The organism is Planococcus maritimus (assembly GCF_001687625.2).
GTDB classification, from domain to species: Bacteria; Bacillota; Bacilli; order Bacillales_A; family Planococcaceae; genus Planococcus; species Planococcus maritimus.
Map to the genome: position 1 here is coordinate 1,423,965 of NZ_CP016538.2, position 461,373 is coordinate 1,885,337.

Here is a 461,373-nt window from a genome sequence, read left to right on the forward strand (position 1 = left end):
CGAGCGCATCAAGCAAATTCCTGATGTTTATTCGGTCAAACGTGTGACAAACTAAGGAGGAGCCATGAAAGTTGTCTTACAGCGTTCAAAACAAGCGTCCGTGACGGTGGATGGCCAAATGACAGGTGCGATCGATTCAGGCTATGTGTTGCTTGTCGGCATCACCCACAGCGATACGGAAGTAGATGCGGCCTATGCCGCTAAAAAAATTGCTGGCCTTCGCCTGTTCGAGGACGAACACGGCAAGATGAATCATTCAATCGCGGAAGCGGGGGGCAGCGTCCTGTCGATTTCCCAATTCACCTTATACGGAGATGTTAAAAAAGGGCGGCGCCCAAGCTTTGTCGAAGCGGCACGTCCGGAACAAGCAGAGCCGCTATGGTTGAAATTCAACGATGAATTGGCAAGCTACGGTCTCCAGGTTGAAACGGGTGTATTTGGTGCCATGATGGATGTCCAGCTTACGAACGATGGGCCGGTCACCATTGTCGTTGATTCAGATGGTGCAAAAAAATAACCTTGGAGAGGTGAGCGGCTAAGCTTGCCTCTTTTTCATTGGGTCAAAACAAAGGACAGGTTCTTTGCGCCATCGCCAACAAGATCGCATCCATTTTGCAAAAAAATGCCCCACTTCTCACGCGAGAAGCGGGGCATTTGGATTTATTCGCTTAGTTCAGAATCAAAATAACTGATAATGCCGTTGTATAGACCAAGTGCAGCTTGTTCGCGGAATTGGTCGCTTGAGACAATGCGTTCTTCATTGAAATTGCTAAGGAAGCCAAGTTCGACGAGTACCGCAGCCTGGCGATTGTCCCGCAACACAAGGTAATTGCCTTTTCTTGCGCCGCGGTCGTCAAGCGTTAATTTCCCAGCCAACCCACCATTGATGTGCTCCGCTAATTTTTGCTGGTACGGATGTTGATAATACGAAGTAAAGCCGGAAACCGTGCTATCTTCGGTGGCATCGTAATGGATGCTGATGAATGCGTCAGCTGCTACTTGATGGCTCTCAGATACCCGTTGTCGAAGATCGACATAAACATCTGATTGCCTCGTCAAGACGACTTCCGCCCCTGCAGATCGCAATTGATGGGACAGAATTTCTGCCGTTTTCAAAGTTAAGTCTTTTTCGTTTGTTTTGCGGACGCCAACCGTACCGCCGTCATTGCCCCCATGACCTGGGTCCAAAACGATCGTCAAGCCGTTCAAAGTGCCCGCTTTTCTTAGCGGTTGTTGCTTTTCAGCTTCAACCGGTTCCGTAGATGTTCCGGAACGCACGACCCAATCAGCGATATAAGCTTGTTGGCCATCTTCAAGTGCTACCAAATACCACTGGCCTTCTTTACCTGCCACCGTTAATTGCGTACCGGCATCGGCGTGTGTAACGACTTGTGAAGAGGTGCTTGCTTGTGCGCGCAAATTTGTGCCATCGGTTATGACAGTCACTTGTTCATCGGCAGAGCTGGCTTGCTGTGCGGGTTGATCAGATAATTCACCGTAGAAAGCATAGACCCAGCCGGTTTTGCCGTCTGCCAGTTCCAGTTGGACCCAATTGCCTTCCATGCCCTTTACATTAAATACTTGCCCTTGTTTCACAGAGTCTTGGATTTTAGCATTTAAACTCGGTTCGGCACGGACATTCAATGCGTCGACCGCAATGCGGAAGGACGCGAGTTTTTCGAGCGCTTGACCAGTGTTGGCTTCTACATCAGCAGTGGAGTCCTCCGGAGACGTATTTTGTTGGTCACTCAAACTTATGTACTGTGTTGACACGAAGCCACGGACATTGCGGAATTGCACTTCTGTCCAGTCGCCGTGGTTTGTGATAACTTCGGCTTGTTCGCCGGCATTCATTTTCGACAGCACCGCGGAAGATAAATCTGCCTGGGCACGGATATTCAAGCTGTCGACGGACGAAATTGCAGTTTGTGAAGATGTGTCGGCTGCTTGTTCCGTACTGACGAGCCAAGAAGCGACCCATCCTTCAGAATTGCCATGGCGGATCTCGATCCAATCGCCGCTGCGTGAAAGTTGCTGCGCTGTGTCGCCTTGTTTCATCGAGCCGATTACTTCATAGCTCAAACCCGGACCGGACCGGATATTGACCGTTGAACCTGTCGCGGATATTTCGCCGTTATCGGCTAAGGCAGAGCTGGATGGAGCTAGCGGGATCGTGCCCGATAAAGCCAAAATAATAACCAGCAATGTGAGGTATAATCGTCGTTGCATAGCGGCCCTCCTATAATAAGTTCATCCTCATTATAATATCAAAAAAATCAGGCAATGTATGCAAAAGCTTGACAAGATTTCTTCAGCTGATTAAGATTGATTTATTCTACTTATATAATTTTGCTGAAGACGGAGAAAGTAATTGTTGGCGTCGACTGAAAAGAGAGGGAAAGCCCTGGGCTGAAAGCTTTCCTGCAGAGATCTGCAATGAAAAACACTCTTGAGGTTCTTTACTGAACGGCGCACTGCGCTTATTAGGCTAAGACGGTTCCGGCCGTTATCCGGACAGAGAGGGCGCAGAACTTTGCGTCAACTAGGGTGGAACCGCGGAAGCTAATTTTTAGCTCTCGTCCCTTGCGTAAGCAAGGGGCGGGGGCTTTTTTGTATGGAAAAGGAGAGATGAAAATGGGCAATATCCAAGCACCGCGCGGCACGTATGACGTACTGCCGCAAGACTCTGCCAAATGGCAGGAAATCGAACGAACGATTGATGAATTGTGTAATTTGTATCAGTACAAGGAAATCCGCACGCCGGTTTTCGAACACACGGAATTATTCCAACGGGGCGTCGGGGACACGACGGATATCGTCCAAAAGGAAATGTATACGTTTCAGGACCGCGGAGAACGTTCTTTGACACTGCGACCGGAAGGCACAGCCTCTGTCGTGCGTTCATATGTCGAAAACAAATTATTCGGCCAACCTGACCAGCCCGTCAAGCTCTACTATACAGGCCCAATGTTCCGCTATGAGCGGCCACAAGCTGGGCGCATGCGCCAGTTTGTTCAGTTCGGCGTAGAAGCGATCGGTTCAAAAGATCCAGCCATCGACGCAGAAGTCATTGCACTGGCAATGGACGTCTACAAATCGAGCGGTTTGAAAAGTTTGCGCCTCGTTTTGAATTCACTAGGTGATACGGAAAGCCGTTTGGCGCACAAGCAAGCGCTGATCGAACATTTTGCCCCGTCAATTGAAGAGTTCTGCGGCGATTGTCAAAATCGCCTGGAGAAAAATCCGCTGCGCATTCTCGATTGCAAAGTGGACCGTGAGCATCCCTTGATGGCAACGGCGCCGTCACTTGCGGATTATTTGAACGAAGAATCGAGTGCTTATTTCGCCGAGGTCAAAGGGTATTTAGATGAACTTGGCATCCGCTATGTCGTCGACCCGAACCTGGTGAGAGGACTCGATTATTACAACCACACCGCGTTTGAAATCATGAGTGAGGCGGAAGGCTTCGGAGCGATTACGACGCTTGCAGGCGGCGGCCGCTATAACGGGCTTGTCGAAGACCTCGGCGGCCCGGAATCTCCAGGAATCGGTTTTGCGATGAGCATTGAACGCTTATTGTTGGCACTGGAAATGGAAAAAGTAGAAATCGGGCAAAGCCAGACGCTTGATGCATACGTCATTGCAATGGATGCAGCGTCAAAAAAGAAAGCCGTCTCGATTGTCCGGGACCTGCGCGCAAATGGCATCTCCGCGGACATGGATTTCACTGACCGCAAGATGAAAGCGCAGATGAAGTCTGCCGATCGCAAACAAGCGCGCTTTGTCATAGTCATCGGTGAATCAGAGCTTGAGAGCGGCAAAGCGGCCGTCAAAGAAATGGCGACGCGTGACCAGCAAGAAGTGCCATTCGATGAATTAGCTGAGAACATCCAGAAAAAGAAATCATTGGGGGAATAGATATGTCGAGAACACATTATTGTGGAGAAGTTAACGAAACGTCAATCGGCCAGCGCGTATCATTGAAGGGATGGGTTCGCAAACGACGCGACCTCGGCGGTTTGATTTTCGTCGATGTCCGCGACCGTTCAGGAATTGTCCAAGTGGTTTTCAACCCAGAAATTTCTGAAACAGCATCGGAAATTGGTGAAACACTACGCAATGAGTTCGTCGTCCATATTGATGGGCTTGTGGTGGAACGAGCAGAAGGCCAAGTAAACGCCGCGATGAAAACGGGTAAAGTCGAAGTCCAAGTTGATAGCGCAGAAATCATCAACGCTGCGAAAAACCCGCCGTTTGCGATTGAAGACCAAACGGATGTCAGCGAAGATTTACGCTTAAAATACCGTTATTTGGATTTGCGCCGCCCAGCGATGTTCGAAACCTTGAAAATGCGTTCGGATGTGACAAAAACGATTCGCAATTTCCTTGACAGCGAAGGGTTCCTAGATGTCGAAACACCAATTTTGACAAAATCCACACCAGAAGGCGCGCGCGACTATTTGGTGCCAAGCCGCGTACATGACGGTGAATTTTACGCCTTGCCGCAATCTCCGCAATTATTCAAACAAATGCTGATGGTTTCAGGGGTAGATAAGTACTACCAAATCGCCCGCTGTTTCCGCGATGAAGATTTGCGTGCGGACCGCCAGCCGGAATTCACACAAATTGACATGGAGATGAGCTTCCAGACAATGGAAGACATCATCGAAATGAACGAACGCTTAATGATTCAAGTGATGAAAGACGTTAAAGGCATTAACATCGACACAGGATTTGAGCGCATGAGCTACCGGGATGCGATGGAACGTTTTGGTTCCGACAAGCCGGATGTCCGCTTCGGCATGGAATTGACCGATGTATCGGAACTGGTGAAAGACTCTGCTTTTAAAGTCTTCACTGGTGCAGTCGAATCTGGTGGACAAGTAAAACTGATCAACGCCAAAGGACAAGCTGCTAATTACTCACGCAAAGACATTGACGCTCTTGGCGAATTCGCTTCGCGTTACGGGGCCAAAGGTTTGGCTTGGTTGAAAGTCGAAGAGGGCGGCGTCAAAGGACCGATTGCCAAATTCTTTGAAGGCGAAGCCGCTGATAGCTTGATTGAGGCAGCACAAGCAGAAGCAGGAGACTTGCTGCTGTTTGTGGCTGATGCCAAAACAGTCGTTGCGGATGCACTCGGCGCTTTGCGCATGAAGCTCGGCAAAGATTTGGACTTGATCGACCAATCAGTCTTCAAATTCCTATGGATCACGGATTGGCCGTTGCTCGAATATGATGACAAAGATGGCCGCTTCTACGCTGCGCATCATCCGTTTACGATGCCTTTCGAAGAAGACTTAGATAAATTGTCGACAGAACCGCAAAACGTTCGTGCACAAGCATATGACTTGGTATTAAACGGCTACGAACTCGGTGGGGGATCGGCGCGTATTTACAAACGCGACATCCAGGAAAAAATGTTCGAAGTGCTCGGCTTCTCAAAAGAAGAAGCGACGGAGCAATTCGGCTTCTTGCTTGAAGCATTCGAATACGGTACGCCTCCGCATGGCGGCATTGCATTCGGACTGGATCGCCTAGTAATGCTCTTGGCCGGGCGCACCAATTTGCGTGATACCATTGCGTTTCCTAAGACGGCCTCTGCCAGCGATATGCTGACAGAAGCGCCAAGTGCCGTATCAAACGCCCAGTTAGAGGAATTAAACCTAGCTGTAACTATTCAGAATAGTGAAAAAGATTCACAGTAAAAGACTTGTACATCTTTTTTAAGTATGCTACTATACGTGTATAGAGAATCCTGATGTGTTCGTTTTTAGCAATTCGATTTTGACCCAACATTTTGTCGTCGGGAGACCTACATATCATCATGGCTAACATGCCCTAACCGGAAGTTATAAGTGGTGATGCGGTCACCCACCTGCTATAAGCGGGTTCAAACGATGCGCAACACAAAGGACGGCACGATCGGGATTCTTCTTACATAAGAAATCCAAGTCCCTCCGGCATTTGCCGGAGGGATTTTCTATGTGTATAATCCCTAGTATCCCTATTTCATATTGAATCGGAAAGGCAGTGTGTGTATGTTACATCAATTTTCAAGAAATGAACTCGCCATCGGTAAAGATGGTATGGATCTCGTAAAAGGATCTACGGTCGCCATTCTAGGCGTTGGCGGAGTGGGCTCGTTTGCAGCCGAGGCGTGTGCTAGAAGCGGCGTCGGAAAGATCATCCTCGTCGATAAAGACGATGTCGATATCACCAATATTAACCGTCAATTGGTCGCCAATCTTTCTACGGTCGGCCAGTCTAAAGTCGAAGTGATGAAAAAGCGCATTCTGGATGTCAATGCGGAGTGTGAAGTGGTGACGCTCCATATGTTCTATACGGAAGACACTTACGAAGAGTTTTTCAGCCATAAGCCCGATTACGTCATCGATGCTTCAGATACACTGATTTATAAAGTACATTTGATTAAGGAATGCTATAGCCGTCGCATTCCAATTATATCAAGCATGGGCGCAGCCAATAAAACGGACCCAACCCGCTTTCGGATTGCGGACATTTCGAAGACCCATACCGATCCGTTAGCGAAGATGATTCGCAAAAAACTGAAACAAGCGGGCATCCGTAAAGGCGTACCGGTTATTTTCTCTGATGAAAGCCCAATCGTGGTACGTGAAGATGTTGTCGAGACCGTTGGTAAAAAAGATGCGGCGATCCGCAAAGCGCAGATGCCGCCATCTTCTAACGCGTTCACCCCATCGACGGTCGGCTTGATCGCAGCGAGCTGGGTCGTTAACCAAATGACCAAATCGATCCATATCCAGCGCGTCAATCAATAGCCAATAAAAAACGGACGGAGAATGTCATCATTCTCCGTCCGTTTTTGTTTGCAGAAATAGGTATTAGGTCGAGTTTTCCGAAGCTTATTGCTTGCTTTCCGTGGGGCGGGAATCGAGCCTCCTCATTCGCTACGCTTCTTGCGGGGTCTCTCAAACCCGCTAATCCCACAGGAGTCAAGCAAACACTTCTCCAAAATCTAAGATATTTCATTGAGTTTTTCATGATAATAAAATCTACATTCAACAGTGAAATATGATCATCACATCAATGGTTGGACACTGAATCGATTATCTGTCCGTTTTTATTTATTTTTTCCGGAAGCCTTTCAGCTTTTCGTAGATGCCGGCGAATTTCTTTTCTTCGCCGGCGACGACCGGCTTGTAGAATTCTGCCTTTTTCAATTCTTTTGGCAAGTAATCCTGATCTGCCCATCCGCCGAACGAGCCAATTGGCGTGTCGTGGGGGTATTTATATCCACCATGGCCGAGCTCTGCACTGCCAGCGTAATGAGTATCGCGTAAGTGAGGGGGGATATCGCCCACCTGGCCTTTATTGATCGCGGCCGTTGCGGCGTCAATAGCGCGGTAAGCGGAATTGGATTTCTCCGATAAGCACATCTCCGCTACAGCTTGTGCGAGAGGGATGCGCGCTTCCGGTAAGCCTAGCCGGTCCGCTGCCTGGCAAGCCGCAAGTACATGGCCGCCAACTGCGGGATTGGCAAGCCCGATATCTTCGTATGCCATGACAAGCAGACGCCTTGTTACTGCGGTGAGGTCGCCATTTTCGAGTAAGTGGGCCAAATAATACATGGCCCCGTTGACATCACTGCCGCGAACGGATTTCTGCAGCGCCGACAACAGGTTGAAGAAATGAGAGCCTTTCTTGTCGCCGAACACACCGACGCGCTTAATCATCTGCTCGATGATGCCGTCATCGACGAGGTATTCGCCGTCTTCCTCATCTGATGCGATGACAATCGATTCGAGCATCGTCAGCGCTTTACGGGCATCGCCGTTTGTCCCTTCGGCAATCCTCGTGACTTGCTCGCTGGAGATTCGAATCTTCTCGCGGCCAAGACCGCGTTTTTCATCCGACAAAGCACTGTTCAACAACTCGACGATATCTTCTTGCGTCAGCCGCTTGAGCTGCTTGATCTCACCACAGCGCGAGCGGATCGCCGGATTGACATCATGAAATGGATTTTCGGTCGTCGCGCCGATTAAGACGATCGAGCCGGATTCCACGTGCGGCAACAGGGCATCTTGCTGGAGTTTGTTGAAGCGGTGAATCTCATCTAAAAACAACAGCACTTTGCCGGTCATACGCGCTTCTTGAACGACCGATTCGACATCTTTCTTGCCAGAAGTCGTCGCGTTAAGCGCGATAAAAGGCAAATCGGACGTGCCGGCGATGGCGTGGGCGATCGAGGTCTTGCCGATTCCAGGGTCGCCGTATAGCAGCATGGACGGCACATGGCCGCTTTTGATCATTTTATAAAGGGCCGTGGAGGGACCGATGACGTCTTTTTGGCCGACAACTTCATCGATCGTCCGCGGACGCATGCGAAAAGCAAGTGGTTCATTATGCACGAAGAAAACTCCTTCCGTCTATTCATTCCATCAGTATAGCGAATTCGCTCTTGAAAGTCATTGAAAGCCTATGTCCTGTAAGATATGCTATACTTATTTGAAGAATTGACGATTAGGTTCCAGAGGAGTAGTTTTAGATGAAAATATCAACAAAAGGCCGTTACGGCTTAACGATTATGATCGCACTCGGAAAACAATACGGAGCAGGACCGGTGCCTTTGCGTAAGATTGCTGCGGACAATGAATTATCAGAAGCATACCTCGAACAGCTCGTTGCGCCGCTGCGCAATTCGGGACTCGTAAAAAGTGTAAGAGGGGCTTATGGCGGCTATATGTTGACGCGCCACCCGAAAGAGATTTCAGCAGGAGACGTTATCCGCGTGCTCGAGGGGCCGATTCAACCGGTTGAAGGCATCGAGGACGAGAAGCAACCCCAGCGTGAACTATGGGGGCGCATCCGCGACGCCGTGAAAAACGTTTTGGACACGACAACGATCGAAGACTTGGCGCAAACAGAAGAAGGCGACACCGAACATTATATGTTCTATATATAAGGAGTTAATGAATCATGAAACAAATTTATTTGGACCATGCGGCGACATCGCCGATGCATCCTGAAGCGGCGAAAGTGTTTACCGAAGCTTTAAGTGAGCATTATGGAAACCCATCAAGCATCCACCAAGCAGGACGCGATGCGCGGCGCATTTTAGATGAAGCACGGCGAACGCTCGCCAAAAGCATTCAAGCAGATGATACCGAAATCATTTTTACATCCGGCGGCACAGAGGCGGATAATTTGGCGATTTTTGGAACAGCAAGCGCCAAAGAAGGGCGCCATATCATCACCACACAAGCCGAACATCACGCCGTACTTCATGCTTGTAATGAGTTGGAGAGACAAGGCTACGAAGTGACGTATTTACCGGTCGATAAAATGGGCCGCATCAAGACAGATGACGTGAAACAAGCGCTTCGGGATGATACGATTCTCGTGACCGTCATGCTTGCCAATAATGAAATCGGCACCATTCAGCCGGTCGCAGAAATCGGAGAGCTGTTAAAAGGCACCGGTATCACGTTCCATACCGACGCAGTACAGGCTTACGGCTTGTTGCCGATTGACGTGGATGCGTTGAATGTCGATTTATTATCGGTTTCTGCGCATAAAGTAAACGGCCCAAAAGGTACGGGGTTTTTATATCAGCGCAAAAACACTCCACTCAAACCGTTGATGCATGGCGGTGAGCAGGAACGCAAACGCCGCGCCGGCACAGAAAACGTTCCGGCAATCCAAGCGTTTGCAAGTGCGGTGAAAATCGCACAGGAAACGATGGAAGAGAAAAGGCAGGCATTTAACGGTTTCAAGGAGATTTTTCGGGCTGAGTTCCAGGAACACGGCATTGACTTTAAAGAAAATGGCACCGATCAATTGCCGCATATTTTCAATGTCTCCTTGGAAGGCATCGATATTGAATCATTTTTGGTCAATTTGGACCTATCCGGTATTTCGGCATCGAGTGGTTCTGCGTGTACAGCCGGTTCAATCGACCCGTCGCACGTACTGGTCGCGATGTATGGACATGACGCAAAAGAACTGCGCAATTCGATTCGTTTCAGTTTCGGTATCGGCCTGACCGCAGAGGATATTACACAAGCGGCCGGAAAAACGGCTCAAATCACGAAGCGCCTGGCGCAAAAATAGAAAAGGTGAATAAAAATGCAAACAAAAGCTCCACAAGATACGCGTGTAGTCGTCGGCATGTCCGGAGGGGTCGACTCTTCGGTTGCCGCTTATTTATTGAAACAGCAAGGCTATGATGTGATTGGCATCTTCATGAAAAACTGGGACGACACCGACGAAAATGGTGTCTGCACAGCAACGGAAGATTACGAAGACGTCATTCGCGTCTGCAACCAAATCGGCATCCCGTATTACGCGGTCAATTTCGAAAAGCAGTATTGGGATAAAGTGTTTACGTATTTCCTCGAGGAATACAAAGCGGGACGCACGCCAAATCCAGATGTCATGTGTAATAAAGAAATTAAATTCAAGGCATTCCTGGAACACGCACTAAGCCTGGGTGCAGATTACCTTGCAACGGGCCATTATGCACGCGTAGAAACAGACGACCAAGGTATCACACATATGTTACGCGGTATCGACAACAATAAAGACCAAACGTATTTCCTTAATCAGCTCAATCAAGAGCAATTGGCGAAAGTCATGTTCCCACTTGGGGCGATTGAGAAAAAAGAAGTGCGTGAAATCGCACTTGAAGCTGGTCTTGCCACGGCAACGAAAAAAGATTCAACGGGTATTTGCTTTATCGGCGAACGCAATTTCAAAGAATTCTTAAGCCAGTATCTTCCGGCTCAACCCGGTTCGATGGAAACTTTGGATGGCGTCAAAAAAGGATCGCACGACGGTTTGATGTATTACACAATCGGCCAACGCCAAGGACTTGGCATCGGCGGAGCGGGCGACCCGTGGTTTGTTATCGGAAAAGGTTTGGAGAAAAATGTCCTCTACGTTGGGCAAAACATTCACCACGATGCTTTGTTTTCCGATAGCTTGACGGCTGTCAACTTGAGCTTCACAACCGGCGACGCGCCTGCTGAATCGTTCCAATGCACAGCAAAATTTCGCTACCGCCAGCAAGATGTTGGCGTCACAGTCGACATGAAAGACGGCGAAGCGGTTGTCACATTCGATGAGCCAGTCCGCGCCATTACACCCGGCCAAGCAGTCGTCTTTTATGACGGCGATAAATGCCTAGGCGGCGGCACGATTGACCGCGTCTTCAAAAACGGTTCACAACTGGACTATGTAGGATGATGGAGGAATCGGCGATGAATTATAACGAAATTGGCATCAAAGCCTTGCAAGAAGGCAGAGCAGAAGATGCCATTCAAGCATTTACGAATGCCATTGAAGAGCAGCCAGAAGACGCACTCGGCTATATCAATTTCGGGCATGTCTTAGCTTCAATGAACGAAACAGAGCGTGCGGAACGGTTTTTTCAGAAAGCCTTGACGCTTGATGAAACCTCCGCTACGGCGTATTACGGCTTGGCGAATCTCTATTACAACGCAGAACGTTATGAAGAAGCGTTAAAGCTCTATGAAAAAGCAATTCATCATGGCATCGAAGGTTCGGATGCCCATTATATGGTCGGCAAATGCTTTGAGCGCATCGACCAGCCAAAGCTTGCTTTGCCTTATTTGCAGCGTGCCGTTGAACTGGACCCAACTGACTTGCAGGCGCGTCTGAGCTATGGCATCGCATTGGCCTCGCTTGAATTTTTTGATATGGCTGAAGAACAGTTTGTTCAAGCGCTTGAGATTGATGTGGATAACTCAGATGTCCATTACAACTTAGGTGTTTTGTATGCCGTCTCGAGCGATCGTACAGAAGATGCCATGTATCATTTACAGCGTGCATACACATTAGATGACAAAAACGAAATGGCGCGTTACGCCTACGATATGATTAACGAACGATTGAATTGAAGAAATGAAAGAGAGGAGACGGCCGCATGTCCGGACAGATTGATTTATTCCAAAAAGAAAGTGAATTTGTGCTGGGGCGTCCGGTCGTCTCGATTTTTCACAATCCCCAAAACCTCTTCTCCATCATTAAAGTGAAAATCCAGCAAACCAACACCCCCTATACCGAAAAGGAAATTATCGTCTCCGGTTATTTCCCGAAGCTATCGCTTGAAGAACAATACAAGTTTACCGGGAGCGTCAAAAACCATCCGAAATACGGCGTACAGTTCCAGGCAGAAACCTTCAAGAAAGAAGTGCCTGAAACCGAACAAGGCGTTGTCCATTATTTATCGAGCGATTTGTTCAACGGCATCGGTCGCAAAACGGCTGAGACCATCGTCAAGAAACTCGGCAGCGACGCCATTAAAAAAATTCTAGAAGACCCGGATGCACTTGACGGTGTCCCGCGTCTTTCGGATGAAAAAAAAGATACCATCCGCTCGACTTTGCAGATGAATTTAGGACTTGAGCGCGTCATGATCCAATTAAACGATTGGGGATTCGGCCCGCAAATCGGTATGAGAATATATCAAGCTTACCGTGAAGAAACGATCGACATTCTTTCGAAAAACCCATTTCAGCTGATCGAGGAAATCGAAGGCATCGGCTTTCACCGTGCGGACGAACTCGGCTCAAAGCTTGGCATCACCGGCAGCCACCCCGATCGTATTAAAGCGGCCATTCTCCATGTGTTGAATCAGGCGTCGCTATCGGAAGGGCATGTCTTTGTCGATGCGAAGAATTTAATCCCGCTCGTCAAGCAATTGCTTGAAGCGAGCCAATCAGCGGACATTCCAATCGACTCGATTACACAAGCAGCTATCGAACTGAATGAGGAAGGCAAAGTGGCGGGGGAAGAAACCCGCCTTTATTTGCCGTCATTGTATTATTCGGAAGTCGGCATCGCAACCAAGCTCGAGACCTTGATTGCCGAGCAGGAAACGCGCGATGGCTTTCCATCTTCTGAAATCCGCAAAGCGCTTGGCGACGCTGAAGAGCGGCTTGGCGTCAATTATGCAGAGACGCAAATCGATGCTATTGAAAAAAGTTTGAATTCCAGCGTCATGATTCTCACCGGCGGGCCAGGGACAGGCAAGACGACGGTCGTTCGCGGCTTGGTCGAAGTCTATGCCGAACTGCATGGCTTGTCGCTTGATCCGAAAGAATATGGCAAGAAAAAAGAGCCATTCCCGATCATTTTGGCAGCTCCGACAGGGCGTGCGGCGAAACGGCTCAGCGAATCAACCGATTTGCCGGCGATGACGATTCACCGCTTGCTTGGCTTTAACGGCCAGGAAAAAGATGAAGAAACCGAAAAAGAAATTGAAGGCAAATTGATCATCATTGATGAAATGTCGATGGTCGACACTTGGCTTGCCCATCAATTATTAAAAGCGGTGCCTGTCGACGCCCAGCTGATTTTTGTTGGCGACCAGGATCAATTGCCGCCAGTCGGCCCCGGACAAGTGCTGCGCGATATGCTTGCATCCGGCCGCATCCCGAAAGTCGAGCTGACGGAAATTTACCGCCAAAGTTCGGGTTCGTCCATCATTGAACTCGCACACCAAATGAAAGCCGGGAAACTGCCGGATAATATCGAAGCAAAAACCTCCGACCGTTCGTTCATCCGTGCCGGGGCAGACCAAATTTCGACAGTTGTTGAAAAAGTCGTCAAGAGTGCTTTGTCAAAAGGCCATACGATCAAAGACATTCAAGTGCTTGCGCCAATGTATAAAGGGCCAGCAGGCATCGATGCGCTTAACCAAATGATCCAGCAGATGGTCAACCCGAATGACGACGGTTCCCGCAAAGAGCTGGCATTTGGTGACATCACTTACCGTATCAACGACAAAGTGTTGCAGTTAGTGAACCAGCCTGAGAGCAATGTCTTTAACGGGGATATGGGCGAAGTAGTCGCCATCATGAAAGCGAAAGAAACGGTGGAAAAGCAGGATTTGCTTGTCGTGTCATTTGACGGCATCGAAGTAACGTACCAGCGCAGTGATTTAAACCAGCTGACGCTCGCTTATTGCTGTTCGATTCATAAAGCACAAGGCTCGGAATTCCCGACAGTCATCATGCCGGTCGTCCGCGGTTATATGAAGATGCTGCGCCGCAATTTGCTCTACACCGGCATCACAAGAAGCCGGGATTTCCTCATTCTTTGCGGCGACCCGGGCGTGTTCCGATATGGCGTCGAGCGTACAGACGATTCGAGCCGCTTGACGACGCTGGCAGATAGACTGGGAATCGCAGAGGCCCCAGCAGCAACAGCGACAACAGCGACAGAGAATCCGGCGCAAACAAAAACCGAACAAACGATTTCCGAAACACAAGCCGACGAGCCAAAAAGCCTGACACAGCAAAATGCCCACCGCATCCATCCGATGATCGGCATGGAAGGCATCACGCCGCGCGACTTTCAAGGAGCGTGAGTGTGCTTGACAAGGCCATCAGGGTTTTCTATAATTCAATTTATAACAGAAAGACAACACTTAGACGGAGACAGTAAATAGAATCCGGCTGCTTAGAAAAAGGCTCCCTTGGCTGAAAGGGCCTTCTGCCGCATCTATTGAACGCTACTCCCGAGTGCAGCTAATCACTGCCGTCCCGCCGCGTTAAGGCGCTTGAGAGACACACGGCCCAGGCCTTGTGTAACCAGGGTGGTACCGCGAATCAAGCCTTCGTCCCTTTTTATTAGGGGATGAAGGCTTTTTATTATGCAAAAGGAGGAATTTTGATGAAGAATTTGAAAGCTGAAGAAATCCGTAAGCTCTATCTCGATTTTTTTAAAGAAAAAGGACATGACGTAGAACCGGGCGCGCCACTCGTGCCGTTTGAAGACCCGTCTTTATTGTGGATCAACAGTGGCGTCGCGACGTTAAAAAAATATTTTGATGGCCGCGTTATTCCGAAAAATCCACGAATCGTCAACGCGCAAAAATCAATCCGCACAAACGATATCGAAAACGTCGGGAAGACGGCGCGACATCATACATTTTTCGAAATGCTCGGCAACTTCTCGATTGGGGAATATTTCAAAACAGAGGCTATTCACTGGGCGTGGGAATTTCTCACGGACGACAAATGGATCGGCTTTGATGCAGAGAAATTGTCTGTGACCATCCATCCGGAAGACGAAGAAGCTTACGCTATTTGGCTGAATGAAGTCGGCGTGCCAGCTGAACGCATCATTCGATTGGAAGGGAATTTCTGGGATATTGGGGAAGGCCCAAGTGGACCAAACTCGGAAATTTTTTACGACCGCGGTGAGTTCTACGGAAACGATTCGGAAGACCCAGAATTATATCCAGGCGGCGAAAACGACCGTTATTTGGAAATCTGGAACTTGGTGTTTTCCCAGTTCAACCATAATGCGGATCACACGTACACGCCGCTGCCAAAACAGAACATTGATACTGGAATGGGTCTCGAGCGCATGGCTTCAGTCGTTCAGGACGTGCCGACCAATTACGATACAGATCTATTTGTACCAATTATTGAGAAGACCGCAGAAATTTCAGGGAAATCCTATGGCGACAGCCAAGAGCAAGATATGGCCTTCAAAGTGATTGCCGATCATGTTCGCACCGTCGCGTTTGCGATTGGAGACGGCGCATTGCCGTCAAACGAAGGCCGAGGCTACGTGCTGCGCCGCTTGCTGCGCCGTGCTGTTCGCTATTCGAAGAAACTTGGCATCGAAAAACCGTTCATGTACCAATTAGTGCCGGTTGTTGGGGAAATCATGCAGAGCTTCTATCCTGAAGTGAAAGACAAGGAAGATTTCATTGTCCGTGTCATGAAGCTTGAAGAAGAGCGCTTCCTTGAAACTTTGCACGACGGTTTGGAAATTTTATCTACCGTGATCCAAAAGCAAAAACAACAAGGCCATAGCGAAATTCCGGGTGAAGATGTTTTCCGTTTATATGACACGTACGGCTTTCCTGTAGAGCTAACGGAAGAATACGCAGAAGATGAAGAAATGACCATCGATCACGCAGGTTTTGAACTGGCGATGAACGCTCAGCGTGAACGTGCGAGAAATGCTCGCCAGAATGTTAACTCCATGCAGACGCAATCCGAAGTGCTTGGCAATATCAAAGCAGAAAGCGAATTTATTGGCTATACGCATACAGTGGCAGACGCTGAAATCGTCGCCATCGTAAAAGACGGAGAATTGGTCGACAGTGTCCAAGAAGGCGAAGAAGTGCAGCTCGTGCTGGACCGTACGCCATTTTATGCCGAAAGCGGTGGACAGATTGCCGATAAAGGGACACTGACCAACGATCTGGTTTTGGCTACTGTGCTCGATGTCAAAAAAGCACCGAATGGTCAGAACTTGCACCGTGTCAGAGTGGAATCCGGCGAATTGACGAAAACGGCTGTGAAAGCGAAAGTCGATGCTTCTGAACGACGCCACACGGTGAAAAACCATACCGCGACTCATCTTTTGCATCAGGCATTGAAAGACGTTCTTGGCACACATGTTAACCAAGCGGGGTCCTATGTTGGTCCAGACCGCCTGCGTTTTGACTTCTCTCATTTTGGGCAAGTGACAAAAGAAGAGCTGGCAACGATCGAGCAGGCAGTGAATGAAAAAATCTGGGAAGGCATTGAAGTCGAGTCAGGCTATCATAACTTGCAGGAAGCAAAAGACATGGGCGCAATGGCTTTATTTGGCGAAAAATACGGTGATGTCGTCCGCGTCGTTGCGATCAGCGATTACTCGCTCGAATTGTGCGGCGGCATCCATGTAGCGAACACTTCTGAAATCGGCGTCTTTAAAATCGTCTCAGAAAGCGGCATCGGAGCTGGCGTTCGCCGCATTGAAGCATTGACCGGCAAGGGTGCGTTTACCAGCATTAAACAAGGGGAGAAAGTGTTAGAACAAGCAGCTTCTCTTTTGAAAGCCAACCCACGTGATGTCGTTCAAAAAATTGAAGCGACGCAAGCCGATGTCAAAGCTTTGCAGCGCGAAAATGAATCGCTGCTGCAGAAAATCGCTAATGCCCAGTCCGGTGAATTGCTGGAATCGGCAAGAAAAGTCGGAGATGTGACAGTATTGTCAGCAAAAGTTCAAGCAAAAGACAATAACCAACTACGCCAAATGGTCGACGATTTGAAAGCGAAATTTGATCAGGCTGTGATTGTTCTGGGAGCAAGCGACGGCGACAAAGTCATGCTAGCAGCGGGTGTTTCGAAAAACATTGCGGGCCAGGATTACCACGCCGGCAATATCGTCAAAGCGGTCGCTGAACAATGCGGCGGCAAAGGCGGCGGACGCCCGGACATGGCGATGGCTGGGGCAAAAAATCCAGAGCAACTAGAGGCCGCTCTTGAATCGGTCTACACTTTAGTCAAATAGGTTTAACAAATCCGCGCTTTCAGTTATAATGGGATTCAGCAAGAGGAACGAATTGCCAATACACATTCCGAAAGTGAGGTGCTTGTCGTGAGCTCATTTGATCGCACGATGAAATTTGATTCATCCGATGAGTCGATGGAGCAGGACGTAAAGCAAGTAATGTTGCAGGTCCATGCTGCTCTAGAAGAAAAAGGCTATAACCCGATCAATCAGATCGTCGGGTATCTGCTTTCAGGTGATCCGGCTTATATCCCTCGCCACCAGGATGCCCGGAACATGATCCGGAAACTGGAGCGGGATGAAATTTTGGAAGAACTGGTGAAGTTCTATATCAAAAAGAATAACGAGGAATAATTATGCGAACAATGGGATTGGATGTTGGCTCCAAAACGATCGGAGTGGCGATTAGTGATGCGCTTGGTTGGACAGCCCAGGGCATTGAAACCGTCAAAATCGATGAGGCGAATGGCCAGTTTGGTCTTGAACGTCTTGGCGAATTGATCAAGGAGTACAAAGTAACGGAAGCGGTCGTGGGCTACCCGAAGAACATGAATAACTCTATCGGGCCACGGGCAGAAGCTTCCGAAAAGTTTGCAGCATTGCTAAAAGAAGGATATGATATACCGGTAGTGCTTTGGGATGAAAGACTGACAACAATGGCAGCAGAGAAAATGCTGATTTCTGCCGATGTCAGCCGAAAAAATCGCAAAAAAGTAATCGACAAGATGGCCGCAGTGATGATTTTACAAGGCTATCTTGATTCAAAAAAATGATGAGGTGACACAAATGGAACATGGTCAAGAGCATATTACAGTAGTGGACGAGCACGGAAACGAGCAATTATTCGAAGTGTTGTTCACATTTGAATCGGAAGATTTCGGAAAATCATACGTCTTGTATTTCCCAGTAGGAGCAGATGAAGACGAAGAAGGCGAGATCGAAATCCACGCATCTTCTTTCACTGAAAACCTGGATTCTGATGAGAAAGTTTCCGGCGGCGAACTTCGCCCAGTAGAAACTGAAGAAGAATGGGACATGATCGAAGAAATGCTTAACACTTTCCTCGAGGAAGAAGAAGAAAACGAAGAGCAATAACCATAAGGGGGACGGAATTGAACCTTGATTCCGTCCCTTTCATTTGAATCGCCTTCTGTTTTGGGAAGATGAATCGCTGAGGGGGAACACCCGTGGAAAAGCAGTCAAAAAAGGACGTCATGTTCGACAGGATGAAGGAAAAGAAAAAAGAAGTGAGAGTGGTTCGGCGTATCGTGTTGATTGTCGCGCTCGTCCTTCTAGTGGTCGTCGCAGTAGTCGGCTGGCAAGCCTATAGCTATGTCACCGATGCACTCGAGCCAATGGATCCGGATTCTGAGAAAGTGATTGATGTCGAGGTGCCGATTGGCTCGAACTTGGATAGCATTGCCGCATTGCTTGAAGAAAATGAAGTCATCAAAGATGCCCGCATTTACAAGTATTACGTCAAATTCCAAAACGAATCGGAGTTCCAGGCCGGCAATTATGGTTTGACACAATCGATGACATTGGAAGAAATTACGGAAAGTTTGAAAACCGGGAAAGTCTATCATGAACCTTTATACACGATCAATGTTCCAGAAGGCCTGACCTTGGAAGAAATTGCCGAACGCGTCATTGCCGAAAAAACGGATTATAGCGCAGAGCAGTTTATGGAACAAGTGCAGGACGAAACGTATATCGAAGAATTGATGGTTAAATATCCTGATCTACTGACAGAAGACATCAAAGGCGAGGACGTTAAATTCGCATTGGAAGGTTATTTATTCCCTGCTACTTATCCAATCTATGAGGAAAACCCTTCATTGACCGTGTTAATTGAGCAGATGCTTGATGCCACCAAAGCGACAATTGAACCGTACCAAAGCGTCTTGCAGGAACAAGAGAAATCGCCTCATTGGCTATTGACTTTTGCTTCATTGCTAGAAGAGGAAGCGACTGCGAAATCAGATCGCCAAACTATTGCCAGTGTCTTTTATAACCGGATGGATCAAGATATGCCGTTGCAGACAGATCCAACTGTCATTTATGCGATGGGCGAGCATAAGGACCGTTTGTTCAACTCGGATTACGAGTTTGAAGATCCTTATAGCACCTATACAAATAAAGGCTTGCCGCCTGGACCGATCGCCGCTGCCGGCGCATCATCCATTGAAGCGGTGCTCGATCCGAACCAAACGGATTATCTATACTTCCTAGCTGACTCAGAAGGCAAAAATTACTTCTCGACCAGTTACGAACAGCATCTTCAATACCGTGATGAATATATCGGAAATTGATCCAAGCAGGAAGGGAGCGCACGTTTCCCTTCTTCTTTTCTGTTCAAATGAGGCAAAAGTGCATGAAAGGGGCGGATATCTACAATGCCTGAAACACCAATAGAAGCATTATTCAAAATGATGCGCACCTATGCGGCAGAACATCATGTGCCGATCATGGAAGAACAGGGCATCGGGGAGCTGCTCGAATTATTGCAAGAGCAGAACCCGCACCGCTTGCTCGAGCTGGGAACAGCAATCGGCTATTCGGCGCTTCGGATAGCCCAGGCTTTGCCCGACGTCAGGATTGACACGATTGAACGGGACCAAGAGCGGTACGACAAAGCACTTGGATTTATTCAGCAATCGGCAATGCAAGACCGCGTGCAAGTCATCTGTGCCGATGCGCTTGAACTGGATATTGCAGAATTGACTCCGTCGTACGATGCCGTGTTCATCGATGCTGCAAAAGGGCAATATGAACGTTTTTTTAATAAATACGAAAGTTTACTTGTTAAAGGCGGCACCATTTACTGCGATAATATGTCCATGCATGGTATGGTGGACCAGCCGATTAAAGAAGTGCCAAGACGCAAACGTACGATGATCCGTAATATCCGTGCGTTTCGTGAAAAAATGGATGGGCATCCCGGATTCGACTGTGAACTATTACCGGTCGGGGATGGGCTTCTCGTCTGCAGGAAAAAATGAAAATCGATACACAAGGAGTTAACGTATATGTCTAAAAACAGACCGGTCGTCATCGGCATCGCTGGCGGTTCAGGATCAGGCAAGACCAGTGTCACCAATTCCATCTATGAAGTGTTCAAAGAACATTCCGTAGTGGTCATCGAACAGGATTATTATTATAAAGACCAAAGCGATCTCGCATTTGAAGAGCGTCTTGAAACCAACTACGACCATCCGCTCGCTTTTGATACGGATCTGTTAATCGATCATGTCAACGAATTGCTTGAACGAAGAGCGATTGAAAAGCCAATCTACAATTACGCTTTGCATACCCGTGCAGAAGAAAGCGTTGTGATTGACCCGAAAGACGTTATCATCTTGGAGGGCATCCTGGTCCTAGAAGACGAACGTTTGCGCGAACTAATGGACATTAAGCTCTTCGTCGACACCGATGCGGACCTGCGCATCATTCGCCGCTTAATGCGCGACATCAACGAGCGCGGACGGACGATCGACTCGGTTATTGAACAATATTTAACTGTCGTGCGCCCGATGCATAACCAATTCATCGAGCCGACGAAACGCTATGCGGACGTGATTATCCCCGAAGGTGGACAAAACGAAGTCGCAATCGACCTAATGGTTACAAAAATTAAAACAATTCTTGAATAGATTGGAAAATTATAATAGAATGATACGAGACTGACGGGTGTTAGCGCATCCATAGTCAGCAGTTGAAGGAGTGGGAAGAGTATGGCAAATGATAAACAATTTCCGATGACAGCTGCCGGAAAGCAGAAGTTGGAAGATGAACTGGATTATTTGAAAACGGTCAAACGCAAAGAAGTGGTGGAACGCATCAAAGTAGCAAGAAGTTTCGGGGATTTATCCGAGAACTCCGAGTACGATTCTGCGAAAGAAGACCAAGCCTTTGTCGAAGGGCGTATTTCTACATTGGAATCCATGATCCGCAATGCGGTGATTATAAATGAAGAGGAAGCCGGCAACGATGTCGTGCGTCTCGGAAAAACAGTTACGTTTATGGAAATTCCAGGCGGTGAGGAAGAAGCTTACACTATCGTGGGCTCTGCGGAAGCAGATCCGTTGGAAGGGCGCATTTCGAACGATTCGCCAATTGCTAAAAGCATGCTTGGCCGCACTGTCGGTGACCGTGTCAAAGTGTTGACACCAGGCGGGGAAATGGAAGTCAAGATCGTTTCGATCAATTGATGAACCCAGCCATTCCTTTGGGAGTGGCTGTTTTTTTGATGAATGAAACAAAACTTTAGTTGAAACGTCAAATTTGTCATGGGCTAAATATGATAAAATATGTGTAAAGGGGGCATTGCATGGCTAACGAAGAAAAATCATATCCCTCTCGTTTGAATAAGAATAAGAACAATAAAAATCGTTCGAATTCGATCCTGAATATCATGATCGCCTTAGTATTTACTTTGGTGGTTATCATCGGGGCGACATTGCTTTTCGGAGGCGGCGACGATTCAGCAGATCCTGAATCCACAGAAACCACGCCGGCAACGGAAAGCCAAACGAGCGGCGATGATGATCCGCAAGTAACGGCAGAAGAAAATGACCTCGAAGCGGAAGAAAAAGCGGAAGAGGAAGCCAAGGCTGAAGAAGAAGCAGCTAAAAAAGAAGCTGAAGAAAAAGAAAAAGAAGAAGAGGAAGAAGAAACAAAAGGCGGTACCATCACACGTGAAGAGTCCAACGACCCAATCGTCAGTGAAACCATCGTCAACACAAGCTGGGAGCCTGTTGGCACAAGCCAAAGCGGCGACCACGTCTCTTCTTACCAGAAAAACTCAGTCGATTGGAACGAAAAAATTGAAGCGGTCACTTACGCTACAGGATTGTCTCAAAATGACATGTATGTCATGATGGTTCAAAATGGCGGCGGCCCTCAACAATCGATTGCGACAGTTCAGTCGAAAGACCAATCCGAGAAATACCGCGTCTATCTTGAATGGGTGGACGGAGAAGGTTGGAAACCAGAAAAAATGGATGTACTCAAAACGCTGGACGGCGCCTATTAATAGGGCGCCGTTTTTCCGGCGAAATCTTAAGCGTAAGGAGCGGATATAATGAGAATCGGTGTAATCGGCGCAATGGAAGAAGAAGTAGAGTTATTGCGCAATCAATTAGCGAACACATCTGTCCGTGAAATCGCCAATAGCGAATTCACAACGGGTACATACAAAGGGCAGGAACTCATTCTGCTGAAAAGTGGCATTGGCAAGGTTAATGCTGCGATGACTACGACGATTCTGATGCAGGAATTCAAACCGGACCTGGTCTTGAATATTGGGTCAGCCGGTGGTTTTGATGAAGAATTGGAAGTTGGTGCAGTAGTCATTTCAGATGAAGTGCGCCATCATGATGTCGACGCAACCGTATTCGGCTATGAGCTTGGCCAAGTGCCGCAAATGCCGGCTGCTTATATCGCCAACAAGGAATTGGTTGAACTTGCCGTCCAGGCGGTCGATGATATCGGTGAACATCAACATGCGGTCGGGCTTATTGCAACAGGTGATTCATTTATGAGCGATCCTGAACGTGTCGCCTTGGTGAAACAGCAATTTCCCGCGATGAAAGCAGCGGAAATGGAAGCGGCTGCCGTCGCGCAAGTTTGCTTCCAATACGATACGGCATTTGTCGTCATTCGCGCTCTGTCGGACATCGCCGGTAAGGAATCCTCGGTCTCATTCGATGAATTCCTGCCAGTGGCTGCCAAGCATTCCACTGAAATCGTCTTGCGTGTCATCGAAAAGATGCTCCAGCGCGTATAAAAGAAACTTCATCCCAAAACAAGCAAAAAAAGCTGAGGGCATCAAGCCCTCAGCTTTTATACTTTCCGCAATGAAAATGTGCTGATCATTAATAATGAAGAAATCAATAAGATGAACATATAAACAGCGGGCGACCAATGGCCAAACCCGAAATATGACAAAGTCAGCACAGTTCCGGCTGCAGTAATTGGCAAGCCGGTAAAATAGCCATTCGGTTCGCAAATATTAAAGCGCGCCAAGCGGAAAGCGCCGCATGAAATATAAATAACTGTAAATACCATGCCGGATAGCCCGAAATCCTGCAAAGCCAGTTGATAGATCAAAAGTGCAGGGGCGACGCCAAATGAAATGATATCCCCCATGGAATCCAATTGTTTGCCGAGTTCGGATTCCTGATTGTATTTTCTGGCGACCATCCCATCAAAGCGATCTAAAAATGCAGCTATGAAAATAAACAGCACACTATAACTGTATTGCTGGTTCAACGTCGCCATCAATGAGGCGCCGCCGAACATCATATTGCCGATCGTTAACGTGTTGGCCGCCTGGCATTTCAGCCGTTTGATGGTGTGATCCATCTTGTCGATCAATATCAATGCAAGCGCTCCTTTTTTCGATATCCTTTCGCCAATTATACTGCGAATCGACAAAAAATGGTAGACTATTTTAACAATGGAGGTGCCGGTATGAAAAAATGGCTATATCAATCGATGATTGAATTGGGCAATGGCAAGACTAGCTCCGCAGCGTTAAAACGCTTTACTCAATCAATAATTAGCCAGAAGGCTGTGCCTGGATTTATCAAGGCCTATAACATCGAACTGGGTGAAATCGAACGTCCAATTGGGCAATACACGAGTTTGCATGATTTTTTTACACGTCGTTTGAAAACACATGCGAGACCGGTTGCGAACACTGAACTCGTCTCTCCTGTTGATGGGCGCGTTGAGATCCATGGCGCGATTCAAAACGATAGCCGCTTTGCGGTTAAAGGCATCAGCTATTCACTCGCAGAATTGTTAGGCAGCAAGCAATCAGCGCAGCGCTATGCAAACGGCCAATATGCAATCTTGTATTTATCGCCTGCAGATTACCACCGGATCCACAGCCCAGCAGATGGCCACGTCGTAAATCAATACATGCTCGGCGAAAAATCCTATCCGGTCAATCGCCTCGGATTAACTTATGGCAAATCGCCAATCAGCGGCAACCGGCGTCTCATTACGGAGCTAGAGACCGCAAACGGGCGTCTGCTCGTTGTAAAAGTCGGCGCCATGTATGTCAACTCCATTGAATTGACCGAGTTCGGCACTAAATGGCAGAAAGGCCATGAAGTCGCTTACTTTAGCTTTGGTTCGACAGTCGCTTTGTTTTTTGAAAGCCGCGATCTTCAGTTTGATGAGAAAATCAAGGACGGCCACCACATCAAGGTGGGAGAACCGCTTGCATATATGGTATAATCAATGAACTTAAGTCCGTAGAAACAGGAGTTGTTACGTGTGTATCGATATTTTATTCCAAGGCAGTATGTGAAAGAAGTTTTTGACATCACGCCAGAGTCATTGAAAGCAAAAGGGGTGCGCGGGATTATTACCGACCTCGACAATACCTTAGTAGAATGGGACCGTCCCGAAGCGACGCCACGCCTTATCGAGTGGCTGAAAGCGATGAAGGATGCGGACATTCAAGTGGTTATTGTGTCCAACAACAATGAGATGCGCGTGAAGTCGTTCGCTGACCCGCTCGGTATTCCATTTATTTACCAGGCAAGAAAGCCGATGGGCAAAGCCTTCAGGAAAGCGCTGAAAATTATGAGTGTTAAACGCGAACAAGTTGTCGTTATCGGCGATCAGATGCTGACGGACATTTTTGGCGGCAACCGCAATAAGCTTCATACGATTCTCGTATTGCCAGTCGCGCAATCAGACGGCTTTTTTACGCGTTTTAACCGGATGGTAGAACGACGGATCATGAAAAGATTGAAAGATAAAGGACAATTGATGTGGGAGGAAGAAAATTGACAGAAATGCCATATTGCATCGGTTGCGGTGTACAGATCCAAACAGAACAAAAAGACGAGATCGGCTACGCGCCACCGTCTTCGCTCGATAAAGAAGAAATCATCTGCCAACGCTGTTTCCGTTTAAAAAACTATAACGAATTGCAGCCGGTCTCTTTGACGGACGACGATTTCCTGCGCATCTTGAACGGCCTTGGTGAGCGTAAAGGCTTGATCGTGAAGATTGTCGATATTTTTGATTTCAACGGCAGCTGGCTACCGGGATTGCACCGCTTTGTCGGAAACAACCCGATTTTGCTCATTGCCAACAAAGCAGACTTGTTGCCGAAATCAGTCAAAGAGAAAAAACTGCTCAATTGGATGAAACAAGAGTCGCGTAAATTAGGCTTGAACCCAATCGATATTTTGGCTGTTTCCGCACACAAAGGTACAGGCGTCGCAGAAGCGATGGATGCAATTGAACAATACCGTGACGGTGGCGATGTCTACGTGGTCGGCTGTACGAATGTCGGGAAATCGACCTTCATCAACCGAGTCATTAAGCAAGCGACAGGCGAAGGTGATGTCATTACGACTTCTCATTTCCCTGGAACGACGCTGGATATGATCGGCATTCCGCTGGATGATGAACGATCGTTATACGATACGCCGGGCATCATCAATCATCATCAATTGGCGCACCATCTGCATACGGAAGATCTCAAGGCAATCATGCCGAAAAAAGAAATCAAGCCTCGTGTGTTCCAGTTGAACCCTGAACAGACCTTGTTCATCGGCGGATTGGCGCGTTTTGATTTCATCAATGGCAAACGTTCATCTTTCACGGTGCACGCGGCCAATTCATTGAATATTCATCGGACCAAATTGGACAATGCAGATGATTTGTACGCACAACATCTCGGCGGCATGCTTGCCCCGCCATCTGCTGAATATAAAGAAGATTTTCCTGAATTGGTGCGCCACGAATTCCGCATCAAAGAAGGCAAAACAGACATCGTCTTTTCAGGGCTAGGCTGGATTACGGTCCAGCACGACGATGTGACGATCGCTGCCCATGCACCAAAAGGGGTAGAAGTCATCGTCCGCCCATCGCTCATCTAGGAGGGGACCAAATGAAGAAATGGTATGCAGTCATTGGAGACCCGATCGCGCATTCCTTATCGCCTTTTATGCACGACTACTGGTTTGACAAACATGGCATCGATGCTTCCTATATCCCTGTACATGTGGAACCTAAACAGCTAGAACAAGCGCTTCACTCCATGAAATTGCTTGGCAATAGCGGATTTAACATTACGTTGCCGCATAAGCAGGCGGCGATTCCGCTATTGAATGAATTGGACGAAACGGCACGCATTATGAATGCGGTCAATACGGTCGTAGCACATAATGGACGTCTAAAAGGATTCAACACCGATGGGGATGGCTTTGTCCGTTCACTTTTAAGTTATCCTGTCGATAAAGACGGTGCGATGCTCGTAATCGGTGCGGGCGGGGCGGCAAGAGGCATCAGTTTTGCACTCTCCCGTGCCGGCTTCAGTAATATTACCATTACAAACCGTACATTCAGAAGAGCGCAAGAATTGGCAGAGGAAATCGACAGCAAAGCGATCGTGTTGACTGAAGCGGAATCGAATTTGAGTGAATTTGATACGATCGTCCAGACCACCTCTGTCGGCTTGACAGAGGAAGCATTGCCGCTATCGCTGACACACCTTGGAAGCGGATCGGTGGTCGCGGATATTATCTACAATCCACTGGAAACACCATTTTTAAAAGAATCGAAAGCAAAAGGCTGTTTGGTGCTGAATGGTGTCGGCATGTTCGTTAACCAAGGCGCCATCGCCTTCGAAAAATGGACAGGCATCCGTCCGGATACAGAAGAAATGATTGAATTGATTACGGAAAAACTAGGAGGAAATCATGTTAACAGGTAAACAAAAACGTTTTTTAAGAAGCGAAGCGCATCATTTGGACCCGATTTTTCAAGTCGGAAAAGGCGGCGTCAATGAAGCGATGCTCGTACAGATCGGGGAAGCTCTTGAAAAACGCGAACTCGTAAAAATCAGCATTCTGCAAAACAATGAAGATGGCAAGCACGAAGTGGCCAAGCATCTGGCTGAAGGGACTAAAGCTGAATTGGTTCAATTGATTGGCCATACGGTCGTCTTGTATAAAGTTTCAGTCAACAACAAACGGATTGACCTTCCGTGAAAAAACGCAAAATCGGCATTCTGGGCGGCACATTCAACCCGCCGCACATCGGCCATTTAATCATGGCCAATGAAGCCTACTACACACTAGGCTTGGATGAAGTGCGTTTTATGCCGAATGCCATCGCACCGCACAAGGAAGCGAAAGGCATCGATACAAAAACGCGTGTCGAGATGACGCGACTGGCCATTGAAGGGCAAGCCCATTTCCGTCTAGAAGATATTGAAGTGTCAGGCGGCGGGGTGTCGTATACGTATGAGACGATGGTCAAACTGATCGACCGTGAACCAGAATGCGAATTTTATTTCATTATCGGCGGCGATATGGTCGAAAGTCTGCATACCTGGCACCGGGTTGGCGAGCTGTCTAAATTGGTACAGTTTGTTGGCATTGGCCGTCCGGGATATAAGGCTGAAACCGATTACCCAGTAAGGATGATCGATTCACCAGAAATGCATGTGTCTTCGACGATGCTCCGGGAGCGTGTAGCAGCGGGCAAGCCCTTGACTTTTTTCGTTCCCGAGCACGTGGAAACACTGATACGGAAGGAGCGATTGTATGGATCCGAGCCTGATGCTCCAAAAAGTCAAAGAACGTCTACCTGAAAAACGCTATAACCATGTGCTAGGCGTGATGAATACTGCGGTGGCACTCGCTAAAGTGTATGGCGTGTCCGAAGAGCAAGCCCGCATTGCTGCAATTCTTCACGATGTGGCGAAGTATGCGGATCGCGACTGGATGCGCAGCATTATTGAAAAGGAAAACATGGATCCTTTATTGCTCGACTATCACCATGAATTATGGCATGCTCCAGTCGGTGCGTACTTAGCTGCTTATGAATTTGGCGTCGCCGATCAAGAAATTCTTGATGCGATCCGCTATCACACAACCGGTCGTGCTGCCATGACCGATCTTGAGAAGATCGTCTACATTGCAGATATGATCGAACCAAGCCGCAAGTTTCCAGGAGTCGAGCGCTTGAGAGCCATGAAAAATGATGGCCTTAATCAGTTGATGGAAGCGTCAATCCGGCAATCGATCGAATTTCTCACCTCAAAAAATCAGCCGGTTTATCCGGATTCCTTGAAATGCCTAAAGCATTTTGAGCAACAGAAAGGGAACGTGAAGAATGACTAAAGAGACATTATTGCAAGTGGCGTACCAAGCCGCAGAAGACAAAAAAGCTGAAGATATCGTGGTATTGAATATGGAGGGAATTTCGCTATTGGCGGATTATTTCCTCATCTGCAGCGCAAACTCAGACCGCCAAGTGCAGTCGATTGCGCGTGAATTGATGGACAAAGCAGGAGAAGCCGGCTATGAAGTCAAAAGTGTCGAAGGCTTCGACGCAGCGCGCTGGGTCTTGGTTGACCTTGGCGATGTCGTAGCACATGTCTTCCATCGCGACGAGCGCTCATACTACAACCTAGAGCGTCTATGGCGCGACGCCCCGCAGCTCGAAGTATGAACTACGGACGTTTTGCGGCAGTTTATGACGATTTGATGGAAGACATTCCATACGAGCAATATGTGGAATGGATTGCTGAAACGATGCGATCTGGATCGGTACTTGATCTTGCGTGCGGCACCGGCGTGCTGTCGGAATTGATGGCCGAACTCGGCTATGAGGTAACAGCGAGTGATTTATCCGCTGATATGCTCACCGTTGCGCAGAATCGTTTCAAAGAATCGGAGCTGGATATTCCAGTGCTTCAATTGTCTATGGACAATCTTGAAGGCTTAGAGGGTTTTGATGCCGTGACAATCGCGATCGATTCTCTGAATTATTTAGCGACAGAAGCACAAGTCACGAAAACCTTCGACCAAGTCTATGCAGCATTGAAGCCGGGGGATATTTCTTTTTTGATGTCCACTCGGTATTTAAAGTTGATGAGATTTTCATGAATAGCCCGTTTGTTTACGATGGGGAAGATCTCGCCTATATGTGGCATACAGAAAAAGGCTCTGCGCCTCATAGCGTCATCCATGATTTGACGTTTTTTGTACGTGAAGGCTGGATGTTCGAGCGATTTGAAGAAACCCATGAACAACGGACTTTTTCGATTGAATCCTATAAGGGATGGCTCGCTGAGGCAGGGTTCACGGTGGAATCAGTAACCGCTGATTTTACAGCGGATGCGCCGAGCGATGAAAGCGAACGGATTTTTTTCCGTGCAAAAAAATAAACAATCACAAAACCCCGCATATTTTTATATGCGGGTTTTTTTGTGGAAAGATGGACTTCTGATCTATCGTTATTATATAATTCAGTCAGCTTCAGCTGTTTGCTTTCTGCGGAAACGAGGGATGCCCACTGAAACTTTCTCCGCAATTCGCCAAATACGGTCGCATTGTTTTGCCATTTGCTGTTATTTTGGCACTTCTCTATTTCTTTCTCCTGCGCGAACCTCCAGAGGCCACTAGTCTCGATGAACTCACCACTCCACCCATTGAACAAGAACCCCCACCGGAAACTGAAACCGCCGTCAACACAAGCGTCATGATCGATGTAAAAGGAGCTGTCAAAAATGCCGGCCTGTATGAGTTGCCTTCCGGTTCACGTATTAATGATGCCATCCAAGCTGCCGGCGGCTTTTTGCCGGAAGCGGACAGCCGCTCGATCAATCTGGCGGTCATCGTGCTGGATGAATCAGCCGTCTATGTACCGACGCAGGGCGAAGAAATCCTGGCGCCGGTTACAGCAACAGCAGGCGGAAGCGCTGAGTCAGGACTTATCAACGTGAATTCGGCCGATGAAGAGGAATTGACCGAGCTTCCGGGAATCGGTCCGGCCAAGGCGGCGGCGATTGTCGCACACCGGACGGAAAATGGTCCTTTTGAAGCAATAGAGCAATTGATGGACGTGACAGGAATCGGTGAAAAAAGTTTTGAACAATTGAAAGAGCTGGTCAGCATCAAATGAGAGTGGACAGCTCTTGACGAACCGACTGCCTCTGCTACACTTAATTTAACGAAACAGCAGGAGGCATTCAGATGAAGCGAATAACGTGGGATCAATTTTTTATGGCTCAAAGCCATCTTTTAGCGCTAAGAAGCACGTGTACTCGATTGGCTGTCGGAGCCACTATCGTCCGTGACCGACGCATCATGGCGGGGGGCTATAATGGTTCAATTTCTGGTGGGGACCATTGCATTGATAAAGGCTGTTACGTCGTCGACAATCATTGTGTACGGACGATTCATGCAGAAATGAATGCGTTGTTGCAATGTGCGAAATACGGTGTCAGCGTTAGCGGAGCCGATATGTATGTCAGTCATTTCCCTTGTCTTCAGTGCACCAAATCCATTATCCAAGCAGGGATTTCGCGCCTTTATTACGCGGCCGATTACAAAAATCATGAATACGCTATCGAATTGCTGGAACAGGCAAATGTTGAAGTAATTCAAGTTGTGTTTGATGAACGCACAATCGATTTTCTAAGCGTCGAAAAAACGGCACTGTATATGGAATTGATCGAACAGCTTGGCGCAAAAGGGGCGAGCGAGGAAGAATTGGCCCATTATAAAGAACGGGTGAAGGAATTATTCGGAGAACTTCTCATTTAACGGAAACGTTATTTCTCTATGTGGCAATTGCTGTAGCGATTGCGGCACAAGCAGCACATGGCTCAGCTAATCAGCTTTTGCTCATGGTGCTGCTTTTTTGCTGGATGATTTACAAAAGAGCGCGTCTCAGTTGGCTGGCCATCGTATTGGGCATATCCATGATTTCCTATCTGACGATGGACGCCCGTATTGTCGAAGGCCCGCTTTTAGCCGGAAACTATGAAGGTGTACTTACATTTGATGAAATCTCAATTGACGGGGACCGCTTGTCTGGTTTTGCGGCGGATACCACAGGCCGAGTAATATACGCCAGTTACCGGATCCGTTCTATTGAAGAACAGCAAAGTTTACTAGCGCTTGGACCCTCAGCGGCACTTTATGTGTCGGGCGAATTCCAAGAACCGAGAATGCCGGCACATAGCTACGCATTCGACATGATGCGGTATTTAAAGCGCCATAACGCTTCCGGCATGCTCGAGGTGGGATCCATCTCCTCCGCGCAATCAAGCACGGGGGTTCGTGCCCGTTTGGCCAAGCAGCGCAGCAATTTGATTGAGCATATCGACAAAACCTTTCCGGTCTCCTTAGCAGTCGAAGCCCAAGCGCTGCTGCTCGGTGAACGGAGCAGTATGGATGCCGAACAAACCAGGATCCAGCGAACGCTTGGCATCACCCATTTATTTGCGATATCCGGCCTGCATGTTGGCATTGTTACGGCCATGATGTATTTCATTCTGCTGCGCTTGAGGGTCAGGAAAGAAAATGCGACCGTCTTATTATTGCTTGTGCTGCCGTTGTATGCCATGTTGGCAGGAGCTGCCCCGTCGGTTATGAGGGCTTGTGCGATGGTGATGATGGTGCTTGGGGCGAGGCTGATCGGACATCATGTGTCAGCCGTCCAAGCCTTATCAGCAAGTTTTATCTTGTTTTTGTGGCTCGACCCTGGCTTATTGCATGAGATTGGCTTTCAATTATCTTTTGGGGCGAGTTTTGGGATCATTGCTTCCCTTAAATTAATGGAAGGCGCTTCTGTTATCAAAAGCGGCTTGATCGTCACTGCAGTTTCTCAGCTTTGCTTGTATCCTCTGTTATTGCTCCACTTTTATGAAATCTCTTTATCCTCCTTTTTGGTGAATGTGCTCTATGTTCCCTTATTTACATTGTTGATTTTGCCGGCAAATTTCATTTTACTGGCTGCAAGCTTCGTGCCAATTGGAGTCGATGTCCTCCTGTTTTCATTTTATGAGCCGCTGCGCAGCTGGATCGAACGATTGACCGTTTTTTTAGCGGGCTTGCCTCATCAAGTGTGGACACCGGGAAGGCCGTCTGTCGTTTGGCTTTTGTTCATGCTTGTGAGCGTGTTGGTGTTTTTTATTCAGGCGGAAAAATGCTTCCGCCCGCGTTTATTGTGCATTTTGCTCATTCCAGCGATGTTGTTTACAGCAAAGCCGTATCTGGACCCTCGGCTCCATGTCAGTTTTATTGATGTCGGGCAAGGCGATAGCGCATTGATTGAGCTGCCTTTTCGTAAAGGGGTGTATTTAATCGACGCCGGGGGAGTGTTGCGTTTTGATAGTCAGCCATTCCAAGAAAAAAGCCGGCCGTTTGAAGTGGGGCGTCAAACGGTCGTGCCGTATTTGAAAGGGCGAGGCATCTCCAATATCGACCTTTTTATCTTGAGCCATCCGGATGCAGATCATGCTGAAGGAGCAGACGAGGTGTTTGAAGAATTGGCTGTAGAACATTTGCATATTACGCCTGGTTCCGAAGCAAACGCATTGATGCTAGAACTTGCACCTGCCGCTACCGAGGCCCGTGTGGAACTGCCGAAGAGTGGTTCGTATTGGGAGGTGGGTGAAACGCAATTCACTTATTTATCGCCGGAAGATGATCGTTATGAAGGCAATGATGATTCACTGGTGTTGCTGATGGAGCATCAGGGGCAAGGGTTTGTCTTTACGGGAGATCTTGAAGCTGAAGGAGAAGCTGGTGTGGTTGAACGGTACGGAGACAAATTAGCAGATGCCGCGGTCTTGAAAGTCGGGCATCATGGCAGCAAAACCTCAAGCTCGCGGCTTTTTTTGGAAGCCTTACGTCCCGAAATTTCGGTCGTTTCTGCGGGAATCGATAACCGTTATGGGCATCCAAGCCCCGAAGTAACTGAACGGTTTGATGAACTCGGCTTGCCGCTATGGTCTACGGCTGAACATGGCACCGTCCACATACTGGTCGAAGCTGGACGCATCTCTATTGACGGCAGCCGAAAATAAAAAAAGCTCCGGCCTAGGCCGAAGCTTTTTTTATAATCAGCGGGCTACGAATTGCACGACGCCAGCGATGATGAAAATAAGTGCGAAGAAACCAAAGGAAACGACGAAGCCCATCCCTGCATCGATGGCATCGTTGCGTTTGGACTGAACGTTCTGTTCAAATTCATTCATTGAAAATCCCTCCTAGTTGATTTTATTATAAGGGAACAAAAGCGAAAAATCCATATCGAACTCGACAATGTCCGGCAATTTTAGCCGACGTCACACAACTGTCAAAAGCAGAGTTGTTCTGTAAGGCAGACCGCCGCGGAAAAATCCGGTATAGTTATCAGAAGAGGGAGTGAAACGTATGATTACATCAATTTGGAAGTCAATCCGCGCGGATAAAATCGATCCAGTTTACTTAATTGTCGGATCTGAGAGCTATTTCATCACCAAGACAATCGAATTGCTGAAAGCGCAAATGGCAGAGGCAGAGGAAACGGATGTCTCTAATTTCGATTTGGATGAAGTGCCGGTCGCTCATGTGCTGGAAGAAGCGGATACAATTCCATTTTTCAGTGACCGTAAGCTGATCATCGCGCGCAATGCTTCGTTTCTAAAAGCGGCGGAACGCGGAAAAGAAAAAATCAACCATGACCTCAAATCTTTGGAAGCGTGGCTTGAGAATCCTCCAACTACGAGTGTGACGGTTTTTGTTGCACCATATGAGAAATTGGACGAGCGCAAAAAAATCGTCAAGTTAATGAAGAAAAATGTTGTGCTGATTGAAGCGAAATCGTTGCAGCCTCATGAACTAGAAAGCTGGATTGCGCATGAAGCAAAATCTCACGGCAAACTGCTTGAGCGGCAAAGTGCCCAAAAACTTATCGAAATGGCAGGCACCAATTTGACTTTGCTCGCTTCGGAAATTGAGAAGATGTCCTTATACCTCGGCTCGGAACAAGAAGAAATTACCGAAACGCTGATCGAAGATATGACAGCACGTACCTTGGAACAAGATGCTTTTAAGATGCTGCAGGCGTATCTCGATGGAGATGTCGAAACGGCGCTCAGCGTCTATTATGACCTGCTGCGCCAAAAAGAAGAGCCGGTCGCGCTGGCTGCTTTGCTTTCGTCACAAATCCGTTTTATGGTACATGTCTATTATTTGCAAAAAAAAGGCTATCACGCACAACAAATCTCCAAGCAACTGAAAGCACACCCTTATCGCGTTAAGCTATTGGTGGAAAGGCGTCGGCAGATATCCGAAACACGCTTGCTTCAAGTGCTTGGCGATTTAGCAGACATCGATCTGCAATTAAAAACCGTTTCAGGCAATCGGGAGCGGGTGCTTGAATTTTTCCTAATGAAACGCGCTGGGCATGCCAAACAGTCGTCTTGAATGGTAGATACTTAAAGGAGGAACTGCGAAGCCAATCCAAAGGCAGCGTGGTTTCTTTTTTCACACAGAAAAAAGCCGGCCCTATATAGGACCGGCTTTTTGATGCGTTTTACGCTTTTTTCATGAGGCTTGATTTTCTACGGGCAGCAGTGTTTTTGTGGATCAAACCTTTAGAAGCTGCTTTCTCAACTTGTTTGATTGCTGCTTTAAGGGAATCCCCTTTGTTTTCTTCATTATTAGCTACAGCGTTGTCAGCCTTTTTTACAGAAGAACGCATTGCAGTTTTAACAGATGAGTTCTGAGCATTTTTCTTATCAGTCGTGCGAACACGTTTGATTGCAGATTTAATGTTTGGCATATCTTTCACCTCCTAGACAATTTGAGCGGCAGGTGCAAGCCCTAGCTCTTCAGTGTCTCTATACAACAAAAGTTATTTTATCAAATCGGCTGGCCGAATGCAATAGTTACGTGGAAAGAAGTTTTCCTTGACACTGAAACCTTTATGCGGTCATTCATTGCCGATTACCCGCCTGACTGCTATAATTCAAAGTAGTTTATATGGGAGTGAAGAAAATGGACCAAGAACAGAGATTAGCGAGACAACAGAAAATCCGCAACTTTTCCATCATCGCGCACATCGACCACGGAAAGTCGACGCTGGCCGACCGCATTTTAGAAAGAACGAATGCATTGACAGCACGCGAAATGAAATCCCAATTGCTCGATTCCATGGATTTGGAACGGGAGCGGGGAATCACTATCAAATTGAATGCCGTCCAGCTTAATTATACAGCAAAAGACGGAGAGACATACATTATGCACTTGATCGATACGCCAGGTCACGTCGATTTCACGTACGAAGTGTCACGCAGCCTTGCTGCATGTGAAGGCGCAGTCTTGGTTGTCGATGCGGCGCAGGGAATTGAAGCCCAAACTTTAGCCAATGTCTATTTGGCGCTCGACAATGATCTCGAGATTCTTCCGGTCATCAATAAAATTGATTTGCCAGCAGCAGACCCTGAGCGCGTGCGCCAGGAAGTCGAAGATGTCATCGGCCTTGATGCATCTGAAGCAGTGCTTGCCTCTGCTAAAGCCGGGATTGGCATCGAAGAGATTTTGGAGCAAGTCGTAGAAAAAGTTCCAGCGCCACAAGGAGATCCATCGGCACCACTAAAAGCAATGATTTTTGATTCCTTGTACGACCCATATCGAGGCGTTGTCGCTTATATCCGTATCATGGAAGGTACCGTAAAGCCAGGCGACAAAATAAAGATGATGGCGAGCGGCAAAGAGTTTGACGTTGTCGAAGCAGGAGTATTCACGCCTAAAGTAACATTGCGTGACGAATTGACCGTTGGCGATGTTGGCTTCTTGACCGCTTCCATTAAAAACGTTGCAGATTCCCGCGTTGGAGATACCATCACGCTTGCCAATAATCCGGCAGAAGAAGCGCTGCCTGGTTACCGCCGATTAAATCCGATGGTTTACTGCGGCATGTACCCGATCGATACATCCAAATACAATGATTTGCGCGATGCACTCGAAAAATTGGAACTCAATGATGCAGCTTTGCAATTTGAGCCTGAATCCTCACAAGCGCTTGGTTTTGGCTACCGCTGTGGTTTCCTTGGCCTGTTGCACATGGAGATTATCCAAGAACGCATCGAGCGTGAGTTCAATATTGATTTGATCACCACAGCTCCGAGTGTTATCTATCACGTCCACATGACGGATGGGGAAGTACTGAATATCGATAACCCGGCGATGATGCCGGATCCGCAAAAAATCGAATACGTGGAAGAGCCATACGTCAAAGCGACTGTTATGGTGCCGAATGATTTCGTTGGCGCCGTCATGGAAATCTGTCAGCAAAAACGCGGCAATTTCTTGACCATGGATTACCTCGATAACTCTCGCGTCAGCATTATTTATGAATTGCCGCTCGCTGAGATCGTTTATGATTTCTTTGACCAATTGAAATCGGGCACAAAAGGCTATGCCTCGTTCGATTATGAATTGATTGGTTATAAAGATTCGAAATTAGTGAAGATGGACATTCTGTTAAACGCAGAAAAAGTCGATGCCTTGAGCTTTATCGTTCATAGAGATTTTGCTTACGAACGCGGCAAGATCATTGTCGACAAATTGAAGACTTTGATTCCTCGCCAGCAGTTCGAAGTTCCAATTCAAGCGGCCATTGGCCAAAAGATTGTGGCTCGCCAGACCATTAGCGCCATCCGGAAGAACGTTCTCGCAAAATGTTATGGCGGAGATATCTCCCGGAAACGTAAGCTATTGGACAAGCAGAAAGAAGGGAAAAAGCGGATGAAGCAAGTCGGCTCCGTAGAAGTCCCGCAAGAAGCATTTATGGCTGTTCTCAAAATGGATGACCAATCCAAATAAACGAAAAAAAGGAGGCGGTTTTTCTGCCTCCTTTTCCTATTAGAAAGAAGGATTTTTATGGTAAAAGGCATGTATATCCATATCCCATTCTGCCACCAGATTTGTTTTTACTGCGATTTCAATAAAGTATTTTTCAAAGACCAGCCGGTGGACGCTTATATCGAATCAATCGGCAAGGAATTGGCGCTGTGGAAGAAAGAAGGCGCACTGGACCATCCACTTGAGACGGTTTTTCTCGGCGGAGGGACACCAACTGCCTTGACGCCTGAGCAGCTAGAGCGCTTGCTTGAGTTGATCCATCAGTATGTTCCGATGATGAAAAATGTGGAATGGAGTTCAGAAGCGAATCCTGATGAACTGACGCGCGAAAAAATGGAAGTGCTCTATAAAGGTGGCGTCAACCGCCTCAGCATGGGCGTCCAGACCTTCGACCAGGATTTATTGAAACGCCTTGGCCGCACCCATGCCAATGATGATGTGCTGCGCGCGGTTGAAACTGCACGAGAAGTCGGATTCTCGAATATCAGCTTCGATTTGATGTATGGATTGCCAGGTCAAACGATGGCGCAATGGGACGAAACGCTTGAACGCGCATTTGCATTTGGCATGCCCCATTTTTCTGCCTATTCCTTGATCATTGAACCGAAAACGGTGTTTTATAATCTGATGGTTAAAGGCAAGCTCAACACGGTGACGGAAGATTTAGAGGGCGATATGTACGAGCGCCTCATGGACGAAATGAAAAAGCATGGCTTGCATCAATACGAGATTTCTAATTTTGCCAAGCCTGGCCATGAATCCCGCCATAATCTATTGTATTGGGATAATGAAGAATACATCGGCGTCGGCGCCGGTGCGCATGGCTATGTGAATGGTATCCGCTATTCCAATCACGGCCCGCTGAAAAAATACATGGAGCCGCTAGAAGCCGGAGAACGCCCTGTGCTCGATGCGACGACAGTGACTGTTAAAGCACAAATGGAAGAAGAAATGTTCCTAGGGCTGCGCAAGACGGCAGGAGTAGAGCTCGCCCGATTTGAAGAAAAGTTTGGCGCTGCGTTAGAGCAAGTGTACGGAGAGATTTTGCAAAATGAACAAGCGAAAGGCAATTTGGTAGTCGAACAAGGCCGAGTCAAGTTGACTCACAAAGGTCGATTTGTTGGTAATGAAGTTTTTGAGCAATTTTTGCTTTCATAGATGCTCATCCGTTGACAAGTAAAAAAAGTTTTGGTAATTTTAGTGTAGTCTTAGCACTCGAACCAATAGAGTGCTAACAGAGGTGATGATCATGTTAACAGAACGGCAGCTGCTCATTTTGAAAGTGACAGTCGATGATTATATCCAATCAGCGCAGCCGGTAGGATCGAACCAATTAGCTAAAAAGCCAGGGATCACTTCCAGTTCGGCAACCATTCGCAATGAATTGGCTGAACTCGAAGGCCAAGGCTACCTCGAAAAGACTCACACATCCTCAGGCCGGATTCCGTCTCAAAAAGGATACCGCTATTATGTGGACCATTTGCTGACGCCGAATCCAGTGCCGCAACAGGACATTGTCCAGCTTCGTTCGGTTTTTGAGGAAAAAGTGAACGAAACCGAGGAAATCATCAAACGTTCGGCTGGTATCCTGTCTGAATTGACAAATTATACGTCGATTCTGTTAGGGCCGGATATTCGAAGGCATATCGTCAAGAAATTGTCGATCGTTCCTTTGTCTCCAGGAATGGCTGTGGCAATTATTGTCACCGATTCGGGCCACGTGGAAAATCGGGTATTTTCCATCCCTTTGGATATGGACCCATCCGATATCGAAAAGATGGTCAATATCTTGAACGAGCGGCTCATTGGCGTCTCGCTTCATGATTTGCATAGACGCCTCGAGCAGGAAACGCTGGCACTCTTGCGACAGCATATCGAGCGCTACGGAGAATTGTTCCGGACGTTCAAGCAAGCTTTACTGCTTCCACGCTCGGATAATGTGTATTATGGCGGTAAGCTGAATATTTTGAAGCAGCCGGATTTCCATGATATCCAAAAAATCCGGGAGCTAATGGACGTAATGGAAGAAGGAAAGCACATTCCTGAAATCCTGCCGATCGGTGCACAAGGTCTTCAAATTCGCATCGGTTCCGAAAACGCGCTGGCCGCCATGGAAGATTGCTCGGTCATCACGGTATCTTATGATATCGGAGACGAGCAAACAGGCTCTATCGCGATCGTTGGACCGAAAAGAATGGATTACCGCCGAATCGTCTCTCTGCTGGATTATGTCAGCAGCGATTTATCGAAAGAGCTGACACGGCTGTTTCAAGGAAAGTGAACCAAAGGAGGCATATATTTTGTCGAATGAAAAAGAAACAATCAAACAACAAGACCTAGAGCAGGACGCTGCCCAGCAAGAAAAGCAGGATGCTGTAGACCAAACAGCTGAAACCGTTGATGCGGAGCCGGCAACTGCCGAATCGGCTGATCAAGCACAAGCAGATGAGCCGGTAGATGAGAAAGCTGAACTTCAAGCCCAGCTTGAAGAAGAGCAGAACAAATACTTGCGTTTGCTTGCGGATTATGACAATTTCAAGCGTCGCGCGAAAAAAGATCAGGAACTGGCAAAACAATTCCGTTCCCAATCATTACTGACAGATCTTCTGCCAGTGTTGGATAATTTCGACCGCGCTCTTGCTGTCGAAGCGAAAAGCGAAGAATCCGCTTCTCTTTTGAAAGGCCTTGAAATGGTCAAGAAATCCTTGGCTGACGCTGTGACGTCGGAAGGCTTAGAAGAGATTAAAGCGGTTGGCGAACCATTCGACCCTCATTTCCATCAAGCAGTCATGCAGGAAAGCGATGCAGACAGCGAGCCAGGAACAGTGTTACAAGAGCTTCAAAAGGGGTATACCTTGAATGGCAGAGTGCTTCGCCCGGCTATGGTAAAAGTGAACGAATAACTGAAACTCAACAATCTACTGTTAATGGAGGAATTTTAAATGAGCAAAATTATCGGAATTGACTTAGGTACAACAAACTCAGCGGTCGCAGTTTTAGAAGGCGGCGAACCAAAAATCATCCCAAACCCAGAAGGCAACCGCACAACGCCTTCGGTCGTATCATTTAAAAACGGCGAACGCCAAGTCGGTGAAGTAGCAAAACGCCAATCCATCACGAACCCAAACACGATCCAATCTGTTAAACGTTTGATGGGCACACAAGAAAAAGTGACAGCTGAAGACAAAGAGTACACAGCTCAGGAAGTTTCTGCGATGATCCTTCAATACATCAAAGGCTATGCTGAAGATTATCTCGGAGAAAAAGTCACGAAAGCCGTTATCACGGTACCGGCATACTTCAACGATGCAGAACGCCAAGCGACGAAAGACGCTGGCCGCATCGCTGGACTTGAAGTGGAACGTATCATCAACGAGCCGACAGCTGCAGCACTTGCTTACGGCCTTGATAAAATGGAAAAAGACGAAACAGTCTTGGTTTATGACCTTGGCGGCGGTACATTTGACGTATCGATCCTTGAACTAGGCGACGGCGTCTTCGAAGTAAAATCAACTGCCGGCGACAACCGTTTGGGCGGCGATGATTTCGATAAACTGATCATCGATTACCTAGTACAAGAATTCAAAAAAGAAAACGGCATCGACTTGTCAAAAGATAAAATGGCGACACAACGCTTGAAAGATGCTGCTGAAAAAGCGAAAAAAGATTTGTCTGGTGTTACAACGACTCAAATCTCCTTGCCATTTATCACAGCTGGTGAAGCCGGACCGCTTCACATGGAGATGAACCTATCACGCGCGAAATTCGACGAGTTGACTTCAGCTCTAGTTGAACGCACGATGGGACCTACTCGCCAAGCATTGAAAGACGCAGGTGTTTCCGCTTCAGAACTTGATCGCGTAATTCTAGTTGGTGGATCTACTCGTATCCCAGCTGTCCAAGAAGCTGTTAAGAAAGAAACAGGAAAAGACCCTCATAAAGGCGTTAACCCGGATGAAGTTGTTGCAATGGGTGCAGCTGTACAAGGCGGCGTATTGACTGGCGACGTTCAAGACGTGGTATTGCTAGACGTAACACCATTGTCTCTAGGTATTGAAACAATGGGCGGCGTGTTCACGAAATTGATCGAACGCAATACGACAATCCCAACATCTAAATCGCAGACATTCTCTACGGCAGCGGACAACCAGCCAGCCGTTGATATCCATGTTATGCAAGGTGAACGTCCGATGGCAGCGGATAACAAAACTCTTGGCCGTTTCCAATTGACGGATATCCCGCCAGCACCGCGCGGTGTACCACAAATCGAAGTTAGCTTCGATATCGACAAAAACGGCATTGTTAGTGTCAAAGCGAAAGACCTTGGCACGCAAAAAGAACAAACCATCACAATTCAATCAAGCACAACGCTTACAGATGACGAAATCGACCGCATGGTGAAAGAAGCGGAAGAAAATGCTGAAGCGGATGCGAAGCGTAAAGAAGAAGTAGAACTTCGCAACGAAGCAGATCAAGCAGTCTTCACGACAGACAAAACAATTGAAGACCTAGGTGAAGCGGTTTCTGAAGATGAGAAAAAACAAGCTGAAGAGGCGCGCGATGAGTTGAAAACAGCGCTTGAAGGCACAGACATCGAAGATATCCGTACGAAGAAAGACAAATTGCAAGAGCTTCTTCAAGGCTTTGCCATGAAAGCTTACGAGCAAGCAGCCCAGGATCAACAGGGTGCTGAAGGCGGAGCAGAGCAAGGAAATGATGACGGCGTGGTCGACGCTGATTTTGAAGAAGTAAACGACAATAAAGACAAGTAAGATATGCAAGGCCGAAAAAGTCAAAGCAAAGCAACTGCTTTGGCTTTTTCAATGTCTTTGCAAGCGCAATTTAAACCGTGTACAATTACAGTTGACTGCAAGAGGGAGAGTGACCTATGAATAAGCGAGACTATTACGAAGTCCTTGGTGTTTCTAAGGATGCTTCAAAAGAGGAAATTAAGAAAGCGTATCGAAAGCTTTCCAAACAATATCACCCGGACATTAACAAAGAAGCGAATGCATCGGAGAAGTTTCAAGAAGTCAAGGAAGCTTATGAAGTACTGAGCGACGAGCAAAAACGTTCCCAATATGACCAATTCGGCCACCAAGATCCAAACCAAGGCTTTGGCGGTGGAGGATTCGGCGGAGCAGAAGGCTTTGGCTTCGACGATATTTTCAGCACGTTCTTCGGTGGTGGCACACGTCGCCGCGATCCGAATGCCCCGAGAAAAGGCGATGACTTGCAATATTCCATGACCATCGATTTCTTGGATGCCGTATTCGGCCAAGAAACAGAAATCGAAATTCCAAAAGATGAAACCTGTGAAACTTGCGACGGTTCCGGAGCGAAGCCTGGAACGAGCAAGAAAACTTGCCCATATTGTGAAGGCGCTGGCCAATTGAACGTGGCGCAAGATACGCCGTTCGGACGTATGGTCAACCGCAGAGCATGCCATCATTGTGAAGGCACTGGGCAGATCATTGAAGAGAAATGCACCACTTGCCGCGGTGCAGGAAAAGTAAGAAAACTGAAGAAAATCAAAGTGACAGTTCCAGCTGGCGTCGATGATGGGCAGCAGTTGCGCGTGTCAGGCCAAGGTGGACCCGGCATCAACGGCGGTCCTGCAGGAGATCTTTACGTATTGTTCCGCGTCAAGCCTCACGCGCAATTCGAGCGTGACGGAGACGACATTCATTTGGAACTGCCAATTACGTATCCACAAGCGGCGCTAGGCGATGAAATTGAAGTGCCGACGATTTCCGGAAAAGTGAAACTGAAGATCCCGGCAGGAACGCAAAACGGCGCACGTTTCCGCTTGCGTGGAAAAGGTGTTCAAAATGTTCATGGCTACGGTGTTGGCGATCAGCACATCACCATCAAAGTGAAAGTGCCATCAAAATTGAGCGAAAAACAACGCCAATTGCTGCGTGAGTTTGCGGAAGTTTCTGGAGATATCCCAGAAGAGCAAAGCAGTTCATTGTTTGACAAGATCAAAAGAACCATCAAAGGTGATTAAAAGGCAAACAGCCTTGGACAAATGGAAAACTCCCGTGCACTAGGGAGTTTTCTGTCTGTTACATACTTGTTCAATAAAGGAGCTGGTCGTAAGTGAAATGGTCTGAACTGTCGATTCATACAACGAACGAGGCGATTGAATCAATTTCCAACATTCTGCACGAGGCAGGGGCGAGCGGGGTCGTCATTGAGGATTCAGAGGATTTGACGAAAGACCGTGAAGATGTATTCGGTGAGATCTATTCACTCGATCCTGAAGACTTTCCGACAGAAGGTGTCATCTTGAAAGCGTATCTTCCCGTTAACAGTTTTTTAGGGGAAGCGGTAGAAGGCATCAAACTGGCTATCAATAACCTGGCAGAATTCAACATCAATGTTGGGCGCAATGTCGTCACTATTAGCGAAGTCAATGAAGAAGACTGGGCGACATCGTGGAAGAAATATTACCACCCTGTTAAAATTTCGAAAAGATTCACCATTGTTCCGACTTGGGAAACGTACCACCCAGTTTCAAGCGATGAACTGCTCATCGAACTTGACCCAGGGATGGCATTTGGCACCGGCACACACCCGACGACGGTCATGAGCCTGCAGGCACTCGAAAAGCACGTCAAGCGGGACAATACAGTAATCGATGTCGGAACCGGTTCGGGCGTCCTTGCAATCGGTGCGGCCTTGCTTGAGGCAGCATCGGTCAGAGCGCTGGACCTTGATGAAATTGCCGTAAAAGCGGCAGGATTGAATGTTAAATTGAACAAAGTCCAGAACCGTGTCGATGTGTTCCATGGCAATTTGCTCGATGCGATTGATAACCCGGCAGATGTAGTCGTGGCGAATATTCTCGCAGAGATCATCATGTCGTTTACGGACGATGCGTTCCAAGCTGTCAAACCGGGTGGCATTTACATTACCTCTGGAATCATTGCACAGAAGAAGAACGATGTGAAACAAGCGCTAGAAAATTCAGGATTTGTCATCGAAGACATTATGATGATGGAAGACTGGGTAACGATCATTTCAAAAAAACCGCTATAACGGGGTGCGACCATGCAACGATATTTTCTGGAAGAGACAGAACCCGGCAAAGATGATTTGGCGATTACGGGAGACGATGCCAAACACATCGCCAAAGTGATGAGGCAATCAGTAGGTGATCAATTGATCGCTGTAGTATCAGGAACTGTACATTTAGCAGAAATCACGGAAATTGCTGCTGATGTCCATATCAAACTGATCCGCGAGCTCGAAGACCGCAGTGAGTTGCCAAAAAAAGTAACGATTGCCTGTGGCTTACCTAAAGGCGATAAGCTCGAACTAATCACTCAAAAAGCGACAGAGCTCGGGATGAATTCGCTGTTGCCATATTCGGCGGAACGGTCGATCGTCAAATGGGATGGTGCCAAAAGCGCAAAGAAAATCGAGCGCTTGAGCAAAATTGCTAAGGAAGCTGCCGAGCAATCGCATCGGAGCCGCATTCCAACCATCCAGTCTGTGCACACTTTTAAAGAATTGTTGAGCGCAGCGAAAAATTACGATGCGGTCATCGTCGCTTACGAAGAAGAGGCGAAAAAGAGCGGCGGCAGCCGGTTTGCCGAAATTCTGGAATCATTGTATGATAAGGATTCAATCTTACTTGTTTTTGGTCCGGAAGGCGGCATTTCAGAGGCGGAAGCAGCTGCACTCAAAGAGGCCGGCGCACAATTCGCTGCACTTGGCCCGCGCATACTGCGCACAGAGACGGCCCCACTTTATGCTTTGTCTGCAATATCCTATGAGTTTGAATAACACGAGCCAATTACAAAACTGACGCAAGTCACCAACTGCAAAAAAACCTAGTGTAAAGAATGGAGAATTAGATCATGACAAATATTGCATCTTTAATTGACCACACCTTATTAAAAGCAGAAGCTACAGCTCCTCAAATCGAGCAGCTTTGCAAAGAAGCGGCAGAACATCATTTCGCTTCTGTCTGCGTTAACCCGGCATGGGTCGCGCTTGCGGCTAAACACCTTGAACAAAGTGAAGTCAAAGTCTGCACAGTCATCGGCTTCCCCCTTGGCGCATCAACTTCTGAAACAAAAGCGTTCGAAACAAAAGACGCAATTGAAAAAGGCGCAGGCGAAATTGATATGGTCTTGAACATCGGCGCCTTGAAAAGCGGGCAAGAAGATGTTGTGAAAGCAGATGTCGAAGCAGTCGTGAATGCAGCAAAAGGAAAAGCGATCGTCAAAGTCATTCTTGAGATTTGCTTGCTGACGGATGAAGAAATTAAATTGGCCAGCCGCCTGTCGAAAGAAGCGGGAGCGGATTTTGTTAAAACATCAACTGGTTTCTCAACTGGCGGAGCGACCGTCGAAGCAGTGCGTATGATGCGCGAAACAGTCGGGCCAGATCTTGGCGTTAAGGCTTCTGGCGGCGTCCGCAGCCTAGAAGACGTGGAGAAAATGGTCGAAGTGGGAGCGACTCGCATCGGTGCAAGTTCAGGAGTCCAAATCATGCAAGGCCTTACTTCAGACAACGATTATTAAGTATTGACGAAGATCTTTTCTTGCGTTATAATTTTCTAGTATATAACACTTGTTGTTATTTGCTTCAACGTGTGTTCGGAGGGAGGGAAAAAGAGATGTCAAAAACTACTGTTCGTAAAAACGAATCAATTGAAGATGCTCTTCGCCGCTTCAAACGCACTGTTTCGAAGTCCGGAACAATGCAAGAGGTAAGAAAGCGCGAGTTTTATGATAAGCCGAGCGTGAAACGTAAATTGAAATCAGAAGCTGCGCGTAAACGTAAATTTTAATTGACTTTGATCTTAAATGACTTTTAAAAATAGCAACGAACAGCTGAGACCGGGAGCACAAATGTGCTTCCGGTTTTTTTTATGCCTTAAAACGGTCACTAATTGATCGAGATGTAAGCGCATTCCATCGTAACTTGGGGAAAATTGCTTTATAATGAAAAAGAAGCCGACTGGTGAAACCGCAGCTCGACTCATCCGTATACATAATTATCCTAAAGTTTTCATGAAGGAGAGGGGGAATTTGCCGTGCGTAGAAAAAAAGCTTGGATCGGCTTTTTATTCCTGGCCATGGCATTCGCTTTAGCGATTCCGGCCATCTCTGCGGATAACGGAAAAGTCTATGTCATTCCGATTGAAGCGGAAGTGGAGCGGGGCTTGCAGTCATTCCTGGAGCGGGGCATTGAAGAAGCTGAAGATGCCGGGGCCACGACCATCGTCTTTGAAATCGATACGCCGGGCGGTTTTGTTAATGCAGCTGATAGCATTGCTCGCCTGTTGGATGATGCCGAGCCTGAAACCGTGGCTTTCATCAACCAGGATGCCCTGTCGGCTGGGGCATTTCTCGCCTTGTATAACGATGAAATCTATATGCATCCGAATGGGCGGATGGGCGCGGCCCAAGTCATTGACCAGTCGGGCAATGCAGCTGCTGACAAAGCGAATTCCGCGTGGCTGTCTTCAATGAGAAGTGCAGCGGAATCATCAAATCGCAATCCGCAGTTTGCGCTGGCGATGGCGGATGCCAGTATCGACCTCCCGGAATACCGGGCAGCGGAAGGTGAATTATTGACGCTCGGTGCCCAGGAAGCGCTCGATGTTGGGTATTCCGAAGGCACTGTATCGACTCTCGATGAGCTTCTCGAAATGAAAGGCCTGTCCGGTGCAGAAGTCGTTCAAGTAGAAGAAAATTGGTCAGAGACCCTGGCACGTTTTCTGACGAGCCCGATCGTCGTGCCTATCCTGCTATCGGTGGCAGGCCTTGGTTTATTGCTTGAATTGTTCACGCCCGGAGTCGGGATTCCTGGATTCTTCGGTTTGTTTTCACTGATGCTGTTCTTTTACGGCCATCTGGTGGCAGGGCTTGCCGGATATGAATCGATCTTGCTTTTGGTCTTCGGACTCGGCTTGATTCTGCTGGAATTTTTCGTCCCCGGCGGCATACTGGGGATTCTCGGGATTCTGGCAGTCATAGGAAGCGTTTTGTTAGCAGGTGAAGATGTCCAGACAACAGCGATCGCAATTTTGATTGCATTACTTGTAGCTTCAGCAGGGATGGTGATTTTAGTGAAATTTTTCGGCAAGAAATTGAACATGTTCAAGCGCATTATCTTAACCGATGCCACCGACACAGAGCATGGCTACGTGTCAGCCGTCAACCGTCCAGAACTGATTGGCCAGATTGCCCGTACCACCAACGCCCTAAGGCCTTCCGGCACGATCCGGCTTGGTGACGAGTATATCGATGCGGTATCGGAAGGGCGGTTTATCGACAGCAATAAAGATGTTAAAATTATCAAGGTAGAAGGGTCTCGCATCGTTGTGCGTGAACTCGAAAAACAAGAGGAGGAAGAATAAATGGGACTTGAAGCAATCGGCTTAGGCGCAGCGATAATTGGGATTATCGTCGTACTCGCCATCTTTTTCACATTCGTACCCGTCACATTATGGATCTCGGCCTTAGCTGCCGGCGTCCGCATCAGCATCTTCACATTGATCGGGATGAGATTGCGCCGGGTTATCCCATCGCGTATCGTCAACCCATTAATTAAAGCTTCTAAAGCAGGTCTTTCTGTGCAAATCAACCAATTGGAAAGCCATTACTTGGCTGGCGGTAACGTCGACCGAGTCGTCAATGCTTTGATCGCAGCTCATCGCGCCAATATCGATTTGCCGTTCGAACGTGCAGCAGCAATCGACCTGGCGGGCCGTGACGTGTTAGAAGCGGTTCAAATGTCCGTTAACCCGAAAGTCATCGAAACACCATTTATCGCCGGTGTGGCAATGGACGGCATTGAAGTGAAAGCAAAAGCACGTATCACGGTGCGTGCCAACATCGACCGTTTAGTCGGTGGTGCTGGTGAAGAAACCATTGTCGCCCGTGTCGGTGAAGGGATTGTTTCGACACTCGGTTCAAGTACAAACCATAAAAAAGTTCTTGAAAATCCAGATCTCATTTCTCAAACTGTTCTTGGCAAAGGCTTAGACTCCGGTACAGCCTTTGAAATCCTGTCGATCGATATCGCAGACGTCGATATCGGCAAAAACATTGGAGCAGAGCTTCAAACAGAACAAGCGGACGCCGATAAGAAAATCGCGCAGGCTAAAGCGGAAGAACGCCGTGCAATGGCCGTTGCAAGCGAACAGGAAATGAAAGCGAAAGTCGTACAAATGCGCGCGAAAGTTGTCGAAGCCGAAGCAGAAGTGCCAATGGCGATGTCAGAAGCGCTCCGTTCAGGAAACATCGGTGTAATGGATTATATCAATTACAAAAATGTTCAAGCTGATACAAGCATGCGCGAGTCCATCTCGAAAAGCGGAACGGAAAAACAAGAGGACGAAAACCAATAAATTCCGCCATAACTCAAGGGAGGTTTTGGAATGGAACCCCTCATTATGATGTTGATCATTGCGGCAATCAGCGCTGTGTTCAATAAAAACAAAAAGTCTGACGGCAAAGAGCAGACGGCCCAGCAGCCGAAGCGTCAGCAAGGCCCTGGGACGCCTGCGGGCAGATCGCAACAGCGAACGCAATCACCTCAGCAATCTCAACGAGGCGGGCAGCGAAGCTTTAAACGGATTGAAGACTACGCCAAGGAAATTTACGGCGAGTTTCAAACCCAGATGGAGAGCGACCCTAAACGCAAAGAACAGGCACGCCAAGTCAAAGAACAGGCAGAGCGTGCCAAATCACGTGTGACGGAGGAAGCTGAAAAGCGGATGCCGGCTCAAGCAAAGCAAGTTGCACAACAAACTAGCCGTCCAGGAAGATTGAGCACGCATCAAAACGAGCCATTCAAGCGGGCGGTTAAAAAAGAAAAAGAGCAGGATTTGTTCCCGCTCGACCAAGAAGACGTACGTCGAGGCGTAATCATGGCAGAGATTTTGCAGCCGCCCAAATCAAAACGTCAAAAGCAAGGCCGGCATGTTTGATGCCGGTCTTTTCTTTTGGTCATATAATTTTATATATTAATATTATGTAAACTAGAATCATCTGAATTAATTTACATTTCCATATAGAAAATGATAGAGTTGAGAAGAAGAAAAAACACGATCCAAGGAGCGTCTAAATGACAGAAAACAGCCTACTCGAATTGCATGTGAAAGATCCGAATGAAGCCGTTCAGCTTCTCGGCACATCCGACAGCCATCTGTCGCTGATCGAAGAAAGTTTCGATATACACATCATCACCCGAGGCGAAGTGATTCGCCTTGAAGGGCCTGAAGAAAGCCGCCAAACAGGGAAATTGCTATTGGAACAATTACTGAAAGTCATCCGTAAAGGCATCAATATCGACCAGCGCGATATCGTTTCAGCTATCGAAATGGCAAAAAGCGGCACGATTGAATACTTTGCCGAACTATACGATGAGGAAGTAGCCCGCAGTGCAACAGGGCGTTCAATTCGTGCGAAAACCATTGGTCAGCGCCATTATATCCACGCCATCAAGAAAAGCGACATGGTTTTCGGAATCGGCCCTGCCGGAACTGGAAAAACCTATCTTGCCGTTGTTTTAGCGGTGCAGGCGTTGAAAAACGGCCATGTCAAAAAAATCGTCCTGACACGTCCTGCGGTTGAAGCAGGGGAAAGTCTTGGTTTCTTGCCAGGCGACTTGAAGGAAAAGGTGGATCCTTATTTACGTCCTCTATACGACGCCTTGCATGACGTCATGGGCCAAGAGCAAACGAACCGATTGATTGAACGCGGAACGATTGAAGTAGCACCACTCGCTTATATGAGAGGCCGCACATTAGAAGAAGCGTTCATTATTTTGGATGAAGCGCAGAATACGACAAAAGCCCAGATGAAGATGTTTTTGACACGTCTCGGCTTTAACTCGAAAATGATTGTCACAGGCGATAAAACGCAAATCGATTTGCCGCGCGGCGCAGAATCCGGTTTGATTGCTGCTGAAAAGAATTTGCACGGCGTTAAAGGAATCGAGTTTGAGTATTTGGAAAAAGGTGATGTCGTTCGGCATCCGCTCGTCTCGAGAATCATTGAAGCTTACGAAAACCAGCCTAACTAGGGCTGGTTTTTTAGGTTGTCGAGAAAGGGATAAAATCGTATTTTCCGAAGCTTATCGCACGGCTCCGTGGGCTCGCGCCCAAGCCTCCTCAGTCGCTTTGCGCCTTGCGGGGTCTCGGTCGTCTCGCTTCACCACCGGAGTCGAGCGAACGCTTCTCCAAATACTTAGAGAGGCCATTGACTGTTGAATGTAAAAAAGCGTAGCTTCTTTCGTATTTGATAACGAACTATCGACTTCTTCAACACTCTGGAAAATCAGCCTGGTTAAGGCTGGTTTTTTTTCACTTAGTGGAAAGTAAATCAAAACATATGGCGTTTCATACAACAGGTTCTGATGCATAAAGCGCCGGGAAATTGTTATTAATTTGCAAGGGGCGATGAAAAAAGCCTGTTGTATTGGTATGATGAAAGAAGAATAGTGAGGTGGTCAAATGGCGAGGTGGATCAGGCGCATTTATATGCGATTCGGGGCTCCTGCAGTCTTGATCGGCATCAGTTTATTGACAGCGCTGCTCATGTTTGGTTTTTTGTATAATACAATGACAACTGATACATATGAAGTGGAATTATTCCAATTGTCTGAGGAAACCATACGGGCGGCGAAAACGGTCGAAGATCCCGTGAGGACAGAACTGGAACGGACGCGTGCAGCTCAGGAAGTGCAGCCAAGTTACCGTTATATTGAAGAAGTGGCCGATAACCAAGCGGCAGTCGTCGATTCGTTGTTCGGTTATGTGCTAGAAGCAAAGAGCACGACGGAATCGAGCGGAGAGGACGAAAGCGAACCGGGACCAAGAAATCTAGATGCGTCCTTGAGTAGCCTGCGTGAATCGATCCGCTTGTTTGAACAAAATGAAAATGGGCTTCGCTTGACTGATGATATGCTCATGTCGCTGCTTGTCTTGGAAGAAGACATGATTTTGCGCATCGAACGGGAAGTGCGCAATCAAGTGCTATCCGTCTTGCAGGATCCGCTTCGAGAAGATGGGCTGACACAAGCACGTAATACGGCCGAGCAAGAAATTCGCGAGGACGAACAAGTGCCGGCTACTGCAATCCCAGCGGCTGCGGCTATTGCCCGGTCGAGCATTGTTCCGAATGAACTGGTCAATGAGGAATTGACAGAACAACAAATCGAACAGGCACGGGCAAGTGTGGAACCGACGCGTATCTTGCAAGGGCAAGTTCTGATCCAAGAAGGCCAATTGATTGACCGGGAAGTGTACCGTCAATTGGAACTGGCGGGTATGACTGAACAACAATCGAATTACCGTTCGGTGCTTGCCTTGGGCTTGTTTGTGCTCATTGCTGCAGGGTTGTTGCTGCTGGTTTTGCAAAGCGCAAAAATCGAGGGCGTCAAAAAGGCGATTCGGTTAACGATTGTGTTTGTGGTGGTCGCTTTGTCTTTGGCGATTATGAAACTGCTTGAAATCATCAGCGGCAATTTTGAAGTGGTCATCGACTTTATTTATCCGACAGCGCTGGCCGGCATTTTGGTACGCTTGCTAATCGATGAGCGGACAGCGGTCTATGTGACGATTTTACTAAGCGCCAGCGCAGGAATGATGCTGCAAAGCGGTTATGCCGGTGTATTTCAGATGGATTCCGCTTTGTACGTGTTGTTTGGCGGTTTGACCGGTATTTACTTAATACGCAATGGGCACAGAAGCATCCGTATTTTGCCAATCAGTTTGGCGGTCGGCGGTGTCCATTTGCTGTATGTCGCATTTTACCTTTTGGTTAACCAAAGCCAATACACCGTAGAAGAAATCGCATTTTATGTAGCAGCCGCACTGGCAGCTGGTCTCTTGTCAGGGACGCTTGCGACCGGTCTGCTGCCGCTGTTTGAAACGTCATTTGGCATCTTGTCGACGATGAAACTGCTGGAGTTGTCGAATCCGAATCATCCTTTGCTTAAAAAGATTTTGACTGAAACCCCAGGCACGTATCACCATAGTGTCATGGTGGCGAATCTTTCAGATGCTGCATGTGAAGCGATCGGAGCGAATGGATTGCTTGCGCGCGTTGGCTGTTATTATCACGATATTGGAAAGACTATCACCCCGCAGTATTTCATCGAAAATCAGTCCCATGGCAATCCGCATGACCAGCTAACACCACAACAAAGCCGGGATATCATCCTTGCGCATGGACAAGATGGCGCTGCGATTTTACGAAAAAACAAAATGCCGAAAGAATTGATCGATATTGCAGAACAGCACCATGGCACGACTTTATTGAAGTTTTTCTATTACAAAGCGAAAAAGCAAAATGACGAGCTCTCTGAGGAGGAATACCGTTACAAGGGGCCGAAACCGCAGACGCGAGAAGTTGCCATTATCATGGTGGCGGACAGTTTAGAAGCGGCAGTCCGGTCAATGGAATCACCGAGCACGGAGAAAATCCGGGAAATGGTCGATGCGATCACGGAAGACAAGTTGAAAGATGGACAGTTTGATGAATGTGATATAACGTTAAAAGAACTGAAACGGGTAAAAAATGTCATGTGCGAGACTTTGAACGGCATTTTTCATTCAAGGATCGCTTACCCAGATGACAGAAAATAATACGAAAAGAGGAGGAAAAGTGATGCTAACGATTGACTTTATAGATGAAACGAAACAATTAGGCGATGAAGCGCTGGCCTTTGTCAGCAAGGTGCTAGAACATGCGGCATATCATGAAAAGACGGGTGAGGCAGAAGTATCGGTCACCTTCACTGATGACGAATCGATTCGCGCGATTAACCGGGATTACCGGGAAAAAGATCAAGCAACGGATGTCATTTCTTTTTCAATGGAAGAACAAGGAGAAGAGGAAGTGGCGATCATCGGTGAAACGGGGCCCCGTTTGCTCGGAGACATTATTATCTCGATAGAACGCACAAAGCTTCAGGCAGAGGAGTACGGCCATAGCTTCGAACGCGAACTCGGGTTTTTAGCGGTGCATGGCTTCTTGCATCTGCTTGGCTATGATCATATGAATGAGCAGGATGAAAAAGAAATGTTCGGCAAACAGGAAGAGATTTTAGTTTCTCTTGGCGTTACGCGTGATGCACATGAGGCTGACTAGGTTTCTCTCCTCTTTCCGTTTTGCTGCGCAAGGGATTGGCACTTCATTAAAACGGGAACAGAATATGCAAGTCCACTTGTTTTCGGCCGTGATTGTTGCGATTGCTGGGATTTGGACCGGCCTTGACCAGATGGAATGGATGCTAGTGATTATATTGATCGGCGGCATGTTCGCACTTGAATTGATCAATTCTGCGCTAGAGCGGACCGTGGACCTCGTTACCGAAGAACGCCACCCCTTGGCGAAGCAGGCAAAAGACATGGCAGCAGGAGCGGTTTTGGTATTTGCTGTGACAAGTGCTATAATCGGTTTACTGATCTTTTTGCCTAAATGGTTTTAACCGTTCAGGCAGCAGGGTGCTATGGTGAATACAGAAAAGTGAGTGATAAAAATGGACAAACAACAATTGATGGAACAAGCAATTTCGGCGCGTGGCAATGCCTACGTGCCGTATTCGAAATTCCCGGTAGGAGCGGCGCTATTGACGAAAGATGGCGAAGTTTATACGGGTTGCAATATTGAAAATGCGGGCTATTCACTGACCAATTGTGCAGAGCGCACAGCAGTCTTTAAGGCTGTATCAGAAGGCGTTATGCAGTTTGAGGCTTTGGCAGTAGCTGCTGACACGAAAGGGCCGGTTGCGCCGTGTGGGGCATGCCGACAAGTATTGGTGGAGTTCTGTGCTCCGGATATGCCGGTTTATTTAACGAATCTAGAAGGCGCGGTGTCTGAGACGACAATCGCTGAATTGCTACCAGGCGCTTTCACAACGGGGGATTTAGACTATGCATCAAGGAAATAACGGATATAAATCAGGGTTCATCTCCATTATCGGCCGTCCGAATGTTGGGAAATCAACGTTTTTGAACCGTGTAGTTGGGCAGAAAATCGCCATCATGAGCGACAAGCCGCAAACAACACGCAATAAAGTTCAAGGCGTCGTGACGAATGACAATAGCCAAATGGTCTTTATCGACACACCAGGCATCAACGAACCGAAGCATAAGCTTGGGGATTTCATGCTGAAAGTCGCGAAAAACACATTCCGCGAAGTAGATGTCCTGTTATTTGTCGTCAGTGCAGCAGACCGTATCGGCAAACAGGATCGTTATGTGCTCGATATGTTGAAGGGCATCGATGTGCCGGTTTTCTTAGTACTTAACAAAATCGACCAAGTGCATCCCGATAATTTGCCGAAAATCATTGAATCCTACCGCAATGAATTCGATTTTGCAGAAGCGATTCCGATTTCTGCCTTGCAGGGCAACAACGTCGAGAACTTGCTCGCGAAAATTGGCGAACGCTTGCCGGAAGGACCTCAGTATTATCCATCTGATCAAGTGACGGACCATCCGGAACGTTTCATCATTTCAGAATTGATTCGTGAAAAAGCTTTGCATTTAACGCGCGAGGAAATTCCGCACTCGATCGCTGTGGTTATTGACAAAATCGCCAAAGACGAAGAAAGCGAGAACATGATTCGTGTTCAAGCGACAATCATGGTCGAGCGCGATTCCCAAAAAGGCATCGTTATTGGCAAAAAGGGTGCATTATTGAAAGAAATTGGAACTCGTGCACGCAAGGATATCGAAAACTTGCTTGGCACGAAAGTGTATTTGGAACTATGGGTCAAAGTCCAGAAAGATTGGCGCAATAAAGCAATGCATCTCCGTGATTTCGGTTTCCGAGACGACGAATACTAAGGAGCCTGGCTCATGCAGAACCAACTCGAAGCCATTGTTATCCGTACACGCCCCTATGGCGAAAATAATAAAATCGTCACTTTGTTTACAAAAGAAGCGGGAAAGATCACGTGCATGGCGCGCGGTGCCAAAAAGCCTGCAAGCCGCTTAGCCGCGATCACCCAGCCATTCACGCATGGCGTCTTTTCAATCTACAAAGGACGTGGCATGGGCACATTGCAGGCGGGTGATCAATTGGAATCGCTGCGTTACATCCGCGAAGACATTATGGCCACTGCTTATGCGAGCTATGTGACAGAACTTGTCGACCGGCTGACCGAACAAGACGAACCTCAGCCGGCCATCTACGATATGTTGTATCAAGCGCTTCATGCAATTGCAGATGGCTATGACCCGGAAGCGATAACCTTGTTTGTTGAGTGGAAAATGCTGCGTATTGCCGGGCTGACCCCAACTTTGCATGAATGTGCCAATTGCGGGGCAACAGAAGGGGAATTTGCTTTCTCATTCCAGGAACTGGGCTTTCTATGCCACCGCTGCTTCCATTTGGACCGCTATATTATTCGTTTAAGCCCGGCGCTCGTGAAGTTGATCCGCACGTTTTATTTCGTGCCGATCGAACGCGTCGGGGGACTAACCTTAAAGAAAGAATCCAAGACTTTGCTCAAGCAGATTGTCCGGACGATTTACGAAGAACAGGCAGGCATCCGACTGAAATCGCGCTCATTTCTTGAACAACTCGAACGCACCCCGGAATTCTTTCCGGAACCTAAAAAAGACATCCCAGAAGGCGATTAGCCTCGGGATGTCTTTTTTGGATTAAAATTGGATATGCTGTTCGATATAAGCTTGCACGTCTTTGATCGGCATGCGGACTTGTTCCATGGAATCGCGGTGGCGCACTGTCACTTCACCGTCTTCGACTGAGTCGAAATCGTAAGTGATGCAGAATGGCGTACCGATTTCATCCTGGCGGCGATAGCGTTTACCGATTGATTGAGATTCGTCGTAATCGACCATGAAATGCTTCGCAAGGTCGGCGAACACTTCCGTCGCGCCTTCTGAAAGTTTTTTCGACAAAGGCAATACCGCTGCTTTGTACGGTGCAAGTGCCGGGTGGAACTTCAAGACCGTGCGTGTATCGTCATTGTCCAATGCTTCTTCTTGGAATGCATCCACGAGGAAAGCGAGTGTCACGCGATCTGCGCCGAGGGATGGCTCGATGCAATACGGCACGTAGCGTTCATTTGTCTGCGGGTCGATATAGTTGAAGTCTTCGCCCGAATATTCCATATGGCGCTTCAAGTCGAAATCGGTGCGGTCAGCGATGCCCCATAGTTCGCCCCAGCCGAACGGGAATTTGTATTCGATATCGACCGTCGCGTTCGAGTAATGGGACAACTCATCAGCGTCGTGCTCGCGCAAGCGCATATTGCTTTCGCTCATATTCAACTCAAGCAGCCAGTTTTTGCAGAAATCGCGCCAGTATGCATACCATTCAAGGTCTTCGCCTGGTTTGCAGAAAAACTCAAGTTCCATTTGTTCAAATTCACGTGTGCGGAACGTGAAGTTCCCCGGTGTGATTTCGTTACGGAAGCTCTTACCGATCTGGGCGATCCCGAAAGGCATTTTTTTGCGCATCGAGCGCTGGACGTTTTTATAATTGACGAAAATCCCTTGCGCTGTTTCCGGGCGCAAGTAAACTTCGTTTGTAGAAGACTCGGTAACGCCTTGGAATGTCTTGAACATCAAGTTAAACTGGCGGATTTCGGTGAAATCGGCTTTGCCGCAAGTCGGGCATGTGATTTCGTGCTCGTCGATCAATTCTTTCATGCGATCGAACGATAGGCCGTCGACGATCAATTCGATGCCTTTTTCATCCAATGCGTTTTCGATGAGTTTATCTGCACGGTGGCGCGATTTGCAGGATTTGCAATCGATCATCGGGTCGTTGAAATTGCCAAGGTGGCCAGATGCTTCCCAAGTTTTTGGGTTCATCAAGATAGCGGCATCTAGACCGACATTATGAACCGATTCCTGGACAAATTTTTTCCACCATGCTTTTTTGATGTTGTTTTTCAGCTCAATGCCGAGTGGGCCATAATCCCATGTGTTGGCAAGGCCGCCGTAAATTTCTGAGCCCGGAAAGACGAATCCCCGGTGTTTGGCTAATGATACTACTTTTTCCATTGACATCTTCATAACCTCCATAAAATAAAAAAATCGCACACGCCACGGACTAATGTCCGAGGACGAGTACGTTACCCGCGGTTCCACCTCGATTGGCTGAAACTCCAGCCCTCTTGCTTACCTATGGCTCCGGATTGCCGTTTCCCGCAGTTGCAGGCTTTCACCATCCCTGCTCGCTTCATGCGCGGTACTTATCGATCCCTCAATGCCAATATTTGATTCCCGATTATTGTATCACGGCAATCTTTTCTTCGCAATATAGCATGTAATAGTATATAATAATCGATATTGAGTATAACATATTTGAATTTGAGGCGGTGAGTCCAATCGAACTCAATAAGCGGCAAGAGGAAATTTTACAGATCGTCAAAGGCAATGGCCCGATTACAGGCGAGCAAATTGCGGACCGTCTGCATCTAACGCGTGCAACGCTTCGGCCAGATCTAGCGATTTTGACGATGGCAGGCTTTTTGGATGCCAGGCCGCGTGTCGGTTATTTTTACTCGGGCAAGAAACCGGGCCAGGATATCACCGATACGATGAACAATATGAAAGTAAAAGACTTTCAGTCAATCCCTGTCGTAGTCAGGGAAGATGTCAGCGTATACGATGCCATCAGCCAAATGTTTTTGGATGACGTCGGGACGCTTTTTGTTGTGGATAAAAAATCCTGCCTCGCTGGTGTTTTGTCGCGTAAAGATCTATTGCGCACAAGCCTTGGCAATCAGGATCTGAATGCTATTCCTGTACATATTATCATGACGCGCATGCCGAATATTACGTTTTGCTTGCGCAATGATTCGCTCATACAGGCTGCAAACCGGCTGATCAACCAACAAATCGACGCTTTGCCGGTCGTCGAAGAACAACCGGAAGGGTATAAGGTCGTCGGCAGGCTGACTAAGACTAATATCACACGGGCATTTTTGTCCCTTTCGGAAAACCACGAACTGTGAGGTGCAGAATATGAGTTTATTGCGTGTTTTTATTGTCTCCGATTCGGTAGGAGAAACTGGCGAGCTGGTCGCAAAAGCGGCGATTAGCCAATACTTGAATACAGAACAGAATGCTGTCTTGAAACGGTTTCCCTATATCGATTCCGTCGATCACTTACAAGAGATCATCAAATTGGCAGAAGGACAGCGAGCTGTAATCGTTTATACGCTTGTATCAAAAGAACTTCGCCATTTCGTCGAACGCGAAACGGCCCGCCACAGCATCAAAGCGATCGACTTGATGGGCCCGTTGCTCGATGCACTCGAGGAAGAGCTGCATTCGGCACCAATCGGCGAAGCTGGGCTTGTCCGTAAGCTTGACGATGACTACTTTAAAAAAGTCGAAGCGATCGAGTTTGCTGTTAAATACGATGACGGGCGCGACCCGCGCGGCATTTTACTTGCGGATATCGTCTTAGTCGGCGTATCGCGAACGTCAAAAACCCCATTATCTCAGTACTTGGCCCATAAACGCTTGAAAGTCGCCAATGTCCCGCTAGTGCCAGAAGTGGACCCTCCGGATGAACTGTTCGATGTGGATCCTAAAAAATGCTTCGGCTTAGTCATTTCACCGGAGAAACTGAACAATATCCGGAAAGAACGCTTGATTGCACTCGGCTTGAATGATGATGCCAATTATGCGAAGTTAGACCGTATTCATGAAGAAATCGTCCATTTCCGTAAAGTGGTCGATCGTATCGGCTGCGAAACACTTGATGTCACGAATCGCGCCGTTGAGGAAACTGCTAATTTAATTCTTGGCAAACTTCAGAAACAGTAAGAAGACTCCGCCTGTCAGGGCGGTTTTTCTTATGCTTGTATAATGTAAAGACCCTTTTTCTACGCCTTTCTGTGGATTTTTACAAAAAAACGTTTTATAATGAAGAATTGTGGCTAAAGCTTACTAATAACATAATGAGCTTTCCCATCTTTTTGTCGAAATTTGAAGGATTTCACTAAATTTCAACGAATAAAGTAAAGTAAGCAAATAAAGATGGTGATAAAGTGTCCAATCGAATTCCTGAAGAAGTAATCGAAGAAATCCGTTCCAAAGCGGATATTGTGGATGTTGTGGGCGAATATGTCCAATTGACAAAAAGGGGCCGCAATTGGTTCGGCCTCTGCCCGTTCCACGGGGAAAGTACACCGTCATTTTCTGTGACGGCTGATAAACAGATCTTCCATTGCTTTGGCTGCGGAGCTGGCGGCAACGCCATTACGTTCTTGATGGATATTGAAAACATTAACTTCCAGGAAGCACTGGCCAAATTAGGCGAGCGCTCAGGAATCGAAGTCGATGTGCAGTCAAGCGAAGGCAAAGGTGCAGCACAAGCTAGAAATGACGACCCGCTCATTTTGATGCATGAATTCGCTGCCGATATGTACCATCACATTTTGCTGAACACTGAAGAAGGGCAAGCAGCACTTGATTATTTGGAAAATCGAGGCTTCACTCAGGAAATCATCGAAAAATACCGCATCGGCTGGGCTCTTCCAGAATGGAACTATATGGAAGTGGCGCTGCGCAGAAAAGGGTATGATGATGAACAGCTTGAAGCGAGCGGACTTGCCATCAAACGTGAGAAATCCGATGGTTGGTTTGACCGTTTCCGCGGCCGTATCATGTTTCCCATCATGAACGAGAATGGCAAGGCTATTGCCTTTTCGGGGAGGGTCCTTGAACAGTCGAAACAAGAAGCGAAATACATGAACAGCCCGGAGTCGCCGATCTTCCAAAAAAGCCAAGTTCTCTATAACGTTCATTTAGCACGCGGCGCGATCCGGAAAAACAGGAAAATCATCTTATTTGAAGGATTCATGGACGTCATCGCCGCTGGAAAAGCTGGCATCGACAACGCGCTCGCTACCATGGGGACCTCGCTGACTTCACAGCATATCCGCCAGATGAAACGTTTTGCACAGGAAGTGGTTGTGTGCTTCGATGGCGATGATGCCGGATGGGAAGCGGCAAAACGGGCGGCTGTTCCGCTCGAGGAAGCGAATTTCAAAGTCGGGATTGCGGTGTTGCCGAATGGCATGGACCCCGATGATTATGTCCGTCAAAACGGTGCCGATGCTTTTCGGGAGCACATTATCGAAAAGCCGCAAACCTTTATCGCTTTTGCGATGATGCATGCGCGCCGTCACAAGAACTTCCAATATGAAAACGATCTCCTTCAATACATTCAAGAGGTGCTTCAGTTATTGGCTGGAAAATCCTCTCCTGTTGAAAGGGATTTGTATATTAAGCAGCTGTCGGCCGAAACCAAGCTTTCAGAAGAAGCCATTTTGCAGCAGTACAGGCGCTTAGAAACACGCAGCATTGAACGCAGCCGGCCAAAAGCAGCGGAATCGGTCCAGGCAGCTCCTAGAAGAGAGCAAAAGAAAATTACGTCGCTGCACCGGGCAGAACGGTTATTGTTTGCTCATGCACTTGCAGACCCCGCCGTAATGGACAAGCTGGCCCGTGAAGTAGAAACCATCCCGTTCATCAGCGAGGAATACCAAGCGCTGTATGTTCAGCTGCTCGGATTTTACGAAGAATGGGAAAAGGCAGATTTTCATAAGTTTCTGGAAACCCTGACAGACCAGGAGCTCCGGAAGCTCGTGATGGAGACAGCTTTAGCTGAAAGAGACCCCGATCACCCGGAAGAAGAGATTGAAGATTGTTTGAAGCATTTGAATAAGCATCGCATCGAGCAACAAATTAATTTAAAAATCCAGCAATCAAAAGAAGCGGAAAAACAGCATGATTTGAAGCGCGCTTTGCTTCTAGCACAAGAAGTGATTGCTTTACGGAAATCATTGTAGATTATTCCGGTTTTTTCTAAAGGAGGAAGTTGTATGGCTGAGAAATCTGAACGCCAAACAGAAGTCGTAACAAACAGCATCCCGATGCCTACTGAAGGCCCGGAAGCAAGTGTAGAAGACGCGAAAAAGCAATTGATCGAGCAAGGGAAAAAAACCGGAGAATTGAACTACGAACAGATTGCCGACAAATTAGCTATTTTTGAAATGGAATCGGACCAAGTAGAAGAATTCATCGATCAATTGGAAGGGCACGGCATCGAACTCGAACGCAAAAGCGACGATGAAGAACATTTGGACCGTCTCATGAAACCGACAGAAGAGAAGTTCGACTTGAACGACTTAAGCGTCCCGCCAGGCGTTAAAATCAACGACCCGGTCCGTATGTACTTGAAAGAAATCGGGCGCGTGGATCTGTTGAAGGCGGAAGAAGAAGTTCGCCTTGCCAAACTGATCGAACAAGGCGACGAGGAAGCGAAGAAACGCTTGGCAGAGGCTAACTTACGTCTTGTCGTGTCGATTGCCAAACGCTACGTGGGTCGCGGTATGCTATTCCTGGATCTGATTCAGGAAGGGAATATGGGATTGATCAAAGCAGTCGAGAAATTCGACTACTCGAAAGGCTTTAAATTCAGTACTTATGCTACATGGTGGATCCGCCAGGCCATTACCCGCGCCATCGCTGACCAAGCCCGCACCATTCGAATCCCGGTTCACATGGTGGAGACGATCAATAAATTGATCCGTGTGCAGCGTCAGCTATTGCAAGATCTTGGCCGTGAGCCTTCGCCAGAGGAAATCGGCGAAGAAATGGACCTATTGCCTGAAAAAGTACGCGAGATTCTAAAAATCGCACAAGAGCCAGTTTCGCTTGAGACGCCAATCGGTGAAGAAGACGATTCACATTTGGGAGATTTCATTGAAGATTCCGATGCGCAATCGCCATCTGACCATGCTGCATATGAGCTATTGAAAGAGCAATTAGAAGATGTACTGGATACATTGACCGATAGAGAAGAAAACGTATTGCGCTTGCGTTTCGGCTTGGATGACGGCCGCACGCGGACACTCGAAGAAGTCGGCAAAGTATTCGGCGTAACGCGTGAGCGCATTCGCCAAATTGAAGCGAAAGCTTTGCGCAAACTGCGCCATCCATCGCGCAGCAAACGTTTGAAAGACTTCTTAGAATAAAATGAATCAATCCTTCCGAGCGATATGCTTGGAAGGATTTTTTTTTGCGAATCAGCTGCCCTATAAACGCTACATATCGCTATGCTTAACAGGATATTGGAATAACTTTCCGTTATGCCTTGCTTGTGTCGGAATTTTAGCTATATAATGAATATTGTAAGCGTATTCACAACAAAGGGGATGTAAGACATGAATTTCGATTTGACACAAGAACAACAGATGATCAAAAAAACAATGCGGGAATTCGCCGATAAAGTAGTGGCACCTGGCGCTGTCGAACGCGACCGCACAAAAGAATTTCCGAAACAAGCATTCAAGCAGCTATCCGACATGGGGATGATGGGTTTGCCGTTTGACGAGGCTTATGGCGGTGCTGGAGCAGACAGTACCAGTTTTGCGATTGTTACGGAAGAATTGAGCCGTGTCTGTGCTTCAACAGGTATCACGTATTCTGCGCATATCTCACTTGGCGGTGCACCGCTCAGCTTGTTCGGGACAGACGAGCAGAAACAGAAATATTTGACGCCAATCTGTACGGGAGAATCGTTTGGCGCATTCGGGCTTACAGAACCAAATGCCGGGTCGGATGCCGGTGGTACGGAAACCCGTGCAGTAGAAGACGGGGACGATTGGGTCATTAATGGATCGAAAGTATATATCACAAACGCAAGCCATGCGAAACATTTGGCAATTACCGCCATAACGGGGATGAATGATGGCAAAAAAGAAATCAGTGCCATTATCGTGCCGACAGATGCAGAAGGCTTCACCATTATCGATAATTACGAGAAAATGGGCTTGAATGCATCGAATACGACGGAATTGGTTCTCGAAAATGTTCGTGTGCCAAAAGAAAACCTGCTCGGCAAACGCGGCGAAGGCTTTAAGCAATTTCTCGTGACGCTTGACGGCGGACGCATCGGCATTGCGGCGATGGCAGTCGGGATCGCTCAAGGCGCGTTCAATAAAGCCCTTGCCTATGCAAAAGAGCGCAAGCAATTCGGCAAAACTTTATCCGAGTTTCAAGTCACGCAATTCAAACTTGCGGATATGGCGATGAAGATTGAACTGGCACGCAATATGGTCTACAAAGCGGCATGGCTGAAAGATCAGGGGCGTCCATTCACAAAAGAAGCATCGATGGCTAAGCTGTATGCATCTGAAATGGCGATGGAAGTGGCTGATGAAGCGATCCAGATCCATGGCGGCTACGGCTATATGAAAGAGTACGAAGTCGAGCGCTATATGCGTGATGCCAAGCTTTTAGAAATCGGCGAAGGGACGTCCGAAGTGCAACGCATGGTCATCTCCCGATTGGTCGGCTGCTGAGGGGACAAGAAAACTGTGTGACTTTAACTGCTTGTTGACTGCCGTCAACTGAATCCTTCGAATTTACCGATTTTGTCACAATACGGCAAATATTATTCGTTATGGCTTTTCGTTTACTGGATAATACAGTACAATAATGAGTGATACTTATACTATCATCAAGCAGAACACAGCAGAAGGAGGGTTACGGATGCAAAAGAATGCAATTGTACCTTATATCTTAATCATGGCTTTCGGTATTGGCCTGATTTTCTTCCTATCATTGGAAGGAGTCGGCAACGAAGCTGAAATTGCTGAAGAACATGCAGCAGAAGAAGAAGGCGGCGAAGCGGCTGAAGGTGAAGGCGGAGAAGAAGCAGAAAGCGGCGACTTCGACCCAGAAGCTACAGCAGAAGCCAACTGTATTTCTTGCCACGGTTCAAGCTATGAAGGCGGAGTAGGCCCATCACTAGTGGCTACTGAACTTGGCCAAGAAGAAATCGAAGAGATTTTGATCAACGGTAAAGGATCGATGCCTGCAGGTCTTGTTCCTGAAGAGAACGTAGCAGCAATGGCTGAGTGGGTACTATCACTCGAATAGCATCAAAAACCCTTAGTTCTTTTTGGAGCTAAGGGTTTTTTGTCAATTAGGAGGAACTTTATGAACGCGCAGCAATTATCAGTTCGATTAATGAAAGTGGCCGCACATGTGCAGGCAGATGCGGTCGTCGCAGATATTGGATCAGATCACGCCTATTTGCCTTGTCATCTTTTACATAACGGCGGGGCCGTTCGCGCAGTAGCTGGAGAAATTGTCAAAGGTCCCTATGAATCGGCGAAAAAACAAGTTCAAGCAGAGGGACTGGAAGACAAGATCACCGTACGGCTCGCACCAGGGTTAGAGGCAATCGAACCGTCTGATGGCATAACAGCAGTGACCATCGCTGGCATGGGCGGTTCGCTAATTGCGTCGATTTTGGAAGATGGCAAAGACCGTCTTAAAGGCGTAGAGCGCTTGATTTTGCAGCCGAACGTCCACGCCCAAGCCATACGTCTATGGGCTGTCGAAAACGGCTGGCAAACAGTTGCAGAAGAGATTTTGAAAGAAAAAGATAAAATCTATGAAATTCTCGTGCTAGAGCCAACTGAAGAAAAAGTAGAGCTGGATGCTAAGCAATTATTATTCGGCCCGGAGCTACTCAAACAGCATACTGAAGTGTTCAAGGAGAAATGGCAACGCGAAGCGGCGCAGTGGAAAGCCATCGCCGAACGCTTGGAAAACACAACACAAACCGAAGACATTCGTACGAAAAAAGAGCAATTGCTCGAAAAAATCGCATTGATGGAAGAGGTGTTCGCGGATGAAAATTCCTAACGGGCAACAGATTATTGAAGAATTTGAGAAATGGTCGCCGAAATACTTGGCGATGGAAGGGGATCCAATCGGGCTGCACGTCGGCACTTTAAACAAAAAAGTCGAACGCGTGCTAGTAACACTAGACGTTGATGAGGCAGTGGTGGACGAAGCAATCGAAAAAGGAGCGGGGCTCATCATTGCGCATCATCCCCCGATTTTCCGGCCGTTGAAAAATCTCCAGACCGATTTTCCTCAAGGCCGTCTGATGGAGAAATTGATTAAAAATGATATTGCCGTATATGCCGCACATACCAATCTCGATGTCGCATGGGGCGGCGTCAATGACTTGTTGGCAGAGGCGCTCGGCTTGAGCGAGACAAGCGTATTGGTGAAAACCTATGAAGCGGAACTTGTGAAGATCGCGGTATTCGTACCAGAGAGTCACGAAGACCAAGTGCGAAAAGCATTTGGCGATGCAGGTGCCGGTGCCATCGGGGACTATGAGCATTGCAGCTATACTTTATCAGGCACCGGACGCTTCCGGCCAACAGCCTCAGCTGATTCCTATATCGGCGAGGCCGGCAAAATGGAACAAACAGCAGAATCTAAAATTGAAGTCGTCGTCAGAAAAGCCGAGAAAGATCGCGTGATCCGGGCTATGATTGCGGCGCATCCTTACGAAGAGCCGGCATACGACGTGTTCACTTTGGAAAACAAAGAACTGCCAATGGGGCTTGGGCGTGTTGGTCGCTTGAAAGAAGAGATGAGCTTGGATGCGTTTGCGGAGCATGTAAAATCAAGCTTGGACGTGCCTTTTGTCCGTGTTGTCGGCACTGGTGATGAAACTATAAGAAAAGTGGCCGTACTGGGCGGTGATGGCAATAAATACATCCAGCAGGCCAAACGTGCCGGAGCAGATGTCTATATCACAGGTGACCTATACTTCCACGTGGCACAAGATGCTCAGGCAATCGGCTTGCCGGTGATTGACCCAGGCCATCATGTTGAAAAGGTGATGATCCGTGGAGTCGTCGACCACATGACAGCAAAAGGCGCAAACTGGCAATGCGAGTTTTTGCCATCTGAAGTAAATACAGAGCCGTTTCGTTTAAAATAAGCTATGAAAAAAGAGGCCCCATTCAGGGCCTCTTTTTCATAGCTTATTCATTTACCGGATACGGTTCAATGCGATCCGATGGTTTCGGATGCTTGATCTTCGGTAAGATTTTATTAAGTGGGACGGAACGCTCGAGTGTGTGCGTTTCCGGATCTTCCGGATCGTATTGATCCAAGAACTTCATGACTTCTTTAACGATTGGCGTCGGCGTCGATGCACCAGCCGTCAAGGCGACCGTTTCGATGCCTTCGAGCCATTCCAATTTCAGTTCAGACAAGTCAGAGATACGGTAAGCGGGCGTGCCGGCGATATCCTGAGATACTTGTGCCAGGCGGTTGGAGTTATTGCTCATTGGGTCGCCGATAACCAATAATAGATCGGTATCACCGGCTTGTTCCGCAACGGCTTCTTGTCGAACTTGTGTAGCGAGACAAATCTCCTTATGCACTTCCGCATGTGGGAAACGTTCTTTCAAGCGCTCCATCAAATGAACAACGTCCCATTGGCTCATCGTTGTCTGGTTGGTGATGATGATCTTATCTTCTTCCAGCTCAAGGGCGTTGACGTCTTCGATCTTTTCGACCAAATGGACGAGGTCCGGAGCTACGCCAATTGCGCCTTCCGGTTCCGGGTGGCCGCTCTTGCCAATATAAATGATATGGTAGCCTTCCGCTGTTTTTTCGCGGATCAAGTCATGCGTTACTGTCACATCCGGGCAAGTGGCATCGATCGACACTAGGCCTTTTCTGCGGGCGAGTTCACGCACTTGAGGGGAAACGCCGTGCGCTGTGAAAATCACGGTACCCGTTTCAACTTTTTCCAGGATCTCGAGGCGGTTGGTGCCATCGAGTGTAATGATGCCATCTTGTTCAAAGGCATCGGTTACGTGTTTATTATGGACAATCATGCCCAGTATATAAATCGGGCGCGGCAAAGTCTCATCCATGGCTGCATTTTTTGCGATGACCATGGCATCCACTACCCCGTAGCAATAGCCTCTTGGCGAAATCTTTTTTACTTTCATTATCAAACCGCACTCCTTTCAACATCATGACTTTATTATAACGGAGACGCCGCTTGTTTACAAAAGTTGCATCGCGTAGCAGCGCCATTTTATGCTATAATAGCGAGAGCTTAAGGAGGGAACTATATCCCATGACAAAATTCAACGAATACCGTCTCAAGCCATTTTTGCTTGAAGCGGTCGAAAAACTCGGTTTTAAAGAACCGACAGCAATCCAAAAGGAAATGATTCCACAAATTATGAGTGGAAACAGTGCCATTGGCCAGTCCCATACAGGTACAGGCAAGACCCATAGTTTTATCATCCCAATCGTCGAACGCATAGATGTGTCGAAACAGGAAGTTCAAGCAGTAATCGCTGCCCCGACGCGAGAACTGGGAACGCAAATTTTCAATGAAATTCAGAAACTGATTGGCGATTCCGGCATCGAAGTCAAATCATTTATCGGTGGAACGGACAAACAACGTTCAATCAATAAATTGAAAACACAGCCGCATATCGTCATCGGGACGCCAGGGCGTTTAAAAGACCTGGTTAACGAAAACGCTTTGCTCGTCCATACAGCAAAAATCCTAGTTGTCGATGAGGCAGACTTGGCATTTGACATGGGCTTTATCGAAGAAATTGACCAAGTCGCTGGAAAAATGCGTGATGATTTGGAGATGTACGTGTTCTCTGCAACCATCCCTGAAAAATTAAAGCCTTTCTTGAAAAAATACATGGCCAACCCAGCGCACATCAAAATCGGTGACAAGCGCCCGGCTGCTGAAGGCTTGGACTTTTATCTAGTGCCAGTGCGCAGCAAGAAGAAAGTGGAGCGCCTGCAAGAGATTATGAAGATTATCAATCCATACCTTGCGATCATCTTTGTTAACACGCGTACCAATGCCGATTACATCGCAGAGGAATTATCGAAAAACGGCATTCGCGTAGGGAAAATCCATGGAGACTTGGCACCGCGCGAACGCGTTAAGATGATGAAACAAGTACGCGATCTGGAGTATCAATACATCGTAGCGACAGACCTTGCCGCACGTGGAATCGATATCCAAGGCGTCAGCCATGTCATCAACTACGAATTGCCGGAAGACCTGGAATTCTTCATTCACCGTGTCGGGCGTACTGCGCGCGCAGGGCTTAAAGGCGTCGCGATCACCATGTTCAGCCCGGAAGATGAAGATGCTATTGTTCGCGTCGAGAAAATGGGGATTCCATTCCAGCAAAAAGATATCGTCAAAGGTGAATTTGCTGATATGAAAGAGCGCCACGGCCGTAAAAAACGTGTGCGTACGGAAAATGAGGCCGATACTAAGGCGAAATCGATGGTCCATAAACCGAAAAGTGTTAAACCGATGTACAAGAAGAAAATGAAATGGAAAATGGATGAAATCAAAAAAGCGGAACGCCGCAAAAACCGCAAAAAGTAAGGGGTTAGTTATATGCTATTAGGATCGCACGTCTCGATGAGTGGCAAAAAAATGCTTCTCGGAGCCAGTGAGGAAGCCGCTTCCTACGGCTCTTCGACTTTTATGATTTATACGGGCGCACCGCAAAATACGCGCCGTAAACCGATCGAGGAACTTAATATCGAAGCAGGCAGAGCGCATATGGCGGAGCATGGGCTGTCAAATATCATCGTTCACGCACCTTATATCATCAATATCGCCAACACCACCAAACCGGCTACTTTTGAGCTCGGCGTTGAATTCCTGCAATCCGAAATCGAACGTACTGCAGCGCTTGGCGCGGAACAGATTGTACTGCATCCCGGTGCCCATGTTGGTGCGGGAGTAGAAGCCGGAACCCAGAGAATTATCGAAGGCTTGAACGAAGTACTGACACAAGATTTTCCGGTTAATATCGCTCTTGAGACGATGGCTGGAAAAGGCAGTGAAATCGGCCGCAGCTTCGAGGAACTCGCAGCAATCATTAACGGCGTAACGCATAACGAACGTTTGTCGGTCTGTTTTGATACATGCCACGTTCACGATGCCGGTTATGACATCATAGAAGATTTTGACGGAGTGCTCGAGGAATTCGATCGTTTGATTGGAATCGACCGACTGCAAGTGCTGCATATCAATGACAGCAAAAATGTGCGCGGGGCAGGAAAAGACCGTCATGAAAACATCGGCTTCGGTGAAATCGGCTTTGAGGCACTCAATTCAATTGTCCATCATAAACAATTGATGCATGTGCCGAAAATATTGGAAACGCCTTATGTCGGCCTAGATGCGAAAAAGAAGCAAGCGCCATATGCCTACGAAATTGAGATGTTTAAAAATGGCGTATTCGCACCTGGTGAAATCGAAAAGATGAAGTTCCCGATTGAATCCTAATAAAGCAAATGATAAGGCTGTTTTGAAATGCCATGAAATAAGGCATTTCAAACAGCCTTTTGTATTGGCAGACTCCGCTAGGAAAAGAATTAGTGGAGGGGCCTTTACGATTTACAATTTTCCTATTCCAACTCTAAACAAGCTTTATTTAAAGCCCAAACGGTTTACAGGAGCGTCCAACTGCACTATACTTTTAAAGTAAATCGTAATCATTATTATTGGAAAAGGGGCGTCTCTATGGCAGCGCCATTGATCAACATTAAAGAAGTCAGCTATGAATATGAACAAACAACAGCACTGGACCACATTTCGATGGTCGTAGAAGAAGGCGATTTTCTAGCAATACTCGGCCCTAATGGATCGGGAAAATCGACTTTATTGAAAATTATGCTCGGGCTCATCCAACCATCCGAAGGTAGCGTGGAATTGTTTGGTATTGACTCTAAAAAATTCAAACACCGCGAATGGATCGGCTATGTGTCACAGAAATCGAATTCGTTTAACTCTGCTTTTCCGGCTACTGTCCAAGAAGTGGTAGCAGGGGGGCTCGCTAAAAAAGCCGGGTTGTTCCATAAACTGCCGAAAAACACTTTGGAGCAAGTCGAAGAAGCGCTTGATGCGGTTGGCATGAAATCGTTCAAGCACCGCAGCATTAGCGAACTTTCTGGGGGCCAGCAGCAGCGGATCTTTATCGCCCGGGCACTTGTTGCTAAGCCGAAAGTGCTCATTCTTGATGAGCCGACTGTCGGCATCGATGTCCAAAACGTTCAAGCATTCTACGATATGCTCGCAGCGCTAAACCGCGAGCGCAATATCACGCTTGTTCTGGTAACGCATGATGTCGATACAGTGACCGACCGCATTTCGCATGTGGCGTGCTTGAACCAGACCATCCATTTCCACGGCTTCAAAGACCAATTGCATATGATGAGCGACGAGAAGCGCGAAGCTTGGTATGGCCATTCCGTTCGGAAAATCCATCATACGGAAGGAAGCCATACGCATGCTTGAAGCCATCTTGTCCTATGAATTTCTACAAAACGCATTTGCATCCGGCTTGATCATCGGCGTTATTGCCCCATTGCTCGGTGTCTTTATCGTCGTTCGAAGGCTGTCGCTGATCGCCGATGCCCTTAGCCACGTGACGCTTGCCGGCATTGCCGGAAGCCTGTATTTAAGCCAAAGTGTCGGGGCCTTGGCGCTATTGAATCCGCTTTACCTCGGAATCGCCTCATCGGTATTGGGGTCGATGCTCATCGAGCGGCTGCGCAGCGTCTATAAACATTACGAGGAACTGGCCATCCCGATCATCTTGTCTGCAGGGATTGGCTTTGGTGCCATTTTCATTTCCCTTGCGGAAGGGTTTTCTAGTGATTTGTTCGGTTATTTGTTTGGCACAGTGTCAGCCGTTAGCCGACAGGATCTCTATATCGTCGCGGGGATTGCTGTTATCGTGCTGGCATTTATCCGCATTTTCTTTAAGGAACTATTCGTCTTGTCCTTTGACGACGAATACGCGCGGGCATCCGGCTTGCCGGCAAAATGGATTCATTTTTTATTTATGATCGTTACCGCCTTAGTCATTGCCGGGTCGATGCGCATCGTCGGTATCCTATTGGTGTCATCCTTGATGACCATTCCAGTAGCGACGGCCATGCGCGTCGCCAAAAGTTTCAAGCAAACGATTTGGCTATCGATTTTATTCGGCGAAATATCGGTCCTCGCCGGTCTGGTGGCTGCTTTTTACTTCGATCTGGCACCAGGCGGTACGATTGTTGTCACGTCCATAGCCATTTTGCTGGTCATTCTGGCTTATCGGAAAATCTCGTTATCTAAGAAAAGGGGGGCAGCCGCATGAACTTAAATAAAGCGTGGGGCATCCTGAAAGAAAACGGTTTTAAAGAAACGACAAAACGCAATCAGATTTTGGAAATTTTTGAGGGTGACGAACGCTATTTAACGGCTCGCGATATTTTAGATGTCATGCAAAAAGACTATCCGAGCATGAGCTATGACACGGTCTACCGTAATTTGGCAACGTTTGTCTCGCTCGATATTTTAGAAGCGACCGAGTTGTCTGGTGAAAAGCATTTCCGCATGCATTGCGAAAGCGATCATCACCACCATCATTTTATCTGCATGGACTGCGGCAAAATCAAAGAAATTCCACTATGCCCTATGGATTTATTGGGTGCGGCATTGCCGGCCTATGAGATAGACAACCATAAATTCGAAATCTACGGGAAATGCCCGGAGTGTAAATAAACTGCACGAATAAAAAGGAGCTGACAGCTAATGCTGTCAGCTCCTCAGAGTGTTGAAGAAGTCCATTATCCTCTATTAATGAAAAGAGTGGAAGACTATTCCACAATAAAAAATCAACGAACTCTCTAAGTATTTGGAGAAGCGTTCGCTCGACTCCTGTGGATCAGCGAGACGACCGAGACCCCGCAAGGCGCAGAGCGACTGAGGAGGCTTGGGCGCGAGCCCACGGAAAGCGAGCGATAAGCTTCGGAAAATACGACTTTTTATCTTTCTCGACAAACTAAGGAGCTGACAGCTAATGCTGTCAGCTCCTTTTCGGGCTTTGGAGATAAAGTTCCATAGAAAAAGAGCGCAAGTCTAACTTGCGCTCTTCGTTTATCCTTTAAGCACTTCCTGTTGAACACCGAACTCTTTTTTCACCCATTGTTCGGCTTCGAGCCAATCATAGACGCGGACTACCTTATTCGGCACCGGCTCACGATTGTAAGGGGTGTCGAACAAGATGACTGGGATATCCAATTCCTCGGAAATCTCTACCGCGTTGTCGTGTTTGTCTTCAAAAAACAAATCGACTTGATGAGCTTTGGCGGTACTGATCTTCTTGTGCGTGCCGATTAACTCAATATGGTCATAAGCAATGGCATGCTCTTCAAACCAATCGAATGTGACATTTCGAACATTGTCTCCACGAGCAGAGATGAAATATAGTTCGTATTGGTCTTTCCAATTGTTAATAATTTGCTTGGCATCTTTCGAAATAGGGGAAGATGCATAAATTTTTGGTTCGTGTTTTTTGAACCAGGAATAGAACTCTTTTTTATCGAGCTGCGGCAAGGCAGCCGTCAGGTCGTATTCCCGGATATCTTCGATGGTCAGTTCGCTGCCGAATGCTTCATTGATATGGGGGATCAATGAAGTGGGGCAGGTGACGGTGCCATCGATATCAATGCCAAATCGGTACATATGATCACAACCTTATGCTTGTTGTTGTTCCAATTCTTTTTGCTTTTTCTCTTCGGCTTGCTTGGCGAAGTATTCTTCCGCCAATTTATCGATCTCGATCTTCAATTCCTCGACCATTGTTTCTTCAGGCACTTTACGGACTGTTTTCCCGTGCATGAACAGCAGGCCTTCACCGCGTGCGCCGGCGATGCCGATATCGGCTTCGCGTGCTTCACCCGGGCCGTTGACGGCACAGCCGAGTACCGCGACTTTAAGCGGTGCTTTGATGTGGGAGATGTACTCTTCCACTTCGTTCGCGATGGAAATCAAGTCGATCTCGATGCGTCCGCAAGTCGGGCATGAGATAAGTGTAGCTGCGTTTGATGACAAGCCGAACACTTTCAATAGTTCACGAGCCACTTTGACTTCTTCGACAGGGTCTGCACTCAAAGAAACGCGCAATGTGTTGCCGATGCCTTTGGCGAGCAATGCCCCGAGCCCAGCAGAACTTTTCACAGTGCCGGAGAACAAAGTACCGGATTCCGTGATGCCGAGGTGAAGCGGGTAGTCGAATGCTTTCGAAGCTTTTTCATATGCTTCAACAGCCAAGCTAACATCGGATGCTTTTAGCGAAACGATGATGTCGTGGAAATCGAGGTCTTCCAAGATCTTAATATGGTGCAAGGCCGATTCGACCATGCCATCCGCTGTCGGATAACCGTATTTCTCGAGGATTTTGCGTTCGAGTGAACCGGCGTTAACGCCGATACGGATCGGGATGCCTTTCGCTTTCGCAGCATTGACGACCGCTTCCACTTTTTCGCGGCGGCCGATATTGCCCGGGTTGATGCGGATTTTGTCAGCGCCTTGCTCGATGGCGATCAAGGCCAGCTTGTAGTCAAAATGGATATCGACGACGAGCGGGATGTTGATTTGCTTCTTGATTTCGCCGATGGCATACGCAGCACGCTCATCGGGGCAAGCGACACGGACAACTTGGCATCCGGCTTCTTCGAGGCGGAGAATCTCCGCAACCGTTGCTTCTACGTCGTGCGTTTTTGTTGTCGCCATACTTTGTATGAATAGTTCATTGCTTCCGCCAATCGTTATATCGCCGACTTTGACGGGGCGTGTTTTTGAACGGTGAGTCATTTCACTCATGTTAAAAATCTCTCCTTTTTGTGAGTTTCCGGTAATCCGGACGGTTACTCAGCTTACCTTGGCACGAAATTCCCGTGCAGGTCTATTTCTCTTGCCTATAGCCATTTTAGCAGTGTCTCGTTTGAAAAGACAAGAAAGACGGCTGTACCGAGCGGATTCTTTACAGCCATGCAATATTAGCGTGTTTTTTTGGCTGGCGGGGCTTTCGGGTAAAATCGCGCTGCACTATATAGAAGAAACAGCGTCCACAAACTAGTGATGAAGGATATCCATAGGCTATTGACCCAGAAGCTCGCCACATACGCGGCGATTGTCGGGACGGTCACGGCGAGTGCCGCCGTGCGCCACATATGCCGGTATTCGCCGCGACGCTTAAGTAAGGCGAGGAATCCATAGCCGAAAGCCGCAAATACGCTGATTTTGATAAAATGATAAAGCGTTGTCGAGACAAAGAGAAATACAAGTGCAAATGGGTACAGCAGCCAGTCAATCTCTTCAATGAACTGCAGCAAACCTTCAAGTTCCGAGGAGCTTGAGCCGATGCCAAGTTGAAATTCCACGAACGACAGGGCCGACAGCAAGGTGATGAACAGAAACACGAACTTGAGAATACGGCCGATCGGCATAATTCGGACAGCCGCCCGTTTTTTCGGTTCCATAAAACTGGCTTTGAATAATTGGTACAGATTCACAATGATCTTCCTTTCCGTTTGTACTGTAATATTATCACGTAAAATGGGGATTGTAGGGGGCTTATGTTACGGGTTTGTAAATTTTCAATAAAGGTATTTACATTTACTTAGCGAAGTCTTCATAATAGGTGAGGTGTCATTACGTTATATTTAGGAGTTGAATGTGAATCGTGGAAATGAATTGGCAGGAATTGCTGTTTTCCTTCTTCGGGGGACTCGGTATTTTCCTATTCTCAATCAAGTATATGGGCGATGCCTTGCAGAAAGCTGCAGGCGATAAACTACGGGACATCTTGGATCGTTTTACGACCAATCCATTTATGGGTGTCTTGGTCGGTATCGTAGTAACGATTCTGATTCAATCAAGTTCAGGGACGACCGTTATCGTTGTCGGCCTCGTTAGTGCCGGCTTCATGACGCTCCGACAAGCAATCGGCGTTATCATGGGGGCGAACATCGGGACGACGGTAACAGCCTTCATCATCGGCTTAGACGTTGGTGAATTTGCCTTGCCAATCATGGCGGTTGGGGCGTTCTTGATTTTCTTCATCAAGAAAAACCAAATTCAAAATATCGGGCAAGTCATTTTTGGTTTTGGTGGATTGTTCTTCGGGATGGAAACGATGAGTGGGGCGATGAAACCGTTGCGTGAATTGCCGGCCTTCATCGACATGACCGTCAACTTGAGTGAATTCCCGATTCTCGGCGTTGCAGCGGGAACGATTTTCACTTTCATCGTCCAAAGCTCCAGCGGGACGATCGCTATTCTCCAAGGTCTCTATGCAGAGAACTTGGTTACACTTGATGCCGCATTGCCGGTTCTATTCGGTGACAATATCGGAACAACCGTGACGGCTGTGCTCGCAGCACTAGGTACTTCCATTGCCGCGCGTCGTGCAGCAGCTGTCCACGTCCTGTTCAATGTCATCGGCTCGATTATCTTCCTGATCTTGCTCGTGCCATTTACAGCATATGTCGAATGGATTACAGGTGTTTTGAACTTAGAGGCGAAAATGCAAATCGCATTCGCTCACGGGACATTTAATATTGTAAACACCATGATTCAATTCCCATTGATCGGTGCTTGGGCATATCTTGTGACAAAAGTGATTCCAGGGGATGAAGTGTTGATCGAATTCAAGCCGAAGCATTTGGACTTGAACTTTATCGAGCAATCGCCATCGATCGCTCTTGGACAAGCTAAAGAAGAAGTATTGCGCATGGGTAAATATTCTGTGCAAGGTCTTGAAGAAACGTATGAATATTTGAAAACGAAAAGCAAGAAAAATGCTGAAATGGGCTATCAATTGGAAGATGCCATCAATAACCTGGATGGCAAAATTACCGATTACCTGGTGCTCATTTCCGCAGAGTCGATTTCAGCAGCAGATTCTACTCGCCACACGATGCTGATGGAGACGGTCCGTGATATCGAACGGATCGGCGATCATTTCGAGAACATCATCGAATTGATCGATTACCAGGAAGCCAACAAAGTGAAATTGACAGCGGAAGCGATGGAAGACTTAGATGAAATGTTTACTTTAACCATTGCTACTGTTTCTAAATCACTTGATGCACTCGACACGACAAGCCATGAACTTGCGCGTGAAGTGGCAGAGCAGGAAGACTTGATCGACAAAATGGAACGTAAATTCCGTAAGAAACACATCCTTCGCCTGAACGAAGGCGCATGTTCCGCGCAAGCGGGAATTGTTTTCGTCGATATCGTTAGCAACTTGGAGCGCATCGGCGATCACTCTGTTAATATCGCGGAAGCCATCCTCGGCAACCGTACATGATCCACACTCCCTTTCATCCTTTACATTTATTGAAATGTAGGGCACGATGAAAGGGAGTTTTTATATCGTAAAGGAGGGCTCGTGATGCTTGAAATTGTCGGCTGGATTTTTGTGCTTGTGTTTTTTGCCATTGGTTTCATCGGCTTGGTTTATCCGGTCATCCCGGCGTCGCTATTCATTTTTGGCGGATTCATCATTTATGGCCTGTTTTTCAGCTTTGCTGATTTGCCTTGGTGGTTCTGGCTGATTGAAATCTTATTTGTTGTCTTGTTGTTTGGTGCAGATTTCTTGGCCAACGCAATCGGCATCAAGAGATTCGGCGGTTCAAAAGCAGGTTTATGGGGCAGCACTGCAGGCTTGATCGCCGGCCCATTCATTATCCCGTTTGCCGGCATTCTTATTGGCCCCTTTCTCGGCGCCATACTGGCAGAAATTATCGTCAATAGATCATCGATCAAAAAATCAATCCGTTCTGGAATCGGTTCAGTAGTCGGCTTTATCACTTCTGCATTGACCAAAGGCATTATCCAGGCGGTAATGGTCGGCTTGTTTTTCTGGGTCATTTGATGGCCTTCTCCGACTAAGGTCTGAAAAAGGCAGGTCTATATGCTTTATGTTTGTGTCGGTCTGAAAATTTTGATACGCTAATAAAGTAGAACAATAGACTCAAGGAGGAATTTAATCATGGCATACGAATTACCGGAACTACCTTACGCGTACGATGCGCTAGAACCGCACATCGACAAAGAAACGATGAACATCCACCACACGAAACACCATAACACGTACGTAACGAACGTAAATGCGGCCTTGGAAGGTCATGACGATCTTTCTTCAAAATCAATCGAAGAATTGGTTTCTGACTTGAACGCCGTGCCGGAAAACATCCGCACAGCTGTCCGCAACAATGGCGGCGGACATGCAAACCACTCGCTATTCTGGCAGCTTCTTTCTCCAAACGGCGGAGGACAGCCAACTGGCGCAGTAGCAGACGCAATCAACAGCAAATTCGGAAGCTTTGACGAGTTCAAAGAAAAATTCGAAGCTGCAGGCAAAACACGTTTTGGTTCTGGGTGGGCTTGGCTAGTCGTTTCTAACGGCGAATTGGAAGTTACATCAACACCAAACCAAGACTCTCCACTATCAGAAGGCAAAACGCCAATTCTTGGAGTAGACGTTTGGGAACACGCTTACTACTTGAAATACCAGAACCGCCGTCCGGATTACTTGGCAGCATTCTGGAACGTTGTCAACTGGGACGAAGTATCCAAGCGCTTTGAAGCTGCTAAATAATTGTTAAATATTGAAACCCGGACACACACTTTTTCGTCTGAAAAAGTGTGTGTTTTTTTATGTCCATGCTATACTAACAACTGGATATTTTTTTGAAAGGAGCTACGCGCTCATGAAAACCCCTCAAAAAAGGCGTGTGTCACTGGCAAAGTCAAAACTCCAGTCCAATACGACCTTTCGGATGAACATTCTATTTTTTGCTATTTTTCTGCTGTTTTCCATGCTCATCCTGCGTTTAGGGTATTTGCAGATTGTCAAAGGCGAGGATTACGCCCGCGCAATTGCCAGAACCGAAGAAGTAGCAGTCAACACGAGTGTTCCGCGTGGACGTATTTTTGATTCCGCCGGTCGCCTGCAGGTGGATAACGAACCTGTCAATAGCATCACTTACACAAAGATGCAGACAACTAAGAGCAGTGAAATGATGGAAGTAGCTAAAGAGCTAGCCAAGTTAATCGAGAAAGATACGAAAAAAGTCACTTTGCGCGATAAGCAAGACTTTTACATACAATTAAATACAGAAAGCGCAACTGAAAAAGTTACAGCTGAAGAACGCGCGGCGATTGAAGCAGAAGATGCCACGCAAAAAGAAAAGCAGCAAAAACTCGATGCCTTGATTCGGGAGAAAATCACCGATGAAGAACTCGACAGTCTGACAGATGAACAACTCGAGGTCCTCGCGATCTATCGCGAAATGTCTTCAGGCTACGCCTTATCGCCCCAGATCATCAAAGGCGAAGGTGTAACCGACGAAGAGTTCGCAGTGGTTTCAGAGCGTTTGACGGACCCTAAACTAGAAGGCGTCAACACCATTACTGATTGGAAACGTGTAAAAATGACCGATTTGACGATTCTCGGCAGCACGACGACGCCTGACCAAGGGATCCCGGCCAACCGTCTTGATTATTATTTAAGCCGGGATTATTCGCGCAATGACCGCGTGGGAACGAGCTTTTTGGAGCAGCAGTATGAAGATGTGCTACAAGGGCAGAAATCGATCGTCAAAAACGTCACGGATGGCCGCGGCCGCGTTATTGAAACGGAAACGGTAGACGAAGGCGAACCCGGCAAAGATTTAGTTTTGACGATCGACAGTGAACTGCAATACGAACTGGAACAAATTGTTGAAGAAAAATTACTGGCATTAAAAGCAGGGCCGAATTCACAATTGGTCAAAGACGCTTATTTGGTCATGATGGATCCGCGCAACGGGGAAGTGCTGTCTATGGTCGGCAAGCGCGTCGGCGAAGATGAAGACGGCAAGCGCATCGTGAGCGATTATGCGTTCGGCACGTTCACAGCGGCCCATGAAATGGGATCAACCGTCAAGGGTGCGACCCTGCTGACGGGATATGCTCAAGATGCAGTGGAAATGGGAGAAGTGCAAATCGACGAACCGTTAAAGTTCGCCGGGACGAAACAGAAAAATTCGATTTTCAACACAACTCCATTCAACCGCATTCCATTGAATGATTTAATGGCGATTGAACGCTCGTCCAACGTCTATATGTTCAAAATTGCGTTGGAAATCGCAAATCGACAATATCAATACAACAGCCCGTTAAGCGTGGCTCCTGAAAGTTTTAACTTGATGCGTAATTCTTTTGCACAATTTGGTTTAGGAGCAGAAACTGGCATCGATTTGCCGAACGAAGGCACTGGCTATCCTGGTGGCACATTTCCTGGTCCGAAACTATTGGACCTTGCGATCGGCCAGTTTGATACGTATACACCGATGCAACTCGCCCAATATATTTCTACTATCGCAAACGACGGCTATCGCATGCAGCCGCATGTCGTCAAGGAAATTCGCCAAGCATCACCAGACGGCGAGACGCTCGGCCCGATCGAAACCATCATCGAGCCGAAAATCATGAACCGCATCAATAATACACAAGAAGAAATCGACCGTGTCAAAGAAGGCATGCGTAATGTTTATATCGGCAGCTCCGGTTCAGCGCGCGCCCAGTTCAGCGACACGCCATACACCGCAGCTGGCAAGACCGGGACAGCGGAAGCGTACTTCTTCGAGCGCGGTCATGAATTACACAACACCTTGAATGTCAACATCGCACACGTCGGTTTTGCTCCTTATGAAGACCCGGAAATCGCATATGCGGTTGTTATTCCATATGTGACGACTGATCCGACCAAAGTGCCGAGAACGAATAACGAAATTGCCCGTGCGGCAGCTGATAAGTATTTCGAGTTGAAAGAACAGCGCAGCGAAGACGAAGCCAATGAAATCAAGCCGCCTTTTAGCGGTACGCGTCTGGATTAAAACGATAGTTAGAACAAACCGCCCGACCAAAGTCCCGATGTGGACACTGGCCGGGCGGTTTTTTGCCGTTTTCAATCAGACTTTCGTCGTTTACAATTTCTTAACAATGGCTTCATATGTCCTCAACAATAAAACCGTATAGTTGGTCTTGTAAACAACAAACCATATTAGGGGGAAACATTAAAATGAGAAACTGGAAGTTCGCTATGGCATCAACAATTCTTGGAACGGCATTCGTACTTGGAGCATGCGGCAGCACGGAAGAAACTGCAACAGGCAGCGAAACGGCTGATTCTTCTTCAGACGAAGCAGTAGTAGAAGGTTCGGTCGCTGGTGATGGTTCTTCAACAGTAGCCCCAATCCTAGAGGGGATTGTCGAAGAATACGCAGCAGTTCAACCGGAAGTCCAAGTAACCGTTGGCGTGTCCGGTACAGGAGGCGGATTTGAAAAATTCATCCAAGGCGAAACAGCTTTCTCAAATGCCTCTAGACCGATTAAAGATGAAGAAGCGGCTGCTCTAGAAGAAGCCGGCATCGAATACTCAGAATTCCTTCTTGCTTATGATGGGCTATCCGTCGTCGTCAATCAGGAAAATGACTGGGTGGAAGACTTGACGGTCGAAGACTTAAAAGAACTATGGGTAGAAGATGGCAGCAACAAAATGTGGTCTGACATCAACCCGGAATGGCCGGATGAAGAAGTTGTCTTTTATGCACCAGGTACGGCATCTGGTACTTACGATTATTTCAATGAAGTCATCCTAGAAGAGGAAGACATCGTCGAATCGGCGACATTGTCTGAAGACGACAACACACTCGTGCAAGGAATCCAAGGAGATCCGAATGCAATCGGATTCTTCGGATATGCATACTACATCGCAAACCAAGACACGTTGAAAGTTGTAACGATTGATGGTGTTGAACCAAACCCAGAAACCATTGAATCTGGCGACTATTCGCCACTATCACGACCACTCTTCACATATGCCAACAATGCGAAAATTGCTGAAGATGAAGCGGCTTACGATTTCATGCAGTTCACGTTAGAGAATGCTGGTCAAATGGCTGAAGCTGTCGGATATGTACCACTAGCAGTAGAGGATTACGAGCAAGGCTTGTCAGACCTTAAAGCGTTGAAATAAATCTAGTTGCAAGTTCAGTCTTAGGGTGAGCAGCTGCTGCTCGCCTTTTGCGGTTGAAAGGGGATTCTATTATGCGGACATCGGTTCAAGAACTGATCGCAAAGTCGAAGGATAAGAAAAGCAAAAAAATTATTGAGAAACTTATACCGATCCTGTTGTTTTTAGTCGCTTCTGTATCGGTTTTGACAACCATCGGGATTGTCCTGACCTTAATCATTGAAACCGTCACATTCTTTACAAGAGTGCCTCTGGCCGATTTCATCCTTGGTACGACATGGCTGCCGTTCGCCAATAGCGGAGCGCAGTTTGGCATTTGGCCTTTGATCGTTGGTACATTAAAAATCACCGGCATTGCGATTGTCGTGGCTGTGCCAATCGGCATTTCAGCTGCCATTTATTTGAGCGAGTATGCATCTGACAACGTCCGGCGCATCGTCAAGCCGGTTCTTGAAGTGCTGGCGGGAGTCCCGACCATCGTCTACGGATTTTTCGCCCTGACATTCGTGACACCGGTCTTGCAAAGCTTTTTCCCGGAGATCAAGATCTTCAACGCGATTTCTCCAGGAATTGTTGTCGGTATCATGATTATCCCGATGATCGCTTCGCTGTCTGAAGACGCCATGTCGTCCGTTCCAAAAAGCATTCGCGACGGGGCGCTTGCCATGGGCTCGACAAAGTTTGAAGTCGCTTGGAAAATCACTGTCCCTGCCGCATTATCCGGCATCATCGCCTCAGTTGTGCTTGGCTTGTCCCGAGCAATCGGCGAAACGATGATCGTGTCGCTTGCGGCCGGCTCGACGCCGAAATTCGATGGTGATTTCACTGGGTCGATCCAGACGATGACCGCCTATATCGTGCAAGTATCCAAAGGCGATGCCGGCTATGGGACGACCATTTACTATTCCATCTATGCGGTCGGGTTTACGTTATTCCTCTTCACGATGGCGATGAATATTCTGGCAGGCTATATGTCAAAACGTTTCCGGGAGGAATATTAAGATGAGATACATCGAACAGGAAAAGGTCGTCCGGCGCATGAACGGCCGAATGGTCATCAACCGGATTTTTCAAGGGTTCTTCATGTTCGCGACAGCACTCGCCCTACTCGCGCTAGTCATTTTGCTGTACCGCATTGTTAGTCAAGGCGCTGGGCATTTGTCATTTGAATTTTTAACGAACTTCGCTTCTCGCTTCCCAGAAAAAGCGGGCATCAAAGCGGCGCTTGTTGGATCAATTTGGCTAATGGCAGTAGTTGCCCCTACATCGATTTTACTCGGTGTAGGATCTGCCATTTATTTAGAGGAGTATGCTAAAAAAGGGCGCATCACTTCATTCATCCAAATGAATATTTCCAATTTGGCAGGGGTTCCATCAGTCGTCTTCGGACTTTTGGGGCTGACAATCTTCGTCCGTGCACTAGCACTCGGCAACAGCATACTCGCTGCTGGCTTTACGATGAGTTTGCTCATTTTGCCAGTCATTATCGTCTCGGCACAAGAAGCAATCCGTTCGGTACCGAGAGAATTGCGCGATGCATCTTACGGAATGGGTGCAACGAAATGGCAAACGATTGTGCGCATCATTTTGCCGGCTGCGATTCCTGGCATTCTGACAGGCAGCATTTTGGCCTTGTCTCGGGCAATCGGCGAAACAGCCCCGCTGATCGTCGTCGGCATCCCGGTTATCATCCAATTCTTGCCGGAAGGGGTCATGGACACATTCACGGCCTTGCCGATGCAAATCTATGACTGGTCAAGCCGCCCGCAAGCTGAGTTCCAAACGGTTGCAGCTGCTGGAATCATCGTCTTGATGGTCGTGTTGCTTTTCATGAATTCAATAGCAGTTTATATTCGCAATAAATTTGATAAATCCTATTAAAGTGTCATGTGGAAGGGGAGTTCATTATGAACACAGCAACAATTAAAACAAAAATCGATGCGGTACAACCCGTCTCAGCAGAACAAGTCGATAAGGAAAGTGTCTACAGCACGCGCCAATTGAATCTATGGTATGGCAATAATCACGCCTTGAAAAACATTGATCTGGAAATTGGGGAAAACGAAGTCACGGCCATTATCGGACCTTCGGGTTGTGGGAAGTCGACCTATTTGAAAACATTGAACCGCATGGTGGAATTGGTGCCTTCTGTGAAAACCTCAGGAGAAATCCAATACCGCGGCCGCAATATCTTCGAATCCAGCTATGGCGTTGAAGAATTGCGCACGCGTGTCGGCATGGTGTTCCAAAAGCCGAACCCGTTCCCAAAATCGATTTACGATAATATCGCTTACGGGCCACGCATTCACGGCATCAAAAATAAGAAAATTCTCGATGAAATCGTCGAAAAAAGCTTGCGCGGCGCGGCCATTTGGGACGAAGTGAAAGATCGCTTGCACGAAAACGCCTATGGCATTTCGGGCGGTCAGCAACAGCGAATCTGTATCGCGCGGACTTTGGCGATCGAACCGGACGTCATCTTGATGGATGAACCGACGTCTGCCCTCGACCCGATTTCAACGTTAAAGATTGAAGAATTGGTGCAAGAATTGAAAGAACAATATAGCATCATCATCGTCACGCATAATATGCAGCAAGCTGCACGGATTTCTGATAAAACTGCTTTCTTCTTGAATGGGGAAGTCATTGAATATGACCGCACGGATGCCATTTTTTCCACCCCTGCCGATAAACGGACAGAGGATTACATTTCAGGCCGATTCGGCTGATGCACAAGCTTAATCAGTAGGGAAGCGATTCCTGCTGGCCGTAACAATTGGAAAAATGGGAGGAATAGTTAATGTCAGTACGTGAAAAGTTTGACTATGAACTACATTCAGCACAAGAACAATTAATTACATTGAGCACTATGGCTATCGATGCACTCGATAAATCCATGAAAGCACTGGTCGCCCACGACATCGATCAGGCGCTTCAAGTAATCGATAATGACACTCATATCAATCGTCTTGAAGAAGAGCTCAACGACCAGGTCATTCTCTTGATTGCTAAGCAATCACCGGTTGCAACGGATCTTCGTCGTTTGATCGTCACTATAAAAGTCGCATCTGATATGGAGCGAGTCGGGGATTATGCTGTTAACATCGCGAAAGAAACGATTCGCATCGGCCAGCAGGATTTGCTTGAGCCGATCAATAAAATTCAGCATATGCATAAACTCGCCACTTCTATGCTGCGCCAAGGAATCGATGCCTTGATCGAAGAAGATGTGGAAAAAGCCAAAGAAATCGCTGACCTCGATGATGAAGTCGACGATTTGTATGGCGAAGTGATCCGGTTATTGTTCCAGCACAGCGCCAAAGTACCGGAACAGCTCAGCCAAGTAACCCAATTGGCATTTATCTCCCGTTATATGGAACGTTCTGCGGATTATGCAACCAATATTGCCGAGCAGTTGTTCTATCTTGTGCGTGGACGTCATTACGATTTGAATAAATGAGTGAAGAAAAACCACAGCTGAGCTTGTGGTTTTTTATTTGAGGAAATCCTCAGGAAGCGGCATTTTTCAGTAGACATTCACTGAAGGTATGCTATAATAATTAAGTCGTATAGATCACGCTTATTAATGAAATGGATTTTTGAAAGAATTGGGAGGGATATCGATGCGTGTAAACATTACACTAGCTTGCACAGACTGTGGCGAAAGAAACTACAGCACTGTTAAAAATAAGCGCAACAACCCTGAGCGTCTTGAATTGAAAAAATATTGCTCACGTGAAAAGAAAATGACAACACACCGTGAAACGAAGTAAGTAATTGACTGCCAAAACCTCTCGGGGTTTTGGCTTTTTCTTTTGTTCTGCGCAGTTTATTATAGGAATCATACATAAAAAGAATGACAAAACAACGGAAGGGCAGATGCATAATGGAGAAAGCTATGTTAAGAAAATCAGTCATCGGCCGAATGGGGCAGCTCACAACATCACAACATGCTAGTATGTCGACGGCGATTTTAGAGAACCTGTTGGACGATCCCGATTTTCAAAAAGCTGAAACCATCGGAGTGACCGTTTCGCGTTGGCCGGAAATTGATACAATTCCACTGATCGAAGCGTGTTGGCGACTGAAAAAAAGAGTGGCTGCCCCGAAATGTTTTGCAAAAGACCGGACGATGGATTTTCGGTTGTTTGATCATCTCGATCAATTGGAAGTTGTATACATGAATCTCCAAGAACCTATCGAAGCCCAAACCGAAGCGATCGGCCCCGCAAACATCGATTTATTGATTGTGCCCGGAGTCGTCTTTACTGAAAGCGGCTACCGAATTGGCTTTGGAGGGGGCTATTACGACCGGTATTTGAGCGGATTTAGTGGCAAAACCTGTTCACTGGCATTTGATTTTCAAGTGACTGACGATTTGCCGGTCGAGAGCCACGACATCCCTGTCGATGGCATTATCACGGAACAAAGAACAATCGACTCAAAGGCGGTGAGAACATGAAAGAACTTTACGACGTCATGCAGTTGCTGAAAAGATACGGAACAATCATCTACACGGCGGATTTCATTTCGGATCTCGATTTGATGGAATCCGACATTCGCGACCTATACGATCACGATTTTATCACGCCGCGTGAATACGCATCGGCCTTGATGATTTTGAGGCAGAAACGCACAGAATATGAGAAAAAGGGGAAATCATGAAACCAGGAGCGTTTTGGTGCGTCTATTAAGGGGAATTGCTTTCACTGAGCGGGAATTTGTTCTATACTATAAGGTATTGAATTTCCAATTTGCTTAAGATAGAAATCTGCACGAACCGGACAAACGCTCCGGTATAATAAGGAGGATGTGCGGCAATGAAAAACAAAGAATGGCCTAAGCATTCGGTCCTGGCCATCGCAGTCATTGCGACATGGCTGACGACATACGTCGTCTACAAAACGGCCTTTTCCATTACCATTGACAATGCATTGCAGGAATTTATCCTGTTCTTAAATCCCTTAAGTTTATTATTATTCGCCTATGGAGGCGCGCTCTTCTTTAAGAGCAAAAAAGCGCGGAACCGCTATATCATGGTTATTGCCGTTTTGACTTCGGTGATCTTATATGGGAATGTGGCGTTCTACCGCTTCTTCACGGATTTCATTACCTTGCCTGTATTATTCCAGACAGATAACTTCGGCGACATTGGCAATAGTGCCGCGGCGAGTATTTTCTGGACCGATATCGTTTATTTCGCTGATATCATCATCATTCTCTTGGCAATGCGCTTTGTCAACGAAAAGCAAACAGCAGCCAAGTCGGCAGCGTCACATCGCAAAGCCTATTTTGTTTTGTCGGCAGCTGTGCTGTTCTTCAACCTTGGCCTGGCCGAAGCGGAGCGCCCACAGCTATTGACGAGAAGTTTCGACCGCGAAATGCTCGTCAAAAACTTGGGAATGTACAATTACCATTTGTATGATGTCTATATCCAGTCGAAATCGCAAGCGCAACGTGCACTTGCAGACGGCTCGGAATTGACGGAAGTGACCAACTACGTCCGGTCGAACCAGGCAGAACCATCTGAGGAAATGTTCGGCGCTGCGGAAGGACGCAATTTGATCGTCGTCACACTTGAGTCGTTGCAAACTTTCGTGTTGAATAATGAAATGAACGGCGAAACCATTACACCTTTCATGAACGAATTGACACAAGATGAAGACACGATCTATTTCCCGAACTTTTATCACCAAACCGGACTCGGCAAGACGTCCGACTCAGAGTTCTTGCTCGAAACAGGCATGTATCCCTTGAGTGGAGGAGCCGTATTCTTTACTCATAGCGGCAATACCTTTAACTCGATGGCAGAAAAGATGGGCAATGAAGGCTACGCAACCAATGTCCAGCATGCCAATACGAAAAGCTTCTGGAACCGCGATATGATGTACGAGTCGCTTGAAATCGACAAATTTTATGATATCCAAAGCTTCACGGTAGGAGAAGGACAAGCAGTCAACTGGGGCATGAAGGACATCCCGTTCTTTGAACAATCGGTTGGCCACATGTCAGAGATGCAACAACCCTTCTATACACGCCTGTTGTCGTTGACTAACCACCATCCGTTTACATTGGATGAAGAGGATAAAATGATCGACGAATACGATTCCAACTCAGGTACTTTGAACCGTTATTTCCAAACCGTACGTTATTTGGATGAAGCGGTGAAGACCTTGTTTGAAGACTTGAAAGAACAAGGGCTTTACGAAAACTCCATCATCGTCATGTACGGTGACCATTACGGCATCTCCGATAACCATAACGAAGCGATGGCGCAGTACCTAGATAAGGAAATCACGCCTTATGAATCGGCACAATTGCAAAAAGTTCCTTTCTTCGTCCATATTCCTGGATATGAAGAAGGGCATGTAGACGAAGAAATTGGCGGCCAAGTGGACATGCGTTCGACCATCCTTCATTTGATGGGCATGGAAACTGAAAATGACATCCAATTCGGAGGAGACTTATTCTCTGAAGAACACGAAGAATTTGTTATTTTCCGCGATGGGCGCTTTGTGACTGATGAATATGTCTATGCAGCGAATGTTTGCTACGATATCGAGACGGGAGAACCGGTAGAGGACCAAAGTGTATGTGATCCTTATGCTGAGCGTGCTTTAGAGGAGCTTCAGTATTCCGAATCGATCATCAATGGCGATTTGCTGAGATTTTATGAAGAAGAAAACGGCCAATTGAAAACATTGGATGAACAAGAACAACCATAAAGAAAAAAGGCTGCCAAACCGCTAACGGTTTGGCAGCCTTTTTGTTTGATCAATAAAAAAACCGACGCAATGGATGCGTCGGCGCTTTTCTTAATGAAGGCCAGGTGGGTAACCGTGTGTAATGAGAGTTGCAACGGTGAAACCGCCGAAAATAACAAAGGTCCCAAAATTAAATAAAAATCCTAACACTTCTTTGTTTCTTAGGGTTTGAACTGTACCGATTGCAGCAAGAACTGCTGTGAGGCCGAAAATAACCATCAAAATCCAACTCATCTTATGACACTCCCTTCAACTTTAACAGCCAGTGCCGTCTTCTACTCTTTATATTGTAAAGAAATTCTGCAAGTTTGTCGAGGCGTAAAAATGTCATTCTATTGAACAAGCAAAAGAATCTGTTCATGATATACTGCTAATGAGGTGAAAGACATGTTGAAAATTGATCGGCTAGAACTCGGCCCTGTGCAAACGAATTGTTATATCATTTCAGGAGAAGACAAACAATGCGTCATTTTTGATCCCGGCGAGGAAGCGGGGAAAATCCAGGAAGTCTTGAAGCGCAAGCAATTAACACCACTTGCCATTCTTTTGACACATGCCCATTTCGATCACATCAGGGCAGTGGATGAATTGCGGGAGATTTACAAAATTCCTGTCTATTTACATCATAAAGAACGTGATTTTCTCGGGCGCCCCAATTTGAACGGCTCAGGTAAATATGCAGCATTGCCAGATTATCGCGTAGCAGATGCAGATGAATGGATCACCGATGAACAGACACTTGAAATCGGTCCATTTCAAATGGAGCTATTCCATACTCCTGGGCATTCACCGGGCAGTGTGAGCTTCTATTTCGCGAAAGACCGTTTCGCGATTGTTGGCGATACGTTATTTTCAGGGAGCATTGGACGAACTGATTTAACGGAAGGCTCGGAGTCGGTATTGTTAAAATCGATCCGCGATTCCTTATTGACCTTGCCGGAAGAAACTTTTCTGTTTCCTGGGCATGGCCCGGAAACAACGCCTAAACAAGAACGCCAGCACAATCCGTTCTTGCGCATATAAACGTAAAAAAAACGGCCGCGATGGCCGTTTTTTTGTGTTCACATTCAAGTTCTATTAATGACCTGCTCCTGGGATGTGGATGAACGTAGAGTAGTAAGTAAAGCCAACGAAAAAGACTGTCAGGTAGGCTGCAAAAATATACATGTACATGCGTTCAGAAATGTTTAAGTATCCAAGAAGAACGAACAAGCCGGTATTGGCAACCATCAGCAATGATACTTCTACCATGTCGCCGACGTAAAATAAAATTGCAAAGATTCCAGTCCACCATCCCATTAATTTAAACATATTATCCATGGGTAATCCCTCCTTTGCCACTATACAATAATCTCCTATTCATTATATAGGAAGACGAGTCTATGTGTAAACAAGGACTTCATGCTAGTTTGTGACAAAGCGGTGTAGGCTTGTTCATAAAGCGTACCTATGCGATAGACGCAAGCCCTGAAAACTTGGATTTCAAGGCATGGAAGCGTTCAAATAATTATTTTGGTATTTTCGATTTTCAAGTGTCTGTCATGTGCTTATACTAATGGGGAGCGGAGAGGCAGCCTCCGCAAGAAGACCCGGATAGGAGGTGACTATGCAAGAGATAATTGAACGGCGATGCGTTGATTTATTGCATTCCGCCGTAGCAGAAAAAACCACAGATATTCATATCAGGCCAGAACCCCGCGACTACAGCATCACTTACCGCAGCTACCACCAGTTCAAGCCGGTGGCGAAAATCCCCTTCGATTTAGGCGATCGCATGATTGCTTATTTCAAATACCTCTCTCTTTTGGACATGAGCGAAAAACGAAAACCCCAAACCGGCTCATTTCATCTCCAGATGGATGGCCACACCCACCATTTCCGTATTTCTACACTTCCTTCAGTTTTGACGAAAGAAAGCATTGTAATCCGTGTTATTCCCGATAGCACCGCTTTGTTTCTTGATGAATTAGCCGCCTTCCGCGATTCGGCCAGATTGCTTGAGAAACTGGCTGGCGAACGACAAGGCTTGATGCTACTAACCGGACCGACCGGCTGTGGCAAATCAACGACCTTGTATTCCTTATTGCGCCACTGCTCTGAACGGCTCAACCGCCACGTCATCACGCTCGAAGATCCGGTCGAACGTCAAAATTCCGCGTTTCTGCAAATTCAAGTAAATGAAAAATCCGGCATGAATTATGCGACAGGCTTAAAAGCGATTTTAAGGCATGATCCGGACATCATCATGATCGGTGAAATCCGCGATGCCGAAACAGCTGAGATAGCCGTAAGGGCTGCCTTAACGGGGCATTTGGTGTTTTCGACGATTCATGCACGGCATTCGGTCGGCTGTCTCCACAGGCTCCACGATTTGGGCATTCCTTATGAAGATATGCTGCAGACTCTAATTGGCATTGCGGCACAGAAAATTGTACCGATGTACGAAGATTTGGACCAGCTCGAGACAAAGCACCGGGCACTCTATGAAATCTTATGCGATGAAAGTTTAGCGGATGCCATTCGTTCGGCGAAGCAGCAGCAGGAATACGAACTTCCTGAACACCTATCGTTCGGTGGACAAATCCGAGAAGGAGTGAGGATCGGTGCGCTTCATGCAGGTTTTGAATGCTAATCGATTGCCGTTTCGTGAGCGAGCCCAATTTCTGAGCAGGCTTTCGGTATTGATGTCGGAAGGGTATTTATTCCCCGTTGCCATGACGCTTCTGTTACCCATGCATACAACGCGCGCAGACGAAGCGCTTGCCGGCATGGATCGTATCCTGAAGGGTGGAGGCAATGCCGCCGAAGTACTGAAATTTTTAGGGTTTCGTGAACGTGTGCTGTTTCCAGTCGAAATTGCCGAGTTTCATGGCAAGTTAGGCGAAGCGATTCAAGGCATTGCGGCGGGATTTAAACGAACAGAGGAGGTTCAGAAAAAACTGCGCAGCATCCTCATTTATCCGGTTTCGCTTTTAATTTTGACTGCCGCTTTATTCTTGTTTTTCAGAACCAATTACGTGCCCAATCTGACTGCCTTGATTTCTTCGCTGCAGCACGGTGATGAAGGTCAGGGAGTTCCGGTTTATTTGCTGCGAATTCCAGACCTGGCGATTGCCTTCTTTGTACTGGCGGCATTGCTCATTACGGGGTTTCGCATCTTTCTCAAGCGGCAGTCTATCGATCGCCAAATCGACTTGTTGATCAAACTGCCATTCATTGGACAAGTGATGCGGCTGTATTGGTCTCAGTTAGCTTCTAGGGAACTTGGGACTTTGTTGCATAGCGGCCTCTCGCTTCAGGAAGCATTGGGGCTCTTGAATCAACAACGTCATCACCCCATCATTGGCCGAATCGCCGGAGCCTTGCACGAAGAGGTCAAAACCGGCCTTGCACTATCGTTCGCGGTGGAACGACATGCGTTTGCGGCGAATGACATGGCTGCATTCATTCGTCACGGTGAAGCGACAGGCATGCTCGGAAAAGAATTGATGCTCTATAGCGATGTATTGCTTGATCGAATGGAATTACAAGCCCAACGTTCATTGAAAATTATCCAGCCCAGTTTTTTTGTGTTGATCGCCGTGTGCATTGTCGCCGCTTATTTGGCAATTTTGTTGCCGATGTATAATCTCGTCCATACCATATAAGGAGGAATATCATGAAACGATTAAAAAACCAAAGAGGCTTTACGCTCATTGAGATGTTGATTGTCATGTTGATTATTACGGTGTTGATTGCCATCGCGATCCCGAATGTTTCAAAGCAGACTTCATCAGTCGATGATAAAGGCTGTAAGGCTTTTGTTCAGATGGTGCAGGGTCAAGTAGAATCTTACCGCATGGATAAAAAAGTGGTGCCGACAATGGCTCAATTGTTGGCAGAGGATTACTTGAAAGAAGGTAATACCAGTTGTCCTAACGGAGAGGTGATCAATATTTCGGCTGAGGGCGTGGTGAGCTCATCGAAAGGATCGTAAAAAGCAGTTCAGGCTTTACCTTACTTGAAATGCTGTTGGTCTTGATGGTGGTGGGTATCGGTGCTTCGCTTGTCATAGCCTCGGCTGCCCCGCTCGAAAAAAAGCGTGAAGAAGATCGTTTTTTTGCATTGTTGGAGCAAGACATCCATTATGCGCAAAGTCAAAGTTATGCACAAAAGACGTCGGTGATGCTGGTTTTTTGGGACAATAAACTAGGCTATGAGGTGATGTATAGTTTGAGTCGGCCAATATATGCCAGGTCGATACCGAAGTCAGTCACTTTGACCAAGGCCAGCAACATCAGCGTCGTGCATTTCACACCGAGCGGATCGATCTTCCAGCCAGGCACGATGCGCTTTTCGACCAGCAGCGGCGAAAGGACGGTGACCATCCATCTTGGCAAAGGGCGTGTGGTGGTTTCGAAATAATCAGGGCATTTCCATGGCAGAAACAATGCTCAGCCTGTTTATGGTATTTCTCGTATTCGGGTCTTTACTGCCTCTAGCACACGAGATGCACGTGCGGCTAGAGCTGAAAAAAGAGCGCCTTGTGGCTTATGAGACATTGCATGAAGCAGCAAGGACCATCGCCTCGACTGGCCGTACAGAAGGACAGCGCTCTGTCAACGGGATCCTATATTCTTGGCAGGCTGACGGTCATTGTGTGGAATATGTGAATTTTAAAGGAAAGCAGGAACACTTATGCGTCGAGTGACGATCCGCTCTTCAGCTGGATTCACATTTTTAGATAGCCTCATGGAAATAGTGGCTTTGTCAATTATGCTTCCACTTGCAGCGATGTTCTATCTGTTTGGCTCACAATATTTGGTGGACTTAGATTCTGCTGAGACAGAATATCGGCTATTCAGTCTAGAGTTGCAGCAATATCTAGACGGCAGCCAGCAAGTTTTTATTACGCGAGATGGCAAAGGCGTGCACATCGTACGGCAGGATGGTGTCTACGATATTGAATTGTATGGCACAGTTGTGCGCAAGCGAAAAGGCCAACTAGGTCATGAAATTATGCTGACTAATGTGAAGGGAGGTGAATTTCAACTGGTAGGCAAGCGTTTGGCGATCGAGCTGGAATTCCATAGCGGTGCTAAAGAGGAGGCAGATTATGCGCTTTTGCTTTCTGACTAGCCAGTCCGGGGTAGTATATCCATTGTCCTTAGTGTTTTTTCTGTCTGCATTGACGTTGCTGTCCCACATGGGCATGCTCTATACGATCGAATATCAGACTTATGATAGTTTGGAAAATGTTCATAGAAATGCTACTATACAACTACTGATGGAAATTGGGCAAAATAAAATCCCTAAGTAGGGTAGTACGGGTGGGAGCAATGAACAGAATATATTTGATCGGTTTTATGGGCTGCGGCAAAAGCGCGATAGGCAGGCGGCTAAGCTTTTTATTGAAAATGCCTTACTACGATATGGACAAGGAAATCGTCCGTCAACTGGGCATGACGATCCCTGAGATTTTCGAACGGTTCGGCGAAGATTATTTCAGAGACCTTGAAACAAAATTTTTGCAAAATTTGCAACAGGAGCAATGCATCATTTCTACAGGTGGCGGGGTCACAATGCGCAAAGTGAATCAGCGGATAATGCGCCAGACGGGGCTCGTGTTGTTTTTGGATGCGCCTTTTAAGGAGATTTGGCGGCGTATCCATAAAGATCCCAACCGCCCAATCGTCAGACGCTCGACGCGCGAAGAGATTGAAGCGCTCCATAAAGCGCGATACCGTGATTATAAACGGACAGCGCATATTACGATCCGAACCGAACATCGCTCATTGCGGCAGATTACCCAGTATGCCGCGTTTCAAGTCAAACGCTTAAAAAACGAATGATTTATAAGTTTTAAACACGAATATTCGTTTTTGAAGCAATAAGGTAAAAAAGATTGCGCTTTCGTCGATTCAATGTTAGGATGTAGTCGAAGTTATACTATTCTGTATAGCGGGATGGACCAATTCAACATTGATTTGGGCGGATGAGTGTACGGGGAGAGAACGCAGCAGCGTCGCCGAAGGAGCAAATGATTCGTCATGAATCTCTCAGGCAAAAAGACTCGTACAGGACGCATCTCTGGAGAACGCTGCTGATACGCAGCTACCGATGAGGAAAGCCGTTATGGTAAACTTTCAGGTGCCAGGACAGAGAATTCCCTTTTTTTAAAAAAGGGGATTTTCTGTCCTTTTTACGTGCTTTGAAAACAGGAGGGAAAAAGATTGGGACAATTGAAGCGAACACCTTTGTTTGACTCGTATGCCCGCTATGGCGGAAAAACGATCGATTTCGGCGGATGGGAATTGCCGGTGCAATTTTCTTCTATCAAAGACGAGCACGAAGCGGTCCGGACAAAAGCCGGATTGTTTGATGTCTCGCATATGGGCGAGATTTTTGTATCGGGCCCAGACAGTCTACCTTATTTGCAGAAACTGCTAACCAATGACGTTTCGAAGCTGCAAGACGGCCAAGCGCAATACACGGCGATGTGCTACGAAGATGGAGGTACTATAGACGATTTGCTTACCTATAAACTTGGCGATGATCGCTACTTGCTGGTAGTCAATGCATCGAACATCGACAAGGATTTCAATTGGATGCAAGAGCAACTTGAAGGCCAAGTCGAACTTGACAATGCATCCGAGCGATTCGGCCTGCTCGCGCTCCAAGGGCCGCTTGCCGAAAATGTGTTAAGCCAATTAACGGAAGAAGAGTTATCGTCCATCCGCCCGTTCCGCTTTAAAGAGCGCGTGGAAGTGGCAGGCCAAGAAGTATTGGTCTCACGCACAGGCTATACGGGTGAAGATGGTTTTGAAATTTACGGAAGCCCTGAAGCTGTTACTATTTTGTGGGATCGGATCCTTGAAGCAGGTGAGTCAACAGGTATCGTACCGGCAGGGTTAGGCGCCCGCGATACACTGCGCTTTGAAGCGGGTCTTGCGCTGTACGGGCAAGAGTTGTCTAAAGACATTACACCACTAGAAGCGGGAATCGGTTTTGCGGTCAAACTGAAAAAAGATGCAGATTTTATCGGGAAACAGGCTTTGGTGGACCAAAAAGAAGCTGGAGTTCCGCGTAAATCCGTTGGTATTGAAATGATTGATAAGGGAATCCCGCGCCACGGCTACGCTGTTTACAAAGATGACGCCAAAATCGGCGAAGTCACTACCGGCACACAGTCACCGACCTTGAAGAAAAATATCGGGTTGGCTTTGCTCGATGTGGAGCACAACGAGCTCGGCACGGAAGTGGAAGTGGAAATTCGCAACAAGCGCCTGAAAGCACAAATTGTCGCAGCGCCATTTTACAAACGCTCTAAATAATCCGACTAAAGAAGGGGACTGCACATGATGAAACATCGCTATCTACCAATGACTTCCCAAGATGAAAAAGACATGCTCGAGACGATCGGCGTCCAATCGATCGACGAATTGTTTTCAGACATTCCTGAAAAAGTACGTTTTAAAGGCGAATACAACATCAAGCCTGCCAAGTCTGAATCGGCTTTGACAAAAGAATTGGCACAGCTTGCTGGCAAGAATGCAGATTCGGCACGCTACGCTTCTTTTCTAGGCGCAGGCGTTTACGATCATTACAAGCCAATCATTGTTGATCACGTCATTTCCCGTTCTGAATTCTACACAGCCTATACGCCGTACCAACCGGAAATTTCTCAAGGGGAATTGCAAGCCATTTTCGAGTTTCAGACGATGATCGCTGAAATCACCGGCATGGATATCGCAAACTCTTCCATGTATGACGGTGGCACTGCACTTGCGGAAGCCGGCATGCTGGCAGCCGGGCAAACGCGCCGCAAGAAAATCCTTGTCTCCCGTGCCGTCCATCCAGAGTCAAGAGATGTGGTACGGACGTATGCGCTCGGCCAATCAATCGATGTGGTGGAGATTCCGTTGAAAGACGGCCGCACAGACATCGATGCATTAAAAGAGATGGTCGATGAAAACACGGCGACCGTCATGGTCCAATACCCAAACTTTTTCGGCCAAGTAGAGAACTTGAAAGAAATCGAACCAATTGTCCACGAAGCCGGCGCTTTGTTCACGGTGTCATCGAATCCGTTGGCACTTGGTGCACTTACGCCTCCAGGTAAATTCGGTGCTGATATCACGGTAGGCGATGCCCAGCCATTTGGCATTCCTGAAGCGTTTGGCGGCCCCCATTGCGGCTATTTCGCTGTCACACAGAAATTGATGCGAAAAGTTCCAGGACGCCTTGTCGGCGAAACAACAGACGATGAAGGCAGACGTGGCTTCGTGTTGACCTTGCAAGCGCGTGAACAGCATATCCGCCGCGATAAAGCGACGTCGAATATTTGCTCGAACCAAGCTTTGAATGCCCTTGCGGCTTCTGTCGCCATGACCGCGCTTGGCAAGGAAGGCACAAAAGAGATTGCGGTGCAGAATATCGCCAAGACGCAATATATGAAGCAGCAGCTGATGAAATCTGGTCTTAAAATTGCTTTTGCTGGCGCTCACTTTAACGAAATTGCCGTCAAGATTGGTTCATCGGTTAAGGAATTGAATGCAGCCTTGTTTGAAAAAGGCATGATCGGCGGCTATGACCTCGGCTTGAGCTACGATGAACTACAAGGGCATATGCTGATTGCAGTCACTGAACAGCGTTCTAAAGAAGAAATCGACGCGTTTGTACAAGTAATCGATGCATACGTGCGAGAAATGGAGGCTTCCCATGCATAAAGACAACCAGCCACTCATTTTTGAAATGACTAAACAAGGGCGCGTCGGCTATAGCTTGCCGGAACTAGATGTGCCGCAAGTGGATTTGACTGAATTGCTCGGCGAGGAACTGGTTCGCGACGAGTTTGCAGAACTGCCGGAAGTATCGGAACTCGATATCATGCGCCATTACACGGCATTGTCTAAACGCAACCATGGCGTCGATTCTGGATTCTATCCGCTCGGCTCGTGCACGATGAAATACAATCCGAAGATCAATGAATCCGTTGCACGCTTCTCCGGGTTCGCAAATATCCACCCATTACAGGAAGAATCGACTGTTCAAGGGGCAATGGAATTGATGTATGACCTTCAGGAACACTTGAAGGAAATCACCGGCATGGACGAAGTCACGCTTCAACCGGCTGCAGGCGCGCATGGGGAATGGACGGGTCTCATGATGATCCGTGCATTCCATGAGGCAAATGGCGATTTCAACCGTACGAAAGTCATCGTCCCAGACTCCGCTCACGGCACCAACCCGGCTTCTGCGACAGTTGCTGGTTTCGAGACCGTGACCGTGAAGTCAAATGAACACGGACTGGTCGACTTGGAAGACTTGAAACGCGTGGTCGGCGACGATACGGCGGCACTTATGTTAACTAACCCGAATACGCTCGGGTTATTTGAGGAAGATATTCTCGAAATGGCGTCAATTATTCATCAAGTTGGTGGCAAGTTGTACTACGACGGGGCGAACTTAAACGCCGTCATGTCGAAAGCACGCCCTGGCGATATGGGCTTTGACGTCGTCCACTTGAACTTGCATAAAACATTCACTGGCCCTCACGGCGGTGGCGGTCCAGGTTCTGGGCCCGTCGGCGTGAATGCTGACCTCATCCCGTACTTGCCAAAACCGATCCTTATCAAGACTGATGAAGGTTTTACTTTCGATTATGACCGTCCTGAATCAATTGGGCGCGTCAAACCATTCTATGGCAACTTCGGCATCAATGTCCGCGCCTATACCTATATCCGCACGATGGGACCAGACGGCTTGAAGAAAGTGACGGAATACGCAGTGTTAAACGCCAATTACATGATGCGCCGTCTTTCGCCTCATTTTGATTTGCCATATGACCGCCATTGCAAGCATGAGTTTGTCTTGAGCGGCCGCCGCCAGAAGAAACTCGGCGTCAGAACGCTCGATATGGCGAAACGCTTGCTCGACTTCGGCTACCATCCGCCAACGATTTACTTCCCACTCAATGTGGAAGAAGGCATGATGATTGAGCCGACCGAGACGGAATCGAAAGAAACGCTCGATGACTTTATCGATGCGATGATTCAGATTGCGCGGGAAGTAGAAGAAAATCCAGAAATTGTCCAAAATGCACCGCATACAACAGTCATCAATAGACTGGATGAAACAAAAGCGGCACGCAAGCCGGTGCTTCGTTACCAAAAAACGGCAGACAACGAATAAGGACGAAAAAAACCCCAGAAGCAGAGCTTCTGGGGTTTTGCTTATTTAGATTTGATCTTGCCTGTCCATTTCTTGAAGCCGCCTTGCAATTGAAACAATTGCTCGTAACCTTTTTTCTTCAAGAACAACGCGACACGTCCGCTCCTCGCTCCGTTTTGATCGTACAGATAAACCGGTTTGTCAGCGCGGATTTCCTTGTAGCGCTGGCGCAATTGCGATTGCGGGATATTGCGTGCCCCGAGAATGTGGCCGGCTGCAAAATCTTTAGGTTCCCGGACATCGATAAGCTGCGCTTTACGATAGCCTTGGATAAATTCTTCCTGGTTCAAATCGGTGACCGCTTTGCGGATGCGCAGGAAGGAAACGACCGCAAATATGAGGATGGCAATGACGACACCCAATGTGATATACAATAATTCCACTGTTCTTGCCCCTTTCTATACTTTCTCATTATAAGAGATAAGGTGACGGATATTCAATGGCTATGTTACAGTAATCTGGGCAAATCAGAGACAATCTTGTGAAGCTTGTGCACTGAAAGCTTGCCATTGCAGGCACTTTCACTTGTCAAGTGCCTGCAACGGGAAAATCAATCGATTTTTGCGCTGCATTATGCGAACATACGTGTCTTTTGTCTCATTTTAACGAGAGTCAAAACGCCGAAACCTTGCCGTTACTCGCTTGTTCGGCCGCTGACATTTTCCATCAGAAAAATGTTATTGCGACTGAGTTTCAATATATAGTATCATGGGAATTGTAATAATACTATATATAGTGTTAACTCCATATAATACAAAGGAGGATTTGTCAAATGGTTTCCGCCACACAATCCGAATATACATTAAACGTCGAGTCCCTGAACAAAGACATTGAATCGTTCCCGCAAGTCCACGCGGTAACAAAAGATATGAAGCAAACCCATAAAGGCGTGTCGCGCCTAGTCATGATCGACCGGTATTCCTTCAAGGATACTAGCAAAAGCACATTAAAGCCGGGTGATTTTGTCGTCTTAACAGTCAAAGAAGACCCGAAATTTCCAGCACGTGGCCTCGGCTACATTGTCTCGATCGACGAAGCGGCGAACAAAGCGCGCGTGTGGATCGAAGAAGATTACCGCAGCGCTATCGACAACCCGGCTGAAGTCGAGCAAGGCATCGTCAATCGGCCAATTGATGTCATCGAAAAGCCGCTTGAAGTATTTTATGAGCAAATCGCTAAACGCAATGCCACCGGGCTTTCGGCAGTCGAGAAAACGCCTGAGAAACAAAGCGAATGGTTCACAAGATTTTACGAGCAATTGGTCAACTTGAACTTTGTTCCTGCGGGCCGTGTGCTTTACGGAGCAGGCGCAGATACAGACGTTACGTATTTCAACTGCTACGTCATGCCATTTGTTGCCGATTCGCGCGAAGGCATCTCAGACCACCGCAAGCAAGTCATGGAAATCATGAGCCGCGGGGGCGGTGTTGGTACGAATGGATCGACACTACGCCCACGCAACACGCTCGCTCGCGGAGTCAACGGCAAATCGTCTGGTTCCGTTTCTTGGCTTGATGACATTGCGAAACTAACGCATCTTGTCGAACAAGGCGGTTCACGCCGCGGGGCACAGATGATCATGCTTGCTGACTGGCATCCGGATATTGCTGAATTCATCATTTCCAAAATGCAGAATCCGCGCATCTTGCGCTATTTGATCGAAAACACAGAAGACGAAACGATCAAACGCCTGGCAAATGACAAATTGAAGTTCAAGCCCTTGACCGAGCAGGAAGAAGCGATGTATCAAGGCTTGCTTAACTACAGAACAATTCCAGGCATGGGCGGGTTCAATGAAAAAATCATGCGCGATGCCGAAACGAAATTGCGCGACGGGGGCACATATGCTGTCCATAATGAAGAATTTTTGACGGGCGCCAATATTTCCGTCACCTTAACGAAAGACTTCATGGAAGCGGTCGAAAAAGACGAAGATTTCGAGTTGCGCTTCCCGGCAGTCGAATCATATTCCAAAGAAGAGATGGCCGTCTATAACGAAGAATGGCCTAAAATTGGCGATGTGCGCGAATGGGAAAAACTCGGTCATCAAGTCCGCACATACCGTGTGATCAAAGCGCGTGAGCTTTGGAACTTGATCAATGTATGTGCAACTTACTCCGCAGAACCTGGCATCTTCTTTATCGATAACGCCAATGAAAAAACAAACGCCACCGCATACGGCCAAAAAGTCGTAGCAACGAACCCGTGCGGCGAACAACCATTGGCTCCTTATTCTGTCTGCAACTTGGCAGCCGTTAACTTGGCGCGCTTTGCGGATCCAAAAACGAAGCAAGTCGATTTTGAAGCATTGAAAGAAACGGTTCGCGTCGGCGTTCGCATGCAGGATAACGTCATCGACGCAACACCATACTTCTTAGAAGACAATCGGATCCAAGCACTAGGCGAACGCCGTGTTGGCCTTGGTGTTATGGGCCTTGCTGATTTGCTCATCTACTCGGACCGCGAATACGGTTCTCCAGAAGGCAACGAGCTGGTTGATGAAATCTTCAAGACGATTGCTGTCGCAGCGTACGAAGCCTCGACAGAGCTTGCTGAAGAACGAGGAAGCTTCCCATTCCTTACTGGTGAAACAGACGCTGAAACGGAAAAATTGCGCCGCGCCTTTACGGAAACGGGCTTTATGCAAGGCATGCCAGAAGAAATCCGCCAAGCAGTGCTTGATAAAGGGATTCGCAACTCTCACTTGTTGACAGTTGCGCCAACCGGTTCGACTGGCACAATGGTCGGTGTTTCGACCGGTCTTGAACCGTACTATTCCTTCACGTATTACCGCAGCGGCCGCCTCGGAAAATTCATTGAAGTGAAAGCGGACATTGTTCGTGAATACTTGAAAAATAACCCGGACGCGGATGAAGACAACTTGCCGCAAGCGTTCATTACATCCATGGACTTGGCGCCGGAAGCGCATGCCGACGTGCAATGCATCATCCAGCGCTGGATCGATTCCTCGATCTCGAAAACGGTCAATGCCCCGAAAGGCTATACCGTCGAACAAGTAGAAGGTGTCTATGAACGACTCTATAAAGGCGGTGCCAAAGGCGGAACGGTCTATGTCGATGGAAGCCGTGATTCCCAGGTACTGACCTTGAAGGCAGAAGATAATACTTTTGAAGAAGAGCATACCGAAGAAGATACGGGCAAACGCCCTGTTGTCTTGATCGACACGATTCAGGACTTGCGTTCAACGAATGTCACGATCGGTTCGGAAGTTGGCGATACGTGCCCGGTCTGCCGCAAAGGGACCGTCGAAGAAATGGGCGGATGCAATACCTGCACCAATTGTGCGGCCCAATTGAAATGCGGCCTGTAATACAAAACTTCAAATAGCCGGAGTAATATTCTCCAGTGAAAAAAGCGGAAGCCAAAATAGGCTTCCGCTTTTTCAGAGTGTTGAAGAAGTCCAAAATTTGCTCTCATTTATGAAAAAGAAAACCTTTTTCTATATCCAACTATTAATAAGCTTTCTAAGTATTTGGAGAAGCGGTCGCTCGACTCCGGTGGGACCAGCGGGTTTGAGATACCCCGCAGGGAATGAATGAGCGAAGCTTGACTGAGTTCATCCATTTGCGAGGCTTGAGCATAGCGAAAGTGGAGCAAGCCGAGGAGGCTCGATTCCCGCCCCACGGAAAGCGAGCGATAAGCTTCGGAAAATACGACTTTATTACTTTCTCGACAGCCTGAAAAAAAAGCGGAAGCCAAAATAGGCTTCCGTTTTTTTGTTTATGTACTTGCCGCCTTGCGACTTGATGCTTATTGATCGTATGCTAAAATGGAAAAGGATAGCCAAGGAGGGGGTGCAAGGGCATGAGAGTCCTAGTATTAAACGGTCCCAATTTAAATCGTCTCGGCAAGCGCGATAAACAAGCCTATGGCAGTTTCACCTTGCAAGAGCTGGAGCAGGAACTGGCCGCGTTTGCAGACAGCGAAGGCTTCGAGTTGATTTGCCGGCAGTCCAATCATGAAGGGGAACTGATCGACTGGATCCACGGTGCGGATGACGATGGCGTATCAGGCATTGTCTTAAATGCCGGCGCTTACACGCATACGAGCATCGCAATTCGCGATGCTATCGCGTCGATTCAAGTGCCGGTCGTTGAAGTACATATTTCCAATATCCATGCACGTGAAGCATTTCGCCACGAATCCCATATCGCGCCGGTAGCTATAGGCCAAATCGCCGGTTTCGGTAAAGATGTATACCATCTAGGGCTGCAGGCACTTTTGCTTCGACAACAGAAAGGATGACATTGATGAAATTGACGAAACTGCGCGAACAAATGCAAAAGCAGGAACTAGATTCCTTGTTAGTGACCAATCCGTACAATCTTCGTTTTATTACAGGCTTCACCGGAACGGCTGGGCTTGCGCTCATCACGCCGAACGACGCGTGGTTCATCACCGACTTCCGCTATACAGAACAAGCCGGTGAGCAAGTGAAAGAATTCAAAGTGGTCCAAGCGCAAAAAGGTTTGCTTGATGAAGTGGCGCGCATCGTTCAAGAAGCAGCAGTTGAACGTTTGGCATTCGAACAAGATTATATGACCTTTGCGACTTACTCACAATATCAAGACAAATTAACCGCAACACTAGAACCGGTAAGCGGCTTGATCGAACAGCTGCGCATGGTAAAAGCTCCGGAAGAAATCGACGTGCTGAAAGCGGCGGCGAAAATTGCTGATGATGCATTCGAACACATCTGTACATATATCAAACCGGGCATGACAGAACTACAAGTATCGAACGAATTGGAGTTTTTCATGCGTGAACAAGGCGCAACTTCTTCGTCCTTCGATATCATTGTGGCATCTGGCTTGCGCTCCGCATTGCCTCATGGTGTCGCATCCGACAAAAAGATCGAACAAGGTGACTTGATTACACTCGATTTTGGAGCTTTATACCAGGGCTATGTATCGGATATCACGCGCACGGTCGCGGTCGGCGAACCATCCGATAAGCTAAAGGAAATCTACAAAATCGTCTTGGACTCTCAAGTGTTGGCGCTAGAGAAAATCAAACCAGGCATGACGGGCATCGAAGCAGATGCGATTGCCCGCGATTACATCAAGTCTAAAGGCTACGGCGAAGCGTTTGGCCATTCGACAGGACATGGCATCGGCCTTGAAGTCCATGAAGGTCCCGGCTTGTCGTTCCGTTCAGAAACGGTACTAGAGCCGGGAATGGCTGTCACTGTCGAACCTGGCATCTATTTGCCGGGGATTGGCGGAGTGCGCATTGAAGATGATATACTGATAACCGAAACGGGGAATGAGCGCTTGACGCATTCTTCAAAAGAGCTACGCATTTTATAACAAACGGAGGAACTATAATGATTTCAGTAAACGATTTTAAAACAGGATTGACCATCGAAGTGGATAACGATATTTGGCGCGTCATGGAATTCCAGCACGTTAAACCAGGTAAAGGGGCGGCGTTTGTCCGTTCGAAACTACGTAATTTGCGTACTGGAGCGGTCAATGAAAAAACTTTCCGCGCTGGCGAGAAAGTAGCAAAAGCCCAAATTGATAACCGCAAAATGCAGTATTTGTATGCTAATGGTGATATGCACGCATTCATGGACAACGAAACATACGACCAAATCGAATTGCCGGAAAAAAGCATCGAGTATGAATTGAAGTTCCTGCAAGAAAACATGGACGTCCAAGTGATTCAATATCACGGGGAAGTGCTCGGTGTCGAATTGCCGAACACGGTTGTTTTGGAAGTGGCTGAAACAGATCCGGGCATCAAAGGAGATACGGCGAGCGGCGGATCAAAACCGGCGATTTTAACGACTGGGCTTTCTGTCCAAGTGCCGTTTTTCATCAATCAAGGGGATAAACTAATCATCAATACAACCGATTCTTCATACGTCTCACGTGCCCAATAAGTAAGAAAGGCCTCTTTTAAGGGGCCTTTTTTTAAAATGTCGGGCTTGCTATTTCAAAATGATTCGAAAAAGTCTAAAATGGGAAAGTAGCTAAAAATCATTACATAACAGGGGAGTAGGTATTCTATGAAAATCCAGGAAATTCGCGAAATTATTAAATTGGTGGATCAATCTTCTATCGACGAATTCAGCTATGAATTCGATGGTGTGAAAGTCAAGATGAAGAAAAATTCATCTAACCCTTCACAACCAGCGGTCCAATCCAAAGTGGTGGAAGCGCCTGCACAAACACCTGCACCATCCGCTCCAAAACAAGTCGAATCAGTTGAATCGGCACCGACAGAACAGCCGGTACAATCGGAAACGGCAGAGGCTGGAAATGCTTCAAACGAAGACTTGCACAAAATCCTGTCACCGATGGTCGGCACGTTCTATCAATCGCCATCACCAGAAGAAGAGGCTTATGTGGCTGTCGGAACGAAAGTTTCTGCAGATCAAGTTGTCTGCATCGTTGAAGCGATGAAGCTCTTTAACGAAATTGAAGCAGAAGTGGATGGGGAAATCGCTGAGATCCTAGTCAAAGACGGCCAATTGGTCGAATACGGTCAGCCTTTGTTCCTCGTAAAAGCAAATTAAGGAGGGGCTGACAATGATGAAAAAAGTATTAATTGCCAACCGCGGAGAAATCGCCGTACGGATCATCCGTGCCTGCAAAGAGCTCGATATTCAGACCGTAGCGGTTTATTCAGAAGCGGATAAAGAAGCGCTTCACGTTGAACTGGCGGATGAAGCGTATTGCATCGGCCCGAAACTATCAAAAGACAGCTATTTGAACTTTTCCAATATCATCAGCGTGGCAAAATTGACGAATTGCGACGGCATCCATCCGGGATATGGCTTCCTCGCTGAAAATGCGAGCTTTGCGGAATTGTGCGAAGCATGCGATATCATGTTCATCGGCCCGACAGCAGCAGCGATTTCGAAAATGGGCACAAAAGATGTAGCTCGCGAAACGATGCGCGAAGCGAACGTACCGGTTGTTCCGGGCTCTACAGGAATTGTCGGCAGCGAAGAAGAAGGCTTGGAAATTGCCGAAAAAATCGGTTTCCCGGTCATCATCAAAGCAACAGCGGGAGGCGGAGGTAAAGGAATTCGCGTAGCAAGAACACGCGAAGACTTTGTCAAAGGCCTCAATATGACGCAAAAAGAAGCAGCAGCAGCTTTCGGTAATCCCGGCGTTTATATCGAGAAATTTATCGAGGATTTCCGCCACATCGAAATCCAAGTATTGGCTGACTCGCATGGCAACGCCATTCACCTCGGTGAACGTGATTGTTCGATTCAGCGACGCATGCAAAAACTTGTCGAAGAAGCGCCATCTCCTGCCTTGTCTCCGGAATTGAGAGCAGAAATGGGCGAAGCGGCTGTAAAAGCAGCACAAGCAGTTAATTACCGCGGTGCCGGAACGGTTGAGTTTATTTTTGATGCCGTCAACCAAAAGTTCTATTTCATGGAAATGAATACACGAATTCAAGTCGAGCATCCTGTCACTGAAATGATTACCGGCATTGATTTGATCCAACAGCAATTGAAAGTCGCTTCAGGCGAAACACTCGCTTATAAACAAGAAGATGTGACCTTTAAAGGCTGGTCGATTGAATGCCGCATCAACGCTGAAAATCCGTTGAAGAATTTCATGCCTTCAGCCGGCCGTGTAGACATGTACTTGCCGCCGGGCGGAATGGGCGTGCGCGTCGATTCAGCGATGTATTCAGGCTACTCAATCCCGCCTTATTATGATTCTATGGTGGCGAAGCTCATCACATTCGCCGATACGCGCGAAGAAGCGGTGTCCAAGATGAAACGTGCGCTCGATGAGTTTGTCGTCGAAGGCGTCTTCACGACCATTCCATTCCATCTTCGCCTCATGGATCACGAGGTGTTCAAATCCGGGGACTTCAATACGAAATTCCTGGAAAAATACGATGTAATGGGCTCTTGAGGAGGAATAATCAAATGGCAGAAAAAGTAATCCCTTATGTAAAAATGAAATCCCCCGGCGCACAGGATCTTGGAAATATCGAAGTCGCGCCGGAAGTGCTGGAAATAATCGCGAGTATTGCTGCGACCGATATCGAAGGCGTTGCCAGTATGCGCGGCAATTTTGCATCCGGCGTTGTTGAACGACTGGGCAAAAAAGTCCATGGCAAAGGCATCAAAACCGAATTATCGGATGAAGGCTTGGCAATCGATGTTTATTGTGTCGTCGATTTTGGGGTATCGATCCCGAATACGGCCAAAAAAATCCAGGAACAAGTCCGCCAGACCTTAGAGACGATGACTTCATTGCAGACGCAAGAAGTGAACGTGCACATTACCGGTATACGTTTCGACCATCCCCAGGACTGATAAGCAGGCTGCCCGGACATGCTGATGCATGTTCCGGCCAGCCTTCTTTTTATGGATCTTGCAGTCACTAGGGCGATTTGTTGGAACATTTCAAACTTGGAAGTTCCGTGCGATTACCTGTATAATGGGTGGATAATCAGCTTGAAAAAGGAGACCGGAATTATGATGAAACGACACGAAGCACGGGAAAAAGCGCTTCAGACGCTATTCCAGCTCGATGGAACCGAATTGACGATCGCAGAAGCAATGGAACATGTCATGGAAGGCGAGACAGACCAGTTCTATAAATCGTTAGTAGAAGGTACGAACAGTAAGCAACAGGAAATTGACGATAAATTGAAGGGCCACTTGCAAAACTGGTCGCTTGAACGTTTGCCAAAAGTCGAACGGACGATTTTGCGTATGGCCGTTTTTGAACTGGAATATATGGATGATGCTCCTAGCCGAGTCGTTTTAAACGAAGCGATTGAATTGAGCAAAACTTTCGGGGACGACAAGTCAAGCCGTTTCGTCAACGGCGTTCTTTCGAAATTTACTGACCAAACTGCGAACTAATCATTGGAGGAATCTACGTGACTGCTGAATTGATTGATGGAAAAGCCGTTAGCCTGAAAATTAAAGAGCAAGTGCAAAAACGTGTAGAAAGATTGAAAACAAATGGAATCACTCCTGGCCTATCGGTCATTCTGGTGGGCGACGATTCTGCTTCGCAAACTTACGTCAAAAATAAAAAGAAGACATGTGAATCACTCGGCATGCGTTCGGATCTTCATCTATACCCAGCCTCACTCTCTGAGCAGGAACTGCTGGAGAAGATTGGCGAATTGAACAACGATCCGGATATTCATGGCATCTTGGTGCAATTGCCGCTACCTGCCCAGATTGATGAATTCAAAATCATTACAGCAATCGCTCCTGAGAAAGACGTCGATGGTTTCCACCCGATTTCGGTCGGCAATATGATGATTGGCAAAGAGGCGTTTTTACCGTGTACGCCGCACGGGGTGATGGTGCTGCTTGAACATTACGGCATCGACCCAGCAGGCAAACACGCCGTCGTGATTGGCCGCAGCAATATTGTTGGCAAACCGGTTGGCCAATTGTTGCTGCAAAAAGATGCGACTGTGACTTATTGCCATTCCAAGACACCGGACTTGAAGGCGATGACCAAGCAGGCGGATATCATCATCGCGGCCATTGGGCGGGCGAAGTTTATCAGTGCAGACCATATCAAAAAAGGTGCAGTCGTCATTGATGTCGGCATGAATCGCGACGAAAACGGCAAGCTTTGCGGCGACGTCGATTTCGAAGCAGTGCGCGAACAAGCAAGCTTCATCACGCCTGTACCGGGCGGCGTTGGGCCAATGACGATCGCAATGTTGATGGAAAACACTTTGCAGTCGGCTGAAAAAGGATTATCGAAAGACAAAGCTGCCGAAAGCGTGTAAAATGAATAGCAAATAGAGCTGTTTTTCGAAAGAAAGACAGCTTTTTACTTTCTATAGACAGGGGTTGACATTTTGGCGACCGACCCGTACTTAAGTGTTGCAGCATTGACGAAATACATAAAGAAGAAATTCGATGCCGACCCTCATTTGCGTGATGTTTACGTGAAAGGCGAGTTGTCGAACGTTAAAATCCATACGAGCGGCCATATCTATTTCACGTTAAAAGACCAAAAGGCCCGTATGCCGGCTGTCATGTTTTCAGCGCGGGCGAAATCGATGAAATTTCGTCCAGAAAGCGGCATGACGGTGCTGATCCGCGGGGATATCTCCGTCTATGAGGCATCGGGGCAATACCAATTATATGCCCAGTCGATGCAGCCTGATGGCATCGGTGATTATTATTTGGCGTTTGAACAGTTAAAGGAAAAGCTTAACAAAGAAGGCGTCTTCAACGCCGATCACAAACAGTCACTTCCTCGATTCCCTGAGAAAGTGGCGGTCATCACAGCGCAAACAGGTGCTGCGGTGCGCGACATTATTACGACTTTAAAACGTCGTTACCCGCTTGCACAAATCGTGCTGTTTCCGACACTCGTACAAGGACAAGGGGCCGTCCAGTCGATTGTCCAATCGATCCAGCAAGCCAACCGTACCGACAGTGATGTATTAATTGTTGGGCGTGGAGGCGGCTCAATCGAAGATTTATGGGCGTTCAACGAAGAAGCGGTGGCACGAGCGATCCATGACTCAACGATTCCCATCATTTCAGCGGTCGGTCACGAAACGGATACGACCATCGCTGATTTCGTTGCCGACTTGCGTGCTGCTACTCCGACAGCTGCCGCAGAGCTCGCAGTGCCAAGCCGTATTGAATTGCTTGAGCGAGTCATGGGACAGCGACAAATAATGTTTCGTCATATGACAAATGATTTGGAACAGCGCCGCATCCGGTTGACGCAACTGCAAAATTCCTATCCGATGGCTTACCCGGACCGTCTATATAGACCATTTATTGAGCGCATCGAACGTGCTGCGGATGCGCTGCAGCGGGAGACTGTGCTGACAGTTCGGCGCTCAGGCGACCGTTTAACGATGTTGTCGCGCCAATTGGACAACCGCAACCCGAGTGACCGCATCCGCCAGGCCGAACGGGATTTGGCCATTCTCGGCGACCGGCTCGACCAGCGTATCGCCAATGTATTCAATCAGCGGGAGCAACAATTGAAATCTGCTATCCGTACACTGGATGCATTAAGTCCGTTGAAGATCATGGATAGGGGCTATGCGATCCCTTTTAAGCATGGCGAAGTGGTAAAGTCAGTTGATCAACTAGAGCTTGGTGACCAGCTGAGCCTTTCATTGAAAGACGGAGAAGTCAAAACCGTCATCGAAGCAATCGATTCAAAAGAAAAGGAGCGCGACTAAATGGCAGAAAAGAACGTGATGTTCAATGACGCAATGGAGCAATTAGAAGAAATTGTCAAACTTTTGGAGCAAGGCGATGTGCCGCTTGAAGAAGCGCTAACGCTTTACCAAAAAGGTATGGAGTTGTCAAAACTATGCCATGACAAATTGAAAAATGCCGAAACTCAGCTGGTGACGATGATGAAAGATGGAAAAGAAGTTCCTGCTGAGATCGAAGGGGAAGGAAATGCCCAATGAACTTAAGCCAATTCAGAACCCATTATGAACCGATAATTCAGCAAGAGATGGCGGAACTGATCGGTGCATTGTCCATTCCAGAATCCTTAAAGGAATCGATGCATTATTCGCTTCAGGCCGGTGGTAAGCGCATTCGGCCAATGCTCTTGCTCGCGACCATGCATGAACAAGGTGCAGCCCATCCCGATGCCTTGAAAGTGGCGGCCGCAATTGAAATGATCCATACATATTCCTTGATTCATGACGATTTGCCAAGCATGGACAATGATGATTTGCGGCGCGGCATGCCGACCAACCATAAAGTATTCGGGGAAGCGGTTGCCATTCTGGCAGGAGACGCTTTATTAACGTTCAGCTTTGGTATATTGGCGCGTTTGGAAGATGTTTCCGCAGAAGATAAAGTACGGCTTATTGATTTGCTGTCGACTTCAGCTGGTGCAGAAGGCATGGTCGGCGGCCAAGTGCTCGATATCGAAGGAGAAGAAAAACAGCTGACTTTAGAGCAATTGGAACAAGTGCATTTATTGAAAACCGGGGCATTATTAACTTACAGCATCATCTCTGGTGCGATCTTGGGCGGTGCAAACGCCGAACAATTGATGGCGCTTTCAACATTTGGCCGCCATCTTGGCTTAGCCTTCCAGATTCAAGATGATATTTTAGATGTTACGGGCACTTCCGAAGAGCTCGGGAAAACAGCCGGTAAAGATGAAACGAGTGATAAAAGTACGTATCCCGGCATTTTGACCTTGCCAAAAGCAAAAGAAAAATTGGATTATCACGCACAACAAGCGCTCGATGCTATTGCAGGGCTTCCAGGTGAACAACAATTATTGAAGGAATTGACCGAGCTGATCGTCCAGCGAAAAAGCTAAAAATAGGGCTCTTGTTTGTACATTTGCCCTGTCTTGCTATAATATGGGGAGACAACAATACAGGAAAATATAGAAAAAGGTGTGTGATGGCAAATGGATCTTCATTCGATAACTGGTCCATCTTTCCTAAAAGAGCTGAATTCTGAGCAATTAGAGCTTTTAAGTGAAGATATCCGTCGATTTCTGATAGAAAATCTTTCAAAAACTGGGGGGCATATCGGCCCGAACCTCGGCGTGGTGGAATTGACAATTGCGCTCCACCGTGTCTTCGACAGCCCGGATGATAAATTGATCTGGGACGTCGGGCATCAATCGTATGTCCATAAAATCTTAACGGGACGCGCGGATCAATTCGACACGCTGCGTAAATTTAAAGGCCTTTGCGGCTTCCCTAAGCGCAATGAAAGCGATCACGATGTCTGGGAAACCGGCCATAGTTCCACTTCTCTTTCTGCAGCAATGGGCATGGCAGCAGCGCGTGATATTAAAAAAGACAAGAATTATGTTATTCCGATCATCGGTGACGGCGCTTTGACGGGTGGTATGGCTTTTGAGGCTTTAAATCACATCGGCCACGCCCAGACAGACATGACCGTTATTCTCAACGATAACGAAATGTCGATCGCTCCGAATGTCGGGGCGCTGCACAGCGTACTCGGCCGCATGCGCACAGCTGGGAAATACAATAAAGTCAAAGACGATCTTGAGTACTTGTTGAAAAAAGTGCCGGCTGTTGGCGGCAAGCTCGCTTCTACTGCTGAGCGCGTAAAAGATAGCTTGAAATATTTGGTTGTTTCCGGCATGTTCTTCGAGGAACTCGGGTTTACGTATTTAGGGCCAATTGATGGCCATGACCTGGAAGAGCTAGAAGACAATTTGGAATATGCGAAGAAAACAAAAGGACCTGTGCTTCTTCATGTCATCACGAAAAAAGGCAAAGGCTATTTGCCTGCCGAGCAGGATAAAATTGGCACTTGGCACGGAATTGGGCCTTATAAGATGGAAACTGGCGATTTGGTGAAGTCTTCTTCTACGGCTCCTTCATGGAGTGGCTTGATCGCTGAAACTGCCCGTAAATTGGCACGCACTGACGAGCGCATCGTCGCAATCACGCCGGCAATGCCGGTCGGGTCGAAACTCGAAGGCTTTGCTTCTGAGTTCCCTGAGCGCATGTTTGATGTTGGCATTGCCGAACAACACGCGACGACGATGGCCGCTGGGCTTGCGACACAAGGAATGAAGCCGTTTTTGGCTATTTACTCGACTTTCCTGCAACGAGCGTATGACCAAGTCGTGCACGATATTTGCCGCCAGAATCTGAACGTCTTTATCGGCATTGACCGCTCTGGCCTTGTCGGAGCGGATGGAGAAACGCATCAAGGCGTGTTCGATATCGCTTTCTTGCGCCATTTACCGAACATGGTATTGATGATGCCAAAAGACGAAAACGAAGGGCAGCATATGGTCAAAACGGCAATCGATTACAATGACGGCCCAATTGCTTTGCGCTATCCTCGCGGCAACGGCTTAGGTGTAGCAATGGACGATGAGTTAAAAGCCATTCCAATCGGCAGTTGGGAAGTTCTGGAAGAAGGGCACGATGCCGTCATCCTCACTTTCGGCACAACGATTCCAATGGCGCTTCATGCAGCTGAGCAATTGCGCGAACAAGGGATACAAGTCGAAGTCGTTAATGCCCGCTTTATCAAACCTTTGGATGGAGACATGCTTGAATCAATTTTCGGCCGCAATGTGCCGGTTTTGACAATCGAAGAAGCGGTATTGCAAGGTGGCTTTGGCAGCGCGGTGCTGGAATACGCACAGGATAATGGCCATACAGGTGCTGTCATTGACCGCATGGGAATCCCGGATCTCTTTGTTGAACATGGCGATGTCGCTGAGTTGATGGATGAAATCGACCTCAATAGCGACGAAGTGGTTAAGAAAGTGAAATCGCGCATCAATCAAGATGCACAACAGGAGCGGTCGAACGCTCTATGAATAAAGTGAAAAAAGAACGGGTGGATGTCTTGTTAGTCGAACGGGGCATTTGCGAAACACGTGAAAAAGCAAAGCGCGCCATTATGGCGGGTGTTATTTTCTCAGGCAGTGAACGCTTGGAAAAGCCCGGTGAAAAAATCCCGGAAGATGCACCGCTTGAAAAAAAAGGAAACGACTTGCGCTATGTTAGCCGGGGCGGATTGAAGCTTGAAAAAGCACTTACTGAATTCGACGTAACGGTTGCAGGAAAAATGATGTTAGACATCGGTTCATCGACAGGTGGATTTACCGATTGTGCACTGCAAAATGGCGCACGCCACGGCTATGCACTCGACGTCGGCTATAACCAATTGGCCTGGAAAATACGCCAAGATCCTCGTGTTACGGTCATGGAGCGCACCAATTTCCGTCATTCAAAGCCTGAAGATTTCCAGGAAGGCTTGCCGGAAATGGCGACAATTGATGTCTCTTTCATCTCATTGCGCATTATTTTGCCGGTGCTGAAGACCATATTGGTCCCCGGAGGCGATTGCATCGCGCTCGTGAAGCCCCAATTCGAAGCGGGACGTGAGAAAGTTGGCAAAAAAGGAATCGTAAGAGACGCGAAAGTGCATCAAGAAGTGCTTCAAAAAGTGGCGGCTTATGCCGTCGACTGTGGCTTTGAAGTAAGGGCGATGACTCACTCGCCGATTACGGGAGGAGAAGGCAATATCGAGTTCCTGTTCCATTTGGTATCGAATGAACAGGCAGCTAAAAGCGAATTGCCAGATGCGCCTTTAGTGGCATCTGTAGTCGAGAATGCCCATTTGGCGTTTAAGGAAAAAAATACACTTTTACCATAAAAAGGTCAGGGGCTTCGATCCCTGATCTTTTTTTATTATCTTATTAATAAAAACGAGTAAGCTTGGTAGACAAGGGGTAAATAGTTCTAGTGTGGCAGTAAGTTTCCTTGTTTTCGAAGTGATTTAGATGTACGATATAAAGTATCTGGAATAATTATTCACTCAAGGGGGAGCACCATGAATAAAGGACAACGTCATATCAAAATCCGCGACTTAATTTCAAATCGCGAAATCGAAACGCAAGATGATTTGGTCGACTTATTGAAAGCTGCAGGATATGAAGTGACGCAAGCGACCGTTTCACGCGACATTAAAGAATTGCATTTAGTAAAAGTACCGTTGCAAGACGGCCGCTATAAATACAGCTTGCCGGCAGATCAGCGCTTTAACCCGATGCAAAAATTGCACCGCGCGCTGACAGATGCATTCGTTAGCATTGATGGGGCAAGTCATTTTTTGGTCATGAAAACTTTGCCGGGCAATGCCCATGCAATCGGTTCATTGATCGATCATTTAGACTGGGAAGAAATCCTAGGAACCATTTGCGGAGATGATACGTGTTTAATTATCTGCCGGGACGTCGAACACCGTGAAGTATTGAAACAACGCTTGATTGAAATGCTTTAATTAAAGAGGTGGATGTATATGCTGCGAGAATTGGATATCCGCAATTTTGCGATCATTGATACATTATCGGTCAGTTTTACAGAAGGCATGACCGTTTTGACAGGAGAAACCGGTGCAGGAAAATCGATTATTATCGATGCTGTGCATTTATTGGCAGGTGGACGAGGAAGCCAGGAATTTATTCGCCACGGGGCGCAAAAAGCTGAAATTGAAGGCTTGTTCCATATCGACAGTGCGGCGCATCCTGTCCATCGCAAGCTCGAGGATTTTGGCATCCAGGCGAGCGACGGCGATGTATTATTACGGCGTGAGTTGAACGGCAAAGGCAAAAATGTCTGCCGCATCAACGGCAAGCTTGTGACCATTTCCATTTTGCGTGAAGTGGGGGCTGCATTGATTGATATCCACGGCCAGCACGAAACCCAGGAATTGATGGATGAGAAACAACATTTACATTTATTGGATCAATTTTCCGGGAAACTTCTGACCAAAGCAAAAGAAAGCTATAATCATACGTTTGAAAAATATACAAAACTAAAGCGAGAATTTGCGACTTATAACGAAAACGAGCAACAGATTGCCCAGCGTATTGATTTGCTGACATTTCAATTGCGTGAAATTGAAGAAGCCCAGCTTGTGCCCGGCGAAGAAGAAACCTTGCTCGACGAACGTAAACGCTTGCAGAATTTCACCAAAATTTACGAATCGATCTCACAAGCTCATGAAGCGATTCAAGGAGAGTCGAAAGGACTTGATTGGGTCGGCAATGCCATGAGCGAACTGGAGCATGCCGCATCAGTCGATGAACAATTCCAAGAGGCTTCGGAATCGGTGGCAGGGGCGTTTTATCAATTGCAGGACACTTCGACAGAAATCAAGCGCATCTTGGATCAATTGGAATTCGATCCGGAACGGCTAAATGACATCGAACAGCGCCTTGCTTTATTGCAATCTTTGAAACGTAAATACGGCGCGTCGGTTGAAGATATGCTGTTGTATCAAGAAGAACAGACGGATGAACTGGATAAACTGCTGAATCGCGACCAGCGTTTGCGCCTCGATCAGGAAAAACTGAAGGAATTGACCGAGGACTTGCGCATCGAAGCGGAAGAATTGACGATGCTCAGAAAACAAGCGGCCACCAAATTATCGAAAGCGATTATGGAACAATTGAAAGAGCTCCATATGGGCAAAGCGTCATTCGCCGTCCAATTCAATTTGCTGCCTAAAGGCAAATTCGACCGCTTCGGCCAGGACAGCATCGCGTTCCATATTTCGACGAATGTCGGGGAGCCGTTGAAAGCGTTAACGAAAGTGGCATCAGGCGGCGAATTGTCGCGTATGATGCTGGCGCTGAAAACGATTTTCTCCAAGCACCAAGGCATCACTTCGATCATTTTCGATGAAGTCGATACAGGAGTCAGTGGCCGGGTGGCGCAGGCGATCGCTGAAAAAATCGCAGCTATTGCCCGCCATTCACAGGTGCTGTGTATTTCGCATCTGCCACAAGTCGCCGCTATGGCAGACCAGCATTTGTTTATCGAGAAAAAAGTATCAAAAGACCGTACCACGACTGCGGTGAAAGAACTTGCAGGGCGTAAGCGTACGGAAGAAATGAGCCGCATGCTGTCAGGGGCAGAAATCACTGAACTAACTTTACAGCATGCTGATGAATTGCTGACTTTGGCAAGGGACCGGAAGTTGTTGATGAAATAAGGGTCCGGAGCCTGTCAATTAGGAGAGAAAAATATGGAGAAAATAAAAATCGCCATTGCCGATGACAACCGAGAGCTTGTTGAATTGATGACTGAATTTCTCGATTCACAGCCGAATATGGAAGTGGTGGGCGTGGCTCATGACGGCAGGGAATGTATCGGTATTCTGGAACAGACCGAGGCAGATATTTTGCTGCTCGATATCATCATGCCTTATTTAGATGGCATTGCGGTACTCGATGTGCTGCGTTCGAATGAGCGACTGAGCAAAATCCATGTGATCATGCTGTCCGCATTTGGCCAGGAGTCAATCATGAGCCAGGCGGCGGATTACGGGGCTTCTTATTTCATCATGAAACCATTTGAGACGGAGCGATTGGTCGTCCAGATCAATCACATCATGAAAAATGGGGACCAAGTCGCAAGAAATGGCTTGGTAACAAAGGATGAGCTGATCACGTCGCGTTTAAAAGACATCGGTGTGCCGCCGCATCTTAAAGGCTATATGTATTTAAAAGCGGCGGTGTCGATTGTGGTAGATGAACCTTCTGCGCTCGGAAAAGTGACGAAAGAGCTGTATCCGAAAATTGCGTTGAAATTCGATACGACACCAGCACGCGTCGAAAGGTCGATCCGCCACGCCATCGAGCAAGTATGGGTGCGCAGCGAGTCCGTGGCCCATATTGCAAGTGTCTTTGGCTATAGCGAAGCTCACCTTCAAGCAAAACCAGCCAACTCTGAGTTCATCGCTATGATTGTCGACAGCCTTGGTATGAATGACAATAAAAAATGAACGGCCGGTGCCTCATAAAGGCATCGGTTTTTTTTGCGCGATAGCGCATCAGTAATAAATGTACTAAACTACATAAGGTTATATAAAAAATGAAAAACCGCCCACAACAAACGCAACACTTGCAGTGAGTTGATGACGTGATAAAATGGTTGATTAAAGCTAAGTCCTATCGAATAAAGGGGAGAAAGCTATGTCAGAAATCGAAATTTATGCGCATCGCGGAGCCTCAGGTCATGCACTTGAAAATACATGGAAAGCATTTCAATTAGCGCATCAACTGCAAGTGGGAATTGAGTTGGACATCCAGATGACGCGAGATGGAATTGCGATTGTCTATCACGATGATCAATTGAACCGATTAGCCGGGATGCGGTCGGATGTCTATGCGATGGCGTACGAATCGATAAGAATGCTATCGATCCGGAAACGTTTCCGCCGTTTTGGGCGACATTCAATTCCGCTGGCTTATGAAGTCATTCATTGGGCGAAACAAAAAAATATCTCACTGAATATAGAATTAAAGTCATCCGTCGCGAAGCACCCCGATGGTCCCGAAATCGTTTCGGCCTTGCTCGAAGGCGCAAAAAATGTTCATTTATCATCATTTGACGCCGAGCTTCTGGAAAAGATGAAACGTTTGCAGCCTCACGTAGAAGTGGCTTGGATTTTAAAGCGTGCCGTTCAATGGAGTGAACTGGAGAAATATAAGGGGTTTGACAGTTTCCATTTCCACAAGAGATACCATAAAGCTAAATGGCTGGAGCCAATTGCGAAGATGGGTAAGACAGTGCGTCTTTATGGCATCGTAGGCAATGAACGTATCTTGCATGATCTTCACCCTGCGGTCAAAGGGATTATTACAGATTATCCAGCGCGCGTGAAAGCTCTATGGAGTCAACAACAGTCAAAACCGCAACATACTAGACAAAAAACCAGCCAGGAGCAATAGCTCCCGGCTGGTTTTTGTTTGTTTACATTAATATGCTCGTTTATCGCTTTTGAAACCGTTCAGACACATTGCCTTTTTTGCGGTCGCGATTCAACAAAAAGCCAGCGAAAAAACCGATGCCAATTACTGTGAAGAGCGTACCGAGCGTAAACTGCATCCAGAGGGCTGGATACGGTTCGAGCAATTTATTAAAAAGGGTATCCCTCATCAATTTAATGCCGTAAGCGGCCATGATGCCAGGGATGAGCAAAATGATAAATGCAATCAATCGTCCCATCTATTCCACATCCTTCATGTACCATTGTTTCCAATCTGCTTAAAGTTGTCAAGAATTGTCCCCTGCGGTAGGCTAGAAACATATGTGCAGTCTATTGCATGAATTGGCACAGAAAGGTTTGAAGTGAATTGCAAAAAGTGATTATTATAGGCGGAGGAAACGGCGGGTCGTCGATTCTAAAATTGCTCGTTGAGTCTGGTTGGTTTCACGTTGAAGGGGTTGCGGATATCGATGCTGCGGCACCAGCATTAGTCGAGGCGGAAAAATTTAATATTTTCACCGGATCCGATTATCGCGAATTGCCCAAAGCAGTTGATATCGTCTTCAATGTAACAGGTGATGATGAGCTAACGCAGCGTTTGCGTCGCTATTATCCACCACGGACGGTCATCATTCCGGGAAGTGTCGCCAATATCTTTGTGCGCTTAATGGATGAGAAAGAACATTATATCAACCGACTTAGTACCGAGAGTCATAAAGGCTCAATTATTTTCAATTCAATCGACGAAGGTATGGTTGGCATTGACCTCGACAACCACATCCATTTCATCAATCGCAGCGCTGCCCGCATGCTTTCTGTAAAGCAAGACGAAGCCATCGGGCGCCATATTCATGAGCTGATATCGATGAGCGAATTGCCAAGGATTCTCGAGACGGGGAGGACGGAATTAAACCGTGAACTCGAGCTGAAGGACGGCTCGAAAATCGTCACGAGCCGTTTTCCGATGATCGATGAGACCGGCGAATTGATCGGCGCCTTTGCGGTGTTCAAAGACATTACGGAAGTGGTTTCGCTCGCAGAAGAAATTACTGACTTAAAAGAGATTCAAACGATGCTGCAGGCGATCATCCAGTCGAGCGATGATGCTATTTCAGTGGTGGATGAAAAAGGCAACGGCTTGCTTGTCAATCCGGCTTATACAAGAATTACGGGCCTTGAGATGGAACAAGTAATTGGCCGCCCGGCATCTGCGGATATTTCAGAAGGCGAAAGCATGCACTTGAAAGCCTTGCAAACCCGGAAGCCTGTACGCGGTGTCAATTTAAAAGTTGGCCCGGCAAGGCGCGAAGTTATTGTTAATGTGGCGCCTATTATCGTCGATAACCAATTAAAAGGCAGTGTCGGGGTAATTCACGATACGACAGAGATCCGTTCGCTCATGAAAGAGTTGGACCGGGCAAGAAGCATTATCCGGACGCTTGAATCGAAATATACCTTTGATGACATTATCGGGCTGTCGTCTGAAATGCAATTATCGCTGCAACAGGCGAAACTGGCCGCACAGACGCTCGTCACGGTGTTATTGCGCGGCGAGTCGGGAACGGGCAAGGAATTATTTGCTCATGCCATTCATAGTGCCAGTGAGCGCCAGTTCAATAAATTCGTGCGTGTCAATTGCGCGGCGGTATCGAGTGAGCAGCTCGATGCTGAGTTGTTCGGCTATGAGGAAGGGGCGACGCTCGAAAATAGGACGGGAGCAAAGCGTGGCCTGCTTGAAGAAGCGAATAACGGCAGCATTTTCCTAGATGAAATCGGCGAGTTGTCCCCGCAGATCCAGAGCAAATTGCTGCGGGTGTTACAAGAGCATGAAACGATGCGAATTGGCGGAACCAAACCCATTCCTGTCAATGTCCGTGTCATCGCCTCTACCAATGCCAATATGGAAAAAGCACTGTTAGACGGCGCTTTTCGCGAAGATCTATATTACCGGTTGAACCGCATGCCGATCTTAATTCCCCCACTGCGCAGCAGGAAACAGGACATTCCGCGTATAATTGACCGCTTGTTATTGAAGCTCAATCAAGAATATGGCCGCAATGTGGAGAGTGTTTCGGAGAAAGCGGTGCAATTTTTGAAAATGTACGATTGGCCCGGCAATGTGAGGGAATTAGAAAATATTTTAAGCCGTTCAATGATTTTTATGCAGATGAACGATAAAGTCATGACAGAAGACCATATTCCGTTAAACATGCTGAAAGCGAAAGAAGCCAAAAACGAAGTGGTCATTCCAGCATCGGCCCCTTTGCAAGAACAATTGGAAACGGTCGAACGCGGCATTTTGCATCGCGCATTAGAAGAAGCCAAAGGCAATAAATCGAAAACGGCCAAACAACTCCAAATTTCTTTGCGTACTTTATACTATAAGTTGGAAAAATTCGGACTATTATAGGGTTTTGCAACTCTTTGCAAGGTTTTGCAAGAATTTGCAAAGAGAACTGCTGTATTTTGCAAATAAAACGCTTACATCCCTTATATCTCAAGTTTTCTTCTGTTTTAATTAAAAAGAACGAGGTGATAGATATGACTACTTTGCAGAACATCGTCGATGAAATCGACTTGCAGGATGAGCACGCTGTTGCAGTAGCAGCAGCTGCCGACCACGCGGTTATGGAAGCCATTTCATTGGCGCTGGACCAGAACCTGGCAAGCTTTCATCTCTATGATGATGAAGCAACTATTAAACAATTGATCGCAGCTGATTTTCCCCATTTAAAAGGGCATCCGAAACTCATGATCCACCATGTGAACGGGCCTCAACAAGCGGCAAAAGAAGCCGTTCGAGCAGTCTTCATGAATGACGCTAGCGTCTTGATGAAAGGGCATATCCCAACGGCAACCTTAATGAAAGCCGCGCTGAACGCAGAATACGGCCTTCGCACTGGCTCAGTGTTATCACATGTCGCTGCATTTGAAGTCGAGGGCTATGACCGGCTGATTTTCGTAACCGATGCCGGCATGAACATCGAACCGTCATTGCAAGAAAAAGCCCAGATCATCCGTAATGCCGTTCAAGTGGCGCGGGCGACTGGTGTGGAATTGCCGATTGTGGCAGCTCTTGCAGCCGTAGAAGTCGTCAATCCGAATATGCAAGCCACGCTAGATGCAGCAGCACTGACCGCCATGAACAAGCGTGGACAGATTACGGATTGCATCGTTGATGGGCCACTCGCTTTAGACAACGCTATCTCTGTTGAAGCGGCTAAGCATAAGCGCATTGAAGGTGATACAGCGGGACACGCAAATATTTTGCTGGTACCGAATATCGAAGCCGGCAATATCCTTTATAAATCATTAGTCTATTTTTCCAAAGCCAAAGTCGGCGGGATCATCGCTGGTGCTAAAGCGCCGATTGTGTTGACATCACGTGCCGACAGTGCAGAAAGTAAATTATATTCTCTCGCTTTAGCTATAAGCTCAGCGAATTCATAAAAGCGGTTTCAATTGATTTGATTAATCGGTTGCAGGCTGCCAAACCGGATCTCTGGATCTAATCCAAACACTACTAGGAGGAATTTACGATGGAAATTTTCAAAAAAATGGAAGAACATGACTACGAGCAATTGGTATTTTGCCAAGACAAAAACTCTGGCCTAAAAGCCATCATCTGTATCCACGACACAACGCTTGGGCCAGCTCTTGGCGGCACGCGCATGTGGAACTACGAAAGTGAAGAAGAAGCAATTGAAGATGCAATTCGCCTAGGACGTGGCATGACTTACAAAAATGCTGCAGCCGGCTTGAACCTCGGTGGCGGGAAAACCGTTATTATTGGTGATCCATTAAAAGACAAAAACGAAGAAATGTTCCGTGCTTTCGGCCGTTTCATCCAAGGTTTGAACGGGCGTTACATCACAGCTGAAGATGTTGGAACGACTGTTGCTGACATGGACATGATCCATGAAGAAACAGACTTTGTGACAGGCATCTCTCCTGCATTTGGTTCTTCAGGCAACCCGTCACCTGTTACAGCTTACGGCGCATATATCGGCATGAAAGCAGCCGCAATGGAAGCTTATGGCGACGATTCGCTTGAAGGCAAAACGGTAGCTGTGCAAGGCGTCGGTAACGTTGCTTACCCGCTATGCGAATACTTGCACAAAGAAGGCGCGAAGTTGATCGTAACGGACATTAACAAAGAAGCTGTTCAACGTGCTGTCGAAGCCTTTGGTGCAACAGCTGTTGAGCCGAACGAAATTTACTCACAAGATGCGGACATCTTCGCACCGTGTGCAATGGGCGCGATCATCAACGATGACACGATTCCTCAATTGAAAGTAAAAGTAGTCGCAGGATCTGCGAATAACCAATTAAAAGAAGAACGTCACGGCGATGAGCTCGAAGCACGCGGCATCGTTTATGCACCAGACTTCGTCATCAACTCAGGCGGCGTTATCAACGTTGCGGATGAGCTTTACGGCTACAACAACGAGCGCGCGATGAAACGCGTTGAAACAATCTACGACAGCATTACACGCATCTTCGAAATCGCGAAACGCGACGGAATTCCGAGCTATATCGCAGCAGAGCGTATGGCTGAAGAGCGCATCGAACGCGTCCGTAATTCCAGAAGTCAGTTTTTGCGCAGCGGCCATGGCCACGATATTTTAAGCAGACGCTAAAACAGAAGGAAGAATGGAGGAATCGGTGTGCAAAAACAGCTGAATCGAATCCTGGTCATTAACCCCGGCTCCACATCAACAAAGATCGGCGTTTTTGACAACGATGTCCAGATCCTTGAAAAAACAATCCGCCACTCAACTGAAGAGTTGGCGGATTTCCCTGCCATTATTGACCAGTTTCAATTTCGAAAACAAAATATACTGGAAGCTTTAGATGAAGAGGGCATGAACGTCTCGAACCTCTCTGCTGTATGCGGAAGAGGCGGACTGCTTCGCCCGATTGAAGGCGGAACTTACGCTGTCAACGAAGCAATGTTAGAAGATTTGCGTGAAGGCTATTCAGGCCAGCACGCTTCCAATTTAGGGGGCATCATCGCCCACGAAATTGCTGAAGGACTCAACATTCCGGCATTTATCGTCGATCCTGTCGTGGTCGATGAATTATCGTCCATCGCGCGTGTTTCCGGCTTTTCATTGATCGAACGCAAATCGATTTTTCATGCCTTGAACCAAAAGGCAGTAGCCAAACGCTACGCGAAAGAAACAGGACGCGCTTATAAAGATTTGCGCCTTATTGTAACGCATATGGGCGGCGGCATTACGGTCGGTGTCCATGAGGGCGGCAAAGTGGTTGAAGTCAACAACGGTTTGCACGGCGACGGCCCATTCAGCCCAGAGCGTGCAGGAACAGTACCGGCCGGAGATTTGGTCGAACTGTGCTTTTCTGGCCAATATTACCGACACGAAATCATGAAAAAGTTAGTCGGGCAAGGTGGTTTAGTTGGCTATCTAGGCACAAATGATGCCGTGACGGTCGAAAAACGTATCCAAAAAGGCGATAAAGAAGCCGAACTGGTTTACGAGGCGATGGCTTATCAAGTCGCGCGCGAAATCGGCTCTGCAAGCGCGGTGTTAAAAGGGCAAGTTGATGCCATCATTTTAACTGGTGGCTTGGCGTATGGAAAAGAATTCGTCAAATCGATATCGGACCGTATTTCTTGGATTGGCGATGTTGTAGTCCATCCCGGTGAGAACGAATTGCAAGCACTTGCAGAAGGCGCAAGCCGTGTGCTTGACGGCGAAGAACAAGCTCGAATTTATCCAAACGGTTAATCATTCCAAAGGAGGAATACCCAATGGCTCAAAATTATGATGTCGTCATTCTAGGCGGCGGTACGGGCGGTTATGTAGCGGCAATCCGCTCAGCGCAGCTCGGACTTAAAACTGCGATTGTCGAAAAAGGCAAGCTGGGTGGTACATGCCTGCACCAAGGCTGTATCCCAAGTAAAGCATTGCTTCGCAGTGCAGAAGTATACGCAACGACCAAAAATCACGCTGCTGATTTTGGCGTCAATACTGGAGAGGTATCGCTCGATTTCTCGCGTGTCCAACAGCGCAAACAGGGAATCGTTGATCAGCTTCATGCCGGTGTACAAGGCTTGATGAAAAAAGGCAAAATTGATGTGTATGAAGGCATTGGCCGTATTCTTGGGCCTTCGATTTTCTCGCCAAACCCAGGCACGATTTCTGTGGAGATGAACAATGGTGAAGAAAACGAAATGCTCATCCCGAACAATGTCATCATTGCTACTGGATCTCGCCCACGCACATTGCCTGGACTTGATATCGACGGAGAAATTGTTATGAGTTCGGAAGAGGCGCTTGCGATGACTGAACTGCCGAAATCCATTTTGATTGTCGGCGGCGGCGTCATCGGAATCGAATGGGCATCGATGCTCAACGATTTCGGTGTTGAAGTGACGGTGCTCGAATACGCAGACCGCATCATTCCGACTGAAGACAAAGACATTTCCAAAGAAATGCTGAAATTATTGAAGAAAAAAGGCGTGAAGTTTGCGACAAGCGCGAAAGTATTGTCGGAAACAGTGGAAAAAGGCGAAGGCCAAGTATCCATCCAAGCTGAAATCAATGGCAGCAACGAAACCTTTACGGCTGAAAAAATGCTAGTATCTGTCGGTCGCCAAGCAAACGTGGAAAATATCGGCATCGAAAACACCGATATCTTAGTTGAAAAAGGCTTTATCCAAGTGAAAAAGACCTTCCAGACAAAAGAATCCCATATCTATGCAATCGGCGACGTCATCGGCGGCATGCAACTTGCGCACGTGGCCTCCCATGAAGGCATTACCGCGATTGAGCATATTAAAGGCAATGAGCCACATGCCATCAACTACGATCTTGTATCACGCTGCATTTACTCGAATCCAGAGGCTGCAAGTGTCGGCATCACGGAAGACCAGGCAAAAGAGCAAGGTTACGAACTGAAAATCGGAAAATTCTCCTTTAAAGCGATTGGCAAAGCGCTGGTCTACGGTGAATCAGACGGTTTTGTGAAAATCATCGCCGATAAAAACACCAATGATATTCTCGGCGTCCATATGATCGGTCCACACGTAACAGACATGATTTCAGAAGCCGGCCTTGCAATGGTTCTTGATGCAACCCCTTGGGAAATTGCAGATACCATTCACCCGCACCCGACGCTATCAGAGGTCATGGGCGAAGCAGCTCTGGCCGTAGACGGCAAAGCGATCCATAGTTAAAGGAGGAAATTCAATGGCTACGAAACACGAAGAAGTAGGTTTGACAAATGAAGATGTCCTGAACATTTACGAAACGATGTTGACGGCACGCCGCGTTGATGAACGCATGTGGCTCTTAAACCGTGCAGGTAAAATTCCATTCGTTATCTCTTGCCAAGGCCAGGAGGCTGCACAAGTCGGAGCGGCTTATGCGCTTGACAACACGAAAGACTACGTTGCGCCCTATTACCGCGACTTAGGCGTTGTCATCCATTTCGGCATGACACCGAAAGATTTGATGCTGTCAGCATTCGCCAAAGCAGAAGACCCGAACTCGGGCGGCCGCCAGATGCCTGGACATTTTGGGCAGAAGAAAAACCGTATCCTGACAGGTTCTTCACCGGTAACAACGCAGTTGCCACACGCAGTAGGTGTAGCGCTTGCCGGTAAAATGAAGAAAAAAGATTTCATTACATTCAATACACTTGGAGAAGGTTCTTCTAACCAAGGTGATTTCCACGAAGGCTTGAACTTTGCGGGTGTCCATAAATTGCCGGTCATCACGATGGTCGAAAACAACCGTTATGCCATTTCCGTTCCTTTTGAACGCCAAGTAGCGAGCAAAAACGTTTCGGACCGTGCGGCAAGCTACGGCATGCCAGGCGTAACGATTGATGGAAACGACCCAATTGAAGTTTATAAACACGTAAAAGAAGCAGCGGACCGCGCACGCAACGGCGAAGGCCCAAGCTTGATTGAAACGGTGTCAGAGCGCATGACGGCCCACTCGTCTGATGATGATCACCGTCAATACCGTTCAGCTGACGAACTTGCGGCACAAAAAGAAAAAGACCCAATCCTATTGTTCGGTGCTTATTTGAAAGAAAACGGCATCATGAACGATGATCTTGAAAAAGAAATCAATGACCGCATTATGGTGTTGGTCAATGAAGCAACGGATTATGCAGAAAATGCACCATATGCACCAGCAGAAAGTGCAATGGAGCATGTCTATGCTGAAGAAGGAGGAAACGAATAATGGCAGTTATGAGTTATATCGATGCCATCACGCTCGCCATGAAAGAAGAAATGGCACGTGACGAAAACGTTTTCGTACTCGGGGAAGATGTCGGGAAAAAAGGCGGCGTCTTCAAAGCGACACAAGGTCTTTACGATGAATTCGGCGAAGACCGCGTAGTCGATACGCCACTTGCGGAATCAGCCATTGCTGGAGTCGGAATCGGAGCGGCTATGTATGGCTTGCGTCCAGTTGCCGAGTTCCAATTCGCGGATTTCATCATGCCAGCCGTTAACCAAATCATCTCGGAAGCTTCCCGCATCCGTTATCGCTCGAACAATGACTGGTCATGCCCGATCGTCTTCCGCGCGCCATTTGGCGGCGGTGTCCACGGCGCTTTGTACCATTCACAATCAGTTGAAGCGGTATTCGCCAACCAGCCGGGACTTAAAATCGTCATCCCATCCACACCGTATGACGCAAAAGGCCTGTTAAAAGCAGCGATCCGCGATGAAGATCCTGTTATGTTCTTCGAGCACAAGCGCGCTTATCGCCTAATTAAAGGCGAAGTACCGGAAGACGATTACACAATCGAAATCGGTAAAGCTGACGTTAAACGCGAAGGAGAAGACATCACTGTCATCACATACGGCCTAGCAGTCCACTTCGCCTTGCAAGCAGCAGAACGCTTGGCAGAAGACGGTTACTCTGTCCATATTTTAGATCTTCGCACGATCTATCCATTGGACAAAGAAGGCATCATCGAAGCAGCGAAAAAGACCGGGAAAGTTCTTTTAGTCACAGAAGACAATAAAGAAGGAAGCATCATCGGAGAAGTGGCAGCGATCATCGCTGAAAACTGCCTATTCGACCTCGACGCGCCGATCAAGCGCCTCGCAGGACCGGACATCCCGGCCATGCCTTACGCACCGACCATGGAGAAATTCTTCATGATCAACCCAGACAAAGTAGAAAAAGCCATGAGAGAACTCGCGGAATTTTAAGAAGAAAAGCGGAGTTGCCCATCTAGCCCCGACAAGCGCTGGAGGTAACGCCAGCACTGGCGCTTTTTGCCCGTCCAGCAAACTCTATAACGGAACACGCATTGCAGATTGAAAAGGAGGAATCCCTTTGGCTATTGAAAAAATCACGATGCCCCAACTTGGCGAAAGTGTAACAGAAGGCACGATTGAAAAATGGCTCGTCCAGCCAGGTGACCATGTCAATAAGTACGACCCATTGGCAGAAGTCAATACCGATAAAGTAACAGCAGAAGTTCCTTCATCATTTACAGGAACGATCAAAGAATTGATCGCTTCAGAAGGCGATACTTTAGAAGTAGGTGAAGTGGTCTGTACCATTGAAACTGAAGGTGGAGATTCAGCCCCTGTAGAAGAGGCGAAACCTGCTGAAGGCGAAAAAGCCAACGAAATACCAGCTGCTGGAGCGGCGCCGACAAAAAATCTTGAAGGCCACAAAGGTTCGGCAAAACCTGCCAAGCCTCAAGGCGGCAAAGCACGTTATTCACCAGCGGTCCTGCGCCTTGCGCAAGATCACGATATCGACTTGAACCAAGTCGAGGGATCTGGAAACGAAGGGCGCATTACTCGCAAAGACCTGATGACATTGATCGATAGCGGCAATATCCCGCAAGCTGGCAGCGAGACGACACAAGCGCCTCAAACTGCACAAGCAGCGGAACCGGCACAACAAGCTGCACCGCAAGAAACACCAAAAGCGCCAGCTGCTATAGAACAATCAATCGAATCGGCACCAGGCGATATCGAAATTCCTGTTACGGGCGTGCGTAAAGCGATTGCTGCGAATATGCTCAAGAGCAAACACGAAGCGCCGCATGCGTGGATGATGATTGAAGTTGACGTAACGGACCTTGCGCAATTCCGCGATTCCATCAAAGGCGACTTTAAGAAAAAAGAAGGCTTCAACATCACGTATTTTGCATTCTTCGTGAAAGCCATCTCACAAGCTTTGAAAGAATTCCCGATGATGAATTCGATGTGGGCCGGCGACAAGATCATCCAGAAGAAAGACATCAACATCTCGATCGCTGTCGCGTCTGATAACGCATTGTTCGTTCCGGTTATCAAGAATGCTGATGAGAAATCGGCAAAAGGCATCGGCCGTGAAATCAATGAGTTGGCGCAAAAAGCGCGTACTGGCAAATTGAAATCAGCGGATATGCAGGGCGGCACGTTTACCGTCAACAACACCGGTTCATTTGGTTCGATTCAGTCAATGGGCATTATCAACCACCCACAGGCTGCGATTATCCAAGTAGAATCGATTGTTAAACGCCCGGTCATCATGGATGGTGGCATGATCGCTGCACGCGATATGGTCAATTTGTGCTTGTCGCTCGATCACCGTGTCCTGGACGGACTTGTTTGCGGTCAATTCTTGGCACGCGTCAAAGAGATTCTTGAAAAAATGAACAAAGACAATACATCCGTGTATTGATAAAAAGTTTGGAGTCTTCGGACTTCAAGCTTTTTTTTCTTTCAGTAACTTAGGCAGTCAGGTAAAATGAAGACAGAAAGCTTTGAGGAGGGAATAGTTTGACGATTGAATCGATGAAAAACATTCAGTTTCCTGAGCGTACATACGAGGAATGGAAACAAGCAGCAGATGCTGCATTGAAAGGGAAAGATTTTGAAAAGGTGATGAGAACGCGCACGATTGAAGACATCACTCTCGAACCCCTCTATACGAAAGACATGCTCGAGCGCTCCGTATCCGATGTCGAGGCACAAGCGGCTGCTGTTCAAAGCGGAAAATACGGCGACTCGTGGATTGTGGCTCAGGAAATTACAGCACATGATGCTAAAGAGTTTTTGTCTGTCACAGCAGATGATTTGTCGAGAGGCAATGAAGCGGTCGTCTATTCCGGGGCAAAACCATTCGACTGGACTGAAGCACAACTGGATCAGCTTGCAGAGTTGATTATCCGCTATCCGATTTATTTCAAAGTAACAGAAGACGAAGATCCTATTTTGGGCGTATTCAATCGCCTGACAGGTGAACAGCAAGCAAGCGTGCAAGGTGTCATTTTCACGGAAGAGCCAATTCAGGCACCTGAGAATGTCCGAACCGGCTTGATTGATACATTGCCAACGCATAATGCCGGGGGCACAATCATTCATGAACTGGGCGTGGCACTTAGCATGATGGCTGAAGCGGTAGAACAGCAGGATTTCGAATCAGCGGCCAAGAACTTTTGGGTGCGTTTTGCAGTCGACACACACTTTTTTCAAGAAATTTCAAAAATACGAGCGTTTCGCGTACTATGGCAAGCGTTCTGTTCTGCTTATGGAAAGCAAGCGCCACGCATTCCTGTATTTACGGAAACCTCGGTACGCTCATATTCCAAACTGGATCCTTACGTCAACTTGCTGCGGGCCGGCAATGCCACTTTTTCCGCCGTCCTTGCTGGAACGGATGGACACACAGTACACCCACATGATTTCCTGACCGTTCCGACTGGCTCAAGCCGGCGCATCGCACGTAATGTGCAATTAGTCATTAAAGAAGAATCCCATGTTTCACATGTCACGGATGTGGCAGCGGGCTCCTATTATATTGAAAGCCTGACGCGTGAATACGTAGATGCTGCTTGGCAATATTTCCTGGAAATCCAACAAGCAGGGGGCTATTCCGAAGTGAAGCGGACCGGCTGGCTGACAGATGACATTCAAGCGAAATGGCTCGATCGTGAACAGCAAGTGGCCAATCGAAAAACTTCGTTAATCGGCACAAATATATACGCCAATCCTCAGGAACCGGTAAAAGACGCGAAAATCGATACGGCGCATTTGGAATACATGACAGCCAAACGTTTGGCGACGCCATTCGAGACATTGCGAGCGAAAAGCCGAGAAACGACGATCAAATCAGCGGTTATCCTGTTAGAGCCGTTAAAATCCGTAAAACCGCAGGTAGATTTCGTCCAAGGTTTCCTATCCGTCGCAGGAATAGAGCCTGAACTAAGCCCGTATCTTTCTTCAGCTGATGAAGTAAATCGCTTTATCCGTTCTGAAGCGCTTGACTACGCTGTGTTATGCGGCAGCCGAGAGACGGTAGAAAAACTTATTCCCGAGATTGATTCAAAAGCGACCATCGATGTTGCGGGAAGAATCGACGCCGAAACATTGAAAACTTGGCAAACGAACGGGATCAGCGACACTTTATATGCTGGCAAACCGTTAATCGACAAATTGGAAGCTATTCTATCACTTGGAAAGGAGGCGCTGTAAATGACGACACCCGATTTTACAAAAATTGATGTCACGAAACTCGATACGGCTAAACTGGGCGAACGAAATGACAGCGCTTTTATGACCAACGAAGGCATTGCGGTGAAACCGTTTTATTCTTCAAAAGACTTGAGCAAGCAACAAACAAGCTATCCAGGGTTTGCGCCAAACGTTCGTGGTCCATACCCGACGATGTACGCATCTCGGCCATGGACCGTGCGTCAGTATGCCGGTTTTTCGACTGCTGAAGAAAGTAACGCATTCTATCGCCGGAACTTAGCCATGGGGCAAAAGGGCTTGTCTGTTGCTTTTGACCTTGCCACGCACCGCGGTTATGATTCCGATCATCCTCGTGTTGTCGGCGATGTCGGAAAAGCGGGCGTAGCCATCGATAGCGTAGAAGACATGAAAATTCTCTTTGACGGCATTCCGCTCGATCAAATGTCAGTGTCGATGACGATGAACGGGGCTGTCGTGCCGATCATGGCATTTTTCATTGTCGCTGCAGAAGAGCAAGGCGTATCGCCAGAGCAACTCGCAGGCACGATTCAAAATGATATTTTGAAAGAATATATGGTCCGGAATACGTATATTTATCCTCCGGCCATGTCGATGCAAATTATCGCAGATATCTTTAAATACACATCCTCTCATATGCCAAAGTTCAACTCGATTTCCATTTCGGGCTACCATATCCAAGAAGCGGGCGCCACAGCAGATATCGAACTTGCCTATACGCTGGCAGATGGACTGGAATACGTGCGCACAGGGCTAAAAGCAGGCATCGGCATCGACCAGTTTGCACCGCGTCTGTCATTTTTCTGGGGCATCGGCATGAACTATTTCATGGAAGTGGCTAAAATGCGTGCAGGGCGTGAAATCTGGGCGAAAATGATGAAGAGCTTCGATCCGCAAAATGCTAAATCCTTAGCGCTCCGCACGCATTCCCAAACTTCGGGCTGGAGCTTGACCGAACAGGATCCGTTTAATAACGTAACGCGTACGTTGCTAGAAGCGAACGCAGCAGCAATGGGCCATACCCAATCTTTGCATACGAATGCCTTGGATGAAGCCATTGCCCTGCCCACTGATTTCTCTGCACGTATTGCCCGCAATACGCAATTATTCCTTCAAGAAGAGACCTTGATGAACAACACAATCGATCCATGGGGCGGTTCGTATTATGTCGAAAAACTGACAGAAGAATTGATGGAAAAAGCGTGGACATTGATTGAAGAAGTCGAAGAACTCGGGGGCATGGCAAAAGCCATTGAAACGGGCTTGCCGAAAATGCGCATCGAAGAAGCGGCTGCGAAAAAGCAAGCGCAAATCGATTCGAATGAAGAAACAATCATCGGCGTCAACCGTTACCGATTGGATGAGGAAGACCCAATCGATATTTTGAACATCGATAACACAATGGTTCGCAAAAAGCAGATCGAGCGACTGGATCGGATGCGCGAAACGCGTGATCAGGAAAAAGTAGAAAAAGCACTTCTGGAGCTGACCAAAGCGGCAGAAAGCGGAGAAGACAATATTCTGGCCTGTGCGATTGAAGCAGCACGCCACCGGGCATCACTTGGTGAGATTTCGGATGCCATCGAAAAGGCTTCTGGCAGACATAAGGCGGTGATTCGTTCCGTGAGCGGTGTATACAGTTCAAACTTCTCCAACCAAGAAGAAATGCAGATCGTCAAACAAATGACTGAAGAATTCATCGACAACGAGGGCCGCCGTCCGCGCATCTTGATCGCCAAGATGGGCCAGGACGGGCACGATCGCGGCGCGAAAGTCATTTCGACTGCGTTTGCTGACCTTGGCTTTGATGTCGACATCGGCCCGTTGTTCCAAACACCGGCAGAGACGGCCCAGCAAGCAGCGGAAAACGATGTCCATGTTATCGGCGTCAGTTCGCTTGCAGCGGGTCATATGACGCTCGTCCCGGATCTTGCGGCAGAGTTGAAAAAAGTCGGACGTGAGGACATTTTAATCGTCGTTGGCGGTGTTATCCCGGCGCAGGATTATGAATTCCTGCGCAATAACGGAGCAAGCGCCATCTTTGGCCCCGGAACCGTTATTCCAGTTGCTGCCCAAAAAGTCATCGAAGAAATCTATGCGCGCCTCGGGTACGAGGAAGAGGCAGACTGATGGACCGCGAGAAGCAATCCAGACAGGTCATGTCGGGTGTTTCGGATAAGCACGATGGCATGAAGGCTTTGCCACGGAAGAAGTTCAAGAAGCCCAGTACGAGCCATTTTAATTTGGAAGAACTTGCAAGCGGTGTCGAAAGCGGATCGCGCTTGCATTTGGGAAAAGCAATCACCTTGCTAGAAAGCACCAACCCGGAGCATAAAAAACGCGGCCAGGAATTATTGAATGAACTGCTCCCGAAGACAGGCAATAGCATTCGCATCGGCATTACTGGCGTTCCGGGAGCTGGCAAGAGCACATTCATTGAAACCTTCGGGACGATGCTGACAGAACTTGGCCATCGTGTGGCGGTACTTGCAATCGACCCAAGTTCTACGCGTACCGGTGGCAGCATACTTGGCGACAAAACACGGATGGAAGAACTCGCAAGAAACCCGCAAGCGTTCATCCGTCCATCGCCAACGGCTGGCACACTTGGCGGCGTCCATAGAAAAACCCGCGAAACGATGCTATTATGCGAAGCGGCAGGATACGATATTATCTTAGTCGAAACGGTTGGTGTTGGGCAAAGTGAGACGCTTGTTCGCGGCATGGTCGATATATTCTTGCTGCTCGTCTTGACCGGAGCAGGAGATGAATTGCAAGGCATGAAAAAAGGCATTTTGGAATTGGCGGATGCCATGATCGTCCACAAAGCCGACCAGGACAATTTGTCGCTTGCGAAAAAAACCGTGAGAGAATATCAACAGATGCTTCATTTCCTCCAACCGGCAACTGAAGGCTGGACGACGCGCCCATTGGCAGTTTCTTCCATTGAAGGTACTGGCATGAAAGAGATTTGGGAAATGGTCGAGGACTTCGAACGATCAGTCAAAGAAAGTGGCTACTGGGAGACGAGGCGACAGGAGCAGACGCGTGACTGGTTCCATTCGATGATCACCGATGAATTACTTGGCCAATTTTACGGCGACCCCGAGCGTAAACAGCAGGTGAAAGACATGGAACAGCGCATCCTAGGAGACCAATTGACGGTGTCCCAAGCGGTCACTGAACTGTTCAAGTAAGCTTTTTTGCAACTGTGCCGCCGTCCTGATATGATAAGAACAGCAATAATGAAGGAGTGGTACAGATGAGCATGGATTTTAACTTTCTAATGAATGATATTGTTACACAAGCCCGCCAAGAACTAACAAACGGTGGCTATACACAGCTTGAAACAGCTGAAGATGTGCAAGCAGCATTCGCTAAACCTGGCACAAGCCTTGTGATGATCAACTCGGTTTGTGGCTGTGCAGGCGGGATTGCACGACCAGCAGCTCTTCACTCGGTCCATTACGACAAACGTCCGGATCACTTGTTTACAGTGTTTGCTGGACAAGATCAAGAAGCCACAGCACAAGCGCGTGATTTGTTCGGCGATGATCATTTGCCTTCATCCCCATCATTTGCTTTCCTGAAGGATGGAAAATTAGTGGATGAAATCGGCCGCCACGAAATCGAAGGGCACGATCCGATGTCGGTCATTACACATATCCAATCCATTTTCGAAGAGCATTGCGAAGAAATGTAAGAAAAAATGCCCCCGTTGTCGGGGGCATTTTTGCATGTTGAGGAGAGAGGCCTATGAAACTGAAACCATACCGTATTGGCTACCGGACCATGAAAACTGCATTAGGAACCGCTATCGCCATCTATTTGGCGCAGATGATCGGCCTTGAATACTATGTATCAGCCGGTATCTTGACGATGCTGTGCATCCAGCCGACGAAAAAGAAATCGGTTCGTGCGGCGTTTTCCCGTTTTGTGGCGAGCATGATCGCCGTCGGATTTGCCTTGGTGTTTTTTGAACTGGGCAGCTACAATCCTATCGTGCTTGGAATCATGATCTTGCTGTTCATACCAGTGCTCGTGAGCCTCGGCTTTTCGGATGGTTTTATATCCAGTGCAGTTATTTTGATGCATCTATATGATGCGAAAAATTTGACCATGGATTTATTTCTTAATGAAGTGCTGTTGATGCTGATCGGTTTCGGGACCGCTTTGATCGTTAACATGTACATGCCGAGCATCGAGAAAAAACTTGATCGTTATAGAGAAGATGTCGAAAGGCTATACTCGACGATTTTCCGGGAAACGACCATTTTCCTCCGCCACGGCGAATCTGGTTGGACCGGCAAGGAATTGATGGAATCGGAAAAACTCATCGACAAAGCTAAGGCGCTCGCCTATCAGGACGTCGAGAACCATTTGTTGCGTCACGAAAATAAGTATTACCATTATTTCGATATGCGAGAGCAGCAGCTTCAAATCATCGAACGCATCTTGCCGAAAATCACAGCTCTGCCGGTGATTGTAGGGCAGACAGAGCTCGTCGCTGACTTTTTAGAGGATTTATCGGAACATGTGCATTCCGGTAACACCGCCGATCAGTATATCAGCAAACTGGAGCGGTTAAAGGCGAATTTCGCTGCGATGCCATTACCGGATACGCATGAAAAGTTTCTGGCAATGGCAGACTTGAATGCAATCATCCAGGAAATGGAGACTTATCTCGAGATTAAGCAGAGCTATAAAGGCTTCCATAATAAAAAAGGGCTCAACCCAAGCACTGCGTGAACAAAACCAGCCCGGAGAGCGATACTCTCTGGGCTGGTTTTTCTTTATAGACGAATGAAAAAAGGGCATCCAAACGCGCACAGCAAGCGTTGTGGATGACCTTTCGCAAATTCATATTAAATGACGAAGCTTAAGCCCATCATCAGGCTCGACAGCAGCATCAATCCGACCATTGCGTAGACAATGACTTTACGGAAAGCTTGGTTTCTCATGGATAGCATAGCTCCTTTATTCCTGTACTTTGAGAGAATCATACCACATCTGGGCCGGATTTTAAACTGCCAGTCACGCCATTTTCTTAATATTCCATAACAACTAGAGTTTTTGAGCTTGAATGGGTACAATGAAGAGGAAGCCAAAAAAGGAAGTGAATAAGGATGAAGAAAGTCGATCATATCGGAATCGCAGTCAAAGATTTAGAGCAGGTCCTGCCTTATTACACAGAGACACTGGGGTGTCCGTTGATGAAAATCGAAGAAGTGGAAGGGCAGAAAGTGAAAGTGGCATTTATCGATGCCGGCAATATTAAATTGGAATTGCTAGAACCAATGAGCGAAGACAGCCCGATCCATAAATTCATCGAGAAAAAAGGCGAAGGCATCCACCACATTGCCTTCGGTGTCGACGGCATTGAAGAACGCATGGCGGAACTTCGTGAAAACGGTGTCAAATTATTAAGTGACGAACCGAAACCGGGAGCGGGAGGGGCAATGGTCGCCTTTTTACACCCGAAATCGTCTAATGGCGTCTTGTACGAACTTTGTGAAAAGAAGTGATGGAGGAGTGGGGACATGGACATTTATGAACGCATCAATGAGCTATATGACAGAAAAAGAGAAATCGAACTAGGGGGCGGCGAAGCCCGCATCGATAAGCAACATGAAAAAGGCAAACTGACGGCACGCGAGCGTATTGATTTATTAGTCGATGAAGGCAGCTTTGTGGAACTGAGCCCGTTTGTTGAACATCGCACGACGGACTTTGGCATGGGCAAAGGACCAGGGGAAGGTGTCGTGACCGGCTATGGCAAAGTGAACGGACGCCCGATTTACTTGTTTTCACAGGATTTCACCGTTTTTGGCGGTGCTTTGGGTGAAATGCACGCCAAAAAAATCGCCAATGTTATGGACATGGCGGCAAAAAATGGTGCGCCATTCATCGGCTTGAACGATTCCGGCGGTGCCCGTATCCAAGAAGGCGTATTATCACTTGATGGCTATGGCCATATTTTCTACCGCAACTCTATCTATTCGGGTGTAATTCCGCAAATCTCAGTCATTATGGGACCTTCTGCAGGCGGTGCGGTCTATTCGCCGGCCATTACGGATTTTGTCTTCATGGTCGACAAAACGAGCCAGATGTTCATCACCGGCCCGAAAGTCATCGAAACAGTGACTGGGGAAAAAATCTCCTCTGAGGATCTCGGAGGATCACGTGTACATACCGCCATCAGCGGAAACGCCCATTTCCGTTCTGGATCAGAACAAGAAGTTTTGGAAATGGTGCGTCAATTGGTCAGCTACCTGCCGCAGAACAACCAAGAAATGCCACCGCGCCTCGAGGTAGATAATGAAGACGATTACCGTCCGGATTTAGCGGATGTTGTCCCTTACGAAGCAATCCGCCCATACGACGTCCGAAAAGTCGTGGAACAAGTTGTCGATAAGGACAGCTTTATGGAAGTACAACCGGAATTTGCGCGTAATATCGTGATCGGCCTTGCCCGCATCAAAGGGGAAACGGTCGGGCTTGTGTGCAACCAGCCGAAAGTAATGGCTGGTGGGCTCGATATCGATTCTTCCGATAAAGCGGCGCGTTTCATCCGCTTCTGCGACAGCTTCAACATTCCGCTGATTACCTTTGAAGATGTCACTGGGTTCTTCCCAGGCATCAAGCAAGAGCACGGCGGGATTATTCGCCACGGAGCGAAAATCTTATATGCTTATTCGGAAGCAACCGTTCCGAAAATGACCGTCATCTTGCGAAAAGCATACGGTGGCGCTTACGTGGCTCTTAACTCGAAATCGATCGGTGCGGATCTGGTGTTCTCTTGGCCAAATGCCGAAATCGCCGTCATGGGCCCGAACGGTGCAGCAAATATCATTTTCGCACGCGAAATCGCTGCAAGCGACGATCCTGAAGCGACACGTGCAGCGAAAATTGAAGAATACCGCGAAAAATTCGCGAACCCGTACGTCGCGGCTTCGCGCGGCATGGTCGATGATGTCATCGACCCGCGTGAAACACGCATTAAATTGATTCAGGCGCTTGAGATGATGCGCAATAAGAAAGACGAACGGCCGAAGAAAAAACATGGCAATATGCCACTATAAAAGATTTCTTGATCAATCTCTTCCTATATAAAGGGAAGAGATTGATGCGTTTTACATGAAGTCGACAGGTGCTAAGGCTATAATGGGAATTGGAATAAATGCATTAGAAGAGGAGTTTTTTGAATGAAAACCGATCGCTTATTAGAAGAATTTTTGGAGCTTGTGCAAATCGACTCCGAAACAAAAGAAGAAGCCGCTATTGCGGAAGTATTGACGAATAAACTGGAAGCGTTAGGCTTCAGTGTCGTCGAAGATGATTCCAAACGACGTACAGGGCACGGGGCTGGAAATCTAGTAGCGACACTTGAAGGCACGAAAAAAGATGCACCGCCGATTTACTTCACGGTTCATATGGATACGGTCGTTCCCGGCAAAGGCATCAAGCCGGAAGTCCGCGACGGCTATGTTTATTCAGATGGCACAACCATACTAGGCGCTGATGACAAAGCGGGGGTTGCAGCGCTACTTGAACTTGCGCGCCACTTGTCAGAAGAAAACGTCGAGCATGGAGATATCCAATTCTTGATCACTGCCGGCGAAGAAAGTGGTTTGGTCGGAGCGAAAGAATTTGACGCATCTCTCTTAAAAGCGAAGTTCGGCTATGCGGTCGACAGCGACGGAGAGGTCGGCGGCATTGTAACGTCCGCTCCGAACCAAGCAAAACTATGGACCACCATTTACGGCAAGACAGCCCATGCCGGCGTGGCACCAGAAAAAGGCGTCTCTGCCATCACCATCGCTTCAAAAGCGATAGCGCGCATGAAGCTTGGCCGCATCGACGAAGAGACGACTGCCAATATCGGCCGCTTCGAAGGTGGCAAAGCGACCAATATCGTTTGCGATGAAGTCCACATCTTATCAGAAGCCCGTTCCATCAGCGAAGACAAACTAGCAGACCAGACGGCCCATATGGAATCCGTGTTCGAAGAAGTTGCCAAGGAAATGGGCGGGCGTGCAGAAACAGACGTCCAGCTTATGTATCCAGGCTTCCGTTTTGACGAAATGGATCCAGTCGTCGACATCGCAAAAACTGCAGCTGAGCGCATCGGACGCCCGTCGCCCGTGCTGACAAGCGGTGGCGGCAGCGATGCCAATATCATCAACGGCCATGGCGTCCCGACGGTCAATCTATGTGTCGGCTATGAAGAAATCCACACAACAAACGAACGCATGCCGGTGCTAGAGCTTGAGAAATTAACTGAGCTACTAGTCGAAATCGTCAAAGAAGCAGCCACCCGTTAATCAAACCATAACAACTGCCCTCGAAGATCATTCAATATGGTTTTTGGGGGCAGTTGTTTGTGTATAGAAATGTTCTGGAGATTGCGCTGCAAGGGGCACGCCAGCCCGCTCGGTCCCTCAGGCGTCGGCCCCTTTCCGCTTCATCTCTAGTTTTAGAAAGTAAATCAAATGCATCTAGCAATGGAATTAATTTGAATAGTTTTGTTCAGCTTTGTAAGTTCAAATTGAATAGCCATGGCAACTTCATAACCATCAAGTCTAGCTAAGCGTCCCCACCAGCGGATGAAGTTAATCAATGGTGATACGTCGTCGTACGCAATATCCAATGAAATCTAACAGCCGCACCGCGCCCACGGGCGAGCCGAAGCCATGAGACGAACGTTCTTTTCGGCTCATGGCAGGAGGCCAGCCCAAAGCGGGAGGCGGCTACTTGAAGATAAAACAAACAATAGCCGGCACCTCACCCTCACAAGTCTAACTAAGCAATATCCACCAGTGGATGATCCCATCTAACAGAGACGCTTCGTCGCATATAATACTTAATGAAATCTATAAGCCGAACCGCGCACATGGGCGAGCCGAAGCCATGAGACGAATGTTCTTCTCGGCTCATTGCAAGAGGCCAGCCCAAAGCGGAAGGCGGCTACTTAAAGATGAAACATACAACGACCGGTATATCCCACTCACACGCTCAACTAAGCGTCATCTCCCAGTGGATGCATGCAATCAAAGCAGACACCTCTTCGCAACCATGTCCCAATGAATTTAACAGCCGAACCGCGCACAAGGGCGAGCCGAAGCAATGAGACGAGCGTCCTTCTCGGCTCATTGTGAGAGGCTAGCCCAAAGCGGGAGGCGGCTACTTAAAGATGAAATATACAATGACCGCCACATCACACTCCCAAGTGCCACTAATGACGCAAATCCAGCAAAACCGAAAAAGCTGAACAGGATGCCTGTTCGCCTTTTTTTTGATACACTGAAAGAAAAAGGAAAGCGAAGCGATTGTTATGGCGTGGCGCGTGATCTTCCACATTGATATGAATAGCTTTTATGCATCCGTCGAGCAGGCGCACAATCCAACGCTGAAGGGGAAAGCACTGGCGATTGCCGGAAACCCAAAAGAGCGCAAAGGCATCATCGTCACCTGCTCCTACGAGGCGCGAGCACACGGCATCTACACGACCATGCAAGTACACGAGGCGAAAAAGAAATACCCAGAACTCTTGCTGATGCCGCCGAATTTCGACCGCTACCGGGAAGCATCACGTCAAATGTTCGAGATCCTGCGGACATATACCGATGCGGTCGAACCGGTGTCGATCGATGAGGCGTATGTCGATGTGACTGAATTATCGACGGATAAACATCCCGTGAAAATTGCCGAAGAGCTGCAGCAGCGTATTCTAAAGGAACTCGACTTGCCATGCTCCATTGGCATCGCGCCGAATAAATTCCTCGCCAAAACAGCGTCCGATATGAAAAAACCGCTCGGCATCACCATCCTCCGGAAACGCGATATCCAGCGCATCCTATGGCCGAGAGAAGTCATTGAAATGCACGGCATCGGGGAAAGCACTGCGAAAAAACTCAATAGCCTAAAACTATTCACAATTGGCGATTTGGCAAATGCGCCGGAAGGCTTGATCAAAGAGAAAATGGGAAAAAACGGCGTGCGGCTGCAGGCGCGTGCCAGAGGAGAAGACAGCCGCGAAGTTGATCCGGATTCGATTTATGACCGAAAAAGTGTCGGCACCTCGACGACTTTGCCGTTTGATGAGACCGATCTCGAAAGCTTGCAGAAAATATTTCGGACGCTCAGCACGAAAGTCGCAGCAAGGCTCCATGCGAAAAACTTGGCGGGGCCGACCGTCAGCATCCAGACGCGCAGTTCGGACTGGAAAAACCGCACCCGCAGCGTTACTTTGAACAATACCTTATGGAAAGAGCAAGACATCATGCTGCAGGCGTGGCAATTGTTCGAAACGCATTGGAACGGCGAACCGCTGCGGCTCGTCGGAGTGACTGTCTCAAACGTCGTCGACAAGGGCGACATGACCGAGCAATTATCACTCTTCAATTTTGAAGAACACGCGAAAGATGAACCAATTCTGGACTTGGTCGCCAAACTCGAAAGCCGTTTCGGCAAAGGCTCTGTCTCTAGGGGAATGCCGTATCAACAATCGAAGCATGATGCACAAACCAGCTTAAGCAAAGATTTTCTGAGTGACCATGAGAGGAAGAAACGCTAATGCAAGTATTATTTTTAGGAACAGGGGCGGGCATGCCGTCGAAACAACGCAATACCTCGGCACTGGCTTTGAAATTACACGAAGAGCGCGGGGCTATTTGGTTGTTTGACTGCGGTGAAGCGGTCCAGCACCAGATTCTTGAGACGACCATTAAACCACGAAAAATCGAGAAAATCTTTATTACACATATGCATGGCGACCATATATTCGGCTTGCCGGGGCTATTGGGCTCGCGTTCGTTCCAAGGAGGCGATGAGCCTCTTGACTTGTATGGACCGAAAGAGCTGAAGGAATACGTCGAAATGACCTTGCGCTTGAGTCGGACGCATTTGACTTATCCCATCCGCTTTCATGAAGTAACTGAAGGCGTCATTTTTGAAGACAAAACAATGACGGTCGAAGCCGGTCTGTTGGAACACGTCATTCCGACTTACGGTTATCGCATCAAGCAAAAACCGCTATTGCCGAAGCTTGATATGAACAAGGCGAAACAACTCGGCGTCCCGAAAGGCCCACTGCTGGCCAAGTTAAAGGCCGGGGAAACTGTCGAACTAGAGGACGGCAGAAACGTAAAGTCCAGCGATGTGACCGAACCAGCAGAGCCCGGCTTTACAGTCACGATCCTTGGAGATACCCAGTATTGCTCAAAATCGGAGCACTTAGCACAAGATGCCGACCTGGTCGTCCACGAAGCAACGTTCGACGGGGAGACGGAGAAATTGGCCAAGGATTACGGCCATTCGACGATTTTGGATGCAGCGACCGTTGCAAGTCGCGCGCAGGCGCAAAAGCTTATCGTCAATCACGTGAGTGCCCGTTTTATGCCCGAGCATGAAAAAGAGTTACTGAAAAACATGCGTAAAGTCCACGAAGACAGTGAAATTGCCCATGATTTCGATGAGTTCGATTGGGTGAAAAAAGATCGCAAAATAGTGAAAATAGCAGGAAATTGAGTCAATAAGCGCTTTTCGATTGGTTTCGAATAAAGCATTTAAGGAAGCGCTTGTGAATTGTGTCACAATAGCCGAAAGGATGTGCGGAACATGGATTTTCAAACAGTCATGGAGGAACTGCAAGCTTTGGGCAAAGAACGCACCAAAAAAATGTATGTATCGAGTGGAGCAAAAGAACCGGTATTTGGCGTTGCAACAGGTGCGATGAAACCAATGGCCAAGCAAATTAAAATCGATCAGCCGCTGGCAGAAGAGTTGTATGCGACGGGCAATTACGACGCTATGTACTTTGCCGGCATTATCGCCGACCCGAAAGCGATGACGGAATCCGATTTCGACCGCTGGATGGACGGGGCTTATTTCTATATGCTGTCGGATTATGTTGTGGCGGTCACTTTGTCAGAATCCGACATCGCCCAGCAAGTCGCTGATAAATGGATCGAAAGCGGTGAAGAGTTGCGCATGTCCGCTGGCTGGAGCTGCTATTGCTGGCTGCTTGGAAACCGGAAGGACAGTGAATTCCAGAAAGACAAAATATCGGCTATGCTGGACAAAGTAAAGCATGAGATTCATCAAGCACCCGAACGGACGAAAGCCTCGATGAATAATTTTCTCTACACCGTTGGTATTTCTTACAAACCCTTGAGCGAAAAAGCGGCCGAAACCGCCAAAGCTGTCGGCAAAGTTGAGCTCAAACGGGAAAACAAGAAACCCACTCAACTCTATGCCTACGACAGCATCCAGCAAGGCTTGGAAAAAGGGCGCCTTGGATTCAAACGCAAATTTGTCAGATGTTAATAGGAGGAAGAAAAAGTGCCGCCATTAAAGGGTTGGCGCTTTTTTTATAGAATAAGTACTAGTTGTTTCGAAGCCGCTTAAGGAGATGAGAATATGTTTAGAGGAATCAGTTTTGAATTGCCAAACGATTATGGAAGTTTTTTGAAAGACATTCTTCAGCCAGTAAACGTTCAATCCTTTAATTGGCACATAGATAACATAGAAACCTACACAGCCAGCAATGACAGAGCGAATGGGGAGTTGTTCCCGCAAAATGGAACGATCCTGGAAGGTTTCAAGTTAAAGGAAGCAATCGAAACAGAAAAGGTTTATGTGATTTTTGCGGAACTTCGCGCTTTTCAAGGAGCTGTCACTTCACATCCTCAGACCTACGAAGAGTTCGCCGCAAGCGACTGCCAGTTGGTCCTGCTAATTGCTGATACGATCTATACGACAATCTATTGCAAAGATCAAACGATGCTCCTTGCGCTCTATGAGAACGGACGCAGCTTTGGTTTTCGCAATTTGGCATATATAAATGAACAAAACGATTCGCGTACTAGGCTTTCGGTGTGGTAAACAAGAAGGGTGCCCGTGGCTGAGCGAATTAAAGAACATGAATAGCAGGTAAGGAACGAACTATAAAAAATCCATCATTCTAAAAGGAGAACGATTATGCACGCATTAGTAATTGGCGCAACAGGAGCAACGGGAAAAGACCTCGTCGAGCAATTGATGAAAGACGATTCATTTGAAAAAGTCGACGTCTTCGCAAGGCGTCCTTTGGATATACAACACGACAAATTAACGGTTCGAGTCATCGATTTTGACCAGCCGGAAGAATGGCGAAACTTGGTGACAGGCGATGTTCTTTTTTCCTCTTTAGGCACCACGATCAAAGCAGCAGGAAGCAAAGAGGCGCAGTGGAAAGTCGATTACGGCTACCAATATGAGTTTGCTAAAGCGGCAAAAGAAAACGGGGTTGAACGTTTTGTATTGGTGTCAGCTGAGTTCGCTAATCCAAAAGCTCGTAGCTTTTATTCAAAGATGAAAGGTCAATTAGAGGAAGCGGTCAAAGAACTAGGGTTTCCCAAATTAAGCATCCTTAAGCCGCCCATCTTAAAGCGGAAAGGCAGTGACCGCACATTGGAAGTATTGGGACTGAAGATTATTCAATTAGTGAATAAGGCAGGGCTGCTTCGCTCGCAACAGCCACTTCCCACTGAAGTGCTCGCACAGGCTATGATCAATTCAGCCAAACAAATTACAAGCAATAGAGAATTTTTGATAGGGAAAGCCATCCGCAATCGCGCTGAATTTTATGAATAAAAATTATTCATAGTCAACACTCTCGATAATTCTTGAAAAAGAGTAGATTAATAGTTTTTTTGAATAAGGGAGGTTCACCTTTGAAAAAGACTCTAGTTTCGCTTTTCGCATCCGCATTCATTCTAACTTTGACTTATTATATTATTCATATATATTCAAACGAACCGATTGATGAAAAGTTGAATAATGGCATCCTGAGCAAAAGTGCAAATTACGCCATTGATCTTAAAATGACAGAAGCGGGAACTTTCCGGATCTCTGCAGATGTCATGGTTAACAATGACTCACAGGAAAGTTGGTCGGACATTGCGTTCTTCTTTGTGGTTAATGAAATGAATAGCGAGTCAAATGTTGCTGAAGTGAATTCAGTTAGTTCGGCTGGGGATCAGATGGACTATGAATTGAATAATGGTGTATTATTCATTGAACTTGAGTCAGATTTACTTCCAGGTAAACAACAGACGGTCTTGGTTGAATATAGCCTTACTATACCTGAAGACGGCTTGCGTTTAACTCGCTCCGATAACAATGTTTATCTGGCTCATTGGTATCCGATGCTTGCTGAATATGACGCTGGTTGGCGAGTCAATGATTATGATCCCAAAGGGGAATCTTATGAAACGGGCTATGGTGATTATGCAATCACTTACCGGCTGCCTGACGAGTACTTGATTGCCACTTCTGCTCCGGACGGGCCCGCACAAGCTAGTTCATCGGGAACCTTAACCGGAGCGGCCATCAAAGATTTCTACGCGGCGTTTTTGAATCCAGCCGATTGGCAAGTGGCAGAGCGCAAGTCAGGGGAGACAGAGCTTCGAGTGTTTGTGCCGGCGGAGTCCGCGATCTTGGAAGAAACGGCTGAACTGTCTGTTGAAGCATTTGCTTTTTTTGAACAAAATATTGGCGATTATCCGTTTGCTGAACTGGATTTGATCGCAAATGACGGCTATATGGAATATCCAAATATCGTCGAAGTCCCAATGGATAAAGCTTTGCTTGATTCAATTCTCGTGCACGAGATTGCGCATCAATGGTTTTATTATTTGGTCAGTAATGACCCTTACGAAAATGCTTGGCTAGATGAAAGTCTGACCGAATTCAGCACCGGCCTGTTCCTCAGCGATTATTATGGTGACGAAGACGGCGGTTTTCAAACCGCACAAGCATATAAAGCCTCCACTACGCCGAAACCGTATGCAGATTTGGCACTCGACGAATTCGATACAGCGGCTTATTATGCCACTATCTACGGGGAAGTGCCTTTGTTGCTGAAGGGCTTTTTCGATCAACAAGGCGGAAATGAGGCTGCATTGGAGTTTTTAGCGGCTTATTACGAAGAGTTCCAATTCCGTCGAGTGACAAAACAACAGTTCCGCGACTTTTTTGAAGGCTATTTCGAAGGCGATCAGCAGGAATTTTTAAACAGCTGGCTGCAATCCTGAATTTATAGGCACTTCGAAATGAAACAGCTGGCATAGGTTGACCAGGAACTGCCACGAGAATTTTAAATATTACATAAAAAAGAGGAAGCGCTAAACATTCAGCGTTTCCTCTTTTCTGTGTTTCGGTGTATGCCTTTTCTCCTGACAGAAATGAGTTTTAGGGAATCCAATATTTTCCTTTAAGCAGATAGATAGAGACTGTTCGAAATCTTGTAGGTATAAATTTTCAAATATAGCAAATAATCTGTAATCTCGTTGAATGTCCAAATTTACTTCGGTATACTAAATTTCATTAAGGTTGAGGAGGAAAAAATTTGAAGAAAAAATACATTATGCCTGTTATATTATCATCTGCACTCGTCGCCAGTTCGTTTACAGCGAGCACCGCGTTAGCAAATGGGCAATCTGAAAAAACGTGGAACGAAAACGCCCATGTCCCTGTATTCGTGAAAGAAAAAATCGCAGAGAAACGGTCTTCGAGCAATGCGTCGAATGCGCTTGATTATCTTGCGGAAAACGAGAAAAAGACTGGCTTGAAAAACCCGAAGAAAAACTTGCAGCAAAAAGCAGTGGAAAAAGACGATCTCGGCATGACGCATGTCCGCTTTAACCAGGCAGTCAACGGTATCCCGGTTGAAGGGGCGGAAGTGGTCGTTCACTACAACAGACAGGACGAATTGGTGTCCGTTAACGGAGCCCATTTCCCTGAAGCGTCCACGAGCAGCATCGACACGGCGCCGACTGTGAGCCTCGTCAAAGCCGTTCAAACAGCGAAAAACGCAGTTGAAGCACCAGAAGAGCTTGAGTATGCACCTGAATTGGAAGTCGTCGTTTATCCGTTTGAAGAAGAAAACCATTTAGCTTATAAGGTTAATGTGAACTTCATGGGGGATCAACCCGGCAACTGGTTTGTCTTTGTGGATGCGAAAAGCGGGGAAGTGATCGATCAGTATAATGCCATCATGCACGCTCAAGACATCCATCAATCGGTCGGCACCGGCGTACTTGGCGAACAGCGCAAAATCCACACGACCAAGACAAAAGAAGCTAAGGGAGGCACGACCTTCAGCTTGTCCGATGAGTCACATGAAGGCCTAGAAGGCATTTATACATTGGATGCAAATGACGGGGAGATTTTCACGAATCACAGCGCCTCGTGGAAAGATGAATACTTACGCCCGGCTGTAGATGCACATTTCAACTCCGAGCAAGTATATGAATATTTCCATGACGAACACGACCGCAACTCACTTGACGACAATGGAATGGCGATTATTTCCTATGTGCATTATGGAGAAAGCTATAATAATGCGTTCTGGAATGGCCGCTATATGACATACGGCGACGGCGATGGATCGTTCATGGTGCCATTGTCTGCGGGACTAGACGTAGCTGCGCATGAAATGACGCATGGCGTGATCTCCAATTCAGCGAATCTCCGGTACCGTTTTGAGTCAGGCGCGTTGAACGAATCCTTTGCAGACATTTTCGGCGTATTGGTAGATTCAGACGATTGGGAACTTGGTGAGGACATCATGGGTCCTGATGCCAAAGAAGACGGGAGAGTCTCACTGCGCAGCTTAAGCGACCCGAGCAAATATCCTGTCAAAGCGGATTATGTACCTTACGGAGATGGAGAAGGCAATTACCCTTCCCATATGGACGAATTCTATGATTTGCCAATCAATTTGGATAACGGCGGTGTCCATATCAATTCATCGATTACCAACCATGCCGCTTATTTGATCGGTGAAGAAATCGGCAAGGAAAAACTCGGCCAGATTTTCTACCGTGCGCTAACGGTCTATTTGACGCCAACTTCCAACTTCAGCGAAGCCCGAAAGCTAATTGTCCAATCGGCGGCTGACATCTACGGAGAAGGAAGCGCGGAAGAGAAAGCTACGGCAGATGGGTTTGATGAGGTCGGGATTTACGAATAAGATCAACACATACAGCATGCAAAGAGCCATTCCAAAATCTTTTGATTTTGGAATGGCTCTTATTTAATAGATGCTCTTTAAGCAAATCCTAAAAGTTTCATGATGCTCAAGATCAAGATGCCGACAACGCCGAAGTCAGAGTCGCCAAAGGTTGTTCCGGTAAATCCGATATCGCCCAACATTACTAAGAGGATGGCCGGGATAAAGCTGATGATCAACCCGTTGGCAAATGCGCCCGCCATGGCACCGCGCCGTCCGCCTGTGATGTTGCCGAAGACGCCGGCCGCAGCTCCTGTGAAGAAATGCGGGACCAAACCAGGGACGATGACGCTAAGTCCGAGAACCGGCAGGAAGAACATCGCCAACAAGCCAGCAAAAAAGCTAAACAAGAAACCGATGATAACTGCGTTTGGCGCAAAAGGGAAGACCGTTGGAACATCCAATGCCGGTTTGGTATTAGGAACCAATTTATCCGCAATCCCTTGGAAAGCAGGAACGATTTCAGCTATTAGCATTCTCACACCTGCAAGGATGATAAAGACGCCTGCCGCAAACGTGATTGCTTGAATGAAAGAAAAGACTAAGAAATTCGAACCGCCTGATAGTGTTGTTTCAATATAGTCCTGCCCAGCAAACAAAGCGACAACGAAGAAGAACAACACCATTGTCAACGAAACGGCTACAGAAGTGTCTCTCAAAAAGCCTAGTGATTTAGGGACTTTGATTTCTTCAGTCGTTTTTTCTTTATCGCCAACCAATTTCCCGACATTCGCAGAAACAAAATAGCCAATCGAGCCGAAATGTCCGACAGCGAAATCGTCGCTTCCCGTAATTTGACGTACATACGGCTGCAACAACGCTGGAAACAATACCATACACAAGCCCAAAATAATCGATCCTGTAATGATCAAAGGAGCGCCTTCAAGTCCGCCTACGGACAAGGTTACCGCTAATAGGCAGGCCATGAATAATGTATGGTGTCCGGTTAGGAAGATGAATTTAAACGGTGTGATGCGCGCCAACACAATATTGGTGACCATCCCGAATACCATAATCAATGCGGTAGAGGTCCCAAATTGGCTTTGGGCAGCAGCGACAATCGCTTCATTATTCGGGATGACGCCTTGTACGTTAAATGCATGATCGAACATATCCCCGAAGATATCCAACGAACCGATCAATACGGTCGCCCCAGCTCCGATGATGACGAAGCCCATTACTGTTTTCAGTGTGCCTGATACGACATCAGCACTGCTTTTACGCTGAAGCAGCAATCCCGCCAGCGCAAACAATCCGATCAGAATGGCTGGTGTTCCTAAAATGTCATTCATGATTACTTGTAACATAGTGGTTCCCCCTTAATGCCCGCCTTATGCGAAATGAGGCTCTAGTTTTGTTTTAATTTCAGGAATGCTCATCATGTTCTCTAGATTAATAATGGTACGATTGCCGTCTTCTAATTGGCTCATGATATCTGCAGCCCCGATAAAGAGATCAGCTTGCACCGATTTAGCTGAAGTCAGGTCAGTATGGTCGACTTCCGCTGTTTTCCCTAATTCTTTTAGCGCTTTCTTGACATTCAATTCCATAATAAAACTACTTCCTAATCCGTTTCCGCACACTACCATGATTTTCATTCTGTTTCCTCCTTAGAATATGTTTGGATGATTTCCAATAATTGTTCTTTGTCCGTGGCTTCGAGCATCCGTTGAATATTGGCAGGCTCGTTCAACAAGCTGGTCAATTGGATCAACGCACGCAAATGCGAATCGCTATCCGCTGCAGCTAACACAATAATTAATTGAACTGGCTTGTCTGGGGCGAAATCCACCGCTTTGTCGAGTTTCAATAAACTCATCGATAAAGACAGCACTCCTTCTTCAGGGCGTGCGTGGGGAATAGCGACGAGCGGAGTGATGACGACGTAAGGGCCGTTTTTTTCAATCGACTCCACCATCGCGGTAACATACTCTTCTTTAACGGTTCCTAATTCCACTAGCGGGCTAGAAGCGAGTTGAATTGCTTCTTGCCAAGTCGTAGCTTGCTGTTTCAATTGAAGGGTTTGGGTAGTCAATAGTTCTGCTAGCACGGGTTTCTCTGCCTCCTTTACTGCGTGTGTGGGGGTGCCTGCCTGTACATATAAGGTGGCGTGCAACTCCTTTTCCAATTGCTTCGGGTCATGGATCGTTGCGTGCTTGGAAATCAGCTCCATCAATCCGGCAACATCCGAGTCTGGAACTGTGTATCCATAGAGTTCCTGCATTACTTGCTTGTTCAAGCGCTGCTTGTCCCGCTCTTCCAAAATAGGGGGGACTACAAATAAAGTAGCGTCCGTGTTCAGAAAGACCGAAGAAAATACGAGATCGTAGTCCAATGGATATTCAGCCGTATCCCTCACAGACAGCACGTCCAAGAAAAGGATGGTCGGAAATAATTCCCTTAGCGTATAGTTCAGGATGTTGCTGACGCCAATGCCGTGCGGGCAAACGACTATGGCTTTTTTCCGGTCGTCCAGACGGGTTCCTTGCCTTTGCAGCCAGCCGCCGAAATAAATCGTGAAATAGGCTGCTTCGTCTTCCGGCAGTTGGAAGCCCAATTCGTTTTCCAGGATCCTCAAAGACTTGCGCGTCAAATGATGGAGTTCCGGATAAATCTTGGAAACCCGCTCCATCATCGGATTGACGTGAGGAAACCTGTACTTGATGCGGTAAAAAGCGGGTTTGAAATGGACGTACAATTGCTCGAAAAGCTGGTCTTTGTCTTGAAGGTGGACGAATGTCAGCCGCTCGAACTCTTCGGTGACGCGCTGCAAAAGCTCGCGGAACACTTGGTCGTCTTTCAAGGGCGAACGGTCTTTTGTCCGGTTCATGCTGACCAAATGCAAAGTGGCATAGAGTTTTTCGGTCTGGCTCCAAGTGGATTGAAAAGCGGCTGTCCCGATCATCGCATCGATCAACACATATTCTTTCGTTTCTGCGAAGGGGAGCCAGCTCGGATCTTGATCAAGTTCTTCTCCTTTGCCGATCAACTGGTCGGTGGAAAAGAAAAGGTAGGCCAGTTCGTACAGGCGTTCATCGGTAAAGATGATGCCCAATTGCTGTTCCATGTTTTCTAACTGGTCATGAATGGCTGTGATGCGTTCGTCAAACTCACTCCAGATGCATTGCGTAATCATTTGGCTGTTGGAGCCATTCAACACCTCATGAAGCAATTGCTCGATGACGAACCGTTTGATCCGGCTGTTGCCAGTAATGATGTAACCGGATTGCTTGGAGTAACGGATGGTCAATCCCATCTCTTGTGCCTGTTCTTTTAAACGCTGAAGATCATTCAATACGGTATTTCGTGAAACTCCCGTGGCGGATTGAAAATGAAATACGGACAAGGTTTCTTGGCTCAACAGAATCATCAAGTAAATAACTTGTTCCCGGTCCTTCTCAGAAAAAATATAGCTCCGTTTGGTCAACTTGACGGTGATCGAAGCGTCTGCAATCTTATCTGATAAGAAATAACCGAGATCCCGTTTGTACTGCACAGGAGCGTAGTCATTCGATTCGAGCCAGTCGTTAACCTTATTCAAACTGTACTGAATCTGCCTGCGTGTCAGTCCTGTTTGTTGTTCCATTTCATTCATTGAAGGAATCGATGAATGCTGCAAGAGCTTTAGCAAACTAGCACTTCTTTCATCTAAAAACATCTTTTGTTCCTCCCTTATCTCTACACTATTCGAATTATTTGATGAAATCTATCTTTTCTCAGTCCCAATCTTGTTGCTCTTGCTGCACAATACTGTACTGTACTTTGGCAGTTGGGGCTAGAGATTTTTGGATTGAAGACAGAAAAACTGTCCGGAGTGATTGCGGCTGCTGGCGAGCAGCGTCATCAGCTGAGATGGAATTCGGCCGTTCTTGCATTCCATGTAATGATTGCTGTTGGCTCTTGATTGTTAAACGGCCACTTGGAGATAGAACAACCAGTAGTTGAGATAATTGGTTAAATAATTAAAATATTCTTTCAATACTATTGATTTATTTTGAAAGCGCTTTTATAATTACTCATATAACATTTGTGCTTAGTTAGAACAAATGTAAAAAGCTAGGGGGTGTTGAGTTTGTGGGGGTGGTTTATCGTTGTGTTCGCGGGGATATGGATCCTTCAGATTTTGATGACCAAAATGCAATTGAGAAATTACCAGGTAACATTAAAGAAAATGAGCAACAGGCCTTCGGGATATCTCGGGGTCGGCATACAAAAACAAAAATTAGGTATCGGTGTGATTGCCATATTGGTAACAGATGAGGCAGGATCCCTGATCGAGAGCCAGCTCATGAAAGGTGTGACGGTATTTAGCCGTTTTGAGGATTTTCCCAAATTCAATGGGATGCATATCGAATCCCTAAAAGAGAAATTGGATGAAGAATCTGATGGCAAAGCGTTCAAGATGGCGATTGAAAAAATCGAAACGCAAATGGGCAAGAAAACAAATCTGGCAATCTAAGGAGGAAAAAGGATGGATTTTTTAGTTTCGCTCGCTGAAGGCTTTATTGGAATGTTTCAAGCCGGTGCAGATACATTTACAGGGCTTGTTACAGGAATCATTCCATTATTAATCGTGTTGATCACAGCGATCAATGCACTGATCCGTTTAATCGGGGAAGAACGCATCAATCGCTTGGCTGCAAAAAGCACAAAAAATATTATTCTGCGCTACACCATATTTCCGGTATTGGCCGTGTTCTTTTTGACCAATCCAATGGCTTACACATTCGGTAAATTCTTGCCGGAAAAACAAAAGCCGGCTTTTTACGATTCTGCTGTATCGTTTGTCCATCCAATTACCGGATTATTCCCCCACGCCAACCCAGCTGAGTTATTCGTCTATCTCGGCATCGCAGCGGGAATCACTGAATTGGGCTTGTCCCTTGGGCCACTCGCAATCCGTTTCTTTTTGGTTGGAATTATCGTGATTCTGATGCGTGGAATCGTTACGGAAATCATTACGGTTCGCATGATGAAAGCAAAAGGAATGGAAGTGTAATTGCTGAAAGTGGTTAATTGAAAAGGGGGAAGCAAAATGGCAGACAATCAAACACCATTAAACTTTAAAGCGATTTCCGTGACGAAAGGCCGAGGAGGCTGGGGCGGTCCACTCACAATACGACCGAACGAGACCCAACGGTATATCGTCTCTGTAACGGGAGGTGGAATTCATCCCGTCGCAGAGGAAATTGCCCGTTTAACGGGGGCTGAAGCGGTAGATGGATTCAAATCTTCGTATCCGAAAGAAACAATGGCTTGTGTCATCATTGACTGCGGTGGGACAGCACGCTGTGGGGTTTACCCGAAAATGAATATTTTAACGATCAATGTAAACGCAACGTCCCCATCCGGGCCATTGATGAAATTCATCAATGAAGAAAATTTTGTGTCCGGTGTGACGGTTTCAGATATCAGTGCGGAAGCAGCACCTTATGAAGACCAAAATGAAGTGAAAGAAGCAGCAGATAAAACGGTTGCACCAGCAGCCCGTAAAACACCACAGGAATTGAAAGAAGAAGCCAGAAGAAAAGTGGCGGCGAACAGTACAGGCGAACCTAAAAAAATGAACATCGTGGAACGGGTCGGCCGAGGTGCCGGGAAAGTCGTCGGCGTACTCTACCAAGCGGGACGCGAAACAATCGATCAAGTCATCAAGAATATTTTGCCGTTCATGGCATTTGTCAGTATGTTAATCGGAATCATAACTTTCACCGGAATCGGTGACATCATCGCAAATTTCGTCACCCCGCTTGCCGGTAATTTTGTAGGCTTGCTTATCCTCTCGGTCATCTGTTCGTTGCCGATTCTGTCTCCCTTACTCGGGCCCGGTGCTGTTATTGCCCAAGTAGTCGGAGTTTTGGTCGGTGTTGAAATCGGGCGCGGCAATATCCCACCCGAATTAGCACTCCCAGCATTGTTTGCAATCAACCCACAAGTTGGGGCTGACTTTGTCCCGGTCGGGTTGACTCTTGGAGAAGCAGAACCGGAAACCATCGAGGTCGGTGTCCCGGCTGTCTTGATTTCCCGTTTGATCACAGGGCCTTTGGCTGTTGTCATCGCCTATCTACTAAGCTTTGGAATGTACTAAAAAAAGGATTGGGTGAGAGTGAAGATGATAAAAAAATACGAAGCTAAAATTACAGAAATTGGGGAAGAGGTAGAATTGTTCGCAGATGAGCAGATGATGGTCATATTTAACAATACCGTCCCAGAAGAATTGCGGTCATTTGCGGTGATTCACGAAAAAGCAGAACTGCTTGAAGGTGTGGAGGCAGGAGATGTTCTAGAAATTAACGGCGAACGCTTTGAAATCCTTTATGTTGGCAACAAAGTAAATGATACGCTCCGAGATCTTGGCCATTGCACTATTTCGTTTTCAGGCGAAGCCGAAGCGAATCTTCCGGGAACAATGTGTGTAGAAAAAACCCCTCTGCCCGAACTGGCATTGGGAGCCGAAATTTGTATACTAAAAGCCTGACAAAGAGGAGACTGAAGCATGCTGGGTATCAATAGAAAGCTTGAAGAAATGGAAACAAACGGAGACATCATTAAAGTCGGGCTCGTGGGTGCTGGCCAAATGGGGAGAGGCATGGTTTCACAAATTGAAAATATGTCGGGCATGCGCGTGGTTTTAACAGCAGATATCCAACTCGATAATGTAGTAAATGCTTACGTAAAAGCGGGTATCGCGGATGCTGATATCGTCAAAACAACTGACGCAGAGGAAGCGGCAGCAGCGATTCAATCCGGTAAAGTAGTGGCAACGACAGACGCGCGCTTGGTCACATCATCCACGGCAGTAGATGTAGTGGTCGATGCTACCGGTGTTCCCGACATCGGTGCCAAGATCGCCTGGGACGCTATTTTAAATAGAAAACATATCGTGATGTTGAACGTGGAAGCGGATGTAACAATTGGGCCGTTATTGAAGAAGATGGCTGATGCCAGTGGCGTGGTTTATACGGGCACCGCCGGCGATGAACCTGGCGCTATTATGGAATTATACGATTTTGCGGATGCACTCGGTTTTGAAGTCGTCGCCTTAGGAAAAGGGAAAAACAATCCATTGAATTTGGCAGCGAACCCTGACACCGCAGCGGACGAAGCGGCGCGAAAAGGCGCAAGTGCGAAAATGCTGGCTTCATTCCAGGACGGCACAAAGACGATGGTTGAAATGACCGCTGTCGCCAATGCCACAGGATTTCTTCCAGACACCCCAGGGATGCATGGGTTCGTAAGTGATGTCAAAGGGCTTCCGGAAATCTTTCAATTGAAAGAAGACGGCGGACAAGTCAGCAAGAAGAAAATCGTCGAATACATTAACGGTGTCGCCCCAGGCGTATTTGCGATCATTGCCTCGGAAAAAGAGGAAGTTAACCACGAGATGCAGTACTTGAGCATGGGGGCTGGGCCCAATTATGTGCTATATCGTCCCTATCATTTGACCAGCTTGGAGACTCCCATTTCGATCGCGCGCGCCTTTATCTACAACGAAGCCACGATTGCCCCTTGGAAAGGACTTCAAGCGGAAACCGTAACGGTGGCCAAAACCGATCTCCAAGAAGGCCAATTTCTCGATAGTATAGGAGGATTCACGGTTTATGGCCACATCTTGTCAGCAGAAGATGCGAAACAACAAAACGCCTTGCCATTAGGTTTGGTCGACCGCCATGTTCAGTTAAAGCGTTCCGTCAAAAAAGGAAATATCGTCACATACGACGATGTAATACAAACGAAGGAGTCGACCATTTGGCGATTGCGTCGCATACAGGACGAAACCTTTGCGAAAAGGCTGTAAAAGAAAGTTTAAAACGAACATCCAGTAATCAAAATCGTTTGAATGGTACTAGACAAAGGCTCTAAATCACTGTAGAGGCATGTTCACTACCAAAATGAGAAGGTGTTTTAATATGAAAGTGAAAAAGATGGAAGCTGGCTTATATTGTGTTCATTGCAGAGAGGAAGTCAATCACGAGATTACGTATATTAACGATGACATTAAACGCATTCGCTGCATGGAATGCGGCCGGACAATCGAAATGAATATGGACCTCAGGAAAGAGTTCTATAAGGAATTGTACGAACGCATATCGACAAAGCCGACGCGTGTGACGAAAGAGTACAAGGAAGATCTCAGCCATTTGTTGCTATCGTTTCCTTTTAGAGCCATCAAAAAGCCGTACCGTGTACTAAAAGAAGTGCATTCATCCCGAAGAGTTATAAACACCTATAAATTGAAAAAAAATAACAAGTCACAAAGTAAAGGGTCGAACTTCTGAAACATCAAGAAGTCTGGCCCTTTTGTTCTTGACGAATAATCAGAAAAGACTTATAATTTTACATATGTTACGAGTTAGAACAAATGTAAAAAGGGGGATTATCAATGACACAACTCATCAATATTCCGGCACAGCTCAAGAAAACGGACTTAACGCATTTATTAAAGCAAATGTGGCAAATTCGATTTTTCGAAGAGAAGGTCGATGAATTCTTCGCCAAGGGCATGATCCATGGAACTACGCATCTAGCAGTCGGGCAGGAAGCTTCGGCAGTGGGTTCAATTGCTGTTTTACAAGAACGCGACAAGATCACGAGCACGCATCGAGGTCACGGACACTGCATTGCTAAAGGCGCGGAAGTGAATCGGATGATGGCTGAGTTATTCGGGCGCACCACAGGTTATTGCAAAGGCAAAGGGGGCTCGATGCATATTGCAGATGTCGATAAAGGCAATCTGGGGGCAAACGGCATTGTCGGAGGCGGCTTTGCGATTGCGACGGGTGCCGCTCTGACTTCGCAGATGAAAAATGAAGGATATGTGGTTCTTTGTTTCTTTGGCGATGGGGCATCTAACGAAGGCAGTTTTCACGAGGCGTTGAATTTGGCTTCCATCTGGAAGTTGCCGGTGGTTTTTGTTTGTGAAAACAATCAATACGGCATGTCCGGACCGGCGAAGGAAATGATGAACGTGGAAGATGTGGCAAAACGCGCTGTGGCTTACGGAGTCCCTGGGAAAGTGGTCGATGGCAACGATGTATTCGATGTTATGAATGGTGTGGGTGAAGCAGTCGAGCGGGCGCGAAACGGAGAAGGGCCTTCAATCATTGAAGCCAAAACCTACCGCTGGAAAGGACATTCGAAGAGCGATGCCAAAAAGTACCGCACGCGTGAAGAAGAGCAAGAGTGGCGGGCGAAAGACCCGATCGCACGGCTTCGGGATGCGCTGATCGGGGAAGGCTTACTGACAGAAGAATCGGCAGCTGAAATCAAAGCAGCCGCCAAAAAAGAAATCGAGGATTCCGTTGAATTTTCGAAAGCCAGCCCAATGCCGACAATCGAGGATTTGATGGAAGACATTTACGCATAACGTGGAGCAAAGGAGCGGAAGTTGATGAGAGAGTTAACCTATTTAGAAGCAGTCAGAGAAGCGATGAGCCAAGAAATGCGACGGAATGAAGACGTCTTTATTTTGGGCGAAGATATCGGAGTCTACGGCGGTGCATTTGGTGTAACGCGGGGGATGATTGAAGAATTTGGCCCCGAACGCATCCGCAACACGCCAATCTCTGAGGCCGCTATTTCCGGGACAGCGGTTGGAGCCGCGTTGACCGGTATGCGTCCCATCCTGGAACTTCAATTCTCGGATTTCATGACCATTGCGATGGATAATATGGTCAACCAAGCAGCGAAAATTCGTTATATGTACGGAGGCAAAGGGAAAGTGCCGATGGTTCTTCGCACGCCAGCCGGATCTGGGACCGGAGCAGCTGCCCAGCATTCTCAAAGCCTAGAAGCGTGGATGGCCCACGTGCCTGGATTGAAAGTCGTCCAGCCTTCCACTGCATATGACGCCAAAGGGCTCTTAAAAGCCGCGATCGATGAAGACAATCCGGTTATTTTTTATGAACATAAATTATGCTATAAAACCACATCTGATGTGCCCGAAGAATTATATTCCATTCCACTTGGCAAGGCTGATGTAAAGCGAGAAGGGAGCGACGTGACCATCGTAGCGACCGCCATCATGGTGCATAAAGCTCTGGAAGCAGCAGCAAAACTCGAAGAACAAGGCATCAGCGTCGAAGTGATCGACCCACGCACACTCGTGCCTTTAGATACGGAAACCATTATAGAGTCCGTGAAAAAAACGGGCCGTTTGGTCGTCGTGCACGAAGCGGTCAAACGCGGCGGATTTGGTGGAGAAATTGCCAGTACCATTGCCGAAAGTGAAGCCTTCGATTACCTGGATGCGCCAATTATGCGCTTAGGCGGGAAAGCAGTGCCGATTCCGTACAACCCTGAGCTTGAAAAATCAGCCATTCCCGGCGTCGACGATATTGTGGCAGCTGTAAAAGAAACCTTAAACCGACACTAGAAAGGAGGAACGGAGTCAATGGCCAAAGAAATATTCATGCCAAAACTGAGCAGCACGATGCAAGTGGGAACGCTTTTGCAATGGTATAAAAACGAAGGCGATTCCGTCGATGTAGGGGAACCGTTATTTGAAATCATGACGGATAAAATCAATATCGAAGTTGAATCTTACGAAGAAGGCATCTTATTGAAAAAATACTTTGCAGAAGATGAGGAAGTGCCGATCAATCATGTCGTGGGATATATCGGCGAAGCAGGTGAGCCAGTACCGGATGCGCCACCGGGTGAATCTGGCGGTAGCCAAGAGGCAGATGATTTAAGTGATTCCCGCCAAGCTCAAGTAGAGGATTTAACCGAGCAAGGAATCAGTGAAACGTCCGCTCAACAAGAAACTGCTGACGCAAATGGCGAAAAACTTCGCGCAACTCCCGCAGCTAGACGGATAGCGAGAGAAAAACACATCACCTTGTCAGAAGTGACAGGATCGGGACCGAACGGACGAATCCATCAGGCAGATGTAATGAGTTTCGCTTCATCTGAACAGCCGGTGAAGGCGACACCGCTCGCACAAAAAGTAGCGATAGCGGAGGGTGTTGCCTTACAGGGAATAAAAGGCTCTGGCGAGAACGGAAAGATTAAGCGTGCTGATGTAGAAAATGCGATACAACCAAATGCTTCTCCTGCTACAACTTCGGGAAAACGCGTCAAAATGGAAGGCATCCGAAAAGTCGTGGCGCAACGTATGCTACAAAGCAAAACAACTGCGCCTCATGTGACATTAACGACAGAAGTGGACATGTCACAAGCCATCAGCCTGCGCAAACAATTGCTTGAGCCGATTGAACAACAAACAGGTTACCGTGTTTCTTATACCGAAATTATTATGAAAGCGGTCGCATTTTCCTTGAAGCAACATCCTCACATCAACGTTTCATTGGAAGGGAACGAAATTGTCTATAAAGACGAGATCAATCTCGGTCTGGCAGTGGCTGTCGATAACGGTCTAATCGTACCCGTGATCCAGCATGTTGACCAAAAAGGACTGTCAGCTCTGACTGCAGATTGCAAACGTCTCGGCAAAGCGGCACGTGATAATAAGATCAAGCCGCAAGAAATGTCAGGTGGCACTTTTACCGTCAGCAATTTAGGCATGTATGCCATCGATGCCTTCACGCCGGTCATCAACCAGCCAGAGTCCTCGATTCTTGGAGTGGGGCGCATCAATGAAAAACCAGTCGGCGTTAACGGTGCTATCGAGCTTCGGCCGATGATGGTTTTAAGTTTGTCATTTGACCACCGGGTGATTGACGGGGCGCCGGCCGCAGCCTTCTTGACGGAACTAAAAGAAGTACTGGAACAGCCTATTAAATTATTGGTGTAAGGAGTAGATGCTAGTGAATAGTTATGATGTGGTGGTACTTGGCGGCGGCCCTGGAGGCTATGTGGCCGCAATCCGTGCCGCGAAACTTGGGCAAACCGTTGCCTTGATCGAAGCGCAAGACCTCGGGGGCACATGTTTGAATCGAGGCTGTATTCCCTCTAAAACATTGCTGCGGCATGCGGAAGTGATTGAAACAATTGAAAAAGCTAAAAGCTGGGGCATTGAAACTGGGGAAATGACATTATCGCTTTCCAAGATGATGGCCCGTAAAGATGCAATCATTCAACAATTAAGAAATGGCATTTCTCATTTATTGAAGCAAGGCAAAATTGACGTCTTCAACGGCTTAGGGGAAGTACAGGAAGCTGGCAAAATCACGATTCAATCTGCGGGCCAAGAAGAAGTTATCCGCGGGAATAACCTGATCTTGGCTACTGGTTCGCGTCCGCTCGTCCCACCGATTGAAGGCATCGAAGGCGCAAGCTATTACACCAGCGATACTATTTTCGATATTGAAAAAATTCCGCAATCGATGGTGATTGTTGGAGGCGGCATCATCGGCGTGGAACTCGCTTGTATTTTCGCCAGCTTAAATGTACCGGTCAGCATTATCGAAATGAGCGACCGAATCGTTCCGAGTGAAGAACCGGAAGCGTCCAAAGCACTTGCAAGAGCCTTGAAAAAGAAACGGATTTCTATTTCGACGAGTACAAAAGTAATGAACATTGAACAGCAAGGTGACCATCAGCTCGTCCATGTGACAGCCGAGAATGGCAAAGCTACGACGCTCGAGACCGATGCGCTATTGATGGCTGTTGGCAGAGTCCCTAATACAGCTGCCTTTTCGAAATTAGCCCTAGAAATGAACGGCGCATTTGTCAAAGTAAATGAGGAGATGCGTACGAGTGACCCTGCCGTTTATGCAGTAGGAGATGTCACCGGTGGCTGGCAGCTTGCCCATGTCGCTAGTGCAGAAGGGGTCGTTGCAGCGGCCAATGCAGCAGGCGGAAGTGAGACCATAGACTACCGGGTGGTCCCGCGCTGTGTATACACCAGCCCGGAAATTGCCAGTGTTGGCTTGACGGAAAAAGAAGCAAGCGAACAAGGGATCGACTACAAAGTCGTCAAAGTCGACCATGCAGGAAACGGCCGGGCTTTGGCGCAGGATGAGAAGGAAGGATTTACTAAATTAATTGCGGGCACTGAGTATGGAGAAATTCTTGGAGTGTTGATGGTCGGGACACATGTAACGGAAATGATCGCGGAACCTTCCGCCTTTATTCATTTAGAGGGGACTGTCGATGAACTGGCTTCGATGATTCATGCCCACCCCACTATCACTGAAAGCTTGTATGAAGCCGCCGCCGCGTGGGCTGGAAAAGGTGTCCACCATTAACGGCATTACAGATAGAAAAAATTGGAGATTGTCCAATAATCGAACGACAACAGGCGAACACATGTAGTATAGTTATTCATAAGAAGAACCGGCCTGAAAGCAGTAAGTGCAAACAAATGAAAGCGGTTAACTCTCCGCATTCATAAGGTTCAAGTTTATGAAAAAGTAGGTGCAGTGCGGATGAATTGGGATGAACGCAGGCAAATAGTAAAAGTGGCAACATTGTATTATTTTGAAGGACTGACACAAGCAGAGATTGCCAAAAAAATTGGCGTGTCCCGTCCTTTAGTTTCCAAATTGCTGAACAAAGCAAAAGAGCATGGAATCGTCGAGATTTATATCAGAGATGAAAATGCGCACACAGTTGAATTGGAACATCAGCTTGAAAGAAAGTACGGTCTAAAAGAAGCGATCGTCATTCCAACAGCGGGCAGAAATTCGGATATGATCAAACATTCCTTGGGCAAAGCGGCTTCTTTCTATGTGTCTAAAAACATAGAAGGGGCCAAGAAACTGGGCATCTCTTGGGGAAGTACATTAGAAAAATTCGTTCAGGAGTATCCTTATGAACAGCACCAGCAACTGAAAATCATCCCCTTGGTTGGCGGAATGGGCAGTAAATTGGTGGAAATTCACTCTAATCTGCTCGCCTATCAGCTAGCTCAGAAAATGAATGCGACTTGCTCCTATTTATACGCTCCCGCTATGGTAGAAAGCGAAGAGTTGAAAAAGCGCCTGATTCAATCGGAAGATATCGCCTTGGTTCTTGAAGAAGGGCGAAATGTCGACATGGCAGTGGTTGGGCTTGGGACTCCATTTGAAGAATCCACGATGACGACAATGGATTATTTGAAAGATGAAAATTTGAAGTCTTTGAAAGATGCCGGAGCAGTAGGAGACATTGGTTCGCGGTTTTACGACCATGAAGGCAAGCAAATTGTACATCCTTTAAATGATTTGGTCATCGGTCTTGATATTGAAGAATACAAGCGCATACCTGAAGTCATTGGAATCGTTGAAGGTGTCCATAAAGCAGAAAGCATCAAAGCGGCTTTGAAAGGCGGCTTTTTGGATGTGTTGGTAGTTGATGATACGATGGCGGCCTTGCTCTTATAAGCAAGAAGCTGCCGAAGCGGGGAAAAATTTCCGTTTCGGCAGCTTTTTTACGTCTATCCGCAATCCGCAAAAATTTGAACAAATCAGACCTTTGATTGAACCAAAATTGAAAATTTTAGGATATACTAATTTTCAGTAAATACTTGTAAATGAGGAGAATTGAAAATGGAAGAACTTGTTTGCACCACATGCGGCGTACAAATAGAAAGCACAGAAACGGTGCCAGCGCAGTGTCCGATCTGTACCGAACACCGACAATATGTTAGTCCTAAAGGGCAAACGTGGACAACACTGGAGGAGATGGTGCAGTCGAATACTTATCAGAATGAAGTTTCCCAAGAAGAACAAGGGCTCTCAAGTATAAAGACGGTACCGAGTTTTGCGATTGGGCAAACGGCTTATATGGTTCAAGGCAGGAACTTCAATGTATTATGGGACTGCATCACCTACCTGGACCCTCAGACCATTGAAACGATCAAGGCGATGGGGGGAATCGATGCGATTGCCTTGTCGCATCCCCATTATTACTCGACTCAAGTCGAGTGGGCAGACACCTTCGATGCGAAGATCTATATTCATGAAGATGATAGACAATGGGTGACGAGACCGAGTGATCGAATGATTTTTTGGTCAGGTGAATCAATGGAAGTTGCTGAAGGGTTCATCCTGCACCGGGTAGGCGGCCACTTTAAAGGCGCAACTATTTTGGAGTGGGAAAATGGAAAAGGCGGAAAAGGCGTATTGCTGACAGGCGATATCGTTCGCGTCGTGGCAGACCGCGACTGGGTCAGTTTCATGTATAGCTATCCAAACTTCATCCCCTTGCCAGCAGCAACTGTCGAAAGAATAGCGGATCAGCTAAACGACATCCGCTTCGATCGTATATACGATGCGTTTCATCGAACCGTGCTAAATGACGCGGGTGAAGTGGTACAAAAATCGGCAAAAAGGTATGTGAATGCGTTGAATGGCGTGCTTTTTAACACCTGATGCACCACTGTTTTCAATATGGAACGGCTTGATTGTTAGCAGATGAAAAACAGGGTATGCCCAATATAGAGAATACAAAAATGGGATTCAAGAAAATTCCAGTCGGTGCCAACCGAAAAAGGAGGCGTATAATGCCAAAAACAATACCAGGTAAGCTTTCTGTAGTCATGTTGCTAGTTCTCGTCATTCACCTCTTATCCATTGTCATCATGTTGTTTGAAAATGGCTTAGGCGCTATCATCATCGTCATGTATTTAATTGCGACTGCGCCGTTAGGGATGGTGTTTGGAATAATAGGGATTATAAAAGAAACTGGGAACAGCCTCCTCTTGCCGTGGGTCACAACGATTGTCAGTCTTTTATTACTTGTGCTGTTTTTCATTACACTTTTTGGTTACTCATTCGGTGGTTGAAAGTTCAAGCTTGCTGGTTATTTAGTTGCGCTTCTTATAACTGAAGAAGGCCATTATGGCTACGAATGAAATATTTACTAATAAATATTTACTTTCCAGATTCTAGTGGTAATCTATTAATAACTAAAACAGCAAATCAAAGCCTCCAACGAATTCAGTTTTTAGTTATAGTCCAGTTAAGGAGCGAAGGCCTGATGTCTCGAGAAAGTACGAAATTGATTTTGTCTATCGCAATTATTCTTTTAGTTGTAGGGCTTGGCGTCTACCTGCAGGAAATTAATGCCCCGGTCTACGGCATTCCAGGCCTTTTAGAGCCATTTATTAAGAAATAAAGCAGTTAACTGCAAACTCATTCCATTAGATTCTTTTTGCTGATGAAATGGGTTTTATTTTTTGAACCCAAATGCCGCTTTTCATTCCACTTTTGAAATCAACTGGAAAGCTAAGTCATCAAGTTCAATTAAGCTATCTTGGGACTTCAGAAGAAGGCATGATAGATGAGTTTTTCATCATCTCGGTAACGGAGATGGATAAAAATCCTATCGGAGATTTTGAAATGACAGATACAGTTGATTCAGTTGGAAATAGCTTTGAAAAAGAAACGTTAATCGGGGAAGATGTCATTTTTCAACAAATGCTGACGACCGATAGCACATTATTGTACCGGTATTACGATTTCAATGAAACAGGAGAAAGAGTACCTGTAGTTGGCACCGCTACAAACGAATTTTATTCCTATCATGATGGCTTCGTCTACCACGTTGGTTATCTAATCGACCGACAAAGGAACACGGAGCAAGTCCAAGATGACATGCTCAACTTGACGCGAAATCTTATTTTGGGAAAAGAACATTCATCATAAAAAGGTAGTAGAAAGGATCAAGCCGATGATAAAAAACAAAGCGGGATTTAGTGTTTCGTTTATTGTATTCGCTATATGCATGACCTTATTTTTTCCGTTCCCGAATGATGTATTGAATAATGCCAATTTCACCTTTATGTCGTTTCCGATACAAGATCAAGACGGCTATGTACTTTTAGGTGTATTTGGAGCTGTCTTATTTATCGGCGCAATCATTTTATTGTTTAACAGCCTGGAGAAATACCGATTTCGTACAGTGTTTGCAGTGGTCATAGTTTATATGGTTTTGCCAAGTCTATTGATCATTGCGTATCAGGAAACCTTAGCAACGGGCGTTTCAGCCATCTCGTATGATGGAAACGGGCAATGCAGCTTTGAAGCCATAACTGAAAATGAGGTGATGGGTGGTGAGTGCGATTTAGTCTTGCACAATCACAGCAATGAAGCTGTCACTGTTGAATTGGAATTCACGGATTCGCTTTTTAGAGAGGACGATATGCGGATGACCTCGCTGATGAACTTGGCTGGTCCGTATCAAATTACGATAGACGCCAATAGCCAGCAATCCATTCATTTAGAAGAACTACTCGACATATCGGATGTTTCCAACCATGTCCATTCAGGCGAGGCTTTCGGGATACATATTAAAGTGGTTGATAGCGAGAAATCGAGGGTTTTATAAACCAGTAAAAAGCTGGATGAACAATATACTTGGCTTTATAAAAAAAGGGAGAATGGATGCTTTAATAGCAGCGTCCATTCTCCCTTTTTATGTTCATCGCAGTCAGCGTTTGTGTGCAGGTTTTTATAGCCAATAAATAAAAAGACGAATCCTGTAATAGATGTGGCAAGCCCGAACAATAAGCCTGCAGCAGCTGCGCCCATTCCAGCTCCTGTTATAGAGCCTAAAACATTCAGAATAAGAAAGCCGATGACTAAGGGGAGAACAAAAGCGCTAAGAAACCCGGCATTGATCCACCTCTCCCGATTCTTCCCAGCGAACTTACGGACTGTAAAACTCAATAAAGCGATATAGGCGGCTAGTATTAGAGCCATGCGATTCCTCCTGTTTTGGTTTTTTAGATCTACAGTTCCTGTACATTCAGGAATAGAACAATTTCAGAAATTGAAGCGAAGAGAGATACATTAGTGAACCGATCTATATTGTTCAGAGTTCTGCTATTTTAGACTTCCGGAGGGCCAAAACCTGAGTATTCAACTTGTCTTTCCGTCCGCATGGTGAAAGCCTGTTCCACAAATTTCGGCTGGTTTGCGTAAAGCTGAATAACATCTTTGATTTCTTCGGCCATATAGACTTGGTTTCGATTTTCAGCTAGGTCCGGGAAGCCGGATCCTCGCTGCAGGTAATCAGAGCTGGCGACTTTGTACCACTGCTCATCTTGGAGGGGTTCACCGTCTATAAGGATCTCTTGGATACTGCAGCCATCATGGCTAATTGTGGCGCCTGAAATGTGCAGCCGGCCGACAAATTTTCCGCGGAATCCCGGTCCTCGGCCATCCGCTAGGCATGCTTGTGCATCCAAGGATTGGGTGAATGCTTTTTTCAGCTGCTTGCCTTGAATTTCAAAAGAAGTCGGATTGAGCGGAGATGGGCAAATTTCAATTAGTTTTTGACGTGATACATTGTGAAATAAACCTGCGTTGATGATGCCGCTATTGATTAGCCCGATATCGCATTGCAGCATGTCCCGTAAGCCGTCTGCTATCAAATTAGCCAACGGGTTTTCTTCAATCACATCATGCCAAAGAGGCTTCGGTAATTTGTATAGCGGCCTCCCTAAAGAAGCGAGGGCTTTAGCTTTATTATCCTTTAAAATGTCCAGCACTTCAGAATCCAGCTGAGCATCTTTTGTAGGATAGGTGGCTGAACGAAGAAGCTCGACTTTGCCATTCTGGACTTCAATCTCAATGAAGCCAATATGTTCAGCATAATTCCCTGCACTGTTCATTATAGTAGTGTCCACAAGCTTCGCCTCGGAATACAACTGATGGTCATGCGCGGAAATCACAATATCAATTTCAGGAATTAGTCGAGCCAGTTTTTCATCCGCGACCGTGCCAACATGGCTCAACAGGACACAAATATCATAGGAACCTGCGTGATTTGTGATCTCTTGTTGTGTCATGGCGACGTAATCTGAAACACCAATGCCAAGCCCGTCATTAAAAACACCCATATCAGGGGAAGACCCCGTCACCAATATACGCAAGCCGTTTTTATGTAGAATCACGCTTTTGGCAAGTCCTTGAATTGGATATCCGTCTTTCTTTTGGAGATTGTTGCTGATGAAAGGTAGGGGGCTTGCCGTAGCCATATGTTCTAAGGTATCCAGGCCATTAAACATTTCATTATTCCCGACCGTTAATGCATCATAGCCGGTCGACTGAAGCAATTCGAGCGCTGCCACCCCGCGCGTGCCTTGCAATTCAATGCTTTTGAAATCTGCAAAATCACCTCCATCCAAGATGAGTGTATTCTCGTCTTTTAGGCCGTTGATGATGCTTGCTGCCCGTGCAAAGTTCTCGTAATTGCTGTGAACATCGTTGGTATGGATAATTTTTAATTTCATATGAGCCTCCTATTAATCATTTCATTGTGTAGTAAAAACAATTTCTCAGGTTTAAAGCCAGCTTATTCAATTCGCGGACGCACCCACAAATTAGAATAATCAACATACCCGAAATGGGTGATGGTAATATTCATTAAATCCGCAGAGAAGGGAACTTGCCGCTTTTCATAGTAGAGCGGAATCATGATTGAGGATTCAATCAAGGCTTTTTCCACTTGTAAGTTTAAGGCAGTCCATTCGCCAAAAGGGGTTAGTGGATACCGTTCAAGTAATGCGAGCACTTGTTGGTTTTTCGATATATTCGCTGCCAGCGGCGAATAGCTGTTTTTAAGGAAATAGAAAAATGAAAAGTTCTGGTTCATTTCGAGTACTTCTCCGTGTAAGAAAAGGTCCCCTTGTTGGTCGAGTCCGTGATCCAACAACTTTTCGGCAAATGACATCCACTGGATTTGTACAGGGATGCCTTCTTTTTCAAGTGCATCTTTTAACCAGATTGCGGATTTTTCATAATGCTTGACCGCTTTTAAGACTAGGGCTTGCGTAAAATGAGGGCGTTCCATTTTTTGCATGGTGTATTGCTGATCATAGCCGGCTAAGCAACTCTTAGCGTTTGGCAATGCCCGGGGATGATAATCGCTGATTGAATGCCGATGTTTCGCGATGGCATAGTGAACATAATCCCGTACTTCTTGCCGTTGGATGTCTGTTGGGCGAAACGCATTCATGACGACGATACCGAATCCTGCATCACTCTCCACTTGAAATGTGGCTTCATCTTTTGGGTGGTTTGCGGAGTGATAGGTGATTTCAAAGTCTCTTGGAACTTGTACGAAGTCCACAACATCTAACAAAGGCCTTTTGAGAAAATAATCTCCAAAAGCTTTTAAAGATGTTTTGTCTTCGCTGTTTTCTGCTTCATAGAAGGGACCCGTGCCCCATACCTTGTCACCGCTTTCTTTATAAATGCTGGCGTTCATCATACCGAGCATCTGAAGACAATAGCTGCAACCTTTTGGAAAATAGAAATCCACAACGAATGTAGCGGCCGCTTTTACGCTAGTGACAGGCTCCCACAATGATTTGAAATAAGGATGGGCCCGTAACCGGTTAAGGCACGCGACGACATCCCCGGCAGATAAAGTGGTGCCATCGTGAAATTTGACTCCTTTATGCAAATAAATTCGAAGCCGTGTCGCTTGAAGGTCCCAAGTATGGGCGATTTCAGGGGATACCACGCCGTTTTCGTCGACGGATACGAGGCGGTTGAAAACATTGGCGACCATATTGGCACTTTGCATGTCGATGGCTTCTATGGGGTGCAAAGTCAGCAATTTGTGACGCCTTGGAACGATCAACTTATCGACTTCTCCAGCGTCTTGAAAGTAACCAAATCTCAACCGAAATTGATTGAGCAGCCTCAATTTGCTCTCGCGCGACCAATCATACAACAAGTATTTACTGCTTTCTTCTACCGCTTGTTGATCGATGATCTCCATTAACTGTTCTTCGTAGATTGCTTCCACATCTTTCAGCCAAACCAATGCGGATAAATTGCCTCTGCCGCGTCCTGCTGTATAGTCAAACCAACCTTCAGCCATCCATTTTTTGATATAACGCGAGGTCTGTTTCGTACTGAAGTCCAAGGTCTTGGCGATTTCTTCATGTTTAACATTTCCTGAAGGTACTGCTTTCCACAATGCTAATAAATGCTTATCCATTCCAAACTCCTTTAAAAGTGGACTTATTTTCAAAACTTGTCCATTTTTCTGTTATTTCGCTTGGTTTAATATACAGAATATGGAGGGGGAATTCAAGATGAAATGGAAAGAATATCCACAAAATATTAAAGTACGCTTAATAACATCATTTTTCAATCGGGCGGTGGCCTCCGCAGTCATGCCATTTATGGCCTTGTTTTTTGCACAAGAAATTGGGAAAGTCGCGGCGGGCCTGTTTTTAATCTTCACGGTCATCATCGGTTTCGTGATTAATTTGGTGGGTGGCTATCTTTCCGATCGCCTGCCAAGAAAAAAGGTGTTGATCGCCACTTCCGCGCTAAGTGCCTTGTTTTTTGGTGTGATGACCGTCAGTTTAGTGCCGGTGTCGAATTGGATTTGGCTGTTTGCTTTTGCTTATATCGCTTTTATCATCACCAGCAGCCTAGGAAGACCCGCTATTCATGCCATTATTATCGATTCCACTACACCGGAAAACCGCAAAGCCGTCTATGCGATTGATTATTGGTTAGTCAATTTATCACTGGCTCTGGGTGCGGCAATGGGCGGGCTGTTGTACATGAATCATCAAATCGAATTGTTTCTGTTGTTGTCCATTACCTCGTCTTGCTTGCCCGTCGCTTATGCGATTTGGCTAGAAGACTCACAAGCGAGCCGCTTGGAAAAACAGCATGACAATGTCTTTCTCGATGTGATTCAAAATTACCAAGTGGCATTTCAAGACAAGCCTTTTGTAAAAGTGGTCATGGGATCGATGTTCATCTTCGCCGCTGAATTTTCGTTAAACAGCTATATCGGCGTACGCTTAGCAGAAAGCTTTCAGACGATTTCGATTGAAGGATTTGAAATTGGCGGGGTCCGGATGCTGAGTTTGCTCAATATCCAAAACATGCTGTTGGTCGTGTGCTTTACATTTCTCATCAGTAAGCTCACAGATCGCTTTGACAAAAAGAAAGTCCTTCTTTATGGACTAATCATTTATAGTGTCGGCTATATTGTCATGACTTCAGCCAACTCCTGGTATTTGTTGCTCTTGTTTAGTATCGTCGCGACTATTGGGGAATTGATGTACTCACCTGTTCGAAACGCGGAACAAGCGAATATGATGCCGGCCAATAAAAGAGGCTCTTACTCCGCATTTTCCGGAATCTCCTTTAGCGGCGCGGATTTGATTGCCCGCTCCACAATCATTCTCGGCGCATACTTGATACCGACGATGATGTCCGTATACATGGGGCTCATTTTGATGCTTGGCACATTGCTTGTATATACAGGATTATTTGGTAAAAAAGCTGAAACCGAAACATTCGCTGCGACCAAGGCGAGTTTATGAGCAGTCGTTAGAAAAGTTTAGTATTGATTGGAAGGTAAGTAAAAAGGCAATTCGATAAAATATAAGTTAGAGGAGGCTGAAAAATGGAAGTATGGGATTTAGTAGATGCAACCAGAAAGCCGATGAACAAATTACACACACGCGGGGAAGAACTTTCACCGGAGGAATTTCATGTCGTGGTGGAAATTTATACGATCAATGCCGACGGCCGGATGTTAGTGACCAGACGCGCCGCCAACAAGACTTTCCCTTTGCTGTGGGAAAGCACAGGAGGTTCGGTGCATGCAGGAGAAAGCAGCTTAGAAGGGGCAGTGAGAGAACTTGCCGAAGAAACCGGGATAGTTGTCGTTGCCTCTGAGCTTCGATACTTAGGTGAGCGACCAAAGGGCAAATCGTTTTTGGACAGCTATTTGTTTAAAAGCACTACACCTATTGAGATTAACGAATTGACCCTGCAGCCAGGCGAAGTTTGCGATGCCAAATGGGTCTTCCTTGAAGAGCTGGAGGAGATGCATCGGTCTGGCCACATTGTGCCGCCAGTATGGGAGAGATATCAGGTAGTCTTGGAAGACTTGAAAGCTGTTGGTTTGAAGTAATGGCGCTTGGCCAATACGCCTGGGAATAGGAGTGAAAAATTAATTATGAGCTTAGATACATAATTGAAATTCGGGGAGGTAAGCAAATGCCCGCTAAGAGGGACAAAGAAAAGCTAAGGGGAGGCAATGTTTCCGCTGTGCATCGTATAGGAAACACAGTCCACCGTGATCTAAAACCCGAAAGTCTTCAAATTCATCGGCTCTTGCATCATCTAGAGAAAAAAGGATTTAAATACGCACCGCAAATCGTGGGTATAGATCAGGGCAAAGAAATATTAACTTATTTGGATGGGGAAGCCGGCAATTATCCGCTTAAAGAATATATGTGGTCAGATGAAGCTCTGGCAGAGATAGCCAAAATATTGAGGCTTTACCATGATTCAGTAAGTGATTTTTCGTTTGATGAAAACTGGAAGCCGCTGGATCATACACCCCCTCCATATGAGCTTATATGCCACAACGATTTCGCCGTATATAACATCATTTTTAAAAACGAGAAACCGATAGGCATAATCGATTTCGACAATGCTGCGCCCGGTCCTAGACTTTGGGATATTGTTTATGCGCTTTATACTTGCATCCCATTATCTAGGTACTACCTGTCACCTTTAAACGAACAAAAAGTCTATTATGATGCCACTCAAGACGAACGGATAAAACAGCGGATAAATTTGTTTTTTCAAGCCTATGGACAGGAAGTGGCAGAAGACTTTTTGGAAATGGCGGTCCAGAGGCTAGAAGCTTTGTGCAAAACGATTCTCAGGAAAGCGGATGAAGAGGATATGGCCTTTGTGAGCATGATAAAAGAAGGGCATTTAGAGCATTACCAAAAGGATATGAACTTTATCCGGAAAAATGGACATAAATGGTCTTGAATCGAACTACACGGCGATTGAATGGTATCGCTTTAAAGAAGCGCTATCCATTAACAATAATTAGCCTCGAGGAGACAAGAGTATGAAACTACAGTTTAAACCGATGTCAGAGGAAGAATTCAATCAGTATATGGAATTCTTGATCCCTGATTATGCGAAAGATGTATCGCAAAATTACATGATTCCATTGGATGCAGCAATGGAAGAATCCAAAGCCTTAATGACACAGCTGTTTTCGAATAAACAAGATACAGATGAACAGTCATTGTATAATATTTATTCAATAGAAGAAGATACGGTAATGGGGGCGATTTGGTATCATATCCAATCCAGTACAAATAAAGCGTATATCTATCATATATTGATTAGAGAGAAGCATAGAAGAAAGGGGATTGCAGCGGCCGCATTGAGGAAATTAGAAGAAGAAATGCGAAAATGCGGCATTACTTCCATGGGCCTTAATGTGTTCGGAACAAATCCCAATGCCTATGAATTGTATGAAAAGCTTGGTTACCGTGTGCAGTCGACGTCGATGGGGAAAAGACTATAGATACAAAAAAGACACGAAATTCACATTTGAATTTCGTGTCTTTGTATGGGTTAGGTACAATTAAAGAATCAGTTAGCTATTTGAAAATTAAAGTAAAAAACTATCGCTAGGCAGTGAAGTCATCTCTTCTATGGTACTTCCCTGGTTTTTCTCTAAATACCACTTCACCAAATAGTAACCAATGGCATAACCACCCCAAAAAGGTAAGTTTTTCTCTTCACTGCCGAACATATAGGCATCCGTTTTAGCCCCTCTTTCATGACGGTATGGTCGATAAATAGTCTCCCATAGAAATAATGCCTGTTGTTCCGTCAGGGCATCTCTATAAGGGCCGAGGTAATCTTCACCTAATCGGATTTCCACAAAATGTTCAGCTAGGCCCTCTAATATTAACCTATCCAATAGTGTTTGATTTTCCTCTGTACTCGTTAAAGTATGCATCCGCCAATAATGATGGTACTCATGCGTAATGACTGACTTTAGATTGGAGTGAACTTGAGCGTTAGGCAAGACGGCGAAAAAAATTCCACCATTCCAATCAGTATACGCTGAAACGCCGCCAAGTTTTTCTCTAACAAAGTGGTCTTGATCGTCTAGGATGAATAATTCAAACTCCAAGGCTTTTAGTACAGGGAACTCTGTTTGCAGAAGAATTAGTTCATCCTTAATGAACTGTTCATAAGCTAGCGAGCGCATTTGTTGGAGTTGTTTCTTCAGGATTTCGATCTTATTTTCAAGGTTGAATATGCCGAAAAATGCCCTCGTTTGGAACTCCTCATCCGATACCTCGAATACATCCAGAAATAAATTTTTTCGAGCAATTTCTGAATTTGAAGCTATTGCTTCTAGAAAAGTCTCCATCTGCTTTAGTCGAGGAATCACGTGTATTGAGAATTTTTCTGTATTGATGTAGATTCACGCCTTTCAACGTACCTATAAAAGGTAGGTGCTTAATTTCTTTTTATTTACAAAATAGTAATTATATATACCAATTAGCAGTAAGGTATTAGTATAATGTAAAAAGTGTGAAAATTCAAAGCGGCTAGTAGTTAGCTGTCCAAAGGAGTGTTTAGGTGAAAACAATGAATAGAGTATTGATCAAGCTTAGTGGTGGGGCATTGGCAAGCGAAAGTGGAGATAGCTTTGATCATTTAAAGCTGGACCATATCGCGAATGAGATTCTATCTATTGCCGATATGGACATCGAAGTGGCACTAGTAATTGGCGGTGGCAATATCTTTCGTGGCAGCTTGGCGGAACAATGGAATATCGATCGGGTTGAAGCGGATAACATTGGAACGCTCGGAACCATCATGAATAGTTTAATGCTGAGAGGTGTTCTAAAGAGCAAAACTACTAAGGACGTCAGGGTTATGACTTCGATACCGGTACCGTCTGTAGCAGAACCGTATATTCAGTTGCGAGCAAAAAGGCATTTGGAAAAAGGATCAATTGTTATCTTTGGCGGCGGTAACGGACAGCCGTTCGTGACGACTGATTACCCGAGCGTTCAGCGAGCAATCGAAACGAGTTGCGATGCCATCTTTGTTGCTAAACAAGGTGTCGACGGCGTGTTCAACCTGGACCCAAATCAACACACTGAAGCGAAAATGTATCGGACATTGCATTTCGACGATATCTTAAAAGAGAATATTAAAGTTATGGATCAATCAGCGCTTCTTCTGGCAAAAGACTTCAATATTTCGGTGAATATCTTTAACTTCGACAAGATAGGTGAAATGAAGAAAATCGTCGAAGGCAAGCAGACAGAAACCTTAGTGTCACAACAAACTTCAGAATTCTATATAACGGGCTAGTCAGCTAGCGTTGCTTTTTGGATAAGAACTGTCAAACCCCCTTCTTAAAAGATGCCGCTGCCAATGGAAATAGCGGTGAGATCTATGAAATGATTACTCCGATGATGGATTGTCATATAGAGTACAAGTCAATTCAAGTTTGACACAAGGAAAGCGATTAGGAGACTAGTTTTAAGTCATTTTCAAGCATATGCTTATTATTGCAGTTAAGCCTGACTTCATTCGTAGCTGTACAGAGATTTTGTTAGCTATTAAAGTAAAGATTACTACTAAATGAATAGGTCAAAACCGCACAACCTTTAAAGGAGAAGATATTAAAAATGAACATCCGAAAAGCAAATTCAAGTGATTTGAATACCATCCTTTCTTTGACCCCACAAGCTATTTATGATGGAACCTTAGGCGAAGTAATGCCTTCTGAAGAAAAAGCCAGGAGCATGGTCAAAGCGTTGTTAGATAGAGGTGGCTTTTACCTGCTCGCTGTAGAACATGATGAAATCTTAGGTTGGGTCCTGGCAGGTACTACAAAGGATCCGTTTACAGAGAAACCGCTTGGCTTTATATACGAGCTGTACATCCGCAAACCATACCGCGGCCAAGGGCACTCAAAGCCATTGATGAACGCGGCCATTGAGTATTTCCAACAGCAAGGGTTTATAGAAGTCCGCTTAAGTGCAAAAGCAAAAAATCCAGCTGTGCGCATGTATGAGGATATCGGATTTACGACAAAAACTGTCAGCATGAGCTTAAACCTCGAATAAAGCAATATGAATTACTTCATAGAAGTTAAAGGAGGGATTGGCAATGTCATCATATCCGTTAATTATTTGGATAGCGTTATCAGTGATTTGGTTTATTGTATTTCTATATACGGTGGACCGTATCCAAAAATCCAAAAGTAGCCAAACAGCCGAGATGGAAAAAAGAATCCGGTTTCTCGAAGAAGAGAACAGGAGACTTAAAGAACAAGAAAAAGATGAAGTATAGTGCCGTTCGATCGGAAAAGATGTAAACACAATATAGATCCGTATGCATTTTTTTACTAGTACGTTTTGAGTTAAAGGATAGTAGAAGATATAATCTTGTTCTACCCTGTAATAAAAAATGTATTAGTCGACATACCAAAAAAACCAATCAAATGATTGGTTTTTTTGGTATGTCGAACATTGAAAGCGCTTTTTTACTTTGATAGGATTTTAATATTCAGATAAATCCGAAGGGGGAAACTACATGAGCATGAATCAACCAATCATGGACTCCATGAAGGAAAAATTGAAATTTGTTTATGGTGCAAACACCGCCGACTATATTGCTGGCGATATCGAAGAGTTAATGAGCAATTACCGAGATCTTATTCCGCCTCAAGAAGATAAAGGGGACTTTGTTTCCGAGAAAGACGTTTTATTGATTTCTTATGGGGATACGGTAAGTCAACCAGGCGAAGTTCCGTTGCAGAGCCTAAGGGAGTTCCTTAAAACCCATTTGAAAGATACTATCACGGGCGTCCACGTCTTACCCTTTTATCCATTTAGTTCAGATGATGGGTTTTCGGTAATTGACTATTTCACGGTCAATCCGGAACTTGGGGAGTGGAAGGACATTGAAGGGCTTGCCGAAGATTTTGATGTCATGTTCGATGCCGTTATTAACCACATTTCAGCCGGCAGCGAATGGTTTCAATCGTACTTGAAGGGCGATGCCCAATACCAAGAATTTTTCACGGAAGCCGACCCGGAAGCTGATTATAGCCAAGTGACCCGTCCGCGGGCCTTGCCGCTATTAACGAAGTTCGAGACGGTAGAGGGGCCGAAGTTTATTTGGACGACCTTCAGTGAAGACCAAATCGATTTGAATTACCGCAATCCGAAGCTGTTTTTGAAAATGATCGAGTTATTGTTGTTCTACATCAGCAAAGGGGCCAAGCTGATCCGATTGGATGCGATCGGATTCATGTGGAAAGAATCAGGGACCAATTGCATCCACTTGGACGAAACTCATAAACTGATCCAAGTGATGCGCGACATTGTGGATATGCTTGCGCCCGATACGATTCTCGTCACGGAAACAAATGTACCGCACAAAGACAATATCAGCTATTTTGGGAACGGTTACAATGAAGCGCGGATGGTTTATCAATTCCCATTGCCGCCGCTTACGCTCCATACGTTTTTAACAGGCAACACTAAGCATATTCACCAATGGGCACATACCATGGAAGAGACGACTCCGTCCACGACATTTTTCAACTTCCTGGCGTCTCATGATGGAATCGGCATGCGTCCGGCAGAGGGAATTCTAGCAAATGAAGAAGTAAACTTCCTCGTTAGAAAAGCGGAGGAATTTGGGGGCAATGTCTCTTATAAAGACAATGGGGATGGCACTAAGAGTCCTTATGAATTGAATATCAATTACTTCGATGCGCTTTCACATCCTGAAGATCCGGATGAGACCAAAGTGAAACGATTCATCGCAGCACAGTCTTTGCTATTGTCGATGGCAGGGGTTCCCGGCATTTATCTGCACAGTTTGCTAGGTTCTCGTAATTACACGGAAGGTGTCGAAAAAACCGGCCGTTTCCGTTCGATCAATCGTGAAAAGCTAAACCGAGAAAACTTGGAAGCTGAACTTGCAGACCCATCGTCTATCCGCCACCAAGTCTTATCCCAAATGAAACAAATGATCGAGTTGCGGAAAAGGGAAAGTGCTTTTCACCCGAATAGTTTGCAGGAAATATTGTTTTTGAAAGATGAAGTCTTTTCGATGGTACGGACAAATCGAATTCACGAGGAAGAAAAAATAGTCGTCTTGATCAATGTGACCAACCATGCACAAGAACTTGAAGTCCCTATCGAACAAAATGCTCAAACCGTTCGGGATCTTGTGGCTGGCGATAGGCTGCCAATCATACAAAATAAAGTTAAGACCCGACTTAAGCCGTATCAAGTGATGTGGCTAAAACCCGGGGGTGGCCAAAAATGAAAATCATGATTGCTCCGGATTCGTTTAAAGGCTCAGTTTCGAGTACACAAGCAGCACTGGCCATCGACCGGGGGATTCGGGAAGTAGACCCAGCCATCGAGACCGTTCTTTTGCCGATGGCTGATGGTGGAGAAGGAACAGTTGACGCCATTCTTTGGAATCGTGGCGGCAAAAAAATAAGCTGTTCTGCAGAAGACCCCATTGGCCGGAATATCGAAGCTTATTATGGCTGGATAGCTGAAGAAAAAATGGCAATCATCGAAACGGCCGCTGCCTCGGGTTTGCCTTTATTGAAAAAGGAAGAATTGGACCCATACAAGGCGTCAAGTTTTGGCACGGGGCAGCTCATCGTCGATGCACTTGAACGAGGTGCTGAAACGATTGTTCTCGGTCTTGGCGGAAGCGCTACCGTGGATGCGGGAATCGGACTTTTTCAAGCACTTGGCCTCAAGTTTTTCGATGTCCAGCACAAAGAATTGCCTAGAATTGGCGGCCAGCTTTCTCGCGTGGCAAGTTTGGATGCTTCTGCGCTTCACCCGAAGCTGTCTTCTTTAAAGCTAATTGTCGCTTCTGATGTCACAAACCCATTGCTCGGGGAAAGTGGAGCGACCGCTATTTTCGGACCGCAAAAAGGGGTTTCTAATAACCAGCTAGCTTCAGTGGAACAAGGCATGGAGCAGTTTTCTCGTTTAGTTGTAAAGGCAACGGGTGAAGACCATATACAAAAGCCGGGCAGTGGAGCGGCAGGAGGAATCGGCTTCATGCTGTATTCATTCCTACACGCGGAATTTCGAAATGGGCTGGAAATGATAGCGGAAATATCTCAACTGGAAAAACGCTTACTAGAATGCGACCTAGTCCTGACAGGAGAAGGAAAAATCGATGGCCAATCGCTATATGGAAAAGTTCCTGTGGGCATCGGCCGGGCCGCCTTGAAAAACAATATTCCTGTCATCGCTTTCGCTGGTGCAGTTGGGGAAGGCATCGAACGGCTTGAAGAAGAAGGCGTAACGGCCGTGATGGTGATAGGCGAACGGCCGATGCCTTTAGAAGAGGCGATGCTGCGGGGCGAGGAATTATTGTATGAATCCGCAAAACGTTTGATGAAACTGTTAAGCATCGGCATAAAGTATGGAGGGGAAGCAAAAAATGAATAATTTTTCGACGATCGATTTTGTGGTCCTAATTGTATATATTATCGGCATTGCCATTTTCGGCGCGTTTTTCGGCAAAAACCAAAAGACCACAAAAGACTACTTTTTAGGTGGCAGAAGCATTCCTTGGTGGGCGATCGGTTTGTCCGTCATGGCGACGCAAGCCAGTGCCATTACGTTCATTGGTGCACCGGGCTGGGGCTACTCAGGCGGGTTGGAGCGGATCAATACGTATATTAACGTACCGCTCGTCATGGCATTTTTGATGGTCACCATTGTCCCATTCTTTTACCGTACGGAAGTGTACACGGCTTACGAATATTTAGAACGGCGCTTTGATGTCAAAACCCGTTCCTTGACGGCTGGGCTCTTTTTAATCGCCCGCGGATTGGCAACGGGCGTTGTATTATATGCACCAGCTTTAGTGTTATCGGTGGTAACGGGTTGGGATGTCAACCTTACGATCATTTTCATGGCGGTTATCGCCGTAAGTTATACGGTGCTTGGGGGGATTTCGGCTGTTATCTGGACAGATGTCATTCAAATGTTTGTTCTCTGGCTGGGTGCAGCTCTCGCTATCTTCACCATCATCGGCAATATTCCCGGTGGCTTGTCCGGCGCAATCGATATCGGCGCAGAAGCCGGATTATTGCAATCCTTGGATTTCAGCTTTGATTTATCAACAGAATACAGCATATGGGCCGGCGTGATCGGCGGGTTCTTCCTTCATGCTGCGTATTTTGGAGCTGACCAAAGCCAAATTCAACGGGTATTGACCAGTAAATCCTTAAAAGAAAGTAAAATGTCGTTAATCATTAGCGGGCTCTTCTTGTTTCCGCAAATGTTGTTATTCTTGTTCATCGGTGTTTTGCTATTCGCTTTCTATTCTGTTCAAGGTACACCAGATATTGAAAATTTAAACGAGTTGTTCCCATTGTTCGTCGTCAATCAATTGCCTGTAGGGATTTCAGGATTGATCATTGCAGGGGTTTTCGCTGCGGCGATGTCGAGCTTGGATTCGGCTCTTAATTCATTATCGGCAGTCACCGTGCGTGACTTTTATGCCAAGTTCTTTAAGAAGGATGCTTCAGAAGGCCATTACTTAAAAGCATCGCGTTGGGCCACTGTCGCTTGGGGCATTTACGCGACAATCTTTGCCTTTTTCGCGGGCAATCTTGGGCCGGTTATTGAAACGGTCAATAAAATCGGCTCGTATTTCTACGGCGCCCTACTAGGTGTGTTCCTACTGGCGATCTTTGTCCGCCGTTCAAACGGCCATGGGGCATTCGCCGGTGTTATCGCCGGGATGGCTTCTGTCTGGGCAGTGGAAACTTTCGCAGATATTTCGTGGCTTTACAATAATGCCGTCGGGGCAATTGTAGCGGTCGTGATTGGGTACGGGGTTAGTTTGCTTTCAGCTGCTCCCGGAAAAGGCAAATTGGACGGCCTTGTCTATAGAGGCGAGGACACCGTACAAGATGAGCTGAGACGCCGGCAAACCGCTGCTGAAAGTGCCCAATTTGAAAAAGATGTGAAAACGATGAAAAAATGGCCTTTCTTATTAATCGGGTACTTCTTCATCACCATAGTGATTTTGTTAGTCATTCAAACTTTGTAGGTGGCGAGTATGGAAAAATTGATGGTACAAGCAACGATATCGAAAGAGCAAGCAGCCAGCCATGTGTATCGCCATCGCAAAAACTTCATCATGCGATGGAGCCAGCTATTTGCGGAGCCTGAAGTGCCGGTGTCTATGGAATTGTTATACTTGCCTTACTGGTGTTATGATTATCAATATCAAAGTGCCGAAATAAACAAGAAAATCAGTGGCAAGGTAGCTGTTGAAACCTGGAAACAGCACACGGCAATTCTTCCAGACAATGCACAGGTATTGCCATTGGCAGATGGATTTTCTCTATTGAAAGCTTCCGGTTCCCCGGACCCTGAATATGCCCGAAAACAGTTGTACTGGGAAGCTTTTGGCCGCGAGAAAAAAAGAAAAAGTATCCAGATTGAAATCACGGATACCAATCTATTGTATGCGCCGTACTGGATAGTTTACGTGGAGGGCAAGCAAGTCGACATTGTTGTCGTGGATGCGATGACAGGAAAAATTGATTTAGGAATGAAAGAGGCTGTGATGCACGCCATTATGGCTTCAAGAGAGTAGGACTGTCTATTAGACAGTCCTTTCTGCATTTATCCTGAAATTTAGAGGAGGATTCCATGGCCAGTTTTTTAAAAAATATAGCAGAGCAAATTGTAGTGGAAATCGAAAAAATCATTGGGCGGCATGTGAACATCATGGATGAAGACGGCCAAATTATCGCAAGCACCGACGCCAGCCGGGTAGGGAGTTTTCACGAAGGGGCTGTGACGGTCCTTAGGGAAGGAAAGCCGGTCCGCATCTATTCGGAACAAAGCCATCGCGGCGCTAAACAAGGGGTGAATATGCCGTTTTATTACAAAGAAGAATTGCACGGCGTCATTGGAATAACCGGTGATCCGTCCGAGGTTGGGAACTATACAAAAATCATTCAGAAGATGACCGAAGTGATGGTCAAAGAAGCTTATGTAAGCCGTGAACTGGAATTGGAGCAGCGCTTTCAGGAATTATTTGTTCACGAGTGGTTATTGAAACAATGGTCATCAACCGATGATTTTGTGATCAGGGGCAAGACTTTATCCATTGACCTCGAAGCAAACAGGCAAGTGCTGATGTTCGAAGTGAAAGAACTGCGCGACAAACCAATGTCGCAAACCTTCAGGCAGGAAAAAATCAATGCAGTGATGGGGAAAGTCGGAGAAATGCTAGATATAAAAGAAAACGATTTGCTGGTACTGTGGCAGTCCCATCAATTTGTACTGTTGAAATCCATGCAGGAAGATTCATTGCCCCTTAATGCAAATCAATTACAGCGGGTATTGGAAACTTATAATGAACACGAGTTAACGGTTCAATGCGGAATCGGCAGGAGCCACAACGGCTTGCTTGGGGCCGTTGAGTCTTTTGAGGACGCCAGGCAAGCCTTGATCTTCGCTCAAAAGAAAAAAGAAGCGGCTGTTTCTTTTTACGATCTGGGAATCGAGTCATTGGTTCACAAAATACCCGATGAATTAAAAGAAGATTTCATTGAACGGCTCTTTCCCATTTTCAATGAGCAAGAGCATCAGCAATTACTGGAAACGCTAAGGGCTTTCTTAGACCACGGACAAAGCATTTACAAGACCAGCGAGTCTCTCTTTATTCATAAAAACACCTTGCAATACCGCTTGCTGAAAATCAAAAAGCTCACAGGCTACGATCCGAGAACTTTCCAGGATGCCGTGCTTTGCTGGCTGGCCTTCAATTTTTATGACCATTTGAAGGACCAACAAGACAGCTCGGAAGATTGAAAGTTTGACTGCAAGGGCTAGCGGCGGATTTTGTTCACGAAAAACCGGACGATGAGAAGTACGACCACAAAAAATACGAACGTGAAAATCACATCGGCCCAGTTAATAAATTCCATAGACTCCATTATTCTCTCCCCCTCAATCAATTCTATCTGTATGATTATACTAATGGATCAGAAAAAGGTTCATCTTTTATGAAAAAAGTTCAAGAGTTCACTAAGCCATTATTGAAAAGAGGTTGACTATGCATATCGAAACACACTTAAAGAACATGCCGACATTCGAAACCGATCGTCTTATCTTAAGGAAAGTGGCTGTACACGATTTAGATGATGTGTTCGAATTCTCATCGGACCCCGAAGTGGCACATCGCATGACGTGGGAGAAAAACGACTCAAAGGAAGAAACCTTATCCAATTTCCTACAGCCGACGGTGGATGGATATAAACAAGGGCAAAGCGGTGTATGGGCCATCGAGTATAAAGAAATCGAGAAAGTTATCGGTACTTGTTCGCTAGTCGCTTGGTCGAATGAACACGAAAAAGCTGAAATTGGATATGTCTTAAATCGAAACTTCTGGGGAGATGGTATCGCGACAGAAGCACTCCAGGAAGTATTGACATACGCTTTTGGCACGCTTCAGTTGAATCGGATCGAAGGCGGCTGCGATGTAGACAATACCGGTTCTGAAAGAGTCATGCTGAAAGCCGGCATGAGCTTTGAAGGGATTTTAAGAAAAAATGAACGCATCAAAGGAGAATTTCGGGACACCAAAATTTTCTCGATCTTGAAAAGTGAATTTGATTCGGTGCGCACATCTTTTGCTAAGTAAAACCACTAATAGGATTGTCGCTTCTGGTAAAGGCAAGTGGACGGACATTGACCATATGAACAGATGAGCCAAACAGGTAAGGCGGTTCATATCGATTGTCGACAATGTTTGTAGAAAGTAAGAAAGGGGATTTATTGAAAGAGAACCATTTCACTCTCGAAGATGCGGCAACTGGTTTTAGTGGCCGGACAAAGAGGAGATTGGAGGAATCCAAATGAAAATATTGATCACGGGTGCGACCGACGGCATTGGTCTAGCGACAGCTAAAAAGTTAACGCAGCAAGGCCACCATGTTCTGCTTCATGGCCGCAATAAAGACAAGCTGGAGGCTGTAGCTAAAGAGCTTGGGGAAGACAAGACAGAACAATGGGTAGCTGATTTTTCAAAGCTTGCGGAAGTAAAAGAGCTTGCGGAAAAAATCGCGGCCAAACACAAACACTTGGATGTCCTGATCAATAATGCAGGTGTCTTCAATGCAAACGATGCGGTGACGGAGGATGGATTGGATATCCGGTTTGCAGTCAATACAGTAGCTCCTTATCTATTAACTAAGTCGCTGCTGCCGTTGATGAATGAATCGGGCCGTATTATTAACTTGTCTTCTGTCGCACAACAGCCGTTGGACATGGAAGCGCTCATGGGACAAAAAAAGATAAGCGATGGCCAAGCCTATGCACAAAGCAAACTCGGTTTGACGATGTGGTCCATAAAGCTTGCTAAGCACGTAATACCAGTAGTTGTGGCGATTAACCCGAAATCGCTCCTTGGCACCAAAATGGTGAAAAAAGCGTTTGGCACAGAAGGGCACGACCTTACTATTGGGGCTGATCTTTTATGCCGAGCTGCATTGACAGAAGAATTCGCCGATGCTGATGGAAAATATTACGACAACGATCAGGAAGCTTTCGGCGAACCCCATCCAGATGCAACAGATGCACAAAAAGCCACTGAACTTATGAAACGTATGGACACACTCTTCGAGTAAAAGCCAAACCCGCCATCTGGTGGGTTTTTTTTTATTTCTGTTCGAAAAAACAGCTGATTTCTAATAAACGTCTTTAATTGTGAGAAAATTCATCATATTATACTGTACTTGAATTCAATAAATGGTAAAATAAGTATGTGTAAAGGTGCAATATTATGAAAAATGACTGACTTGGACTTGGATTGCATTGCAAAGCTGAAAATATGAAAGGGGAGTGCTTGAGTGAACAGGCGAAAAAAGAAGGATACGAATAAAAGTGATTTTTGGGATGTCATAATCTTTTGGTTTCCGGAACTGCTCTTTTTCCCAATAAGGGTGCTGTGGATGGCATTGAGGGGAATGGGCAAATTCGTGCGAGGATACTTTGACCTGGTCTAACTGCCTGTCTTCAAATCATCTTACGGAGTTCTTGGGGTACTCAAATTCATGAGGGAGGAAATGAATCGGTTGCTTAAGATCTTGCACAATAGGATGTTCAACAAATATATAAAAGTGGAGGAATAGAATTTGATGTGGTTACTGGAAATCATAACGGTTTTACTGATTATTTCGTGTTCGCTTTTCATACATGAAATGGGGCATGCAGTCGCGGCCGTCACAGCGAGTAAAAATTCCAAGGTTGAAGTGTTTCTTGGTTCATCCAGTAAAACGAATAAGCTACGACTACGGATCGGAAGGATTACTTGTTATTTGACGATTGCCTTATCGGGTTTTTGCGATTATCGCATAGCGAACAAATTCCCGCCCTTTACATACAAGCAAAGAATTTTTTTCCTTTTAGGAGGGCCCATCGCATCACTGCTGATCTCAGCAGTCTTGTTCATTGTCTCTTTTTCTGTTTCTGGAGTAGCTGGGAATATTCTCATCAATAGCTCAGCAGCCAATCTTTTTCTCTTTATCACTTCAATGATTCCATGGACGTATCCGGCGTTTCTAGGAGGACTTCCAAGTGATGGTTTACAGGTGTTAAATTTGATGAAAACAAATCGGAAAGACCGAACGGTAACGTACTGAAGCAAAGGATGCCTTTTACGCCAATAAAGAGTAATCCAGTGGGCCTGATGTATAAATGCATAAACGATGAGAGGGGAAAGCTCATATTCGAGCTTTCCCCTCTCTTTTTATTCTTCGTTTTTACGATAATTCTCCTTCAAGGTGGTATTAATATTGATCAAAGCCATCAATATAAATCCAAGCATGATAAACGTGATGATTTCTCCAGTGATAATAGATACAATCCCTAATATCACAGCATATACTCCGTACCATCTATTATTCATATGTCAGATCTCTCCCTTCACCCTCAGAATGGCATTTGCTTAATGATACCATAATACCCAATATTTCCAATTTAAAAAGGGAAGTATAGCAGTTTCTGTTTTGGAGGGAGAAGCTTACTGTTCAAGCCGAATCGCCTGAGTTTAAGAAATAAATTCAGTAACCGTGTGTAAAATAGTTGGCAGCTAGTTCAACTTCATTTTTCTCATAGGCAGTAGAAAGCTTAGTGACTCGGTCAGCATTCTTCACATTGGACCTTGACGAGAGGGGTCGGTATTTTGCAGCCAGTCAACCATCAACTCGATGATGATCTCTTGTTGTTCACTGACGGTTATCTCGGCCTCATTGTCACCGGGCTGGCTTCCGTACACGCCAAAATAAGCATGATTTCCACCTGGAATTTCCATGAAGCTTGTTTTTGGAGGCAAGTTTGAACTGTTTTCCTCAATTTTTTCAGGCGTGCTTAACCCATCCTCTGAACCGCCGATCGATAAGACAGGTAAGTCGGATTCTTTTAAATGATCATTGCTGGCTGCGTAGGCTCCGAGTAGAATAAGCCCATTGACGCTATCTAAATGTTGATCGGCATACATAGCGGCTGCAGCACCGCCCATCGAATGGCCCGAAACATACCAGTCGATACTATCGTCGCTTTCTATGATTTCATCAGCTTTTGAAACATCCAAAATGGCTAGATTTAATCTAACGGAAGGGATAGCGACGGTGATGTTTTGCTTGGACAGCTCCTGTGCTAAATAGGCATATGCTTCAGGTTCTACTTTTGCGCCAGGGTAGAGGATTAAACCTTTATCAGCATTGGCTGCTCGATAGATATACCATCCATCTTCAGCTTGGACGGCATCCTCTATTTCAATTTGATTAGCATCAATTGCTTCCAATGTATCTTGACTCCATATGAAAAAAAAAGAAAAACTCAGAATTACGACTATCCCTAAAGCAATACTGAACGTAAATAATGTTTTTTTAGTTCGGAATTTTTTCATTAGTACGACCAAACTATTTAAATTTCATACAAGCAGAAAGAATCGATCCACTAAACAAAAATTATAAATAGCTCCCTTTCTAATTTTTTTAATGTCGATTACTTTTATTGTAACGTAAAATTTAATCTAACTTAAATTGAAGTAATAGAGAAGACCAGGATTGTAGCCTTTTGATGGAGAATGCAAAACATCTTGTGTAATGGATGGATGAACTGAGGAAGATTTTTTTCATGAAATTAAGTCATCACTATTAATAGAATGCCTTCAGATGACCCAGATATCGCCGGCGTCATCTTTTTTATTTTCCGTAACTTATTTCACATACGAGACCCCTAGAGCGTTTCCTCTAACTTCTGCATTTTTGAGTGGGAAAGCACGTATATATCACCAAAAACATCAATTTTATCTGCCTTTATGCGCAGTGCACAATCCTTATTCGATGCATACACTTTCATTTCTTCTGATAGGGAGGAGAGTTCGCTTTGAACTAGTGCCATGTTATTTTCAAGATTAAAGTGAGACAGAATAGAAAAATTGCCAAGATCATTCCGTTGTAGACAGCGTCTTCTTCAACTGAATAGCCGAAGCTTTTTGTACCTAGCCACTTAGCTGCCATATTGATCGCACCAGCGCTTGCCCCAATAACAACGGCATTGGTTTTTCGGATACACTCCGGCAATCCATAAGCCATCAAAAATTCGTTCTGTTTGAGCGTATCGCCACCCAGTAAAAAAATAACCGAAGCATGTTGAATAAGTGCATGGGCAGCATCTTTCTCTACGCGATAATTGATCAAATGGTAATCAGCGAACGCAATACCGGCATGGTCAAGCCAGGAGCGTTCAGTAGCACCATCTGCTTCATTGTCTAAGGGAGTAGAGCTAATCATCACAAGCGATTTTCTATCCGTAATATCCTCCCGTAACACTTGGCTTAGGCGCTCGGGGAACATGTCGGTAAACCAGCCTAAATAATATTGAGTATTCATGAATACCTCTCTTCACAATTCTTTTTTGAAACAAATAATACGATTAGCTTCAACAAATCCCAATTTCAAATGCATCGCCAGGCTTTGCTCATTTTCCAATTCACAGTCACTGGCAAATTCACGACATCCTTTTTCCTTGGACCAGTTCTCACAATCATCCACGAGTTTTTTTGCAAAGCCCTGCTTGCGAAATTCCTTTTTGACGAAAAGTCCCTCTAAATAACCAACAGGACTCGAACTGGTCCCTTCAACATAATCATACCGTAACTGACATTGAGCAAATCCAATTGCTTCGTTATTTTGATAGGCTAGGAAAACATTGGAGTCGTCCTGAAGAATCAGTTGTCTCATCTCTTGAACAAATTCCTCTAGTGTGTGATCTGGCCAAAGTAATAAAGCGAGCTTTGCAGCCTCCGCTGCTTCCTGTAATGTTGCAGATTTCAGCATAGAAAAACCTCCTGTTTGGCATTTAGTTTATTTTGAACTCTAGTTTTTGAGAGGTACCCTCAAGCTATTTCTTTAAACCTCTGTCCAAATTGTGTTCATACTTAGTTTCAAGGAGGTGGAAAACGAAAAATGTTATGAGGATAATGGTTGGAGTTGAGCTGTGCTTTATTATTCCGAAGTATGGCAAGATCATTGATAAAAGTATCAATATTGTTGTTACGCATCGAACAATAATAAAATGTTTATGATCCAATTAACTTCCTCCTTGTCTTTCTATAAATATACCATCTAAGTATAGAAATTAGAGGATTATCTTTACTAAAATCACGTTATATAGAAAAATTTGAAATTTTATGATTTTAAAGGCACAATAATGAAGTAGAGATTATTTAACGGAATAATTTCATTATTTTATAAATTGAGGTGAGATATTTATGTGGGCTGATGATGCTTCTAAAATTGATATGCTTGCGTATCGACCATATGCGGATTTAATTACTGAGATTGCTATTAGCGAGCGAATGAACCCATTAACTATAGGGTTGTTCGGCAATTGGGGGAGTGGCAAATCGACTTTACTAAATTTAATAGAAGAACAGAGTGCTACTCAAGTAGATAAAAAAATTGCAGTAGTTAAAGTAAATGCCTGGATGTTTGAAGGTTATGAGGATGCAAAGACTGCTTTAATGGAAGCAATATTACAAAGTATGAAGGAAAATCAAACATTTTTTGAAGGTTCAACAGATAGAATCAAAGGTTTAATGGCAAGAGTTAATTGGATGGGCATAGGAAAAACAGCTTTAAAACAAGGCGTTCCATTGGCTATTAGTGGAATGACAGGATTACCTCCCTTTATAATGCTGCCTAATGCAACGGATTTCGAGAGTCCAGAAAAAGTTCAAGAACAGATTGAAAAATCTAGAAAATTGACAGATGAATACATGAAAACAAATCCCAAAGAAAATGTTGTTGAAAATATTAGAGGGTTCCGCGAAGATTTTAATACCTTAATTGAAGAATCTTCCGTAGATAATCTGGTTATTCTAATAGATGATTTGGATAGATGTAACCCAGATAGAATTGTCGAAACACTTGAAGCAATAAAGTTATTTCTATCAGTACCAAGAACGACCTTTATAATTGCGATGGATGAAAATATAGTTTCTTATTCTATAAAAAGAAAGTATCCTCAGTTAGACAATGAAGGCATAGATGTTTCAGTTGATTACATAGAAAAAATTGTTCAACTTCCTATCAGGATTGCGGAATTAGCAGAAAGTGATGTCAAAAACTATATGTTGCTGCTTGTTGCAGAAATGTTTTTGGAAGCAGACTCGTTAAATCAACTGATTGAAATACTTAAGGAGAAAGGTGTATTTGTTAAAGGAGAAATAATTTCTGGTTCAGAGATATTGACTATAGTGGAAGATCAAGTAAAAGTGAAAGGTTCAAAATTTAGAAGAGGTACGACTCAAGAAAATTTCGAACAACAAATGAATATATTTAATAGCATAGGTAGTATTGTTGCCTCCTCATTAAAAGGAAATCCACGTCAAACTAAGAGATTTTTAAATACTTTTTACATCCGTAAGAGGCTAGCGGAAATTCAAAAAATAGACTTTAATTTATCGATACTAGCTAAATTAATGGTATTAGAATATTTTGATGGTGACCTATTTAAAGAATTATTTCAATGGCAATTCGAACATAGTGGAACGCCATTACAGTTAAAAATTCTTGAAGAAGAGATGTTGAAAGAAGAAGAGAGTGAAATTTTTAAACTCGACAAGATAACAAAAAATACAGCATGGTCGGGAGAAAAGGTGAAAAGATGGTTCGGAACTGAGCCAAAGTTAGCTGATGTTGATCTTTCACCTTATTTTTATTTAGCAAAAGATTCAGTTTCAGATAAAAGACTATTCTCTACTAACTTAAATCAGGAAGAAAGAAAGTATATTAATCAAATATGTAACCTTGAAACACACATAGCATTAAGGAGAAAGAAAATCGAGAAAATGCATGAGATGGATGAAGTATCAAGAAATGAAATTTTTAAAGGTGTATTAGAGAGATACCACCAAGATATCAAGCAAATAGACACATTAATTGAATTCTATAAAATCCTTCCCCAGTATAAATCAAAAATCTTTGAAGAATTTAAAAGGATTAGCTCAAAAGATGTAACCGTGCCTATAATTATCACCCTCAATCAGCTTGATGAGGATTCGTTTCAGAAATTAAGAAAACATTATATTGAAGAGAAAAAAGTAGATAAGAAACTTTGGGATGTAGTGGGGGATAAAGTGGGAACATCAAAAGGTTATTTACCGCCAACAGGATACTTATGGCCGGATGTAAAACGAGAAGTAACGAAAATGGTGAGAGACAACCTCTCTTCTGATTCAATAAACAAGGCTATATCTAGCTTCGCAAAAGCTTTAAACAACTCTACTAGTGTAGGTTCTAATACAGGAAAGGCTATACAATCAAGTGGTAAAGCAATTAGTTTTATTAATTCTGTGAAGAGATACGGGTTCTCTGAAACTTTGGATAGATTTGGTTTATCCTTTCTAAAAAATGAGAATCCCGATAATCTGCGAAAAGGACTCCTGAAATATTTTAGTGATGGCGGAAATGAATTTTACGAAAACATCTCTAGTCAAAGTATGAATGAGCTTTTGAGAGAAATCTTTACAGGAGTAAATGAAGTTAATGAATACGAAGAAATATTGAAAAATATAGATACAGCAGATTTTATTAGAGAGTTTATAATTAAATTTATACAAAATTGTTTCTTTTCTAATTTCACGGAAAAACTTTTAGGCTTATTTGATAACCTAAATAAATATGAGGTGGCTGAAAAAAGTATCAAAACACATATTAGAAATTCAATCGAAAAGAAATACTCATTAAAAAAAATTCAAGATATAGACTGGAACGGACAAGAAGGAAATGTAATATTAAATGACACGTATAGAAATTCCCTAGAAATTCTTTCTGCTTGGAGTGAATTAGGTGATTAATATATGGATTAATAAAAACACAAATGATTTTAGTACAAACGACTCTCCAAAAGAGCAGTTTCTTCTATTTAACTTATACGATAAAAAGAATAAATCAAATGTTAAAACTGATATGGAACAACTGTGGAGAAGGTTTGGTGAAGAAAGTTTATCGCTTATTAATGAAGATTTCCTCATAATTGCTGCAAGTATTTTTTGCGCCGATAAAAGAATTCCACGAAAAAACTTTTCAGACAATTGGACAAGAAAAATGAAATTATCAATACCTGTATTTGAACTAGAAAAATGGGATTCTGTTAAAAAAGAACTTGAGTATACAATCGGATTTTTAAGTGGGGATGATTGGACTTTCGAATTTCGACATAGTAGTACAAGGTTCAGAACTGATAAACTGAATTCGCAAAATCTGATTTCTAAGGACAAGTACGATTCAGTTAGTTTGTTTTCTGGAGGATTGGATTCTTTTTGCGGTGCGCTAACACTTTCTGAAGAAGAAAATAATACTTTGTATCTTGGTTTTAGAGAATACAGCCTTTTAAAGAAGCGACAAACAGATTTATTTAATTCGATAAATAATGAATATCCTGATTTAAATAATGAATTGCTTCTATTTAATGTAAATCCATTAGCCCCGGTTCAGAAGGGGGAAGAGTCAATAAAACTTTCTGTTGAAAGTACTAGTAGAAGTAGATCTTTGTTATTCATAGCAGGTGCAATTTCTGCGGCGTCAATTATAGGAAAGAAGACACCAGTATATATTCCTGAGAACGGTTTCATCGGCGTGAACGTTCCCCTTACTGATAGTAGAGCAGGAAGCTGCAGTACTAGAACTACACATCCTCTTTTTATAAGCAAGTTAAATAAGATTTTTGAAAAAGTCGGCATTGAAAATAGAGTTTCAAACTTTTATTGGAATAAATCAAAGGGAGAAATATTAGAAGAACACCAAGAAAATATCGTTTTTAAAAAATATGCACATCAAACTTTATCTTGCTCACATCCCTGTCTGTCACGTTACGATAAAAAGAAGAGTGCAAGAGTTCAGACACCTTGCAATTGCGGTTATTGTTATCCCTGCCTAATTAGAAAGGCATCTTTCGCAAAAATAGGAGAAGATAGAACGTGTTACAATCCTTTATATGAATTGAGCAGAGACTTTATTTTAAATCATAATAATCTTCAAGGGAGAGCTAGTGATTTGAAAGCCGTTCTTTTTAGCTTAAAAAGGTATGTTAATCATAAAGAAGATCGAGAGTACATTAGAAGTCTTTTACTAAAACAAGGCCCTTTGACAAGTGAAGAATTGGATGGGTATGAAAGGGTATATCGTCAATCCATGGAAGAATTACTTAAGATGGTGGAGAGCAATGACAAAGGGTTAATGGAATATGCAGGTTTAGAGGAAGTCATAATAAAATGAGTAACTTATCTGATATGCATATCCATATAGATTACTTTAAAAATTATCAACAGTTCTATAATTCCTTTGAAAACAATAAAATCTACGCTTTGTTTGTTACTAACTTGCCAGAGATTTTTCGGAAATGTAATAATGAGTTTGCATATAGTAAATACGTTAAACTAAGCTTAGGTTATAACCCTCAGTTGGCTGGAAAATACAAATTTAATCAAGACCTATTTGATGAATTGCTTCCTCTAACAAAGTATGTCGGTGAAGTAGGATTAGACTACTCTAAGGGTTTTGTCCATTCTAAGATAGAACAACAAAAGGCGTTCGACTACATTTGTTCTAAGTCTGCACAAACAAAGAAAATAATGTCTATTCATTCCCGCGGTGCCGAAGAAGACGTGTTAGAGATTTTAAAAGACAATAAGGTTGAATACGCAGTATTTCATTGGTTTTCTGGAAATAAGAAAATTGCATACGACATTATAGATCAAGGTTATTATTTTTCAGTGAACTATTCTATGTTAGTTTCAAAAAAAGGTTATGACATTGTTAAGTCTTTACCTTTAGATAGACTTTTATTAGAAACAGACGCGCCCTTTGCTAAAACAAGTATGAAAGGAAATTCATACAACTTAGCTGAAATTTATTCTGAATTCTCGAGGAAACTAAATATAGAAAAGTTTGAGGAGTTAATTTATAAAAACTTGATGGATCTATTGCTGAAGCAAAAAAATTCCTTTACTTCCTAGTTTTATCAAATTTTTTGTGAGACTTTTTTATTCCGCAGATACCGAATTATTATAAGATCTTTTAATAGAATACCCCTATCAAAAACGATGGTTTTTGAAGGGATCTGTAAGAGGGTGAAAACCTGCTGTAAATTCAAGCGTCATTATGCATTGATTTCAAGTGTTAACTTGCATTTAACATCTCGTTGTTCACTCTTAAACCCTCAAGTAATGTAGATGTTAGGTTACCCTTACAGAAGAAAAACCCTTTTTCATTCAAAGAAAAGGAGTCGTTTGAAAAAATTCTTCTATATTCTACGCGAAAAAAATTGTAAAACTAAAAGCTTTGTATAGTTAACTATACAAAGCCTTTAGAATATAGATAAAAATTTTATTTAATTTGCATAATTGTCAATGGATTCGTCATATTTTTCAGTTATTTCTACATAAAAACTCAACTTTTTCTCAGCACTGTGTTGAAGTTCTTCATGTTGTTCAGATTCCGTGTGCATCCCATCTTGTGTGTTTTTTAGCAAGTTGTCAAACTCTTCATCTAATTTTTCAACATCAAATGTTTCTTCTAATAATAAAATGTCTTCTGGATCGCTCAAAGATTCTGAATTGATGGCTAAATCTCTATGGTCATTTCCATCAATATTAAATTTCCCGAGTTGATTTCCAATTAAGCTGTACTCACCAAACGTATTTTTCTTTAAGAAAAATATGTAGCCTGCTTCTTTATTTACACTCGTATATTCATCCATCACAAATTCAAAGCTTTCTCGTTCTTCTTCTATAACACTAGAAGGTTCAATGATGGATAAGAGATCACCTGAATGATAGTTACTTTGATCATTATTTAGAAGAACTTCGTGTATCTTAATTTCCGTATTAGAGTAAAAATCTTCAATGGACTCGTCTTCACCAGTTTTAATAATATGATCTCGATTGATGAAATCGGCTGTTGGTTCTCCAATTACTACTAGGTCTGCCATACCTTCTAAATCTTTCATTTCCTCATATGAAATCATGTCACCGTGAACAGAAATGCGTTTTAAGATCTGATCCTCTTTTGCAAAAGAAAAAGCTGCCACGATCGATGTTATAAGCACCATACTTAGAATAATTTTTGTTTTCTTCCATTTTTTTATCATGTTATGATTCCTCCTTCTTAATTGCCCCATTTAGCCTTTAACTGTCCTTTGTCATATATCGTTGGATACGTATTGGTCGTCCTTCCTTGCTTCATAATAGAGGTTGAACCTGATGAAGGAGTATGATCAAGTTTTAAGCTATGGCCAATTTCATGAACAGCAGTTGCCGTGCGATTTGTGCTAGTGTAATCGAATTTATCCATATTATTGTCATATAGATAAATCCTTGTATAAGTCCATGTACAATCGAGGCAAACACTTCCTCTTGTACCCATTGGCTGCATAAATCCTGTTCGATCAGCGACGCTAGTAGTGCCAACATAGTAAGTATCAGTAGTGTAAGAAGCACTCGCCTTTTTTACGCTTACTTTAGTAGAAATGCCATTCCACCGATTAATAGCATTGTTATAAATTGTTGTATAGCCATAGGTAGCTACAGAACTTGAATAATTAACTTTAGCATGTCCTCCAGTTGACGTTGTTCCGGAATGATAGTCAGCACTTGCAGAAGTAGAAAATACAGAGAGAGTAACTAAAACAATTAGAAATATCCTAACTAAAAAAATTTTACCTATCCAATTACACATATTACAAAACCTCCCATTTATTATTTGCATTAGAATTATAAAACTATTCTTAAAATAAGTAAATAGAAACTTTTTATTTTTTGAAACAAGGACTTTTATACTATTTATAAATTCTGTATTTATATTATATTTAATGTATTCAGGAGGTGAATCTGTTGAAACCATGGTATATACTATGTAGCTTGTTGGTATTAGTACTAATGGGATGCCAAAGCGAATCATTTACATTAAACGAAGATATTACACAGATTGAAGTGATAGACCTAGGGGAAGTGTCTCCTTCACCAGAGGTTTATCAAAGTGGTCAAGGCGAAGTGATTAAAAAAATAACAAATCAAAAAGAAATAGAAGAAATTATAAAAGAAATAGAAGGCGCAAAAGTAAGTAGCTTAAAAACTAGCAATATTAGTTTACCTATGTATAAAGTAAGATTTATTCAAAATGATAATCTTATACTAACGTTAGGGTATTACCCAGCAGATGAAGAAAGAGAACAGAGCTCTTTAATTGATTTAGAAAAGGACTTGCTATATACGACAAAATCTCCTCTCATGCTAATTGAGTGAACGAATGAATAAAAGCATTCGTAAAAGAACGAATTAACAAAATAAGACGTTCGCAAAAATGGATAACCACCTTGCGAACGTCTTATTTTGTTGAATCAAGGAGAAATTGTAAATTCAAGTGTTATTGTGCATTGATTTCAAGTGTTAACTTGCACCTAAAATCTCATTGTTCACTCTTAACCTCTCAATTAATGTAGATGTTAGGTTTCCTTTACAGAAAAAAACACCTCCTTTTTCAATCAAAGAAAAGGAGGCGTTTGAAATTTTTTTCTATTATAATGTGTTAACTATCTCTTCTTCGAGCGCTTTTACCAATTTGTAAAAACTGGTCTTTTTAACTCCGGCTTCTTGCATAGCCTGAACTGCTGTTAATTCTTTGGCTTTCCATTTTCTATAAACCTCTTTGAATTCCTCTGAAATAAAAACGGTCGGTCTGCCAAACTGAATACCATTTTGAAGCGCTAAGTCGATTCCTTCACGCTGCCGTTTCCGGATGCGTTCCCGTTCCTCTTCTGCCATCCACGAAAGAATTTGCAAAACCAAGTCCGCAATAAATGTCCCCATACTATCTTTATACTGGGTCGTATCCAATAGGGGCATATCCAGCACCACAATATCAGCTTCAATATTTTTCGTGAGGTCATTCCACTCCTGAAGGATTTCTTCTTTATTCCTTCCGAACCGATCCAGCGAATGGATATACAAAATGTCTCCTTTTCGAATAACCCTTTTGAGCAATTGGTAGTTCGCTCGTTCAAAATTTTTGCCACTTTGCTTGTCCAGATAAATATCCCGTTCATTGATGCCGATTTTTCTCATGGCTTCCAATTGACGGCCTTCATTTTGGTCTTTGCTGCTGACACGTATGTAGCCAAATTTGCGATGTTCCATAATTCACCTCTATAAACGATTGTTTCCTCTCATTATACCTGAAAACCGTTCGTAAAAGTGTATGCAATTGAGCGAACGTTCGTAAAGTCATTTGACACGTTTACGAACACTCTTTTCGACCGTTTTAAGCCCTTTTGAAAGCGTTCGTAAAAGTGTACTTTTACGAACGGTTATTCAATGTGAAATATTGTAGATTATATTAATTCTTCAAAATGTGTAATTTAATATTGTTATCAACCTAAAAATTACCTACTTAATTCATTCTTCCTTATCAAGATGTAATGATATAATGATTAAGCCTATTGGGCATATTAAACTAAAAATTCAAGACGCACTCAAAGGAGAATACGATGCTAGAAATTTATATTACTCGTCATGGGGCAACTGAATGGAATATGGAAAATCGCCTGCAAGGATGGAAAAACTCTGAGTTGACACCTGAGGGTATAGAAAATGCTGTGCAACTAGGCAGGCGATTAGCGGATACGGAATTTGAAATTATCTACTCGAGCCCGAGCAAAAGAGCTTTGGAAACAGCAAAGCTTATTAAAGCCGAGAAAACGACACCTCTATTGATTATTGATGATTTCAAAGAAATCTCTTTTGGAGATTGGGAAGGAAAAACTCAAGAAGAAATTGAGATAGATTTCAAAAAGGAATATGAAAACTTTTGGAATAAACCCCACTTATATAATTCACAAGGCCATAATGCAGAGACGTTCGAAATCTTTAAAAAACGCCTAGGCGAAGCAATGAAACAAATAACCTTAAATCATCCAACCGGGAAAATATTAATTGTTACACATGGTATTGTAATTAAAGCGCTTATGACATTATTTTGGAACATAACCACAGAAAAAATGTGGGATCCTCCGGAAATTCATGGAACAAGTCTGTCAATTGTAAATTATGATGGCACTGGCTTTAAGAAAGTTATGTTGGGAGATATTTCACATATTCAATAAAACTAACTCTCACAATTAAGTAGAGACAGCATTTCTTAACCAAGAGCAAATAGGAGAAAAAGAATTTCTTTTTCTCGGTCTGTTATTTTGATTTGAGAACGACTTCTATAAAGATAGCAGGCGTCGAAATGAACAGCAGCCCTTATGGTTGAAGATAATAAAGAACTGTTCAGTTTGTAGAACAATTTTACCAAGTATATTAAAGTTTTACTTTAAGACTAGAAGTATCGATTATAGAAGTGTTTTTTAAATAATCCTCTTGGAGAATTCCATATAGAACATTAAAGTTTACATATCATGAATTTATCGGAAGCTGCAGTAATACTAATCGCAAAATCCAAAAGGGAAAGGCAGTGCTGATCAGCATTGCTTTTCCCTTTTGCCCGTATAAGTGTGATTTTTCGAACACCTAATTATTAAAAATACTAATTTAGTTTTCGTCAAATGAATGAATATAGAACCCGTTTCTAATATAGTTAAAATAAAACGAATTGACCTAAACAAGATACTTATAATGAGACCAGACAGGTGGAATGAATATGATTTTACTTAATTTTGATTTTATTTACAGTGAATTGATGGAAAATACAATACATTATTTAATCAATGAGGAAGAAAAGAAGAGTCTGGTAAATGAAGGAGAACAACGGGGGTTTAATGGCAGAGGCTTTAAGAATAAAACAAGACTCTTAGAATATATGTACGAAAAGGGATTTTTGAATGAGAAAGAATTTATAAAAAAAATCGAGAGTTCCTCTCGAAGAACAAATCATGAAACAATAAAAAAATTGTACACTCTTTTTAAAAAGGACACGCCGCTTTTTATTGATACGGAAAAATTATATAGGTTAATGCTGTTAAGTAGTAATTTAATGTTTAAGCCAAATGACAAAATTTGCTTTACGATCATACTTGCAAATCCTTATGAATATTGGACAGCGGAGCAAATTGTACAAAGTGCCAACCATAACAATACGTTACCACTCAGTAAGGGAAAGATAGAACAACGTTTAAATTGTTATGTTGACGGTGAGAATCCAATCATAATTAGTCAGAATAATACTGGTGAAATGCAATATGCGCTAAATATTACAAACTTTATTTATTACATCACACAATTTGATAAGAAAAAATAGTCACAAAAAGTGGGAGTCAATGATGTCTCCACTATTTGATACTATATAACTTATCAAGATAATATCGAAATAAAACACAACAAAAATAAATTTGAAAGAAGGAATGACATGAATATTCCGCTATTTATAGCAAATAATAATTACCAGTATGATTTTAAAAATGAATCTCCTAAAGAAGAAGTCAAGCACGAGGAAAATCCAGTTAAGAAGTTTTTAAAATATAAGATTAGTGGTTCTTCTTTTGACTGTGATAGAAGTGAGTTAGCTAGAAGCTTATATAAAAAAATATGGAGGCTTTCTGATGAACAGCTTGCAAATTATGATTCTGATACTATGAATTCATTTTATCGTATTTATCGTCTACTATTATTGGCTTATGATATTGAACAGGGTAATTCATATTGGAAATCAAGTGGTATTTCCAGTTATAAGTTAAGATATAAATGGTTATTGAACGAATATGATTATTACAAGGAAATAAATGAACATAAAGAAGTACAAAAATTCGCAGCGTTAACACATTCAATCGGAAATTTTACATTAGTTCCGAAAGGCTTCAATACTAAACGAAATACATTATTTGATGATTATTGGGATATAACGCTAGAATACTTTTTAAAAGAGTTTAGTGAAGATACTTTTCTGCAGCATTGCCAAAAGTTTAAATACATAGGAGCATATCTAGATAATAGTGAAATTCAAATGTACTGGGATGGACATGCAATGAACAATAAAAAGTTGCCATCAAATTTTAATACAGTACAGATTCTTGAAGTAATCAAGAAAATAAACTGTTCCATTGAAATTCGTGGTAAAGAAATGCTTCAAGAGTTAACCAATATGAAAAACCAATAAGAAATGTAAATAAAAAATACTTATCACTAGTGTTTATGACTACTTTTTTCTAGTGGCTTAGGTTTTCAAATGTATAGATGGAGGTTTTCAATATGAAAGATACGATTAAGGCTTTACTATTTGATTTTACTAAGGAAAACCTGGAGGCGCATGTTGCAGATAAAATAAATATGACTTCTGGAAATAATATATTAAATGATATCATTCAATTTGAAGATGAAAAATTAATTGAAAATCCTTTTGCGAAATTAATAGATATAGATTACGAATCTAATCATGGCTACTGTGGCATTAGCAATGAACAAATGAGTAAGGTGCTTGAGATAGATAATAATAACGTTTGTCATTATGAGATTTATAAACGTAGTAGACTATTTTCCATGATTCAAAAGGTAGCGCTCGATCCTATAATTATCGTAAATAAAGAAATGTTTCAAGAAACTAATGTTCCTATATTTGAAATTAAATTTATTAAAGATGAAACAATCTCATGGCAAGCGATAGCAGGGAAGTTTATTCTTATTCATGGCAGTACACCTAGAGGGATTATAGGAATATATAATCCAATTCGTAAATTCTCCATAGAGGAATTTAAACAAGATTTTCAAATTCGATTTAGTGGTGTAACAATGAATAGATTAGACGAGTCAATGAAACATCCGCCCAGAATACACAAAGATCCTTTTAGTTCCGATGTATTAAAAATAATTGACCCAAGTACTTCTCAGATCCTATTTAATTCACAAATAACTAAATATAATTCAAGTGAAAAGAGTTATGAAATTTGGCAGAAATTCGATGAGCGATATAGATAATAATTTCAAATTTCTGTCAGGTAATCGTTTAAGGGAAATTAAAATCCTTGATATGAAGAGCGTAGAATATCTTGTGTAAATGGAATAGAAGAGAGTTCTGATCAGGTACTCAGTTAACATATGACCCCTTATCGGAAGCCACTATGAATTTAATATTAGAAATGATCAATTCAAGTCAAACCAAGTATAAAATTTCGAGTCAAATGGCCAGATTTGCTGTGATCAGGATGTTTTCTTGTGTGGTACGAGGGTGAAAAAGAAAGAAGGGTAGTGCATTTAAAAGTTAGTATTCAAACTTAACTTTTAAATGCACTACCCTTTGATGGTCTTTTTTTGAACCTTATTGACTCTCAATGAAAGGGAGAACGATTTTGCTATGTGTAGCATCGTTAACTAGTACACGATTGATGTAAAAATTATCATCTGTCGTTGCTATCGTTTGAGGTGCTAATATATATCCTGCTTCTAGCCCTTGATCCTGTAGTGCCTGAGCCGTAAACTCATCAGTATCCCCGTATGGATAAGCGAAACTACGTACAGTTATTTCAAGCTCTTTTTCAATAACTTCAATACTTTTTTTCAAATCGCTTTTAAATTCCTCCCTATTTTCTGGCACCAGAAATATAGGGGTTTCGTTTTCAAATCGATGCATTTTATACGTGTGAGATCCAACGCTGGCAAGTCCACTGTTTTCCATTTCCCTTATTTGATCCCACGTAGCCATTTTTAAGTTGCTGAAGTCTTTATCTCCTACACGCCCTGCAATAACAAACATGGTAAATGGAACATTTGCTTCTTTCAAAATCGGAAAGGCATTTTGGTATACTGAGTTATCGATGTCGTCAAAAGAAATCCATACACATTTTGAAGGGAAGTTTCCTGATTCCTTTGCTTGCAGTAATTCGTCTTCTGACAAGAAAACAGCTCCTGCATCAGCTAATGACGCCAATTGTTCTTCAAACTCTGTAGTTAATACGCTGTACTTGACCAATTCATCAGAGTTTAATAGCCACCTGCTGATTCGATTGGGAACAGTATCTTCTAATACACGGTGATAGTTTAACCCCAAGCAACTCTCTTTTTTAAGTTCTTCTGGAAAAGACATTGCGGACTCATCTACTGTAAATACTTCTTCTCGAATATCATCTTTAAACAGAAAAAATGCATATATCAAAGCTAGAACAATGATTAGTTTAATGGCTTTCTTCATGCTGTTTTTCCTCTTCTAATGAAATTATTGGATTTCTTTCAAAAACCATATAGTTATTCTGAAGTTTTTCAATATTTTCGGCGCTCATTAATTGCAATGAGAGTAAATCATGCTCAGTTACCGTTTTGGGGTAAGTACGACGGGTCAGGTGGCCAAACCGTTTTTGATTGTAGAGATGATTGGTAAATAGCAGTAAATAAATCACAATAAATATAGTAAATCCAAACAAAATGACTGCTTGAACTTCGCTGTTTGTTGTTTTGAATGTCGTGTTCAGCGTTCTTGTTACACCATTATTAATTCCAGTAGTAGCTGATAAAATGAAAATCATTACGATAATCGTATATCCCCAAAAAAATAACGTAATGAGCAGATCGCTAAGAAATCGAAGGTTTGTGCGATTTCCGCTTATAATCATGATTTCTTTAGACCTCGATCTGGACTTGACCATACAGCGTAACCTCCTTTATAACGGGATTTTATGGCCCTTGGCAAAGCAACAACGACTACTAGTGTGTTTACCATCCAATAAATAGCTGGATACCATGCGGCCCACAAATAGTACTTCATCACACCGTTGTGTCTAGAATCAATTACGAGAGAGATGAATAGTTGAATCATGCTGATAAATACAAGGAAAAAAGAAGTTAATGTCAACCAAAATAAGAGATCTTGGAAGGTATTAGCCGAAAAAATAAGGACCAACGTAATAAATAACCAACTAAAAGCCCAAATGGTACTGACACATTGCTCTAAAAAGATAAGCCACAGTCGTCTTTGTTTCCAGCTGAAAAGAATGCGCCAGTGGCGTAAGACGACTTCCTGTCCTCCTTGCGCCCAACGAATCCGCTGTTGCCAGATACCAGAAAGTGTTTCTGGTACAAGCATCCAACAAATTGCTCGAGGTTCATAACGAACATCCCAAAATCGTTTTTGCAATTTCCAGCTGACCGCAATATCCTCTGTAATCATATCGCGGTCCCACAATCCAACATCTACTAATGCTTTTTTACGAAATGTCACAACGACTCCCGATACCGTCATTACTTTTCCTAATAGTCTTTGTGTGCGCTTGATCGCGCCAATAATAGATGCATATTCAACCAATTGCATTCGACTCAACAGCGTATTTCGATTCCGAATGGATGGACTTCCTGTAACGGCGCCCACTCTTTCTCCACTTACAAAGAATTGATGAACCATATAGTAAGGGGCTGTATCTGCTAGAAGAGCATCTGCATCAACGCAGACTAAATACTCAGCTTTAGAAGCAAACAAGCCAACTTGTAAAGCATTTGCTTTCCCTTGGTTTTGTTCGAGTTGAATTACTCTTACTTCACTGTGTTTTTTTGATAGTTCCTCTAAAAGGTAAGTGGTTTGATCGGTTGAGCCATCATTTATTAAGATAATTTCCTTTTTGGGGTAGGATAGCCCAGTTAGGTTTTCTACTGTCTCCATAATCGTATCTTCTTCGTTGTAACAAGGAACGAGGATACTGATCATCGGCCAATCAAATCCATCTATATCGATGTCATTTTGTTTATTTTCTTTCGTTCTTAAAAACAGAATAGATCCTGCCATCCAAAAAAGTGCCATTAGAAATGGATACCAGAAAACAAAACTTGCAACCACACCATATGGTCCTGAAAAGAAATTCATTTCAATTTTCCTTCTTTCGTATATCTCTATTTAAAATACTCGGTTTCCAACTAAGTTTCCGAGGTTTCTTTGCGTCCGGAATTGTTGTTGGAAAAAATAAATGTATCCACTTTAGTAACTCCTTTATTGAAAGGTCACTACAATTGTAGATAGGAGGTTTTTATATTGCCGAACCGTACCAAAAAAGAGCTCTTCCATTTACCGAAGCTTCTACATGGAGAAGACACTCGTTCTCGGTTAGTCAGCGGTGTCATATTAGATACTTCGAGACGTCACGTTTCATTGATGTTCTTAATGCGCATAATTGATGAGATTCAAACAGGTGGTGGAGATTATCTTCAATTGCATTTTTCAGATGCAGAGGGATACCGATTATTCTCTGAAATTCTAGGTCAGACTTCGACGAAAACGAATGATCAATACCTTACTAAAAGCGAAATTTTAGAACTCATCACTTATGCAAACGATAGAGATGTGATGATCATTCCCGATTTTGATGTTCCAAGCCATTCAAAAGGGTGGTTGAATCTGGTGAAAGAAAGGTTCGATAAAAAATTTTATAAATCGATCGTGTCAGACTTCGATGACAATCTAGTTGACTACTTTGATAATCCCAGTGCAGCAACACATGTCAAACACCTGATTGAGGAAATAGCCTCGTTGTTTAAGCAAGATAAATATAGAGGACAGCTCATATTCTCAATAGGCGGTGACGAAGTACCAGGAACAATTAGCTTTCAGGATGAATATATAAGGTTTATGAACATAGTTTCTAACTATGTCGAGCAATGCGGCTACAAGCCGAGAATGTGGAACGATTCTTTGACCGAAGTCGGGTTGCATGCATTAAATTCAAATGTAGAGATCGTCTATTGGCAAGAAAGCATGTTGCCCCCCGAGGTTTTCATTTCAAACAATAGAACACTTCACAATTCGAATTTTTACACTCTAGTGTACAGTCCAAGTAACGACAATATAAATACAGAAGCTATCACTGAACAAATTAACTACGTAAAGGCGTTTCATAACTCATCTGTATTTTGTTGCAAAGATAATCCTTATCGCGAAGTTAATTCTCAAGACGCCCTTAAAGGTACTGCATATACGTTCTGGACTGAGCGCGGCATTGAACTAACTGATGAACAATTATTAGCTCAAATTTTGCCTTTAATAAAAAACTATTTGAACATAAGCCAAAACTAACCATGCCTTGGGATATGTCGAACTGATGATTTTTTAAACCATGACAGTTGACTAAATGCTCTCGTCATTGACTATAGGAAAAACAGCAACTGCAGATGGTTTACGCTGCTAGAGTTGAGTAATGATATAAAATGATAAACGTGTCATCGGACCTGATGTGAGTTTGAAATCCTTATATTTTTTTTGAAATCTAAAAACTTGGCCATATAAATTTCATTGCGCAGTTTATTATTGGTTATTATTGAATTTTTGCGAATACCTTCCGATTCATACCCAATTTTCTCAAAAAGCTTCCGAGCTGGAGTGTTTTCGTCTGAAACAATCAGCTCAAGACGAGTGATGGCGTTTGTGGCAGCCCATTCTTCTGCTGTTTGAAGGAGGGAGGAAGCAATTCCTTTCCCTTGTGCATCAGCTTGAATCCCAAGGAGCAAGGCAGCACGATGACTAGCTCGCTTGGCCTCATTCCCTACGGCCATCAAATAACCGACATACTCCCCGTTTAAAATAGCAAGAAAGGCGATTGAATGACCGCTTTGATTCCACTCAATAATCTGCTTTTTCATTTTTTGTGTAGACAGTGCTCGTTCCTCTTTTCCGTACAACAGAAAGTCCGATTCTCCTTCAATTTGCTTCTGCAACTCTGCGAGAAAGCGCGCGTCGCTATGTCTAGCTTGGCGAATAAGCAAAATATCTTTATTTTCATAATCATTATTTCCGCCGTTTTTATCCAGAAGATCCATTCTTTCAAAACTGACAAAACGATTTGGTTTAAATTCCTTGACTCTGTAGCCGTGGTCGATCCAAGCATGAAAATACTTAGAGGGCGCTTTAGTCTTTTCCCACCAACTTTGATTTAAATAGGCACTGTTAGGTAGGTTCTGGCCAATAATCTTTTCAACTTCAGAAAGGTGTAGCGTCAGGAGTGGTTCTTTTGCCATGGAAAAATAGTTTGCTAATGGAATATATTTCTTTTCAAGCGCTTTAGTCATTAGTTTTAATTCCTTTCAATCTCAATCAATTTTAATTAGTTGAATTACAGCGTTCGGTAACGCCTTTTGTTTCAATACTATTTATGAAGACTCTTTCTTTAAAGTATCCTGTGTTAATTCTCTATTACACTCTTTAAAATGCTCGTATTTCTAAAGAAAACCTCCTGAATGATAACGAAATATAGAATCATTGGCTGAGGTGTTTCTAGCACCATCACTTCTACTTTGCATCACTTTTTATTTTTTTGTAAAAACTAACCGATGGCAGATCACTTGAGCCGAGTTCTGGTGTTCTATTTTGAAAGAAGAAGTTGCCAGAAGGGACTCTGTCTGTAGTGATGTCCTTTCCTTCTTCTCGTGGTTCTGGAACGTTGTGGAGGATCTAAAGAATGCAAAAGAAGTTTATTATTGCATTACCGAAAGAAACATACCGCTGAGACTGGATATTCACACATTCTTTCATTTTCCAATTTCAGTAGGACAACGTACTTTTAACTTGAAAAGATCTTTATTAGGTGAATATGAGCCTTAATGTTCATTGAAAGATGTGTACCACAGAACTTATATACCCATTAACATGAGGTATATTTATATTTTTTGAAATTAAATACATATTTTAGAACTATACATTTATATAAAAAATTTAATATTAATAAATTGTAGATATAAAGTTATTTTTATTTGGGATATTAAGGTATTAATGAAGTGGTTATATTGGTATTTTCTGAAATAGAACATATATTAGCAAAAAGCGGAGGGCGAAATTTTTTTATCTTAAAGCTGAAAAAGATCAATATTGCAGAGATGAATGAGCCGAAGGGGCATATGACCCCTTATCGGAAGCGAAGAAACTCTGATACGGGTTTCTTCTTTTTTTATCTGTAGAACTGTACTTATACGAACGCTATAAAAAATATATAACTTATTAAAAAGGATTTGGTATAAGTCCGATGAATTACATAACTAATAAAGAGGCTATGAACTAAAGAAAAATTTAAAACAAAGAGAGCGAAGGAGGACAAAGAAAACAAGTGAACAGTTCGGTGACAATTTTTTGAGATAATCTATATTGAGGAATAATCGATAAAGCGAAGAGAATAGTAGACAAGAGAGAACCCTGGAATAAAACAATTGCTAGAGGAGGAAAACAATGGATGGGCTGCTGATTTTGAAGGTTGTCACTATCATACTTGGCCTTGCAATATTAATAGGAGGAATATTTTACCGAAAAAAAGATCACTAGGGATTTAGCGAAGGGGCTTCACCAGGGGTGTACTCAGGTTCGTTTCTTGCTTATATAATTGTGCTTATTTTTAGTTTCTTGTTAAGTATAGGACCGTGGTGGCTAGCTAAAACAGTCATTATATTTTTGGTAACGTGATAGATTGAAAATTAGCAGTCGATCTTCAAAAATTTGCGCTGAAGAAACCTTTAGAACTTTTAACTGAATATAAGTTTACATATTGATGGATTATCGGAAGCTCTTAATAATACTTAAGGAGAAAAGAGGCTGTACGCAGCATATCTTTTCTCCTTTTACATTTGCGGATAGTCATTTTTCGAACACGTTTAGTTACTTGGTATCTCAGAAATAAAATCAAATATATCTTAAAGTCTGATTATCATATAGTTCTCAATGGATAAAATTGGTATAGTTGAGCTGGCTTAATTTTTTTAGATCCTCAACATAAGGGAGGCGTTTAAGTGAGTAAAACAGTGAAAGTATTTATTAGTTTGGCACTTATAGGACTTATTTTTTTCGGAGGTTTTATCGTCGGCAATATGAGTAAGGCAGAGATTATGAAAGAAATAAAAATTGGGTATCAGGACATTGAAAAATCAAGCAATGTGATATACGAAAAAGTTTTTACCGACATAGAAAATCCAACTATTATTGATAATTTCATTATGATTTACTTAAACGCCAAGGCAATTGATGATCCAAATATTGATTTGGAAAAACCTGATATGGACATTGAGTTAACTAATCCAAGTGCTTCTGTCAGTTTAATTGATTCAAAAGTATGGTTTGTAGGTGACGACGCACTTATTGGAAGACGAGCAGGCGAGAGTTGGGATCAGATTGCTTTTTATAAAACTGATGAAAGTGATGCCAAATATATAAAAGAAATTGTTGGTTACCAAGCAAAGTAACAAGTTTGAACGAGGTTTTCAGAGGCTTAAAAATCAAGAAGGATCCTGCGGAAGGACTTTAATTTGTATTGCTAGTAGATATGTACTTTTTCGCTTCATAACTCTGTACTTTTATTTTGCACTACACACATATTAACGGGGTGCTCTACTGAATCTCAAAAAGTTCGTACTGGGCAAGCTAATGTAGGGGAAGAAACCTCATATGCAGCAATTGTAAGAGTAAATGAATCGTTTCCGGTGGCAATGAAAACCAAGGCAAATATATTGTTCAGCTAGAGATTGGAGAAATCAAAAAAAGAGTACCAGCAGAGGTTCTTCCGCAGGAACATCTTGTATCAAATTATTTAGATGAAGGGACAAGGATTTTTTCAGTGAGCGAAAATAGAAATATCTTACTTGCCGAGAAAAAAGGTGAAAAAGAGCGGGAGATTTTCGAAAGACAAAATAATGAATAAATCGGTTGGCAAAGCTGTACCTAGATTTATTTGTTCTCTGATTTTTTGTTTGAATAAAAAATATAGGCAGCATTTAGAATGAACAAGACTATTGCAGATGTTAAAAAAGCAAGTATTGCAGTTAAGTTAGGCCCCGTTATTAAGTGGAAAATAGCAGCCAAAATAAATGCAGTAAAGCCAGCCATACTCATTTTCCATCGGGAATTTTCTATTTTCTCCATTCTTTTGATCCTCCTATGTGATGAAATAGTAGTTGCCTTAAAAATAGCAGTTCTGATGCTTTAATTTGGATTACCTTAAAACGATTACTGTCTCTAGTATAATCTATGATACATAATATTCTCTTCAGCCGTTTTCTGTAACCCTTAATTCAACTTGACGTCTAAAAATGAAATAAGGGGGAGTCAGAAAATGAAAACTAACTTATTATTATATATGCTGGCTATTTTTATAATCATTGGCTGTTCTCAAGAAATGGAAGTTATTAAGCATGGAAAAGGCAATCGTACTTCTGCAGAAAGCCCAAAGAATACATCTCAAAGACCCCCTAATTTGAAAATAAGTGTAAATGACAAAGAATTTGTTGCTGCTCTGAATGGCTATTCTTGGAGTTATTACGATGAAGCAGAAAAGGGCATGGCCGGTATAGAAGCTGAAGCTATATCTGTTTCTGACTTAATCGGGAATCGGGAAGCTCCTGTCGTCAATTCGGATACATCTATTGAACTGAAATTTGAAGAAAAGCCAACTTTTTACGAAGTATATGTTTTGGGCTCTGTCCCTCTTAAGGGGGGAACTGACGTAATTTTAGATAGACAAGTCGGGAGAACAGTTTATGAAGTCAAAGCCACCTGGGAACAAGGGACTGGATACTACGTTTTTCCTTTAACGATTGAATAGATTTTTCAACACCAATTCTGGCTAATTTTTGAATACAACTTAAGTCCATTTTGATGACAAATGGTCAAAATTATACCGGCTATTTTGCAGAAGGTAACTATTCGTTCCTGGTGACAGGCGATGAAGACAGTATAGGATTGGAACAAGTGGAGGAGATCCTGCAAGCCATTGAGTTGAAATAAAATGCCGCATCTGAAAAGAAGAAACTCCAGCGTGAGTTTCTTCTTTTTTTGTATCACAGTACATCTATGAACGATTTCCTTCCCAATAGTTGAAAACGGATCCACCGTTAATCACAGTGAATCCTTTCAACAAGCGATCATTTCACACTTCTTTTATTTGTATTCGATCATTCCCCAGGCAGCAAGACAATTTTCCCTAATTTCCCTGTTTTTTTAAAGTACACTTGAGCTTCTGGAGCTTGTTCGAGTGGGAAAGTCTTATCGATAACGGGTTCAATTGTGCCTTCTGAAATGGCTTGGAGCATACGTTTGAATTCTTCAATCGTGCCCAAAACAGAACCGTAAAACGTAAGATGTTTTAAGTACAAGGTTCTAAAGTCAAGGTCTGTGTGTTGTCCTCCTGCAGAGCCAGAGATACAGAATTTCCCGCCTTTTTTCAAGACTTGAAGAGAGGTGGAGAACAGGGCATCGCCTACAACGTCTAGAACAGAATCCACTGGGCCTCCATTTACCTCGAGTATGTCCTTGGCTAGGTGAGCTGATTTGTAAGACAATACGTGTGTGGCCCCCAGCTTTTTTAATTTATCGGTTACAGCTAGGTCGCCAACGATCGCAATGACCTTAGCGCCAAATACCTTTGAGGCAATTTGTACGTTTAACGATCCAACCCCTCCGTTTGCGCCAGTTACCACTATAGTCTCGCCAGAATGAGCTTGAATTTGTTCTGTCATATGCCAGGCCGTCATCCCACTAACAGAAAATACAGCACTTTCCGTGTAGTTCGCGAGCGGCATATCAAAACAAAGTTCAGCCGGCCAAACTACGTATTCCGCATATCCACCATCATATTCCGAACCGATAAAAGACATATCCTCTGAGATGTGTTCCGTTCCTTCCTGGCCACTCGAAGTGAAGGGAAACAGCACAACATCTTTGCCGATCATGGATTTATCTACACGGTTTCCAGCTTTTACGATGGTGCCTGCTATATCTGAACCGGGTGTCCTTGGGAAGTGAACACCTTCTGGGCGCCATCCGGACTTCGAGTCAGTGCCATAAGCGCCTTCTCTCATCCAAATTTCCGTATTATTGATGGCACAAGCTTTTACTTGGATAAGCACATCGTTTTCTCCTGGTTCCGGGATCGCTAGTTCCACAAGCTGGAGCTTGTCTACATCACCATATCCTGTCACTTGAATAGCTTTCATCGAATGACCACCTCTTAAAGTTTGATTTTGTAGTACAGACTGCAGTTACACTTTTCGTTGATAGCTAATGCATCTTTGATCCTTTATTAAACTATGGGGGAGGTTATTGTCAGAGTCAATGTATGTATTCTTATAGGTTTTGGCGACTAGACTTGTAAATGGAAGCTCGAGCTGCATAGAAAAATAGGCTGTCGAATCAGTTAACTGGCAGCTTCACATGTGAATTAGAAAACTAGTCGATACTATGAATGAAAAGAACTAACACCTATTTGATTGTACGGGCTATGGACCAGAACCTTATATTGTTCAAGGAAACTTTGTGGGAGTAAGTAACATGTAATAAATAGTGCACGATAGGAAAGAGGGGATTTCTAGTTATTAGAAGTTCCCTCTTTTTCAATGCAAATGAGGTCGTTCCAGCGATAATTTTAAAGTGTAGCGAATGTTCAAGTTAGAATAGACGATCCAAAACGCTATTGTGTCCTCTAATAAAACGCCAACTTTCACGATTTCCGACCAGAAAACCCAGGCGAATTGCTTATATTTTCATTTGGATCATTACTTTTATAAGGGGTTTCCATTTTAAAAGGTTTAGTTTTCTATTTTAATGGGTATTTATATATATGGAGGGATGCTAAATGACTACCCTCTAGAAAATACGCTAAAAAATAGGTTGCATGTATAAAGAGATATGTCTAGTGAGCTTACTCTCTTTATATGCGGATTCGATCACTTAGAGATTCAAGTCGCATAAATTGATACAAATTTTGGTTCTTATAAGCAATTTGCAAAACAGAAAATTAGCACCTCAATTTGATGATTTAAACAGGTAAAATGCTTTAGACTACAGCGCTATAAGCAAAGCCGCAAAGAATCTATAGATTCTTTGCGGCGTTTTTTCTAAGGCTCTCATGAAGGGGCTATCAAATTACGATTTTCGAAAGGAAGTAATTGAATGGAACTGGCATTGGAAAAGAAGTATCGTTCGTTGGCTGCGTACTTTTCAGAATCGGCTAATCAAACGATTACATTGAAGTTTGAGGAAATTGAAAAGATTATGGGATACAGTCTTCCTAGCAGCGCCTATTTGAATTACAGTTGGTGGAAAAAAACAAAAGCCCCTGCGAGACATTATCAGGCATGGACAGCTGCAGGCTATTTTGTGAAATATGTACAGCCTAATCAATATGTCGTGTTCGAGAAAACGGAAGCTGTGCCGGAAAATGAGGGACACCAGGATGTCCTGATCATCCGTCCGGCTTTGCATGGAGATGCCCGTTTTCTGTCAGTCTTGTATAAAAAATCGAAGATGGAATCGAAGTTTCTCGTATATGGACAAGAACAACAGGAAGCATCGGCGAAAAAAATCAGACAGCAAATTATCGAGTGGAACCAAAGTGGGCGATCAGTCATCTTGCTGGCTATTTTAAACGGCGAGCATGTTGGATACATGAAGATTGCGGGGAATGATTCGAAACGAGCTGCTCACCGGGCAGAAGTCGATCTGGTGGTTCAAGCCCATAACAATGATATGAATATCCTTTCTGCCTTGATCCAAAAATCAGAGGAGTGGGCGGCAGAAAAAGGCATCAAACGTTTTGAAATCACGATATTGGAAGAAAACGCGCAGGCCCGTAAGTTGTTTGAGCAGAATGCTTATCAAGTAGAGGGCATTCGAAAAAGCTCAGTCTCGGTTCACGATACGCTGCAAAACGAAGTCTATATGGGCAAAGTTTTCAAATAAAAGCGAGAAAAAATATACTATAGAAAAGACTAGGAAGTGGCAAAGCCCATTCCTAGTCTTTTTCAGTCTGTGCTTCTAATCTGAAATCCTTCTTGCTTCAGAGCGCTTTTTACTGCTTAGATTCTTGATTCTCCAAAGGAAAAATAGTGTTGCCAACACGTAAAACACTGTAGTTAAAATAATGAAGATTTGGTCATCAGCAAAGGAAAAACGGCCATTTGAAAATACCAGCAAGTAGATAGTCCAGATTCCAACAAACTTGAGCAGCTGATTCACCAGATTTGATTTGAGCATGCCACCATTCCTTTCGCTAACTCGACTTCCATCACTTGATCGATAGAAAAAGGTATATTTTCTTAACAAGGGATTTATGACTAAGTTAAATCTCGAATAACTTTAAACATTTCGTAATAAAGCCCTTTAACTGTTTCTGTATAATCCTCTTCAGTCAGATCTTTTGCCATTATATGATTTCCATATTTTTACCTTATCATACTTTTAAGTCTAGTTGTACGGAAGACAAGTCGTGAGAGTTCAAGTGCAACTTATGTGTCGATTCGCCATCATACACTTGATAAAAATAAGTGCAACTTCTTATCTACATGCTATTCCATTCATCAGTTTAAATGGTAAAATTTATAATAAAGAGTCTGAAAATTCTTTATACGATCATTCCATTTAATGAAAAGGTGCTGGCAAAATGCATAATTACAACGTATTAGAGAGTGTATTGTTTTTACCTTCTCCCATTTGTTTTGAAAAGCTGAAAAAACAAGTGGACGGCAAGACGATCCTAATTACTGGAGCGAGTTCAGGAATCGGGAAGGAATTGGCTTTTTTATTTGCGCAGACCACTGCGCATTTGATTCTCGTGGCTCGCAGAGAAGACCTCATGAATGCGATGAAGACCGAAATCGAAAAGTCTTCTGCTAAAGTTACGGTATTTCAAGCAGATCTACGCAATGACGTAGACTTAAACGAATTGCTGGCATTTCTTCACCTTTTAGAAGGCGGAGTGGACATCGTCGTGAGCAATGCGGGCCTTTCGATCAATCGACCAATTGTTCAATCACTAGATCGTTACCACGATTTCACGCGGACGATGGCACTCAATTATTTTGCGCCGGTCCAGTTGTTGCTATCACTCATCCCGCTGCTTGAACAAAATAAAGGGCATATCGTGAACGTTTCCACTATCAACGCGTTGTTGCTTCCTGTGCCGTATTGGGCTGCGTACCAAGCGTCAAAAATTGCTTTTGATACGTGGCTGCGGTCGGCCGAGCCGGAATTGAGATCCCGAAACATTTCTACGACGTCTATTTATTTGCCGCTGGTGAAAACACCGATGATTGAACCAACCAGGGCTTATCGAAATTCACCGGCTATGTCTCCCGTGCATGTGGCTGAAATTATCGGACACGCGTTGTATTCCAAAAGACAAATCTACAAGCCTTGGTGGCTAATCTTTGGACAATGGGCTTCGCTGATCTTTAGAGCTCCATTGGCATTTATCGTTCCCAAATTGCTATCGAAAAAGGAGCGTGCACGAGGGAATGCTTAAGTTGATGAAGATTTTGTCGCTGCTCCATTTGCTTTCGCCGCCCAAATTAGCCCGCCTAGCATTCGCCATTCGTCAGAACGGGATTAACCTGATGCTAATATTTGCACTGACGGACCAAACGAACAAAAAGAAAACGGCTTTAGTCGATAGCCGTGAATCGATCAGCTATCAGGAACTGCAGGAGCGGAGTGAAAGTCTGGCTTATCTGTTAGCGGAAAAATATAGGCTAGGCAAAAATCAACGAGTGGCCTTTTTATGTCAAAATCACGCATCCCTCGTACAAGGCATTTTTGCTGTTTCGCGCTTAGGAGCGGATGTGTACCTGCTTAATCATACGATGAGCCAATTGCAATTTGATCAGAGAGTGGAAGAATACAACTACGATTTGTTGATTTACGATAATGAATTTAGTGGATTGATCAATAACTCAGCTTACAGAAACCCTAGAATCGTCAGTGATTATAACAAAAACGAACCCCTCAATACATGGCCTGACTTGTCTCTACATCCAAATCCAAAACTCAATGCTTCTTCAAGCGGGAAGATCGTATTGCTGACAGGCGGGACGACCGGCAAGCCGAAACGAGTGGTCCATCGTCCATCGCTCGTAAATTTTCTTGATCCTTTTGCAGCATTGCTGGACCGTTTGCGATTGTCGCAATATAGCACTGCCTATATTGCGACACCAATTTACCATGGCTATGGGATTGCAGTATTGTTGGCATTTTTTGCTCTCGGAAAGAAAGTGATTATCCAGGACAGCTTTGAGGCGAAACAAGCGTGCGCCTTGGTACGGCATCATCAGGTAGAAGCTATAACGGTAGTTCCGCTTATGCTTCATAAGATGATGACGCACGACCAAGTGGCTCTCGGTTCTCTTCGCTGCATTGCCTCTGGAGGCGCGAAGCTGAATCCCGCTTTAGTGAAGGAAGTGAACAATCGACTGGGAAATGTCCTATACAATTTATACGGAACGTCGGAAGCGGGATTGAATATCATTGCCGTACCTGAAGATTTAAACTATCATGCCAACACGATTGGAAAAGCGATCAAGGGAGGGCGATTACGGGTAACGCGTGAAGGGAAGGAAGTTGGGCAAGGCAATATCGGTCAATTATGCATTCGCAATAAGTGGTCGATGACGAACAGTCCGACCCGCTGGATTCAAACAGGTGACACCGGATATCAAGACGCGAACGGCTATTTTTTCCTGTGCGGGCGAACGGATGATTTAATCATTTCAGCTGGCAATAATATCTATCCGTTAGAAATTGAAGCCATACTGACCGATCACCCAAGTGTAAAAGACGCTGCCGTCATTGGCGTAGAAGATCATTACAGCGGACAGAGGTTAAAAGCTTACGTTCAGTTGCATAGCGGAAAAACCTTGGCGAATGAGGAACTATTAGGGTGGCTGGAGACGCAGTTGGCAAAATTCCAAATCCCTAGAGAAATTGTTTTCGTGGATGGCTTGCCTTATACAGCGCTTGGGAAACTGGATAGAAAGCAGGTTGAAACACTTACAAATCATCAGGAGATGACAATTTAAAAGTGAAATGATGAAAGCGACCCAAGACTTCGATTGGGATTTCTTGAAGTAAACAGCCTAACGGTGAAAAGCTTGAAAATGGAGAGAAGAGGCAGTTCAAATGCCTTTTCTTTCCTTTTTTTATTGAACTTGTGCAGAAACCCAGCTAGACGGTTTGTCGCTCAATCAGCTTCACGGCGATTTCTTCTTGGGAACTGATGCCCTCCTCTATGGCTTGGGCGAATAGTTTCCTTCCGATTTCGACCAACGGTATTTCAAGTGTTGTGATGTTCATAATTTTGGCGATCGGTTGATTGTCAAAGCCTAGTAAAGCAAGCTGATCCGGCACTACAATGCCTTGTTCTTTGCAGCAAGTTAATATGCCGGCAGCCACTTGGTCACTGGAGATGAGTAGCGCAGCAGGCGGGCTTTTCATCTCCGTAATGCGGTTTAAGACGTGTTCCCCGTCCTCGAAATTAAAGCAATTGTAGAAGACATAGTTTGGATTGAATGCCAGCTTGTATTTTTGCAGAAAGTCCTGATAGGCGGTTCTTCTTAAATCGCTATTGGCTCCCATTTCTCTGCCAAGGCAGTAGCCGATTTTCCGATAGCCTTTGCTGTGCAAATACTCCAGGGCCAGAAAAAAGCTTCCGTAATGGTCGACAAAGGTTGAGGATACGTTCGTTCCCCTCGTGTTTTCGCATACTACGATGGGCCCGTAAGATAAGTATTCCTCAATCAGATGCCACGGGCTGATTCTCGAACAAATAATCAATGCGTCGATTTGCTTGTCCTTCAACATTGCCAAAGCTTCAAGCTCTCTTTCTGTCTCGTAATTGGTTTGAAACAAGACCAACTTGTAGTTCTGTTTCAACGCTTCGTTGGCGATTCCTTCGATCAACAGGCCGAAATAAGGATGGTTTGAAAAAGGCACCACGACGCCTATTAAATTCGTTTGTCCCTTGCTTAAATGAACCGCATTTATGTTCCGGTTGTAATTCACTTGTTCCATCGCCCGTAACACGGCGGCCTTTTTATCCTCGCTAACATAGGGATGATGATTTAACACTCGAGAGACAGTCGCGACGGATACTCCGGCCATATGGGCGACATCTTTTATGTTTGCCATGTTTTTCACCTTTTCTTAAAAGATTTTCTTGCTCTGAAACGCGTTTCATAAACTAAGCTTGGCTTATAACCAAAGGAGGAATCTTATATGGCAATTATCGTAGGGATTGGCTGGCTACTAGTATTGTGCGCTTTGATTGTATTCCTTGCAGCAGGAGCTATTTCGCAACACACAAAAAAAGGACTCACACAAGACAAGAAGGACCCGTACGACTATTTATTCGATGTTTACAATAAGTAAGAAGTAAGTGAGCTGATTATCAAGAGCGATCTTCTCTATGTCGAGTATAGGATATCATAGCCGTTTTAACATGCATCAATTAAAGCCGGAATATATTTTAAGTCAAAAAAAGGGGAGTATTTGGTAAACTAGAAGTAATGAGATGGCGATCAATAGCGGCTAATGTATGAACCAGAACTAACACAAGAGGAGGTTTTCTATGAAGAGCTTAGCCCTGGGAACCTTGATTTTCGTTTTTGTTGTTGCTTACTTTTGGATGCAGAATAATATTGATCTTGCGATGAACATCACGGGAATTGTTGGCATTGGAGGTGTTTTAATCGGTGGCTTTTTGAAAACTGGATTTTTCAGTTCCTCTGCGCCTGTGCTCGGTAACCTGGCAATTATCAACTTGGATAAAACGATGAACTTGTCGAATAGAATGTTGTTGATAGCTTTACCTAACGCAATCGGGTCTTTGCTGCTGTATTTGATAAAGTGAAAGACGATTTTTATATACGGTGATACGGGGGATAAGCATGAAATTAATTGATGAACGAATCTACTTGAGACCAGTGCAACTAGCAGATGCACCGCTGTTTTTGAAGCATACGGAAGATGAGGAAATCCGCTATATGACAGGAACAAAAGCTAGGTTTTCAGTCGAGCAGATCGAGCGCCATATCGAACGGATTCAACAAGACGATACGCGTTATGATTTTGCGATTTGCTTGAACGTAACGGATCAATTGGTCGGCGAACTGTCGGTGCTTGATATTGATCCAGATAACCAAAGTGCGGGATTCAGGATTACGATGAATGCGATGGAATTGACGGGAAAAGGCTATGGGACAGAAGCGATAGAACTGATCTTAGCTTTTGTATTTCAGGAATTGAAGCTGAACCGCCTGCAATTGGAAGTTTATAGCCATAACGAGCGAGGCTTGCGGGCTTATGAAAAAAATGGGTTTAAAAGGGAAGGGGTCTTACGGGAAGCACTTTATTTGAACGGAACGTTCTCAGACGAGATCATCATGGCGGTCATCCGGAGCGACTACTTAAAAGCACGATCATGAAAGGCTATAGGCCTTTCTTTTTTTATGGTTTAAAATCGGACTGAAACTTTATGGTTGCATTTTGAATCAAACGGGTTTATATTAAGTGAGGCATCAATGAATGAGGGGTCAATTAATAACCTCTCCATACTTTATAACAGAAAAAGGAGCAATTAATCATGAACACAGTACAAAAACAACAAACAAATGACTTTAACGAAATCGTCAATGGGCGTCGTTCCATTAAACAATACGATCCGACAGTGAAAATCAGCCGCGAGGAAATGACGGAAATGCTAGAACAAGCATCAAAAGCGCCATCTTCTATCAATATGCAGCCTTGGCGCTTTGTCGTCATCGATAGCGAAGAAGGAAAAGAAAAGCTTGCGCCTTTGGCATCTTTCAATTTGGATAAAGTGATGAGCGCATCAGCTGTAATCGCCGTATTCGGTGACCGCAACAATATCGAATATGCAGAAGAAATTTACGGAAAATCTGTCGAGCTTGGCTATATGCCAGAAGATGTGAAAAATTTCCAACTGGGATACTTCAAGCCTTTATATGAAGGCATGTCCGATGAGCAAATGAAAGATATCGTCATGTTGGACTCAGGTCTTGTGTCGATGCAATTGATGCTAGTTGCACGTGCATATGGCTATGACACAAACCCAATCGGCGGATACGATAAAGAAAAAATCGCTGAAACATTCGGATTGGACAAAGAACGTTATTTGCCAGTTATGCTTCTAACAATCGGCAAAGCCGCAAACGAAGGCTTCCAGTCTTACCGCTTGCCAGTCGATACGATCACAACTTGGAGCTAATCCAGTCCTATCTTGAGTCTTATGCAGTTATGTATTATATTTGATTGGTCAATGAATAGTGGGCACAGCTATCAATTGACTTCATCTATTACTTAGGAGGTCTTTCTATGCCGTGTTCATTTTCGAAGCAAGAACAAGTATTGCAGCAGTTCAAGGGCCTGACCAATCAAATCAGCCCGAAGTTCGAACGATGCACGGGCATTAGTTCATCACGCTATGAATTATTGTCCCAACTTTACAAAGTCGATGAAATCAACCAGTCGACGTTGCAAAAATTGGTCAATATCGATGGCGCTGCAATAACGCGTCACTTAAAACAACTTGAAGCGAGCGGCATGGTCACCAAACGCAGAAATCCAGAGGACAACCGCGTGATTTTTGTCAGCCTTACCGACGATGGCCGCGAGCGCATCATCGAATACCGAAAAGAAAACACAGGATTCGTTAAGCAAATGCTTCACGATTTCACCACTGAAGAAGTCGATGCGCTGAGTGATATGCTCCAGCGTATGCAAGACAATATCGTTGATTATTAACAATACAAATTAAAGGATGGCGAAACCAAATGATGATTATCCATGCACATTTACAAGTAAAACCTGACCAAGAACAAGCGTTTTTAGATGAAGGCAAAACGCTTATTGAAGCGTCGCGCCAAGAACCGGGAAATGTTCAATACGATTTGATGAAATCAGTTGAAAAAGAAGGCCATTACACAATGGTCGAAGTGTGGAAAGATGCACAAGCAATCGAAGCTCACAACACGAGCGAGCATTTCGTGGCATTTTCTAAAAAAGCGGCTGGATTCATGAGCGCGCCAATGGAATTGAAAGTTTATAGCGGCGAAGCTGTCCCAATGTAAGAATGTCTTGTTCGTTTGGTCATGATGCCGGATAGGGCTTGAACAAATCAGGCACTTGTGACAAGATAGAGCTTGAAAGACAACTATTAATTTCATAAAACACATGTGGGGGAATCGGTGTTGCCGATTGAGAGAATATCCGTGAGGTATTGACCCTTGGAACCTGAACTGGCTAATACCAGCGGAGGGAACATATTCAAATCGATCTATTCTGCGATGATATGCGCCCAAGGTTTCTAAACCTTGGGCGCTTTTTTATATCCGCAATTGGATATGTCCCCTGACTCAGCTCCTGAAATCATCTTTTATGAGTAAACTAGAGGGGGAAAACAACATGAAGAAATGGACAATTGCCATCGCGCCGGTATTGCTGATGGCCGCCTGCGCAGACGAAGGCGAAAATACAGGCAGCGATGTGTCGAATGAACAGCAAGAACTAAAAGAAATAACGATGGTCTTGGATTGGACGCCAAATACCAACCATACCGGATTGTATGTAGCCCAGGAAAAAGGCTATTTTGAAGAGCAGGGGCTTGATGTGGAAATCATTTTGCCCGGCGAAGCAGGCGCCAATCAATTGGTCGCCTCCAATCAGGCGGAATTCGGCATTGGGGCACAGGAAAGTTTAACTGAAGCGAGAGTCCAGGACATTCCGATTGTCTCGATCGCCGCGCTCATCCAGCACAATACTTCCGGCTTTGCCTCACCAGTAGATAAAGGCATCGAGTCCCCGGGCGATTACGAAGGGAAAACCTACGGCGGATGGGGAGCGCCAGTCGAAAAGGCTGTACTTGGATCCATCATGGAGCAGGAAGGGGCCGATGTGGAAAAAGTCGACATCGTCAATATCGGCAATAGCGACTTTTTCACGGCAGTCGAACGCGACATCGATTTTGCGTGGATCTATTATGGCTGGACAGGCATTGAAGCCGAACTTCGCGGCGATGAACTGAACATGCAGTATTTAACGGATTACTCGGACAAACTGGATTATTATACCCCAATCCTAATGACGAACGAAAACATGATCGCAGAAGATCCGGAAACGGTTCGGGCATTCACGGAAGCAGTGTCTCAAGGCTATGAATTCGCCATCGATGAGCCAGAACAAGCAGCGGACATCTTAATCGAAGCGGTTCCGGATTTGGACCCGGAATTGGTCAAGGCGAGCCAGGAATGGCTTTCACCAAAATATCAGGATGATTCCCCGCAATTCGGCCAGCAACAAGAACAAGTATGGGCAGACTATGCTGATTGGATGTTCGATAATGGCTTACTGGATGAAAAATTAGACGTCGAACAAGCTTTCACCAATGAATTTTTACCTGAGGAGGAAAACTGATGGGCAACGCACTACTAAGCATTCAAATCATTCCAAAAACGAAAAATGGGGAAGACGTTATTCCTTATGTGGATAAAGCGATCGCCGTTATTGAAAAATCAGGCGTCCCTTACCAAGTCAATCCACTCGAGACAACAATGGAAGGCGATTTGGCCCATTTGTTTTCAATCGTCGAAGAAATGAATCAAGTGATGATCGAAAACGGCAGCCCGAACGTCATCTCCCAGATCAAAGTGCTGTATCAACCGAGCGGTGCATCGATGGATAAATTGACGGAGAAGTACCGGCCGTGATGATAGTGAAAAAAGGATGGAGACCGGTTCTGGTCCTCATCCTTTTGTTGATCATTTGGCAAGTGCTGGTTCCGCTTTTTGAAGTGCCGGCTTGGCTATTGCCGACGCCTGGCCAAATCGGGCTCGAAGCAGTGAACAGCTGGCCCAATTACAGCGGCCATTTAGCTGCGACGATCCGTTTGTCTATACTCGGTTTGATTATTGGATCGGCGGTAGGACTTGGCGTCGCGATGGTTCTCCATTTAGTTCCGAAACTAAGGGAGACTTTTTATCCTTTATTGATTTTATCGCAAAACATTCCAATCATCGTGTTGGCGCCGCTGTTGGTCATTTGGTTCGGTTTCGGCGTCATGCCAAAATTGATCATTATTATACTCGTATGCTTTTTTCCGATCACCATTGCCGCACTTGATGGATTTCGGCAGACGAGCAGTGAATTGCTGCATTATATGAAGATGGCTGGTGCTGATAGACGGCAGATTTTTTGGAAACTGGAATGGCCGCATGCGATGCCGTCTATTTTTTCTGGCTTGAAAATTGCAGCGACCTACAGCGTTATGGGCGCTGTCATTTCCGAATGGCTTGGGGCGCAAGAAGGCATTGGCGTTTATATGACGCTTGCCTCCTCGTCGTTTCGGACCACACAAGTATTTGTCGCGATCTTCTTGATTATGTGTTTGAGCATGGTGTTTTTCGCAGCGATCGTGTTGCTCGAAAAGCGGTTCATCCGCTGGAACACGAACAGGGGAGGAGATTCGAATGGCTGAACTGATGATCGAACAATTGACGAAAAGCTTTGACGGGGCCGAAGTGCTCAAAGAGCTGTCGCTACACATCCAAGAAGATGAATTTGTCGCTGTGCTCGGTCCTTCCGGCAGCGGGAAAAGCACTTTGTTCCATTTGATCGGCGGACTTTACGAACCGGATGAGGGAACGATTGCACTCGGTGGCGACAAGATCAACGGCCAAAAAGGGTCAGTCAGCTACATGCCTCAAAGCCCGTCCTTACTCCCGTGGCGGAGCATATTGGACAATGTCCTCTTGGGGGCGGAACTGGCGGGACGTAAAGATAAGGAAGCCGCCTTGGAAATGATGGATAAAGCAGGGCTGTCTGGATACGAGCGGGCATACCCCCATCAATTATCGGGCGGGATGAAACAACGCGCTGCCTTTATCCGCAGTTTGTTGAGCCCGCAGCCGCTCATTTTGCTGGACGAGCCGTTTTCGGCGCTGGATGAATTCACCCGCTCGGAAATGCAAAAATGGCTGCTTGATATTTGGCAAAGCAATAAACGATCGATTCTTTTTGTCACGCATAATATAGAAGAAGCTTTGTTTCTTGCAGACCGCATCCTGGTATTGTCGGAAAAACCTGCACGGGTCGTCGCCGAATTCCAGGTCGAATTCACGCGGCCAAGGGCAGAGGATATTACCTTGACTGAAGAGTTTCTGCAACACAAGAAGGAAATCTACAAAGTATTGAAGAAAGGGACAGGAGAATAAAACGATAAGCGTGCATAGCAATGATTTTTTGGATACAGGGGGAGGGCAAGTGATGGAAACTTGGTTTGGTGCAAGATCCGATTATCCGTTCACGCTTTTTTCCTCCAGCCATCTGATCGTTTTGGCCATCGCTTTGTGCGGATTTCTATTCGTGATTCTTTTCAAAAACACGCTATCCGCTACAGGTGCCTTGTTTCAGCTATTGCGCTGGCTATTGTTCAGTGTCCTGATCCTCTCCGAAGTGTCTTATCAATACTGGGCGATCACCCACGGATTCTGGAGTTTTAACCGCTATATGCCACTCCATTTATGTGGAGTTGCTTCGGTCACTGCCATGATCGGCTTATGGACTTTGCGCCCATTCTGGATCCGCCTGTCCTTTTTTATCGGCTTCGCACCCGCCGCTTTAGCCCTCGTGACACCCGATATGCCTTATGATTATCAACACTTTCGCTTTTGGAAGTTTTTTGTCCATCACACGGTTATTGCCTGGGCTAGTTTGTTTTTGGCCGTGGCTTTTCCGAAATCCATCACGTGGCGTTCGGTTTTCACTGTCTATGGCCTGTTGCTGGCTTACGCTGCACTCATCGGCTTCTGGGTTAATCCTTGGACGGAATCGAACTATCTTTACTTGTCGCAAAGGCCCACTAACGTCTCGCCGTTAGATTTTTTCGGTGACGGCCTGTGGTATTATTTGAATCTATGTCTAACTGCCTTATTATTGTTTGCGGCACAATACGGAATTTTTCACTGCTTAGTCCACAAAAAGCGAAATGCCACTAAATAAGCGCTGCCTGGCCGCCGACTGGAAACCTTTCTATTTGGCGGCTTTTGTCTGTCCAAAAAAGGACTATTTGCACAGATAGAGAATACAAAGAGAACGGGACGGAAGGGGGAGTGAGCATGGATTGGGTACTGATCATGAGCTGGACATTAAATTCGGTGTTGCTGCTAAACGTTGCACTTGCCATTGTCATCATCTTCAACGAACGACGTGACGCAGGTGCAGCTTGGGCCTGGTTATTGATCTTGTTCTTTTTGCCAGTTATCGGTTTTGTGGTTTATTTGTTTTTCGGCAGGCATTTGACCGACAATAATTTCTATAATTTGAGTGAAGATGAACAGTCTTATTATTCCCGCCAAGTCTATTCGCAAGTCAGCCGCATCGAAGCGGGGGAAGCGGAATACGATGAGGAACTCTTGAAGAAGTATAGCCAATTGCTGGTCATGAACTTGCAGTCCACCCGGTCGCTCGTGAGCTTTTATAACGAAACTCGCGTGTTTTCGGACGGGCATGAGAAATTTGATACCTTGATTGAGGATATTGGGAAAGCACGAGAAGAAGTCAACGTCCAATACTATATCATCAAGCGGGATGCACTCGGCCAGCGGCTTTTCGATGCCTTGCTCGAACGGGCCAAGGCAGGGGTCAAAGTTCGGCTGCTGTATGATGCTGTCGGATCCAAAAGCTTGAAGCAATCGGATTTCACCGAATTGATCGAACATGGCGGTGAAGTAGAGATTTTCTTCCCGCCTGCTCTTGGTCGGATCAACTTACGGGTCAATAACCGGAATCACCGCAAAGTGTGCATTATCGATGGGAAAGTCGGCTATATTGGGGGCTTCAACGTTGGAACGGAATACTTGGGGGAAGTGAAAAAATTCGGCTATTGGCGGGATGTCCACTTGCGTATCGAAGGGGACGTGGTCCATCATCTGCAGGGCCGTTTTATCTTGGATTGGAACTATGCCAATAACTACACCAGTCGAGAAGATATTTTTTGTTTTCCTCCTCATGGCATTAAGCATTATTCACCGATGCAAGTGGTCACGAGCGGGCCGAATTCCCAAACCGAGCATTTGAAGAATATGATGATCAAAATGATTGCCTCCGCCAAACGTGAAATTTATATCCAAACGCCTTATTTCATTCCGGATAAAAGTTTTATGGATGCTTGCAAGATGGCTTTATTGAGTGGTGTGAAAATGCATATCATGATACCCGGCAAACCTGACCATCCGTTTGTCATGTGGGGATCCTGGTCATTCCTTGGCGAATTGCTCGATTACGGAGCGGATGTCTATCTCTATGACCGTGGCTTTTTGCATGCCAAAACCTTGACGGTTGACGGGGAGATTGCAACGGTTGGAACAACGAACTTGGATGCCCGCAGTTTTCGTTTAAACTTCGAAATCAATGCGCTGGTGTTTAATCGGCGGGTAGCGTTGGAGCTGGAATCTTTGTTTGAGTCCGATACGGCCGATTGCCGGAAACTGACGAAAGAGTTCTATGCAGCACGTAATTGGACCATCAAGCTGAGAGAAGGGTTTGCCCGCTTGCTGAGCCCGATTTTGTGATTTATTTTATTGAATGAAAAAAAAAGCTGGAGCCATTGGGTTCCAGCTTTTTTTCGTTATTGTCTATAACCGTTTTTGCGACATGGCTTCCCGCATATGGCGGAGTGCCACTTTGCCTTCGTCTCCGCGGGCGATCATAACATTCGTATAAAGCGCGTCAATCAAGCTGAGCTGGGCGATGCGGGAGGCGAGGGCTTCTGAGCGAAAATCTGTCTCTTCCGATAAGGTGTACAACACGATATCCGCCTCTTTGGATAAAGGCGATTTTGCGAAATTGGTCATGCAGATAATCGTCACTTCTTTTTCTTTCAGGACGTGAAGCACTTCAAGCACATCACGCGTGCTGCCGGAATGGGAGATGACGATGGCGACGTCACCCTTTGATAGTTGTGATGCAGACATAAGCTGCAAGTGGGCGTCCATATTCATCGCAACATGAAGGCCGAGGCGAACGAACTTATGGTAGCCGTCCATGGCAATCATCGCGGACCCACCGTTGCCGAAGAATTCAATCTTACGCGCAGATAGCAATGCGTCGACCGCTTGCTTTAATGCGTCTTCATCCATGATCTGCAACGTATCTTCAAGCGTCTTGATGTTCGAGCGGAAGACTTTTTCCGCGACCGTCTTGACTTCGTCGCCTTCTTCAATCTGTTCATGGATGTCTTTTAACGGTGCCACGACTTCAGCGGCGAGTGCGATTTTAAACGCTTGAAAGCCTTTAAAGCCAAGCCGCTGGCAGAAACGGAAGACCGTGGATTCTGCAAGACCGAGCTCGTCAGCGATTTGGTTGATCGTCAAATGGATGATGTTACGGGGATCATTCAAAATGTAATCGGCGATTTTCTTTTCTTTCTCACTGAAATTCCGGTAACTGCCACGGATGGCCGGTAATGCAAATTGTGGTTGTTTCATTCTGCCACGCCTCTTTCTATTACTAGAATTATTTTATATTTCTATCATAACACGCTTGCATGTGGAAAAATATTTGATATACTGAATTTATTAAGGAAAAATATTCTTTTATTCTACAGGAGGTTTTACAATGGAAATTGGAATTATCGGCTTGGGCAAGATGGGGAAAAATCTTGCGCTTAATTTAACAGACCATGGGCATACGGTAATAGGGCATGATGCGAACGCTACAGAAGTAAGCGGTTTCAAGACAGTTGGCTCACTCGAAGAGATGGTACAGAATTTGCAGGCGCCACGCACCGTATGGTTGATGGTACCAGCAGGAGAGATTACGGAGTCAGTCATCGCACAATTGGTGCCGCTTTTGGATAAAGGCGATGCAATCATTGACGGTGGCAACTCGAACTACAAAGAATCGGTGCGACGCGCTGAGGAATTGAAAGCGAACGGAATTTATTTCTTCGACTGCGGAACAAGCGGTGGAACAGAAGGTGCTCGCCATGGAATTTGCGCGATGATCGGCGGAGACGAAGAAAGATTCAACGACATCGAACCTCTCTTCCGTGATATCTCAGTCGAAGGCGGTTATCTATATGCCGGGAAATCCGGAAGCGGACATTTCATGAAAATGATCCATAATGGCATCGAGTACGGCATGATGCAGTCGATTGCGGAAGGTTTTGACATTCTCCACAAAAGCGATTTCGATTACGACTATGAAAAAGTTGCTGGCGTCTGGAACAACGGCTCCATTATCAGTTCCTATTTAATGGGCTTAACACAAAACGCTTTCTCGAAAGATGAAAAACTCGATGGCATCAAAGGGGTCATGAACTCGTCAGGTGAAGGGAAATGGACAGTAGAAACAGCGCTCGACTTAAATGTGCCAGCACCGGTTATCACCATGTCGCTAATGATGCGCTATCGTTCACTTGAAGACGATACGTTTACAGGAAAAGTAGTCGCTGCACTTCGCAACGAATTCGGCGGCCACGCAGTCGTTAAAAAATAAACTATTGCTTATCTGACAGGGGGAAATGAAATGGACGGTTCAACATTGATTATCATCGCGGTTGCGAGTATTTTCGTTTTACTATTTTTGGTTATGCGAACGAAACTGCACGCGTTTGTCGCGTTATTATTGGTAAGTTTACTGCTCGGTATCGCAGCGGGTATGCCGCTTGGGGATGTCATTCAATCGATTCAAAGCGGTATGGGCGGAACACTCGGCTTTGTCGCAGTAGTCGTCGGACTAGGCGCTATGTTCGGGAAGATGCTTGAAGTTTCTGGCGGCGCTGAACGCTTAGCAGCCACATTGATCGCAAAATTCGGGGAAGATAAAGCACCGTGGGCTCTTGGTGTAACAGGTTTTATCGTAGCCATTCCTGTATTCTTCGATGTCGGCTTCATCATTTTGGTACCAATTGTTTACAGCTTGGCAAAGAAAACCGGCAAATCGCTATTGCATTACGGGATTCCGCTACTAGCGGGTCTTGCGGTAACGCATAGTTTCATCCCACCGACTCCAGGGCCGATTGCGGTTGCAGAATTGGTCGGAGCAGAACTTGGCTGGGTTATCCTGTTCGGGGTGCTTGCAGGGATTCCATCCATGATTTTAGCCGGTCCATTATTCGGCCGTTTTATTGGTAAGCGTATCCATTTAACAATTCCAGATTATATGGATATTAAAGAACAGGAATACGATAAGGAATTGCCAAGCTTTAGCATGATCATTTCCTTGATTTTGATTCCGCTTGTGTTGATTCTCTTCAACACCTTGTCAGCTGTCATCTTGGAGGAAGGCAATCAAATTCGCGAAATTTTGACTTTCCTTGGCCATCCGTTCGTTGCTTTGACGATCGCTACGATCTTGACATTTTTCTTCCTCGGCACACGCCGCGGGTATTCGCGCCAAGAAGTTCAAGACATTGCAACAAAAGCGCTGGAACCTGCAGGGATTATTATCCTTGTCACAGGAGCTGGTGGCGTATTCAAACAAGTGCTGATCGACTCTGGTGTCGGCGATGTGCTTGGTGAAATGATGGGCGACTCGGCGCTTCCGCCGATTGTGCTAGCATTCTTGATCGCTTCCGCGGTCCGTGTGGCGCAAGGTTCTGCGACGGTTTCCATGGTAACGGCTGCAGGATTGATCGCACCGCTTCTGGAAATTACCGGTACGACCGGCCCGGCACTTGGTTTGATCGTTATTGCCATTGCTGCAGGTGCAACTGTCTTGTCACACGTAAACGATTCCGGCTTTTGGCTCGTTAACCGTTACTTCGGGATGAGCGTGAAAGATACCTTGAAATCCTGGACCATGATGGAAACCATCATCGGCCTCACCGGATTCGTGGTAGTATTGATTTTGAGTTTCTTTATCACATGATTGCAGCAAAAAGAAAAAGGGATTCTCCTTTTTCTTTTTCTGTTATAAGGAAGGAAGAAAAACATGCCTGAACAATCCTATTATTTAGGGGTCGATATAGGGACCACTTCCACTAAAGCTGTATTATTCAATAAAGCTGGACAGATTAAGGATAGCCATACGGTGTTCTATCCTTTGCACACACCGAACCAATTGACCGCTGAACAGGATCCGGAAGAAATATTCCGTGCAGTTTTAACGGCTGTCCGCGAAACTTTGAGAAAAAGCGAAATCACCCAAGAGTCTTTAAAGCTGTTGTCATTTAGTTCGGCGATGCACAGTTTGATCGCTGTGGATGCTGAAGGCGAACTATTGACCAATAGCATCACTTGGGCAGACACCAGAAGCTCGAAACATGCAAAGCACATCAAAGACAATCTGAACGGACACGATATCTATTTGCGGACGGGTACACCGATCCATGCCATGTCGCCGTTATCTAAATTATTGTGGCTATCAGACGAAAAACCGGAAATTTGCCAGCAGACCGCGAAGTTCATCAGCATTAAAAGCTATGTTTTCCACAAGTTCTTCGGGGAATATGTCGAAGACCATTCCATCGCTTCCGCAACCGGCTTGTTCAATCTCGAAAAGCTCGATTGGGACCAAGGCGCACTGGATGTGTCTTGTGTAACGACCGATAAACTTCCGCGATTGGTACCAACGACTGAACAATTCACAGGCGTCGCATCAGAATTCGCTGCATTCATGGGCATCCGGGAAGACGTCCCGTTTGTTATTGGTGCCAGTGATGGCGTGTTGGCCAACCTTGGTGTTAATGCCATTGACCCCGGCGTCATTGCAGTGACCATCGGGACGAGTGGTGCCATCCGCACGGTGTCTCCGGTGCCGAAAACCGACCCGAAAGAACGCACTTTCTGTTATGTATTAACCGAAAACCATTGGGTCATCGGTGGGCCCGTCAATAACGGCGGCATCATTTTACGCTGGCTGCGCGATGAATTCGCGTCATCCGAAGTGGAAACGGCGAAGCGTCTCGGGATTGATACGTACGATGTGTTGACAAAAATCGCCGCTACCGTTAAACCAGGAGCCGACGGATTATTATTCCACCCTTATTTAACAGGGGAACGGGCACCGCTATGGGATGCCAATGCCAGGGGCTCATTTTTTGGCCTCAGTATCCATCACCAGAAACAGCATATGATTCGCGCGGTACTCGAAGGCATCGTCTTCAACTTGTACACTGTGCTTCTCGCTGTAGAAGAATTGACGGGAGAACCGGCAAGCATACAAGCATCCGGCGGGTTTGCCCGCTCTGAGTTATGGCGCCAGTTGTTGGCCGATGTCTTCGATAAGCCGGTCGTCATTCCGGAAAGCTTCGAAAGTCCTTGTCTCGGGGCCATCGTGCTTGGGATGTATGCGACTGGAGAGATCGAGGATTTCAGCATTGTCTCCGAAATGATCGGCAGCACCCATACTCATCATCCGGAAGCGGAAGCAAGCACGATTTACCGCGAACTGCTCCCGATTTATATTCGCTTATCGCGATTGCTGACAGAGGAATACGAAAGCATTTCTGATTTTCAGCGCAAGCATATGCAATAACAAGAAAACCCGAAGCTCAGTGGCTTCGGGTTTTTCTAATTGCTTGATTCATTTTCGTTGTGGAGCGCACCTTTCTCTTTGTAGGAAAGTTCTGATAACGCAGCAAAATTGAAGGCGCTTTTGATATACTAATATTTACAAGTACAGGTGGTTGCTGGGGGGCAATGGTTACCAGCATCTACAATTGGAGGCGCTATGAAACTCGTATTATTATTTGGCCCGCAAGCAGTCGGCAAAATGACAGTGGGGCAGGAATTGGCTAAGCTCACGCCCTTAAAACTACTTCACAATCACATGACGATCGACTTGCTGCATCCTTTCTTTGGCTTTAGCGAAGACACATGGCGAATCTCCACTATCATCCGGGAAGAAATTTTTAAAGCGGCCGTTAAAAGTGAATTAGAGGGCATCATTTTCACCTTCGTCTGGTCATTCGAGTCACAGAGGGATTGGGAGTTCGTGAGCCATGTCCGCTCTATTTTTGAAGAAGCAGGTGGAGAAGTCTATTTCGTGGAACTGGAAGCACAACAGAGTGAACGTTTGCTACGAAACCAAACGCCTCATCGTCTCGCACATAAAACAACAAAGCGCAATATCGCAGAATCCGAAGCCCATTTAATCGAAACACATAAAATGCACCGGTTCAACTCTTGGCCTAATGAAATCCGAGAACAAAATTAACTGCGAATCGATAACACACAGCTAGATGCAGAAGCTGTCGCTAAAATGATCAAAGATCGCTTTGCCTTGTAGAAAAGCTATCGCCGGCCTGTTATGCAACTGGCCAGAAGACTTTAAGAGATTTATTAGAAGCGAGGTGAGAGGCTTGTGTTGGAGCATGTATTGAAGCAATTCCGTTTGGAAGTCTTTACTGTCAATGAAGTAGATGATTCCTTCAGTTCAATGGTCTATAAATGCATTTTACGTAATGGCGAAACAGTGTTTGTGAAAATCCCGTATACCCGCGTGAAATATGAACGCGAGCTGGCCTCCTATGAAATCTTAGCTGGGCACGTACCGATTCCACAGCTGCTTGATTATTGGGCAGGTGATGATAACTGTCCGGGAGCTTTTCTTTTATCCGAACTGAAAGGACATCCTTTGTCCGAAAAGGCTTCTCCGGAAGTTGCTTATCAAATCGGCGCATTGCAAGCAGCGATGCATCAAATCCAACCTTCAAACACGATAGAGTCTGGCGCCATACAAAATGAATTTCCCCATTGGCATGAATTTATCGAAAAGCAGTTTTATAGCTTCGCGGAACATGTAAAGGAAATATTGGATCAGGATGTATTTATGGCCAGCTTGCACAAGTTTGAGCAAATGAAAGGTGAGCTTCCAGCACCAGACGGGCCGAGCTTCGTCCATATGGATTTTCGGCCAGCCAATATCATTGTGGAAAACGGTAGGGTTACCGGCATGATTGACTTCGAAAGTGTGCGTTTCGGATCAACAGAAATCGATTTTACCAAAATTCACCGTGATTTTTTAAAGGGGGATCCTGCTTTGATAAATTCCTATCAGGAGGGCTATACCAGCATCCGGCCAATGATCGATTTGGAAGCTGTCTTGCCTTTTTATCGTTTCATCGACGCCTTTAACAGCATCGGCTGGAGCCAAAAGCGCGGCTTGGAGAAAAATTTTGCGTTCTATGAAGCTAATTTGCGGATTTTGAAAGAAATGCTGCAAGATGTGGAGGTGGAGAAGTGAAGTTGAAAATCCTTTTGTTCATCGTCATTTGTACGCTTGGTTTTTTAGCTGCCTGTAAGGAGGTGCCCACTAAGAGCAACTCTATTTTGGAGGCGGAAGCTTATTTGGAGAGTCAAGGATATGAATTGGTTTCCCTAGTGGGGGAAGAGTCCTTGCTTCTTGATACACAAACTTTAATGGATCCAGGCTATTCGCAAATCTGGCAAGTTCAGTCCTTTAACTCCGCTGAATATTTAGATCAACCCCTGACTACGGTGGAATTTATCATTCAAAGGCATCCGCTTGAACTTCTCTACAATAGCCAAAAAACCAGAATCGTTGTCTATCTTCATCAAAATCAGGTAATAGGTGGCTGGTCTCTTCCCGTGTTTTCTAGTGAAGCGCTTGTCGGCACGGTACATTCGTTAGATGGAAAGACGGCTGAAGAAGTGCAATAAGCAGAGGGAAGTAGCCAAAGCCAAAAGAGAAAGTCGAAAACTATATATGTAAAGGAGGCAAATCAATGATTAAAGGTCTCTACGAAGCTCATTTACCGGTTCAGGATTTAAAACGTTCCATAGAATTCTATACTAGTTTGGAATTGGAACTCGCTTATGAGACACCTAAGCTGGCTTTCTTTTGGATTGTCAAAGGGCATAGCTGGGTAGGCCTATGGGAAACGGAGAAAGCGGAAACGCCTTATCATCCTTCACTGCGCCATATCGCTTTTCATGTGGATAGAGAAGCAATACGCAACGCTAAGAACTGGTTGGCTGAAAGAGGAATCGAAGTACGAACAGCTTTTGGTTTTTCACCGGAAGAACAGCCGCTTGTCTTGCCAAATCGACCATATGCGCATGCAGCAGTGTATTTTCATGACCCAGATGGCAATTCACTTGAATTCATCGCACCGCTTCATCTGGAAGGCGGGAAAGACTTCGAAATGATGTCTTTGGAAGAGTGGGATCGTATGCAAGTGGAAAAATGATAAAAAGGAGCGAATTCAATGAATTTCAAACCAATCAATTTCAATGAAAAACTATCGAAATTTGACGATTTTTGGTCGCCTAAGGTCATTGCCGAAATGAATGATTACCAATTCAAGACCGTAAAAGTGCAAGGGGATTTTGTTTGGCATAAGCACGAAGATACCGATGAAGTGTTCCTCGTACTAGAAGGAGAATTACTCATTAAATTCCGCGACGGGGAAGTGTCGTTAAAAGCAGGGGAGATGTTTGTGGTGCCCAAAAATACCGAGCATAAACCCTATGCGGAAACACAAGCGAGCATCTTGCTGGTAGAACCTAAAGGCGTTGTTAATACAGGCGATGCGACAAGTGAACAGACAGCAGAAAATGATGTATGGATCTAATGGTTTTTCGTGAAATTTAACCTGCCGCTTCTTAAAATGAGGTAAAATTGTAACATACTTTGTTTTAGGACGTGATTTTTTGCCGGATTGGACTTATCATACAATGTTTGAACCCGCTCTTTCAAAGTTGCCGGCAAAAACCGGGAGAGAGTTTATCCATAACGGAATGCACCGGATTGCTTCGATCCCAGGCGGAAGCAAATTAATTGAATACTTAGGGCATACGGCTCCTGCCAAGCAGCTCGAAACGAAAATTTTCGGTTTAACGATTGCCAACCCCGTCGGCTTGAGTGGGAAAATCGATCCCTTGCTTTCCGGAACGAAAGCTTTCGGCCATTTAGGGATGGGCTTTATCGAAATCGGGCCGGTGTCCTGGGATCCGGTAGAGATGGGCACGCCAAGGTTCACCGATTCCAAAAACGCTATGATTTATCCGTATCGGTTAGAGTCACCCGGCATAGAGTGTACAATTGAGAAGTTGGCGAAGCTTGAGTCTTTTGACAAGCCGATTTTTATCCGCATCGGCAGAAACGATACTTTCGAACAAACTATGTCCCTATTGAAAACCTTATCCACGTTTGGAGAAGCATTTATTGTTGAAGAGCTGTATGGCATTAAACAATGGAAGTCTTTAAAAGAAGCGGTCAACGGCAAGCCGATCTTATTTGCCGGTTCTGCCAATAGCATCGATTCGCCAGCTTTTGTGGCGTCTCAAGAAACATACATAGATGGAATTGTCCTCGATGAACAGGGGATAGACACAGGGCAAGGAATGGAATATCCGCTTGATTCGTCGGGGCAATTGATCGAAAAGTTGTCTTCCATCCGTCAGCATAGCAAAGTGCCAATCCTTGTCTCTGGCGGAATCGCAGAACCAAAAGATGCCCTGGCCTTATATGAGGCAGGGGCGGATTTAGTGATGCTCTCGGGCGGCTATGTTCAAACTGGCCCGGGGTTACCTAAACGCATCAATGAAGGATTGCTGGATCAAAAAACCGCCTCGCCTCCTGTATATGATGGCTGGATTTGGCATTGGTTGTTCGGATTGTTCATGTTCCTTGGCGGCGCAGCGGCAATGCTCGTCAGCATGACAATCGTTTTGATGCCTTATGATGAGGCATTTTTGAATTTATCACGCGAAGAACTCATGGCGATCAATCCGAATATCTATTATTTTATGCAGCATGACCGAATGACCGTGGCCGGAACGATGGTGTCTGGCGGTATTTTGTATATGCAATTGGCAAGATACGGTGTCCGTCATGGTTTGGAATGGGCAAAACGCGCCATTCACATCGCCGGTGTACTCGGATTTCTTGGCATTTTACTATTCATCGGATTCGGTTACTTCGACTGGCTCCACGGCATTCTTTGGTTAATTCTCTTGCCATTCTTTTGGAAAGGCTATCAAGTATCCAAAAATTACAGCGAACATTCGACTTCTCGCAACCGTACGAATCACCCAGCTTGGAAACGAAGTCTTTGGGGGCAACTGGCGTTTGTTGTACTTGGGTTTGCACTCGCAGCGGCAGGTTTTGTCATTTCGGCAATCGGCGTGAGCGGCGTCTTTGTCCAAACCGATATCGCCTATATTTGCATGAATCCTGAACAAATCTCTGCTATTAACGAACGGCTCATTCCGGTGATTGCGCACGATCGAGCGGGCCTTGGCAGTGCCTTGATCAGTGTCGGCCTGCTCGTTTTAATGTTGGCACTTTGGGGGTTTCAAGAAGGGCAGCGCTGGGTGTGGTATACCTTTCTACTGGGCGGTTTGCCGGCATTCAGTGCAGCGATTCTCATTCATTACGTAATTGGGTATACGAGCTTTATTCATATCCTGCCGGCTTATGTGGCCTTAGTGTTGTTTGGAAGCGGCTTGTGGTTGTCCAAAAAATTCTTTTTCATGAAATAAGCAACTTGCCGGTGCATCCGCCGGCAAGTTTTTTTTATAAAAAAACAGCCTCAGGGGCTGTTTTTCAGGCTATCGAGAAAGGTAAGAAGTCGTATTTTCCGAAGCTTATCGCTCGCTTTCCGTGGGCTCGAGCCCAAGCCTCCTCAGTCGCTTTGCGCCTTGCGGGGTCTCGGTCATCTCGCTGATCCACAGGAGTCGAGCGAACGCTTCTCCAAATACTAAGACATTTCGTTAATTTGTTCATTGTAGAATAGTGTCACATTCTTTTTATTAATAGATGATTATAGACTTCTTCAACACTCTAAAAAACAGCCTCAAGGGCTGTTTTTGATTAATAGTTTTTTGATACTTGCTTAGGTGCATCAGGTTCTGGGTTGTATGTGGCATTCGGCTGGTTTTGGTCTTTTTGGTTATCCAAGTACTTCATCAAACCAGCAGCGTTATTGCTGTATTGGCTGACTTGGGCGCGGTTGGCAGGGTCATCTTCAACTTTTCTTGAAATGCCAGAGGTAATGCTACGGACAACCGAATTCAAATCGATAATCGAATTGATCGTACCTTTCGCTCCATCGACCAAGACGGCTACTTTTTCTGATTTTTGCTGGATGTCTTCTTGCAATTCAGTTGTCGTATGCTGTAAATGAGTCGTCTCGAGCATTAACTTATCCACGCGGCCTTTCAAGTTATTGGCCGAACCTTTCATTTCCTTCATTGGCTCTTTAATGCCAGATAGGAGCATGAAGACCCCTGCAATGGCCACGATCAGGCCCAGCACGACGATTCCAATTGCTATGTAAAGCCATATTATCGGATCCATTCAAACTTCCTCCTTTTTCGGTCATGTAATAAGCCATACCCGTTTGGGGCAGTTTTTAACACAAAACTTAAAGAGGCTGGGTAAACTTGATGGATTTGGCTAAGTAAATAGAAAAAATCTTGATGCAACATACAGAACGAGGTTGTGCGTACTAGTCCTGAGCGACTTGTGTTCGCAGCGTCATCCGCGTGGCAATGGCCGTTTTACGGTAACACAGACACTAGCTTTCGTTAGCGAGTTTCGGCGGCCAATATAAAGGCGATATATCCGACATCCTGGCTGAAATTCCAATCCATGAAAATTTCATCTATATTCCTTTGCAACGCATGGTGTAACGGAGCGGCTTTCAGCAGCTTGTGCTCCAGCGGACGTTTCGTCAATTTCAACATATCGACAAATCCATCCTCTATCAATGCTTTTTCAATGCCTACCAACACCCCGCTGCGCTTTAGCAGCAAAGTCCGGTTGCTCATCCAGAGCGTGTCGATTTTATCAGGAACACGCGCTGCTTCTTCGTTCACTCGTTCCATTTGTTTATGAAAAATGTCGCGCTGCGTATCTTCCGGCCATTCGAACGAATCCCATACAAGCTCTTCGTTCATGACCCCAATAAACATGCCGCTCTTTAGCGACAAGTTCCAGTCCACGTATAATTCAGTGAAATTCAGCTGGGTTATGTTCAGAAGTTCCTGTAAAATTTCCGTTTTCAGCGCATTGAACATAAAGTTTCTTGTCTCTAGAACCCGTATGTCTTCTTCTTGATCCAGAAGAATCTTCTCCATGGGACTGACGAATCCACGAAAATGAATGGTAATATAAGGCCTTTTGATTGTGACGTAAACAGAAGCGGGCCCTTTTCCAAAATGCTGGCGCAGTAGGTTGGAGATATAACCCGAAACTTCTGATTGAATAGGTCGTGCTTCCTGCATAATAACTGGCTCCTTCCCGGCATATAGCGGCCGGCTTGTTCTTTGCTTTTTCGATCGCTTTTGGCAAGCATTTATTACTACTTGTTACTTGCGTGTTACGACTCGTTTAAAGCTAGTTTCATTTCTAATGCAGTTGCGCACATTAATGAATTGGCTGAACATGCTTCCTGCGGGAATCGGCGGTTGACCCAAGAGAGCAAATTAAATAAAAAAAGACGCCAAAAAGAATGATTCATTCTCTTTGGCGTTATTCCCAGCTCTATTGTCAGGTATATACTCTGCGCAATTTCAATATGGCAGCCGATGCTGCGTTTTTGTTTCCATTTAACTACTTTTCATGGATCCCGCTCGATGTTCGCGGGAGGTGATGCATTTCCTGTAATAAGAATTATAGCGAGAATGGGAAAAAATTTCAAGACGATTTTGTGCAACGGTCGTATAGGCTCTGGATCCAAAGCAAAGATTATGGCCACATGGCTTGTGTCATAAATGGGAAAAGAGCTCACATTACTAATAGATTGCCTTATAAGCCTTCATGAATTTTTGATCGATATACTGTTTGAGTTTCCACGGAACTTTGCCGTGTAAAGCCCAACGCCCATAAGTTAAAAAAGCTTCGCCGCCTCCTGTGGAAAGAATCGCCACGTATTTTGACTGTGGGACGAAGCGGGATAAGGCTTGTTCATCAAGAAAATTCATTAAGTTGTTCCACAATACCGGTCCTTGGCGAACTGCATAAACGCCATTTTTCTCAAGATCTGGGTACCGATTGATTGAGACGCAATCACCAGCGCCGAAGACCTCGGGGAAGCGGGGCGATTGTAGCGACTCATTGACAGCCAAAAAACCCGAACGGTCGACAGGCATGCCAGAGCGCTCGAAAAAGGCAGGGCTTTTCGGGCCTGTCAGCCAAAGGACAGCTGTTTGAGGATAAGTTGTGCCATTGTTTGCGGTGATTGAAGTTTCATTAATGTCATCTATTTGTACTTCGGTGAAAAAGGGCAGTTCTTTTTTACGGGCAATCGCCTCAATTTTTTTGGAAGCCGCTACTCCTTGTGCAGCTAGTAATGGGCCTGAACTGAATAGCGATCCATTGAGCGGCAAGTGCTGCTGTTTTCGCCAGGCGTGAGTGGACAAGGCCAGTTCAACCCCTGAAGCGCCGCCTCCGACGATGACGGGCTTGGCGGATTCCCGGAATGTTAGTAATTGTTTCGGGAAATGGTAATTGGGCTTGATCGGTGAGATGTATTTTCGCAGCGCTTCCGGGCTATCTGTCTGGGAGCCGATGTCGAAAGACACCACATCATAAGGATAACTCTGACCTTGTAAACCCGTCAGTGTGCGGGAAACCGGGTCGATGGCGCAAATGGTGTCTTGATAAAAAGCCGCACCGATTTTTTCAGCCAATCGTTTCAAGTCGATGCGGATTTCATCCAAGTCGTAAACGCCTTCTGTGAATCCTGAAAACATTCCTGAATAATACTGATAAGCCGTAGGTGAGATGAGTACCAATTGCACATCTTCACGCGGATTTTCTGCGAATTGCTTGAGGCCATGCAAATGCGCATGGCCGCCTCCAACCAACACGACGATCTTCATTCCAAACACTCCAATCTAAGACAAAATCCGTTTAGCTTCAGCCATGCGCTGAACAATCGTGAAAATTTGTATGGCGACAAACAATAAAGTGATCACCGTTAGATAAGAAGACAAGGCAATCATCAACGTAAATAGGATAAATCCTTCCGTACGTTCTGCAAGCCCGGCTTGATAATAGAACGATTTCACTCCTTGTTTTTCAGATAATGCCCCGACAGTCAAGAAAATGGTCATGGCAACAATGATGGATGCGCTTAATAATAACAATGCCCACATCGAATCCGGAAAACGGAAGGCCAGTCCAAGAATAACGCTAATTTCTACAAGCCGGTCGAAACTGATATCTAACAGCGTCCCCCACGGAGAAGGTTTCGTTTTCCTGGCCATCGTCCCGTCGACGACATCTAAAAATCCAGAAAGCCAAAGTGCAACAAGCGCTAAAATAGGATGCCCTAGATAAATGAACAGACCAGAAGAAAAGCCGATGGCAAAAGCGGTCTTGGTTACGCCATTAGCGGTCCAGCCTTTTTTTAAAAGACAATCGGCTGTCTTGTCGACTGCAGGTTGGACGTGTTTTCTTGCGTATGTATCAAGCATGTAATTCACCTTCTCTTATAAAGATATTCTCAGTATAAAGCAAATCGCTATTTAGCTCCTAAGCAGAACTCTTTAAATTGAGAGGATGACATAAAAGCAGACTATTCGAGGGTAAATAAGGGTAAGTATACAGAAGGCTTTGTTAAGATGTAGGTAATCCACGACTTAGAAGGGATATGATGAATATGACGAAGAAATATGATATCGCAATAATTGGAGCAGGTGCGGCAGGCCTGACAGCCGCTTTTACAGCCGCAGGATTTTCGAAAAAAACAGTTCTGATCGATAAGAATCTGCCAGGCGGGGAATGTACATGGTCTGGCTGCATCCCAAGCAAATCTCTTATTAATATCGCGAAAGAAGTTCATCACGCCAAAAAATATTCACCGGAATTAAATGTCGATACTTCAGAAGTATTAAAAGATATCCAGAACGTTATCCAAAAAGTTTATGCCGGGGAATCGCCGGAAGTATTGCAACAAGCCGGCATCGACTTTGTGAACGCCTATGCTACTTTTACTGGGCCGAACACATTGGAAGTAGAAGGGGAAACGATTGAAGCGAAAAAAATCATTCTCTCCACTGGATCGACTCCATTGGTTCCGCCAATCGATGGCTTGAGCGATGTAGATTATTTAACTAATGAAACCATTTTTAAATTGGAATCCTTCCCGAAAACAATGACCATTCTCGGCGCAGGGCCAATTGGTGTCGAATTGAGCCAAGCACTTAACCGTCTCGGTGTTCAAGTGACGCTGGTGGAAAAGGCGGACCGTATCTTGTCTAACGACGATGAAGAGCTTGCATTGATGATTCAAGAGAGACTCAAACAAGAAGGCGTCACGATCCATACTGGCGCGACAGCGGTCAAAGCTTCCCAACAAGGCAGCCAAATTAAACTGACAGTTGAAAAAGACGATCAAGAAATGACAGTGTCCAACGAGGGGCTGCTTGTTGCACTCGGACGCCAGGCAAACGTAGCGGGCTATAATTTGGAAACTGCCGGAGTTGAGTACGACAAGAAACGCATCCAAGTAGACGAGCATATGGAAACGACTGCAAAAGGCATCTACGCGATTGGAGATGTGGTCGGCCCTTATCAATTATCACATATGGCCAACGCGCAAGGCATCACAGCGACGCAAAATGCCATTTTGCCGATTAATCGAAAAATGAAATACGATCACGTGACCTGGTGTACATACACGGATCCGGAACTCGGCCAATCTGGCTTGACCGAAGCACAAGCACGCGAGAAACATGGAGATTCTATCCGCGTCTACGAACACGATTATGCCGATATCGACCGTGCCAACACCAAGAAAGACTCTATCGGAAAAGTAAAAATCGTCTTGGATAAAAAAGGCTATATTCTCGGTGCCAGCATTTTGGGTGACCGCGCCGGTGAAATCATCAGCCAGATCCAAACCCTTAAAACACTCGGAATCAATATGGGCAAACTATCAAGTGTTATCCATCCATATCCGACTTATAGCGAAGTATTAGTGAAGATCGGCAAAAAAGTCTATGTCGATAACTTGCTCAATCAACCGGTCGTTAAAACGTTTAATAAAGCGAAAGCAGGAGAACTGCCTGTCGGAAAAATCGGCTTATACGGAGCGGCGGCAGCAGCAGGGGTAGGTATCGCCAATATGGCGGTTCAAAACAATAGCAAGCCACAGTTAGGCGTGAAGAATGGGCGCTTGCAAGAAATGCCGTCTACGCCGAATGCTGTATCATCGCAAACGACTGTAAAAGGGAAGTTTGTTCCAGCTTGGCCGTATAATGGCAGCAAAGAACAAGCGAAGAAAAATGTGCTCGGCATGTTAAAATCTTATGAAGGCGTTCGGATTGTGCAAGTAAGCCACAATTACGTTTATGCAGTCGAAACGAGCAAACTGATGAGATTCAAAGACGATATCGAGTTCTACTTTAATGATGCAGCACAGCAAATCGAATTCCGTTCCGCCTCGCGTGTCGGATATTCAGATCAAGGGGTCAACCGCAAGCGCTATGAGGACATGAGAAAACGCTATTCAAGCATTTCGACTCACACGCGCAATTCATGAATACTAAGCGCGTCATCAAATGGTCTTTAGCGGCTCTGGCCATTGTCCTAGTTATTTGGCTCAGCCGCTCAGTCTTCGACGTAAACGCAGAGGATCTCCGCAATTGGATTTTATCGTTTGGGCTATGGGCGCCGCTCGTCTACATCATTGCCTATACCATCAGGCCGCTGATTTTCTTTCCGGCCTCGGTGTTATCAATCGCTGGCGGATTGGCCTTCGGGGCTTGGATGGGTACGCTTTACACCATCATTGGTGCGACTTTGGGCGCAGCGCTGTCTTTTATTGTCGCTAAGACAGTGGGAAAGAGCTTGGTCAAGAAGCAATGGACGGGCAATGCGGCGAAAATACAAACGCAGATGGAGCAGAATGGCTTTTTGTATGTCTTATTGTTCCGATTGATTCCGGTCATTAATTTTGACTTGATCAGCTATCTGGCAGCTATCGCCAAAGTTCGTTTTGTGTCGTTCGCTTTGGCCACCTTGATCGGCATCATACCGGGAACCTTTGCTTATAACTTTCTCGGCAGCAGCTTCGTCAGCGGGAACCCCCAAATTATTGCAGCAGCTGTCGCAGTCTTCATTGTCTTAACGGTTGTGCCGATTTTGATCCGCAACCGTTGGGCCAAAAAGAATGGCCGCAACTCTGGAACTATCAAGTAAACAGCCGGAATGAATGGATATGATTTAGAAGGCTGCGCTAAATTTAGACCAGCATGAGCAATATTAAAAGGAATTAGGAAGTGGGATTAATGAAGACATATCCATTAGCGGCATTAGGTACACTGAGCATCATCTTATCTGCTTGTTCTTCTGAAGATGCCGATAATGCAACAAATGCGGACAGCTTATTGACAGCTGACTGGGATGCCATTCAAGACACAGCGCAAGGCCAAGAAGTCAATATGTACATGTGGGGCGGGAGCGACAACATTAACAATTATTTAGATGAATGGGTTGCCCCGCGTATAAAACAAGACTATGGCATTGAGCTCAATCGGGTCCCGATGAACGATGCGCAGGACATTATCAATCAATTGCTCGATGAAAAAATAGCTGGTAAGACCGACGGCAGTATGGACATTATTTGGATCAACGGCGAAAACTTTAAAGCCGCAAAAGACAACGATTTGTTGTGGGGAGATTTCACCGGGCAATTGCCGAATTTCAATGATTATGTCAATGCGGATGCACCGGAAGTCTCGGAGGATTTTGGAGAGCCGGTGGAAGGCTTAGAAGCGCCGTGGGGCAAGGCTCAGTTTGTTTTGGTGCACGACGAGAACCAATATGAAGATCCGCCCAAGTCAATGAGTGAACTTGCTGATTGGGTCAAACAAAATCCAGGACAGTTCACTTACCCCGCACCGCCTGATTTTACGGGAAGCGCTTTTATCCGACAGGTGTTATATGAAACAACCGGTGGCCACGTGCAGTATCAGCAACCCGCAGCAGACATAGAGAATTTGGAGGAACGCTTGGAGCCAATGTGGCAATACTTGAACAGCATTGAGCCGTATTTATGGCGCGAAGGCGAAACCTATCCGGAAAGCTTGGCAAAACAAGACCAATTGTTTGCGAGCGGTGAAATTGCTATGACGATGAGTTACGACCCGGCACTTGCGGCGAGTGAAGTATTGAAGGGCCGTTTTCCAGAGTCGACACGAACGTTTATATTAAACGGGGGCACACTCGCAAATACGCATTTTTTATCCATTCCGTTCAATGCATCCGACAAAGCGGGAGCGCTTGTGGCCATCAATGAATTGATGTCACCAGCCGCCCAAACCGCTAAATTGTCGCCTGAAAACTGGGGCGATTTGACGGCGCTGGATTTGGAGAAATTATCTCCTGAGCAACAACTAGCGATGAATGAGGTAGATCTCGGCGAAGCGACATTGTCCATTGAAGAATTGGAACAAAATCGCTTGCCCGAATTGTCTTCTGAGTATATTGATATTATTGAAGAAGGGTGGACGGAACATGTGGCGAAAGAGTAAGCCCTATCTTTTGCTGCTGCCGGCATCCTTTACCATCATCCTCCTGTTTTTCGGGGGGATTTTTGATGGATTGCTGAAAAGCTTCGGTTATTTTCCGGCGATCGGAGAGACTGGTTTGAACTTGACTGCTTATGATAGACTTCTTCATTCTTCAGATTTTTGGCAATCGATGGCTCTTACATTAAGAGTTGCAGCATTATCTTCGTTAATATCCGCAATCATCGGTGCCTTTCTTGCGGTGGCATTGTTTTTCGTCAACAATTCTACGAAAAAGGCAATACCGAGGCCTTGGCAACGGTTGTTTCAATTGCCTTTGACGATTCCGCATCTAGTCGCCGGCTATATGGTTGTGCTGATATTCACACAAAGCGGATTTGTATCAAGACTGCTTGCGACTGTTGGCTGGATCGACGGCATGACAGAATTCCCAGTACTCGTCAACGATTCGTTCGGCTGGGGGATTATCCTCACTTACGCTTGGAAAGAAGCGCCGTTTGTAGCGCTCATGCTGTATCCGGTTCTGTCACGGATACATGGCTCTTGGCGTGACGTGTCACGTGTGTTTGGTGCAGGCCCTTGGCAATTTATCCGCGAAGTGGTCGTGCCTGTCATAATGCCGGCATGGACAATTGCGACGTTTATCGTCTTTGTCTTTACTTTTTCGGCTTTTGAAGTGCCGTTTCTGCTCGGGGTTACCTATCCAAGCGTATTGCCTGTATATTCGTATCAACTCTACACGAGCGGTACCCTTTCTGACCGACCAGAAGCGCTGGCCGTCAATATGATTCTCGCAGCTATTACCATTTTACTGGGGCTAGTAGCGTATTACGTTAGCAAGCGCTGGAACGTATTGAAAGGGTGGGGCTAATGAAAAAACAACCACGCTTTTTATCATTATTATTGATCATCGGTTTGTTCATCTTCGTTCTCGTCCCGTTTGTTCCCTTGATACTTTCAAGCCTGTCATTCGGCTGGCGCTGGCCGGATGTTTTCCCACAAGGTTGGAGCCTCCGCGCATGGGAATATGTTGTCAACGACATTCGCACGTGGCAAGCAGTCGGCATCAGTTTATGGATTGCCTTAATCGTTACGTTCATCAATCTCCTATTAGCGCTTCCGGCTGCCAATGCATTGGTGCGTTATTCGGTTCGCGGCAGATGGCTGTTCGAAGCGATTATTTTTGCGCCGATCATCATTCCGCCCTTTATCTCGGTGATGGGCATTCACTTAAGCTTTTTACGGTTTGGCTTAACTGAAACTGTTTTTGGTGTTGTGTTGGCACATATTGCACCGACCTTGCCGTATATGTTCCGCGCGGTCATGGTCAGTTACCAAACCTTATCGGTTGATTGGGAAGACCAGGCGCGCATGCTCGGAGCACGGGCCATGCCTCGATTTTTCCATGTCGTGCTGCCGCATTTATTGCCTGGCATATTGGCGGGCGCTAGCTTGAGCGTTTTGATTTCGTTGAGTCAATACTTGATCACCTTTATCATCGGTGCCGGTCAAGTGGTCACTTTGCCAATCTTGCTGTTTCCGTTTATCAGCGGAGGCGACCCTGCGATAGCATCAGCGTACTCATTACTTTATGCTGCCATTGCCATTATGGCCTTGGTGGGAATGGACGCTGCATTGAAACGCTATTACCAAATGTCTAGAGTCCCGCAGCAAGAGAAAGGAGTGAAACCGTGAGCGATTTGCGCATTATCGATATCGAAAAGAAATACCGGTCTACCCAAGCAAAGGACGAGGCATCATTTTTGCTTCGCCCGGTCCAGTTAACGATCCGCGAAGGCGAGTTTTTTTCACTGCTTGGCCCTTCCGGATGCGGCAAGACAACTTTGCTAAAATTGGTCGCTGGCTTATTAGAGGCAGATGGCGGGGAGCTTTGGTTTGGAAATGAAAACCTAAGCAATGTGCCACCCGAATCAAGGAAGTTTACTATGGTGTTCCAACAGTCGCTGCTGTTTCCGCATAAAACCATCGAAGACAATGTTGCTTTTAGCTTGAAAATGCAGAAAGTCGGAAAAAAGGAACGTCTTAACGCAGCGCGCGGCATGCTTGATCATGTCGGACTCAGCGGTTTTGGCCGACGTTTTCCTGAAGAACTGAGCGGCGGACAGCAGCAGCGTGTGGCATTGGCCAGAGCTTTAGTAGCGAATCCACGAGTGTTGCTGATGGACGAACCATTCAGTGCACTCGATCCGAGCCTGAGAGAAGAGATGCGCGAGCTGTTAAGCCAGATCCAAAAAGAATTTCGCGTCACCGTCTTGTTCGTTACGCACGACCGCGATGAAGCCTTCGCGTTATCTGACCGGATTGCGGTCATGGGCGAAGGGCAATTGCGCCAAATCGGCACTGCCAGACAGTTATACGAGCGGCCTGAAAATACAGTGGTTGCTTCTTTCCTGGGCTTGAAAAATATCTTGAGCGGCCAAGTAACTAATGGCCGGTTTGTCTCCTCTGATAAAATAATTGACGCTTCTGTATATCAACCGCTAGCAGACGGCGATTATTATATGGTCATTAGGCCAGAATCGATTAAAGCAGCGGCAGCAGACCGATCCAGCCATGTTTCGATCCGCGGAATCGTCCAAGAAATGAAGTATGTCAGTGGTACATACAACTTGAAGGTCATAGCGGAAACCCAGGTGTTGGAATGTGTGTTCACTACTTTTCAAGCCGAACAAACGGCGGTCGGGGAACCAATCGATTTGCTAGTGGACATGAAAGAAGTTTGGTTTTTAAAAGAATAGCGCATCTACATGAAAAACCCCCTTGCCAAATTATCGGCAAGGGGTTTTTCGTTGGCCTATCCAGCGCAAGCTTCCGGCGAAGACCATTATTGCGATATGGACATTTGCGGGGAATTGGGTTATTTTTACTGATTATTTTTACAGTTATTAATAGAACATGTGTTCTTTTTATGGTAAAATAAAGGTACAGTTGCATGAGGGCGGTTTGGCCATTCCCTATAGAAAGGGGGTGGTAGCATGACCATGGCAGAAGCATTTTCGCTTGTGTTCACGAGTGTCGGGTTGACGATTAGTGCATTCACGCTCGTCTTATCCTTGATTCTGGTCATTCCAAAAAAAAAATAACCGTCCCATTGGCGTGGGCTGACGGTTATTTCGTAAACCTATAGTGTCCAGCCGACCGCCCTCGACAGGCGGCATGCAGCTGGCCGGGTGCACACAGCATCCGGTTTTTTTTCGTTACTTTAAGTATACTAAATTACAGCTATTTTGCAACTGTCTCATATCCAACCCCGTTCATAAGGCACAGGAGCTTCGATATCGGCTCCAAGCTCAGTAGCGGCGGTATAGGCCCAATAAGGGTTGCGCAGCAATTCGCGGGCCAGGAAGATGAAATCGGCACGGCCATTTTGAAGAATTTCTTCTGCGTGGCGCGGCTCGGTGATCAAGCCGACAGCTCCTGTAGCAATCGGCGTTTGCTTTTTAATCGTTTCCGCAAAATTCACCTGATAGCCAGGATAGACGGGGATTTTCGCTGGTACGACCGCTCCTGAACTGACATCGATCAAATCGACGTTCTGCTGCTTCATCCATTGGGTCATTTCGACGTATTGTTCAGGGTTCATGCCTCCGTCTGCATAATCTTCTGCTGAAATGCGCACGAACAACGGGCCACTCCAAACAGCATTCACTTCGTCCAAGACACGGCGAAGCAAGCGGTAACGGTTCTCGCTGCTGCCGCCATATTCATCAGTGCGCTTGTTAGTCAAAGGCGACAGGAATTGGTTGATCAAATAGCCGTGGGCTGCGTGAATTTCAATCACATCAAACCCTGCTTTTTTGGCTCGAATCGCACCATCCCGGAATGCTTGAACGGTTTCATCGATTTCCTCTGCTGTCATCGCTGTCGGTGTTTTGTATTGATCGTTGAAAGCAATCGCGCTCGGTGCCTGGATGTCACCATCAACAGTCGCTTTTCTCCCTGCATGGGCCAACTGAATGCCTGTTTTTGCACCATTTGCTTTCATCAATCGGACGATTTCTGCCTGCCCGTCGATATGGGCATCATCCCAAATGCCAAGGTCCCGCGAGGAAATGCGTCCAATTGGCTGGACCGCAGTCGCTTCGGTGATGATCAGCCCGACACCGCCAACTGCGCGCGTTGGATAATGAACACGGTGCCAATCGGTGACATGGCCATCTTCTTTATCGCTTTGGTACATGCACATCGGGGCCATAACGATGCGGTTTTTGAAATGGACTCCTTTAAGCTCAAATTCTTCGAAAAGTTTTGCCACGTAAAATTCCTCCTTCAGTATCTATACAAGGAATTAGTATACCGGAAAAGTTGTCGAGCTTCGATTCGGAAGCCTCACGTTGGCTGCTATCTATTGCGAAGGACCGCTATTCCAAAAACAACCCCCATGAAAACAGGCGTTTTCATGGGGGTTGTTGGATTGCTTATTCGAATTCTTTTCCGAGTTCACGAGAACGGGTGGCAGCAGATGTGACACAATCGCCAACAATGCGCTTAAAGTCGTTATCGTAAAGCGCTTGAAGGCCTGCAGCTGTGGTGCCGTTCGGGCTTGTGACACGTTTGCGCAATTCGCCAAAATCTTCTTGCTGAAGCATTTCCGCTGCGCCGTCGAATGTTTGGCGCACAAGTTTTTTCGCATCCGCAGAAGACAAGCCATTATCGATTCCTGCTTGCACCATGGATTCTGCGAAGTAGTAAAGATACGCCGGACCGCTTCCTGCAATGCCGGTCACCGCATGCAATTGGTCTTCTTCCACGACCGTCACGCCGCCGATGGACGACAAGAGCTTTCTCAGTAAATGCTGCTGTTCTTTGGTGACAAACTTGCTCCAAGCGACGCCTGTCGCCGATTTGCCGATTTGCGCAGAAGTGTTTGGCATCGCGCGGGCAACGGCAAAATCGCCGACATGCTTTTGAATGGTCTCGATCGAAACACCTGCTGCGACCGAAACGATAACGGTATCGCCAGTCAATTTCTCGCGGATGCCTTTTAACGCCACTTCAACATCTTTCGGTTTCATTGCAAGCAAAATGAAATCGGCATCTCTCAATTCGGTTTTTTCAGCGCACACGATGTTAACGCCGTATTCATCGTGCAAAAATTCCAATCGGTCCTGGTCCGATCGGTTCATGACTGAGATTTCTTCTGGTTTCATAATTCGCTTATTGATCCAGCCGTGAATCATGGATTCTGCCATTGATCCGGCCCCTACACATACAATTTTCATACCTTCCACTTCCTTTTCTCAAAATAAAAAGCGCAATCATCCCTGTTACTCCAAGGACGAAAACGCTTGTTTCCGCGGTACCACCTAAGTTTGCACATTTGCACAACTCGATATCCTTATCGCGGACAGACGGCCGTGTTTGCACGGCAGCTCAGAAGCAGGTTCAGGAAGGGAGCGGGGGTGCGGCGTTTCAGCGTTGGCGGCACTCTCTTGTACCCATCACCTTCCGTACTAATCTTCATCTACGCTTACATATGTTATTAAATTATAAGTAATGAAATTTTATTTGTCAAATTGGCTCGGCAGCGTGACGCCGCCCGCCATTCAAGGTATGATAAGTGAATAGACATTCATTTTAAGGGAGTGGGAATGATGGAACCGATCAAAATCATCATCCCGACGCCATTTGCGGTCGGAGATGTCAATTCTTATTTATTAAAAGGCGACGTGTTAACTTTGATCGATGCAGGGCCGAAAACACCGGAAGCTTGGGAAGCGCTGAAGGCCGGATTAAAGGCAGCCAATGTCGCTCCTGAAGACATCGAGCAAGTGGTCCTGACGCATCACCACCCGGATCATGCAGGATGGGTCGATGGCTTCGACGCCGCCAAACTTTATGGCCATCCGTATAACGATCTCTGGCTGCGCCGCGACGAAGCGTTTTTCGACTATCATGATGCGTTTTACCAAGAGCGATTGAAGGAGGAAGGCGTGCCGGGCGATTTGATGTTTTGGGTGAAAAAGATGAAGCGCCCGCTCAATTTATTGGGAAACCGCCCACTTGATATGGCCATCAACGAAGGGGATACGCTTCCAGGACATCCTGATTGGCATGTTTTGGAGACTTTGGGGCATGCCCAAAGCCATCTGTCGTTTTGGAATCCAGAACAGCGCACGATGATCGGGGGCGATCATGTGATTGCCAAAGTGTCGTCGAACCCGCTCATCGAACCGCCTTATCATCCGGAAGAAGGACGCCCGAAATCTTTGCTGCAATACAATGCTTCGCTCAGCCGGCTATTGAAGATGCCAATTGACGTTATTTACAGCGGGCACGGGGAAGAGGTGCGCAATGTTCATGAACTCGTATCGACACGTCTGGAGAAACAGCATTTGCGGGCAATGAAAGTGCTCGATATGCTAGACCGTACGAGCGAACAATCGGTGTATGAACTGACGCAACAGCTGTTTCCGCATGCTTACGAAAAAGAACTCGGCTTGACGCTTTCTGAAACCATCGGCCAAGTCGATTACTTGTTAGAAGACGGTTTAATTGAAGAACGTATGAACGATGAAGGCATTTTTGTCTATCGACAGGCATAAGGAACAAAGTTGCAAGCATAGACTCCAGCAGGTAAACTGAAAATTAAGAGTTGCAACAAGAATCTAAGCGAAAAGGATTGGGATAACGTGAAAAAAGCTAGTTTGTTTCTTGCAGGATTTCTGCTATTGGCAGGGTGCTCAGACGATGAAGCGGCGAAAGAGCCCGCTGGGACAGCAGGTACTGAAGAAGAACCTGAAATTGCAGTAGAACAAGAGGGAATGACAGAGGAAGGTTTCATTACGCAAATTGGAAATGGCCGAATCCTCATTAATAGCATTTACTTCTCAGTGCCAGAAGATGTGGAAGTTCAATTTGCTGAAGGTGGCGAAACGACAGAAGCCGTTATTAGCGATTTGCGTACCGGTATGAAAGTCAAAACGGATTATTCAGGACCGCTAGCAGAATCTTATCCGATGCAAGGCGAAGCTGAAAAAATCACGATCTTACAGGATGAGGAATCCAAGCGTCAAGCGGAAGCATTGCAGGCATTCATCAACGAAGAGCAATTGTCCCAACTTATTATTTTGGGGCAACCACTCGTACGGGGCGAGGAAATCGGCTTTTTATTCAGCAATATGGAAACCGGAGCTTTAACGGAAGTGCGTATTGATATGAATACACTGGAATACACATTAAGCAATGAAGAGAATGAAGAAGAAACTGACGAAACAGAGGATGCCGAGGAGTAAGCCAAACGGCAATCCATAAGAATATCTCACCCGGATGGCCATGCGCTGTCCGGTTTTTTTATGCACGGCATGTTTTCTTTATTATAGAAGTAATGCGGCTTTTTTGCATATTACCTTAAAAAAATGAAAATTTACACGCGACTTTCCTTGCGTTATTAAAAATGCCGTGATATTATGTGTATATTCATCGCATATAACGCATAAAAATACAGGAGGTCATATTATATGAACAAAAAAATCGTACTCGCATACTCAGGTGGACTAGATACATCGGTGGCCATTCCGTGGCTGAAATCACAAGGCTACGACGTTGTCGCTGTGTGTCTCGACATCGGAGAAGGAAAAGATTTAGACTTTATCAAGAAAAAAGCGCTGCAGGTCGGAGCGGTCGAAAGCTATATGATCGATGCCAGAGACGAATTTGCCGAAGACTATGCACTCATTTCGCTTCAAGCTCATACATTATATGAAGGCAAATACCCGCTCGTTTCGGCTTTATCGCGTCCGTTAATCTCCAAAAAACTGGTGGAAATCGCAGTGGAAAGCGGCGCAACGGCTGTTGCTCACGGTTGTACAGGAAAAGGCAACGACCAAGTACGTTTTGAAGTATCCATCAAATCGTTGAACCCCGACCTTGAAGTCGTCGCACCTGTTCGCCAGTGGGGTTGGTCACGTGATGAAGAAATCGCCTATGCTAAGGAGCATGACGTGCCGGTACCCGTCAACTTGGATTCGCCATTCTCCATCGACATGAATTTATGGGGCCGTGCCAACGAATGTGGCATTTTAGAAGATCCATGGGCGACGCCGCCAGCTGATGCATATGACATCACCAATGCACTCGAGGATACGCCGGATACACCGGATATCGTGGAAATCGAATTTGTGAAAGGCGTACCGACAAAATTAAACGGCATTGACTATAAATTGACGGATTTGATCTTTGAATTGAACCACGTTGCCGGAAAACATGGCGTCGGCAGAATTGACCACGTCGAAAACAGACTGGTCGGCATTAAATCCCGTGAAATCTATGAAGCTCCGGCGGCGATGACCTTAATCGCCGCGCATAAAGAGCTTGAAGACATTACTTTAGTGAAGGAAATGGCTCACTTCAAACCAGTCATCGAGAAGAAAATGACGGAATTGATCTATGAGGGGCTATGGTTCTCACCTCTACGTGTCGCACTCGAAGCGTTCTTAAAAGAAACGCAGGAGTTCGTCAACGGCACAGTCCGTGTCAAACTGTTCAAGGGCCATGCCATCACAGAAGGGCGTAAGTCACCAAACTCCCTATACAGCGAAGAACTCGCGACTTACTCGACAGATGATACGTTCAACCACGAATCTGCGGTCGGATTCATCGAGCTATGGGGCTTGCCGACTGTCGTCAATTCGAAAATCAACAAGAAAGAAGTGGCCATTACAGCACAAGTTAAAGAGGAGGTACAGCTATGACCAAACTGTGGGGCGGTCGTTTTCAAAAGACAGCTGAACAGTGGGTCGATGAGTTCGGGGCTTCTATTTCCTTTGACCAGAAATTAGTGCTCGAGGATCTTCAGGGCAGCATGGCGCATGTCACCATGCTGTCTTCCTGCAAGATCTTGCCTCAGCAAGACGCTGACTTGATCTTGTCGGGGCTTCAGACGCTGCAGAAAAAAGCGGAGAACGGAGAACTTGAGTACAGCGTATCGAACGAAGACATCCACTTGAACTTAGAAAAACTATTGATCGATGAAATCGGCCCTGTCGGCGGCAAACTGCATACCGGCAGAAGCCGCAACGACCAGGTCGCAACCGATATGCATCTTTATTTGAAAAACCGTGTAACGGAAATCATCGAGTTGATTGAAGGTTTTCAGTCAGCAATCGTCGAACAGTCGGAAGCGCATGTTGAAACGGTCGTGCCGGGATATACCCATCTCCAGCGCGCACAGCCGATTTCATTTGGCCATCATTTAATGACGTATTTCTGGATGCTGCAGCGTGATAAAGAACGCATGCAGGAATCCTTGAAGCGCATTGATGTCTCGCCTTTAGGGGCAGGAGCGATGTCTGGCACGAGTTTCCCAATCGACCGTGAACTGTCCGCCGAGCTGCTGGGCTTCTCAGGCGTTTATCAAAACAGCCTGGATGCTGTCAGCGATCGCGACTTTATCTTAGAATTTCTCAGCAATTCATCGATGCTCATGATGCATTTGTCGCGTTTTGCCGAAGAAATCATTCTTTGGTCCAGCGAAGAGTTTCGTTTTATTGAACTAGATGATACGTTCTCGACCGGATCGAGCATCATGCCGCAAAAGAAAAATCCGGATATGGCGGAACTTGTCCGCGGCAAAACAGGACGCGTTTATGGCAATTTGTTCGGCTTGTTGACGACCTTGAAAGGCTTGCCGCTTGCCTACAATAAAGATATGCAAGAAGACAAAGAAGGCATGTTTGATACGGTCCATACGTTAATGGGCTCATTGCCGATCTTTGAAGGCATGATTCGGACCATGAACGTCAACACCGCATCCATGGAAAAAGCGGTAAACTCCGATTTCTCGAATGCCACAGAATTAGCCGATTACTTGGCGGCAAAAGGCATGCCGTTCCGCGAAGCACACGATGTGACCGGCAAACTGGTGTTCACGTGCATCCAGCGAGGCTATTATTTAAAAGACTTGCCGCTTGAGGATCTCCAGGCAGCGAGCCCGCTGATTGAAGACGATATTTATGAAACCTTGCTTCCCGAGACAGCGGTTAAACGCCGCAATTCACTTGGCGGGACAGGATTTGATCAAGTTCATCATCAATTGGGACTAGCCAAGAAACTCATCGGGTGAGCGATAGTCCATTTATAGTTGTGCTTGCTTTGTTTGGTACAACGAGCAGGCATCAGTACCCGGCTCTCTTCCCCCTAAAGAGAGCCGGTTTTTTTGTTTGGGTTTATTGTTTAGGGCAAAAGCGTGAAGCTTGTGGAAATGTCCATAAAGATTTCACAGGCTATTTGACAGTTTTTGTACACCATCTCTGATAAGATAGAATTCGTAAGAGAGGAGTGTGTTTGAATGGCAACCGATATTAATTTATTGCTGGCTTTTGGTGCCGGCTTCTTAAGTTTCATCTCGCCATGTACATTGCCTTTGTATCCAGCCTTTTTATCCTATATTACAGGCATGACCATGGATGAGATTAAAAATGACCGGAAAGTAATGCAACGGCGTGGAATGTTCCATACCTTGTTTTTCTTGCTGGGCTTTTCTACGATTTTCATCGCATTGGGATTCAGTACTTCATTTTTCTATGAATGGTTTGTGCGTTATGATGAATTGATTCGTCAAGTAGGCGCTTTGTTCATCGTTATTTTTGGACTGATGATTGTCGGGGTCTTTACACCAAAATTCTTGATGCAAGACCGCAAGTTCTCATTCAAGAATCGACCGTCCGGATTTTTAGGAACTTTCGTTATTGGCCTGGCCTTTGCGGCTGGTTGGACACCTTGCACCGGCCCGATTACAGCGGCGATCTATGCGCTCGCTGCGACCAATCCGGGATCGGGCATCTGGTATATGCTGGCCTATGTACTCGGCTTTGCGATTCCATTTTTCGTGTTGTCGTTTTTCGTTACCCGCCTCGGCTGGTTGCGCAAGCATCACAGCACGATCATGAAAGTCGGCGGATTTATCATGATCGCCGTAGGGGTCTTGCTGTTCTTTGACGGCATGACATACATCATTCGTATTTTGAGCCCGATTTTTGGGGATTTCCAAGGATTCTAAAAAGTAGGTGATGAGATGGAAACCATTTCTTCAATGGAGCAATTCCAACAAAAAATAACAAGCCGCGAATCGTTTTTGCTGTTCGTTAAAACCGACCATTGTTCAGTATGCGAAGGGCTGAAGCCGCAAGTAGAAGGATTGGAGCCAACTGCATCCATTCCATTCTATTTGGTGAACGCAGCACGCGTGCCAGAGCTCGCAGGGCAGCTGACGCTATTCACTGCGCCTGTAGTCATTTTGTTCAAGTACGGGAAAGAACAATTGCGTTTCGCTCGTTTTGTGCGCATGGATGAGCTGGAGAACCGCCTCGGCGAATTGGAGGCAGAACTGGATGGATGAGTTATTCAACAGCATCCCGCCTGCCGTCCTTCTTGCTGTGACGACGCTCGGCGCGCTAGTCATGGGGACACTCGCGATTGTTGTCCGGTCAAAATCGGCTAAAAAGCCAGCAACGGCTAAAAAGATTATCCTGCCGCCTTTATTTATGTCTACAGGCGCCCTGATGTTCATTTTTCCGTTTTTCCGCGTAGCGCCGCTGCAAATTGCTGAAGCGCTATTGGTCGGTGCTTTGTTTTCAATCATCTTGATCCGCACATCGAATTTTGAGGTACGGGATGGGGAAATCTATTTAAAGCGCTCCAAAGCTTTCGTTTTCATTTTGCTCGGGTTATTGCTCGTGCGGTTGCTGGCGAAAGTCATTTTGAGTTCTTCGATTGATGTCGGGGAACTGGGCGGCATGTTTTGGCTGCTCGCTTTTGGTATGCTGGTGCCATGGCGCCTCGCGATGCTACGCAAATACCGGTTGATTGCACAACAAAAAAACGCTGTTCCCGAATAGGGGACAGCGTTTTTCGTGTAGTCACTGATCAAAGTATTGTTCGTAGGGGGTAAGATCGATTTCGAGTTCCCCCATTTTTTTGCGCAAAAATTTATGGTCGCGCTTTGGCGTTGCTTGGATATAGCCGCGGATGATGTGTTGCATTTCCATCTTTTTGGCTTTTTCTTCAAGTAAAATCTCGCCGATGCGCCCTGCAATCTTTTGTTTCGCTACCGGGCGGAACAGATCCGGTACCGGCTGCACGAGTTCATTGAGCAGTTCTTTTTCTTTAGCGCCCCATAGATGAATCGTTTTCTCTACATAATATTCTTCCCAGTTCAGATCGGACAAGCCGTCTTTTTTCGGCATCGATTTCAAGAATTTCCGGAACATAAAATAGCCGCCGATCGCAAACAGCCCGACCAACACCACGACCCAAAATAATATGAACCATAAAAACCAGCCTGCTAATTCCACTTTGTCTCACCTCAATCATTCTCTCTACCATTATAGAAGCCAGCGAAAAAAAATTCACCTGAAATGTATCCTTTTTTCACGTTTATGTCTATATAGCGAATGAAAGGGGGTGAGCAATATGGCATTCAGTGATTTTAAGAACGCAAGCATGCGCTTGACGTTTGACAACGGGCTTGATGGGCAAGGACGTTTGAAGCGTAAAGTGAAGGCGTATCCGAACGTGGCAGAAGCGGCGACTGCTGATGGGATTTTCCAAGTAGCGCAAGTGTTGGAAGCATTCGGCACAAAACCGCTTATGGAACTGGAGAAAATCTCCGGTTCAAGCATTTACCAATAATGAGGGGGGAGTCTACAAATGGCAAAAACATTGGAATTGATTTTTGAAACAGCCGCAAACAAAGCCGTCACCTTGACGGTCGATGAACCACGCGAAAACTTGACGACACAAGAAATCGCTACGGGCATGCAGACAATTGTCGACCAGAATATTTTTGAAGTCGGCGGCTCGCCATTTGCGCTTGTCAAAGGCGCACGTGTCGTTGAACGCAATATCGTCGAATACGAAGTTTAATGAACAGGGCCTTCCCGCAAATGCGGGGAGGCTTTTTTTACAAAGAAAGGAGGCGCTTCGATGCAAGAGTGGATGCAATGGATACAAGAACTGGGGTTTCCGATATTCGTTTCGTTTTACCTGATGCACCGCGTGGAGGGCAAACTTGTGGCTATTCACGACGCGCTCATTACCATGAAGGCGCCGTAATTCACAAAGTTGTGATTTCTGAAGCGTGAATCCGTATTGTTTTCAAGTTCTCATTCGGCTATGATATAGGCAGTTACGAGAGTGGGGGCAATGATATGAAGTGGAAATGGGCGTTGATGCTCATGGCGTTGATGCTTCTTGCTGCATGCGGAACCGATGCGGTCGAAGAGTTCAATTACACTGACCACCGCGGCGAGCAATTAAGCAAACAGCAATTGGAAGGGACACCTTGGCTGGCGACATTTGTCTTTACGAACTGTGAGACGGTGTGTCCGCCGATGACTTTCAATATGGCTGATTTGCAGAAGGATCTGGAGTCGCATGGACTGAGCGATTATAAAATCGTCGCGTTCAGTGTAGACCCGAATGAAGATACACCAGAGAAAATGCAGGAATATTTATCACATTACCCAATCTCTGACGAAAGCAAATGGCATTTGCTGACGGGCTATTCGCAGGATGAGATTGCAGAGTTCGCGACGGACAATTTCAAGTCCTTGGTCAAGAACGACCCGAATAGTGACCAAGTTATCCACGGCACTTCTTTTTACTTGGTGGACCAAAAAGGGGAAGTCGTCGGAAATTACGATGGCTTTGAGCAGGTTCCGACTGAAGAAATCATCGAAGATATGCAAGAGCTGTCACAGTGAAACCAATAAAAAGCTGCCGAACTAGTTCGGCAGCTTGAAGGAACCGGTCATTGGCCGGTTTTTTCTTTTGACAAAAGATCGCGGATCTCGACCAATAATTCTTCTTTTTTGTCGAGCACTTCCGGTTCTTCTTCCGCCGGCACATCTTTCTCGCGTTTCATGCGCGTAAATAAACGAATCACCATAAAAATAGAAAAGGCAATAATGAAAAAATCAATTACAGATTGCGTAAATGCGCCATAGCGAAGTTCTGCGCCATTGAAGGTATAAGTCAAATCCTCCACACTGAATCCACCGAGCAAAATCCCAACCCCGGGCATGATGATATCCTCGACGAGCGAAGTGACAATTTTACCGAATGCGGCACCAATGACTACCGCTACTGCCAAATCCAACACATTGCCTTTTAAGGCGAATTTCTTAAAATCTTCCCACATAGGCTTCTCCTCCTTTCGATTCCCAATTATACATAATTCTCGCTTGCTTCTACTTCTCCTGCTATAACCTCGCGCTCATTCCTTGCGATAAACAGGCAATGGAGGAGGGGCTGTGGTAAACTGAGGCAAAAGAAACTATAGGTGTGAACATATGAAACAGAAAAAAAGAAAAAAACCTTCGCTTGCTTTAAAGTTCCTGTTCGTCATGGCTTTGATTCCGGCAGCGATTGTCGCGCTCACGCTCCTCGCTGTAATGGCGTATTCCTCATACGGCGATACCGTCAAGGAAACGGTGCAAAAAGGGCAAGACCATGTGTTTGAAGTCCCGTTTCCAGAAGAAAACATCGCGCTTTATCAGGAAGCAGCCGAGCACTACGACATTCCGTGGACCTTACTCGCGGCCCATCACCGCATCGAAACAAAATTTTCGACGATGGACCCCTTGCTATCGCCGGTCGGAGCAGAAGGGCATATGCAGTTCATGCCTTGCACATTTGTCGGCTGGAGTCATCCGACGTGTTCGGGGCAAGGGCAAGGAAAAATCCCGGAAGCGGACAAAACCAACCCGCAAATTATCGCAAAATATGGGGGCTACGGCGTTGATGCGAACGGCGACGGGTTAGCGGACCCTTACGATTTGGCAGATGCACTCTACAGCGCTGCTAATTACCTGGCGCAAAACGGGGCAGCGGAAGGCGACTTAGAACAGGCAATTTACCGTTACAATCACAGCGATGAATACGTGGAAGACATTCTTCATTATTACGGACGTTTTGAAGAACAATACAATAATTCATAAAAAAAAGAGTGGACCGGAGTCCACTCTTTTTTGATTATGCGCGTTTGCGTCCTTTGTTCATTGATCCAAGGATCAAGCTCAGGACGAAGACAAAGATCAATGCACCGATCAATGCCGGAATAATTGCTACGCCCGCGATGGATGGTCCCATGTCTCCTAAGAGCATGCCGCCTAACCATGCACCGATGATACCTGCAATGATGTTACCGATGATGCCGCCAGGAATGTCTTTCCCGAGGATCAGGCCGGCTAGCCAACCAATGATACCGCCTACGATTAGATATAAAATGAATCCCATTCTTTCCAGCTCCTTCAAAATGTTTTATTGTTATAAGTGCTACACTCTAGGTATAACCACAAATAGGACTTTTAAAACATAGAACTGCAAAATTATTTTATTCGGGCGCCTAGAATAGTTTCAAAGTGCCTCATAGCGTAGCGGTGGCCGGCATCGTCGAAGCTTGCGACGGCCTGTTCATGGATGACAATTTCAAAACCTTTGTTATAAGCATCGATAGCTGTATGAAGTACGCAAATATCTGTACAGACGCCTACGATATGCACTTCTTCAATACTGCGCTCGCGAAGCAATAATTCGAGCCGCGTCCCTGCGAAGGCACTATAGCGGGTTTTGTCCATCCAGACGATGTCTTCTTGATGGCGATCATATATAGCTTGGAGACGTCCGTATAATTTGCGTCCGGCAGTCCCTTTAATATTGTGTGGGGGAAACAATTTCGTCTCCGGATGATAAGGATCGTCTGATTCGTGAAGATCTACGGGCAAGACCACGAAATCACCGGTTTCGAGAAATTGTTCTGTCAACGCACAGATCGCTTCCTCAATTTCTTGCCCAGGTGCGCCGCAAGTCAAGGCACCATCGTTTGCAACAAAATCGACTGTGTAATCGACTACTAGTAATGCTTTGTTCATCTTATATCGCCTCCAATTTTCTACCAGTATACCCATTTTCTCGATATGCTAATGGTGGGATTGCAGAATCCATGCACAGAATTAATAACTTGCCAATTTTCTGAAAACTTATTATAATAAATAAAACAGAAAAAGGGGTGTGCTCGATGAAATATGAAAACTTGGAAAAACTCAACAGACAAGGTGTATGGTTTACGGTCGTTCACACACTCATCATTTTCAGCTTTGCATTTGATTTCGGCTTTCTGGTTTAAAATGAAAGGCAATTCTAATGAAATCGGCAAAAAAACACCTGATCCGGTAGGGATCAGGTGTTTTTTGATGTGGGCGGATGAGCTTGCCGTTTCATACGCACGAGCGAATCTTTTAACATGCGAGAAGCTGAATCCAACGAGACGCCAAGGATTTCTTGAATTTCTTCCAGGTTTTTGTGTTCGACCGCGTACAAATGATGGACATAGGCAAATCGAATATCGCCAGAGCGCATCGGTGCACCGACGAACTCCGACAAAGCTTCTGTATAATCGGACAGTGAGCCCATTTGAAAATGAGTAAACTGGTCTTTAACTTTTGACGATAGCAGGAAAGACGTACCTCGTGCTTTTGCCCGTTCGATGCCTTGTTCCATTACTGCTTCTTCGTATTGATCGAAATGCAGCGTGCAATGATAGCCATCTTTCTTTTCGACGTCTAAGTGAAGTCCCTTTGAGTCGTTCAAAAAATTATCGATATCAATCGTCACCATATCTCGAAGCCGCAAGCCTCTCAAATAAAAGACGTACAGCAGCTTAGCATTGAGCGGCAATTTAATGGACTTTAAAACATCGGGTTTCTTTTCCAATAGATGTTCGTAATCGACTTCGATGTCGTGGGGGGTTAAATCGAGCTTGTGGTTCAATTTAAACTTTGGCATGAAATCATTCGGAATTTTGCCAATCTGCCACATGTAATCAAACCAGCAGCGAATATGAATCAATTTGCGGTTCAAGGTGCTGTCTTTGATACCGGCTTCTTTTTGTTCCAGTAGAAATTGCTGGATATCAGAAGGGCGGATTTCGTGAGGCTCTATAGATTTTTTATAGGTTTTTCGCAAAAAGGCAAAAAGCGCTCGGATCAATTGAACTTCATGGATGACCGTGTTTGGGCTGATGCCATTATCCAATCTGTATTTTTCATAACCATAGGGCATGGACATTCACCTCTCTAACTAGGTTTTATTCATTATACCAGTTTTCAGTCAGAATAGAACGTACTTTCCCTTATTCTACAACGGAATGAATGTGAAAACGACTTATTCATTCATAAGTATCAAACTACTTAAGGTTATTAAAAAAATAAAAAAAAGCCAACAAGCCATACGAAATGAAAGAGACAACGAATGATCATCGACAAAGCGGGTATAAAGAAAGATAATGGGAATTAGAAATGAGGTGCAAGAATTGCAAACTGAAGAAAACGCTAGAATACGCCACACGATTTTGAAAAAAGTTGAATCTTTCAGTGACAAGGAACTAAACGAGAAACCGTCGGCTGATGAATGGTCAGCCATGCAGATTTTGGACCATCTCTATAAGATGGAGCAGACCATAACAGCGGGCGTAGCTAAAACCGTAGAGAAAAATCAACAGAAAAAAGCAATAAAGAAACCGATTCAACTATCGGTCAACCGCAAAGTGAAAGTCGATGCGCCAGATCACACGGTGCCTGAAGAAACGTTTTTCACTCTAGCTGAAATGACAGAGAAATTGAATGAGTCAAGAAATCGCCTGTACGAAGTTTATGCACGGACAAACGAGGAAACGCTTCAGAAGAACTCCATGCCTCATCCTGTTTTCGGCGATGTGCCACTAGTTCAATGGTTCCCATTTATCGGTTATCATGAGAAACGCCATTTGGCTCAATTAGAAGAGACATTAAGAAAAATTGATGAGAAAAAGAATTAGTCATTAGAAAAACTTATCAGAATGTATAATTTTAATGTAATTTACTTATGCACATTGTTTCGGTATGATGGAAGAGGAGAAAAGATGCGGTAACACGCCTTTTCAGAAGATTTAAAGGAGGAACACGATTATGGCAAAGAGCAGTTTGCACAACAGCCGCACGTCGTTCGAGCTTAACGGCAAGACGTATAATTATTATCGTCTCGCTGCACTCGAAGAAGCGGGGATCGCGAAAGTATCTCGCCTTCCGTACTCTGTAAAAGTACTATTGGAATCCGTATTGCGCCAGCACGACGGCTATGTCATCAATGACGAACATGTAGAAGAACTCGCAAAATGGGGTAAAGATGCGAACAAAGAAGCAGAAGTTCCATTCAAACCTTCCCGTGTCATCCTTCAAGACTTCACCGGTGTACCGGTTGTTGTCGACTTGGCAGCGCTTCGTTCAGCCATGTCTGAAATGGGCGGAGACCCAGACAAGATCAATCCAGAAATCCCGGTTGATCTGGTAATTGACCACTCGGTACAAGTTGACCGTTACGGCACTGAAGATGCACTGCGCGCGAACATGGAATTTGAGTTCGAACGCAATGCAGAGCGTTACCAATTCCTTAACTGGGCTCAAAAAGCGTACGATAACTATCGTGCAGTTCCACCAGCAACAGGAATCGTTCACCAAGTAAACCTTGAGTATTTGGCAAATGTTGTTCACGCGATCGAAAACGAAGATGGCACATTTGAAGCATTCCCAGATACACTTGTCGGTACAGATTCCCATACGACGATGATCAACGGAATCGGCGTACTAGGATGGGGCGTTGGCGGAATCGAAGCGGAAGCAGGCATGCTTGGACAGCCTTCTTACTTCCCGATTCCTGAAGTTATCGGCGTGAAAATGACTGGCGAATTGCCAAACGGCGCAACAGCGACAGATTTGGCACTCAAAGTCACAGAAACCTTGCGTAAAAAAGGCGTAGTCGGCAAATTCGTCGAGTTCTTCGGTCCTGGCGTTACAACATTGCCGCTTGCAGACCGTGCGACGATTGCCAACATGGCACCTGAATACGGCGCTACTTGCGGATTCTTCCCAGTAGACGAAGAAGCGTTGACTTACATGCGCTTGACAGCTCGTACAGAAGAGCAAATTGCCGTGACAAAAGAATACTTGAAAGCAAACGATATGTTCTTCACGGTCGACAACGAAGATCCGATTTACACGGACCTTGTCGAAATCGACTTGACGACAATCGAACCGAACTTGTCCGGTCCAAAACGTCCGCAAGATTTGATTCCATTGTCTCAAATGAAAAAAGAATTCAACACAGCTGTCACAGGCCCAGAAGGCCCACACGGCTTTGCGTTGGATCAAGAAGAAATCAACAAAACCGCAACTGTGAAATTCAATGATGGCAAAACAGCTGAAATGAACACGGGTGCTTTGGCGATTGCTGCGATTACATCTTGCACAAACACGTCCAATCCGTACGTTATGCTCGGCGCTGGACTCGTTGCGAAAAAAGCAGTCGAAAAAGGCTTGACGCCGCCAGCATACGTGAAAACTTCACTGGCACCAGGTTCGAAAGTCGTTACAGGCTATTTGAGCGATTCTGGTTTGCTTGACTACATGAACCAAATCGGCTTTAACTTGGTTGGTTACGGCTGTACAACATGTATCGGTAACTCCGGCCCACTTCTTCCTGAAATCGAAGAAGCAATCGTTGAAAACGACTTGCTCGTTTCTTCTGTATTGTCCGGTAACCGTAACTTTGAAGGACGTATCCACCCATTAGTAAAAGCCAACTACTTGGCATCTCCAATGCTTGTTGTGGCGTATGCACTTGCTGGTACAGTGGACATCGACTTTGAAGTGGATCCAATCGGACAAGACCAAGACGGCAATGATGTATTCTTTAAAGATATCTGGCCTTCTACTGAAGAAGTGAAAAACGTTGTCCACTCTACAGTAACGCCTGAGTTGTTCCGCAAAGAATACGAACATGTCTTCACTGAAAACGCAGAATGGAATGCCATCGAAACAAACGACGATTCATTGTATGCCTTCGATGACAACTCAACATACATTCAAAACCCGCCGTTCTTCACAGGTATGTCGAAAGAGCCGGCACCGATTCAGCCGCTTTCTGGCCTTCGTGTCATGGCGAAATTCGCTGATTCCATCACGACGGACCACATTTCACCTGCAGGCGCGATCGGCAAAGACACACCAGCTGGCTTGTACTTGCGTGAACACGGCGTCGAGCCGCGTAACTTCAACTCTTACGGCTCTCGTCGCGGTAACCACGAAGTTATGATGCGTGGTACGTTTGCGAACATCCGCATCCGTAACCAAGTCGCACCAGGCACAACTGGCGGCTTCACGACATTCTGGCCGACTGGCGAAGTAATGCCAATCTTCGATGCATGCATGAAGTATCAAGAGCAAGGTACTGGCCTTGTGGTTCTAGCCGGTAAAGACTACGGCATGGGCTCTTCTCGTGACTGGGCTGCTAAAGGGACATTCCTTCTAGGCGTCAAAACAGTTATCGCGGAAAGCTATGAGCGTATCCACCGTTCGAACCTTGTCATGATGGGCGTCTTGCCATTGCAATTCGTCAATGGCGAAAGCGCAGATTCTCTTGGTCTGACAGGCCATGAAACCATCAGCGTTAACTTGTCCGACGATGTGAAACCTCGCGACGTCTTGACAGCTACAGCTACTGCTGAAGATGGCAAAGTAACGGAATTCAAAGTCCTCGCACGCTTCGATTCTGAAGTGGAAGTCGACTACTTCCGTCACGGCGGTATCCTGCAAATGGTACTCCGCAACAAATTGCTAGAAGCATAAAAAATAAAAAGGCTGCCTCCGGGCGGCCTTTTTATTTTGGGAAGAATCGTCCGTAAAGGATCTGGCAAGCTGCGAGAAACACAGCTTCAGGGCCTTGTGCTTTTTGATCGCAATGCATGTCCTGTATACTAGAGGAGAGGTGAAGGGAAATGTACATAAGCGAAAAAGAAGTTGAGATCCGCTACGCGGAAACGGACCAGATGGGCGTCGTCTATCACGCCAATTACTTGATCTGGCTCGAGCTCGGGCGCACGCAATTGATCGAGGATCTCGGATTTACGTATGCCGGCATGGAATCGCAAGGGTTCTTGTCCCCGGTGACGGATATCTCCATCCAATACAAAGCAGCGCTGCGCTACGGGCAGAAAGCACGCGTCAAAACCTGGATAGAGTCTCACGGCCGCTTGCGGACCACATACGGCTACGAAGTGCTCCACGAAGATGGCACACTCGCCGCAAAAGCGACCTCCGAGCATGTCGTGGTGAAAAAAGATAGCTTCCGTCCCGTTCCGCTGGCGAAAGTGGCACCTGAATGGGATGCCAAATACAAGGAAGTGGTGAGGGGGGCAGAAGATGGCGTTCGGAATCCGACGACCTGAATTGGAGCGCTGGAAACAGGATGTGCAAGACGGCCAGATTTCCTTTCTTACCCACTACTGGGTAGACCACCGATTTCCCGGTTGCAGCACAGTCACGAAAGTAGGATGCAGTGACATCGACAAACTCGCCGATTGGGGCAGCCGCTACGGCTTGCGGCGCGAATGGCTGGATTTGCGCAATGACTACCCGCATTTCGACTTATTCGGCGACCGGCAAGCGGAAATCCTGGAGGCGGAAGGATATTTGGATCAATTGACTCGTTTAACCAAATGCTGAAATGAATAGGGTGAATAAAAAAGAAGCGTGACGCCATTTGGCGTCACGCTTCTTTTGTTTCGTATGAATAACTTAATTCACCCAATGTGTCATCAACTGTGACATGCAGATCGTGTTCATCAAAATACCATTGATCGGCTTCTTCGATGAAATAAAGCACTTTATCTTCTTCGAGGCGGGTCACCGCTTCGTACGGCTGGTCTTTCGTGACGCCAAGCGAGAAGCCCGGCTGTAAGCCAGCGCCTCCGTAGCGGACGAAAAAGCGTACCGCTTCTCCGGCCTCGACTTCCATTTCGTTATGGAACCAATCTCGTGCATCTTTGCTCAAATGAATCTCCATGCAAACACGTCCTTTCGGGTCCTACCACTTGATCTTGGGTTCGGTACCTGCGCGGATTCGTGCGATGTTCGCGCGATGCCGGTAAATGATGAAAGTGGCGAGTGTCAAAATCACGGCAAAAAACAAGTAATCGCCGGTATTGATAGTGTAAATGATCGTATAGATGACCGACACAAGAGCTAAAATGATAGAAGACAACGATACCATTTTCGTGATCTTCAACGCAATCAATAAGACAGCAACCGCGAGCAAGAACAGCGGCCATTGATAGCCAAGCAAAATCCCGCCGGAAGTGGCAACGGCTTTGCCGCCTTTAAAGCGCGCAAACACCGGAAACATATGCCCGATAACGGCGATTACCCCGAGTATCAACGGGTGAACATCGGTAACCATCACAAGCGGCAAAAGTGTTGCGGCTGTGCCTTTTAGAATGTCCATGATGGTGACGACAAACCCGGCTTTGGGGCCGAGCACTCGAAACGTATTGGTCGCTCCCAAATTGCCGCTGCCCTTAGTTCGAATGTCCGTTTTGTAGAAAAGTTTTCCGATCCATAATGCTGAAGGAATGGATCCAAGTAAATAAGCGATGATTACCGGAAGCAAAATGTTCATGATTGACTCCTTTGACGTACACTGTTTTCTTTTCTATAGTTTACCATGACCGAAGAGATAGAAACAATAGATGACGGATTATTCAACAAACGGCCCGCTTTCATGTATGATAGACTAAAAGGACAGGTGATTTTGTTGAAAAACCCAGACCGCACAGAAATCAAAGAAGTGCTCGACCATGCCAAAACGATTGCCGTTGTCGGCTTGAGCCCGAATCCGGCGAGAACTTCTTATATGGTATCCAAAGCCATGCAACAAGCAGGCTACCGCATTATCCCCGTTAACCCAATGGCCGAGGAAGTGCTTGGAGAGAAAAGCTATGCGACGCTTGCGGACATTCCGGAACCAGTCGACATCGTCAACGTGTTCCGCCGCAGCGAATTTTTACCGGCCATTGCCGATGATTTTCTTAAGATCAAAGCCCCGGTGTTCTGGACGCAACTAAACGTCGTCGATGAAGAAGTCTTCAACCGCCTGCACGCCGCCGGGCATACGGTCATCATGGATCGTTGCATCAAAGTCGAACATGCCATCTTGAAATAGCAATTTTCACGAAGGGCGCCTAGCGCTCTTTTTCTATGAACATTGACAGGAACGCCTCGTATGGCATACGATTAAAAGAAGAGAGTATACGAACAAATGTTTGTGGAGGGAAATAGATGGCTAAAACGAACAACAATGCATACAACGAAGAAGCGATTCAAGTTCTAGAGGGGCTGGATGCTGTACGCAAACGTCCTGGGATGTACATCGGGTCAACCGATTCCCGCGGGCTGCACCATTTAGTTTACGAGATTGTCGACAACTCGGTCGATGAAGCGCTTGCCGGTTTTGGCGACCGCATTACGGTGACCATTCACGAGAACAACAGCATCAGCGTGCGCGACTACGGCCGCGGCATGCCTACAGGGATGCACAGAAGCGGCAAACCGACACCGGAAGTCATTTTGACGGTGCTTCATGCCGGGGGCAAGTTTGGCCAAGGCGGCTACAAGACAAGTGGCGGGCTTCACGGCGTCGGCGCTTCTGTCGTCAATGCCTTGTCGAGCTTTCTCGAAGTGACGATCCACCGTGACGGGCGCAAATACCGCCAGCGTTTTGAGAACGGCGGCAAACCCGCGACGACCTTAGAAGAAATCGGCAAAACGAAGGAATCTGGCACGTTGATTCACTTTTTGCCGGACGAAAGTATTTTTAGCGCATCCAAATACAATTACGACACGCTAAGCGAACGCTTGCGTGAATCCGCGTTTCTCATGAAAGGCATGAACATCGAGCTAATCGATGAACGCAACCAAACGGGTGAGAGCTTCTTTTATGAAACCGGCATCAAGGCATTCGTCGAATACTTGAACGAAGAAAAAGACGTCCTTCATAAAGTGGCGTACATGGAAGGCCAAAGCGACAGCTTGGAGGTCGAATTTGCGTTCCAGTTCAACGACGGCTATTCCGAAACGATCCTATCGTTCGTCAACAACGTCAGAACGCGTGACGGCGGGACGCACGAAACAGGCGCCAAAGCGGCCATGACCCGTGTGTTTAATGATTACGCACGCAAAATCAATTTATTGAAAGACAAAGACAAGAACCTTGAAGGCTCCGACATCCGCGAAGGCTTGGCGGCAATTGTTTCGGTGCGCATTCCGGAAGCATTGCTGCAATTTGAAGGGCAGACGAAGAGCAAGCTCGGTACAAGCGAAGCCCGAGGTGCGGTCGATGCGGTCATCTCCCAGCAATTGATGTACTTCCTCGAGGAGAACGCAGAACACAGTGCCTCACTCGTCCGCAAAGCAATACGAGCGTCTCAGGCGCGTCTCGCCGCACGAAAAGCTCGTGAAGATGCCCGAAATGGCAAGAAACGTAAGAAATCCGACACTTTACTGTCCGGAAAATTGACACCAGCGCAGTCGCGCAACGCCAAAAAGAACGAATTGTACCTGGTTGAGGGCGACTCGGCCGGCGGTTCGGCGAAACAAGGCCGCGACCGGACGTTCCAAGCGATCTTGCCGCTGCGCGGGAAAGTCGTCAACACCGAAAAAGCAAAACTTGAGGAAATCATGAAAAACGAAGAAATCGCCACCATCATCCACGCAATCGGCGGCGGTGTGTCTTCTGACTTTTCAGTAGACGATATCGCGTATAATAAAGTCATCATCATGACCGATGCCGATACCGACGGCGCGCACATCCAAGTGTTGCTGTTGACGTTTTTCTACCGCTACATGAAGCCATTGATCGAAGCCGGCAAGGTGTTTATCGCTTTGCCGCCACTGTATAAAGTATCCAAAGGCGCAGGCAAAAAAGAAGTCGTCGATTACGCATGGACCGAAGCCGATCTTGACGAGTCGATCAAGAAAATCGGTAAAGGCTATATGCTCCAGCGCTATAAAGGTCTCGGGGAAATGAACGCCGACCAATTATGGGAGACGACGATGAACCCGGAATCGCGCACTTTGATCCGCGTCACGATCGAAGACGGCGCGCGCGCTGAACGTCGCATCACGACTTTGATGGGCGATAAAGTCGAACCGCGCCGCAAATGGATTGAAAACAACGTCGACTTCGGACTTGAAGACGACAGCAATATTCTCGAAAATGATTTGATTCACGCTGAGGAGGAACTCGTATGACACAAACCGAACGTTTCCAAGATCTGCCCTTAGAAGAAGTCATCGGCGATCGGTTTGGCCGTTACAGTAAATACATCATCCAGGACCGCGCGCTGCCGGATGCGCGCGATGGGTTAAAGCCGGTGCAGCGCCGCATCTTGTATGCTATGCATCACGAAGGTAACACCAACGACAAAGCGTTCCGGAAATCCGCCAAAACGGTCGGGAATGTCATCGGTAATTACCACCCGCACGGCGATAGTTCTGTGTACGAAGCGATGGTACGCCTTAGCCAGGACTGGAAAATCCGCCACATGCTCGTCGAGATGCACGGCAATAACGGCTCGATGGACGGGGATTCGCCGGCCGCAATGCGTTACACAGAAGCCCGCCTTTCTGCGATTTCTGGTGAATTGTTGCGCGATATTGAAAAACGCACCGTTGAGTTTATCCCGAACTTTGATGATGTGGACGTTGAACCGACCGTTTTGCCGGCGCGGTTCCCGAACTTGCTCGTCAACGGTTCTACTGGGATCTCTGCTGGGTATGCGACCGACATCCCGCCGCATGCGCTGCATGAAGCACTTGATGCCGTCCTTATGCGCATCGACAAGCCGGATGCTTCGATCGATGAATTGATGACGGTCTTAAAAGGCCCCGATTTTCCGACCGGCGGCATCATCCAAGGCGTCGACGGCATCAAAAAAGCTTACGAAACCGGGCGCGGCAAAATCGCCGTCCGTTCTAAGGCGGCTGTTGAACCGTTAAAAGGCGGCAAAGAACAAATCGTCATCACGGAAATCCCGTTCGAAGTGAACAAAGCGAGCCTCATCAAGAAAATCGATGACCACCGCTTTGACCGCAAACTCGACGGTATCTCGGAAGTACGCGATGAATCCGACCGTACGGGCCTCCGTATCGTCATCGAATTGAAAAAAGAAGTCCAGGCGGCCGGCATCTTGAACTATTTATATAAAAACACCGACCTCCAAATCAGCTATAACTTCAATATGGTGGCGATTCATCACCGCCGTCCGACGATGATGACTTTGCCGACGATGCTCGATGCCTACATCGAACATCAAAAAGAAGTCGTGACGAAACGCTCGGAATTTGACTTGCAAAAAGCAAGCGACCGCATGCACATTGTCGAAGGCTTGATCAAAGCCTTGTCGATCCTCGATAAAGTGATCAAAACAATCCGCGCGTCGAAAGACAAACGCGATGCGAAAAACAACTTGATCTCAAAATTCGAGTTTTCAGAAGCGCAAGCAGAAGCAATTGTGTCCTTGCAGCTCTACCGACTGACGAATACCGATATCACCGATCTCGAAAAAGAAGAAGAAAGCTTACGCAAACTCATTGCCGAGCTGACGGGTATCTTGACGAGTGCGACGAAGCTCAAAAACCTCATCAAAAAGGAATTGCAGGCCATACGCAAGAAATTCGCAGAGCCACGGCGCTCTGAGATCGAAGAAAAGATCGAAGAGTTGACCATTACGCGTGAAATTATGATCCCGAGTGAAGAAGTCATCGTTACCGTGACAAAAGAAGGCTATGTGAAACGGACAAGCACCCGCTCCCACGCGGCATCGAACGGCAAAGACTTCGCCATGAAAGACAGTGATCATCTATTGTTCGAAGGCAATCTCAATACACAGCATACGGTGTTGATCTTCACGACCGGCGGAAATTTCGTGTTCCAGCCTGTCAATGAACTGCCGGACATCAAATGGAAAGACCTCGGCCAGCATTTATCGAGCATCGTCACGCTCGATACCAACGAATCGGTGCTCGCTGTATTCCCGTTTGAAGACTTTGAACAAGACGCAACCATTTTAACCGTCTCGAAATTTGGCCAAGTGAAGCGTTCCGCATTAAAAGACTACCAAGTGCAACGCTATTCACGCGCTATCAAAACGATGAACTTGAAAAAAGGCGACGACATGATCTTCGCCGGGCTCGTGACGAACGAGAGCGAATTGTTCCTGGCCACGAAAATGGCTTACGGCGTGCGCTTCCCGCTAGAAGAAGTACCCGTGACAGGTCTCCGGACTGCGGGTGTCAAAGGCTTGAACTTAAAAGAAGGCGACGAAGCGGTGTCTGCAGTTATGATTGATGCAGAAAAAACACTGGATCTCGTGCTCGCGACACAGCGCGGGGCCGCCAAGAAAATGAAACTCAGCGAATTCGAAAGCGGCAGCCGTGCCAAACGCGGCGTTGTCATGCTGCGGGAATTGAAATCCAATCCTCACCGCGTCGTCGCCGTCATCGGCACGACCGGAAAAGAAGAAATTCTGCTCGAAACGACCAAAGGATTGCGCATTCCGATCGCGCCAGGCCGCCTGAAAGCAGTTGATCGTTATTCCAACGGGTCGTTCATCGTAGACGAAACCACCGATGGTACCGTCACGGCTATATATCGCATCCCGACCGCTGAATAATCCAAAAGGCACTGAATGATTAATTCATTCAATGCCTTTTTTGTTTTTTGTTGTGAATTGACTGGCATTTACACCAAGTAACTCTATGACGAAAGGACGAATGGTCCGCAGGGTGCTTGAGGCATAGATTATTCATTTTATTCAATTACTTGGTAAGTGAATTGATAAGATGCCGGCAGTCTTTCTCTACATGACGAAGGTTTGTGCGATTGCATACCGAGGTGGCCTTGTACTATAACAGGAACTGTACATCTTTTGTTTTCTGTCAATTCTGAAACTTACATTGACAGCATGAGTCTGGATTTTTATACTTGATCTATAACAGGTGAATATAAAGAGACAGGAGAGGGGTTTTCGAAATGATCGTACCATTGACACCGTTGGACTGGAAACGGCGGGCAGCCAAGTATTATCCGGAGAAAGTCGCTGTGATCGACGGAGACAAGCGTTTTACATACCGGGAGTTTGCACAGCGATCTGAACAGTTGGGAACTGCCCTGCATCAGGCAGGCATCAAGCCACATGACCACGTCGCTGTGATGCTGCCGAACACTCATTATATGCTCGAAGCCTTTTACGGCATCCCAGCTCTTGGAGCGGTCATCGTTCCGCTTAATTACCGGCTGTCAGCAAAAGACTTGGGCTATATCATTCAACATAGCGATGCGAAGATGCTGATTGTTGATGCGGAATACGCCAAAATACTGGAAGACATCCAAGGGGACTTGCCAATCGAAAAATACATCATTGCTCCGGCTGAAGGACACGAAACGACTCTTCCAGGTGTCGACTACGAGGAATTTATCACGACCGCAGCTGGCGAGCGTATGCCTTCAGTGGAACTTGATGAAAACCAGATGCTGTCGCTCAATTACACGAGCGGCACCACTTCGAATCCTAAAGGCGTCATGCAGACGCACCGCACAAATTATTTGAACGGCGCGAACTTCCTGCATCATTTGGAGATCAAATACGATGATGTCTATTTGCATACCTTGCCGATGTTTCATACAAATGGCTGGGGCGGGGTATGGGCGATTACAGCAGCCGGTGCGACGCATGTGTGCCTTCGAAAAGTCGACCCGCCACTTATCCTTGAATTGTTTGAAAGCCACGGCATTACCTCACTCTGCGGTGCGCCAACGGTCGTCAATATGCTGGTCAATGAACCGACAGCCAAAGACATTCAGTTGAGTACCTCTATCCGCATGGGAACAGCCGGTGCTCCGCCTGCTGCGGCACTCATCGCCAAAGCCCAGCAAACGCTCGGCCTTAACATGATGCATGTTTACGGGCTAACCGAAACCTCGCCGTTTATTTTGTATTGTGAATGGAAAAATGAGTTTGATGCACTGGATGCGGATCAACAGGCGAGCATCAAAGCACGACAAGGAATTGAGTTGGCGTTTAACGGGGAAACAAAAGTCGTCAACCAAGGCGATGGCAAAGAAGTCGCCTGGAACGGCAAAGAACTCGGGGAAATCATTACCCGCGGCAATGTGGTCATGGCCGGCTATTACAAAGATCCGGAAAAAACCGCAGAAGCGATACGCGATGGTTGGTTTTACACGGGGGATCTCGCCGTGACACATCCAGATGGCTTTATTGAAATCCAGGACCGCATTAAAGACATGATCATCTCAGGCGGCGAAAACATTTCCTCGACTGAAATTGAAGGCGTGCTGTATAAGCATCCCGCGATTGCGGAAGTGGCGGTCATTGCCGTACCGGATGAGAAGTGGGGGGAAGTGCCAAAAGCGATCATCGTGCTGCACAAGGGAGCGGAAGCGACCGAACAGGAAGTTCTGGATTACACACGGGATCACTTGGCGCGCTTCAAAGTGCCAAAATCGGTCGACTTTGTGGAATCCTTGCCCAAAACGGCGACTGGCAAGCTGCAGAAATTCCAATTGCGTGAAATGTACTGGAGCGGCGGCAAGAAAGTCAATTAAGGCACCAAACAAAGCGAGCGCATCCTAACCCGGAGCGCTCGCTTTGTTATCGTGTCTGCCTATTTAATTTAGTGGAACTGCGTTTTTTCTTTAGCGCCATTAGCAACATCCCAACGAAGCAAACACCGATTACGCCATACAAGAAAGAACGCGGCAGCCAGAAAACCATGCCAAAGGCCAAGGTGATTTCCAACGCCAACACTGGCAGTTTCCCGATCGAACTCGCCCAAAAGAAAGCCGGCGCGGAAATGGTTGTCAAGGCAGCGGCAGCGGTCACCGCGCCAGACGGGGCAAAAGGCAAGAGCCGAAATGCAATGACCGCGAAAAACACAGCCCCGTTCTTTTGACGTAGAAAGAATTGAAACCACCGCTGCTGTTGCCAAGCAGACGGAAGGTGCTTGGCGCCGTAACGATACAAGCAAAAGCCGATTAATGCGCCGATGATTTCACCGACAACAGACAAAGCGCTGCCGCCGATCAATCCAAAGCGGTCAAGGTTAATGGGGGTGATGAGAATACTTGGGATGAACCCAAGTGCGCCGATTCCGATACTGAGAATCAACAGCATGCAAAACTCCGCGACAGCAAAGAGTTCGCTCATCATCTTCGCCCCGCTTTCCCAGTAAATCGCACGCGGCTCATCGTTTTGCCTCCAAGCCTTGCTCACGGCAACGCTTCGGGGTCATGGCTGTATGGCGTGTAAAGGCAGCGTGAAATTGTGTCACGCTCTTATAGCCGCAACGTTCAGCAATGGCAGCGACCGGTTCTTCCGTCATCGCCAACAGCTGCTGGGCTCGTTCCATGCGGCAGCTGATGATAAATTGGAGCGGTGTATGGCCAGAGGCTTCTTTAAACAAGCGGCTAAAGTGAAATTTACTGAGACCCGCCTCGTTTGCCGCGTCAGCAAGTGAAAAGGATGAGTGGCATTTTTCTTCCATTGTGTGCATAACACTACTCATCTTGATTGATTTCACCAGAGGAAGCGGTTGAGGCTGATGTCTCGTAACGGTTAGCCATAACCAGTCAATTAGCAGGTGTGCTTTACTGGACAAGGTGCTTTTGTTTTCAAACTCCCGTGCCAATTCCCTACACAGGGCGGGAATCAAGGCAGCGCCAGCAGGGGAAGTGATACAAATTTTGCCGCTTTCCGTAGTGGCCGTCAATAACAACCGATGCCAGCGTTGTTCCTCGTTATCATAGACTGACCAAGCATGCCAGGCGCCTGCTGGAATCAACACTAACGCCCCGCTCTCAACGACGTGATGTCCGGTTGGGGTCACTAGTTCGAGTGGTCCCGCTTCGACCCAAAGCATTTCGGTTACGTGCTGGTGTCGGTGCAGCGGAACGTGATAGGAGCGGCCTCGCGGCAAAGTACTGAATTCAATTGCATGTAAAAGGAGGGAAGATGTCATTTAAAGCCAACTTTCTAAACGGGGATTTTGTCAATTATAGCAAGAAACAAGAGAAATATCGGAATTATTTCGGTAAAAGACGAAATCCATCTGTTTAAATAGCAAGAATTAATAAAAAGATCGTTAGTTAACGCCAAACGACCACAACCGGTTAAAAAGCATAGAAAAAAAGGCTTCCGATGATCGGAAACCTTTTGATCTTTCTAGTGTCGTCCTTAGCAAACCGAATCGTTGGATTTCGGGACAGATAAGCCGAATAACGGCCGCAAGTACAAAGCGAAAAAGGTGCCGGCCAGCGCTAGAATGCCCCAGATGTAACCGTGTAGGCTGAAAGATGCGATGCCGCCGAAATACGCACCGATGTTGCAGCCAAACGCAAGGCGTGCCCCGTAGCCCATCAACAAACCGCCGACGACAGACGCCCAGAAGTTGCCCATCGTGATTTTGGTGAATTTGAACAACCCACCTGCGGCTGAAGCAAGGAAAGCGCCCAGGATGACCCCGAAATTTAACACCGTCGTGGAATCTGCGAAAATCGATGACTCAAGTAAGGCAGCATTGGCTCCTTGCCAATAGCCCCAGCTCGCGACGTCTACGCCGAAGAATGCGGCAATTTTCGATCCCCATAAGGCAAAAGCGGACGTAATGCCCCAAGGAGTGCCACGCGTCATTAAGGTCAATGCATTCAGGACAGCGAGTGCAATCGCTGCAGCAACCAACGGCCAAGATCCGCGGAAAATGCGTTTCCACCCAGTCGTTGTCGGAAGCGGCGCCATTTTCGGAGCGCGTTTCTTTTTCTCGATGATTAACGTGATCCAAGCAATGAGACCAAATAACGCGATGGAGACGAGCCATGCCCCGCCGTATCCCAGCCCTGTTGACGTAGCTAGCGATATGGGTTCAAATGCTGGCAAGTCTTCGGTCCAAAATGGCAGGTGATAAGCACCGATCGTTGTCCCAATAATGAAGAACAACAAGGTGATGAACATAACGGAACGTCCGCCACCGATCGCATACAAGGTTCCGGAAGCGCAACCGCCGCCGAGTTGCATGCCGATTCCAAAGATGAACGAACCGACAACCAAGCTCACGCCGACCGGAGATACATAGCCCGAGACGCCTGTTCCGAAGAAAGAGTAGCCATATGCCAGAATCGGGGCGAACAATGTCACAGCAACTGCGAGCATGAGCATATGCGAGCGCATTGCCTGGCCATTTCCGACCGACATGAACCGCCGAAAGGCTGAAGTGAAGCCAAATCGCGCGTGAAACAAGGTGTATCCGAGCAATAGCCCGATGCCGAGCAGTACCGTTTGGGCGATATGCTGTGTGGCGAGCAAATAAACGGTCAGTAAAGCAGCGACCCCCATCCCCCCGGCAATTAAAGATTTCTGAGGAGCGTTTAACGCGGTGGTATCCCGGTAGACGGGATCGTTGACTTCGTTAACGGGTTGAACGCGAGTGCTAGTCGTCATGTAAATCATCCTTTTCTTAGTGAAATAGTAGGGAATAGAATATTATCGTAAAGCAGTCATTATCGAAAGTCAACGAACGGGCATTTAGTCTTTAAAAGCACATGGGAGCGGAATGAGCAAGAGGGATCACAAGGACTCAATCCTCTGGAATTCAGGGCTTGTGAGGAGCGGTTGCTGCTTTCTAGGCTGTTTCATTAAGGATGGGGAGATTTTCATTAAAAGAAGTTAAAGCAAATGGCGCGATTCTGCGTTACGATAGAGCAATAGACCAAACTTTTTGAATGCTTTCATACAGCAAGGAGCCGATGCATTATGAACAATAGATTTATTTTCGCTTTTCTTGTTATTGTTACGACCAGCTTGATGGGATCTTCGTTTGCGGTGGGCAAAATCGGGCTCGAGCACGTCTCGCCGCTGTTGTTGGTAGGGATTCGCTTTACGATTGCCGGCAGCTTGATGGCGCTATTCGTTAAGCTGTTCCGCCGCAAACATCCCAAAACGGTTTCTGAATGGCTGCGCGTGTTCTTGATCGGCTTTTTTCAGACGGCCGGGGTCATGGGCTGCATTTTTCTAAGCCTCCGGACGATCACTGCCGGAGAATCTGCCATTTTAACGTTTACGAATCCCTTGCTCGTTGTGTTATTTGGAACGTTGGCACTTGGCATCCGGTACCGGATTGTGCAATGGGGAGGGGTGCTGCTTGGATTTTTCGGCGTATTCATCACTATGGGCAGTCAAGTGAATATGGAAATCGGCACGCTGTTCGGTTTTGGCAGCGCCATCTCCTGGGCCGTTGGAACTTTGCTGATTAAGCAATGGGGCATCCGTTTGGATACGTGGGTGCTGACGGCGTATCAGATGCTGTTTGGCGGATTGATCTTACTAGTCGCCAGTAGTTTATTGGAAACTCCGACACTTGCAATCAACCCAGAATCGCTGTTTATCATTTTTTGGCTGTCGATTCCCGCATCGATTATCCAATTTGCGATTTGGTTTTTCTTGCTGCAAAATGGCAATCCGGGGAAAGTCAGCGCCTTTTTGTTTTTAGCGCCATTTTTCGGTGTTTTAACCGGATGGCTGCTTTTGGGAGAGCGGGTCGGCATTTCGCTGGTCATTGGCGGGGCCTTGATATTCTTAGGGATTTTCCTGGTAAATTGGCCTGAGAAGCGGCAGGAAGCAGCAATTCCCAGTAAAGCCTTGTGAAATCACAAGCAGCGAGCTTGGAATGAGATAAGAGTCGATGAGACGAAAAAACGCATTCGTTACAGTTGAATAGTTGCATAATAACGACCGGAGTCGGATTTTAACGGAACCGAATCGCAATTCATGCTGAAGCAACTGATGAGACGTCCAGAAAGAATATAAATGAAACAACACGCAGCCCGTAAATAAACAGATTCATTTACCACGCAACAAACCCGAAATCATTTCAGCTGATCGTTAGCTGTTTGGATTTCGGGTTTGTTTTAAGTTGTAGCTAGTCAATTGAATTAAATGCAATAACATAACACAAAAACGAGAGAAAACGCATTTTGATAAAAAAGCTGAAAACCAGCCAATTTCACTAAAAAAATCCGTTTCGTCTCAATATCAAAAGTATACTTATTAAATGAAACACAACTTCCTATAATTTATATTATGTAAACTAAATTTCAAAAACGCCTATCAAGAACAAATTGCCGGTCCCCATCACCCAGATCTATCAGTTCTTGAAACCGGCTTGTCTTTATTTCAAATGCTCGTTCAAGACGCCTTCTTCCAACACTTCGAATTTATCTCCGTGCACTTTCTCGATATGCATCTCGCCCCAATGACACAAGGAATCCAAAATGTCTTGCAAGCTCCAGCCGTATTCGCTTAGTTCGTATTCGACTTTTGGCGGAACTTGGTTGTAAACGATTCGGTTGATGACTCCGTCGGTTTCCAGTTCACGCAATTGCTGCGTCAGCATCTTCTGTGTGATGTTTGGCATCAAACGCCGCAGCTCACTCGTTCTTTTCGTGCCATGCGTCAAATGGCAAAGAATCACCGTTTTCCACTTGCCGCCGATCACTTCCAACGTGGCTTCCACTGATATATTATATTTTTTCCCCATTTGCTTTCCCTCCAATAGGCACTAAAAAGTACCTACAGCACTTTAAAGTACGTACTTCCGTTTCATATTCTCAGCCCCCATACTAGCATTTATCGAACGAAATAGATCGATAAAAACATTATTGGAGGAGAAAAAAATGTCTACAACACAAAAACGAAGCAATTTCGCCCTATTGGCCTTGGCGCTAAGTGCCTTCGCCATCGGAACTACCGAATTCATCAGTGTCGGCTTGCTGCCATTGATCGCTGAAGATTTAGGGATTTCCGTCAGTACAGCTGGATTGACTGTCTCATTATACGCACTCGGCGTCATGGTCGGCGCCCCAGTGCTGACGTCGCTAAGCGCAAACATGCCCCGCAAGTCGTTGTTGCTGTGGATCATGGTTGTCTTTATTATCGGCAACCTGATCGCAGCGACGGCTTCGACGGTTGGTGTGTTGCTCGCTGCACGCATTATTTCCGCATTGGCGCATGGTGTCTTTATGGCCATTGGCGCTACGATTGCAGCGGATTTGGTGCCGGAAAATAAACGGGCCAGCGCCATTGCCATGATGTTCACCGGCTTGACGGTGGCGACGGTAACCGGCGTTCCCATTGGCACTTTCCTTGGCCAACAATTCGGCTGGCGCTTCGCGTTCATGGCGATCGTCGCCTTAGGTCTCTCCGCATTAATCGGCAATGCTTTGCTCGTACCGAGTGATTTGAGAAAAGCAGCGCGCACTACATTTCGTGATCAAGTCAAACTAGTTACCAATGGGCGTTTGCTATTGGTCTTTGCCATTACGGCGCTTGGCTATGGCGGCACGTTTGTTGTCTTTACCTATCTGTCTCCTTTGCTTCAAGAAATCACCGGCTTTGCTGCTGGGACCGTTACGATCATTCTCTTTGGGTACGGCATCGCCATTGCAGCGGGCAATACGATTGGCGGAAAACTGGCTAATCACAACCCGATTCGGGCATTGTTCTATATGTTCCTAATTCAAGCTGTTATCTTGCTGGTTTTGACGTTTACGATTCCATTCAAAATCGCCGGCTTGATCACCATTCTCTTAATGGGGTTATTCGCATTTATGAACGTTCCCGGCCTTCAAGTGTATGCGGTCATGCTAGCTGAGCGATATGTGCCGAGTGCCGTGGATACGGCGTCTGCCATCAATATCGCCGCCTTCAATGCCGGCATAGCCATTGGAGCGGTGCTTGGCGGCTCTGTGGCCGATACGATTGGGCTGATTCATACGCCTTGGATTGGCGCTATTATGGTCTTTGGTGCTGTCTTGCTGAGTGCCTGGAGCCGTCGTTTGGAACAAGGTCCAGAGCGCAAACATTCTGTAAATGCTCAAAATCCCCAATCGGCTAACTAAAATTGGGTTCCTCGCCATCCAAAAACCCCATCCTGGAATTGATTCCGGAATGGGGTTTTTCGCTATTCTATAAACTACTATTTAAACTGGTTGCTGCGTTTCATATCGCGAATAGCTTGGATCGACAACCTGACCAGCAAAATGACGCATAAGAATAGCCCTCCGTACGCCGCGGTATTTAGGTAAATTGCATAGACGGTGTCGATAAATTGCGCGATAGCCAGTAATGCGGCCGATATGAAGCCAAATGTAATTCCTGACATCAATAAGACGAACCTGGAGAATAATTGCATGACAAATCCTGAATTGTGCTTATCGGAAAACACATCGTGATGCAAAATGATTTTTCCGCCTTCTAAGCGCCGAACCAATTGGTCGATGCGTTTAGGCAATTTGGCAACTTCCGGCAAGATCAGCACCAGTTCCTCTTCCAGACGTTCTTTTGTAGCGCGTGGTTGCTTGAACGGTTTTTTCAACACCGTGGTCTTGTATTCTTTCGCGAAGCTTTTCGCTTCCGTGAACATATCGAAATTCGGATCAATGGTGTGCAGAGTGCTGTCGAGGCTAATCAATGACCTGAGCGCGATCCCCACAGACGGATAAAACGCCAAACCGAATTCACGAATAACGTCGAATAAAGAATGAATCAATTCGGCTGTGGGGATCCGATCGACATAGGAGATTTTCAGCAAAATTTCTCCAATGGCCTGTTCAAATCGAACGCCATCCAGTTTATCGCTGTTTTCCACAAGTTTGCGGACCGCATCATGAACGATGCCAGCGTCATTTTGCTGGATGCCAATGATAAAATGATTCAACGCTTCCTGTTGAGACGCCGTCAAGCGCCCGACAGAACCAAAATCAAGCAAAATCGGCTTGCCATCCGTTTCATCGATGAATATATTCCCTGGATGCGGGTCAGCGTGGAAAATACCTGAAAACAGCATCTGTTCTAGGAATGAAAATAGTACCGTGCGGCCGAATTGCTTAGGCTCGACATCAAAATGGCGGAATACAGCCTCGCCCTTCGAAATGCTTTTACCCTGGAAATACTGCATGACGATAATCGTTGAGTTGCTATATTCCCGGTAGACTTTGGGGATTTTCACGTGGTTTTTGCTGTCTTCTAAAGCATTGCTGACTTGGATCATATTGCGCATTTCGATTTCAAAATCAATTTCTTCACGCAAGCCATTGGCGAATCCAATCGCCAATTCGAGGAATCCGATATTCTGAGCCCAAGTTGATTTACTGGAAACCCATTCCGCAAATTCCAAGAGAATGTCCAAATCGTCTCGCATAATGGCACTCACTTCGGGGCGCTGCATTTTAATGATAACTTCTTCGTTGGTTTTCCTTAGCACGCCACGGTGGATTTGGCCAATCGACGCCGAAGCGAGCGGTTCTTTGTCGAGCTTTGAAAATACTTCTTCGATGGGTTGTTCCATAGATTTCCCAAGAATTTGAGTTACTTGTTCTTTTGGCAAAGGTTTTACATGTTGTTGTAGCTGACTAAGCTCTTCGATGAAAACAGGCGCAAACAAATCCGTCCGCGTCGACAGCACTTGCCCGAACTTGACGAACACGCCGCCACTTTCTTCTAACGTTCTGCGAAAAGCAACTGCCAGTTCCCGGTTATTCTCACGATGCCGTGCATATTTCAAGGTACTCGAAATGCCGTTTTTCACAGCGATCTCCAGCACTTTGCTCAAGCGCTTCTGACGTCTCCAGCGGTTGCGCAGCCGTTTCCATATAAATTTCCGGTTTGTGATGCGTTCTCCGCGGTCTCCAAGTTCAATCGGGTCGAATAATTCCAGTATTAAGTAAAAAAGCATCGAAATCATCAACATGCTGCCAATCCAAATGATGGTGCTCGTATCGGTCAACATCGTCGAAAAAGCACCATCCATGAATTCGGTATAGCGTAAATAGGAATACCAATAAACGAATGTCGTCAAGACAATGCCAAGTACAACAGATAATATGCGTTTGATGAAATTCACTTTCGCGCCCATCAGCCGGCCGCTGACAAAATAAATGAATAAGGCAATAACCAGTATTTCAGCAATCACTCGAATATAAATGAGCATTTGTGTAACTCCTTTCTCTGCACCGTGGATCCTAGCATCTATGATAGATTCAGATTTGATGAGATAAAATCACAGCCCTTCTATATAGGTAATTTCGAGACGCCGCCAAGCCCTTCCTTCTTTTTCTTAATAGCGTCTAGTTTTGCTTGTTGGCTTTTTTTATTTTTAAGTTAATACCTTATGTAGTTTATTACTTGTATTTTTATTTTACTCGTTATTCCTACCTCTTGATCCGTCTTTAAATTTCGCGTTCGGCTTGCGATTTTACTCGATTCATGAAATTTAACACCGTATTGCGGGCTGCCTTTTTGCTTCCAGCCAGCAACATCATCTTTGCTGTAACGCTGATGCCTTTATTATGTCCTTCATAAATAAACCGTGTAGTCTTCTCTGTTTCTTTCTCCAAACTGAAGGCATAACGCACTTTGAACATCTGCCCCATCTCGAAGGTCGTTTCACGGTATTTTTTGGCCGGTTCATCTACATAGGCCAGGGTTTCCACGATATACCGTTGCTGCTGTTTGCCTTCTGTATACACTTGCGCGTGTTTCGCGCCTGCTGCATCGTTTTTCCCTTCAAGCAATTCATGCGATTCCACTTTCGGCATGATGCGCTGGATGTGCTCGTCTTGAAACAATCTCCAAGTCTGGTCGATTGGCGCATTGATGACCACTTGTTCTTTCCATTTGACCATTTTTCTCATCCTTTCTTGAACTCTTTTCTACAATTTTCTCAAATGCTTACAGGCCTGTGCCAGTTCCGTTACAATGGAACCAGCAAACTGATTATGGAGTGATTTGATGAGAACCTCGACGATTCTGTTTCTTTTTCTACTGGTGATGCATTTATTGACCGTTCTGAATACCTTGCTGTTCGAAGGTAAGTTATATGATTTAGTGTTCTGGTTTAATTCTGCCTTGTTTATGGCAGCACTTGCTGTGTTTGTCTTCCGGCGCGGGATATTCAATGCTAAAGAAGCACATGCACCCACAGAAACTGCCAAAAAGCGCAAATGATTTCTCGCTTAGAAAACACCGCCAACGCTGGCGGTGTTTTTTCATCACTGTTATTTTGTCTTTGCATCCAGTAGTTCAAGGTGATCAACAGCATTATAATGCTGAATTTCCCAACGCTCGCTGGCGTAGGACAAGTGATTCATGCCGCCATTTTGCAGCCTGATGTCGCCGTCGTACTCCCCGTATGCTAATTGGCCAAGAATGGCGTTGATAACGCCTCCATGCGCCACGACGAGCACACGCTGATTGCTGAAATGTTCATGCAGCTTCGTTAACCCCTCAGATAGCCTGCCATGGAACTCGGAGGGCTGTTCCTGCCCTGGGTAATTCTTATCGGGATACAGCCCGTAACGTTCTTCTGCCGTCATGCCTTCTGCTTTTCCGAAATGTTTTTCCTGGAATTCTTTCATTTCGACAAACGGCAGCCGCAGTGTTTCATTGATGATTTCGGCGGTCTCCTTGGCGCGCTTGAGCGGGCTCGTCACAATAACGTCCCATGCTCCTCCCTCCAAATGAGATTCGCATGCCCGCGCTTGCTGCTTGCCTGTTTCGTTCAACGACACATCTGTTGTTCCTTGGATGCGCCCAAGCTTATTCCATTCTGTTTCTCCGTGCCGAATGAGGCATATTGTCGTCATTGCCTTCTACTTCCCTTCCGCTGCTCATTGCTTGATAGTTACCGGCCATCAATCTTCGCGCTTTGTTGTTTTTCGTTGTTTGCTCCAGCGCCAGAACATGATGGCTTCTCCAATGACGACGCCAATTGCACCTGCTGCGACTAAGGTTGATGTATCCGGGTCATCATTGATCAAAAATGCGATGACAACACCTACTACCAGTCCGCTTAGTAGCACGGCGTATGCATTTTCACGAGATTTTAGATAATCCACTGCCCTGCACCCTTTCTTATTGCTCTTTATCCATCTTGCCGAAAATTTCTTGAGAACGCAAGAAATGTCAGTATTCACTTGCTTACAGCGTTTGATTGTGTTGTTGGCTTTATTTTTTTATTTGCATAAACCTTATGTAATTAGTTACATTTTAAATAATTAAAAGAAAATAGAGCCCTATTCGGCTCTATTTCGTCTCCACCACAAATGAAGTCATTTTCGTTATTTGCAGCTCGCCGGTTTCTTGCCATTCGTAAAAATCGCAATAACAGTATTTCCTTTCTCTATCATTTCCGCCTTTTGAGGTCATTACTCCTTTGACTGCGCCTTCTTGTCCTTGCGCAATAACCATATCGACTGCATAGTCCATTTGCGTATAATCCTGCATTCCAAAAGCTGCATCTATTAGAGCCTGTCTACCTTTCAAAGGCATGGCCCCTACCATGATCCATACCACATCATCTGACACATGCTGTTCGATAAAATCCTTTTTGCCTTTGAAAAAAGCATCGTTGAACTCTCTTAAAAATTTACTGGCGCTGTTTGCCTCCATCGGATTCCCTCCCTATTATTCAAATCATTTCTTTTATCTTTTTTCTGAACATTCAACTTATTTTCAGTGTACTCTCTTTGCTGCACACTGCCTAGTTTATTGTATTTCTTCTATTCTTCCTCCTCTTTATTTCTTTAAGCTTGATTGTGTCATCGAGGCACGTGAATGGGTATAATGGAAAAATGCATCCATTAATTATTGGGAGGAATTATTCACATGGCCAAAAAACAATTTGTCATTACCGCCGAAGAAGGCTTGCACGCACGCCCAGCTGCAGCACTTGTCAGTGAAGCCAACCGCTTTCAAAGCGAATTGTCATTAGAATTCAAGAACCGAACCGTCAACCTGAAATCCATACTCGGCGTAATGGGGCTTGGGATCCCGACCCGCTCCACGATCATCATCCATGCGGACGGCCCAGATGAACAACAAGCTCTTATTGCGGCCAACGAGCTCTTGCTGGCCAAAGGTATGATTGATGCCGAAAGCTAAACTCCACACACATCAAAAAACCGCCATCCGGCATATACCGGATGGCGGTTTTACATTTATGCAGCAACTGTGATGTTTTTCTTTAGTAACCCGACCAAAATCGCAGTCACGAAAGAACCAATGAGAATGGCCAGTAAATACATCAAAATGCTTGTTACTCCACCGTCTACTAGACCGATGACGAATACGCCGCCGTGTGGTGCGCGTAGCCCGATATCGAATAGCATGACGAGCGCGCCTGTTGTGGCTGCCCCTGCGATCGCAGACGGGATAACCCGTGCCGGATCGGCAGCAGCAAACGGGATGACGCCTTCTGTAATGAAGCTTGCGCCGAGAACATACGCCGTCTTGCCGGCTTCACGTTCTGGCTTAGTGAATTTCTTCTTGAACATCGTCGTAGCGATGGCCAAGCCAAGTGGCGGAACCATCCCCGCTGCCATGACCGTAGCCATGAAATTGAAGTTTTGTGCGTCGAGCATCGCGATGCCAAATGTGTAAGCCGCTTTATTGACTGGGCCACCCATATCGACTGCCATCATGCCGCCAAGCAACAACCCAACCAGTACGAGGTTGGTACCGCCCAGTCCTTCCAGAAATGCAGAAATGCCGGAATACACTTGTGTCAATGGTGGATTGATGAGCATCATGACAACGCCCGTGATCAGAATACTGAACACCGGGAAGAACAATACCGGTTTTAACCCTTCCAGGCTTTGCGGAAGGCCAGAGAACGCTTTTTTCACTAGAAGCGTGACATACCCGGCAAGGAAACCGGCAATCAAACCGCCAAGGAAGCCAGAACCACCGCTTGCCCCTTCAACACCCGTGACCGTAATAGCAAGCAAGCCGCCGATCATCCCCGGAGCGAATCCAGGACGGTCGGCAATACTCATGGCAATGAATCCGGCAAGTACCGGAACCATGAGGAAGAACGCCGTGCCGCCGCCGATCGTTGATAGCATCGCTGCGAATTCATTGTATTCCGGGCTATTCGGGTCTGCAGCATTGATGCCCCAGAAAAATGATAATGCGATCAAGATCCCGCCGCCGACGACAAATGGCAGCATGTTGGAAACGCCGTTCATCAAATGCTTGTAGAATCCTGACTTTGGCTCTGTGCCAGCATCAGCATCTTTCGTGCGGTCATGTTTGTAAACAGGTGCATCTTTGGCAATAGCTCGGTCCAATAATTGATCTGTCTCATAGATGGCTTTGCCGACTTGTGTTTGAATGACCGGCTTCCCATCGAACCTCGCCATTTCCACTTTCGTGTCGGCTGCCACGATGATGGCATCCGCTTCTGCGATTTCCGCATCGCTCAGGCGGTTTTTCACACCACTCGAGCCGTTGGTTTCTACTTTCAGATTAATGCCGCGTTCTTTTGCACGGCCACTAAGCTTCTCGGCCGCCATATATGTGTGTGCAATCCCTGTCGGACAAGCGGTAACGGCTAAGATTTTGCCTCCTGCTGAATCTTGTGCACCAGCAACTGCTTGCGCATCAGCTGTTTGTTCCGGCCCCTCCACTTCCGCTTCTTTAGCGGAAACGATATCGAGCACTTGCTGTTTCGATTCGGCTTCAAGGATATTGACACGAAACTTCTCATCCATCAAGAAGGTCGCGAGGCGCGATAAAGCTTCTAGGTGATCATCGTTTGCTCCATCGGTTGCCGCAATCATGAAAAACAGCTGTGCCGGCTGCCCGTCTAAGGATTCAAAGTCGATGCCTTCATGCGAACGGCCAAACGCAATCGCAGGTTCTTTAACCGCTTTAGATTTGGCATGTGGAATGGCTATTGTATCGCCGATTCCTGTTGTGCTTTGTTGTTCGCGGGCTAAGATGTCTTTCGTGAATTGCTGTTGGTCGTTTAATTTCCCAGCACTATTCAATTGGCCAGCCAATTCGTCCAATACATCGCGCTTGGATCCGGCTTTCAAGTTTAGAATGATGGTGTTTTCCGTCAATAATTGTGTAATTCTCATTTTGTCACATCCTTTTCTTCGAATGGGGTGATGCTGACTTCAGGCAGTAATCGTTCCACATCGGCCAGTTCACATAAATCAGACCGAAACGCTGTGGCGCTTCCGCTGGCAACTCCGTACCGGAAAGCTTGTTTAGGGTCTTGGTGCTGGATATAAGAAGCGATAAATCCGGATACGAGCGAGTCTCCCGAGCCGACCGTATTCACGGCTTTACCTTGTGGCGCTTTGGCTTGGTAACGATGGTCACGGGAAACGTAAATAGCTCCCGAGCCGCCCATCGAGACGACGACATGCTGGATGCCTCTTTCCACTAATAGGCCAGCATAGTGAAAAGCTTGTAGTTGGGTAGTGATCGTCACTCCGAACATCTCTCCCAGTTCGTGTTCGTTTGGTTTAATGAGAAAAGGCTGGGTGTCGAGCAAGGCTTCAAGCGCAGGGCCTGAGGTGTCGAGTACGAAATGAATGCCGCGCTCGTGACAACTGACAGCCAGGTCTTTGAAAAATTGGATCGGCACGGATGCCGGCAAGCTGCCCGCAAGTATGAACCAGTCGCCTGCAGCCATGGTAGCCACTTTGTCTGTCAACTGCTCAAGCTGGTGCTGTTTGAGCTCCGGACCTGGCCCGTTTAATTCGGTTTCGGCTTCGGATTTGATTTTGACATTGATCCGTGTAATGTCTCCAGCATCGATAAAATCGGTTTCAATGCCTTCTGTAGCTAAAAACTCTTCAATATAACGCCCGGTAAAGCCCCCAGCATATCCAAGCGCTCGGCTCTTCAAGCCCAAACGGCTAAGCACCCGCGAAACGTTGATGCCTTTACCACCGGGGTAGTAATACACTTCCTCCGAACGGTTTAACGTACCGCTTTCGAATTTCGGCAAGTACGCTGTGTAATCGATGGATGGCGTGATTGTGCATGTGTAGATCATTGTGTCACCACCTTAATTGTTGTTTGTCGTTCGATCTCTTCTACTGTCTCTTCCGGCAAGCCGTCGATGATGAGTGCAGCCTCGCTTAAGTTAAAGATATGGGCAAAGCTCACTTGTCCGTATTTCGATTGATCCGTGAGCACATAACAGCTCTTCGCCAATTCCCCGGCCCTTCGCTTGACGGCCGCTTCTTCCGGGTCCGGTGTCGTAAAGCCATGGTCTATATGGATGCCGTTGACCCCGAGAAAACTTTTATCGAAGCGGTAACTCTCAAGTGACTGAATCGCTTGTGGGCCAACCAATGCGCCCGTCCTCGCTTTGATGAATCCCCCAGTCAGATAAGCAGTAATCCCGTGCTCGGTCAAGGCTTCCAAATGGCTCAAGCCGTTCGTGACAACGGTTACATCTTTGTCTTTTAATAAAGGAATCATTTGGGCGGTGGTTGTTCCTGCATCGATGAAAATCGCGTCCCCAGTTTGGACGAGCGACGCTGCATAGCGGGCAATCCGCAGTTTTTCCGATAAATGTTTCGCTGCTTTATCCGATAGGCTCGGCTCTGGCATATTCTGCGCAATCCGTCTCGCCCCGCCAAAAACCCGTTCTAACTTGTGCAGGTCTTCCAGTTCTGTCAAATCTCTTCGAATGGTGGATTCAGAAGCCGAGGTGAGTTCCACCAGTTCCTGAATCTTAATGCTCTGCTTTTCTTTCAAGAGATTTAAAATCAATTGATGCCGCTCCGTCGTCAGCATTCCATCACCTCTTTTTTTCTGATTAAATAGATAATACTTGAAATCGTTTACAAAATCAATCATAATCTTTCATAAGCAGTCAAATTCATTCAAAAAAGAATGAAAACCGCTCAAATACGGTCATTTAATAGGAGGAAATCAACATGGTAGAAAAACAATACACGATTACAGACGAAGCAGGCATTCACGCTCGCCCGGCATCAGCACTGGTCGGCTCCATCTCAAAATTCCAATCGAACATCACACTCGGCTTTAACGGCAAGCAAGTCAACTTAAAATCGATTCTCGGCGTCATGTCACTCGGCATTGCATACGGGTCCACCGTGACGATCGCGGCAGATGGCACAGATGAAGAACAAGCAATGGCGAAAATTGACGAAGTGCTAAAAGCAGAAGGCATTTCAAACGCTTAATACTTCGCCCCGCGGCATCTCTAGTGGATGGCATGAAAAACCCCTGAACGCCGTATTGGCGTTCAGGGGTTTTCGCATGTTTAGAACGGGTTGGTCGCCCATTGTTTCGACAAAGGGATAAAAATGCGCGGATTCAGTTTCAATTGCGACACGATGTATTCCGCGATGTCTTCTGGCTGCATGAATTTTTCTTTTTCCTGTTCGGTTTCATTGCCCGTATCAGTCATGCTTGTCACAACGCGGCTTGGCGCCATAGCGAAAACACGGATATTATCGGGACGCACTTCCTGCATCAAGGACTCGCTCATGCCGAGCACGGCGAATTTCGATGCGCTATAGGCGCTTGAGCCTTTTGTGCCTTTGAGTCCTGACGAAGAAGAAATATTGACGATATCGCCGCCTTGTTTATCGACCATTTGCGGCAGCACCGCTTTTGTCATATGAACCATGCCCATTAGATTGATATTGAGCATATTCTGCCAGTCCTCGGTTTCGAGTTCCATGAACTTGCCGTATTTCCCGACTCCTGCATTGTTGATGAGGATATCGATTGTGCCGAGTTCGCCCGTCAATTTCTCAACGGCCGCTTCGACTTGCTTCGGATCCGACACATCGGCCACCGCAAATGCAGCACGCCCGCGCAACGAGCGGATTTCTTTCGCCAGTTGTTCAATGTCTTTTTGGGTTCTTGCGATCAACCCAACGGCCACGCCTTCATTGGCCAGTGCCAGGGCAGTTGCCCGGCCGATGCCTCGTCCCGCTCCTGTAATAATTGCTGTTTTTTCCGTTAACACTTGTCCCACTATATTTTCCGCCCTTCAGGTAAATGATTTTCTCTGCCCTCATCTTTGCCCCTAAATAGGCGCCGCTAAACCGGGCGTTTATCTGAGTGGTGAATTTTTTTCAAGCGGCCTTAGTTTGGCTTGCGAAAATAATCCAGCAATCCTTGTGCACTGACGTGTAAGTCCATGTCAATATAAGGCATGACGCGGTGTTCCGGCTCAACGCCACTATCAGCTAACTGCGCCATAACCTTCAGCTCCAGACGTTTTGCCAATTGCTCCGCGGATTCATCGTGTTGATAGGCTGCAGCTCCCGCTTCCACAAACACCTCGAGCCATTCGAGCACTTGGCCGAGCGCTGCCTGAGGGTGGACCGTAGCACCATAATGTCCGAAATAAAGCACGTCGAGTTGCTGCTTTTGCATCCGTTCAATAGAAGCTCTCATCGCCGCGGGGTCGAATTGGTTCGGCGAAGTGGACGGCAAGTAAAAATCGATGTCGTCTTCGATCAACTGCGCATAGCGGATGCCCGCTGTATCTCCTGCAAATACCCCATTTGATACAGGGTCAAAAATGCCGAAGTGGTGCTTGGCATGTCCCGGCGTGTCCCAGAATTCAAGCGTGCAGTCTGGACCGATGCGCAAGACATCGCCCTCTGTTTTCACTTTGATGCGGTGTTCCGGCACCGGGACAATCGGATGAAACAAATCATCGAATTTGTCTCCGTATACGGCGCGTGCCCCAGCGATCAGTCGGCTCGGGTCTGACAAATGCCTGGCACCTTTCGGATGGACAATAAGCGTCGCATTCGGACAGTCTTGTAATAATAAGCCCGCTCCTCCAGCGTGGTCGAGATGGATGTGTGTCACGATGATATAGCGGACCTCATCAAGCGAGATGCCGAGTTCTTTCAACCCTTGTTTCACATGCTCCACCGACGGGCTCGGCCCTGTTTCAATAAGGGTCAGCTGCTGTTCCATGAGGACGTAGCTGCCTGTTCGCTGTTCGAGGGCAAGATCGAAACCATCGATTAGCTGAATGCGGTCGTTCACCCTGTTGATTACCATGCAAGCACCCCTTTCTATTTGTTTTCAGTCTACCAAAGCCGGTGCTTGCCCTACAACTCGGCACATAAAAAGCCGCCAAGGATCCTTGGCGGCACTTTGATCAATTGCTCGACGGTCGATAGGAAGTCAACGGGATGTCTTCGTATGTTTCAGGATCCAATGAATAGACGCTGTCATCAGCCACACTTTCTACAATGCCTGTCAAGCCGCGCTCCACCGATTTGACCAATTGCCCCTTTTCTTTTTGCCCGAGCGACTGGGTTTGGCCGCGCACTTCAAACAACACGGTGCCGCTGCCATTCAATGCATAGCTACCAAGCGCTGTGCCCGGCAAATCGAGCCCTTGCGAATAAAGCGAGATATTGGTGAATTTCGAATTGCCGTAGGATTGCAGTTCCTCATACGCCGCCACATTCAACTGGCGTGAAAAATCATAATCGTATTGGTCTGCATAGTCGCTGTATTTCGCCCCTTCAGCACTGGATGGGTCCGGAACGAATTGGGCCGACAGCGATAAAGTGACTGGATCTGGCGTGCCATCGACGTAATACATCCCTTGGTGATGCAGGTCGATAAAGACATCAACAGTGCCATATTCCGCTTGCAGCGATTTATAGACGTCGCGTGAAACTTGGGCTTCTTTTGTGATAAACCAGCCCGGTTCGCTCGATGCGCCAGGAAAATCTTCAGCTTGTGGCACATAGTCCAGGTCTGGGTTAAAGTCGCGGTTAACATCAAATCCTGGATTAGCGCCGTAATCATAGCTTTGGCTGACGCCGCGGTCCAAATAATTCCAAGATGGGGAAGCTGCAGAGAGTTCCGGGTAATCTGCCACGACATCACTCCACGTCATGCTATTGCGGCGCTTATCTCCTTCTGATGCATCTGGGTTCATCATCGGCATAAAGACGATCGTCACTTCATCGCGCAAGGCTTTCGCCGCTTTCGAATTGCCGGATAGGGTTTTTAACATATTCAGAATGGCCACGGTTCCTGTTTTCTCGTTGCCGTGGATCTCGCTTTGGATCAGCAGTACTTTATCGCCTGTCCCGACAGTTGCCGTATAAATGTCGCGGCCTTCGAATGATTGGCCTGCGACATCGACCGCAACCGCTCCTTTGCTAGTGGCTTCAATGCGTTGGAGTTCTTTCTGCAATTCCTGATAATCGATAAAACCAGAAATGGCATTGTCGTGATGGTGTTCTGTCGGCTGTGCAGGTTCTGCTGCTTGTACCGGCATCGCAAGCATTGCACAAACCCCGGCCATGGTCATTGTTTTGAATATGTGTCGTTTCACTATCCCCACTCCTTTTCTTTGAATAGGCCGAGTATAGCAAAGCTTGTTAGGCTTGCCTATAGTTGTCAGAAATTTCAGTGCTTTGGATATATAATCCATGAAGCTTGGGAGCTCTCGCTCGTTACCATTGCCAGGGGGCAAATCTCGCGTTTGTTACTATTCATCATTTCGTAAGGCGAAATACCTGCATAGACCTGTTGGCTACTAAGATCGCTGGCCTTACAGATTCAACCACCCCCCCTAATTAAACCCGTGCGTTTTGGTTTCGCTATCGACGGGGTTCAGCTACAGTTAGGACATAATCTTAGAACGGAGGTTTTCTAAATGAAAGATTCCCAAGCTTTACAAGACAGTACCAGCTGGTCGCAAGATATGGTGCGGAGCACGTTGCCAAAACGAACGCAAAACGGCCACAAAGGCACGTTTGGCACAGCCTTATTGGTTGCTGGCGGTCCAGACATGCCCGGCGCCGCCTTGATCTCAGGGCTCGGCGCGTTGACTAGCGGCGTGGGGAAACTGGAAATCGGCACATATCGGGAAACGATCCAAAGCATTGCTCATGCAGTACCGGAAGCGACTTACGTGCCGGATGCGCTGGTCCAGATCGCTAATGGCAGCCATTCGCTCGCATCTTACAAAGCCATTGCTTGCGGCCCTGGAACAGCGCCCGATGCTTTGACCGAAGCGGCGATTGACAAATTACTGAAGGCTCCACTCCCGCTTATACTAGATGCTGGTGCATTGAGTGCGCGCAGCTATGCCAAGAGAAGCGCTCCGATCATCTTGACACCGCATGCCGGCGAACTCAGCCGGATCTCCGGATATTCCCTTGAACAGATCACCGAAGCCCCCGGAGCCTGCGCCTCAGCATTTGCTGAAAAGCATAGCTTGACTATTGTCTTAAAGGGCCCGCGCACCACGATCGCTTTTCCCGACGGCGAACGGTTTCACAATCCAACAGGCAATGCCGCACTGGCCAAAGGCGGCACGGGCGATATGCTGACAGGTATGATGCTCGGCATGCTGTGCTGCCACGACAACTGGCGGCACGCAGTGTTGAATGCGGTCTACTTGCACGGGGCGTGTGCAGACGAATTCGTTAAGACCCGCTCTCCCCATACGATGCTTGCGCATGATATCGCAGGACTGTTGCCGGAAGTATGGAAACAATACGAGTGAGCCAATGTTCGAAAAGTCGTCACATGCGTCAAAGCCCGGTTGCACACGGGCTTTGGCTATTTTATCGCACTGAAACGGCCGGCCCATGCGGTGCTCAGAAACGCAGAACCGTTGTACTTTCCGCTATAATGATAAGCAAGAGACAGCAGAACTTCTGTACAACTGGAGGTATTTTTATCATGAACAGAGACTGCAAAGGATCCAGGCAATGAGCTATGTACCGATTTTTCATTTAACTGTGCCCGCAGTATGGGTCGCTGTGTTATTGGCGGCCGCTGTAGCCAATTTATTGATGCGTGTGGCGGTTAAACAAAAAATGGGCGACTGGTACTGGAACGCTTTAGCATTTTACATCCTCGTGTGGAAGCTCAGCTACATCGTCTTTCATTGGCAGCATTTTCTAGACATGCCCTTATCCCTTCTTTATTTTAACGGCGGCCTGTATGGGCATTTGCTTGCGACAGCCTTTGTTATCGGCTATTTGCTGCTGGCACAACGAAAACAAACCGCTGTGGCAGAACAAGCGGCCGCTGCATGGTTATTGTTTTTTCTGGCATATCAATCCATCCTCCAATTCCTTGAAGCGCAGTGGGTGCAAGCAGCCTTTCAAACCATGCTCTTCATAGTAGCTATCGTATCTATCCGTATGCTAAGAACACGGCAAGACGTTCCGAACGGCTTGTTGTTTGGCGCGCTATTCACAGTGGAATTGCTCATCCTTAGCACATTCGGCCCGCTATGGACTTGGCAAAACGCAACGCTTGCCGCTGTTGTTGCGGTTACTATTGCGATGTACAGACGTTTTGAACAGAAAGGACCGAGCATATGATTAAAAAAACCATTATCGGCCTATTGCTCCTTGCAGCAATCGCCATTATTGCCATCAATTTCTTTGAAAAAGATGCACAACCAGTCGATACAAGCTCCTCTTCCGCAAACGCGCAAGACGAGTCTCTGACGGAAGGCCTGTCTGTAGGTCAGGCAGCTCCTGATTTTACGCTGACTGACCAAAACGGCGAAACGGTCAAGCTTTCTGATTACCAAGGCAAGAAAGTCATTTTGAACTTCTGGGCTACTTGGTGTCCACCTTGCCGCGCCGAAATGCCGTATATGCAAGAGTTCCACGAAAACAATGCGGACGGCGACGTTGAAATCCTGGCTGTCAACTTGACCGCGCAAGACAACGGTGATGAAGCGATCCAATCGTTCATCGATCAATTCGGCTTAACATTCTCCATTCCAATGGACGAAACCGGCAGTACCGCCCAAACGTATCAAATCCGTACCGTGCCCACCACATACATCCTCGATACGAAAGGCGAAATCGCCCAAAAAATTGTCGGCCCAATGGATGAACAGATCATGAAAGACCAGACGGACAGCATTGACTGAATTTGTCGCAAAGCTTTCGTGAACTGAGGGGTTTAAAGAAAAGCCATTTGCGGAATACTAGAAATAGGACTTGAGATGAAATGGAGGATTTATTCATGGAACTTGACTTAGCGAAAGAACAATTGCCATCGACACAATCAAAAGTAAACGACTATACACCCGACCACATCAACCAGCAAATCGAACGGGAAACAGAAGCCTCGGTCAATTACTTTAAACGCCAAGGCGAACAAGATATTCAAGAACGCATCAAAGAGCTGGATCACGAATGGGATACAGAACGCCTGCTCGAAGTGAATATGGCGTCCATCGCATTTGTTTCTTCGTTGTTGGCAGTACGTGCCAATCGAAAATGGGCTCTGCTTGCTGGGGCTTCGAGTGCCATCATCATCCAACAAGCGCTTCAAGGCTGGACACCGGCGATCGCGCTTTTCCGCCAGATGGGCATTCGCACCGTCGACGAAATCAATCGTGAAAAAAAAGCTTTGCAAAATTTATTGAATAAACCTGAATAACGCAAAAACCCCTAAGCCATTGCGCTTAGGGGTTTTTAGTTGCAGCCTCTTTATCACTTGGTACAGCGGCAATCGATTTGTTTTTCCGCAACCAGCTTTTAAACAGCCGGTGCAGCGGCAGCTCCAGTTTGAAATGTGCCCATATTCCGAAAAACATCATCAAAGCGATCAGAATCAGGCTCATGCCAATATCGCCGAGGACTTCGTGCAAGCCGACCTGGTCCATCCATTCCGAGAAAACATCAAGCACTACATTGTGCACAAGGTAAAGCGCAAAAGCGGCGTTTCCAAGTTGATGAAACAGATTAGGCATGGTGACGTCCTGCTTCAAATCGACCACACCTAGGCCGATCAACAATAGCATGATGGAGAGACTAGCACTCATTTCAAAGCTCATTGCCATAAACGGATTCAACGCATTCATCCAAGTTACCGGAAAACCAATCAGCCCAAATAAAATGAATAAATATGCCACATTGAGCGGAATAGCAAGATGAAGAATGAGCCACGCACAAAGCACTCCCGCAATGAACATCAAATTATAAGAAGCAAATAGAAAATCGAAGAGGAAATGGTCGATATACACAATGCCGATAACGCCAAATAGGGACAGGATTCCCCAGGCGGTAAAAAGCGCCTTTCCCATCCAACGCGGGCTCAAAAATAGGAGTGAAAACATAAGGTAAAAATAAATAGTGTATTCCAAGGACCAAGCAACGATCAAAAACGGATCTTGCCACTCCGGATTCGGGATCAGAAAGACAGAAGTCAAGATGACAGCCATATCCCGCTCCGCACCGGTCGCAAACCACGGCAACAATAACGCCAAGATCAAGAACGCCAAAGTCACAGCCCAATACAGAGGATAAATCCGGATAAAACGATTGACCAGAAAATCCGTTAATTGTCCTTTTTTACCGAACTTATGCCGGTAGATATAATAGGCCATAAAGCCGGATAATGCGAAGAAATAATAGACGCCGCCTGTCAGCGGCAAGAAAGCGAGATTCCCCATATTGAATCCGTAATAATCCATCATGGTCGTCGATAAATGATGAAGCATAACCAGTAACGGCACCAAGGCTCTAGACAATTGAATCAGCACCAGTTTTCTTCTCATCCTCTCCCCTCCTCTCTACTATTTCTCTTAACAATGTAAAAAGGCCTAAACTAATTCTTTATTATCAGAAAATTAAATTTTTTATAGAGACAATATACCATATTATAGACAAACCACAAGCATTTTTCCCCGTCCCTCGCCGGAGCTTTTTATGTGATTTCTTCGGCATAAAAAAAGCCCGGATGCCATATATGGCCCGGGTCTCTTGGTTCACTATCGTTCTTTAGCAATTTTTATACCGATTGTCTGCAAGGTTTCAAGCAATAATTGGTGCATGATAACATAACCTTTTTCATTTGGATGAATCGAATCCAGCCAAATGGACGGCACTTTCCCCATTTTCCGCGTGTTCGTAACGAAAACGCCTTTAGACCCGATCGCCGAATTCCACATTCGAAACAATAGATTGGTAAAACCGAAATACTGTACTTCTTTTTTCATCGAATTATACAAGCTATTCTGGACGATGAGTACGTCTCTATTGCTTTGTTGGATGGATCGATAAATTTCCAATAAATTGCGCCGGTATTTCTTTTTGAGGGGAACAAACTGGCGGACTAGCTCGCTTGCCCCTCCGCCTCGGTATTGACGCAGCAAGTCGTTGCCGCCGATATTCAACAACACCAAGTCCGCTTGAGCCAATTCAGCCTGCCAATGATTAGCCCGTAGCCTCTCGACAAGGCCGTCACTTGTCAATCCGTTCACTCCGAAGTTCAACACTTCACTGTCTGGAAAACTGTCTTCTAAATGTCTCGCGATCCCGCCTTTTGTCCCGTAGCCATATGCGACGGAATCACCGAGAATGACAATTTTATCTATATGACGCGGCTGTGCCGCATTGCGCCGTTTGCGTAGGAATGCCTTTTGGAAAAAAGCACTCGGTCGGAAATTTTTGCCCAATCTTCTGCACGCCCCCTTGCTATCGTATCCCTCCATTTTAACATATTTCCCTGTTTCTTTCCGTTTTCAGGTTTCGATGCATAAGCTTTAGGGCTTAGCGGGTATGGACAATTAAAGCATAAAGGAGGAATGTAGATGGATCTGCTGTATCTTAGCATTGGCATTGGCATCGTCATTGCTGTTCTCACTTTGACCGATTTTATCTGGACAACGTTATGGGTCGACGGTGGTGCAGGGCCATTAACCCGCAAACTCACTTCCGTCTACTGGACGCTCCACAAAAAAGTAAGCCAAAACAATTCCGCATTCCTAAGCCTTGCAGGGCCGATGTTTCTAATCATTACCTTAGCAACTTGGATTTTCCTATTGTGGGTGGGATGGACTTTTATATTTGCGAGTTCTAATATGATCGTGGATACAAAAGACGGCGGCCCGATGTCTTGGATTGAATACGCTTATTATGCAGGATATTTGATTTTCACCCTCGGCAACGGCGAATTCTCTCCAGACGATGGCATCTGGCAAATTGTCACGATTTTTGCGACCGGTACCGGCATGCTATTTATTACTTTTGGCGTGACGTATTTGCTGCAAGTGTTGAGTGCTGTTTCGCAAAAACGCTCGCTCGCTTCTAGTATCAGTGGCATTGCCATCGATCCTGCTTCTTTCGTCAACACTGCATGGAACGGGGAAAATTTCGACAACCTCAATCTCTTGCTCGATACTTTCTCAAACGAGTTAAGCCATGCCGTGTCAAAATACAACGCCTACCCTGTGCTCCATTATTACCGCAGCTCCACACACAACCGCTCTTTACCGGTTAATATCGTGGTGCTAGATGAGTCGTTAACCTTCTTAAAATACGGAACCCCAAAAGAAATTCAACCGAATGCCTTATTGATGCAGGAACTCTCCAGCACCATCACTAGTTATTTGGATACCTTGCATAGCTCATCCATCGATGCATCCATTGTTGTGCCTCCCCATCAAGTATTAGCGAACTTGGATCGATCAATCCCAACAATTGATGCAGCAACTTACGAACAAACAATGGAGTCACTTGAACGGCGCAGACGAAAGCTTCTCGGGCTTCTTGAAATGACCGGAGAGCGCTGGCCTGGCACACAAAATGACTCCAAATGAATGACTAGTTTAACTCTAAAAAAATTCTTCAACAGCACATGGGCAAAAAACGCGTAGTTGTAGCGCTTTTTTGCCCATGTGCTGTTGTTGTTGTTATTTCCAAAAAACTTGAAGATGGTGTTTCGTTTTAAAAAATTCAGGGAACAATTTGAAGGACGAGATTTTGAAATTGGAGGCTATTTCATGCAGACAACAATTCCTGCTTTATTGACAAAAGAAGATTTCACAAACCGCACCGACTTGCCCGACTGGTTGCTGCGCGAATACAAGACCTTTCATGAGACAGTGACCGATAAGACCTTTCCGTGTTATTTCGGTAGAAGCGGGGAATTAAAAGGCGAGCTGCGCTATGCATACATAAGCCAGGAAGATTGGTCAAACTTGCCTGGAGCCGTGGCGGAATTTTTGACCTTATTCGAAGACCCAAAACATAAGCGCCATGGCTTGTTTGTGTTTGTGGAGCCTTTCGAATCCGAAGGGCCGCTGAATGCTTACCGAGAACAGTTCTGGGAGATTCTCCAGTATCTTCATGATATGGATGATACCGAATGGCCAGAACAAGCACCACGCGATCCTGATCATTATTTATGGGATTTCAACTTCAAAGGCGAACCCATTTTCATCTTCGGCAACGCGCCTGCCTACAAACAACGCCGCACCCGCCACCTCGGCAATTCGATGGTGCTCGGTTTCCAGCCGAGAAGAATCTTCGAAGGGCTGACCGGGACTGAAAAAGGCGGCATCATGTCGCGCGAGAAGGTTCGGGAACGTGTCGAAAAATGGGATGAATTGCCGACCCACCCAGACATCAGCCATTTCGGCGACCCAGAGCATAATGAATGGAAGCAGTTCTTCATCGGGGATGATGTGGAGCCGGTCAAAGGCAAATGCCCATTCTCTCATAAAGAACTTTAACCATTAAAAAGCGTCCGTACAGTTTTCCTGTACGGACGCTTTTTTCTACAGTCAAGCTTTGTTTTTTTGCCGTTCTTTGAACTTCTTCACCGTGGTGCCCTTGTGGAGTTGCAGTTCATCCTCGGCAGCCTCACTCTCTTGTTCTTTCCCTTCAATCTGGGAAATGAGGCGATCCACCACTTGCTGGGCAAACGGCTGCGCACTGGATGGGGGTTTGACGGCCGTCAAGCCGGCTTCCTCCCCTTCTTGAGCTTCCCCTATCACCACGATGCTGATCTCTTTCGGGACTTTGAATCCTGCACTTGCCAAGGAGTTGAATAATTGCAGCCCTTCTTCATAGCTTGCCGCTACAAATGCACTCGTCGGCTTTTTGAATGAACACAATTCAGCTGCAATGGCATCGAAATCCGAGGGGTTTTGTGTCGAATGGATGCGTTTTTTACGCAGTTTCAACTGATGGTGCGCCAGCGCTTCATAATATCCTTGAAGCCGCTCGCCCTCATCCGATACATCTCCTCCCACCCAAGCGATCTGCTGGTGGCCTTTTTCAGCAAGATGGCTGGTGGCAAGAAATGCCGCTTTACGTCCATCAAATGGTTTCTCTTCGCCGGCTGTTTCTTCTGCTTGCAAGAATGCGGTAGTTTCATTTAAATACGCCTTGAATTCATCAGCCAGGCTGCCCATGCCAATCACGCCGGCTGCCCCGCTCACTAAAGCTTCGCTGTCTTCCATCGATTCACCGCCAGTCAAAGCATGAGCCACCAACCGGTAGCCGGACGCCTGGGCTGTTTCAGTAAATTCACGCATGCGGGAGAAATCATCAGCTGCGCAATCCTTCGAAAACAGCAATATGAGTTGTTTGGAAGCTTCGGGGGGCGCCGCATGAGGCGTGCTGGCATTCCCATAATCCAATTCGGCAAGGGCCTGCATCACTTTGTCATAAGTTTCCTTCTTAACTTGCTCAGGCCGGTTCAATACGCGAGACACTGTCGTTTGAGAGACTCCTGCATGTCTTGCCACTTCTGTAGTCGACACCATTTTCATCATCCTTCCTATTCATTCATTCGTTGAATACACTATACCACATCAAAACAAGATATTCACCCGGACATTCAATATCACATTCCCTCGCAGAAGTTTGGAAGCCCTTTTCAAACAGATACTGACTAATTTATTTATGAATAAAATTATTCATAAATAAATTCTTGTTGAAATGAATATCAATTATTCAATTCAAAAAAACAACCCCAGAACAGCTCTAGGCGACTCTTCTCAAGTGAATATTATTTATTCACACTAGTAGTGAATAACCAAAAATAAAAAAGCGTGCAGCAATCGCTGCACGCCTGAGTCGTTATTCTTCCATAAAGAAATTATTTCTATGCCACCTGAAATAAGGAATATTTGCCTCATCCGCTGCGATGCGCAAGTTTTTCTTCAAGCCATAACGGCCCGCTAGTGGTTGGAGCTCTGCTGACATCCTAAGCGTGCCGGCTCCGGTAAAGGAAATCTGCCCGCTTTCATAAAGCGCCGCATGGTTGGCGCATAATAACACGCCATTCGCAGGATCGATTCGCTCTGCATCATTGCTGTCTTTCCACGCTTTGCTATATGCCGCTTTTAGCAGTGCGGGATTATCAAGGCCGCAAATGGCGCATTTATTCCCCCAGCGTTCCAGCTGCAATGCTTTAAACTGGCTTTTCAACTCCCTGAATTTAAGCCGCATCAAGTATTCAGAATCCATCATCCAGGCAGTCAAGGAATTGTATTTTTCCTCACGCACGGCATCGTAAACAAATTCCAATTGCTCGATATTGCGCCATTTTGAAGACGATAATAATTCTAAGAACACCAATGCTAATGATTCATTGCACGGGTATAGATACCCTGAGTTGCCATTGCCGTCCGGTTGAAAAGCGGAATACTTGATTGGCAAGTGTTGAGCCACGATCTTGATGCAAGACGCAATTTCCAATGGGTCGTCAAGTTCCAAGTATTCACAAGGCGCAAGCCATTCAGCTTGTGGCGTCCCTTCCGACTGAACGCGCGCATCTTCTTGTATGGTGCCAACCGCAACGAGCGCGCCCCTGACATAATGGAAGGTGCGGTCCCCTTTTTGCAGCGAGTTGACCCGCTCCCATGAGTGCGGCGTGGCTCCCGATTTATCTTTCATAGGCGCCCGGACTATCCCAAGGCGCTTTTCTTCTCTATAGGTTTCCCCCTGCATGACGATGTAGCTATTCATTACGTGCCTCCTGACAATTGCTTTCTTCTATTCTACCATCATTTCGCCGTTTCCGCGCGGGCGCACGGCAAACTAAGCGAACGGCGGGCAAGAAAAAACTATCCCCTAAAAGAGAATGGCTATTAAACTGCGCGTGCGATCCGGCCAGGCGCAGCCGCTTTATACCAGCTATAGCAAAAAAGGACGATGAGTGCCAGGTCGATGCCGTCTCCGCCATAATACATGATCAATGCCCCCATTTCCCCATCCCTGGTCGCAACTCCAGTGGGCGGCGCGGCGTAAAGGGTTTTCGCCAACACTTTATGCGCCGCAAGCGCCACTATGAGGACGACAGCGCGCAAACGGAAGGAATGCCGGTGAACTGTCAAGTCTGCGTATAGAATGGACCAAGTGAATACATAACCGGCCAACAACATATGAATATGAACCAATGCATAAACCCATACTGACTGGTGCATCCATACGAATAAATCCGTACGGTAGAGAATTAATAATCCCCCGAAATTCAACAATGCGGTCATGACGGGGTGGCTGACGATTGAAATGTACCGGCTATTCAATAGACGACTCAAATGCCGAGCAGGCTTTATCGGCAAGCTTCTCATCAATAATGTCAATGGTTTGCCGTATAGTAATAATAAAGGGGCCAGCATGCCGAGCAGCAAATGCCCTGCCATATGGGCGGAAAAACTTCGATGTGCCGCGTCCGCTAAAGGACCCACCAATGAAATGCCGGCTGCTGCCACGCCACTAAACCAAAACAGGTAACGGCGCAGTGGCCATTGTTTATAGCGTCTATTGGTCCAGGCGGCAAGCGCCGTATACAATAGTAACGACCCAGTGAGCACTACAACCGCTGCCAGCGGAAACCCAAACGCTGCGGGGCTAAGGTGATGATGTAGCATCGCTTTATGCAGGCCGCTCTTTCTTGGCCGATTTTGCAAGGGTGATCCCGGCGATGAATAAGGCAGCGCCAAATAAATTCCAACTCAAGTCATAAGGCCAGAGCTCGACATGATAGCGGACTTGGTGAACCTTGAGCACCTTATGGTCAATGATGCCGTCAAATAGCTGGAATGCCCCGGAACCAATCAGGATAGAGGCTATCCAATACTTTATGCGGACCGCTTGGTGCCGTTTCAAATCTGCGAACAGGAATAGCCCGCCAACCGCCGCAAACCAGGCAAAAGAATTCAACAAGCCATCTGCTAAAATGCCGATTTGCGGTGTCGCTAAATCATAAAAATGATGCCATTGGAGCAATTGATGAAAAATGACTTCGTCGATAAATGCCATCGAGCCGATGCCGAATAATATGCCGGACCACAAATTCCGTTTGCTGAGTGCGTGGGCCGACTCGCCTGCGGCTGCCTGTTCGTTACTTGCCATGTGCTGCCCCTCCATTCTTTTTTTGCTGATTCATTGAAAAAAGAGCCTCTGGCCGGGCTCTTGACTCAGCGTCGATGCGGTTGCCATATCCGATCTCCGTTTCTTCTAGCTTCGGCACGATTACAGGAAAGAACCCTCCCATTTTCGAAGAATGGCCTTCATCAACTAGGCCCGTCGATCGCCGGTGGCCAGAAACTCTTTTTTATAAATGCTGCTGTTATTGTGAATTATAGGGACTTCCCGCCAGAAGTCAACCAGTTATTTGCCAATTCCTGTCGTTTGATCGCTGCTCATCTAAAGCTCGAATCAAACGAGAATAGAACAAAACTTATTTCCCGAATGCTTACTGCCATAAGCTTTTGAACAGCTGCCTTTTCTTGCTTGCCAGCTTTCTTTTGAAACAGGTTTAGAAAACGATGATTACAGGAATACTACAAAAAGCATATGTGTACTACTGATGATGAGTTCCCTGTTATAATGGGAGATATCACTGAAGGAGATGATAGCGATGGAAATGGGAACAATTAAAGGTTCGAGCATGATGGTGAAAGTGGTGCGTGCCCTAATGGAAGAAGGCTGGTCTTTTACACCGAACGAAGTGGACATCATCGTCCGCGCCGAGCATCCTGAAACCGGCGAATCCATCTCCTTCCCTTCTTTTGGCAGCCTGAAAATGTGGCTTTACGAAAAAGGGCTTAGCTATTAACTGAAAAGGCTGTCCCTGATGCCAAATCGGCAGCGGGACAGCTTTTTTTGTCGGTCTTTTTAAGTTCGCGATTGGCAATTCGACAAATGTCGCAAATTTACACTGACGCGTCAAGAATTGCCGGCTTTTTACAAAGTGAAGCATTAACGCCTTGTTTTCTCAGTTCGGAAACGATGGCGCCGTTAGTTTTTCTGCACGCTTCATACGATTCATCGAACATTCTTTTTAACTGCTTCAATTGATTGGATTGACGGTTCATTCGACACACCCTCCACTCGGATGACTTCCTAAACAAGTATACAGGGCAACTATGAACAAACTATTAACAAACGACAAAAACTTTTTAAATCAGCAATTTTTATTTGCTGCATGATAACTGAGCGAAAGATTGGTTTGACAGTCCGTACTAGCAAAAAACCCGCCTCTTGAAGGCGGGTTTTTGCGATTACATGCGCAAGCTAATGCCAGGCCCGATCGGAATACCGGTCAAGGCAAAGACGATCAGCATGACGAGCCAGACGCCAAAGAATATGAGGCTGTATGGCAGCATCAAGGAAATCAAGGTGCCGAGTCCCGCTTTTTTATCGTATTCACGCATGAAAGCGAGCACAATTAAAATGTACGGATTGAGCGGCGTGATAATGTTCGTCGATGAATCCGCAATGCGGAACGCCAATTGAACGAACGCTGGATGGTAATCCAACAGCATGAACATCGGGATAAAAATCGGTGCCATCAATGCCCATTGAGCAGACCCACTGAAAATCAAGAGATTCAAAAGGGCAGCCAGGACGCTGAAGCCGACCATGATCGGCAAACCAGTCATATTGATGCTCGTCAAAAATTCGGCACTATTGACGGCGAGCCAAATCCCTAAGTTGCTCCAGTTAAAATAATTGATAAACTGAGCAGCGGCAAAGATTAAGACGATATAGCCGGACATGTCTTTGATGGCATCGCCCATATAGGCAGGGATATCTTTTGATTCCGTGATTTTCTTTACGGTGATGCCGTAAGCAACAGCTACTGTAATGAAGAAAAACAAGATAATTGGCACAATTCCAGACAGGAAGGGCGACGGGATGATGCCACCGTCTTCATTTCTGACAGGGAAACCTGGGAAAAACAACAGTAAGGCAATCAAGCCAATATAGACGGCAGCAGCTAATAAAGCGTTTCGCAAGCCTTTATTTTCCTGCTTAGTTACCGGCTCAAACGATTTCGTGTTTTTACCGGTATATGTACCGAGACGTGGCTCGATCAATTTTTCTGTTATGAGGGCCCCAACAATCGCCATGACAATAACAGACACACTCATGAAATACCAGTTATCGACTGGTGTGACGATCATTGTATCATCGATGGCTTTGGCGGCTTCGGTCGAAATCCCGGACAATAATGCGTCCGTTCCGGTAATCAGGATATTTGCGGTGAAGCCGGCCCCTGTCCCAGCAAACCCTGCCGCAAGTCCTGCAAGTGGGTGCCTGCCGACTGAAGCGAAGACCATAGCAGCTAGCGGCGGCACGAGGATAAAGGCAGCGTCTGAAGCTAAGTTCCCCATGATCCCCGTAAAAATAACGGCGTAAGTGACTAAAGATTTTGGTGCATTCAGGATGGATTTTTTAATGGCGGTTTCCATCAACCCAACGCGTTCTGCTAACCCGATACCGAGCATCATGACGAGTACGAGGCCGAGCGGCGCAAAGCCGGTGAAGTTATTGATGGTCTCAGCTAGGATATAGCGGATCCCTTCTCCTGAGACAATGCTTTGGATCGCCAACTCTTCACCTGTTCCTGGATGGACGACCGTCGTTCCGAGTGAACTCACTAGCCATGACAGCAAGACGACAAACACGGCTAAGTATACAAAAATGAAGAATGGATCGGGCAAGCGGTTGCCCCACTTTTCGATAAAATTCAAAAATCCTTTTTTGTCTTGTTGTTCAGTCGGTGTTGTCATTCCCATTCCTCCCTTTTCGTTTTAAGCCTCAAACAATAAGCGGTACAATTTCCGCGGACGTCCGCGACGCCCCGATTCTTCTCCCGCCACTTCCGCAAGTCCAATGCCCTCGAGCTCGGTAAGGATCCTGCGCGCATTGCGTTCGGTGCTATTCATCCACTGCGATAATTCCAAGGCGGTCAGTTCGTCTTTGGCGTAATGGCGAGACAGTGATTCAATGCGGGCGATGACGGTTTGGCTGATCGCTGCGCCTTTTAATGCTTCTTGCCATTTCGACTCGGAACTGCGGCGGCTATAACGCAAGCGCTCGCCTGATGAGTTAATTTCCGTGACGGTTCCGCCTTCGTCAATATTGATGACTACGCCGTTCTCTTTTTCTCGGGCATAGTCCAGTGCCAGCCGGACGTTCTGCTCAGAATCCGTGACGGTCCGTCCATAGCCGATGCCAATGCGGACTTGGAATTTGCTGTTGGTAAAAATCTCTTCCTTTACTTCCTCTAGGTGATGGGCTTTATTGTATAATTCCAGTTCACCCCGAGTCGTGTAGATGAAGTAAATGCCATTGCCCATGCCCACTTTCGAGCCTTTCACTTCTTCAGCAAAATCAATGAGAACACGGTTCACTGCCAGTTCCTGCCGTTCAATCTTGAACGGTGTCTTGCGCTGCTGGGCCAGGCTTGGATACATGATTTCGATCCCAATCATCGCCAATTGTTTCATGCGGTACATATCGGATAGGCTTCTTTCCTTAATGACTGAAATCGCACGATGTGCCGCCAATTCCGATACACTGATCCGGTACACTGGCACGCCCTGCTCCTTTAAGCCCTTATAAACAGCGTGAACGCAGGTGAGCGCAGCTTGTATATGGCCAGAGTGGAATAATTTTTCATGGTAATCGATCAATTCTTCGGCGGGGATATAGCCGAGTTCCGGGGCTGTATGAATTTCCATTTTTTCCAAATCGAAATCCTTGAGCATTTTCAGCACCTCTACGCGCGAGACAGAATCGACGCTGATACTTGATAAAACAGCGCCTTCTTGCATAAAGGCATCAAGCATCGTTCCGAGCAGGCTTGACCCATGCAACAAAATATAATCCCCGTGATTCGCGTCGATTAACTCTTCTTTCAAAGCAAAATGATAAGGGGCTGGCCCTGAAAACAGCCAATGCCCGATGCGCTCTGAATGCTGATTGATGATATTTTTCGTTTCTTCAGTATGCTTATAAATGAACGGGATGAGCTCGATGCCTTCTAAACTGGCAGCCGCTTTCATCGTTTCATTGACCGAATCCTTTGGTCCTACTAATCCGACTTTAACGATTTCCGTCATTTGAAGTCGCCTCCATCAAAAAGCGGGACAATAATTCAACACCCATCTTCAAATCTTCTGCGCTGGCGTATTCATCGGGGTGGTGGCTCAAGCCGTCTTTACAAGGGATGAACAGCAAACCGCTTGGCCAGCTTTGTGCCATATTCATAACGTCATGCCCCGCACCACTATCCATCCGGTGTGCCGTGTAAGCTTCGCTGACGCCGGCATCAGCCAGTCGCTTGGCGATCCCATCATCGAGCAAGACAGATGGATTATCGACCAGCACTTCAATATCAATTGTCACACCATTTGTTTCTTCGATGCGCTTCGCTTCTATACGTATCGCGTCTGTCATCTTTCGTTTCAGCCCGTCGTCGACACTGCGGATATCGACTCCAGCTGTGACCGTTTGCGGAATGACGTTCATCGAGTTTGGAGAAGACGTTAATGTCGACACTGTCGCAACAAGCGCTTTGTCATACGCATCGTTCATCTGCAATGCCGTCTCCTGGACAAATGAAATAAAGGGCGCGGCCGCGGCTAGTGCATCTTGCCGATGATCCATCGGTGTCGTTCCGGTATGGCCTGCTTTACCGTTGAACGTAACCGCCAAACGAACCGGACATGCCACTCCTTTGACAACACCGTAATCTTTCTGATGGTTGAGGATATGCATTCCTTGTTCGATATGCAATTCCACAAAACAATTCAACTGTTCTTTAGGCCGCTTGGCGCTCAATAAATCCTGCCATACGAAGCCCTGGCTTTCGACAGCTTGTGCGAGGGTTATGCCATGTTGGTCTTTAAGTTCACCAATGGATAGATCCAACAATCCACTCATTGCTTTACTGCCGATCGTTGAAACGCCAAACCGCGACGATTCTTCCGAACGGAAGCAAATGACTTCAATCGGGCTTTGCGGTTCAAAATCAGCTTCTTTCAGCATTTTGATAGCTCCAAGTCCGCAGACAACACCTGCTCCTCCGTCAAATGCCCCGCCATTCGGCACCGTATCAAGATGCGACCCTGTCGCAACCGCTGCACCGCCGCCCTCTACCTCCCAGCGCGCAATGGCATTTCCGGCAGCATCTTCCGTAACAGCAAGGCCCAGTTCTTCAGCGATTGCCTTAAAAACTCCTATCGCTTCGGTTTCTTCCCCCGTATAGCCTTCCCGAGTAAAACCTTGCTCTCGGACCAGTGAATCACTCAAATTCATCCTCAGCAATTGTTCAATCAGCCACTCTCTCATGTTCTCCGTCCTCCTTCAGCAAATGTTGGGTCGTTCGGATTAAAGTTTCCAATCCTGCCGACAATGCTTGTTCCTCATAATCAAAACGCGGATGGTGATGACCTGCTGGCATAGGACTGGCAAAAATCATGAAGGTCGCTTGGCCGCCGCGTTTTCGGACGCGCTCCATCATATACGTCACATCTTCTGAAGCACCTATCGGCAAATGCGGCACGGTGTTCACCCGTTTCGACGAAGCACAAGCCCGCTCCACATGTTTTGCAAAGTTAAGGTCTGCAACCGTTGAAATTGCTTGGCCCATGCGTTCAATTTCCAGCTCGACCCCATACATCGACGCGCTTGCTGTTAGAATGCGCCACGCATTTTCTTGCATGTATTCATCCAATGCATTGGTCTCGCCACGTGTCTCGATTTCCATTAATGCTTGATCGGCGATGATATTGCGTCCTGTTCCGGCTTGGAAAGTCCCGACATTGACGCGTGTAGCCCCGTCCTTATGGCGCGCGATGCCGTGCAGATGCAAAGCTGCCGATGCTCCGGCAAGTAAGGCGTTGCGTCCGGCATTCGGCTCCAGTCCGGAATGCGCCGACTTGCCGGTAAATATCGCATTTATCTTGGAACTTGCCAAAAATCGCGATGTCGCAGCAGCGACTGTTCCACTGGGGAGATCGTGGATGCCCACATGGCCACTTAAGAAATAATCAGTATGGTCCAGCCAGCCTTTTTCAACTATGGCCTTCGCCCCCCTGCCGCCTTCTTCAGCTGGTTGGAATAAAATCGTATAAGTGCCTTGCAGATTGTCTTTTTCACTCGCTAAGTATGCAGCCAGTCCAAGCCCGATCGCAGCATGCCCGTCGTGGCCGCAAGCGTGCATCATACCGGGGATACGAGAGCGGAACGATTGCTCAGTGGGTTTATGTTGTGCTGCGTTGTCCTCTTCTATTGGCAAGGCATCGATATCAAAACGATAGGCAAAATTCGGTCCTTGCCTGCCGGTATCCAGTACAGCGGCCAACCCGGTATGTCCACCCTTCATGTGTTCCAAAAACGCCTCCGGCACGCCATCATCGAGCGCACGCCGTTCTTGCTGTTTTAAAAACGGTTCGACCGGCACGCCCATGCGCTCATCGCTCTTTAGAAAATCGGTGCCAAAGGAGAGCTCAAACCCTTTTTCCGCTAATTGCACACTCAGCTCGTATGTGGTCACGTACTCGGCAAATCCGATTTCAGGGTATTGATGCCGCCTACGTCTTTGGCTGATGAGATATGGTTCGATTTCTTCCATGAATCGGTCAATAGCATCTGCCATGTCGATTCCTCCTATTCCTTCAATTCCGCGAGTACATCAAGCGCTGCTTGAGCCATTAAGCCAGTGCCGATCGATAAAGACTGTTCATCGATCATGAAGCCGGGGTCATGGAGTGGTTTTTGCTTGTCTCCAACGGATGTTCCAAGCCAGTAATAGACGCCCTCGTATTTTTTCAGGAAGCGCCCGAAATCTTCGCCTGCCATACTGCCGATCACTTCCGGCACAGCAGCTTCACCCAATTGTTTCTTTGCGGAGGCACGGACTACTTCAGCCCAGCGTTGCGTATTAACGGTCGCCGGATAACCGTCCGAATAGTCGATTTCACACGTGCCGCCCATCATTTCAGTTGAGCCTTTAACAATTTCGTGGAAACGTTTTTTTAATAATTTCTTCGTGTCATCAGACAGTGAACGAATTGTGCCTTCGAGGACAACACTATCTGCCACCACATTGTAGCGGTAGCCACCGGAGATCTTGCCAATCGTAATGACGCCAGAATCCATCGGGTTGGCGTTTCGGCTGACAATGGTCTGAATCGCTGAGATCACTTGATTGGCGATCACGATAGCGTCTACTGTTTGATGCGGCATCGAGGCATGGCCACCGGCACCGTGGATTGTCACTTGAAAACGGTCCGAGTTCCCCATGATTGGCCCGTTAATAACGCCGACTTGCCCAGCAGGAAGCCCTGGCCACACATGTTGCGCAAGCAAAACATCCGGTTTGTAACGATCAAAAATACCGTCTGCCATCATCTGCTCGGCCCCGCCAGTCGGCGCATTTTCTTCTGCCGGTTGAAAGATAAGCAGTACCGTGCCGGCTATATCGTCTTTTTGCTCTTGCAGTAATTTTCCAACCCCCAGCAACATGGCGGTATGTGCATCATGTCCGCAGGCATGCATTTTCCCATCAACTTTGGACTTGAACGGAACATCCGCCTTTTCCGTAATTGGCAAAGCGTCGATATCGGCGCGCAAGCCGACTGTTTTCCCAGGCCTCGCCCCTTCAATGACAGCCAAGATGCCCGTCTTTGCATATCCAGTGAAATAGCGGATGCCGTATTCGTCGAGTTTAGCTTGTATTTTTTTCGAGGTTTCCGTTTCTTCGCCGCTCAATTCGGGATGTTCGTGTAGATCTCGACGAATGGCGCGAATGTCTTCAAATAATTGTTGTGCTTGTTGTTTCATAACCGTCACCTGCTTTTTGTATTTAAGGAAATAAACCTTAATCATTCCGTTAATAGAAAGTGTACCGTATATTGCCTTTAAAATACTAGCCCCTTTTTGATTTTTCTGAATATCCATACAATAAAAAAGAAGCTCCCGCTGTTGCGGAGGCTTCTTTTGATGCCATTTTATGGTTGTTGTGCGGATGTTCCGTATAGTGCCGCCAACTGATTTTTGTGCTGTTCGATAGAAGAGAAAATCGAAAAATCGTGCACCTCATTGTATTTGACGCCAAGCGTTTCCAGATATTCTGCCAGTTCAGTATAGAGTTTGTCATAAATTTCGATAAATGACGGATCGGTGAGTTCGCTGATCGTTTTCATATGGTCATTGGCCTGTTCCGTTTCGCCCGCTTGCCGCAGGGCATACAATTCGCTTAAGGTATGGATTATATGGCGGAAGGTCGCTGTAATATGCGAGGGGGAGAAACTTTCTTCCTTTTTCGCCAGCACGAAAGGCAAGCTCTTCAAAAACAATTCCGCCGAACCTTCCAGCCTATAGCGAATGACCGAACTGTGGACCTGGCAGAAATACGTTTGCCAGCACCGGTAACTATCGCTTTTATCCAAATCTCTCCACTCTTCGTGGCGTCTTATGTCCATGTTTTGCTTAAAATGTTCGATCGTTCGGCCAATGACAAAGGCAATCAACTGGATGGTTTCATCTCCGGAAAGTTCAATACCGATAATGCTTTTGACGCCGAACGGATGATGGACCGCTTTCTTTCCATCAAACTCATCGTCCATGATGCCGTATTCGGTAAAAATCGTATGGCTAAAATCTTTACGTTCATTGTAAAAGACGAGTAGTTCAATTTTGTCTTTAAAATTGAACGGCTTATACGCTGTTTTCGCTTTTTTCACCATTGCCGGAATATCCATTGCCGGCTCTCCTTCAGTCAATTCAATATAGCGGATTCCTTGCTCCGTAGTTTTCAATGGTTTGACTCCTTCTCTTCATGTCCGGTATTCGCTTGTTTTCAAATTTCTCCATTTGCCTATAGTCCACTTTATTACGAGAAAAAATCTTCTCAAAAACACAAGCCAGGTTTTGCCGCCTTTTTTTATCCAGCACGAGCCTTTCCTTATACCAGCCTGAAAAACCGGACATGGCTTCCTCATGTTTTCGTTATAGTTAACTGTACCATTTGATGTGCATAGAATGAAGTTTTATAGTCTTTCAGCACCCTATTTCACTGCTTTGACACATTATTTCTGTTTTTCAGTTGATTTTCTCCTATTTAAACCAAGACAGTCTGTATTAAGACAAATACTTTAATTAAAATTTCCGCTTTTGCAATAAAAAGATGAGAACTATTCCATTTATCCTCGACAACCCGCTATGGTTGTTTCACGGTTTTTATTGTGGCTATAATAACAGAAACAATAGGCACAAAAATTGATAGTAGGAGGCGCTTTCATGAACGACACAATGATCGGGTGGAACTTGCAGAACAGCTATGCAAGCCTGCCGAAAACTTTATATGCCCCGATGCAAGCCAATACAGTCACATCCCCCAAGTTAATCTTTGTCAACAAAACCTTAGCCGCAGCTCTCGGCCTAGATCCTGAGCAGCTAGACAGCCCCTCTGCTCTTGATGTTTTTGCCGGCAATCGATTTCCTGAAGGCTGCTTGCCGCTCGCCCAGGCATATGCCGGCCATCAATTCGGCCAATTCACAATGCTTGGTGACGGCCGCGCGATGTTGATAGGCGAACAAATAACGCCAACTGGCGAACTGTTCGATATTCAATTAAAAGGTTCCGGCAAGACCCCTTTTTCCAGGAGCGGGGATGGCCGGGCAGCACTCGGTCCTATGTTGAGAGAATACCTTATCAGCGAAAGCATGCATGCACTCGGCATCCCATCGAGCCGCAGTCTTGCCGTAGCCACTACAGGCGAGAAAATCCAGCGCTATTCTGCAGAACCTGGTGCCATCCTGACACGAGTGGCCTCGAGCCATATCCGTGTCGGCACTTTTCAATTTGCTGCAAAATATCGCTCGACGGAAGACTTGAAGGCGTTAGCGGATTACACGATTGAACGCCATTTCCCAGATATTACGGGGCCAAACCGCTATATCGAATTATTCCGCCAGACAGCACAGCGACAAGCTTCTCTTATCACGAAATGGCAGCTTGCCGGTTTTGTCCACGGCGTCATGAATACAGACAATATGGCAATCAGCGGAGAGACGATCGACTACGGACCGTGCGCTTTTCTCGACCATTATGATGAATCGGCGGTGTTCAGCTCGATTGATGCCGGCGGACGCTATAGCTACCGCAACCAACCGCTTATCGGAGGATGGAATTTGGCGCGTTTTGCAGAATCCTTGTTCCCGCTCTTGGATGACATTCCACAACAACAAGCTTTGTCTTCCATGCAAGATGCGCTCGAGGAATACGTAAGCTTGCAAAAGCAATGGTACCTAACGGGCATGCGTGAAAAACTCGGCTTGTTTACGGAAACGCCAGAAGATGAACAGTTGATCGACACCTTGCTCGAATTGATGCAGCACAAGCAAGCAGACTTTACCAATACTTTCCGAGCCTTGACCTTCGAAGCCGTCGAAGAGCCAGCATTGGCAAACGACCCGGCTTTTAAAGAATGGCACAATCGCTGGACAGCCCGCCAACAGCTAGAGGGGCGTTCAAAACAAGAAATTCTCGAACTCATGAAGAGCAAAAACCCAGCTGTCATCCCGCGCAATCACCGCGTTGAAGCTGCTCTTGAAGCCGCGGCGCAAGGCGATTACAAAGTGATGGAGAAGTTATTGGACATTCTACGGGATCCCTATGGTCATTCAGACGAGCAACAGTCCTTTGCTTCCCCGCCGCCCCCTTCAACGCCGCCATACCAAACCTATTGCGGCACATAGAATAGAAATGGAAAAATCCCCTGCCGAATAGGCAGGGGATTTTCTCGGTTCGCTTACTGGTCTTCTGTTACTTCAGTGACGCTGACCATTTTGACTTCGCTCATTTTGAATTGGTAATACGTGTTATGGTCGCCGATGAATTCACGGAAATCGTCCGCATCCAATCCGCTCACTGCTTGTTTCGGGGTATCGGCTTCGACTGTGCTGACTGCTTCGACGCCTGCACCGAAATGATAGACGACACGAAATTTTTTTGTTGATTCCATAGTTATTGGATTCCTCCTCAAATGCTTATCTGTTATAGGTTTACCCGATTTTTTAGCACGTATTCACATCCATGGCGATTTTCTTGTTTGTGATGAATTTTTCAGAATCGCTTTACTTGGTGAAAGGTTTGCCTTACACTTTAGCCATCGGGAAAACCCGACACCAAAAACCGCATACCGTTTTTCTGCACTGGGGGTGCATATTTTGCTGAGATGAGAGCTATTGCTCCGATCCCTTATGACTCGATCAGGTTAAGACCTGCGTGAGGAAGTGCGGTGACTTTCCGACATGACTTTGAAATATGGAATAGTGGCTGCATCTTCACGGATGCGGCTTTTTTGTGCATATTTTTAGGAGGGATTCCATATGGAACCATATTCATGCGGCACCAGCCCAATCGTCGGATTTCGCTTTTCCTTGCATCCGATGAGCGGCCATTTTATCAGCATTATTAAAGGGGCGTTAAAAGAAACCGACACGTCCCACGTTTGGATGCAGACCGATGATGTCTCGACGGTCATCCGCGGCAAACAACAGCACGTGTTCAATGTTGCAAAGACATTGGCGCTCCACGCCGCGAAGACAGGCGAACACATTGCCTTGTCCGGCACTTTTTCAGCCGGATGTCCAGGTGATACGGCAGGTGATGTGTATTTAGAAGCACCAGATGAACCCGTGAACCAAGACAGCACCGAGCAATACGTGTCGTCTCAATTTGCTCTATATCCGATGAACAATCCCGACTATATGGCAGTCATTTACCGCGAAGTAGAACGTGCCAAAGAATTTGGCGTCTGGAACGATTCCATGCATTACGCGAGCGGCATCCACGGGGACATTCATGAGGTCTTTTCTTTTTACGAAGCGAGTTTTTCAGAAGCACGTTCTGATCAATACCCGCACCTCGTGATGACCGTCTCCATGAGCATTAACAGTCCTTCCCACACCACAGGTGATCCACATGCTTAAAGGCTGGAAACTAAAAGAAATTGTCTTGATGTCCTTGTTTGGCGTCGTCTTCGGCATTGTATACTTGCTGTTTTTACATATCGGCAATTTATGGGCAGGCATTATCGGGCCGCTCGCCTATGAGTGGATGTTTGGCATCTGGTTCATTGTCTCCATCATCTCAATGTACATCATTCGAAAACCTGGCGCCGCTTTATTGCCTGAAACCTTGGCGGCTGCCATTGAAGTGATGCTCGGCAATGCCATCGGGCCAAGGCTCATTTTGTCAGGCATTATTCAAGGGCTCGGTGCAGAAGCGGCATTCGCGCTTACTCGCTATCGTCATTTTCATTTAGCCATTTTAATGCTTGCAGGAGCCGGCGCTGGTGTTTTTAGTTTCGTTTATGGCTATTTCCTATCGGGTTATGCCGCCTTGGACCCTTCTTTTGTCGCTTTGATGTTTACGTTGCGCGTGTTGAGCGGGGCGATTATCGCGGGCATTGGCGGCAAATACATCGCCGACTCACTGCTTGCGACTGGCTCACTCCGAGGCTATGCCATCGCGAAAGCGGAAAAGAGTGATGCCCGTGCTTGAGCCAATTTTTCAAATCGACGGTTTCAGCCTTCGCTTTCCGGACTTGGCGGAGCCGACCTTGCGCCATATCACGCTCGCAATCCATCCAACAGAGCGACTGGTTATTACAGGGCCCAGCGGTTGCGGCAAGTCTACACTTCTTTATGTACTGAACCGGCTATACCCGCATAATTGCGATGGCGAGGTGTCGGGATCTGTCCGGATCTTCGGGCGTTTGGCACAGGACTATGCCCCTGGTGAAGTCAACCGGAAAATAGCGACGGTGTTTCAAGATCCTGATAGCCAATTTTGCATGCCGACGGTTGAAGAAGAACTGGCATTTACCTTGGAGAATCTTCAAGTGCCCCGGCAAGAAATGCCACAACGCATCGACCGAATCTTGCATTTGACGGGCCTCGAGGATTTGCGTCACGGGGTCATTCAAAGCTTCTCGGGCGGAATGAAACAGCGTATTGCCACGGCCTGTGCACTGATCATGGAGCCTGAATGTCTATTGCTCGACGAACCGCTTGCCCACCTTGATCCGTTGACGGCTAAAGAATTTGTCTCTTGGTTGGATCATCTCCAGCAAAAAAGTGGCATTGCGGTCGTCGCTGTCGAACACAAACTGGAATTATGGGGTTCATTTTTTGACCGGGAAATTGCCATATCGGAAAATGGCGCCATCCGAAAAGACCAGCTGTTCACAGAAAGAGACGCTCCGATATTGCCAGAACGGACATCAGCAATCCGCCAAGAAGTATTGTTCGAGGCATCGGACGTTTGTGTCTCCTATGCTTCGAAATCGATCCTTCGAAATATTGGTCTCCAGCTACGCTCTGGTGAAATCACAGTCATTGCTGGGCCAAATGGAAGCGGCAAATCGACCTTACTGAAAGCGCTATGCGGCATCTTAAAAATTGATACCGGAACGATCACTGGAACGCGTGCCGGATTTGTGCCTCAGTCGCCCGAGCAATTGTTTTTGTCGAAAAGTGTAGAGGGAGAATTAGCATATTCAGGAAACTGTTCTGCCGAAAAGCTGCGTTATTTAATGACTGCACTGGATTTGGAGTCAATCGCTCACGCCCATCCATTTTCCGTAAGCCACGGCCAAAAGCGCCGTGTGGCCATCGGCGCGATGCTCGCTGACGAGCGTCAGGTGCTCTTGCTGGATGAACCGACCGCTGGACAAGACCTAAAGGCATTGACGGAGCTTTACCGCCAAATCGAAAGCCGCGCGCAGGATGGCTGTGCCTTGGTCGTAGTGACGCACGATATGAATTTTGCCTCGGGCATTGCGGACAAAGTCCACTTGATGAAAGACGGCCGATTGTCTGGTCCTTTTCAGCCCGAGGAACTTTTTTTAAACTCGACGCTGTTGGCGGAATACCGGCTGCAGGCCACAAATAAGGGGGGCTATCATGCGCCGGCTTTTGCATGAAATGAATCCAAGCGTGAAGTTTTTGGCTGTCACAGCTTGCATATTGACACTGGCGTTTTTCTTTAACCCGTGGACTCCTCTATTGTTTTTTGCGGGCGTCGTCTTGCTCCAGCTACTGCTTAGCCAAACCAACTGGAAACGCTGGTCGCTTGCCATGCTGCCATTTTTGATTGGTGCATTCGGTTATTTCTGGACGACCTTGGTTTTCGGACAGCCCGGCGACAGCCCCGTTCTATGGACCATCGGAACGATCGACATCACCGCACAACAATGGGAACTTGCTTGGTCTTTGTCTTTACGTGTATTGGCATTTTCAAGCATCTCCTTGTTGTTTGCCTTCACGACCAACCCGGTCCATTTTATCCAAAGTTTGATGCAGCAATGGAAACTGTCTCCAAAACTCGCTTTCAGCGTGCTGATCAGCTATCAATTTCTTCCGGTGCTTCAAAGAGAATTCGTGCAGCTGCAGCAGGCTCACCGCATTCGAGGGACAGGCTCTAGATCATCCACCTTCAAACGGTTAACTGAATCTCGCCGCTTACTCATCCCTTTGCTTGCTGGTGCTGTCAGAAAAGCCGAGCGGGCAGCTTTTGCGATGGAGGCACGAGCATTTACCGGCGAAGCAAGAACGCATTACCGCGAAATCACATTAGCTCCAAAGGATTTCGTGCTGCTCGCCCTGTTTTCACTGGTGCTAACCATAAGTTGCAGCGCGATATTTTGGACGTAAATAAACCACATCCCCGCAATGATCGATCATTGCGGGGATGTGGTTTTAGTTTACATAATAAAATTATATCTAAATTTTGATATTTACAATTCAGCTATCGATTTTGCCATAAGTGATTTCGTCTTCGTCCTGTACGTTGACGCCGTTTTTCACGTGAACAATAGTACGCAAAATCAATTTCGCATTGGTATTCTCTAGCTCCCAACGCTCATCTGGCACAATCTCAAATTGCTGCATAACGGTGTTTTTCGATTTGACGGAACCTGCAAATTCCAAGCTCTGCTTGGCGACAGGCGTTTCATAAAAATCGAAATCGCTGTCCTCCCGGTAATCTTCCACCAACCGAATCACTTGCAATTCGATATAATCGATTTCCTGATCGCCGCTCCCGCCGTCCAAATAGACCGTACCGTTCAAGGTTTCGCCTTCTTCAAGATGCGGCCTCTCCACTACCGTGTCTACTTTGACCGACCCGATGCCGATCGAAGATAAAAAGTCTTTGAATTTCATAAAAATCTATACCCCCAAAATTTGATAATTCTCCATACCACTTTTGCGCTTCCTGCAAACAGAAAGTTTAAAGTTCAGTATAGTCGTATTGTTTGTCCAAGTTGGTCTCATAGCGATTGTAACGTCTTTTGAACAGCTTGTACAAATGGCTGATAATAACCCGTAATAAAGCATACATCGGGATTCCTAAAATGACCCCGACAATGCCAAACAGCGATCCAGCAGTCAGCAACACAAAAATGATGGTGACCGGATGGATATACATCGTCTTGCCCATCACTTGCGGCGAAATCAAATTGCCTTCCACCAGCTGCACGACAGTCCAGACGATTGCCAGTTTCACTAGCATGAATGGAGACGTCACAAGCGCAATGATCGCAGCAGGCGTAATGGCAATCGCTGGACCAATGTATGGCACGACACTTGTTACCATCGCGAGCGCGCCAAGCAGTAGCGCATAATCCATGCCGATGATCAAAAAGCCGATATAGACCATCACGCCGATGCAAAATGCGACGATCAATTGGCCTTGAATATAAGCCCCCAATTGCTTATCCGCTTCATGAAGCACTTCTTTCGTGTCTTCACGGAAGCGCGGAGGCAATAGCTTCAGGAAATAATCCGGAAGCTTATCGCCGTCCTTCAAGAGATAAAACAGGATGAACGGGACGATGACAATCGACAGGATGACCCCTGTAATGGTCGAAATCCAGCTGGTGACGCGCGTAATGATGCCTGTCACGGTAGCTTGAAGTGTATCAGCGATACTTGTTGGCAAAGTAGCGATCAACTCTTCGATATTGAAACTTGAATCCCTGTAATAATTGCCGAAAATGGAATTGCGCAAGAACTGATCGATATTGTTCAATAAACGCATAAAATAGTCTGGAAACTCTTCAAGCAAGTTCTGGAACTGATCCCTTAAAAATGGAAACACCAGAACGCTCAACAACGTCAAAAGGCCGATTCCTCCGAGGAAGATAATCAATATGCCCCAGATATGCGGAACTTTGAATCGCTCCAATAAGCGCAGCACTGGACGCAAGAGATAATACAGAATAAGCGCCAGGACGACTGGCAAGACGACCGTTTTCATGAAAACATTAAGCGGATTGAAAATGAAAGACACTTCCCGGAAGATGAACACGACCAACCCGATCAAAATCAACATGAGTAAAGTAAATAGTGAATTGCGCCCACCAAGAAAGCGAATATAGTTGGTGGCGAAAAATGGCGGTCTATTGTCATCTGGCGGCATGGCAATCCCCTTCTTTTTATAGGCTTCTACCTATAGTTTATCATATTATCTGACAAATTAGTTGAGTGGCTGGGACAAAAATTGTTCCAGCGCACGGCGGTTTTGCTCGATGTCGATTTCTAGGACGGAACCTGCCTGCGGATAATTGGCATAGCTATATCCGCCTTCTACTGGGATCGTCAAGCGCTCGATTTCGCCGCTGCCTCCAGTGCCAAGTTGTGTCGCCAGTTTAATTTGGTCTACCAAAGGCATATCGGTCTGCACATAAGCCTGTGCTGCTCCTGCGAGCTTTGGAAGTTTCGGAATCGATGAAACGCTGATCAATTCGTCTTTTAATGCGGCGATAACTTGCTGCTGGCGCCTTACACGCCCGAAATCGCCTTCATTGTCTGAGCGGAAGCGCGCATATCCGAGCAATTCCTGGCCGTTTAATTCCTGTACGCCAGGCGATAATGTGACGCCGATCTTTTCGGACATTTCTCTTTCGACATCAATTTCCACACCGTTCGGCGCAGCGATGTCGACAAGTGTTTCAAAACTCTGGAAGTCGACGAGCGCATAATTATGGATCTCGACTCCGAACATGTCACGTAAGGTAGAAGCCAGTAAATCGACGCCCCCTAAATAATAAGCTGTATTTAGTTTATAAGATTGGTAGCCTGGAATATCTGCATAAATGTCACGCATGAACGATGTGATTTTTACTTCATTATTTTCGCGGTCATGGGTGACCATCATCATCGTATCTGTCCGAGATTGCGCTTCCCCGCGTGAATCCACACCAAGCACGAGGATATTCTGGTATCCGCTATTGTTTTCATCCCCTTCAAATGGTTCCGGTTCGATCTCAGTTTCTCCGGCTATGTCTTGTCCTTGTTGGTATTGAATGAAAAAGTAAATTCCCGTCCCGATCAATAATAAGATCAATAATAAGAAAAGTTTGCCTGCCGGGCGGAATTTTCTTCGTTTTCTGGCTTGTCGTGTTTCGTATTGTGGTTCCATGATGGTTACATTCCTTTCTGAGCTGTTCCACTTGTTTAGACGTATATGATTAGCTGTAGGTTTCCATACCAGAACGTTTTCGTTGTCTCCACGTTACCGGGATGGTAAAATTCTTCTTATTCTTAGGCACTTACTTCTACATACTGCAAAAATGCCTTCCGGTTGTTCAGGTTGTGCACGATTCTATAGTAGAAACTGCTTGCCCATTCATTAGAAGGAGGCAATTCCATGATTGAAAAAGCAACATTCGCTGGCGGCTGTTTTTGGTGCATGGTCAAACCATTTGACCAATTTGACGGCATTGAATCCGTAGTTTCCGGATATACCGGTGGTCATTTGACAAACCCATCCTACGAGCAAGTAAAAAGCGGCGATTCAGGCCATTTAGAGGCAGTTGAAATTAGCTTTGATTCTGCTGTTTTCCCGTACGAACAATTACTGGAAATCTTTTGGCAGCAAATTGATCCAACCGACAACGACGGACAATTCCAAGACCGTGGTGCTTCCTACCGACCGGCGATCTTTGTCCACAATGATGAGCAACGGGAATTAGCGCTTGCTTCAAGAAAACAGCTTGATGAAAGCGGACGCTTCAACAAACCAGTCATCACCGAGATCCAGCCGGCCGAGCCTTTTTATCCGGCAGAAGACTATCACCAGGATTTTTATTTAAAAAACCCGGAACATTACGCACAAGACCGCGCCGAAAGCGGACGCGACGAATTTTTAGATACTGCCTGGAAGAAAGCCGACGCTTAATGCGTCGGCTTTTATTTTGACAAACTCTATAACATGCGCAAGTAGCCATCAGAAGAGCCTTCCTATTCATTTCCATTGACAGATTATTCGATTAGTTTAAAATCAAAATACGCGGGTTTCCCGTTAATTTGCGTTCTACAGGAGGCAAAAACATGCACTGGCTTAGTACCTTGGATATCTCTTTTGTGCAATTGTTCCTCTTCCCACCTGTTGTCATTTTGCTTGGTGTCGTATCCGCTCTCTTATCAAGCCGTGTTTATATTGGCCCGCTTGTCACCCTCATCTCAGCTCTGGAACTGAATTACTGGTATTTTTCGATCATCCTTCCTGAAGCTGATATTCCGCAGATGATGATCGCTTCCTGGGCCATCTTGTTCCCGCTTCTGTCCCTATACTTTTCGTGGATGGCTGTCGCGCTGGCTGAAAAACAAACGATCAAGCTTTTCTATTGAGCAAATAAGCAAAGAGAATCATAAAGAACACAAATGACAAGAACAGCCATAAGCTAATGTCGTGGTTGCCTGTATGGTCATATACTACGCCGATAATAAAAGGCATAAATGCTGAGATCAAATAGCCACCGGATTGTGTCATCGCAGCCCAGCTATTCGCTTCATCAGCCGAATCTGTCGCATCAAGCGGCAATAACAAGGCAATCGGAAACAAACCACCGAGCGCCACGCCAATCAACGCTGCCGCCAGCCATACCGACCAAGTCCCGGCAAACATCAGCAATAAAATGCCGGCGGTTCCGAATGACAGCACTGCCAATACCCAATGGAAGCGATTCGGGTACCGGCTGAAAAGAAGCGGAATGGAAATATTGCAGACGATTTGCACAGCGGTCATAACAGTAACGACTGCACCCGCCGCAAGGACGCTTAAGCCTTTGTCGATCGCGATTGGCGCAAGCCAAGTCAACATCGAGAAAAAGAAAGCAGATTGGAAGCCGAAAAACAACAACATATACCATGCTTTCAAGCTTTTCCACGGGCTTCTTGCGATTATCAATGTGCTTTCCGGCACCACTTGCCCGTCGTCCATATCTGACTTCGGTTCAGTCGTTCTTAGCCAAACGATGAGAGCAGCAAGTGCCAGGCCCGACCAAATCGCAAGTCCAGCCGGCCAACCATACGCCGAATAAACGACACTCGTGAACCCTGCCGCAAGTGTTGCACCGAGTCCCATACCAAATGAATAGACGCCAATCAAGGAAGCTGTCCGGTTCGGAAAATCCCGTTTAATCATGGCGGAGAGCATCGGCCCAATAATGGCAATAGCGATGCCGATAAAAAACGAGCTAAGCAATAAATTAAAATAGCTGGGCCAGAAGCCTCGGCCTAAAGTAAACAAGCCAATGATAACCAATAAAAACCCGATGGAACGCTTAAAGCCAAAGCGGCGATTAAAAACGATCGCAAATGGCGCGAACAATCCCATACAAAGAACTGGAACAGCGGTCAATAAACTGACTTGTCCATTGCTTAATGACAAATCCGTTCGAATCGGCTCGAGCATAGGGCCGATCGAAGAAATGGCAGGCCTTAAATTAAGCGATACTAAAAGAATGGCAAAAATGACGCTTGCTAAAGCTGATTTTTTTCCAACTTTCCTCATTCACTTCTCTCCTTATCCCTCAGCACCAAACTTGTGTTCCTGCCGCCGCTTGCCTTAAAATAAGACTCGAAAGGCGGGTTGCTGGATGAAGCTCATAAATTGGAGCTACGCAAAACGATATAATATCAAAGCCACTTTTGATGAATTTCCGCACGTAGTTGTGCTATTCCGCCAAATCGGCGGATATTACTTTATTTATTCCATGAAAGGCCTGACGCCAGAACATATACCGGGCAGGCGTGAGTATGTACAGATGGAGTACCTGCTGAACAAAGAATTCGGCCAATTGGATGCTTACCTCCAGCGAAAAAGCCGGTAACGCTTATCCTCTATTAGTTTAGCTGACGCAGGCTTTGAACGCTACCGGTTTAGGGTGTATTCGTGTTATACTATTCATATTGTGAATTTTAGGAGGACGAATAATAATGATAGCAGTAAACGATGTATCTTTGCGTTTTGGCGACCGCAAATTATTTGAAGATGTCAACATCCAGTTCAACCCAGGCAATTGCTACGGCTTAATCGGTGCAAACGGTGCCGGCAAATCGACGTTCATCAAAATTCTTGCCGGTGAACTTGAAGCACAATCCGGAAATGTTTCTATGGGCTCTGGTGAACGCTTAGCCGTTTTGAAGCAAAACCATTTTGAATATGAAGAGCATGCAGTTCTTGAGACGGTCATCATGGGCCATAAAAAACTTTACGAAGTCATGTCTGAGAAGAATGCCATTTATATGAAAGAAGATTTCTCTGACGAGGATGGCATGCGTGCCGCTGAACTCGAAGGCGAATTCGCAGAATTGAACGGCTGGGAAGCTGAATCGGAAGCTGCCATCTTATTGCAAGGACTTGGTATTACCGAGGCTCTTCACGACAAGAAAATGTCGGAACTATCCGGATCCGATAAAGTTAAAGTGCTTTTGGCACAAGCTCTATTCGGCAAACCCGATGTTCTTCTATTGGATGAGCCGACCAACCACTTGGACTTGAAAGCGATCCAATGGCTGGAAGAATTCTTGATCAACTTTGACAACACCGTCATCGTTGTTTCGCATGACCGTCACTTCCTGAACAAAGTTTGTACGCATATCGCCGACCTCGATTTCGGAAAAATTCAGCTATACGTCGGAAACTACGACTTTTGGTATGAGTCCAGCCAGTTGGCTACGCGTTTGGCATCTGACCAGAATTCGAAAAAAGAAGAAAAGATTAAAGAGCTTCAAGCCTTTATCGCACGCTTCTCCGCCAATGCCTCGAAATCGAAGCAAGCAACTTCACGGAAGAAAATGCTTGATAAAATCGAGTTGGACGATATTCGCCCATCTTCCCGCAAATATCCGTTTGTCAACTTCACCATCGGCCGTGAAATCGGCAATGATGTATTGACAGTGAAAGACTTAAGCCAAACCGTTGATGGCAATCAATTATTGAACAACATCAGCTTTAATTTGAATAAAGACGACAAGATCGTTTTGATGGGTGACCCATTGGCGAAATCTGCGCTCCTTCGTGTACTTGCTGGAGAAGACGAACCGGCTTCAGGTTCAGCCCGTTGGGGTGTTACGACTTCACGTGCCTATTTGCCGATCGACAATACTGAATACTTCGAAGGCAGCGAGACTTCTTTAGTGGATTGGCTGCGCCAGTACTCTCCAGAAGACGAAAGCGAGACTTTCCTTCGCGGCTTCCTCGGCAGAATGCTATTCTCCGGTGAAGAAGTCAAAAAGAAACCTTCTGTTTTGTCTGGTGGCGAAAAAGTACGCTGCATGCTATCGAAAATGATGCTGTCTCATGCCAATGTTCTATTATTGGATGAACCAACTAACCACTTGGACCTCGAATCGATTCAAGCCTTGAATAACGGCATGATCGCGTTCAAAGGCGCCATGGTCTTCACTTCCCATGACCATCAGTTTATCCAAACCGTTGCCAATCGCGTGATCGAAATTCAAGAAGATGGTTCGATCCTTGATAAGCAATTAACGTATGATGAATTTTTGGAATGGAAAGAAACGCAAGGCATTGCCAAATAAGTTCCGAATACACCAAAACCCCTCAGAAATGAAAATTTCTGAGGGGTTTTTTATGTGTCATTCGTTTATTTCAAAAAGCGCTTCACTGCTTTTCCAGCCGGCAATTTCGCAGCCCACCGGTCACCAGAGTTCGCCAGTTTGCTGAGGACTTTCAATAGGTCTTCATCGCCTGCCCAGTGTTCTGTCACGACTTCTTTCGGGAATCGGTTCAACACCATATTGATGACGTATACCGCAACGATTACATCGTCCATGAACCCTCCAGGACCGACGAGGATTTCCGGAAGAAAATCAATCGGCGCCATGAAATACAGTACACCTGCCCCGACATAAGCTTTGCTTTTCTTATCGATTCGGCTATCGAGCAATAGGCGAGTCAATAGATGAAAAAGGTCTGGCGCAAACAAGACAAACTGAGCGGCAGAATCCATTTTCGAAGATTTACTCTCCAGCCAATTGTGTACTTTAACCCGCAGCTTTTGATAGAAATCTCGTTGTTTTTCTTCACTTGGCAATGGTTTGCTTAAATACTCGTTCTCCATATATGTTCCCCCTTCATCCGGCAATTAGAACACCAATGTGACATTTGTCGCCACACGCTCTTTTCCTGGCGCCCCGTCATAAATGGTAAACTCAACGTGCTGATTTGGCATGAAGCGGCGGAAGCCTTCTTCATTGATATTGATGGTTTCGAAGTAAAATACTTCACCTGTATCACCTTCGATATAGCCAAATCCTTTATCATCATTAAACTCTTTCACTTTACCTTGCATTGATTTATCCCCCTCTATCATTCTTGGCAATCTATTTTAGATATACCCGAAAAGGCAGGAAGATTAAACAATGGCTACCGCTCAATAAATGCACTAAAAAAAGAACTGCCACAAGGGCAGTTCTTGGATTGGAGAATTAAAGTTTAGTTACGTTAGTAGCTTGAGGTCCGCGGTTGCCTTCCTCTACTTCAAATTCTACGCGTTGTCCTTCGTCAAGAGTTTTAAAGCCTTCGCCTTGAATAGCTGAGAAATGTACGAATACATCGTCGCCGCCTTCAACTTCGATAAAGCCAAAACCTTTTTCTGAGTTAAACCATTTTACTGTACCTTCTTGCATCTTAAATTACCTCCTGTGGTAAACAAAATTTTTCAATATGCGAACTTTCATAAAAAAATTCACATATTCCCAAAAGTACCGACACGTGCTGATCACTTTTGGGAATATGTGAATAGCTGTTGCGGAAGTTCATATGTTGAATTACCTTAATTATACCAAATTGAGTACAAAAGTCAAACAAATCTAAAAACTTTCTAATTTTTTTCCAACTTGCTTTTTTTCTTCGATTTAATTCCTTATCAACATTGTGCCAAATATATGGGAATTTGTAAAGGATTTATGTGCTAGTCAATACACGGTCCAGAAGTTTGTATTGGTTCTGCCATTCACGTAAAATAAGGGATAGAAATGCGCATGATGAAACTTTTTCCTGCGTTGCACGTATAGTTTAGTAGCCGTTAAGGAGGTTATAGCATGAAACCAATCAAGCCGATCGAAAACTTCATTAAAAGACAATCGGTCAGCCTCCCTCTTGTGTCCGCTATGTTTCCCATCCTTTATTTGGGCGCAGAAATCGGGCTCCTCGCCTCTGGTGCTGTTGCTGCTGGCACTTATATTGCCAGCAATACATCGCTAAAGCAATACCAGCTATCGAGCGATTCCAAGCAACTCGGTATGACCAGAAGCGAATACCGACATGTTCGTGTGCAAATTAAGGAAGGTAAAGAAAAAATTAAAACTTTGCAAAGCCAATATTATAAAGTGCGGTCCATTTCCTCTTTCAAACAATTGATGGATATGGTCAAAATCGCCAATAAAATCTTGCTCATTGTTCAGCAAAATCCACGGAAATTCTATCTGGCTGAGCCATTCTTCTACTCCCATTTAGATTCAGCCATCGAATTGACCGGAAAATATACATTATTGGTAGGACAGCCTGTAAAAGACATGGAAATGCGCATCGCCTTGCAAGACACTCGCGAAATGCTTCGGTCACTGCAACATGTAATGGAAGCAGATCTAAAACGCGTGCTGTCTACCGATGTCGAGCAATTGCGCATGGAACTCGATTATGCGCGCCTCGCTGTCGACCAACACCATACGAGATCGATTGACCATCAACAGCAAATCGAACGTAAAGGAGACATGGAAAATGACCAACAACCAGACGAAAAATGAGTTGGATGAACTATTAGGAACCCCTTTTGGCATGGAGCCCTCATCCCAGCAAACACAAATAGCGCAAACGGAAGGACAACCAGTTGCACTGCTCGACCGCTTGAGTGCTGAAGAGCAGGATAAGGCGCGTGAACTGGCCAAACAAATCCCAACCGGCAACCACGAAGCCATTCTAACCTACGGCGCGAATGCTCAAAATCAGCTGAGTCAGTTTTCTCATAAAATGCTCGATCATGTGCAGCGAAAAGATATCGGTCCTGTCGGCGATGTCCTTCATGACCTGATGAAAAAACTCGAACAATTGAACCCCGAGGAACTAACACAGAAAAAGCAAAAAGGGCTTCGAAAAGTGTTTAACCGCGCCAAGTACTCGGTCCAGGAAATGATGAGCAAATACCAAAAGTTGAGCACACAAGTTGATCGCATCAGCATTCAGCTCGATCATTCAAAACGGGGATTATTGGAAGATGTCCAGATGCTCGAGCAATTATATGACCAGAACAAGACCTACTTCCAGGCCTTGAACGTCTATATCGCGGCAGCTGAAATCAAGCGTGATGAAATCATGAACGAAACGATACCCGCTCTACGGAAAAAAGCCGAAGCCTCTAATGATCAGATGGCCTATCAGGAAGTGAACGATATGGTCCAGTATGTCGATCGTTTGGAAAAACGCCTGTATGACTTGCAATTGTCGCGCCAAATCACCATCCAAAGCGCGCCTCAAATCCGCATGATTCAGCAAACCAATCAAACACTTGCTGAAAAAATCCAATCGTCGATCATGACGTCCATTCCATTATGGAAAAATCAGATTGCCATCGCATTAACTTTAAACAAACAAATGAAAGCAGTCGAGGCGCAAAAACAAGTAACTGCTACGACAAACGAGCTGCTTTTGAAAAACTCAGAAATGCTCAAGATGAACTCAATCGAAACCGCACGGGAAAACGAGCGCGGCATCGTCGAGATCGAGACTTTAAAGCAAACGCAAGAGAATTTGCTTGAAACGATTGAAGAGACTTTGAAAATACAGGCTGAAGGCCGACGCAACCGCAAAGCGGCAGAGTTGGAAATTGGCCGTATGGAAGAAGACTTGAAACAGCGCTTGCTCGCCATTCACGACGGACAAGAAAAGAACTGACCAAACCCCCTCCGCAAAAAAAGCGCGGAGGGGGTTTTCAAATGATTCCTATGATGACTGTACGACCAAATGCAAGGTGCGTTTCAATAATCGCAATGTCTGTTCGACAAACTGCTCCAGCGAATCAGCGCTGACCGACTTGTTGCCGTACAGCATCCGATAAAATGCAGCTTGTTCTTCGCTAGTCGATTCCCTGCTTAGGAATAGATGCATCACTTCGATCCCCATTTTCTCGGTTTCTGAAACCGCCTGTGACGTATCGATAATGCCATTGTCGGCATAATTATAGGCAGATGGTTCTCCATCTGAAAAAACCAGCATAAAGCGATGCTTTTCCGGCCGCACTTTCAAGCGATCGGCCATCCAGCGAATCGCAAACCCATCGCGGTTGTCTTCGTGGGCATCGAGCGAAAGAATTTCTGCTGCGTGATCGGACGAGCCGTCAGTAAATTTATGCAGCCATTCAAAATAATTGGGTTGTTGCGCGTCTCCTGCCTCATAGGCATCTTCGTAAAAAACAGCGATTTCATGCGGAATTTTAAGTGCCCTGAGCACATCATGAAACAACAACACAGCCTGCTTCGTTTCGTCGAGCTTGTCAATCATTGATGCGGACCCGTCGATCATTAAGCTAAATACTGCATCCAATTGTTTTGAAGGCGCGGTCTTGCGGTAGAAGGGTTTTGGTCGCTCGTCGGTAACGAGCGGTAATAAGTTTTTCGATAACCGACCAGCATGCAAATTCGTCCGCTCGCTTTCAATACGTTGCTGCATGCGCTTTTGCATTTCCTTCAGCAACGCACGCACAAATGGCGCTTGTTGGCTGCGCCAACGCTGCAACTGCTGGCGGTCTAAAGGCAAAGCCTCAATGCGCGATTCATAATAAACAACACCGTCATTAGCAGAGCCAAAACGGCCATTTGCTTTTTTCGGTTTCTTTTCATCTTTTCTCTGTTCATCAGCCAAATTATCTTCACGGTGCTCGCCTTGCGATTCACCAGATCCGGTTTGTTCAACTTCCCCAGCGCCCTCATCTTCCCTGCCGCCATCAGCAAGCTTTGAGTCACCACGCTCGAGTTCATACTCCAGAGCTGCCGCATCATTCAATTCGGTCTCGCGATGCCACGATTGGAACCATTCTTCAATCGTATCGATTTCTTCATCCTCTTCAGATTGCTCTGCTTCAATGCCTTCATGATACCTTGGCGGCGGCATTTTATCCGCCGGTTCCCCGAACGTATAATACGTATGGAGCGCATCGGCCCCCAGCAAATATTCTAGCTGTGGCAAGACCTTATGGATGGTACGGACAGAGTCTTCAGTAGAATTGGCGCTGAATAATTCTGTCCATATCAAGAACAAAGGATCCAATTCATCGCTTAGACTTACCTCTTTGCCGCGCAATTTCAAATAAGCGGCATTCAGGAAAGCATCGGCCCAAAACCCTTTTTTGCGATTTTGCTCTAGCTGGTCGGACTGAAACCCGGAGACGATTTGTTCTCTCACTTCAAAAGCGTGTTTGGTCCCTGGGCGTTCCGCTACAATGCGGTCACTCAATCGAAATTCTTCAGCCATCAGCAGTAATTGCTCAGCCAATTCTGGCAAACTAGTCTCTGTCTGCTGAAAACGCCGCCAGGAACCCAAGTTGAAATGGCGCCAAAATCCGGCGCTCACTAAATAAATATCGGATAGATATCCAGCACTTTCAATCTCTCTTGGGCGATGGCGCCAGAATACGCTCATGGAAACTGCACCTTCCGATGGCCTAAATTCCCAGAGCTTCCTTGTGGTCAGCCTTAGGTAAGGCGCGGATGATAACGCTCTCGCAAGCTGTTCCATCCGATTCAGGAGCCTCGTATCAACCGTTTCGTTATTAAATTGGATAAAGCGATTGATTGAAGTCATCCTGCATCCCTACTTTCGCCACGTATTTGCCAAATCCATTAGCAACTCTCGTTCACTTTCGTCATCCAGCTTTTCTGCGATGGCGTAGCGGACAGCGCGCAATGGATCGATATGAAGAGCGAGTGCTGTCGCATCGAGCAAGCTTCGAATTGAAGCGGCTTCTTCTGACATGAGGCCAGTCTCCACTTGCTTCATCAAATCTGATGCCAAATCTAGCATGAAGGTTTTCAGCTTCGGGTCGGCATCCGGAAATTCCCGGTCCCATAGGCCCCGTAGCTGTTCTCCGGATAAATAAGGAACCGGATAGGAAATAAAGCGGTTTTTCAGCGCTTCATTCATTGGCGAGGTGCCGATATATCCTTCGTTGATGGCTGCCACAACCGAAAAGTCAGGATGTGCCTGAATTACTTCGCCTGTGAATGGATTCGTCATCATTCTGCGGTAGTCTAGTGCGCTGTGAAGAATCGGTAAAGTTTCAGCTTTCGCCATATTGATCTCATCGATGTACAAAATATGGCCTTGTTTCATCGCAGTTACAACAGGCCCTTCCACGAATTCGATGGCACTTTGCCCATCACGCTGCACTAAAGTTTTAAACCCTAGCAACGCTTCCGCGTCCAAATCAACCGAACAGTTGATGCTTTGGATTGGTTGCTGAAAAGAGCTGGAGATACTTTCGGCAAGCTTCGTTTTCCCTGCTCCCGTCGGTCCTTTCAATAGAACCGGTTTTTTCAAAACAACCGCCGTCAGGATATCCTCCCATAGATTCTCATCCGGTGAGATATAGCCGCCTTCACCTATCAGGTTCGAATTTTCTGCGTGGTCCCGCTGCGTCCGTTTTTTGATTTCTTCATCAATAATCGTCATCTGCTCCACTCCTGTCTCCATAGAAAAAACCGATGGATTCATCGGTTTTTGTTCATCATTCGAAATAAGTTTTGTAAAAGCCGCCCACTTTTCCTGTGTTGTCGACGACAAACAAGAATTCGTCCGTTTCATTTTTCACATCGTACTGCTGTCCAACCGTCAGCACATTCGACACCAAGAATTTGGCGGCATCCGTATGTTTACACGTAACGGTGCGAACGGTTTCTTTTTCCAGCCAATTAGTATGTATCATCGAGATCATCCTTTTCTGTCCATTAGAATTTGATGTTTTTCCACTCTCCTCAGTATAAGGAAAAGTATCCGGGAATTCAAATTTGCCCATCCTTGCGACTTTTTCGAACAATAATTAAATAAGCAAGCAAACTTAACACGGCAGCAATCGATAAGGCTATTAGAAACCATTGAAGTTGACCGAGAATCGCTTCATAGGCATATGGAAAACTGCGTCCAAGCGAGAAATAGGCCAAGGTCCAGACAAATCCGGCAGGGAGCGCGAACAATAAATAGCGGCCTAGCGGAAAGCGGTCTGCCCCTACCACATAAGGCATCGCCCAGCGTACTCCTGGAAGAAAAAAGCTGAAAGCTATCGCCCAACTGCCTTTAGAAGCTAAAAACTGCTGGAATCGTTCGATACCGCTGTGTAAAAAAGTCATCTTCAGCCTTTTGATCAATCGATGGCCAAACAGCCAACCGAGCCCATATGCAAACAAATTGCTTGTAATCAAGCCGCTGTATGCGGATAAAAAGGAAGGAAACGGCTGAAAATCACTCGTTTCCGTCACGACGCCCGAGAATGCAGCAGCGAACTCATTTGGAATTGGCAGACCAAACAGCAACAGCCAATTCACCAAGAACATACTTAAATATCCATATTTCATCGCCAAATCCCATAAAAAATCCAGCTCCATCCAAAATCCCCCGTCTCTATACCACATTATCCCACAACAAAAGACAGCCCCGCAACGGAGCTGTCTTTTAGTATGGAAACTTAAGATTCAAGCAATAGGTCTTCTGGGTTTTCGATCAATTCTTTGACTGTCTTCAAGAAACCAACCGAATCGCTGCCATCGATGACGCGATGGTCATATGATAGTGCTACATACATCATCGGACGGATTTCAACATTGTCGCCTACTGCAATCGGGCGCTTCTGGATCGTGTGCATGCCGAGAATCCCGACTTGCGTACCGTTCAAGATCGGTGTAGACAATAGGGAACCGAATACGCCGCCGTTAGTGATCGTGAACGATCCGCCGGTCATGTCGCCGATTGACAATTTCTTGTCGCGTGCCTTTGTTGCCAATTCGCCGATAGATGCTTCAATTTCTGCGAAGTTCTTTTTGTCCGTATCGCGGACGATTGGCACAACAAGGCCCTCTTCAGTCGATACAGCAATCCCTACATCATAAAATTGTTTCAAGAGCACATCTGTGCCATCGATTTCCGCATTGACGTATGGGTATTTTTTCAATGCAGCGGTAACTGCTTTTGTGAAGAATGACATAAATCCAAGTTTGACGTCATGGTCTTGTTGGAATTTATCTTTCTTGCGCTTGCGCAGTTCCATGACATTGGTCATGTCGATTTCGTTGAACGTTGTCAACATCGCTGTCGATTGTTTTACTTCAAGCAAACGCTTAGCGATAGTCTGACGACGTCTCGTCATTTTTTGACGGACGACGCGGCCGCTTTCTTCGTCAGAAGAAGGAGCTGCCGAGGCAGAAGCTTTCGGCGCTTCTTGTTTCGCTGGAGCTGGTGACGCAGCCGGTTTAGAAGCATGCGCTTCAACGTCTTGGACGCGTACGCGGCCCATTGGGTCTACTGGCGTAATGGAAGCCAAGTCAATACCTTTTTCACGGGCCAATTTACGTGCAGCAGGGCTTGCAATCGTACGGTCTGAAGAACTGCTTTCTTCTTCCGTAGGCGCAGCTTCCTGGTCTGCAGGGGCTTCTTGTTTCGCTTCTTCTTTAGCAAGGTCTTCTTTTGGTGCTTCTTCTTTTTTAGTTTCTTCCTTAGGCGCCGAAGCTGCCGCTTCGCCAGAGCCTTCGCCGACTGTCGCGATGACTTGTCCGACTTCTACTGTATCGCCTTCTTCTGCAAGCAACTCTTGAACGACGCCCGCTTCTTCAGAGATGACTTCAACATTGACTTTATCGGTCTCCAGTTCAACGATGAATTCTCCTTTTTCTACTGTATCGCCTGGCTGTTTGAGCCATTGGGCGATCGTTCCTTCTGTAATCGATTCTGCTAATTCCGGTACTTTGATCTCTGCCACAATTAATTCCTCCTTAAAAGTTCATCATTTCGATTTAGCTAAAGCTTCATCGATGATGCGTGCCTGTTCGACTTTATGCGCCTCGCCGTCGCCTTCTGCAGGGCTTTGGCGTTTCATGCGTCCATAATATTTTACTTCTTTGCCATCTGCGAGTTCACGCAAGTAAGGGTCCGCGAATGTCCAAGATCCCATATTTTGCGGCTCTTCTTGTACCCAAGCCAATTCCTTGGCGTTTGGATAACGGTCGACAATCGCTTTAATTTTTTCGGCCGGGAACGGATACAATTGTTCGACGCGAACAATATGAGCCCATTCGTAGCCTTTCCCATCTTTGACGCGTTCTGCCAAATCGATGGCCATCTTCCCGCTGGCAAATAGCAGGCGTTTTACTTTTTTCTCATCCTGCCCCATACCCGGCTGTTCGATAATTGTCTCGAATTTACCTTCTGCCAATTGATCGACTTCAGCTCCGACAAGCGGATGTCTCAGAAGTGATTTCGGCGACACGATGATTAATGGACGAATGGCTTCTTCTCCAAGCATTTTAGCCTGGCGGCGTAGAATGTGGAAATAGTTCGCTGCGCTGGAAAGATTTGCGACTGTCCAGTTATTTTCCCCAGCCATTTGCAAATGACGTTCGAGACGTGCACTGGAGTGTTCCGGGCCTTGTCCTTCATAGCCATGCGGAAGCAGCATGACAAGACCGGATTTTTGGCCCCATTTTGCACGGCCAGATGAAATGAACTGATCGAACATGACTTGTGCCATATTGGCGAAATCCCCATATTGGGCTTCCCAAATGACCAAAGCTTTGTCGTTTTCTACATTATACCCGTATTCGAAACCAAGGATCGACGCTTCACTTAATGGGCTGTTGTAGACGACGAATGATGCTTTCGAGTCGGAAATATGGTGAAGTGGAACAAGCTCATTGCCGTTTTTCTCATCATGTAAGACGAGGTGGCGGTGGGCAAACGTTCCACGCTGTGCATCTTGCCCTGTCAGGCGGATTGGGTTGCCTTCTTGTAAAATGGCTCCGAAAGCCAATGTTTCAGCATGGGCCCAATCGATTTTTCCTTTTCCTTTGAATGGCTCTTCGCGGCGTTTTAAGATACGCGCCAGTTTCCCGAATGCGGAAAAGTCTTGTGGCCAAGACAAAAGTTCATGGTTCATTTTTTCAAGAGCATCTCTGGCGACGCCTGTTTCGATTTCTGGGAAACCGTTTAAAACAGCTTCCGGCATCTCCACTTTCGGATGATCATCGGATTTGTTTTCTTTAACTTTGTCATACGCTTCTTGCATCATTTTTTGGACGTCTGTGTCCAACTTCTTGACCTCGTCCTCTGATAATACACTTTCATTCGCTAATTGTTTTCCGTACAATTCACGTACTGAATCATGCTGATGAACACCGTGGTACATCATCGGGTTCGTCACCAAAGGCTCATCCATTTCGTTATGGCCATAGCGGCGGTAGCCGATTAGGTCAATCAAGATGTCTTTGCCAAACTTCTCACGGTATTCAAACGCTAGACGGGCTACCGCTAAAACGGCTTCTGGGTCGTCTGCATTGACGTGCAATACCGGAACTTCAAATCCTTTTGCAGGATCGGATGAATAATGGGTTGAACGGGAATCGTGTTGCTCCGTTGTAAAACCGATCAGGTTATTGGCGATGATATGAATCGATCCACCGGTTTGGTAACCTTTGATGCGGCTAAAGTTCAAGGTTTCTGTTACGATGCCTTGTCCCGGGAACGCGGCATCGCCGTGCACGAGAATTGAATAAGCTTTATTCGGGTCCTGCGAAGCCAACCCACTCTTATCTGCCATTTCCTGTGCGGCGCGCGTTTGACCTGTCACAATCGGACTGACGACTTCCAAGTGAGAAGGGTTATAGGCAAGTTTGATTTTCGTGCCCGCCTTCGAACTATGGGTTGCGCCCATATGGTATTTCACATCGCCAAACCAGCCTTTAGTGATTTCAAGCGATCCGTCTTCCGGAAGAAATGCCTCATCGCCAACATGGGCAAATCCAGCAAACATCATTTCGTACGGTTTGTGGAGGATATGTGTCAGGACATTCAAACGCCCACGATGGGCCATGCCGATCATGATGTTTTCAGTCCCTGCAGATTCAGACATCCGGACAAGTTCGTCCATCAAGACGACAAGCGAATCGACACCTTCAATAGAAAAACGCTTTTGCCCGACGAATGTACGGTGGACAAACTTCTCAAATCCTTCAACGCGCGTCAAAAGATCCAATACCTGTTTTTTCTTGTCGGCATCGAGTTTCGGTTTCATATCGCCCGCTTCGATTTTCGACTGGATCCAGCTGCGTTCCTGCAATTGGATTACATGCGCGAATTCATAAGCGATTTTGTCTGTATAAAGTGATTTCAAATAATTGATTGCGTCCAAGCCGTTTTTCACTTCTGCCGGAGCATTTTCCAGAATCAGAGATACCGGGACATCTTTCAAATCAGCTTCGGTCAAGCCGTATTTCGAAATCTCCAATCTCTCTGTGTCCCGCGGCTGGTCTTTTAACGGATAGATATCCGAAGCCAAATGACCGTGTGCGCGAATGGCTTCTGCCAAATGGACCGCTGCAAGCACTTTTTCAAAACGGTTTGGTTCAACTGCTGCACTAGCAGTCGCACCTGTAGCATCTCCAGTCTGTACAGCCGGTTGCTCTGCAGGAGGGCCATATTGTTTGAATAGTTCCGCAAACTCAGGGTCGATCAATTCAGGCGACTCTTGATAAAGTTCGTACATCTCCATTACATAGCCCAAGTTTGGTCCGGTTATGGAATTCCATGGGGATTTTGTGTCTGGTTGATTGGTAGACATTGAATAACCTCCAACTATTTGCCTTATGGCATTCACTTTTATTTATAGGTCTTTCCTATTTTAGCACGCCCCTCGCCTTACTTAAAGCGGCAGGGCTGTAGCGGTACTGAACGAATTTCCATATCAATCTTACTACTTCCACTGAAAAAAACAATGCTTTTGATTGAAAAGATTCACTCAAGGCGATTTGAAGCGCTTACATGCATATGACGGGGCAGAATTCCACTCTCCTAATGGAAGAAACTCACGCTTCCCCGTGAAAACAAACGATGCCTCCGCCTTTTTTCTTGGCTTCATAAAGCGCATGGTCGGCTTTTTGAATCAATTCGTCAAACTCGATGCCATCTTCTGGATATATGGCACTGCCAATTGAACAAGTCGGTGAGAATCGCTTGCCATCGATTAGCCATCCTTCTCTCAATGTTTCTTGAATGCGTGAGATAATGCTTTCGATTTGTTTTCGGCTATCGAAAGATGAGATGCCCGGCAGCAGGATAAGAAATTCATCTCCACCGATACGCGCCGCCACATCGCGTTGTCGTATACTGCGCTCAAGTGCGCGGGCAAATTGGTGGATGAATTCATCACCGACTTCATGGCCGTGTAAATCATTGATTTCTTTGAACTTATCGCCATCTATGTACAACACAGCGACCTGGTCCCCTGTACGGCTGCTTTTAGACTCCATTTCGTGAAAATGCCTCGCCATCATCCGACGATTCGGCAAATTGGTTAATGGATCATGGTAAGCCATATGATGCAATTGCTCTTCCATTTCTTTTCGGTCCGTGATATCGAATAAGATGGATAAGGTTTGATAGATTCTGCCCTCAACATCGAATAGCGGAATGATAGTGGCATCAACCCAAAAAGCCTGGCCGTTTTTCTTAAGGCTGCGCACTTCACTTCGCCAAATCTCTCCTTCATTCAAGGCTGATTGAAGATGGGCCAGCTGCTGCCTCGTTAAAACAGCTTGACCAATCGACTGAATATTTACGCCTGTCAATTCACTGCCATCAAATCCTGTGAGCCTCTTGAAGTTATCGTTGGCAAATTCAATCATACCGGAATCATCCCAAATGAGCACAAGAGCTGCGTAATTCAGAGCATCTTTGTAGCTTTCCAGAAGATTTTCCGTCCGTTTCAGTTCATGTTTGAGCAATAATTCATTTGTCAGTTCACGGAAAACAACATGAAATGCCCGAATGATTCCGTTTTCCTTGATCAAAGAATAACTGGCTGAAAACTTAGCCTCGCGCCCGTCGCTTTTGATGCGGCTTAAAAAAATAGAACTCGATTTATGAGAGCTGCGGCTGTTTTCAAGGAGTAGTTTGCCCGTTTCGAAAAATTTCTGCTTGTCCTGTGGGATATCATCGTATTTTCGCCCGATCCATTCATACCGCTCAACGCCAAAAGTTTTTTCATAAGCGGGGTTCATATCAATGATTGTGAAATCCGCTGAGATCATCAGCATCGGGTCGACTGAATTTTGAACAAGCGATTGATAAAACAAATAATCTTCTTCTATTTTCTTTTGTTCTGATACATCTTTCGTGATGGCCAGCACATATTGAACACCTTCATGGCTAAAAGGAGTCAACTCGGTTTCCATGGCGCTGCTGCGGTTTGAGAATAGACTGTAATCCCTGTAAAGATGGCGTTCATTGCGCTTGATCGCTATTCGGTACTGCTTATGAATTTCAAGTGCCAATTCCCTGGGCATGCACTCTTCGACGGTGCGTCCTGTTAAATCGATTCCGAAAAGCTCTTGGCACACCGGATTGACCCACATATAGACAAAGCCATTTCCTTGCTGCCTCATAAAATAGACTGGATTGGCCGCTTTTCCATACAGCATATCCATTTGCTCTTTCGTAAAAGGTCCGGACATCGAATCCACCACTTTCTATTATCTCAATTCTGCCGTAGCGCCACTGATTTTCTCAATGAACCGTTCATAAGCCGACTGCTCATCTGTCTGTTTTACCATTTCCAGTTTCTCATTTGCATCAAAGCGATAAACACCAAGATAGCTCGCATTGCCGCTCAGCTTCAATTGATACTCGCCGCCATCGGATTTTACCGAACAATTAACCATACCACCTGGGTTATAAACGGAAACGTCTCCAAACGGCACGATCCCGGCAAGACAGCTGACTAGAGCAGATGCCGTCATGGCCGTACCGCAAGCGTCTGTAAAGCCGACGCCTCTTTCATAAGTCCGCACAAATATGCCTTCTTTTAATGGAGTCACATAGCTTAAATTGACACCGTCCGAGAAATACGGATTATCGCCGTTGAAATATGCAGCCCATTTTTCTTGATGGGATGGGTCTTTTTGCAAGTCTTTGCCGACGATCCCAATCAAATGGGGATTCGGTACGGCGACTGCCGTAAACGGAATATCCGCATCGATAAACGGCAGCGCTTGCTGGCGCCATTCCGCATGCGCTTCAAATGCCATAGGCAAGTCGGCAAGCTGGAATGATACCGGCGAAATCTCCACCCCGTACATCTCTACGCCCGCGTCGATTTCCGGCTCTTTCTGCACAGCCAAATCTGCTTTCATCGTTTCGATCACAGCCTGTTCGATGCCTTCTCGCTCGCACACAAAGCGGGCCACACAACGCAGTCCATTGCCGCACATGGAAGCTTCAGAGCCGTCCGTATTGAAGACACGCATTTTCGCATTAGCCCGCTGCGACGGGGAGACCGTCAAAAGGCCGTCGATTTCTGGGTCAAGTGCCGCCAAACGCTTCGTTAGGTGCGGAAAATCCTCTCGATCGTCTCCTTCATATAGGAAAAATGTATTCATTGAACCGTGTACTTTTAGCAATTCCATAACGACACCTCTTCAACTCGAATTTATTTTGCGTGGGCAGCTACCAATTTCGCCATTTCATAGGCGGTTTTTGGCGGTTCCGCTTCAGTCATAGCGTGGATCAATTGTTCTTCTTCAACTACTAGGTGCTCAATCGCTGCCATAAAGCTTTCGGCAGTCACTTGTTCTTCTTCCAATACATGCGCAAAACCTTGCGCTTCGAACAAATTGGCGTTTAAGATTTGGTCGCCACGGCTTTTTTGCTTTGATAACGGAATCAGCAACATTGGTTTTTTCAGTGCAAGAAATTCAAATATCGAGTTCGACCCTGCACGTGACACGACCAAATCCGTTAAATGCAACAGATGCGATAATTCATGCGTCACGTATTCAAACTGGCAATATTGTTCGTGACCTTCTAAGCGCTCATCGATATTGCCTTTTCCACATAGGTGAATGATGTTGAATTGCTTGGTCAAAGTTTCCAGATTCGCACGCACGGCATCATTGATGAGCGCAGATCCTTGGCTCCCCCCCATAATCATCAACACTTTATGGGTATTGTCGAAATGGCATAATTCCCTGCCGCTCGCAGCAGAGCCGTCGAGCAATTCACTGCGAATGACCGAGCCTGTGCATGTTGACTTGTCTTTTGGTACATGAGTCATTGTTTCCTTAAAGACTGTAAAAATGTGGTCTGCAAACGGAAGCGCCAATTTATTCGCAAGGCCTGGGGTGACGTCGGATTCGTGAATAATCACTGGTACGCCCGCCAAACGCCCTGCCATGGCGACCGGCACTGAGACAAAACCGCCTTTTGAGAAAATTGCCACCGGCTTCACTTTGCGGATGATGTTCAAAGCTTGCGTCAGGCCTGCTCCGACACGGAATGGGTCCGAGAAGTTTTTCATTGAGAAATACCGGCGCAGTTTGCCGCTTGATATAGGGTGATAAGTGACATCCGGATAGGAATCTCGGATCAATTCGTTTTCGATGCCTTCTTTGGAACCGATATATTCAACGCGGAACCCAAGCTTTTGCAGTTCCGGAATGATGGCTTGATTCAATGAAACATGGCCGGCTGTTCCGCCGCCTGTTAAGATAATTGTTTTGTTTTCCATTATATGTCCTACTCTCCTACGATACGCGACTGTGACTTCATCACTTTGCGCGGTTTGTGTGATATACTCGTGTTATTTGGTATTGCAAGTGTATTGGGAGGCTATGAATATGTACGAAACAGAAACGACGCGAGAAAAACTGATGCTATTAATGAAAATCGTTTTGCCGATTCTCATCACCCAAGTCGCTATGTATATGGTGACTTTTTTCGATATTTACATGACCGCCCGTTACGGGACCGAGGATCTTGCCGGCGTGTCGATCGGCTCCTCTTTTTGGGTTCCGGTGTATATCGGCCTGGCCGGCATCCTCATGTCCATTACTCCAATTGTAGCACAATTGATGGGAGCCAAGAAAAAAGATGGAGTGAAAGACGCGGTACAGCAAGGGATTTACTTGGCAATTATCCTTGCAGCGATCGTCTTTGCCTTTTTCTTCTTCGGCATCGACTGGCTGCTCGGCTTTATGGATCTCGAGCCTGCGGTCAACGACGTAGCTAGCCGCTATATCTTCGCCATGAGCTTGGGGCTAGTGCCATTATTTGCCTATAATGCATTGCGCTCCTATATCGATGCGCTCGGTGCCACACGCGTGACGATGTTCATCACTTTGATGTCGGCACCAATCAATGTATTCTTCAATTATTTGCTTATTTTCGGCAAATTCGGCTTCCCTGAACTCGGCGGTCCGGGGGCGGGCATGGCTTCGGCGATCACCTATTGGCTCGTGCTGGCAATTGCTGCATTCATCATCCACACGAATGAACCGTTTAAGTCATTCGGGATCTTCCGCAAATGGGCTCGCCCTTCCGTGGTACAGTGGAAAGAAATCACCGGCATCGGTGTGCCAATCGGCATTTCAATCTTCGCTGAAACGAGCATCTTTTCAGCGGTCACGTTCATGATGTCTGTATACGGGACAATCACCATTGCCGCCCATCAGATTGCCTTAAACTTTGCGTCGCTGTTATATATGTTGCCACTTAGCATTTCCATGGGGGCGACGATACTGGTCGGGTTTGAAGTCGGGGCAAAACGCGCATCCCATGCCAAGCAATACAGTTGGCTTGGCGTCGGTGCAGCCGTGACGCTCAGTGTCATCTCGTCAGGCATCCTGTATTTCTTGCGGGAACCAATCGCTGAGTTGTATTCGTCTGACCCAGCCGTTATTGGGCTCGCGGTTCAGTTCCTGATCTTCGCTGCCTTGTTCCAAGTGTCAGACGCTGTTCAAGCACCGGTTCAAGGGGCCTTGCGCGGCTATAAGGATGTCAACATCACATTTATTATGGCGCTCATTTCCTATTGGGTCATCGGGCTGCCGTCGGGCTATCTGTTTGCCACATTCAGTGATCTCGGCGCATTCGGCTATTGGGTCGGATTGATTGTCGGTCTCACTGCAGGCGCAATTACTTTATCGATCCGCCTGTTGATCATCCAAAAAAAGCTTGCCGCTCAATGAGTGGCAAGCTTTTTGTATAACTGAAGCAGTGCTATTTTTTCTTGTTCCGTAAGACTGGACTGACTGATGCGTTCAGTCGCCAATGCCAGCTTTTCTTCCATCGATTTACGGACGCGTGGATGGGTCAGTTCATCGTTTAGTTCAACGAGTATGCTGTTCTCCAATTCCTCTTGTGTCGTAATGCGCTGTATGCCTTGGCGGTCCGGCCATAAGCGTTTGTATGCTTCAATCATGGCATGGCCAACTCGTCTAAGTTTTCACCAATCAACACAATTTGGTTGCGCAGCTTCAAATATTCCGGCAGCCATTGCACCATGCCGTACGCATACTGGAAAGAATGCGGATAACTATGGCCCGATAGCGTGACATAGCCTTTGATGCGATAAACGGTATCCGGCAAAGCACGCAGCCAGTCTTCAAAAGCTTCGCGCTCGATTGGCTGATCAAACGACACGATCTTCGTCTGCAAATTCAATTTCGACACAGGTGCTCGTTCGACCGCCCCGCGTTCTGAAGGGCTAATGGATTCAAGCAATTGCAGCGGCACTTGGGCATGTACCGTCTGAACAATGCGCGCTGTCGGATTGATTTGCTGGATTTCAAAAGTGGCCTGGCTTTGTTCTGATTCGCTCAGCAAATCCGTTTTGTTGGCCAATAGTAAATCGGCATGGCGAATCTGCTCGATAAATAGCGAGCGGATTTGCGGGGACAATTGCTGTCGCTCCAAAAATCGCTTGCTGTCCGCTACCGTGACGATGCCGCGGAAGTTCAAGCGCTCGGCAAATAGCGGCGAGAAAATCGCATCAAGTGCTTCAACCGGATGTGCAGCCCCTGTTGTTTCAATCAATAAGACGTCGAACTCAGATTCCGCGAGCAAGGATTGGATCTGCGCTTCTGATTTTTCTGAGCCGCTGCAGCAAATGCAGCCATCTAGAATTTCCTTTAACGGCACCCCGTCCCCGACTTCTTCTGAATCAAAATTCATCGAGCCTAATTCATTCATGAAAATTGCCGGTTTCAAGCCTTGTTCTTTAAACTCCATAATCATCTTCTTCAGTAAAGTCGTTTTCCCGCTGCCGAGAAACCCACTGAATAAATACACATCAACCATCAACTCATCCTTTCTCTGCTATGAAAGAAAAGGCCCGCCGGAAGCGGACCTTTTCAATGATCTTATTCTTCTGAATCAGCTTCTTCTGTGTCGGCCTCTTCTGAGTCAGCTTCTTCATCAGCCGGTTCTTCAGTTGCCAAACCAGCTTGCTCCATTAGGATATCTGTTGCTTCTTGAAGCTGTGGATCTTCTGTATTGATCTTTTCACGCAATTGGTCCATAACCGCATACATCGTCTCTTCGTTCAATACGCCATCCGCTTCCAAGTCGTTTTCTTCCTGGAATTCCGTAACGGCCTGTTCCATTTCTTCTTCAAAAACGCCGTCAATTTCCCCAACTTCAAAGCCGAGGGCATCCAGCATTTTCTCTGCTGTTTGCACTTGCTCGGAAATGCTGCCGTCTTTAAGTTCGACAGATGTGTCAAGGAATGGCAGAGAAGCATATTCTGGATACGGAACCACTTCATCCGGCTCAATGCCTTCTTCGTGGATCCAGTTGCCATCAGGCGTCAACCATTTGGCAGTCGTGAACTTCAAATTGGAACCATCGGAAAGGTCATTCGCTGTTTGCACTGTTCCTTTTCCGAAAGTTTTTTCGCCAACCAGTGTGACGCCAGCCGATTCGCTCATGGCCCCTGCCAAAATCTCAGAAGCTGATGCACTGCCGCCGTCGATCAGCAAAGTGACCGGGACGTCCAGTTTATCTCCTCCTGTTGCCAAATACACTTCCGGCTCTTCGCCTTTTGCTTGCACTTCGAACATCTCCTTGCCTTCTTCAACAAAAAGGTTGGAAATATCAAGAGCAGTATTCAGCAAACCGCCTGGGTTCTGACGCACATCAAGCACTGCTGCTTCCATGCCTTGTTCTTCCATATCGGCAATGGCTTGTTGCAATTCGTCGTATGTGTTTTCAGAGAAACTTGTGATATTGATATGGGCTACTTGGTCATTGACCATTTCCGCATATACCGTTTCAATCGGAATCTCGTCACGGACGATGGTGATGTCAATCGGGTCTGCATTTTCGCCGCGCTGGATCGTCAAGGTTACTTCCGTCCCTTTTTCACCACGGATCAACATGACCGCTTCGGTTGTGGAAAAGCCTTGAATGCTCTCGCCATCAACTTCCAAAATTTGGTCGTTCGGTAAAACGCCAGCTTTTTCCGCCGGCGAATTTTTGATCGGTGAAACAACCGTTACGTAGCCATTGCGTTCTTGAACTTCTGCGCCGATTCCTTCAAAACTGGAAGAAATGCCTTCCATGAACTGCGCAGCTTCATTTTCATCCATATAATCAGAGTACGGGTCGCCTAGTGCATCCACCATGCCGTTGATGGCACCGTTGATCAAGGCTTCCTCCTCCACCTCCTCAAAATACTGCGCTTCGATTTGATCGTAAGCTGAATACAGTTTTTGGAATTCCTGACGTTCAGGACTGTTTACTTCCACTGCCTTATCTTCTCCAAAAGTTAAAGCGAAAACGGTGATGCCCACTGTCGCGATAATCAAGGTAAAGACAAGCATGATGAAATAAAAGGTCTTCATTCGAATAAAATGCGGCTTTGGTTCTTCTGCCGCCGGCGCTTCGGGTTGTTGTTCTTCGCCCGGTCGCTTGTCGTCCATATGTTTCACCACTTTCTCCATTCACCTGGCAACAAGTTCCAGAAATTCCTCTAAAACTTGGCGGGGTTAAAAGAAAAAGACTGCCTCGACAGTCTTTTTTTCCTGTTAGTCTTGGATCGCTGCGTCCAAAGCTACAACAATCATATCGTTGAATGTTGTTTGGCGTTCTTCTGCAGATGTTACTTCACCAGTCAAAAGATGGTCGCTGACAGTCAAAATCGATAGAGCTTTGCGGCCAAATTTAGCTGCTAGCGTATACAATGCGGAAGATTCCATCTCTAGGCCAAGAATTCCGTATTGCGCCCATTTTTCATGTTCTGCGTGTTCGTTGTAGAATACGTCTTCAGTGAAGACATTCCCGACGCGCAAGTTCAAGCCTTTTTCTTGTCCAGCTGCATAAGCTTTTTGCAAGAGGCCGAAGTCGGCGATCGGTGCATACGTGATGCCGTTAAAAATGATGTCGTTCATTTTCGAATCCGTTGAAGCAGCCTGAGCCAGAATGACGTCACGCACTTTAACGTCTTTGTGGATCGAACCACAAGTACCGACGCGGATCAGTTTCTGCACATCGTATTCTTGCATCAATTCTGTAACATAAATTGAAATCGATGGGACACCCATGCCCGTTCCTTGAACGGAAATGCGCTTGCCTTTATATGTACCTGTGTAGCCGAACATATTACGGACTTCGTTGTACAATGTTACGTCTTCAAGGAATGTTTCTGCGATGTATTTCGCACGAAGTGGATCGCCAGGAAGTAAAATCGTATCGGCGATATCGCCTTTTTTAGCATTAATGTGAACACTCATTATAAAACCTCACTTTATTTTAGTCGATTTAATCATACTGTTTTTTTTCGTCAAGTGCAATGAAGAGCCTCAACCTGCCTCGTATTCTTCCCACATTCGGTCAAATGTGGAAGCTCGGAGAACTGGATGCGCCTTTTCTTCAAGGTATTGAGAGACTTCCTGAAAATCGATGCTCGATTTAGGGAAGCTGTGATCCAAAAACATTGCCTCTGCAAATTGGGAATATTCATCCTGCACAAGCTTGCCTCGGTGTTTCAAGGCATATTGATAAAACGAGCGCTTCATAAGAGGCTCCTCCTTTCAGCAAAAAGCCCGGACCGCAGTCCAGGCTGTAAATTATTCGAATAGCTGCACATACTCGCTATAACCTTGTTGTTCCAATTGATCTTTCGGAACGAAACGCAAAGCTGCTGAGTTGATGCAATAACGTAAACCACCGAGTTCAGACGGCCCGTCTGGGAATAAATGTCCGAGATGTGAATCGGCAGAGGCAGAACGCACTTCTGTCCGTCTCATGCCATGGCTCGTATCGAAGTTTTCTTTCACTTCTTCGCCTTCGATCGGCTTGGCAAAACTTGGCCATCCGCAATGCGCATCGAACTTATCTTTCGAGCTGAACAAAGGTTTGCCCGAAACGATATCTACATAGATGCCTTCTTCGAAATGCTGGTCAAACTCACCTTGAAATGGCGGTTCCGTGCCATTCTCCTGCGTAACGTGATATTGCATTGGCGTTAATTTCGATTTCAACTCGTCTTTCATTTCGATTCCCCCCAATGATTTTGGATAAATGCTTTGCGGCCAGACCCTGTCGCGTAGCGGTTGTAGTGAGTAGGATTTTTTTGGTAATAATCCTGGTGGTAGGTTTCGGCCGGATAGAATTCCTTTGCTTCCAAAATATCCGTCGCAATCGGCTTATTGAATTTGCCGGATTGCTCTAATTGCTGCTTGGATTTTTCAGCAGCGATGCGTTGTTCTTCCGTCTGGTAATAAATGGCGGTTTTATAAGAATCACCACGATCGAAAAATTGGCCTCCTGCATCAGTCGGGTCAATTTGGGACCAAAATACTTCAAGTAATCGCTCATAAGGATAAATATCCGGTTGGAACGTGATTTCAACCGCCTCTCTATGGCCGGTCACATTCGTGCACACTTGTTCATAAGTCGGATTCGGCAAATCGCCGCCTGTATAACCGCTGACGACCGCTTCGATGCCATCGAGAGTATCAAAAGGCTGTACCATGCACCAAAAGCAGCCGCCGGCAAATGTCGCTTTTTCTGTCTTCATCTTACCCCTCCTCACATTATGGTTGAATCGTGACTAATAGACGGATGTCGTCTTCTTCCAGGTCAAACGAAGTCGCTCGTACTGAAACACCGCCGTTAATCGGAATATCCGTCAGACTTAACAAAACTTCTTCGTCTTTTGGCATTACTTCCATAAATTCTGGAAGGTCTACGGAGTCTCGAAGTAATTTTAACGCTGACTCCGGCGGAATGTCGAGCTGTCCGACTTCAACCGAGCGCTGTTCTAATAGCAAATTGCCATCGGGCAGCACGACCGGGTCAAACGTCAAGAGAATCGGCAAGGTTACGCCGAACACCGTCAATTCGGTCGATAAGCTAACATTGTCAGTCACTGAAAGCCGCAGTGGGATGGGCTGTCCTTCCATCGCGTCTGCAATATAGGTGTTCGCAATGCCTTCAAAATCGGCTTTGGTCGTATTGACAACAACCGTATTGCCTTCAGACGGCGGGCTTGACTCTGCCTGGTAGGCTTTAAAATCGTCGGATGGTGTCGTGATGAACAATAATAACCCAATGATGGCAAGTAAGTTCAACACCACTAAAACGAAGAAAGCTAAACGCCATTTTTTCATCTTTCCACCTCCTATTCCTGAAAGCTGATGCCGCAGTCCCCCATCGTTTCTGATACACGTTCAGCCATTAAGTCGTAGCCTTTGCTGTTCGGGTGGAAGAAATCGGTATGGTACACAAGATTGTCATTGCCAACAAATAAATCGCTGACAGGCACAAAGCAGGCGTGCGGGTCGTCTTCCAAGGTTTCTTCCATGACTCCATTATAGGAAGCGATAATTTCATCAAATTCTTTCACTTCGTCGGTAACCAATGAAAACGGATTATACAAGCCAATAACAATGAGCGGCGCAGATGGATTCAATGAACGGATGGATGCATAGATGGTCTCGAAGCGATTCTGGTAAAAAATCATCTCTTCGCTGAATGCGTCGACATTCAATGAAAATAAATCCCGTTTCACGATGCGCATGACGTCATTGCCGCCAATTGTCATAAAGATGTAATCGGAAGCGAGCAAGGGGCCCGATAGTTTGCCCTGCTGGAATAACGCCAGCAACTGATCGCTTCTCCTGCCGCGCTTTGCCGTGTTTTCCAAGGCAATACCCTCTACTCCCGGCCACTCCGCCATTTCAAGAGCCAGACGTCCAGCATAACCTCCCCGATTTTCTGTATCACCCACGCCTTGCGACAAGGAATCACCAAGAGCGGTAATGATAACGGTCTGTGGGATAAAATTCGGCGGGACCGTGTAAGGCGGAAACTCCACCGTTAATCGCGGAGCCGCTTCTTCTTTACCGAAATTGAACGTCGAAGCACATCCCGCAAGCACGATCGATAAAACGATGACAATATACAGGATGCGTTTCACGTCTGTCTCTCCTTCGCGAACATTTTCGTTTACCCCGTGTAATACATGAAACCGATGGCGCCGATTCCGGTATGCGTCGAAATGACTGGAGTTGTAAAATCATAGCGGATATCGGTAAAGCCAGTTTCTTTGATTTTTTCACGCAATGGCTCAGCCATTGCTTGGCCGTTCGCCTGGGCGATGCCGACCCCTTTAACGACTTTGCCTTTAGTGCGTTCGGCAAAATCTTTCACCAAATAATCGACCACTTGCTTATGGCTGCGCATTTTCGCGACAGGCGTATATTCGCCGTCATCCAGCGAAGCAATCGGCTTGATCTTCAGAAATGAGCCAATCATTGCACGGCCTTTGCCAATGCGTCCGCCCTTGACCAAATTATCGAGCGTGTCGACTACGACATACAATTTCGTGCTGCGACGCACTTGTTCAACGCGTTCGACGATTTCTTCCAATGATTTGCCGTCCATTGCCATCTGTGCGGCTTCAAACACCTGGAACGTCAAAGCATGGGAGATATAGCGAGAATCGATGACCGTGACATCGCTGTCCGTCAGTTCAGCTGCTGTGCGCGCCGATTCCACCGTCCCGCTCATGCCGCCAGTCATATGGATGGAAATGATTTGGCTTCCGTCCTTGCCGAGCTCGTCATACAGTTCTTTGAAAACGCCCGGAGCTGGCTGGGAACTCTTCGGGAATTCATCGGACTCTTTCATGAGTTTCAAGAAAGCTTCCGGCTCCAAATCGACGCGGTCCAGATACGTGTTGCCTCCGATCTGGATCGACAAGGGAACGACGTGAAGCCCGTATGCTGCTATTTCTTCTGCCTTCAAATCAGCAGTCGAATCCGTTACAATGTGAATTTTCGACATTCGATCACTTCCATTTCATCTACTAATGAGTATTGCTTTGTGAAAAATTTACTGAATTGTATCTAAAGCTTGTTCAATGCGTTCTTTTACCACTTGCGCCGCTTTCACGCCCGCCGACTCCAATTGTTCCGGCGTAAACGGCTCCAGTACTTGGACCGTCACGCGGGCAGGGCGAATCTGGTTATTATTGTCTTCCATAATGCGGGACGTGCCTTCAATCGCGATCGGCACGACCGGCACGGCCGCGTCTTTCGCAATGCGCATAAAGCCGGCTTTGAAGTCTTTAAGCCCCTGGCCTTTGCTTCTTGTGCCTTCCGGAAAAATTAGAATGGAATGACCTTCACGCAATTTCTCGATTGTATCGGTGACGGATTTGAAAGCACTTCGGCGGTCCGTCCGGTCGAGGAAAACGCAGTTCATCTCTTCCATATAAGACGGAATGATGGGGAATTTTTTCACTTCTTCTTTGGAGATAAAGCCGAACGGTTTCGGAATCGATGACAACAATACCGGAATGTCAAAATTGCCTTCATGGTTGCTGACAAATAAGACCGGCCCCTCCGGTAAATGTTCGAGCCCGCTAACCTCAACATGGCTACCGGTACGCTTCATGATGCCTGACGCCCATTTTTGGGGCTCGCTATGAATGAGCCGGCTGTAATCCTGTTGGCTCATTCCTGCCTTGCGCTTTTTGAATTTCGCCAAATTGGCGGCAGCTACCGGCAAATAGCCGAATAGATAGGAAAAAGTTCTCGCCGACTTAATCACGTGTTTGTCCTCCTGAACGCTCATACACTAAATAACTGTACGGGATATCGTTTGAATAGTGGCGTTCAGACTCCGATACTAACTTCCATTCCCTTCCGTATTCAGGAAAAAACGTATCTCCTTCGAATGCTTGGTGAACTAACGTAATGTAGAGCCTGTCTGCCACCTTCAAGGCTTCCCGGAAGATCTGCTCGCCGCCGATGACCATGACTTCCTCATGCTGCTCTCTGGCCAACTCAATCGCATCACTCAAGTTATGCGTAATATCTGCACCTTGTGCCGTATACTGCGTATTGCGCGTCACGACCACATTGCGCCGCTTTGGCAAAGGGCGGCCGATTGACTCGAATGTATTACGGCCCATTACCATGCCTTTGCCGATGGTGTGTTTTTTAAAATAAGCCAAATCCCCGGGAATATGCCAAGGCAATTGATTGTCCTTGCCAATCACGTGATTTGGGTCATGCGCTACCATTAATGAAATCATCGTTTCTCCTCCTTGGCCGTTAAACTGCAACAGGCGCTTTGATCCGCGGATGCGGGTCATAGCCCTCGATTTGTATGTCTTCCATGTTCATGTCGAACATCGATTTGCCTTCTGTCAATTTCAATGACGGCAAAGCTTTCGGTTCTCTGCCCAATTGCTCCTGCACTTGCTCTAAATGGTTCACATAGAGATGCGTATCGCCTGTTGTATGGATAAACTCTCCTGGCTCTAGCCCGCATTCCTTGGCGACCAGATGCGTCAATAATGCGTAGGACGCGATATTGAACGGCACGCCGAGAAAGACGTCTGCACTTCTTTGGTAGAGCTGGCACGATAATTTACCGTCTGCTACATAAAACTGGAACATGATGTGGCAAGGCGGAAGCGCCATGTCATCGATGAATTCCGGATTCCATGCCGTCACCAAATGGCGGCGCGAGTCTGGGTTGTTCTTGATCGATTCGACGACATTTTTCAGCTGGTCGATCTGGCCTCCATCAGTCGCTGCCCACGATCGCCATTGCTTGCCGTAAACTGGCCCAAGATCTCCGTATTTATTTGCAAACTCATTATCCGCCAATACTTTTTCCTGGAACGACGTCATTTGCTCTTTATACAGTTCCGCAAATTCCGGATCGCGTTGTGCCCGGCGGCCAAAATCCTTCATGTCCGGCCCGTCGTATTCATCGCTCTCGACCCATTGGGCAAATGCCCACTCGTCCCAAATGTGGTTATTATCCTTCAATAAGGTCTGGACATTCGTATCGCCTTTGATGAACCACAACAGTTCTGAGACGATCAGGCGAAACGCCGTTTTCTTAGTAGTCATGAGCGGGAAGCCTTCCGCTAGGTCAAAACGCATTTGATGACCGAATACGCTAAGCGTGCCGGTTCCTGTACGGTCTTCTTTCTTGGCTCCTTGATCTAGGATATGTTCACACAACGCTAAATATTGTTTCATGCAATTCCCTCCATTATTAGTAACATCATAACAAAAACATCTCGTATAAGAAAAACTTTAAGAATACCATATGTCTAGAAGCAAGTGGGCGCATGAAAAAAAAACCGTTATGATGATAACGGTTTCAGGAAAGCCATTTAGGCGGAGTATTTTTGGACCAGTAGATATCCCCGATGCTGATGTGTCTCTGGTACTCGTCGCTTGCCAAATGGTAATGGAAATTGAACGAATAGCCTTCGAGCGGTTTTTTCTCTGTGCGCACATGGAAGCGGATTTCATCTTGCCCGCTATCTTTGTCGTAAACATGGAAAATTTTCTCGGCATGGTCGCCGGATGGTTTTTCGGAAATCGTCAAATTACGCAATCTGTCTTTGTCGTATGCAGCCAGTTCCGTGTCGATGACGTTCTGGATCGTCGGCAAAATGCGCGTACGGAATTCCGAATCGATCACTGGCCCGATGCGCGAGCCGAATTTTATGTAAGACTGCTCTTCAGCAGCTTGGCGGAAATCGGCTAAAATTGAATCCGTCGTTACATAATATTCTTCTGGGTCAATCCATTCAATTGTGTACTGTTTCGTATCACCTTGGCTTGCATGTGATTTCGGCTCCCCTTTTTCATCGAGCAAGGATTCCCAAATCATATGGTTCGGTGTAATGGCGCCCAGTGTCAGGACCGCTACTACGACCATCAAGGATTTTTGCCACCAGCTTTTCACATTCATCACCTTCAATTTTGAACATTTTGTCAAGCTTACTATTGTAATAAACGATTTTTGAGTGGAAAGGTTTCATCTTCTTCCAATTCATTGTACAATAAAGCCAGTAAGTATGCCTTGTTTTTTTCAAAAAGGAGGAATTTTCATGGACGCGTCATTATTGATTGGATTGGGTCTATTGTTTATGCTTGTGTATTTGACTTCACTATCCATTACAGACTAAAAAAATCTCCCTTTTTGGGAGATTTTTTTATTTACTCTTATTCATTTGTATGACGCCGAAATGGAATTTTGTATTTGGTCGCACACGACGCTTGAAGCCAAACGTTTCAAAGTCAGCCGAGCGGAAGTGTGCTTTTAAGACGACGCTTTTCCTTGCCACGCGCTCTGCTTCCGCTACCCATTCCTCGGTTAATTGGCCATGGTCCGCGTTGTTCCGAAGCGGCGCGAAGTTTGACGCTTCGACAATCTGTTCCGTGAACATCGGATCCATATAAACGACATCGAAGGAATCGTCATCGAGCGCCTTCAAATAATCGACCGCATTTTGCGGGACGACTTGAATGCGCTTCATCGAATCGTGCAGTTTCGGCATGTCCTGATAATCTTTCAAGCCTGTATGGATGATATGGGCAATGACCGGGTCGCTTTCACAGCCAACCACTCTTCCGGTGTCCCCAACGACAATCGAAGCAATGAGCGCATCACTCGCCAGGCCGAGTGTGCAATCGAGGAATGCGTCTCCCGGCTCGAGCCCTGACACTTCAACGAGTGGATCATTTTCTAACGGCCGCTTCGAACGAAATGCCGCCGAATTGGGATGAAAAAAGAACGGCTCGCTTTGTCCGACTGGATAAAGCTCGAGCCGTTCTTTTTTGCAGACGAGAATGTCCGCCGCTAGTTCTTCGTGCAATTTGTAGATCGGCCGCTTATTGCGCTCGACTGCCTGCAGGCCAAGAAGCTGCGCCGTCTCTTGTGCACAGCGCTTGGTCGCATCCGTCGGCCGGTAAGCGGTCGTAACGATCGTCTTCACTGCGCTGCTTCCTCGATCGCTTGTTTCACGGCATCACGCACTTGTTCCATCTCATAGCCTTCGATTTCTTCGCGCGGAATGAAATGCGCAAGCTGGCCGTCTTTTATGACCGCGATCGAAGGAGACGATGGTGGCACTTCCTCGAAGAACTGGCGCATCTGCGCTGTCGCTTCCTTGTCCTGTCCTGCAAATACTGTTACCAAATGATCTGGCTTGTGCTCAGCCAATTCCACCGCTTCGCGCACTGCCGGGCGTGCAAGCCCTGCGGCGCATCCGCAGATTGAGTTAATGATCACGAGACTCACACCTTGTGAGTTGCTCATATGTTCGTTGACATCTTCTGCCGTCGTTAGCTCCGTAAATCCGGATTCTGTCAGTTCTTTGCGCATTGGGACAACAATGCCTTTCATGTACTCATCGTATGCGTTCATCTATCTCCCTGCTTTCTAAGTTTTATATTTCCGCCTGATTTAAAGGTCTTATTATCGTTCATTCTAACGCAATTTAGTTTAATTTCATATCTTGCGGATTAAAATATGAACTTTTTGTTAGTATTTCAGTATTTGGTTTCTATATATTAAAAATAAGTCTGTCTATTCCTCATTTTAAAACTAGTACATAGAAATTATGCACTCTTTCACTCGAAATTTAACCTAAAAAGTAAGTTGCCGACATCTTAATTGCCAAGCTTTTAAGAACTTCGAAAGGGATTGAACCACCCTTCTCTTTAACGGATTGTTTCACACGGTTCCACACCGTGTCATTCTTAATTGCTGCCAAAAACTCTTGCCCATCCCATGTTAAAGAACTGAATAGCCAGGTCATGTTATCACCTACAGCGAAACGCGAAACTTTTATATAACCAGCCTGTTCTAACAGCTTTAAATGATACTTCGCAACTTTTTCATCGATAGATGGCGGAAGCTTGAGCTCTTGACTATCATCCTCTTGTGCCTCGATTAATAGCAACAGCTCTCTCACTAAATCCATGTCTCTTTTCATCAAACTTCTCCTCTTTCTAGTGTTGTATTTCGAGAAAAGACTTTGAGATCCTACATCGAAAAAGAGAGCCACTTTGGCCGGCTCTCCCTTAGCATTAACCCTTACTAAATTTATTTTATTAAGTCTTCCGACATCTTAATAAACCTTTCAAAACTATCAAATAAAAAATTGTACGGTACAATTTTTGTATGACTCGGAAGTCTTTGTTTTAATTTATTAAAATCGTCAATTTCTTCTTCTGATACTCTACCAATTATTCCAATAGCACTTGGATACTTAATATCTACTCCATAAGTTTCTTTGTAATGATCTGCCTGAGACTTATCACTAAAATACTCTACATAGTCTTCTAACTGGCTAATTAAAAGATGTACCGTCGACCTTAAAGTCGTTCTTTCTTTTCCTGAGTTTCTTATGATGCTCTTATTGGCTTTTTTGTAGTCAACTATTTTCCAGTTGTAATCTTCATTACAAAAAGCCACTAAATCGGGTATAAACTCTTTTGGGTTATCATCATGGATGTCCTTCATGGGCTTCGCGTGTAAAAAAGTCTCAGGGACTAACGACAGACCAACCCGTAAAATGATTGGGTTCTCTTCAATGAATTTATCAATCTTTAACTCACCAATACTCTCGTCAAAGAATAATGTGACCATTCTATCCCTTACTGCCTTTAAGTCAAGAACATACTCACCTTTTTTCTCATCTTGAATCTCATATTCAAAGTAAACACTAGTCAAATTAGCAACGTAAGAATTGATATCTTGATAAATCTCCAAAAATCTTTTGTAGGAAACAATCAAACCATATTCGATATCTATTTCACTAAAAGGCGGTGCATCGACAGTGAAGTTGGTGATAAACACTTCAATTTCTTCACCAGAAACCTTAAAAGGTCTCATTTCCTTTACTGAACCGCCGCTTAACGTGACATTACTATTCTTTATATTAAAGCCTACTTGTTGTTTACCTTTCCAGGCACCGAGGGGATCGAAAATGTTGGAGACATCACCATCTACCTTAGTTGCTCGAAAGTTAAATTTATTACCTTTGTTAAATCTGAGCATTACATGTTTTGTATCGTCAGAATAAGCAGCATGAACATTGACATTATCTATAGTTAAAATATCCGGTATGCTTTTATATAAATCGCTTTTAGCATTTTCTTCGAGATAATCTTTTGTTTCAACAAATCTATCGTGAAACTTTAAAGCAAATTTTTTTAATATATCTTCATTGATTTCTTGCATGAATTCTCCCCCTTATATAGTAATTGTATTCTACATTAGGAAGGATATTCCTGTATTCAGTCATAAAACTCATCCCGCTATTTAGCGAAATTTCTTTCACTTGCGTCGGGGCTGCAATACAGCCGGTACTTTCGAGATCGTTATTTCTCCAAAGTCACACGTTGTGTTATCAACATCGCCATCATCATTTCACCTCCCGTCAAAAAGATTAGTAATTTGGGTATCACTCGTACATCAGCTTTTTCATTTCCACCAAGCATTTTTCTATGAAGCTAGCGTGCTCCCCGGACGTCCTGACTTGCGCTAGATGGATTACGACTTCGGATGTGGTGGCGAGTTGTGACTCAGGTGCTACTCAGCCCTTTATCCAGTGGAAACACGTTGGGGGTGATAGCGATACAGCATCAGAGACTTATTGACTTCGAATAGACGGGAAATGACTTGTTCTGAATTCGCCGACTTGGTCTGCTCGAAGATGGAAAGCTCTAGCATATTGTCTACTTTCCGAACGCCGTTTCAGTTCATTGGAAGTCACATCGACAACTGCACGAAGAAGTACGCAACGTCCAAGGACTTCTCAGAACCATGCCTGTCCTTGCAGACGATATTTAATAAGTCGCTGGACGTCGTAGCTTTCTAAACTGGATGAAACGCCGTAGTAATGAATTGGGATAGCTTATGAACTATTATCTTCACCACCGATATCGTCCAGGAAAGTTACGTCCCCCCCTCATGGTTTACCTTTTCCTTGAACATGTCTAGATGCTTGCTAATCAGTTCGATTGCTTTGTTTGCACCGCTGCTATCAAATTAGTATTCGCCTATCAGAACTAGTCGCTGTTCCACATAATCAAATTCCATCATAGTCTCTTGTTGCATTGCTCAGTTTGATATATCCATCAAGCGTTTCAGCACCCAGTAAGCATCAAGTTCCAATCGGTCAGCTCGCGTTTTCTTTATTTCCTCTATACGCGCGCGGATGTTACCTTGTGCTAGAAACTTGGCTGCTGTAGTACTTGCTGTTTTTTCACTGTACCCTGCACGAATCGCCGCCTGAGTGCCATTTAGGTCCACTAGGTATTCATCGATAAATATTTGCTGCTTCGCTGTAAACTTTACCATATATTACTAACTTTCGGTCTAATTTCCTTATTATGACATCGAAATCGATTGTTAGACCTTGTATTTCGCCCATAATCGGTGGGGCTGTGGAGGGATTTACCGGTTGCCCTGCATCCCCTCTTTTATTCTCCCCTTCATAATTACCGACTTTGTACGGCAGACTGTACGGCAAGTGTACATGTTGAGTTAAACGGAAAGCTGAAAACGCTCTCTGACTTTCTTTTTAGCTCGGTCGATATAACTTTCAGCTGTAGATCGTCCTACTCCTATTTCTTCCGCAACCATTCTGATGCTAAGCTTCGCAGCCTCATGCAAGATATAACATTGCCGTTCACGCAGCGATAACGACGCAAAATGTCAGCCAGAATAATCTTCTCTTCGGCCGTCATATACAATTGCTTAGGGCCTTCTTCCAACTGCTCAGTAATATCGGGGATGAAATCCATATTCGAGAAGGATTGATGTTGGTAGATGCTCTTCTTGTCGATACCTTTGAATGTTCCGGGCTGGCGTCCCGTCTCGAGCCATTCCATCGAGAAGTTCATGCTTTCAATCATGCTGTTGATCTGCTTGAGGTCCTGTTTGCTGTGAAAATCGTTGCGATCCAATCGGTCCCGACATCGCTCCAGGTCTTTTTTGTGAATGCCGTATTCGTGTAATAGTTCATCTGCCCATACTTTCATCGGTTGACCTCCTCTGATTTTGAAAATAAAAAAGAGGACACAAAACAGCAGTTAAGCTGTAATGTGTCCTCCAGTTGACTGGTGGGACTAATTATTTTGGTTTTCATACTTCTCTAATTGTTTTCGTAGATCTTCATTTTCAGTTATTAAATCTTTCGTAATTTTATCGATTTCGACCCTACTATTCTCTATACCTTGACTATTAGTTTCTAAATTCTCTTCGAATTTAGTGGTCATGTCTTTTATTTTTTGCAATTCTGCGAGTTGTTTTTGAGTTTCAAGTTGAACTTGCACCAAATCGTTTCTTAAATTTTCCTGAAATTTCTTTTTATAATTATACGATCTTATTCCAACTACAACTAATACAAATCCAAGAGCTGATATAGTAAGGACATCAGAAAAAGGTTCAATCGCTGGAAAAACCTGTGGATACATTGATAGAATTACAGGTACATAAATTAAAGAAAGCACTCCAAAAACAAAACAAAATCCGTAAAAACAGAACCTTCTAAAGCTCATTTTGTCTTTAATGAGCAAGCCGTCAGATAGAGCTAACAAAAAACTTGAAAGTGTTGCTCCGAAAATAAATTCTCTCGGAATTGAACTCCAAGCACTAATTGCTGGCAAGAAAAACAATGAAAGTCCGATGAAAACTATAATTAAGTCAGCGAATTGGTATGCGAAATGAGATTCTATGCTATTTTTTTTATTTTCACTTTGTTCATCGTGACTCAAAACTCTTCCCCCTAATCAAAACTTTCAAAAAGAAACATAAAACAGCAATTACGCTGCAATGTGTCTTTTAGTTGGGCTTGAATTTATAATTACTCATCATTTCCAACTCTATATTGTATCCTCGTTTTTAATTCAAGAATTCGCTGTGTGTTTCTTTCTATGTCTCTAATTCGGTTGCTATGAGCCTCGGGATCAATGTCTTTGTTAATCGTATCTACATCACTGATTATAATTACTATTGAATACAGTATTTCCTGTACATCTTCGTTTATAGGTATAGTTAGCATATCTGTATTTATACTCGCTAAAGATGCTTTCTCTGCTGATACATTTTGAATAGCGTCGTTAATTTCTTGGTTGAAATCTAATTCATGTATATTCAGCCCTCTTTCTTTTTCTTTAACTAAAAATCTAAGATGTTCTAAATGACTTACTAAACTTAGAAGATGCCGGTTCAGAATAGCGCTGCTTTTTTTTAGCTTTTCTTCTTTCGCTTCTAAATTCTTTGAACGATCATATTCAATCTGTTTATTCATAGCTGTCAAAGTACTTTTACCAGCGAAGTAAGCACCTAAAAATGCTCCTCCTAATGTTCCTACCACTTGTAATAACGTTTTAATATCTATAATTCTATTTAAATGGAATGTTTCTTGATACATATAAAAAATTAAGAAGAGAAAAAGGAATAAAAATAACCACGAGACCCAAAAATAAAAGTTAGCCCATTGTTTCAGAATTCTTCCCCCCTCATCAAAAAATTACATTATCGATAACTCTATTATATCCATTCCAAGAAATATTGTCTCCAAATTTTGTCACTTTTTAAATAAAAAAAAGGACACAAAACAGCGATTGTGCTGTTACTTGTCCTCGAGCTTGCTGGTGGGACTAAGTATTATATTTCAATAAAACTTTACCTAATTTTATTTTATGTTCATTTAACTTTCTTGAATTTTTTAGTAATTCTCCATACGCTGAGTCGATTTCATGACTATCTAATTTCTCTAGTGTTTCACTTAAACCATTCAGGGACTCGGCGCAATCATCAATCTTCATTAGAGACAGCAAAAAAACATAATATTTCTCATCCCACACTTCAGTTATATCAATACCTTTTAATATACCACGCTGTTTTTCAACTTCTTTTTTGGCAACATCAACGAGAATGTCATTCTCTATTATGTCATTCTCACTGTTAACTTTCACGAAATTTTCTTCTATCAGATCACTTATGGTGATTATTGAACTTATACGCGTAAAGAATAGATTTCCAACCCTTAAAAATTTGTCTGTTTCTCTTTTGGTTTCTTTTTTCTCTTGAGATTCTATTTGCCTTTCAACTGATTCGATGGCATATCTGCCTGCAGTTTTAGCACCGAAATATGCACCGAAAACTGTACCTAATACAGTCAGTATAGTCTTTATATCCAAAAAATCAGAGAAGTCAAATCTCTCTTCGTAAAAATAGTAAATTAGTATAAAAGAGAAAGTAATTGATACACAACTTATATAGAAGTATATGTTGTCTCTACGCCTCAAAACTCTTCCCCCTCATCAAAATTCACGCGCCTAACGCCTAACCTGCCCGTCGTGCGTCTTGGTACGTGTCTCAGCATGAGGTGGTAGCGTCCCGAGCTTGGCCTTGCCGTTCGAAAATAAATAACACATGGCTTCCTGGTAGTTCCATTATATCCAAAATCAGTTCACGTGTTTCCGAAATTTTGACATCTTGTAGCCGCATTGGACCCCTCCATCCTCTATCTCCTTAGTAACTAATCAGCACAACGACCCTCGGCGTCATACTGTACAACTTCTTCACCATCATGCTGACCACTTGGCTATCGTCCTGCCAAAGAATCTTCGAAAGCCCATCATTCACACTCTTCTCCAGATTATCGACGTACGGCTTTGTAGTCGGAAGCAATAACCCCGCCGCAATAAGCTCCTGTTTCGGACGCGTCTGATACTTCTTCGGTGTCGGCTGATAGAATGTCAGCTCCAAGTGTATCGGTCCCTGAATGAGCTCCTGTGGCTTGTGCTGTGATGCAATGAGCTTCACGTATTGTTTGAAGACCCGGGACTTTTCCGGATCGTAGAGAACCGTCTTGCCGGTGAAGCTTTTTCCGGCTCGAGGTCTGCCCTGGGCAACCAGCTCCCCAACTATTTCGCATACGATTCGGTTCATCAGTTCATTCCTCAATCAATCTGCAGCAGTCGATCATACTCATCGACCAGCCGCCGTTCTTCCATATCCTCAAAATAGCTTTCCGGCTTCCCTGTCAACACAGACAAAGAAGTAATCATCCCTTGGCAGTCCTCTTCGGTCATTGCTATCCCTACAGCTTTATGCAAGTCAGAGCAAATCGTTCGCCATCAATTTCAACGACCTGTACCTTTTATTTTTTGAGTTTCACAATTTTCACAAGATGATATTGGTCTACAGCACTTGATTAGAGAAATGCAAAAGCACACATCCCGAATATTTAACAAAATTTCAAGGTGATCACCACTATGTAAAGCACTAAAAAATTTTTGTAATCTGCTAAGCACTCTAGCAAGTTCTGATAAACTAAATCAAAAAGAGGTACTTTTTATGAAACCAAGAATTTCTGTCATTACTATTGGTGTGGATAACCTTGAGCGAGCGCTAGAATTTTACCGGAATGGTCTGGGCTTGCCAACAGAAGGAATAGTCGGGGAGGAGTTCGACAATGGAGCCGTCGCCTTTTTCGACCTTCAGCAAGGGCTGAAACTCGCCATTTGGAGACGTCAAGACATCGCCCATGAAACGAAAACAATGCTGTGCCTGCCAAGTCCTACAGAATTCACGCTTGGCCAAAATGGCAACAGCAAATCGGAAGTCGATGCGGTGATGGCGCAGGCCAAACAAGCTGGAGCCCTCATAACAGATCCGGCTCATGATACGTTTTGGGGCGGCTATTCCGGTCATTTTCAGGACCCGGACGGCCATTTGTGGGAAGTTGTCTGGAACCCTGCATGGGGAGAAGTGGATTAATTCCTGTTTAAATTAAAGGGGGATTGACATGAAATTACGAAATTTCATTTACGAGGCTTTTCTATTTCTGTTGGTAATCGTTTCCGTCACTATTGCACTGGTTTCCAATGAACGTTTCACTTTGGTTCATTGGATCATCTGGGGGATTTTCTTCGTTGATTATTTCATTCGCTTCTTTGCCGCTGAACACAAATGGACATTTATTAAATCCCACCCCTTGGAATTGTTTGCTATCATACCACTGGATGCGATTTATCAGGCAGCGCGCTTTTTCATGTTTTTCCGGATGTTGAAATTATGGGGCATCCTTCCTCGTTTTTTGAAGCCTGTTTATGCCGTCTTAAAAACGAATGGCTTGGAGAAGCTGCTGATTTTCGCGGTCATTTTGATTTTTCTCGTGCCGATTCCAATGATCCTAATCGAACCTCAGATCGTTAACTACACCGATGCCATCTGGTGGGCAGTCGTGACGGTTACGACTGTCGGATATGGCGACATCATCCCTGAAACCGGCATCGGCCGTTTATTTGCAGTTATCTTGATGTTTGTCGGAATCGGGATCATCGGTACATTCACTAGCGCCATTTCGGCTTATTTCGCCTCCCGCAGGCGGGCACTGGAAGAAGACCACGTGCTCGATATCGTCAATTCGATCAAAAAAATCGAAAAACTGACTGAAGAAGACCATCAGCTCATCCAGAACTATCTAAAGAAAAAAATGGAATGATAATCCTTTAAAAGCTTATGCCGCTATGCAAAAAAAGTCGGCCGCCTGTGAATTGCACAAGCGGCCGACTCTTTTTCGTAGTTACCTTTTATTTATTCTTATATTGCCCGTTGATATACGAAAGCATATCCCCGAAACTATCGTAATGGAACCAGTCATAGCGCATTTTCTGGTCCACTTCGCCTTCGTCGTCGATATGCATGGAATTGGCGCTCAGCTGCAGGATTTCGGTATCTTCCACATCTGTCGGTTCTTGTTCGAACGCATGATCAGCGAATTTTTTCTTCACCGACTCATAGAACCTGTCGCGCTCTTCTTCTTTTTCAAATTCCCACGATTCGTATTTGCCTCGGCAAAGAACTTCTATTGAATACACTTGTTTATTGTTCACCATTTTCTCTCCTCCAAGTAAAGCGTCGTATTGCTCTTTACCTCAAGGAAGCAGGCGGGAAACATTTGTTTCTTACTTATTGTCTTTCATCGTCTGGCGGGCTTCGGTCATTTGCTTCCATACCGAGCCACGCGCTTCTTCGCCTTGTTCGATGCGGGCAATTGCCATCTTGATCTGAAGCTTCACTTCGAACTCAGGGTCGTTTTCCGCATCTTTCAATGCCGGAAGCGCACTTTCTGTCCCGGTTTCATACAGGAACATCGCGGCACGCCAGCGCACGAGCTTGTTTTTATCTTTCAAGGTTTCGATCATGATCGGTTCAAACGCCACAAAGCCAAGGTCGCTGATCGTGTCACCTGCTGTGCGGCGGACTGCCCATGACTTGTCTCTCATCGCCTGTTCAGCGTACGGTACGACCGCTTCGTCATCGATGTCGCCGAGGTAGATGGCAGCTTGGCGGCGGATCGACATTTTGTCATCTTCCAATGCCTTGCCTAATAAAGGCAAATCCTCAAGATCCGCTTCAACCAATTGACCGAGCAATTGGAAGCGTGTCTCCCAGTCGGGTGCGTCAAATTCTTCTAACGACACTCGGCGTTTATTGATTTTGCCAGCCGCTTCATTCGATTCGGTTTTGCTGGTCAAGGATTCTAAGCGTTCATCCGGATAGGCCGCTTCGATTTCCTCGACGATGCTTTGGCCAATCTCCGCTTTCTCGCCGTAACGGACGCCGTAATCCGCCCATTTGCGTTGGAAAATGAAGTTTTCATCGGTTGGGTCCATGACTTTGTTCATCGCCTGCACAAACCGTTCCGGCATCGCGAAGCGCTCTTCCGATTGCGAATCGAACACTTTCACTTGCAGCGGAATGCCTTTGAACTCCTGGACATGGACGTATACTTCGCCGAAATGCTCATCGATCTCCAGTTCTTCCTCAGCGCCATTGCCTTCGCCGAAGACGCGTCGCACATCGGCGAGAATGCCTTCCCAATCGGATTTCGCGTTGCGTTCGACTGCGAGGAAATCCGCGACATGATAGACGCCTTTGACGCCATCAATTGCCATGATTTCCTGAACTTCTTTCGGTGCTCCTTCAAGCTGGTCTTTCTTGTAATTATGGCTTTTCCCGAACGGCAATTCCTGGTCGATGATCACTTTCATCGTATTCGGGCTTGGTGTCGGTTCAATCGCTAGTATTTTCAAGATAACCCCTCCTGTACAAATTACGCTTCTGCCAGTTCCTGCAAATAGCTCCACCGTTCGATCAATTCATCGTACTCAGCGGTGTAAGCATCGATTTGGTCGGTCAATTCCTGCAGTTTATCAAAATCAGACCCAGCTTTAGACATTTCTGCCTCGGTCTGTTCGATCTTCTCTTCCACTTCCGCGATTTTGTCGAGTATGCCGTCATATTCCTTTTTCTCGAGGAAACTCATTTTTTTCTTTTTTTCCAGTGCCTGCGGTGCAGGTTCAGCAGCGGGAGTGTCATTTGCCGCAGTAACAGCTTGCGGCTCAACTACCGGCTTCTTTTCTTTCAGCCAGTCGGTATAGAGTCCTTGATACTCGTCGACCGTGCCGCTGCCGAGCGTCCATAGCTTTTTCGCGATGCGGTCAAGGAAAAAGCGGTCGTGGGAAATGGTCAAGACGACACCTGGGAAGTTCTCCAAAAAGTCCTCTAAGACAGATAAAGTTTGGATATCCAAGTCGTTTGTCGGCTCATCCAGCATCAAAATATTCGGTTTTTCCATCAATAATTTCAGCAAGTACAAGCGCTTGCGCTCGCCTCCTGACAATTTGCCAATCAAGGTGCCATGGGCATTCGATGGAAACAGGAAGCGTTCGAGCATTTGAGTCGCAGACAGACGTACGCCTTTTTCCGCTTCGAAATCGCTCGAGACTTCCTGGATGTATTCGATCATGCGCTGGGACTCGTCCATTTCCGGCAAACGCTGCGTGAAATGCGCGATTTTGACGGTACTTCCGTAGTCCAAGGTGCCGCTTGTCGCTTCCAAATCACCAGCGATTAATTTCATCAATGTCGATTTCCCTGCGCCGTTCGGGCCGACGATGCCGATGCGGTCGCCACCTTGCAATAGAAAGTCGAACGAATGGAAAATCTCGCGGTCGCCGTAGGAAACGGCCAAATCTTCCCCTTCGATGATTTTCTTACCGAGTCGCTGACTTTGCATCGATAACTCCAGGCTTGTGTTATCGGACGTTGATTGAATGTCTTCCGATAATTGGTCAAAGCGCTGGATGCGTGCTTTTTGTTTCGTGCTGCGGGCTTTCGCGCCGCGGCGGATCCATTTCAGTTCCGAGCGGAAACGGTTGTGCATTTTTTGTTTGGTCGCTTCGGCCATTTCTTCTCTAACAGCTTTCGCTTCCAGATAATCGCCGTAATTCCCTTTATGCGTATACATCGTCTGGTCCGCCAGTTCAAAAATATGCGTCGAGACGGCATCGAGGAAGTAACGGTCATGCGTCACGAATAGCATGGCGCTGTTCATGCGTAGAAGCGTTTCCTGCAGCCATTCCGTAGAGCCTGCGTCCAAATGGTTGGTCGGCTCATCCAACAGAATTAAATCAGCCGGTTCGATCAAGGCTTTCGCAAGTGCTACGCGTTTGCGCTGGCCGCCGGACAATTCGCTGATCTGCTGGTCGTACATATCGATGCCAAGTTTGGTCAAGGCCGTTTTCGCCAAAGCGTTGATGTCCCAGGCATTTTCGCGTTCCATGCCTTCCTGGATTTTCATCAACTCTTCTTGCAATTGCTCAGACCCGGAGTCGGCGATCATGTTTTGCAGCGCTTTTTCGTATGAACGGTTGAGCGCAAGCAGCGGCGAGTCGCCGGAGAAAACCGTCTCGAGGACAGTCAAGGACTCGTCGAATTCAGGTTCTTGCATCAAATAGGTAATGCGGTATTTTTTCGGATGGTCCATTTCCATCGTGTCGGATTCAAGGTCTCCTGCTAGAATCGACAACAGCGTCGATTTGCCGGTTCCGTTAACACCGATCAAGCCGGCGCGCTCTCCCGGATACAAGGAAAATTCGACATTGGTGAAGAGGGTCTTGACCCCCACTGATTTGCTTAAGTTTGTTACGTGTAAGTGGCTCATTTTTTCCCATCCGTTTCGTTTTGTAGTTGCTCTAGAAAGGATAGCATAAATCGGTGGCGTTCTTCAGCCATTTGCTTTCCGCTATCGGTCACCATCAGCTCTTTTAACAGCAAAAGCTTTTCGTAAAAATGCGTCACGCTGCTCGTATCACCGTTCCGATACTCGCTTTCGGTCATTTGAGTGCGTGCTTGTTCGTCTCGGTCATACAATTTACGGCCTTTTGCCCCGCCGTATGCAAAAGTTCTCGCGATGCCGATCGCGCCGATGGCATCAAGGCGGTCGGCGTCTCTGACGATTCTGCCTTCAAGCGTTTCTGGCTCATCGTTCGTTCCCCCCTTAAAGGAAACGGTCCGGATGATCGAGCGGATCTCGCTGCGCTCGGTATCTGTCAACTCGAGCTTCTGAAGGATTTCTTGTTCCGGATCTTCTCCTGGTTTTTTGTATTTCGGATCAGAGACGTCATGCAATAGCACGGCAAGCTCGATCAATGCCTGGTCGCCGCCTTCTGCTTGCCCGATATGGCGAGCGTTTTCCAGTACCCGCTCGATGTGCTGCCAGTCGTGGCTAGCGTCAAACTGTTCATAGATGCGTTTTACTTGTACGCGGCAATCCGCGATGACTTGGGAATTCATGAATTCTCTCCTTTAAGGTGTCCTGATTCCATTATAACGTGAAAGAGGCTAAAACGCCGCCCTATCGCCGTATTGACCTTATATGCACCATCATGTATAGTTAAGCCATCCATTGGCACTTTAGCTGAGGGTTCGACAATCTGAATATTAGGGGGAAGGTCCATGCACCACGGAATTGTGAAATGGTTCAATTCAGAAAAAGGCTATGGCTTTATTGAATGTGACAACGGTGATGATGTTTTCGTCCATTTTACCGGTATCCAAGGTGATGGTTTTCGATCGTTGCAAGAAGGCGCAGCTGTCTCGTTCGATATTATCGACGGCAATCGCGGGCCACAAGCAGCAAACGTTGTGCAGGACCAACCGTAAAAATTGAAATAGCAAAAGACCCAGGAATTTTTCCTGGGTCTTCTTTTTATGCATTCACGACCATGTATAAGTCTGGCCCCAGCTTTCACGGGCTAGTTTTTCAACTTGCTCTACATCACTTTCTTCTACCATATACGTATCGCCTTGTTCGTAAGGATTGTAATGGAATGCATACATCCTCGCGACAAATTGGTGGAATGGCAAGGAAGATTCGCCTTCGAGTTCGCCGTTTCCAGTGACACTCGTTTCGATTCCCTGCCCCCAGTTCTGGCCGCTGTCATTGTTCGGGTTGTAGAAGTAAATGCGGTACTCCTCATCCGGGTCTTCCGCCACGCGCTGGATCGAAACTGCATGGAGACCCAGCAACTTGCCGTGCACATTGGTAATGTAAATGCCTACAGGGTTTGGATAAATCATTTCATAGCCTTCGTTGTACTCTGGATGATGCGTCGCATAGAACAAGCGGACGAACGCGTCATAATCTGTCACAAAGCCAGTTAGCGGATCGATGATATTGGCAAATCCGCGCGGGATCCATTCGCCATAGAACTCAGGGTTTACCCATTTATGGCCATCTTCGCCGCGCAGGAAAGTTTTCTTCATCATTTCGTTATAAATTTTATCCAAATGCGGAACGAGGACGCTCGACACCGGATCTAGTTCGTGATGGATCTCTGCCGCGACGCCGTCTTCAATGACATTCGAATGTACTTCCTCGCCTTCGAAGATCATGTCGATGTCGTTTTCACGCACTGCACGCGCGACGTAATCGAGCAGCTGGGAAATGCCGTGCTGCGCCCATAAGCTGATGGCACGCGCCGATTGGCAGGTTGGGTTCAAGCCTTGACCGATACCAAGCGGCTGGCCAAGAACCGAGATGACGCCCCCAATAAGGACACCATTTCCCGATAGCCCGCCTGTGCGGAATTCAGGGCGTAAAATCCGTTTTTTCACTTCCGGACGAATATCGATATCAAACAACCTGCGGATGCCCGGAATAATCGGATCCTGCGTCAATACGCCGCGGTCAAGCATGCGCGACAAACCATAAATGACACGGCTCGTCTGCGGGTAGACCGCAAAATGAATCATATCCTGCACCAGTTCCTGATTAGCGTTAAAGCTCGCTACGCCCATTTCGGATAAGTCCAAAAATTCCGGAATGAGTTCCGGTTTGCTTCTATTGATAAAGCGCAGGTAGATGGCCGCAATTGGTGCGACAAGACCTGTTTTGTTCATAGAAGCTGCATAGTCGTGGGCTTCCTGCTTGAGCGTTGCATCATCTGCGCTGACCAATTTTTTCCGGTAAGCTTTCAAGTCTGGTTCTTGTTCACTCAAGGGTGTAGGTGTAGTAACCGCTTTCTCAAAATATTGCAAGGTATCTTTTGTTTGGCCGTCGATGTCCTCGTCAACCATTTGTGTTGCCGCATCGATCATGGAGACGATGCGGTCCACCATGATTGGCCGCTGGACCGTCAGACGTTCGATTTCTCCCACGAGTTTTTGTGCTACTGCACGATAAGACAATTTGTCGCCCAGAAAACGGAAAAGGCGTTCGCCGCGCTCAAGATGCGCTCCGCCTCCTTCGACGCGGGCTTCCTCAGTCTCTGCCGGGAACAATAGATCCAAATTCAAAGCCAAGACTTCATTCAAAAAAGCGCTAGCTTCTTCCGGCGACACTTTTTCGTGTGTATAGTGGGCTTCTGAAATCGACAACATGCGCAATTCGCTCAATAGTTCGACCACCGAATTGACGCCTTTCAGATGAAGCGAACCGCCAACAAAGGCCGGTTCCAAGTTTTCTGCTTCCGCCCATGGGCCACCATTGAAGACGCCGGCTTTGTCGAAATTAGCCGCATGCTCATAAAGCATTGCCAATCCTTCGTCGGTCCCTGCCAGTTCTGTCGCCAGCTGGAATACTTCCGTCTGGTACATGCTTTTGGCAAACGGCTTTGCCTCTTCAAGCGTTCGAAGCGCTTGGCTGAATTTTTCATTTAAAGTTGATGCTTCAGTCGCCATTGATAGACCTCCAGATGTTTAATGGTAAAAATCGTAGTTCTCATAAGTTTTCAGCAATTCTTCCATCCGGTCGCTATCGTCGCCAAAAAAGAACAAGGTGCCGTAATGATTGCCGAAGCCGACGCGTTCCGCTACTTTGGACGTAACTGGGATGAACAAATCATGCTTTTCAAAATATGGGTTGTTTTTCAGTTCAGCTGGAATGTCCAATTTCTCGATCAAGCGGACACGCGGATACACCATTAGGCTGCCAGCATAGCCTTTGGCAGATGTAACTTCCTCTGGGAAGAATTCTTCCAATTGTTCTGGCGTCGTATCCGGGTCGCTGCACAGGATCTGCGCCTGGAAGGCATTAAATCCGTATGCGCGTTCGATCAAATCGAAAATGTGGCCGCCTGGTACACGCGCTGCCACTTCCCCGAAATTCAAGGTGCCATCATGGGATATAAAGTATTCCGGATGGATAACGCCGTATTTGATCTCGAACGAATCAATCAGTTTTTGAATCTGTTCTTTAATTTGTGGGCGCCATTCCTCAAGCGCTGGGGATGCTGGCACGAAATTGGAATGCCCGAGTTTAACGTATTCGGTGATATTGAGGAATTTGATTTCCCCGTTATGCACGAACACTTCACAAGAAAATTCCTGCCCGTCCAAATGGCTTTCCATCAAGTACGGGAATTCCTGTACTTCAATCTTGTCAATGTCATTCGCGTCTTGGATCATCATATGACCGACCGTGCCCGCTTTGTTCAACGGCTTAATATGGATCGGATCGTTGGTGTCTCCGTCTATTTTGATCAATGCATCATTGACGCGCTTCAAGAAGCGGTGGATGTCATCTTTCGAATAAGCTTCCTCGAAGACGCCGACTTTAATGCCCGACATTTGCGCTTTGCGTTTCATCAAGCCTTTATCGCGCAGCAATAAGGACCGGTTAAATACTCGGGGGTCATCGAAAAAGCGTGCGTTTAAGACTCCTGCCCACTCCACGGTTTCTTCGTATATCGGCACGGACAGTTTAACGCCCATTTCATCGAGCCGCTTGTACAACTCATCGGACCCTTCGTTCAACCGGTCGAAATCCCATGGGATAAAGTCAATCTCATGTTCTTTCGCAAAGCTGACGAAATCCGGTGGCCCGACTACAACATATGGCCTGTCCAATTTGTCCATCGCTTCAATCGCTGGAATGCTCCAGCCTAAAATAGCAGTCTTTTTTGGTATCGTGTTCTCTTCTGTCATAAATCTGCTCCTTTCTTTCACAATATTTTCAGTATACAGTTTATTATTACCTAATCAAATGGGGATAAACCTTAGCCTTGGTAACTGAGGAAAATTTCCACAAAAAAACCGTGACGGCAGAACTGGAAATTTCTGCTGTCACGGGAGTAGGATTTTATTTAGTACCTGTGCCAAATTTATTTAATTCTTGTCCCAAAAACTGCAATTGGGTACCGACCGTGCATTCACTGATGCAAAAGCGGTGCGCCGCTGTTTTCCCTTCGTCCTTGCGGAGTTGGGCTTTGACAAAGCAGCCTTCGCAATACGTATTGAGCATTTCATCTATTTCGTTGATGATGGATACTTTTTTCATTCGGGTCCCTCCGCAAAATGTCATTCTATTATTCTACTATGAATTTGTTTTTTTCTGCAACACTCGGTATACTGGCTTGGGACATTTTCGTCCTGTAGCGGTTCGAAACTTCCCGCTCTACCAAAACTAAGGAGGAAGCAGTTTGTTTAATGAATTTTTAGGGCTCGGCTTCGCCCTCTTCAATTTTGTGTTATTGCTCATCATGTATAAAGTATTTGGCAAAACCGGGCTTTTCGCCTGGGTCGCGTTCGCCACGATCCTAGCCAATATCCAAGTGACGAAAACGATCGAAATCATCGGATTAACCGCCACGCTCGGCAATAGTTTATATGCCTCGACATTCCTTGCGACCGATATCCTCAATGAAAAATACGGCAAGAAAGAAGCGAAAAAAGCGGTCTGGCTTGGATTTTCTTCCTTGCTGATTATGGTCATCACGATGCAATTCGGGCTTCAATTCATTCCGGCGGAAAGCGATTTTGCACACGACGCATTAGAGACAGTCTTCGGGCTGGTGCCGCAGATTGCCATCGCCAGCATGATTGCTTACCTGCTCGCTCAGCATATTGACGTCATCGTCTTTTCTGCTTTGCGGAAAATCTTTCCGAAAGACAATCAATTCTGGATTCGTAATAACGGCTCGACCTTGCTTAGCCAATTGATCGATACCTTGATCTTCACATCAATTGCCTTTTTTGGCGTCTTTCCGTTTGATGTCTGGATCCAGATTTTCATTTCGACTTACGTCTTAAAATTTATCGTCTCAGTCCTCGATACACCTTTTGGTTATCTTGCGAAGAAAATCACCCCACTCGATGAAAAGGAGGACGCGCGATGATTGAATTATTCGTCGATGCCTCTACTGCTGGAAACGTCAAGGTCAGTGCAGTCGGCGTGTTTTTGAGAGGTGAAGGCCATTCAATCAAATGGAGCGAATATATCGGTGAAATGGACAATCACCAGGCAGAATTCACGGCGCTCTTAAAAGGGCTTGAGCTCGCACGCCCGCTTGCGACCGGCATGGTGTCCATTAAATCGGATTCGAAACTCGTCGTCGATGCTTTTGAAAAGCGTTTCGTGAAAAATCCGGCTTATAAGAAACTACTTGATCAATCGATCTTGATTGCGGATGAATTCGATTATTGCTTCATCAAATGGATCCCGGATTCGCAGAATAAGGCAGCCCACACACTGGCCAACGACAAACTCAATGAGCATAAATGAAAAAGCAGCCGTTCCTTTGAACGGCTGCTTTTTTGGGACATGTCAGCTACAGCGAATTCTGATATGATAGGGACAGACTGATTTACTGGAGGCTATATATGAGATCGAAATTAGGAACAGCACTCGATATTTTTATCATCCTGATCGGCCCATTCATCATCTATGCCCGTATTGTGGAACTTATCCAAAACGGCATATCGCTCTACCCTTTGATATCTGTGATCATTGTCGGCCTTGCGCTCGCTTTCGCCGTTTATAATTTAGTTCAACTATTGAAAGAACGCCAAAACAGTACTTCCCGCAAAAAATAGCAGAAATGAGGATATCCCTTGAAAACGCTTTTACTGTATCTCGTTCCATTGGTCATTTATGCATTGATGAATAACCTGGTCAGCGACAGTTTCACTTGGCCACAGTACTTGATGCTGTTGTTCGCTTTTTTAGCGTTTCAGCTTGGTCGGTTACGCTATCCGAAAAACCAAATACCCCCAGCGGCAAAAGTGACCCAGGCCGTTTTTTATGTTTTGACGGTCGCCATTATTTTCCGAGATAAGTATCTCGACGCTGGGCTGGTCAATTTGATGATTGTTCTTGTCGCCGTGTTCGTCATCGTCGAATGGATTATTGCCAAACCACAACAAAAGACAACTGCGTAAACAAAAAACGCGAAGCTCCGGCATAGGGCTTCGCGTTTTTATATGCTTTCCTTTACAGCACATACCATAAGATGAACAGTACGACTGCAATGCTGATCCACGTAATGATGCGGACCAAATTTCGTTTTTTGCGCAGTTCTTCTTGTTCTTTTACGTCTTTTAGCAACGGCATGTTTTGCCCTCCTCGCTGTATTTCATTTCCCATCGCTTCCTGCTTCGATTATGATGAGTAAAAAGGAGGTTTTCAAGTTGAAAAAATGGCTTTTTCCCGGAATTCTTGCGATCGCGCTTGCCGGATGCAGCAACGGGCCTGCCAACCCTGATGAAGCGACCGCCCCAGCAGACGTTCTCGCGACGGACCTTGAAGCCCCTTGGTCAATCAATAAGCAAGGCGATGCTTTCTATATATCCGAACGAACCGGCACTGTCGCTCATATCGATGCTGATGGCCAGATGGAACGCCAGCAAGTCGAGTTCTCTTCGCCTTTATCTTCTGCTTCCGAAGCGGGATTTCTCGGATTTGTGCTGAAGCCTGATTTCGAGGACTCCAAAGAAGCCTATGGTTATTATGTGTATGAAGACAATGGCAAATCTTTCAACAAAATTGCGGAGTTCCGGTTAAATGGCGAAAGCTGGTCGGAAACAGCCGTGCTGTTATCTGGCATTCCGACAGGCAAGGTCCATCACGGCGGCAGGCTGGAATTTAGTGAAGACGGCACACTTTACGCGACGATCGGCGACGCATCGGAACCGGAACTTGCCCAAGACCCTGCTTCGGTCAACGGCAAAATTCTCCGGCTCAACGAATTTGACGAATTTGAAATTTATTCGCTCGGCCACCGAAATCCACAAGGCCTGGCATGGGACGCCGAGACGATGTATGCCGCAGAACACGGCCAGTCTGCGAATGATGAGATCAACATCATCGAGCAAAATGCCAATTATGGCTGGCCCAATATCGAAGGGGAAGAAACAGCAGAAGGTCTTGAAACGCCACTTGCTACTAGCGGCGCAGACGATACTTGGGCGCCGAGCGGAATCGATTTCCATAACGGCGCATTATACATTGCGGCGCTTCGCGGAACTGCGATCAAAGTGATGGATCCTGAATCCGCTGAAATCATTGATTCGATTGAAGGCTATGGCCGGATCCGCGATGTCCATTCAGACGGTGACAATTTGTATTTCATCACCAATAACACAGATGGCCGCGGCACCCCAACAGACGGCGACGACAAACTGTATATTTTAAATGAACAGTAAAAAGCGGAGACCAATGTCTCCGCTTTTTTTCATTTCAATAGCTTCTTCACCATCAACAATTCATCGATGTAACGGCTTCCTGCCTTTTGGGCATTCGGCGTCGTGCCAATGCGCTCGAAGCCGGAGCGTTCGTAAAAACGGACCGCGCGTGGGTTGGCGGAATTCACAGCCAGTTCAAGCTGTTCAAGCCCCTCCCATTCAACAGCAAACGCCAGCAAATGATCCAATAGCTTGGACGCAACTCCTGTACCTCTCGCTTCTTGCGCTGCATAAACGGCAAGTACTTCGGCTCGGTGGCCGGTCTTCTTACCTGACAGCCTGAGCAGCGTCATCACGGCGAGCAGTCGGCCCTCGTCATATGCACCGAATGTCACAGCTGAAGGATTGCCCAGATTTTTTGCCGTCGCACTTACTGGCCTGGCGCTTGCTTCATTGAAATCAGTCGAAAATGCATCGGCATCGGTCTGCAACGCCGTCAAGCGAAGCTCCCGGTACTGATCGGCATCGTCTTGCGTTAACCGCCGAAATTCCATTGTCTGCACCCTCTCTTTAACGAAGCTCTTGGACGATGCGCGCTTTGCCGTCTTCAACATGGAAAGTCGCATTCGCCCCGTTGACTAAAATTACTTGCGGTGGCTGATGGCCGATATCGGCATCGTAGACGACAGGAATTTTCAGCTGCTCTGCGAGTTCCTGATACACCATCTCAGCAGTATAGCCTTGTACCGGATCGTTCGCTTCGCTTCTGCCAAAGACCATACCCGAACAATTATCGAACCAGCCTGCATATTTCATTTGCAGCAAGCTGCGCTTTAAATCTGTCGTATTCATGTCGCAGTTTTCCAAAAACCAAATGACTGGTTCACCCGGAATAAATTTCTTTCGAAAAGCTTCGATACCGCCGTAAGGAGTCCCAATCAGGTGGCGAATGACGTCAATGCATCCACCTAGTAGCCGGCCTTCTAGCCGTTCTGCATGCCCTGATACGGTTTTCCAAACAGTTGGTTCCGTCAAATGGAAGACGTGAGGTGTCGGCTTGTCGTGGTCCCAAGTTTTTTGGTAGCGTTCCGACGAAACCTGTTTAATGACCGCGCCTTTTGTCAACGCAAGTACGTCCGCCCAACGCGCAGTGGTCGGGTCTGTTTCCGTGCCGCGTAAATCGACAATATTGGTACCATGAGCTGTCGCAATTCCGGTATTTAAGGTGATCGCCAATGACAACAGGCTGATATCCGAATACCCAAGCAGCCATTTCGGCGTCAGTTTCTGGAAATCAAGGTGTTCCATCAATTCGAATAGTAACTCCCCGCCCCATGGAGGAATGATGGCATCAACTCTCGAATCACGCCAGATGTTAACCAATTCCTTAGCACGAACCGCTGCAGGAGATGACTTAGCTGCCAGTTGGCTCCAAGTATTGGGGCTGCTTTTGACGGCATAGCCTTGCTTCTCCAACTGACTGATTGCCGTTTCCAGTACGTGATGCAATTCTTTTGGCACACCAGAAGACGGTGCTGTGACGCCGATGGTTTTTAATGCTCGATCGGGATAACGGATCAATGTCTCTCCTCCTTACCAATTAATATAATTGAACAATACATAAACAATGCCCAACAGTAAAGCAGCACCTAAACCGGTCAGTACGGCATGGACCAGACCATCGACCAAAAGATTCGGCTGCTTGTCGAGTCGCTTGCCTTTAAATTGCGAGAAGTCGGGCGGTGTTTCTTTTAAGTTGCGTTGCTGAACGGACAAGTCATTTTTATCGTATTGCTTACTCATTTATGAAAACTCCTATAATTTAACATTTTTAAATTATTTTACTTTTACAATTATACTAAAAACTGCGGGAAGAAAACATGCTAGTTTTTTGCATCATATCCTATATTTTGGCTATGGCTTGTTTTTTCGGGTATAGGATGTAGGTAAACTTATTTAAAGGAGGACATTATCATGAAAACATTGGTAATCGGAGCAAACGGCAAGATCGGCCAGCACTTGGTACGCTTGCTCGCGGAACATCCGGAACATACGGTGAAAGCGATGGTCCGCAAACCGGAACAGCGTGCATTTTTTGAAGACCTGCAGGCGGAAACAGTTTTAGCGAGTCTTGAAGGTAGCGTGGAGGAGCTAAAACAAGCGATGCTTGGCTGTGATGCAGTCGTCTTTACCGCCGGCAGCGGCGCTTCAACTGGCGCTGATAAAACCTTGACGGTTGATTTAGACGGCGCGGCCAAGGCCATCGAAGCTGCAGAACTTGCCGGCATCGACCGCTTTCTCATGGTCAGTGCGCTTCATGCCGATGATCGCTCACACTGGACGAAAGAAATGACACCTTATTACATTGCCAAATACCACGCCGATCGTATCTTGCAATCGAGCAGTCTTGTCTATACAATCGTCCGTCCAGGCTTGTTGACGGATGAAGCGGGAACAGGCCAAATCGCTGCAGCCGGTAAGCTCGAGCCCGGCAGCGTCTCTCGAGAAGATGTTGCAGCAGTGATAGTAGCCTGTCTTAAAGACACAGAACTCGAAAACAAAGTATTCGAGTTGACCTCAGGCAATAGTTCTATCGAAAACGCGTTAAAGACAATTTGATAACATAAAAAAGCAGGTGAAGATTATTTCTCTTCACCTGCTTTTTTATGCTTTCTTATACTCTTGGCTTTTCCAATTGCGATAGCCGATCACCACTTGGAAAACAAAGGCGATCGAACATACTGCGATCGCAATATAGCCGAGCACCGTAATCGGCTGCATAATGAGCGACTGTAAAACTAAAAGCAACATCAAAGCCGCAATCCCAAAATTGAGAATATAAGGCTTATCGTAAAATTTTTTCGATGCGATCCCGACAAAAACCGCCACCCCAATGATTGCGATAATTAACAATGTGTCCATTACATTCCATCCCTTTTTTAAAGATTAAGTCATTTCCTAAATCAACTATAGCACAATTCCAACTCAGAAAGCGGCTTGCTTTCAGCTGAAACAACAAGTAAAACCCCCACTCCACGTCTAGTGAAATGGGGGTCGTGCTCAGTCCGCTTTCAATTCTGCAACCAGCTTGTGGTAAGAATCGAAATCGAATTCGACGCTTCCTTTTTTATAAAACCATAGCACAGCCTCTTTATCGCCTTGTGCCAGCATATGCGTGACCACGGCTTTCGGGCTCGACAAATCGATGCCGGCGCGCTCCGCTTCTCGCAATTTTGACAGCATTTCCTGTTTTGTAGCCAATCGGGCTTCCCCCTTTTTTATTGCGGCAGTTCCCTTAAATCAAGCAGTACCGGCAGTTCCTGAAAATCCGGGCGTTGCATCAATTGGATCAAGCCGGCTGCCGTGTCTTCCGGGCTGCTGAGTTTGCCGCTGCTTTTATAATTACGGAAATGCTCGATCTGCGGAAAATCCTCTTCCCCGCTTTCCCGGATGCGCTCTTGCATGCCGGTGTCGATGATGCCGGGCGCGACGGATACCGCTTTTAAGTTATCGTATTCTGCATCGAGGCAAGTGGTGTAATGGTCAAGGCCCGCCTTGCCCGCACAATAAGCACTCCAGCCCTGGACTTGTTTTCTTCCTGCTCCTGAGGAGATATTCACGATGCGGCGCTTTTCCAAAGATTCTGTCTCGCGCAAGAAAGCGGAGGACAAACTCATCGGTGCGGTCAAGTTTAAGGTGATGCTTTTCGCGATGTCTTGGCTCTCGTTGGCCGCTGCAAAGCCGATTGGTTCAACCGTACCGGCGTTATTGATCAGCGTGATCGCATCAGTCTCAGCCGAAATATTCTGTGCTGCTTGAGCCATGACTTGGGAAATGCCGTCAATATCGGTCAAATCGTGGGTGATGAATAACGCGCCTGTCCAGTCGGTTGGTTTCGAACGGGCAATGCCAATCACTTGCTGGCCGGATGCTGCTAATTGCTTGCTGAGTGCTAGGCCGATGCCTTTTGAAGCACCGGTAATGATAAACGTTTCCATCCTTACACCTCTACTCCATTTTTTTCATACATCACTTCGCCTGCGACGACTGTCATTTCCACTTCGGCGTTTAGTAATTGCTCAACGGGCCCTTCGAACAAATCACGATCGAATACGGTGAAATCCGCATCGAATCCTTCTTTGATCAAGCCGCGGCGATGTTCCATACAAATCGCTTGTGCGCTGCCGTAAGTATACAGGCGAATCGCTTCGAAACGGCTGAGCTTTTGGTCGGGCAAATAGCCTTCATGCGTTTCTTCAGGGCTTCTGCGTGCAACTGCCGCAAATAAGCCTTGGCGCGGATCGACTTCCTCAATCGGTGCATCGGAACCGCCAGCGCAAATGACGCCCTCATCCAATAGCGTCTTCCAGGCATACGACAAAGCAAGTCGATCATCGCCGAGGCGCTCCACGACCCATGGGAAATCAGACGGCACAAAGCTCGGCTGCAAATCGAGTGCCACGTCAAGCTGTTTCAGACGTTCGAGTAGGTCTGCTCTCAACACCATGGCATGGATCAGACGATCTCGTTTGCCTTCAGGCGTTGGGTAGGCTTCGATGGCGTCAAGCGCTTTTTCCATGGCAAAGTCACCGATAACATGGATAGCGACCGCTTCGCCGTGTTTTCTTGCGACCGACACGAGGCGTTTTAATTCTTCGTCTGAATGAATTGCCACACCGCTCGTTGATGGGTCGTCTGTATAGGGGCGGCTGAGCAGCGCGGTTCTTCCGCCGATCGAACCGTCAGCAAATAATTTCATCGGGCCTGGGTCGATAAACGGTTCTAGATACTCAGCGTTTTCCATCATTTCTTCAAAAGCCACATGGGCGCGCAGCAAATGGGCACGGAACTTCGTCTCCTTACCGATGACATTATGGAAAGCTTGCAGTGGACGTGAATAATGGCCGTAATACCCCATGTCTTCTGTATGGCCGCCCGTTAATCCGAGTTTTAATAAATCGTCAACCGAAGTTTTCAACGCTTTCGTCAAATACTCGACGCTCACTTCCGGTACGACATTAGCTACTAAATCCTGTGCGGCATCGAGCAAATAGCCTGTCGGTTCGCCGTTCGTATCGCGGACAATGACGCCGCCTTCTGGATCTACGGTTTCTTTCGTAATACCTGCTAGCTCAAGCGCACGTGAATTGGCAAGTACCGCGTGGCGGCATACGCGCTTTAGCATCATGGGTGATTCACAGATAGCGTCGAGTTCGCTGCGGTGGAAAATTTTCCGGTCCGGGAAATTGTTTTCATTCCACCCTTCGCCGATAAACCATTCATCGCCTGAATGGTTTTGCGTCGACTGGATCAATTGTTGTCTCATATCGTCTGAACTGTCGATTTTCGACAAATCGACGCGCATCAGCTTTTCTCCGTGCTGGATCAGATGCAGGTGGCTATCGACAAGCCCTGGATACATGGTGCGGCCGGCCAAATCGATTTCCTTGTCGGCTAGTTGATGCAATTCCTCATATGAACCTGTTTTTTCTATGCGATCATCAGAGACGAGAACCGCATCGACAGTTTCGCCCTCTGTTGTCATCGTGTAAATTTGTCCACCGTAAATAAGCACCTTCATCTAATACCACTCCTTTTCTCTTTGTTCATCATAAATATATTTTTCAGTGCATTCAATAAGTTTGGCTGGAAACAGTAAACTTTTTCTGCATACACACACAAATACATGCATCCCCCATTTATGATATACTATGCACAACTTTAGAAAGCTGAGGTGAGCTCCCGGACATGGGGGACGAATTGGACAGTATATTTTATCTTTATATCACAACCGCAAGTATTCTTTTATTTTTTACCGCTTTTTTTGTAGGAGCGGAATTCTCCATTATCCGGGTGCGCTTATCGCGTATTGAACAAGCCTTATCGGAAGGGCGCAAAAACGCCAATTGGCTGGAAAAAATCAGCAATAATCTTGACTATTATTTATCCGTTTCGCGCTTCGGCATCGCCATCACGGCAATTGGCCTTGGCTGGCTGTCGAAAAACATCGCCGAGCTGCCTGCCGTGCGGTCCGTAACAGATTATGCCGGTTCCGCTGCGGCGGGCCCTGTCGCATACATCGCGGTGCTCGTACTGGTCTTTATCGTCCGTGCGATCATCGGAGAACTGGCGCCGAAAGCTTTAGCCGCACAGTATGCAGAACGCGCAGCATTTCGCCTCGCGCCTGCCCTGAGTCTTGCCGGCAGTTTGTTTGCACCGGTGCTTTGGCTTCTTAATGCGGCGGCACGGCTCTTGTTACGTCCTCTTGGCATTCGGACATTGCAGCCGGAGTACGGTCATTCTGAAGAAGATTTAAAGCATTTGATGCACGAAAGTTATCAGAGCGGCGAGATCAACCAGAACGAGCTGGCGTATATGCAAAACATCTTTTCCTTTGATGAGCGGCTGGCAAAAGACATCATGTTGCCAAGAACGCAGATGATTACTATTTCACTAGAGATGGACCACGATGAATTAATGGAAATTATAGAAGAACATCAATATACACGCTATCCTGTCACCGAGGAAGGTGATAAAGATGCTATCATTGGCTTTGTTAACATTAAAGAATTGTTGACAAGTTATACAACAGCCGGAGATCTCTCCAAAAGCTTAACGATCCACGATTTGCCGTTCGTCCATGATCAGGCGCCAATCCAGGATGTGCTATTGCGCATGCAAAGCCAGCACGTTCATATGGCGATCGTCGTTGATGAATACGGCGGTACGGCCGGCGTCATCACAATGGAAGATATCTTGGAGGAAATTGTCGGCGAAATCCGAGACGAATTCGACCACGACGAAACCGACGACATCAAACGTGTGGATCACCATAATTTTCTCGTCAACGGCCGTGTGCTATTGTCCGAACTTGAAGCCCGCTTCCCAATCGAATTCGAGGAAAGCGAAGACATCGATACTGTCGGCGGCTGGGTCCAGATGATGGATACCGACATCGCAGAAGGCGGGGTCATCGATTTGACCGACTTCCGCTTTATCGTGCGCGAGATGGAAAATCACCAGATTATTACTGTTCAATTAAATAAAAAAATTACAGCCTAAAAATAGAGAGCTGTCTCAAAAGTCAGGAAAAACGACTTTTGAGACAGCTCTCTTTTTTTCATTACTTATTGGCGTAAATTGACTATAGCTCCAATGATGCATGTTTTCTATTTGAAGCTGAATTTTCGAATCTGCCGTTATATGTAAAGGGTAAACACCCCCCTTACATAAAAAGACGACAAAGAGACTCCCCTTTGTCCTCTTGCTATTCTGTGCTACCAAGATCTCTGCCCATCAAATCGGCTGAAACCGGCTGGCGGTTCAATTCACGCGACCACACTGATAATTGGCCGATATGGTGGATTTCATGTGCGATAATGTGATGCATCACATCGCCCCAGCGGTCCCTGTATTCGGTACCGTCTTTGTCGGTAGAAACAAGAATGCGGTCTTCCATGTGGCTGTCCCAATTGGCAACAAATTCTTCGACTTCCTCCTTGAAGCGTGAATCCAGTGCGCGTATTTTTTCAAGGCTATGATAGTCATCGAAAGTTCCTTTAAAATCCGATTTTCCTTGCAATACACGGATCCAACTCCACTCCACGTCTAGAATATGAAACAGTGTTTCAAGAATGCCGCCAATGCCGCCTGTTCGTTTCTTCAGCAGTTCTTCATCGCTGATTTTTTCGCACCATTGGTACCATTCTTCTCTAACTATCCAATTATAGTGAAATAGCGTCTTCATGAGCGTCCTCCGATTGCTGGTTGCTGTTTTAGTCAACGCAGAAAATGGGGAACCTGCTAGTATCGAGGCGTCCCCATTTTTCTTATTCTTTGTCTTGTAACAACGATTTCTCGTATTCGAATTTCTTCATTAACATTTCGCCCGTATAGCCTTCTTCGATCAATTTGGCCAATACGGCTTTTGTTTGGTCATCTGCCGCTTCCGGATGCTCGTCGCGGTCAAACTCCACAACACTGTCCTCATCAGAGATCCAGTCAGAATAACTGCCAACATACAACTTCAAACCTTCGTGTTGTTTTTCTGCAAGCATGGCATACAAGGCCGCTGCCGTGACGCCGCTGCCGCAATATACAACAGCCGGTTCTTTCGGCTGTAGCAAGTTGCCAAACTCTTCGTCGGTGCGGAACGCCTGATTCGATACCAGTTGAGACCAATCATAATTGCGTGCGCCCGGTATTCTGCCGGCGACCGCATCGATTGGTTCACTTGTTCCGGCATAGCGTTCAGCTGAACGCGCGTCGATCAAGACGCCCAATTCTTTGCCATCGACGATTTGCTGTACATCGCTTCTTGTCGCCAGCAATTGATCATGAAACTCCGGAGTCACTGATGACGCCGAGTATGCTGTCAGCTCTGTTGAAGTGGCAACGCCTTGCTGCTTCAATTCGTTAAACCCGACGCGGCTGATATGGGCATTTTCAAATCCGGCATAAGTGAGCAGCCACCAAGCCCGCGCAGCGTAGGGAGAGCCTCCTTGGTCATAGACGACGATTGTATCGGTCAACTCCAAACCAGCCGCTTGGAACAATTGTGTGAGCTGTTCCTTGCCTGGCATTGGATGGCGGCCGTTGTTTGACGCCATATCAGACAAATCGCTCTCTAAATCCCAGTGAATCGCACCTTTTACGTGTTCCGCCGCAAAACTTTTGCGTCCCCAAGCGGAATCCTTCAAGTCAAAACGCGCATCGATCCACCGAATATTCTCTGTGTCTACCGTTTCAATAAAAACAGTCATGTTATCCCCTGCCTTCCATCAATTTTTCATGCAATTGTTTCCATTGTGTCAAAATCTCGCTTTGCTGTAGTAGGCTGCGTTCTGATTCGATCTGTTCGATTGCTTGGCGCTGGATATGCTGCCGCAACCCTTCCGCTTCTTGTTCAATCCAGAACTCCGCCCATTCAATTAATGCAGCTTTTTCCTGCTCCAAATAACGGTCAGCGTCCGGTTCCATCATTCCCTGCAGGGCGTCACGCATCGCTTCTTTTTCATTTTTCTCAAAAAAGCTCTTATTGTTTTTGTAATACGATTTGACTGTGGAGTAGTCGGCCTCGTTAAACGGTTGCCCAGCTTCTAAGAGCTGTGCTTCTTTCACTTCGTATGGAAGTAAGGAGAACTCAGCATTCCAGTCCTTTAGTTTGGCCGCATCGTCTTTAAAGCGTTCCGTCAACTTTTTCTCAACAAACCGCGCAAGACGCAGATTGGTCACTCTCATCTCTTGCTGAAAATCGAAAGCCGTCATTTCCCGCAAATCGCGCAAAGCCGTTTCGAGCGCTTGCTTTGATGATTCCCTTGAAAACAAGGAAGGGTTGAAGGCTTCTTTGAAGAAATCATTAAAACGATAGAACACGCGCTGCTTGACGTAATACAATAATTCGCCAAGCTCTTGGCTCGCTTCTTGCTCCAACACTGGCGCCATCGTCTCGCTATAGCGTTTGCGAACTTTTTGTTCCACTTGCTTTAACTCTTCTAACCGTTCATCCTTACGTTCCAAGTTTTTCTCAGTCGACTGGATCAAATGGCGGAAACGGTCTACCGTTTTCTGTTCTTCTTCAGAAAGCGACTGGACCGCCATTCCTTTCAGTTCTTCTTTCAGGAAATGTTGGAAGTCTTCTTCGAACTCCTGCATGCCGGACACAGCGCGATCTTTCAAGGCCTGCAAGCTTGATACGCCGAACAAGCGCGGAAAACGGATCCCGAATCGCTGCAATTCATTGCCGACATAATCGATGACTGCCTGCTTTTCTTCTTCGCTATTCGCCAAATCGATGGCGTTGACTACGAAAAACATCTTGTCCATTTCAAAGGCATCTTTTACGCGGCCGAGCTGGATCAAAAACTCGCGGTCTGCTCGGGCAAAGGCGTGGTTGTAATAAGTGATGAATAAAACAGCATCAGCATTGCGGATGTATTCGAAAGCGACATTCGTGTGGCGCGCATTGATCGAATCCGCACCCGGTGTATCCACTAAAGTCACGCCGTTTCTCGTCAATTCACAATCGTAATAAAAATCGATTTCCTCCACAAAACAACTGCGCTCTTCTTTGGCGACGTACAAGCTAAATTCTTCGCGGTTGACGCGTAAGGTTTCACCAAGATTTCTAGAGAAAGCTTCATAGCCGCCTTTAAACGCCAGCAAAAACGACTTGTGGATTTGCTGCTCAGACGTTGCTTCATCTGGCAAGGTATCTGTTTTGGCATAAGCTTCCTCTAGTGTTGCGACATTTATACCGAAGACGGCAAACGAATTTTTGACATCTTCCGTCATGGCCGCCACGGTCTTCAAACGCACATCGGCCGTTTCGTGTGGATGCGCTTCAGCGACCGGGCGAATACGGTTGATGGTCGCAGTTGTCGGGTTCGGGGAGACCGGCAATACCGTCTCGCCCATCAAAGCATTTGAAAAAGAGGATTTTCCGGCACTAAAAGCACCGAATAAGGCGATGGTGAATTCTTGGCCTTCTAAGCGCTTCGCTTTGCGCTTTAAATAGGCGACCGTCTCTGCGAATCCACGGACTGGCTCCAGAATATCGGCGGTTTGATTGACACGCGACAGGACTTCCTGTTCATCGAACGAAGCCAGTTCTGCTTTTTGTGCGTTTTCGCCATCTTCCCAGTGCTGCTGTTCTGCCTCTTCAAGCATCGACGGCGTAAATTCCACCATGTCGTCAGCCGACAAATCAAATTCTTCCTGCCAATTCGCTACTTGTTGTTCCGCCGCATCCATTTGCTTTGGCAATATGGCCGTGAACGATTTTTTGACTTTATCGATCGCTTCGTCCATTTCCTCAAGCGTACGGATTGCATGCACTTTCTGTTCGAGCGATTCGGATTTCATGTCGATTTCCACTCCCGCATCGTCCGGCAGCCCTTCAAAGCTTTGCTGTTGGCGGGCTTTCCATGGATCGGTTTCCTGGATGAGCCAGCGCTGCACTTGGGCAGTCAAACTTTTGCTGACATTCAGCACCGTATCCGCCGTCATCGTGGCCGTTTCAGGAACATTCTCTTCAACGACTGTAAACGGCAAGTCGAATTGCATTTTGTCGATTTCCAGCGACTCATTATCCGTCAACAAGCCCGCTTCTCGGAGTGAAGTCTTCATCAATTTTTTTAAATGGCCCGACATTTGGGAGTCGATCGTTTTCGATAACTTGTCTTGAAGATCTTTTTTACGGTTCTCTCGCTCTTCCTCGGTTTTTTTGCCGCTGAACAGCAAGCCCACTTTGAATCCTGGTTGACGAGCTTCGATATAAGGACTTAACGCATCTCTTACTTCATAGGGCATGATATTGGCGTTTTCCAGCAACTCTTTGCGCTTTTTCTCGAAATTCGCTCGCCAAGTGTCGTAGTCCTGAACCGAACTACGGCGCTTGATCAGTTCGTGCTCTTTTTTCAAGTCTTCGCGCGCAGCCCATTCTTCTTCTGACAACACATTTGAGAATGCTTCCAGCCGCTCTGCTTTTTCATCTTCCAAAAAGCCGATATGTTCATCCTTTAATTGGCGCATAGCAGAAGCTGTGGCTTCACCAAGATGCCCTTGCCAATTGTCCATGACCGAAGAGACGAGCTGTTTAACTTCCGGAAATTCATTGCCGGGGAAGTCGTGGACTTTTAAAGAAGTGAAAAAGATGCCTTTTGGTTCGACGCCCCAGGCTGAAAAACTATCGGACACCGATTGCTCGAATTCTTCAAAACTCATTTCGCTTTCCTGATGTTTATCGATTTGGTTGACGATCAAATAAAGGTCCGTATATTTTTGCAATTCCCGCGTGAAATTAAAATTCAATTCGGATTGCACGTGGTTATAATCCATCACATAAAACACCATGTCCGCTACGTGCAAGGCAGATTCTGTCGACATTCTATGGGCGTCATCCGTCGAATCGACACCTGGCGTATCCATGACCGTGATGCCCTCTGGCAATACCGATGCCGAATGCCCAATGTCAATTTGCGTAACATCGCCACTCTTACAGAAATCCTTAACCGCCTGGAAATCGTAATTCTCTGGGAAGTACACAGGACGATCTTCTCTTCGGTTGACGATTGCGTAATCCTTTTCTGCTTTGTGGACATTGACGATGTTGGCGCTTGTTGGAATCGGGCTTGATGGCAATAAAGTTTCTCCCGTCAACGCGTTAATCATCGACGATTTTCCAGAGGAGAAATGGCCGGCAAAGCCGATGATGAATTGGTCTTTCAATATTTTGCGCGCAAACAATTCGGCTTTTTCTTTGCGTTCCGTGTCTTCGTTGTCTTTGAAAATCCGGTAAAGATGCGCCGTTTCGATTAATTCTTGCTTATGGTCTGTCGCTGTCATATGTATATCTCCTTCACCGTTACTTCTATTCATCATATCATTTTTTCCGGCAGAACGAAAAACATCCTTCCATTACTGGAAGGATGTTAAAGCTGTCGAGAAAGTTAAAAAGTCGTATTTTCCGAAGCTTATCGCACGACTCCGTGGGCTCGCGCCCAAGCCTCCTCAGTCGCTGTGCTCCTTGCGGGGTCTCGGTCGTCTCGCTTTACCACCGGAGTCGAGCGAACACTTCTCCAAATACTAGGACCATTCATTGATTTTTTCATTGTGAAATAGTTTCACACTCTTTTTGTTTATAGGAGCTTATAGACTTCTTTAACATTCTGAACAACCTTCCATTACCGGAAGGATGTTTCTTCAGGAAAATCCGTGGATCGACATGCCGCCGTCAATGAACAAAGTCTGCCCCGTGATATAGCCTGCAGCATCCGAAGCCAAGAACACGACAGGCGAAGCCACTTCTGGCAACTCGCCGACACGTTTAAGCGGTGTAACAGCAAGAATTTCATCCATGTATTGCGGATCCGAAAGCACTTTCTCAGTTAATGGCGTGCGGAAGTACCAAGGACCAATTGCATTGACGCGGATACCGCGTTCGCCCCACTCCATCGCCATCACTTTAGTCATTTGAATAATTGCTGCTTTAGAAGCTGCATAGATGACGCCGGTTTTCAATGCCCGATCGCCACCGACGGAACTGACGTTGATGATCGACGCCCCTTTAGTCATATGTTTGGAAGCTTCCTGGGAAAACATGAATACACTCTGTGAATTGGTGTCCATGATTTTATGCCATTCGCTGTCCGTCGCATCATCTAGTTTTGACCGGATATTCATCCCCGCATTATTGACAAGTATATCAATACTACCGAACCGCTCGATGGCTTGTTCGATTGCAGTTTGAATGTCGTTGCGATTCGTTACATCCGCCACTGCATAGGACGTGCGCTCGCTATCCATTTCCTGCAACACTTGTTCGAGGTCGCTTTCAGTCCGCGCAACGAGCAGGACGTTTGCTCCTGCTTCACCGAGTGCAAGCGCGATAGAGCGCCCAATGCCTTTCCCTGCGCCAGTCACAATGGCGGTCTTGCCTTCTAGTCGAAAAGATGCCAACACAGGCACAGCCCCCTTAGTCATTTGTTATTCACTTAGTCGATATCTTCTGCATGTTGTCGAGCATTACTTCAGCTGATAAATCTTAGTATATTTCGCTTCGAGATAGTCGGCTAGATGACTTCCATTCAAGCCCTCTCCTGTTGCTTCTTCTAGCAGTTCAAGTGGTTTTTTCACCGCACCGTGTTGGTGGACTTTATCCGTTAGCCATGCCGTGACGGGCCCGATTTCTCCATTCGCCAATAGCTCATCGAAATTCGGGATATCTTGTTGCATGGCTTTTTTGAATTGCGCTGCATATAGTAAACCCAGTGCATAGGAAGGGAAATAGCCAAAGCTGCCGCCTGCCCAGTGGACATCCTGAAGCACACCTTCTCCGTCGTGTTCCGGACGGATTCCTAGGTATTCTTCGTATTTATCGTTCCACAAGACTGGAAGGTCCTTCACTTCGTAATCGCCATCGAATAGCCCTTTCTCCAATTCGTAGCGGATCATAATATGAAGAGCATAAGTTAATTCGTCTGCTTCGATGCGGATTAACGAAGGTTTTGATTCATTGATCGCTGCAAGGAATTCATCAAGCGTTACCGCTTTGAATGAGTCGGGTGCATACGATAAGAATTTTTCGTAGTTATTGCGCCAGAATGACTCATTGCGCCCGACAAAATTTTCGAAGAACAAAGATTGCGATTCATGGATGCCCATGGAAGAACCGCCATCGACCGGCAAGCCACTTAATTCACTGCTGATGTTTTGTTCATACAAGGCATGTCCCGCTTCGTGGATCGTACCGAAGACGGCCGTGCGGAAGTCCTGCTCATCATATTTGGTCGTCACTCGGACATCTCCACGGTTCACAGCGATCATAAATGGATGCACCGTTTCGTCTAGACGTCCTGCCTCGAAATCATAGCCCAATTGTTGCAAGACATCCAAACTGAAATCCTGTTGGGCTTGTTTCGGGAAGTGCCCATACAAAAATTCCGTATTTGGCTGATTTTCAGATTCTTGGATTTGTTTGACGAGCGGCACGATGCGTTCTCTCAACTGTCCAAACACTTTATCCAACTGCTCGGTCGTAACGCCTGGCTCGTATTGGTCCAAAAGCGTGTTGTAGACACTGCCGTTTTTCATGCCCCAATACCCGACAAAGCGGCGCGTCGTTTCCACGAGTTGCTCGAGATACGGCTGGAACATCGCGAAATCTTTTTGTTCTTTCGCCTGTTCCCAAACGGATTCCGCTTTGCTTGTTAAGACGACAAACTCACGGTATTCTTCCGGTGGAATTTTGGCATTCAATTGGTATTCACGGTCCGACTCTTCTACCGAACGCTGCATGGCCGTTGATAAGCCTTGTTGCGTTTTCAGTTCAGCAATTAGCTTGCCATAGTCCTCGGATGTGGACAATGCAAAGAGGTCGGAAGATAAGGTTCCGATCGTCTCCGAACGTAAGTCTTGTCCTTTTTTCGGTGCACCTGTGCGCATATCCCAGTACAGCAAGGAGATCGCTTCGTTATAACTTGTCATTTTCTGGTGTAGTTCCCTGAATTGTTGTTCCATTGACACAATATTCCTCCTTCTTTACCGATTTATTGTACCATAAGGAGGCTTTTCTTCGCCGCTCTAGCTTTGCCAATTTTAATTTTCAGTTGGAACATCAATGAAAAAACAAAAATAGGGGCTCTCCCAAAAGGTCATGAAAAGTGACTTTTAGGGGCAGTCTCTTTTCTTCTAAAGAAATGGCTGATGTCCATTTCGACGGACGCTTTCCGCGGGCACGGCCTTAGCCGCTTCCCTCGCTTCGCTCAGTCCAGGGTCTTCGGCTCGCGTCGCTCCTTCGCTTCGCTCAGTCACTGTTCCCGCTGGAGTCGCCGTCTCCATTCTCATCAGCCAACTACTCTCAGGTGCCTCACCGATAAATCAAAAACAGACAGAGAAAAAGAATTTTTTCTCCGTCTGTTTTATTTTAGGGACTTATGAGACAGCCTCTTCTAAAGCTTATATCTTATTCAACGGTTTTTCGCCGCTACCGGCAAAACATTCTGCCAGAGGTGTTCAATGCGCAGTTCTTCTTCAGTCAACAGCAAATGAATTTCGCCGTGGTCGGAAGAAGAACGGATAAGCCGTCCGACGCCTTGCTGCAGCCGCAGCTGCATGAATGGCAAGTCGATCTCTTCAAGCGGATGTTCGCTGAATTTGCGTTTGGCATCAAATACCGGATCGCTTGGCGGCATTGGCAAATCGACAATGATGACTTTGGTCAAGGCATCTCCTGGCAAGTCCATGCCTTCCCATAGATGGTGAGAGCACAATACTTGGAATTTGCCTTCTTGGAAATCACGCACAACAGAAGACAATTCACGGTCGCCTTCAAATTCGATGGCAATTGATGAATCTGTCGGCACTGCACGTTTGAAAGATTGCATGGCGGCTTTAGATTTAAAGAGCACTAAAGTCTGTCCACCTTCCGCTGCCAACTCCATGACACGGGACGCTTTTTCTTCCTGTGCAACGGGGTGTTTGAAGATTTCCATCACTTCTTCGTATTCAAACGGAGATGGCACCGAGAATGACTCGAAGTCATCGATGCCTAGCGTATCCGCCAAATAAGTGAAATCTTTAGCTACGGATAAGGTAGCGGAAGAAAAGACGATTGGCAATTTGCCTTCAAACAATTTTTCTTCAAGAATATCTGTGACAAGGCGCGGCATGATCACTAAAGTTTCAATTTCGTCTTTTTCTTCGAGCCAACTGATGGCATCGCCATTTTCAACAAACAAGCCCATCGAGAAGTTGTATTGCTCGAAATACTCCTCGGCCAAGTTCAGTTCGTATTCGGGAATGCTGAACAATTCGCCTTCGAAGACGAACTCCTCCAACAAAGTATCGACCGTTTTGATCAATTCCGTTCCGATGCGTTTCAATAGCGGATCTTCCCGAATCGCTTTGCGGTCTTCCTCGCTTGGGATCAAATTGCTTCGCAGCACGCGGAAAAATTCGGTATGCAAATCAATTGTCCGTTCAATCAAACCGAGCGTTTTTTCACGGACACCGTCGACCATGACTTTTTCCGTAACATCGTAAAGCGAGCTTTCCTGTACTTCATAAGTCAGTGCGCGCTGTGCCGCAAACTCGAGTAAATGCCCTTCATCAAGCACAATTTGAGAAACTTCCGGAAGCAACGGGGCTTGGCCTTCATGCTTGCGGTTTTCTTTTGTCCAAATATGCTCCATCAGAAAATCGTGTGAGCAGATGACGAGATCGGTCGCTTCCCGGTAATGGTTGCGGTGCAAGGTCAATCCGCATTTATTGCGCATATCGCAAGCATTGCAGTTTTGGATGGGGTGGTAATTGACTTGCTGCCACTGATCATCCGTCAGTTCCGGATAACTCGAGCGTTCGCCATATGGATACATTTGCTGCATCGAATAAGTTTTGTTGACGAATTCGGGAAGCGTGTCTTCGATATGGTCGAGAAAATCCGCTTCGCTGCGTTTTTTCGCCCCTTCAAATCGTTGCAAGCATAAATACTGGTCACGTGATTTGGCGAGACGGACATCTAGATTCAAATCGAACAACTCGTCTAACCGGTCGATGTCGCCGCCTTTTTTGACCAATTGCTCGATCAAAGCTTCGTCTGCACATGAAATGAGTGCAGGCTTTCCTGTATAACGTGCATAAGCGATAGCGGGCAATAAATAAGCCATTGTCTTGCCTGTCCCGACACCCGCTTCTGCAAACAGCACTTGTCTTTCTTTTAATGCTTTTTCCAATTGAAACGACATGAAAATCTGTTCATCGCGGAGTTCATAACCTTTTTCAGGCAATATATCGTAGAAGATATCCCCGATCCAATCGTTCAATGAGTCAAAGAATGTTTTATCTTTAGATAATGGAAATGGCAATGCTTGTCTCATATAAAACCCCTCATAGAGAAACGGAAGGGCGAGCAGCCCTTCCGTTTTCTCGTTTATTTTTTTGGACGCTCTCCCCAGAATTGGAACAGGTCCGTGCGGATAAAGCCATTATACAATTTGCGTTTTTTCGTCGCTTTTTGGCCGTAGAGCTTTTCAAAGCCTTCCATTGACGACAGCATGTACACAGACCATGTCGGATATTTTGAGAACATTTGTCCCATATCGCCGATCATTTCTTCAATCACTTCGATTTCGCCGATCCGCTCGCCATATGGCGGGTTGCCGACGACGACACCGTTTTCTTCAGTGGTTGTGAAATCTGTTACTTGGCGTTGTTGCAAGCGCACAAGTCCAGCAAAGCCGGCCTCGATGACATTTTCTTCAGCAATTTGGATCATTCGGTGGTCGATGTCCGTACCGAGGATATTCAGCGGCTGGTCATAATCCGCTTGTTCTTCCGCTTCTGCGCGAACTTCATCCCAAATCTTAGAGCCAATCCATGGCCATTGTTCACTATCGAATTCCCGGTTGTACCCTGGCGCGATGTTCTGCCCGATCATCGCCGCTTCGATAACGATTGTCCCTGAACCGCAGAATGGGTCGACAAATGGGCGGTCCGGGCTCCAGCGAGACAATTTGATCAGCGCTGCCGCTAAAGTTTCCTTAAGCGGAGCTTCACCTTGTCCGACGCGGTAACCGCGTTTATGAAGTCCAGCACCGCTTGTGTCGATCGATAATTGCACTTTATCTTTTAAGATCGATACTTCAATTTTAAAGCGCGGGCCTGATTCATCCAAGAAGGCATTGCGGTGATAAGCTTTTTTCATGCGTTCAACGATGGCTTTTTTAACGATTGATTGACAAGTCGGCACGCTGTGAAGCTTCGATTTGACTGATTTCCCTTGTACCGGGAATTCGGCGTCGACCGGCAAATATTTTTCCCATTCGATTGCTTTTGTCTGTTCGAACAACTCATCGAAAGTAGTCGCTTCGAATTCGCCTGCGATCAATTTTACGCGGTCAGCGGTGCGTAGCCAAAGGTTGGTTTTCGCAATGTCCCGTGCCGTGCCTTCGAAAAATACTTTCCCATTATCTGTCGTCGTTTCGTATCCAAGTTCTTTCACTTCATTCGCCACGATGGATTCAAGTCCCATTGCGGCAGTGGCCAGTAATTTGTAGCTAGTCATAACAACTTCCTTTCTGTGTTCATGCCTCATTTGCATTTTTTTGTTTGGCATGAGCGTTTTCGATATGCGCCAGCCAATGCTTTAGTAAGTTTTGCCGTTTTCAATTTTCTTTGTTCATATGAAGAAAGGCTCCCCGACAGGAGAGCCTTTCAAAAAGATAAGTTAAGACCATTCAAAATTCTATAAGCCATGTTTTGTCTCCGCGTACTCAAACAGCCGAAGCCTCGTACTAGCGGATGGCAATCATCTATCTGCAGATTCACTCCGCCTCTTCCGTCGGTTCAATTCCCTTGGAAAAGTGCCCCTACCATAATTTGGGTTTCTCACTCGCGGGGTTTACCTCGTTCCACCTGCATAGTTTCCTAGACAGCTCCGTCACTGTGGCACCTTCAGGGTATTTCGGCCATATCCGAAGACTTAGGCGTTCTACCCGCCGTCAGCATAAATGCTGCCCCAGCTTATTGTTTCGCTGGGCGCGATCACTACGGTCATCTCAGATCCGTGTGAGCATGGACTTTCCTCTCCCGCCTCTAGTGCGGGAGCGATTGCCAGAATTTTAAATGGCTAACTAAGTATACGCTATTCGGCTATCGTTGACAAGTCTGTTAGCGATTATCGAGTTTATTGCCGAACACATGATTTTCTAAATGGGACAATCTGCGCAAAATATCAAAATTGGTCGTTCCAGGGGCGGGAGTCGCTTGCTTTTTTGGCGATTCTTCCAGCTCTGCGCGCAAACGGCGGTTTTCGTTTTGCAATTGCTCGATTTTTTTGTTGTACAATTCATAGTCTTGAATGACTTCATCCAGGAAATGGTCTACTTCATCCTGGTTGTAGCCGCGCATAGCGGTTTTAAAGTCTTTTTCTAGAATGTCTTTTGCTGCATATTTAATGTCCATTCAAATCGTCCTTCCATTAAAAGAAACTTGGCGAAATATGTCTATTCCTTACGGCTAGTATAGCATAAGCGATATTTATCGTGTTCTGTGAACCGTAGATTCAGCGGCTTTTTTTCGTTTTTTCTCTTCCAGCCGCCATTCGCGTTTAATCAAATCGTCGGTTATCGACTTTCGAACTTTTGTGTGACTGGCTGCTTCTTTAGCAAATCCAGTCATGACAAGTGCCTGGTCAAGGTCTTTAAACTGGTGTTCATGAAGTTTCGCCAAATGCACCCATGCTTCTACTTCCAAAGGTCCACGCAGATGAGGCGCCGCTTCTTTAAACAATTGAAGCGCTTCCGCATGTTCACCTTTGCGTTTTTTCTGTACCGCCAGCAAAAAGCGAGCCAGTGCCCCTGCAGCTCCCCGTTCCAATGTGACATGCTCAAGATAAGCCGCACTTTGGTCGAATTGCTTCAAATCCGCATACCATTTGCCGATGTTCGTATAAGCACCGCTCGATTCGCTCGAGAGATCCTCCATCAGCAAATCGGAAGAGCGGATATAAAGCGACACGAGCGAAAGGATGTCCAGTTCATTATGGTACAGCACTTTCGCCAACCCTTCTGGAAATCCGCTTTTGACCGCATCAAGATAGATCGCAGGGATCAAATATCCCGGCACATCCCCGCTGCGGGCGAATCCAAGCTTCTCTTCTTCGATAACGCTGAGCTTGAGCCGCTGCAATTCATTTTTCCAGATCCGTTTCGTCCCGTGGAACAAATCGAGCTGGTGAGGGTCCGGCAACTTCGGCAATATGCCCCGGTGCATGGTCCATCGCGAATGAAGCTGCGGCCAGTCGAAACTTTTGCCATTATAGGAGAAAATCACGGAGTCCTCCGCTTGCCACAAATTCGATTCATAAAGGAATGCAGCTTCCTGGGAAGGATCCGGCATGATCCATTGGGTCATTTCAAAACTGTCCGCTTTTCTTTCCAACACACCGAGCAAGAAAATATACGCACCCGTCCCTCCGAGGCCTGTCGTTTCCGTATCAAAAAACAGCAAAGGCGCTTGTTCCGTAAGTTTAAATGGATGCTCGTAATCGGTATCTTGCCAAGCGTTAAGCACACGGTCGAGTTCACCGATTACGACGTTGCCATGGCAGTAATTGAGCGGGTACTCTATTTTTTTCTCATAGACAAAGCCGAATTTATTTTCTTTTAAGGTTAAGCCAATTTCTTTCCATTGCTCTTCGTGAGCCGGGCGTACGGGAGCCGTTTGCGCTTTTTTTGCTGCCGGTTTTTTGTTCAGCATGCCTTTCATCTGCATCAGCTTGTTTTCAAAAGACATACGCTCACCCCTCTTTCTCCAATTCCACAAGCAATTCAATGACGCGCCCTTTCATATCCATCGCTGCGTCCTGCGCCCCGATACATGCCGGGCAGCCATCGAAGCATGGGCATTCCGTAACGTGTTGCCGTGCTTTTTCGAGCAGCGGTTGCCACAAATCATAAATGCGCTCGCTGATGCCAATGCCGCCTGGGTATGAGTCATGGATGAAAAACGACGGCTGGTCATTATGCGGTGATTTCACTTGCGGCACGACATGGACATCCCGCCGGTCGCATTGCACGAATATCGGGATAAAGCTTTCGATAGCGTAAGCCGCACCGGTCATCATGTCTGATAGATCGGAATCGCTGAAATCAGCAGGCTTGTCAAAACTAAGCCAAGTCGAAGACGTATGCAATTCTTCGGCTGGCAGTGATATCGGTCCTGAGCCGATATTGTCATGCGTATCAAAGCGGATTTTCTTGAAGATTGTCGGCATGGCAAGCACCGCTACATCGCCGTAGAATACATTCGACTGATGAAGCTTGCGGTTTTTGTCTTCGCTGATGACTTTCAATTCAATCGCGAGGTTCGCGTCGGTAAAGTAATCGACATCCACCTCGCGCACATACGCTTTTTTCTCTTCCCAATCCAAAATCTCTACTTGAAACTGGGTGCCTTGGTGAAGATAAATGGCTTCTTCGTGTAAAAGCGTCATGGCGCTGAAGCGATCCATCTCGCCGATAACTCGCGTGTCAGCTGGCACTGATTGGTCGACGATAACAACATTTTCCTGTGTCGCAGAGCGCAAGGATATATCGTGCGCCGGAAAGCGGTCGCTCATCCAATGCCAACGGTCGGACGTCCGGACGAGAACGCCTTCTTCTTGAAGGTATTCAAGTAAAGACTGGACATCAAATTCGCCGTACATATCGTCTGTCGAAAACGGCAATTCGAACGAGGCGCATTTTAAATGATCCATTAGGATAATAATATTTTCCGGATGAATGCGCGCTTCTTCCGGCGATTGGTCGAGCAAATATTCCGGATGATTGATGATGTACTGGTCGAGTGCCGTTGACTGGGCGACATAGACAACGAGCGATTCGTCTTGGCGTCTGCCGGCACGCCCTGCCTGTTGCCAAGCGCTCGCGATATTGCCAGGATAGCCGGTCATGATGCACGCTTGCAATTGGCCAATATCGACGCCGAGTTCGAGCGCATTGGTCGAAACGACGCATTGAATAGAGCCATCGCGCAAGCCTTTTTCGATGGCGCGGCGTTCGGATGGCAAATAACCGCCACGGTAGCCTTTAATCGATTCATCCTGCAACTTATATTTGGTAATTTCGTTTAAATAAGTTACCAGCATTTCCACGCGTACGCGTGATTTAGCAAAAACAATCGTTTGGACGCCTTGCTTGACGAGGTAAGTTGCCAAATCCCTCACTTCAAGTACGGCACTGCGACGGACACCGAACGTCGGATGGACGATCGGCGGATTATAAAACAGGATATGTTTTTTGCCAGCTGGCGCGCCGTTCTGGTCGATCAGCTCATGGGCGGTATTGGTCAAACTTTCAGCCAGCTGCTTCGGATTGGCAATTGTTGCTGACGTACAGATAAAGACCGGGTCGCTGCCATAAAAGTTGCAAATGCGCTTGAGGCGACGGATGACATGCGCAACATGAGTGCCGAATACGCCTTTATACGTATGAAGCTCATCGATCACTATATAATGAAGGTTCTCAAAAAGAGACACCCATTTCGTGTGATGGGGCAAAATCCCGGAATGCAGCATGTCTGGATTGGTCATGACGATTTGCCCCGCTTTGCGTACTTTCGTCCGGATCGATGGAGACGTGTCCCCATCATAGGTATAGGACAGGATCGACTGCTCGGTTTTTTCGATCAAATCATGTAAATCGCTTTTCTGGTCTTGCGCCAATGCTTTGGTCGGAAATAAGTACAAGGCGCGTGCGTTTGGATCATTCAAAATCTTGTGCAGCACCGGTAAATGATAGCAATAAGATTTTCCGGACGCAGTTGGCGTGACGGCCGTGAACGACTGGCCGGACTGCGCCAAGTCAAACGCCTGGCGTTGATGGGTATACAATTGTTCGATGCCTTTTTTGCGAAGTGCCCGTTTCAGGCTCTCGTGCATCGCTTCCGGGAAATCGGCGTAACTTGCCGGTTTCTCAGGCTTTGTGTGCCAATGGTAAATACGTTCCATCATCTCCGGTTCCACTTTCCATTCTGCAAGGATTTCCGGTATGGTCTTTTTGATTCTCATTGTTTCTCATCGCCTTTTTCATCTATCGCTGTCAGCAAAGTCTGTATCGTATACTGAGCCGCTTGTATCGTTTGGACAAAACGCTTTTTGCTCGTATCCTTATAGAAACTTTGCACGAAAACTTGCCCCATGCCTTCCGCTGCATTATCGATTTGCAGCTTATGGACGTATTTCGGCCGTTCGTTGCGAATAAATAGTAACGAAGCATCTTTCCATTCCTCTATGGCAGCATGCCATTTATCGGCATACGGTTTAACGTCTTGAAAAAAATCAGGATCTGCGTCCAGCTCACGCATTTTCTTAAAACGTGAAAGACACATATCGCATTCTTCGTATAGTTTGGTTGATAATTGCTTGAGGTCCATATTCTTCCCCCTCCATAGCCATAAGTTTATCACAATCTGTCATGTCAGATACAGTTTGCCGAACAAGCATTCTTTTCAGTTGGAGATGGCACAGAAATCCGCTATTATTAGGAATAAAGTTCGGAAACCTTTCATCATATTTATCGTCTAGGAGCGTGTGATATGATAAAGTAAGCGAGGTGTATCACAAATGGCGATCAATTACCCAAACGGAAAAAAATTTTCTCCGCCAAAAGATCAACCGGTGCAGAAAAAGAAAAAAGATGTATCCTTCAGTAACCGGGGAAAAACACTTGAAGATGAGCTCAATGAAACGAATAGTTTCTATTTGCAGCGTGGCCTTGCCGTTATCCACAAAAAGCCCGTGCCCGTACAAATCGTCCGAGTCGAATACCCGTCACGAAGCGCTGCGGTCATCCGGGAAGCTTATTTCCAAGCTCCGTCGACGACCGATTACAATGGGCTTTGGCAAGGGCGCTATATCGACTTTGAAGCGAAAGAAACGGAAATCCGGACCTCTTTCCCGCTGAAGAACATTCATGAGCATCAAGTGCATCATATGGCAGACATTATCCGCCACGGAGGCCTTGCATTTCTCATCATCCGATTCTCTTCTCTCGACCGTTACTTCGTCTTGCCGTTTGAGACCCTGGAAACATATTGGAACCGCATGATCGCAGGCGGCAGGAAGTCCATGACCTTGGCGGAAGTAGAAGAAGCTTCGGTTGAAGTGAAGCCGGGCGCTTTCCCGAGAATCGATTATTTATCCGTGCTCCATCAGCTAATGACATAGCATATACATGAAAGTGAGGAAGCGCTTGTGAGTGACAAGAAAATATCGCGTGAAGAACGCAGAAAATCAATTGAACGGCAACGAAAGCATTCGAACAAACAAAAGAAATCCGGTGCTAAAACCTGGATCAAGAGAGGATTTTTGGCCATTGCCGCATTAGCGGTTGCCGGATTTTTGTTCGGGGTCGTCTTATTTGCAGTTTATGCGTCCAGTGCGCCCGAGCTCGATGAAGAACTGTTGAGAGACCCGATTAGCCCAGTATTCCTTGCCAATGATGGCGAAACCGAGATTCCTTATTTCACGGCTCAAAATCGTGAATACGTGGAATATGATGATATTCCGAAAGTGTTAGAAGACGCGATTCTGGCAACAGAAGACAACCGTTTCTATGAACACTCTGGAATCGACGTGATTCGCCTCGGCGGTGCGGTTATCGCGAACGTCACCGGCGGCTTTGGATCACAAGGTGCCAGCACCATCACGCAACAGGTCATCAAGAACTCTTTCCTGTCCAATGAAAAAACATTAAAGCGTAAAGCACAGGAAGCCTACTTGGCATTCAAGCTCGAACAAGAATATTCAAAAGAAGAAATTTTCGAGATGTATTTCAACAAAATCCTGATGTCAGGCAACACTTACGGGTTCGGTACAGCGGCACAGCAATTTTTTGGAAAACCAGCGGCGGAACTGGAACTCCACGAAGCCGCATTGCTTGCTGGCATGCCGCAAAGCCCGAACCGCTACAATCCGTTCAAGAACCCGCAAGCCGCTGAAGAGCGCCGCGATGTGGTCTTGAATTTGATGGAACAGCACGAAAAAATCGATGCTGCCCAAAAAGAAGAAGCATGGAGCACGCCAGTCGAATCGACCCTTGTTCCTGAAGATCAGCGTACTACTACAGAAGAAAGCACCGAATATACAGCATTTATGGAAATGGTCGTTGATGAACTCGAAGCGCTCGAAGGCGATTATTCGCTCGATGAAGGCTTAACAATTTATACGACGCTCGAGCCATATGTTCAAGAACGCGTAAATGAAACAATGGCATCGGACCTCTTCTTCGATGAAGATGTTGAATCCGCGATGACGATTGTCGATACGAAAACTGGCGGGATTAGTGCAATTGGAGCTGCCCGTGAATATGAAGGCGATGTGCGCAGAAACTACGCAACTTCTAGAGACCGCGTTATCGGTTCGACAATCAAACCGCTAGTCAGCTACGGACCGGCGATCGAATATTTAGATTGGTCGACTGGACAGACATTGGTCGATGAAGAATATTCCTATAGCAGTGGCCAGGAAATTCGCAACGTTGATGGCGAATTTCTTGGGCCAATGACAGCACGCGAATCCCTATATCGCTCACGCAATATCCCAGCCGTCAAAACTTTGGAAGAAGTCGGATCTGATAACGCTACTGACTTCACTAAAAAACTTGGCTTGGATTTCGGTGGAATTTTCGAGTCGGCTGCACTTGGAACACCCGAGAAACAAATTTCCTCTGTAGACATGGCAGGTGCATTTGCAGCATTCGGCAATAACGGGGTATTTACCAAACCACATACGATCAAGAAAATTGTCTTCCGCGACGGATCCACAGAAGAAGTGGTCTCTCCTGAACCAGTGACAGCGATGAAAGACAGCACCGCTTACATGGTGACGGACATGTTGCGTGATGTCGTTGACACGAGCATTGCTGGTTCAACCGGTAAAGAAGCCGCCATTAGCGGCCTCGACATGGCAGGCAAAACAGGGACATCCAATTATTCTGAAGACAAACTTCAAGAATACGGGCTTGATGCAAGTTCTGCACGGGATGTCTGGTTTGCTGGATATACAACGGATTATTCCATCTCTGTGTGGAGCGGCTATCCTGATGTTCGAACACCAATCGACACCGCTTCAGACGAGCGCTTGCTTGCACAGCGCTTATACAAACAAGTGATGAGCCAAATTTCATCACCGGAAACGGCGAGCTTCCAACAGCCGGAATCCGTGACGGAAGAAGTTATCGAAGTCGGCACAGAGCCACTCCGTTTGGCAAGTCCGTTCACTCCGTGGAGTATGCGTAGTGAAGAATTGTTTGCTAGGGGACAGAGCCCAGTACAATATCAGAGCGATTTGTGGCAGACCCTGACCGACCTTCTGGATTAAGAGCAGAAGTCAGTGGCTCAACTGCTAACTTGAGCTGGAGCCATGGTTCGGATGATGTGTCATTCGAAGTATCGGTCAACGGCGAAGTACTAACGACGACTGGCAACACCACCTATTCCTATAATGGCCTTGAAGAAGGCGTCACTTACACATTCCGTGTGGTTGCCACTCAAAATGGCAGACGCAGCGACCCTGCCTCCACCACCATCGAGATTACTCCTCCACCGGAAGAAGAACCGGTTGAAGAGCCAGAAGAAGAACCCGTTGAAGAGGAACCGGTTGAAGAAGATCCAGCTGAAGAAGAACCAGCTGAAGAAGAACAACCAGAAGAAGAACCTGCCGACGAAGAACCAGCGGAGGAAGAACCAGCTGAAGAAGAAATGGAGGATGAAGGCTCAGTCCAGACACCTGACGAGCCTATCGACACTCCTGAACAGCCGGAAGAGCCAGAAGAAGCCGATGAAGAAGCTTCATCAGGCAGCAACGCCACATCCAACGGTAATGGTAATGGAAACGGCAACGGCAATAATGACGATAACGATGACAACGGCAATGGCAACGGCAACGGTAATGATGACAACAATAATGCTAATCGCGAAGACGACGAATCGTAATCGCGCATTTCAAACAAAAGACCTGCCCCTTTAGGGCAGGTCTTTTCCAGAGTGTTGAAGAAGTCCGAAGTTCGCTCTCAATTAAAAAAAGAGAATCTTTTTCTATATCCAACAGTCAATAACCTCTCTAAGTATTTGGAGAAGCGTTCGCTCGACTCCTGTGGATCAGTGAGACGACCGAGACCCCGCAAGACGCAAAGCGGCTGAGGAGGCTTGGGCGCGAGCCCACGGAAAGCGAGCGATAAGCTTCGGAAAATACGACTTTATCACTTTCTCGACAGCCTGCAAAAGACCTACCCCTTTTAGGGCAGGTCTTTTTCTATGCAAAAACCCCCTTGGCAATAGCCAGGGGGGTGAATAATTTATTCGGCTGGGTAGCCAACTTTTGTACGTGCTATTTTTTTCTTGAGCTCCCCGAATAATTGCTCTAGTTGACGTGAGGCGGCGTGTGTACTCCTGGAGTTTTTTACAAACTCTAGCCGCTCGCTTTCATTCAAAGGGGACGGTGCCAAACTTCCAAACAAGCCATTTAAGATTTCTTGCAACGCTTCGTAAATTTCGCAGCCTTGGCTAATAAGCGTGTGACAATCACTCGCCTCTTGCCCGATGCACACTTTCAACTCACTAGATAAAATAGCCCAATCATTATAGAACGGCGAAATTGCTTGGTCAATTGACTTCCGTGACAGCATCATGTTTCACAAGTCCTTTTTTATCACGTTTTTTTCCTTCTCGGCAGCGATCAAATAACGGACATACGTGACAGCCCGGATTCTGCGCTTTGCAGTGATAGCGACCGAAAAAAATAATTTGATGATGGGTTTTCGACCAATCTTCCGCAGGGGTCTTTTTCATAATGGTTTCTTCTACTTGCAGCGGAGAATCTTTCCAACGGCATAGACCAAGGCGTTTTGACACCCGTTCAACGTGGGTGTCAACGGCTAGTGCCGGCTTGTTGAAAGCGACAGAGACAACCACATTGGCAGTCTTTCGCCCAACACCTGGCAAGGTCATCAATACATCCCGGTCTTCCGGCACACGCCCCTCATGCTGGTCAATCAATATGCGGCTGAGTGCCTGTATATTTTTCGCCTTATTGCGGAACAAGCCAATCGAACGGATATCCTGCTGCAATTCTTCCAAAGGAACCGATAGATAATCTTCCGGTGTATGGTATTTCTCAAAAAGATTCGCCGTCACTTTATTGACGAGCTTGTCGGTACATTGCGCGGATAGCAAGACCGCAATGACCAAATCGAAAGGATTGCGGTGGATCAATTCACAATGGGCATCCGGAAACATATGGTCCATTTCTTCCAGACAAGCGAGCCATTCCTTTTTCGTCATCATCCTATCACCTGCTAATTTCGCTCTTCCAGCCAATTATAGAATTGCACTTTTTTCGCAGTGCTTTCCTGCGGCTGGATGCGAATATTTTTTTCGCGGAACGAATTCGCATGCCGCGATACTTGGCTAGACGTCCGGATATTCTTTTTCTTCCACTCAAACAAGATGCGGTCGACATAGCGCAAGCTGATTTTCTGTGCGATGACGGCTTCTTTTAAAGCCATTCGTATGACTTCAGGTGTATGGCCGTCCTGGTCCATCCACATGGAAATTGTTTCGATTTCCATCGGTGATAGAAAACGCCCGAACTCTTGTTCAAACAGCTGGAAGATCTCGCCTTCCTGTTCTTTTTGTGTATGCTCTTTTTCGGTTTGCGCTTGAACTTCCAGACAATCTACGAGTTTGTCCCATAAAGGCTGAAGCGAGATCGTCTCCGTCAGCATGCCATCCGCCGTTTCCTGGCGAATCGATAAATAGCCTTGCTGCATCAGTTTCTGCAGCATTGTCGTCACGCTGTTCTGGTTGGCAGACATCCGCGAGGCGATTTCATCCGGTGTCGGAAACACGTTCCCCGCTTGTTGGAAAGAGTGGATTTGCAAAAGCATGATCGCTTCTTCGTCACTGATTTTCAAGCGTCTGTAAAACTGAAAAAAAAGCTGGGAAATGGTCACATTTCCCTGCTCAATCCATTGCTGCAATCGGTCAGACTGTTTCATATCCCAACCACCTTTCTGTATGAAAATTTCTAGCTGTCTAAGTCTATCAGGATATTCTCTGCTGAGTCAAAATCCCGCAGAACGGGACTTGCCGCAGCTTTGGTAATGGCTATTTATTATGGGTACAGACGGTTCAACAAACGCGGGAATGGAATCGACTCACGAACATGTTCTGCCCCGCTGATCCAAGCGACTGTGCGTTCAAGGCCCAGGCCAAATCCGGAATGGGGCACTGCGCCGTATTTGCTAAGGTCCAAATACCATTCGTAGGCGGCTTCATCCAGATTATGCTCTTGGATGCGTTGTTTCATTAATTCGTACTCATGAATCCGTTCAGAGCCCCCAATGATTTCCCCGTAGCCTTCCGGCGCAATCATATCAGCGCATAGAACGACGTCGTCGCGCTCTGGGTGCGGCTGCATGTAAAACGGTTTGATGCCAATTGGGTAATGGGTGATGAAGATCGGCATATCGTAGCTTTCTGCCAATGCCGTTTCATGTGGTGCCCCAAAATCTTCGCCCCATTTGATGTCATCGAATCCATTGTCGTTGAGCCATTTGATCGCTTCGTCGTAGGTGACGCGCGGGAATGGCGCTTGGATTTTCTCCAGTTTCGATGTATCCCGGCCTAGGCGCTCTAGTTCAAGCTGGCAATTTTTCAAGACCGATTGCACGATATGTGACACATATTGCTCTTGGACTTCCAAGCTCTCAGCGTGTTCCACAAACGCCATTTCCGGCTCGATCATCCAGAATTCGATCAAGTGACGGCGGGTTTTCGATTTTTCTGCGCGGAATGTCGGGCCGAATGAGAATACTTTCCCAAGTGCCATTGCGGCGGCTTCCATGTAAAGCTGGCCGGATTGCGACAAATAAGCATCTTCATCGAAGTATTTCGTCGCAAACAATTCCGATGTGCCTTCCGGAGACGATCCCGTTAAAATCGGCGGATCCACTTTGACAAAGCCATTGTCATTAAAGAATTCATAAGTGGCACGGATGATTTCATTGCGGATTTTCATGATGGCATGCTGTTTTCTTGAACGCAGCCACAAATGACGATTGTCCATCAAGAATTCAGTGCCGTGTTCTTTCGGCGTAATTGGGAAATCTTTTGCTTCATGGATCACTTCAATATCTGTAATTGCTAACTCATAGCCAAAAGCTGAGCGTTCGTCTTCTTTTACTTCACCTGTTACATACAAGGAAGTTTCTTGAGTCAATGCTTTCGCTTTGGCAAAGATTTCCTCGCCCGCTTCTGCTTTGACGACAACTCCTTGTACAAATCCTGAGCCATCACGTAATTGAAGAAAGGCGATTTTACCGCTTGAGCGCTTGTTAGCGACCCATGCGCCAAGTTTAATGGTTTGTCCGTTATGTTTTGCCATTTCGGCGATAGTGATTTTTTTCATCTGTCAAATAGCCTCCAAATAATTATTGCTTATTCTTTCCAATGCTTGTGGACGAATTGGCTGATGCGTTCGACTGCCTGCTCCAATAATTCGAGCGATGTCGCATATGACAAACGGATCGTCGAATGTGCGCCAAATCCTGACCCCGGAATCACAGCCACGTTCGCTTCTTCAAGCAAGGCTTTCACAAAGTCGTCGACTGAATCGAAACCGGTTTTTGCCGCTGCTTCCGATACATCCGGCAGTAAATAAAAGGCCCCTTGAGGACGTAAAACAGTGAATCCCGGGATTTGCTCTAGCTTAGGGAAAATTGCTTCTAGGCGACTTTCAAAAGCCCGCCGCATTTCTTCAACGGCATCTTGCGGCCCGTTATATGCCTCAATCGCCGCATATTGTGACGTGGTCGTCGGATTGGAAGTCGAATGGCTCGCAAGGTCCGTCATCGCTTTAATCAAATCCTTGTCCCCGGCCGCGTAGCCGATGCGCCATCCCGTCATCGAATGCGATTTCGACACGCCGTTGATGATGACGGTACGGTTTTTGGCATCTTCCGACAGTTCTGCGATGGAAGTATGCACCGCATCCCCATAAATCAATTTCTCGTAAATTTCATCAGACACGATTAAGATGTCCGCTTCGCGGCATACTTCTGCCAATGCTTCGAGCTCTTCTTTTGTATACAGCATGCCAGTGGGATTGCTTGGTGAGTTAACGATAACAGCTTTCGTCCGATCAGTAATTGCTTCACGCAATTGTTGTGGAGTGATTTTATACGATTGCCCGGCCGTTGCTTCTATGTACACCGGTGAGCCCCCTGCCAATTTCACTTGTTCCGGGTAACTGACCCAATAAGGAATCGGGATGATGACTTCATCGCCTTCATTTAACAATACTTGGAAAAGCGTATAAAGTACATGCTTCGCCCCGATGCCAACCAAAATTTCGTTTTTCTCATAGCTCAAGCCTTGGTCACGCTGCAGTTTATCCTGTATAGCTTGCTTTAAGGCAGGCAACCCGCCCGCTGGCGTATATTTCGTCTTACCTTCATCCATGGAGCGCTTAGCCGCATCCAGTATGTTCTGGGGTGTATTGTAATCCGGCTCTCCTGCACCGAGCCCGATTACGTCAACGCCTTGTGCTTTTAGTTCATTCGCTTTTGCCGTAATCGCCAAAGTTGTAGATGGCGTTAAGCTTTGTACGCGGTCTGCTAATTTCAACAAATTGATCAACCCTTTCACAAATTCAATATGCGTTTCCACCAAGTGCCGTCTTCAGCTAAAAGATAGACGTAGTTCAAGCGACCCGCTTCATTCAAAAAGGCGATCTCCCATACGGCTCCGGCACTTTCTAAGCCAAGCTTCGTATGAAGGATTTCTTCGACTTCCATATCTTCCTGAACGATTTCGCGCGCTTGTTGAGCGGTCACTTGGTCTTCGAGCATCAACGCTTCCATTTCTCCTTCTTCTGGAACAAAGGCCGCTTTGATCTTGCCTTCACCGTCCGTTCCTAGAACCGTCACGGACTGAGCCGAACTGGAATAGACATATGCCCGCTCCACTTCATCGAGCAAGCCTTCTGCTTCCACTTTTTCAATGGCCGCTTGTTCCGCTTCCGAAAACGGTTTATTGCCGAGAAATAAAATGACTAGCACAATGGCAACAGCCAAAAAAGACAGGAAAACGATGATGAATTTCATCCACTCTTTCATATAATCACCTAGGTTTTATAAATTGTGAAAACCGCTTTTGTCTGGTCGTCTTTATCAAGCGCCAGGCCAAACATTAAATCACGGTCTTTCAATGTCCGGTTCAATGCATCGACCACTTTGTACAAATCGGATTGATAATCGACTTGTACCGTGTTTAATACTTCGATCTTGGATTCCATTGTTCGGCACTTCCTTTCGATTGAAGGAACCATTCGTCCCTCTTTATCCTTGCTTATTATACCAATGTTCAATATCGGTTACCATCTTTTCCAAAGACACTTTGGCGACCGGCACATCCGGCAAGGCATGCAGAAATTCCTCACCGTACGATTTCGTTTCGATCCGGCGGTCCAGCACAATGAATAAGCCTTTATCCTTTTTCGAGCGGATCAGCCGGCCGAATCCTTGGCGCAAGCGCAATACCGCTTCCGGCAAGGCGTAATGCATAAACGGATTGATGCCTTCTTTAGAGATGATCCGTGATTTCGCTTTGAAAACAGGCTCTTCGGGTGAGGTGAAAGGCAGCCTGACGACAACGACAGCTCGCAGCGCGTCTCCCGGCACATCCACACCTTCCCAGAAGCTATTGGTCCCGAACAGCACCGATTTCTGGAAGCGCTGGAATGATTTCAACAACTTCATGCGGCTGCCTGAAGACATGCCTTGTGCAAACAACATATAATCATCAAGCAGCTGGGAATCTTGTATTAAATCGACCGTTTTTCTGAGCATATCCTGCGAGGTAAACAAGACAAAACAACGCCCTTCCGTGACAAGCACCGTCTGGGTGACGGCATCGGCGACCGATTCGATGTATTCCTGCTGGGAAACTTGCTGGATATCTGGCATGTCTTCAACAATATAAACTTTTGCCCCGCTGTAAAATTGATCGGCAGGTTCGAATTTATCGATCGGCACATGTCTCGGGATGCCGAGCTGGTTAACGATAAAGCGTTCGTTGGATGGGACACTCATCGTACCCGATAACCAAATGATCGCCTTTTGACCTCTTGCCTCGCCGATAATGTTGTCGACCAGCGACGCCACTTCATAGGGCCGTTTGTATAGCGATAAGCTTGTCGGCATGCTGCGCAGGTCGCCTTCGATCCAAGACACTTCATCTTCTTTCGGGAACAGGAAGATTTCACTGAACTCCACTGCTTTCAACATCATCTCTTCAGTCCAATAACGGAAATCGGCGATCACGAGCCTTTCGTTCATCGTCAGTTCCGTAAAGCGCTCGGCTTTTTGCAAGATCGTCTGTGCGATATCGATCCAGCTATTCAACAAGCTCAGAAAATCCATGAAACGTTCGCGTTCAAAATCCAATTCATCTAATAATGAAGCGCATTTGCGGGTACGGCTATTATGGAATTTGTTTTGGAAGGCTTGAGCGAGATAAAGCGTGATTTCATCGAATAGACCGGTGTACTTCAAATACAAGGATTCCATTTGCAATAGTTCTGGCACTCTGGCAAAGCCTTGAGTTTCAGCGACTCGATAAAATTTTGAAAATAATTGATTTTCGTCATAGCTGCCCAATTGGCCGAACACATAGCGCCATTGCGTGTAGACAAAGGTTTTTTCTTTATGAGCCACAGCTGCCTGTACGACTTGGTGCGCTTCATCCCATATATAAGCATCGACATTTTTCAAAATGGACCGCTTTTGGTTATGCGGATTCAATAGGAAGGCGTGGTTAGTGACGATGACATGTGCGCTTTCCGCTTCTGTCAACGCATGCTCGTAAAAGTCGACCGTTTTTTCAAGACGTGTCAACTTTCTCATATGCGAGCGGCGTACTTTATCGACTAGCAACTGCCCGCCGCTCGATACGTTCAGTTCATTTAAATCTCCGGTCCTGGTCGAAGTTAACCAAACCATCATCTGCATGATCGTGAAGGTTTCGTCGTATGACTCATCCTCCCCGTGGAGCAATTCGAAAAAGCGGCCCAAATCGATGTAATGGGACAGTCCCTTGATAAGCGCTACGCGAATATTAGCGCCGAGAAATTCTTCGGCGAGCTTTACTTCTTTGGAGACGAGCTGGTCTTGCAGATGGGTGGTGTATGTACTGATAATCACTTGTTTGCCGGAATCTTTGGCATAAGCCGCTGCTGGCAATAAATAACCAAGCGTTTTACCCATTCCGGTCGAGGCTTCAATGACCAGTTCACTCTGTTCATGGATTGCCTGATCCACCGCTTCCATCATCGCGACTTGGCTTGGGCGCTGTTCGTACTCCGGCTTGACCATCTCCAGCCCTTTTCGCCATTCTGTCTTTTGTGGTGTATCACTCGAGACTTGTGCTCGCTCCGCTTTCGGGACAATTGGAATGCCGCGAAAACGGCCATATCTATCGGCTTGTTCGTTGCGCTTGTGCTGAGTAATCTCAAACAACAAGCGCGATAAGTCCGATTTCAATTGGAAAGATCGCTTATGCAACAGGACAAGTGTGTCGTAAGGAAGTTCACCCAGCGCCTGTTTCGCCTGCAGGAATAATTCGGCCGTCGCCAAGGCATCGTCATCGGCACGGTGTGCATTCGTTAAGCTAATGCCTTGTTCGGCTGCAATGTCCTGCAATTTATAACTGAAGGCTGTTGGATAGACGAGTCGCGCGAGTTCCACGGTATCCATGGCCAGCCCTTGCCATTTCGGCATGCCGGCACGGCTCAGTTCCGCTTGCAAAAACGGCAGGTCAAAGTGAATATTATGGGCGATGAAAATGGCGCCTTCTAATTGTCTGTAGACTTCCTCAGCATAGGCTTCAAATGGCTCGGCATCTTCTACATCGCGCTCTGTAATATTGGTCAAATCTTGTATGAACGCTGGAATTTTCCGCTGCGGATTGATGAATTTCGTATATGTATCAACAATTTCACCTTGTTCGATCGTCACCATCGCCAATTGGATGATCCGGTCACCTTTTGCAGGGGAATGGCCCGTTGTTTCGATATCGACAACGACATATTTTTGGGAATTCATGATAACCCCTCTTTCTCAGGTGATTCTCTCAGGAAAAATTGTAACATATTCGCCCGCTGTTCGCCGGCAGGAGCACAGCAAAATAAAAAACACGCCGACAAGGGCAACTTTCCCTTTTCGGCGTATTGGTGTGCTACCCCTTACATAACCGTCGCTTCTGGTTCGTAATGGATGATTTCTTTAATCGAGTTGTCTGTATCCATGATCGCTACAGTTGGCTTATGGCTAGGGGCATCTTTGTCCATAACATAACCGTAAGACAAGATGATGACGATGTCTCCACGCTGTACGAGGCGCGCTGCAGCCCCGTTGACGCAGATGACGCCGCTGCCGCGTTCTCCGGCGATGATATAGGTCTCAAAGCGGGCGCCGTTATTATTATTGACGATATGGACTTTTTCATTCGGCAGCATGCCGACTGCATCCAATAGGTCTTGGTCGATCGTGATGCTGCCCACGTAGTTCAAATCGGCTTCAGTTACCGTCGCACGGTGGATTTTGGAATTGAGCATCATTCTAAGCATAAGTCAGTTCTCCTTTAAGTTGAAAATGATATTGTCGATAAGCCGGGCTTTTTGGAATTGGACAGCGAGCGCAAGAATGGCCTGCGCGTTTGGTTCTTGCTGTAAATCGGGATAACTTAGCAGTTCAATGTAGTCGAGCGTGCCGGATGTTTCCGATTCGATCAAGCGGATCATTTCCAGAATGGGATCTTGTCCCTCTCTTGCGTCTTTAACACCACGCTGCAGGGCTTCGTAAAGTTTCGGCGCTTCTATGCGTTCCGCTTCACTCAAGTATACATTGCGCGAGCTTTTAGCCAGGCCGTCCTGTTCACGCACCGTCTCGACGCGCCGGATTTGCAGGGGAAAATTGAAATCCCTGACAAGCGACTCGATAATCGCCATTTGCTGGGCATCCTTTTGCCCGAAATACGCGGCGTCGGGTTGTAGCAGATGAAATAATTTTGTCACCACTTTTAACACGCCGTCAAAATGTCCCGGGCGGCTCTTGCCGCACAAGACATTGGCAAGCGATCCCGCACCCATCGTGATCTGTGTTTCATTCGGGTACATTTCTTCTACAGACGGGGCGAATATTAAGTCAACGCCTGCTTTTTCAGCGAGCATGCTGTCCCGCTCGAAATCACGAGGATACCGGTCGAAATCCTCATTCGGGCCAAACTGAGCCGGATTGACAAAAATGCTCATCGCCACGACGTCGGTTTCCGCTTTTGCGGCTTCTACTAGCGCCAAATGACCTTCGTGTAAGAAACCCATCGTTGGGACCAATCCAATCGACTGTCCACTTTGTTTTGTGCTCCGGATCCATTCTTTCAAGTCTAGAACCGTGTTTACGACTTGCATATGCGTCTTCCTCTCCTTTATAGGAGAAAACCATATAAAAATCCTTCTGTCAGAAGACAGAAGGACAGAAAATTCCAATTCGGTTTCCTCCGTCCCTGTCACGTCATGATCAAGGCAGAATCGTATTCATTTATGGCTTGCTGTGCTGTTGCGGTGCAGTTCACATCGGATACCGCCCACTCTTTTCACTATAGCAGAATTCCTGAAAAATGCCTATATCCATCACTTCAATTCAATATCAGCCGAATAGATGCCATGTAGCTTACCGTCCGCTGTGCGGAGCTGCAAGACACCATCTTCTGTGATGCCTTCTGCAATGCCTTCTAATGTTTCGCGTGTCATGCGGGCACGAACAGCTTTGCCGATCGTAGCAGAATGCCCTTCCCACAATTCTTTTAACGGGCCGAATCCTAATTCAATATACATTTCGGTATAAATTTCAAGATAGCGCAGGATTTCCTGCACTAGCTTTCTGCGGTTTACCGCTTGCCCGGACTCGAGTCGCAGCGAAGTGGCAATTTCCTTTACAGCAGCGTCAAAATCTTCGTGTTCTTGATTGACATTGACTCCAATCCCGATGATCAGCGCTTGAATGCCGTCAGCGTCCGATTGCAGTTCTGTCAGAATGCCTGTCGCTTTTTTGCTCCCAAACAAGATATCGTTTGGCCACTTGATCGAAGCTTCCAATCCCGTGATGGATTGAATCGCCCGCACAATCGCGACCGCGGCGACCAAGGTAAATTGCGGCGCTTTATGAGGTGGAACATCCGGGCGCAAAATGATGCTCATCCAGATCCCTTGGCCTTTAGCAGAATCCCATTTCCTCATTAGACGGCCTCTGCCTTCTGTCTGCAAATCTGCAATGACGACCGTCCCGTCCGGCGCGCCCTCTTGCGCCAATTGATGCGCAACGATTTGAGTAGAGGCGCATTGCTCCAAATACTCGATTCGGCTGCCGAGCCGGTTTGTCTTGAGCCCCGATTGGACGAGGAACGCTTCTAAGCTATCCGGACTTTTTTGAATGCGGTAGCCTTTTTTACGCACCGATTCAATTTCATAGCCCATTTCTTCGAGCTCTTTCATATGCTTCCAAATCGCCGTTCGTGAAACTCCAAACTCTTCGGCCAATTGCTGGCCGGAGACCGGTTGATCCCCGGCTTCTAATAGCCGCGTCGCCAATTTATGCGTGACGGTGATATTCATCTATGAACCAGTCCTTTATGTGTTCTTTATCATTGGCCAAGCGGCGTTCAACCACAGCTTTTTCAATCAATAAGGTCCATTCTTTCAGCCATGGGCCTGCTTTTTTTCCTGACCATTCTATCAAGTCACGGCCATTGGCGGCTAGTTCGGATTTGGACCGAATGGGCAAGGACGCTTGTTGTTCTCTCACGGAACGTCTAGCGCCCGAATCAGACTGCGCGAGCATCAATTGCCGCTCGGTGAAGCTGTAATACACCCAAGCATCCCATTCCGACAAACCTCTTGCTTCAAGGGCACGCTGTAAGTCTTTTTTATCTTGGTTGGAAAAACGGTACTCTCGCAAAGCAGCAAAGGTTTCGCCATTTTGACTCAATAAGTAGAACCATCCAGCCAATGGGTCGTCGCTGCGAAGATACCTTGACCAGTCCACTTCAAATAACCCGCCTGAAGGCAGGAATTGATTGAGACGGGTCTTGACCAAGTATCTCATGCTAATATCAGGGGCAGCGGAAACCATAACTTTGTCTAGTTCCGCCTTGATGCGTTCGATCGCAACCGACTGAATTCTCTCTGCGTGGCTTTTAATGGCATCGATCGTCTTTGGCTCTATTTGAAAATCTAATTGGCCCGAAAAGCGAATGGCCCGTAACATGCGCAAGGCATCTTCCGTGAACCGTTCTTCTGGGAGGCCGACCGCGCGGATGACACCGGCAGCCAAATCATCCCGGCCGCTGAACGGATCGATGATGGCCATTTGTTCGGTCATCGCCATCGAATTGATGGTGAAATCACGGCGCTTTAAATCTTCATGCAAAGAATTCACAAATTTCACTTTATCCGGCCTTCTATTATCTGAATAGCCACTTTCTGTGCGGAATGTAGTGACTTCTATTCCTTGCCCTTCAATGAGGATCATCACAGTGCCATGTTCGATTCCGGTATCGACCGACCGATCGAATAGGGCTTTCACCTGTTCAGGGGCAGCAGATGTTGCCACGTCAATGTCGTGCGGCATGACTCCGCGTAAATAATCGCGAACTGCCCCCCCGACCATATACGCTTCAAAGCCCGCTTCTTTTAAACAATTGATAATGTATTTGGCACGTTTCATTGCAACTCGGCCTTTTTCAGCAAACCTTCGTAAAGGGCTTCGTATTCGGCCAAAATTTTCTCTGAACCGAAGCGTTGATTTGCGGTTTCCAAAGCCTTTACAGACATTTGCCCGTGGAGTGCGTCGTCCGTTAAGATGCGGATCGCTGCATCAGCTGCCGCATCGGTGTCGCCAAGGTCCACCAGAAATCCGTTTTCGCCAGGTTCGATGATTTCTGGAATGCCGCCGATCCGTGTTCCGATGGCCGGCACACCACAAGCCATTGCCTCTAGCAAGACCAACCCAAAGGCTTCTTTTTCCGACATCAGCAATTTGACGTCACTCATGCTGTAAAGCTCTGACAGGTTGTCGCGTTTACCGAGAAATAACACTTCTTGGTCAATCTGGAGGTCTTTTACTTGCTGATGGATGCCGCTCATCTCAGGCCCGTCGCCGACCAGCAATAGTTTGGCCCCGACCGCTTTTTGCACTTTCGCAAAAGTAGCAACGACGTCTTCCACACGCTTAACTTTGCGGAAGTTCGAGACGTGAATCAACACTTTTTCGTTCGCTGGAATGCCCAGTTCCTGCTTCAATTTAGCGGAATCACGCTGATAATACTCCCGTTCATCGACAAAATTGTGGACCGTTTCAATCTGTTTATCCGGCGCTATCATGTCATAGGTTTGCTGTTTCAAGGAATCCGAAACAGCCGTTACGACATCGGATTTCTCGATGCCGTAACGAATAGCATCTTTTAACGAACTGTCGGTGCCGAGTACCGTAATATCGGTGCCGTGCAAAGTCGTGACAATGCCGATATCAGATCCTGCCATATCACGGCCCAATATCGCGCATACAGCATGAGGAATCGCATAATGAACATGCAGCAAATCCAATTCCTCATTTTTGATGACTTCAGCAATTTTCGTCGCCAGCGCAATGTCATACGGTGCGTATTGAAACACCGAGTAACTATTAACATCCACTTGGTGGCTGAAAATATTCGCATATAAGCCGTTTAGCCGAAACGGTGTACTGGAAGTAATAAAGTGGATTTCATGGCCTTTTTCAGCCAGCATTTTTCCTAATTCTGTTGCCACTACGCCAGACCCTCCGACTGTCGGGTAACAAGTAATCCCAATTTTCATTTTTCGCAAACTTTCTCTCCTCCTATTTCCGGCGGTCGCTCAAGAGCCGCCAATCGACCAAGCCATTTTCTAGGCCTTTTAAGAGGACTTCAGCTGTTCCCATATTGGTCGCAAGCGGAATTTGATAGACATCACATAGACGGATTAAAGCCGTGACATCCGGTTCATGCGGCTGGGCTGTCAGCGGGTCGCGGAAAAAGATGATCATATCCATTTCGTTCTGGGCAATCATCGCCCCGATCTGCTGGTCGCCGCCAAGCGGCCCGGATTGAAAACGGTGCACCGCTAAACCTGTCCCTTCGACCAGACGGGAGCCGGTCGTTCCTGTGGCGTATAATTGGTGCTTCGCCAAAATGGGCTTATAAGCTAACGCAAATTGTATCAAGTCATCTTTTTTCCGATCGTGTGCAACCAATGCGATGTTCATCCAATCGCCTCCATTATTTTAGCCTATGATATGTTCCAGGCCGTAAATTAATTCCTTGCGCTCCATCACTTCGCGAATCGACAGACTGACGCCTGACATGAATGAGCCGCGGTTAAATGAATCATGGCGCAGCGTCAACAATTGTCCATCACCGCCGAGCAGCACTTGCTGATGTGCCACTAAGCCCGGCAGCCGGACACTATGGATGCGCATGCCCTCATAGTCTGCGCCGCGAGCGCCTTGCAAAGTTTCTTTTTCGTCAGGATGCCCTTGCTGATGGGCAGTGCGTGTTTCGCTCATCATATGTGCCGTTTTCATTGCGGTCCCTGAGGGCGCATCGAGTTTTTGGTCATGATGCATTTCGATGATCTCGACATCTGGCAAATATTTCGCCGCCTGCTCGGCAAACTTCATCATCAAGACCGCACCTACGGCAAAGTTTGGCGCGATGATGCAGCCAAGTCCGGAAGTTTTCGAGAGCTCCGTTAATTCATCCAATTCTTCTGTAGAAAATCCAGTGGTCCCGACGACCGGACGGATGCCAAGCTGCAATGCTTGCTTTGTATGGGCATAGACATGCTCAGGTGTCGTCAAATCGACTAGGACATCAGGTGAATGGTGTCCGTGAAGCACTTCAAGGTCGGTGAAGACCGGCACTTGAAAGCTGTCCGGAAACAAGCCGGTCTCTGCCAAAGTCGCGCCGATGTCTTTATAATCCAGCGCTGCCACCAGTTCCATATCGGTATTTTTCATCACAGTATGTACAGCTTCTTTGCCCATTTTACCGCGGGCTCCGGCAATTGCCACTTTTATAGTCATTGTTGTTCTTCCTTTCTGGTCCAACGGTCTTTATCACGGGTACGGAATTTCTCCATTACGCCATCATGGGCTTTCTGTAAATCGATGTCCATCGAGTTGGCCATGCAAATCAAGACAAACAGCACATCGCCCATTTCTTCTTCAATGAGCTTTTCGGCTTCAGTGGCTTTTTTCTTTTTCGGCCCGTATACATGATTGACTTCCCGTGCCAATTCACCGAGTTCTTCTGTCATTCGTGCAAGCATTTCCATCGGTGCAAAATAGCCTTCTTTGAACTGCCCAATATGGCGGTCCACTTCCTCTTGTAATTGTCTCATACTTTTTTCTGTATTCACTGTCATCACACTCCAATCTAATCGTAAAGAAAACAGGGGGTGTTGTCAAAAACGGCATTATGGCAGATAATACAGAAGTTATTGACAAAAAGGGAGGCTGCTTTTTCATGAAAGATCTTCAGTTGAAAAATATCTTTTTTATCGTTCTCGGCTCCGCTATTTATAGTTTCGGCTTTGTCCATTTTAATATCCAAAACGAGCTCGGAGAAGGCGGATTTGCAGGACTCACCTTGATCCTCTATTTTCTTTGGAACTGGGATCCTGCGTTAATGAACCTCTTATTGAACATCCCCCTGTTCTTTATCGGTTGGAAACTGCTCGGGCGTAAAGTCTTCCTTTACACGATCATCGGCACGGTCGCCGTTTCCGCCTTTTTGAAACTCTTCCTCATCTACGAAGTTCAAATTCCGTTGCGTGATGATTTATTCCTTGCCGCTTTATTTGCCGGCGTCTTTGTCGGGGTCGGGCTTGGCATCATTTTCCGTTACGGGGGCACAACCGGCGGAGTGGATATTATCGCCAGGCTGGTGCAGAAATACTTCGGCTGGAGTATGGGCAAGACGATGTTCTTATTCGATGCACTGGTTATCATGCTGTCGTGGCTAACTTTCCTCGATTACCGGTCGATGATGTATACCTTAGTGGCTGTCTTTGTCGGGGCACGCGTCATTGATTTCGTCCAGGAAGGAGCATATTCAGGCCGTGGCGCTTTGATTATCTCCAATTCGCAAGAAGAAATTGCAAGCCGCATCGCTATCGAAATGGACCGAGGCATTACGATTCTTCGTGGTTATGGCCATTTCACTAAAGAAGAACGCGAAGTGTTGTATTGCGTCGTAGCGCGCAACGAGCTCGTCCGGCTGAAAAACATCGTCAATTCTGTCGACCCCCACGCATTTGTTTCATTGATTGAAGTACATGATGTTATGGGTGAAGGCTTCACGCTAGATGAACAAAAGCAACCACTGTAACACATATAAAAAAACGGGCGGGAAAAGCAAATGCTTTTCCCGCCCGTTTAATTTGTTATGAACGATCCATGCTTGTGTAGATCAATACTAGACGAGCCAGTTCGATCACGGCAACTGCAGTCGCTGCTACATAAGTCATCGCTGCTGCGTTCAATACTTTTTTCGCGTGTCGTTCTTCATCGTTGCGGATGACGTTATGCGATAACAACTGATCCATCGCACGGTTCGAAGCGTTAAACTCAACCGGCAAGGTGACCAATTGGAACAACACACCGACTGCTAAAAGCGCGATCCCGACCAACAAAGCACCGCTCATATTGGCGAACAACCCGATCATGATGAACACCCAAGACATGTTCGAGGAAATATTAACCATTGGCACAAGACGGTGGCGGAAACGCAAGAACGAATAATCCGTCGCGTCTTGAATGGCGTGTCCCACTTCGTGTGCTGCAACAGCCGTGCCGGCTACCGATGGTTCGTGGTAGTTATGGCTGCTGAGTGCAACGGTTTTCGTCATCGGATTATAGTGGTCGCTTAGCATGCCACGGCTTTCGATGACTTTGACATTGCTCAAGCCGTTTTGATCCAAGATGATGCGAGCCACTTCAGCTCCTGTATGACCGGAAGTCGACCGGACTTTGGAATACTTTTTATATGTGCTTTTCAATTTCATTTGAGCCCAAATCGGCACAATCAATAAGACGATAAAATAAATCAAATAGCCGCCCAATCCCATTTTAATGATCAACCTCTCTTTGTGTTTCTATAAGTCTATTTTACTTGTTTTTCTGACTTTTGGTCAACTGAAACGGCGCGGCTCCAAGTGGCGGTTTTGTGACGCCGTGAACCATGCGAACGCAATGCAGGCAATCGATAGCCAAAACGTGAAGTAGCCGATTGCTGCACTAAACTCACTTAAGCTCGAGTAAATGGGCATTTGCCCAAAGACATAATCGATAACATCATTATGTAAAGTCCAAATGGCCGTTAGCGCAACCGACACAAACCCAAAGCGATAATGCTCAAAATAAAGCACGGCTTGCAGCGCCATCGCGAAATGCGACAATACGAGCATCCAGCCGAGCCAGCCGATAGATCCGGTTTGCAAAAGCGTGAGCAGATTCATAACCACTGCCCACAAGCCATATTTAATCAATGTGACAAAAGCGAGCGCTTCGATCAGTGGGCTGTGCTTGCCGATAATCCATAGGCCCAGCACAATCGTGAAAAATAAACTTGCGGTCGGGCTGTCCGGCACGAAGATGAGAAATATCGGTTCGGTGATGCGCAGTTGCCAACCGTACCAAATGTATCCGTAAATCGTTCCCCCTAAATTGACGAAGAACAACAGCATCAAAAACGGACGGAACATTAGCCAAGCCGAAATTTTTGCAGTGAATTCCACCATCCAATCTTCCTTTCCTGTGCAGAAAAAAAGAGCCGGTTTCCCGGCTCTTTTTCTGTAAGTTTATTCAGCTTCAAGTCCAGCGATGAACTCTGTCATAACTTGAAGATCTTCATCCGTACCATCCCAAGAAGGAGGCATAACTTGCGCTCCGTCTTTTTCGATACCATTCACAGCGATTTCAGCGATCTCTTCTGCTGACAAGCCGGTTCCGATCAAGGTCGGTCCGACTGCCCCTTCCAAGTTATCGCCGTGGCAACTAATACACGCGGCTCCTGAATAGATTTCATATCCAGGGTCTGCTGTATCAATTTCCACTTCTTCCGTGATTTCCCCTTGGCGAGCCGCTGCTTCCCAGTCATGGTTAGCGACGGATTCCCACGTCAAGAAGACGATCGACGCGATAGCCAAAAGCATAAAGCCAGTCGGCAATGGACGTTTTGATGGGCGGCGTTCCGGTCCACGGTCAAGGAACGGTGCAAGCATCAAAGCTCCGAACGCAAGGCCCGGAATGATGATTGCGCCGACGACGTTAAACGGACCCGAAGCAAATTCATATTTCAATAATTGGTATAAGAACAAGAAATACCAGTCTGGCAATGGAATATATGCTGTGTCTGTCGGGTCAGCCTGGCCTTCAAGAGGCGAAGGATGAGCCACAGTTAAGAGCAAATAACCAATTAGGAAGACAGAACCGATCATCCATTCTTTTAGAAGGAAGTTCGGCCAAAAGGCTTCTGTTTTGCCAGGATATTCGGAGTAATCTTTCGGGATATTCGGTTTCCGAAACTCTTTGCTCGGAACGCGTGAATCCCCTACAAATTTCATCCCTTTTCCGCGATGCATAGTGTCCCCTCCTTAAAATCCTTGGTCAAGGATGAATTACAATGGTCCTGAAATACCTTGTCTTCTGATCATGATAAAGTGTGCTGCGAGCAACCCAAGCAAAGCAGCAGGCAAGAAGAAGACGTGGATCGCGAAGAAGCGTGTCAAAGTTTGTGCCCCGAGAATCGTTGAATCCCCTGCAAGCAAAATTTTGATTGTCTCGCCGATCACTGGTACAGAAGCTGCAATTTCAATCCCAACTTTTGTTGCGAACAATGCTTTCATATCCCATGGAAGCAAGTAACCTGTGAAAGATAGGCCGAGGATTACGCCAAATAGCATAACACCGACTACCCAGTTGAGCTCACGAGGTTTTTTGTAAGACCCTGTGAAGAATACACGCAGCGTATGAAGGAATATCATAACGACTACTAAAGAAGCTCCCCAGTGGTGCATCCCGCGCACGATTTCCCCAAAAGCGACTTCATTCTGGAGATAATAAACCGACTGCCAAGCATTTTCAATATCCGGCACATAATACATAGTAAGGAACATGCCAGATAAGATTTGGATGACTGTGATAAAGAATGTCAGTCCTCCGAAGCAATAGACAAATGCTGAAAAGTGGTGTGCGGGGTTAACGTGTTCCGGTACTTCATGGTCTGCAATATCGCGCCAGATCGGCGTGATGTCCAATCGCTCATCTACCCAATCATATAACTTGTTTAGCACTGGTGTCGTACCCCCTAACTATTAAACTAAAGTGTTTTCTCTTACTGCTCCGATGGCTACAAAGCCATCTTGTTCTTGAACTTGATACTCATCAAGAGGTCCGAGTGGCGGTGTACCTGCGATGTTTTGACCATTCTTCTCGTAACGGCCGGCGTGGCAAGGGCAGAAGAACTGTGTCGGGTAATCCGGACTCCCTGCCCAGTTCACTGTACATCCCAAGTGTTTACAAACTGGTGAAAGTGCGATTAGTTTGTCGCCTTCCTTGTAAACCCATGCTGAATTCGTGACTTCAGATGTATACCATGCGTCTACTTGTTCAAATGTAAAGTCGACACGTACAGGCTCTTCTGTGATATCGGCAACAGCTTGGTCGGTCAAAACATAATCACCGGCGTCATGTTGCTGCAGAATTGGATCGACTGCGAAGCGCACCATCGGCATTAGCATCCCTGCTGCCATGAAACCACCTACACCAGTCAGTGTGTAACCTAAAAATTGGCGTCGTGATACACGATTATTACTCATTCTTTTCCCCCCTCTAACATTCAAGGTCAGTCCAATGGACATACTCATTCAAATATAATTACTAGGACAACCTAATGATATATCAATCAAAACTTAAGGTCAATATTGCATTCCGTCTATTGCGACAGTTTGTGAACATTTCATGAATGATGTGTCCATTTCTTCGTAAACAGTGGCAACACTTGGCGCAGCTGGTCTTCCATGACCGATTTTTTGAAAGATTGGTCCATATCCCCTGTCGGAATGGCCGGCAGCCATAGGACATTTTCCAATTCCTCAATCGAGCGCCATTTCGGATCGGTCGTCAAGTAGAAAACGTGCTTGAAAGCAGTTTCCGACAGCTCTTCTTTTAATTGCTGCCCAAGCTGTGACCGGTCTGCGGCACGAGCATAAGAAATAGGCGGAAGCAATAGGATCCGCCCTTTGAATTGCTTTTCCAATATAACAGTTAAGGATTGTAAATATTCAGATGCCCCTGCGCTCGCTTTCATGCCAGCATCGGTTAGGTCCAATTCGATCAGCGGAACGACCGCTGTGTCGACATACTCTTTTTGTCCTGCATATAAATCAATGTCTTTGCTATTAAAGTGCATGTATTCAGTCACTCTCCATTTTTTTCGCCGATTTCACAACAGACAGCAAGGCAGATAATTCGAAAAATCGTTCTTTATCTCCTGCGTCCAGTGCTTCATCGATTTTTTTGAGGATCGTTTCTTCCTGGTAAGATGATAGACTTTCATTCAAAACTTGTTCTGCCAACAGACGGTCCTGTTCACTGACCGAAGCTCCTTTTGGCATATGCGGATTTTCCTCGAGCACCGCCAGATAAAGCGACGCCGGCGGGATGCTCGGGAAGTTCAACTGGATATACAAGGGCTCATCCGGATGAAGCCTGAGGTCGTGAAAAGACTTTTCGGCATCGGCTGTCATCAACTTGCCTTTATAAAATTGGAACGGGATTTGCTTGGATTCAGTCGTCGACATGACCATGGCACGGGGACAATAATGCGCCTCTTCCACAAAATGCGTTTTCTCCAGCAATTCGTCATTGCTCAACAAATAATTGAGAATCCAAATGCATTCACGCCTTTTCATCTTATAGGATCCGAGGAACCAGCGGACAAATTGTTTTTTCTCCCCTACAGAAACAGATGCAGTCATATCGTATCCCCCTTTCATTCAAACGATTGCAGCCAATCGAACCATTGTGGATTTTCCGGCTCCAGTACTTGAAGCTGTTTGATTATTTCGAGAGCGCGGTCGCGTTTCCCTTCCTCTACTAAAAATAAGGCAAAGGATTCGAGGAACTCGGGATCGTCGGAAAATGCCGGATAAGCTTTCTCGTAATACTCGAAAGCTTTGCCAAACTGTTCTGTCCGGTCATACGCCCTTGCGATCATCGGATACAATGCGTGCCAATCGTTGCCGCTCTCGACTGCCATAGAAGCGAGCTCGAGCAACTCGTCATCCCGCTCTTCCGCATCGAAATAAGAGATCAGTGCATACAATGCTTCCATGTATTCGGGATCAAGCGCAATGGCCTGGCGAAGCATTTCGACTCCTTCCTCCCCTTTGTTGAGTTTTAGCGCAAGTTTCCCCGCGAACAAATACAATTCTTTGTCAAATTCATCACGCGCAAGCCCTTCTTTAATGGCGTCATATGCACGCTTGTAATCTTCCATCATGTTGAAGCATTGCGCTTTCAATAGATAGGCCGAAAAATAATCGGGATCGGCTTCCAATAACTGATCTAGCCGGTTGACCGACAATTCGTATTGTTTCGCCTGGAAAGCGGCAAATGCGGCGCCGAACAAGACATCCGGCTGTGCTTCGTCTTTCAGTGCACGTTCGTAATAAGGCAGCGCTTCTTCGTAAGCTGCCCCAGCGCTGTAAACTTCCGCCAAACGCTCACTCAAGTTGACGCCTTCGATGACGACTTTACGGCTTTCCAGTTCTTGATAAATGCGAGCGGATTCCAAATAGCGCCCAGAGTCGAGCAATAGTTCCGCTTTCGCCTGTTGAAGGAGCGGTTCGTCTGGCATAAGCTCGATCGCTTCGTCTAAGCGCAGTTCCGCTGCCTCGAGAAGTCCCTGGAGCTGGAACAAATCCGCTAATGTGACAAGCGCCTGAGGATACAGTTCATCGTCTTTCGGTATCGCCATCAATTCATTGAGTGCTTCATCTTCACGGTCAGCATCAATCAGCAATTTCGAACGGTCGACACGCAATTGCGCCTCTTCCGGGAACATGTATTGAAGATGCTCCACTACACGGAGTGCTTCTTCGATAAATCCGATTTCTTGCAGCCATTCCATGACCCCATATTGTTCATCCGGATCGCCTTTCAGCAAATATTGTTCGAGCAATGTATCGAGTGCCGCCGTGTCTCCGGCCTGCACCGCTTCTTGGATATTTTGTAAAGTTGCCATTTGCATCACCTATTCCTTGCAGTTATATAGTTATCGTACACGAAACCATCATGCTAGCATAATAAAAACTCCCCCGCAGGAGAGTTATTGTGTCAGCTTATCCAGATGTTCAAAAAAGTTCGGGTAGGAGATCGAAATACACCCCGGCTCATCAATCGACACAGGACCGTCCGCGATCAATGCTGCGACTGCCGCCATCATGCCAAGGCGATGGTCGCCGTAACTTGCGAGTGCGGCACCAGACAATGGCGTCGGTCCTTGGATGACCATCCCGTCTTCAGTCGCTTCGATATCGGCGCCGAGTTTTTTCAGTTCGGTGACAACCGCCTGTATGCGATCTGTTTCTTTGACGCGCAATTCTTCCGCGTCGCGGATAATCGTCTTACCTTGTGCCTGTGTTGCCACAAGCGCAATCAACGGAATCTCATCAATCAATCTCGGGATTAAGTCCCCACCGATTTCTGTTCCTGAAAGCGAAGTGCTCCGTACTGTCAGGTCGGCGGCTTGTTCACCTTCAGATGTATGTCCGCTTGCCTGGATGTCGGCCCCCATAGCTGCAAACACATCGAGTAATCCTGTGCGCGTCGGGTTAATACCGACATTTTCCAATGTCACATCACTGCCTTCAGCAATAAGTGCGGCACCGATCAAAAAGGCAGCAGAAGAAATATCACCAGGTACTTGGACATGCGCAGCCCGCAGTTCTTGTCCGCCTCTCAAAGAAATAACTTCTCCATCACGGGAGATATCTGCTCCAAAATGCTTCAGCATAATTTCAGTATGATCCCGTGACGGCACCGGTTCGTGTACAGTAGTGGTCCCTTGTGCAGATAATCCCGCAAGCAGCACTGCCGACTTTACTTGCGCGCTCGCGACAGGCATCGTGTAGTCGATTGCCTGAAGCTGCGTGCCTTGTACAGCGAGCGGCGTGAAATGGCCGTTTGCGCGCCCACGGATGTCTGCGCCCATCAAACGCAATGGTTCGACGATGCGCTTCATTGGGCGGCGTGCGATGGAATCATCACCCGCCATGACTGAATGGAAACCAGTTCCTGCGAGCAAGCCGAGCATCAAGCGCGTCGTCGTGCCTGAATTTCCGGTATCCAATACTACTTCTGGCTCTTTCCAGGCTTTTCTGCCGCCACTCTCCACCGTTACGTGTTCGCCGTCTATTTGGATATCGATTCCAAGTGAACGAAAACAGCTGATCGTGCTTAAGCAATCATCACCCATTAAGAAGCCCTCGATGGTCGTTGTCCCCTGTGCCAGTGCGCCAAACATGATGGCACGATGTGAAATGGACTTATCCCCAGGCACTTGGACATGGCCCGTTAAAGCAGGTTTTGCGTAACTGATCGTTTTCGTCATGAATTTCATTCCTTTCAGGAAATATACGTATCGTAAGCAGTGCGGTCTGAAAAAACGCCTTGCGCGTTTTCCCGGTCTTGTGCGGTCTGGAAACTTAGGACGAGAATCCCGAAAACGTCCTCTCGTGTCTCCAAGATTCTCAAATTGACAAGACTGATGCCAGCTTCTGCTAGATAGCCTGTCATCTCCGAGATGATCCCTGGCACATCGGGGATATCAATATATAAATCGAAAACGGAATACATGGCGCCGTGTCCCGCAACCGGCAGTTCATCACGCGTTTCCTTCGCTTTGGCGAAAAAATGGTGAATTGGCTCGGGTTCGTTTTTCTGCAGAATCTCACGCAAATGCGTCATCTGGTCCATCCAATGGTCCAGCTGCTCGACAATCATTTCATTATTTTGCGTCGTAATATCACGCCACATATCCGGATTGGCCGAAGCGATGCGCGTCGTATCGCGGAAACCGCCAGCTGCAAGTTGGCGTGCAAATGGAAATTGCTCTTCCCGGTCCAGTTGATGGACCAAAGCCGCTGCAATTAAGTGAGGAAAATGGCTGACGATTGCCGTCATGTGATCGTGTTCTTTCGCTTCAAGCACCTTGATCTTCGCCTTAGTGACAGACAATAGCTCAACCAAACGATTCACGTCGTCCTCAGTTGCATCCTCACCCGGCGTTAAAATGTAAAAGGCATTCTCGAACAGCACATCTTTGGCCGCTTCAACGCCGCTTTTATGGGAACCAGCCATAGGGTGGCCACCGATAAAGTTGCGATCCAGCTTTTTCGCTGCTTCCATAATTTGGACCTTGGTACTCCCGGTATCAGTTAAAATAACCGTTTCCTTTAAATCCCAAAACTTACTGCGCTCCATTAATTTAATAGTCGCTCCAACCGGCGTGGCAAAAACGATGACATCAGCCGCCGCTGCCGCCTGCTCAAGAGAAGGTGGCGAGTTTTGGATGATGCCCATTTTAAACGCTTTTCTGGCAGTCAATGCATCCGTATCGTATCCCGATACGTGAACATCTTCGTTGCGCTGCAATGCCTTTGCCAAGGAACCGCCGATTAATCCAAGGCCGATAATGAGGACTTCTGTTTTCACGCTCGGCTCACCTGACTTTTCTGGGATAGATCGGGGCGCAGTTTTACAGCATCATTCATGTAAATATGCTGAATTTTATCCTGTCCAATTTTCGTATTGACGTGCATCATCACGCGGATGCACAGCGGCATGCTGCCCGGCACATCCATTTCGTGCGTACACATGACTGGCACATACGTCCAGCCATCAATAGTCCGCACGGCTTTTGCAGGAAAAGCTGCAGAAATGTCTGTCGTCGTCGATACAATGACCGAAGCCACTTCATCCGGCTTAATGCCGTTCTCTTTGGCCATTTCCAAGACCAGGCGGCGCGTTTGCTCCAAAATTTCAGGCGCCTCATCTTTTGTGATGGTGATCGCACCTCTGACTCCTCGAATCATCAGATCATCTCCTTGATCGTTTTTCTTAGCGTATCGTAAGCCGCTTGCGCTCGTTGTTCTGGAATCGTTTCAATATAGGGCTGGCCCACAGCACCCAGTAAAACAAAATTCAATGCTGCAGCAGTCGATTTCTTGTCTTTTTTCATATAAGGCAAAAGTTCTTCAAACAGCATGTCCTTCAAACGCTCTAACGGATACTGATTCACCTTCGCCCATTTCAGGAAACGTGGTAATTCAGGGCTGCCCGACAATTCCAGTGCATAGGCCATCCCTAGCACGACCGCTTCTCCGTGCGTCATTCTCCCATAGCCCAGATGCGCTTCGATGGCATGGGCCAGCGTATGGCCGAAGTTGAGGAATTTACGGACGCCTCCCTCAAATTCATCTTCTTCCACAATCGCAGCTTTAACCGCGATGCCTTTTTCGAGATGTCCTTCGAGTTCTTCGCCGGAAACCGCCTCAAGACTGTCATACGCCAATAATTGATCCAACCAGCCTTCGTTTGAAATAAAAGCGTGTTTGATCACTTCAGCCATTCCGGAACGGATTTCGTTTTCAGGCAATGTCTCGAGAAAGTCGCCATCGTACACGACTGCTCGCGGTTGATAGAAAGTGCCAACCATGTTCTTGCCGAGCGGGTGGTTAATAGCGGTTTTGCCGCCAACTGCACTGTCATGGGCTAAGATCGTTGTCGGCACTTGGATGAACGGAACACCGCGCATGAAAGTCGATGCGACAAAACCTGAGAGATCGCCAATTGCGCCTCCTCCAAAAGCGAGAATGACCGTGTTGCGCGAGCAATTTTCTGACAGCAGGAAGCTGTGGCAATCCATAAAACTTTCAGCGGATTTCGCCTGTTCGCCTGCCGGCACTCGGAGAACTTTCGGCTCTAGCCCCTTCAACGCATCGAGCAATTTATCTAAGTGCAGCTCTGCTACTTGGCTATCGGCAATCACGACGACGCGGTCAGCTGCTCCAAGTAAATCGCCATAGCTCTCTGTCAATAGCTTGACCGCTCCCTGGCCGATATGCACCGTGTATGGATGTTCAGTCTCGACGCACAACTCCCTCATGGATTAAAACTCCTTTGTATAGGCTTTATAGCTTTCGATGTTTTCTTTCAGACGCGGCAATTGATCTGCATCAAACTGCTCTAATAAGGCATTCGCCGCTTCAAAGGCGACGACATGCTCTGCCACGATCGAGGCAGCTGGAACTGCACAGCTGTCTGAACGCTCAATGCTTGCTTGGAAAGGTTCTTTTGTTTCGATATCGACACTTTTCAGCGGCTTGTAGAGAGTCGGGATCGGTTTCATCACACCGCGGACAACAATCGGCATGCCAGTCGTCATGCCACCTTCAAAGCCTCCGAGGTTATTCGTGCTGCGGCTGTAACCTTGTTGCTCATCCCAAACGATTTCATCGTGGACTTCACTGCCAGGACGGCGCGCCATTTCAAATCCAAGGCCGAATTCGACGCCTTTGAATGCGTTAATGCTCATCACCGAAGCAGCAATTTTTGCATCCAGTTTGCGGTCGTAATGCACATAGCTGCCAATACCCGCTGGCATGCCTTCTATAATGACTTCTACCGTTCCGCCGATCGAGTCGCCGTTTTTCTTCGTGGCGTCGATCAAATCGGTCATTTCTTTCGTTTTTGTGGCATCTGCACAATAAACAGCATCTTGCTCAACGATGTCACGAATTTCATCTGCGGATTTTCCGATATAGCTTTGCGGATCAACTTTGATGCCGCCAATTTCTGTGACATGTGAAACCATCTTCACACCGAGTTCAGCGAGCAATTGCTTCGCTACAGCACCGACTGCCACACGAACGGTTGTTTCACGGGCAGAAGAGCGTTCCAAAACGTTACGCAAGTCGCGGTGGCCATATTTCATGCCGCCATTTAAATCTGCATGTCCTGGACGCGGACGTGTCAATTGGCGCTTCACTTCATCGGTTTCCTCGATTGGTTCGATTCCCATAACATTTGTCCAATGCTTCCAGTCGTCGTTTTTGACGACCAATGCGACCGGCGACCCTAAAGTCTTGCCGTGACGAACGCCTGAAACAATCTCCACCGTATCGGTTTCGATTTGCATGCGGCGACCGCGGCCATGTCCTCCTTGGCGTCGTTTCAATTCTTTATTAATCATTTCCGCCGTCAAAGGCAATTGCGCTGGCAACCCTTCAATAATGGCGGTCAATTGTGGACCGTGAGATTCTCCTGCTGTTAAGTAACGCATGTACGCTTTCTCCCTTCAACGTGCTAAAGTATTTAACTAACACTATACCATACGGTATTTGTTCAATTCTATCCCAAATATGAAGAAAACTAAACATTCGAATAGCAAGAAACCTAGGTTTACTAAAGCAACCGCTTTCATTTCTTTGTTCGCTTGCTAGTCCTGCCGCCTTCTTGAAAGCTTCTTATAAACAAAAAAATACGGCCGATTGCACGGCCGCATTTTCAAAGGGTAGATTAGTTAACCCAGTTATTCATTGTTTTTTCATAAGATACCAATTCTTCTTCTTTGAAGAACAAGCCGATTTCACGCCCAGCGCTTTCAGCTGAATCAGAACCGTGGATCATGTTTTTGCCGACAGTAACTGCGAAGTCACCACGGATTGTTCCTGGAGCTGCATCTTTAGGGTTTGTAGCTCCCATCATTTGACGCGCAGTCAAGATGACGTTTTCGCCTTCCCATACCATTGCGAATACTGGTCCGGAAGTGATGAAATCTACAAGTTCGCCGAAGAATGGGCGCTCTTTGTGCTCACCGTAATGCTGTTCAGCAAGCTCAGTCGGGATTTGCATCAATTTAGCGCCTGCCAAATGATAGCCTTTTTTCTCGAAACGGGAAACGATTTCACCGATGACATTGCGTTGGACACCATCAGGTTTTACCATCAAAAATGTTTTTTCCATTATAGAACACTCCTCTGTTAAAAAGCTCGGGCACTTTGCCCACCTTAAAAAATACTATCATTGTCCGATCATTTGTCAACTGGAAACTAAAACTTTCGCTTGCCGATGAAAAACGCAATTTTTCGCATCGTTTTCGCTGCGGAGCCTTTAGGCAAATAATCCAGCTCTTTCAGCGCCTTCTCCAAATAACGTTCGCTCATTCGCTTCGCTTCATCAACCGCGCTGCTCGTGCGGATCGTGCGGACAATTTCCAAACGTTTTTCATCGGAAATGTCCAAATTCAAGTTATCACGGAGCATTTGGTAAATTTCAGGATTTTGGCGTGCGTATAAAATTGGCAAGGTGATATTGCCTTGGATAAAATCGCTGCCGGCCGGTTTGCCCAATTCTTGGTCGCTGGCTGTGAAGTCCAAGATATCATCGATAATCTGGAACGACATGCCAATGAAGTAACCGAAGCGACGCAAATGTGCTGCCGTTTTCTCATCGGTTCCCGATACCAAAGCCCCTAATTCGCAGCTTGAAGAAATCAACAACGCCGTTTTACGCTTAATGCGCCGTAAATAATCCCGCAAGCTTTGATCGAGTCTGTACTTATGTTCGATTTGAATGATTTCTCCTCGGCACACTTCGATCAAAGTCTTCGACAAAATATCATGGATTCTTGGCGATTCAATTTCCGTGATCCGCTCTAACGCCCTAGCTAGAATGAAATCGCCAGTATACATCGCTACGCTATTGTTCCATTCCGATTTAACGGTTGGGCGGCCTCTGCGAATTTCCGAATCATCTATGACATCATCGTGGACCAAAGATGCCATATGTATAAGCTCTAACGGCACCGCAACACGCTTCAGCAATTCGATATCGTAATCCCCGAATTTTCCGGCAAGCAAAACAAAAACAGGGCGGATTCTTTTTCCTCCGGCCTGCAATAAATGAAGAGAAGCATCATTTAATAGAAGGGATTCGGAATCCACTGCCTGTTCCAATTCTTTTTCGATCGATTCCAGCTCCGGTTTTAGGTCGGAATAGAGCAATTTCAACTTCATCTTTTCCACTTAATAACCTTCTCCCGCTTGTTTACTTTTTCAATCCCATATGGAGAGCAGCAGCCCCTCCTGAATACGGTTTATATTTTACTTTGTCGAAACCGACTTTGCTGAACAATTTCGCCAAGTCTTTCATGCCCGGGAACGTCTTAGCTGATTCCTGGAGCCATGAATACTCTTTATAGCTTTTAGCGAAAAGCTTGCCGAAGACTGGCATAACGAACCGGAAATACATCCGGAAAAATGGTTTGAATACAACACTTTCAGGCTGCGAAGTTTCTAGGCAGGCAATCATTCCACCAGGCTTCAAAACTCGATGCATTTCAGATAACACTTGCTCATAATCTGGCACATTGCGCAATCCAAAGCCGATTGTCGCAAAGTCGAAGGAATTGTCTGGGTATGGCAAAGACATTGCATTTCCTTGTACCAATTCGATTTGTGGCATATGGTCTGTTTTCTGGTGCCCAACATTCAACATATTTTGGCTAAAGTCCAGTCCGACCACGCGCCCTGTTGGCCCTGCGGCCTCTCCGAGTGCAATCGTCCAATCTGCTGTACCACAACAAACATCGATGCAAGACGCGCCTTTTGCTACTTGCATTTTATGCATCGTGTCGTTGCGCCATTTATTATGCTGTTGAAAACTGATGACCGAATTCATTTGATCATAGTTTTCAGATATTTTCTCAAATACTTCGTGAACTCGTTGTTCTTTCGTTTTCGGCATCATCGTCATCCTTCTCGCGTCAGCGGTTCAGCACTAAGCCGATGCGGAATAATTTGGTGGAGCAAAACATTTTTAAGTTCAAAATCCAATTCGCAATCATTGATCGACACCACGATGTCATTGCCTAAGCTTTCCAGGCGATCGGTGAGCCAACTTTCGATGAATGCTGACTGGATCAAAGTCTCGCTAAATAAGCGCAATATATGGCTGAACTCGCCGTTTTTCAGTGCTTCCAACTCTTCTGTATAGCGTATATAGAGCAGGGATTGCTCCATTAGCTGCTTGTAATGGGTGAATCCGTTTTCCTCGTAGAACGCATTCAGCAATGCTGTCTCGATTACTGTCGCCGTTTCTTCCACTTGCTCCGGCTGCTGAAGCGCAGGCTCGTGGAAAGAGGCTTTCTTTTCGCTTACTTGAATGATGGCTGTCGCGAGCTTTTGAACCATTTCAATATTTTTACTTTCAGCCAGCAATTGATAATAAATGCCGCTGTAAAAGTCTCCGGCGAGTACGGTCAACTGCTGTTCTTTGCTGATGGGCATTTCTTCTCTCACACGATCATGCGAGTGCAGCGCAGCATAGACGATCGCGACAGTGCGTGCGCTTGACTCCATTTTATCCGACCATTGCTCTCCGTTAAAAAACGGCAGCAGCAAGAAAAACAGGCGAGCCTCTTTAACAAAAGGCCCTTCCGTCAACTGGTCTAGCGTTCGTTGGCGGACTGCTTTTAGTACGTCGATTTCCATGGAGATGATTTTGGATTGTATTTGTTGTCCGTTCATACTGCCTGCTCCATTCGTAGGTTAGCCATAGCTCATATTATAGCATAACGCCCTTATGGCCTTCACCATTAACGCTTACTTTTTCGCGTCGCTTTCAATGATGCCGTGTGCGGAATGGATTTCCGCCTTGCCACGAATTTTCATCGCCGATGTATGTTCAGTGAATTGGGCGATCATCACTTCGCCGCGGTCGAGCTTTTCGGTATGATGGAATTTTGTATCATTGCCGCGCGTCAGTCCGATAACATTGACGCCGTCTTCTTGTGCGCGAATTACCACATATTCAGTTTGTGCCATAGTCTACACCTGCTTTTCCATTGTATTTAGTCCATATTGATATACGTAATAACTTCAGAGCGTTTAATGTCGTCGGTCTCTAAGACGCCTCGTGCAACGGCCGTTACGGTCTTCGAACCAGGCTTCTTGATGCCGCGCATGGTCATGCACATATGCTCGGCTTCGACCATGACGTACACACCATGTGGGTTCAAGGTCTCCATCATCGAGTCCGCAATCGTCGAAGTGATGCGTTCTTGCAATTGTGGACGTTTTGCGACTGTTTCAACCGCTCTCGCCAATTTGCTTAGCCCGGTCACTACCCCATCACGTGGGATATAGGCGATATGCGCTTTTCCGAAGAAAGGCACTAAATGATGTTCACACATCGAATAAAATGGGATGTCCTTTACTAACACAAGTTCTTCATGGTTTTCATGGAATACGGTTCGGAAGTATTCTTTCGGATCTTCTTTCAACCCAGCAAAAACTTCCGCATACATTTTCGCGACGCGCTTCGGGGTATCTTGCAGCCCTTCACGGCCCACATCTTCTCCGACTGCCTCCAAAATCATCCCGACAGCTTGCTCTATTTTTTCCAGATCTACGTTATGGCTTTTCATATCAATCACATTGTTTCCTCCTGTAGCGAAAATCACTCTATTTGGGGCAGCGGTTAAAATCGGCCATAGGCCATTGCAATTTCACGCGCCATAATAGCCGTACTGAGAGACAGCACCGCTTTTCTCACCTGAATTGTAGCATTTACGGGGGGTATTGGCAAAAACGGGGCCAAAAAGAAAGAATGGCTTTTGCAAGATCAGATCTCGCAAAAGCCATTCTATGTACAGTAGCCGAAGCTTATTTCACTGCGTCTTTAAGTGCTTTACCTGGCTTAAAGGCAGGAACCTTGCTTGCGGCAATCTCGATTTCAGCACCTGTTTGTGGGTTACGTCCTTTACGGGCCGCACGCTCACGAACTTCAAAGTTACCGAATCCGATCAATTGTACTTTGTCACCTTTAGTTAGAGCATCTTGAATCGCTTCAAATGCAGCGTCAACTGCTTTCGCAGCATCTTTACGAGAAAGTTCAGCCGCTTCTGCAACAGAGTTCACTAATTCTGTTTTGTTCATGCTATTCACCTCCTCTCAAAGGGGATGCTTGCCATCAATCCTGTAAAAAGAGTATCACAACGAAAATCGCATAGCAACAACAAATAGGCCGCATTTCAAAGAAAACCACCAAATACTCCCAACATTTTCAAAAACATGTGGATTTCGGGCAAATCCGTGCTGTATCAGGGTTTTTCATCCGCCAAAAAAATGGGCTCGCCATTTTCATCGACAGTATAAGGAAGCGAGTAGGCAGGCACAATTGGGCTGTTTTCGTAAAGGATAAATCGGATATCCTGCCCTGGTTCGAGTTCACCTTCGTAACTTTGGATCGCCTCATACAAATCGATGGAATAATCGATGTAGACATCACCTTGTCCAGTGATGACCATTGGCAGCATTTTTCCGCTATAAGGGCTTTGAACCATTGGCTCTTCCGAGAAGCCCATTGCTTCGTAATTAAATTTGTATACATTGTCGGCAATGATCTCGGCGATTGGGGCTCTCCCCCCGTTCGCGCTTTTTCTGACATTGACCGAACGGATGCCTTCTGCAACTCGTAAGTCAACGAGTTTGACAGTCGGATTTTCCTCTACATCCATTAACACGTATTGATAGATTCCACCGACTTCAAACGCGTTGCTCGGAAGCTCTGCGGTAAATTCCGGCACGACTTTTGAGAAGTCGACTGGATATTTAATATATTGATCGACGTCCATATCCCGCGTTTTGATCGGCAATAAGCCACCTTTTGCTTCCTGGTAACGTTCAACCGCTTGCTGTGCTGTTTCTAGCTGATCTTCATAGGGAATCTGATTTTCTGCCCGCTCGCTGCTAGGATACCCACAAGCCGTCAGCAAACTTGCTGTCAGTAGTGTCATTAGCAGCGCTGTTGTTTTTTTCATTATGCCCATCCCCTCAGGCGCCACCGGTTGGTCCGCTGAATATAGTGAAAACCATAATAAAGAAGCCCAGGATCAGCAGAACATACGCGATCAGCGCAAATAGAAATTTCAGGATGCCGTTTTGCAATTTGTATCGGCTCAAATAGATCAATCCCATGGAAATGATCAAAAAAGCGATGCCTGCAAACGATACCCACATTTTATCCAAAGAACTCATGAATAAGCCGCCTTTCGTCGAGTTTCAGTCCATAGTATAGCATAAAAAAAGAAGGGACAGCAGCAAGCAGCCCCTCCGTTTGTGACAATTAAAGCAAGTCGATTAAATCTTCCATTTCGTTTTTCTTCATGCGGCCCATCAGCTCTTCGACCGCATTTTCCGGTTTGACGCCCTCGAACAATACTGCATACAAAGCTTCTGTGATTGGCATCGGCACTTTGTATTCAGCGGCCAACTGGTGGGCCGCTTTTGTAGTCCGAATTCCTTCAACGACCATGCCCATTTCCTCTAGCACTTCATCGACGCTTTTTCCTTTGCCCAGCATATTGCCTGCGCGCCAATTACGTGAATGAACGCTCGTGCACGTAACAATTAAATCCCCTACGCCCGATAGTCCAGAGAAAGTCAGCGGCGTGGCCCCCATCTTCACACCAAGGCGGGCAATTTCTGCAAGGCCGCGAGTCATAATCGCTGCTTTGGCATTGTCACCATAGCCTAAGCCATCTGTGATTCCGACCGCTAAGGCGATAATGTTCTTTAACGCGCCCCCGATTTCCACTCCGATGACATCAGTATTCGTGTAGACCCTAAAATAGGAATTCATGAACAAATCCTGTACACGGTTCGCGGCTTGCGTATTTTCACATGCTGCAGTGACGGTCGTCGGATGCTCCTGAACAACTTCTTCTGCATGGCTTGGACCTGACAGAATGACCACTTCCTCGATCAGGTCAGCCGGAATTTCTTCTCGGATCATTTCACTGATTCGTTTGAGTGAATCTGGTTCAATGCCTTTTGAGACATGGACAAACAAACCTTTTTTCGTCATTCTCTTATGGATATCCTGTGAAACTTCCCGGATGGCTTTTGTCGGCACCGCCAGAATGAACACATCAGCATGCGCTACAGCCTCATCCAGGTCTGCTGTCGCTTTTAAGGAAGCCGGAAGTTCAACTCCTTTTAAATAACGCTCGTTCGAATGGTTATTGATTTCATCCGCTTGGTCCTGGCGGTGGCTCCACAACAACAGGTCATGGCCATTTTGCGCCAACACATAACTAAGTGCGGTTCCCCAGCTTCCTGCCCCAAATATAGTGACTTTTTCCATTTTTACCTCTCCTTTATCCTGCTTTAAGAAAACCAAACTCCCACCTCTTCAAGTGGGAGTCATGATGTTCAGTAAAGTCCGATTGGATCAATTGGTATCAACTTGAAAGCAGACGTAATCACTAAGTAAAATTACGTACGCGCTCGCGTGATCAAGCGCAGCGGTGTGCCTTCGAAATCAAAGCTTTCCCGGATGCGGTTTTGCAAGAAACGCTCATAGCTGAAATGCATCATTTCCGGCTCGTTAACGAATACGACGAATGTCGGCGGCTTGACGGCCACTTGCGTCACGTAGTAAAGACGTAGGCGACGCCCTTTATCCGATGGTGCCGGATTCATCGCTACTGCATCTTCGATTACTTCGTTGAGTATGCTCGACTGGATACGGCGTGAATGGTTATCATTGACGCGGTTGATAATTTCAAGGATATTGTGCACACGCTGCCCGCTGATAGCAGATACGAAAATGATCGGAGCATAATCCAAGAACAAGAAATGTTCACGAATTTGCTGCGTGAATTTATTCATGGTTTTGTCGTCTTTTTTCAAGGCATCCCATTTATTGACTACGATCACGACCGCTTTCCCTGCTTCGTGGGCATAGCCTGCAATTTTTTTATCTTGTTCCTGAATGCCTTCTTCTGCATTCAGGACGACTAGAACAACGTCTGATCGTTCAATCGCACGCAAGGCGCGAAGCACGCTATATTTTTCGGTACTTTCATAAACTTTCCCTTTTTTGCGCATGCCAGCCGTATCAATGATGACATAAGGCTGTTCATCATATTCATATTGCGTATCGACAGCATCGCGCGTCGTGCCGGCCACTTCACTGACAATGACACGGTCTTCACCGAGAAACGAGTTGACTAGTGAAGATTTCCCAACGTTCGGACGTCCGATCAGTGAAAACTTAATGACATTGTCCGGATACTCTTCTTCATCTTCTTTCGGGAAGTGATTAGCCACTTCGTCCAAAAGATCTCCCAAGCCAAGCCCGTGAGATCCTGAAACCGGATAGGGTTCGCCAATTCCAAGAGAATAGAAATCGTAGATCATGTGGCGCATATCAGGGTTATCGATTTTGTTGACAGCCAGCACCACTGGTTTTTTCGTGCGATATAGGATTCTCGCTACTTGCTCATCCTGCTCTGTCACTCCGTCTCGTCCGTTGACGAGAAAGATGATAACGTCCGCTTCATCCATTGCCACTTCTGCCTGGCTGCGGATTTGTTCTAGGAAAGGCTCGTCGCTAAGGTCGATGCCCCCTGTATCAATAATATTGAATTCATGCGTTAGCCAATCTGCCGAACTGTAGATGCGGTCACGTGTAACTCCTGGAATATCTTCCACGATGGAGACGCGCTCCCCGACCACGCGATTAAAAATCGTGGATTTCCCTACATTCGGCCGGCCAACAATTGCTACTACCGGTTTTGACATAATTAATTCATCCTTCCACTTCTGATAAGCCTATTATACACGAAAAAGAGGATGGCATCTGAATAATGTCCATCCCCTTAAATTGTCCAATATTCAGTTTTTCAAAGGAACTGCAAAATGCTTCGTCTCAAGCCCCCGTTGCTGCAAATGGGCAAGCAATTCACCATTGATGACAGCAGGGGTCGAGCGGATCTCTTCAATTGTCTGTGCACCAAGTGCAGTCATGAGCATACGCAAATCTTCGTGAAGCCCATGGATTTCTTCAATCAAACCGATTTCCCCAAGGCTCACCGCGTGCTTCAAAAAACTACCTGCAATGCCCACAGCATCTGCGCCAAGACGAAATGCCCGGATAACATCACCGGCGTTTTGAAGCCCGCCAGACGCCAACACAGTGCGGCTGAAGCCTTCTCGGCATTCAACGATTGCTGCAGCCGTCGGGATGCCCCAGTCTTCGAAATAGGCCAATTTGCGTTTTCTGCGTTCATTTTCGATGCTGGCGAAATTCGTACCGCCAAACCCGCTCGCATCGATCGCCGCCACTTGGGTCTTGTCAAGCGCTTCGGCAGTTTCCTGTGAAATGCCGAAGCCGGTTTCTTTGATGATGACCGGCACATCTAAGGCCTCTGCAATCATCTCAATTCGCTCAAGCGCTCCTCGAAACTGGCGGTCGCCTTCTGGCATTGTCAGTTCCTGGACGACATTTAAGTGAATCTGCAAGGCATCTGCTCTGATCATCTCGACCGCTTCTATCGCTTGTTTTACAGTAGCTTCACTGCCAAGATTGCCAAATATGATTCCCTGTGGGTTTTCTTTTCGAACTATGCTATAGCTTTCGCGTTCATCCTTGTCCTTCAGGGCTGCCATTTGTGAACCGACAGCCATGGCGATTCCCGTTTCTTTCGCCGCCCGCGCGAGCATGGCATTCAGTTGCAAAGTCTCGGAACCGCCTCCACCGGTCATGGCATTAATAAAAACAGGTGATTTTAGTTGCAAATCACCTGTTTTGGGTTCCAATGATACGTCGGCAACGCCGATTCCCGGCAGCGCCTGATGGACAAAACGGACGCAGTCGAGCCAAGTAGCCCGACCTTGCCCAGTAGACAACGCATAATTGATATGGTCCATCTTTCTTTTAGCCCGTGACATTTATTCGGATTTGAACCCTTTTAATTTATCTCCGATAACATCACTAATTGAGAATCCAGACGCTTCTTCAGGCATATCGTATTGTGAGAAATCCTGTTCCGCTTCTTTTTCTTGAAGCTCTTTAATGCTGAGGGACAAGCGCTTGTCTTCTTTATTGACTTCAAGAACTTTCACTTCAACTTCCTGGCCTTCCTGGAGCACTTCGTGCGGCGTAGCAATGTGCTTATGTGCAATTTGTGAAATATGCACAAGGCCTTCTACACCAGGCAACACTTCAACAAACGCGCCGTAGCTGACGAGTCTTTTCACTGTACCTTGATGAACAGAGCCTTTTGGAGCCTTTTCATCGATGGCATCCCAAGGACCAGGCAATGTATCTTTGATCGATAATGAAATGCGTTCTGAGTCACGATCCACTGAAAGAACTTTAACTTTTACTTCCTGACCTTCTGTGACAACATCTGATACTTTATCGACATGCTCATGCGATAATTGAGAAATGTGCACAAGGCCGTCCACTCCGCCAATATCGACGAATGCGCCAAACGAAGCAATACGCTGCACTTTCCCATCAAGTACATCTCCTGCATTAATCGAATCCATCACTTGCTCTTTTTGAGACTCTTTTTCGCCTTCCACCACTGCACGGTGGGAAAGAATCAAGCGGTTATTTTCTTTTTCCATTTCGACAATTTTAAAGGTCATAACACGGCCTTTATAATCCTCAAATGATTCGACGAAATAATCTTCCACAAGTGAAGCCGGCACAAATCCGCGCACACCGAGGTCAATAACCAGGCCGCCTTTCACGACGTCCTTCACTTCTGCTTCGATGATTTCACCGGATTCGAATTTTTTCTCAAGATCGTCCCAAGCGGATTCAGCATCAACTTTGCGCTTAGACAATACAAAGTTTTCATCTTCCACTTTCGTGATGATCAATTCAAGTTCATCACCTTCTTGGACCGAGTCGGATGCTTTTTCGATATGGAGGCTCGATAATTCGCTGATCGGGATGATCCCGTCGAATGGCGCTCCATCAATTGTCACCGTCACTGCTTTTTCCTCGATCTTGGCGACTATTCCTTTTACGCGATCTCCTGTTTGGAAGTCACGGTTTTCCATCAAATTCATATCCTCTGACATAAGTAGCCCTCCTTCACAAACTATCCATCTTCTATTTTATTCGAATTCTCTAATAAAAACAAAAATAATCACTTATTTTCTGAGTTTTCGTCCAGAATTTTTTGAATACTGGCCATGATGGCTTCTGTGACTTCTTCTGCAGAAGCTTTACGCTCACGGTAAGGTTCCATCCGAATTGGATCGCCGTAAACTACTTTGACTTTTCCGAATGGCTTATACGGTCCAATAAGTGCGCATGGCATAACATCCGCATTGCCCCGCAAAGCAAAAAAGCCAGCGCCGCTCAAGCCTTTTTTCAATACGCCCTCTGTCGAACGGGTACCCTCAGGGAATAGCCCAACCACTTCGCCGCCTTTTAGCAGCTTTAAAGCAGTCCGCAAAGCTTCCCGGTCACTCATGCCGCGTTTTACCGGAAAAGCATTGACTTTCGGCAAAATCGAGCCGAGTATTGGCGCTTTAAACAATTCCTCTTTGGCCATGAAATGAACGGTTCTCGGGGCGGTCATACCGACTACCGGTGGATCGAGCGCATGGATATGGTTGCTGCAAAGAAGAATGCCGCCCGTTTCCGGAAACTTTTCAATGCCCTCAACTTGAAAACGGTACAGCGGACTCAATGCCGTCTTCACGAGCGTTTTCCCTACTGCATACAAATTCATGATGCCATCAGCCTCTCTTGCGCTAGTTTCAAAATGGCTTGTGCCGCTTCTGCAATCGTTAAAGGCGTGGTATCTAAAAATACGGCATCTTGCGCTTGTTTCAAAGGCGCTACTTCACGTTCAGAATCCATTTTGTCGCGCATAGCGATTTCCTCCTGTAACTCAACTAAAGGCGTCAGGATGTCGCGTTTTTTATTTTCTTCGAATCTACGTCTTGCTCGTTCTTCAACGGTTGCTGACATAAAGACTTTAAGCGCTGCGCCTGGTAAAACATGCGTGCCGATATCGCGGCCATCCATAACGACGCCACGGTCTTCTGCCAGTTTTTGCTGAAGTTCGACCATACGCTTTCTTACCAGTTCGTGGGCAGCCATTTCTGATACTGCCTTTGTGACATTTTGTGAACGAATCTCCTCTGAGACATCTTTTCCATCGAGCAAGACTTTCTGGCCGCCTTCGACAGGGATTAAATCGATTTCAGTCTCAACAAGTAAAGCCCCCGCTTCTTCATTGCTTCCCAAATTGATTTCTTCATTCAATGCTTTTAACGTAATTGCACGGTACATTGCCCCCGTATCGATATAAATATACCCTAATTTTTCTGCCACTATTTTAGCGATCGTGCTTTTACCAGCAGCAGCTGGCCCGTCGATCGCAATTTGGATAGCTTTCGTCAAAACTGTCACCCCATCTTAAGTAATAATTTCATTTTATCACAATCTGCTTGATGTTTCGGGCAAAATCAAAGTGCATGGGGAATAGTTTCATAACGACCTGGACGCAAAAAGAAAAAGCCCTATGGCAGCGGGCTTTCGGTTCGATCAATCCGGTGGGTTGTTATGGTAATGGCTGACTGATAATTGGTGGGCTTGCCGAACTTTCCGTAAACCGAACCACCATAAAAACAACATGAAAGGCACAGCCCCATATAGCAAATTATCATAGGCGTAAAGCGATGCGTTGTAAGCCATATGTAAAAGCGATGCGGCAAATAATGCCGACGCCAACCGCCATTTGCTTTCTCTTTTCCCAGTAAATTTGGCTCTGCCAAAATAAAATCCCATGACAACGCCGAACAATGCATGGCTCGACACCGGCAAGAATGCGCGTAGAAAAGCGGTTCCAAGCCCGAACTCAAGCAAATATAAAATATTTTCTACGGTAGCAAAGCCAAGCGATAAACTTGCACCGTACAAAATCCCATCATAAGGGTCCTCAAAATCGATATGGCGAAATACCGCTGCTAGCAGAACGATCCACTTGAAGAACTCCTCCAGCAAACTCGAAAATAAGACGGATTTCACAAACGTGTTTTGAAACACATGCTCGGCTTCGAATACATACTGGACAAAAAGAATCGGGAATGTCAAAAGCGCGCCGTATAAAAAGCAGTGAAAAATTAGCCTTGACGGTTCCCCGGCAAATTGGTCCCGCAAATAAAAATAACTAAACAATGCGAGCCCAGGTGCAATAGCTACCGTCAACAGCTCTAACATAGACGCGCCTCCCTCCATTACCCGCGATAGTTAAATTTCAAATGCTCCCTTGTCTATGGCTTTATCTCCCGACAGCAAGATTGCCAATTTGATGCGCGCTTTTTTGCTATCGTAATCACTGCCCAAGATGACACCGCGCGTCAGCAAATCGTGTGCGCTTCCTGGGTAGCTGTATGCAGGATAGGCATTGCCTTCTTCAGCGCTCGTCGTGACTATGACAGGAATCCCGGAATCCACGGCACGCTGGACTGAGCTCACCATGTGCGGGGAAATTTGCCCGCGTCCAGCTGCTTCTAAGATGATGCCTTTTGTGCCATTCTCAGAAAGCATATCGATGATTGAACCTTCCTGGCCGGAATAACACTTGATGATATCCACGCGCGGCATGCCACCCGGCACATGATGCACTTCACGCATGACCGATCTTTGATAGATGCGGACTTTATCATTATCGATGATTCCTAAATAACCGTGGCCAAATGAATCAAAGCCCTGCAAATTACTGGCATGTACTTTTTTTACGTATTTCGCGCTGTAAATTCGTTCATTGAAGACGACAACCGTTCCTACACCTTTAATGACAGGATCAACGGCAACATAAATTGAGTTGCGCAAATTGGAATAAACATCCGTCCCAACTGCTTCTGGCGCACGCTGACTGCCTGTGACCACGACTGTGCGTTCATCCCCTACTGTCAGATCCAGAAAATAAGCCGTTTCTTCTAAGGTATCGGTACCGTGCGTAACGACTACCCCTTCCACTTCAGGGTCTTTTAACTCAGTCAAAATCGCTTCTTTGACGATATTCATTTCAGTCAAGCCGATATGCATGCTTGGCAATTGAAAGACATCGATGACTTTCACTTCGATCTCCGGCGGTAATTGGCAAAGCTCTGCCAAATCTTTTCCTGAAATGGCGCCTGATTTTAGCAAGCCGTCATCAGATATGGCTTTGCTGGCAATAGTGCCTCCGGTCGTAATTAACGATACTTTCTTTTTCATAATGCACCTCTTTTGATAGTCTAATCTATTGAATTTTTCAGCGCTTCTTTTTTGGCGATTGCCGTTGCAATTTGACCGCCATGGAAACGACCATTTTCGATGAAGATCTCATTCGCATTATTGCCTGCTGCGATGACCCCTGCGATAAACAAATCTTCGACATTGGTCTCCATCGTTTCTTCATCGAACGCCGGTCTGCCGCTCGCTGCATCAATATCGATCCCCATCTGTTCGAGAAAGCTGTGATCCGGATGATACCCGATCATCGCGAAGACAAAATCATTCGCGTAGGTTTCCTTCGTATCGTTTACCGTCAATTCCACTTCGTCTTCTCGAATTTCGTCGACGATGGAATCGAACAGCATGGTAATTTCGCCTTGGCGCACGAGCCCGTCGAATTCTGGCAAAATCCACGGCTTGATACTTTTCGAATAACTTGTCCCGTGATAAGACACCGTTACCCTGCTGCCAGCTTTATGCAATTCGAGCGCGGCATCAATCGCGGAATTCTTCCCTCCGATCACCAACACGTCGCGATCGAAATACGGATGTCCTTCCTTAAAGTAATGCATGACTTTCGGCAAGTCCGCTCCTGGCACCAACAGCTTATTCGGGTGGTCATAATAACCAGTGGCCACGATTACGTATTTTGCTTGGTAATGGTTTTTTGTCGTTTTTACGAAAAAGCCGTCCTTTTGCTCGATCGATAGCGCAGTTTCGAATGCTCGCACATCCAGTTTATGGCGTTTCACCACTTCTCGGTAATAAACCAGCGCTTGGTTGCGCTTTGGCTTGCGGTCTTCTGTAATGAACGGCACATCGCCAATCGCCAATTTCTCACTGCTGCTAAAAAATGTTTGATGCGTTGGGTAACGATAGATGGCGTTAACGATATTGCCTTTTTCGAGAATGACGGGGTGCAGGCCCATTCTCTGTATTTCAATGGCGGCCGATAACCCACATGGCCCGCCTCCTACGATAATGACATCTGCATGTTCCATTTCATCCACTCCTGTAATAATGTCCTTCTCCATCTTATCTGATTGAAGAGCTTTGCGCCAAATGCTGGACGCCCGGCGAGGGGTGTATTTCAAGTATATGGTATTGTGCTTTGGCACCGAGTCTCAGCGGTATAGACGTCGTGCCGAACCCGTTGCTGATGAGTTCTGTGATGCCGCTTGTACTCGTCAACGAACCGTGGTCGAAAACCCCGAAAGGCCCAAATCTGATTTGCCCGCCATGGGTATGCCCCGCCATCAATAAGCTGACGGGATAATGTTGTTTTACATGCTTGAAGACAAAAGGCGTATGGGAAACGAAGATGACGGAATCGCCTTTTGAGACATTGCAAAAAGCATCTTCTACACTGTGCTCTCGAAAAGCAAAATAGTCGATTCCTGTCAATTTTAATTCAGCATTCCCGAATAGTTCAACAGATTCATCATCTAGAATGACGGTACCTTGTTCTTCGAGCAACTCCCTTAATCGCTCTTCTCCAATTTCCCGGTCGTTGTTTCCAAATACATAATACACCGGGGCAAGCTGTCTCAGAACTTGCAAATTTTCGCGAAGTCGTTGTTCCGGAACCCCACGCTCGACAAAATCTCCACCAATGACGACTATATCGACTTTATCATTGAACATGTCAGAGCGAAGTTTGCGCCGGTGGACATCGGAGATAAACATCAGCTTAAAAGGTGAAAACACAGCATTTCCAGACAATTGAACGACCGCAGTTTCTCGTTTTTGACTATGGGCAGAGCGGAACATCCACGCTAATAATGACAAGCCAGCTAAACCGATCCGTAATATCCATTTCATTGCGTACATCCTTTCCAAAGCAACAAAAAAACATAAGCTGCGCTTATGTTTTCCTGTTCAAGCCGCTATTCAATCTTCTGTAATATCTAGAATGCGGAAACCGGATTTTTCCAAATCCTTCGTAAATTTTTCTATATTGTTCTTTTTCTTGACTTTGAGAACAATGCGGCGCACCATTTTATCGGTTTCATCGAAAGTAACCAATGAAACAACAGATTCTTTATGTTTTTCAATGATTTCACCAAGTCGACCGATGCGGCCTTCTGATTCAACCGATGTGACAGTGATGCGAACTCCTGATTTTTGCATCCCAAATGCGCTTTGCAATTGGTTGACGACATCGAATCGGGTGACGATTCCGAGGAATTTCCCTTCGTCGACGACTGCGATGATTGGGAAATCACGCAATTCGACTAAAGCTTTTTCATACACATCATCAATATTCAAAAACACATCTTGGTTGACCATAATATCTTTTACTTTTGTCGAACGAATAAATTCGTCTTTCGGGCTATCGGAGTAAAAGAAAGCGCGATATGCATGATACCAAGTGAAGATTCCTTTAAATTGGTCGCCATCGACGACTGGCAATGCATCTATGGAATGGCGCTCCAATAGCTCGAGCCCTCTTTCCATCGCATCTTCCGGATGTACTGTAAAACATCTTTCCTTTTTAACTAATGCACTTTTGACAAACATCAGCTCACCTCTTTCTAGTTTCTATCTATCTGTTCCCCTGTAGGAGAAATCTAATCTTGCTTTAAGGCAAAATTAATGTTTGTCCCGGGCTAATGGCGTTAGAGGCTAATCCGTTCGCCTGTTTGATCTTTTCAACTGCCGCGGCTGCACCGCTTGCGCCGTAATTGTTCACTGCAATTCGGTAAAGTGTTTCACTCGATTGCACAGTCACCGTCTTGCCGCCGGCAGTAGGTGTTTCTTCTGGCTCTTGTGCACGCTGCTCAGCTTCAGCTTTCGCTTTCGCATCTGCTTCTTCCCGTGCTTTTTGTTCTGCTGCTGCTGTTTCTTGCGCTTTTTTCTCAGCTTGTTCTTTCGCTGCTGCTTGCTCTTTCTCTTTCGCGTCTGCAGCCGCTTCTTCTTCTCGCTCTCGAGCTTTTTCTTTCAGTGCTTTTTGTTCTGCTGCTTCTTTAGCTTTAGCACTTTTTGTCTCTTGTTGTTTTTCATCTTCCTGTTCGTCATCTGCAGCCGCAAGTACGGTGCTGTCGGAAGGCGGTTGGGAATTCAATTCAAAGCTGACTTCATTTTCATTTGTTTTGGCAGTTAGCGTGTCATCCGGCTCATAGTAAAACGCAACATAGATCAACAAAGTAACCGGAATCAAGATAAAGATGAAAAACAAGGAAGGCAATAATAAGCCCCTGCTTTTCGGCTTAGGCATCTGGCGTGCGCGCCTCGTCAATTCTGCCATTCGTTCCTGTGACAATTCCTGGCGATTCTTTTCCATTGATTCATGATAATTATCGTTTCCCATTTCACGACTACCCCTATCTGTACTAATATATCTATTATGACGAAAAAAGACTTATTTGTAAATAATAGAAATAGAGATTTTCATATAGGCAAAAGGACCTCCAAGCGTTCTTTCCACCCACCTTGCGATGGTGCTTCCGAACGACTTTGCCTGGCTTTAAAAAGACGATGATCAATCCCATGAAAACTACAGCAGTTTGGCGGCACAGTGGGATTTTCTTGGTCAAAGCTCGTACTTAGATATCGGCGAATGCAACCGCTCGAATGAACCAGACCACGGACAGAAGCTGCCTGCCGTTGCTTTTCTTCTTTCAACTGCTCAATCTGGTTCAAAGTGCCTTCAAGTGGAAGGCGCTCGCGCCAATAAGAGATGATACGATATGCCGTTTCTCTTATCATTCCCTGGTTGACCAGCTGTTTTGCTTCTTCTTTGCGTTGATATATCAATTCGATTTCATGCCGTTCCGGCAACTCGTCCATGATTAAACTTTCTACCAGTCGTTCATCACCTGCAGCGTAAAGTAAAGTCGCAAGTGAAGGCAAATTGTCCCGCCCCGCTCGACCAACTTCCTGTACATAGCCTTCTATAGAAGAAGGCAGTTGAAAATGGATAACGTGACGGATATCAGGAATATGAACACCCATACCGAATGCATTGGTGGCGCATACCCATTCCAGTTCCTTATTCGCAAACTGCTGCTGGACGAAAATACGGTCTTGTTGTTCCATGCCTCCGTGATAAAATGCTGCCCTGATTCCAAGCGCTAGCAGTTTCCCCGCCAGTTCCTGGGATTTCCTCCTTGTACCAGCATAGATGATTCCCGGTCCCCCGTATGCAGCCACTATTTCAAGGAATGCTTTTAGCTTGTCACTGTCATTTTCAAATTTGTGGATATCGTAACTAATGTTTTGACGGTCCATCGGATGCGCATAGATGAATGGGTTGCTTAATTTCAAGTACTGCTTGATTTCATGGGTCACTTTGTCGGTCGCTGTAGCGGTTAGTGCCAGAGTTTGAGGATTGCCAAGTTTGGGCAATACTTCGGCAATGCGCAGGTAGTCCGGACGGAAATCAAACCCCCATTGAGAGATGCAATGCGCTTCATCCGCAACGAGCAAAGAGATGCCTAGTGCTTTCAATTTATCAAGCACAAAAGGCTGCACAAGCATTTCAGGCGCGACGAAGATAAATTTGTAATTGCTGAGTGTATTCCAAACCTTTTCACGATCTTCCGCTTTCATAAAGGAATTGATAGCGACAACCGATTTTTCCCCCATTTTCTTTAATTGGGCTACTTGGTCTTGCATAAGCGATAACAGCGGCGAGACGATGACGATAGCTCCTGGCAGCACTTTTCCGGGCAATTGATAACATAGGGATTTGCCCATTCCAGTCGGCAACAGCGCCAAAACATCGCGTCCAGACAACACTTGTTCAATCACTTGTTTTTGGCCAGGGCGGAACTCTGTATAGCCATATGCCTCATATAGCAATTTTTCAAGATTCATATAGCTTCTCCTCTCACTGCCAATGCAAGGCGGATTTGGAAATAACTCGCGTCCGGCAAGCGCTCTTTAATATCCCGCAGGCGCATTGTCTTCATTTCTTTGCTGATTCGACGGATCGATTCAAATAACTCGTCATCCATAAATGAAGCTGGGCTAAAGGCCGGGTCATTCATCGCCAACTCAACGAAATGGTCTTCAATTGTGCTGGTCTTCAATTGCCTGAGTTCTGCTATTTGGCTCAGTGAGAATCCACGTTCGTATAGGTTTTGTGTTCGCTTAGCCGATTCCGTCAAAGCGGATTTCTGCACGATGCCTTCGAGTAGTCCTGTTAACAATGGGTATTCCATGCCTTCTAGGACATCTAGCCAAGCATGTAAAGCTGCGACTGCTGCAATTTTCATATCAATTGGCAGTCGGTGATGTTTTGCTGCCAGTTGGTCCCAAGTAAGCCCACCGACCCCATACCCAGACAGTCGCGCCATCAAAATATCTTTATGCATTTCGTCAGTCTTTGCTAACGCCAAGCTGACTTCAATTTGAAGCTTGAAAACGGCTTGGACCTCCGGTGAACGAAAATCGATTCGGTGTAAATAAGACTTGGTCCAGGACTGCACCGCTTCATCTGTCACCACCGGATCAAAACGTTTATGGTCTTGCATAAAATTGGACATTGTTTGCACTATCAAAGATAAACGCGAAAAAAAACGCCTCTCATTGCCCCTGTATTTCCAGCCATTTAATGGTGTAGTCGGCAATTTTAAGTCGATGGCAGATTGATGAAGCTGAATGCTATTGTCATCCGGCACCAATAGCCCTTGCGCCTGCAGCCTCTCAATAGAGTCCAGGTAGTCTTTTTTGTCCAGTTTCGGAAGCACGGCAAAATAAGGATGCAGGCCGAAATAGCCGATGTCTTGAATCGTTTGACCTGATTTCTTTCCTTTAATTAAATGATAAGGGGAAGAAACGGTCCGTTGACCGTCTACCGCTTTCATGATTGCTAAAACGACTTCATCGAATCGCACTGAATAAACCTCCCGGCGGTTTTGGGTTGAAAAAAATATAAAACATCTATAGAATAAACACGATAGTATAACTGAACTTGTTCGGAGATAAAGGAGAGGAACTAGAATGGCTAAATATACCATTGTTGATAAAGATACGTGTATCGCATGCGGAGCTTGCGGAGCAGCAGCACCAGACATTTACGATTATGATGATGAGGGCATCGCCTTCGTTATTCTTGATGATAACACGGGGACTGAACAAGTGCCAGATGAGCTAATGGAAGATATGGAAGACGCATTTGAAGGATGCCCGACCGATTCCATCAAGGTGGCAGACGAGGCATTTGAAGGAGATCCACTTAAATACGAAGACTGATTAGCGTATGGATCAATAGAAAAAGCGGTTGGAAGATGAATCTTCCAACCGCTTTTTTTTATGATAAATAATAGGAACGTTGTTTTTCAATCCAGGTATGCATGCTGCCGAAGATCAATAAAATAACCGTCGTAAGCGCAAGACCTTTGATCAAGTTAAACGGCAAGATGCCGAGCACAATCGTTGTATACAAGGCATTGCCTGTTTGTTCAGGCATGTTGAGGAAATACGTATACATCGGCAGGAAAACGAAGTAATTCAACAAACTCATGCCGATGGCCATAGAAAATGTACCGATCACCAAGCCGAATGCGATTCCTTTTTTAGTAGATACTTTGCGATAGATCGCATAGACCGGCAAAATGAACAATAGGCTCGTCGCAAAGTTCGCCATATGCCCTACAGGCACACCAGTCGGACTCCCTGAAAAGATCCAGTCCAATACGTTTTTAAAGAATGCTACTAAAACACCAGCAACTGGTCCCATCGTGATCGCTGCTATCAGCGCAGGCACATCACTGAAATCCACTTTCAAAAATGCAGGCAAGGCCGGCAGTGGAAAATTGAATAGCATCAACACAAATGAGATGCTGCTCAGCATACCGATGACAATCATCGATTGCAATTTTTTGTTCTTCATGTTCCTCTCTCCTTGTCGTGATTCACCAGAAGAAAGGTTCGAAACGCATGTTGCCACAAAAAATCCCTTAAGTAATAATCACTTAAGGGAGAGTCAGGCACACTGAAATAAACGGTCCGCCATATAAAAACGGCATGCGTCCGTACCTTCACCTTCTCCCATCCAGACTATACTGTCGGCTTTGGAATTTCACCAAATCCTGCTTTTTACGGCTCGCGGGCTGATGGACCGAAACGTCCAATTACCGCCGGTAGGGAATTGCACCCTGCCCCGAAGATGAATCGATATTTTTTTATACAAGTTAAGTTTATAAAAAAAAGACAGCAATGTAAACCATAGTGCTTACATTGCTGTCTTTTTATTTTTATGGCCAGTCCATGCGGTTGGGCGAAACCGGCAATTCAAGTTCTTCGGAAAAATCGAAGCCTGACCACTCGGACTGGACCGTATTGACTATTGTCAGCGAGGCATCGTAAGACTGTGCAGTAAGCGCCAGGCTTTCGATTAAGCGCATCGCCTCTATTCCCTCTAGTGACTCAAGGTCTAAGGTCTCTTCGAATGTCACGAGGGCATTTGTGCCATTCATGTCCACATCGTATTCGATGCCATCCGGTACCGGTGAACGATAATCATCATTCGGTGCTTGCTGAAGCGCGATGAGCGCATCTTCAACGCTCGCTTCAGACAAGCCGTAAGATGGAGCCAAATACCAGTCTTCTGTAGACGAAGCGATCAAATAATAACTTTGGCCTTGAACTCCCGGAAGAATTGGTTCAACCATTCCCACGTGTGCTAATTGCGCAGGTTCTCCCGAGACATTTAGTACGCGAATTTCCTCCTCGCCGAAGAAGGTTTCTTCTAAACTGTGAAGATACAGCAAGGTAGCAGCCGATCCTTGGTCATAATTATGATTCTCTGGGAGGAAATGGCTGATAATCGCACCGTCTTGCTGCAAGATTCCCTCATATGGATGATACTCATCAAAGCCCAATTTTGATTCGTCGATTTGTTCCGCAAATGCTTCATACAATTCGAGCGAAGTCGGTTCTGTCTCATCAACGGATTGTTTTGGAATGATAAAACTCACCGGCACTACGTAACCTCTTTGAGCCAGGCCGATTCGGAGGATTTGAGCGTCTGCTAGGTCTTGTTCATACACTGCTGTACGCAAGGCTTCCGGTTCTTCTATAACCATACTGGCTGCCTCTTCAGGCTCATCAATGGATTGTTCCGTTTGTTCTGTTTGAGCCTCATCTGCTGTCATCATCGATTCTGCATCGTCACTTTCAGTCTCGCTGCTGCTAGAGTCGTTTCCATTTTGCTGCAGCAAGGAAACCGCCAGCACCGTGATGCTCAAAAACGCAATGATAGCGACGAGTAATGGCAGCCAGCGCTTAGGCTGCTTCGGAACATACTGTGTCTGCGATACACGTTTATACACTTCGGCTTTGGGCCGATTATCCTGTATTTTGGGGAAATCCCGCAACAAATTTTCGATTTCTTCATCGTTCCATTTGTCATTCGGCATATTCTCCTCCCCCTTCTGCTTCTCGTAATTTTTGGCGGAGGGACCGGATTGCCCGGTGTTGTGTCGTTTTGACTTTGCCTTCCGACCACTCCAGGACTTCAGCCGTTTCCGCAATGGAGAGATCTTGGAAAAAACGCATAACAATGACCAGTTTCTGATCGCCTGTACACAGATCGAGCATTTGATACAAACGGATCTTGTCTTCATTGAGCAAGGAGACTTCTTCCGGTATGCGTTCAGTTGAAACCAATTGTTGAGTTTCCCAGTCGAAGAAATCCAGCGAATGTTTTTTCCTCACAGCATTTTTGCGGAAATGGTCGATGGCGACGTTTTTAGCAATCGAAAAAAGCCAGGTCTTTTCTGAACTTTTTCCTTGGAACCGGTCATAAGCGCGCAGCACCTTCACATAAACTTCATGCATTAAATCTTCCGCTACATGCCGATCTTTCACTAAATACACCAAAAACTGAAAGACATCCTGATGGTATTGATCGTATAGCCGATGAAACACGGAGTCATTCACGCAACTCCCCCCGTTCCTTGGATTAGTCGTCTCGACAACAGAAAAGTTACATTGCCTTCAATGGCAAGGTAAAGATAAACGAAGTGCCTTCGCCAAATTTGCTTTCGGCGCGGATTTCTCCTGAATGTGCTTTGATGATATTGCTGGCAATCGCAAGGCCGAGTCCTGTGCCGCCTTTGCCGAGCGTTCTGGCTTTGTCCGCTTTGTAGAAACGCTCGAAGACGAACTCCAGATCCTCGTCAGAGATTCCGGCCCCGGTATCATTGATTGACACTTTTGCGTAGTCTCCCATATTTTCGACAAGTACTTGTACTTGCCCTCCTTGTGGCGTGTGGCGAAGTGCATTGTCGATCAGATTCGTCATGACCTGTTCGATGCGGTCTTCGTCCAACTCAGCCGCCGACCAGTCATCGAGATCAGTAGCAAAGCTTAATTCGATACCTTTTTCTTTTGCAGCTTGGCTAAACTTCAAGGTCATCCGCTCAATCGCATTATTGAATTGCACCAATTCTTTGTAGAGGCGCATATGGCCGGATTCCAGTCTGGCCAAGTTCAATAGATCGGTCACCAGGCGCCCCATACGCTGGGATTCCTCGTAAATAATTTTCGTCATTTCATTGCGCTCTTCTTCACTTGCGCCGACATCATCAAGCAAGGCTTCACTATAGCCCTGAAGCATGGCGATCGGCGTACGGAGTTCATGAGACACATTGGCGATAAAATCTTCTCGCAGCTTCTCGAGCCGGTGCTGCTCAGTCATGTTATGAAGTACAGCTACCGCTCCCCGTATGCTCTCGCCACTGTAAAGCGGGCTGAAGTTCACCGCATAATAAGCACCTTCAATTTCCAATTCTTCTTCAATTTCTTCTTGGAACATCAAAACATGGTCGAGCATATGAAGCATTTCCGACGGCAGTGCTTGGGCATTTGACGTGCCATCTTTAGAAAGCCACTGGCGGAGCAGCTTCTCTGCTGGCGGGTTACTTAATAAGATGGTCTTATCCTGATTGAACGTAATGACCGCATCTGCCATCGAAGTCAAAATGCTCGATAGCTGTTCTTTTTCCTGATTGATCACTTCGAGATGATGTTTTAACTGGCGACCCATTTGGTTAAAAGCAATCGCTAACTGGCCGATTTCATCTCCAGAAGAAACTTTCATTTTTGTGTCAAAATTCCCTTTCGCCAACTCAAATGCTCCTTCGCGCATATTGCGCAGCGGAGAAGTGATACGTGTTGATAAGAAAAAGGCAAAGAACGTCGTCAGCAATAGCGCGATAAATGCGGATAAAAATACGATATTGGTCGTCCGTTCAGCAGTCCGGTCCATAACTTCCAGTGATTGGTAAATAAATACCGTTCCGTGAAGCCCATCCCCTGTTTGAAGAGGGGATGCCATAACGATATACGACTCCATTCGGTCCGCTTCCGATAACGACGGCAGCAGCATTTCCTTAGTGACTGCTTCATCGCTCTCAAATACTTTTTGGAATTCTTGTTCGCTGACGATCTTTTCCCTGATTTCATCACCATTCAAGCCATCGTGCAAATAATAGGCAATATCCCCCGGCTGTGAAGCGATGACGGCATTCGTTTCTGGACCTAGCACTTCATCTACGATCGACAAATTGCCTTCCTCATCGTGGTCATTAAAAATCCTGGCGATCATATTCGCCTCATTATGAAGCGCTTCTTCTACTGTCTCGCTGTGGAAGTTCCCGAGAAACTCCAATAGCAGCACCGTCACAATAAAAAGGACAAAGGAAACGAGAAGCAAAATGGTTACCCACAGCTTCCCGACGATGCTATTCCATATTCTATTCATTGCCAACCTCGAATTTGTATCCGACACCCCAGACGGTGACGATCATCTTAGCGGCGGATTCCGACACCCGATTGAGTTTTTCGCGCAAGCGTTTAACATGTGTGTCCACCGTACGCAAATCACCGAAAAAGTCATAATGCCATACTTCTTTCAGTAAATGCTCCCGGTCAAATACTTTATCCGGCGATTTTGCCAGGAAATACAATAGCTCGTATTCTTTCGGCGTCAAATTTACTTCCACGCCATCTGCTGTTACTCGGTGTGCATCGTGGTCAATCGTCAAATGTGGAAAAACGACCAGGTCTTTTGAAACGGTCGAACTTGTAGATGGCGAATAGGCGGAAGAACGGCGCAAAATCGCTTTGACGCGCAGCACCACTTCACGCGGGCTGAACGGTTTGACGATGTAATCGTCTGCGCCAGATTCAAAGCCTTCCACGCGGTTTGCTTCCTCACCTTTAGCTGTTAGCATGATGATTGGCGTCATTTTCGTTTCACGTAGTTCTGTCGCCACTTCAATGCCGTCTTTTTCTGGCATCATGAGATCGAGCAAGATGCAATGGTAATCCGTCTCGGTCGCTTTTTCCAATGCTTCCACACCGTTTTCAGCTTCTTCAACCATATATCCTTCACGCTCGAGATACATTTTTAACAAGCGGCGGATTCTTTCTTCATCGTCCACTACAAGAATTGTAATTTCTTCAGACATCCTAATCCCTCCAACTTTCATCTCTATTATTTTCATTGTACCGATAAGGGGTGCAAAAATAAACGAAAAGCCTTTTCCACAATGGAAAAGGCTTTTTCGTCAAGCGTATGAATGCAGTCCGGCAATGATCAAGTTAACTGCCACCAAGTTGAACATGATGATGACAAACCCGATGACTGCGAGCCAAGCAGACTTTTCGCCTGCCCAGCCTCGTCCGAGCCGCAAGTGCAGATATGCTGCATAGAATAAAAATGTCACAAGCGCCCAAACTTCTTTCGGATCCCAGCCCCAGAAGCGCGACCAGGCGATTTGAGCCCAGATCATAGCGAAAATTAATGCACCGAGTGAAAAGATCGGGAAGCCGATGATAACCGACCGATAATTGATCTCGTCCATCAATTGCAAGTTAACGTTTTTTGTAAACGGCTGAAGCATAGCGGAAATCCGTTTCCGGAAGACCAGTCGAATCAATGCATATAACACCGTACCGACCACGAGCGACCAAAATACCGTAGTCAATTTTCCAGCATGGACGATTGGCGGCATTTCTACCAACGGCGTCAATGCGCCATCTGTCATCGGCTCAAATTCGTTCATGCCAAAAATTGCCGGCATATTATAAGTGATTTCCGATGGTTGTCCATCTTTGTTGACATAAGCGAAATCCGCTTCGTAATTCGTCAATGTGAAGAATGTGCTCGTCACAACAAAACCAAGCACCAAGACGAGCGAATACATGATGGCTTCAAGCCAAAAGCGCTGCTTCGACTTTTTCTTTTGATCGACGACTTTTAGCAAATAAATCAAGCCAGCTGCCGCACTGATCGCCAAGATTCCTTCTGCAACAACTACAGTGATAACGTGTATCGCCAACCAGTTTGTTTGAAGAGCCGGAATCAACGGGCTCACTTCGCTCGGGAACATGCTAGCGTAAGCGATGATCAATAAGGCGATCGGCAAAACGATCATTCCTAGCACTGCCGTGCGATACAAGGCATAAAGTATAATGAATCCGCCGACTAAAGTCATTCCGAAGGCAGTCGTGAATTCGAACATATTACTGATTGGCGCATGGCCTGTGACCATCCATCGTGTGATGAAATAGCCCACTTGTGAAACGAAACCGATAACCGTGATGGTGATGGCGACTTTGCCCCAACGCTGTTCAGATCTGAATGTGCCTTTTTTATTGCCTTTTACGGCACCACCAAAGACAAACGTTGCGATTAGGTAAGCGATAAAGGCTACGTATAATAGATTGGAACTGATATCGGCTAATGTCATGTCAATTGTTCACCTTCCCTTTTCTCCTGTGCTTCCATGTCTTCCTGTTGGTCGCGATATGTTGGAAGAGAAGCGTGTTCCGTCACTTGATCCAAATCTTTTTTCAACCCGAACCAGTTTTTGTTCGTATGGCCCGCAAGCAATATGCTGCCATCCGCTTGCTGTTGAATCCAGAAGCGGCGGTGATTAAAGTACATGCCTTGGGCTACGCCGATCATGAAGATCAAACCGCCAAGCCCAAGAATCGGCAAAGTGCGGTCTTTACGTACCGTTAAGCCGGATGCATCACGCGTCTCGACGCCCTGGAAGGCAAGTTTGTAATCGTTATCTCCAAGCGGCTCAACTGTGTTCTGAATCGTGATGAAACTCGTTTCTCCATCCGGAGTATCAGGAGTTGTCATTTTCACGAGAAATCCTGGATTTTTCGGCAGCGGCGTCGCTGTTTGCGGTTCACCATTTTCGAAACCGGAGAAATCAGGATAATAGCCGAGCAACTCGACGACCGAGCCGTCTTCAAGCTCATAAGTGGTTTCTGGATTGACCAAATCGATTGTCAACTCTCCACGGCTTTCACTTGTTTCCTTGTTCTGCAACGCGAAGCTCATGGTTTTCAGCTCATCTTGCTGGAAATCCATCTGATACAAAGCGTAGCCGTCAAATTTAAACGGCTGGTTGACGCGAATGGCGTGCTCTTCCACTACTTCCATATCGGCTGTATCACCAGGCAATGCGCCTTCTGGAATTTTGTAGAGAACGACGTCGGTTTGGTAGTTTTTCGCTACCGTTCCAACACGGTCGATCGCTTCACCGAATTTTTCTTCTTCACCTTCACCTGTGTATGTTTCTAAAGTGAACCCTTTGCTTTCTAATACATATCCCGGCGCGTCTGGAATCGCACGTGTTTCACCTTCACGTATCCACAAAGTTTCGTCTACATAAAAACCAGGCATCATGCGCAACATGACACCGAACAAGAAGATGATCAAGCCTATGTGATTAACATAAGGGCCCCAGCGCGAAAAACGGCCTTTCTCGGCAAGTAAGCCATTTTTATCAGTCGACACTTTGTATTTCAAACCGGTTAATTTCTCTTCGGCTTTTTTAAGCGTGTCCGCATCTCCCGGTCCTTCTGCCACAATACGCTGCTTATGCATAAAGCTGGAATGGCGCAGCACTCGCTGGTTTTTCAAGGATCTATAAAGCGGCACAAACCGGTCGAGGCTCGCGATGATCAGTGAAATCGCAAGCATCCCAACCAGGCTGATAAACCAGAAGGAATTGTATAAATCATGGAAGCCGAGTGCGTGATACACCGTCCCGATACTGCCGTAAATATCGGTGTAATAAGCCTCGATATCTGCTTCCGTCGTTGCTGGGACGTATTGTTTTTGAGGCAAAATGGTGCCGAGTGCCGCGGCAATCAATAAGACGATGATGATTCCGACGCCCACTTTCACGCTTGAAAAGAAGTTCCAGATTTTATCAATAATTGACTTATTATAAGTCTGGGAACGTCTGGCCGTTCCTTCATAGCGCATATCCGCTAACTTTTTGTCTTGCTCTTGTTCATTAAGCGGCCGTCCGCACGATTCACAAAGAATAGTGCCTGGCGGATTTTCATGGCCGCATTTGCAAATCAATTTGTCCATCCGAAAAATCTCCTTATTCAGGTTTGATTTCTTCCATAAAACCTGCGATATCCTGCTCTGTCATTTCACCGGTCACGATGCGCTGGATTTCGCCTTGTGGGTTTACCAGCATGGTCGTTGGAAGCGGGCGGATATTATATGCCGTCATGACGCTTTTATCGCGGTCGATGACAATTGGAAAATTGAGGCCGTATTGACGCGCGAACGTCTCGACTTCAAAATTCGATTGTGCAATATTCACCGCGAGGACTTGGACGCCTTGATCTTCATACACTTCAAACTGGCTGGCCATTGCGGGCATTTCTTTGATGCATGGCTCACACCATGTGCCCCAGAAATTGAGGAATACACCTTGGCCCTCATAATCGGACAGCTTATGGGTTTCCCCGTCAAGATCCGTCAGCGTGAAATCCGGTGCCGCATCTCCCACTTTCAGCACTTCCACTTCGTCGGCGGTCACACTATTGTAAATCGTATAACCGATAGCTGCGACTAGTAACAGCAAAATAACGGAGCGCATGATCGTCCTGTTTTTCTTCTTGTTGCTTTTTTTCTCCGTACTCATATAGATCCTCCTTCGAGGGATTAGATGCACATCAATTATAGCAAAGTTTCATCAGCCGCCTGTCCGCAGTTTTGAAGGGTTTGTGAACGTTAGCGCCGTTTGCCTGTATCCGCCAGAACGCGCAATTGTTTCACTTCGTGAGGGCTTAGCTCTCTCGATTCGCCGGCGTTCAGGCTATGCAGCGTCAAAAAAGCAAATTGTTCACGACTGAGTTTCTGCACCGGGAAGCCGATTGCTTCGAACATGCGGCGGACTTGACGGTTGCGTCCTTCGTGAATCGTGATTTGGACAATCGCTTTTGAAGCTTTCGCATCCGCTGACAATAATTTCACTTTCGCCGGCGCTGTCATGCCATCTTCCAATTTAATGCCGCGCTCTAGTTTTTGAAGATCTTCTCTGGCTGGAATACCCTTTAGCCGCGCGACATACGTCTTGTCGATTTCAAACTTCGGGTGAGTCAGGCTATTGGCGAATTCGCCATCGTTTGTCAACAGCAGCAATCCTGAAGTGTCGTAATCAAGACGCCCGACAGGATAAATGCGTTCTTCGACGTTCGGGAAGAAATCCGTGACTACTTTGCGGTTTTTGTCATCGGACACTGCCGAAATAACGCCGCGCGGCTTATAGAGTAGAAAATAGACTTTGCGTTCTTTCTCCATTTGCACGCCTTCCACTTCAATTTTATCGGAAGGGGTCACTTTGATGCCCAATTCCTTAACCGTTTTGCCGTTCACTTTCACTTTTCCATCCAAAATCATTTGTTCTGCTTTGCGCCTAGATGCAATTCCTGCATGCGCCATTACCTTTTGCAATCTTTCCATTTCCTGTTCACCCCATCTAATTAAATACCGGCCGCATAGGCAGCCGATTTACGTTTTCCGCAGTCTTTCTAACCGGAATTATGGCATAATTCCGGCCAAAGAGAAAGCGCATCGCTTAAATGAAAAGAAGACTGTCCATGCGTCCCAGTCTTCCCAGTAAGCTCCTATGCATTTACTTCTTCTTTGAATGCTTCTTGAAATTTTGTCATAAAGAGATCCGCGTCTTCTTCTGGCTCCTCTGACATCTCTTCAGGTAGAGGAGGCAATTCCTTCAAGTTTTTCAGCCCAAAGTAATTGAGAAATTCGTCAGTCGTGCCGTACAAAATGGCACGCCCTGTGCCTTCAGCGCGGCCGCATTCTTGGATTAAGCCTTTTGCAGCAAGTGTTGTCAGTGCTTTCTCACTTTTCACACCGCGCAAATCTTCCAATTCCACCCGCGTAATCGGCTGTTTATAAGCCACAATCGCGAGCACTTCAAGCGACGCTTGTGACAGCGATTGGGGCGTCGGATTCTCGACTAGCTTTTGAATGGTGTCTGCCATGTCGGGCTTCGTCACCAACTGGTAAACACCCGCCAACTCTTTTAACATGATGCCAAAAACGCCTTCACTATAGCGGCTCTTCAACTCATTGAGCGCCTCTTCCACTTGATCTGCGTCGGCCTCTGTCAAAAACTGCAATTGGCTAAAACTTAAACCATCGTCTCCTGTAACGAATAGCAATGCTTCAATTTGGCCCAAAAGGTTCTTCTTCATCTTGCCACGTTTCCTTTCTCAGTTCCACCGACAATTCGGTGAAATTCTTTTGCTGTTCGACCGCAATCACTTGTCGCTTCATCAATTCGAGTAAAGATAAAAACGACACAACGAGAACGGCTTGGTCATCTGACGGGAAAAGCTCAGAAAAATTAGCTCGACCTTTAAACGATTTTAACCGTTCAACCATGGAGCCCATCTGCTCTTTGATGGAAACTTCTTGGCGAGCGACACGCGTTGATAAAGGCGCTCTTAACTGCTTCCGCCGTAGCATCTTCTGAAATGCGCCGAGCATATCATAAGCATTGGCATCATCAACAGCGAGTTCTAACGGCGGATTCAGTTCCGATAAATCTGCAGGAGCTTTAGAATAAAGTATCGACCTGTCATTCTCCAGTTTCTTCAGTTCCTCCGCCGCTTCTTTGTATTTCTTGTATTCAATCAGCCTCGATACCAATTCATCGCGAGGGTCTTCTTCATCGAATTCGTAATCGATTTCATCTACTTCCCCTTCATGCACCGGAAGCAGCGTTTTGCTTTTAATCGCAAGCAACGTCGCCGCCATTACCAAGTATTCGCTCGCCTCATTGAGTTCGAGCACTTGCATTGCACGGATATGCTCCATATACTGTGTAGTGATTTGAGAAACGGGAATATCGTAAATATCGATTTCCAAACGATGGATTAAATGCAATAATAAATCTAGCGGGCCTTCAAAGGCATCCACTTTCACTTCGTAAGACATGCAACTACCACCTGACTGCTCATATTCCTATTACTAATTGATTATAAAAGAAAGGAGATCGAAATGCATCCGCTTAGCCATCCCTTATTCCTTCAGTACATTATCCACTTCAATGATGAAAGAGATTATTTCGAATGTCATGAAGTCGGAGAAGAGTACTGGAAACAAATCGCTCCAAAAGACAAAATGCACCCTTTAACTGGTTGGATCCAATTGGCGGTCGGCATGTACCACTGGCGCCGCAGCAATTACCCGGGCGCGCTTCGTTCACTCATCCGGGCTAAACCGAAACTTGCCGAGCCTGGAATTTGGACCGAGGGCTTCGACCACCCGCAATTGATGCAATTGCTTACCGAATCGATACAAGGAGTGACCAATCGCGAGCCATTCGAACATCGTGACCTCCCGCTTGTAGCAGGCCAACTGGTTCAAGCCGTCGAAGAACAAAAGCAACATTATTTAGCCCCGGAGCTAGATGAGCACTTTTTGATGCACAAACACCGGCTGCGTGACCGGACAGAGATCATCGCGCTCAGACAACAGAAAAAAAGGCGGAACCTTTAAGAATTAAAGGCCGCCTTTTTTTACTGGGCATTTATTCAGGAAAGCTTCGGTTTCGTCAGTAGCCCGCATTTCCCGGTGCTGCATCATGTCTTGAATCTTGTCGATCATTTGATGGCCGATCCCGTCGCCCCGATGGGATGGATTCACCGATACATGATGAATAGTGTAATGATCTTCTGAGACTTCCACACCTAGTAATCCGACAAAGTCGTCCTCTTTTTTCCAAAGGAATAATTGCCATTCCGGATTTTCTTCGTAAATGTGCATCGTCTGCTGCAGCTTTTTCAGTTCGCGCTCTCTAGGCATGAATGACAATAAGCCCATGGCGATCTTTTCAAATGATTTTTTGTATCTGTATAACATAATTGATCCCTCATTTTCATCTTAAAAGCAGCTTTCCCCATACTACTATAAACTTCCCGATAACTCAAGTTTACACAGGATCAGCCACCGGTGACCTTGTCTGCGAAGAACAGCCAATAGGCAATGCCCCAGGCAACCGCCATCAATAAGACAAACAGGAACAGCATGATGTTTTGCTTTCTCACCGTTCTGCCTCCTCTTGCGAATACCCTACTTCATTCTTGATCAAGTCTTCGAAGCTTTCGCGCCGGATGACGAGCTGGTGCTTGCCGCCTTCTGCAAAGACGACAGCCGGACGGGTGATCCGGTTGTAATTACTCGCCATGGAATAGCCATATGCGCCGGTACAAAAGATAGCCAGAATGTCACCAGCAGACACATGCGGCAATTGGGCTTCCTCTATTAGCTTATCACCGGATTCACAGCATTTTCCTGCGATCGTGTAAACTTGTCCAGCCTCGTCCTGTGCTCGGTTGGCCAGTAAGGAACTGTATTTGGCACCATAAAGGGCAGGGCGGATATTATCAGACATGCCGCCATCAACCGCAGCATAGCGACGCGTGTCCGGCACTTCTTTTGTCGAACCAATTGTATAAAGCGTTGTGCCTGCATCCCCGATCAATGAACGACCCGGCTCGATCCAAATTTCCGGCAAAGGAAATCCAGCTTGCTCGGATGCCGATTTAACCGTGCGGATCATGTCTTTTACGTAAACGGCAGGTTCAAGCGGAGCATCTTCTTCGGTATAGCGGATGCCAAAGCCACCGCCTAAATTCAGTACGCTGCAGGTATAGGAATACTCCTTGTTCCACAATGCCATTTTCAGCAGCAATTTCTCAGAAGCCATTTGAAAAGCCGCCGTATCGAAAATTTGTGAGCCAATATGGCAATGCAGGCCAATCAACTCGAGATACTCGTGGCTATAAGTTTGTTCAAAAGCGCGGTCTGCCTGGCCGTTGTTCAAATCAAACCCGAACTTCGAGTCTTCCTGTCCGGTCGTAATATAGTCATGTGTATGGGCTTCGATGCCCGGTGTCACCCGCAGCAAGATATTCATCTTCTGCTTGCGCTGTTCGGCTGTTTTTTTCAGCAGTTCGATTTCATGGAAATTATCGACAACGATGCAGCCAATCTCTTCATCAAATGCCATGTCGATTTCCGCTTGGCTCTTATTGTTGCCATGGAAATGGATTTTTTCTTTTGGAAATCCACTTTGAATCGCGGTGTAAAGTTCTCCACCGGAGACAACGTCGAGCGACAAGCCTTCTTTAGCGGCAACTTGATAGATGGCGATGCCGGAGAATGCTTTACTGGCGTAAGCGACTTGGTAGCCAATCTGTTCGTTCTCGAAGGTTTTCTGAAAAGCTTGCGCACGTTCGCGGAAAAGTTGGATGTCGTAAACAAAAAGCGGTGTGCTGTATTGTGCGGCGAGGTCGACCGCGTCTACTCCCCCAATTGTCAAATGGCCTTGTTCGTTGATTGCTTGCGTCCCGTATAAATGCATGTCGACTCCTCCTGTATGGCTATGTAAATAAAAATCCTGCTGGGCCTAAACCCAGCAAGATTCCTTTAATCGGTGATCAAAGCGGAGACAAGCTGAATTGCTTCAACCGGCTCGTTTGAATACTCGATACTATTGTATAACATTTCCTGGCATTCCGCGAGGTCTTGTGTGTTGGAATAAATGGTAGCCAGTGACTCGCCTTGTTTGACGAAATCGCCAACTTTCTTGTTGAGCACTAAGCCGACCGATAGATCGATGACCGAATCTTTCGTCGCGCGTCCTGCGCCAAGCACCATCGCCGCTGTCCCGATTTCGTCGGCTTCCATGTAGGATACATAACCGTCTTGTTTTGCTGGCAGTTCCGTGACGAATTTTGCTTGCGGCAACAAACTAAGATCGTCCACAACAGCCGGATTGCCGCCTTGGTCTTTGATCAATTGGCGGAACGCTTCAAGTGCAGAGCCATCTTTGATGACGCCTTCGAGCATGGCACGCGCCTCTTCCAAAGTGTCTGCCTTGCCGCCGACGACGACCATTTGGCTGCCGAGCACGAGACATAGTTCCGTAAGATCTGCTGGGCCTTTGCCTTGCAGCGTTTCAATCGCCTCTTTCACTTCCAAAGCATTACCAATCGCAAATCCGAGCGGCTGGCTCATATCAGAAATAATTGCCATCGTTTTGCGCCCAGTCGCGTTACCGATGCCGACCATGGCATGTGCCAATTTCTTAGCATCTTCCTCGGTTTTCATGAATGCGCCTTCGCCAGTTTTCACATCGAGGACGATGGCATCGGCCCCAGCTGCGATTTTTTTGCTCATAATGGAGCTCGCGATGAGCGGAATGCTATTGACAGTCGCTGTCACATCACGCAAGGCATACATTTTTTTATCTGCAGGTGTCAAATTGCCGCTTTGGCCGATGACAGCCAGTTTGTGTTCGTTTACCTGCTGGATAAAGTCTTGTGTTGACAGTTCTACGTGGAATCCGTCTATCGCTTCGAGTTTGTCGATGGTCCCGCCAGTATGGCCAAGTCCTCGCCCGCTCATTTTCGCAACCGGCACGCCACAAGCTGCAACGAGCGGCCCGAGAACGAGTGTTGTCGTATCGCCGACGCCTCCTGTAGAGTGCTTATCAACTTTAATGCCTTCAATGGCCGACAGATCAATTTGATCGCCTGATTCTGCCATCGCCATCGTCAAGTCGGCACGCTCGCGCTCACTCATATCCTGGAAAAATACCGCCATTAAAAATGAGCTCAATTGATAATCGGCGATTTCACCATTTGTATAGCCTGAAATAATAAAACGGATTTCTTCTGTGGACAGCTCGTGGCCATCGCGTTTCTTTTCGATCAAGTCTACCATTCTCATTAGTCATTACCGCCTTTTCATTTTAGTTTCGAGAGAAAGCTTGTGCCAAATTTCGGCAATTCACAAGCGAAGTTCTCGGCAATCGTCGCGCCGATATCCGCAAATGTTGATCCAGTTCCAAGCGCCCCGCCGCCATTAAAACGAGGAGAGAAAGCAAGAAGTGGCACATATTCACGCGTATGGTCCGTGCCTGGGAAGGTCGGATCGTTTCCGTGGTCCGCTGTGATGAGCAGCAAATCATCTTCCTGCATGCCTTCCAAAACTTCCGGAAGGCGCACATCGAATTCTTCTAAAGCTTGTGCGTAGCCTTTCGGGTCTCTGCGGTGGCCGTATAGCGCATCAAAATCAACGAGGTTCAAAAAGCTCAAGCCATTGAACTCTTTGCCGACCACTTGCACGAGCTTATCCATTCCGTCCGCATTATCAGTGGTTCTGACAGCCTCTGTCACACCAGCGCCATTGTAGATGTCGTTGATCTTGCCAATGGCAATGACGTCTTTGCCGGCATCCTGAAGTTCGTTCATGACGGTACGGTCAAATGGAGCCAAGGCATAATCGTGGCGGTTAGAGGTGCGTTTAAAGGCACCAGGTTCACCTAAAAATGGACGCGCAATCACGCGGCCGACTAGATATTCCGGGTCCAAGGTCAGTTCGCGAGCCGTTTCGCAAATCTGGTACAGTTCATCCAGCGGGATCACTTCTTCATGTGCTGCGATTTGCAGAACCGGATCAGCAGACGTATAGACAATCAATGCCCCGGTTTCCATATGTTCTTGTCCGAGTTCATCCAGGATTTCAGTGCCACTTGCCGGCTTGTTGCCGATGACTTTCCGCCCTGTCGCCCGTTCAAGCTTGTCGATCAGTTCTTTAGGGAAGCCATCTGGATACACTTTAAATGGTGTATCGATATTGAGTCCCATGATTTCCCAGTGTCCCGTCATTGTATCTTTCCCGACGGATGCCTCTTCAAGGCGGCCAAAGTGGGCAGCTGGTGTTTCTTGTGCGTCAAGGCCTTTTACCGGAACGATATTGGCAAGTCCCAATTTTTCCATGTTTGGCATAGTAAGGCCGCCGACAGATTGGGCGATATGGCCAAGCGTATCAGCGCCTGTGTCTCCAAAAGCTTCGGCATCTGGCGCTTCGCCAATGCCTACTGAATCCAAGACGATTAAATGTATGCGAGTAAACGGTTTCATTGTCATATTAGTTCCTCCTTATTTGCCCTTTTATTCTATCACAGGAATGGTCCATGTCGGAAGTCAGACCTCTGTTATGCACGAGGATGAAATTGCGAGTAGACATCTTTTAAGCGCGTCTTGCTGACATGGGTATAAATTTGCGTGGTTGAAATATCCGCGTGTCCCAGCATTTCCTGTACGGCACGCAAATCTGCGCCATTCTCGATCAAATGGGTCGCGAATGAATGACGCAAAGTATGCGGCGTCAATTCCTTTTGAATCCCCGCTTTTTTGGCGTGCTGTTTCAATAATTTCCAAAATCCCTGCCTGGTCAGTCGTTTTCCTCTTTGGTTAATGAACAAAGCATCCGTTTTTTCCACTGGATTTCGCAATGCAAGACGACCCGATTCAAGGTATTGACGGTTCGCCTCAAGTGCTGCTCTGCCAAGCGGAATGATGCGCTCTTTTCCACCTTTGCCCACGCACCGGACAAATCCCATTGTCAGATGGACATCCTCAATGTCCAAATTGATGCATTCACTAACTCGCATGCCACTTGCATAAAGTAATTCCAGCATGGCTCGGTCCCGCAGCCCGTTAGCTTTTGACGTATCCGGCGAATTCAATAAAGCATCAATTTCTTCTATAGAGAGGATATTCGGCAACTTCTTATCCATTTGGGGCATTTCCAAATGTACGGTCGGATCCGAATCACTGCGCTTTTCCCTAATCAAAAACTGATGGAAGCTGCGGATTGAGGAAATATGCCTTGCCACCGTCCGCGAAGTTTTCGCCAGTTCCTGAAGATGGCGCAAGTGATTGAGAATATGGACACGTTCGATTTTTCCGAGCGACTCCAATTGTTCCACTTCACTCATATACTGTATATAGACTTTCAAATCACGTTCGTACGAGGTCAAGGTGTTATCGGCCAGCTGCCTTTCCACTCGTAAAAAATGCAAATAATCATCCAACGCATCTTTCGCATCGTTCATTGGAATTCCTCCTTTACACGCTCTTTTCTTGGGGATGAAAAAAGACGGCCTTCAACAGGCCGCCTTCTAAGCGTCTTTTTCCGGCTTATCGGCACCCAAGTCGTTGCAGCGCCAGCAAATGCCATGAAAAGTCAGACGGTGATCTTTGATCTGGAAATTCCAGCGCTTTTCCACGACCGTCTCAACATCTTCAAGTAAATCTTCTTGTATTTCATCCACTGCCCCACATTCCAAGCAAACCAAATGATGATGAAAGTGTGCTGCGCCTTCCTGACGCAAATCATAACGGGAAACGCCATCCCCAAAGTTTATTTTATCAACAATTTTTAATTCGGTCAGAAGTTCCAATGTACGGTATACTGTCGCCAAGCCGATTTCCGGCGCAATGTCTTTGACCAGAAGATAGACATCTTCAGCACTTAGATGATCTTCTTCATGGTCCAATAAAATCCGTACCGTTGCTTCACGCTGTGGCGTCAGCTTATAACTCGCAGCGTGTAATTGTTTCTTTATGCGATCTATCCTTGTTTCCATGCGACGCCCTCCCTCAAACTGTATTCATTATATCAAAAGGGCGTTCTCGATTACAACAATGGATGCGTTTATTATTTAGAATCATTCTTAACTGGTAATTGGATTAATTCTTATCTGATAAGTAGTTTTTAGCCCATTGAACAGCGTAAGCGGTTTTGGCATCGTAAATGCGCTCGTTGTCGATCAATCCTTGTGCTTCTTCAACCGTCACTTCGAGCAATTCCACAAACTCATCTTCGTCTGTTACTGCGCCGTTTTCTGCGCGATGCAAACCGGTGGCAAAGAAAACATGCACCACTTCATCAGCAAATCCAGGAGATGTCGAGAAGCTAATTACTTTTTCAAGCTTGTCCGCTGAATAGCCTGTTTCTTCTTCTAGCTCTCGCATCGCCGTAAATTCCGGAGCTTCGCCAGGTTCCAGTTTTCCGGCTGGAATTTCGACTAGTGAACGCTCTAGCGCTTTACGGTATTGTTCGACCATGACGATTTTCCCTTCAGCCGTCAAGGCGATAACCGCTACCGCTCCTGGATGTTCGATTAATTCGCGCTTTGACTGTTTGCCATTCGGCAAGGTCACATCGTCCACTTTCAAATTAATGACTTTGCCTTCGTATAATCGTTTACTATGAATTGTTTTTTCTTCAAATTTCTTCATGCTCGGCCTCATTTCATTTGTAGTTTCAATACCGCAAAGTATACCATAGAGGAAATAAACTTTTACAACGGGGTGAAAAAATGAAATACAATACACTGGGCACCAGCGGGCTAGAAGTCAGTGAAATTGCACTCGGCTGTATGTCGTTGCCGGAAGACCCGAAACAAGCAAGAGCCATTATCGACGAAGCATTAGACAATGGCGTTACCTATTTCGACACAGCCGATTTTTACGGCAAAGGAAAGAATGAGGCAATCGTTGGCGGCGCACTTGGCGATCGCCGGCAAGACATCATCCTCGCGAGCAAAGTGGGAAATGAATGGTCAGAAGAGTCGGATGAAGTGAAGTGGAATCCGACCAAAGCCTATATCAAAGAACAGATCCACCACTCGCTCCGCCGTCTCAACACCGATTACTTGGATTTGTATCAGCTTCACGGCGGAATGATCTCCGATAACTCGGAAGAAACGATTAACGCTTTTGAAGAATTGAAAAAAGAGGGCTTGATCCGTGCTTATGGAATTTCGTCCATCCGTCCGAATGTCATCCACCGCTTTTTGGACAACAGCGAGATCGCTTCGATCATGATGCAGTACAGCTTGCTCGACCGCCGTCCGGAAGAATTCTTGCCAGAAATTGGCCAATCCGGCCGCTCTGTCGTGGCACGTGGCAGTTTAGCCAAAGGCCTATTGACAGCTGAAGGGCCAAAGCGCGCTGAAAAAATGGGCGATTACCTTCAGTACGGTCCAGATCAACTGAGTAGCGTGTTGAACAAACTGTCTGCTATCCACGACAATGTGCATTCGCTCGCTTTGCATTCCATCTTAGCGGATCGCACGGTCTCTTCGGCCGTTACAGGTGCGAGCAGCACTGAACAACTGCGTGACACTTTGCAGGCGTATCATCAGACGGTTAGCCCACAACAGATTGATGCGGCAAAAGCAGCGACGCGTCTTGATCGCTACGAGCAGCATCGCGATTGACTGCCTTTTATCAACAGCGTCCCTTTTATATTAGGGCGCTGTTTTTTTACCTCTTGTTTCAGGCAAGCCATATTCAATTCATTTAGGCCTTTTGAATCTTTTTTATGTGTTGCCATGACTTCCCCCCCCATATAGCTAAAATAAATAGAATCGCTTTTCCTTTAGGTAGCGGGTTTTTACATCTTTTCTTCTTCAACTTCCAAAAAAGACCGATTTTCTACCTAGTCGATTTAATTTATCGAAAAGGACTTTTGCAGGTTTGAAAGAATACCTAGAAGTGAATATACTGATTACGACTGAAATTTTCAAACCTTACTTTCAAGAAAAATGGGGGCGTGCAAAATGATGAATTTTTACTTGACCCAATCCAAAAAATCTTATCAGTCAGCAGACAGAGATGCCGTATCGATGCATTCGTACCTGGTTGTTGAAACTGTGACAA

Annotated in this window: 482 protein-coding genes, 2 other RNA genes, 2 pseudogenes, 4 riboswitches and 1 other annotated feature (2 of these 491 running past the window's edge); of the genes and pseudogenes, 269 read left to right on the forward strand and 217 right to left on the reverse strand. The window is 46.2% G+C overall.

Annotation, left to right across the window (positions count from 1 at the left end; genetic code table 11):
• Positions 1–55 carry the end of a RelA/SpoT family protein gene (locus tag BBI11_RS07140; RefSeq protein ID WP_068461877.1) on the forward strand. 2,138 nt of this gene lie to the left of the window's left edge, so the window shows 55 of its 2,193 coding nt (coding positions 2,139–2,193); the start codon falls outside the window, past its left edge; the stop codon is at positions 53–55.
• Positions 56–64: 9 nt separating this feature from the next.
• A complete protein-coding gene (dtd, locus tag BBI11_RS07145; protein ID WP_068461879.1) occupies positions 65–517 on the forward strand; it encodes a D-aminoacyl-tRNA deacylase in 453 nt (150 codons plus the stop codon).
• A 143-nt stretch (positions 518–660) separates the two neighbouring features.
• Here dtd and BBI11_RS07150 read toward each other — a convergent pair whose 3' ends face one another.
• Entirely contained in the window at positions 661–2,229 is a 1,569-nt protein-coding gene (locus tag BBI11_RS07150; RefSeq protein WP_068461880.1) for an N-acetylmuramoyl-L-alanine amidase family protein, read from the reverse strand.
• A gap of 117 nt (positions 2,230–2,346) precedes the next feature.
• Positions 2,347–2,587, forward strand: a binding site (T-box leader).
• Between the two features lie 47 nt (positions 2,588–2,634).
• Between BBI11_RS07150 and hisS the strand changes: the two genes are divergently transcribed.
• The 4 genes from hisS to BBI11_RS07170 all read left to right on the forward strand — a co-directional run bounded on the left by hisS (position 2,635) and on the right by BBI11_RS07170 (position 6,800).
• Positions 2,635–3,918 carry a histidine--tRNA ligase gene (hisS, locus tag BBI11_RS07155; RefSeq protein ID WP_068461882.1) on the forward strand — a complete coding sequence of 428 codons (1,284 nt, stop codon included), beginning with the start codon at positions 2,635–2,637 and terminating at the stop codon, positions 3,916–3,918.
• Between the two features lie 2 nt (positions 3,919–3,920).
• A complete protein-coding gene (gene aspS / locus BBI11_RS07160; protein WP_068461884.1) occupies positions 3,921–5,705 on the forward strand; it encodes an aspartate--tRNA ligase in 1,785 nt (594 codons plus the stop codon).
• A 44-nt stretch (positions 5,706–5,749) separates the two neighbouring features.
• Positions 5,750–5,933, forward strand: a non-coding RNA gene (gene ssrS / locus BBI11_RS07165) — 6S RNA.
• Between the two features lie 105 nt (positions 5,934–6,038).
• Complete coding sequence (locus tag BBI11_RS07170) at positions 6,039–6,800, forward strand: tRNA threonylcarbamoyladenosine dehydratase (protein WP_068461886.1); 762 nt, start codon at positions 6,039–6,041, stop codon at positions 6,798–6,800.
• Positions 6,801–7,106: 306 nt separating this feature from the next.
• On the opposite strand, the gene BBI11_RS07180 is transcribed toward BBI11_RS07170, so the two are convergent.
• Entirely contained in the window at positions 7,107–8,390 is a 1,284-nt protein-coding gene (locus BBI11_RS07180) for a replication-associated recombination protein A (RefSeq protein WP_068461889.1), read from the reverse strand.
• A gap of 137 nt (positions 8,391–8,527) precedes the next feature.
• Between BBI11_RS07180 and cymR the strand changes: the two genes are divergently transcribed.
• The 15 genes from cymR to mtnN all read left to right on the forward strand — a co-directional run bounded on the left by cymR (position 8,528) and on the right by mtnN (position 23,092).
• Entirely contained in the window at positions 8,528–8,944 is a 417-nt protein-coding gene (gene cymR / locus BBI11_RS07185; RefSeq protein WP_058380971.1) for a cysteine metabolism transcriptional regulator CymR, read from the forward strand.
• Between the two features lie 14 nt (positions 8,945–8,958).
• Positions 8,959–10,092, forward strand: a complete 1,134-nt coding sequence (locus tag BBI11_RS07190) for a cysteine desulfurase family protein (RefSeq protein WP_068461891.1) — start codon at positions 8,959–8,961, stop codon at positions 10,090–10,092.
• Between the two features lie 15 nt (positions 10,093–10,107).
• Positions 10,108–11,226, forward strand: coding sequence for a tRNA 2-thiouridine(34) synthase MnmA (gene mnmA / locus BBI11_RS07195; RefSeq protein ID WP_068461893.1), 1,119 nt, complete (start codon positions 10,108–10,110; stop codon positions 11,224–11,226).
• Positions 11,227–11,240: 14 nt separating this feature from the next.
• Complete coding sequence (locus BBI11_RS07200; RefSeq protein ID WP_068461895.1) at positions 11,241–11,900, forward strand: tetratricopeptide repeat protein; 660 nt, start codon at positions 11,241–11,243, stop codon at positions 11,898–11,900.
• 26 nt (positions 11,901–11,926) lie between these two features.
• Positions 11,927–14,374: an SF1B family DNA helicase RecD2 gene (gene recD2 / locus BBI11_RS07205; protein WP_068461898.1), complete on the forward strand. Its 2,448-nt coding sequence runs from the start codon at positions 11,927–11,929 to the stop codon at positions 14,372–14,374.
• A 305-nt stretch (positions 14,375–14,679) separates the two neighbouring features.
• Positions 14,680–17,304, forward strand: a complete 2,625-nt coding sequence (gene alaS, locus BBI11_RS07210) for an alanine--tRNA ligase (RefSeq protein ID WP_068461900.1) — start codon at positions 14,680–14,682, stop codon at positions 17,302–17,304.
• An 87-nt stretch (positions 17,305–17,391) separates the two neighbouring features.
• Complete coding sequence (locus tag BBI11_RS07215; protein WP_058383651.1) at positions 17,392–17,658, forward strand: IreB family regulatory phosphoprotein; 267 nt, start codon at positions 17,392–17,394, stop codon at positions 17,656–17,658.
• Between the two features lie 2 nt (positions 17,659–17,660).
• Positions 17,661–18,077 (forward strand): Holliday junction resolvase RuvX, encoded by a 417-nt coding sequence (gene ruvX, locus BBI11_RS07220; RefSeq protein ID WP_068461903.1) that lies wholly within the window; start codon positions 17,661–17,663, stop codon positions 18,075–18,077.
• Positions 18,078–18,090: 13 nt separating this feature from the next.
• Positions 18,091–18,399, forward strand: coding sequence for a DUF1292 domain-containing protein (locus tag BBI11_RS07225; RefSeq protein WP_058380964.1), 309 nt, complete (start codon positions 18,091–18,093; stop codon positions 18,397–18,399).
• A 92-nt stretch (positions 18,400–18,491) separates the two neighbouring features.
• Positions 18,492–19,616 (forward strand): endolytic transglycosylase MltG, encoded by a 1,125-nt coding sequence (gene mltG, locus BBI11_RS07230; protein WP_156889044.1) that lies wholly within the window; start codon positions 18,492–18,494, stop codon positions 19,614–19,616.
• Positions 19,617–19,700: 84 nt separating this feature from the next.
• Positions 19,701–20,306, forward strand: coding sequence for an O-methyltransferase (locus tag BBI11_RS07235; protein ID WP_068461904.1), 606 nt, complete (start codon positions 19,701–19,703; stop codon positions 20,304–20,306).
• A gap of 6 nt (positions 20,307–20,312) precedes the next feature.
• Positions 20,313–20,957, forward strand: coding sequence for a uridine kinase (udk, locus tag BBI11_RS07240; protein ID WP_257785578.1), 645 nt, complete (start codon positions 20,313–20,315; stop codon positions 20,955–20,957).
• Positions 20,958–21,038: 81 nt separating this feature from the next.
• The gene (greA, locus tag BBI11_RS07245) at positions 21,039–21,515 is read left to right on the forward strand and encodes a transcription elongation factor GreA (RefSeq protein ID WP_068461907.1); all 477 of its coding nucleotides are present in this window, start codon (positions 21,039–21,041) and stop codon (positions 21,513–21,515) included.
• A gap of 119 nt (positions 21,516–21,634) precedes the next feature.
• Positions 21,635–22,339, forward strand: coding sequence for a YrrS family protein (locus tag BBI11_RS07250; RefSeq protein ID WP_068461909.1), 705 nt, complete (start codon positions 21,635–21,637; stop codon positions 22,337–22,339).
• 48 nt (positions 22,340–22,387) lie between these two features.
• Positions 22,388–23,092 (forward strand): 5'-methylthioadenosine/S-adenosylhomocysteine nucleosidase, encoded by a 705-nt coding sequence (gene mtnN / locus BBI11_RS07255; protein ID WP_068461911.1) that lies wholly within the window; start codon positions 22,388–22,390, stop codon positions 23,090–23,092.
• A 56-nt stretch (positions 23,093–23,148) separates the two neighbouring features.
• On the opposite strand, the gene pssA is transcribed toward mtnN, so the two are convergent.
• The gene (gene pssA, locus BBI11_RS07260; RefSeq protein ID WP_416383631.1) at positions 23,149–23,670 is read right to left on the reverse strand and encodes a CDP-diacylglycerol--serine O-phosphatidyltransferase; all 522 of its coding nucleotides are present in this window, start codon (positions 23,668–23,670) and stop codon (positions 23,149–23,151) included.
• A gap of 108 nt (positions 23,671–23,778) precedes the next feature.
• Between pssA and BBI11_RS07265 the strand changes: the two genes are divergently transcribed.
• The 13 genes from BBI11_RS07265 (at position 23,779) to BBI11_RS07320 (ending at position 33,163) form a co-directional block, all read left to right on the forward strand.
• Positions 23,779–24,552 (forward strand): phosphatidylserine decarboxylase, encoded by a 774-nt coding sequence (locus tag BBI11_RS07265; RefSeq protein ID WP_068461915.1) that lies wholly within the window; start codon positions 23,779–23,781, stop codon positions 24,550–24,552.
• Between the two features lie 39 nt (positions 24,553–24,591).
• The gene (locus BBI11_RS07270; protein WP_068461917.1) at positions 24,592–25,113 is read left to right on the forward strand and encodes a YqeG family HAD IIIA-type phosphatase; all 522 of its coding nucleotides are present in this window, start codon (positions 24,592–24,594) and stop codon (positions 25,111–25,113) included.
• Entirely contained in the window at positions 25,110–26,213 is a 1,104-nt protein-coding gene (yqeH, locus tag BBI11_RS07275; RefSeq protein WP_068461918.1) for a ribosome biogenesis GTPase YqeH, read from the forward strand. The genes BBI11_RS07270 and yqeH overlap by 4 nt, the downstream gene beginning before the upstream one ends.
• An 11-nt stretch (positions 26,214–26,224) precedes the next feature.
• Complete coding sequence (aroE, locus tag BBI11_RS07280; protein WP_068461920.1) at positions 26,225–27,049, forward strand: shikimate dehydrogenase; 825 nt, start codon at positions 26,225–26,227, stop codon at positions 27,047–27,049.
• The gene (gene yhbY, locus BBI11_RS07285) at positions 27,036–27,326 is read left to right on the forward strand and encodes a ribosome assembly RNA-binding protein YhbY (RefSeq protein WP_068461922.1); all 291 of its coding nucleotides are present in this window, start codon (positions 27,036–27,038) and stop codon (positions 27,324–27,326) included. The genes aroE and yhbY overlap by 14 nt, the downstream gene beginning before the upstream one ends.
• A complete protein-coding gene (locus BBI11_RS07290) occupies positions 27,323–27,931 on the forward strand; it encodes a nicotinate-nucleotide adenylyltransferase (RefSeq protein WP_083389028.1) in 609 nt (202 codons plus the stop codon). The genes yhbY and BBI11_RS07290 overlap by 4 nt, the downstream gene beginning before the upstream one ends.
• Positions 27,885–28,463, forward strand: coding sequence for a bis(5'-nucleosyl)-tetraphosphatase (symmetrical) YqeK (gene yqeK / locus BBI11_RS07295; protein WP_068461924.1), 579 nt, complete (start codon positions 27,885–27,887; stop codon positions 28,461–28,463). Before BBI11_RS07290 ends, yqeK begins: the two co-directional genes overlap by 47 nt.
• Positions 28,456–28,794, forward strand: coding sequence for a ribosome silencing factor (rsfS, locus tag BBI11_RS07300; protein WP_068461926.1), 339 nt, complete (start codon positions 28,456–28,458; stop codon positions 28,792–28,794). The genes yqeK and rsfS overlap by 8 nt, the downstream gene beginning before the upstream one ends.
• On the forward strand, positions 28,791–29,231 hold the full coding sequence (locus tag BBI11_RS16715; protein ID WP_335645545.1) for a class I SAM-dependent methyltransferase: 441 nt from the start codon (positions 28,791–28,793) through the stop codon (positions 29,229–29,231). Before rsfS ends, BBI11_RS16715 begins: the two co-directional genes overlap by 4 nt.
• Positions 29,228–29,512 carry a hypothetical protein gene (locus tag BBI11_RS16720; RefSeq protein ID WP_335645546.1) on the forward strand — a complete coding sequence of 95 codons (285 nt, stop codon included), beginning with the start codon at positions 29,228–29,230 and terminating at the stop codon, positions 29,510–29,512. The genes BBI11_RS16715 and BBI11_RS16720 overlap by 4 nt, the downstream gene beginning before the upstream one ends.
• Before the next feature lie 314 nt (positions 29,513–29,826).
• Entirely contained in the window at positions 29,827–30,249 is a 423-nt protein-coding gene (locus BBI11_RS07310) for a helix-hairpin-helix domain-containing protein (RefSeq protein WP_082799240.1), read from the forward strand.
• Between the two features lie 71 nt (positions 30,250–30,320).
• Positions 30,321–30,893: a ComE operon protein 2 gene (locus BBI11_RS07315; RefSeq protein WP_068461931.1), complete on the forward strand. Its 573-nt coding sequence runs from the start codon at positions 30,321–30,323 to the stop codon at positions 30,891–30,893.
• Positions 30,894–30,913: 20 nt separating this feature from the next.
• The gene (locus tag BBI11_RS07320) at positions 30,914–33,163 is read left to right on the forward strand and encodes a DNA internalization-related competence protein ComEC/Rec2 (protein WP_068461933.1); all 2,250 of its coding nucleotides are present in this window, start codon (positions 30,914–30,916) and stop codon (positions 33,161–33,163) included.
• 36 nt (positions 33,164–33,199) lie between these two features.
• Here the strand turns inward: BBI11_RS07320 and BBI11_RS16235 are convergent, their stop codons facing one another.
• A complete protein-coding gene (locus BBI11_RS16235; RefSeq protein WP_082799234.1) occupies positions 33,200–33,334 on the reverse strand; it encodes a YqzM family protein in 135 nt (44 codons plus the stop codon).
• A 178-nt stretch (positions 33,335–33,512) separates the two neighbouring features.
• Between BBI11_RS16235 and holA the strand changes: the two genes are divergently transcribed.
• Positions 33,513–34,547 (forward strand): DNA polymerase III subunit delta, encoded by a 1,035-nt coding sequence (gene holA, locus BBI11_RS07325; RefSeq protein ID WP_068461935.1) that lies wholly within the window; start codon positions 33,513–33,515, stop codon positions 34,545–34,547.
• A gap of 109 nt (positions 34,548–34,656) precedes the next feature.
• Here the strand turns inward: holA and rpsT are convergent, their stop codons facing one another.
• Complete coding sequence (rpsT, locus tag BBI11_RS07330; protein WP_068461938.1) at positions 34,657–34,905, reverse strand: 30S ribosomal protein S20; 249 nt, start codon at positions 34,903–34,905, stop codon at positions 34,657–34,659.
• 215 nt (positions 34,906–35,120) lie between these two features.
• Between rpsT and lepA the strand changes: the two genes are divergently transcribed.
• The 20 genes from lepA (at position 35,121) to recO (ending at position 55,614) form a co-directional block, all read left to right on the forward strand.
• Positions 35,121–36,950: a translation elongation factor 4 gene (gene lepA, locus BBI11_RS07335; protein ID WP_068461940.1), complete on the forward strand. Its 1,830-nt coding sequence runs from the start codon at positions 35,121–35,123 to the stop codon at positions 36,948–36,950.
• A 57-nt stretch (positions 36,951–37,007) separates the two neighbouring features.
• Positions 37,008–38,147, forward strand: coding sequence for a radical SAM family heme chaperone HemW (gene hemW, locus BBI11_RS07340; protein ID WP_068461942.1), 1,140 nt, complete (start codon positions 37,008–37,010; stop codon positions 38,145–38,147).
• Positions 38,148–38,238: 91 nt separating this feature from the next.
• Complete coding sequence (gene hrcA, locus BBI11_RS07345) at positions 38,239–39,270, forward strand: heat-inducible transcriptional repressor HrcA (RefSeq protein ID WP_068461945.1); 1,032 nt, start codon at positions 38,239–38,241, stop codon at positions 39,268–39,270.
• Between the two features lie 19 nt (positions 39,271–39,289).
• On the forward strand, positions 39,290–39,892 hold the full coding sequence (gene grpE, locus BBI11_RS07350) for a nucleotide exchange factor GrpE (protein ID WP_068461946.1): 603 nt from the start codon (positions 39,290–39,292) through the stop codon (positions 39,890–39,892).
• Between the two features lie 39 nt (positions 39,893–39,931).
• Positions 39,932–41,761, forward strand: coding sequence for a molecular chaperone DnaK (dnaK, locus tag BBI11_RS07355; RefSeq protein ID WP_068461948.1), 1,830 nt, complete (start codon positions 39,932–39,934; stop codon positions 41,759–41,761).
• A 116-nt stretch (positions 41,762–41,877) separates the two neighbouring features.
• Entirely contained in the window at positions 41,878–42,999 is a 1,122-nt protein-coding gene (gene dnaJ / locus BBI11_RS07360) for a molecular chaperone DnaJ (RefSeq protein ID WP_068461951.1), read from the forward strand.
• 92 nt (positions 43,000–43,091) lie between these two features.
• Positions 43,092–44,033 (forward strand): 50S ribosomal protein L11 methyltransferase, encoded by a 942-nt coding sequence (gene prmA / locus BBI11_RS07365; RefSeq protein WP_068461954.1) that lies wholly within the window; start codon positions 43,092–43,094, stop codon positions 44,031–44,033.
• Positions 44,034–44,045: 12 nt separating this feature from the next.
• Positions 44,046–44,783 carry a 16S rRNA (uracil(1498)-N(3))-methyltransferase gene (locus BBI11_RS07370; RefSeq protein WP_068461956.1) on the forward strand — a complete coding sequence of 246 codons (738 nt, stop codon included), beginning with the start codon at positions 44,046–44,048 and terminating at the stop codon, positions 44,781–44,783.
• Positions 44,784–44,857: 74 nt separating this feature from the next.
• Positions 44,858–45,526: a deoxyribose-phosphate aldolase gene (deoC, locus tag BBI11_RS07375; protein WP_068461958.1), complete on the forward strand. Its 669-nt coding sequence runs from the start codon at positions 44,858–44,860 to the stop codon at positions 45,524–45,526.
• Between the two features lie 95 nt (positions 45,527–45,621).
• On the forward strand, positions 45,622–45,795 hold the full coding sequence (gene rpsU, locus BBI11_RS07380; RefSeq protein ID WP_068461960.1) for a 30S ribosomal protein S21: 174 nt from the start codon (positions 45,622–45,624) through the stop codon (positions 45,793–45,795).
• Between the two features lie 246 nt (positions 45,796–46,041).
• Positions 46,042–47,370, forward strand: a complete 1,329-nt coding sequence (locus BBI11_RS07385; RefSeq protein WP_068461961.1) for an NfeD family protein — start codon at positions 46,042–46,044, stop codon at positions 47,368–47,370.
• On the forward strand, positions 47,371–48,363 hold the full coding sequence (gene floA / locus BBI11_RS07390) for a flotillin-like protein FloA (protein ID WP_068461963.1): 993 nt from the start codon (positions 47,371–47,373) through the stop codon (positions 48,361–48,363).
• 30 nt (positions 48,364–48,393) lie between these two features.
• The gene (locus BBI11_RS07395; RefSeq protein WP_068461965.1) at positions 48,394–48,945 is read left to right on the forward strand and encodes a hypothetical protein; all 552 of its coding nucleotides are present in this window, start codon (positions 48,394–48,396) and stop codon (positions 48,943–48,945) included.
• 137 nt (positions 48,946–49,082) lie between these two features.
• Positions 49,083–50,042, forward strand: coding sequence for a PhoH family protein (locus BBI11_RS07400; RefSeq protein WP_068461967.1), 960 nt, complete (start codon positions 49,083–49,085; stop codon positions 50,040–50,042).
• 430 nt (positions 50,043–50,472) lie between these two features.
• A complete protein-coding gene (locus tag BBI11_RS07405; protein WP_068461970.1) occupies positions 50,473–52,608 on the forward strand; it encodes an HD family phosphohydrolase in 2,136 nt (711 codons plus the stop codon).
• Between the two features lie 19 nt (positions 52,609–52,627).
• A complete protein-coding gene (gene ybeY / locus BBI11_RS07410) occupies positions 52,628–53,113 on the forward strand; it encodes an rRNA maturation RNase YbeY (RefSeq protein ID WP_208597186.1) in 486 nt (161 codons plus the stop codon).
• Positions 53,100–53,453: a diacylglycerol kinase family protein gene (locus BBI11_RS07415; protein WP_068465661.1), complete on the forward strand. Its 354-nt coding sequence runs from the start codon at positions 53,100–53,102 to the stop codon at positions 53,451–53,453. Before ybeY ends, BBI11_RS07415 begins: the two co-directional genes overlap by 14 nt.
• Before the next feature lie 51 nt (positions 53,454–53,504).
• Entirely contained in the window at positions 53,505–53,915 is a 411-nt protein-coding gene (locus BBI11_RS07420; RefSeq protein WP_068461974.1) for a cytidine deaminase, read from the forward strand.
• A complete protein-coding gene (gene era / locus BBI11_RS07425) occupies positions 53,899–54,816 on the forward strand; it encodes a GTPase Era (protein ID WP_068461976.1) in 918 nt (305 codons plus the stop codon). Before BBI11_RS07420 ends, era begins: the two co-directional genes overlap by 17 nt.
• 12 nt (positions 54,817–54,828) lie before the next feature.
• Positions 54,829–55,614, forward strand: coding sequence for a DNA repair protein RecO (gene recO / locus BBI11_RS07430; RefSeq protein ID WP_068461978.1), 786 nt, complete (start codon positions 54,829–54,831; stop codon positions 55,612–55,614).
• 21 nt (positions 55,615–55,635) lie between these two features.
• Here the strand turns inward: recO and BBI11_RS07435 are convergent, their stop codons facing one another.
• Complete coding sequence (locus tag BBI11_RS07435) at positions 55,636–57,012, reverse strand: glycine--tRNA ligase (RefSeq protein WP_171900885.1); 1,377 nt, start codon at positions 57,010–57,012, stop codon at positions 55,636–55,638.
• A gap of 311 nt (positions 57,013–57,323) precedes the next feature.
• On the opposite strand from BBI11_RS07435, the gene BBI11_RS07440 reads away from it, so the two are divergent.
• The 8 genes from BBI11_RS07440 (at position 57,324) to BBI11_RS07475 (ending at position 65,782) form a co-directional block, all read left to right on the forward strand.
• On the forward strand, positions 57,324–57,962 hold the full coding sequence (locus tag BBI11_RS07440) for a transcriptional regulator CcpN (protein ID WP_068461982.1): 639 nt from the start codon (positions 57,324–57,326) through the stop codon (positions 57,960–57,962).
• 10 nt (positions 57,963–57,972) lie between these two features.
• Complete coding sequence (locus BBI11_RS07445; protein ID WP_068461983.1) at positions 57,973–58,782, forward strand: pyruvate, water dikinase regulatory protein; 810 nt, start codon at positions 57,973–57,975, stop codon at positions 58,780–58,782.
• Positions 58,783–59,006: 224 nt separating this feature from the next.
• Complete coding sequence (gene dnaG, locus BBI11_RS07450) at positions 59,007–60,812, forward strand: DNA primase (protein WP_068461985.1); 1,806 nt, start codon at positions 59,007–59,009, stop codon at positions 60,810–60,812.
• Between the two features lie 33 nt (positions 60,813–60,845).
• Positions 60,846–62,000, forward strand: a complete 1,155-nt coding sequence (gene rpoD, locus BBI11_RS07455) for an RNA polymerase sigma factor RpoD (protein ID WP_068461987.1) — start codon at positions 60,846–60,848, stop codon at positions 61,998–62,000.
• Between the two features lie 189 nt (positions 62,001–62,189).
• Entirely contained in the window at positions 62,190–63,329 is a 1,140-nt protein-coding gene (locus tag BBI11_RS07460) for an acyl-CoA dehydrogenase (RefSeq protein ID WP_068461989.1), read from the forward strand.
• Positions 63,330–63,519: 190 nt separating this feature from the next.
• Positions 63,520–63,909: a cytochrome c550 gene (gene cccA / locus BBI11_RS07465; protein WP_068461991.1), complete on the forward strand. Its 390-nt coding sequence runs from the start codon at positions 63,520–63,522 to the stop codon at positions 63,907–63,909.
• Between the two features lie 60 nt (positions 63,910–63,969).
• Entirely contained in the window at positions 63,970–64,683 is a 714-nt protein-coding gene (locus tag BBI11_RS07470; protein WP_068461993.1) for a tRNA (adenine(22)-N(1))-methyltransferase, read from the forward strand.
• Positions 64,670–65,782, forward strand: coding sequence for a Nif3-like dinuclear metal center hexameric protein (locus BBI11_RS07475; protein ID WP_068461995.1), 1,113 nt, complete (start codon positions 64,670–64,672; stop codon positions 65,780–65,782). The genes BBI11_RS07470 and BBI11_RS07475 overlap by 14 nt, the downstream gene beginning before the upstream one ends.
• Positions 65,783–65,825: 43 nt before the next feature.
• On the opposite strand, the gene BBI11_RS07480 is transcribed toward BBI11_RS07475, so the two are convergent.
• On the reverse strand, positions 65,826–66,806 hold the full coding sequence (locus tag BBI11_RS07480; protein ID WP_068461996.1) for a 4-hydroxy-3-methylbut-2-enyl diphosphate reductase: 981 nt from the start codon (positions 66,804–66,806) through the stop codon (positions 65,826–65,828).
• 131 nt (positions 66,807–66,937) lie between these two features.
• Between BBI11_RS07480 and BBI11_RS07485 the strand changes: the two genes are divergently transcribed.
• The 5 genes from BBI11_RS07485 (at position 66,938) to BBI11_RS07505 (ending at position 71,410) form a co-directional block, all read left to right on the forward strand.
• The gene (locus BBI11_RS07485) at positions 66,938–68,233 is read left to right on the forward strand and encodes a DEAD/DEAH box helicase (protein WP_068461998.1); all 1,296 of its coding nucleotides are present in this window, start codon (positions 66,938–66,940) and stop codon (positions 68,231–68,233) included.
• 12 nt (positions 68,234–68,245) lie between these two features.
• Positions 68,246–69,145 (forward strand): deoxyribonuclease IV, encoded by a 900-nt coding sequence (locus BBI11_RS07490; protein WP_068462000.1) that lies wholly within the window; start codon positions 68,246–68,248, stop codon positions 69,143–69,145.
• Positions 69,146–69,382: 237 nt separating this feature from the next.
• Positions 69,383–70,156: a metal ABC transporter ATP-binding protein gene (locus tag BBI11_RS07495; protein WP_068462001.1), complete on the forward strand. Its 774-nt coding sequence runs from the start codon at positions 69,383–69,385 to the stop codon at positions 70,154–70,156.
• Positions 70,149–71,003: a metal ABC transporter permease gene (locus BBI11_RS07500; protein ID WP_068462003.1), complete on the forward strand. Its 855-nt coding sequence runs from the start codon at positions 70,149–70,151 to the stop codon at positions 71,001–71,003. Before BBI11_RS07495 ends, BBI11_RS07500 begins: the two co-directional genes overlap by 8 nt.
• Complete coding sequence (locus BBI11_RS07505; protein WP_068462005.1) at positions 71,000–71,410, forward strand: Fur family transcriptional regulator; 411 nt, start codon at positions 71,000–71,002, stop codon at positions 71,408–71,410. The genes BBI11_RS07500 and BBI11_RS07505 overlap by 4 nt, the downstream gene beginning before the upstream one ends.
• A gap of 375 nt (positions 71,411–71,785) precedes the next feature.
• Here BBI11_RS07505 and BBI11_RS07510 read toward each other — a convergent pair whose 3' ends face one another.
• The 3 genes from BBI11_RS07510 to BBI11_RS07520 form a co-directional block, all read right to left on the reverse strand.
• Positions 71,786–72,373, reverse strand: a complete 588-nt coding sequence (locus BBI11_RS07510) for a hypothetical protein (RefSeq protein ID WP_068462007.1) — start codon at positions 72,371–72,373, stop codon at positions 71,786–71,788.
• 12 nt (positions 72,374–72,385) lie between these two features.
• A complete protein-coding gene (gene ispG / locus BBI11_RS07515) occupies positions 72,386–73,504 on the reverse strand; it encodes a flavodoxin-dependent (E)-4-hydroxy-3-methylbut-2-enyl-diphosphate synthase (RefSeq protein ID WP_171900920.1) in 1,119 nt (372 codons plus the stop codon).
• A gap of 185 nt (positions 73,505–73,689) precedes the next feature.
• Positions 73,690–74,205 (reverse strand): DUF1189 family protein, encoded by a 516-nt coding sequence (locus tag BBI11_RS07520; protein ID WP_083389030.1) that lies wholly within the window; start codon positions 74,203–74,205, stop codon positions 73,690–73,692.
• A 170-nt stretch (positions 74,206–74,375) separates the two neighbouring features.
• Between BBI11_RS07520 and BBI11_RS07525 the strand changes: the two genes are divergently transcribed.
• The 13 genes from BBI11_RS07525 (at position 74,376) to BBI11_RS07580 (ending at position 87,445) form a co-directional block, all read left to right on the forward strand.
• Positions 74,376–76,007, forward strand: coding sequence for a Na/Pi cotransporter family protein (locus BBI11_RS07525; RefSeq protein WP_068462011.1), 1,632 nt, complete (start codon positions 74,376–74,378; stop codon positions 76,005–76,007).
• Between the two features lie 84 nt (positions 76,008–76,091).
• Positions 76,092–76,574: a DUF456 domain-containing protein gene (locus BBI11_RS07530; protein ID WP_068462013.1), complete on the forward strand. Its 483-nt coding sequence runs from the start codon at positions 76,092–76,094 to the stop codon at positions 76,572–76,574.
• Between the two features lie 117 nt (positions 76,575–76,691).
• Entirely contained in the window at positions 76,692–77,300 is a 609-nt protein-coding gene (sodA, locus tag BBI11_RS07535; protein ID WP_068462014.1) for a superoxide dismutase SodA, read from the forward strand.
• 112 nt (positions 77,301–77,412) lie between these two features.
• Positions 77,413–79,581: a penicillin-binding transpeptidase domain-containing protein gene (locus BBI11_RS07540; RefSeq protein WP_068462016.1), complete on the forward strand. Its 2,169-nt coding sequence runs from the start codon at positions 77,413–77,415 to the stop codon at positions 79,579–79,581.
• 185 nt (positions 79,582–79,766) lie between these two features.
• The gene (locus BBI11_RS07545) at positions 79,767–80,723 is read left to right on the forward strand and encodes a PstS family phosphate ABC transporter substrate-binding protein (RefSeq protein WP_068462018.1); all 957 of its coding nucleotides are present in this window, start codon (positions 79,767–79,769) and stop codon (positions 80,721–80,723) included.
• Between the two features lie 71 nt (positions 80,724–80,794).
• Complete coding sequence (gene pstC, locus BBI11_RS07550; RefSeq protein ID WP_068462020.1) at positions 80,795–81,721, forward strand: phosphate ABC transporter permease subunit PstC; 927 nt, start codon at positions 80,795–80,797, stop codon at positions 81,719–81,721.
• Position 81,722: 1 nt separating this feature from the next.
• Positions 81,723–82,601 carry a phosphate ABC transporter permease PstA gene (gene pstA, locus BBI11_RS07555; protein WP_068462022.1) on the forward strand — a complete coding sequence of 293 codons (879 nt, stop codon included), beginning with the start codon at positions 81,723–81,725 and terminating at the stop codon, positions 82,599–82,601.
• Between the two features lie 26 nt (positions 82,602–82,627).
• Positions 82,628–83,449: a phosphate ABC transporter ATP-binding protein PstB gene (gene pstB, locus BBI11_RS07560; RefSeq protein ID WP_068462024.1), complete on the forward strand. Its 822-nt coding sequence runs from the start codon at positions 82,628–82,630 to the stop codon at positions 83,447–83,449.
• Between the two features lie 71 nt (positions 83,450–83,520).
• Positions 83,521–84,180, forward strand: coding sequence for a phosphate signaling complex protein PhoU (phoU, locus tag BBI11_RS07565; RefSeq protein WP_068462026.1), 660 nt, complete (start codon positions 83,521–83,523; stop codon positions 84,178–84,180).
• A 163-nt stretch (positions 84,181–84,343) separates the two neighbouring features.
• Positions 84,344–84,493, forward strand: coding sequence for a 50S ribosomal protein L33 (gene rpmG / locus BBI11_RS16240; protein ID WP_082799233.1), 150 nt, complete (start codon positions 84,344–84,346; stop codon positions 84,491–84,493).
• A gap of 125 nt (positions 84,494–84,618) precedes the next feature.
• Positions 84,619–85,182, forward strand: coding sequence for a 5-formyltetrahydrofolate cyclo-ligase (locus BBI11_RS07570; protein WP_237150330.1), 564 nt, complete (start codon positions 84,619–84,621; stop codon positions 85,180–85,182).
• On the forward strand, positions 85,179–85,385 hold the full coding sequence (locus tag BBI11_RS07575; RefSeq protein ID WP_068462030.1) for a YqgQ family protein: 207 nt from the start codon (positions 85,179–85,181) through the stop codon (positions 85,383–85,385). Before BBI11_RS07570 ends, BBI11_RS07575 begins: the two co-directional genes overlap by 4 nt.
• Before the next feature lie 155 nt (positions 85,386–85,540).
• Positions 85,541–87,445: an LTA synthase family protein gene (locus BBI11_RS07580; protein ID WP_068462032.1), complete on the forward strand. Its 1,905-nt coding sequence runs from the start codon at positions 85,541–85,543 to the stop codon at positions 87,443–87,445.
• A gap of 90 nt (positions 87,446–87,535) precedes the next feature.
• Here the strand turns inward: BBI11_RS07580 and BBI11_RS07585 are convergent, their stop codons facing one another.
• On the reverse strand, positions 87,536–87,718 hold the full coding sequence (locus tag BBI11_RS07585) for a DUF2759 domain-containing protein (protein WP_058380897.1): 183 nt from the start codon (positions 87,716–87,718) through the stop codon (positions 87,536–87,538).
• A 153-nt stretch (positions 87,719–87,871) separates the two neighbouring features.
• On the opposite strand from BBI11_RS07585, the gene BBI11_RS07590 reads away from it, so the two are divergent.
• Positions 87,872–88,507, forward strand: coding sequence for an MBL fold metallo-hydrolase (locus BBI11_RS07590; RefSeq protein ID WP_068462034.1), 636 nt, complete (start codon positions 87,872–87,874; stop codon positions 88,505–88,507).
• 54 nt (positions 88,508–88,561) lie between these two features.
• On the opposite strand, the gene BBI11_RS07595 is transcribed toward BBI11_RS07590, so the two are convergent.
• Complete coding sequence (locus BBI11_RS07595; protein ID WP_068462036.1) at positions 88,562–88,804, reverse strand: DUF2626 domain-containing protein; 243 nt, start codon at positions 88,802–88,804, stop codon at positions 88,562–88,564.
• A gap of 286 nt (positions 88,805–89,090) precedes the next feature.
• Here BBI11_RS07595 and comGA point away from each other — a divergent pair, with 286 nt between their 5' ends.
• From comGA to gcvPB, 10 genes are all read left to right on the forward strand, one after another.
• The gene (comGA, locus tag BBI11_RS07600; RefSeq protein ID WP_068462038.1) at positions 89,091–90,116 is read left to right on the forward strand and encodes a competence type IV pilus ATPase ComGA; all 1,026 of its coding nucleotides are present in this window, start codon (positions 89,091–89,093) and stop codon (positions 90,114–90,116) included.
• Entirely contained in the window at positions 90,097–91,131 is a 1,035-nt protein-coding gene (comGB, locus tag BBI11_RS07605; RefSeq protein WP_068465665.1) for a competence type IV pilus assembly protein ComGB, read from the forward strand. The genes comGA and comGB overlap by 20 nt, the downstream gene beginning before the upstream one ends.
• A gap of 11 nt (positions 91,132–91,142) precedes the next feature.
• On the forward strand, positions 91,143–91,460 hold the full coding sequence (gene comGC / locus BBI11_RS07610) for a competence type IV pilus major pilin ComGC (protein WP_068462041.1): 318 nt from the start codon (positions 91,143–91,145) through the stop codon (positions 91,458–91,460).
• A complete protein-coding gene (comGD, locus tag BBI11_RS07615; protein WP_257785579.1) occupies positions 91,454–91,888 on the forward strand; it encodes a competence type IV pilus minor pilin ComGD in 435 nt (144 codons plus the stop codon). The genes comGC and comGD overlap by 7 nt, the downstream gene beginning before the upstream one ends.
• A 13-nt stretch (positions 91,889–91,901) precedes the next feature.
• Positions 91,902–92,174: a hypothetical protein gene (locus BBI11_RS07620; RefSeq protein ID WP_237150331.1), complete on the forward strand. Its 273-nt coding sequence runs from the start codon at positions 91,902–91,904 to the stop codon at positions 92,172–92,174.
• A complete protein-coding gene (locus BBI11_RS07625; protein ID WP_068462045.1) occupies positions 92,162–92,602 on the forward strand; it encodes a ComGF family competence protein in 441 nt (146 codons plus the stop codon). The genes BBI11_RS07620 and BBI11_RS07625 overlap by 13 nt, the downstream gene beginning before the upstream one ends.
• Before the next feature lie 200 nt (positions 92,603–92,802).
• A complete protein-coding gene (locus tag BBI11_RS07635) occupies positions 92,803–93,315 on the forward strand; it encodes a shikimate kinase (RefSeq protein WP_068462049.1) in 513 nt (170 codons plus the stop codon).
• Positions 93,316–93,458: 143 nt separating this feature from the next.
• Positions 93,459–93,548: riboswitch (glycine riboswitch) on the forward strand.
• A 148-nt stretch (positions 93,549–93,696) separates the two neighbouring features.
• Complete coding sequence (gene gcvT, locus BBI11_RS07640) at positions 93,697–94,797, forward strand: glycine cleavage system aminomethyltransferase GcvT (protein ID WP_068462053.1); 1,101 nt, start codon at positions 93,697–93,699, stop codon at positions 94,795–94,797.
• Between the two features lie 27 nt (positions 94,798–94,824).
• Positions 94,825–96,192: an aminomethyl-transferring glycine dehydrogenase subunit GcvPA gene (gene gcvPA / locus BBI11_RS07645; protein WP_068465669.1), complete on the forward strand. Its 1,368-nt coding sequence runs from the start codon at positions 94,825–94,827 to the stop codon at positions 96,190–96,192.
• On the forward strand, positions 96,185–97,657 hold the full coding sequence (gene gcvPB, locus BBI11_RS07650; protein WP_068462054.1) for an aminomethyl-transferring glycine dehydrogenase subunit GcvPB: 1,473 nt from the start codon (positions 96,185–96,187) through the stop codon (positions 97,655–97,657). Before gcvPA ends, gcvPB begins: the two co-directional genes overlap by 8 nt.
• Before the next feature lie 41 nt (positions 97,658–97,698).
• Here gcvPB and BBI11_RS07655 read toward each other — a convergent pair whose 3' ends face one another.
• Positions 97,699–98,079: a rhodanese-like domain-containing protein gene (locus BBI11_RS07655; RefSeq protein WP_058380884.1), complete on the reverse strand. Its 381-nt coding sequence runs from the start codon at positions 98,077–98,079 to the stop codon at positions 97,699–97,701.
• 389 nt (positions 98,080–98,468) lie between these two features.
• Between BBI11_RS07655 and BBI11_RS07660 the strand changes: the two genes are divergently transcribed.
• The 18 genes from BBI11_RS07660 (at position 98,469) to BBI11_RS07745 (ending at position 116,925) form a co-directional block, all read left to right on the forward strand.
• On the forward strand, positions 98,469–101,027 hold the full coding sequence (locus BBI11_RS07660) for a vitamin B12-dependent ribonucleotide reductase (RefSeq protein ID WP_068462055.1): 2,559 nt from the start codon (positions 98,469–98,471) through the stop codon (positions 101,025–101,027).
• Positions 101,028–101,521: 494 nt separating this feature from the next.
• Positions 101,522–101,962 carry a type II 3-dehydroquinate dehydratase gene (gene aroQ / locus BBI11_RS07665; protein WP_068462057.1) on the forward strand — a complete coding sequence of 147 codons (441 nt, stop codon included), beginning with the start codon at positions 101,522–101,524 and terminating at the stop codon, positions 101,960–101,962.
• Between the two features lie 5 nt (positions 101,963–101,967).
• A complete protein-coding gene (locus tag BBI11_RS07670; RefSeq protein ID WP_068462059.1) occupies positions 101,968–103,026 on the forward strand; it encodes a M24 family metallopeptidase in 1,059 nt (352 codons plus the stop codon).
• A gap of 17 nt (positions 103,027–103,043) precedes the next feature.
• Positions 103,044–103,604: an elongation factor P gene (efp, locus tag BBI11_RS07675; RefSeq protein WP_068462060.1), complete on the forward strand. Its 561-nt coding sequence runs from the start codon at positions 103,044–103,046 to the stop codon at positions 103,602–103,604.
• A gap of 126 nt (positions 103,605–103,730) precedes the next feature.
• A complete protein-coding gene (gene accB / locus BBI11_RS07680) occupies positions 103,731–104,240 on the forward strand; it encodes an acetyl-CoA carboxylase biotin carboxyl carrier protein (protein ID WP_068462062.1) in 510 nt (169 codons plus the stop codon).
• Positions 104,241–104,253: 13 nt separating this feature from the next.
• Positions 104,254–105,606 (forward strand): acetyl-CoA carboxylase biotin carboxylase subunit, encoded by a 1,353-nt coding sequence (accC, locus tag BBI11_RS07685; RefSeq protein WP_068462064.1) that lies wholly within the window; start codon positions 104,254–104,256, stop codon positions 105,604–105,606.
• A gap of 14 nt (positions 105,607–105,620) precedes the next feature.
• Positions 105,621–106,013, forward strand: coding sequence for an Asp23/Gls24 family envelope stress response protein (locus BBI11_RS07690; protein ID WP_068462066.1), 393 nt, complete (start codon positions 105,621–105,623; stop codon positions 106,011–106,013).
• A 165-nt stretch (positions 106,014–106,178) separates the two neighbouring features.
• Positions 106,179–106,568: a transcription antitermination factor NusB gene (nusB, locus tag BBI11_RS07695; RefSeq protein WP_068465671.1), complete on the forward strand. Its 390-nt coding sequence runs from the start codon at positions 106,179–106,181 to the stop codon at positions 106,566–106,568.
• A gap of 17 nt (positions 106,569–106,585) precedes the next feature.
• Positions 106,586–107,461 (forward strand): bifunctional methylenetetrahydrofolate dehydrogenase/methenyltetrahydrofolate cyclohydrolase FolD, encoded by an 876-nt coding sequence (gene folD / locus BBI11_RS07700; RefSeq protein WP_068462068.1) that lies wholly within the window; start codon positions 106,586–106,588, stop codon positions 107,459–107,461.
• A gap of 72 nt (positions 107,462–107,533) precedes the next feature.
• A complete protein-coding gene (gene xseA / locus BBI11_RS07705; RefSeq protein WP_068462070.1) occupies positions 107,534–108,886 on the forward strand; it encodes an exodeoxyribonuclease VII large subunit in 1,353 nt (450 codons plus the stop codon).
• A complete protein-coding gene (gene xseB / locus BBI11_RS07710) occupies positions 108,887–109,123 on the forward strand; it encodes an exodeoxyribonuclease VII small subunit (protein WP_068462072.1) in 237 nt (78 codons plus the stop codon).
• The gene (locus BBI11_RS07715) at positions 109,120–109,998 is read left to right on the forward strand and encodes a polyprenyl synthetase family protein (RefSeq protein WP_068462073.1); all 879 of its coding nucleotides are present in this window, start codon (positions 109,120–109,122) and stop codon (positions 109,996–109,998) included. The genes xseB and BBI11_RS07715 overlap by 4 nt, the downstream gene beginning before the upstream one ends.
• Before the next feature lie 93 nt (positions 109,999–110,091).
• A complete protein-coding gene (gene dxs / locus BBI11_RS07720; protein WP_068462075.1) occupies positions 110,092–111,999 on the forward strand; it encodes a 1-deoxy-D-xylulose-5-phosphate synthase in 1,908 nt (635 codons plus the stop codon).
• Positions 111,996–112,841, forward strand: a complete 846-nt coding sequence (locus BBI11_RS07725; RefSeq protein WP_068462077.1) for a TlyA family RNA methyltransferase — start codon at positions 111,996–111,998, stop codon at positions 112,839–112,841. Before dxs ends, BBI11_RS07725 begins: the two co-directional genes overlap by 4 nt.
• 177 nt (positions 112,842–113,018) lie before the next feature.
• Positions 113,019–113,468: a transcriptional regulator AhrC/ArgR gene (gene ahrC / locus BBI11_RS07730; protein WP_058380870.1), complete on the forward strand. Its 450-nt coding sequence runs from the start codon at positions 113,019–113,021 to the stop codon at positions 113,466–113,468.
• An 18-nt stretch (positions 113,469–113,486) separates the two neighbouring features.
• Complete coding sequence (gene recN / locus BBI11_RS07735) at positions 113,487–115,184, forward strand: DNA repair protein RecN (RefSeq protein WP_068462079.1); 1,698 nt, start codon at positions 113,487–113,489, stop codon at positions 115,182–115,184.
• A 33-nt stretch (positions 115,185–115,217) separates the two neighbouring features.
• On the forward strand, positions 115,218–115,976 hold the full coding sequence (gene spo0A / locus BBI11_RS07740; protein ID WP_068462080.1) for a sporulation transcription factor Spo0A: 759 nt from the start codon (positions 115,218–115,220) through the stop codon (positions 115,974–115,976).
• 190 nt (positions 115,977–116,166) lie between these two features.
• Positions 116,167–116,925, forward strand: coding sequence for a glycerophosphodiester phosphodiesterase (locus BBI11_RS07745; protein WP_068462083.1), 759 nt, complete (start codon positions 116,167–116,169; stop codon positions 116,923–116,925).
• A gap of 40 nt (positions 116,926–116,965) precedes the next feature.
• Here the strand turns inward: BBI11_RS07745 and BBI11_RS07750 are convergent, their stop codons facing one another.
• Entirely contained in the window at positions 116,966–117,202 is a 237-nt protein-coding gene (locus BBI11_RS07750; protein WP_068462085.1) for a DUF2627 domain-containing protein, read from the reverse strand.
• Between the two features lie 128 nt (positions 117,203–117,330).
• On the opposite strand from BBI11_RS07750, the gene BBI11_RS07755 reads away from it, so the two are divergent.
• The 13 genes from BBI11_RS07755 (at position 117,331) to BBI11_RS07815 (ending at position 134,202) form a co-directional block, all read left to right on the forward strand.
• Positions 117,331–119,373: a sigma-54 interaction domain-containing protein gene (locus tag BBI11_RS07755; protein ID WP_068462086.1), complete on the forward strand. Its 2,043-nt coding sequence runs from the start codon at positions 117,331–117,333 to the stop codon at positions 119,371–119,373.
• A gap of 122 nt (positions 119,374–119,495) precedes the next feature.
• Positions 119,496–120,413: a phosphate butyryltransferase gene (gene yqiS, locus BBI11_RS07760; RefSeq protein WP_257785573.1), complete on the forward strand. Its 918-nt coding sequence runs from the start codon at positions 119,496–119,498 to the stop codon at positions 120,411–120,413.
• Between the two features lie 89 nt (positions 120,414–120,502).
• Positions 120,503–121,603, forward strand: a complete 1,101-nt coding sequence (locus BBI11_RS07765) for a Leu/Phe/Val dehydrogenase (protein WP_068462091.1) — start codon at positions 120,503–120,505, stop codon at positions 121,601–121,603.
• 27 nt (positions 121,604–121,630) lie between these two features.
• Positions 121,631–122,716 (forward strand): butyrate kinase, encoded by a 1,086-nt coding sequence (gene buk, locus BBI11_RS07770; protein ID WP_068462093.1) that lies wholly within the window; start codon positions 121,631–121,633, stop codon positions 122,714–122,716.
• 23 nt (positions 122,717–122,739) lie between these two features.
• Positions 122,740–124,167, forward strand: coding sequence for a dihydrolipoyl dehydrogenase (gene lpdA, locus BBI11_RS07775; protein WP_068462095.1), 1,428 nt, complete (start codon positions 122,740–122,742; stop codon positions 124,165–124,167).
• Positions 124,168–124,180: 13 nt separating this feature from the next.
• Positions 124,181–125,185, forward strand: coding sequence for a thiamine pyrophosphate-dependent dehydrogenase E1 component subunit alpha (locus BBI11_RS07780; RefSeq protein ID WP_068462097.1), 1,005 nt, complete (start codon positions 124,181–124,183; stop codon positions 125,183–125,185).
• Positions 125,185–126,168: an alpha-ketoacid dehydrogenase subunit beta gene (locus tag BBI11_RS07785; RefSeq protein ID WP_068462099.1), complete on the forward strand. Its 984-nt coding sequence runs from the start codon at positions 125,185–125,187 to the stop codon at positions 126,166–126,168. Before BBI11_RS07780 ends, BBI11_RS07785 begins: the two co-directional genes overlap by 1 nt.
• A gap of 127 nt (positions 126,169–126,295) precedes the next feature.
• Positions 126,296–127,642 (forward strand): dihydrolipoamide acetyltransferase family protein, encoded by a 1,347-nt coding sequence (locus BBI11_RS07790; RefSeq protein ID WP_068462101.1) that lies wholly within the window; start codon positions 126,296–126,298, stop codon positions 127,640–127,642.
• Positions 127,643–127,740: 98 nt separating this feature from the next.
• Complete coding sequence (locus BBI11_RS07795; RefSeq protein ID WP_083389032.1) at positions 127,741–129,435, forward strand: methylmalonyl-CoA mutase family protein; 1,695 nt, start codon at positions 127,741–127,743, stop codon at positions 129,433–129,435.
• A complete protein-coding gene (gene scpA, locus BBI11_RS07800; protein ID WP_068462103.1) occupies positions 129,436–131,583 on the forward strand; it encodes a methylmalonyl-CoA mutase in 2,148 nt (715 codons plus the stop codon).
• Entirely contained in the window at positions 131,583–132,650 is a 1,068-nt protein-coding gene (gene meaB / locus BBI11_RS07805; protein WP_068462104.1) for a methylmalonyl Co-A mutase-associated GTPase MeaB, read from the forward strand. Before scpA ends, meaB begins: the two co-directional genes overlap by 1 nt.
• A gap of 65 nt (positions 132,651–132,715) precedes the next feature.
• Complete coding sequence (locus tag BBI11_RS07810; protein ID WP_068462107.1) at positions 132,716–133,156, forward strand: BrxA/BrxB family bacilliredoxin; 441 nt, start codon at positions 132,716–132,718, stop codon at positions 133,154–133,156.
• 53 nt (positions 133,157–133,209) lie between these two features.
• Positions 133,210–134,202 carry an aromatic acid exporter family protein gene (locus tag BBI11_RS07815; RefSeq protein WP_208597188.1) on the forward strand — a complete coding sequence of 331 codons (993 nt, stop codon included), beginning with the start codon at positions 133,210–133,212 and terminating at the stop codon, positions 134,200–134,202.
• 116 nt (positions 134,203–134,318) lie between these two features.
• Here the strand turns inward: BBI11_RS07815 and prli42 are convergent, their stop codons facing one another.
• On the reverse strand, positions 134,319–134,414 hold the full coding sequence (prli42, locus tag BBI11_RS16345; RefSeq protein WP_156889046.1) for a stressosome-associated protein Prli42: 96 nt from the start codon (positions 134,412–134,414) through the stop codon (positions 134,319–134,321).
• 165 nt (positions 134,415–134,579) lie between these two features.
• Here prli42 and mce point away from each other — a divergent pair, with 165 nt between their 5' ends.
• The 10 genes from mce (at position 134,580) to BBI11_RS07865 (ending at position 146,470) form a co-directional block, all read left to right on the forward strand.
• Positions 134,580–134,978, forward strand: coding sequence for a methylmalonyl-CoA epimerase (mce, locus tag BBI11_RS07820; protein WP_068462108.1), 399 nt, complete (start codon positions 134,580–134,582; stop codon positions 134,976–134,978).
• A gap of 15 nt (positions 134,979–134,993) precedes the next feature.
• Positions 134,994–136,535 carry an acyl-CoA carboxylase subunit beta gene (locus BBI11_RS07825; RefSeq protein WP_068462110.1) on the forward strand — a complete coding sequence of 514 codons (1,542 nt, stop codon included), beginning with the start codon at positions 134,994–134,996 and terminating at the stop codon, positions 136,533–136,535.
• A gap of 123 nt (positions 136,536–136,658) precedes the next feature.
• Positions 136,659–137,777 (forward strand): M20/M25/M40 family metallo-hydrolase, encoded by a 1,119-nt coding sequence (locus BBI11_RS07830; protein ID WP_068462112.1) that lies wholly within the window; start codon positions 136,659–136,661, stop codon positions 137,775–137,777.
• A 1,010-nt stretch (positions 137,778–138,787) separates the two neighbouring features.
• Positions 138,788–140,029: a DNA polymerase IV gene (locus BBI11_RS07835; RefSeq protein WP_068462114.1), complete on the forward strand. Its 1,242-nt coding sequence runs from the start codon at positions 138,788–138,790 to the stop codon at positions 140,027–140,029.
• Positions 140,029–140,982, forward strand: coding sequence for a ribonuclease Z (gene rnz / locus BBI11_RS07840; RefSeq protein ID WP_068462115.1), 954 nt, complete (start codon positions 140,029–140,031; stop codon positions 140,980–140,982). Before BBI11_RS07835 ends, rnz begins: the two co-directional genes overlap by 1 nt.
• Before the next feature lie 90 nt (positions 140,983–141,072).
• Complete coding sequence (locus BBI11_RS07845) at positions 141,073–141,780, forward strand: DNA alkylation repair protein (protein ID WP_068462117.1); 708 nt, start codon at positions 141,073–141,075, stop codon at positions 141,778–141,780.
• A gap of 93 nt (positions 141,781–141,873) precedes the next feature.
• Positions 141,874–142,338, forward strand: a complete 465-nt coding sequence (locus tag BBI11_RS07850; RefSeq protein WP_068462119.1) for a DUF2691 family protein — start codon at positions 141,874–141,876, stop codon at positions 142,336–142,338.
• 96 nt (positions 142,339–142,434) lie between these two features.
• Positions 142,435–143,088: an NAD(P)H-binding protein gene (locus BBI11_RS07855; RefSeq protein WP_068462121.1), complete on the forward strand. Its 654-nt coding sequence runs from the start codon at positions 142,435–142,437 to the stop codon at positions 143,086–143,088.
• A 179-nt stretch (positions 143,089–143,267) separates the two neighbouring features.
• Complete coding sequence (locus tag BBI11_RS07860; protein WP_208597190.1) at positions 143,268–144,530, forward strand: M1 family metallopeptidase; 1,263 nt, start codon at positions 143,268–143,270, stop codon at positions 144,528–144,530.
• Between the two features lie 314 nt (positions 144,531–144,844).
• A complete protein-coding gene (locus tag BBI11_RS07865) occupies positions 144,845–146,470 on the forward strand; it encodes a M4 family metallopeptidase (protein ID WP_068462125.1) in 1,626 nt (541 codons plus the stop codon).
• A gap of 77 nt (positions 146,471–146,547) precedes the next feature.
• Here BBI11_RS07865 and BBI11_RS07870 read toward each other — a convergent pair whose 3' ends face one another.
• The 3 genes from BBI11_RS07870 to BBI11_RS07880 are packed head-to-tail and all read right to left on the reverse strand — an operon-like array spanning position 146,548 to position 150,167.
• Positions 146,548–147,816 carry a PTS ascorbate transporter subunit IIC gene (locus tag BBI11_RS07870; protein WP_068462127.1) on the reverse strand — a complete coding sequence of 423 codons (1,269 nt, stop codon included), beginning with the start codon at positions 147,814–147,816 and terminating at the stop codon, positions 146,548–146,550.
• Positions 147,817–147,840: 24 nt separating this feature from the next.
• A complete protein-coding gene (locus tag BBI11_RS07875) occupies positions 147,841–148,107 on the reverse strand; it encodes a PTS sugar transporter subunit IIB (RefSeq protein WP_068462129.1) in 267 nt (88 codons plus the stop codon).
• The gene (locus tag BBI11_RS07880) at positions 148,104–150,167 is read right to left on the reverse strand and encodes a BglG family transcription antiterminator (RefSeq protein WP_068462131.1); all 2,064 of its coding nucleotides are present in this window, start codon (positions 150,165–150,167) and stop codon (positions 148,104–148,106) included. The genes BBI11_RS07875 and BBI11_RS07880 overlap by 4 nt, the downstream gene beginning before the upstream one ends.
• Before the next feature lie 405 nt (positions 150,168–150,572).
• On the opposite strand from BBI11_RS07880, the gene BBI11_RS07885 reads away from it, so the two are divergent.
• From BBI11_RS07885 to BBI11_RS07960, 16 genes are all read left to right on the forward strand, one after another.
• A complete protein-coding gene (locus BBI11_RS07885) occupies positions 150,573–150,968 on the forward strand; it encodes a transcriptional regulator GutM (RefSeq protein WP_237150332.1) in 396 nt (131 codons plus the stop codon).
• A gap of 12 nt (positions 150,969–150,980) precedes the next feature.
• The gene (gene srlA / locus BBI11_RS07890; RefSeq protein ID WP_068462136.1) at positions 150,981–151,508 is read left to right on the forward strand and encodes a PTS glucitol/sorbitol transporter subunit IIC; all 528 of its coding nucleotides are present in this window, start codon (positions 150,981–150,983) and stop codon (positions 151,506–151,508) included.
• A 36-nt stretch (positions 151,509–151,544) separates the two neighbouring features.
• Complete coding sequence (gene srlE / locus BBI11_RS07895; RefSeq protein WP_068462137.1) at positions 151,545–152,597, forward strand: PTS glucitol/sorbitol transporter subunit IIB; 1,053 nt, start codon at positions 151,545–151,547, stop codon at positions 152,595–152,597.
• Positions 152,598–152,621: 24 nt separating this feature from the next.
• Positions 152,622–152,987 carry a PTS glucitol/sorbitol transporter subunit IIA gene (locus BBI11_RS07900; protein WP_068462140.1) on the forward strand — a complete coding sequence of 122 codons (366 nt, stop codon included), beginning with the start codon at positions 152,622–152,624 and terminating at the stop codon, positions 152,985–152,987.
• A gap of 18 nt (positions 152,988–153,005) precedes the next feature.
• Positions 153,006–154,307 (forward strand): NAD(P)H-dependent oxidoreductase, encoded by a 1,302-nt coding sequence (locus tag BBI11_RS07905; RefSeq protein ID WP_068462142.1) that lies wholly within the window; start codon positions 153,006–153,008, stop codon positions 154,305–154,307.
• Positions 154,308–154,419: 112 nt separating this feature from the next.
• Complete coding sequence (locus tag BBI11_RS07910) at positions 154,420–154,788, forward strand: bh protein (protein ID WP_068462144.1); 369 nt, start codon at positions 154,420–154,422, stop codon at positions 154,786–154,788.
• A gap of 104 nt (positions 154,789–154,892) precedes the next feature.
• Entirely contained in the window at positions 154,893–155,876 is a 984-nt protein-coding gene (locus BBI11_RS07915; RefSeq protein WP_068462146.1) for a thiamine pyrophosphate-dependent dehydrogenase E1 component subunit alpha, read from the forward strand.
• A gap of 24 nt (positions 155,877–155,900) precedes the next feature.
• Entirely contained in the window at positions 155,901–156,884 is a 984-nt protein-coding gene (locus BBI11_RS07920) for an alpha-ketoacid dehydrogenase subunit beta (RefSeq protein WP_068462148.1), read from the forward strand.
• Positions 156,885–156,902: 18 nt separating this feature from the next.
• Complete coding sequence (locus tag BBI11_RS07925; RefSeq protein ID WP_068462150.1) at positions 156,903–158,264, forward strand: dihydrolipoamide acetyltransferase family protein; 1,362 nt, start codon at positions 156,903–156,905, stop codon at positions 158,262–158,264.
• Between the two features lie 7 nt (positions 158,265–158,271).
• Positions 158,272–159,660: a dihydrolipoyl dehydrogenase gene (gene lpdA, locus BBI11_RS07930; protein ID WP_068462152.1), complete on the forward strand. Its 1,389-nt coding sequence runs from the start codon at positions 158,272–158,274 to the stop codon at positions 159,658–159,660.
• 180 nt (positions 159,661–159,840) lie between these two features.
• Complete coding sequence (locus tag BBI11_RS07935) at positions 159,841–160,776, forward strand: sugar-binding transcriptional regulator (RefSeq protein ID WP_068462154.1); 936 nt, start codon at positions 159,841–159,843, stop codon at positions 160,774–160,776.
• A gap of 165 nt (positions 160,777–160,941) precedes the next feature.
• The gene (locus BBI11_RS07940) at positions 160,942–161,766 is read left to right on the forward strand and encodes an MBL fold metallo-hydrolase (RefSeq protein ID WP_068462156.1); all 825 of its coding nucleotides are present in this window, start codon (positions 160,942–160,944) and stop codon (positions 161,764–161,766) included.
• A 131-nt stretch (positions 161,767–161,897) separates the two neighbouring features.
• Positions 161,898–162,179 carry a hypothetical protein gene (locus BBI11_RS07945; RefSeq protein WP_068462157.1) on the forward strand — a complete coding sequence of 94 codons (282 nt, stop codon included), beginning with the start codon at positions 161,898–161,900 and terminating at the stop codon, positions 162,177–162,179.
• 194 nt (positions 162,180–162,373) lie between these two features.
• Positions 162,374–162,511, forward strand: a complete 138-nt coding sequence (locus BBI11_RS16350; RefSeq protein ID WP_156889048.1) for a hypothetical protein — start codon at positions 162,374–162,376, stop codon at positions 162,509–162,511.
• 92 nt (positions 162,512–162,603) lie between these two features.
• Positions 162,604–163,041, forward strand: a complete 438-nt coding sequence (locus tag BBI11_RS07955; RefSeq protein ID WP_208597192.1) for a hypothetical protein — start codon at positions 162,604–162,606, stop codon at positions 163,039–163,041.
• Positions 163,042–163,120: 79 nt separating this feature from the next.
• Positions 163,121–163,723 (forward strand): hypothetical protein, encoded by a 603-nt coding sequence (locus BBI11_RS07960; RefSeq protein WP_237150333.1) that lies wholly within the window; start codon positions 163,121–163,123, stop codon positions 163,721–163,723.
• A gap of 35 nt (positions 163,724–163,758) precedes the next feature.
• Here BBI11_RS07960 and BBI11_RS07965 read toward each other — a convergent pair whose 3' ends face one another.
• The 3 genes from BBI11_RS07965 to BBI11_RS07975 all read right to left on the reverse strand — a co-directional run bounded on the left by BBI11_RS07965 (position 163,759) and on the right by BBI11_RS07975 (position 167,350).
• Positions 163,759–164,097 carry a hypothetical protein gene (locus tag BBI11_RS07965; RefSeq protein ID WP_068462165.1) on the reverse strand — a complete coding sequence of 113 codons (339 nt, stop codon included), beginning with the start codon at positions 164,095–164,097 and terminating at the stop codon, positions 163,759–163,761.
• Positions 164,098–164,225: 128 nt separating this feature from the next.
• Complete coding sequence (locus BBI11_RS07970) at positions 164,226–165,632, reverse strand: bifunctional metallophosphatase/5'-nucleotidase (protein ID WP_068462166.1); 1,407 nt, start codon at positions 165,630–165,632, stop codon at positions 164,226–164,228.
• 62 nt (positions 165,633–165,694) lie between these two features.
• Positions 165,695–167,350, reverse strand: a complete 1,656-nt coding sequence (locus BBI11_RS07975) for an ABC transporter substrate-binding protein (protein ID WP_068462168.1) — start codon at positions 167,348–167,350, stop codon at positions 165,695–165,697.
• A 97-nt stretch (positions 167,351–167,447) separates the two neighbouring features.
• Here BBI11_RS07975 and BBI11_RS07980 point away from each other — a divergent pair, with 97 nt between their 5' ends.
• The 4 genes from BBI11_RS07980 (at position 167,448) to BBI11_RS07995 (ending at position 170,722) form a co-directional block, all read left to right on the forward strand.
• Positions 167,448–168,701, forward strand: a complete 1,254-nt coding sequence (locus BBI11_RS07980) for an MDR family MFS transporter (protein ID WP_068462171.1) — start codon at positions 167,448–167,450, stop codon at positions 168,699–168,701.
• Positions 168,702–168,784: 83 nt separating this feature from the next.
• Positions 168,785–169,297, forward strand: coding sequence for an NUDIX hydrolase (locus tag BBI11_RS07985; RefSeq protein WP_068462173.1), 513 nt, complete (start codon positions 168,785–168,787; stop codon positions 169,295–169,297).
• Between the two features lie 86 nt (positions 169,298–169,383).
• Entirely contained in the window at positions 169,384–170,172 is a 789-nt protein-coding gene (locus tag BBI11_RS07990) for an aminoglycoside phosphotransferase family protein (protein WP_068462175.1), read from the forward strand.
• Positions 170,173–170,254: 82 nt separating this feature from the next.
• Entirely contained in the window at positions 170,255–170,722 is a 468-nt protein-coding gene (locus tag BBI11_RS07995; protein WP_068462177.1) for a GNAT family N-acetyltransferase, read from the forward strand.
• An 87-nt stretch (positions 170,723–170,809) separates the two neighbouring features.
• Here the strand turns inward: BBI11_RS07995 and BBI11_RS08000 are convergent, their stop codons facing one another.
• Positions 170,810–171,583, reverse strand: a complete 774-nt coding sequence (locus tag BBI11_RS08000; RefSeq protein ID WP_068462179.1) for a DUF2268 domain-containing putative Zn-dependent protease — start codon at positions 171,581–171,583, stop codon at positions 170,810–170,812.
• A gap of 212 nt (positions 171,584–171,795) precedes the next feature.
• Here BBI11_RS08000 and pyrH point away from each other — a divergent pair, with 212 nt between their 5' ends.
• The 11 genes from pyrH (at position 171,796) to BBI11_RS16605 (ending at position 182,899) form a co-directional block, all read left to right on the forward strand.
• Positions 171,796–172,539 (forward strand): UMP kinase, encoded by a 744-nt coding sequence (pyrH, locus tag BBI11_RS08005; RefSeq protein WP_068462181.1) that lies wholly within the window; start codon positions 171,796–171,798, stop codon positions 172,537–172,539.
• Positions 172,540–172,859: 320 nt separating this feature from the next.
• On the forward strand, positions 172,860–173,300 hold the full coding sequence (locus BBI11_RS08010; RefSeq protein ID WP_068462183.1) for a GNAT family N-acetyltransferase: 441 nt from the start codon (positions 172,860–172,862) through the stop codon (positions 173,298–173,300).
• Positions 173,301–173,343: 43 nt separating this feature from the next.
• Positions 173,344–173,526, forward strand: a complete 183-nt coding sequence (locus BBI11_RS08015) for a hypothetical protein (protein ID WP_068462185.1) — start codon at positions 173,344–173,346, stop codon at positions 173,524–173,526.
• Between the two features lie 243 nt (positions 173,527–173,769).
• Entirely contained in the window at positions 173,770–175,518 is a 1,749-nt protein-coding gene (locus tag BBI11_RS08020; RefSeq protein ID WP_083389036.1) for an alpha-amylase family glycosyl hydrolase, read from the forward strand.
• On the forward strand, positions 175,515–176,675 hold the full coding sequence (locus BBI11_RS08025) for a glycerate kinase (protein WP_068462187.1): 1,161 nt from the start codon (positions 175,515–175,517) through the stop codon (positions 176,673–176,675). The genes BBI11_RS08020 and BBI11_RS08025 overlap by 4 nt, the downstream gene beginning before the upstream one ends.
• Positions 176,668–178,290, forward strand: coding sequence for a sodium:solute symporter family protein (locus tag BBI11_RS08030; protein ID WP_068462188.1), 1,623 nt, complete (start codon positions 176,668–176,670; stop codon positions 178,288–178,290). The genes BBI11_RS08025 and BBI11_RS08030 overlap by 8 nt, the downstream gene beginning before the upstream one ends.
• A gap of 9 nt (positions 178,291–178,299) precedes the next feature.
• Entirely contained in the window at positions 178,300–178,842 is a 543-nt protein-coding gene (locus BBI11_RS08035; RefSeq protein ID WP_068462190.1) for a hypothetical protein, read from the forward strand.
• A 56-nt stretch (positions 178,843–178,898) separates the two neighbouring features.
• The gene (locus BBI11_RS08040; RefSeq protein ID WP_068462192.1) at positions 178,899–180,068 is read left to right on the forward strand and encodes a CdaR family transcriptional regulator; all 1,170 of its coding nucleotides are present in this window, start codon (positions 178,899–178,901) and stop codon (positions 180,066–180,068) included.
• 244 nt (positions 180,069–180,312) lie between these two features.
• Positions 180,313–180,900, forward strand: a complete 588-nt coding sequence (locus BBI11_RS08045) for a GNAT family N-acetyltransferase (RefSeq protein WP_068462194.1) — start codon at positions 180,313–180,315, stop codon at positions 180,898–180,900.
• Between the two features lie 214 nt (positions 180,901–181,114).
• A complete protein-coding gene (locus BBI11_RS08050; protein WP_208597194.1) occupies positions 181,115–181,885 on the forward strand; it encodes an SDR family NAD(P)-dependent oxidoreductase in 771 nt (256 codons plus the stop codon).
• Between the two features lie 510 nt (positions 181,886–182,395).
• A complete protein-coding gene (locus tag BBI11_RS16605) occupies positions 182,396–182,899 on the forward strand; it encodes a site-2 protease family protein (protein ID WP_068462199.1) in 504 nt (167 codons plus the stop codon).
• Between the two features lie 107 nt (positions 182,900–183,006).
• Here BBI11_RS16605 and BBI11_RS16470 read toward each other — a convergent pair whose 3' ends face one another.
• The 4 genes and pseudogenes from BBI11_RS16470 to aac(6') all read right to left on the reverse strand — a co-directional run bounded on the left by BBI11_RS16470 (position 183,007) and on the right by aac(6') (position 185,602).
• A complete protein-coding gene (locus BBI11_RS16470; protein WP_167358151.1) occupies positions 183,007–183,165 on the reverse strand; it encodes a hypothetical protein in 159 nt (52 codons plus the stop codon).
• A gap of 243 nt (positions 183,166–183,408) precedes the next feature.
• Complete coding sequence (locus tag BBI11_RS08060) at positions 183,409–184,167, reverse strand: alpha/beta family hydrolase (protein ID WP_068465679.1); 759 nt, start codon at positions 184,165–184,167, stop codon at positions 183,409–183,411.
• Between the two features lie 332 nt (positions 184,168–184,499).
• A pseudogene (locus BBI11_RS08065) lies at positions 184,500–185,155 on the reverse strand (Type 1 glutamine amidotransferase-like domain-containing protein).
• Between the two features lie 12 nt (positions 185,156–185,167).
• Positions 185,168–185,602: an aminoglycoside 6'-N-acetyltransferase gene (gene aac(6'), locus BBI11_RS08070; protein ID WP_068462202.1), complete on the reverse strand. Its 435-nt coding sequence runs from the start codon at positions 185,600–185,602 to the stop codon at positions 185,168–185,170.
• A 434-nt stretch (positions 185,603–186,036) separates the two neighbouring features.
• Here aac(6') and BBI11_RS08080 point away from each other — a divergent pair, with 434 nt between their 5' ends.
• From BBI11_RS08080 to BBI11_RS08095, 3 genes are read left to right on the forward strand one after another with little or no spacing between them, the layout of a single operon-like run.
• Positions 186,037–188,625 (forward strand): KAP family P-loop NTPase fold protein, encoded by a 2,589-nt coding sequence (locus tag BBI11_RS08080; protein ID WP_237150334.1) that lies wholly within the window; start codon positions 186,037–186,039, stop codon positions 188,623–188,625.
• A complete protein-coding gene (gene qatC / locus BBI11_RS08090; protein WP_068462206.1) occupies positions 188,618–190,045 on the forward strand; it encodes a Qat anti-phage system QueC-like protein QatC in 1,428 nt (475 codons plus the stop codon). Before BBI11_RS08080 ends, qatC begins: the two co-directional genes overlap by 8 nt.
• Complete coding sequence (locus BBI11_RS08095) at positions 190,042–190,785, forward strand: TatD family hydrolase (protein WP_083389040.1); 744 nt, start codon at positions 190,042–190,044, stop codon at positions 190,783–190,785. Before qatC ends, BBI11_RS08095 begins: the two co-directional genes overlap by 4 nt.
• A gap of 374 nt (positions 190,786–191,159) precedes the next feature.
• On the opposite strand, the gene BBI11_RS08100 is transcribed toward BBI11_RS08095, so the two are convergent.
• Positions 191,160–191,918 carry a hypothetical protein gene (locus BBI11_RS08100; protein ID WP_068462208.1) on the reverse strand — a complete coding sequence of 253 codons (759 nt, stop codon included), beginning with the start codon at positions 191,916–191,918 and terminating at the stop codon, positions 191,160–191,162.
• 17 nt (positions 191,919–191,935) lie between these two features.
• On the reverse strand, positions 191,936–192,670 hold the full coding sequence (locus BBI11_RS08105; RefSeq protein WP_208597195.1) for a zinc metalloprotease: 735 nt from the start codon (positions 192,668–192,670) through the stop codon (positions 191,936–191,938).
• Here BBI11_RS08105 and BBI11_RS08110 point away from each other — a divergent pair.
• Positions 192,661–193,071, forward strand: a complete 411-nt coding sequence (locus BBI11_RS08110) for a hypothetical protein (RefSeq protein ID WP_068462211.1) — start codon at positions 192,661–192,663, stop codon at positions 193,069–193,071. The two genes, BBI11_RS08105 and BBI11_RS08110, sit on opposite strands and share 10 nt — an antisense overlap.
• A 273-nt stretch (positions 193,072–193,344) precedes the next feature.
• Here the strand turns inward: BBI11_RS08110 and BBI11_RS08115 are convergent, their stop codons facing one another.
• Complete coding sequence (locus tag BBI11_RS08115; RefSeq protein WP_068462214.1) at positions 193,345–193,962, reverse strand: recombinase family protein; 618 nt, start codon at positions 193,960–193,962, stop codon at positions 193,345–193,347.
• Positions 193,963–194,312: 350 nt separating this feature from the next.
• On the opposite strand from BBI11_RS08115, the gene BBI11_RS08120 reads away from it, so the two are divergent.
• From BBI11_RS08120 to BBI11_RS08135, 4 genes are all read left to right on the forward strand, one after another.
• Positions 194,313–194,927, forward strand: a complete 615-nt coding sequence (locus tag BBI11_RS08120; protein ID WP_068462216.1) for a histidine phosphatase family protein — start codon at positions 194,313–194,315, stop codon at positions 194,925–194,927.
• A gap of 539 nt (positions 194,928–195,466) precedes the next feature.
• Positions 195,467–196,063 carry a hypothetical protein gene (locus BBI11_RS08125; RefSeq protein WP_068462218.1) on the forward strand — a complete coding sequence of 199 codons (597 nt, stop codon included), beginning with the start codon at positions 195,467–195,469 and terminating at the stop codon, positions 196,061–196,063.
• A gap of 108 nt (positions 196,064–196,171) precedes the next feature.
• Positions 196,172–196,918 (forward strand): hypothetical protein, encoded by a 747-nt coding sequence (locus BBI11_RS08130; RefSeq protein ID WP_068462220.1) that lies wholly within the window; start codon positions 196,172–196,174, stop codon positions 196,916–196,918.
• A gap of 92 nt (positions 196,919–197,010) precedes the next feature.
• On the forward strand, positions 197,011–197,733 hold the full coding sequence (locus tag BBI11_RS08135) for a hypothetical protein (RefSeq protein WP_068462223.1): 723 nt from the start codon (positions 197,011–197,013) through the stop codon (positions 197,731–197,733).
• A 340-nt stretch (positions 197,734–198,073) separates the two neighbouring features.
• On the opposite strand, the gene BBI11_RS08140 is transcribed toward BBI11_RS08135, so the two are convergent.
• The 3 genes from BBI11_RS08140 to pgaC are packed head-to-tail and all read right to left on the reverse strand — an operon-like array spanning position 198,074 to position 200,602.
• A complete protein-coding gene (locus BBI11_RS08140; RefSeq protein WP_068462224.1) occupies positions 198,074–198,943 on the reverse strand; it encodes a polysaccharide deacetylase family protein in 870 nt (289 codons plus the stop codon).
• Complete coding sequence (locus BBI11_RS08145; protein WP_167358152.1) at positions 198,927–199,361, reverse strand: hypothetical protein; 435 nt, start codon at positions 199,359–199,361, stop codon at positions 198,927–198,929. Before BBI11_RS08145 ends, BBI11_RS08140 begins: the two co-directional genes overlap by 17 nt.
• Positions 199,358–200,602, reverse strand: coding sequence for a poly-beta-1,6-N-acetyl-D-glucosamine synthase (pgaC, locus tag BBI11_RS08150; protein ID WP_068462228.1), 1,245 nt, complete (start codon positions 200,600–200,602; stop codon positions 199,358–199,360). The genes BBI11_RS08145 and pgaC overlap by 4 nt, the downstream gene beginning before the upstream one ends.
• A 165-nt stretch (positions 200,603–200,767) precedes the next feature.
• Here pgaC and BBI11_RS08155 point away from each other — a divergent pair, with 165 nt between their 5' ends.
• The gene (locus BBI11_RS08155; RefSeq protein ID WP_068462231.1) at positions 200,768–201,805 is read left to right on the forward strand and encodes a family 20 glycosylhydrolase; all 1,038 of its coding nucleotides are present in this window, start codon (positions 200,768–200,770) and stop codon (positions 201,803–201,805) included.
• A 143-nt stretch (positions 201,806–201,948) separates the two neighbouring features.
• Here the strand turns inward: BBI11_RS08155 and BBI11_RS08160 are convergent, their stop codons facing one another.
• Positions 201,949–202,794 (reverse strand): GNAT family N-acetyltransferase, encoded by an 846-nt coding sequence (locus BBI11_RS08160; protein WP_068462232.1) that lies wholly within the window; start codon positions 202,792–202,794, stop codon positions 201,949–201,951.
• 1,704 nt (positions 202,795–204,498) lie between these two features.
• Between BBI11_RS08160 and BBI11_RS08165 the strand changes: the two genes are divergently transcribed.
• The 4 genes from BBI11_RS08165 (at position 204,499) to BBI11_RS16665 (ending at position 206,485) form a co-directional block, all read left to right on the forward strand.
• Positions 204,499–204,948: a hypothetical protein gene (locus BBI11_RS08165; RefSeq protein WP_068462234.1), complete on the forward strand. Its 450-nt coding sequence runs from the start codon at positions 204,499–204,501 to the stop codon at positions 204,946–204,948.
• A gap of 533 nt (positions 204,949–205,481) precedes the next feature.
• On the forward strand, positions 205,482–205,688 hold the full coding sequence (locus BBI11_RS16475) for a hypothetical protein (RefSeq protein ID WP_167358153.1): 207 nt from the start codon (positions 205,482–205,484) through the stop codon (positions 205,686–205,688).
• A 126-nt stretch (positions 205,689–205,814) separates the two neighbouring features.
• Entirely contained in the window at positions 205,815–206,303 is a 489-nt protein-coding gene (locus BBI11_RS08175; RefSeq protein WP_068462238.1) for a hypothetical protein, read from the forward strand.
• Between the two features lie 53 nt (positions 206,304–206,356).
• Entirely contained in the window at positions 206,357–206,485 is a 129-nt protein-coding gene (locus tag BBI11_RS16665) for a hypothetical protein (protein WP_257785574.1), read from the forward strand.
• Positions 206,486–206,652: 167 nt separating this feature from the next.
• Here BBI11_RS16665 and BBI11_RS08180 read toward each other — a convergent pair whose 3' ends face one another.
• Positions 206,653–207,693 (reverse strand): zinc-binding dehydrogenase, encoded by a 1,041-nt coding sequence (locus BBI11_RS08180; RefSeq protein ID WP_068462240.1) that lies wholly within the window; start codon positions 207,691–207,693, stop codon positions 206,653–206,655.
• A gap of 955 nt (positions 207,694–208,648) precedes the next feature.
• On the opposite strand from BBI11_RS08180, the gene BBI11_RS08185 reads away from it, so the two are divergent.
• The 3 genes from BBI11_RS08185 to BBI11_RS08200 all read left to right on the forward strand — a co-directional run bounded on the left by BBI11_RS08185 (position 208,649) and on the right by BBI11_RS08200 (position 212,547).
• A complete protein-coding gene (locus BBI11_RS08185; RefSeq protein WP_068462242.1) occupies positions 208,649–209,437 on the forward strand; it encodes a GNAT family N-acetyltransferase in 789 nt (262 codons plus the stop codon).
• A 700-nt stretch (positions 209,438–210,137) separates the two neighbouring features.
• Positions 210,138–210,998: an SDR family NAD(P)-dependent oxidoreductase gene (locus tag BBI11_RS08195; RefSeq protein WP_068462247.1), complete on the forward strand. Its 861-nt coding sequence runs from the start codon at positions 210,138–210,140 to the stop codon at positions 210,996–210,998.
• Positions 210,991–212,547: an AMP-binding protein gene (locus BBI11_RS08200; RefSeq protein WP_068462248.1), complete on the forward strand. Its 1,557-nt coding sequence runs from the start codon at positions 210,991–210,993 to the stop codon at positions 212,545–212,547. The genes BBI11_RS08195 and BBI11_RS08200 overlap by 8 nt, the downstream gene beginning before the upstream one ends.
• A gap of 145 nt (positions 212,548–212,692) precedes the next feature.
• On the opposite strand, the gene BBI11_RS08205 is transcribed toward BBI11_RS08200, so the two are convergent.
• The gene (locus BBI11_RS08205; RefSeq protein ID WP_068462250.1) at positions 212,693–213,655 is read right to left on the reverse strand and encodes a LacI family DNA-binding transcriptional regulator; all 963 of its coding nucleotides are present in this window, start codon (positions 213,653–213,655) and stop codon (positions 212,693–212,695) included.
• Between the two features lie 87 nt (positions 213,656–213,742).
• Between BBI11_RS08205 and BBI11_RS16355 the strand changes: the two genes are divergently transcribed.
• From BBI11_RS16355 to cls, 12 genes are all read left to right on the forward strand, one after another.
• Positions 213,743–213,895: a hypothetical protein gene (locus BBI11_RS16355; protein WP_156889050.1), complete on the forward strand. Its 153-nt coding sequence runs from the start codon at positions 213,743–213,745 to the stop codon at positions 213,893–213,895.
• Between the two features lie 199 nt (positions 213,896–214,094).
• Positions 214,095–214,376, forward strand: coding sequence for a hypothetical protein (locus BBI11_RS08210; RefSeq protein WP_068462252.1), 282 nt, complete (start codon positions 214,095–214,097; stop codon positions 214,374–214,376).
• A gap of 37 nt (positions 214,377–214,413) precedes the next feature.
• Positions 214,414–214,950, forward strand: coding sequence for a GNAT family N-acetyltransferase (locus BBI11_RS08215; protein WP_068462254.1), 537 nt, complete (start codon positions 214,414–214,416; stop codon positions 214,948–214,950).
• A gap of 158 nt (positions 214,951–215,108) precedes the next feature.
• Positions 215,109–215,753, forward strand: coding sequence for a nitroreductase family protein (locus BBI11_RS08220; protein ID WP_068462255.1), 645 nt, complete (start codon positions 215,109–215,111; stop codon positions 215,751–215,753).
• A 107-nt stretch (positions 215,754–215,860) separates the two neighbouring features.
• The gene (locus BBI11_RS08225; RefSeq protein WP_068462258.1) at positions 215,861–216,289 is read left to right on the forward strand and encodes a MarR family winged helix-turn-helix transcriptional regulator; all 429 of its coding nucleotides are present in this window, start codon (positions 215,861–215,863) and stop codon (positions 216,287–216,289) included.
• A 29-nt stretch (positions 216,290–216,318) separates the two neighbouring features.
• On the forward strand, positions 216,319–216,615 hold the full coding sequence (locus tag BBI11_RS08230; protein ID WP_068462260.1) for a putative quinol monooxygenase: 297 nt from the start codon (positions 216,319–216,321) through the stop codon (positions 216,613–216,615).
• Between the two features lie 97 nt (positions 216,616–216,712).
• Positions 216,713–216,822: riboswitch (TPP riboswitch) on the forward strand.
• 127 nt (positions 216,823–216,949) lie between these two features.
• On the forward strand, positions 216,950–217,957 hold the full coding sequence (locus BBI11_RS08235) for an ABC transporter substrate-binding protein (RefSeq protein ID WP_068462262.1): 1,008 nt from the start codon (positions 216,950–216,952) through the stop codon (positions 217,955–217,957).
• On the forward strand, positions 217,957–218,250 hold the full coding sequence (locus BBI11_RS08240; protein WP_068462265.1) for a thiamine-binding protein: 294 nt from the start codon (positions 217,957–217,959) through the stop codon (positions 218,248–218,250). The genes BBI11_RS08235 and BBI11_RS08240 overlap by 1 nt, the downstream gene beginning before the upstream one ends.
• Positions 218,250–219,017, forward strand: coding sequence for an ABC transporter permease (locus BBI11_RS08245; protein WP_068462267.1), 768 nt, complete (start codon positions 218,250–218,252; stop codon positions 219,015–219,017). The genes BBI11_RS08240 and BBI11_RS08245 overlap by 1 nt, the downstream gene beginning before the upstream one ends.
• Complete coding sequence (locus BBI11_RS08250; RefSeq protein WP_068462269.1) at positions 219,010–219,753, forward strand: ABC transporter ATP-binding protein; 744 nt, start codon at positions 219,010–219,012, stop codon at positions 219,751–219,753. The genes BBI11_RS08245 and BBI11_RS08250 overlap by 8 nt, the downstream gene beginning before the upstream one ends.
• 52 nt (positions 219,754–219,805) lie before the next feature.
• Positions 219,806–220,540, forward strand: coding sequence for a YwaF family protein (locus BBI11_RS08255; RefSeq protein ID WP_068462271.1), 735 nt, complete (start codon positions 219,806–219,808; stop codon positions 220,538–220,540).
• Positions 220,541–220,656: 116 nt separating this feature from the next.
• On the forward strand, positions 220,657–222,111 hold the full coding sequence (cls, locus tag BBI11_RS08260; protein ID WP_068462273.1) for a cardiolipin synthase: 1,455 nt from the start codon (positions 220,657–220,659) through the stop codon (positions 222,109–222,111).
• Between the two features lie 63 nt (positions 222,112–222,174).
• Here cls and BBI11_RS08265 read toward each other — a convergent pair whose 3' ends face one another.
• Entirely contained in the window at positions 222,175–223,026 is an 852-nt protein-coding gene (locus tag BBI11_RS08265; RefSeq protein ID WP_068462275.1) for a MurR/RpiR family transcriptional regulator, read from the reverse strand.
• A gap of 130 nt (positions 223,027–223,156) precedes the next feature.
• On the opposite strand from BBI11_RS08265, the gene gnd reads away from it, so the two are divergent.
• The 9 genes and pseudogenes from gnd (at position 223,157) to BBI11_RS08310 (ending at position 231,993) form a co-directional block, all read left to right on the forward strand.
• Positions 223,157–224,038, forward strand: a complete 882-nt coding sequence (gene gnd / locus BBI11_RS08270) for a phosphogluconate dehydrogenase (NAD(+)-dependent, decarboxylating) (RefSeq protein WP_068462277.1) — start codon at positions 223,157–223,159, stop codon at positions 224,036–224,038.
• Between the two features lie 30 nt (positions 224,039–224,068).
• On the forward strand, positions 224,069–225,412 hold the full coding sequence (locus tag BBI11_RS08275; RefSeq protein ID WP_068462279.1) for a GntT/GntP/DsdX family permease: 1,344 nt from the start codon (positions 224,069–224,071) through the stop codon (positions 225,410–225,412).
• A 63-nt stretch (positions 225,413–225,475) separates the two neighbouring features.
• A complete protein-coding gene (gntK, locus tag BBI11_RS08280) occupies positions 225,476–227,020 on the forward strand; it encodes a gluconokinase (protein ID WP_068462282.1) in 1,545 nt (514 codons plus the stop codon).
• A 195-nt stretch (positions 227,021–227,215) separates the two neighbouring features.
• Positions 227,216–227,773: pseudogene (locus BBI11_RS08285) on the forward strand (P-loop nucleotide/nucleoside kinase family protein).
• A 75-nt stretch (positions 227,774–227,848) separates the two neighbouring features.
• Entirely contained in the window at positions 227,849–228,730 is an 882-nt protein-coding gene (locus BBI11_RS08290) for an aminoglycoside phosphotransferase family protein (RefSeq protein ID WP_068462284.1), read from the forward strand.
• The gene (locus tag BBI11_RS08295) at positions 228,727–229,167 is read left to right on the forward strand and encodes a hypothetical protein (protein WP_068462286.1); all 441 of its coding nucleotides are present in this window, start codon (positions 228,727–228,729) and stop codon (positions 229,165–229,167) included. Before BBI11_RS08290 ends, BBI11_RS08295 begins: the two co-directional genes overlap by 4 nt.
• Positions 229,168–229,232: 65 nt before the next feature.
• Entirely contained in the window at positions 229,233–229,697 is a 465-nt protein-coding gene (locus tag BBI11_RS08300) for a VOC family protein (protein WP_068462288.1), read from the forward strand.
• A gap of 18 nt (positions 229,698–229,715) precedes the next feature.
• A complete protein-coding gene (locus BBI11_RS08305) occupies positions 229,716–230,081 on the forward strand; it encodes a cupin domain-containing protein (protein WP_068462290.1) in 366 nt (121 codons plus the stop codon).
• Positions 230,082–230,247: 166 nt separating this feature from the next.
• Positions 230,248–231,993 carry a dihydroorotate dehydrogenase gene (locus tag BBI11_RS08310; RefSeq protein ID WP_237150245.1) on the forward strand — a complete coding sequence of 582 codons (1,746 nt, stop codon included), beginning with the start codon at positions 230,248–230,250 and terminating at the stop codon, positions 231,991–231,993.
• 331 nt (positions 231,994–232,324) lie between these two features.
• Here BBI11_RS08310 and BBI11_RS08315 read toward each other — a convergent pair whose 3' ends face one another.
• The 4 genes from BBI11_RS08315 to BBI11_RS08330 form a co-directional block, all read right to left on the reverse strand.
• Positions 232,325–232,810, reverse strand: coding sequence for a DUF948 domain-containing protein (locus tag BBI11_RS08315; RefSeq protein WP_068462294.1), 486 nt, complete (start codon positions 232,808–232,810; stop codon positions 232,325–232,327).
• A gap of 230 nt (positions 232,811–233,040) precedes the next feature.
• A complete protein-coding gene (locus BBI11_RS08320) occupies positions 233,041–233,739 on the reverse strand; it encodes a Na-translocating system protein MpsC family protein (RefSeq protein WP_068462296.1) in 699 nt (232 codons plus the stop codon).
• Between the two features lie 510 nt (positions 233,740–234,249).
• Positions 234,250–235,338 (reverse strand): FAD-dependent oxidoreductase, encoded by a 1,089-nt coding sequence (locus BBI11_RS08325; RefSeq protein ID WP_068462298.1) that lies wholly within the window; start codon positions 235,336–235,338, stop codon positions 234,250–234,252.
• Between the two features lie 15 nt (positions 235,339–235,353).
• A complete protein-coding gene (locus tag BBI11_RS08330; protein ID WP_068462300.1) occupies positions 235,354–235,935 on the reverse strand; it encodes a CDP-alcohol phosphatidyltransferase family protein in 582 nt (193 codons plus the stop codon).
• 185 nt (positions 235,936–236,120) lie between these two features.
• Between BBI11_RS08330 and BBI11_RS08335 the strand changes: the two genes are divergently transcribed.
• From BBI11_RS08335 to BBI11_RS08360, 6 genes are all read left to right on the forward strand, one after another.
• Complete coding sequence (locus BBI11_RS08335; RefSeq protein WP_068465684.1) at positions 236,121–238,004, forward strand: FAD-dependent oxidoreductase; 1,884 nt, start codon at positions 236,121–236,123, stop codon at positions 238,002–238,004.
• On the forward strand, positions 238,001–238,663 hold the full coding sequence (locus BBI11_RS08340; protein ID WP_068462302.1) for a TVP38/TMEM64 family protein: 663 nt from the start codon (positions 238,001–238,003) through the stop codon (positions 238,661–238,663). The genes BBI11_RS08335 and BBI11_RS08340 overlap by 4 nt, the downstream gene beginning before the upstream one ends.
• 89 nt (positions 238,664–238,752) lie before the next feature.
• Positions 238,753–239,997 (forward strand): ABC transporter substrate-binding protein, encoded by a 1,245-nt coding sequence (locus BBI11_RS08345; RefSeq protein ID WP_068462304.1) that lies wholly within the window; start codon positions 238,753–238,755, stop codon positions 239,995–239,997.
• Positions 239,981–240,865 (forward strand): ABC transporter permease, encoded by an 885-nt coding sequence (locus BBI11_RS08350; RefSeq protein WP_068462306.1) that lies wholly within the window; start codon positions 239,981–239,983, stop codon positions 240,863–240,865. Before BBI11_RS08345 ends, BBI11_RS08350 begins: the two co-directional genes overlap by 17 nt.
• On the forward strand, positions 240,865–241,689 hold the full coding sequence (locus tag BBI11_RS08355; RefSeq protein WP_068462307.1) for an ABC transporter permease: 825 nt from the start codon (positions 240,865–240,867) through the stop codon (positions 241,687–241,689). Before BBI11_RS08350 ends, BBI11_RS08355 begins: the two co-directional genes overlap by 1 nt.
• Complete coding sequence (locus BBI11_RS08360; RefSeq protein ID WP_068462309.1) at positions 241,686–242,753, forward strand: ABC transporter ATP-binding protein; 1,068 nt, start codon at positions 241,686–241,688, stop codon at positions 242,751–242,753. The genes BBI11_RS08355 and BBI11_RS08360 overlap by 4 nt, the downstream gene beginning before the upstream one ends.
• Positions 242,754–243,253: 500 nt before the next feature.
• On the opposite strand, the gene namA is transcribed toward BBI11_RS08360, so the two are convergent.
• The gene (gene namA / locus BBI11_RS08365) at positions 243,254–244,270 is read right to left on the reverse strand and encodes an NADPH dehydrogenase NamA (protein ID WP_068462312.1); all 1,017 of its coding nucleotides are present in this window, start codon (positions 244,268–244,270) and stop codon (positions 243,254–243,256) included.
• A 163-nt stretch (positions 244,271–244,433) separates the two neighbouring features.
• Positions 244,434–245,237, reverse strand: coding sequence for a pyrroline-5-carboxylate reductase (gene proC / locus BBI11_RS08370; RefSeq protein ID WP_082799149.1), 804 nt, complete (start codon positions 245,235–245,237; stop codon positions 244,434–244,436).
• A 369-nt stretch (positions 245,238–245,606) separates the two neighbouring features.
• Between proC and BBI11_RS08375 the strand changes: the two genes are divergently transcribed.
• From BBI11_RS08375 to BBI11_RS08405, 7 genes are all read left to right on the forward strand, one after another.
• A complete protein-coding gene (locus tag BBI11_RS08375) occupies positions 245,607–246,560 on the forward strand; it encodes an MBL fold metallo-hydrolase (protein WP_418312502.1) in 954 nt (317 codons plus the stop codon).
• Between the two features lie 87 nt (positions 246,561–246,647).
• A complete protein-coding gene (locus BBI11_RS08380; RefSeq protein WP_068462315.1) occupies positions 246,648–247,250 on the forward strand; it encodes a DUF3221 domain-containing protein in 603 nt (200 codons plus the stop codon).
• Between the two features lie 225 nt (positions 247,251–247,475).
• Positions 247,476–248,708 (forward strand): argininosuccinate synthase, encoded by a 1,233-nt coding sequence (locus tag BBI11_RS08385; RefSeq protein WP_068462317.1) that lies wholly within the window; start codon positions 247,476–247,478, stop codon positions 248,706–248,708.
• Positions 248,705–250,078, forward strand: a complete 1,374-nt coding sequence (argH, locus tag BBI11_RS08390) for an argininosuccinate lyase (protein WP_068462319.1) — start codon at positions 248,705–248,707, stop codon at positions 250,076–250,078. Before BBI11_RS08385 ends, argH begins: the two co-directional genes overlap by 4 nt.
• A gap of 225 nt (positions 250,079–250,303) precedes the next feature.
• Positions 250,304–251,014: a cytochrome c biogenesis CcdA family protein gene (locus tag BBI11_RS08395; RefSeq protein WP_068462320.1), complete on the forward strand. Its 711-nt coding sequence runs from the start codon at positions 250,304–250,306 to the stop codon at positions 251,012–251,014.
• 33 nt (positions 251,015–251,047) lie between these two features.
• A complete protein-coding gene (locus BBI11_RS08400) occupies positions 251,048–251,353 on the forward strand; it encodes a thioredoxin family protein (protein ID WP_335645505.1) in 306 nt (101 codons plus the stop codon).
• Positions 251,346–251,852, forward strand: a complete 507-nt coding sequence (locus BBI11_RS08405; protein WP_068462324.1) for a CcdC family protein — start codon at positions 251,346–251,348, stop codon at positions 251,850–251,852. Before BBI11_RS08400 ends, BBI11_RS08405 begins: the two co-directional genes overlap by 8 nt.
• Positions 251,853–251,873: 21 nt before the next feature.
• On the opposite strand, the gene BBI11_RS08410 is transcribed toward BBI11_RS08405, so the two are convergent.
• Complete coding sequence (locus BBI11_RS08410; protein WP_068462326.1) at positions 251,874–252,308, reverse strand: DUF2621 family protein; 435 nt, start codon at positions 252,306–252,308, stop codon at positions 251,874–251,876.
• A 118-nt stretch (positions 252,309–252,426) separates the two neighbouring features.
• On the opposite strand from BBI11_RS08410, the gene BBI11_RS08415 reads away from it, so the two are divergent.
• From BBI11_RS08415 to BBI11_RS08425, 4 genes are all read left to right on the forward strand, one after another.
• Positions 252,427–252,645, forward strand: coding sequence for a DUF1659 domain-containing protein (locus BBI11_RS08415; protein WP_068462329.1), 219 nt, complete (start codon positions 252,427–252,429; stop codon positions 252,643–252,645).
• 18 nt (positions 252,646–252,663) lie between these two features.
• Positions 252,664–252,879, forward strand: coding sequence for a DUF2922 domain-containing protein (locus tag BBI11_RS08420; RefSeq protein WP_068462331.1), 216 nt, complete (start codon positions 252,664–252,666; stop codon positions 252,877–252,879).
• Positions 252,880–252,939: 60 nt separating this feature from the next.
• The gene (locus BBI11_RS16245; RefSeq protein ID WP_082799150.1) at positions 252,940–253,068 is read left to right on the forward strand and encodes a YvrJ family protein; all 129 of its coding nucleotides are present in this window, start codon (positions 252,940–252,942) and stop codon (positions 253,066–253,068) included.
• A 95-nt stretch (positions 253,069–253,163) separates the two neighbouring features.
• Complete coding sequence (locus BBI11_RS08425; RefSeq protein WP_068462333.1) at positions 253,164–253,718, forward strand: SCO family protein; 555 nt, start codon at positions 253,164–253,166, stop codon at positions 253,716–253,718.
• A 47-nt stretch (positions 253,719–253,765) separates the two neighbouring features.
• Here the strand turns inward: BBI11_RS08425 and mscL are convergent, their stop codons facing one another.
• On the reverse strand, positions 253,766–254,155 hold the full coding sequence (gene mscL / locus BBI11_RS08430; protein WP_068462334.1) for a large conductance mechanosensitive channel protein MscL: 390 nt from the start codon (positions 254,153–254,155) through the stop codon (positions 253,766–253,768).
• A 151-nt stretch (positions 254,156–254,306) separates the two neighbouring features.
• Between mscL and BBI11_RS08435 the strand changes: the two genes are divergently transcribed.
• The gene (locus tag BBI11_RS08435; RefSeq protein WP_068462336.1) at positions 254,307–254,954 is read left to right on the forward strand and encodes a lytic transglycosylase domain-containing protein; all 648 of its coding nucleotides are present in this window, start codon (positions 254,307–254,309) and stop codon (positions 254,952–254,954) included.
• Positions 254,955–254,988: 34 nt separating this feature from the next.
• Here the strand turns inward: BBI11_RS08435 and BBI11_RS08440 are convergent, their stop codons facing one another.
• The 3 genes from BBI11_RS08440 to BBI11_RS08450 form a co-directional block, all read right to left on the reverse strand.
• Positions 254,989–255,252 carry a GlsB/YeaQ/YmgE family stress response membrane protein gene (locus BBI11_RS08440; RefSeq protein WP_068462338.1) on the reverse strand — a complete coding sequence of 88 codons (264 nt, stop codon included), beginning with the start codon at positions 255,250–255,252 and terminating at the stop codon, positions 254,989–254,991.
• A 92-nt stretch (positions 255,253–255,344) separates the two neighbouring features.
• On the reverse strand, positions 255,345–255,887 hold the full coding sequence (locus BBI11_RS08445) for a cysteine hydrolase family protein (protein WP_068462340.1): 543 nt from the start codon (positions 255,885–255,887) through the stop codon (positions 255,345–255,347).
• 307 nt (positions 255,888–256,194) lie between these two features.
• Positions 256,195–257,076: a site-specific integrase gene (locus BBI11_RS08450; protein WP_068462342.1), complete on the reverse strand. Its 882-nt coding sequence runs from the start codon at positions 257,074–257,076 to the stop codon at positions 256,195–256,197.
• Between the two features lie 223 nt (positions 257,077–257,299).
• Between BBI11_RS08450 and BBI11_RS08455 the strand changes: the two genes are divergently transcribed.
• From BBI11_RS08455 to BBI11_RS08470, 4 genes are all read left to right on the forward strand, one after another.
• Complete coding sequence (locus tag BBI11_RS08455) at positions 257,300–257,830, forward strand: DinB family protein (RefSeq protein WP_068462344.1); 531 nt, start codon at positions 257,300–257,302, stop codon at positions 257,828–257,830.
• 130 nt (positions 257,831–257,960) lie between these two features.
• Positions 257,961–260,675 (forward strand): aconitate hydratase AcnA, encoded by a 2,715-nt coding sequence (gene acnA, locus BBI11_RS08460; protein ID WP_068462346.1) that lies wholly within the window; start codon positions 257,961–257,963, stop codon positions 260,673–260,675.
• A 149-nt stretch (positions 260,676–260,824) separates the two neighbouring features.
• A complete protein-coding gene (locus BBI11_RS08465) occupies positions 260,825–261,274 on the forward strand; it encodes an acyl-CoA thioesterase (RefSeq protein WP_068462348.1) in 450 nt (149 codons plus the stop codon).
• A complete protein-coding gene (locus BBI11_RS08470; protein ID WP_068462350.1) occupies positions 261,249–261,551 on the forward strand; it encodes a hypothetical protein in 303 nt (100 codons plus the stop codon). The genes BBI11_RS08465 and BBI11_RS08470 overlap by 26 nt, the downstream gene beginning before the upstream one ends.
• A 43-nt stretch (positions 261,552–261,594) precedes the next feature.
• On the opposite strand, the gene BBI11_RS08475 is transcribed toward BBI11_RS08470, so the two are convergent.
• A complete protein-coding gene (locus BBI11_RS08475) occupies positions 261,595–261,891 on the reverse strand; it encodes a HesB/YadR/YfhF family protein (protein WP_068462352.1) in 297 nt (98 codons plus the stop codon).
• A gap of 21 nt (positions 261,892–261,912) precedes the next feature.
• Complete coding sequence (plsY, locus tag BBI11_RS08480) at positions 261,913–262,503, reverse strand: glycerol-3-phosphate 1-O-acyltransferase PlsY (protein WP_068462354.1); 591 nt, start codon at positions 262,501–262,503, stop codon at positions 261,913–261,915.
• A gap of 129 nt (positions 262,504–262,632) precedes the next feature.
• Here plsY and BBI11_RS08485 point away from each other — a divergent pair, with 129 nt between their 5' ends.
• The 4 genes from BBI11_RS08485 to BBI11_RS08500 all read left to right on the forward strand — a co-directional run bounded on the left by BBI11_RS08485 (position 262,633) and on the right by BBI11_RS08500 (position 269,508).
• Positions 262,633–263,046: a CoA-binding protein gene (locus BBI11_RS08485; protein WP_068465688.1), complete on the forward strand. Its 414-nt coding sequence runs from the start codon at positions 262,633–262,635 to the stop codon at positions 263,044–263,046.
• Between the two features lie 116 nt (positions 263,047–263,162).
• Complete coding sequence (gene parE, locus BBI11_RS08490; RefSeq protein ID WP_068462356.1) at positions 263,163–265,133, forward strand: DNA topoisomerase IV subunit B; 1,971 nt, start codon at positions 263,163–263,165, stop codon at positions 265,131–265,133.
• Positions 265,130–267,556 carry a DNA topoisomerase IV subunit A gene (gene parC, locus BBI11_RS08495; RefSeq protein ID WP_068462358.1) on the forward strand — a complete coding sequence of 809 codons (2,427 nt, stop codon included), beginning with the start codon at positions 265,130–265,132 and terminating at the stop codon, positions 267,554–267,556. The genes parE and parC overlap by 4 nt, the downstream gene beginning before the upstream one ends.
• A gap of 359 nt (positions 267,557–267,915) precedes the next feature.
• Positions 267,916–269,508: a long-chain-fatty-acid--CoA ligase gene (locus BBI11_RS08500; RefSeq protein ID WP_068462360.1), complete on the forward strand. Its 1,593-nt coding sequence runs from the start codon at positions 267,916–267,918 to the stop codon at positions 269,506–269,508.
• 46 nt (positions 269,509–269,554) lie between these two features.
• On the opposite strand, the gene BBI11_RS08505 is transcribed toward BBI11_RS08500, so the two are convergent.
• From BBI11_RS08505 to BBI11_RS08515, 3 genes are all read right to left on the reverse strand, one after another.
• Positions 269,555–270,175 carry a VTT domain-containing protein gene (locus BBI11_RS08505; protein WP_156889052.1) on the reverse strand — a complete coding sequence of 207 codons (621 nt, stop codon included), beginning with the start codon at positions 270,173–270,175 and terminating at the stop codon, positions 269,555–269,557.
• Complete coding sequence (locus tag BBI11_RS08510) at positions 270,147–270,920, reverse strand: helix-turn-helix transcriptional regulator (protein ID WP_068462362.1); 774 nt, start codon at positions 270,918–270,920, stop codon at positions 270,147–270,149. The genes BBI11_RS08505 and BBI11_RS08510 overlap by 29 nt, the downstream gene beginning before the upstream one ends.
• Before the next feature lie 215 nt (positions 270,921–271,135).
• A complete protein-coding gene (locus tag BBI11_RS08515; protein WP_068462364.1) occupies positions 271,136–272,395 on the reverse strand; it encodes a YeeE/YedE family protein in 1,260 nt (419 codons plus the stop codon).
• 312 nt (positions 272,396–272,707) lie between these two features.
• Between BBI11_RS08515 and BBI11_RS08520 the strand changes: the two genes are divergently transcribed.
• Positions 272,708–273,598 carry a DMT family transporter gene (locus BBI11_RS08520; RefSeq protein ID WP_068462366.1) on the forward strand — a complete coding sequence of 297 codons (891 nt, stop codon included), beginning with the start codon at positions 272,708–272,710 and terminating at the stop codon, positions 273,596–273,598.
• Positions 273,599–274,121: 523 nt separating this feature from the next.
• Here BBI11_RS08520 and BBI11_RS08525 read toward each other — a convergent pair.
• Positions 274,122–274,490, reverse strand: coding sequence for a winged helix-turn-helix transcriptional regulator (locus tag BBI11_RS08525; RefSeq protein WP_068462368.1), 369 nt, complete (start codon positions 274,488–274,490; stop codon positions 274,122–274,124).
• 136 nt (positions 274,491–274,626) lie between these two features.
• Here BBI11_RS08525 and BBI11_RS08530 point away from each other — a divergent pair, with 136 nt between their 5' ends.
• Positions 274,627–275,850, forward strand: coding sequence for an MFS transporter (locus BBI11_RS08530; RefSeq protein ID WP_068462370.1), 1,224 nt, complete (start codon positions 274,627–274,629; stop codon positions 275,848–275,850).
• A gap of 77 nt (positions 275,851–275,927) precedes the next feature.
• Here the strand turns inward: BBI11_RS08530 and BBI11_RS08535 are convergent, their stop codons facing one another.
• Both BBI11_RS08535 and BBI11_RS08540 read right to left on the reverse strand, forming a co-directional pair.
• Positions 275,928–277,940 (reverse strand): ABC1 kinase family protein, encoded by a 2,013-nt coding sequence (locus tag BBI11_RS08535; protein WP_068462372.1) that lies wholly within the window; start codon positions 277,938–277,940, stop codon positions 275,928–275,930.
• Between the two features lie 238 nt (positions 277,941–278,178).
• Positions 278,179–278,634, reverse strand: a complete 456-nt coding sequence (locus tag BBI11_RS08540; protein WP_068462375.1) for an SRPBCC family protein — start codon at positions 278,632–278,634, stop codon at positions 278,179–278,181.
• Positions 278,635–278,740: 106 nt separating this feature from the next.
• Between BBI11_RS08540 and BBI11_RS08545 the strand changes: the two genes are divergently transcribed.
• Positions 278,741–278,956 carry a hypothetical protein gene (locus BBI11_RS08545; protein WP_068462377.1) on the forward strand — a complete coding sequence of 72 codons (216 nt, stop codon included), beginning with the start codon at positions 278,741–278,743 and terminating at the stop codon, positions 278,954–278,956.
• 50 nt (positions 278,957–279,006) lie between these two features.
• On the opposite strand, the gene BBI11_RS08550 is transcribed toward BBI11_RS08545, so the two are convergent.
• From BBI11_RS08550 to BBI11_RS08560, 3 genes are all read right to left on the reverse strand, one after another.
• Entirely contained in the window at positions 279,007–279,594 is a 588-nt protein-coding gene (locus BBI11_RS08550) for a histidine phosphatase family protein (RefSeq protein WP_068462380.1), read from the reverse strand.
• Positions 279,595–279,642: 48 nt separating this feature from the next.
• On the reverse strand, positions 279,643–279,846 hold the full coding sequence (locus tag BBI11_RS08555) for a hypothetical protein (protein ID WP_068462382.1): 204 nt from the start codon (positions 279,844–279,846) through the stop codon (positions 279,643–279,645).
• Between the two features lie 187 nt (positions 279,847–280,033).
• Positions 280,034–280,399, reverse strand: coding sequence for a nuclear transport factor 2 family protein (locus BBI11_RS08560; RefSeq protein ID WP_068462384.1), 366 nt, complete (start codon positions 280,397–280,399; stop codon positions 280,034–280,036).
• 216 nt (positions 280,400–280,615) lie between these two features.
• Between BBI11_RS08560 and BBI11_RS08565 the strand changes: the two genes are divergently transcribed.
• Positions 280,616–280,891 carry an HPr family phosphocarrier protein gene (locus tag BBI11_RS08565; protein ID WP_068462387.1) on the forward strand — a complete coding sequence of 92 codons (276 nt, stop codon included), beginning with the start codon at positions 280,616–280,618 and terminating at the stop codon, positions 280,889–280,891.
• A gap of 56 nt (positions 280,892–280,947) precedes the next feature.
• On the opposite strand, the gene BBI11_RS08570 is transcribed toward BBI11_RS08565, so the two are convergent.
• The 3 genes from BBI11_RS08570 to BBI11_RS08580 are packed head-to-tail and all read right to left on the reverse strand — an operon-like array spanning position 280,948 to position 284,551.
• Positions 280,948–282,873, reverse strand: a complete 1,926-nt coding sequence (locus tag BBI11_RS08570) for a PTS fructose transporter subunit IIABC (protein WP_068462388.1) — start codon at positions 282,871–282,873, stop codon at positions 280,948–280,950.
• A complete protein-coding gene (pfkB, locus tag BBI11_RS08575) occupies positions 282,870–283,802 on the reverse strand; it encodes a 1-phosphofructokinase (protein ID WP_068462390.1) in 933 nt (310 codons plus the stop codon). Before pfkB ends, BBI11_RS08570 begins: the two co-directional genes overlap by 4 nt.
• Positions 283,799–284,551: a DeoR/GlpR family DNA-binding transcription regulator gene (locus tag BBI11_RS08580; protein WP_068462393.1), complete on the reverse strand. Its 753-nt coding sequence runs from the start codon at positions 284,549–284,551 to the stop codon at positions 283,799–283,801. The genes pfkB and BBI11_RS08580 overlap by 4 nt, the downstream gene beginning before the upstream one ends.
• Before the next feature lie 143 nt (positions 284,552–284,694).
• Here BBI11_RS08580 and BBI11_RS08585 point away from each other — a divergent pair, with 143 nt between their 5' ends.
• A complete protein-coding gene (locus BBI11_RS08585) occupies positions 284,695–284,964 on the forward strand; it encodes a phosphocarrier protein HPr (protein ID WP_068462395.1) in 270 nt (89 codons plus the stop codon).
• A gap of 80 nt (positions 284,965–285,044) precedes the next feature.
• Here BBI11_RS08585 and BBI11_RS08590 read toward each other — a convergent pair whose 3' ends face one another.
• The 3 genes from BBI11_RS08590 to BBI11_RS08600 form a co-directional block, all read right to left on the reverse strand.
• The gene (locus BBI11_RS08590; RefSeq protein ID WP_068462399.1) at positions 285,045–285,767 is read right to left on the reverse strand and encodes a 3-ketoacyl-ACP reductase; all 723 of its coding nucleotides are present in this window, start codon (positions 285,765–285,767) and stop codon (positions 285,045–285,047) included.
• 110 nt (positions 285,768–285,877) lie between these two features.
• Positions 285,878–286,813 (reverse strand): MBL fold metallo-hydrolase, encoded by a 936-nt coding sequence (locus BBI11_RS08595; protein WP_068462401.1) that lies wholly within the window; start codon positions 286,811–286,813, stop codon positions 285,878–285,880.
• 100 nt (positions 286,814–286,913) lie between these two features.
• Positions 286,914–288,053, reverse strand: a complete 1,140-nt coding sequence (locus BBI11_RS08600) for a M14 family zinc carboxypeptidase (protein WP_237150344.1) — start codon at positions 288,051–288,053, stop codon at positions 286,914–286,916.
• Between the two features lie 381 nt (positions 288,054–288,434).
• Between BBI11_RS08600 and BBI11_RS08605 the strand changes: the two genes are divergently transcribed.
• From BBI11_RS08605 to BBI11_RS08620, 4 genes are all read left to right on the forward strand, one after another.
• The gene (locus BBI11_RS08605; protein ID WP_068462403.1) at positions 288,435–289,289 is read left to right on the forward strand and encodes an NAD(P)H-hydrate dehydratase; all 855 of its coding nucleotides are present in this window, start codon (positions 288,435–288,437) and stop codon (positions 289,287–289,289) included.
• 208 nt (positions 289,290–289,497) lie between these two features.
• Positions 289,498–290,118, forward strand: coding sequence for a hypothetical protein (locus BBI11_RS08610; protein WP_068462404.1), 621 nt, complete (start codon positions 289,498–289,500; stop codon positions 290,116–290,118).
• Positions 290,115–290,681: a peroxiredoxin family protein gene (locus tag BBI11_RS08615; protein ID WP_068462406.1), complete on the forward strand. Its 567-nt coding sequence runs from the start codon at positions 290,115–290,117 to the stop codon at positions 290,679–290,681. Before BBI11_RS08610 ends, BBI11_RS08615 begins: the two co-directional genes overlap by 4 nt.
• Before the next feature lie 95 nt (positions 290,682–290,776).
• A complete protein-coding gene (locus tag BBI11_RS08620) occupies positions 290,777–291,196 on the forward strand; it encodes a DUF2892 domain-containing protein (RefSeq protein WP_068462408.1) in 420 nt (139 codons plus the stop codon).
• 25 nt (positions 291,197–291,221) lie between these two features.
• Here the strand turns inward: BBI11_RS08620 and BBI11_RS08625 are convergent, their stop codons facing one another.
• Positions 291,222–292,316, reverse strand: a complete 1,095-nt coding sequence (locus BBI11_RS08625; RefSeq protein ID WP_068462411.1) for an acyltransferase family protein — start codon at positions 292,314–292,316, stop codon at positions 291,222–291,224.
• A gap of 213 nt (positions 292,317–292,529) precedes the next feature.
• The gene (locus BBI11_RS08630; protein WP_068462413.1) at positions 292,530–293,216 is read right to left on the reverse strand and encodes an SGNH/GDSL hydrolase family protein; all 687 of its coding nucleotides are present in this window, start codon (positions 293,214–293,216) and stop codon (positions 292,530–292,532) included.
• 135 nt (positions 293,217–293,351) lie between these two features.
• On the opposite strand from BBI11_RS08630, the gene BBI11_RS08635 reads away from it, so the two are divergent.
• Complete coding sequence (locus BBI11_RS08635) at positions 293,352–294,359, forward strand: ion channel (RefSeq protein WP_068462415.1); 1,008 nt, start codon at positions 293,352–293,354, stop codon at positions 294,357–294,359.
• Between the two features lie 183 nt (positions 294,360–294,542).
• Positions 294,543–295,274 (forward strand): YqcI/YcgG family protein, encoded by a 732-nt coding sequence (locus tag BBI11_RS08640; protein WP_068462417.1) that lies wholly within the window; start codon positions 294,543–294,545, stop codon positions 295,272–295,274.
• A gap of 51 nt (positions 295,275–295,325) precedes the next feature.
• Here BBI11_RS08640 and BBI11_RS08645 read toward each other — a convergent pair whose 3' ends face one another.
• The 4 genes from BBI11_RS08645 to BBI11_RS08660 form a co-directional block, all read right to left on the reverse strand.
• Complete coding sequence (locus BBI11_RS08645) at positions 295,326–296,321, reverse strand: LacI family DNA-binding transcriptional regulator (protein WP_083389046.1); 996 nt, start codon at positions 296,319–296,321, stop codon at positions 295,326–295,328.
• 307 nt (positions 296,322–296,628) lie between these two features.
• Positions 296,629–297,519 (reverse strand): HNH endonuclease, encoded by an 891-nt coding sequence (locus BBI11_RS08650; RefSeq protein ID WP_068462421.1) that lies wholly within the window; start codon positions 297,517–297,519, stop codon positions 296,629–296,631.
• 122 nt (positions 297,520–297,641) lie between these two features.
• Positions 297,642–298,424, reverse strand: coding sequence for a cytochrome c oxidase assembly protein (locus tag BBI11_RS08655; protein ID WP_068462422.1), 783 nt, complete (start codon positions 298,422–298,424; stop codon positions 297,642–297,644).
• A gap of 4 nt (positions 298,425–298,428) precedes the next feature.
• Positions 298,429–298,908, reverse strand: coding sequence for a DUF2243 domain-containing protein (locus tag BBI11_RS08660; protein WP_156889053.1), 480 nt, complete (start codon positions 298,906–298,908; stop codon positions 298,429–298,431).
• Between the two features lie 508 nt (positions 298,909–299,416).
• Between BBI11_RS08660 and BBI11_RS08665 the strand changes: the two genes are divergently transcribed.
• On the forward strand, positions 299,417–299,614 hold the full coding sequence (locus BBI11_RS08665) for a hypothetical protein (RefSeq protein WP_068462427.1): 198 nt from the start codon (positions 299,417–299,419) through the stop codon (positions 299,612–299,614).
• A 97-nt stretch (positions 299,615–299,711) separates the two neighbouring features.
• Here BBI11_RS08665 and BBI11_RS16360 read toward each other — a convergent pair whose 3' ends face one another.
• From BBI11_RS16360 to BBI11_RS08695, 7 genes are all read right to left on the reverse strand, one after another.
• Positions 299,712–299,873, reverse strand: a complete 162-nt coding sequence (locus BBI11_RS16360; RefSeq protein WP_156889054.1) for a hypothetical protein — start codon at positions 299,871–299,873, stop codon at positions 299,712–299,714.
• Between the two features lie 186 nt (positions 299,874–300,059).
• The gene (locus BBI11_RS08670) at positions 300,060–301,574 is read right to left on the reverse strand and encodes an AbgT family transporter (protein ID WP_068462429.1); all 1,515 of its coding nucleotides are present in this window, start codon (positions 301,572–301,574) and stop codon (positions 300,060–300,062) included.
• A 21-nt stretch (positions 301,575–301,595) separates the two neighbouring features.
• The gene (locus BBI11_RS08675) at positions 301,596–302,909 is read right to left on the reverse strand and encodes a helix-turn-helix domain-containing protein (protein ID WP_068462431.1); all 1,314 of its coding nucleotides are present in this window, start codon (positions 302,907–302,909) and stop codon (positions 301,596–301,598) included.
• The gene (locus BBI11_RS08680; protein ID WP_068462434.1) at positions 302,893–304,140 is read right to left on the reverse strand and encodes a M20 family metallo-hydrolase; all 1,248 of its coding nucleotides are present in this window, start codon (positions 304,138–304,140) and stop codon (positions 302,893–302,895) included. Before BBI11_RS08680 ends, BBI11_RS08675 begins: the two co-directional genes overlap by 17 nt.
• The gene (locus tag BBI11_RS08685) at positions 304,121–305,449 is read right to left on the reverse strand and encodes an amidohydrolase (protein ID WP_068462436.1); all 1,329 of its coding nucleotides are present in this window, start codon (positions 305,447–305,449) and stop codon (positions 304,121–304,123) included. The genes BBI11_RS08680 and BBI11_RS08685 overlap by 20 nt, the downstream gene beginning before the upstream one ends.
• A gap of 11 nt (positions 305,450–305,460) precedes the next feature.
• Positions 305,461–306,636, reverse strand: coding sequence for a M20 metallopeptidase family protein (locus BBI11_RS08690; protein WP_068462438.1), 1,176 nt, complete (start codon positions 306,634–306,636; stop codon positions 305,461–305,463).
• Between the two features lie 167 nt (positions 306,637–306,803).
• Positions 306,804–307,613, reverse strand: coding sequence for a hypothetical protein (locus BBI11_RS08695; RefSeq protein WP_068462440.1), 810 nt, complete (start codon positions 307,611–307,613; stop codon positions 306,804–306,806).
• 481 nt (positions 307,614–308,094) lie between these two features.
• Between BBI11_RS08695 and BBI11_RS08705 the strand changes: the two genes are divergently transcribed.
• Positions 308,095–309,555: a protein adenylyltransferase SelO gene (locus BBI11_RS08705; protein WP_068462444.1), complete on the forward strand. Its 1,461-nt coding sequence runs from the start codon at positions 308,095–308,097 to the stop codon at positions 309,553–309,555.
• A gap of 53 nt (positions 309,556–309,608) precedes the next feature.
• Here BBI11_RS08705 and BBI11_RS08710 read toward each other — a convergent pair whose 3' ends face one another.
• Positions 309,609–309,821 (reverse strand): hypothetical protein, encoded by a 213-nt coding sequence (locus BBI11_RS08710; RefSeq protein ID WP_068462446.1) that lies wholly within the window; start codon positions 309,819–309,821, stop codon positions 309,609–309,611.
• A gap of 182 nt (positions 309,822–310,003) precedes the next feature.
• Positions 310,004–310,108, forward strand: a riboswitch (TPP riboswitch).
• A gap of 80 nt (positions 310,109–310,188) precedes the next feature.
• Between BBI11_RS08710 and BBI11_RS08715 the strand changes: the two genes are divergently transcribed.
• Genes BBI11_RS08715 through BBI11_RS08730 form a run of 4 tightly spaced genes read left to right on the forward strand, consistent with a single transcriptional unit; the run spans position 310,189 to position 313,518 of the window.
• On the forward strand, positions 310,189–310,791 hold the full coding sequence (locus BBI11_RS08715) for a YkoF family thiamine/hydroxymethylpyrimidine-binding protein (protein WP_068462448.1): 603 nt from the start codon (positions 310,189–310,191) through the stop codon (positions 310,789–310,791).
• A complete protein-coding gene (locus BBI11_RS08720; protein ID WP_068462450.1) occupies positions 310,784–311,365 on the forward strand; it encodes an ECF transporter S component in 582 nt (193 codons plus the stop codon). Before BBI11_RS08715 ends, BBI11_RS08720 begins: the two co-directional genes overlap by 8 nt.
• Positions 311,352–312,788: an ABC transporter ATP-binding protein gene (locus BBI11_RS08725; protein ID WP_416383626.1), complete on the forward strand. Its 1,437-nt coding sequence runs from the start codon at positions 311,352–311,354 to the stop codon at positions 312,786–312,788. Before BBI11_RS08720 ends, BBI11_RS08725 begins: the two co-directional genes overlap by 14 nt.
• On the forward strand, positions 312,769–313,518 hold the full coding sequence (locus BBI11_RS08730) for an energy-coupling factor transporter transmembrane component T family protein (RefSeq protein WP_068462453.1): 750 nt from the start codon (positions 312,769–312,771) through the stop codon (positions 313,516–313,518). Before BBI11_RS08725 ends, BBI11_RS08730 begins: the two co-directional genes overlap by 20 nt.
• A 90-nt stretch (positions 313,519–313,608) precedes the next feature.
• Here the strand turns inward: BBI11_RS08730 and BBI11_RS08735 are convergent, their stop codons facing one another.
• From BBI11_RS08735 to BBI11_RS08745, 3 genes are all read right to left on the reverse strand, one after another.
• Positions 313,609–314,028, reverse strand: coding sequence for a sporulation protein (locus BBI11_RS08735; RefSeq protein WP_068462455.1), 420 nt, complete (start codon positions 314,026–314,028; stop codon positions 313,609–313,611).
• A gap of 67 nt (positions 314,029–314,095) precedes the next feature.
• Positions 314,096–315,286 carry an AI-2E family transporter gene (locus tag BBI11_RS08740; protein ID WP_068462457.1) on the reverse strand — a complete coding sequence of 397 codons (1,191 nt, stop codon included), beginning with the start codon at positions 315,284–315,286 and terminating at the stop codon, positions 314,096–314,098.
• A 57-nt stretch (positions 315,287–315,343) separates the two neighbouring features.
• A complete protein-coding gene (locus BBI11_RS08745; protein WP_068462460.1) occupies positions 315,344–316,288 on the reverse strand; it encodes an LCP family protein in 945 nt (314 codons plus the stop codon).
• 228 nt (positions 316,289–316,516) lie between these two features.
• On the opposite strand from BBI11_RS08745, the gene msrA (BBI11_RS08750) reads away from it, so the two are divergent.
• Together msrA (BBI11_RS08750) and BBI11_RS08755 are read left to right on the forward strand one after the other, a co-directional pair.
• Complete coding sequence (gene msrA, locus BBI11_RS08750; protein ID WP_068462462.1) at positions 316,517–317,047, forward strand: peptide-methionine (S)-S-oxide reductase MsrA; 531 nt, start codon at positions 316,517–316,519, stop codon at positions 317,045–317,047.
• A gap of 152 nt (positions 317,048–317,199) precedes the next feature.
• A complete protein-coding gene (locus BBI11_RS08755) occupies positions 317,200–317,499 on the forward strand; it encodes a hypothetical protein (protein WP_068462464.1) in 300 nt (99 codons plus the stop codon).
• On the opposite strand, the gene BBI11_RS08760 is transcribed toward BBI11_RS08755, so the two are convergent.
• Positions 317,483–318,664 (reverse strand): MFS transporter, encoded by a 1,182-nt coding sequence (locus tag BBI11_RS08760; protein ID WP_068462466.1) that lies wholly within the window; start codon positions 318,662–318,664, stop codon positions 317,483–317,485. The two genes, BBI11_RS08755 and BBI11_RS08760, sit on opposite strands and share 17 nt — an antisense overlap.
• Positions 318,665–318,749: 85 nt before the next feature.
• On the opposite strand from BBI11_RS08760, the gene BBI11_RS08765 reads away from it, so the two are divergent.
• On the forward strand, positions 318,750–318,983 hold the full coding sequence (locus BBI11_RS08765) for a hypothetical protein (protein WP_068462468.1): 234 nt from the start codon (positions 318,750–318,752) through the stop codon (positions 318,981–318,983).
• Positions 318,984–319,089: 106 nt separating this feature from the next.
• Positions 319,090–320,697 (forward strand): ABC-F family ATP-binding cassette domain-containing protein, encoded by a 1,608-nt coding sequence (locus BBI11_RS08770; RefSeq protein ID WP_068462470.1) that lies wholly within the window; start codon positions 319,090–319,092, stop codon positions 320,695–320,697.
• A 65-nt stretch (positions 320,698–320,762) separates the two neighbouring features.
• Here the strand turns inward: BBI11_RS08770 and BBI11_RS08775 are convergent, their stop codons facing one another.
• The 3 genes from BBI11_RS08775 to BBI11_RS08785 all read right to left on the reverse strand — a co-directional run bounded on the left by BBI11_RS08775 (position 320,763) and on the right by BBI11_RS08785 (position 321,807).
• Positions 320,763–321,239: a YkvA family protein gene (locus BBI11_RS08775; RefSeq protein ID WP_068462472.1), complete on the reverse strand. Its 477-nt coding sequence runs from the start codon at positions 321,237–321,239 to the stop codon at positions 320,763–320,765.
• A gap of 24 nt (positions 321,240–321,263) precedes the next feature.
• The gene (locus BBI11_RS08780; protein ID WP_068462475.1) at positions 321,264–321,470 is read right to left on the reverse strand and encodes a cold-shock protein; all 207 of its coding nucleotides are present in this window, start codon (positions 321,468–321,470) and stop codon (positions 321,264–321,266) included.
• A 136-nt stretch (positions 321,471–321,606) separates the two neighbouring features.
• Positions 321,607–321,807, reverse strand: a complete 201-nt coding sequence (locus BBI11_RS08785) for a cold-shock protein (RefSeq protein ID WP_033541967.1) — start codon at positions 321,805–321,807, stop codon at positions 321,607–321,609.
• 414 nt (positions 321,808–322,221) lie between these two features.
• Between BBI11_RS08785 and BBI11_RS08790 the strand changes: the two genes are divergently transcribed.
• Both BBI11_RS08790 and BBI11_RS08795 read left to right on the forward strand, forming a co-directional pair.
• Positions 322,222–322,926, forward strand: a complete 705-nt coding sequence (locus BBI11_RS08790; RefSeq protein WP_068462476.1) for a 5-bromo-4-chloroindolyl phosphate hydrolysis family protein — start codon at positions 322,222–322,224, stop codon at positions 322,924–322,926.
• Positions 322,901–324,070: a toxic anion resistance protein gene (locus tag BBI11_RS08795; RefSeq protein WP_068462477.1), complete on the forward strand. Its 1,170-nt coding sequence runs from the start codon at positions 322,901–322,903 to the stop codon at positions 324,068–324,070. Before BBI11_RS08790 ends, BBI11_RS08795 begins: the two co-directional genes overlap by 26 nt.
• 48 nt (positions 324,071–324,118) lie before the next feature.
• Here BBI11_RS08795 and BBI11_RS08800 read toward each other — a convergent pair whose 3' ends face one another.
• From BBI11_RS08800 to BBI11_RS08840, 9 genes are all read right to left on the reverse strand, one after another.
• A complete protein-coding gene (locus tag BBI11_RS08800) occupies positions 324,119–325,813 on the reverse strand; it encodes a vWA domain-containing protein (RefSeq protein ID WP_237150248.1) in 1,695 nt (564 codons plus the stop codon).
• A gap of 171 nt (positions 325,814–325,984) precedes the next feature.
• Positions 325,985–326,842 (reverse strand): AAA family ATPase, encoded by an 858-nt coding sequence (locus BBI11_RS08805; RefSeq protein WP_068462479.1) that lies wholly within the window; start codon positions 326,840–326,842, stop codon positions 325,985–325,987.
• A gap of 55 nt (positions 326,843–326,897) precedes the next feature.
• Positions 326,898–327,095, reverse strand: coding sequence for a DUF6501 family protein (locus BBI11_RS08810; protein WP_068465695.1), 198 nt, complete (start codon positions 327,093–327,095; stop codon positions 326,898–326,900).
• A 76-nt stretch (positions 327,096–327,171) separates the two neighbouring features.
• Entirely contained in the window at positions 327,172–327,771 is a 600-nt protein-coding gene (locus tag BBI11_RS08815; protein ID WP_068462481.1) for a DedA family protein, read from the reverse strand.
• Between the two features lie 80 nt (positions 327,772–327,851).
• On the reverse strand, positions 327,852–329,138 hold the full coding sequence (gene odhB, locus BBI11_RS08820) for a 2-oxoglutarate dehydrogenase complex dihydrolipoyllysine-residue succinyltransferase (RefSeq protein WP_068462484.1): 1,287 nt from the start codon (positions 329,136–329,138) through the stop codon (positions 327,852–327,854).
• Between the two features lie 24 nt (positions 329,139–329,162).
• Positions 329,163–331,991, reverse strand: a complete 2,829-nt coding sequence (locus BBI11_RS08825) for a 2-oxoglutarate dehydrogenase E1 component (protein ID WP_068462485.1) — start codon at positions 331,989–331,991, stop codon at positions 329,163–329,165.
• Between the two features lie 244 nt (positions 331,992–332,235).
• The gene (locus BBI11_RS08830; RefSeq protein WP_068462487.1) at positions 332,236–333,882 is read right to left on the reverse strand and encodes a diguanylate cyclase domain-containing protein; all 1,647 of its coding nucleotides are present in this window, start codon (positions 333,880–333,882) and stop codon (positions 332,236–332,238) included.
• An 18-nt stretch (positions 333,883–333,900) separates the two neighbouring features.
• Positions 333,901–334,833, reverse strand: coding sequence for a diaminopimelate epimerase (gene dapF, locus BBI11_RS08835; protein ID WP_068462489.1), 933 nt, complete (start codon positions 334,831–334,833; stop codon positions 333,901–333,903).
• A 23-nt stretch (positions 334,834–334,856) separates the two neighbouring features.
• Positions 334,857–335,933 carry an undecaprenyldiphospho-muramoylpentapeptide beta-N-acetylglucosaminyltransferase gene (locus tag BBI11_RS08840; RefSeq protein ID WP_068462491.1) on the reverse strand — a complete coding sequence of 359 codons (1,077 nt, stop codon included), beginning with the start codon at positions 335,931–335,933 and terminating at the stop codon, positions 334,857–334,859.
• Between the two features lie 109 nt (positions 335,934–336,042).
• On the opposite strand from BBI11_RS08840, the gene BBI11_RS08845 reads away from it, so the two are divergent.
• On the forward strand, positions 336,043–337,392 hold the full coding sequence (locus BBI11_RS08845; protein WP_068462495.1) for an MATE family efflux transporter: 1,350 nt from the start codon (positions 336,043–336,045) through the stop codon (positions 337,390–337,392).
• Here BBI11_RS08845 and BBI11_RS08850 read toward each other — a convergent pair.
• The 27 genes from BBI11_RS08850 to BBI11_RS16675 all read right to left on the reverse strand — a co-directional run bounded on the left by BBI11_RS08850 (position 337,386) and on the right by BBI11_RS16675 (position 355,581).
• Positions 337,386–337,625 carry a hypothetical protein gene (locus BBI11_RS08850; protein WP_068462497.1) on the reverse strand — a complete coding sequence of 80 codons (240 nt, stop codon included), beginning with the start codon at positions 337,623–337,625 and terminating at the stop codon, positions 337,386–337,388. The two genes, BBI11_RS08845 and BBI11_RS08850, sit on opposite strands and share 7 nt — an antisense overlap.
• Positions 337,622–338,503: a CobW family GTP-binding protein gene (locus BBI11_RS08855; protein WP_068462499.1), complete on the reverse strand. Its 882-nt coding sequence runs from the start codon at positions 338,501–338,503 to the stop codon at positions 337,622–337,624. The genes BBI11_RS08850 and BBI11_RS08855 overlap by 4 nt, the downstream gene beginning before the upstream one ends.
• Before the next feature lie 62 nt (positions 338,504–338,565).
• A complete protein-coding gene (locus tag BBI11_RS08860) occupies positions 338,566–340,125 on the reverse strand; it encodes a lmo1851 family serine protease (protein WP_068465698.1) in 1,560 nt (519 codons plus the stop codon).
• Positions 340,126–340,230: 105 nt separating this feature from the next.
• Entirely contained in the window at positions 340,231–340,935 is a 705-nt protein-coding gene (gene deoD / locus BBI11_RS08865) for a purine-nucleoside phosphorylase (protein WP_068462501.1), read from the reverse strand.
• A gap of 69 nt (positions 340,936–341,004) precedes the next feature.
• A complete protein-coding gene (locus tag BBI11_RS08870) occupies positions 341,005–341,220 on the reverse strand; it encodes a YozE family protein (protein WP_068462503.1) in 216 nt (71 codons plus the stop codon).
• A gap of 51 nt (positions 341,221–341,271) precedes the next feature.
• Positions 341,272–341,697 carry a peptide-methionine (R)-S-oxide reductase MsrB gene (gene msrB / locus BBI11_RS08875; protein WP_068462505.1) on the reverse strand — a complete coding sequence of 142 codons (426 nt, stop codon included), beginning with the start codon at positions 341,695–341,697 and terminating at the stop codon, positions 341,272–341,274.
• Positions 341,694–342,224: a peptide-methionine (S)-S-oxide reductase MsrA gene (gene msrA, locus BBI11_RS08880; RefSeq protein ID WP_068462508.1), complete on the reverse strand. Its 531-nt coding sequence runs from the start codon at positions 342,222–342,224 to the stop codon at positions 341,694–341,696. Before msrA (BBI11_RS08880) ends, msrB begins: the two co-directional genes overlap by 4 nt.
• Before the next feature lie 16 nt (positions 342,225–342,240).
• Positions 342,241–342,816 carry a YpmS family protein gene (locus BBI11_RS08885; protein WP_068462510.1) on the reverse strand — a complete coding sequence of 192 codons (576 nt, stop codon included), beginning with the start codon at positions 342,814–342,816 and terminating at the stop codon, positions 342,241–342,243.
• 11 nt (positions 342,817–342,827) lie between these two features.
• On the reverse strand, positions 342,828–343,625 hold the full coding sequence (locus tag BBI11_RS08890; RefSeq protein ID WP_068462511.1) for a GDSL-type esterase/lipase family protein: 798 nt from the start codon (positions 343,623–343,625) through the stop codon (positions 342,828–342,830).
• Positions 343,626–343,654: 29 nt separating this feature from the next.
• The gene (locus BBI11_RS08895; RefSeq protein WP_068462514.1) at positions 343,655–344,494 is read right to left on the reverse strand and encodes a DegV family protein; all 840 of its coding nucleotides are present in this window, start codon (positions 344,492–344,494) and stop codon (positions 343,655–343,657) included.
• Positions 344,495–344,542: 48 nt separating this feature from the next.
• A complete protein-coding gene (locus BBI11_RS08900; protein WP_068462515.1) occupies positions 344,543–345,262 on the reverse strand; it encodes a lysophospholipid acyltransferase family protein in 720 nt (239 codons plus the stop codon).
• On the reverse strand, positions 345,255–345,749 hold the full coding sequence (locus tag BBI11_RS08905) for a dihydrofolate reductase (RefSeq protein ID WP_068462517.1): 495 nt from the start codon (positions 345,747–345,749) through the stop codon (positions 345,255–345,257). Before BBI11_RS08905 ends, BBI11_RS08900 begins: the two co-directional genes overlap by 8 nt.
• Before the next feature lie 19 nt (positions 345,750–345,768).
• Entirely contained in the window at positions 345,769–346,710 is a 942-nt protein-coding gene (locus BBI11_RS08910) for a thymidylate synthase (protein ID WP_068462519.1), read from the reverse strand.
• A 124-nt stretch (positions 346,711–346,834) separates the two neighbouring features.
• Entirely contained in the window at positions 346,835–347,428 is a 594-nt protein-coding gene (locus BBI11_RS08915) for a YpjP family protein (protein ID WP_068462520.1), read from the reverse strand.
• 250 nt (positions 347,429–347,678) lie between these two features.
• Positions 347,679–348,461, reverse strand: coding sequence for a class I SAM-dependent methyltransferase (locus BBI11_RS08920; protein WP_068462522.1), 783 nt, complete (start codon positions 348,459–348,461; stop codon positions 347,679–347,681).
• Positions 348,458–348,892 (reverse strand): BrxA/BrxB family bacilliredoxin, encoded by a 435-nt coding sequence (locus BBI11_RS08925; RefSeq protein ID WP_068462524.1) that lies wholly within the window; start codon positions 348,890–348,892, stop codon positions 348,458–348,460. The genes BBI11_RS08920 and BBI11_RS08925 overlap by 4 nt, the downstream gene beginning before the upstream one ends.
• A 217-nt stretch (positions 348,893–349,109) precedes the next feature.
• A complete protein-coding gene (locus BBI11_RS08930; RefSeq protein ID WP_068462526.1) occupies positions 349,110–349,463 on the reverse strand; it encodes a DUF2513 domain-containing protein in 354 nt (117 codons plus the stop codon).
• A 110-nt stretch (positions 349,464–349,573) separates the two neighbouring features.
• On the reverse strand, positions 349,574–350,713 hold the full coding sequence (locus tag BBI11_RS08935; protein WP_068462528.1) for a Shedu anti-phage system protein SduA domain-containing protein: 1,140 nt from the start codon (positions 350,711–350,713) through the stop codon (positions 349,574–349,576).
• 363 nt (positions 350,714–351,076) lie between these two features.
• On the reverse strand, positions 351,077–351,205 hold the full coding sequence (locus BBI11_RS16670; protein WP_257785545.1) for a hypothetical protein: 129 nt from the start codon (positions 351,203–351,205) through the stop codon (positions 351,077–351,079).
• A gap of 390 nt (positions 351,206–351,595) precedes the next feature.
• The gene (locus BBI11_RS08940) at positions 351,596–351,835 is read right to left on the reverse strand and encodes a terminase small subunit (RefSeq protein WP_068462531.1); all 240 of its coding nucleotides are present in this window, start codon (positions 351,833–351,835) and stop codon (positions 351,596–351,598) included.
• Positions 351,836–352,021: 186 nt separating this feature from the next.
• Positions 352,022–352,150 carry a hypothetical protein gene (locus BBI11_RS16610; protein WP_237150249.1) on the reverse strand — a complete coding sequence of 43 codons (129 nt, stop codon included), beginning with the start codon at positions 352,148–352,150 and terminating at the stop codon, positions 352,022–352,024.
• Entirely contained in the window at positions 352,102–352,518 is a 417-nt protein-coding gene (locus BBI11_RS08945) for an RNA polymerase subunit sigma-70 (RefSeq protein ID WP_237150250.1), read from the reverse strand. Before BBI11_RS08945 ends, BBI11_RS16610 begins: the two co-directional genes overlap by 49 nt.
• A gap of 87 nt (positions 352,519–352,605) precedes the next feature.
• On the reverse strand, positions 352,606–353,253 hold the full coding sequence (locus tag BBI11_RS08950; RefSeq protein WP_068462533.1) for a GAS domain-containing protein: 648 nt from the start codon (positions 353,251–353,253) through the stop codon (positions 352,606–352,608).
• A gap of 89 nt (positions 353,254–353,342) precedes the next feature.
• Entirely contained in the window at positions 353,343–353,855 is a 513-nt protein-coding gene (locus BBI11_RS08955) for a hypothetical protein (RefSeq protein ID WP_167358154.1), read from the reverse strand.
• 286 nt (positions 353,856–354,141) lie between these two features.
• Positions 354,142–354,792 carry a hypothetical protein gene (locus tag BBI11_RS08960; protein ID WP_068462537.1) on the reverse strand — a complete coding sequence of 217 codons (651 nt, stop codon included), beginning with the start codon at positions 354,790–354,792 and terminating at the stop codon, positions 354,142–354,144.
• 226 nt (positions 354,793–355,018) lie between these two features.
• Complete coding sequence (locus BBI11_RS08965) at positions 355,019–355,438, reverse strand: RusA family crossover junction endodeoxyribonuclease (RefSeq protein WP_068462540.1); 420 nt, start codon at positions 355,436–355,438, stop codon at positions 355,019–355,021.
• Between the two features lie 11 nt (positions 355,439–355,449).
• Positions 355,450–355,581 carry a hypothetical protein gene (locus tag BBI11_RS16675; RefSeq protein WP_257785546.1) on the reverse strand — a complete coding sequence of 44 codons (132 nt, stop codon included), beginning with the start codon at positions 355,579–355,581 and terminating at the stop codon, positions 355,450–355,452.
• 265 nt (positions 355,582–355,846) lie between these two features.
• Here BBI11_RS16675 and BBI11_RS08970 point away from each other — a divergent pair, with 265 nt between their 5' ends.
• Positions 355,847–356,269, forward strand: coding sequence for a VOC family protein (locus BBI11_RS08970; RefSeq protein ID WP_068462542.1), 423 nt, complete (start codon positions 355,847–355,849; stop codon positions 356,267–356,269).
• Between the two features lie 28 nt (positions 356,270–356,297).
• Positions 356,298–356,996: a potassium channel family protein gene (locus BBI11_RS08975; protein ID WP_068462544.1), complete on the forward strand. Its 699-nt coding sequence runs from the start codon at positions 356,298–356,300 to the stop codon at positions 356,994–356,996.
• An 88-nt stretch (positions 356,997–357,084) separates the two neighbouring features.
• Here the strand turns inward: BBI11_RS08975 and BBI11_RS08980 are convergent, their stop codons facing one another.
• The 4 genes from BBI11_RS08980 to BBI11_RS08995 form a co-directional block, all read right to left on the reverse strand.
• Positions 357,085–357,390: a hypothetical protein gene (locus BBI11_RS08980; protein ID WP_068462546.1), complete on the reverse strand. Its 306-nt coding sequence runs from the start codon at positions 357,388–357,390 to the stop codon at positions 357,085–357,087.
• A 69-nt stretch (positions 357,391–357,459) separates the two neighbouring features.
• Positions 357,460–358,590 carry a conserved virulence factor C family protein gene (locus tag BBI11_RS08985; RefSeq protein WP_068462548.1) on the reverse strand — a complete coding sequence of 377 codons (1,131 nt, stop codon included), beginning with the start codon at positions 358,588–358,590 and terminating at the stop codon, positions 357,460–357,462.
• Positions 358,591–358,610: 20 nt separating this feature from the next.
• Positions 358,611–360,503, reverse strand: a complete 1,893-nt coding sequence (locus tag BBI11_RS08990; RefSeq protein ID WP_068462550.1) for an ABC-F family ATP-binding cassette domain-containing protein — start codon at positions 360,501–360,503, stop codon at positions 358,611–358,613.
• The gene (locus BBI11_RS08995) at positions 360,500–361,135 is read right to left on the reverse strand and encodes an HD domain-containing protein (protein ID WP_068462552.1); all 636 of its coding nucleotides are present in this window, start codon (positions 361,133–361,135) and stop codon (positions 360,500–360,502) included. The genes BBI11_RS08990 and BBI11_RS08995 overlap by 4 nt, the downstream gene beginning before the upstream one ends.
• A gap of 162 nt (positions 361,136–361,297) precedes the next feature.
• Here BBI11_RS08995 and BBI11_RS09000 point away from each other — a divergent pair, with 162 nt between their 5' ends.
• Positions 361,298–361,504 (forward strand): cold-shock protein, encoded by a 207-nt coding sequence (locus BBI11_RS09000; RefSeq protein ID WP_058380613.1) that lies wholly within the window; start codon positions 361,298–361,300, stop codon positions 361,502–361,504.
• A gap of 54 nt (positions 361,505–361,558) precedes the next feature.
• Here the strand turns inward: BBI11_RS09000 and BBI11_RS09005 are convergent, their stop codons facing one another.
• The 3 genes from BBI11_RS09005 to BBI11_RS09015 form a co-directional block, all read right to left on the reverse strand.
• Positions 361,559–363,523 carry a hypothetical protein gene (locus tag BBI11_RS09005; RefSeq protein ID WP_068462554.1) on the reverse strand — a complete coding sequence of 655 codons (1,965 nt, stop codon included), beginning with the start codon at positions 363,521–363,523 and terminating at the stop codon, positions 361,559–361,561.
• 18 nt (positions 363,524–363,541) lie between these two features.
• On the reverse strand, positions 363,542–364,768 hold the full coding sequence (locus BBI11_RS09010; RefSeq protein ID WP_068462555.1) for an ATP-grasp domain-containing protein: 1,227 nt from the start codon (positions 364,766–364,768) through the stop codon (positions 363,542–363,544).
• Positions 364,769–364,922: 154 nt separating this feature from the next.
• Positions 364,923–365,120: a zinc-finger domain-containing protein gene (locus BBI11_RS09015; RefSeq protein WP_068462557.1), complete on the reverse strand. Its 198-nt coding sequence runs from the start codon at positions 365,118–365,120 to the stop codon at positions 364,923–364,925.
• Positions 365,121–365,262: 142 nt separating this feature from the next.
• On the opposite strand from BBI11_RS09015, the gene BBI11_RS09020 reads away from it, so the two are divergent.
• The 5 genes from BBI11_RS09020 to BBI11_RS09040 all read left to right on the forward strand — a co-directional run bounded on the left by BBI11_RS09020 (position 365,263) and on the right by BBI11_RS09040 (position 368,263).
• Positions 365,263–365,958: a queuosine precursor transporter gene (locus BBI11_RS09020; protein WP_068462559.1), complete on the forward strand. Its 696-nt coding sequence runs from the start codon at positions 365,263–365,265 to the stop codon at positions 365,956–365,958.
• Positions 365,955–366,344, forward strand: a complete 390-nt coding sequence (locus BBI11_RS09025) for a ribonuclease HI family protein (protein WP_068462560.1) — start codon at positions 365,955–365,957, stop codon at positions 366,342–366,344. Before BBI11_RS09020 ends, BBI11_RS09025 begins: the two co-directional genes overlap by 4 nt.
• Before the next feature lie 98 nt (positions 366,345–366,442).
• Positions 366,443–366,655, forward strand: a complete 213-nt coding sequence (locus BBI11_RS09030; RefSeq protein WP_068462562.1) for a hypothetical protein — start codon at positions 366,443–366,445, stop codon at positions 366,653–366,655.
• Between the two features lie 18 nt (positions 366,656–366,673).
• Positions 366,674–367,000 carry a hypothetical protein gene (locus BBI11_RS09035; protein WP_068462564.1) on the forward strand — a complete coding sequence of 109 codons (327 nt, stop codon included), beginning with the start codon at positions 366,674–366,676 and terminating at the stop codon, positions 366,998–367,000.
• A 249-nt stretch (positions 367,001–367,249) separates the two neighbouring features.
• Positions 367,250–368,263: a PQQ-dependent sugar dehydrogenase gene (locus tag BBI11_RS09040; RefSeq protein WP_068462566.1), complete on the forward strand. Its 1,014-nt coding sequence runs from the start codon at positions 367,250–367,252 to the stop codon at positions 368,261–368,263.
• Positions 368,264–368,292: 29 nt separating this feature from the next.
• On the opposite strand, the gene BBI11_RS09045 is transcribed toward BBI11_RS09040, so the two are convergent.
• Genes BBI11_RS09045 through BBI11_RS09055 form a run of 3 tightly spaced genes read right to left on the reverse strand, consistent with a single transcriptional unit; the run spans position 368,293 to position 370,045 of the window.
• On the reverse strand, positions 368,293–368,796 hold the full coding sequence (locus BBI11_RS09045) for a GNAT family N-acetyltransferase (RefSeq protein ID WP_068462568.1): 504 nt from the start codon (positions 368,794–368,796) through the stop codon (positions 368,293–368,295).
• A 16-nt stretch (positions 368,797–368,812) separates the two neighbouring features.
• Positions 368,813–369,823: a S66 family peptidase gene (locus tag BBI11_RS09050; protein WP_068462570.1), complete on the reverse strand. Its 1,011-nt coding sequence runs from the start codon at positions 369,821–369,823 to the stop codon at positions 368,813–368,815.
• Between the two features lie 12 nt (positions 369,824–369,835).
• Positions 369,836–370,045: a hypothetical protein gene (locus BBI11_RS09055; protein WP_068462572.1), complete on the reverse strand. Its 210-nt coding sequence runs from the start codon at positions 370,043–370,045 to the stop codon at positions 369,836–369,838.
• 171 nt (positions 370,046–370,216) lie between these two features.
• Between BBI11_RS09055 and BBI11_RS09060 the strand changes: the two genes are divergently transcribed.
• The gene (locus BBI11_RS09060; RefSeq protein ID WP_068462574.1) at positions 370,217–370,861 is read left to right on the forward strand and encodes an SDR family oxidoreductase; all 645 of its coding nucleotides are present in this window, start codon (positions 370,217–370,219) and stop codon (positions 370,859–370,861) included.
• A 45-nt stretch (positions 370,862–370,906) separates the two neighbouring features.
• Here the strand turns inward: BBI11_RS09060 and BBI11_RS09065 are convergent, their stop codons facing one another.
• The 4 genes from BBI11_RS09065 to BBI11_RS09080 form a co-directional block, all read right to left on the reverse strand.
• The gene (locus BBI11_RS09065; RefSeq protein WP_068462577.1) at positions 370,907–371,164 is read right to left on the reverse strand and encodes a hypothetical protein; all 258 of its coding nucleotides are present in this window, start codon (positions 371,162–371,164) and stop codon (positions 370,907–370,909) included.
• 138 nt (positions 371,165–371,302) lie between these two features.
• Positions 371,303–371,503 (reverse strand): hypothetical protein, encoded by a 201-nt coding sequence (locus BBI11_RS09070; RefSeq protein WP_237150251.1) that lies wholly within the window; start codon positions 371,501–371,503, stop codon positions 371,303–371,305.
• A gap of 17 nt (positions 371,504–371,520) precedes the next feature.
• Positions 371,521–372,240, reverse strand: coding sequence for an SDR family NAD(P)-dependent oxidoreductase (locus tag BBI11_RS09075; protein WP_068462578.1), 720 nt, complete (start codon positions 372,238–372,240; stop codon positions 371,521–371,523).
• A gap of 2 nt (positions 372,241–372,242) precedes the next feature.
• Positions 372,243–373,823 (reverse strand): amidohydrolase, encoded by a 1,581-nt coding sequence (locus tag BBI11_RS09080; RefSeq protein ID WP_068462580.1) that lies wholly within the window; start codon positions 373,821–373,823, stop codon positions 372,243–372,245.
• A gap of 167 nt (positions 373,824–373,990) precedes the next feature.
• On the opposite strand from BBI11_RS09080, the gene BBI11_RS09085 reads away from it, so the two are divergent.
• Positions 373,991–375,304: a hemolysin family protein gene (locus BBI11_RS09085; protein ID WP_237150252.1), complete on the forward strand. Its 1,314-nt coding sequence runs from the start codon at positions 373,991–373,993 to the stop codon at positions 375,302–375,304.
• Positions 375,305–375,509: 205 nt separating this feature from the next.
• On the opposite strand, the gene BBI11_RS09090 is transcribed toward BBI11_RS09085, so the two are convergent.
• The 12 genes from BBI11_RS09090 to BBI11_RS09145 all read right to left on the reverse strand — a co-directional run bounded on the left by BBI11_RS09090 (position 375,510) and on the right by BBI11_RS09145 (position 391,675).
• Positions 375,510–375,989, reverse strand: a complete 480-nt coding sequence (locus BBI11_RS09090) for a DinB family protein (protein ID WP_068462581.1) — start codon at positions 375,987–375,989, stop codon at positions 375,510–375,512.
• A gap of 82 nt (positions 375,990–376,071) precedes the next feature.
• Positions 376,072–377,004 carry a sulfurtransferase gene (locus BBI11_RS09095; RefSeq protein ID WP_068462584.1) on the reverse strand — a complete coding sequence of 311 codons (933 nt, stop codon included), beginning with the start codon at positions 377,002–377,004 and terminating at the stop codon, positions 376,072–376,074.
• Position 377,005: 1 nt separating this feature from the next.
• Positions 377,006–380,587, reverse strand: a complete 3,582-nt coding sequence (locus BBI11_RS09100) for a dynamin family protein (RefSeq protein WP_068462586.1) — start codon at positions 380,585–380,587, stop codon at positions 377,006–377,008.
• Between the two features lie 357 nt (positions 380,588–380,944).
• Positions 380,945–381,703 carry an SDR family NAD(P)-dependent oxidoreductase gene (locus BBI11_RS09105; protein ID WP_068462588.1) on the reverse strand — a complete coding sequence of 253 codons (759 nt, stop codon included), beginning with the start codon at positions 381,701–381,703 and terminating at the stop codon, positions 380,945–380,947.
• 63 nt (positions 381,704–381,766) lie between these two features.
• The gene (locus tag BBI11_RS09110; protein WP_068462590.1) at positions 381,767–383,260 is read right to left on the reverse strand and encodes a carboxypeptidase M32; all 1,494 of its coding nucleotides are present in this window, start codon (positions 383,258–383,260) and stop codon (positions 381,767–381,769) included.
• Between the two features lie 449 nt (positions 383,261–383,709).
• Positions 383,710–385,617: an ATP-dependent DNA helicase gene (locus BBI11_RS09115; protein ID WP_068462591.1), complete on the reverse strand. Its 1,908-nt coding sequence runs from the start codon at positions 385,615–385,617 to the stop codon at positions 383,710–383,712.
• Between the two features lie 53 nt (positions 385,618–385,670).
• Positions 385,671–386,804, reverse strand: coding sequence for a THUMP domain-containing class I SAM-dependent RNA methyltransferase (locus BBI11_RS09120; protein WP_068462595.1), 1,134 nt, complete (start codon positions 386,802–386,804; stop codon positions 385,671–385,673).
• Between the two features lie 178 nt (positions 386,805–386,982).
• An RNA gene (rnpB, locus tag BBI11_RS09125) (RNase P RNA component class B) lies at positions 386,983–387,361 on the reverse strand.
• Between the two features lie 48 nt (positions 387,362–387,409).
• Entirely contained in the window at positions 387,410–387,703 is a 294-nt protein-coding gene (gene gpsB, locus BBI11_RS09130) for a cell division regulator GpsB (protein ID WP_068462597.1), read from the reverse strand.
• Between the two features lie 75 nt (positions 387,704–387,778).
• The gene (locus BBI11_RS09135) at positions 387,779–389,035 is read right to left on the reverse strand and encodes a ribonuclease H-like domain-containing protein (RefSeq protein WP_068462598.1); all 1,257 of its coding nucleotides are present in this window, start codon (positions 389,033–389,035) and stop codon (positions 387,779–387,781) included.
• 4 nt (positions 389,036–389,039) lie between these two features.
• On the reverse strand, positions 389,040–391,310 hold the full coding sequence (locus BBI11_RS09140; RefSeq protein WP_068462600.1) for a DEAD/DEAH box helicase: 2,271 nt from the start codon (positions 391,308–391,310) through the stop codon (positions 389,040–389,042).
• On the reverse strand, positions 391,307–391,675 hold the full coding sequence (locus BBI11_RS09145) for a YppE family protein (RefSeq protein WP_068462602.1): 369 nt from the start codon (positions 391,673–391,675) through the stop codon (positions 391,307–391,309). Before BBI11_RS09145 ends, BBI11_RS09140 begins: the two co-directional genes overlap by 4 nt.
• Before the next feature lie 190 nt (positions 391,676–391,865).
• On the opposite strand from BBI11_RS09145, the gene recU reads away from it, so the two are divergent.
• From recU to BBI11_RS16615, 3 genes are read left to right on the forward strand one after another with little or no spacing between them, the layout of a single operon-like run.
• Complete coding sequence (recU, locus tag BBI11_RS09150) at positions 391,866–392,468, forward strand: Holliday junction resolvase RecU (RefSeq protein ID WP_068462603.1); 603 nt, start codon at positions 391,866–391,868, stop codon at positions 392,466–392,468.
• 27 nt (positions 392,469–392,495) lie between these two features.
• Positions 392,496–394,622, forward strand: a complete 2,127-nt coding sequence (locus BBI11_RS09155; protein ID WP_237150253.1) for a transglycosylase domain-containing protein — start codon at positions 392,496–392,498, stop codon at positions 394,620–394,622.
• A gap of 29 nt (positions 394,623–394,651) precedes the next feature.
• Positions 394,652–395,236: a hypothetical protein gene (locus BBI11_RS16615; RefSeq protein WP_237150254.1), complete on the forward strand. Its 585-nt coding sequence runs from the start codon at positions 394,652–394,654 to the stop codon at positions 395,234–395,236.
• A 362-nt stretch (positions 395,237–395,598) separates the two neighbouring features.
• On the opposite strand, the gene BBI11_RS09160 is transcribed toward BBI11_RS16615, so the two are convergent.
• From BBI11_RS09160 to BBI11_RS09235, 16 genes are all read right to left on the reverse strand, one after another.
• On the reverse strand, positions 395,599–395,931 hold the full coding sequence (locus tag BBI11_RS09160) for a YpoC family protein (protein ID WP_068462604.1): 333 nt from the start codon (positions 395,929–395,931) through the stop codon (positions 395,599–395,601).
• On the reverse strand, positions 395,906–396,586 hold the full coding sequence (gene nth / locus BBI11_RS09165; protein ID WP_068462606.1) for an endonuclease III: 681 nt from the start codon (positions 396,584–396,586) through the stop codon (positions 395,906–395,908). The genes BBI11_RS09160 and nth overlap by 26 nt, the downstream gene beginning before the upstream one ends.
• Before the next feature lie 11 nt (positions 396,587–396,597).
• Positions 396,598–397,299 carry a DnaD domain-containing protein gene (locus tag BBI11_RS09170; RefSeq protein WP_068462608.1) on the reverse strand — a complete coding sequence of 234 codons (702 nt, stop codon included), beginning with the start codon at positions 397,297–397,299 and terminating at the stop codon, positions 396,598–396,600.
• A gap of 116 nt (positions 397,300–397,415) precedes the next feature.
• Complete coding sequence (gene asnS / locus BBI11_RS09175; RefSeq protein ID WP_068462611.1) at positions 397,416–398,711, reverse strand: asparagine--tRNA ligase; 1,296 nt, start codon at positions 398,709–398,711, stop codon at positions 397,416–397,418.
• 29 nt (positions 398,712–398,740) lie between these two features.
• Positions 398,741–399,931 (reverse strand): pyridoxal phosphate-dependent aminotransferase, encoded by a 1,191-nt coding sequence (locus BBI11_RS09180; protein WP_068465705.1) that lies wholly within the window; start codon positions 399,929–399,931, stop codon positions 398,741–398,743.
• 14 nt (positions 399,932–399,945) lie between these two features.
• The gene (locus BBI11_RS09185; RefSeq protein ID WP_237150255.1) at positions 399,946–400,407 is read right to left on the reverse strand and encodes a cell wall elongation regulator TseB-like domain-containing protein; all 462 of its coding nucleotides are present in this window, start codon (positions 400,405–400,407) and stop codon (positions 399,946–399,948) included.
• Between the two features lie 20 nt (positions 400,408–400,427).
• Positions 400,428–400,598, reverse strand: a complete 171-nt coding sequence (locus BBI11_RS09190; RefSeq protein WP_068462614.1) for a YpmA family protein — start codon at positions 400,596–400,598, stop codon at positions 400,428–400,430.
• A gap of 43 nt (positions 400,599–400,641) precedes the next feature.
• Positions 400,642–403,404, reverse strand: a complete 2,763-nt coding sequence (gene dinG / locus BBI11_RS09195; protein ID WP_068462617.1) for an ATP-dependent DNA helicase DinG — start codon at positions 403,402–403,404, stop codon at positions 400,642–400,644.
• 140 nt (positions 403,405–403,544) lie between these two features.
• Entirely contained in the window at positions 403,545–403,928 is a 384-nt protein-coding gene (gene panD / locus BBI11_RS09200) for an aspartate 1-decarboxylase (protein ID WP_068462618.1), read from the reverse strand.
• 3 nt (positions 403,929–403,931) lie between these two features.
• Positions 403,932–404,768, reverse strand: coding sequence for a pantoate--beta-alanine ligase (panC, locus tag BBI11_RS09205; RefSeq protein WP_068462620.1), 837 nt, complete (start codon positions 404,766–404,768; stop codon positions 403,932–403,934).
• A 222-nt stretch (positions 404,769–404,990) separates the two neighbouring features.
• A complete protein-coding gene (locus tag BBI11_RS09210; protein WP_068462623.1) occupies positions 404,991–405,971 on the reverse strand; it encodes a biotin--[acetyl-CoA-carboxylase] ligase in 981 nt (326 codons plus the stop codon).
• Positions 405,949–407,082 (reverse strand): CCA tRNA nucleotidyltransferase, encoded by a 1,134-nt coding sequence (locus tag BBI11_RS09215; protein ID WP_068462625.1) that lies wholly within the window; start codon positions 407,080–407,082, stop codon positions 405,949–405,951. Before BBI11_RS09215 ends, BBI11_RS09210 begins: the two co-directional genes overlap by 23 nt.
• Positions 407,079–408,212 (reverse strand): N-acetyl-alpha-D-glucosaminyl L-malate synthase BshA, encoded by a 1,134-nt coding sequence (gene bshA, locus BBI11_RS09220; protein ID WP_068465707.1) that lies wholly within the window; start codon positions 408,210–408,212, stop codon positions 407,079–407,081. Before bshA ends, BBI11_RS09215 begins: the two co-directional genes overlap by 4 nt.
• 22 nt (positions 408,213–408,234) lie before the next feature.
• Positions 408,235–408,639 (reverse strand): methylglyoxal synthase, encoded by a 405-nt coding sequence (mgsA, locus tag BBI11_RS09225; protein ID WP_068462627.1) that lies wholly within the window; start codon positions 408,637–408,639, stop codon positions 408,235–408,237.
• Positions 408,640–408,657: 18 nt separating this feature from the next.
• On the reverse strand, positions 408,658–409,458 hold the full coding sequence (dapB, locus tag BBI11_RS09230) for a 4-hydroxy-tetrahydrodipicolinate reductase (protein WP_068462629.1): 801 nt from the start codon (positions 409,456–409,458) through the stop codon (positions 408,658–408,660).
• Positions 409,455–409,775: a nucleotide pyrophosphohydrolase gene (locus BBI11_RS09235; RefSeq protein WP_237150256.1), complete on the reverse strand. Its 321-nt coding sequence runs from the start codon at positions 409,773–409,775 to the stop codon at positions 409,455–409,457. The genes dapB and BBI11_RS09235 overlap by 4 nt, the downstream gene beginning before the upstream one ends.
• Positions 409,776–409,900: 125 nt before the next feature.
• Between BBI11_RS09235 and BBI11_RS09240 the strand changes: the two genes are divergently transcribed.
• Complete coding sequence (locus BBI11_RS09240) at positions 409,901–410,764, forward strand: YitT family protein (protein ID WP_068465709.1); 864 nt, start codon at positions 409,901–409,903, stop codon at positions 410,762–410,764.
• 55 nt (positions 410,765–410,819) lie between these two features.
• On the opposite strand, the gene BBI11_RS09245 is transcribed toward BBI11_RS09240, so the two are convergent.
• The 36 genes from BBI11_RS09245 to BBI11_RS09420 form a co-directional block, all read right to left on the reverse strand.
• Positions 410,820–411,503 (reverse strand): zinc metallopeptidase, encoded by a 684-nt coding sequence (locus BBI11_RS09245; protein ID WP_068462632.1) that lies wholly within the window; start codon positions 411,501–411,503, stop codon positions 410,820–410,822.
• 63 nt (positions 411,504–411,566) lie between these two features.
• Complete coding sequence (gene lhaT / locus BBI11_RS09250) at positions 411,567–412,175, reverse strand: lipoprotein heptaprenylglyceryl N-acetyltransferase LhaT (protein WP_068462634.1); 609 nt, start codon at positions 412,173–412,175, stop codon at positions 411,567–411,569.
• A gap of 60 nt (positions 412,176–412,235) precedes the next feature.
• A complete protein-coding gene (locus tag BBI11_RS09255) occupies positions 412,236–413,018 on the reverse strand; it encodes a menaquinol-cytochrome c reductase cytochrome b/c subunit (protein WP_068462636.1) in 783 nt (260 codons plus the stop codon).
• 36 nt (positions 413,019–413,054) lie between these two features.
• Positions 413,055–413,729 carry a menaquinol-cytochrome c reductase cytochrome b subunit gene (gene qcrB, locus BBI11_RS09260; RefSeq protein ID WP_058380570.1) on the reverse strand — a complete coding sequence of 225 codons (675 nt, stop codon included), beginning with the start codon at positions 413,727–413,729 and terminating at the stop codon, positions 413,055–413,057.
• A gap of 21 nt (positions 413,730–413,750) precedes the next feature.
• The gene (locus BBI11_RS09265) at positions 413,751–414,254 is read right to left on the reverse strand and encodes a QcrA and Rieske domain-containing protein (protein ID WP_068462638.1); all 504 of its coding nucleotides are present in this window, start codon (positions 414,252–414,254) and stop codon (positions 413,751–413,753) included.
• Between the two features lie 140 nt (positions 414,255–414,394).
• On the reverse strand, positions 414,395–414,847 hold the full coding sequence (locus BBI11_RS09270; RefSeq protein ID WP_068462640.1) for a YpiF family protein: 453 nt from the start codon (positions 414,845–414,847) through the stop codon (positions 414,395–414,397).
• A 4-nt stretch (positions 414,848–414,851) separates the two neighbouring features.
• Entirely contained in the window at positions 414,852–415,415 is a 564-nt protein-coding gene (locus BBI11_RS09275) for a ReoY family proteolytic degradation factor (protein ID WP_068462642.1), read from the reverse strand.
• 14 nt (positions 415,416–415,429) lie between these two features.
• Positions 415,430–416,683 carry a tetratricopeptide repeat protein gene (locus tag BBI11_RS09280; protein WP_068465711.1) on the reverse strand — a complete coding sequence of 418 codons (1,254 nt, stop codon included), beginning with the start codon at positions 416,681–416,683 and terminating at the stop codon, positions 415,430–415,432.
• Positions 416,684–416,767: 84 nt separating this feature from the next.
• Entirely contained in the window at positions 416,768–418,051 is a 1,284-nt protein-coding gene (gene aroA / locus BBI11_RS09285; protein WP_068462645.1) for a 3-phosphoshikimate 1-carboxyvinyltransferase, read from the reverse strand.
• Positions 418,052–418,065: 14 nt separating this feature from the next.
• Entirely contained in the window at positions 418,066–419,154 is a 1,089-nt protein-coding gene (locus BBI11_RS09290) for a prephenate dehydrogenase (RefSeq protein ID WP_068462646.1), read from the reverse strand.
• Positions 419,151–419,534 (reverse strand): chorismate mutase, encoded by a 384-nt coding sequence (aroH, locus tag BBI11_RS09295; RefSeq protein WP_068462648.1) that lies wholly within the window; start codon positions 419,532–419,534, stop codon positions 419,151–419,153. Before aroH ends, BBI11_RS09290 begins: the two co-directional genes overlap by 4 nt.
• On the reverse strand, positions 419,534–420,607 hold the full coding sequence (aroB, locus tag BBI11_RS09300; RefSeq protein ID WP_068462650.1) for a 3-dehydroquinate synthase: 1,074 nt from the start codon (positions 420,605–420,607) through the stop codon (positions 419,534–419,536). Before aroB ends, aroH begins: the two co-directional genes overlap by 1 nt.
• A gap of 3 nt (positions 420,608–420,610) precedes the next feature.
• The gene (aroC, locus tag BBI11_RS09305) at positions 420,611–421,783 is read right to left on the reverse strand and encodes a chorismate synthase (RefSeq protein WP_068462652.1); all 1,173 of its coding nucleotides are present in this window, start codon (positions 421,781–421,783) and stop codon (positions 420,611–420,613) included.
• A gap of 236 nt (positions 421,784–422,019) precedes the next feature.
• Positions 422,020–422,466, reverse strand: a complete 447-nt coding sequence (gene ndk / locus BBI11_RS09310) for a nucleoside-diphosphate kinase (protein WP_068462654.1) — start codon at positions 422,464–422,466, stop codon at positions 422,020–422,022.
• Positions 422,467–422,552: 86 nt separating this feature from the next.
• Entirely contained in the window at positions 422,553–423,527 is a 975-nt protein-coding gene (hepT, locus tag BBI11_RS09315; protein ID WP_068462656.1) for a heptaprenyl diphosphate synthase component II, read from the reverse strand.
• 22 nt (positions 423,528–423,549) lie between these two features.
• Positions 423,550–424,248, reverse strand: a complete 699-nt coding sequence (locus BBI11_RS09320; RefSeq protein ID WP_068465713.1) for a demethylmenaquinone methyltransferase — start codon at positions 424,246–424,248, stop codon at positions 423,550–423,552.
• Between the two features lie 5 nt (positions 424,249–424,253).
• The gene (locus tag BBI11_RS09325; protein ID WP_068462659.1) at positions 424,254–425,030 is read right to left on the reverse strand and encodes a heptaprenyl diphosphate synthase component 1; all 777 of its coding nucleotides are present in this window, start codon (positions 425,028–425,030) and stop codon (positions 424,254–424,256) included.
• 75 nt (positions 425,031–425,105) lie between these two features.
• Positions 425,106–425,327: a trp RNA-binding attenuation protein MtrB gene (gene mtrB / locus BBI11_RS09330; protein ID WP_058380559.1), complete on the reverse strand. Its 222-nt coding sequence runs from the start codon at positions 425,325–425,327 to the stop codon at positions 425,106–425,108.
• A 26-nt stretch (positions 425,328–425,353) separates the two neighbouring features.
• A complete protein-coding gene (folE, locus tag BBI11_RS09335; RefSeq protein WP_068465715.1) occupies positions 425,354–425,929 on the reverse strand; it encodes a GTP cyclohydrolase I FolE in 576 nt (191 codons plus the stop codon).
• A gap of 238 nt (positions 425,930–426,167) precedes the next feature.
• Positions 426,168–426,440, reverse strand: a complete 273-nt coding sequence (locus BBI11_RS09340) for an HU family DNA-binding protein (RefSeq protein WP_052651392.1) — start codon at positions 426,438–426,440, stop codon at positions 426,168–426,170.
• 164 nt (positions 426,441–426,604) lie between these two features.
• Entirely contained in the window at positions 426,605–427,324 is a 720-nt protein-coding gene (locus BBI11_RS09345; RefSeq protein ID WP_068462661.1) for a hypothetical protein, read from the reverse strand.
• A 13-nt stretch (positions 427,325–427,337) separates the two neighbouring features.
• Entirely contained in the window at positions 427,338–427,541 is a 204-nt protein-coding gene (locus BBI11_RS09350) for a DUF2768 domain-containing protein (RefSeq protein ID WP_068462663.1), read from the reverse strand.
• Positions 427,542–427,629: 88 nt separating this feature from the next.
• Positions 427,630–428,649: an NAD(P)H-dependent glycerol-3-phosphate dehydrogenase gene (locus BBI11_RS09355; RefSeq protein ID WP_068462665.1), complete on the reverse strand. Its 1,020-nt coding sequence runs from the start codon at positions 428,647–428,649 to the stop codon at positions 427,630–427,632.
• 131 nt (positions 428,650–428,780) lie between these two features.
• The gene (der, locus tag BBI11_RS09360) at positions 428,781–430,091 is read right to left on the reverse strand and encodes a ribosome biogenesis GTPase Der (RefSeq protein WP_068462667.1); all 1,311 of its coding nucleotides are present in this window, start codon (positions 430,089–430,091) and stop codon (positions 428,781–428,783) included.
• Positions 430,092–430,184: 93 nt separating this feature from the next.
• Entirely contained in the window at positions 430,185–431,240 is a 1,056-nt protein-coding gene (fni, locus tag BBI11_RS09365; RefSeq protein WP_068462669.1) for a type 2 isopentenyl-diphosphate Delta-isomerase, read from the reverse strand.
• A complete protein-coding gene (gene rpsA, locus BBI11_RS09370; RefSeq protein ID WP_068462672.1) occupies positions 431,241–432,386 on the reverse strand; it encodes a 30S ribosomal protein S1 in 1,146 nt (381 codons plus the stop codon).
• 68 nt (positions 432,387–432,454) lie between these two features.
• Positions 432,455–433,045, reverse strand: coding sequence for a lysophospholipid acyltransferase family protein (locus BBI11_RS09375; protein WP_068462673.1), 591 nt, complete (start codon positions 433,043–433,045; stop codon positions 432,455–432,457).
• Positions 433,042–433,722 carry a (d)CMP kinase gene (gene cmk, locus BBI11_RS09380; protein ID WP_068462675.1) on the reverse strand — a complete coding sequence of 227 codons (681 nt, stop codon included), beginning with the start codon at positions 433,720–433,722 and terminating at the stop codon, positions 433,042–433,044. Before cmk ends, BBI11_RS09375 begins: the two co-directional genes overlap by 4 nt.
• 144 nt (positions 433,723–433,866) lie before the next feature.
• Entirely contained in the window at positions 433,867–434,541 is a 675-nt protein-coding gene (prsW, locus tag BBI11_RS09385; RefSeq protein WP_068462678.1) for a glutamic-type intramembrane protease PrsW, read from the reverse strand.
• A gap of 30 nt (positions 434,542–434,571) precedes the next feature.
• Positions 434,572–435,543 carry an asparaginase gene (locus BBI11_RS09390; protein WP_068462680.1) on the reverse strand — a complete coding sequence of 324 codons (972 nt, stop codon included), beginning with the start codon at positions 435,541–435,543 and terminating at the stop codon, positions 434,572–434,574.
• 20 nt (positions 435,544–435,563) lie between these two features.
• On the reverse strand, positions 435,564–436,544 hold the full coding sequence (locus BBI11_RS09395; protein WP_068462682.1) for a YpdA family putative bacillithiol disulfide reductase: 981 nt from the start codon (positions 436,542–436,544) through the stop codon (positions 435,564–435,566).
• Positions 436,545–436,578: 34 nt separating this feature from the next.
• Positions 436,579–437,364 (reverse strand): metallophosphoesterase, encoded by a 786-nt coding sequence (locus tag BBI11_RS09400; protein WP_083389051.1) that lies wholly within the window; start codon positions 437,362–437,364, stop codon positions 436,579–436,581.
• Positions 437,365–437,433: 69 nt separating this feature from the next.
• The gene (locus tag BBI11_RS09405) at positions 437,434–438,063 is read right to left on the reverse strand and encodes a CBS domain-containing protein (protein WP_068462684.1); all 630 of its coding nucleotides are present in this window, start codon (positions 438,061–438,063) and stop codon (positions 437,434–437,436) included.
• 61 nt (positions 438,064–438,124) lie between these two features.
• Positions 438,125–438,853, reverse strand: a complete 729-nt coding sequence (locus BBI11_RS09410; RefSeq protein WP_068462686.1) for a LysM peptidoglycan-binding domain-containing protein — start codon at positions 438,851–438,853, stop codon at positions 438,125–438,127.
• An 80-nt stretch (positions 438,854–438,933) separates the two neighbouring features.
• On the reverse strand, positions 438,934–440,361 hold the full coding sequence (locus tag BBI11_RS09415; RefSeq protein ID WP_068462688.1) for a RecQ family ATP-dependent DNA helicase: 1,428 nt from the start codon (positions 440,359–440,361) through the stop codon (positions 438,934–438,936).
• Positions 440,358–441,383 carry a YpbB family protein gene (locus BBI11_RS09420; protein ID WP_068462690.1) on the reverse strand — a complete coding sequence of 342 codons (1,026 nt, stop codon included), beginning with the start codon at positions 441,381–441,383 and terminating at the stop codon, positions 440,358–440,360. Before BBI11_RS09420 ends, BBI11_RS09415 begins: the two co-directional genes overlap by 4 nt.
• A 106-nt stretch (positions 441,384–441,489) precedes the next feature.
• Here BBI11_RS09420 and BBI11_RS09425 point away from each other — a divergent pair, with 106 nt between their 5' ends.
• The gene (locus BBI11_RS09425) at positions 441,490–441,741 is read left to right on the forward strand and encodes a ferredoxin (protein ID WP_068462691.1); all 252 of its coding nucleotides are present in this window, start codon (positions 441,490–441,492) and stop codon (positions 441,739–441,741) included.
• A gap of 58 nt (positions 441,742–441,799) precedes the next feature.
• Here BBI11_RS09425 and BBI11_RS09430 read toward each other — a convergent pair whose 3' ends face one another.
• The 11 genes from BBI11_RS09430 to BBI11_RS09480 form a co-directional block, all read right to left on the reverse strand.
• Entirely contained in the window at positions 441,800–442,381 is a 582-nt protein-coding gene (locus BBI11_RS09430) for an ECF transporter S component (RefSeq protein ID WP_068462693.1), read from the reverse strand.
• Between the two features lie 146 nt (positions 442,382–442,527).
• A riboswitch (FMN riboswitch) is annotated at positions 442,528–442,663 on the reverse strand.
• An 82-nt stretch (positions 442,664–442,745) separates the two neighbouring features.
• The gene (locus BBI11_RS09435; RefSeq protein WP_068462694.1) at positions 442,746–443,909 is read right to left on the reverse strand and encodes a hypothetical protein; all 1,164 of its coding nucleotides are present in this window, start codon (positions 443,907–443,909) and stop codon (positions 442,746–442,748) included.
• Positions 443,899–444,432, reverse strand: a complete 534-nt coding sequence (sigX, locus tag BBI11_RS09440) for an RNA polymerase sigma factor SigX (protein WP_068462696.1) — start codon at positions 444,430–444,432, stop codon at positions 443,899–443,901. Before sigX ends, BBI11_RS09435 begins: the two co-directional genes overlap by 11 nt.
• Positions 444,433–444,478: 46 nt before the next feature.
• A complete protein-coding gene (locus BBI11_RS09445) occupies positions 444,479–446,257 on the reverse strand; it encodes an ATP-binding protein (RefSeq protein ID WP_068462698.1) in 1,779 nt (592 codons plus the stop codon).
• Positions 446,250–446,966: a response regulator transcription factor gene (locus tag BBI11_RS09450; RefSeq protein ID WP_068462699.1), complete on the reverse strand. Its 717-nt coding sequence runs from the start codon at positions 446,964–446,966 to the stop codon at positions 446,250–446,252. Before BBI11_RS09450 ends, BBI11_RS09445 begins: the two co-directional genes overlap by 8 nt.
• A 99-nt stretch (positions 446,967–447,065) precedes the next feature.
• Positions 447,066–448,250: a c-type cytochrome biogenesis protein CcsB gene (gene ccsB / locus BBI11_RS09455; protein WP_068462701.1), complete on the reverse strand. Its 1,185-nt coding sequence runs from the start codon at positions 448,248–448,250 to the stop codon at positions 447,066–447,068.
• The gene (locus BBI11_RS09460; protein WP_068462703.1) at positions 448,247–449,899 is read right to left on the reverse strand and encodes a cytochrome c biogenesis ResB family protein; all 1,653 of its coding nucleotides are present in this window, start codon (positions 449,897–449,899) and stop codon (positions 448,247–448,249) included. Before BBI11_RS09460 ends, ccsB begins: the two co-directional genes overlap by 4 nt.
• 13 nt (positions 449,900–449,912) lie before the next feature.
• A complete protein-coding gene (gene resA, locus BBI11_RS09465; protein ID WP_068462706.1) occupies positions 449,913–450,464 on the reverse strand; it encodes a thiol-disulfide oxidoreductase ResA in 552 nt (183 codons plus the stop codon).
• 89 nt (positions 450,465–450,553) lie between these two features.
• Positions 450,554–451,285 (reverse strand): pseudouridine synthase, encoded by a 732-nt coding sequence (locus BBI11_RS09470; protein WP_068462708.1) that lies wholly within the window; start codon positions 451,283–451,285, stop codon positions 450,554–450,556.
• Positions 451,286–451,449: 164 nt separating this feature from the next.
• Positions 451,450–452,040: an SMC-Scp complex subunit ScpB gene (gene scpB, locus BBI11_RS09475; RefSeq protein WP_068462711.1), complete on the reverse strand. Its 591-nt coding sequence runs from the start codon at positions 452,038–452,040 to the stop codon at positions 451,450–451,452.
• The gene (locus tag BBI11_RS09480; RefSeq protein WP_068462713.1) at positions 452,012–452,785 is read right to left on the reverse strand and encodes a segregation/condensation protein A; all 774 of its coding nucleotides are present in this window, start codon (positions 452,783–452,785) and stop codon (positions 452,012–452,014) included. The genes scpB and BBI11_RS09480 overlap by 29 nt, the downstream gene beginning before the upstream one ends.
• Positions 452,786–452,848: 63 nt before the next feature.
• On the opposite strand from BBI11_RS09480, the gene BBI11_RS09485 reads away from it, so the two are divergent.
• Positions 452,849–453,349, forward strand: a complete 501-nt coding sequence (locus BBI11_RS09485) for a DUF309 domain-containing protein (protein ID WP_068462715.1) — start codon at positions 452,849–452,851, stop codon at positions 453,347–453,349.
• A 3-nt stretch (positions 453,350–453,352) separates the two neighbouring features.
• On the opposite strand, the gene BBI11_RS09490 is transcribed toward BBI11_RS09485, so the two are convergent.
• From BBI11_RS09490 to BBI11_RS09520, 7 genes are all read right to left on the reverse strand, one after another.
• A complete protein-coding gene (locus tag BBI11_RS09490; protein WP_068462717.1) occupies positions 453,353–453,712 on the reverse strand; it encodes a GNAT family N-acetyltransferase in 360 nt (119 codons plus the stop codon).
• Positions 453,713–453,893: 181 nt separating this feature from the next.
• The gene (lysA, locus tag BBI11_RS09495; protein WP_068462719.1) at positions 453,894–455,216 is read right to left on the reverse strand and encodes a diaminopimelate decarboxylase; all 1,323 of its coding nucleotides are present in this window, start codon (positions 455,214–455,216) and stop codon (positions 453,894–453,896) included.
• 65 nt (positions 455,217–455,281) lie between these two features.
• A complete protein-coding gene (locus BBI11_RS09500) occupies positions 455,282–456,586 on the reverse strand; it encodes a pyrimidine-nucleoside phosphorylase (protein WP_068462721.1) in 1,305 nt (434 codons plus the stop codon).
• 17 nt (positions 456,587–456,603) lie between these two features.
• On the reverse strand, positions 456,604–457,788 hold the full coding sequence (deoB, locus tag BBI11_RS09505; RefSeq protein WP_068462723.1) for a phosphopentomutase: 1,185 nt from the start codon (positions 457,786–457,788) through the stop codon (positions 456,604–456,606).
• Positions 457,789–457,856: 68 nt separating this feature from the next.
• Positions 457,857–458,759 (reverse strand): site-specific tyrosine recombinase XerD, encoded by a 903-nt coding sequence (gene xerD, locus BBI11_RS09510; RefSeq protein ID WP_068462725.1) that lies wholly within the window; start codon positions 458,757–458,759, stop codon positions 457,857–457,859.
• 66 nt (positions 458,760–458,825) lie between these two features.
• Complete coding sequence (gene fur, locus BBI11_RS09515; protein ID WP_068462727.1) at positions 458,826–459,293, reverse strand: ferric iron uptake transcriptional regulator; 468 nt, start codon at positions 459,291–459,293, stop codon at positions 458,826–458,828.
• A 103-nt stretch (positions 459,294–459,396) separates the two neighbouring features.
• A complete protein-coding gene (locus BBI11_RS09520; protein WP_068462729.1) occupies positions 459,397–459,948 on the reverse strand; it encodes an NUDIX hydrolase in 552 nt (183 codons plus the stop codon).
• A gap of 80 nt (positions 459,949–460,028) precedes the next feature.
• Between BBI11_RS09520 and BBI11_RS09525 the strand changes: the two genes are divergently transcribed.
• Positions 460,029–460,931 (forward strand): aldo/keto reductase, encoded by a 903-nt coding sequence (locus BBI11_RS09525; RefSeq protein WP_068462731.1) that lies wholly within the window; start codon positions 460,029–460,031, stop codon positions 460,929–460,931.
• Between the two features lie 342 nt (positions 460,932–461,273).
• A protein-coding gene (locus BBI11_RS09530; RefSeq protein WP_068462733.1) for a hypothetical protein crosses the window boundary here: on the forward strand, positions 461,274–461,373 show its 5' portion. 317 nt of this gene lie beyond the right edge of the window; only the first 100 of its 417 coding nucleotides appear in the window; its start codon is at positions 461,274–461,276; its stop codon lies beyond the right edge, outside the window.

Excerpts from the sequence above, each read along its gene's own strand:
- dtd (WP_068461879.1), top strand. The coding sequence starts at position 65 with ATGAAAGTTGTCTTACAGCGTTCAAAACAAGCGTCCGTGACGGTGGAT.
- BBI11_RS07150 (WP_068461880.1), bottom strand. The coding sequence starts at position 2,229 with ATGCAACGACGATTATACCTCACATTGCTGGTTATTATTTTGGCTTTA.
- hisS (WP_068461882.1), top strand. The coding sequence starts at position 2,635 with ATGGGCAATATCCAAGCACCGCGCGGCACGTATGACGTACTGCCGCAA.
- aspS (WP_068461884.1), top strand. The coding sequence starts at position 3,921 with ATGTCGAGAACACATTATTGTGGAGAAGTTAACGAAACGTCAATCGGC.
- BBI11_RS07170 (WP_068461886.1), top strand. The coding sequence starts at position 6,039 with ATGTTACATCAATTTTCAAGAAATGAACTCGCCATCGGTAAAGATGGT.
- cymR (WP_058380971.1), top strand. The coding sequence starts at position 8,528 with ATGAAAATATCAACAAAAGGCCGTTACGGCTTAACGATTATGATCGCA.
- BBI11_RS07190 (WP_068461891.1), top strand. The coding sequence starts at position 8,959 with ATGAAACAAATTTATTTGGACCATGCGGCGACATCGCCGATGCATCCT.
- mnmA (WP_068461893.1), top strand. The coding sequence starts at position 10,108 with ATGCAAACAAAAGCTCCACAAGATACGCGTGTAGTCGTCGGCATGTCC.
- BBI11_RS07200 (WP_068461895.1), top strand. The coding sequence starts at position 11,241 with ATGAATTATAACGAAATTGGCATCAAAGCCTTGCAAGAAGGCAGAGCA.
- recD2 (WP_068461898.1), top strand. The coding sequence starts at position 11,927 with ATGTCCGGACAGATTGATTTATTCCAAAAAGAAAGTGAATTTGTGCTG.
- alaS (WP_068461900.1), top strand. The coding sequence starts at position 14,680 with ATGAAGAATTTGAAAGCTGAAGAAATCCGTAAGCTCTATCTCGATTTT.
- ruvX (WP_068461903.1), top strand. The coding sequence starts at position 17,661 with ATGCGAACAATGGGATTGGATGTTGGCTCCAAAACGATCGGAGTGGCG.
- BBI11_RS07225 (WP_058380964.1), top strand. The coding sequence starts at position 18,091 with ATGGAACATGGTCAAGAGCATATTACAGTAGTGGACGAGCACGGAAAC.
- BBI11_RS07235 (WP_068461904.1), top strand. The coding sequence starts at position 19,701 with ATGCCTGAAACACCAATAGAAGCATTATTCAAAATGATGCGCACCTAT.
- greA (WP_068461907.1), top strand. The coding sequence starts at position 21,039 with ATGGCAAATGATAAACAATTTCCGATGACAGCTGCCGGAAAGCAGAAG.
- BBI11_RS07250 (WP_068461909.1), top strand. The coding sequence starts at position 21,635 with ATGGCTAACGAAGAAAAATCATATCCCTCTCGTTTGAATAAGAATAAG.
- mtnN (WP_068461911.1), top strand. The coding sequence starts at position 22,388 with ATGAGAATCGGTGTAATCGGCGCAATGGAAGAAGAAGTAGAGTTATTG.
- pssA (WP_416383631.1), bottom strand. The coding sequence starts at position 23,670 with ATGGATCACACCATCAAACGGCTGAAATGCCAGGCGGCCAACACGTTA.
- BBI11_RS07265 (WP_068461915.1), top strand. The coding sequence starts at position 23,779 with ATGAAAAAATGGCTATATCAATCGATGATTGAATTGGGCAATGGCAAG.
- aroE (WP_068461920.1), top strand. The coding sequence starts at position 26,225 with ATGAAGAAATGGTATGCAGTCATTGGAGACCCGATCGCGCATTCCTTA.
- yhbY (WP_068461922.1), top strand. The coding sequence starts at position 27,036 with ATGTTAACAGGTAAACAAAAACGTTTTTTAAGAAGCGAAGCGCATCAT.
- yqeK (WP_068461924.1), top strand. The coding sequence starts at position 27,885 with ATGGATCCGAGCCTGATGCTCCAAAAAGTCAAAGAACGTCTACCTGAA.
- rsfS (WP_068461926.1), top strand. The coding sequence starts at position 28,456 with ATGACTAAAGAGACATTATTGCAAGTGGCGTACCAAGCCGCAGAAGAC.
- BBI11_RS16715 (WP_335645545.1), top strand. The coding sequence starts at position 28,791 with ATGAACTACGGACGTTTTGCGGCAGTTTATGACGATTTGATGGAAGAC.
- BBI11_RS16720 (WP_335645546.1), top strand. The coding sequence starts at position 29,228 with ATGAATAGCCCGTTTGTTTACGATGGGGAAGATCTCGCCTATATGTGG.
- BBI11_RS07310 (WP_082799240.1), top strand. The coding sequence starts at position 29,827 with ATGATCGATGTAAAAGGAGCTGTCAAAAATGCCGGCCTGTATGAGTTG.
- BBI11_RS07315 (WP_068461931.1), top strand. The coding sequence starts at position 30,321 with ATGAAGCGAATAACGTGGGATCAATTTTTTATGGCTCAAAGCCATCTT.
- BBI11_RS16235 (WP_082799234.1), bottom strand. The coding sequence starts at position 33,334 with ATGAATGAATTTGAACAGAACGTTCAGTCCAAACGCAACGATGCCATC.
- holA (WP_068461935.1), top strand. The coding sequence starts at position 33,513 with ATGATTACATCAATTTGGAAGTCAATCCGCGCGGATAAAATCGATCCA.
- rpsT (WP_068461938.1), bottom strand. The coding sequence starts at position 34,905 with ATGCCAAACATTAAATCTGCAATCAAACGTGTTCGCACGACTGATAAG.
- lepA (WP_068461940.1), top strand. The coding sequence starts at position 35,121 with ATGGACCAAGAACAGAGATTAGCGAGACAACAGAAAATCCGCAACTTT.
- hemW (WP_068461942.1), top strand. The coding sequence starts at position 37,008 with ATGGTAAAAGGCATGTATATCCATATCCCATTCTGCCACCAGATTTGT.
- hrcA (WP_068461945.1), top strand. The coding sequence starts at position 38,239 with ATGTTAACAGAACGGCAGCTGCTCATTTTGAAAGTGACAGTCGATGAT.
- dnaK (WP_068461948.1), top strand. The coding sequence starts at position 39,932 with ATGAGCAAAATTATCGGAATTGACTTAGGTACAACAAACTCAGCGGTC.
- dnaJ (WP_068461951.1), top strand. The coding sequence starts at position 41,878 with ATGAATAAGCGAGACTATTACGAAGTCCTTGGTGTTTCTAAGGATGCT.
- BBI11_RS07370 (WP_068461956.1), top strand. The coding sequence starts at position 44,046 with ATGCAACGATATTTTCTGGAAGAGACAGAACCCGGCAAAGATGATTTG.
- deoC (WP_068461958.1), top strand. The coding sequence starts at position 44,858 with ATGACAAATATTGCATCTTTAATTGACCACACCTTATTAAAAGCAGAA.
- rpsU (WP_068461960.1), top strand. The coding sequence starts at position 45,622 with ATGTCAAAAACTACTGTTCGTAAAAACGAATCAATTGAAGATGCTCTT.
- floA (WP_068461963.1), top strand. The coding sequence starts at position 47,371 with ATGGGACTTGAAGCAATCGGCTTAGGCGCAGCGATAATTGGGATTATC.
- BBI11_RS07395 (WP_068461965.1), top strand. The coding sequence starts at position 48,394 with ATGGAACCCCTCATTATGATGTTGATCATTGCGGCAATCAGCGCTGTG.
- BBI11_RS07400 (WP_068461967.1), top strand. The coding sequence starts at position 49,083 with ATGACAGAAAACAGCCTACTCGAATTGCATGTGAAAGATCCGAATGAA.
- BBI11_RS07405 (WP_068461970.1), top strand. The coding sequence starts at position 50,473 with ATGGCGAGGTGGATCAGGCGCATTTATATGCGATTCGGGGCTCCTGCA.
- BBI11_RS07415 (WP_068465661.1), top strand. The coding sequence starts at position 53,100 with ATGAGGCTGACTAGGTTTCTCTCCTCTTTCCGTTTTGCTGCGCAAGGG.
- BBI11_RS07420 (WP_068461974.1), top strand. The coding sequence starts at position 53,505 with ATGGACAAACAACAATTGATGGAACAAGCAATTTCGGCGCGTGGCAAT.
- era (WP_068461976.1), top strand. The coding sequence starts at position 53,899 with ATGCATCAAGGAAATAACGGATATAAATCAGGGTTCATCTCCATTATC.
- recO (WP_068461978.1), top strand. The coding sequence starts at position 54,829 with ATGCAGAACCAACTCGAAGCCATTGTTATCCGTACACGCCCCTATGGC.
- BBI11_RS07435 (WP_171900885.1), bottom strand. The coding sequence starts at position 57,012 with ATGTCAATGGAAAAAGTAGTATCATTAGCCAAACACCGGGGATTCGTC.
- BBI11_RS07445 (WP_068461983.1), top strand. The coding sequence starts at position 57,973 with ATGAGTTTATTGCGTGTTTTTATTGTCTCCGATTCGGTAGGAGAAACT.
- rpoD (WP_068461987.1), top strand. The coding sequence starts at position 60,846 with ATGGCTGAGAAATCTGAACGCCAAACAGAAGTCGTAACAAACAGCATC.
- BBI11_RS07460 (WP_068461989.1), top strand. The coding sequence starts at position 62,190 with ATGAATTTCGATTTGACACAAGAACAACAGATGATCAAAAAAACAATG.
- cccA (WP_068461991.1), top strand. The coding sequence starts at position 63,520 with ATGCAAAAGAATGCAATTGTACCTTATATCTTAATCATGGCTTTCGGT.
- BBI11_RS07470 (WP_068461993.1), top strand. The coding sequence starts at position 63,970 with ATGAACGCGCAGCAATTATCAGTTCGATTAATGAAAGTGGCCGCACAT.
- BBI11_RS07475 (WP_068461995.1), top strand. The coding sequence starts at position 64,670 with ATGAAAATTCCTAACGGGCAACAGATTATTGAAGAATTTGAGAAATGG.
- BBI11_RS07480 (WP_068461996.1), bottom strand. The coding sequence starts at position 66,806 with ATGAAAGTAAAAAAGATTTCGCCAAGAGGCTATTGCTACGGGGTAGTG.
- BBI11_RS07485 (WP_068461998.1), top strand. The coding sequence starts at position 66,938 with ATGACAAAATTCAACGAATACCGTCTCAAGCCATTTTTGCTTGAAGCG.
- BBI11_RS07490 (WP_068462000.1), top strand. The coding sequence starts at position 68,246 with ATGCTATTAGGATCGCACGTCTCGATGAGTGGCAAAAAAATGCTTCTC.
- BBI11_RS07495 (WP_068462001.1), top strand. The coding sequence starts at position 69,383 with ATGGCAGCGCCATTGATCAACATTAAAGAAGTCAGCTATGAATATGAA.
- BBI11_RS07500 (WP_068462003.1), top strand. The coding sequence starts at position 70,149 with ATGCTTGAAGCCATCTTGTCCTATGAATTTCTACAAAACGCATTTGCA.
- BBI11_RS07505 (WP_068462005.1), top strand. The coding sequence starts at position 71,000 with ATGAACTTAAATAAAGCGTGGGGCATCCTGAAAGAAAACGGTTTTAAA.
- BBI11_RS07510 (WP_068462007.1), bottom strand. The coding sequence starts at position 72,373 with ATGTACCGATTTGGCATTGATATCGATGGCACCGTCACCTGCCCCACT.
- ispG (WP_171900920.1), bottom strand. The coding sequence starts at position 73,504 with ATGACTCACCGTTCAAAAACACGCCCCGTCAAAGTCGGCGATATAACG.
- BBI11_RS07530 (WP_068462013.1), top strand. The coding sequence starts at position 76,092 with ATGCTTGAAATTGTCGGCTGGATTTTTGTGCTTGTGTTTTTTGCCATT.
- sodA (WP_068462014.1), top strand. The coding sequence starts at position 76,692 with ATGGCATACGAATTACCGGAACTACCTTACGCGTACGATGCGCTAGAA.
- BBI11_RS07540 (WP_068462016.1), top strand. The coding sequence starts at position 77,413 with ATGAAAACCCCTCAAAAAAGGCGTGTGTCACTGGCAAAGTCAAAACTC.
- BBI11_RS07545 (WP_068462018.1), top strand. The coding sequence starts at position 79,767 with ATGAGAAACTGGAAGTTCGCTATGGCATCAACAATTCTTGGAACGGCA.
- pstC (WP_068462020.1), top strand. The coding sequence starts at position 80,795 with ATGCGGACATCGGTTCAAGAACTGATCGCAAAGTCGAAGGATAAGAAA.
- pstA (WP_068462022.1), top strand. The coding sequence starts at position 81,723 with ATGAGATACATCGAACAGGAAAAGGTCGTCCGGCGCATGAACGGCCGA.
- pstB (WP_068462024.1), top strand. The coding sequence starts at position 82,628 with ATGAACACAGCAACAATTAAAACAAAAATCGATGCGGTACAACCCGTC.
- phoU (WP_068462026.1), top strand. The coding sequence starts at position 83,521 with ATGTCAGTACGTGAAAAGTTTGACTATGAACTACATTCAGCACAAGAA.
- rpmG (WP_082799233.1), top strand. The coding sequence starts at position 84,344 with ATGCGTGTAAACATTACACTAGCTTGCACAGACTGTGGCGAAAGAAAC.
- BBI11_RS07570 (WP_237150330.1), top strand. The coding sequence starts at position 84,619 with ATGTTAAGAAAATCAGTCATCGGCCGAATGGGGCAGCTCACAACATCA.
- BBI11_RS07575 (WP_068462030.1), top strand. The coding sequence starts at position 85,179 with ATGAAAGAACTTTACGACGTCATGCAGTTGCTGAAAAGATACGGAACA.
- BBI11_RS07580 (WP_068462032.1), top strand. The coding sequence starts at position 85,541 with ATGAAAAACAAAGAATGGCCTAAGCATTCGGTCCTGGCCATCGCAGTC.
- BBI11_RS07585 (WP_058380897.1), bottom strand. The coding sequence starts at position 87,718 with ATGAGTTGGATTTTGATGGTTATTTTCGGCCTCACAGCAGTTCTTGCT.
- BBI11_RS07590 (WP_068462034.1), top strand. The coding sequence starts at position 87,872 with ATGTTGAAAATTGATCGGCTAGAACTCGGCCCTGTGCAAACGAATTGT.
- BBI11_RS07595 (WP_068462036.1), bottom strand. The coding sequence starts at position 88,804 with ATGGATAATATGTTTAAATTAATGGGATGGTGGACTGGAATCTTTGCA.
- comGA (WP_068462038.1), top strand. The coding sequence starts at position 89,091 with ATGCAAGAGATAATTGAACGGCGATGCGTTGATTTATTGCATTCCGCC.
- comGB (WP_068465665.1), top strand. The coding sequence starts at position 90,097 with ATGCAGGTTTTGAATGCTAATCGATTGCCGTTTCGTGAGCGAGCCCAA.
- comGC (WP_068462041.1), top strand. The coding sequence starts at position 91,143 with ATGAAACGATTAAAAAACCAAAGAGGCTTTACGCTCATTGAGATGTTG.
- BBI11_RS07620 (WP_237150331.1), top strand. The coding sequence starts at position 91,902 with ATGGCAGAAACAATGCTCAGCCTGTTTATGGTATTTCTCGTATTCGGG.
- BBI11_RS07625 (WP_068462045.1), top strand. The coding sequence starts at position 92,162 with ATGCGTCGAGTGACGATCCGCTCTTCAGCTGGATTCACATTTTTAGAT.
- BBI11_RS07635 (WP_068462049.1), top strand. The coding sequence starts at position 92,803 with ATGAACAGAATATATTTGATCGGTTTTATGGGCTGCGGCAAAAGCGCG.
- gcvPA (WP_068465669.1), top strand. The coding sequence starts at position 94,825 with ATGAAACATCGCTATCTACCAATGACTTCCCAAGATGAAAAAGACATG.
- gcvPB (WP_068462054.1), top strand. The coding sequence starts at position 96,185 with ATGCATAAAGACAACCAGCCACTCATTTTTGAAATGACTAAACAAGGG.
- BBI11_RS07660 (WP_068462055.1), top strand. The coding sequence starts at position 98,469 with ATGGTTTCCGCCACACAATCCGAATATACATTAAACGTCGAGTCCCTG.
- aroQ (WP_068462057.1), top strand. The coding sequence starts at position 101,522 with ATGAGAGTCCTAGTATTAAACGGTCCCAATTTAAATCGTCTCGGCAAG.
- BBI11_RS07670 (WP_068462059.1), top strand. The coding sequence starts at position 101,968 with ATGAAATTGACGAAACTGCGCGAACAAATGCAAAAGCAGGAACTAGAT.
- efp (WP_068462060.1), top strand. The coding sequence starts at position 103,044 with ATGATTTCAGTAAACGATTTTAAAACAGGATTGACCATCGAAGTGGAT.
- accB (WP_068462062.1), top strand. The coding sequence starts at position 103,731 with ATGAAAATCCAGGAAATTCGCGAAATTATTAAATTGGTGGATCAATCT.
- accC (WP_068462064.1), top strand. The coding sequence starts at position 104,254 with ATGATGAAAAAAGTATTAATTGCCAACCGCGGAGAAATCGCCGTACGG.
- BBI11_RS07690 (WP_068462066.1), top strand. The coding sequence starts at position 105,621 with ATGGCAGAAAAAGTAATCCCTTATGTAAAAATGAAATCCCCCGGCGCA.
- nusB (WP_068465671.1), top strand. The coding sequence starts at position 106,179 with ATGAAACGACACGAAGCACGGGAAAAAGCGCTTCAGACGCTATTCCAG.
- xseB (WP_068462072.1), top strand. The coding sequence starts at position 108,887 with ATGGCAGAAAAGAACGTGATGTTCAATGACGCAATGGAGCAATTAGAA.
- BBI11_RS07715 (WP_068462073.1), top strand. The coding sequence starts at position 109,120 with ATGAACTTAAGCCAATTCAGAACCCATTATGAACCGATAATTCAGCAA.
- dxs (WP_068462075.1), top strand. The coding sequence starts at position 110,092 with ATGGATCTTCATTCGATAACTGGTCCATCTTTCCTAAAAGAGCTGAAT.
- BBI11_RS07725 (WP_068462077.1), top strand. The coding sequence starts at position 111,996 with ATGAATAAAGTGAAAAAAGAACGGGTGGATGTCTTGTTAGTCGAACGG.
- ahrC (WP_058380870.1), top strand. The coding sequence starts at position 113,019 with ATGAATAAAGGACAACGTCATATCAAAATCCGCGACTTAATTTCAAAT.
- recN (WP_068462079.1), top strand. The coding sequence starts at position 113,487 with ATGCTGCGAGAATTGGATATCCGCAATTTTGCGATCATTGATACATTA.
- spo0A (WP_068462080.1), top strand. The coding sequence starts at position 115,218 with ATGGAGAAAATAAAAATCGCCATTGCCGATGACAACCGAGAGCTTGTT.
- BBI11_RS07745 (WP_068462083.1), top strand. The coding sequence starts at position 116,167 with ATGTCAGAAATCGAAATTTATGCGCATCGCGGAGCCTCAGGTCATGCA.
- BBI11_RS07750 (WP_068462085.1), bottom strand. The coding sequence starts at position 117,202 with ATGGGACGATTGATTGCATTTATCATTTTGCTCATCCCTGGCATCATG.
- BBI11_RS07765 (WP_068462091.1), top strand. The coding sequence starts at position 120,503 with ATGGAAATTTTCAAAAAAATGGAAGAACATGACTACGAGCAATTGGTA.
- lpdA (WP_068462095.1), top strand. The coding sequence starts at position 122,740 with ATGGCTCAAAATTATGATGTCGTCATTCTAGGCGGCGGTACGGGCGGT.
- BBI11_RS07780 (WP_068462097.1), top strand. The coding sequence starts at position 124,181 with ATGGCTACGAAACACGAAGAAGTAGGTTTGACAAATGAAGATGTCCTG.
- BBI11_RS07785 (WP_068462099.1), top strand. The coding sequence starts at position 125,185 with ATGGCAGTTATGAGTTATATCGATGCCATCACGCTCGCCATGAAAGAA.
- scpA (WP_068462103.1), top strand. The coding sequence starts at position 129,436 with ATGACGACACCCGATTTTACAAAAATTGATGTCACGAAACTCGATACG.
- meaB (WP_068462104.1), top strand. The coding sequence starts at position 131,583 with ATGGACCGCGAGAAGCAATCCAGACAGGTCATGTCGGGTGTTTCGGAT.
- BBI11_RS07810 (WP_068462107.1), top strand. The coding sequence starts at position 132,716 with ATGAGCATGGATTTTAACTTTCTAATGAATGATATTGTTACACAAGCC.
- BBI11_RS07815 (WP_208597188.1), top strand. The coding sequence starts at position 133,210 with ATGAAACTGAAACCATACCGTATTGGCTACCGGACCATGAAAACTGCA.
- prli42 (WP_156889046.1), bottom strand. The coding sequence starts at position 134,414 with ATGAGAAACCAAGCTTTCCGTAAAGTCATTGTCTACGCAATGGTCGGA.
- mce (WP_068462108.1), top strand. The coding sequence starts at position 134,580 with ATGAAGAAAGTCGATCATATCGGAATCGCAGTCAAAGATTTAGAGCAG.
- BBI11_RS07825 (WP_068462110.1), top strand. The coding sequence starts at position 134,994 with ATGGACATTTATGAACGCATCAATGAGCTATATGACAGAAAAAGAGAA.
- BBI11_RS07830 (WP_068462112.1), top strand. The coding sequence starts at position 136,659 with ATGAAAACCGATCGCTTATTAGAAGAATTTTTGGAGCTTGTGCAAATC.
- BBI11_RS07835 (WP_068462114.1), top strand. The coding sequence starts at position 138,788 with ATGGCGTGGCGCGTGATCTTCCACATTGATATGAATAGCTTTTATGCA.
- rnz (WP_068462115.1), top strand. The coding sequence starts at position 140,029 with ATGCAAGTATTATTTTTAGGAACAGGGGCGGGCATGCCGTCGAAACAA.
- BBI11_RS07845 (WP_068462117.1), top strand. The coding sequence starts at position 141,073 with ATGGATTTTCAAACAGTCATGGAGGAACTGCAAGCTTTGGGCAAAGAA.
- BBI11_RS07850 (WP_068462119.1), top strand. The coding sequence starts at position 141,874 with ATGTTTAGAGGAATCAGTTTTGAATTGCCAAACGATTATGGAAGTTTT.
- BBI11_RS07855 (WP_068462121.1), top strand. The coding sequence starts at position 142,435 with ATGCACGCATTAGTAATTGGCGCAACAGGAGCAACGGGAAAAGACCTC.
- BBI11_RS07870 (WP_068462127.1), bottom strand. The coding sequence starts at position 147,816 with ATGTTACAAGTAATCATGAATGACATTTTAGGAACACCAGCCATTCTG.
- BBI11_RS07875 (WP_068462129.1), bottom strand. The coding sequence starts at position 148,107 with ATGAAAATCATGGTAGTGTGCGGAAACGGATTAGGAAGTAGTTTTATT.
- BBI11_RS07880 (WP_068462131.1), bottom strand. The coding sequence starts at position 150,167 with ATGTTTTTAGATGAAAGAAGTGCTAGTTTGCTAAAGCTCTTGCAGCAT.
- srlA (WP_068462136.1), top strand. The coding sequence starts at position 150,981 with ATGGATTTTTTAGTTTCGCTCGCTGAAGGCTTTATTGGAATGTTTCAA.
- srlE (WP_068462137.1), top strand. The coding sequence starts at position 151,545 with ATGGCAGACAATCAAACACCATTAAACTTTAAAGCGATTTCCGTGACG.
- BBI11_RS07900 (WP_068462140.1), top strand. The coding sequence starts at position 152,622 with ATGATAAAAAAATACGAAGCTAAAATTACAGAAATTGGGGAAGAGGTA.
- BBI11_RS07905 (WP_068462142.1), top strand. The coding sequence starts at position 153,006 with ATGCTGGGTATCAATAGAAAGCTTGAAGAAATGGAAACAAACGGAGAC.
- BBI11_RS07910 (WP_068462144.1), top strand. The coding sequence starts at position 154,420 with ATGAAAGTGAAAAAGATGGAAGCTGGCTTATATTGTGTTCATTGCAGA.
- BBI11_RS07915 (WP_068462146.1), top strand. The coding sequence starts at position 154,893 with ATGACACAACTCATCAATATTCCGGCACAGCTCAAGAAAACGGACTTA.
- BBI11_RS07920 (WP_068462148.1), top strand. The coding sequence starts at position 155,901 with ATGAGAGAGTTAACCTATTTAGAAGCAGTCAGAGAAGCGATGAGCCAA.
- BBI11_RS07925 (WP_068462150.1), top strand. The coding sequence starts at position 156,903 with ATGGCCAAAGAAATATTCATGCCAAAACTGAGCAGCACGATGCAAGTG.
- lpdA (WP_068462152.1), top strand. The coding sequence starts at position 158,272 with ATGCTAGTGAATAGTTATGATGTGGTGGTACTTGGCGGCGGCCCTGGA.
- BBI11_RS07935 (WP_068462154.1), top strand. The coding sequence starts at position 159,841 with ATGAATTGGGATGAACGCAGGCAAATAGTAAAAGTGGCAACATTGTAT.
- BBI11_RS07940 (WP_068462156.1), top strand. The coding sequence starts at position 160,942 with ATGGAAGAACTTGTTTGCACCACATGCGGCGTACAAATAGAAAGCACA.
- BBI11_RS07945 (WP_068462157.1), top strand. The coding sequence starts at position 161,898 with ATGCCAAAAACAATACCAGGTAAGCTTTCTGTAGTCATGTTGCTAGTT.
- BBI11_RS16350 (WP_156889048.1), top strand. The coding sequence starts at position 162,374 with ATGTCTCGAGAAAGTACGAAATTGATTTTGTCTATCGCAATTATTCTT.
- BBI11_RS07960 (WP_237150333.1), top strand. The coding sequence starts at position 163,121 with ATGACCTTATTTTTTCCGTTCCCGAATGATGTATTGAATAATGCCAAT.
- BBI11_RS07965 (WP_068462165.1), bottom strand. The coding sequence starts at position 164,097 with ATGGCTCTAATACTAGCCGCCTATATCGCTTTATTGAGTTTTACAGTC.
- BBI11_RS07970 (WP_068462166.1), bottom strand. The coding sequence starts at position 165,632 with ATGAAATTAAAAATTATCCATACCAACGATGTTCACAGCAATTACGAG.
- BBI11_RS07975 (WP_068462168.1), bottom strand. The coding sequence starts at position 167,350 with ATGGATAAGCATTTATTAGCATTGTGGAAAGCAGTACCTTCAGGAAAT.
- BBI11_RS07980 (WP_068462171.1), top strand. The coding sequence starts at position 167,448 with ATGAAATGGAAAGAATATCCACAAAATATTAAAGTACGCTTAATAACA.
- BBI11_RS07985 (WP_068462173.1), top strand. The coding sequence starts at position 168,785 with ATGGAAGTATGGGATTTAGTAGATGCAACCAGAAAGCCGATGAACAAA.
- BBI11_RS07990 (WP_068462175.1), top strand. The coding sequence starts at position 169,384 with ATGCCCGCTAAGAGGGACAAAGAAAAGCTAAGGGGAGGCAATGTTTCC.
- BBI11_RS07995 (WP_068462177.1), top strand. The coding sequence starts at position 170,255 with ATGAAACTACAGTTTAAACCGATGTCAGAGGAAGAATTCAATCAGTAT.
- BBI11_RS08000 (WP_068462179.1), bottom strand. The coding sequence starts at position 171,583 with ATGGAGACTTTTCTAGAAGCAATAGCTTCAAATTCAGAAATTGCTCGA.
- BBI11_RS08010 (WP_068462183.1), top strand. The coding sequence starts at position 172,860 with ATGAACATCCGAAAAGCAAATTCAAGTGATTTGAATACCATCCTTTCT.
- BBI11_RS08015 (WP_068462185.1), top strand. The coding sequence starts at position 173,344 with ATGTCATCATATCCGTTAATTATTTGGATAGCGTTATCAGTGATTTGG.
- BBI11_RS08020 (WP_083389036.1), top strand. The coding sequence starts at position 173,770 with ATGAGCATGAATCAACCAATCATGGACTCCATGAAGGAAAAATTGAAA.
- BBI11_RS08025 (WP_068462187.1), top strand. The coding sequence starts at position 175,515 with ATGAAAATCATGATTGCTCCGGATTCGTTTAAAGGCTCAGTTTCGAGT.
- BBI11_RS08030 (WP_068462188.1), top strand. The coding sequence starts at position 176,668 with ATGAATAATTTTTCGACGATCGATTTTGTGGTCCTAATTGTATATATT.
- BBI11_RS08035 (WP_068462190.1), top strand. The coding sequence starts at position 178,300 with ATGGAAAAATTGATGGTACAAGCAACGATATCGAAAGAGCAAGCAGCC.
- BBI11_RS08040 (WP_068462192.1), top strand. The coding sequence starts at position 178,899 with ATGGCCAGTTTTTTAAAAAATATAGCAGAGCAAATTGTAGTGGAAATC.
- BBI11_RS08045 (WP_068462194.1), top strand. The coding sequence starts at position 180,313 with ATGCATATCGAAACACACTTAAAGAACATGCCGACATTCGAAACCGAT.
- BBI11_RS08050 (WP_208597194.1), top strand. The coding sequence starts at position 181,115 with ATGAAAATATTGATCACGGGTGCGACCGACGGCATTGGTCTAGCGACA.
- BBI11_RS16605 (WP_068462199.1), top strand. The coding sequence starts at position 182,396 with ATGTGGTTACTGGAAATCATAACGGTTTTACTGATTATTTCGTGTTCG.
- BBI11_RS16470 (WP_167358151.1), bottom strand. The coding sequence starts at position 183,165 with ATGAATAATAGATGGTACGGAGTATATGCTGTGATATTAGGGATTGTA.
- BBI11_RS08060 (WP_068465679.1), bottom strand. The coding sequence starts at position 184,167 with ATGAAAAAATTCCGAACTAAAAAAACATTATTTACGTTCAGTATTGCT.
- BBI11_RS08080 (WP_237150334.1), top strand. The coding sequence starts at position 186,037 with ATGTGGGCTGATGATGCTTCTAAAATTGATATGCTTGCGTATCGACCA.
- BBI11_RS08095 (WP_083389040.1), top strand. The coding sequence starts at position 190,042 with ATGAGTAACTTATCTGATATGCATATCCATATAGATTACTTTAAAAAT.
- BBI11_RS08100 (WP_068462208.1), bottom strand. The coding sequence starts at position 191,918 with ATGATAAAAAAATGGAAGAAAACAAAAATTATTCTAAGTATGGTGCTT.
- BBI11_RS08105 (WP_208597195.1), bottom strand. The coding sequence starts at position 192,670 with ATGGTTTCAACAGATTCACCTCCTGAATACATTAAATATAATATAAAT.
- BBI11_RS08115 (WP_068462214.1), bottom strand. The coding sequence starts at position 193,962 with ATGGAACATCGCAAATTTGGCTACATACGTGTCAGCAGCAAAGACCAA.
- BBI11_RS08120 (WP_068462216.1), top strand. The coding sequence starts at position 194,313 with ATGCTAGAAATTTATATTACTCGTCATGGGGCAACTGAATGGAATATG.
- BBI11_RS08125 (WP_068462218.1), top strand. The coding sequence starts at position 195,467 with ATGATTTTACTTAATTTTGATTTTATTTACAGTGAATTGATGGAAAAT.
- BBI11_RS08130 (WP_068462220.1), top strand. The coding sequence starts at position 196,172 with ATGAATATTCCGCTATTTATAGCAAATAATAATTACCAGTATGATTTT.
- BBI11_RS08135 (WP_068462223.1), top strand. The coding sequence starts at position 197,011 with ATGAAAGATACGATTAAGGCTTTACTATTTGATTTTACTAAGGAAAAC.
- BBI11_RS08140 (WP_068462224.1), bottom strand. The coding sequence starts at position 198,943 with ATGAAGAAAGCCATTAAACTAATCATTGTTCTAGCTTTGATATATGCA.
- BBI11_RS08145 (WP_167358152.1), bottom strand. The coding sequence starts at position 199,361 with ATGATTATAAGCGGAAATCGCACAAACCTTCGATTTCTTAGCGATCTG.
- pgaC (WP_068462228.1), bottom strand. The coding sequence starts at position 200,602 with ATGAATTTCTTTTCAGGACCATATGGTGTGGTTGCAAGTTTTGTTTTC.
- BBI11_RS08160 (WP_068462232.1), bottom strand. The coding sequence starts at position 202,794 with ATGACTAAAGCGCTTGAAAAGAAATATATTCCATTAGCAAACTATTTT.
- BBI11_RS16475 (WP_167358153.1), top strand. The coding sequence starts at position 205,482 with ATGAACAAGACTATTGCAGATGTTAAAAAAGCAAGTATTGCAGTTAAG.
- BBI11_RS08175 (WP_068462238.1), top strand. The coding sequence starts at position 205,815 with ATGAAAACTAACTTATTATTATATATGCTGGCTATTTTTATAATCATT.
- BBI11_RS16665 (WP_257785574.1), top strand. The coding sequence starts at position 206,357 with ATGACAAATGGTCAAAATTATACCGGCTATTTTGCAGAAGGTAACTAT.
- BBI11_RS08180 (WP_068462240.1), bottom strand. The coding sequence starts at position 207,693 with ATGAAAGCTATTCAAGTGACAGGATATGGTGATGTAGACAAGCTCCAG.
- BBI11_RS08185 (WP_068462242.1), top strand. The coding sequence starts at position 208,649 with ATGGAACTGGCATTGGAAAAGAAGTATCGTTCGTTGGCTGCGTACTTT.
- BBI11_RS08195 (WP_068462247.1), top strand. The coding sequence starts at position 210,138 with ATGCATAATTACAACGTATTAGAGAGTGTATTGTTTTTACCTTCTCCC.
- BBI11_RS08200 (WP_068462248.1), top strand. The coding sequence starts at position 210,991 with ATGCTTAAGTTGATGAAGATTTTGTCGCTGCTCCATTTGCTTTCGCCG.
- BBI11_RS08205 (WP_068462250.1), bottom strand. The coding sequence starts at position 213,655 with ATGGCAAACATAAAAGATGTCGCCCATATGGCCGGAGTATCCGTCGCG.
- BBI11_RS16355 (WP_156889050.1), top strand. The coding sequence starts at position 213,743 with ATGGCAATTATCGTAGGGATTGGCTGGCTACTAGTATTGTGCGCTTTG.
- BBI11_RS08210 (WP_068462252.1), top strand. The coding sequence starts at position 214,095 with ATGAAGAGCTTAGCCCTGGGAACCTTGATTTTCGTTTTTGTTGTTGCT.
- BBI11_RS08215 (WP_068462254.1), top strand. The coding sequence starts at position 214,414 with ATGAAATTAATTGATGAACGAATCTACTTGAGACCAGTGCAACTAGCA.
- BBI11_RS08220 (WP_068462255.1), top strand. The coding sequence starts at position 215,109 with ATGAACACAGTACAAAAACAACAAACAAATGACTTTAACGAAATCGTC.
- BBI11_RS08225 (WP_068462258.1), top strand. The coding sequence starts at position 215,861 with ATGCCGTGTTCATTTTCGAAGCAAGAACAAGTATTGCAGCAGTTCAAG.
- BBI11_RS08230 (WP_068462260.1), top strand. The coding sequence starts at position 216,319 with ATGATGATTATCCATGCACATTTACAAGTAAAACCTGACCAAGAACAA.
- BBI11_RS08235 (WP_068462262.1), top strand. The coding sequence starts at position 216,950 with ATGAAGAAATGGACAATTGCCATCGCGCCGGTATTGCTGATGGCCGCC.
- BBI11_RS08240 (WP_068462265.1), top strand. The coding sequence starts at position 217,957 with ATGGGCAACGCACTACTAAGCATTCAAATCATTCCAAAAACGAAAAAT.
- BBI11_RS08245 (WP_068462267.1), top strand. The coding sequence starts at position 218,250 with ATGATAGTGAAAAAAGGATGGAGACCGGTTCTGGTCCTCATCCTTTTG.
- BBI11_RS08250 (WP_068462269.1), top strand. The coding sequence starts at position 219,010 with ATGGCTGAACTGATGATCGAACAATTGACGAAAAGCTTTGACGGGGCC.
- BBI11_RS08255 (WP_068462271.1), top strand. The coding sequence starts at position 219,806 with ATGGAAACTTGGTTTGGTGCAAGATCCGATTATCCGTTCACGCTTTTT.
- cls (WP_068462273.1), top strand. The coding sequence starts at position 220,657 with ATGGATTGGGTACTGATCATGAGCTGGACATTAAATTCGGTGTTGCTG.
- BBI11_RS08265 (WP_068462275.1), bottom strand. The coding sequence starts at position 223,026 with ATGAAACAACCACAATTTGCATTACCGGCCATCCGTGGCAGTTACCGG.
- gnd (WP_068462277.1), top strand. The coding sequence starts at position 223,157 with ATGGAAATTGGAATTATCGGCTTGGGCAAGATGGGGAAAAATCTTGCG.
- BBI11_RS08275 (WP_068462279.1), top strand. The coding sequence starts at position 224,069 with ATGGACGGTTCAACATTGATTATCATCGCGGTTGCGAGTATTTTCGTT.
- gntK (WP_068462282.1), top strand. The coding sequence starts at position 225,476 with ATGCCTGAACAATCCTATTATTTAGGGGTCGATATAGGGACCACTTCC.
- BBI11_RS08300 (WP_068462288.1), top strand. The coding sequence starts at position 229,233 with ATGATTAAAGGTCTCTACGAAGCTCATTTACCGGTTCAGGATTTAAAA.
- BBI11_RS08305 (WP_068462290.1), top strand. The coding sequence starts at position 229,716 with ATGAATTTCAAACCAATCAATTTCAATGAAAAACTATCGAAATTTGAC.
- BBI11_RS08310 (WP_237150245.1), top strand. The coding sequence starts at position 230,248 with ATGCACCGGATTGCTTCGATCCCAGGCGGAAGCAAATTAATTGAATAC.
- BBI11_RS08315 (WP_068462294.1), bottom strand. The coding sequence starts at position 232,810 with ATGGATCCGATAATATGGCTTTACATAGCAATTGGAATCGTCGTGCTG.
- BBI11_RS08320 (WP_068462296.1), bottom strand. The coding sequence starts at position 233,739 with ATGCAGGAAGCACGACCTATTCAATCAGAAGTTTCGGGTTATATCTCC.
- BBI11_RS08325 (WP_068462298.1), bottom strand. The coding sequence starts at position 235,338 with ATGAAGATCGTCGTGTTGGTTGGAGGCGGCCATGCGCATTTGCATGGC.
- BBI11_RS08330 (WP_068462300.1), bottom strand. The coding sequence starts at position 235,935 with ATGCTTGATACATACGCAAGAAAACACGTCCAACCTGCAGTCGACAAG.
- BBI11_RS08335 (WP_068465684.1), top strand. The coding sequence starts at position 236,121 with ATGACGAAGAAATATGATATCGCAATAATTGGAGCAGGTGCGGCAGGC.
- BBI11_RS08340 (WP_068462302.1), top strand. The coding sequence starts at position 238,001 with ATGAATACTAAGCGCGTCATCAAATGGTCTTTAGCGGCTCTGGCCATT.
- BBI11_RS08345 (WP_068462304.1), top strand. The coding sequence starts at position 238,753 with ATGAAGACATATCCATTAGCGGCATTAGGTACACTGAGCATCATCTTA.
- BBI11_RS08350 (WP_068462306.1), top strand. The coding sequence starts at position 239,981 with ATGTGGCGAAAGAGTAAGCCCTATCTTTTGCTGCTGCCGGCATCCTTT.
- BBI11_RS08355 (WP_068462307.1), top strand. The coding sequence starts at position 240,865 with ATGAAAAAACAACCACGCTTTTTATCATTATTATTGATCATCGGTTTG.
- proC (WP_082799149.1), bottom strand. The coding sequence starts at position 245,237 with ATGAAAATTGTATGTGTAGGGGCCGGATCAATGGCAGAATCCATGATT.
- BBI11_RS08375 (WP_418312502.1), top strand. The coding sequence starts at position 245,607 with ATGATGGAACCGATCAAAATCATCATCCCGACGCCATTTGCGGTCGGA.
- BBI11_RS08385 (WP_068462317.1), top strand. The coding sequence starts at position 247,476 with ATGAACAAAAAAATCGTACTCGCATACTCAGGTGGACTAGATACATCG.
- argH (WP_068462319.1), top strand. The coding sequence starts at position 248,705 with ATGACCAAACTGTGGGGCGGTCGTTTTCAAAAGACAGCTGAACAGTGG.
- BBI11_RS08395 (WP_068462320.1), top strand. The coding sequence starts at position 250,304 with ATGGCAACCGATATTAATTTATTGCTGGCTTTTGGTGCCGGCTTCTTA.
- BBI11_RS08400 (WP_335645505.1), top strand. The coding sequence starts at position 251,048 with ATGGAGCAATTCCAACAAAAAATAACAAGCCGCGAATCGTTTTTGCTG.
- BBI11_RS08405 (WP_068462324.1), top strand. The coding sequence starts at position 251,346 with ATGGATGAGTTATTCAACAGCATCCCGCCTGCCGTCCTTCTTGCTGTG.
- BBI11_RS08415 (WP_068462329.1), top strand. The coding sequence starts at position 252,427 with ATGGCATTCAGTGATTTTAAGAACGCAAGCATGCGCTTGACGTTTGAC.
- BBI11_RS08420 (WP_068462331.1), top strand. The coding sequence starts at position 252,664 with ATGGCAAAAACATTGGAATTGATTTTTGAAACAGCCGCAAACAAAGCC.
- BBI11_RS16245 (WP_082799150.1), top strand. The coding sequence starts at position 252,940 with ATGCAAGAGTGGATGCAATGGATACAAGAACTGGGGTTTCCGATATTC.
- BBI11_RS08425 (WP_068462333.1), top strand. The coding sequence starts at position 253,164 with ATGAAGTGGAAATGGGCGTTGATGCTCATGGCGTTGATGCTTCTTGCT.
- mscL (WP_068462334.1), bottom strand. The coding sequence starts at position 254,155 with ATGTGGGAAGATTTTAAGAAATTCGCCTTAAAAGGCAATGTGTTGGAT.
- BBI11_RS08435 (WP_068462336.1), top strand. The coding sequence starts at position 254,307 with ATGAAACAGAAAAAAAGAAAAAAACCTTCGCTTGCTTTAAAGTTCCTG.
- BBI11_RS08440 (WP_068462338.1), bottom strand. The coding sequence starts at position 255,252 with ATGGGATTCATTTTATATCTAATCGTAGGCGGTATCATTGGTTGGCTA.
- BBI11_RS08445 (WP_068462340.1), bottom strand. The coding sequence starts at position 255,887 with ATGAACAAAGCATTACTAGTAGTCGATTACACAGTCGATTTTGTTGCA.
- BBI11_RS08450 (WP_068462342.1), bottom strand. The coding sequence starts at position 257,076 with ATGCCCTATGGTTATGAAAAATACAGATTGGATAATGGCATCAGCCCA.
- BBI11_RS08455 (WP_068462344.1), top strand. The coding sequence starts at position 257,300 with ATGGGAATTAGAAATGAGGTGCAAGAATTGCAAACTGAAGAAAACGCT.
- acnA (WP_068462346.1), top strand. The coding sequence starts at position 257,961 with ATGGCAAAGAGCAGTTTGCACAACAGCCGCACGTCGTTCGAGCTTAAC.
- BBI11_RS08465 (WP_068462348.1), top strand. The coding sequence starts at position 260,825 with ATGTACATAAGCGAAAAAGAAGTTGAGATCCGCTACGCGGAAACGGAC.
- BBI11_RS08470 (WP_068462350.1), top strand. The coding sequence starts at position 261,249 with ATGGCGTTCGGAATCCGACGACCTGAATTGGAGCGCTGGAAACAGGAT.
- BBI11_RS08475 (WP_068462352.1), bottom strand. The coding sequence starts at position 261,891 with ATGGAGATTCATTTGAGCAAAGATGCACGAGATTGGTTCCATAACGAA.
- plsY (WP_068462354.1), bottom strand. The coding sequence starts at position 262,503 with ATGAACATTTTGCTTCCGGTAATCATCGCTTATTTACTTGGATCCATT.
- parE (WP_068462356.1), top strand. The coding sequence starts at position 263,163 with ATGGCTAAAACGAACAACAATGCATACAACGAAGAAGCGATTCAAGTT.
- parC (WP_068462358.1), top strand. The coding sequence starts at position 265,130 with ATGACACAAACCGAACGTTTCCAAGATCTGCCCTTAGAAGAAGTCATC.
- BBI11_RS08500 (WP_068462360.1), top strand. The coding sequence starts at position 267,916 with ATGATCGTACCATTGACACCGTTGGACTGGAAACGGCGGGCAGCCAAG.
- BBI11_RS08510 (WP_068462362.1), bottom strand. The coding sequence starts at position 270,920 with ATGACATCTTCCCTCCTTTTACATGCAATTGAATTCAGTACTTTGCCG.
- BBI11_RS08515 (WP_068462364.1), bottom strand. The coding sequence starts at position 272,395 with ATGACGACTAGCACTCGCGTTCAACCCGTTAACGAAGTCAACGATCCC.
- BBI11_RS08520 (WP_068462366.1), top strand. The coding sequence starts at position 272,708 with ATGAACAATAGATTTATTTTCGCTTTTCTTGTTATTGTTACGACCAGC.
- BBI11_RS08525 (WP_068462368.1), bottom strand. The coding sequence starts at position 274,490 with ATGGGGAAAAAATATAATATATCAGTGGAAGCCACGTTGGAAGTGATC.
- BBI11_RS08530 (WP_068462370.1), top strand. The coding sequence starts at position 274,627 with ATGTCTACAACACAAAAACGAAGCAATTTCGCCCTATTGGCCTTGGCG.
- BBI11_RS08535 (WP_068462372.1), bottom strand. The coding sequence starts at position 277,940 with ATGCTCATTTATATTCGAGTGATTGCTGAAATACTGGTTATTGCCTTA.
- BBI11_RS08540 (WP_068462375.1), bottom strand. The coding sequence starts at position 278,634 with ATGGTCAAATGGAAAGAACAAGTGGTCATCAATGCGCCAATCGACCAG.
- BBI11_RS08545 (WP_068462377.1), top strand. The coding sequence starts at position 278,741 with ATGAGAACCTCGACGATTCTGTTTCTTTTTCTACTGGTGATGCATTTA.
- BBI11_RS08550 (WP_068462380.1), bottom strand. The coding sequence starts at position 279,594 with ATGACGACAATATGCCTCATTCGGCACGGAGAAACAGAATGGAATAAG.
- BBI11_RS08560 (WP_068462384.1), bottom strand. The coding sequence starts at position 280,399 with ATGGAGGCAAACAGCGCCAGTAAATTTTTAAGAGAGTTCAACGATGCT.
- BBI11_RS08565 (WP_068462387.1), top strand. The coding sequence starts at position 280,616 with ATGGCCAAAAAACAATTTGTCATTACCGCCGAAGAAGGCTTGCACGCA.
- BBI11_RS08570 (WP_068462388.1), bottom strand. The coding sequence starts at position 282,873 with ATGAGAATTACACAATTATTGACGGAAAACACCATCATTCTAAACTTG.
- pfkB (WP_068462390.1), bottom strand. The coding sequence starts at position 283,802 with ATGATCTACACATGCACAATCACGCCATCCATCGATTACACAGCGTAC.
- BBI11_RS08580 (WP_068462393.1), bottom strand. The coding sequence starts at position 284,551 with ATGCTGACGACGGAGCGGCATCAATTGATTTTAAATCTCTTGAAAGAA.
- BBI11_RS08585 (WP_068462395.1), top strand. The coding sequence starts at position 284,695 with ATGGTAGAAAAACAATACACGATTACAGACGAAGCAGGCATTCACGCT.
- BBI11_RS08595 (WP_068462401.1), bottom strand. The coding sequence starts at position 286,813 with ATGGTAATCAACAGGGTGAACGACCGCATTCAGCTAATCGATGGTTTC.
- BBI11_RS08600 (WP_237150344.1), bottom strand. The coding sequence starts at position 288,053 with ATGCCGGTACAAGCAGCAGAACCTGCACAGCCGACAGAACACCATCAC.
- BBI11_RS08605 (WP_068462403.1), top strand. The coding sequence starts at position 288,435 with ATGAAAGATTCCCAAGCTTTACAAGACAGTACCAGCTGGTCGCAAGAT.
- BBI11_RS08610 (WP_068462404.1), top strand. The coding sequence starts at position 289,498 with ATGAGCTATGTACCGATTTTTCATTTAACTGTGCCCGCAGTATGGGTC.
- BBI11_RS08615 (WP_068462406.1), top strand. The coding sequence starts at position 290,115 with ATGATTAAAAAAACCATTATCGGCCTATTGCTCCTTGCAGCAATCGCC.
- BBI11_RS08620 (WP_068462408.1), top strand. The coding sequence starts at position 290,777 with ATGGAACTTGACTTAGCGAAAGAACAATTGCCATCGACACAATCAAAA.
- BBI11_RS08625 (WP_068462411.1), bottom strand. The coding sequence starts at position 292,316 with ATGAGAAGAAAACTGGTGCTGATTCAATTGTCTAGAGCCTTGGTGCCG.
- BBI11_RS08635 (WP_068462415.1), top strand. The coding sequence starts at position 293,352 with ATGGATCTGCTGTATCTTAGCATTGGCATTGGCATCGTCATTGCTGTT.
- BBI11_RS08640 (WP_068462417.1), top strand. The coding sequence starts at position 294,543 with ATGCAGACAACAATTCCTGCTTTATTGACAAAAGAAGATTTCACAAAC.
- BBI11_RS08645 (WP_083389046.1), bottom strand. The coding sequence starts at position 296,321 with ATGATGAAAATGGTGTCGACTACAGAAGTGGCAAGACATGCAGGAGTC.
- BBI11_RS08650 (WP_068462421.1), bottom strand. The coding sequence starts at position 297,519 with ATGAATAGCTACATCGTCATGCAGGGGGAAACCTATAGAGAAGAAAAG.
- BBI11_RS08655 (WP_068462422.1), bottom strand. The coding sequence starts at position 298,424 with ATGCTACATCATCACCTTAGCCCCGCAGCGTTTGGGTTTCCGCTGGCA.
- BBI11_RS08660 (WP_156889053.1), bottom strand. The coding sequence starts at position 298,908 with ATGGCAAGTAACGAACAGGCAGCCGCAGGCGAGTCGGCCCACGCACTC.
- BBI11_RS08665 (WP_068462427.1), top strand. The coding sequence starts at position 299,417 with ATGGAAATGGGAACAATTAAAGGTTCGAGCATGATGGTGAAAGTGGTG.
- BBI11_RS16360 (WP_156889054.1), bottom strand. The coding sequence starts at position 299,873 with ATGAACCGTCAATCCAATCAATTGAAGCAGTTAAAAAGAATGTTCGAT.
- BBI11_RS08670 (WP_068462429.1), bottom strand. The coding sequence starts at position 301,574 with ATGACAACACCGACTGAACAACAAGACAAAAAAGGATTTTTGAATTTT.
- BBI11_RS08675 (WP_068462431.1), bottom strand. The coding sequence starts at position 302,909 with ATGACGGAAATCGTTAAAGTCGGATTAGTAGGACCAAAGGATTCGGTC.
- BBI11_RS08680 (WP_068462434.1), bottom strand. The coding sequence starts at position 304,140 with ATGAGAGAGTGGCTGATTGAACAATTGCTGAGGATGAATTTGAGTGAT.
- BBI11_RS08685 (WP_068462436.1), bottom strand. The coding sequence starts at position 305,449 with ATGGCAGATGCTATTGACCGATTCATGGAAGAAATCGAACCATATCTC.
- BBI11_RS08690 (WP_068462438.1), bottom strand. The coding sequence starts at position 306,636 with ATGAAACAACAAGCACAACAATTATTTGAAGACATTCGCGCCATTCGT.
- BBI11_RS08705 (WP_068462444.1), top strand. The coding sequence starts at position 308,095 with ATGAACGACACAATGATCGGGTGGAACTTGCAGAACAGCTATGCAAGC.
- BBI11_RS08710 (WP_068462446.1), bottom strand. The coding sequence starts at position 309,821 with ATGGAATCAACAAAAAAATTTCGTGTCGTCTATCATTTCGGTGCAGGC.
- BBI11_RS08715 (WP_068462448.1), top strand. The coding sequence starts at position 310,189 with ATGGAACCATATTCATGCGGCACCAGCCCAATCGTCGGATTTCGCTTT.
- BBI11_RS08720 (WP_068462450.1), top strand. The coding sequence starts at position 310,784 with ATGCTTAAAGGCTGGAAACTAAAAGAAATTGTCTTGATGTCCTTGTTT.
- BBI11_RS08725 (WP_416383626.1), top strand. The coding sequence starts at position 311,352 with ATGCCCGTGCTTGAGCCAATTTTTCAAATCGACGGTTTCAGCCTTCGC.
- BBI11_RS08730 (WP_068462453.1), top strand. The coding sequence starts at position 312,769 with ATGCGCCGGCTTTTGCATGAAATGAATCCAAGCGTGAAGTTTTTGGCT.
- BBI11_RS08735 (WP_068462455.1), bottom strand. The coding sequence starts at position 314,028 with ATGAAATTCAAAGACTTTTTATCTTCGATCGGCATCGGGTCGGTCAAA.
- BBI11_RS08740 (WP_068462457.1), bottom strand. The coding sequence starts at position 315,286 with ATGCCGCCAGATGACAATAGACCGCCATTTTTCGCCACCAACTATATT.
- BBI11_RS08745 (WP_068462460.1), bottom strand. The coding sequence starts at position 316,288 with ATGGAACCACAATACGAAACACGACAAGCCAGAAAACGAAGAAAATTC.
- msrA (WP_068462462.1), top strand. The coding sequence starts at position 316,517 with ATGATTGAAAAAGCAACATTCGCTGGCGGCTGTTTTTGGTGCATGGTC.
- BBI11_RS08755 (WP_068462464.1), top strand. The coding sequence starts at position 317,200 with ATGCACTGGCTTAGTACCTTGGATATCTCTTTTGTGCAATTGTTCCTC.
- BBI11_RS08760 (WP_068462466.1), bottom strand. The coding sequence starts at position 318,664 with ATGAGGAAAGTTGGAAAAAAATCAGCTTTAGCAAGCGTCATTTTTGCC.
- BBI11_RS08765 (WP_068462468.1), top strand. The coding sequence starts at position 318,750 with ATGAAGCTCATAAATTGGAGCTACGCAAAACGATATAATATCAAAGCC.
- BBI11_RS08770 (WP_068462470.1), top strand. The coding sequence starts at position 319,090 with ATGATAGCAGTAAACGATGTATCTTTGCGTTTTGGCGACCGCAAATTA.
- BBI11_RS08775 (WP_068462472.1), bottom strand. The coding sequence starts at position 321,239 with ATGGAGAACGAGTATTTAAGCAAACCATTGCCAAGTGAAGAAAAACAA.
- BBI11_RS08780 (WP_068462475.1), bottom strand. The coding sequence starts at position 321,470 with ATGCAAGGTAAAGTGAAAGAGTTTAATGATGATAAAGGATTTGGCTAT.
- BBI11_RS08785 (WP_033541967.1), bottom strand. The coding sequence starts at position 321,807 with ATGCAAGAAGGTACAGTAAAATGGTTTAACTCAGAAAAAGGTTTTGGC.
- BBI11_RS08790 (WP_068462476.1), top strand. The coding sequence starts at position 322,222 with ATGAAACCAATCAAGCCGATCGAAAACTTCATTAAAAGACAATCGGTC.
- BBI11_RS08795 (WP_068462477.1), top strand. The coding sequence starts at position 322,901 with ATGACCAACAACCAGACGAAAAATGAGTTGGATGAACTATTAGGAACC.
- BBI11_RS08800 (WP_237150248.1), bottom strand. The coding sequence starts at position 325,813 with ATGAGCGTATTCTGGCGCCATCGCCCAAGAGAGATTGAAAGTGCTGGA.
- BBI11_RS08805 (WP_068462479.1), bottom strand. The coding sequence starts at position 326,842 with ATGACGATTATTGATGAAGAAATCAAAAAACGGACGCAGCGGGACCAC.
- BBI11_RS08810 (WP_068465695.1), bottom strand. The coding sequence starts at position 327,095 with ATGATACATACTAATTGGCTGGAAAAAGAAACCGTTCGCACCGTTACG.
- BBI11_RS08815 (WP_068462481.1), bottom strand. The coding sequence starts at position 327,771 with ATGGAGCTGGATTTTTTATGGGATTTGGCGATGAAATATGGATATTTA.
- BBI11_RS08825 (WP_068462485.1), bottom strand. The coding sequence starts at position 331,991 with ATGTCTACCAATCAACCAGACACAAAATCCCCATGGAATTCCATAACC.
- BBI11_RS08830 (WP_068462487.1), bottom strand. The coding sequence starts at position 333,882 with ATGTCCGGACCTTTTACGAAAGAGCAAATGGATATGCTGTATGGAAAA.
- dapF (WP_068462489.1), bottom strand. The coding sequence starts at position 334,833 with ATGGAATTGCTAAAAGTACACGGTTCAATGAATACATTTTTCCTATAT.
- BBI11_RS08840 (WP_068462491.1), bottom strand. The coding sequence starts at position 335,933 with ATGGAAAACAAAACAATTATCTTAACAGGCGGCGGAACAGCCGGCCAT.
- BBI11_RS08845 (WP_068462495.1), top strand. The coding sequence starts at position 336,043 with ATGTACGAAACAGAAACGACGCGAGAAAAACTGATGCTATTAATGAAA.
- BBI11_RS08850 (WP_068462497.1), bottom strand. The coding sequence starts at position 337,625 with ATGATTGAAGCATACAAACGCTTATGGCCGGACCGCCAAGGCATACAG.
- BBI11_RS08855 (WP_068462499.1), bottom strand. The coding sequence starts at position 338,503 with ATGGTTGATGTGTATTTATTCAGTGGGTTTCTCGGCAGCGGGAAAACG.
- BBI11_RS08860 (WP_068465698.1), bottom strand. The coding sequence starts at position 340,125 with ATGGACGACAAGCGACCGGGCGAAGAACAACAACCCGAAGCGCCGGCG.
- deoD (WP_068462501.1), bottom strand. The coding sequence starts at position 340,935 with ATGAGTGTTCACATTAATGCTAAAAAAGGCGATATCGCCGATACGATT.
- BBI11_RS08870 (WP_068462503.1), bottom strand. The coding sequence starts at position 341,220 with ATGAAGCGCTCGTTTTATCAATATGCCTTGAAACACCGAGGCAAGCTT.
- msrB (WP_068462505.1), bottom strand. The coding sequence starts at position 341,697 with ATGAAAGACGAGTTGAAATCGAAATTAACGCCAATGCAATATCACGTT.
- msrA (WP_068462508.1), bottom strand. The coding sequence starts at position 342,224 with ATGAAGACAGAAAAAGCGACATTTGCCGGCGGCTGCTTTTGGTGCATG.
- BBI11_RS08885 (WP_068462510.1), bottom strand. The coding sequence starts at position 342,816 with ATGAAAAAATGGCGTTTAGCTTTCTTCGTTTTAGTGGTGTTGAACTTA.
- BBI11_RS08895 (WP_068462514.1), bottom strand. The coding sequence starts at position 344,494 with ATGTCGAAAATTCACATTGTAACGGATTCGACTGCTGATTTGAAGGCA.
- BBI11_RS08905 (WP_068462517.1), bottom strand. The coding sequence starts at position 345,749 with ATGATTTCATTAATGGTAGCGCATGACCCAAATCACGTGATTGGCAAG.
- BBI11_RS08910 (WP_068462519.1), bottom strand. The coding sequence starts at position 346,710 with ATGAAACAATATTTAGCGTTGTGTGAACATATCCTAGATCAAGGAGCC.
- BBI11_RS08925 (WP_068462524.1), bottom strand. The coding sequence starts at position 348,892 with ATGAACGCATACGATGAGTACATGAAAGGCATTGTTGTCCCAATGCGC.
- BBI11_RS08930 (WP_068462526.1), bottom strand. The coding sequence starts at position 349,463 with ATGAAAAGAGACATGGATTTAGTGAGAGAGCTGTTGCTATTAATCGAG.
- BBI11_RS08935 (WP_068462528.1), bottom strand. The coding sequence starts at position 350,713 with ATGCAAGAAATCAATGAAGATATATTAAAAAAATTTGCTTTAAAGTTT.
- BBI11_RS16670 (WP_257785545.1), bottom strand. The coding sequence starts at position 351,205 with ATGCTAGAGCTTTCCATCTTCGAGCAGACCAAGTCGGCGAATTCAGAA.
- BBI11_RS08940 (WP_068462531.1), bottom strand. The coding sequence starts at position 351,835 with ATGGTAAAGTTTACAGCGAAGCAGCAAATATTTATCGATGAATACCTA.
- BBI11_RS08945 (WP_237150250.1), bottom strand. The coding sequence starts at position 352,518 with ATGAAAGTATGGGCAGATGAACTATTACACGAATACGGCATTCACAAA.
- BBI11_RS08965 (WP_068462540.1), bottom strand. The coding sequence starts at position 355,438 with ATGAACCGAATCGTATGCGAAATAGTTGGGGAGCTGGTTGCCCAGGGC.
- BBI11_RS16675 (WP_257785546.1), bottom strand. The coding sequence starts at position 355,581 with ATGACCGAAGAGGACTGCCAAGGGATGATTACTTCTTTGTCTGTGTTG.
- BBI11_RS08970 (WP_068462542.1), top strand. The coding sequence starts at position 355,847 with ATGAAACCAAGAATTTCTGTCATTACTATTGGTGTGGATAACCTTGAG.
- BBI11_RS08975 (WP_068462544.1), top strand. The coding sequence starts at position 356,298 with ATGAAATTACGAAATTTCATTTACGAGGCTTTTCTATTTCTGTTGGTA.
- BBI11_RS08980 (WP_068462546.1), bottom strand. The coding sequence starts at position 357,390 with ATGGTGAACAATAAACAAGTGTATTCAATAGAAGTTCTTTGCCGAGGC.
- BBI11_RS08990 (WP_068462550.1), bottom strand. The coding sequence starts at position 360,503 with ATGAGCCACTTACACGTAACAAACTTAAGCAAATCAGTGGGGGTCAAG.
- BBI11_RS08995 (WP_068462552.1), bottom strand. The coding sequence starts at position 361,135 with ATGAATTCCCAAGTCATCGCGGATTGCCGCGTACAAGTAAAACGCATC.
- BBI11_RS09000 (WP_058380613.1), top strand. The coding sequence starts at position 361,298 with ATGCACCACGGAATTGTGAAATGGTTCAATTCAGAAAAAGGCTATGGC.
- BBI11_RS09005 (WP_068462554.1), bottom strand. The coding sequence starts at position 363,523 with ATGGCGACTGAAGCATCAACTTTAAATGAAAAATTCAGCCAAGCGCTT.
- BBI11_RS09010 (WP_068462555.1), bottom strand. The coding sequence starts at position 364,768 with ATGACAGAAGAGAACACGATACCAAAAAAGACTGCTATTTTAGGCTGG.
- BBI11_RS09015 (WP_068462557.1), bottom strand. The coding sequence starts at position 365,120 with ATGAAAAAAGTATCCATCATCAACGAAATAGATGAAATGCTCAATACG.
- BBI11_RS09025 (WP_068462560.1), top strand. The coding sequence starts at position 365,955 with ATGATTGAATTATTCGTCGATGCCTCTACTGCTGGAAACGTCAAGGTC.
- BBI11_RS09030 (WP_068462562.1), top strand. The coding sequence starts at position 366,443 with ATGAGATCGAAATTAGGAACAGCACTCGATATTTTTATCATCCTGATC.
- BBI11_RS09045 (WP_068462568.1), bottom strand. The coding sequence starts at position 368,796 with ATGGAATTTCGGCGGTTAACGCAAGACGATGCCGATCAGTACCGGGAG.
- BBI11_RS09055 (WP_068462572.1), bottom strand. The coding sequence starts at position 370,045 with ATGAGTAAGCAATACGATAAAAATGACTTGTCCGTTCAGCAACGCAAC.
- BBI11_RS09060 (WP_068462574.1), top strand. The coding sequence starts at position 370,217 with ATGAAAACATTGGTAATCGGAGCAAACGGCAAGATCGGCCAGCACTTG.
- BBI11_RS09065 (WP_068462577.1), bottom strand. The coding sequence starts at position 371,164 with ATGGACACATTGTTAATTATCGCAATCATTGGGGTGGCGGTTTTTGTC.
- BBI11_RS09075 (WP_068462578.1), bottom strand. The coding sequence starts at position 372,240 with ATGGAAACGTTTATCATTACCGGTGCTTCAAAAGGCATCGGCCTAGCA.
- BBI11_RS09080 (WP_068462580.1), bottom strand. The coding sequence starts at position 373,823 with ATGAAGGTGCTTATTTACGGTGGACAAATTTACACGATGACAACAGAG.
- BBI11_RS09085 (WP_237150252.1), top strand. The coding sequence starts at position 373,991 with ATGGGGGACGAATTGGACAGTATATTTTATCTTTATATCACAACCGCA.
- BBI11_RS09090 (WP_068462581.1), bottom strand. The coding sequence starts at position 375,989 with ATGAAGACGCTATTTCACTATAATTGGATAGTTAGAGAAGAATGGTAC.
- BBI11_RS09095 (WP_068462584.1), bottom strand. The coding sequence starts at position 377,004 with ATGACTGTTTTTATTGAAACGGTAGACACAGAGAATATTCGGTGGATC.
- BBI11_RS09100 (WP_068462586.1), bottom strand. The coding sequence starts at position 380,587 with ATGACAGCGACAGACCATAAGCAAGAATTAATCGAAACGGCGCATCTT.
- BBI11_RS09110 (WP_068462590.1), bottom strand. The coding sequence starts at position 383,260 with ATGGAACAACAATTCAGGGAACTACACCAGAAAATGACAAGTTATAAC.
- BBI11_RS09115 (WP_068462591.1), bottom strand. The coding sequence starts at position 385,617 with ATGAGACAAGCATTGCCATTTCCATTATCTAAAGATAAAACATTCTTT.
- BBI11_RS09120 (WP_068462595.1), bottom strand. The coding sequence starts at position 386,804 with ATGACTAGCTACAAATTACTGGCCACTGCCGCAATGGGACTTGAATCC.
- gpsB (WP_068462597.1), bottom strand. The coding sequence starts at position 387,703 with ATGGACATTAAATATGCAGCAAAAGACATTCTAGAAAAAGACTTTAAA.
- BBI11_RS09135 (WP_068462598.1), bottom strand. The coding sequence starts at position 389,035 with ATGTCTTTTGAAAACAAGCTGATGCAGATGAAAGGCATGCTGAACAAA.
- BBI11_RS09140 (WP_068462600.1), bottom strand. The coding sequence starts at position 391,310 with ATGAGAATCAAAAAGACCATACCGGAAATCCTTGCAGAATGGAAAGTG.
- BBI11_RS09145 (WP_068462602.1), bottom strand. The coding sequence starts at position 391,675 with ATGGACCTCAAGCAATTATCAACCAAACTATACGAAGAATGCGATATG.
- recU (WP_068462603.1), top strand. The coding sequence starts at position 391,866 with ATGGCGATCAATTACCCAAACGGAAAAAAATTTTCTCCGCCAAAAGAT.
- BBI11_RS09160 (WP_068462604.1), bottom strand. The coding sequence starts at position 395,931 with ATGATGCTGTCACGGAAGTCAATTGACCAAGCAATTTCGCCGTTCTAT.
- nth (WP_068462606.1), bottom strand. The coding sequence starts at position 396,586 with ATGATGACGAAAAAGGAATGGCTCGCTTGTCTGGAAGAAATGGACCAT.
- BBI11_RS09170 (WP_068462608.1), bottom strand. The coding sequence starts at position 397,299 with ATGAAACAGTCTGACCGATTGCAGCAATGGATTGAGCAGGGAAATGTG.
- asnS (WP_068462611.1), bottom strand. The coding sequence starts at position 398,711 with ATGAAAAAAATCACTATCGCCGAAATGGCAAAACATAACGGACAAACC.
- BBI11_RS09185 (WP_237150255.1), bottom strand. The coding sequence starts at position 400,407 with ATGAAATTCATCATCGTTTTCCTGTCTTTTTTGGCTGTTGCCATTGTG.
- BBI11_RS09190 (WP_068462614.1), bottom strand. The coding sequence starts at position 400,598 with ATGGAATCCAAGATCGAAGTATTAAACACGGTACAAGTCGATTATCAA.
- dinG (WP_068462617.1), bottom strand. The coding sequence starts at position 403,404 with ATGAATTCCCAAAAATATGTCGTTGTCGATATCGAAACAACGGGCCAT.
- panD (WP_068462618.1), bottom strand. The coding sequence starts at position 403,928 with ATGCTTAGAATGATGCTCAATTCCAAAATCCACCGTGCGACGGTAACT.
- panC (WP_068462620.1), bottom strand. The coding sequence starts at position 404,768 with ATGCAAGTCGTAAACACGGTTCTAGACTTGAAAGAATGGATCCGGAGC.
- BBI11_RS09210 (WP_068462623.1), bottom strand. The coding sequence starts at position 405,971 with ATGAATATCACCGTCACGCATAAATTGGCGACGCGGCTATTAGAAGCC.
- BBI11_RS09215 (WP_068462625.1), bottom strand. The coding sequence starts at position 407,082 with ATGAAACGTGCCAAATACATTATCAATTGTTTAAAAGAAGCGGGCTTT.
- bshA (WP_068465707.1), bottom strand. The coding sequence starts at position 408,212 with ATGAAAATTGGGATTACTTGTTACCCGACAGTCGGAGGGTCTGGCGTA.
- mgsA (WP_068462627.1), bottom strand. The coding sequence starts at position 408,639 with ATGAACATCGCATTGGTTGCACACGATCGGAAAAAAGATGACTTGATA.
- dapB (WP_068462629.1), bottom strand. The coding sequence starts at position 409,458 with ATGACTATAAAAGTGGCAATTGCCGGAGCCCGCGGTAAAATGGGCAAA.
- BBI11_RS09235 (WP_237150256.1), bottom strand. The coding sequence starts at position 409,775 with ATGAGACAATTACAAGAGGAAGTGGACCGCCATATTGGGCAGTTCAAA.
- BBI11_RS09240 (WP_068465709.1), top strand. The coding sequence starts at position 409,901 with ATGAAAGATCTTCAGTTGAAAAATATCTTTTTTATCGTTCTCGGCTCC.
- BBI11_RS09245 (WP_068462632.1), bottom strand. The coding sequence starts at position 411,503 with ATGGGATTGGGCGGCTATTTGATTTATTTTATCGTCTTATTGATTGTG.
- lhaT (WP_068462634.1), bottom strand. The coding sequence starts at position 412,175 with ATGGTGGAATTCACTGCAAAAATTTCGGCTTGGCTAATGTTCCGTCCG.
- BBI11_RS09255 (WP_068462636.1), bottom strand. The coding sequence starts at position 413,018 with ATGCATCGCGGAAAAGGGATGAAATTTGTAGGGGATTCACGCGTTCCG.
- BBI11_RS09265 (WP_068462638.1), bottom strand. The coding sequence starts at position 414,254 with ATGAGTAATAATCGTGTATCACGACGCCAATTTTTAGGTTACACACTG.
- BBI11_RS09270 (WP_068462640.1), bottom strand. The coding sequence starts at position 414,847 with ATGCACTTTAATAGCAAAGACATTGATTTATATGCAGGACAAAAAGAG.
- BBI11_RS09275 (WP_068462642.1), bottom strand. The coding sequence starts at position 415,415 with ATGACTGCATCTGTTTCTGTAGGGGAGAAAAAACAATTTGTCCGCTGG.
- BBI11_RS09280 (WP_068465711.1), bottom strand. The coding sequence starts at position 416,683 with ATGGCAACTTTACAAAATATCCAAGAAGCGGTGCAGGCCGGAGACACG.
- aroA (WP_068462645.1), bottom strand. The coding sequence starts at position 418,051 with ATGACGAAAACGATCAGTTACGCAAAACCTGCTTTAACGGGCCATGTC.
- aroH (WP_068462648.1), bottom strand. The coding sequence starts at position 419,534 with ATGATTCGAGGAGTCAGAGGTGCGATCACCATCACAAAAGATGAGGCG.
- aroB (WP_068462650.1), bottom strand. The coding sequence starts at position 420,607 with ATGAGGGAGTTGTGCGTCGAGACTGAACATCCATACACGGTGCATATC.
- aroC (WP_068462652.1), bottom strand. The coding sequence starts at position 421,783 with ATGCGTTACTTAACAGCAGGAGAATCTCACGGTCCACAATTGACCGCC.
- ndk (WP_068462654.1), bottom strand. The coding sequence starts at position 422,466 with ATGGAAAAAACATTTTTGATGGTAAAACCTGATGGTGTCCAACGCAAT.
- BBI11_RS09320 (WP_068465713.1), bottom strand. The coding sequence starts at position 424,248 with ATGCCGAAAACGAAAGAACAACGAGTTCACGAAGTATTTGAGAAAATA.
- BBI11_RS09325 (WP_068462659.1), bottom strand. The coding sequence starts at position 425,030 with ATGAACGGACAACAAATACAATCCAAAATCATCTCCATGGAAATCGAC.
- mtrB (WP_058380559.1), bottom strand. The coding sequence starts at position 425,327 with ATGGCACAAACTGAATATGTGGTAATTCGCGCACAAGAAGACGGCGTC.
- folE (WP_068465715.1), bottom strand. The coding sequence starts at position 425,929 with ATGAAAAGCCATAACGTAGATCTGGAAAAAATAGAGCAAGCTGTCGGG.
- BBI11_RS09340 (WP_052651392.1), bottom strand. The coding sequence starts at position 426,440 with ATGAACAAAACAGAATTAGTGAACTCTGTTGCAGAAGCGGCTGAACTT.
- BBI11_RS09345 (WP_068462661.1), bottom strand. The coding sequence starts at position 427,324 with ATGAAAAAAACAACAGCGCTGCTAATGACACTACTGACAGCAAGTTTG.
- BBI11_RS09350 (WP_068462663.1), bottom strand. The coding sequence starts at position 427,541 with ATGAGTTCTTTGGATAAAATGTGGGTATCGTTTGCAGGCATCGCTTTT.
- BBI11_RS09355 (WP_068462665.1), bottom strand. The coding sequence starts at position 428,649 with ATGGAAAAAGTCACTATATTTGGGGCAGGAAGCTGGGGAACCGCACTT.
- der (WP_068462667.1), bottom strand. The coding sequence starts at position 430,091 with ATGTCAAAACCGGTAGTAGCAATTGTTGGCCGGCCGAATGTAGGGAAA.
- fni (WP_068462669.1), bottom strand. The coding sequence starts at position 431,240 with ATGTCACGGGCTAAAAGAAAGATGGACCATATCAATTATGCGTTGTCT.
- rpsA (WP_068462672.1), bottom strand. The coding sequence starts at position 432,386 with ATGTCAGAGGATATGAATTTGATGGAAAACCGTGACTTCCAAACAGGA.
- BBI11_RS09375 (WP_068462673.1), bottom strand. The coding sequence starts at position 433,045 with ATGAATTTGTATGCAGTAGGGAAAACGCTCGTGAAGACGGCATTGAGT.
- prsW (WP_068462678.1), bottom strand. The coding sequence starts at position 434,541 with ATGTTAGAGCTGTTGACGGTAGCTATTGCACCTGGGCTCGCATTGTTT.
- BBI11_RS09390 (WP_068462680.1), bottom strand. The coding sequence starts at position 435,543 with ATGAAAAAGAAAGTATCGTTAATTACGACCGGAGGCACTATTGCCAGC.
- BBI11_RS09395 (WP_068462682.1), bottom strand. The coding sequence starts at position 436,544 with ATGGAACATGCAGATGTCATTATCGTAGGAGGCGGGCCATGTGGGTTA.
- BBI11_RS09400 (WP_083389051.1), bottom strand. The coding sequence starts at position 437,364 with ATGAAATGGATATTACGGATCGGTTTAGCTGGCTTGTCATTATTAGCG.
- BBI11_RS09405 (WP_068462684.1), bottom strand. The coding sequence starts at position 438,063 with ATGTTTGTCAAAAGTGCATTAGTTAAAAAGGAAAGATGTTTTACAGTA.
- BBI11_RS09410 (WP_068462686.1), bottom strand. The coding sequence starts at position 438,853 with ATGGGAAACGATAATTATCATGAATCAATGGAAAAGAATCGCCAGGAA.
- BBI11_RS09415 (WP_068462688.1), bottom strand. The coding sequence starts at position 440,361 with ATGAATCTTGAAAAATTGCTATATGAGGCATATGGCTATACAGAGTTC.
- BBI11_RS09425 (WP_068462691.1), top strand. The coding sequence starts at position 441,490 with ATGGCTAAATATACCATTGTTGATAAAGATACGTGTATCGCATGCGGA.
- BBI11_RS09430 (WP_068462693.1), bottom strand. The coding sequence starts at position 442,381 with ATGAAGAACAAAAAATTGCAATCGATGATTGTCATCGGTATGCTGAGC.
- BBI11_RS09435 (WP_068462694.1), bottom strand. The coding sequence starts at position 443,909 with ATGCCGAATGACAAATGGAACGATGAAGAAATCGAAAATTTGTTGCGG.
- BBI11_RS09445 (WP_068462698.1), bottom strand. The coding sequence starts at position 446,257 with ATGAATAGAATATGGAATAGCATCGTCGGGAAGCTGTGGGTAACCATT.
- BBI11_RS09450 (WP_068462699.1), bottom strand. The coding sequence starts at position 446,966 with ATGTCTGAAGAAATTACAATTCTTGTAGTGGACGATGAAGAAAGAATC.
- ccsB (WP_068462701.1), bottom strand. The coding sequence starts at position 448,250 with ATGACATTAGCCGATATCAGTTCCAATCTATTATACGTAGCCTTTATC.
- BBI11_RS09460 (WP_068462703.1), bottom strand. The coding sequence starts at position 449,899 with ATGGACAAATTGATTTGCAAATGCGGCCATGAAAATCCGCCAGGCACT.
- resA (WP_068462706.1), bottom strand. The coding sequence starts at position 450,464 with ATGAGTACGGAGAAAAAAAGCAACAAGAAGAAAAACAGGACGATCATG.
- BBI11_RS09470 (WP_068462708.1), bottom strand. The coding sequence starts at position 451,285 with ATGGAAAGATTGCAAAAGGTAATGGCGCATGCAGGAATTGCATCTAGG.
- scpB (WP_068462711.1), bottom strand. The coding sequence starts at position 452,040 with ATGAAGAAGAACCTTTTGGGCCAAATTGAAGCATTGCTATTCGTTACA.
- BBI11_RS09480 (WP_068462713.1), bottom strand. The coding sequence starts at position 452,785 with ATGTCTTACGAAGTGAAAGTGGATGCCTTTGAAGGCCCGCTAGATTTA.
- BBI11_RS09485 (WP_068462715.1), top strand. The coding sequence starts at position 452,849 with ATGCATCCGCTTAGCCATCCCTTATTCCTTCAGTACATTATCCACTTC.
- BBI11_RS09490 (WP_068462717.1), bottom strand. The coding sequence starts at position 453,712 with ATGTTATACAGATACAAAAAATCATTTGAAAAGATCGCCATGGGCTTA.
- lysA (WP_068462719.1), bottom strand. The coding sequence starts at position 455,216 with ATGCATTTATACGGGACGCAAGCAATCAACGAACAAGGCCATTTGACA.
- BBI11_RS09500 (WP_068462721.1), bottom strand. The coding sequence starts at position 456,586 with ATGAGAATGGTAGACTTGATCGAAAAGAAACGCGATGGCCACGAGCTG.
- deoB (WP_068462723.1), bottom strand. The coding sequence starts at position 457,788 with ATGACAATGAAACCGTTTACTCGCATACATTTAATCGTCTTGGATTCA.
- xerD (WP_068462725.1), bottom strand. The coding sequence starts at position 458,759 with ATGAACGATGCGAAAGATGCGTTGGATGATTATTTGCATTTTTTACGA.
- fur (WP_068462727.1), bottom strand. The coding sequence starts at position 459,293 with ATGGAAACAAGGATAGATCGCATAAAGAAACAATTACACGCTGCGAGT.
- BBI11_RS09520 (WP_068462729.1), bottom strand. The coding sequence starts at position 459,948 with ATGAAGAAATTTGAAGAAAAAACAATTCATAGTAAACGATTATACGAA.
- BBI11_RS09525 (WP_068462731.1), top strand. The coding sequence starts at position 460,029 with ATGAAATACAATACACTGGGCACCAGCGGGCTAGAAGTCAGTGAAATT.